The sequence below is a fragment of the Pseudoalteromonas atlantica genome (assembly GCA_007988745.1).
GTDB lineage: Bacteria > Pseudomonadota > Gammaproteobacteria > Enterobacterales > Alteromonadaceae > Pseudoalteromonas > Pseudoalteromonas atlantica.
The window spans coordinates 1-461,373 of sequence record BJUT01000001.1; the positions used below are offsets into that span (position 1 = coordinate 1).

General features: G+C 39.7%; 404 protein-coding genes, 1 tRNA gene and 3 pseudogenes (1 of these 408 only partly in view). 215 read left to right on the forward strand and 193 right to left on the reverse strand.

Features of this window, described 5'->3' with window-relative positions; all coding sequences use genetic code 11:
- Positions 1–179: 179 nt before the first annotated feature.
- Positions 180–3,410: a ribonuclease E gene (rne, locus tag PAT01_RS00005; protein ID WP_154944310.1), complete on the reverse strand. Its 3,231-nt coding sequence runs from the start codon at positions 3,408–3,410 to the stop codon at positions 180–182.
- 756 nt (positions 3,411–4,166) lie between these two features.
- On the opposite strand from rne, the gene rluC reads away from it, so the two are divergent.
- Both rluC and PAT01_RS00015 read left to right on the forward strand, forming a co-directional pair.
- Entirely contained in the window at positions 4,167–5,126 is a 960-nt protein-coding gene (gene rluC, locus PAT01_RS00010) for a 23S rRNA pseudouridine(955/2504/2580) synthase RluC (RefSeq protein ID WP_154944312.1), read from the forward strand.
- The gene (locus PAT01_RS00015; protein WP_138579960.1) at positions 5,126–5,785 is read left to right on the forward strand and encodes an HAD-IA family hydrolase; all 660 of its coding nucleotides are present in this window, start codon (positions 5,126–5,128) and stop codon (positions 5,783–5,785) included. The genes rluC and PAT01_RS00015 overlap by 1 nt, the downstream gene beginning before the upstream one ends.
- Here PAT01_RS00015 and PAT01_RS00020 read toward each other — a convergent pair.
- Complete coding sequence (locus PAT01_RS00020; protein WP_126006622.1) at positions 5,782–6,375, reverse strand: Maf family protein; 594 nt, start codon at positions 6,373–6,375, stop codon at positions 5,782–5,784. The genes PAT01_RS00015 and PAT01_RS00020 overlap by 4 nt on opposite strands.
- Positions 6,376–6,506: 131 nt before the next feature.
- Here PAT01_RS00020 and yceD point away from each other — a divergent pair, with 131 nt between their 5' ends.
- From yceD to PAT01_RS00090, 14 genes are all read left to right on the forward strand, one after another.
- The gene (yceD, locus tag PAT01_RS00025; protein ID WP_154944314.1) at positions 6,507–7,031 is read left to right on the forward strand and encodes a 23S rRNA accumulation protein YceD; all 525 of its coding nucleotides are present in this window, start codon (positions 6,507–6,509) and stop codon (positions 7,029–7,031) included.
- Positions 7,032–7,041: 10 nt separating this feature from the next.
- Positions 7,042–7,212 (forward strand): 50S ribosomal protein L32, encoded by a 171-nt coding sequence (gene rpmF / locus PAT01_RS00030; protein ID WP_004587686.1) that lies wholly within the window; start codon positions 7,042–7,044, stop codon positions 7,210–7,212.
- A gap of 11 nt (positions 7,213–7,223) precedes the next feature.
- Positions 7,224–8,261, forward strand: a complete 1,038-nt coding sequence (plsX, locus tag PAT01_RS00035; protein ID WP_154944316.1) for a phosphate acyltransferase PlsX — start codon at positions 7,224–7,226, stop codon at positions 8,259–8,261.
- 53 nt (positions 8,262–8,314) lie between these two features.
- Positions 8,315–9,241, forward strand: coding sequence for an ACP S-malonyltransferase (gene fabD / locus PAT01_RS00040; RefSeq protein WP_138579959.1), 927 nt, complete (start codon positions 8,315–8,317; stop codon positions 9,239–9,241).
- An 11-nt stretch (positions 9,242–9,252) separates the two neighbouring features.
- The gene (gene fabG, locus PAT01_RS00045) at positions 9,253–9,999 is read left to right on the forward strand and encodes a 3-oxoacyl-ACP reductase FabG (RefSeq protein ID WP_004587689.1); all 747 of its coding nucleotides are present in this window, start codon (positions 9,253–9,255) and stop codon (positions 9,997–9,999) included.
- 250 nt (positions 10,000–10,249) lie between these two features.
- Positions 10,250–10,486 (forward strand): acyl carrier protein, encoded by a 237-nt coding sequence (gene acpP, locus PAT01_RS00050; RefSeq protein ID WP_004587690.1) that lies wholly within the window; start codon positions 10,250–10,252, stop codon positions 10,484–10,486.
- Between the two features lie 272 nt (positions 10,487–10,758).
- Entirely contained in the window at positions 10,759–11,997 is a 1,239-nt protein-coding gene (gene fabF / locus PAT01_RS00055) for a beta-ketoacyl-ACP synthase II (protein ID WP_004587691.1), read from the forward strand.
- Positions 11,998–12,070: 73 nt separating this feature from the next.
- On the forward strand, positions 12,071–12,874 hold the full coding sequence (gene pabC, locus PAT01_RS00060; protein ID WP_154944318.1) for an aminodeoxychorismate lyase: 804 nt from the start codon (positions 12,071–12,073) through the stop codon (positions 12,872–12,874).
- The gene (gene mltG / locus PAT01_RS00065; protein ID WP_138579957.1) at positions 12,868–13,854 is read left to right on the forward strand and encodes an endolytic transglycosylase MltG; all 987 of its coding nucleotides are present in this window, start codon (positions 12,868–12,870) and stop codon (positions 13,852–13,854) included. The genes pabC and mltG overlap by 7 nt, the downstream gene beginning before the upstream one ends.
- A 7-nt stretch (positions 13,855–13,861) precedes the next feature.
- On the forward strand, positions 13,862–14,488 hold the full coding sequence (gene tmk, locus PAT01_RS00070) for a dTMP kinase (RefSeq protein WP_004587694.1): 627 nt from the start codon (positions 13,862–13,864) through the stop codon (positions 14,486–14,488).
- Between the two features lies 1 nt (position 14,489).
- Positions 14,490–15,404, forward strand: a complete 915-nt coding sequence (locus PAT01_RS00075) for a DNA polymerase III subunit (protein WP_054982362.1) — start codon at positions 14,490–14,492, stop codon at positions 15,402–15,404.
- Positions 15,405–15,415: 11 nt separating this feature from the next.
- A complete protein-coding gene (locus PAT01_RS00080) occupies positions 15,416–15,742 on the forward strand; it encodes a PilZ domain-containing protein (RefSeq protein ID WP_004587696.1) in 327 nt (108 codons plus the stop codon).
- 371 nt (positions 15,743–16,113) lie between these two features.
- On the forward strand, positions 16,114–16,893 hold the full coding sequence (locus tag PAT01_RS00085; protein ID WP_029773701.1) for a TatD family hydrolase: 780 nt from the start codon (positions 16,114–16,116) through the stop codon (positions 16,891–16,893).
- A gap of 3 nt (positions 16,894–16,896) precedes the next feature.
- Positions 16,897–18,756, forward strand: a complete 1,860-nt coding sequence (locus PAT01_RS00090; protein ID WP_154944320.1) for an alkaline phosphatase D family protein — start codon at positions 16,897–16,899, stop codon at positions 18,754–18,756.
- A gap of 408 nt (positions 18,757–19,164) precedes the next feature.
- On the opposite strand, the gene PAT01_RS00095 is transcribed toward PAT01_RS00090, so the two are convergent.
- The 4 genes from PAT01_RS00095 to PAT01_RS00110 form a co-directional block, all read right to left on the reverse strand.
- Positions 19,165–20,472 carry an O-antigen ligase family protein gene (locus tag PAT01_RS00095; protein ID WP_138577750.1) on the reverse strand — a complete coding sequence of 436 codons (1,308 nt, stop codon included), beginning with the start codon at positions 20,470–20,472 and terminating at the stop codon, positions 19,165–19,167.
- Between the two features lie 96 nt (positions 20,473–20,568).
- Positions 20,569–21,123, reverse strand: coding sequence for a hypothetical protein (locus tag PAT01_RS00100; protein WP_138577748.1), 555 nt, complete (start codon positions 21,121–21,123; stop codon positions 20,569–20,571).
- Positions 21,124–21,145: 22 nt separating this feature from the next.
- A complete protein-coding gene (locus PAT01_RS00105) occupies positions 21,146–23,149 on the reverse strand; it encodes a bifunctional diguanylate cyclase/phosphodiesterase (protein WP_154944322.1) in 2,004 nt (667 codons plus the stop codon).
- Positions 23,150–23,174: 25 nt separating this feature from the next.
- Complete coding sequence (locus tag PAT01_RS00110; RefSeq protein WP_282448173.1) at positions 23,175–23,774, reverse strand: transglutaminase-like cysteine peptidase; 600 nt, start codon at positions 23,772–23,774, stop codon at positions 23,175–23,177.
- Between the two features lie 341 nt (positions 23,775–24,115).
- Between PAT01_RS00110 and galU the strand changes: the two genes are divergently transcribed.
- The 18 genes from galU to PAT01_RS00200 all read left to right on the forward strand — a co-directional run bounded on the left by galU (position 24,116) and on the right by PAT01_RS00200 (position 43,584).
- On the forward strand, positions 24,116–25,003 hold the full coding sequence (gene galU / locus PAT01_RS00115; protein ID WP_154944326.1) for a UTP--glucose-1-phosphate uridylyltransferase GalU: 888 nt from the start codon (positions 24,116–24,118) through the stop codon (positions 25,001–25,003).
- Between the two features lie 49 nt (positions 25,004–25,052).
- On the forward strand, positions 25,053–26,258 hold the full coding sequence (locus tag PAT01_RS00120; protein ID WP_154944328.1) for an O-antigen ligase family protein: 1,206 nt from the start codon (positions 25,053–25,055) through the stop codon (positions 26,256–26,258).
- On the forward strand, positions 26,251–27,228 hold the full coding sequence (locus PAT01_RS00125) for an NAD-dependent epimerase/dehydratase family protein (RefSeq protein WP_138577738.1): 978 nt from the start codon (positions 26,251–26,253) through the stop codon (positions 27,226–27,228). Before PAT01_RS00120 ends, PAT01_RS00125 begins: the two co-directional genes overlap by 8 nt.
- Before the next feature lie 12 nt (positions 27,229–27,240).
- Positions 27,241–28,134 (forward strand): glycosyltransferase family 2 protein, encoded by an 894-nt coding sequence (locus PAT01_RS00130; protein ID WP_138577736.1) that lies wholly within the window; start codon positions 27,241–27,243, stop codon positions 28,132–28,134.
- 51 nt (positions 28,135–28,185) lie between these two features.
- On the forward strand, positions 28,186–29,100 hold the full coding sequence (locus PAT01_RS00135) for a glycosyltransferase family 2 protein (RefSeq protein ID WP_004587718.1): 915 nt from the start codon (positions 28,186–28,188) through the stop codon (positions 29,098–29,100).
- A gap of 18 nt (positions 29,101–29,118) precedes the next feature.
- Positions 29,119–30,030: a glycosyltransferase family 2 protein gene (locus PAT01_RS00140; RefSeq protein ID WP_154944330.1), complete on the forward strand. Its 912-nt coding sequence runs from the start codon at positions 29,119–29,121 to the stop codon at positions 30,028–30,030.
- Complete coding sequence (locus PAT01_RS00145; RefSeq protein ID WP_138577732.1) at positions 30,027–30,848, forward strand: glycoside hydrolase family 16 protein; 822 nt, start codon at positions 30,027–30,029, stop codon at positions 30,846–30,848. Before PAT01_RS00140 ends, PAT01_RS00145 begins: the two co-directional genes overlap by 4 nt.
- A gap of 69 nt (positions 30,849–30,917) precedes the next feature.
- Positions 30,918–32,087, forward strand: coding sequence for a glycosyltransferase (locus PAT01_RS00150; RefSeq protein WP_138577730.1), 1,170 nt, complete (start codon positions 30,918–30,920; stop codon positions 32,085–32,087).
- Between the two features lie 50 nt (positions 32,088–32,137).
- A complete protein-coding gene (locus PAT01_RS00155; RefSeq protein ID WP_171036172.1) occupies positions 32,138–33,094 on the forward strand; it encodes a glycosyltransferase family 2 protein in 957 nt (318 codons plus the stop codon).
- On the forward strand, positions 33,091–34,566 hold the full coding sequence (locus PAT01_RS00160; protein ID WP_138577726.1) for an oligosaccharide flippase family protein: 1,476 nt from the start codon (positions 33,091–33,093) through the stop codon (positions 34,564–34,566). Before PAT01_RS00155 ends, PAT01_RS00160 begins: the two co-directional genes overlap by 4 nt.
- Before the next feature lies 1 nt (position 34,567).
- Positions 34,568–35,449 (forward strand): polysaccharide pyruvyl transferase family protein, encoded by an 882-nt coding sequence (locus tag PAT01_RS00165; protein WP_138577724.1) that lies wholly within the window; start codon positions 34,568–34,570, stop codon positions 35,447–35,449.
- A 51-nt stretch (positions 35,450–35,500) separates the two neighbouring features.
- Entirely contained in the window at positions 35,501–36,493 is a 993-nt protein-coding gene (locus PAT01_RS00170) for a glycosyltransferase family A protein (protein ID WP_171036171.1), read from the forward strand.
- A gap of 304 nt (positions 36,494–36,797) precedes the next feature.
- Complete coding sequence (locus tag PAT01_RS00175) at positions 36,798–38,201, forward strand: undecaprenyl-phosphate glucose phosphotransferase (protein WP_138577720.1); 1,404 nt, start codon at positions 36,798–36,800, stop codon at positions 38,199–38,201.
- Positions 38,185–39,402: an outer membrane beta-barrel protein gene (locus PAT01_RS00180; RefSeq protein ID WP_138577718.1), complete on the forward strand. Its 1,218-nt coding sequence runs from the start codon at positions 38,185–38,187 to the stop codon at positions 39,400–39,402. The genes PAT01_RS00175 and PAT01_RS00180 overlap by 17 nt, the downstream gene beginning before the upstream one ends.
- Positions 39,399–39,917, forward strand: a complete 519-nt coding sequence (locus PAT01_RS00185) for a polysaccharide biosynthesis/export family protein (RefSeq protein WP_138577716.1) — start codon at positions 39,399–39,401, stop codon at positions 39,915–39,917. Before PAT01_RS00180 ends, PAT01_RS00185 begins: the two co-directional genes overlap by 4 nt.
- A 23-nt stretch (positions 39,918–39,940) precedes the next feature.
- Positions 39,941–42,154: a GumC family protein gene (locus PAT01_RS00190; protein ID WP_096739742.1), complete on the forward strand. Its 2,214-nt coding sequence runs from the start codon at positions 39,941–39,943 to the stop codon at positions 42,152–42,154.
- 13 nt (positions 42,155–42,167) lie between these two features.
- Positions 42,168–42,896, forward strand: a complete 729-nt coding sequence (locus PAT01_RS00195) for a tyrosine-protein phosphatase (protein ID WP_138577714.1) — start codon at positions 42,168–42,170, stop codon at positions 42,894–42,896.
- The gene (locus tag PAT01_RS00200) at positions 42,889–43,584 is read left to right on the forward strand and encodes a VpsP family polysaccharide biosynthesis protein (RefSeq protein ID WP_138577712.1); all 696 of its coding nucleotides are present in this window, start codon (positions 42,889–42,891) and stop codon (positions 43,582–43,584) included. The genes PAT01_RS00195 and PAT01_RS00200 overlap by 8 nt, the downstream gene beginning before the upstream one ends.
- Before the next feature lie 102 nt (positions 43,585–43,686).
- On the opposite strand, the gene PAT01_RS20185 is transcribed toward PAT01_RS00200, so the two are convergent.
- The 3 genes from PAT01_RS20185 to rsmF all read right to left on the reverse strand — a co-directional run bounded on the left by PAT01_RS20185 (position 43,687) and on the right by rsmF (position 46,691).
- Positions 43,687–44,064 (reverse strand): acyltransferase family protein, encoded by a 378-nt coding sequence (locus PAT01_RS20185; RefSeq protein ID WP_318299723.1) that lies wholly within the window; start codon positions 44,062–44,064, stop codon positions 43,687–43,689.
- On the reverse strand, positions 44,054–44,776 hold the full coding sequence (locus PAT01_RS00205; RefSeq protein WP_318299724.1) for an acyltransferase family protein: 723 nt from the start codon (positions 44,774–44,776) through the stop codon (positions 44,054–44,056). The genes PAT01_RS20185 and PAT01_RS00205 overlap by 11 nt, the downstream gene beginning before the upstream one ends.
- 463 nt (positions 44,777–45,239) lie before the next feature.
- Positions 45,240–46,691: a 16S rRNA (cytosine(1407)-C(5))-methyltransferase RsmF gene (gene rsmF / locus PAT01_RS00210; RefSeq protein WP_138577708.1), complete on the reverse strand. Its 1,452-nt coding sequence runs from the start codon at positions 46,689–46,691 to the stop codon at positions 45,240–45,242.
- 264 nt (positions 46,692–46,955) lie between these two features.
- On the opposite strand from rsmF, the gene PAT01_RS00215 reads away from it, so the two are divergent.
- The 6 genes from PAT01_RS00215 to PAT01_RS00240 all read left to right on the forward strand — a co-directional run bounded on the left by PAT01_RS00215 (position 46,956) and on the right by PAT01_RS00240 (position 54,509).
- Positions 46,956–47,663, forward strand: a complete 708-nt coding sequence (locus PAT01_RS00215) for a GntR family transcriptional regulator (RefSeq protein WP_064385586.1) — start codon at positions 46,956–46,958, stop codon at positions 47,661–47,663.
- A 156-nt stretch (positions 47,664–47,819) separates the two neighbouring features.
- The gene (gene prpB, locus PAT01_RS00220) at positions 47,820–48,698 is read left to right on the forward strand and encodes a methylisocitrate lyase (RefSeq protein WP_138578270.1); all 879 of its coding nucleotides are present in this window, start codon (positions 47,820–47,822) and stop codon (positions 48,696–48,698) included.
- Between the two features lie 47 nt (positions 48,699–48,745).
- Positions 48,746–49,873: a bifunctional 2-methylcitrate synthase/citrate synthase gene (gene prpC / locus PAT01_RS00225; RefSeq protein WP_138578268.1), complete on the forward strand. Its 1,128-nt coding sequence runs from the start codon at positions 48,746–48,748 to the stop codon at positions 49,871–49,873.
- Between the two features lie 116 nt (positions 49,874–49,989).
- The gene (acnD, locus tag PAT01_RS00230; protein ID WP_154944332.1) at positions 49,990–52,599 is read left to right on the forward strand and encodes a Fe/S-dependent 2-methylisocitrate dehydratase AcnD; all 2,610 of its coding nucleotides are present in this window, start codon (positions 49,990–49,992) and stop codon (positions 52,597–52,599) included.
- 12 nt (positions 52,600–52,611) lie between these two features.
- Entirely contained in the window at positions 52,612–53,778 is a 1,167-nt protein-coding gene (gene prpF / locus PAT01_RS00235) for a 2-methylaconitate cis-trans isomerase PrpF (protein WP_138578264.1), read from the forward strand.
- 278 nt (positions 53,779–54,056) lie between these two features.
- Complete coding sequence (locus tag PAT01_RS00240) at positions 54,057–54,509, forward strand: lysozyme inhibitor LprI family protein (RefSeq protein ID WP_138578262.1); 453 nt, start codon at positions 54,057–54,059, stop codon at positions 54,507–54,509.
- A gap of 54 nt (positions 54,510–54,563) precedes the next feature.
- Here the strand turns inward: PAT01_RS00240 and moeA are convergent, their stop codons facing one another.
- Entirely contained in the window at positions 54,564–55,778 is a 1,215-nt protein-coding gene (gene moeA / locus PAT01_RS00245; RefSeq protein WP_138578260.1) for a molybdopterin molybdotransferase MoeA, read from the reverse strand.
- 47 nt (positions 55,779–55,825) lie between these two features.
- Between moeA and modA the strand changes: the two genes are divergently transcribed.
- The 3 genes from modA to PAT01_RS00260 are packed head-to-tail and all read left to right on the forward strand — an operon-like array spanning position 55,826 to position 58,281.
- Entirely contained in the window at positions 55,826–56,578 is a 753-nt protein-coding gene (gene modA / locus PAT01_RS00250; protein ID WP_138578258.1) for a molybdate ABC transporter substrate-binding protein, read from the forward strand.
- The gene (gene modB, locus PAT01_RS00255) at positions 56,565–57,251 is read left to right on the forward strand and encodes a molybdate ABC transporter permease subunit (protein WP_004587743.1); all 687 of its coding nucleotides are present in this window, start codon (positions 56,565–56,567) and stop codon (positions 57,249–57,251) included. The genes modA and modB overlap by 14 nt, the downstream gene beginning before the upstream one ends.
- On the forward strand, positions 57,244–58,281 hold the full coding sequence (locus PAT01_RS00260; RefSeq protein WP_154944334.1) for an ATP-binding cassette domain-containing protein: 1,038 nt from the start codon (positions 57,244–57,246) through the stop codon (positions 58,279–58,281). The genes modB and PAT01_RS00260 overlap by 8 nt, the downstream gene beginning before the upstream one ends.
- Positions 58,282–58,318: 37 nt before the next feature.
- Here PAT01_RS00260 and PAT01_RS00265 read toward each other — a convergent pair whose 3' ends face one another.
- A complete protein-coding gene (locus PAT01_RS00265; RefSeq protein WP_054982671.1) occupies positions 58,319–59,077 on the reverse strand; it encodes a HesA/MoeB/ThiF family protein in 759 nt (252 codons plus the stop codon).
- A gap of 286 nt (positions 59,078–59,363) precedes the next feature.
- Here PAT01_RS00265 and PAT01_RS00270 point away from each other — a divergent pair, with 286 nt between their 5' ends.
- From PAT01_RS00270 to PAT01_RS00330, 13 genes are all read left to right on the forward strand, one after another.
- Entirely contained in the window at positions 59,364–60,833 is a 1,470-nt protein-coding gene (locus PAT01_RS00270; RefSeq protein WP_154944336.1) for a NarK family nitrate/nitrite MFS transporter, read from the forward strand.
- Between the two features lie 13 nt (positions 60,834–60,846).
- The gene (locus PAT01_RS00275) at positions 60,847–62,586 is read left to right on the forward strand and encodes a bifunctional protein-serine/threonine kinase/phosphatase (RefSeq protein WP_154944338.1); all 1,740 of its coding nucleotides are present in this window, start codon (positions 60,847–60,849) and stop codon (positions 62,584–62,586) included.
- 9 nt (positions 62,587–62,595) lie between these two features.
- On the forward strand, positions 62,596–63,789 hold the full coding sequence (locus tag PAT01_RS00280) for an alginate export family protein (protein ID WP_154944340.1): 1,194 nt from the start codon (positions 62,596–62,598) through the stop codon (positions 63,787–63,789).
- A gap of 228 nt (positions 63,790–64,017) precedes the next feature.
- Positions 64,018–65,544, forward strand: a complete 1,527-nt coding sequence (locus PAT01_RS00285; RefSeq protein ID WP_154944342.1) for an FAD-dependent oxidoreductase — start codon at positions 64,018–64,020, stop codon at positions 65,542–65,544.
- 21 nt (positions 65,545–65,565) lie between these two features.
- Positions 65,566–68,256 carry a nitrate reductase gene (locus tag PAT01_RS00290; protein ID WP_154944344.1) on the forward strand — a complete coding sequence of 897 codons (2,691 nt, stop codon included), beginning with the start codon at positions 65,566–65,568 and terminating at the stop codon, positions 68,254–68,256.
- A 16-nt stretch (positions 68,257–68,272) separates the two neighbouring features.
- The gene (moaA, locus tag PAT01_RS00295) at positions 68,273–69,244 is read left to right on the forward strand and encodes a GTP 3',8-cyclase MoaA (protein WP_154944346.1); all 972 of its coding nucleotides are present in this window, start codon (positions 68,273–68,275) and stop codon (positions 69,242–69,244) included.
- Between the two features lies 1 nt (position 69,245).
- A complete protein-coding gene (locus PAT01_RS00300; protein WP_154944348.1) occupies positions 69,246–69,872 on the forward strand; it encodes a molybdenum cofactor guanylyltransferase in 627 nt (208 codons plus the stop codon).
- On the forward strand, positions 69,869–70,408 hold the full coding sequence (gene moaB / locus PAT01_RS00305; RefSeq protein ID WP_039488093.1) for a molybdenum cofactor biosynthesis protein B: 540 nt from the start codon (positions 69,869–69,871) through the stop codon (positions 70,406–70,408). The genes PAT01_RS00300 and moaB overlap by 4 nt, the downstream gene beginning before the upstream one ends.
- 1 nt (position 70,409) lies before the next feature.
- Positions 70,410–70,880 (forward strand): cyclic pyranopterin monophosphate synthase MoaC, encoded by a 471-nt coding sequence (gene moaC, locus PAT01_RS00310; RefSeq protein WP_004587754.1) that lies wholly within the window; start codon positions 70,410–70,412, stop codon positions 70,878–70,880.
- Positions 70,858–71,151 carry a MoaD/ThiS family protein gene (locus PAT01_RS00315; protein ID WP_096739721.1) on the forward strand — a complete coding sequence of 98 codons (294 nt, stop codon included), beginning with the start codon at positions 70,858–70,860 and terminating at the stop codon, positions 71,149–71,151. Before moaC ends, PAT01_RS00315 begins: the two co-directional genes overlap by 23 nt.
- On the forward strand, positions 71,151–71,609 hold the full coding sequence (gene moaE / locus PAT01_RS00320) for a molybdopterin synthase catalytic subunit MoaE (protein WP_096739720.1): 459 nt from the start codon (positions 71,151–71,153) through the stop codon (positions 71,607–71,609). The genes PAT01_RS00315 and moaE overlap by 1 nt, the downstream gene beginning before the upstream one ends.
- 39 nt (positions 71,610–71,648) lie before the next feature.
- On the forward strand, positions 71,649–72,014 hold the full coding sequence (locus PAT01_RS00325; protein WP_154944350.1) for a hypothetical protein: 366 nt from the start codon (positions 71,649–71,651) through the stop codon (positions 72,012–72,014).
- Between the two features lie 76 nt (positions 72,015–72,090).
- Positions 72,091–72,735, forward strand: a complete 645-nt coding sequence (locus tag PAT01_RS00330; protein WP_154944353.1) for an MOSC domain-containing protein — start codon at positions 72,091–72,093, stop codon at positions 72,733–72,735.
- A gap of 57 nt (positions 72,736–72,792) precedes the next feature.
- Here PAT01_RS00330 and PAT01_RS00335 read toward each other — a convergent pair whose 3' ends face one another.
- Both PAT01_RS00335 and metG read right to left on the reverse strand, forming a co-directional pair.
- A complete protein-coding gene (locus PAT01_RS00335; protein WP_154944355.1) occupies positions 72,793–73,449 on the reverse strand; it encodes a bifunctional 4-hydroxy-2-oxoglutarate aldolase/2-dehydro-3-deoxy-phosphogluconate aldolase in 657 nt (218 codons plus the stop codon).
- Between the two features lie 257 nt (positions 73,450–73,706).
- Positions 73,707–75,728, reverse strand: a complete 2,022-nt coding sequence (gene metG / locus PAT01_RS00340; RefSeq protein ID WP_064385641.1) for a methionine--tRNA ligase — start codon at positions 75,726–75,728, stop codon at positions 73,707–73,709.
- 187 nt (positions 75,729–75,915) lie between these two features.
- Between metG and apbC the strand changes: the two genes are divergently transcribed.
- Together apbC and dcd are read left to right on the forward strand one after the other, a co-directional pair.
- Positions 75,916–76,992 carry an iron-sulfur cluster carrier protein ApbC gene (apbC, locus tag PAT01_RS00345; protein WP_138578234.1) on the forward strand — a complete coding sequence of 359 codons (1,077 nt, stop codon included), beginning with the start codon at positions 75,916–75,918 and terminating at the stop codon, positions 76,990–76,992.
- A gap of 6 nt (positions 76,993–76,998) precedes the next feature.
- Positions 76,999–77,586: a dCTP deaminase gene (gene dcd, locus PAT01_RS00350; RefSeq protein ID WP_004587761.1), complete on the forward strand. Its 588-nt coding sequence runs from the start codon at positions 76,999–77,001 to the stop codon at positions 77,584–77,586.
- Positions 77,587–77,678: 92 nt separating this feature from the next.
- Here the strand turns inward: dcd and PAT01_RS00355 are convergent, their stop codons facing one another.
- From PAT01_RS00355 to PAT01_RS00365, 3 genes are all read right to left on the reverse strand, one after another.
- Positions 77,679–78,338, reverse strand: a complete 660-nt coding sequence (locus tag PAT01_RS00355) for a type IV pili methyl-accepting chemotaxis transducer N-terminal domain-containing protein (protein WP_154944357.1) — start codon at positions 78,336–78,338, stop codon at positions 77,679–77,681.
- 98 nt (positions 78,339–78,436) lie between these two features.
- The gene (locus PAT01_RS00360; protein WP_138578230.1) at positions 78,437–79,219 is read right to left on the reverse strand and encodes a CLCA_X family protein; all 783 of its coding nucleotides are present in this window, start codon (positions 79,217–79,219) and stop codon (positions 78,437–78,439) included.
- 16 nt (positions 79,220–79,235) lie between these two features.
- Positions 79,236–79,832: a tRNA-uridine aminocarboxypropyltransferase gene (locus tag PAT01_RS00365; protein WP_138578228.1), complete on the reverse strand. Its 597-nt coding sequence runs from the start codon at positions 79,830–79,832 to the stop codon at positions 79,236–79,238.
- Positions 79,833–79,969: 137 nt separating this feature from the next.
- On the opposite strand from PAT01_RS00365, the gene PAT01_RS00370 reads away from it, so the two are divergent.
- Positions 79,970–80,314, forward strand: a complete 345-nt coding sequence (locus PAT01_RS00370; protein WP_029772072.1) for an Hpt domain-containing protein — start codon at positions 79,970–79,972, stop codon at positions 80,312–80,314.
- A 263-nt stretch (positions 80,315–80,577) separates the two neighbouring features.
- The gene (locus tag PAT01_RS00375) at positions 80,578–81,795 is read left to right on the forward strand and encodes a pyridoxal phosphate-dependent aminotransferase (RefSeq protein WP_004587766.1); all 1,218 of its coding nucleotides are present in this window, start codon (positions 80,578–80,580) and stop codon (positions 81,793–81,795) included.
- 84 nt (positions 81,796–81,879) lie between these two features.
- Here PAT01_RS00375 and PAT01_RS00380 read toward each other — a convergent pair whose 3' ends face one another.
- The 4 genes from PAT01_RS00380 to PAT01_RS00395 form a co-directional block, all read right to left on the reverse strand.
- Complete coding sequence (locus tag PAT01_RS00380; protein ID WP_004587767.1) at positions 81,880–82,347, reverse strand: outer membrane lipoprotein; 468 nt, start codon at positions 82,345–82,347, stop codon at positions 81,880–81,882.
- Positions 82,348–82,564: 217 nt separating this feature from the next.
- A complete protein-coding gene (gene lpoB / locus PAT01_RS00385) occupies positions 82,565–83,182 on the reverse strand; it encodes a penicillin-binding protein activator LpoB (RefSeq protein WP_024032666.1) in 618 nt (205 codons plus the stop codon).
- A gap of 11 nt (positions 83,183–83,193) precedes the next feature.
- The gene (locus tag PAT01_RS00390) at positions 83,194–83,619 is read right to left on the reverse strand and encodes a YcfL family putative periplasmic lipoprotein (RefSeq protein WP_024032667.1); all 426 of its coding nucleotides are present in this window, start codon (positions 83,617–83,619) and stop codon (positions 83,194–83,196) included.
- A gap of 8 nt (positions 83,620–83,627) precedes the next feature.
- The gene (locus PAT01_RS00395) at positions 83,628–84,992 is read right to left on the reverse strand and encodes a COG3014 family protein (protein ID WP_138578226.1); all 1,365 of its coding nucleotides are present in this window, start codon (positions 84,990–84,992) and stop codon (positions 83,628–83,630) included.
- Between the two features lie 383 nt (positions 84,993–85,375).
- Here PAT01_RS00395 and PAT01_RS00400 point away from each other — a divergent pair, with 383 nt between their 5' ends.
- Entirely contained in the window at positions 85,376–86,248 is an 873-nt protein-coding gene (locus tag PAT01_RS00400) for a DMT family transporter (protein WP_054982394.1), read from the forward strand.
- A 19-nt stretch (positions 86,249–86,267) separates the two neighbouring features.
- Here the strand turns inward: PAT01_RS00400 and PAT01_RS00405 are convergent, their stop codons facing one another.
- From PAT01_RS00405 to PAT01_RS00435, 7 genes are all read right to left on the reverse strand, one after another.
- Complete coding sequence (locus PAT01_RS00405; RefSeq protein ID WP_138578224.1) at positions 86,268–86,954, reverse strand: M15 family metallopeptidase; 687 nt, start codon at positions 86,952–86,954, stop codon at positions 86,268–86,270.
- Positions 86,954–88,084: a succinyl-diaminopimelate desuccinylase gene (gene dapE, locus PAT01_RS00410; protein WP_138578222.1), complete on the reverse strand. Its 1,131-nt coding sequence runs from the start codon at positions 88,082–88,084 to the stop codon at positions 86,954–86,956. The genes PAT01_RS00405 and dapE overlap by 1 nt, the downstream gene beginning before the upstream one ends.
- On the reverse strand, positions 88,084–88,428 hold the full coding sequence (locus PAT01_RS00415) for an ArsC family reductase (protein WP_054982397.1): 345 nt from the start codon (positions 88,426–88,428) through the stop codon (positions 88,084–88,086). Before PAT01_RS00415 ends, dapE begins: the two co-directional genes overlap by 1 nt.
- Before the next feature lie 4 nt (positions 88,429–88,432).
- Entirely contained in the window at positions 88,433–88,930 is a 498-nt protein-coding gene (locus tag PAT01_RS00420; protein ID WP_138578220.1) for a PTS glucose transporter subunit IIA, read from the reverse strand.
- The gene (locus PAT01_RS00425; protein WP_029772079.1) at positions 88,931–89,320 is read right to left on the reverse strand and encodes an ACT domain-containing protein; all 390 of its coding nucleotides are present in this window, start codon (positions 89,318–89,320) and stop codon (positions 88,931–88,933) included. It lies immediately after the preceding gene.
- Positions 89,321–89,546: 226 nt separating this feature from the next.
- Positions 89,547–91,706, reverse strand: a complete 2,160-nt coding sequence (gene pta / locus PAT01_RS00430) for a phosphate acetyltransferase (RefSeq protein WP_154944359.1) — start codon at positions 91,704–91,706, stop codon at positions 89,547–89,549.
- Positions 91,707–91,708: 2 nt separating this feature from the next.
- Positions 91,709–92,923, reverse strand: coding sequence for an acetate kinase (locus tag PAT01_RS00435; protein ID WP_154944574.1), 1,215 nt, complete (start codon positions 92,921–92,923; stop codon positions 91,709–91,711).
- A gap of 300 nt (positions 92,924–93,223) precedes the next feature.
- Between PAT01_RS00435 and yfbV the strand changes: the two genes are divergently transcribed.
- Positions 93,224–93,670, forward strand: coding sequence for a terminus macrodomain insulation protein YfbV (yfbV, locus tag PAT01_RS00440; RefSeq protein WP_054982400.1), 447 nt, complete (start codon positions 93,224–93,226; stop codon positions 93,668–93,670).
- Between the two features lie 132 nt (positions 93,671–93,802).
- Here yfbV and PAT01_RS00445 read toward each other — a convergent pair whose 3' ends face one another.
- The 3 genes from PAT01_RS00445 to xthA are packed head-to-tail and all read right to left on the reverse strand — an operon-like array spanning position 93,803 to position 96,059.
- Positions 93,803–94,603 carry a putative RNA methyltransferase gene (locus PAT01_RS00445; protein WP_029772082.1) on the reverse strand — a complete coding sequence of 267 codons (801 nt, stop codon included), beginning with the start codon at positions 94,601–94,603 and terminating at the stop codon, positions 93,803–93,805.
- A complete protein-coding gene (locus tag PAT01_RS00450; protein ID WP_138578216.1) occupies positions 94,600–95,247 on the reverse strand; it encodes an energy-coupling factor ABC transporter permease in 648 nt (215 codons plus the stop codon). Before PAT01_RS00450 ends, PAT01_RS00445 begins: the two co-directional genes overlap by 4 nt.
- A 5-nt stretch (positions 95,248–95,252) precedes the next feature.
- Positions 95,253–96,059, reverse strand: coding sequence for an exodeoxyribonuclease III (gene xthA, locus PAT01_RS00455; protein WP_096041844.1), 807 nt, complete (start codon positions 96,057–96,059; stop codon positions 95,253–95,255).
- A gap of 241 nt (positions 96,060–96,300) precedes the next feature.
- On the opposite strand from xthA, the gene PAT01_RS00460 reads away from it, so the two are divergent.
- The 4 genes from PAT01_RS00460 to rluB all read left to right on the forward strand — a co-directional run bounded on the left by PAT01_RS00460 (position 96,301) and on the right by rluB (position 99,083).
- Positions 96,301–96,732, forward strand: a complete 432-nt coding sequence (locus tag PAT01_RS00460) for a hypothetical protein (protein ID WP_004587783.1) — start codon at positions 96,301–96,303, stop codon at positions 96,730–96,732.
- 221 nt (positions 96,733–96,953) lie between these two features.
- The gene (locus tag PAT01_RS00465) at positions 96,954–97,475 is read left to right on the forward strand and encodes an EF-hand domain-containing protein (RefSeq protein WP_138578214.1); all 522 of its coding nucleotides are present in this window, start codon (positions 96,954–96,956) and stop codon (positions 97,473–97,475) included.
- A gap of 151 nt (positions 97,476–97,626) precedes the next feature.
- Positions 97,627–98,217 carry an SMC-Scp complex subunit ScpB gene (scpB, locus tag PAT01_RS00470; protein ID WP_024034031.1) on the forward strand — a complete coding sequence of 197 codons (591 nt, stop codon included), beginning with the start codon at positions 97,627–97,629 and terminating at the stop codon, positions 98,215–98,217.
- On the forward strand, positions 98,214–99,083 hold the full coding sequence (gene rluB / locus PAT01_RS00475; RefSeq protein ID WP_004587786.1) for a 23S rRNA pseudouridine(2605) synthase RluB: 870 nt from the start codon (positions 98,214–98,216) through the stop codon (positions 99,081–99,083). The genes scpB and rluB overlap by 4 nt, the downstream gene beginning before the upstream one ends.
- 229 nt (positions 99,084–99,312) lie before the next feature.
- Here the strand turns inward: rluB and PAT01_RS00480 are convergent, their stop codons facing one another.
- Entirely contained in the window at positions 99,313–100,059 is a 747-nt protein-coding gene (locus tag PAT01_RS00480) for a YciK family oxidoreductase (protein ID WP_004587787.1), read from the reverse strand.
- 227 nt (positions 100,060–100,286) lie between these two features.
- On the opposite strand from PAT01_RS00480, the gene PAT01_RS00485 reads away from it, so the two are divergent.
- Positions 100,287–102,716, forward strand: coding sequence for a VolA/Pla-1 family phospholipase (locus PAT01_RS00485; protein ID WP_138578212.1), 2,430 nt, complete (start codon positions 100,287–100,289; stop codon positions 102,714–102,716).
- Positions 102,717–102,816: 100 nt separating this feature from the next.
- Positions 102,817–103,833 carry a protease SohB gene (gene sohB, locus PAT01_RS00490; RefSeq protein ID WP_064385519.1) on the forward strand — a complete coding sequence of 339 codons (1,017 nt, stop codon included), beginning with the start codon at positions 102,817–102,819 and terminating at the stop codon, positions 103,831–103,833.
- Positions 103,834–103,894: 61 nt separating this feature from the next.
- Here the strand turns inward: sohB and PAT01_RS00495 are convergent, their stop codons facing one another.
- On the reverse strand, positions 103,895–105,226 hold the full coding sequence (locus tag PAT01_RS00495; RefSeq protein WP_004587790.1) for a dicarboxylate/amino acid:cation symporter: 1,332 nt from the start codon (positions 105,224–105,226) through the stop codon (positions 103,895–103,897).
- A 188-nt stretch (positions 105,227–105,414) separates the two neighbouring features.
- Here PAT01_RS00495 and PAT01_RS00500 point away from each other — a divergent pair, with 188 nt between their 5' ends.
- Both PAT01_RS00500 and topA read left to right on the forward strand, forming a co-directional pair.
- A complete protein-coding gene (locus PAT01_RS00500) occupies positions 105,415–108,720 on the forward strand; it encodes an Ig-like domain-containing protein (RefSeq protein ID WP_138578210.1) in 3,306 nt (1,101 codons plus the stop codon).
- A 249-nt stretch (positions 108,721–108,969) separates the two neighbouring features.
- A complete protein-coding gene (gene topA / locus PAT01_RS00505) occupies positions 108,970–111,666 on the forward strand; it encodes a type I DNA topoisomerase (protein WP_138578208.1) in 2,697 nt (898 codons plus the stop codon).
- A gap of 119 nt (positions 111,667–111,785) precedes the next feature.
- Here topA and PAT01_RS00510 read toward each other — a convergent pair whose 3' ends face one another.
- A complete protein-coding gene (locus PAT01_RS00510; protein WP_004587793.1) occupies positions 111,786–112,028 on the reverse strand; it encodes a hypothetical protein in 243 nt (80 codons plus the stop codon).
- Between the two features lie 235 nt (positions 112,029–112,263).
- Between PAT01_RS00510 and PAT01_RS00515 the strand changes: the two genes are divergently transcribed.
- Positions 112,264–112,815, forward strand: a complete 552-nt coding sequence (locus tag PAT01_RS00515; protein ID WP_138578206.1) for a TIGR00645 family protein — start codon at positions 112,264–112,266, stop codon at positions 112,813–112,815.
- A 126-nt stretch (positions 112,816–112,941) separates the two neighbouring features.
- Here the strand turns inward: PAT01_RS00515 and PAT01_RS00520 are convergent, their stop codons facing one another.
- Entirely contained in the window at positions 112,942–114,567 is a 1,626-nt protein-coding gene (locus PAT01_RS00520) for an alpha-glucosidase (protein WP_138578204.1), read from the reverse strand.
- A gap of 653 nt (positions 114,568–115,220) precedes the next feature.
- Here PAT01_RS00520 and PAT01_RS00525 point away from each other — a divergent pair.
- The 6 genes from PAT01_RS00525 (at position 115,221) to PAT01_RS00550 (ending at position 127,333) form a co-directional block, all read left to right on the forward strand.
- Positions 115,221–118,007 (forward strand): TonB-dependent receptor, encoded by a 2,787-nt coding sequence (locus PAT01_RS00525; RefSeq protein ID WP_154944361.1) that lies wholly within the window; start codon positions 115,221–115,223, stop codon positions 118,005–118,007.
- A gap of 115 nt (positions 118,008–118,122) precedes the next feature.
- Complete coding sequence (locus tag PAT01_RS00530; RefSeq protein ID WP_154944364.1) at positions 118,123–119,616, forward strand: tryptophan halogenase family protein; 1,494 nt, start codon at positions 118,123–118,125, stop codon at positions 119,614–119,616.
- Positions 119,616–121,472 carry a glycoside hydrolase family 13 protein gene (locus PAT01_RS00535; RefSeq protein ID WP_154944366.1) on the forward strand — a complete coding sequence of 619 codons (1,857 nt, stop codon included), beginning with the start codon at positions 119,616–119,618 and terminating at the stop codon, positions 121,470–121,472. Before PAT01_RS00530 ends, PAT01_RS00535 begins: the two co-directional genes overlap by 1 nt.
- 88 nt (positions 121,473–121,560) lie before the next feature.
- Positions 121,561–123,420 carry an alpha-amylase family protein gene (locus tag PAT01_RS00540; protein WP_138578196.1) on the forward strand — a complete coding sequence of 620 codons (1,860 nt, stop codon included), beginning with the start codon at positions 121,561–121,563 and terminating at the stop codon, positions 123,418–123,420.
- A complete protein-coding gene (locus tag PAT01_RS00545) occupies positions 123,413–124,912 on the forward strand; it encodes an MFS transporter (protein ID WP_138578194.1) in 1,500 nt (499 codons plus the stop codon). Before PAT01_RS00540 ends, PAT01_RS00545 begins: the two co-directional genes overlap by 8 nt.
- A gap of 9 nt (positions 124,913–124,921) precedes the next feature.
- Complete coding sequence (locus PAT01_RS00550) at positions 124,922–127,333, forward strand: glycoside hydrolase family 15 protein (RefSeq protein WP_154944368.1); 2,412 nt, start codon at positions 124,922–124,924, stop codon at positions 127,331–127,333.
- 108 nt (positions 127,334–127,441) lie between these two features.
- On the opposite strand, the gene PAT01_RS00555 is transcribed toward PAT01_RS00550, so the two are convergent.
- Positions 127,442–128,458 (reverse strand): LacI family DNA-binding transcriptional regulator, encoded by a 1,017-nt coding sequence (locus tag PAT01_RS00555; protein WP_154944370.1) that lies wholly within the window; start codon positions 128,456–128,458, stop codon positions 127,442–127,444.
- A 278-nt stretch (positions 128,459–128,736) separates the two neighbouring features.
- Between PAT01_RS00555 and glk the strand changes: the two genes are divergently transcribed.
- The 5 genes from glk to gap all read left to right on the forward strand — a co-directional run bounded on the left by glk (position 128,737) and on the right by gap (position 134,623).
- Positions 128,737–129,729, forward strand: a complete 993-nt coding sequence (gene glk / locus PAT01_RS00560; RefSeq protein WP_024034046.1) for a glucokinase — start codon at positions 128,737–128,739, stop codon at positions 129,727–129,729.
- A gap of 34 nt (positions 129,730–129,763) precedes the next feature.
- On the forward strand, positions 129,764–130,777 hold the full coding sequence (locus PAT01_RS00565) for a LacI family DNA-binding transcriptional regulator (protein WP_024034047.1): 1,014 nt from the start codon (positions 129,764–129,766) through the stop codon (positions 130,775–130,777).
- Positions 130,778–131,102: 325 nt separating this feature from the next.
- Positions 131,103–132,953 carry a phosphogluconate dehydratase gene (gene edd, locus PAT01_RS00570; RefSeq protein ID WP_029773525.1) on the forward strand — a complete coding sequence of 617 codons (1,851 nt, stop codon included), beginning with the start codon at positions 131,103–131,105 and terminating at the stop codon, positions 132,951–132,953.
- Positions 132,954–132,987: 34 nt separating this feature from the next.
- Positions 132,988–133,608, forward strand: coding sequence for a bifunctional 4-hydroxy-2-oxoglutarate aldolase/2-dehydro-3-deoxy-phosphogluconate aldolase (gene eda / locus PAT01_RS00575; RefSeq protein WP_004587806.1), 621 nt, complete (start codon positions 132,988–132,990; stop codon positions 133,606–133,608).
- 10 nt (positions 133,609–133,618) lie between these two features.
- A complete protein-coding gene (gap, locus tag PAT01_RS00580) occupies positions 133,619–134,623 on the forward strand; it encodes a type I glyceraldehyde-3-phosphate dehydrogenase (protein ID WP_029773117.1) in 1,005 nt (334 codons plus the stop codon).
- A 69-nt stretch (positions 134,624–134,692) separates the two neighbouring features.
- On the opposite strand, the gene PAT01_RS00585 is transcribed toward gap, so the two are convergent.
- The 3 genes from PAT01_RS00585 to PAT01_RS00595 all read right to left on the reverse strand — a co-directional run bounded on the left by PAT01_RS00585 (position 134,693) and on the right by PAT01_RS00595 (position 138,651).
- Complete coding sequence (locus PAT01_RS00585) at positions 134,693–135,988, reverse strand: leucine-rich repeat-containing protein kinase family protein (protein ID WP_154944372.1); 1,296 nt, start codon at positions 135,986–135,988, stop codon at positions 134,693–134,695.
- A 73-nt stretch (positions 135,989–136,061) separates the two neighbouring features.
- A complete protein-coding gene (locus tag PAT01_RS00590) occupies positions 136,062–136,775 on the reverse strand; it encodes a YebC/PmpR family DNA-binding transcriptional regulator (protein ID WP_004587809.1) in 714 nt (237 codons plus the stop codon).
- A 94-nt stretch (positions 136,776–136,869) separates the two neighbouring features.
- Positions 136,870–138,651 (reverse strand): ABCB family ABC transporter ATP-binding protein/permease, encoded by a 1,782-nt coding sequence (locus PAT01_RS00595; RefSeq protein WP_154944374.1) that lies wholly within the window; start codon positions 138,649–138,651, stop codon positions 136,870–136,872.
- Between the two features lie 98 nt (positions 138,652–138,749).
- Here PAT01_RS00595 and PAT01_RS00600 point away from each other — a divergent pair, with 98 nt between their 5' ends.
- The 5 genes from PAT01_RS00600 (at position 138,750) to PAT01_RS00620 (ending at position 143,366) form a co-directional block, all read left to right on the forward strand.
- The gene (locus tag PAT01_RS00600; protein ID WP_154944376.1) at positions 138,750–139,211 is read left to right on the forward strand and encodes a hypothetical protein; all 462 of its coding nucleotides are present in this window, start codon (positions 138,750–138,752) and stop codon (positions 139,209–139,211) included.
- A 105-nt stretch (positions 139,212–139,316) separates the two neighbouring features.
- A complete protein-coding gene (gene secD / locus PAT01_RS00605; RefSeq protein WP_154944377.1) occupies positions 139,317–141,155 on the forward strand; it encodes a protein translocase subunit SecD in 1,839 nt (612 codons plus the stop codon).
- Positions 141,148–142,080, forward strand: coding sequence for a protein translocase subunit SecF (gene secF, locus PAT01_RS00610; RefSeq protein WP_096740390.1), 933 nt, complete (start codon positions 141,148–141,150; stop codon positions 142,078–142,080). The genes secD and secF overlap by 8 nt, the downstream gene beginning before the upstream one ends.
- A gap of 117 nt (positions 142,081–142,197) precedes the next feature.
- Positions 142,198–142,674 carry a GreA/GreB family elongation factor gene (locus PAT01_RS00615; RefSeq protein WP_096739682.1) on the forward strand — a complete coding sequence of 159 codons (477 nt, stop codon included), beginning with the start codon at positions 142,198–142,200 and terminating at the stop codon, positions 142,672–142,674.
- A gap of 197 nt (positions 142,675–142,871) precedes the next feature.
- Positions 142,872–143,366, forward strand: coding sequence for an REP-associated tyrosine transposase (locus tag PAT01_RS00620; protein ID WP_004587815.1), 495 nt, complete (start codon positions 142,872–142,874; stop codon positions 143,364–143,366).
- 164 nt (positions 143,367–143,530) lie between these two features.
- Here the strand turns inward: PAT01_RS00620 and PAT01_RS00625 are convergent, their stop codons facing one another.
- The gene (locus PAT01_RS00625) at positions 143,531–143,869 is read right to left on the reverse strand and encodes a zinc ribbon domain-containing protein YjdM (RefSeq protein ID WP_096041827.1); all 339 of its coding nucleotides are present in this window, start codon (positions 143,867–143,869) and stop codon (positions 143,531–143,533) included.
- A 305-nt stretch (positions 143,870–144,174) separates the two neighbouring features.
- Here PAT01_RS00625 and PAT01_RS00630 point away from each other — a divergent pair, with 305 nt between their 5' ends.
- The 5 genes from PAT01_RS00630 (at position 144,175) to PAT01_RS00650 (ending at position 149,148) form a co-directional block, all read left to right on the forward strand.
- Complete coding sequence (locus PAT01_RS00630; protein ID WP_154944379.1) at positions 144,175–145,569, forward strand: RimK family protein; 1,395 nt, start codon at positions 144,175–144,177, stop codon at positions 145,567–145,569.
- 4 nt (positions 145,570–145,573) lie between these two features.
- Positions 145,574–146,683 (forward strand): GNAT family N-acetyltransferase/peptidase C39 family protein, encoded by a 1,110-nt coding sequence (locus tag PAT01_RS00635; protein ID WP_154944381.1) that lies wholly within the window; start codon positions 145,574–145,576, stop codon positions 146,681–146,683.
- Between the two features lie 16 nt (positions 146,684–146,699).
- Positions 146,700–147,212, forward strand: coding sequence for an MgtC/SapB family protein (locus tag PAT01_RS00640; RefSeq protein WP_029774420.1), 513 nt, complete (start codon positions 146,700–146,702; stop codon positions 147,210–147,212).
- 103 nt (positions 147,213–147,315) lie between these two features.
- Complete coding sequence (locus tag PAT01_RS00645) at positions 147,316–148,422, forward strand: hypothetical protein (protein WP_154944383.1); 1,107 nt, start codon at positions 147,316–147,318, stop codon at positions 148,420–148,422.
- A gap of 69 nt (positions 148,423–148,491) precedes the next feature.
- On the forward strand, positions 148,492–149,148 hold the full coding sequence (locus PAT01_RS00650; protein WP_154944385.1) for a hypothetical protein: 657 nt from the start codon (positions 148,492–148,494) through the stop codon (positions 149,146–149,148).
- A gap of 28 nt (positions 149,149–149,176) precedes the next feature.
- Here PAT01_RS00650 and PAT01_RS00655 read toward each other — a convergent pair whose 3' ends face one another.
- Positions 149,177–150,187 carry a GlxA family transcriptional regulator gene (locus tag PAT01_RS00655; RefSeq protein WP_054982430.1) on the reverse strand — a complete coding sequence of 337 codons (1,011 nt, stop codon included), beginning with the start codon at positions 150,185–150,187 and terminating at the stop codon, positions 149,177–149,179.
- A 124-nt stretch (positions 150,188–150,311) separates the two neighbouring features.
- Between PAT01_RS00655 and PAT01_RS00660 the strand changes: the two genes are divergently transcribed.
- The 3 genes from PAT01_RS00660 to PAT01_RS00670 all read left to right on the forward strand — a co-directional run bounded on the left by PAT01_RS00660 (position 150,312) and on the right by PAT01_RS00670 (position 156,034).
- Entirely contained in the window at positions 150,312–152,219 is a 1,908-nt protein-coding gene (locus PAT01_RS00660) for a beta-ketoacyl synthase (protein WP_154944387.1), read from the forward strand.
- Positions 152,220–152,807: 588 nt separating this feature from the next.
- The gene (locus PAT01_RS00665) at positions 152,808–154,616 is read left to right on the forward strand and encodes a CBM96 family carbohydrate-binding protein (RefSeq protein ID WP_154944389.1); all 1,809 of its coding nucleotides are present in this window, start codon (positions 152,808–152,810) and stop codon (positions 154,614–154,616) included.
- A 392-nt stretch (positions 154,617–155,008) separates the two neighbouring features.
- A complete protein-coding gene (locus PAT01_RS00670) occupies positions 155,009–156,034 on the forward strand; it encodes an energy transducer TonB (RefSeq protein ID WP_138578158.1) in 1,026 nt (341 codons plus the stop codon).
- Positions 156,035–156,094: 60 nt separating this feature from the next.
- Here PAT01_RS00670 and PAT01_RS00675 read toward each other — a convergent pair.
- Positions 156,095–157,278 (reverse strand): annotated as a pseudogene (locus tag PAT01_RS00675) (DUF1624 domain-containing protein).
- Positions 157,279–157,447: 169 nt separating this feature from the next.
- Entirely contained in the window at positions 157,448–157,864 is a 417-nt protein-coding gene (locus PAT01_RS00680) for an MgtC/SapB family protein (RefSeq protein WP_004587826.1), read from the reverse strand.
- Positions 157,865–158,092: 228 nt separating this feature from the next.
- Here PAT01_RS00680 and PAT01_RS00685 point away from each other — a divergent pair, with 228 nt between their 5' ends.
- Together PAT01_RS00685 and PAT01_RS00690 are read left to right on the forward strand one after the other, a co-directional pair.
- Entirely contained in the window at positions 158,093–159,586 is a 1,494-nt protein-coding gene (locus tag PAT01_RS00685; protein WP_154944391.1) for a BCCT family transporter, read from the forward strand.
- A 158-nt stretch (positions 159,587–159,744) separates the two neighbouring features.
- Positions 159,745–160,119 (forward strand): hypothetical protein, encoded by a 375-nt coding sequence (locus tag PAT01_RS00690; RefSeq protein ID WP_054982436.1) that lies wholly within the window; start codon positions 159,745–159,747, stop codon positions 160,117–160,119.
- On the opposite strand, the gene fghA is transcribed toward PAT01_RS00690, so the two are convergent.
- Both fghA and PAT01_RS00700 read right to left on the reverse strand, forming a co-directional pair.
- Positions 160,073–160,915, reverse strand: a complete 843-nt coding sequence (fghA, locus tag PAT01_RS00695) for an S-formylglutathione hydrolase (protein WP_055253436.1) — start codon at positions 160,913–160,915, stop codon at positions 160,073–160,075. The genes PAT01_RS00690 and fghA overlap by 47 nt on opposite strands.
- 68 nt (positions 160,916–160,983) lie before the next feature.
- Positions 160,984–162,105, reverse strand: coding sequence for an S-(hydroxymethyl)glutathione dehydrogenase/class III alcohol dehydrogenase (locus PAT01_RS00700; protein ID WP_004587830.1), 1,122 nt, complete (start codon positions 162,103–162,105; stop codon positions 160,984–160,986).
- A 131-nt stretch (positions 162,106–162,236) separates the two neighbouring features.
- On the opposite strand from PAT01_RS00700, the gene PAT01_RS00705 reads away from it, so the two are divergent.
- The 5 genes from PAT01_RS00705 to PAT01_RS00725 all read left to right on the forward strand — a co-directional run bounded on the left by PAT01_RS00705 (position 162,237) and on the right by PAT01_RS00725 (position 166,952).
- Positions 162,237–163,106, forward strand: a complete 870-nt coding sequence (locus tag PAT01_RS00705) for a LysR family transcriptional regulator (protein ID WP_029774426.1) — start codon at positions 162,237–162,239, stop codon at positions 163,104–163,106.
- 125 nt (positions 163,107–163,231) lie between these two features.
- Positions 163,232–164,449, forward strand: a complete 1,218-nt coding sequence (locus tag PAT01_RS00710) for a lipoprotein-releasing ABC transporter permease subunit (RefSeq protein WP_126006910.1) — start codon at positions 163,232–163,234, stop codon at positions 164,447–164,449.
- On the forward strand, positions 164,442–165,140 hold the full coding sequence (lolD, locus tag PAT01_RS00715; protein WP_029774428.1) for a lipoprotein-releasing ABC transporter ATP-binding protein LolD: 699 nt from the start codon (positions 164,442–164,444) through the stop codon (positions 165,138–165,140). The genes PAT01_RS00710 and lolD overlap by 8 nt, the downstream gene beginning before the upstream one ends.
- Positions 165,130–166,374 carry a lipoprotein-releasing ABC transporter permease subunit gene (locus PAT01_RS00720; protein WP_024034069.1) on the forward strand — a complete coding sequence of 415 codons (1,245 nt, stop codon included), beginning with the start codon at positions 165,130–165,132 and terminating at the stop codon, positions 166,372–166,374. The genes lolD and PAT01_RS00720 overlap by 11 nt, the downstream gene beginning before the upstream one ends.
- Before the next feature lie 113 nt (positions 166,375–166,487).
- Positions 166,488–166,952, forward strand: coding sequence for a YehS family protein (locus PAT01_RS00725; protein ID WP_154944393.1), 465 nt, complete (start codon positions 166,488–166,490; stop codon positions 166,950–166,952).
- A 62-nt stretch (positions 166,953–167,014) separates the two neighbouring features.
- Here PAT01_RS00725 and PAT01_RS00730 read toward each other — a convergent pair whose 3' ends face one another.
- Positions 167,015–168,748 carry an AMP-binding protein gene (locus tag PAT01_RS00730; protein WP_154944395.1) on the reverse strand — a complete coding sequence of 578 codons (1,734 nt, stop codon included), beginning with the start codon at positions 168,746–168,748 and terminating at the stop codon, positions 167,015–167,017.
- Between the two features lie 304 nt (positions 168,749–169,052).
- Positions 169,053–169,499, reverse strand: coding sequence for a DUF3010 family protein (locus PAT01_RS00735; protein WP_004587837.1), 447 nt, complete (start codon positions 169,497–169,499; stop codon positions 169,053–169,055).
- 383 nt (positions 169,500–169,882) lie between these two features.
- Between PAT01_RS00735 and thrS the strand changes: the two genes are divergently transcribed.
- From thrS to PAT01_RS00785, 10 genes are all read left to right on the forward strand, one after another.
- The gene (gene thrS / locus PAT01_RS00740) at positions 169,883–171,793 is read left to right on the forward strand and encodes a threonine--tRNA ligase (protein ID WP_154944397.1); all 1,911 of its coding nucleotides are present in this window, start codon (positions 169,883–169,885) and stop codon (positions 171,791–171,793) included.
- A 59-nt stretch (positions 171,794–171,852) separates the two neighbouring features.
- On the forward strand, positions 171,853–172,413 hold the full coding sequence (infC, locus tag PAT01_RS00745; RefSeq protein WP_024034072.1) for a translation initiation factor IF-3: 561 nt from the start codon (positions 171,853–171,855) through the stop codon (positions 172,411–172,413).
- Between the two features lie 211 nt (positions 172,414–172,624).
- Positions 172,625–172,825, forward strand: coding sequence for a 50S ribosomal protein L35 (gene rpmI, locus PAT01_RS00750; protein ID WP_004587840.1), 201 nt, complete (start codon positions 172,625–172,627; stop codon positions 172,823–172,825).
- 15 nt (positions 172,826–172,840) lie between these two features.
- Complete coding sequence (gene rplT, locus PAT01_RS00755; protein WP_004587841.1) at positions 172,841–173,203, forward strand: 50S ribosomal protein L20; 363 nt, start codon at positions 172,841–172,843, stop codon at positions 173,201–173,203.
- Between the two features lie 421 nt (positions 173,204–173,624).
- Positions 173,625–175,442: a M14 family metallopeptidase gene (locus PAT01_RS00760; RefSeq protein ID WP_154944398.1), complete on the forward strand. Its 1,818-nt coding sequence runs from the start codon at positions 173,625–173,627 to the stop codon at positions 175,440–175,442.
- Position 175,443: 1 nt separating this feature from the next.
- Positions 175,444–176,085 (forward strand): MBL fold metallo-hydrolase, encoded by a 642-nt coding sequence (locus tag PAT01_RS00765; RefSeq protein WP_154944400.1) that lies wholly within the window; start codon positions 175,444–175,446, stop codon positions 176,083–176,085.
- A gap of 90 nt (positions 176,086–176,175) precedes the next feature.
- Positions 176,176–176,634 carry an Lrp/AsnC family transcriptional regulator gene (locus PAT01_RS00770; protein ID WP_002960703.1) on the forward strand — a complete coding sequence of 153 codons (459 nt, stop codon included), beginning with the start codon at positions 176,176–176,178 and terminating at the stop codon, positions 176,632–176,634.
- A 129-nt stretch (positions 176,635–176,763) separates the two neighbouring features.
- Positions 176,764–178,320 (forward strand): SulP family inorganic anion transporter, encoded by a 1,557-nt coding sequence (locus PAT01_RS00775; protein WP_154944402.1) that lies wholly within the window; start codon positions 176,764–176,766, stop codon positions 178,318–178,320.
- 229 nt (positions 178,321–178,549) lie between these two features.
- Positions 178,550–179,623, forward strand: a complete 1,074-nt coding sequence (locus tag PAT01_RS00780; RefSeq protein ID WP_024034075.1) for a sensor histidine kinase — start codon at positions 178,550–178,552, stop codon at positions 179,621–179,623.
- Positions 179,620–180,444 (forward strand): LytR/AlgR family response regulator transcription factor, encoded by an 825-nt coding sequence (locus PAT01_RS00785; RefSeq protein WP_024034076.1) that lies wholly within the window; start codon positions 179,620–179,622, stop codon positions 180,442–180,444. The genes PAT01_RS00780 and PAT01_RS00785 overlap by 4 nt, the downstream gene beginning before the upstream one ends.
- A 62-nt stretch (positions 180,445–180,506) precedes the next feature.
- Here PAT01_RS00785 and pyk read toward each other — a convergent pair whose 3' ends face one another.
- On the reverse strand, positions 180,507–181,943 hold the full coding sequence (pyk, locus tag PAT01_RS00790) for a pyruvate kinase (protein WP_004587847.1): 1,437 nt from the start codon (positions 181,941–181,943) through the stop codon (positions 180,507–180,509).
- Positions 181,944–182,327: 384 nt separating this feature from the next.
- Here pyk and gndA point away from each other — a divergent pair, with 384 nt between their 5' ends.
- The gene (gndA, locus tag PAT01_RS00795; protein ID WP_024034078.1) at positions 182,328–183,701 is read left to right on the forward strand and encodes an NADP-dependent phosphogluconate dehydrogenase; all 1,374 of its coding nucleotides are present in this window, start codon (positions 182,328–182,330) and stop codon (positions 183,699–183,701) included.
- Positions 183,702–183,767: 66 nt separating this feature from the next.
- On the opposite strand, the gene ansA is transcribed toward gndA, so the two are convergent.
- Together ansA and sppA are read right to left on the reverse strand one after the other, a co-directional pair.
- Positions 183,768–184,778: an asparaginase gene (gene ansA, locus PAT01_RS00800; protein ID WP_024034079.1), complete on the reverse strand. Its 1,011-nt coding sequence runs from the start codon at positions 184,776–184,778 to the stop codon at positions 183,768–183,770.
- A gap of 82 nt (positions 184,779–184,860) precedes the next feature.
- On the reverse strand, positions 184,861–186,726 hold the full coding sequence (gene sppA, locus PAT01_RS00805) for a signal peptide peptidase SppA (protein WP_154944404.1): 1,866 nt from the start codon (positions 186,724–186,726) through the stop codon (positions 184,861–184,863).
- Between the two features lie 219 nt (positions 186,727–186,945).
- On the opposite strand from sppA, the gene PAT01_RS00810 reads away from it, so the two are divergent.
- The 7 genes from PAT01_RS00810 (at position 186,946) to PAT01_RS00840 (ending at position 192,404) form a co-directional block, all read left to right on the forward strand.
- Positions 186,946–188,907, forward strand: coding sequence for an oxidoreductase (locus PAT01_RS00810; protein WP_154944406.1), 1,962 nt, complete (start codon positions 186,946–186,948; stop codon positions 188,905–188,907).
- A gap of 90 nt (positions 188,908–188,997) precedes the next feature.
- Positions 188,998–189,681, forward strand: a complete 684-nt coding sequence (locus tag PAT01_RS00815; RefSeq protein WP_054982447.1) for an HvfX family Cu-binding RiPP maturation protein — start codon at positions 188,998–189,000, stop codon at positions 189,679–189,681.
- 243 nt (positions 189,682–189,924) lie between these two features.
- Entirely contained in the window at positions 189,925–190,473 is a 549-nt protein-coding gene (locus tag PAT01_RS00820) for an NAD(P)H nitroreductase (protein WP_004587853.1), read from the forward strand.
- Positions 190,474–190,677: 204 nt separating this feature from the next.
- Positions 190,678–191,055 (forward strand): hypothetical protein, encoded by a 378-nt coding sequence (locus PAT01_RS00825; RefSeq protein WP_024034084.1) that lies wholly within the window; start codon positions 190,678–190,680, stop codon positions 191,053–191,055.
- Positions 191,056–191,183: 128 nt separating this feature from the next.
- A tRNA-Ser gene (locus PAT01_RS00830) sits at positions 191,184–191,274 on the forward strand.
- A gap of 53 nt (positions 191,275–191,327) precedes the next feature.
- The gene (locus PAT01_RS00835) at positions 191,328–191,714 is read left to right on the forward strand and encodes a hypothetical protein (RefSeq protein ID WP_029772511.1); all 387 of its coding nucleotides are present in this window, start codon (positions 191,328–191,330) and stop codon (positions 191,712–191,714) included.
- A 69-nt stretch (positions 191,715–191,783) separates the two neighbouring features.
- Positions 191,784–192,404: a BamJ family beta-barrel-assembly machinery protein gene (locus PAT01_RS00840; RefSeq protein WP_004587856.1), complete on the forward strand. Its 621-nt coding sequence runs from the start codon at positions 191,784–191,786 to the stop codon at positions 192,402–192,404.
- Positions 192,405–192,672: 268 nt separating this feature from the next.
- Here PAT01_RS00840 and PAT01_RS00845 read toward each other — a convergent pair whose 3' ends face one another.
- Both PAT01_RS00845 and PAT01_RS00850 read right to left on the reverse strand, forming a co-directional pair.
- Complete coding sequence (locus PAT01_RS00845; RefSeq protein ID WP_154944408.1) at positions 192,673–195,054, reverse strand: TonB-dependent receptor; 2,382 nt, start codon at positions 195,052–195,054, stop codon at positions 192,673–192,675.
- Positions 195,055–195,178: 124 nt separating this feature from the next.
- Positions 195,179–195,568: a YkgJ family cysteine cluster protein gene (locus PAT01_RS00850; RefSeq protein WP_138578125.1), complete on the reverse strand. Its 390-nt coding sequence runs from the start codon at positions 195,566–195,568 to the stop codon at positions 195,179–195,181.
- A gap of 212 nt (positions 195,569–195,780) precedes the next feature.
- On the opposite strand from PAT01_RS00850, the gene PAT01_RS00855 reads away from it, so the two are divergent.
- The gene (locus PAT01_RS00855; protein ID WP_138578123.1) at positions 195,781–196,209 is read left to right on the forward strand and encodes a tetratricopeptide repeat protein; all 429 of its coding nucleotides are present in this window, start codon (positions 195,781–195,783) and stop codon (positions 196,207–196,209) included.
- Positions 196,210–196,705: 496 nt separating this feature from the next.
- Here PAT01_RS00855 and PAT01_RS20190 read toward each other — a convergent pair whose 3' ends face one another.
- On the reverse strand, positions 196,706–196,876 hold the full coding sequence (locus PAT01_RS20190) for a hypothetical protein (protein WP_288635997.1): 171 nt from the start codon (positions 196,874–196,876) through the stop codon (positions 196,706–196,708).
- 1,022 nt (positions 196,877–197,898) lie between these two features.
- The gene (locus tag PAT01_RS00865; protein WP_404820997.1) at positions 197,899–198,324 is read right to left on the reverse strand and encodes a hypothetical protein; all 426 of its coding nucleotides are present in this window, start codon (positions 198,322–198,324) and stop codon (positions 197,899–197,901) included.
- Positions 198,325–198,668: 344 nt separating this feature from the next.
- Here PAT01_RS00865 and PAT01_RS00870 point away from each other — a divergent pair, with 344 nt between their 5' ends.
- Positions 198,669–199,142: a hypothetical protein gene (locus PAT01_RS00870; protein ID WP_138578121.1), complete on the forward strand. Its 474-nt coding sequence runs from the start codon at positions 198,669–198,671 to the stop codon at positions 199,140–199,142.
- 27 nt (positions 199,143–199,169) lie between these two features.
- The gene (locus PAT01_RS00875) at positions 199,170–199,772 is read left to right on the forward strand and encodes a DUF1287 domain-containing protein (protein WP_138578119.1); all 603 of its coding nucleotides are present in this window, start codon (positions 199,170–199,172) and stop codon (positions 199,770–199,772) included.
- A gap of 2 nt (positions 199,773–199,774) precedes the next feature.
- Here PAT01_RS00875 and yfaE read toward each other — a convergent pair whose 3' ends face one another.
- From yfaE to ubiG, 5 genes are all read right to left on the reverse strand, one after another.
- Positions 199,775–200,047: a class I ribonucleotide reductase maintenance protein YfaE gene (gene yfaE / locus PAT01_RS00880; RefSeq protein ID WP_004587862.1), complete on the reverse strand. Its 273-nt coding sequence runs from the start codon at positions 200,045–200,047 to the stop codon at positions 199,775–199,777.
- Positions 200,047–201,177 (reverse strand): class Ia ribonucleoside-diphosphate reductase subunit beta, encoded by a 1,131-nt coding sequence (gene nrdB, locus PAT01_RS00885; RefSeq protein WP_004587863.1) that lies wholly within the window; start codon positions 201,175–201,177, stop codon positions 200,047–200,049. Before nrdB ends, yfaE begins: the two co-directional genes overlap by 1 nt.
- A gap of 73 nt (positions 201,178–201,250) precedes the next feature.
- The gene (gene nrdA, locus PAT01_RS00890) at positions 201,251–203,533 is read right to left on the reverse strand and encodes a class 1a ribonucleoside-diphosphate reductase subunit alpha (RefSeq protein ID WP_054982452.1); all 2,283 of its coding nucleotides are present in this window, start codon (positions 203,531–203,533) and stop codon (positions 201,251–201,253) included.
- A 412-nt stretch (positions 203,534–203,945) separates the two neighbouring features.
- Positions 203,946–204,626, reverse strand: a complete 681-nt coding sequence (locus tag PAT01_RS00895; protein ID WP_138578117.1) for an HAD family hydrolase — start codon at positions 204,624–204,626, stop codon at positions 203,946–203,948.
- The gene (ubiG, locus tag PAT01_RS00900; RefSeq protein WP_138578115.1) at positions 204,626–205,336 is read right to left on the reverse strand and encodes a bifunctional 2-polyprenyl-6-hydroxyphenol methylase/3-demethylubiquinol 3-O-methyltransferase UbiG; all 711 of its coding nucleotides are present in this window, start codon (positions 205,334–205,336) and stop codon (positions 204,626–204,628) included. The genes PAT01_RS00895 and ubiG overlap by 1 nt, the downstream gene beginning before the upstream one ends.
- Positions 205,337–205,514: 178 nt before the next feature.
- Here ubiG and gyrA point away from each other — a divergent pair, with 178 nt between their 5' ends.
- The 10 genes from gyrA to PAT01_RS00950 all read left to right on the forward strand — a co-directional run bounded on the left by gyrA (position 205,515) and on the right by PAT01_RS00950 (position 216,277).
- Positions 205,515–208,214: a DNA topoisomerase (ATP-hydrolyzing) subunit A gene (gene gyrA, locus PAT01_RS00905; RefSeq protein WP_054982454.1), complete on the forward strand. Its 2,700-nt coding sequence runs from the start codon at positions 205,515–205,517 to the stop codon at positions 208,212–208,214.
- Positions 208,215–208,324: 110 nt separating this feature from the next.
- Positions 208,325–209,407 (forward strand): 3-phosphoserine/phosphohydroxythreonine transaminase, encoded by a 1,083-nt coding sequence (gene serC / locus PAT01_RS00910; protein ID WP_154944410.1) that lies wholly within the window; start codon positions 208,325–208,327, stop codon positions 209,405–209,407.
- The gene (gene aroA, locus PAT01_RS00915; protein WP_004587869.1) at positions 209,407–210,684 is read left to right on the forward strand and encodes a 3-phosphoshikimate 1-carboxyvinyltransferase; all 1,278 of its coding nucleotides are present in this window, start codon (positions 209,407–209,409) and stop codon (positions 210,682–210,684) included. The genes serC and aroA overlap by 1 nt, the downstream gene beginning before the upstream one ends.
- A gap of 107 nt (positions 210,685–210,791) precedes the next feature.
- A complete protein-coding gene (gene cmk / locus PAT01_RS00920; protein WP_004587870.1) occupies positions 210,792–211,502 on the forward strand; it encodes a (d)CMP kinase in 711 nt (236 codons plus the stop codon).
- A gap of 95 nt (positions 211,503–211,597) precedes the next feature.
- Entirely contained in the window at positions 211,598–213,265 is a 1,668-nt protein-coding gene (gene rpsA / locus PAT01_RS00925) for a 30S ribosomal protein S1 (RefSeq protein ID WP_004587871.1), read from the forward strand.
- 65 nt (positions 213,266–213,330) lie between these two features.
- On the forward strand, positions 213,331–213,618 hold the full coding sequence (ihfB, locus tag PAT01_RS00930) for an integration host factor subunit beta (protein ID WP_004587872.1): 288 nt from the start codon (positions 213,331–213,333) through the stop codon (positions 213,616–213,618).
- 21 nt (positions 213,619–213,639) lie between these two features.
- On the forward strand, positions 213,640–213,921 hold the full coding sequence (locus PAT01_RS00935) for a lipopolysaccharide assembly protein LapA domain-containing protein (protein ID WP_138578111.1): 282 nt from the start codon (positions 213,640–213,642) through the stop codon (positions 213,919–213,921).
- A 2-nt stretch (positions 213,922–213,923) separates the two neighbouring features.
- Entirely contained in the window at positions 213,924–215,060 is a 1,137-nt protein-coding gene (gene lapB, locus PAT01_RS00940; RefSeq protein WP_138578109.1) for a lipopolysaccharide assembly protein LapB, read from the forward strand.
- A gap of 46 nt (positions 215,061–215,106) precedes the next feature.
- A complete protein-coding gene (gene pyrF / locus PAT01_RS00945) occupies positions 215,107–215,811 on the forward strand; it encodes an orotidine-5'-phosphate decarboxylase (RefSeq protein WP_138578107.1) in 705 nt (234 codons plus the stop codon).
- A 91-nt stretch (positions 215,812–215,902) separates the two neighbouring features.
- Complete coding sequence (locus tag PAT01_RS00950; protein WP_004587876.1) at positions 215,903–216,277, forward strand: hypothetical protein; 375 nt, start codon at positions 215,903–215,905, stop codon at positions 216,275–216,277.
- Positions 216,278–216,527: 250 nt separating this feature from the next.
- On the opposite strand, the gene PAT01_RS00955 is transcribed toward PAT01_RS00950, so the two are convergent.
- Together PAT01_RS00955 and PAT01_RS00960 are read right to left on the reverse strand one after the other, a co-directional pair.
- Complete coding sequence (locus PAT01_RS00955; RefSeq protein WP_138578105.1) at positions 216,528–217,358, reverse strand: CvfB family protein; 831 nt, start codon at positions 217,356–217,358, stop codon at positions 216,528–216,530.
- Between the two features lie 2 nt (positions 217,359–217,360).
- The gene (locus PAT01_RS00960; protein WP_029774003.1) at positions 217,361–218,686 is read right to left on the reverse strand and encodes a DEAD/DEAH box helicase; all 1,326 of its coding nucleotides are present in this window, start codon (positions 218,684–218,686) and stop codon (positions 217,361–217,363) included.
- Positions 218,687–218,884: 198 nt separating this feature from the next.
- Between PAT01_RS00960 and trhO the strand changes: the two genes are divergently transcribed.
- The 5 genes from trhO to PAT01_RS00985 all read left to right on the forward strand — a co-directional run bounded on the left by trhO (position 218,885) and on the right by PAT01_RS00985 (position 226,986).
- A complete protein-coding gene (trhO, locus tag PAT01_RS00965) occupies positions 218,885–219,892 on the forward strand; it encodes an oxygen-dependent tRNA uridine(34) hydroxylase TrhO (RefSeq protein ID WP_138578103.1) in 1,008 nt (335 codons plus the stop codon).
- Positions 219,893–220,145: 253 nt separating this feature from the next.
- A complete protein-coding gene (locus tag PAT01_RS00970) occupies positions 220,146–221,162 on the forward strand; it encodes an efflux RND transporter periplasmic adaptor subunit (protein WP_171036144.1) in 1,017 nt (338 codons plus the stop codon).
- A 2-nt stretch (positions 221,163–221,164) separates the two neighbouring features.
- The gene (locus tag PAT01_RS00975; RefSeq protein WP_154944412.1) at positions 221,165–224,245 is read left to right on the forward strand and encodes an efflux RND transporter permease subunit; all 3,081 of its coding nucleotides are present in this window, start codon (positions 221,165–221,167) and stop codon (positions 224,243–224,245) included.
- 137 nt (positions 224,246–224,382) lie between these two features.
- The gene (locus PAT01_RS00980) at positions 224,383–226,278 is read left to right on the forward strand and encodes a DUF294 nucleotidyltransferase-like domain-containing protein (RefSeq protein ID WP_154944414.1); all 1,896 of its coding nucleotides are present in this window, start codon (positions 224,383–224,385) and stop codon (positions 226,276–226,278) included.
- Positions 226,279–226,281: 3 nt separating this feature from the next.
- Positions 226,282–226,986, forward strand: coding sequence for a 3'-5' exonuclease (locus PAT01_RS00985; RefSeq protein WP_138578099.1), 705 nt, complete (start codon positions 226,282–226,284; stop codon positions 226,984–226,986).
- Positions 226,987–227,108: 122 nt separating this feature from the next.
- On the opposite strand, the gene PAT01_RS00990 is transcribed toward PAT01_RS00985, so the two are convergent.
- On the reverse strand, positions 227,109–228,689 hold the full coding sequence (locus PAT01_RS00990; protein ID WP_004587884.1) for a BCCT family transporter: 1,581 nt from the start codon (positions 228,687–228,689) through the stop codon (positions 227,109–227,111).
- A gap of 435 nt (positions 228,690–229,124) precedes the next feature.
- On the opposite strand from PAT01_RS00990, the gene egtB reads away from it, so the two are divergent.
- Positions 229,125–230,399 (forward strand): ergothioneine biosynthesis protein EgtB, encoded by a 1,275-nt coding sequence (egtB, locus tag PAT01_RS00995; RefSeq protein ID WP_138578097.1) that lies wholly within the window; start codon positions 229,125–229,127, stop codon positions 230,397–230,399.
- Positions 230,396–231,370, forward strand: a complete 975-nt coding sequence (egtD, locus tag PAT01_RS01000; RefSeq protein WP_138578095.1) for an L-histidine N(alpha)-methyltransferase — start codon at positions 230,396–230,398, stop codon at positions 231,368–231,370. Before egtB ends, egtD begins: the two co-directional genes overlap by 4 nt.
- 4 nt (positions 231,371–231,374) lie before the next feature.
- On the opposite strand, the gene PAT01_RS01005 is transcribed toward egtD, so the two are convergent.
- The 4 genes from PAT01_RS01005 to pxpB all read right to left on the reverse strand — a co-directional run bounded on the left by PAT01_RS01005 (position 231,375) and on the right by pxpB (position 235,903).
- Positions 231,375–232,214: a PhzF family phenazine biosynthesis protein gene (locus PAT01_RS01005; protein ID WP_138578093.1), complete on the reverse strand. Its 840-nt coding sequence runs from the start codon at positions 232,212–232,214 to the stop codon at positions 231,375–231,377.
- A complete protein-coding gene (gene asnB / locus PAT01_RS01010) occupies positions 232,198–233,871 on the reverse strand; it encodes an asparagine synthase B (RefSeq protein WP_064385433.1) in 1,674 nt (557 codons plus the stop codon). The genes PAT01_RS01005 and asnB overlap by 17 nt, the downstream gene beginning before the upstream one ends.
- A gap of 438 nt (positions 233,872–234,309) precedes the next feature.
- Complete coding sequence (locus PAT01_RS01015; RefSeq protein ID WP_138578091.1) at positions 234,310–235,242, reverse strand: 5-oxoprolinase subunit C family protein; 933 nt, start codon at positions 235,240–235,242, stop codon at positions 234,310–234,312.
- Between the two features lies 1 nt (position 235,243).
- Positions 235,244–235,903 carry a 5-oxoprolinase subunit PxpB gene (gene pxpB, locus PAT01_RS01020; protein WP_096041793.1) on the reverse strand — a complete coding sequence of 220 codons (660 nt, stop codon included), beginning with the start codon at positions 235,901–235,903 and terminating at the stop codon, positions 235,244–235,246.
- A 196-nt stretch (positions 235,904–236,099) separates the two neighbouring features.
- Here pxpB and msrA (PAT01_RS01025) point away from each other — a divergent pair, with 196 nt between their 5' ends.
- Positions 236,100–237,389 carry a peptide-methionine (S)-S-oxide reductase MsrA gene (gene msrA / locus PAT01_RS01025; protein WP_055253499.1) on the forward strand — a complete coding sequence of 430 codons (1,290 nt, stop codon included), beginning with the start codon at positions 236,100–236,102 and terminating at the stop codon, positions 237,387–237,389.
- Between the two features lie 116 nt (positions 237,390–237,505).
- The gene (locus PAT01_RS01030; protein ID WP_138578089.1) at positions 237,506–238,261 is read left to right on the forward strand and encodes a substrate-binding periplasmic protein; all 756 of its coding nucleotides are present in this window, start codon (positions 237,506–237,508) and stop codon (positions 238,259–238,261) included.
- Positions 238,262–239,115: 854 nt separating this feature from the next.
- Here PAT01_RS01030 and PAT01_RS01035 read toward each other — a convergent pair.
- The 9 genes from PAT01_RS01035 to PAT01_RS01075 all read right to left on the reverse strand — a co-directional run bounded on the left by PAT01_RS01035 (position 239,116) and on the right by PAT01_RS01075 (position 248,688).
- The gene (locus PAT01_RS01035) at positions 239,116–239,997 is read right to left on the reverse strand and encodes a LysR family transcriptional regulator (protein WP_154944416.1); all 882 of its coding nucleotides are present in this window, start codon (positions 239,995–239,997) and stop codon (positions 239,116–239,118) included.
- Between the two features lie 315 nt (positions 239,998–240,312).
- Complete coding sequence (locus PAT01_RS01040; RefSeq protein ID WP_004587894.1) at positions 240,313–240,969, reverse strand: 3-oxoacid CoA-transferase subunit B; 657 nt, start codon at positions 240,967–240,969, stop codon at positions 240,313–240,315.
- A gap of 15 nt (positions 240,970–240,984) precedes the next feature.
- A complete protein-coding gene (locus tag PAT01_RS01045; protein WP_138576258.1) occupies positions 240,985–241,683 on the reverse strand; it encodes a CoA transferase subunit A in 699 nt (232 codons plus the stop codon).
- A gap of 45 nt (positions 241,684–241,728) precedes the next feature.
- Complete coding sequence (locus PAT01_RS01050; protein WP_138576260.1) at positions 241,729–242,631, reverse strand: hydroxymethylglutaryl-CoA lyase; 903 nt, start codon at positions 242,629–242,631, stop codon at positions 241,729–241,731.
- Positions 242,631–244,622 carry an acetyl/propionyl/methylcrotonyl-CoA carboxylase subunit alpha gene (locus PAT01_RS01055; protein ID WP_154944418.1) on the reverse strand — a complete coding sequence of 664 codons (1,992 nt, stop codon included), beginning with the start codon at positions 244,620–244,622 and terminating at the stop codon, positions 242,631–242,633. The genes PAT01_RS01050 and PAT01_RS01055 overlap by 1 nt, the downstream gene beginning before the upstream one ends.
- 8 nt (positions 244,623–244,630) lie before the next feature.
- Positions 244,631–245,401, reverse strand: a complete 771-nt coding sequence (locus tag PAT01_RS01060) for an enoyl-CoA hydratase/isomerase family protein (protein WP_138576264.1) — start codon at positions 245,399–245,401, stop codon at positions 244,631–244,633.
- Positions 245,402–245,414: 13 nt separating this feature from the next.
- Positions 245,415–247,019 (reverse strand): carboxyl transferase domain-containing protein, encoded by a 1,605-nt coding sequence (locus PAT01_RS01065; protein ID WP_154944419.1) that lies wholly within the window; start codon positions 247,017–247,019, stop codon positions 245,415–245,417.
- A 10-nt stretch (positions 247,020–247,029) separates the two neighbouring features.
- On the reverse strand, positions 247,030–248,205 hold the full coding sequence (locus tag PAT01_RS01070; RefSeq protein ID WP_138576266.1) for an isovaleryl-CoA dehydrogenase: 1,176 nt from the start codon (positions 248,203–248,205) through the stop codon (positions 247,030–247,032).
- A gap of 48 nt (positions 248,206–248,253) precedes the next feature.
- Positions 248,254–248,688, reverse strand: a complete 435-nt coding sequence (locus PAT01_RS01075; protein WP_154944420.1) for a MerR family transcriptional regulator — start codon at positions 248,686–248,688, stop codon at positions 248,254–248,256.
- A gap of 330 nt (positions 248,689–249,018) precedes the next feature.
- Between PAT01_RS01075 and PAT01_RS01080 the strand changes: the two genes are divergently transcribed.
- The 7 genes from PAT01_RS01080 to PAT01_RS01110 all read left to right on the forward strand — a co-directional run bounded on the left by PAT01_RS01080 (position 249,019) and on the right by PAT01_RS01110 (position 256,730).
- On the forward strand, positions 249,019–250,200 hold the full coding sequence (locus PAT01_RS01080; RefSeq protein WP_138576270.1) for a thiolase family protein: 1,182 nt from the start codon (positions 249,019–249,021) through the stop codon (positions 250,198–250,200).
- 103 nt (positions 250,201–250,303) lie between these two features.
- The gene (locus PAT01_RS01085) at positions 250,304–251,794 is read left to right on the forward strand and encodes a CoA-acylating methylmalonate-semialdehyde dehydrogenase (RefSeq protein WP_154944421.1); all 1,491 of its coding nucleotides are present in this window, start codon (positions 250,304–250,306) and stop codon (positions 251,792–251,794) included.
- Positions 251,795–251,935: 141 nt separating this feature from the next.
- A complete protein-coding gene (locus PAT01_RS01090) occupies positions 251,936–253,093 on the forward strand; it encodes an acyl-CoA dehydrogenase family protein (protein WP_138576274.1) in 1,158 nt (385 codons plus the stop codon).
- 10 nt (positions 253,094–253,103) lie between these two features.
- Positions 253,104–253,889 carry an enoyl-CoA hydratase gene (locus tag PAT01_RS01095; protein WP_055253520.1) on the forward strand — a complete coding sequence of 262 codons (786 nt, stop codon included), beginning with the start codon at positions 253,104–253,106 and terminating at the stop codon, positions 253,887–253,889.
- Entirely contained in the window at positions 253,889–255,040 is a 1,152-nt protein-coding gene (locus PAT01_RS01100; RefSeq protein ID WP_138576276.1) for an enoyl-CoA hydratase/isomerase family protein, read from the forward strand. Before PAT01_RS01095 ends, PAT01_RS01100 begins: the two co-directional genes overlap by 1 nt.
- 10 nt (positions 255,041–255,050) lie before the next feature.
- Entirely contained in the window at positions 255,051–255,950 is a 900-nt protein-coding gene (gene mmsB / locus PAT01_RS01105; protein ID WP_138576278.1) for a 3-hydroxyisobutyrate dehydrogenase, read from the forward strand.
- 9 nt (positions 255,951–255,959) lie between these two features.
- Positions 255,960–256,730, forward strand: coding sequence for an SDR family oxidoreductase (locus PAT01_RS01110; RefSeq protein ID WP_138576280.1), 771 nt, complete (start codon positions 255,960–255,962; stop codon positions 256,728–256,730).
- Between the two features lie 276 nt (positions 256,731–257,006).
- Here the strand turns inward: PAT01_RS01110 and PAT01_RS01115 are convergent.
- Positions 257,007–257,931: pseudogene (locus PAT01_RS01115) on the reverse strand (integron integrase).
- Positions 257,932–258,171: 240 nt separating this feature from the next.
- Here PAT01_RS01115 and PAT01_RS01120 point away from each other — a divergent pair.
- From PAT01_RS01120 to PAT01_RS01150, 8 genes and pseudogenes are all read left to right on the forward strand, one after another.
- Positions 258,172–258,531, forward strand: coding sequence for a hypothetical protein (locus PAT01_RS01120; RefSeq protein ID WP_138576282.1), 360 nt, complete (start codon positions 258,172–258,174; stop codon positions 258,529–258,531).
- A gap of 115 nt (positions 258,532–258,646) precedes the next feature.
- Positions 258,647–259,084 carry a DUF695 domain-containing protein gene (locus PAT01_RS01125; RefSeq protein ID WP_171036119.1) on the forward strand — a complete coding sequence of 146 codons (438 nt, stop codon included), beginning with the start codon at positions 258,647–258,649 and terminating at the stop codon, positions 259,082–259,084.
- 160 nt (positions 259,085–259,244) lie between these two features.
- Positions 259,245–260,546: a S41 family peptidase gene (locus PAT01_RS01130; protein WP_138576286.1), complete on the forward strand. Its 1,302-nt coding sequence runs from the start codon at positions 259,245–259,247 to the stop codon at positions 260,544–260,546.
- A 118-nt stretch (positions 260,547–260,664) separates the two neighbouring features.
- Positions 260,665–261,030: a DUF7674 family protein gene (locus PAT01_RS01135; RefSeq protein WP_138576288.1), complete on the forward strand. Its 366-nt coding sequence runs from the start codon at positions 260,665–260,667 to the stop codon at positions 261,028–261,030.
- An 88-nt stretch (positions 261,031–261,118) separates the two neighbouring features.
- Positions 261,119–261,373, forward strand: a pseudogene (locus PAT01_RS01140) (transposase); the annotation flags it as partial.
- 502 nt (positions 261,374–261,875) lie between these two features.
- Complete coding sequence (locus tag PAT01_RS01145; protein ID WP_138576290.1) at positions 261,876–263,765, forward strand: putative bifunctional diguanylate cyclase/phosphodiesterase; 1,890 nt, start codon at positions 261,876–261,878, stop codon at positions 263,763–263,765.
- Between the two features lie 50 nt (positions 263,766–263,815).
- Positions 263,816–263,938 (forward strand): hypothetical protein, encoded by a 123-nt coding sequence (locus PAT01_RS20195; protein WP_283234866.1) that lies wholly within the window; start codon positions 263,816–263,818, stop codon positions 263,936–263,938.
- A gap of 527 nt (positions 263,939–264,465) precedes the next feature.
- Entirely contained in the window at positions 264,466–265,269 is an 804-nt protein-coding gene (locus PAT01_RS01150; RefSeq protein WP_138576292.1) for a Stf0 family sulfotransferase, read from the forward strand.
- Positions 265,270–265,382: 113 nt separating this feature from the next.
- Here PAT01_RS01150 and PAT01_RS01155 read toward each other — a convergent pair whose 3' ends face one another.
- Positions 265,383–266,414 carry a methionine synthase gene (locus PAT01_RS01155; RefSeq protein WP_138576294.1) on the reverse strand — a complete coding sequence of 344 codons (1,032 nt, stop codon included), beginning with the start codon at positions 266,412–266,414 and terminating at the stop codon, positions 265,383–265,385.
- A gap of 29 nt (positions 266,415–266,443) precedes the next feature.
- On the reverse strand, positions 266,444–267,418 hold the full coding sequence (locus PAT01_RS01160; RefSeq protein ID WP_138576296.1) for a DUF1852 domain-containing protein: 975 nt from the start codon (positions 267,416–267,418) through the stop codon (positions 266,444–266,446).
- Positions 267,419–267,974: 556 nt separating this feature from the next.
- Between PAT01_RS01160 and PAT01_RS01165 the strand changes: the two genes are divergently transcribed.
- The 4 genes from PAT01_RS01165 to PAT01_RS01180 all read left to right on the forward strand — a co-directional run bounded on the left by PAT01_RS01165 (position 267,975) and on the right by PAT01_RS01180 (position 270,751).
- Positions 267,975–268,988 carry a DUF5924 family protein gene (locus tag PAT01_RS01165; RefSeq protein WP_138576298.1) on the forward strand — a complete coding sequence of 338 codons (1,014 nt, stop codon included), beginning with the start codon at positions 267,975–267,977 and terminating at the stop codon, positions 268,986–268,988.
- Positions 268,989–269,059: 71 nt separating this feature from the next.
- Entirely contained in the window at positions 269,060–269,296 is a 237-nt protein-coding gene (locus tag PAT01_RS01170; RefSeq protein ID WP_138576300.1) for a hypothetical protein, read from the forward strand.
- A 17-nt stretch (positions 269,297–269,313) separates the two neighbouring features.
- Positions 269,314–269,769: a hypothetical protein gene (locus PAT01_RS01175; protein ID WP_055253537.1), complete on the forward strand. Its 456-nt coding sequence runs from the start codon at positions 269,314–269,316 to the stop codon at positions 269,767–269,769.
- A 76-nt stretch (positions 269,770–269,845) separates the two neighbouring features.
- Entirely contained in the window at positions 269,846–270,751 is a 906-nt protein-coding gene (locus PAT01_RS01180; protein ID WP_154944422.1) for a cation diffusion facilitator family transporter, read from the forward strand.
- 13 nt (positions 270,752–270,764) lie between these two features.
- Here PAT01_RS01180 and PAT01_RS01185 read toward each other — a convergent pair whose 3' ends face one another.
- Positions 270,765–271,964 (reverse strand): Nramp family divalent metal transporter, encoded by a 1,200-nt coding sequence (locus tag PAT01_RS01185; protein WP_024032231.1) that lies wholly within the window; start codon positions 271,962–271,964, stop codon positions 270,765–270,767.
- A 429-nt stretch (positions 271,965–272,393) separates the two neighbouring features.
- Between PAT01_RS01185 and PAT01_RS01190 the strand changes: the two genes are divergently transcribed.
- Together PAT01_RS01190 and PAT01_RS01195 are read left to right on the forward strand one after the other, a co-directional pair.
- Positions 272,394–273,194: a hypothetical protein gene (locus PAT01_RS01190; RefSeq protein WP_154944423.1), complete on the forward strand. Its 801-nt coding sequence runs from the start codon at positions 272,394–272,396 to the stop codon at positions 273,192–273,194.
- A 162-nt stretch (positions 273,195–273,356) separates the two neighbouring features.
- The gene (locus PAT01_RS01195; protein WP_121637466.1) at positions 273,357–274,016 is read left to right on the forward strand and encodes an NADPH-dependent FMN reductase; all 660 of its coding nucleotides are present in this window, start codon (positions 273,357–273,359) and stop codon (positions 274,014–274,016) included.
- 60 nt (positions 274,017–274,076) lie between these two features.
- Here the strand turns inward: PAT01_RS01195 and PAT01_RS01200 are convergent, their stop codons facing one another.
- On the reverse strand, positions 274,077–276,092 hold the full coding sequence (locus PAT01_RS01200) for a TonB-dependent receptor (protein WP_154944424.1): 2,016 nt from the start codon (positions 276,090–276,092) through the stop codon (positions 274,077–274,079).
- A 235-nt stretch (positions 276,093–276,327) separates the two neighbouring features.
- On the opposite strand from PAT01_RS01200, the gene PAT01_RS01205 reads away from it, so the two are divergent.
- On the forward strand, positions 276,328–278,136 hold the full coding sequence (locus tag PAT01_RS01205; RefSeq protein WP_154944426.1) for a protein kinase domain-containing protein: 1,809 nt from the start codon (positions 276,328–276,330) through the stop codon (positions 278,134–278,136).
- 63 nt (positions 278,137–278,199) lie between these two features.
- Here PAT01_RS01205 and PAT01_RS01210 read toward each other — a convergent pair whose 3' ends face one another.
- Together PAT01_RS01210 and PAT01_RS01215 are read right to left on the reverse strand one after the other, a co-directional pair.
- Positions 278,200–278,724: a hypothetical protein gene (locus PAT01_RS01210; protein ID WP_154944428.1), complete on the reverse strand. Its 525-nt coding sequence runs from the start codon at positions 278,722–278,724 to the stop codon at positions 278,200–278,202.
- A 23-nt stretch (positions 278,725–278,747) separates the two neighbouring features.
- The gene (locus PAT01_RS01215; protein ID WP_154944430.1) at positions 278,748–279,743 is read right to left on the reverse strand and encodes a YHYH protein; all 996 of its coding nucleotides are present in this window, start codon (positions 279,741–279,743) and stop codon (positions 278,748–278,750) included.
- 164 nt (positions 279,744–279,907) lie between these two features.
- On the opposite strand from PAT01_RS01215, the gene PAT01_RS01220 reads away from it, so the two are divergent.
- Complete coding sequence (locus tag PAT01_RS01220; protein ID WP_154944432.1) at positions 279,908–280,339, forward strand: DUF3859 domain-containing protein; 432 nt, start codon at positions 279,908–279,910, stop codon at positions 280,337–280,339.
- Between the two features lie 254 nt (positions 280,340–280,593).
- On the opposite strand, the gene PAT01_RS01225 is transcribed toward PAT01_RS01220, so the two are convergent.
- The 3 genes from PAT01_RS01225 to acuR form a co-directional block, all read right to left on the reverse strand.
- Positions 280,594–281,010: a VF530 family protein gene (locus PAT01_RS01225; protein ID WP_154944434.1), complete on the reverse strand. Its 417-nt coding sequence runs from the start codon at positions 281,008–281,010 to the stop codon at positions 280,594–280,596.
- A gap of 73 nt (positions 281,011–281,083) precedes the next feature.
- On the reverse strand, positions 281,084–282,073 hold the full coding sequence (gene acuI, locus PAT01_RS01230; RefSeq protein WP_154944436.1) for an acrylyl-CoA reductase (NADPH): 990 nt from the start codon (positions 282,071–282,073) through the stop codon (positions 281,084–281,086).
- A gap of 50 nt (positions 282,074–282,123) precedes the next feature.
- The gene (gene acuR / locus PAT01_RS01235; RefSeq protein WP_154944438.1) at positions 282,124–282,756 is read right to left on the reverse strand and encodes an acrylate utilization transcriptional regulator AcuR; all 633 of its coding nucleotides are present in this window, start codon (positions 282,754–282,756) and stop codon (positions 282,124–282,126) included.
- A gap of 608 nt (positions 282,757–283,364) precedes the next feature.
- Between acuR and rmf the strand changes: the two genes are divergently transcribed.
- Complete coding sequence (gene rmf, locus PAT01_RS01240) at positions 283,365–283,535, forward strand: ribosome modulation factor (RefSeq protein ID WP_004586522.1); 171 nt, start codon at positions 283,365–283,367, stop codon at positions 283,533–283,535.
- Positions 283,536–283,605: 70 nt separating this feature from the next.
- Here the strand turns inward: rmf and fabA are convergent, their stop codons facing one another.
- Positions 283,606–284,121: a bifunctional 3-hydroxydecanoyl-ACP dehydratase/trans-2-decenoyl-ACP isomerase gene (gene fabA / locus PAT01_RS01245; protein ID WP_004586523.1), complete on the reverse strand. Its 516-nt coding sequence runs from the start codon at positions 284,119–284,121 to the stop codon at positions 283,606–283,608.
- Between the two features lie 204 nt (positions 284,122–284,325).
- Here fabA and PAT01_RS01250 point away from each other — a divergent pair, with 204 nt between their 5' ends.
- Genes PAT01_RS01250 through PAT01_RS01260 form a run of 3 tightly spaced genes read left to right on the forward strand, consistent with a single transcriptional unit; the run spans position 284,326 to position 286,434 of the window.
- Positions 284,326–285,183: a 6-carboxytetrahydropterin synthase gene (locus PAT01_RS01250; RefSeq protein WP_154944440.1), complete on the forward strand. Its 858-nt coding sequence runs from the start codon at positions 284,326–284,328 to the stop codon at positions 285,181–285,183.
- Positions 285,176–285,994: a M23 family metallopeptidase gene (locus tag PAT01_RS01255; RefSeq protein ID WP_154944442.1), complete on the forward strand. Its 819-nt coding sequence runs from the start codon at positions 285,176–285,178 to the stop codon at positions 285,992–285,994. The genes PAT01_RS01250 and PAT01_RS01255 overlap by 8 nt, the downstream gene beginning before the upstream one ends.
- Positions 285,995–285,999: 5 nt before the next feature.
- Positions 286,000–286,434 carry an acyl-CoA thioesterase gene (locus tag PAT01_RS01260; RefSeq protein ID WP_024033640.1) on the forward strand — a complete coding sequence of 145 codons (435 nt, stop codon included), beginning with the start codon at positions 286,000–286,002 and terminating at the stop codon, positions 286,432–286,434.
- 209 nt (positions 286,435–286,643) lie between these two features.
- On the opposite strand, the gene PAT01_RS01265 is transcribed toward PAT01_RS01260, so the two are convergent.
- Genes PAT01_RS01265 through PAT01_RS01285 form a run of 5 tightly spaced genes read right to left on the reverse strand, consistent with a single transcriptional unit; the run spans position 286,644 to position 292,227 of the window.
- Positions 286,644–287,966, reverse strand: coding sequence for a Na+/H+ antiporter family protein (locus PAT01_RS01265; RefSeq protein WP_154944443.1), 1,323 nt, complete (start codon positions 287,964–287,966; stop codon positions 286,644–286,646).
- An 8-nt stretch (positions 287,967–287,974) separates the two neighbouring features.
- Positions 287,975–289,936: a transglutaminase TgpA family protein gene (locus PAT01_RS01270; protein WP_154944444.1), complete on the reverse strand. Its 1,962-nt coding sequence runs from the start codon at positions 289,934–289,936 to the stop codon at positions 287,975–287,977.
- Entirely contained in the window at positions 289,929–290,942 is a 1,014-nt protein-coding gene (locus PAT01_RS01275) for a DUF58 domain-containing protein (protein WP_154944445.1), read from the reverse strand. The genes PAT01_RS01270 and PAT01_RS01275 overlap by 8 nt, the downstream gene beginning before the upstream one ends.
- The gene (locus tag PAT01_RS01280) at positions 290,926–291,831 is read right to left on the reverse strand and encodes an AAA family ATPase (protein ID WP_154944446.1); all 906 of its coding nucleotides are present in this window, start codon (positions 291,829–291,831) and stop codon (positions 290,926–290,928) included. The genes PAT01_RS01275 and PAT01_RS01280 overlap by 17 nt, the downstream gene beginning before the upstream one ends.
- Before the next feature lie 12 nt (positions 291,832–291,843).
- The gene (locus tag PAT01_RS01285; protein WP_029772290.1) at positions 291,844–292,227 is read right to left on the reverse strand and encodes a response regulator; all 384 of its coding nucleotides are present in this window, start codon (positions 292,225–292,227) and stop codon (positions 291,844–291,846) included.
- 466 nt (positions 292,228–292,693) lie between these two features.
- On the opposite strand from PAT01_RS01285, the gene PAT01_RS01290 reads away from it, so the two are divergent.
- The 6 genes from PAT01_RS01290 (at position 292,694) to PAT01_RS01315 (ending at position 299,431) form a co-directional block, all read left to right on the forward strand.
- Positions 292,694–294,016: a hypothetical protein gene (locus tag PAT01_RS01290; RefSeq protein WP_029772291.1), complete on the forward strand. Its 1,323-nt coding sequence runs from the start codon at positions 292,694–292,696 to the stop codon at positions 294,014–294,016.
- 138 nt (positions 294,017–294,154) lie between these two features.
- Positions 294,155–295,459 (forward strand): ABC transporter substrate-binding protein, encoded by a 1,305-nt coding sequence (locus PAT01_RS01295; RefSeq protein ID WP_154944447.1) that lies wholly within the window; start codon positions 294,155–294,157, stop codon positions 295,457–295,459.
- A gap of 118 nt (positions 295,460–295,577) precedes the next feature.
- Positions 295,578–296,450 (forward strand): carbohydrate ABC transporter permease, encoded by an 873-nt coding sequence (locus PAT01_RS01300; protein WP_024033631.1) that lies wholly within the window; start codon positions 295,578–295,580, stop codon positions 296,448–296,450.
- 2 nt (positions 296,451–296,452) lie between these two features.
- Positions 296,453–297,283, forward strand: a complete 831-nt coding sequence (locus PAT01_RS01305) for a carbohydrate ABC transporter permease (RefSeq protein ID WP_004586533.1) — start codon at positions 296,453–296,455, stop codon at positions 297,281–297,283.
- 10 nt (positions 297,284–297,293) lie between these two features.
- Positions 297,294–298,307 carry an ABC transporter ATP-binding protein gene (locus tag PAT01_RS01310; protein ID WP_029772719.1) on the forward strand — a complete coding sequence of 338 codons (1,014 nt, stop codon included), beginning with the start codon at positions 297,294–297,296 and terminating at the stop codon, positions 298,305–298,307.
- A gap of 164 nt (positions 298,308–298,471) precedes the next feature.
- Positions 298,472–299,431 (forward strand): sugar-binding transcriptional regulator, encoded by a 960-nt coding sequence (locus tag PAT01_RS01315; protein WP_004586535.1) that lies wholly within the window; start codon positions 298,472–298,474, stop codon positions 299,429–299,431.
- Positions 299,432–300,319: 888 nt separating this feature from the next.
- On the opposite strand, the gene PAT01_RS01320 is transcribed toward PAT01_RS01315, so the two are convergent.
- The 14 genes from PAT01_RS01320 to PAT01_RS01385 form a co-directional block, all read right to left on the reverse strand.
- A complete protein-coding gene (locus PAT01_RS01320) occupies positions 300,320–301,096 on the reverse strand; it encodes a DNA/RNA non-specific endonuclease (RefSeq protein WP_154944448.1) in 777 nt (258 codons plus the stop codon).
- A 465-nt stretch (positions 301,097–301,561) separates the two neighbouring features.
- Positions 301,562–302,386 (reverse strand): alpha/beta fold hydrolase, encoded by an 825-nt coding sequence (locus tag PAT01_RS01325; protein WP_154944449.1) that lies wholly within the window; start codon positions 302,384–302,386, stop codon positions 301,562–301,564.
- A 338-nt stretch (positions 302,387–302,724) separates the two neighbouring features.
- Positions 302,725–305,556, reverse strand: coding sequence for a response regulator (locus PAT01_RS20055; protein WP_186807267.1), 2,832 nt, complete (start codon positions 305,554–305,556; stop codon positions 302,725–302,727).
- On the reverse strand, positions 305,553–306,716 hold the full coding sequence (locus tag PAT01_RS01335; RefSeq protein ID WP_154944450.1) for a hypothetical protein: 1,164 nt from the start codon (positions 306,714–306,716) through the stop codon (positions 305,553–305,555). The genes PAT01_RS20055 and PAT01_RS01335 overlap by 4 nt, the downstream gene beginning before the upstream one ends.
- 9 nt (positions 306,717–306,725) lie before the next feature.
- Positions 306,726–307,541 (reverse strand): type II secretion system F family protein, encoded by an 816-nt coding sequence (locus PAT01_RS01340; protein ID WP_055253567.1) that lies wholly within the window; start codon positions 307,539–307,541, stop codon positions 306,726–306,728.
- Positions 307,538–308,413 carry a type II secretion system F family protein gene (locus tag PAT01_RS01345; protein WP_154944451.1) on the reverse strand — a complete coding sequence of 292 codons (876 nt, stop codon included), beginning with the start codon at positions 308,411–308,413 and terminating at the stop codon, positions 307,538–307,540. The genes PAT01_RS01340 and PAT01_RS01345 overlap by 4 nt, the downstream gene beginning before the upstream one ends.
- Entirely contained in the window at positions 308,406–309,704 is a 1,299-nt protein-coding gene (locus tag PAT01_RS01350; protein WP_154944452.1) for a TadA family conjugal transfer-associated ATPase, read from the reverse strand. Before PAT01_RS01350 ends, PAT01_RS01345 begins: the two co-directional genes overlap by 8 nt.
- A gap of 6 nt (positions 309,705–309,710) precedes the next feature.
- Positions 309,711–310,478, reverse strand: a complete 768-nt coding sequence (locus tag PAT01_RS01355) for a hypothetical protein (RefSeq protein WP_054982510.1) — start codon at positions 310,476–310,478, stop codon at positions 309,711–309,713.
- Positions 310,479–310,542: 64 nt separating this feature from the next.
- Entirely contained in the window at positions 310,543–310,932 is a 390-nt protein-coding gene (locus tag PAT01_RS01360; protein WP_154944454.1) for a hypothetical protein, read from the reverse strand.
- A gap of 395 nt (positions 310,933–311,327) precedes the next feature.
- The gene (locus PAT01_RS01365) at positions 311,328–312,005 is read right to left on the reverse strand and encodes a tetratricopeptide repeat protein (RefSeq protein WP_154944456.1); all 678 of its coding nucleotides are present in this window, start codon (positions 312,003–312,005) and stop codon (positions 311,328–311,330) included.
- A complete protein-coding gene (locus tag PAT01_RS01370) occupies positions 312,002–313,921 on the reverse strand; it encodes a pilus assembly protein N-terminal domain-containing protein (protein ID WP_154944458.1) in 1,920 nt (639 codons plus the stop codon). The genes PAT01_RS01365 and PAT01_RS01370 overlap by 4 nt, the downstream gene beginning before the upstream one ends.
- 183 nt (positions 313,922–314,104) lie before the next feature.
- Entirely contained in the window at positions 314,105–314,677 is a 573-nt protein-coding gene (gene miaE / locus PAT01_RS01375; RefSeq protein WP_024033616.1) for a MiaE family protein, read from the reverse strand.
- A 75-nt stretch (positions 314,678–314,752) separates the two neighbouring features.
- On the reverse strand, positions 314,753–315,382 hold the full coding sequence (locus PAT01_RS01380) for a sulfotransferase (protein ID WP_154944460.1): 630 nt from the start codon (positions 315,380–315,382) through the stop codon (positions 314,753–314,755).
- Positions 315,383–315,393: 11 nt separating this feature from the next.
- Positions 315,394–315,768, reverse strand: a complete 375-nt coding sequence (locus tag PAT01_RS01385; RefSeq protein WP_154944461.1) for an MAPEG family protein — start codon at positions 315,766–315,768, stop codon at positions 315,394–315,396.
- 118 nt (positions 315,769–315,886) lie between these two features.
- Here PAT01_RS01385 and PAT01_RS01390 point away from each other — a divergent pair, with 118 nt between their 5' ends.
- Complete coding sequence (locus PAT01_RS01390; RefSeq protein ID WP_154944463.1) at positions 315,887–317,245, forward strand: DUF2254 domain-containing protein; 1,359 nt, start codon at positions 315,887–315,889, stop codon at positions 317,243–317,245.
- Here PAT01_RS01390 and PAT01_RS01395 read toward each other — a convergent pair.
- The 3 genes from PAT01_RS01395 to ggt all read right to left on the reverse strand — a co-directional run bounded on the left by PAT01_RS01395 (position 317,235) and on the right by ggt (position 321,731).
- On the reverse strand, positions 317,235–317,963 hold the full coding sequence (locus tag PAT01_RS01395; RefSeq protein WP_054982514.1) for an SIMPL domain-containing protein: 729 nt from the start codon (positions 317,961–317,963) through the stop codon (positions 317,235–317,237). The genes PAT01_RS01390 and PAT01_RS01395 overlap by 11 nt on opposite strands.
- 152 nt (positions 317,964–318,115) lie before the next feature.
- Positions 318,116–319,810: an NAD-dependent malic enzyme gene (locus PAT01_RS01400; RefSeq protein WP_004586602.1), complete on the reverse strand. Its 1,695-nt coding sequence runs from the start codon at positions 319,808–319,810 to the stop codon at positions 318,116–318,118.
- Positions 319,811–319,952: 142 nt separating this feature from the next.
- Positions 319,953–321,731: a gamma-glutamyltransferase gene (gene ggt / locus PAT01_RS01405; protein WP_054982516.1), complete on the reverse strand. Its 1,779-nt coding sequence runs from the start codon at positions 321,729–321,731 to the stop codon at positions 319,953–319,955.
- Between the two features lie 97 nt (positions 321,732–321,828).
- Here ggt and rrtA point away from each other — a divergent pair, with 97 nt between their 5' ends.
- The gene (gene rrtA, locus PAT01_RS01410; RefSeq protein ID WP_154944465.1) at positions 321,829–322,413 is read left to right on the forward strand and encodes a rhombosortase; all 585 of its coding nucleotides are present in this window, start codon (positions 321,829–321,831) and stop codon (positions 322,411–322,413) included.
- A 78-nt stretch (positions 322,414–322,491) separates the two neighbouring features.
- Here rrtA and PAT01_RS01415 read toward each other — a convergent pair whose 3' ends face one another.
- From PAT01_RS01415 to PAT01_RS01435, 5 genes are all read right to left on the reverse strand, one after another.
- Positions 322,492–324,996 (reverse strand): S9 family peptidase, encoded by a 2,505-nt coding sequence (locus PAT01_RS01415; RefSeq protein ID WP_154944467.1) that lies wholly within the window; start codon positions 324,994–324,996, stop codon positions 322,492–322,494.
- Between the two features lie 104 nt (positions 324,997–325,100).
- Positions 325,101–326,264: an endonuclease/exonuclease/phosphatase family protein gene (locus PAT01_RS01420; RefSeq protein WP_154944469.1), complete on the reverse strand. Its 1,164-nt coding sequence runs from the start codon at positions 326,262–326,264 to the stop codon at positions 325,101–325,103.
- A 114-nt stretch (positions 326,265–326,378) separates the two neighbouring features.
- On the reverse strand, positions 326,379–327,530 hold the full coding sequence (locus PAT01_RS01425; RefSeq protein WP_154944471.1) for a 5-(carboxyamino)imidazole ribonucleotide synthase: 1,152 nt from the start codon (positions 327,528–327,530) through the stop codon (positions 326,379–326,381).
- Positions 327,531–327,532: 2 nt separating this feature from the next.
- Entirely contained in the window at positions 327,533–328,015 is a 483-nt protein-coding gene (gene purE, locus PAT01_RS01430; RefSeq protein ID WP_024033606.1) for a 5-(carboxyamino)imidazole ribonucleotide mutase, read from the reverse strand.
- A 150-nt stretch (positions 328,016–328,165) separates the two neighbouring features.
- Positions 328,166–329,755 carry an ABC-F family ATPase gene (locus tag PAT01_RS01435; RefSeq protein WP_083901794.1) on the reverse strand — a complete coding sequence of 530 codons (1,590 nt, stop codon included), beginning with the start codon at positions 329,753–329,755 and terminating at the stop codon, positions 328,166–328,168.
- Between the two features lie 637 nt (positions 329,756–330,392).
- Between PAT01_RS01435 and PAT01_RS01440 the strand changes: the two genes are divergently transcribed.
- Positions 330,393–331,604, forward strand: coding sequence for a porin (locus PAT01_RS01440; protein WP_154944473.1), 1,212 nt, complete (start codon positions 330,393–330,395; stop codon positions 331,602–331,604).
- Positions 331,605–331,807: 203 nt separating this feature from the next.
- Positions 331,808–332,944 (forward strand): MFS transporter, encoded by a 1,137-nt coding sequence (locus tag PAT01_RS01445; protein ID WP_154944475.1) that lies wholly within the window; start codon positions 331,808–331,810, stop codon positions 332,942–332,944.
- A 497-nt stretch (positions 332,945–333,441) separates the two neighbouring features.
- On the opposite strand, the gene PAT01_RS01450 is transcribed toward PAT01_RS01445, so the two are convergent.
- The 3 genes from PAT01_RS01450 to PAT01_RS01460 all read right to left on the reverse strand — a co-directional run bounded on the left by PAT01_RS01450 (position 333,442) and on the right by PAT01_RS01460 (position 335,623).
- The gene (locus PAT01_RS01450) at positions 333,442–334,326 is read right to left on the reverse strand and encodes an alpha/beta hydrolase (RefSeq protein WP_154944477.1); all 885 of its coding nucleotides are present in this window, start codon (positions 334,324–334,326) and stop codon (positions 333,442–333,444) included.
- Between the two features lie 30 nt (positions 334,327–334,356).
- Positions 334,357–334,968 (reverse strand): MarC family protein, encoded by a 612-nt coding sequence (locus PAT01_RS01455; protein WP_154944479.1) that lies wholly within the window; start codon positions 334,966–334,968, stop codon positions 334,357–334,359.
- A gap of 172 nt (positions 334,969–335,140) precedes the next feature.
- A complete protein-coding gene (locus PAT01_RS01460) occupies positions 335,141–335,623 on the reverse strand; it encodes a GNAT family N-acetyltransferase (RefSeq protein WP_029774379.1) in 483 nt (160 codons plus the stop codon).
- Positions 335,624–335,722: 99 nt separating this feature from the next.
- Between PAT01_RS01460 and PAT01_RS01465 the strand changes: the two genes are divergently transcribed.
- On the forward strand, positions 335,723–335,926 hold the full coding sequence (locus PAT01_RS01465) for a hypothetical protein (RefSeq protein ID WP_004586614.1): 204 nt from the start codon (positions 335,723–335,725) through the stop codon (positions 335,924–335,926).
- 63 nt (positions 335,927–335,989) lie between these two features.
- On the opposite strand, the gene PAT01_RS01470 is transcribed toward PAT01_RS01465, so the two are convergent.
- Entirely contained in the window at positions 335,990–336,184 is a 195-nt protein-coding gene (locus PAT01_RS01470; RefSeq protein WP_004586615.1) for a CPXCG motif-containing cysteine-rich protein, read from the reverse strand.
- A 236-nt stretch (positions 336,185–336,420) separates the two neighbouring features.
- Between PAT01_RS01470 and msrA (PAT01_RS01475) the strand changes: the two genes are divergently transcribed.
- Positions 336,421–337,020 (forward strand): peptide-methionine (S)-S-oxide reductase MsrA, encoded by a 600-nt coding sequence (gene msrA, locus PAT01_RS01475; RefSeq protein ID WP_054982523.1) that lies wholly within the window; start codon positions 336,421–336,423, stop codon positions 337,018–337,020.
- A gap of 46 nt (positions 337,021–337,066) precedes the next feature.
- Here msrA (PAT01_RS01475) and PAT01_RS01480 read toward each other — a convergent pair whose 3' ends face one another.
- Positions 337,067–337,363, reverse strand: a complete 297-nt coding sequence (locus tag PAT01_RS01480; RefSeq protein WP_154944481.1) for a hypothetical protein — start codon at positions 337,361–337,363, stop codon at positions 337,067–337,069.
- Between the two features lie 257 nt (positions 337,364–337,620).
- Here PAT01_RS01480 and PAT01_RS01485 point away from each other — a divergent pair, with 257 nt between their 5' ends.
- Entirely contained in the window at positions 337,621–338,535 is a 915-nt protein-coding gene (locus tag PAT01_RS01485; RefSeq protein ID WP_096041732.1) for a 2OG-Fe(II) oxygenase family protein, read from the forward strand.
- A 137-nt stretch (positions 338,536–338,672) separates the two neighbouring features.
- Positions 338,673–339,422: a substrate-binding periplasmic protein gene (locus PAT01_RS01490; protein WP_318299726.1), complete on the forward strand. Its 750-nt coding sequence runs from the start codon at positions 338,673–338,675 to the stop codon at positions 339,420–339,422.
- Between the two features lie 54 nt (positions 339,423–339,476).
- Here PAT01_RS01490 and PAT01_RS01495 read toward each other — a convergent pair whose 3' ends face one another.
- The 4 genes from PAT01_RS01495 to PAT01_RS01510 form a co-directional block, all read right to left on the reverse strand.
- Positions 339,477–341,585, reverse strand: coding sequence for a TonB-dependent siderophore receptor (locus PAT01_RS01495; RefSeq protein ID WP_154944485.1), 2,109 nt, complete (start codon positions 341,583–341,585; stop codon positions 339,477–339,479).
- Between the two features lie 90 nt (positions 341,586–341,675).
- Positions 341,676–342,938 carry a DUF3526 domain-containing protein gene (locus PAT01_RS01500; protein ID WP_154944487.1) on the reverse strand — a complete coding sequence of 421 codons (1,263 nt, stop codon included), beginning with the start codon at positions 342,936–342,938 and terminating at the stop codon, positions 341,676–341,678.
- Positions 342,935–344,383: an ABC transporter permease gene (locus PAT01_RS01505; protein WP_154944489.1), complete on the reverse strand. Its 1,449-nt coding sequence runs from the start codon at positions 344,381–344,383 to the stop codon at positions 342,935–342,937. The genes PAT01_RS01500 and PAT01_RS01505 overlap by 4 nt, the downstream gene beginning before the upstream one ends.
- Complete coding sequence (locus tag PAT01_RS01510) at positions 344,383–345,210, reverse strand: ABC transporter ATP-binding protein (protein WP_171036120.1); 828 nt, start codon at positions 345,208–345,210, stop codon at positions 344,383–344,385. Before PAT01_RS01510 ends, PAT01_RS01505 begins: the two co-directional genes overlap by 1 nt.
- Positions 345,211–345,513: 303 nt before the next feature.
- On the opposite strand from PAT01_RS01510, the gene PAT01_RS01515 reads away from it, so the two are divergent.
- A complete protein-coding gene (locus PAT01_RS01515) occupies positions 345,514–346,218 on the forward strand; it encodes a metal-dependent hydrolase (protein ID WP_039037040.1) in 705 nt (234 codons plus the stop codon).
- 196 nt (positions 346,219–346,414) lie between these two features.
- Positions 346,415–347,017: a thiamine biosynthesis protein ThiC gene (locus tag PAT01_RS01520; protein WP_154944491.1), complete on the forward strand. Its 603-nt coding sequence runs from the start codon at positions 346,415–346,417 to the stop codon at positions 347,015–347,017.
- 159 nt (positions 347,018–347,176) lie between these two features.
- Here the strand turns inward: PAT01_RS01520 and PAT01_RS01525 are convergent, their stop codons facing one another.
- From PAT01_RS01525 to PAT01_RS01545, 5 genes are all read right to left on the reverse strand, one after another.
- The gene (locus PAT01_RS01525; RefSeq protein ID WP_154944493.1) at positions 347,177–347,689 is read right to left on the reverse strand and encodes a hypothetical protein; all 513 of its coding nucleotides are present in this window, start codon (positions 347,687–347,689) and stop codon (positions 347,177–347,179) included.
- A 197-nt stretch (positions 347,690–347,886) separates the two neighbouring features.
- Complete coding sequence (locus PAT01_RS01530; RefSeq protein ID WP_154944495.1) at positions 347,887–348,348, reverse strand: hypothetical protein; 462 nt, start codon at positions 348,346–348,348, stop codon at positions 347,887–347,889.
- A gap of 313 nt (positions 348,349–348,661) precedes the next feature.
- On the reverse strand, positions 348,662–350,464 hold the full coding sequence (locus PAT01_RS01535; RefSeq protein WP_154944497.1) for a UvrD-helicase domain-containing protein: 1,803 nt from the start codon (positions 350,462–350,464) through the stop codon (positions 348,662–348,664).
- A gap of 2 nt (positions 350,465–350,466) precedes the next feature.
- On the reverse strand, positions 350,467–352,677 hold the full coding sequence (locus PAT01_RS01540) for an ATP-dependent nuclease (RefSeq protein ID WP_154944499.1): 2,211 nt from the start codon (positions 352,675–352,677) through the stop codon (positions 350,467–350,469).
- A 356-nt stretch (positions 352,678–353,033) separates the two neighbouring features.
- Positions 353,034–353,624 carry a cold shock domain-containing protein gene (locus tag PAT01_RS01545; RefSeq protein WP_154944501.1) on the reverse strand — a complete coding sequence of 197 codons (591 nt, stop codon included), beginning with the start codon at positions 353,622–353,624 and terminating at the stop codon, positions 353,034–353,036.
- Between the two features lie 415 nt (positions 353,625–354,039).
- Here PAT01_RS01545 and PAT01_RS01550 point away from each other — a divergent pair, with 415 nt between their 5' ends.
- Positions 354,040–354,660: a trimeric intracellular cation channel family protein gene (locus tag PAT01_RS01550; RefSeq protein ID WP_154944503.1), complete on the forward strand. Its 621-nt coding sequence runs from the start codon at positions 354,040–354,042 to the stop codon at positions 354,658–354,660.
- A gap of 82 nt (positions 354,661–354,742) precedes the next feature.
- Here the strand turns inward: PAT01_RS01550 and PAT01_RS01555 are convergent, their stop codons facing one another.
- Complete coding sequence (locus PAT01_RS01555) at positions 354,743–355,252, reverse strand: DUF421 domain-containing protein (protein WP_096041721.1); 510 nt, start codon at positions 355,250–355,252, stop codon at positions 354,743–354,745.
- A gap of 308 nt (positions 355,253–355,560) precedes the next feature.
- On the opposite strand from PAT01_RS01555, the gene PAT01_RS01560 reads away from it, so the two are divergent.
- Together PAT01_RS01560 and gloA are read left to right on the forward strand one after the other, a co-directional pair.
- Positions 355,561–355,944, forward strand: coding sequence for a hypothetical protein (locus PAT01_RS01560; RefSeq protein WP_154944505.1), 384 nt, complete (start codon positions 355,561–355,563; stop codon positions 355,942–355,944).
- Between the two features lie 114 nt (positions 355,945–356,058).
- Positions 356,059–356,586, forward strand: a complete 528-nt coding sequence (gene gloA, locus PAT01_RS01565; protein ID WP_024033580.1) for a lactoylglutathione lyase — start codon at positions 356,059–356,061, stop codon at positions 356,584–356,586.
- Positions 356,587–356,668: 82 nt separating this feature from the next.
- Here the strand turns inward: gloA and htpX are convergent, their stop codons facing one another.
- The 6 genes from htpX to bioB form a co-directional block, all read right to left on the reverse strand.
- Positions 356,669–357,532, reverse strand: a complete 864-nt coding sequence (gene htpX / locus PAT01_RS01570) for a protease HtpX (protein ID WP_024033579.1) — start codon at positions 357,530–357,532, stop codon at positions 356,669–356,671.
- 229 nt (positions 357,533–357,761) lie between these two features.
- Entirely contained in the window at positions 357,762–359,333 is a 1,572-nt protein-coding gene (locus PAT01_RS01575; protein WP_154944507.1) for an FAD-dependent oxidoreductase, read from the reverse strand.
- 145 nt (positions 359,334–359,478) lie between these two features.
- Positions 359,479–360,162, reverse strand: coding sequence for a dethiobiotin synthase (bioD, locus tag PAT01_RS01580; RefSeq protein ID WP_154944509.1), 684 nt, complete (start codon positions 360,160–360,162; stop codon positions 359,479–359,481).
- A 29-nt stretch (positions 360,163–360,191) separates the two neighbouring features.
- Positions 360,192–361,088 (reverse strand): methyltransferase domain-containing protein, encoded by an 897-nt coding sequence (locus PAT01_RS01585; RefSeq protein WP_154944510.1) that lies wholly within the window; start codon positions 361,086–361,088, stop codon positions 360,192–360,194.
- On the reverse strand, positions 361,085–362,242 hold the full coding sequence (locus PAT01_RS01590; protein WP_154944512.1) for an aminotransferase class I/II-fold pyridoxal phosphate-dependent enzyme: 1,158 nt from the start codon (positions 362,240–362,242) through the stop codon (positions 361,085–361,087). The genes PAT01_RS01585 and PAT01_RS01590 overlap by 4 nt, the downstream gene beginning before the upstream one ends.
- Positions 362,243–362,253: 11 nt before the next feature.
- Positions 362,254–363,294: a biotin synthase BioB gene (bioB, locus tag PAT01_RS01595; protein WP_154944514.1), complete on the reverse strand. Its 1,041-nt coding sequence runs from the start codon at positions 363,292–363,294 to the stop codon at positions 362,254–362,256.
- A gap of 92 nt (positions 363,295–363,386) precedes the next feature.
- On the opposite strand from bioB, the gene bioA reads away from it, so the two are divergent.
- The 6 genes from bioA to PAT01_RS01625 all read left to right on the forward strand — a co-directional run bounded on the left by bioA (position 363,387) and on the right by PAT01_RS01625 (position 369,890).
- Positions 363,387–364,688 carry an adenosylmethionine--8-amino-7-oxononanoate transaminase gene (gene bioA, locus PAT01_RS01600; protein WP_154944516.1) on the forward strand — a complete coding sequence of 434 codons (1,302 nt, stop codon included), beginning with the start codon at positions 363,387–363,389 and terminating at the stop codon, positions 364,686–364,688.
- Between the two features lie 163 nt (positions 364,689–364,851).
- The gene (locus PAT01_RS01605; RefSeq protein ID WP_004586641.1) at positions 364,852–365,664 is read left to right on the forward strand and encodes a hypothetical protein; all 813 of its coding nucleotides are present in this window, start codon (positions 364,852–364,854) and stop codon (positions 365,662–365,664) included.
- Positions 365,665–366,705, forward strand: coding sequence for an extracellular solute-binding protein (locus PAT01_RS01610; RefSeq protein ID WP_154944518.1), 1,041 nt, complete (start codon positions 365,665–365,667; stop codon positions 366,703–366,705).
- Positions 366,706–368,205, forward strand: a complete 1,500-nt coding sequence (locus PAT01_RS01615; protein ID WP_154944520.1) for an ABC transporter permease — start codon at positions 366,706–366,708, stop codon at positions 368,203–368,205.
- 14 nt (positions 368,206–368,219) lie between these two features.
- Positions 368,220–369,233: an ABC transporter ATP-binding protein gene (locus PAT01_RS01620; protein WP_154944522.1), complete on the forward strand. Its 1,014-nt coding sequence runs from the start codon at positions 368,220–368,222 to the stop codon at positions 369,231–369,233.
- An 18-nt stretch (positions 369,234–369,251) separates the two neighbouring features.
- On the forward strand, positions 369,252–369,890 hold the full coding sequence (locus PAT01_RS01625; protein WP_154944524.1) for a Vat family streptogramin A O-acetyltransferase: 639 nt from the start codon (positions 369,252–369,254) through the stop codon (positions 369,888–369,890).
- An 18-nt stretch (positions 369,891–369,908) separates the two neighbouring features.
- Here the strand turns inward: PAT01_RS01625 and PAT01_RS01630 are convergent, their stop codons facing one another.
- Positions 369,909–370,343, reverse strand: coding sequence for an ATP-binding protein (locus PAT01_RS01630; protein WP_004586647.1), 435 nt, complete (start codon positions 370,341–370,343; stop codon positions 369,909–369,911).
- A gap of 447 nt (positions 370,344–370,790) precedes the next feature.
- Between PAT01_RS01630 and asnS the strand changes: the two genes are divergently transcribed.
- Both asnS and PAT01_RS01640 read left to right on the forward strand, forming a co-directional pair.
- On the forward strand, positions 370,791–372,188 hold the full coding sequence (gene asnS, locus PAT01_RS01635) for an asparagine--tRNA ligase (protein ID WP_024033570.1): 1,398 nt from the start codon (positions 370,791–370,793) through the stop codon (positions 372,186–372,188).
- A 151-nt stretch (positions 372,189–372,339) separates the two neighbouring features.
- Positions 372,340–373,272 (forward strand): PstS family phosphate ABC transporter substrate-binding protein, encoded by a 933-nt coding sequence (locus PAT01_RS01640; RefSeq protein WP_154944526.1) that lies wholly within the window; start codon positions 372,340–372,342, stop codon positions 373,270–373,272.
- A 50-nt stretch (positions 373,273–373,322) separates the two neighbouring features.
- Here PAT01_RS01640 and PAT01_RS01645 read toward each other — a convergent pair whose 3' ends face one another.
- Positions 373,323–374,249 carry an electron transfer flavoprotein subunit alpha/FixB family protein gene (locus tag PAT01_RS01645; RefSeq protein WP_121637523.1) on the reverse strand — a complete coding sequence of 309 codons (927 nt, stop codon included), beginning with the start codon at positions 374,247–374,249 and terminating at the stop codon, positions 373,323–373,325.
- Positions 374,250–374,999, reverse strand: a complete 750-nt coding sequence (locus tag PAT01_RS01650; protein ID WP_154944528.1) for an electron transfer flavoprotein subunit beta/FixA family protein — start codon at positions 374,997–374,999, stop codon at positions 374,250–374,252. It abuts the gene before it with no gap.
- A 206-nt stretch (positions 375,000–375,205) separates the two neighbouring features.
- Here PAT01_RS01650 and PAT01_RS01655 point away from each other — a divergent pair, with 206 nt between their 5' ends.
- The 6 genes from PAT01_RS01655 (at position 375,206) to PAT01_RS01680 (ending at position 382,137) form a co-directional block, all read left to right on the forward strand.
- Positions 375,206–376,852, forward strand: a complete 1,647-nt coding sequence (locus tag PAT01_RS01655; protein WP_154944530.1) for an electron transfer flavoprotein-ubiquinone oxidoreductase — start codon at positions 375,206–375,208, stop codon at positions 376,850–376,852.
- Between the two features lie 133 nt (positions 376,853–376,985).
- Positions 376,986–377,450, forward strand: a complete 465-nt coding sequence (locus PAT01_RS01660) for an acyl-CoA thioesterase (RefSeq protein ID WP_004586653.1) — start codon at positions 376,986–376,988, stop codon at positions 377,448–377,450.
- Between the two features lie 240 nt (positions 377,451–377,690).
- Positions 377,691–378,260: an outer membrane beta-barrel protein gene (locus PAT01_RS01665; RefSeq protein WP_024033565.1), complete on the forward strand. Its 570-nt coding sequence runs from the start codon at positions 377,691–377,693 to the stop codon at positions 378,258–378,260.
- Positions 378,261–378,551: 291 nt separating this feature from the next.
- Positions 378,552–379,256 carry a tRNA (N6-threonylcarbamoyladenosine(37)-N6)-methyltransferase TrmO gene (tsaA, locus tag PAT01_RS01670; RefSeq protein ID WP_029773613.1) on the forward strand — a complete coding sequence of 235 codons (705 nt, stop codon included), beginning with the start codon at positions 378,552–378,554 and terminating at the stop codon, positions 379,254–379,256.
- Positions 379,257–379,346: 90 nt separating this feature from the next.
- Complete coding sequence (locus PAT01_RS01675; protein WP_004586656.1) at positions 379,347–381,071, forward strand: proline--tRNA ligase; 1,725 nt, start codon at positions 379,347–379,349, stop codon at positions 381,069–381,071.
- Between the two features lie 226 nt (positions 381,072–381,297).
- Positions 381,298–382,137: a UDP-2,3-diacylglucosamine diphosphatase gene (locus PAT01_RS01680; RefSeq protein ID WP_029773612.1), complete on the forward strand. Its 840-nt coding sequence runs from the start codon at positions 381,298–381,300 to the stop codon at positions 382,135–382,137.
- A gap of 17 nt (positions 382,138–382,154) precedes the next feature.
- Here PAT01_RS01680 and PAT01_RS01685 read toward each other — a convergent pair whose 3' ends face one another.
- The 8 genes from PAT01_RS01685 to PAT01_RS01720 all read right to left on the reverse strand — a co-directional run bounded on the left by PAT01_RS01685 (position 382,155) and on the right by PAT01_RS01720 (position 393,371).
- Complete coding sequence (locus PAT01_RS01685) at positions 382,155–385,211, reverse strand: ATP-binding protein (protein ID WP_096041705.1); 3,057 nt, start codon at positions 385,209–385,211, stop codon at positions 382,155–382,157.
- Positions 385,212–385,593: 382 nt separating this feature from the next.
- Positions 385,594–386,388 (reverse strand): hypothetical protein, encoded by a 795-nt coding sequence (locus PAT01_RS01690; protein ID WP_096041703.1) that lies wholly within the window; start codon positions 386,386–386,388, stop codon positions 385,594–385,596.
- An 89-nt stretch (positions 386,389–386,477) separates the two neighbouring features.
- Positions 386,478–387,638: a hypothetical protein gene (locus tag PAT01_RS01695; RefSeq protein WP_138576440.1), complete on the reverse strand. Its 1,161-nt coding sequence runs from the start codon at positions 387,636–387,638 to the stop codon at positions 386,478–386,480.
- Between the two features lie 80 nt (positions 387,639–387,718).
- Positions 387,719–388,156 carry a hypothetical protein gene (locus tag PAT01_RS01700; protein ID WP_138576442.1) on the reverse strand — a complete coding sequence of 146 codons (438 nt, stop codon included), beginning with the start codon at positions 388,154–388,156 and terminating at the stop codon, positions 387,719–387,721.
- The gene (locus tag PAT01_RS01705; RefSeq protein ID WP_138576444.1) at positions 388,153–388,440 is read right to left on the reverse strand and encodes a hypothetical protein; all 288 of its coding nucleotides are present in this window, start codon (positions 388,438–388,440) and stop codon (positions 388,153–388,155) included. The genes PAT01_RS01700 and PAT01_RS01705 overlap by 4 nt, the downstream gene beginning before the upstream one ends.
- A 152-nt stretch (positions 388,441–388,592) precedes the next feature.
- Positions 388,593–390,644, reverse strand: a complete 2,052-nt coding sequence (locus PAT01_RS01710) for a hypothetical protein (RefSeq protein WP_138628012.1) — start codon at positions 390,642–390,644, stop codon at positions 388,593–388,595.
- A 173-nt stretch (positions 390,645–390,817) separates the two neighbouring features.
- Positions 390,818–391,258 carry a hypothetical protein gene (locus PAT01_RS01715; protein WP_096041698.1) on the reverse strand — a complete coding sequence of 147 codons (441 nt, stop codon included), beginning with the start codon at positions 391,256–391,258 and terminating at the stop codon, positions 390,818–390,820.
- 79 nt (positions 391,259–391,337) lie between these two features.
- On the reverse strand, positions 391,338–393,371 hold the full coding sequence (locus PAT01_RS01720) for a hypothetical protein (protein ID WP_154944532.1): 2,034 nt from the start codon (positions 393,369–393,371) through the stop codon (positions 391,338–391,340).
- A gap of 378 nt (positions 393,372–393,749) precedes the next feature.
- Here PAT01_RS01720 and PAT01_RS01725 point away from each other — a divergent pair.
- Positions 393,750–394,909 (forward strand): IS3 family transposase gene (locus PAT01_RS01725; protein WP_138576452.1). Its coding sequence is split into 2 segments (ribosomal slippage): positions 393,750–393,999 and positions 393,999–394,909, totalling 1,161 coding nucleotides; the frame shifts between segments, so codons are not numbered across the junction.
- Between the two features lie 47 nt (positions 394,910–394,956).
- Here the strand turns inward: PAT01_RS01725 and PAT01_RS01730 are convergent.
- The 21 genes from PAT01_RS01730 to PAT01_RS01830 all read right to left on the reverse strand — a co-directional run bounded on the left by PAT01_RS01730 (position 394,957) and on the right by PAT01_RS01830 (position 416,345).
- Positions 394,957–397,035, reverse strand: a complete 2,079-nt coding sequence (locus PAT01_RS01730; RefSeq protein ID WP_138576454.1) for an IPT/TIG domain-containing protein — start codon at positions 397,033–397,035, stop codon at positions 394,957–394,959.
- Between the two features lie 247 nt (positions 397,036–397,282).
- Positions 397,283–398,794, reverse strand: a complete 1,512-nt coding sequence (locus PAT01_RS01735) for an OmpA family protein (RefSeq protein WP_138576456.1) — start codon at positions 398,792–398,794, stop codon at positions 397,283–397,285.
- A 304-nt stretch (positions 398,795–399,098) separates the two neighbouring features.
- Positions 399,099–399,794, reverse strand: a complete 696-nt coding sequence (locus tag PAT01_RS01740) for a hypothetical protein (protein ID WP_096739606.1) — start codon at positions 399,792–399,794, stop codon at positions 399,099–399,101.
- Positions 399,795–399,796: 2 nt separating this feature from the next.
- Positions 399,797–400,273 (reverse strand): hypothetical protein, encoded by a 477-nt coding sequence (locus PAT01_RS01745; protein ID WP_138576458.1) that lies wholly within the window; start codon positions 400,271–400,273, stop codon positions 399,797–399,799.
- A 190-nt stretch (positions 400,274–400,463) separates the two neighbouring features.
- Complete coding sequence (locus tag PAT01_RS01750) at positions 400,464–401,054, reverse strand: hypothetical protein (RefSeq protein WP_138576460.1); 591 nt, start codon at positions 401,052–401,054, stop codon at positions 400,464–400,466.
- 5 nt (positions 401,055–401,059) lie between these two features.
- Positions 401,060–401,554 (reverse strand): hypothetical protein, encoded by a 495-nt coding sequence (locus PAT01_RS01755; protein ID WP_096739600.1) that lies wholly within the window; start codon positions 401,552–401,554, stop codon positions 401,060–401,062.
- 12 nt (positions 401,555–401,566) lie between these two features.
- Positions 401,567–403,534 (reverse strand): hypothetical protein, encoded by a 1,968-nt coding sequence (locus tag PAT01_RS01760; protein WP_154944533.1) that lies wholly within the window; start codon positions 403,532–403,534, stop codon positions 401,567–401,569.
- A 58-nt stretch (positions 403,535–403,592) separates the two neighbouring features.
- Positions 403,593–404,036, reverse strand: a complete 444-nt coding sequence (locus PAT01_RS01765; RefSeq protein WP_096041681.1) for a hypothetical protein — start codon at positions 404,034–404,036, stop codon at positions 403,593–403,595.
- 42 nt (positions 404,037–404,078) lie between these two features.
- The gene (locus PAT01_RS01770; protein WP_096739597.1) at positions 404,079–404,738 is read right to left on the reverse strand and encodes a hypothetical protein; all 660 of its coding nucleotides are present in this window, start codon (positions 404,736–404,738) and stop codon (positions 404,079–404,081) included.
- A 167-nt stretch (positions 404,739–404,905) separates the two neighbouring features.
- Entirely contained in the window at positions 404,906–405,175 is a 270-nt protein-coding gene (locus PAT01_RS01775) for a hypothetical protein (RefSeq protein ID WP_138576464.1), read from the reverse strand.
- A gap of 594 nt (positions 405,176–405,769) precedes the next feature.
- Entirely contained in the window at positions 405,770–407,233 is a 1,464-nt protein-coding gene (locus tag PAT01_RS01780) for a hypothetical protein (protein WP_154944535.1), read from the reverse strand.
- Between the two features lie 126 nt (positions 407,234–407,359).
- Positions 407,360–408,394: a hypothetical protein gene (locus tag PAT01_RS01785; protein ID WP_138576468.1), complete on the reverse strand. Its 1,035-nt coding sequence runs from the start codon at positions 408,392–408,394 to the stop codon at positions 407,360–407,362.
- A gap of 67 nt (positions 408,395–408,461) precedes the next feature.
- Complete coding sequence (locus PAT01_RS01790) at positions 408,462–408,902, reverse strand: hypothetical protein (RefSeq protein ID WP_096739593.1); 441 nt, start codon at positions 408,900–408,902, stop codon at positions 408,462–408,464.
- A 73-nt stretch (positions 408,903–408,975) separates the two neighbouring features.
- On the reverse strand, positions 408,976–409,668 hold the full coding sequence (locus PAT01_RS01795) for a hypothetical protein (RefSeq protein WP_138576470.1): 693 nt from the start codon (positions 409,666–409,668) through the stop codon (positions 408,976–408,978).
- 40 nt (positions 409,669–409,708) lie between these two features.
- Positions 409,709–410,332, reverse strand: a complete 624-nt coding sequence (locus tag PAT01_RS01800) for a hypothetical protein (protein WP_096739592.1) — start codon at positions 410,330–410,332, stop codon at positions 409,709–409,711.
- A gap of 61 nt (positions 410,333–410,393) precedes the next feature.
- The gene (locus PAT01_RS01805) at positions 410,394–410,819 is read right to left on the reverse strand and encodes a hypothetical protein (protein WP_138576472.1); all 426 of its coding nucleotides are present in this window, start codon (positions 410,817–410,819) and stop codon (positions 410,394–410,396) included.
- A gap of 91 nt (positions 410,820–410,910) precedes the next feature.
- Complete coding sequence (locus tag PAT01_RS01810) at positions 410,911–411,333, reverse strand: hypothetical protein (protein ID WP_096739590.1); 423 nt, start codon at positions 411,331–411,333, stop codon at positions 410,911–410,913.
- Between the two features lie 64 nt (positions 411,334–411,397).
- Positions 411,398–413,407 (reverse strand): IPT/TIG domain-containing protein, encoded by a 2,010-nt coding sequence (locus PAT01_RS01815; RefSeq protein ID WP_138576474.1) that lies wholly within the window; start codon positions 413,405–413,407, stop codon positions 411,398–411,400.
- 139 nt (positions 413,408–413,546) lie between these two features.
- Positions 413,547–414,755: an ABC transporter permease gene (locus tag PAT01_RS01820; protein ID WP_138576476.1), complete on the reverse strand. Its 1,209-nt coding sequence runs from the start codon at positions 414,753–414,755 to the stop codon at positions 413,547–413,549.
- Entirely contained in the window at positions 414,748–415,536 is a 789-nt protein-coding gene (locus PAT01_RS01825; RefSeq protein ID WP_024033559.1) for an ABC transporter ATP-binding protein, read from the reverse strand. Before PAT01_RS01825 ends, PAT01_RS01820 begins: the two co-directional genes overlap by 8 nt.
- Positions 415,533–416,345 carry a DUF3025 domain-containing protein gene (locus PAT01_RS01830; RefSeq protein WP_154944537.1) on the reverse strand — a complete coding sequence of 271 codons (813 nt, stop codon included), beginning with the start codon at positions 416,343–416,345 and terminating at the stop codon, positions 415,533–415,535. The genes PAT01_RS01825 and PAT01_RS01830 overlap by 4 nt, the downstream gene beginning before the upstream one ends.
- 113 nt (positions 416,346–416,458) lie before the next feature.
- Between PAT01_RS01830 and PAT01_RS01835 the strand changes: the two genes are divergently transcribed.
- On the forward strand, positions 416,459–418,084 hold the full coding sequence (locus PAT01_RS01835) for a M28 family metallopeptidase (protein WP_138576480.1): 1,626 nt from the start codon (positions 416,459–416,461) through the stop codon (positions 418,082–418,084).
- A 140-nt stretch (positions 418,085–418,224) separates the two neighbouring features.
- Positions 418,225–419,394 (forward strand): putative manganese transporter, encoded by a 1,170-nt coding sequence (locus PAT01_RS01840; protein WP_096739586.1) that lies wholly within the window; start codon positions 418,225–418,227, stop codon positions 419,392–419,394.
- Positions 419,395–419,462: 68 nt separating this feature from the next.
- Here PAT01_RS01840 and PAT01_RS01845 read toward each other — a convergent pair whose 3' ends face one another.
- The 7 genes from PAT01_RS01845 to seqA form a co-directional block, all read right to left on the reverse strand.
- Positions 419,463–419,828 (reverse strand): DUF805 domain-containing protein, encoded by a 366-nt coding sequence (locus tag PAT01_RS01845; protein ID WP_054982556.1) that lies wholly within the window; start codon positions 419,826–419,828, stop codon positions 419,463–419,465.
- A 140-nt stretch (positions 419,829–419,968) separates the two neighbouring features.
- Positions 419,969–421,567, reverse strand: coding sequence for a dihydrolipoyllysine-residue acetyltransferase (locus PAT01_RS01850; RefSeq protein ID WP_138576482.1), 1,599 nt, complete (start codon positions 421,565–421,567; stop codon positions 419,969–419,971).
- An 8-nt stretch (positions 421,568–421,575) separates the two neighbouring features.
- Positions 421,576–422,553, reverse strand: a complete 978-nt coding sequence (locus PAT01_RS01855) for an alpha-ketoacid dehydrogenase subunit beta (RefSeq protein WP_138576484.1) — start codon at positions 422,551–422,553, stop codon at positions 421,576–421,578.
- Complete coding sequence (locus tag PAT01_RS01860; RefSeq protein ID WP_138576486.1) at positions 422,553–423,767, reverse strand: thiamine pyrophosphate-dependent dehydrogenase E1 component subunit alpha; 1,215 nt, start codon at positions 423,765–423,767, stop codon at positions 422,553–422,555. The genes PAT01_RS01855 and PAT01_RS01860 overlap by 1 nt, the downstream gene beginning before the upstream one ends.
- 265 nt (positions 423,768–424,032) lie before the next feature.
- Positions 424,033–425,085 carry a succinylglutamate desuccinylase gene (gene astE, locus PAT01_RS01865; protein WP_138576488.1) on the reverse strand — a complete coding sequence of 351 codons (1,053 nt, stop codon included), beginning with the start codon at positions 425,083–425,085 and terminating at the stop codon, positions 424,033–424,035.
- A gap of 79 nt (positions 425,086–425,164) precedes the next feature.
- Positions 425,165–426,802 (reverse strand): phosphoglucomutase (alpha-D-glucose-1,6-bisphosphate-dependent), encoded by a 1,638-nt coding sequence (gene pgm / locus PAT01_RS01870; RefSeq protein ID WP_004586669.1) that lies wholly within the window; start codon positions 426,800–426,802, stop codon positions 425,165–425,167.
- Positions 426,803–426,812: 10 nt separating this feature from the next.
- A complete protein-coding gene (gene seqA, locus PAT01_RS01875) occupies positions 426,813–427,388 on the reverse strand; it encodes a replication initiation negative regulator SeqA (protein ID WP_024033550.1) in 576 nt (191 codons plus the stop codon).
- 344 nt (positions 427,389–427,732) lie between these two features.
- Between seqA and PAT01_RS01880 the strand changes: the two genes are divergently transcribed.
- From PAT01_RS01880 to fur, 5 genes are all read left to right on the forward strand, one after another.
- Positions 427,733–428,500, forward strand: coding sequence for an alpha/beta fold hydrolase (locus PAT01_RS01880; protein WP_154944539.1), 768 nt, complete (start codon positions 427,733–427,735; stop codon positions 428,498–428,500).
- Positions 428,501–428,595: 95 nt separating this feature from the next.
- Positions 428,596–428,817: a DUF2788 domain-containing protein gene (locus PAT01_RS01885; RefSeq protein ID WP_004586672.1), complete on the forward strand. Its 222-nt coding sequence runs from the start codon at positions 428,596–428,598 to the stop codon at positions 428,815–428,817.
- Positions 428,818–428,819: 2 nt separating this feature from the next.
- The gene (gene ybfE, locus PAT01_RS01890; protein WP_004586673.1) at positions 428,820–429,098 is read left to right on the forward strand and encodes a LexA regulated protein; all 279 of its coding nucleotides are present in this window, start codon (positions 428,820–428,822) and stop codon (positions 429,096–429,098) included.
- Positions 429,099–429,112: 14 nt separating this feature from the next.
- A complete protein-coding gene (gene fldA / locus PAT01_RS01895; RefSeq protein WP_004586674.1) occupies positions 429,113–429,640 on the forward strand; it encodes a flavodoxin FldA in 528 nt (175 codons plus the stop codon).
- Between the two features lie 189 nt (positions 429,641–429,829).
- Positions 429,830–430,273: a ferric iron uptake transcriptional regulator gene (fur, locus tag PAT01_RS01900; RefSeq protein WP_004586675.1), complete on the forward strand. Its 444-nt coding sequence runs from the start codon at positions 429,830–429,832 to the stop codon at positions 430,271–430,273.
- Between the two features lie 127 nt (positions 430,274–430,400).
- Here the strand turns inward: fur and glnS are convergent, their stop codons facing one another.
- Complete coding sequence (gene glnS / locus PAT01_RS01905; RefSeq protein ID WP_154944541.1) at positions 430,401–432,065, reverse strand: glutamine--tRNA ligase; 1,665 nt, start codon at positions 432,063–432,065, stop codon at positions 430,401–430,403.
- Positions 432,066–432,273: 208 nt separating this feature from the next.
- On the opposite strand from glnS, the gene PAT01_RS01910 reads away from it, so the two are divergent.
- The gene (locus PAT01_RS01910; RefSeq protein WP_154944543.1) at positions 432,274–433,344 is read left to right on the forward strand and encodes a DUF3083 family protein; all 1,071 of its coding nucleotides are present in this window, start codon (positions 432,274–432,276) and stop codon (positions 433,342–433,344) included.
- A 62-nt stretch (positions 433,345–433,406) separates the two neighbouring features.
- On the opposite strand, the gene sucD is transcribed toward PAT01_RS01910, so the two are convergent.
- From sucD to sdhC, 8 genes are all read right to left on the reverse strand, one after another.
- Positions 433,407–434,279 (reverse strand): succinate--CoA ligase subunit alpha, encoded by an 873-nt coding sequence (sucD, locus tag PAT01_RS01915; RefSeq protein WP_004586678.1) that lies wholly within the window; start codon positions 434,277–434,279, stop codon positions 433,407–433,409.
- Positions 434,279–435,445, reverse strand: a complete 1,167-nt coding sequence (gene sucC / locus PAT01_RS01920; RefSeq protein ID WP_004586679.1) for an ADP-forming succinate--CoA ligase subunit beta — start codon at positions 435,443–435,445, stop codon at positions 434,279–434,281. Before sucC ends, sucD begins: the two co-directional genes overlap by 1 nt.
- A 177-nt stretch (positions 435,446–435,622) precedes the next feature.
- Positions 435,623–437,146: a 2-oxoglutarate dehydrogenase complex dihydrolipoyllysine-residue succinyltransferase gene (gene odhB, locus PAT01_RS01925; protein ID WP_024033546.1), complete on the reverse strand. Its 1,524-nt coding sequence runs from the start codon at positions 437,144–437,146 to the stop codon at positions 435,623–435,625.
- A gap of 3 nt (positions 437,147–437,149) precedes the next feature.
- Positions 437,150–439,969, reverse strand: a complete 2,820-nt coding sequence (locus tag PAT01_RS01930) for a 2-oxoglutarate dehydrogenase E1 component (protein WP_154944545.1) — start codon at positions 439,967–439,969, stop codon at positions 437,150–437,152.
- Positions 439,970–440,058: 89 nt separating this feature from the next.
- Positions 440,059–440,775 (reverse strand): succinate dehydrogenase iron-sulfur subunit, encoded by a 717-nt coding sequence (locus tag PAT01_RS01935; RefSeq protein WP_004586682.1) that lies wholly within the window; start codon positions 440,773–440,775, stop codon positions 440,059–440,061.
- Positions 440,776–440,785: 10 nt separating this feature from the next.
- Positions 440,786–442,558: a succinate dehydrogenase flavoprotein subunit gene (sdhA, locus tag PAT01_RS01940; RefSeq protein WP_004586683.1), complete on the reverse strand. Its 1,773-nt coding sequence runs from the start codon at positions 442,556–442,558 to the stop codon at positions 440,786–440,788.
- Positions 442,559–442,906 carry a succinate dehydrogenase, hydrophobic membrane anchor protein gene (gene sdhD / locus PAT01_RS01945; protein ID WP_004586684.1) on the reverse strand — a complete coding sequence of 116 codons (348 nt, stop codon included), beginning with the start codon at positions 442,904–442,906 and terminating at the stop codon, positions 442,559–442,561.
- Positions 442,897–443,274 carry a succinate dehydrogenase, cytochrome b556 subunit gene (gene sdhC, locus PAT01_RS01950; RefSeq protein ID WP_084554498.1) on the reverse strand — a complete coding sequence of 126 codons (378 nt, stop codon included), beginning with the start codon at positions 443,272–443,274 and terminating at the stop codon, positions 442,897–442,899. The genes sdhD and sdhC overlap by 10 nt, the downstream gene beginning before the upstream one ends.
- 416 nt (positions 443,275–443,690) lie before the next feature.
- Here sdhC and PAT01_RS01955 point away from each other — a divergent pair, with 416 nt between their 5' ends.
- The 3 genes from PAT01_RS01955 to PAT01_RS01965 all read left to right on the forward strand — a co-directional run bounded on the left by PAT01_RS01955 (position 443,691) and on the right by PAT01_RS01965 (position 446,744).
- Positions 443,691–444,977: a citrate synthase gene (locus PAT01_RS01955; RefSeq protein ID WP_004586686.1), complete on the forward strand. Its 1,287-nt coding sequence runs from the start codon at positions 443,691–443,693 to the stop codon at positions 444,975–444,977.
- A gap of 110 nt (positions 444,978–445,087) precedes the next feature.
- Entirely contained in the window at positions 445,088–446,314 is a 1,227-nt protein-coding gene (locus PAT01_RS01960) for an aminotransferase class V-fold PLP-dependent enzyme (protein WP_154944548.1), read from the forward strand.
- A gap of 13 nt (positions 446,315–446,327) precedes the next feature.
- On the forward strand, positions 446,328–446,744 hold the full coding sequence (locus tag PAT01_RS01965) for a SufE family protein (protein ID WP_004586688.1): 417 nt from the start codon (positions 446,328–446,330) through the stop codon (positions 446,742–446,744).
- Between the two features lies 1 nt (position 446,745).
- On the opposite strand, the gene tcdA is transcribed toward PAT01_RS01965, so the two are convergent.
- The 7 genes from tcdA to PAT01_RS02000 are packed head-to-tail and all read right to left on the reverse strand — an operon-like array spanning position 446,746 to position 454,207.
- Complete coding sequence (gene tcdA / locus PAT01_RS01970; RefSeq protein ID WP_154944550.1) at positions 446,746–447,549, reverse strand: tRNA cyclic N6-threonylcarbamoyladenosine(37) synthase TcdA; 804 nt, start codon at positions 447,547–447,549, stop codon at positions 446,746–446,748.
- On the reverse strand, positions 447,550–448,221 hold the full coding sequence (locus tag PAT01_RS01975; protein WP_154944552.1) for a TIGR01621 family pseudouridine synthase: 672 nt from the start codon (positions 448,219–448,221) through the stop codon (positions 447,550–447,552).
- A 2-nt stretch (positions 448,222–448,223) separates the two neighbouring features.
- Positions 448,224–448,985: a 3-deoxy-manno-octulosonate cytidylyltransferase gene (gene kdsB / locus PAT01_RS01980; RefSeq protein WP_154944554.1), complete on the reverse strand. Its 762-nt coding sequence runs from the start codon at positions 448,983–448,985 to the stop codon at positions 448,224–448,226.
- Positions 448,973–449,170: a Trm112 family protein gene (locus PAT01_RS01985; protein ID WP_004586692.1), complete on the reverse strand. Its 198-nt coding sequence runs from the start codon at positions 449,168–449,170 to the stop codon at positions 448,973–448,975. The genes kdsB and PAT01_RS01985 overlap by 13 nt, the downstream gene beginning before the upstream one ends.
- Positions 449,160–450,140 carry a tetraacyldisaccharide 4'-kinase gene (gene lpxK / locus PAT01_RS01990; RefSeq protein WP_154944556.1) on the reverse strand — a complete coding sequence of 327 codons (981 nt, stop codon included), beginning with the start codon at positions 450,138–450,140 and terminating at the stop codon, positions 449,160–449,162. Before lpxK ends, PAT01_RS01985 begins: the two co-directional genes overlap by 11 nt.
- Positions 450,137–451,882, reverse strand: a complete 1,746-nt coding sequence (gene msbA / locus PAT01_RS01995) for a lipid A export permease/ATP-binding protein MsbA (RefSeq protein ID WP_004586694.1) — start codon at positions 451,880–451,882, stop codon at positions 450,137–450,139. The genes lpxK and msbA overlap by 4 nt, the downstream gene beginning before the upstream one ends.
- A gap of 60 nt (positions 451,883–451,942) precedes the next feature.
- A complete protein-coding gene (locus tag PAT01_RS02000) occupies positions 451,943–454,207 on the reverse strand; it encodes a DNA internalization-related competence protein ComEC/Rec2 (RefSeq protein WP_154944558.1) in 2,265 nt (754 codons plus the stop codon).
- On the opposite strand from PAT01_RS02000, the gene PAT01_RS02005 reads away from it, so the two are divergent.
- Entirely contained in the window at positions 454,187–454,699 is a 513-nt protein-coding gene (locus tag PAT01_RS02005) for a DUF2062 domain-containing protein (protein WP_024033538.1), read from the forward strand. The two genes, PAT01_RS02000 and PAT01_RS02005, sit on opposite strands and share 21 nt — an antisense overlap.
- A 137-nt stretch (positions 454,700–454,836) precedes the next feature.
- On the opposite strand, the gene PAT01_RS02010 is transcribed toward PAT01_RS02005, so the two are convergent.
- The 5 genes from PAT01_RS02010 to PAT01_RS02030 all read right to left on the reverse strand — a co-directional run.
- The gene (locus PAT01_RS02010) at positions 454,837–456,573 is read right to left on the reverse strand and encodes a DUF3466 family protein (RefSeq protein ID WP_004586697.1); all 1,737 of its coding nucleotides are present in this window, start codon (positions 456,571–456,573) and stop codon (positions 454,837–454,839) included.
- Between the two features lie 11 nt (positions 456,574–456,584).
- The gene (uup, locus tag PAT01_RS02015) at positions 456,585–458,495 is read right to left on the reverse strand and encodes an ATP-binding cassette ATPase Uup (RefSeq protein WP_029772627.1); all 1,911 of its coding nucleotides are present in this window, start codon (positions 458,493–458,495) and stop codon (positions 456,585–456,587) included.
- A gap of 13 nt (positions 458,496–458,508) precedes the next feature.
- Positions 458,509–458,745, reverse strand: coding sequence for a glutaredoxin family protein (locus PAT01_RS02020; RefSeq protein ID WP_154944560.1), 237 nt, complete (start codon positions 458,743–458,745; stop codon positions 458,509–458,511).
- The gene (gene rlmKL, locus PAT01_RS02025) at positions 458,738–460,855 is read right to left on the reverse strand and encodes a bifunctional 23S rRNA (guanine(2069)-N(7))-methyltransferase RlmK/23S rRNA (guanine(2445)-N(2))-methyltransferase RlmL (RefSeq protein WP_054982571.1); all 2,118 of its coding nucleotides are present in this window, start codon (positions 460,853–460,855) and stop codon (positions 458,738–458,740) included. Before rlmKL ends, PAT01_RS02020 begins: the two co-directional genes overlap by 8 nt.
- Positions 460,856–460,944: 89 nt before the next feature.
- Positions 460,945–461,373 carry the 3' portion of a cell division protein ZapC gene (locus PAT01_RS02030; protein ID WP_154944562.1) on the reverse strand. The gene runs 102 nt beyond the window's last position, so the window shows 429 of its 531 coding nt (coding positions 103–531); its start codon lies off the right edge, out of view; its stop codon occupies positions 460,945–460,947.

Here is a 461,373-nt window from a genome sequence, read left to right on the forward strand (position 1 = left end):
GGCGCAAAGCTTGCTTGCGCGAGAAGCAGCGCAGCTGTTTATTTTTGCTAATAAAGATCTATTGCACAAAGAGAAGCGAAAGAGGAGCAAATGAGAAAATACCTTTCAGGACAAGACAGGTATTAAAACAAAAAAGCCGCGCTATTTTACATAGCGCGGCTTTTTAATGAGGCTAAGGGTTACTCAGCGCTCATTGTTTTAGTCATGTCTGAACTAGCACGACCTGCAGGTTTAATTGACCCTGCGCGTAAGCCACTATCAGGAACTAACTCACGTTTATCGTGTGCCATGGCAACTGATGTATGCTTTACGTCGCTATCAGCAACTGGTGTCGGTTGAGCCATAGGTGCGCTTGCAGCCCCTTTGCTAATAACCGTTTTTGCATTGGCATCTTTTTGCTCAGCTACTTCAGGCTCTGCTTTAACAGACTCAGGTGTCGCTGGTTGCTCAGCTACTTCAGGCTCTGCTTTAACAGACTCTGGTGTTGCTGGTTGCTCAGCTACTTCAGGCTCTGCTTTTACAGGCTCAGGTTTCGCTGGTTGCTCAACTACTTCAGGCTCTGGCTTAACAGGCTCTGGTGTTGCTGGTTGTTCAGCAACTTCAGGCTCAGCTTTAACAGGCTCTGGTGTTGCTGGTTGCTCAGCTACTTCAGGCTCTGATTTCACAGGCTCAGATGTTGTTATTGGTTGCTCAGTAACAACAACTGGCTCTTCAGCTGTTTCTGGGTCAACAGTTTGTACTGCATCGTCATTGGCTGTTGGTTGCTCTGCTTTAGGAGCAGCTTCAACTTTAGCTAAGTCTTCTACAGCTAACGCTTGCTCAACATTTTCTGATGCATCGTTTGAGGTTGGCTGTTCAGCTTTTGCTTTTAGCTCTGCCTCATACTCAGCGGCAGCTTGATCTGCTACTGGCACAAATGCAGGTGCTTCATCTGCTTTTTCTTCTGTAGCTTCACCTTGTTCAGGACGACGGCGACGCTGGCCCGAAGCGCGAAGGTGACGAGGAGAACGGCGTGAACGCGTACGTGTTTGCCCTTGCTCATCTTCAGAGTTTGCTTCGTCAGTTGACGCTGCAGCTACTGGCTTTTCTTCTTGCTCAGGTTGTGCCTTAGGCGCTTGCTCTTTCACAGGTGCAGGTTTTGTTTGCTCTGACTTTTGCTCATTTGCAGTTTGCTTTGCTGCTGGCGCTTGCTCTTTAGGCTGCTCTACTTTAGCTGTTTCAGTGCTTTGCTGCGGTTGCTCAGTGGTATCAGATGCTTTTACTTGTTCAGTATTTTCATCTTGGATACGTACTTTTTTGCGAACATTACGACGTTGACGGCGAACTTTTGGCTTCTGCTCTTTAGGCTCAGTGCTTTGCTTAGCCTCAGTTTCATTCGCTTTTGCGTCTGTTTTAACTTGCTCTTTGTCTGCGGTACGATTGTCGTTATTACGGTTATCGTTACGCTTACGCGAGTTAGGATTACGACGGCGCTTATTGCGGTTCTCGTTTTTCTCTTGGCTTTCGTTCGCGGTAGATTCAGTTTTCACTTCTTCTTCAGCAGGACGTTCACCACGAGGTTTAGAGCGAGAGTTATTACGACGACGCTGATTGTTATTGCGGCGACGGTTGTCACTGTTACCACGGCGATTGTTATTACGTGTTTGATGTTGCTTTTCTTGCTCAGCTTTTTCTTTTGCTTGCTTTTCTTCTTCGCTTTCACCAGCAAATAACGACTTAAACCAATTACCAATAGCAGCCAATAGGCCACCTTCAACCTTAGGTACAGCAACAGGCGCTGTTGGTTTGTCTACTTTAGCTTGTGGCGCTGGCGTTGAAGGCATAACAACACCTTTAAGCATCGGCTCTTCACGAACAGGCGCAGCTGCTGGTTTAGCCATTTCGAACGATTCTGGCTCAGGTGCAACAACTTGCTCGTAACTTACTGTTTCTAGTGTTTCGTCTTTACGTAAACGCATCACTTCGTAGTGCGGTGTTTCCATATGTTGATTAGGAATAATAACCACATCACATTTATGATGTTTTTCAATACGATGAACGCTTCTGCGCTGCTCGTTTAATAAATAAGCGGCAACCGCTACAGGCACTTGTGCATTTACTTGTGCTGTGTTGTCTTTAATTGCTTCTTCTTCAATTAAACGCAAAATAGACAAGGCGATAGACTCGTTAGAACGAATAGTACCTTGGCCGCTACAACGCGGACATGGGCCTTGGCTTGCTTCACCTAGTGAAGGTCGCAAACGCTGGCGCGACATTTCAAGTAAACCAAAGCGCGAAATTTTACCAATTTGTACACGCGCACGATCTGGACGAGCGGCATCTTTTAAGCGGTTTTCTACTTCACGCTGATGGCGTGGCGGTGTCATATCGATAAAGTCGATAACAATTAAGCCACCTAAGTCGCGAAGACGTAATTGACGCGCAATTTCATCAGCCGCTTCTAAGTTAGTATTCAGTGCTGTTTCTTCGATATCTCCGCCTTTTGTTGCTTTAGACGAGTTGATATCAATAGAGGTAAGCGCTTCTGTTGGGTCAATTACAATTGAACCACCTGAAGGCAAACGTACTTCACGTTGGAACGCAGACTCAATTTGGCTTTCAATTTGGTAATGCGTAAATAATGGCGTGTCGCCTTGATAAAGCTTTACGCGGCTCATAAAGTCAGGGCGAAAACGCTCAATGTGCGCTTTAGCTTCTTCAAATACACGTGGTTTATCAATTAATATTTCACCAATATCACGACGTAAATAATCGCGAATAGCGCGGAAAATCACATTGCTTTCTTGGTGAATCAAAAACGGCGCTTTAGCACTGTCGGCTGCTTGTTGAATTGCATCCCAATGTACTAAAAGTGCTTTTAAATCGTAGTTTAATTCTTCAAACGATTTGCCAACACCTGCTGTACGAACAATTAAGCCCATACCTTTAGGAAGTTCTAATCGGCTAAGTGCTTCTTTAAGGTCTGTACGCTCATCGCCTTCAATACGACGAGAAATACCGCCTGCACGAGGGTTGTTTGGCATTAGCACTAAGTAGCTACCCGCTACGCTAATAAAGGTAGTAAGGGCCGCGCCTTTTTGGCCGCGCTCTTCTTTATCAACTTGTACAATTACTTCTTGGCCTTCTTTAATCACGTCGCGAATATTTGGGCGTCCATGAAAAGTGTAACCTTGTGGGAAGTAAGTACGGGCAATTTCTTTTAAAGGAAGGAAACCATGACGATCGGCGCCGTAATCTACGAAAGCCGCTTCTAAAGAGGGTTCAATGCGTGTGATTTTGCCTTTATAAATATTGGCTTTTTTCTGTTCGTGACCTGGGCTTTCTATATCTAAATCATATAGGCGCTGGCCGTCAACCAGTGCTACGCGCATTTCTTCTTGCTGCGTTGCATTGATTAGCATACGTTTCATATTGTTACTCTACTTATTTTTTGTCGCTGACATGACGAAACGTGTTCGCCTGTTCAGTTGTTCCTTTTTTTAGAATGTGCAGCCTCACGACTGGGTCTGTAACGGAACGCTCTGTAATGTGTATGCAGTATTTTTTAAATGCTGGCTAACAATAACGTACGCTTACGTTATTAAATTCTTTATGGTGCTAAAACTGTCGGCTCTTATGCTCTTTACAAGTTTTACCCAGAAGTTGGCCTGTCATATCAATCTTTTTAGTACGTTTATGTTAGGCGCGTAGGGCTCGTTAAGTAACTTAAATACGATGAGTATTTTCTAAGTACTTGCGAGCAAAGTTCGCTGCCGAATGTTAATAAACGCTTATTTGCTAGATTTTTAGTTCTAAATAAGCTGCTATACGGTACTACGTGTGAGCAAATGCTGAACAACGTTTTTACGTCGTCACTATCAAACAAATTATTTGTTCATTGCTTTTATTTTTACATTAAATGTAAATTCATGTTCAAACTTAACCAGTAATATATTACGCGCATTACTGTTAGTTGATCGCACGTGTTAACTGAGTAGGCATAAAAGCTTTGGAAAACTTAACTCGGATCTGTATGATCGGCTACCCAGAATGTGCATCACGAATGTTTTAATGTGTTAAAAAGCACCGTTGTTATTTGCAAATACTAAATATTTGCGCTGCTGATTATCCCACTATTATAACCGTGTTAGCAACTAAATTATTTTACTTAAATCAGTGATTAGGCAATGTCAGAAAAAACCGGCTTACAAGTAACTTTTGTCACAATCAACGAAGACCATTTAGGTCAGCGTATTGATAACTTTCTTATTACCCATTTAAAAGGGGTGCCTAAAAGCGCTGTTTATAAAATTTTACGTAAAGGCGAGGTACGCGTTAATAAAAAGCGTATTAAACCAGTTTACAAATTACAGCTTGATGATGTAGTGCGTATTCCGCCAATTAAAGTAGCAGAGCGCGAAGAGTTTGTGCCTAAAAAGCTTGATAAAGTGAAGCAATTAGAAGACGCAATACTCTTTGAAGACAAATACCTTATTGTAATTAATAAGCCCTCGGGCATGGCTGTACATGGCGGCAGTGGTTTAAGCTACGGTTTAATAGAAGCACTACGCGTATTACGCCCAGATGAGCGCAGTTTAGAGCTAGTACATAGGCTTGATAGAGACACATCGGGGTGTTTACTAATTTCAAAGCGTCGCTCGGTACTTACCGCATTACATGAGCAGCTGCGTGAAAAAACAATGGAAAAAAATTACTGGGCGTTGGTAACAGGGCAGTGGGATTCGTCGGTTAAAAATGTAACTGAAGGGCTGCGTAAAAACACCCTCAAGTCGGGCGAGCGCGTGGTGCGTGTAGATAATAACGAAGGTAAACCTTCACATACTCGCTTTAGAGTACTTGAGCGTTTTAACGAGTGCTCGTTAGTGCAAGCCTCACCTGTGACTGGGCGTACTCACCAAATTCGTGTACATACACAGTGTAAAGGCCACCCTATTGCAAGCGATGATAAATACGGCGACCAAGGGTTTGATCTATCAATGCGCAAAATAGGCTTAAATCGCTTATTTTTACACGCCCACGATTTAAGCTTTTATCACCCTAAAAACGAAACTACCATGCGCGTAGAGGCGCCGCTTGATAACGCACTTAAAAGTTGTATTTTAAAATTAAGAGATGCTAAAGCGTAATGACCACCGCTGTATTAAAAAAATATAAACTGGTTATTTTTGATTGGGATGGCACTGTAATGGACTCAATTAGCAAAATTGTTAATTGTATTCGTCACAGTGCGCTGGCGCTTAATATTGAGCCGCCGAGCGACACTGCAATTAAAAATATTATTGGTATGTCGCTTGAACTTGCTATTGAGGTGCTATTTCCTGACGAGGTAGCGCAGCATCCCGCATTAGTTAACGGCTATAAACAGCAATACCGTGTTGATACGACTGCCACCCCTGTATTTGATAATGTAGAAAATGTACTAAGTGCGTTAAAAGCACAAGGGGTTATTTTAGCGATTGCCACCGGTAAAGGACGCGCTGGTTTAATGCGTTTATTAGAGCAAACTCAGTTAGGGCATTACTTTAGTGCCACGCGCACAAGCGATGAAGCACGCTCTAAACCTTCCCCCGATATGCTTGAACAACTATTAGCTGAATTAGCAATAAATGCCGACGAAGCACTCATGATTGGGGATACCAAAATAGATATGGCCATGGCACAGGCAGCCAACATAGATAGAATTGGCGTTACCATGGGCGTGCACAGTGCAGCGCAGTTAAGTGAGTTTAGCCCCGTTGCAACTGTTGATAATTACCAGCAGCTGCAACGCATACTACTTGGCTAAGGTTGAGCGGCGAGTATGTCGAGATTAAACTCAGCCAATAGCTGGCTGAGTTTAATTAGAGGCAAGCCTATTAAGCTATTAGGATCGTCCCCGTTTAATTTTTCAAATAAGCAAATCCCTAATCCTTCACTTTTAAAGCTACCAGCACAGTTATAAGGCTGCTCTGCATCGCAGTAGGCTTCTATTTGCTCTTTGGTGAGTGTTCTAAATACTACTTCAAAAGGCTCTATTAACGTTTTTGCTTTATCGCTAGCAATATCGTAAACACACAGGCCTGTTAAAAACGTGACAGTTTGGCCGCTAAACAAAGAAAGCTGCTTTATGGCGTTTTCTTTATTATGAGGTTTACCAAGTATTTGCCCATCAAATACGGCCACTTGGTCGGAGCCGATTGCAAGGCCTTTAACAAAATGATCGCAAGCGGCACGCGCTTTGCGCTCGCTTAGGCGCTTAACAAGTTGCTCTGGGGTTTCGTTTGGTATGGCGGTTTCGTCAATATCAGGCGAAAAAGTACTAAATGGCAGATTAAATTTTTGCAATAAAGACTGCCTAAATGGCGAGCTTGACGCTAATATAAGCGGGTGCTTCATAAATTATTATCCTAATTAAAATTAGTTTGAGTTAGGATAAATCAGATCCGTAATGAAAACACGTGAAAAACCATGTAAAAATGCTTTTTTGCTTTGACTAACCAATTAACTATCTATATGATGCAGCCCCTATGCAAAAGGTAAAAATTCCCATCACTCTTCATCCTGGGAAAGCAGCGCAACACCGTTTAACTTACGATGGTATTGTACCGCTTGAAAAACTTGCTCGTTTACGAGGTGTTGTACAGGAAGAAGTAGGTGAAATAGCGGTAAAAATTCAGTGCAAAACCGATGAGCAAGGTTTAGTTGTGATTAGTGGCAATTTGTCTACACACGTAACTGTAACTTGTCAGCGTTGTAATGATGATTTAGGGTTGGATTTGGATCAAGACTTTATGTATTCGCCTGTTGGTTTGGATGCTGAGTCAGATGATCTTCCTGAAGTCTACGATGAAGTAGCGCTTGATGAAAACGGTGAAATTAACGTGTTTGAGTTAATCGAAGACGAGCTAATTTTAGCAGTGCCATTAGTGCCTACACACAACGAAGCTTCGTGCAATTACTCATCAAAGCCTGCTAGCTTTGGTGTACTAAAGGCGGAAGATGATAAACCAAATCCATTTGATATTTTGAAACAACTTAAGAAAGGTTCTTAGGAGAAGACTAATGGCTGTACAAAAAAGCAAAAAGTCTCGTGCAAGACGCGGCATGCGCCGTTCACACGATGCGATCAACGGTCCAACTTTAACAGTTGACCAAACTTCAGGTGAGACTCATCGTCGTCACCATGTAACTGCTGACGGTTACTACAAAGGCGTTCAAGTAATTTCTAACTAAGAGATTGCTTTATGCTGACTAATCTAACCATAGCGTTAGATATGATGGGGGGCGATTATGGCCCCCGTTCATCTATCCCCGCTGCCGTTTGCGCAGTAAATGCTCATGCCAATTTAACACTCATTTTATGTGGCAACGAGCAAGTAATTACTAATCAATTAGAATCCCTCGATTCACTTTCACACCCACGTTTAATTATTCGCCATTGCAGCGAAGTTGTCACTAATGCTTGCGAACCCGCTTTAGCTGTGCGTTCAAAAAAAGACTCCTCTATGCGTGTCGCCCTTGATTTAGTTAAATCGGGTGAAGCACAAGCCTGTGTAAGTTCGGGAAACACCGGCGCTTTATTTTTTATGGCTCATTACGTATTAAAAATGCTGCCTGGCGTTAAACGCCCTGCATTGATATCGGCCGTTCCTACAGAGCGAAAAAATCCAGTTTATCTGCTTGATTTAGGCGCTAATGTGCATTGTGATTCAGAAATACTTTATCAATTTGGCATTATGGGCTCGGTAGTAGCAGGCCAAGCTCTTGGCTGCGACAACCCTAAAGTGAGTTTACTTAATATTGGCTCTGAAGACATAAAAGGCCATGAAGGCATAAAGCAAGCAGCGCAGCTTATGCAGCAAAGCCCTTATATTAATTACACGGGTTACAGTGAAGGCTGTGATATTTTTTCGGGAAAAGCCGATGTCATTGTGTGTGAAGGGTTTGTCGGAAACGTCGCATTAAAAACCTGCGAAGGCATTGCTAAACTGATCATGAAAAAGTTTACAAGCGCCTTAGAAAAGCACTTAATTTACAAATGCATGGCGTTTATTTTAAGTCCTATCATAAAAAAACTCTATAATCGGGTGAACCCCGACCAGTATAACGGCGCTTCTCTGGTAGGATTGCGCGGTATTGTCGTTAAAAGCCATGGAAATGCATCAGCAAAAGCATTTCAAGCAGCAATCGATGAAGCGGTAAAAGAGGTTGAACGTCAACTTCCAGATAAAATAGCCGCTATTTTCGAAAAAACACATTCTAAAAACTCGGCGGCCGAATAACGTTTAGGTGCCGTAGTTACACTAAATTTTTGTTTAATTAAAAAGAGCAAAGTATGGCACAAAAAATTGCACTTCTATTTCCTGGTCAGGGCTCACAAAGCGTTGGCATGTTAAGCGAGCTACTAGAGAGCTCTGACATTGTAAAAGCAACCTTTAGCGAAGCGTCAAGCGCACTTGGCTACGATTTAGCAGCGCTTGTACTAAATGGCCCAGAAGAAGAACTTAATCAAACTCACCGCACTCAACCTGCTTTATTAACAGCAAGCGTGGCAATTTACCGCCACTGGTTAGCTGCAAACCCAGATGTGGAAGTGGTTATGGCTGGTCACAGCTTAGGTGAATACTCTGCATTGGTATGTAGTGAGGTTATTAGCCTAGGTGAAGCGGTAAAACTTGTTGAAAACCGTGGCTTATACATGCAAGAAGCTGTGCCTGCGGGCGTAGGCTCTATGGCTGCCATTATTGGTTTAGGCGATGAGCAAATAAAAACAGCATGTGAAGAGTCTGCACAAGGCGAAGTTGTTTCACCGGTAAATTATAACTCACCAGGGCAAGTGGTTATTGCAGGGCATAAAGCTGCTGTTGATAGAGCTTCACAAGCGTGTAAAGATGCCGGCGCAAAACGTGCCTTACCACTGAGTGTGAGCGTGCCTTCACATTGTGAACTAATGAAACCAGCGGCTGAAAAACTTGCCAACGATTTAGCCGCTTTAACATTTAATACACCTAAGTGTGATGTAATTAATAATGTTGATGTAAAAGCACAAAGCTCGGCTGATGCAATTAAAGATGCATTGGTACGTCAACTATACAGCCCAGTTCGTTGGACAGAAACAGTACAGGCTTTAGTAGCTCAAGGCATTACGCAAAGCTACGAATTTGGCCCAGGTAAAGTATTAACTGGACTTGCAAAACGAATTGATAAAGCAATGGTATGTGGCTCAGTAAATGACGCTGCTGCTATCGACGCTGCAAAATAAGAGAATATAAAATGACTAATTTATTTTCATTAGAGGGCAAAGTTGTCCTAATTACTGGCGCAAGCCGTGGTATTGGTAAAGCAATTGCAAACACTTTAGTAGCGCAAGGCGCAAAAGTAGCAGGTACTGCTACGAGTGAGTCAGGCGCGGCTAAAATTAGCGATTACTTAGGTGATAACGGTAAGGGTTATGCTTTAAATGTAACCGATCCTGCATCGATTGAGGCTACATTAGCAGCAATAAAAGCCGACTTAGGCGATGTTGACGTACTTGTAAATAACGCAGGTATTACCCGTGATAATTTATTAATGCGTATGAAAGACGGTGAGTGGGACGATATTATCGACACTAACTTAAGCTCTATCTTCCGTTTATCTAAAGCGGTATTACGCCCAATGATGAAGAAAAAGAACGGCCGTATTATTAATATTGGCTCAGTTGTGGGCACTATGGGTAATGCAGGGCAAGCTAACTACGCGGCAGCTAAAGCGGGTGTTATTGGCTTTTCTAAATCGCTTGCACGCGAAGTTGCATCACGCGGCATTACAGTAAATGTAGTAGCCCCTGGTTTTATTCAAACTGATATGACCGATGAGCTAACAGAAGATCAAAAAGCGGCCACCCTTGCTAATGTACCAGCAGGTCGATTAGGTCAGCCTGATGAGATAGCAGCGGCAGTGTGTTATTTAGCATCTGACGCGGCTGCGTATGTATCTGGCGAGACTTTGCATGTAAATGGCGCGATGTACATGGTTTAACGGCCATTGTTATAAGCAAATGCTAAAAATAACTTAAGTAAGTGACCTCAAAAACATTGAAATTTTTATGATCTTGCTTTAAACATACTTGAAATCGCTGTGAAAATAAGCGATAAAAGACAAAACAAACACTCAGAGGTTTGACCAGACAATTATTTATGGTCAAATCATTGAATCAGAGAATTATGCGGCGTAAACTACGCCGCAATCTGAAAATAACGCATTGGCGTTTTTAATAAAGGAAAGAAGAATGAGCGATATCCAAGAACGCGTAAAAAAAATTATCATCGAACAGCTAGGTGTTAAAGAAGAAGAAGTTAAAAACGAAGCTTCTTTCGTAGACGACCTAGGTGCAGATTCTCTTGATACTGTTGAACTAGTTATGGCTCTTGAAGAAGAGTTTGATACTGAGATCCCAGATGAAGAAGCTGAAAAGATCACTACAGTACAATCTGCAATCGATTACGTATCAGCTCACGCTGAGTAATTAATCGCATATTAAAGGCAGCATTCGCTGCCTTTAATCTATATATCCAAACCACCTCAAAGTTCATGATTCAAATTCACCCGCTTTTACTCTCTACTGCATTCATTTGTAATAGCACATCTTTAGTTGAATTTGAGACTCGCACTTTGAGGTCGCTTGGGTATGAATTCCCTTTGTAATGCCAATAGATTTAAACTTAGTGAGTTAAACAGCTTACTAAAATAATACTATTTTAATCAATTGGTTTAAATATCCCTTATTGGAGGCAAACCGTGGCTAAACGTCGAGTCGTCGTAACTGGCTTAGGAATGTTGACGCCGCTAGGTAATGATGTGCAATCTACCTGGCAAGGCTTATTAGATGGTAAAAGTGGTATACAAAATATAACCCACTTTGATACATCAAAATTTGGTACTAAATTCGCTGGACTCATAAATGACTTTGATGCAACTGCATACATGTCGGCGAAAGATACTAAAAAAATGGACTTATTTATTCAGTACGGCATTGCAGCGGGTGTTCAAGCCTTTCAAGACTCAGGCCTTGAAGTTACTGAACAAAACGCAACACGTATTGGTGTTGCTGTAGGCTCAGGCATTGGTGGATTGACCCTAATTGAAGAAAACCACATAAAGCTACTTAACAGTGGCCCACGTAAGCTTTCTCCATTTTATGTGCCATCAACCATTATTAATATGATCTCAGGCCATTTATCAATGATGCATGGTTTACGTGGTCCTAATATTTCTATTGTGACGGCGTGTACTACAGGCCTGCACAATATTGGCCATGCAGCGCGTATGATTGCTTACGGCGATGCCGATGCGATGGTTGCCGGTGGCGCAGAAAAAGCCTGTACACCGATTGGTATGGGTGGTTTTAATGCTGCACGTGCGCTTTCTACCCGTAACGACGACCCGCAAGCTGCGTCGCGTCCGTGGGACAAAGACCGCGATGGTTTTGTACTATCTGATGGTGCAGGGGTTGTTGTAGTAGAAGAGTATGAACACGCTAAAGCTCGTGGCGCTAAAATTTATGCTGAGCTTGTTGGCTTTGGTATGAGCGGTGATGCGTATCACATGACCTCGCCACCGGAAGACGGTGCAGGTGCGGCACTTGCTATGCAAAATGCATTAAACGATGCACAAGTAAATGCAGACCAAGTTGGTTACATTAACGCTCACGGTACATCTACTAATGCAGGCGACAAAGCCGAAACGCAAGCTGTTAAAACTATTTTTGGCAGTGCAGCGCAAGATGTAATGGTAGGCTCGTCTAAATCGATGATGGGACACCTACTAGGCGCAGCGGGTTCAGTAGAGTCTATTATTTCTATTTTATCGCTGGCCGATCAAAAAGTATCGCCCACCATTAACCTAGACAACCCAGATGAAGGCTGTGACTTAGATTACATAGCCCACACTGCACGTGATGCAAAACTCGACTTTGCATTGTGTAACTCATTTGGTTTTGGTGGGACTAATGGCTCGTTGCTATTTAAAAAGGTATAATCCTTTTTAACAACGAACCACATTATAAGAGCTCAGTTGTTTAACTGGGCTTTTTTTATGCAAGCAATTCAATATGCAAACAATAATAACAACCGATGATACAAGTGCGATTAATACACGCGATAGAGGCCTTAACTACGGTGATGGTTTTTTTACCACAGCCAAAGTAATCGCTGGGCAAGTAGAGCATTGGCAGCACCATAAAGCACGTTTGGTAGAATGCGCAGAGCGCTTAGCGTTTCCTGCAATTAACCTTACTGAGCTTGAGCAACATATTGCAAAGGCGATTACTGGCTGCCAATTAAATGTGCTTAAAATAGTGATCACCCGCGGAGAAGGTGGGCGAGGCTATGGGTTGCCGCAACACACCCATTTAACCATTTTAATTACCGTGTTAGGGTTTCCACAAAGCTACCCAGCATTAGCAAAAACAGGGGTGAGTTTAGCCCTAAGCCCAATAAAATTAGCAGCCCAACCTTTATTAGCCGGTTTAAAAACACTTAACCGACTAGAACAAGTGCTGATTAAAAATGCCATGGCAAAACAGCAATGTGACGATGTTTTAGTACTCGATCATCAAAACAATGTGATTGAAGCCTCGGCAGCTAATATTTTTGCTATTCGTGATAATAAGGTATATACGCCAAGCCTTGAGCAATGCGGTATTAAAGGGGTTTATCTGCAATCGTTATGTGATAAATTAGCGGTTGAATTTAAGCAAGTAAGCCTAAATGAATTAACCCAAGCTAGTGCTGTATTTATTTGTAATAGCTTAATGGGCGCTGTGCCCGTTAGTCGTATAGAACAACATACATTTAATGTTGAGCAAAGCATGTGTTTATTAAATGAATTATTAGCCAAGGAGGCTAAGTGTTAAAAGTTATTTTATCGGTATTATTGTTAGCTTTAGTTACAACGCTAGTAGGGTATCAGCAATTACAAGCAACAATAACTAGCTCGCTAAATATAACAACGCCTACCCAGTTTGAAGTTAAAAAAGGCATGGGCTTTAACCAGCTATGTAAACAATGGCAAGCTAATAATTGGTTAAAAAGCTGCTGGCGCTATCAAGTAATTGCAAAGCTTGACCCAACACTAACCGACTTAAAAGCCGGCTTGTACGAGCTAACGAATACAAGCGTTATTGATAATATAAAAAAAATAAACAACGGTGAGCAAATCAGTTTTAGCTTTACTATTATTGAAGGGCAAAACTTACGCGAAGTGATAGCAGCCATTAGTAGTGCGCCGCATTTAACTAATAACTTAAATACAGAGCAACTGGCGCAGCAAATAGTAGGTGAAAAAGGCCATTTAGAAGGGTGGCTGTTTCCAGATACGTATCATTATCACAGCGGTGATACTGCCAGTAGTTTATTAAAACGTGCGGCCGTTAAAATGCAGCAAACACTTGAGCAAGCATGGCCACAACGTGCAGAAAACCTACCGTATAAAAACGCATATGATGCACTTATCATGGCCTCTATTATCGAAAAAGAAACAGGCCTTGCCAGTGAGCGCCCGTTAATAGCCGCCGTATTTATAAATAGATTAAACGCAAATATGCGCCTACAAACCGATCCCACCGTAATATATGGCCTAGGAGAGAGTTTTGACGGTGACATTAAACGAAAAGATTTACGCGATTACACTCCCTATAATACGTATCGCATTAAAGGGCTGCCGCCAACACCCATTGCCATGCCCTCAAAAGCGGCTATTTTAGCAGCGCTTAATCCGCCTAAAACACAGTATGTTTATTTTGTGGCGAAGGGCGATGGCAGTCACCAATTTTCAACCACGTTAAAGCAACACAACGCGGCAGTTAAAACGTATATATTAAATAAAACGAATTAAACTTTATATGAAACCAAAATTTATTGTTATTGAAGGCCTTGAAGGCGCAGGTAAATCAACGGCTATTTCGTTATGCCAAGACTTTTTAAATAAAAAACAAATAGACTTTATTAACGTACGCGAGCCAGGTGGTACACCCCTTGCCGAGTCTTTACGTACTTTAGTAAAAGCCGAGCATGAAGAAGACATAGCCTTTGAAACCGAACTACTTATTATGTACGCAGCTCGCTCGCAGCTTATGCATAATGTAATTAATCCGGCGCTTGATAAAGGGCAGTGGGTATTAGCAGATCGCCACGATTTATCATCTCAAGCGTATCAAGGTGGCGGGCGCGGCATAAGCGCTAATACCTTATCGTCTTTGTCGTCTATGGTATTAAAAGGGTTAAAACCTGATTTAACCATATACCTAGACATAGACCCCGTAATAGGCCTTGAGCGTGCTAAAGGCCGTGGAGAGCTTGATAGAATTGAGCAAGAAGCCATTGAGTTTTTTCAGCGCACGCGCATGCGTTATGTTGAGCTGGCAAATGACGATAGCTCAATAAAAACCGTAGATGCCAACCAAAGTATTGATAAAGTACACCGCGATATAACCAATGTACTACGCACTTTTTTTGAAGGGTTAAAATAACATGGCATTGCCATGGCTTAATAACGTAGAACAACAGCTTGCGCAAAGTTATAAAGCGCAGCGTTTTCATCATGCACAGTTGTTATGCGGGCCAAAAGGCGTTGGTAAGTTTGAGCTAAGCGAGCAATTAGCTAATAGCTTATTATGTCAAAATATTAATACCCACATGCAAAACGAAGGTAGCAAGTTAGCCCCGTGCGGGCAGTGTAAAAGTTGCTCATTAACACTTGCGGGTAACCACCCTGATAAACGGCTAACGCAAGTTGAAGGGCAAAGCATTGGTGTTGACGATATTCGTGCGATAAGCGATTTTATGAACCACTCCGCTGCGCAAAATGGCAATAAAGTGGCCATTATTGAAAACTGCGAAAAAATGACCACGGCAGCAGCAAACGCGTTATTAAAAACCTTAGAAGAGCCCAGTAATAGCCGTTTTTTAATTTTAACCACAAGCCACACTGCGCAGTTACCTGCCACCATTTTAAGCCGCTGTGCTAAAACAGATATTAAAGTTGCAAACCCAGAAGCGGCTAAAACCTGGTTAGCCGATTTAAATATTAGTGACTATGTGTGGCTGCCTTTATTTTATACGCAACCACTTTTAATTAAACAGTGGCAAGCGCAAGAGCAGCTGCAACACATTGATACTTTATATAAATTTGCAACTGAGTTTAAACAAAGCCATAATTTTAGTCCGCTTGTAAATATTATAAACAAACAACCTGAGCTAATACGCATTTTTACATTATTTTTAAGCGAGCAATTAAAACAGCAGCTTATAATGGGTTTAAGTTTTGACGCGTACCAAAGTGCTCAGCAAGCGTTGAATGAATTTTTACAAAATAGCACAGAGGTACTCGGGCTAAATTTACCTCTAGCAGTGTCGCGTTTAGCGCATGCCCTGCGAAACATTTAATAGGAATACATATGCAAGAGCTTTTAGTTGATGTAGATAACCTTGACGAACTTTATCGCTGCTACATGCCTTATTTAAAAAAAGGCGGCCTATTTGTACGTACCAATATGCGTTACGAAATCGGCTACTCTTTAGCGCTTAGAGTGACTTTACCTGATGCGCTAGAAGATGACGTGGTAACGGGTAAAGTTGCCTGGATAACACCACAAGGCGCACAAAGCTCTAACCCACCAGGTATAGGCATTAGCTTTTTAGATGATAAAACAAATTTAAACGCTAAAATCGAAAAGCTATTAGGCACTATGTTAAACTCAGGTAATCCTACATATACCATGTAGTTTTAAACGCATTTGCTTAATAGTAATATGCATAAAGCAGCCAGTTAGCGAGCGCTTAACCCTCGTTAACTTGCAATACTAACTTGCTTATATCAATTCGTTTAATACCCATTCGCTTACTTAAGTGATTTACTTTAAGGCTGAAAAAACGTGTTGATAGCTTGGCAAAAAATTCGCTATTTAGTTGTGCTCGACAATTGCTCCTGCATTGCTCTACCTTCTGCATCCATGCAGTCGTAAATGAGAGTTTTTTAACGCAGGCAGCGACACGTTTAGCTCCGCAAAATGATTAGGTATTATTGCAAATTGGTATAACTAAGTATTTTTGCAGGTTAGTATAATTTAACACCCAAAACCATACAGGCCGTATAGTGATTGTAGATTCTCATTGCCATTTAGATCGTCTTGATTTTGACAAATTAGATTTAAACCTAGATCAAGTACTCGACAACGCCCGCGCAAAGCAAGTAGAGCACTTTTTATGTGTAAGTGTAACGCTTGATCAATTCCCAAGTATGCTTGAAAAAATTAAACATTACGACGATGTATCGGCATCGTGTGGCGTGCATCCGCTTGATCAAAAAGATGCCCTTAATAAACAGCAACTCATTGATTTAGCATCGCATGAAAAAGTAGTCGCGATTGGCGAAACAGGCCTAGATTACTATTATTCGAAAGACACGCACGCAGTACAACAAGCCAGTTTTGTTGGCCATATTGAAGTGGCAAACGAATTACAAAAGCCACTGATTATTCATACCCGTGATGCCAGAGCCGATACTATTAACTTAATGCGTGAGCACAAAGCAGAAAACTGCGGTGGCGTACTGCATTGTTTTACCGAAGATTGGGATATGGCTAAAAAAGCGATTGATATGGGATTTTATATCTCTATTTCAGGCATTGTTACCTTTAAAAATGCCGTAGAGCTTAAGGAAGTTGTAAAACAAATCCCACTCGATAGATTACTCATCGAAACAGACTCGCCTTATTTAGCACCTGTGCCGTACCGTGGAAAAACAAATCAGCCTGCGTATGTAGAAGATGTTGCCTACTATATTAGTGAGCTTAAAGGTATTAGCTTTAACGAGCTTGCAAAAGCAACGACTGATAACTTTTATTCACTTTTTAAATTAGCAGCAAAAGGCTAACACATGACTACTCAATCGGCGCAACTCCCACTTTTACTAATGGGGCCTATAGTGCGCCGAGCTGAGCAAAGTGGTATATGTATACAGTTTGCTACTTCACGCCCTGGCAACTGCCAAATCACACTTGAAAACCAACAAAGCTACAGCGAGCAGCAAAGCATTGCATTAGGTAAATACCTTTACCTACATTTTATAATTATAAAACCCGTTGATAGCCAGTTTCCGCTCGACACATTATTAGCGTATACACTGCATATTAACGAGCAAAAAATTGACTTAACTCCTTGGTGCTTTGAAGGGCAAACGGCGCCTTCGTTTGCAATTGCCAATAAGCTTACGCATATTTTACATGGCTCGTGTCGCAACGCCCATCACCCCGCAAAAGACAGCTTAGTATCAGCAAGTGAATGGCAAAACACCCAGCGCAGTAATAAACTGCAGGGCGCACAGCTTTTACTGCTTAGCGGAGACCAAGTTTACGCCGATGATGTAGCCGGCCCTATGCTACTGGCTATTCATCAGCTAATAGATGCATTAGGACTTTATAAAGAGCAACCGCTTGAGCTCAATTTACCAGCAGATATAAATGAGCAGCTTTTTAACCGCCATCATTACTTACCAAAAACGCCATGGCAAAAACGTTCAAAATTGGGCGTTGGGTACTGGCTAAAAAAAGACGAGCCTCATTTTTCTAGCGTAAAAGCGCATAATCACTTAATTCACTTTGAAGAATTTATAGCGCTGTATTTACTTAACTTTAGTGCCGCCGCGTGGCAATGCGTTGATATTAAAAATAGCCATTACTCACAAGGCAATGAAAAAAATAACACCATTTTTAACGCCGAAAAAAAGGCGTTAATTGACTACGCAAAAGGCTTAAATAGCGTAGAGCGTTTATTTGCTAATGTATCTACCTTGATGATGTTTGACGATCACGATGTTACCGATGATTGGAACCTAACAGCAGGGTGGGAGCAAGCTATAAATCAAAACCCAAGTAGTAAACGCATCATTAATAATGGGCTGATAAGTTATTGGCTATTTCAAGGGCTGGGCAACGACGCGCTACATAAAACCGGCGCGCTTATAAATGATTTTAAACAAAGCCGTAGCGCCAACAATAGTTGGCAGTTTAAAGCCTTTGATAAGCCTCTGAACGAATTTAACTATTGGCATTATGAACTTACCACCACGCCTAAAGTAGTTGTGCTTGATACCCGTACACACCGCTGGCGTAACGAAAGTAACTTCAATGAACCCTCAGGCTTACTTGATTGGGAGCGCTTAACAGAGCTTGAAGAAAGCCTACTGAGCCACAGCAAAGTAATTATTGTATCGCCAGCGCCTGTGTTTGGCGTTAAATCAATAGAAGCAATACAGGCGGCGTTTAATATGTGCGGGCAGCCGCTTATGGTTGATGTAGAAAACTGGATGGCACACGAAGGCTCGGCCAAAAAACTGCTTGATACCTTTAGGCGTACAGACACACCCAATGAAACGCTTATTTTATCGGGTGATGTGCATTATTCTTTTTGTTTTTCGGTGCAAAAGCGTTTTGGCGATCACCCAAACCGAATATGGCAGCTCACCGCCAGCGGTATTAAAAACGAATTTCCGCGTAAGCTAATTAATGTACTCGATAAGCTCGACTCAATATTGTACGGCCCCAAAAGCCCGCTTAACTTTTTCACCAAACGCTGGCACATGGAAGTAGATAAACACCAAACCAAAGGTGAAGGCCAAAAGTACCTAGTAAGCGACTCTGCCATTAGCTTAATTACACTGGAGCAAGGAGATTTAGCGCGTTATCAACTAATCCACGGCGACGGCCACACCACCGAGTTTGATTTAGAAGAGCAGTAAAGCCGCGAAAAATTTGTTGAGTGAAGTAAAAACCTTAATTGCACAAAGAGAAGCGAATGAGGAGTAAATGAGAAGACACAACCAATCCAGACATTTTACTTTGTTTATTACGACTCATAAGCGTAGTGTCTCTAAACCTCTTTGTGAAAAAGTAACTTAAGCTAATTGCACAAAGGGAAGAAAATAAGGAGTAAATGTGAAGACATAACCAATCCAGACATCTTATTTATCACTGCTCTACAGTGGAGCGTCTCAAAACCTCTTTGTGAAAAATAACTAAGTTCAATTGCACAAAGAGAAGCGAATGAGGAGTAAATGAAAAGACATAACCAATCCTGGCATTTTATTTATCACTACTCTAAAGCGGAGCGTCTCTAAACCTCTTTGTGCAAATATTTTTAAGAATAGCTATTTAAAATCACGCCCTCGCTTAACAACTATTTTATTACTTAAAATCGCCAAACATAATATAGCCATAAACAACATTGAGTTAGCGCCTGCTTGGAGCGAATAATCTACCGAAGAATGCAACAGCATATCTACAATAGCGATAGCACACCCAAAAGCCACGCCCTGAAATAATGCTGTTTTGCGTTTTCTCATTGTCTGAATACATAACCATAAGCAATATAAAATAAGCGCCCCTAAAGCTGATGTTACGGGTATGCCTAGCTCTACAGCAAATTGAATATAGTCGTTATGAGCATTATCGTAATAGCCAGAGTACGGCTCAGATTGATACGCAGGGAAGGCCGTATAAAACGTACCGCCACCTGAACCCAATAAAGGCTTGTCGAGTATTAACGGGATTGAATCACGAACTACTTCATCACGTGTTTCAGATTGAATACTGGTTTCGCTTATACGTTGCTTTACTTTTTCTACATCAAATATTGCACCAATAATGATCAAATCAATTATAAAAAAACTAATAATAAGTAACTTAAACGCTTTAGGTTTTTTATTGTAAACAAACAAAGCCAACAAGCTAACAGCCATCAGTGCTATAAAAAAGGCTGAATTACCCATTCGACTGCGCGTTAAAATTAGCGCAATAATTATAATAATTAACGATATACGCAAAATTATTTTTGAGCTTAATAGTATTTCTGTCCAGGCGCGCAAAGTTTGTTTAAATGTAAGGTCACTTGCATGATTACCTCGCTTTAATTCACTCACTAATACACCAATACCCAAACATAAACATAGCGCTAAATAGTTAGCTAAAAAGTTAGAGTAAGTAAACGTACCTATGGCGCGTTGCGTGTGCCTATATCCAAAAATAGGGCTGAGAATATCAGGTGAGAGATTCAGGTAAGTTGCATACAAAGCCTGAAAAACACCCGCTGCAATAATGGTATAAATAAGCTTTTTTATACGCTCACTATTATTGCAATAAATAAATATAAGCCAACAAAAGCAAACCATAAAGCTCGTTTTTAACAGCATTTGTTTTGTTTGAAAGGGGTCTAAACTCAGAGTAAAAAATTGCAAAGTACACATAGCGCATACTAATAATAAAGCAGAAATAATGGGTAAAGAATAGCGAGGAGGGTACAACGTTTGGTTATTTACAGCGCTATTAATCAGGTGAAAAACAAAGGTTTTACAAATTAAAATACCCATTGCCATAATGGCCCAGGGTCGGTAGCTACCTAAAGGAAGGGGCAGCAAAAAAACAATTGCACACAGCAAAAAAAATATAAAACGATTCACAGCTTTCTCAAAAAAACGAGCTAATAGTTAAGCAATAGTGTTTAAAGTAAAAACGCAGCCATTAGGCTGCGTTTGTATTATAAAACTAATTATAATTTAGTTGCCAACTTCAGAAATACCAGCGTCACCACCGGTACCACCTGCGCCTTGAGGAACGGTTGTTGTAGGCAAGGTTACAATTACAGGGCCAGCTGCTGGGGCGGTAGGCTCTGTAGGACCAGCTGCTGTTGCTTCTGACGCAATAGTTGCATCAACTCCAGCTGTTATTGCAGCAAGCGTTACTGCATCGCTATTAACGCCTGCAGTAACTAAGGCCGCTAAAAAATCAGAAATAAACGGGCTATCTGCGCCAATGGCTGCAATAACTGCATTCATAATTATATCAAGCTGCTCAGCAGAACACGTTCCATTAGCGATAGGAGAATCTAAATCAATTGGTCCGGTATTTTGGCAAAGTTGCTCAATTGCAGTTACTAAGTTTTGTTGCAACTCATCCGATGGAGTTTCTGCTGTGGCGTTGTTCAAAATACTAATTAAAGTATCTAGGTTACCAGTTTGCACAACTACATCGTTGTCTGCTTGAGCATAAACTGGAAGTGTTACAAAGCTCGAAGCGCCAACAATCAAGCTAGCAAGTATAAGTGATCTCATTTTGAGCCTCTTTTAGAGGTTACTAATTACAGAACCTTAGCGTATTGGTACAAAAAGTAAACTGTTTATTCATACCACTACATTTAGTTTCTATAACTTTTGACGGTGGTATAATTAAGTTACCTTGTATACCGTCACACCCTAGGTTTTCAAGTGTATGTAATGTTTCAGGTTTTTCAATTAAACAAGCTACCACCTTTATACCAAAACCATGACAAATATTATTAACTGTTTGAATAAAAAATTGGCTTTGGCTGTTATCTAGTAAGTCTTGTATGTAACTACCGTCTATTTTTACATACTCAATATCTAAGCCTTGTAAGTATTTAAAGGAGGTGAGGCTAGTACCAAAATGCTCAATACATACATTAATGCCTATGTCTTTTATTATGTCTATATGTTGCGAGGCAATATGAACATTATAAAGTAAGCTGATCTCGTGTAGTTCAAATAACAAGTTAGTTTTTATAACAGGCTTTGTGTGTGAATAAAGCGTTAGCCATTCAATAAAATCAGTTGAATACAAAGATGCCTTACTCAAGTTGAGTGCAAATACATCGTTTGGATATTGCTCTTTAACATTAACAAAATTACGAATTATTTTTTTATCAAGCTCTTCAGTTAAGTTGAGTTTTTCTGCCATAGCAAACAAATGCCCGTTACTCACTTTCTCGTTTTCATGAATAAAGTGAGCAAATACCTCAAAATAGCATTGCTTATTTTGTGAGTTAGCACGTTTTACAGGTTGCACTGAAAAACTCACTTCACCAGATGCTAAAATTGACTGAATAAGTGTGCGCCACTGATTAACACTAAATAAAGTGTCTTTATCTATTTTATTATTGTTTGTGTCACCAATTGTACAGCCCGTGTCTAACGCTGATAATACGCGACCTACAGGCATTCCTTTTTCTACACTTACTAACGCAAAGTTAGCAAAGCCACTAACATGCAAACTATTTTTTTGCTGGCTAAATGCATCAATAATTTCAAGCCGAGTTCTATTTAAAAAATCACTATCGTAGGGCGCAAGGGCAATAAAAGTACTGCCATTTAACCTAAACACTTTTGCATTAGTAAGCTCGCCAAACGTGGTTTTGAGTATGTTTGCCACTTCGTTTACGTGTTCATCACCGTCTTGATAACTTACCGTTTTATTAATGTTTGCAAGCGAGGGCAGGGTAATCATCATTGCAGTAATAGGTGTCTCGTCACTTATAGAGTCAACTACCGAGTTAAAATGATTATCAAACGACTTTCGGTTACCTAAACCAGTTAAAGGGTCTATATATACTTCTTCGGTAAGGGCTTGTGTTTGCCTAGTAAGCGAGTCAAACGTACTTTGCAGGTTCATAACCATATTGTTAATGGCTTTAGTTACAGTGCGCAGCTCGCGCGCAACAGGTATTTCATCGTTGAGTGTAAAGCGCTTACGTGTAACTAGGTGGGCTTGGTTCTCTACAGCTCTAAGTGGTTTAAAAACAGCACGCAGTATTAAAAATGCAACAGCCAGTGACGCTATTAATAACAAAAACGACCCATAAAAGCTGCGTTTAGTATGTTCCCAAAGGGTTAGATACGATTGCCCAACATGGCTTGTTACTTCAAGCGTACCTGCCATAATCCAGCCATTGTTTAGTTCAGACAGCCTAGTTGGTGCGTTTAGCTTAACTGCGCTTATAAACCAATTAGGTACTGATTCAACACGCTTAGGGTTTACAAGTTCAAAAACCACCTCAGTCTGGGCATTAGTAAATTTTATTTGTTTATAATAACCTGAGTCAAAAATGGCCGTTGCCATTGTTTGAGCAATCATTATGCTGTCTTCTTCAAGGTAGGGCGAAATAGAAAGCCCTAAACTTGTGGCGGTATCTTGAGCGTGGCTGCCCATTTGGGTTTGCAAATACTGGCGAGTGGTATCTACATCGGTAACTACCCGAATACAAAAAGAAATTAATGAAATGACTATAATCAATCCATAAACTTGCGTTTTTAAACTCAAGCCATTTTTAAAAAAAGACGACATAACTAATAGTTCCTTTAACGTTATTCTATATGGGAGCAAGCTCACCTTGTTCAATTCGCTCTAGCATTGTATTCCAAGCAGATACACCACGGCTGTTTTTTACTTTGTTACCTAACCCCTTTGATTTAGCTAACCATAAACCTTGGCCATTAAAGCTGTATATTGGCGTTAAGTCGGTACGTTGAGTTGCTGGTAGTAATTTTGTATTGAAGTTTCCTAGCACATAAGGAATTTGCTTTGGCTGCTCAATATAAATTAAAACCATATGGGGTTGGTTAAGCTCCTTATGACGAACGTACATTAACCGAATTTTATCTTCAGGAATACCTAAAGCGAGTAACGTAAAGTATTTCGCAATTACATAGTCTTCACAATCACCCATGCCAGTGCCAAGGCTTTCAAGTGGTGTTGCCCAATAATCAGCTTTCTGCCAAAGAGCTTGATCAGACTTGTATTTAATTTTTTCATTAAAAAAGTCATTAACAAGATGTATTTTTTTCCATTCATTTTTGTTGATAGCTTCATCTATAAAACTTAACCAGCTTTTAATACGTGCGTGTCCTTGGCTACCATACTGTTGCTGGGCAAATGAAATTATATCGTTATTACGCAAATTCGTAAGCATATCTTGGGAGTGCACAACAAAAGATAATACGAATAAAACACAAAAAATGAAGCGCACTACTATTCCCTTTTGAAGCATTCCTTTAAAAATGAGCTTTAGTATAGTTGCATTAACATTAAAAAGGTAGATAGTATAAAAGTATTGGAAGCACTAATTTAGTGCGTAAAACCTTAATTTTATGCAACATAAATTTAACAAAAAAACAGTTAAAAAGGATGTTTTTTTGGTTGAGTAGATTGTTTGGGCGTGTATACTGTAAGACACATAGGGTATGTGAGAACGTTAATGGGCTTTGCTTTGCGAGATCTTTTTTTGTTCTATATAAGATAAAAGGAATTAATGTGAAAGTTTTAAAAGCTGTTCTACCTGTTGCTGGCCTTGGTACACGTATGCTACCAGCCACTAAAGCTATTCCTAAGGAAATGCTCCCTTTGGTAGATAAACCACTCATTCAATATGTGGTAGATGAAGCAGTTGCTGCCGGTATAAAAGAAATAGTTTTAGTCACCCACGCATCTAAAAATTCAATTGAAAATCACTTTGACACGAGTTTTGAGCTTGAAGCCACTCTAGAAGCACGTGTGAAGCGCAGTCTTTTAGATGAGGTCCGTTCCATAGTGCCAAAAGATGTAACGGTGATTTCTGTTCGTCAATCGGCCCCGTTAGGTTTAGGCCATGCAGTACTTGCAGCACGCCCTATCGTTGGCAATAACCCGTTTGCGGTAATGCTCCCTGATGTCATTATTGATAAATATAAATCTGATTTAAAGACTGACAACTTAAGTCAAATGATAGACCGCTTTGATAAAACAGGCCATAACCAAGTTATGGTAGAGCCTGTACCGCAAGAGCAAGTTCACCAATATGGAGTGGTTGATTTAGCGGGTAAAAAAATAAAAGCCGGCGAGAATTCAGTTATAAAAAACATGATTGAAAAACCAAATAATGATCAAGCACCAAGTAATCTAGCGATTACTGGGCGCTATGTCGTGTCAGAAATAATTTGGGATTTACTTGAATACACACCACCCGGAGCAGGTGGAGAAATACAGCTAACAGACGCACTACTTCAACTTCGTCACTTAGAAACATTAGAGGCTTATCATCTAAAAGGGAAGTCACACGACTGTGGTTCTAAGTTAGGTTATATGTTGGTAAACGTTGAATATGCGATGAAATCAAGCCAATTGGGAGAAGCATTTACAAAGGAAGTGAAAGCACTCTTATAAAATGTAATGAGTAAAAAGCTACATAGCGAGTTCATCATTTTAAGTTTTTATGTTTATAAAAAAAGATCATTTATACGCCTCATTTTGGGGGGCCCTAGCTGTTGGTGCATTGTTATTTAATACGATGTTTGGCGCGTTTGCGGCTTTAACTTTTTTAATAGCTGGGACTGCTTATGCTGCATCAGGCATCAACTTTACCCTGAGAGTATGTAAAAAAAATTGGGAGTTGTTTTTAATACCAGCTTTATGCTTATTATCTGTTATTTGGTCAGATATTCCAGCAACGGCATTGCGGGCAAATATACAGCTTTTACTCACTACAATTTTCGCAGTTGTCATAGCTAGTCGCTTGGGGCTTAACTTATTTTTAAGGGCTGGCGCGTTTATTATGTTAATTGCTATGGTGATGAGTTTAGTTTCATCTCGCACTGCTCTAAATGGTATGACAGGTGAAATAAGTTTAATTGGTATTTTTGGAAGTAAAAACTATTTAGCTGCAAATACTTCTATGTGCATTACATTAGCACTTACCTTATCGCTCAATAAAATGATTGATAGGTCCAGTCGTATATTAGGGGTTGTGCTATTAATTACTTCGACTTTAGTTTTAATTAAAGCTAAGTCATTGGGCGCAATGGTGTTTGTATTAGGTAGTATATTAATTTGTATTGTAATTATTTATTACCAAAATTTAGCTTTAAATAAGTTCACTAGAGGAAAACTGAACTGGAGTATCTTGTTAGTTTTTTTAACCGGTATGTTCCTTTTAGTCTATTCACTTATCAATGGCAGTTTTAATGAACTTATGTATAGCATTGGTAAAGATCCAACTTTAACAGGTCGCACACACTTATGGGCAAGAGGGATATCACTTATACAGGAAAATCCATTACTTGGAGTGGGTTTCCAGAGTTTATTTTATGTTGGAAATAATATAGCCGAAGATATATGGGCACTCCACCATGTCCCCTCTGGAGCAGGGTTTAATTTCCATAATATGTATGTAGATATGGGCGTTGAACTTGGCCTAGTTGGTTTGTTTCTTTACCTATATTTAATAAAGCTATTTATAAGTAGGATATTTGATTTACATAACATCGCTTATGGGAGTTCACATTTTTTTGCAATATTAATTTTAAGCTATATGTTTTTACAAACTTTTTTAGAAGCTGTTTGGTTTGAGCAGTTCACAGTTATTCATTTTTTTATGTGTGTATCTTGGGTTTATTTAAAGGAAGATGAGCGTTATGAATAAAGAAATACCTAAAGGTGTAATTATATTTGGTGGCTCAGGTTTTATAGGCACACACCTTATTGATAAGCTTCTTATACAAGGTTGTACAACTATTATCTCTGTGGACATAAAAGAGCCAAAATCCCCACGCAAAGGGGTGAATTATATTGTAGCTGATGTGAGGGACTTATCATCATTAGAGCTATTCAATAACATCGATAAAATTTATAACTTTGCGGCTATCCACACGACACCTGGCCATGAACATCATGAATACTATGAAACAAACATCTGTGGCGCACTTGAAGTATGTAAGTATGCTGAAAGAGCGGGTATCAAAAATATAATTTTTACTAGCTCAATTTCAGTTTATGGTCCGGGCGAAGATCAAAAAACAGAAGAAACCGAATTACAGCCTACATCATCTTACGGATACTCGAAAATGATAGCAGAGAAAGTTCATAAAGAATGGCTTAATAAAAACTCTGCAATTAATAAGTTAGTGATAGTGCGGCCTGCAGTAGTCTTTGGGCCTGGAGAAGGGGGAAACTTTACGCGCCTAGCGACTTTACTTAGTAAGGGTTTTTTTATTTATCCGGGCAGGAAAAATACAATAAAAGCATGCATTTATGTAGATGATTTAATTGAAGCCATTAGCTTTGCTGAAGATCAAAGACAGACATTAATAACATTTAATGGAGCATACCATCAAGGTTATACACTTGAAGATATAATAGATATTTTTCAGGCTAACCACTTTTCAGACGTAAAAACAGTAATGCTACCAAAATTTATTGTGCTCGGGGTGGCTAAAACTTTGCGTTTATTTAATGCGTTTAACATTGGAATTCACCCCGAGCGGGTAATGAAGTTAGTTAAATCAACAGACGTTTACCCTGGGTGGTTAGTATCTAAAGGTAAAAAGTTCGATGGTGGTGTAGAGGTCGCTTTAAGCAAGTGGTCATCCTCTACAGATGGAAAGTTTAATTAATAGGATCTCTCTATGGATATTTGCGTGGCAATTTGTACTTATAAACGAGATAGCCTTAAAGAGACTCTATATTCTATCTCAAAGCAATGCTTGCCAAGAGAAATAACGCTAAAAGTGCTTATAGCCGATAATGATAAGACCGATAAAGCAAGAGCTAAAATAGAGGGGTGGGCAGAAGAGTTTGGGTTGCGCTTAATTTATATCCATGCCCCTTCTCAAAATATCTCTATTGCAAGAAATGCGTGTTTAGACAATGCAGATAGTAATTGGTTGGCATGTATAGATGATGATGAAGTGGCTTCCATTAATTGGCTCTCAAACTTATATAAAAAAGCGCAGCAGGAAAAAGTAGCGGTAGTATGTGGACCTGTTAAAGCGATATATGACGACAGTGCGCCTAGCTGGATGAAAATATGTGATTTTCATTCTCAACAACCAGTTTTTGTTAAAGGGGTAATAAAAACAACTTCGACAGCAAATGCTCTGATTAACTTAAAGCACCAAGCTTGTAAGGGGTTGAGGTTTGATCTTGCTTTAGGTAAATCAGGCGGAGAAGATAGTAGCTTTTTTTCTTATGTTTATTCTAATGGTGGATGCTTTGCATTCGCAAAAGATGCATTGGTTACTGAAGATGTACCGCCTGAACGTGCCAACCTGATGTGGTTATTAAAAAGGAAGTTCAGGTTTGGACAAACATGCGGCGCACGTCTAATAACTAAAAATATCAGTGTACTAGATAAAATAAAATACAGCACTTTAGCTAGCTGTAAATTTTCATTTTGTATACTAATGTGCCTACTTTCAATACTAGGTAAAAACAAAAAATATCATTGGCTCCTTAGAGGCACGCTTCATGTTGGGGTGCTTGCAAAACTGTTTGGTAAAAAAGAAATAATTCAGTATTAGATAGTGATAAAGGGAGTATGTATTCAATGGATAACTGCAATAGGTTACTAGATGAAAGCTGATTTAAAAGTATCAGTTGTTATTGCTGCTTGGAATTCAGAAAAATTTATTAGCAAAGCAATAGATTCGGCGCTTCAACAAAAGGTTTCTCTTGAGGTTATCGTTGTTGATGATTTTTCAAGCGATAACACCTGTGAGGTTGTTGAGAATTATCGCGATGAGCGGGTTAGGTTAATCAAATCGAATAGCAATGGGGGGCCAGGTTATGCACGTAATATTGGATTTGAAGCTGCAAAAGGTAAGTGGATCGCAATTTTAGACTCTGATGATTATTTCTTACCTAATAGATTGAGCGAAATGCTTAATTCTGAAGATGATGCTACAGATATTCTTATAGATAATTTTTATATGTGCCGTGAGGGAGAGCAGGCGCTATCTCCCTTTTACACTAATGATGAACTCAAAACAGGCAACTTATCCTTAGCAGAATTTATAAGCGGGAATGCAGATTTCATGGGTAAAAAAACCACAGGTTACGTAAAGCCTCTTTTTTTAAAATCGTTTTTAGTAAAAACAAAAGTGGAATACTGGCCTGAAGTTCGAATTGGTGAGGATTACTACTTTTTAGCATCGTGTTTAGCGGCTAATGCAGTAGCAAAAGTTTTAGACTTTTTCGGGTATGTATACACCATTAGAGGCGACTCCATTTCTGGCCAGTTAACGGAAGGGCATATTTCAAGGTTTCAGTGGGGCGATAGAAAATTTGTAGAGATGTATGAACTTAATAAAAGTGAAAATGCAGCTCTTAAAATAAGAAATAGAAACTTATCAAACACTAAAGCTTATATTTTGCTTGTAAAATCAATAAAGCGTAAAAAGATTTTAAAATCACTTTCTATTGCAGTTATAAACCCAACAGCTTGCAGGCTGCTATGGTTACCAATACGTAAACGCTTATTAAGTTAAGAAAACAGGGAGAGTAATTTGAGAGTATTAGTAGCCGTGTTAACAACAGGAAGTAGAAGCGCGACTTTCGAGCAATGTATTTTAAGTATCCTTGAACAAAGCTACATTAGCAGCATAGAGCTAAGTATATTAATTGTTGAAAATAATTCCGAATTGACTCAAGTAGTTAATAGCAGCGTGAGTAAGTTTACTAACAATAAAAAAATTAATCTAATACACGTTTTAGAAACTAAACAAGGGATACCGTTTGCAAGGAATAATGCACTAAATTATGCACAAAATAACCAGTACGACTACTTGGCATTTATTGATGACGATGCTTATGCAGATAAAAACTGGCTGAACTTACTGTGTGATAAAGCGAAGGGCTATGATGTAGTTGCAGGCCCCCAAAAAGCCATATTTCCCAAAGGCACTCATAAATATTTTAACTTAGCCCGTTTGTACCACGAGCGTAAATTAAGGGATGGTGTGATGGTGAAATGGGTTGCTACCAATAATATCTTGATTAATGTTAATACACTTAAAAAACTGAATATTAGCTTCAACGAGTCGCTTATTCACGGTGGAGAAGATAAAGAGCTCTTTTTGAGGTTAACAGCATGTGGTGGCAAAATTAAGTGGGTTAATAATGCAATAGTTCAAGAACATATCGTTATTGAACGCTTAACAACTAAATGGGCTTTACGTCGCTGCTTTAGAATGGGTGCTACAGGCTTTAAAATTGAAAGCTGTAATAAGACTTTCTTAGGAGCACTTTTTACTTGCTGCTTTAAAGGGGCTGCTTATTTGGCAAAAGGTTTACTTTCATTTTTGCCATACTTTATTAGTTCGAAGCATACATGTTTAGATAGTTTATGTGACTTATCCCACGGTGTTGGTTTTTTTTATGGGCTCTTCTCCGGTGGTAATGTTAGGAGCTACGCGTGAAAATACACTTATTTTACTTATTTTACTTCTTTTGCTTACAGGCTTTCTCTTGGCCACTCTATGCACAAGAGTACAATCAGTTAGTGTGGAGTGATGAGTTTAACAGCGATGGCCTACCTGCTAATGAAAAGTGGGGGTACGAACAAGGCTATGTACGAAATGGTGAAAAACAGTTGTATGTAGCAAACAACCTTCATAACGCAAGAGTTAAAGATGGAATTTTAATAATTGAGGCAAGGAAGTTGGAGAGTGTAGAAACTAGTCTATGGGATGAATTATTTGACTCTCCAAAACCTATGTATACATCTGCTAGTTTAACTACACGTAATTTGCATTCATGGACGAATGCAAAAATTGAAGTACGTGCTAAATTACCCCATGGCATTGGAGTTTGGCCTGCAATATGGCTACTTGGAGTCGATAAGCAAGGCAAAGGCTGGCCAGCTAAAGGCGAAATAGACATGATGGAATATGTTGGTTACCAAAAAGATAAAGTGCATATAGCTCTGCATACTAAGATAAGAAATCACCAGAATAAAAAAGCGATAAATAAGGGGTTTACATTAAAAAATCTCTTATCTGAATATCATATATATGCTGTTGAAAAATATTCTAATGTTATTAAGTTTTTTATTGATGATAAGCTAGTTTTTAGTTATGAAAAAGAAGATGATAATACCGAATCATGGCCTTTTGATGAGCCGATGTATTTAATAATTAACTTAGCAATTGGTGGTTCTTGGGGAGGAAAACATGGAATTGATGATTCTATATTTCCTCAGCAGTTTTTAATAGATTATGTCAGGGTTTATCAGTAGGAATGTAATTGATAAAGTTTTAACTTTGATGCTTTTATATAAAAGCAAAGCAATGGATGGTAATGAGTGATGGTGATATTTTTTATTTCGGTATTTATTTTATTATATATATATGTTTTTTTTCCTTTAATCATATACATTTTTGGTGCTGTTAAAAAAGAGTATGTAAATACCACATTTACAGCTAATGATAAGAGTATCGTTATTGTCGTACCAGCTCATAACGAAGAATCAGTGATCAGCAAAAAAATCGAAAACCACTTGGCTTTAGATTACGATAAAGCGAGCTATAAAGTACTAGTAATATCAGATACGTCAACAGATCAAACTGTTTCAATAACCAAAAGTTATGTAGATAAATATCCTGGAAGAGTCGAATTATTTGAAGTAAGTGATGGCTTGGGGAAAACTAACGCAATCAATAAAGCTTTAGCTGGTGTTGAATGTGATTTTTTAGTTTTTTCCGACGCTAATGTTTATTTGAAAAAAGATGCATTATTGCAAATTTCAAAGTGCTATAAAGACGACGAAGTAGGTGGGGTTGCAGGTCAATTAATTTATACAAACGATGATCTTGAAGGAGCAGCACAAAGTAATGGCTTGTATTGGAAATACGAAGAAATGATTAAAAAATCAGAGTCTTTATCTGGCTCAATGATGGGTGCAGATGGTTCTATTTTTTCTATAAGAACAAGCTTATTAAGAGAGCTTCCAGTGCATGTGCTTGATGACTTCTGCTCGTCTATGGGCGTTATCAATCAGGGTTATAAGCTAAAGTTTGATGATACTATAGTTGCTTATGAAAAAGGTGCTGAAAGTACCGCAGAAGAATTCCCGAGAAAAATCAGAATTAGTAATCGCTCTTATAATAGCTATAAGCATTTACGATCAGAATGTTTAAATACTTTGTCGCTTTTTAATTTATGGAAGCTTTACTCACATAAAGTATTACGTTGGTATAGTTTATTATTTATGGTGTTGGCATTAGTTTCTAATGTGTATTTAGCGATTTTTGAGAGTGGTTATTTATTTAAAGTAATCTTAATAGCGCAAGTCTCGTTTTATATAATGGCTGTATTATCTTGGTTTGAAAAATTTCCTAAAGTGCCTGTTGTTTCAAAAATAGCTGTCATTGCAGAATACTTTACTATGGCGAATATTGCTGCGGGTATTGGTATATTACAGTCAATTACAGGTAAAAAAACGGTTACTTGGAAAAAAGCAAATTCTACAAGGTGAATATACGTTGTAAAGGCTAACAGTGTAAAAGTTAACAATAGGGATATATTTTGTCTGAGAACGATACTATAGCAGTTATTATTGCTGCTTATAATGCAGAAAAAACAATTACTAGAGCAGTAGAATCAGTAGTCAATGATAAATTTGTTAACCAAGTGATAGTTGTTGATGATTGCTCTACAGATAACACAATGCAAGTTTTAACCTGTTTAAATGCTAAGTTCTCTAAAGTAAGTATCTTTTCTACTGAAGTGAATAGTGGTCCCGGGAAGGCACGTAATATTGCCCTTTCTAGGGCGACTTCAAAATGGGTTACTGTGTTAGATTCTGATGATTACATTGAAACTGGTCGTTATGAAAAACTATTAGCTTATAGTGAAGGCGAAGACTTAATTGCTGATGATAAGTTTCGTATAAATGAAACTGACCCGCTAGCACGTAAAACAAAGATGCTTGGAGACAGGCAGGACTTTCCGGCAATAATATCTTTATCAGATTTTATTGAATCAAACATTACTAAAAAAGGTGAGTTTAGAAAAGAGCTCGGGTTTATAAAACCAATCATAAAGCGTCAGTTTTTAGAAAAATACAATTTAAGCTACCAAGAAAATATGCGTCTTGGTGAAGATTATGAGTTCTATTGCCGCTGCTTAATTTTGGGCGCAAAACTGAAGTTAATTGAAGCATCTGGCTATGTAGCTCTTGTTAGAGAAAATTCCCTCTCTGGCAACCATAGTAAAACTGATTTAATTCATTTAAGAGATTGTGACTACGCACTTGCAAAAATAAAAAGTTTATCGAGCCAAGAAAGAAAGTTACTACTACGTCACGCTAAAAGTATTAATATGAAAATTCAATGGATTTGCTTTTATTCATCTATAAAAAATAAGCGCTATAAAACAACAATTAAATCTATTACTAATTCCTTTTCAGCTTTTATTTTTATTTTAAAAAATTTAAGGACTCAGTTTTTCATTCGCGTAGTTAAAAGAAGATTAAATAAGTGAGCATAAATAAATCTTATGGAATTCTTTGGCTATTTGTCAGTAAGTTTTTTCCGCCAATAATTAATTTTGCTGTATTTACGTATTCAGCACGTATTTTAGCTCCAGAAGATTTCGGTCTAATCGCATTCTCACTGTCAATTATTTATATATCTAGTAGTTTTATGCCTGTTGGCTGGCGTGAATCGATAATAAAATACCAAATAGATGATACCTTAACGATTAGTAGTATTTTTTGGCTCCACTTTTTTGTTTCAATAATATTGGTGCTACTAATACTCGCTTTTTGTTTAGTTTCATTCTTCGACTTCCAGACAGAAATATTCAATATCGCTTTATCAATATTTTGCCTAAAACTAATTTTTGATGGGCTTTATGCTACATTAAATATAGTGCTTTTGAAGGAACAAAAGTATGCACATTTAGCTTTAAGAACATTTTTTTCAGGAGTTTTATCAGCTACTATAATAATAACATTACTTGTTTTAGATTATGGTATATGGGCATTAATTTGGTCACAGGTGGTGCTGTCCATTTTCAACTTTTTAGTAGTGTACATTCCAACCAGAGATAAAGTGAAATTTATATTCAAGTTTAATTGTATTATTAAGCTTAATTCATTTGCTATATATACCACTTTAACAAATGGCCTTACTTTTGCTTTAAGTCATTATGAGTCACTAATTATTGGTAGTATATTAGGTAATAGACAGCTTGGTTTTTACAGTGTGGCAAAAAGGTTATCTACTATAATGAATGAGGTTTTTATTGGTACAGTCTCAGAAGTTAGCTTCCCCATATTGGCGAAAACGCAAGCACAGAATGGCAACCTTAAAAAAGGTTTTTTAAACTCTGTTTATTTTTCAGTTTTGCTTCTATATCCTGTTTTTATTTTTTTACTTGCATATTCAACTGATATTTTTGTTGTCTTATTTACAGAGAAATGGATTGAATCTGTATTAATATTTAAAGCGTTTTGTATCGTTTACATGATTGTGATATTAGGTATCCCACAGAAAAATATTATTTTATTAACCAACAATGCTAAATGGTGGTTTAAATTACAGCTAAAGTTATCTTTAATCATAGTGCCGTTAACCACAATAAGTTTATTTTGGGGGCTTAATTACTTTTTAGCCGCTTTGATACTTGGAAAGTTAACCTATTGCAGTGCATCAATGGCGCGTTCTTGTAAATTATTAAATATAACTATTAGTGAATATCTTACAAGTCTTACATCACCTGTTATCTGTGCTGTCATAAGTATATTACTAACACTAAGTTTAAGTAACATCTTTTATTTAGGGACAACAATTTTAGAAATAGTTATAGAAGGGTTATTCTTTATAGTTATCTATTTCACATTAATGTACCTCTTTGACGGAGGTAAACTGACGTCAAGCGCCTTAAGTATTTTTCCAAAAAACAAAATTATTTTAAAATTAGCACATAAACAAAATTATAAGGAAATTTGAAGTGAAATTAACCTATTTTTCAGGTCACGTACCTAACTTCGGTGATGAGCTAAATAAATATATGTGGGATTCGCTAGTTTCACCTAGCTTTTTTGATGAAGACGACTCAAAGCTATTTTTAGGTATTGGCTCTATTTTGTGGGATTACTTACCTAAGAAACCAAAAAAAATAGTGATGGGCTCAGGTTATGGTGGTTATACCCCAAAACCAGACGTCCATGATAGCAGTTGGGATATTGCGTTTGTAAGAGGGCCAAGGACTGCTGCAGCTTTAAATATAAACCCTTCTTTAGCAATTACCGATGCCGCAATATTAACGCACTTTATGCAGCTACCTAAACAGAGTAAAAAGTATAAGGTTAGTTTTATGCCGCATTATGAAAGCATAACCCGTGGAAATTGGCAGGAAGTTTGTACACATGCGGGCATAAATTTTATAGATCCTACAAACCCTGATGTTTTATTTTCCTTAAGTGAAATAGACAAAACTGAATTACTTATTACTGAAGCAATGCATGGGACTATTTTAGCTGACACATTAAGGGTACCTTGGGTTGCACTAAAGCCAATACTTCCGATACACCATAATAAATGGTTCGACTGGGCTGAATCACTGGATATAAATTTAGAGTTTAGCCAAATGCCAAGTTCATCTATCAAGGACACATGGTCTCAAATGACCGGTAAGCTAGGGGCTGGTAAACGAAGTAGACAATTCGCTAAAGTTTTGAGTTTTACAGACAAATATTACATTGATAATGCCAGCGATAAATTGTTGAAGTTAGCTAAAACGGGTGGCCAGTTAAGTGATGATAAAATATTTGAGTTAAAAGCTGATATGGCTTTGAGTAAGTTATCACAGTATTGTGATTTAATAATATAAAATTAGTATTAAAATAGAATTCATATGGGCTGTAATATAAAGGAATATATAATGGATATAGTAAATGTAGGAGTTGTTATTCCTTTTTATCAAAAAGAAAATGGACTTTTATTCAATGCGCTGAATTCAATTTTTAAGCAAAAAGTTGTCGGTGTAAAATTCATAATTACTATCGTAGATGATGGTTCACCTATTAAAGCACTAAGTGAAGTTAATGAGTTAATATTACCTCAAAACTGTACTCTAAAGGTTATCGAGCAACATAACCAAGGTCCTGCTGCGGCTAGGAACCTAGCCCTTGATTATCTAAGTGAACAGAATATATCAGTGGTTTCATTTTTAGATTCAGATGATTGTTGGTTAGACTTTCATATAGAGACTGCAATCAAAGCATTGTGTGCAGACAATGCTGATTTTTATTTTTCAGATCATAGTCGCTTTGACTCCGAGCATTCTTTATTTAAAGAAGTTGGCTGTTTTAATGATTTTGATAGAGCTTGCAAAGAATACAATATTCATAAAGAAAAAGAGCTTGCAATACTCAGTGGTGAGGATTGTTTTAGCTTGTTTCTAAAATATTATATAAGCCAAACTTCAAGTGTAGTGTATAAATTTGATAACCTCAAAGATCACCGTTTTGATGAGTCATTACTTAGTGCAGGAGAGGATTATTTTCTTTGGTTACAGCTGGTAAATAGCTCTAATAAGGTTGTATTTTCTTTTAAAAAAGGTGTTTATTGTGGTAGAGGAGTGAACATATTTTTTGATTCATTTGACTGGTCAAAGAAAGAAGCTGCAAGCAGGATCGGATACGAAGCTTTATTTTATAGAAAAATCTATACGCACTTTAATTTAAATTGTAACCAGAAAAAAATTGTTAAATCTAATGTTTCTCGACTTGAAGAACAATATTCATATTTATTAGTAAAGCATGTAATTACTGGTAAAGGTTTAAATAAAGGGTTGTTGATTAAAATATTTAGGACGAGTCCAGCTACCTTAATTTTATTACCCCTAAGGTTATTTAACTTTATATTAAAATGAAAATGTGATTTTTAATATAATATGGTGGCAGGCTCTGGGTAAGGTGAAGAAGTTTTGTTTGTAAAACGTTTATAAATATTAGTTTATTTTAAGCTAAATAGAATTTTGAATGAAAGATTTGTTTAACTTTGTTTAACTTTGTTTAGCTTAGTTTATATTTATTTTTATTTTGTATGTATGCTGATTTATTATTTTAATTCACGTATAACTGGATTGTATTATTGAATCTTTGAATATACTCATATAACATAATTTACGCTTTTGTAAGCATTCTCACTTCAAGATATCTATAAGGATTAATAGTATGACATCTTCAAGGACATTTAAACCAACTGGCTCTTCAGATGCTAATTTTTATCGATTATTCGACATTTTTGCATTATTTATTGCTTTTCAATTCTCTGTTTTATTCTACGGAATTGACCTTACTCCTATATACATGGTTACTGCATTGACAGTAGCATTGAGTTTTTTATATTTCGCTGAAATTTTATCTGCATACAGGTCATGGCGTGCAGGGAAGTTTAGAACCATGGTAATGTGTGCTTGTGGGGCTTTATTTATCTCATTCTTATTTCTACTTTTAGTTTCTTTTATATTTAAATTCTCCGACTCGCTTTCTAGAATAGGCCTCGGGTTATGGTTTCTTCTAAGTGTAACATTTATGTATGGTTGGCGGCTGGCAGCATATTTATTTAAAAGAAATAGGAGAAAGTTAGGGATCAATTTACGTAACGTTGCAATTGTTGGGGCTACTGAGTCAGCCGTTCACCTATATAATGAGATCAACAAAAATGATGAATTAGGATTCAGGTTCTTAGGCTTTTACGACGACCGAAAACCAGAACGTTTATTTGAGAACTCGATTAAATACGAAGTGTCAGGGAAAGTGCAAGATGCTGTAAGTGCTGCCCGCAATGGAGATATAGGTGTTTTATATATTGCACTACCAATGAAAGCAGATAAGCGAATTGCTGATATATTGTTACAGTTGGGCGACACTACGGTTGATGTACATATTATTCCAGATTTTTTAGTTTCTAACTTGATACACGCGCGAATTGAACATGTTGGAGAGCTTGATACACTAAGTGTGTTTGAATCTCCCTTTATAGGAGCACGAGAGTTTATCAAGCGTACTGAAGACATAGTAGTTGCGGTGTTGATTTTGATGCTTATTTCTCCTTTGCTAATTGCTCTAGCACTAGCAGTAAAACTAACATCTCAAGGACCTGTTATTTTTAAACAAGATCGCTATGGCCTCGATGGCAGAAAGATAAAGGTATGGAAGTTTCGCTCTATGAGTGTTACAGAAAACAGTGATGTGGTTACTCAAGCTAAAAAAAATGATGCTCGTATCACGCCACTGGGCAGCTTTTTACGTCGTACTAGTTTAGATGAGCTTCCCCAATTTATAAATGTATTAAAAGGCGATATGTCTATCGTGGGGCCTCGGCCTCACGCTGTTGCGCATAATGAGGAATATCGTAAAAAAGTAGAGTTTTATATGTTACGTCACAAAGCTAAGCCTGGTATTACAGGTTGGGCACAAATAAATGGCTGGCGAGGCGAAACTGATACCCTAAATAAAATGGAAAAACGTGTTGAATTTGACCTGCACTATATTAAACATTGGTCGCTTTGGTTAGATATAAAAATTATTTTTATGACAATTTTTAAAGGGTTCAAAAATGCAAATGCATATTAAAACACTTTTATTTGTAGTTACCTTTTTCAACCTGTTTTTAGCTTTGCCAGCAATTGCTAGCTTTTCACATGGTAGTATTATAACTGAAAGTGGAGTCAAAATAACACCGACCATTCAGACCGGCTTCAGCAGTAATAATAACTTTTTCAGTACGCCAGAAGATGAAAAGTCACGCCTAATTTGGACTTTTGATCCAAATTTAAAAGCTGCAATTGAAGACGGACCTGATAGCTATAAATTAGATATTGGCACGCATAGCGCATTACATAATAAAGATTCGCTCGATAATTATACTCAAGTAAATATTGGAACAGCTATCCATAAAGAGTTTACCAGTAAACAGCGTCTTGATATGAAAGGTAATATAGATTGGCTATATGAAAAGAGGGGTCGTGGTTTAACAGAAGGTCTTGGTGATGATATTGATGAGTTAGTAAAGTATCAATTGAAAAATGCTTCTGCTCGTTACGAATATGGTGCGCAAAGCGCCAAAGCGTTAATTGCATTTGAGGGGGGGTATTTCAGTAAAGAATATCAAAATTTTAGAGAGCTCTCACAATATCGCGACTACGATAAATATTTAGTTGGTATTACTGGTTATTATAATACTCAAGCAGCTACTCGAATGTTTATAGAGGCTAAACAAGAAAACTATCGTTATGACGTATTAGCCAGTAGTGGTGTAACGAGAGATAGCAACGACCTGAAAATTCTTGGAGGCATACAGTGGGACGCTTCAGCAATAACTTCAGGAACATTCAAGTTAGGTTATCAGAATAAAGACTTTGAAGCTAATGAGCGTGAGAGTTTTAGTGGTTTAAGCTGGGAGGCTTCTGTCAGTTGGAAACCGCTTAGTTATTCTACGCTGCAATTAAGAACCAGTCGTTCAGCAAAGGATCCTCTTGTGCAAGGGGATTATATTAAAGAAAGTCTATATGGTGTGGACTGGAGTCATGATTGGAGCAATAAACTAAGCTCACTTGCTAGAGTTAGTTATATGAATGAACAGTATACAGGAAACATTGGCCGAGAAGATAAAACTAAAAATCTTCGCTTGGGTATAAGTTATATGGCAAATAAATTTGGTATGGTTTCCACATACGTAGACTTTGTTGATAAAAACTCTAGTCAATATTTAATTGAATATGACAGAGTAACTGTAGGAATTAATTTTACATTTGCATTAAAGGCTAATAAATGAAGTTTGTTTTTTTTTTAGTACTATCTCTAGTTTGTAATGTTTGCTTTGCCCAAAGTGACAAAAATTATGTCTTAGGTGCTGGTGATAAAGTAGAAATTAAGGTATTCGGCGAACCTGACTTAACGGTGACAGCACTCCTTGGCAATAGCGGGGAGGTTAATTATCCGTTTTTAGGAAAAGTAACGCTTTCAGGACTTAATACCTCAGAGGTTGAACATGTAATTGCTAAAGGTTTACGCCCAAATTATCTAGTTAACCCCAATGTTTATGTACAAGTAATTCAGTACAGACCCTTCTATATTCATGGTGAAGTTAAAAATCCTGGTGCTTACCCTTATCAACCTGCTATGACTGTGAATCAAGCTATAGCACTTGCTGGCGGCTTAACTGAGCGAGCATCTGTCGATAAAATTTTTATATTTAAAGAGCAAACAAAACAGCAGCAACAAAAGGGAAATTTAAACAGCCAAATTGCAGCGGGCGATACAATTAAAATAGAACAACGCTTGTTTTAAAGCAGTTTACAAGGCAGTAATGAATGAACGAAATAAATGAAAAAAATAATAATGAAGATATTATTGATTTAGGCTCCTATTTAAAAGTAGTTATGCGTGCAAAATGGCGCATTATGAGTTTTGCTAGTGTGATTACTTTGCTCACGATCATGATAACTTTCACTTTAGTACCAAAATATATTGCAACAGCTACGCTACTTATTGAGGCTGAACAAGCTAAGGCAGTTAGCTTTGAAGAAATATATGGACTCGACTCTAATCAAAAAGAATACTACCTCACACAATTTGAAGTAATAAAGTCAGATAGTATCGCTCGCGAAGTTATCCGCAAGCTTGAGTTAAAAAGCCATCCAGACTTTATAGCTAAGCCTAGCGCTTTCAATCAATTAAAGACACTAATAAAACAAGAGTTAAAACCATATTTACCCATTAATAAAAAAGAAGCCACTATTTACTCGTCTGATGAGCAAGCCGAACGTGAAATGCTAAGCTTATTAGGGGCTTTTAAATCACGCTTGTCAGTATCTCCAATTCGAAATACACAATTGGTACGTGTCAGCTTTGAATCGAGCGACCCTAAGTTAGCAGCGCTGGTGGCCAATACTGTTGGGCAAGTGTATATAGATAGTCAAATGCGAGCTAAAATGGGAATCACACAGCAGGCTTCCAGTTGGTTGAACACCCGATTATCTCAATTACGTATTCAGTTAGATGACTCTGAAGTACGTCTGCAAGCTTACCGTGAGCAGCAAGAGCTAGTGGATATTGAAGGTATAGCTGGGCTTGCAACACAAGAGCTAGAACAAATATCACAGCAATTAATAGTTGCTCGTAATGAAAAAAATAATTTACAAAGTATCAATCGAGTAATTAGTGAATATGGCAATAATAATTTAGAGTTATTAGGAAGTATGCCCGAAATTACTTCGCACCAAGTCATACAAAATGTAAAACGAGACGTTGTTATTGTTGAGAGAAAGCTAAGTGAATTAGGTGAAGTGTATGGGCCAAAGCACCCTAAAATAATCTCCGCAAAAGCAGAACTTGCTACCGTTAAGAGTAACCTCAATAAGCAAATTAAAGGGCTTGTTACTGGTATTGAAAAGGAACTCAATCGTATAACGCGTACAGTAAGCGCACTTGAGCGTGATTTGATAAAAATACGCGCTGAATACCAAGACATCACTCGTAAAGAAACAAAATATAATCAATTAAAACGTGAGGTAGAGACTAACCGCAATATATTTAACACGTTTTTATCTCGTTCGAAAGAAACTGAAGTTACAAGCGATTTTAGCTCGGCTGCCGCTCGCTTTACAGATAAAGCATACGCTCCGAACAGTCCATCAAAACCGAATAAAAAATTAATTATTATTTTATCTTTTGTTGGTAGCTTTTGTTTTGCTGCTGTAATGAGTTTTGTATTTGATGCGTTAAACGATACTGTAAAAACAAAAAGTGATGTAGAAGATAAAATTGCTCAGCGCATGTTAGGCTTACTACCTCATGTGAAAACACCTAGGAAAAGTACTTTTCCTATTCATGCATATTTAGATGAAAAATACAGACTTTTTGCTGAATCAGTTCGTACTTTTCGTACAAGCTTACTGTTAACTCAGCTTGATCGTGAACTTAAAGTAATTGCAATCACGTCAAGCACTCCCGGTGAAGGTAAAACGACGACCTCAGCTAATTTAGCAATGTCATTAGCGCAGATGGGTAAAGTGTTATTAATTGATGCGGATTTACGTAAACCAAGTATCGCGAAGCGCTTTGATATCCCTGTATTCCACCCCGGCTTGAGTAACTTAATAGTAGGTACAGAGCATTTTAGCGAGTGCGTACATGTAGATGGGCAGTCTGGTGTGGCTATTATGCCGAGCGGACAAATTCCAGCTAATCCGCTTGAGCTTTTATCTAGCCAACGTTTTAATGAAGTGCTTGAGGTATTAAAAACAAAATATGACCACATAATAATTGATACTCCACCAACACAAGCGGTAAGTGATGCTTTAGTAATTGCTAAAAGTTCTGACTCTGTTATTTACGTTGTTAAATCTGATGTTACACGCATCAAACCAATTAAGGCTGGGGTTGAGCGTTTATTTGAAGCTAAGGCCCATGTTGCTGGAATAGTATTAAACCAAGTTGATATTAGTAAAAGAAAAGATGAGCACAGCCATGGGTATTACGATTATTACGATTATTCGCAAAAGCCAGCTCAATCAAGTTCTTAGTAGGTGATCGCGTATGTTTGATATCCATTCACATATTTTGCCTGGTCTAGATGACGGCGCTAAAGATTTACAAGAGTCTTTAGCTCTTTTGAAAGTGGCTCAAGATGACGGCATAACGCACATGGTGGCCACACCGCATATTCATATTGGGCGTTTTGATAATTCGGTTTCCCACCTTTATACTGATATTGCAAAATTAAAGGCAGGGGCTTTGGCAGCAGGTATCAAAATGCAGCTGGCAGTTGCTGCAGAGGTTAGGCTTGATATTGAGCTAATGGCATTGGTTTTATCAAATAAGCTACCGTTTATTGGCTCTCTTGGTTCTGATAATTATATATTATTGGAACTACCTCACTCACATGTACCGCAAGGTTATGATAAGTTCATTAATTGGCTTGCAAAGCAAGGTATTAAAGTCATTATTCCTCACCCAGAGCGCAATAGAGAGATTCAAGCAAACCCCTTTTATATTGAACGATTAAATCAATTAGGATGCGACTTTCAGTTAACCGCTTCAAGTTTAGAGGGGGCCTGGGGCGAAAGTGCAAAAGCGATTAGTATTAATATGCTCGAAAATAACTTAGTACGGTATATAGCATCCGATGCACACTCAATCAAAAGACGTCCACCCATATTAAGCAATGCAAAAAAAATAGTGAAACAATTATTGGGTGAGGACAAAGCGGAAGATTTATTCGTAAATAATCCAAAACACTTAACGAGCACGTTGTTTAATGGCTAAGACCAAGCAGTTAGTTAATATTTTTCTCCTTGGTATTATAATACTTGTTATTAGCATTGAGAGCGTAAATAGCATGCGTGCTAATGTGTGGTATTTTAAGGCTGTCAATACTCTAAAGCAGTCTAAAGCATTAATGACTCCTGCAGAGCTAAAGTTTGCTGATGATGCAATTAACTTAGCTTTAAAGCTTGAGCCTACTCAGGCACATTATTGGCACCTCAGCGCTTATGTAAAAATGCTTGGATTGACTTTAAAGGATATGAAAAGTGAGGATATGTCATATTCTTTCAATGATATTGAACACGCGCTTTTAACTTCACTTCAAAATAGACAAGCTTGGTCTGAAACGTGGATTGAACTTGCAAAAGTAGTCAGTAGTCAAGAAGGGCTTTCTCAGCGAGTATTAAGGTATATAGATCAAGCTAAAAAAACGGGCCCTTATAAGTTTGAAGTAAGATCAGGCATCATTCAGATAGCATTAATTAATTGGCCTCAACTTCCTCCTAATTTCAAAGCTCAATATATGAATGAGTTAAATTTAGCTGCGCAATATGATGAGAAGCTCGAACAACTTTTTGAAATTGCGAACCAAATTAATAAAGTAACATTATTGTGCATGTCACTACAGTTTGGAAGTGAATTCAAATCTGTGAAAAAAAGTTCCACATTTGGAATGTATTGTAAATGAGTACTAATAATTTCAAGATAAGCTTATCAATTTTAACAAGAGTTATTAATTTCTAAAATCATATAGAACTGTGTCTAAGCTATTGTTTTGTATTATAAAAAATTACTTTTTATTTAAAGCTAGGCCTTTTTTTTCTATGGTATTGTAAGTTATTTTCGAAATATAAATAATTACAGCCAATGTAAGTAAAATAAATACATTGTTAACTTCCGCTCCTCCTAAGTCTAAGTACCGTTGTGAGCTTATAGTTGGCGCTACATTTATCCCTGTTATTTTTTGAATAATTATACCTATCGAAGTCAAAATGAATAATATTGCCGCATGGGTCATATATATTGAGTAAGATAGCTTGCCTATAGTTTGAAAAGCATTAAGTTTTAAAAATTTTGATAGTAAGCCTGCTTCATATGCAAAAAATAATACAGTTAATAAGAATAGTATTGGAGCAATTAAGGATTTATATTTAAAGTTAACAATCACGACTTGGACTATCAGAAATAAGAGTAATAGTTCTATTACTGTAGCTAATGCAGGGGGGGAATTTAAAATGTGAAGATTTTTTGAAAAGTAAATAAATTACAGTACCACCAAAAAAGCAAGATAACCCTTTCAAAACACTCTCTACTAATATATCCGATTTAAAATATATAAGGCTGAAAGCGATAGCTGATATACAGAACCAAACAATGGACTTACTGGTTTTAAAAAAGGCTATAGTAAAAAAGAGCAAAACATAACTATAGAATTCTATACTTATACTCCATGATGGGTAGTTAAAGCTTAGAGGGTCACTAAAAGGAGTCCAAGAGTGTATCAATAGTAGGTTAGGGAGAATTTGTTCAACTGATGTGTCATTTGTAAAAGGTAAATTATTAAATGAAATTCCTCCTAGTTTATAGGCAAATAACTTCCCAAGCTCTAGAAGGATAAATATAGCTAACATAAATATATGTAGTGGATATATGCGAAAAAAACGGGCTTTAATGAATGCGTTAAAATTTAGATCTTTCTTTTCGCCGTAGCTATGTGCCAAAACAAAGCCACTTAAAATAAAAAAGAACTCTACAAATATTGCACTACCTCTAAAAAAATCCAATTCAGTTATTGAGTTAACAAAGTGCATGTGAAAAATCACGACTGAGATTGCACAAATGCCCCTAAATGAATCAAGTGCTTCAAATCTTTTTTTCAAAACTTAGTCCTTTAAAGTGATCCGCCTACGAAATAAAACCCTATTTAAAGTTACTATATAACTAATTTTAAAAAGATTATATAAAACTTATCTCTAAGCATATTGAAAATATTTCTAAATTATAAGTCAATACTTAACAATGTTTACTTAAGGTCGGGTTAACTTCTTGAGGGGAGTAGGTTAGGTTGAATCAATCAAGAGGGCCTATGATTAATATTAAACTAAGTAAACCACTCTTGAGAAAACGCCCAGAGCCATTGTCATCAGCTCTGGGCTACAAATGGCTCTTAGTTGAGCCTTGCGCTAACTAAATACACTTTCGCAATTCTTAGGGAGAAGAAGAAAGTACCTGTAATTGTAGTTAACTAATTTGCAAAACTCTAAATTTTGTTTGTTTATTAACCGCAAATGATAACAAAGACTTAATAATATTGTGCACAGGTTACCCTTTGTGTTGAGTGTTTTATGCCCAGCTTATTAACTGGGTATTTTGCACAAGATCGCGTGGCAAAGAGTTTTTGATCCTATTCTTTTGCCATTTACCTAGTCCTATCGGGCAGCCACATAAGGTTAGTACTACTTCGCCGCTGGCTTTTGTAACGTCTTCTAGGCGTATATCTTTACCATTAAAGTAGTCGTTTGCTTGCTCGTTTGTTAAAGCATACGTATTGCTTTTGCATTCATTACCAAAAACGGTAGCAAACTCGTGAGTTAGTCTTACGCCGTTTTTATGAATAATACCTAGTTGAATACCTAAACGTGCGTATTTTATTTTGTTTTGAACGGCTTCAAACCCATCAGGAAATAACCACAGTTCTTTATCGCGCTGCATTAACTTACCTGGAAGCGCATTTAAGCCAAACTGTTTTTTAAGCTCGCTCATAAAAGAACTGGTTTGTTTTTTATCAAACTCGTTAAACGGAAACGCACCTTTTTTCACGCTTTGGGTTGGGTTATTGCAGCTTGCGAGTTTTTTATACTTAGCGATAAAAAAGCCTTCACTGTCGAATGTTTGCGGCCACACATGTAAATAGCCCTCGGCGGTTGTGGCTTTTTCTGCCCCTTTAAATAAATCACTTAGCGATTGCGGCTCAATATAGTCGCCAAATTCATTCAGTAGATAGTCGCATACTTGTTGGTTTTCGAGCGGGGTAAGCGTACAGGTTGAATACACCAATGTACCGCCTGGTTTTAATGCGTAAAAAGCGCTTTTGATTAAATCTTTTTGAACTTGAGCAATTTCTATATTTGATTCTATTGACCAGTTTTTAAGTGCGTCGGCATCTTTACGTACGGTACCTTCACCAGAGCAGGGTGCATCAAGCAAAATGCTATCAAAGCATTCAAACATATAATTACCAAATATGACGCCATCAAAATGCGAAAGCGCACAGTTACCAACGCCCATACGCTTAAGCGTAGCGCTAAGTACTTTTAAGCGTGATGACGAAAGCTCGTTGGCAACAAGTACGCCTTGGTTATTCATTATTGCGGCAAGTTGCGAAGTTTTAGAGCCAGGCGCTGATGCCATATCAAGTACGTAACTATCTTGTAAATCTGAGCTTTCAATACTTTGTTTTAGTGCCATAGGCGGCAGCATTGAGCTTGCCTCTTGTACGTACATGGCGCCGCTTAAATGTAAGTCGGTATTGCCTAATGCTAAGTTTTGTTCTTCATCGCTTGGGCGTTCTAGCCAAAAACCCTCACTACACCAAGGTATTGGTGTAAGTTGCCAGTTTTTTTTCTCTGCACGGTGTTTAAATTCGGCAACGCTAATTTTTAATGTATTTACACGAATAGATTTTCTGAGAGGGCGACGGCACGCGTTTATAAAGTCGTCTAAATTGAGGTGCGCAGGTAAATAGGTTTTTACGTCGTCAATAAAATGCTCAGGAATAAAAGTGTTGGCGTTCACGCGTTGGCTCGTACATTAAAAATAAAGCGCGATATTAGCACTTTTAACGCACTATTTCAGTGTTAAATAGCGGCTTTATAATTTATTAGTGTGTCGACATATTGTGTTTTTAGTTTAATGTTAAAGCAATTTTATACGACTTTAGATTAACAGTGTCGACAATAAGTGTGTTTTTTACTCATTTTTACCTTAGGTGGGGTTGACATGTTTTTTTATTAAGCACATAGTTAACCCATCAATTGTCGACAATTTATTTATAAAGCCATGACGCAACCTTTTTTAAACGATACACCTATTACTACAGCATCTGATCAAGTGTTTGTTGATATGCGCCGTGAAATAGTAGAAGGCAGCATACAGCAGGGTAGCAAAATATCGGAGCCTGAGCTTGCAAAGCGCTACGGTGTAAGCCGTGCGACGCTTAGAGAAGCGCTTAATCGCTTAGAAAGCTGTTACTTAGTGGAGCGTAAAGCCAATGTAGGTTGCCGAGTAGTGGCGCTAACCGCAGAGCGTTTAATTGAAGTATACCAAGTACGCAGCTCGCTTGAAGGCTTAGCATGTAGGCTAGCTGCCGACAATATGGCTGCTGACGAAGTTAAAGGCTTAAAGCAATTACTTAACCAACATTTGCAAACACAGCGCGTTAAAGAGGGGGAGTCGTACTATCAAGAAGCGGGCGATTTAGACTTTCACTATCGCATTATTAAAGGCAGCAAAAACGCCCATTTAATCCATTTGTTATGTAACGAGCTTTACCAATTAATACGTATGTACCGTGTACAAATGGGCATGGTAGGGCCGCGCGTATCAAAAGCGTTTGACGAGCACTTAGCCATTATTAACGCGATAGAAAACCACGATGGTGAACTTGCTGAAATGCTGATGAAACGACACATCAGTGCATCGCAAGCAAATATTCAAACCAAATTTGATTTGTTGAATAAAAAAACAACACTTTCTGCTAAAAGCTAAAAGCTAAAAGCTAAAAGCTAAAAGCTAAAAGCTAAAAGCTAAAAGCTAAAAGCTAAAAGTTAAAAGCTAAAAGCTAATAACAGTTAAACAGTCACAATGTCAGATTAAAAATATAAGTTACTCCATGTAGCAACCGTTCAAAGTGAGGAGAAAATAATGTCAGCAGGATTAAAATTTAAACAGGCCATTGCGAATAACCGCCCATTACAAGTAGTGGGTACTATTAATGCCTACACAGCCATGATGGCTGAAAAAATGGGCCACCAAGCTATTTATCTCTCAGGTGCCGGTGTTGCGAACGCCTCTTACGGTATGCCCGATTTAGGCATGACCAGCCTTGATAATGTACTTGAAGATATTCGCCGTATTACCGGTGCCAGCGATTTGCCACTACTGGTAGATGCCGATACAGGCTGGGGCGGGGCGTTTAATATTGCGCGTACCGTTAAAGAAATGACCAAAGCAGGGGCAGCGGGTTTTCATATTGAAGACCAAGTAGCGCAAAAGCGTTGCGGCCATCGTCCTAATAAAGAAATTGTTAGCCAAGGTGAAATGGTTGACCGTATTAAAGCCGCAGTTGATGCAAAAACCGATAGTGATTTTTACATTATGGCGCGTACCGATGCGTTTCAAAAAGAAGGTTTAAGCGCCGCGATTCACCGCGCAGCTGCGTGTGTAGAAGCGGGCGCTGATGCTATTTTTGCAGAAGCCGTGCATGACCTTGCCGATTATCAAGCATTTGCAAAGGCGATCAATGTACCAATTTTAGCTAATATTACAGAGTTTGGCCAAACGCCTATTTACACCAAAGAGCAGTTAAGTGAGGTAGGTGTTGAAATGGTGCTTTATCCACTTAGTGCGTTTAGAGCTATGAATAAAGCCGCGCTTAATGTGTACTCTGCCATTTTAAATGAAGGCTCGCAGCAAAGCGAAATTGAGAACATGCAAACACGCGCCGAGCTTTACGATTTTTTAGATTACCACACATACGAAAACACACTCGATAACCTTTTTTCATCAAAATCTGACAAATAATAACTATTAAAATAGATAACACACACAAATTTAGATAGGAGAAGATCATGGTAGATAAAGCATTAGGCGGAGCAGGTTTACGCGGGCAAGTAGCAGGGCAAACAGCATTATGTACAGTGGGGCAAACAGGCTCAGGTTTAACGTATTGTGGGTACGATATTAGCGAACTTGCCGAAAAAGCACAGTTTGAGGAAGTGTCTTTTTTACTTTCACGCGGCGAACTACCAACAGCCAATGAACTAGCCGAGTATAAAGCTAAATTAAAAAGCTTACGCGGCCTGCCAGATGCACTAAAAACCGTGCTTGAAAATATTCCTAAAGACGCGCATCCAATGGATGTTATGCGTACCGGTTGCTCAATGCTGGGTAACCTAGAAATGGAACTTGATTTTAGCCAAGCAAACGATGCGATTGACCGCATGGTTGCAGTGTTCCCAAGTATTATTTGTTACTGGTACCGATTTACTCACGATGGCGTACGCATTGAAACACAAACTGATGACGACTCAGTGGGCGCGCACTTTTTAACTCTATTACACGACAAAGCACCGAGCGAGCTTTTTGCGCAAGTAATGAATGTGTCGCTAATTTTATACGCAGAGCATGAATTTAATGCCTCTACATTTACTGGGAGAGTGTGTGCATCAACGCTTTCTGATATTCATTCTTGTGTAACGGGTGCTATTGGTACGCTACGTGGGCCGCTGCATGGTGGTGCAAACGAAGCCGCTATGGATATGATTCAGGGTTTTACAAGTGCAGAGCACGCCGAGCAAGAAATTATGGGTATGCTAGAGCGCAAAGATAAAATAATGGGCTTTGGACACGCTATTTACCGTGAGTCAGACCCACGTAACGTTATTATTAAAAAGTTCTCTGAAAAACTAGCTAAAGAGGTGGGCGATGATGTGCTTTACCCAGTGTCGGTTAGGTGTGAAGAAGTAATGTGGCGCGAGAAAAAACTGTTTTGTAATGCTGATTTTTTCCATGCATCGGCGTATCACTTTATGGGTATTCCAACTAAGTTATTTACGCCAATATTTGTGATGAGCCGTGTTACAGGCTGGACGGCACATGTTAAAGAGCAGCGTGCTAATAACCGTATTATTCGCCCAAGTGCAGATTACACAGGACCAGAGGCGCGCAGCTACACGCCAATTGAATCAAGAGGCTAATTAGTTACACATAATACCAATCCGTAACAATACTTAATTAAGCGGATTGGTATAGGGTGAGCAATACGCTCACCTCTTGCCTTTTATCTCCCGTCACCTATTAGCGAATAGATATTATGACCATAATTAATAACACCCAATACCGAAAACCATTGCCCGGCTCAAATGTGGATTACTACGACACGCAAGCTGCGGTAGATGCAATAAAGCCTGGTGCTTATGCCACATTGCCTTACACATCACGCGTACTTGCCGAAAACTTAGTGCGCCGCTGTGAGCCAGATATGCTAACCGATGCGCTTAATCAGCTTATTGAGCGTAAGCAAGATTTAGACTTTCCGTGGTATCCGGCGCGCGTGGTGTGCCACGATATTTTAGGCCAAACTGCATTAGTTGATTTAGCAGGCCTGCGCGACGCAATAGCTGCAAAAGGTGGTGATCCAGCAAAAGTAAACCCGGTTGTGCCAACACAGCTAATTGTTGATCACTCATTAGCGGTAGAGCACGCAGGCTTTGACCCTGAAGCGTTTGAAAAAAACCGTGCAATAGAAGATAGACGCAACGACGACCGTTTTCATTTTATAAACTGGACTAAAACCGCCTTTAAAAATATTGATGTTATTCCGCCTGGTAACGGCATTATGCATCAAATTAACCTTGAAAAAATGTCGCCTGTTATTCAAAACCGCGATGGCATTGCATTCCCCGATACCTTAGTTGGTACCGACAGCCACACCCCACATGTGGATGCACTTGGTGTAATTGCTGTAGGTGTTGGTGGGCTTGAAGCCGAAAGCGTAATGCTTGGCCGTGCCTCGTACATGCGCCTGCCTGATATAGTAGGAGTTGAGCTTACAGGTACTCGTCAGCCTGGCATTACCGCAACCGACATAGTGCTGGCCATTACCGAATTTTTACGCGCTCAGCGTGTGGTTTCAACCTATTTAGAATTTTACGGCGAAGGCGCTGATGCACTAACCCTTGGCGACAGAGCAACTATTTCAAACATGACACCAGAATTTGGTGCCACTGCAGCCATGTTTTATATAGACGATAAAACAATCGATTATTTGCGTTTAACAGGTCGTGATGAAGAGCAAATAGCCCTTGTAGAAAACTACGCTAAAACGGCTGGCCTTTGGAGCGATAGTTTAAAAACCGCAAAATATGAGCGGGTGCTTAAATTTGATTTATCGAGTGTTGGACGTAATATTGCTGGGCCTTCAAACCCACACCGCCGTGTATCCACCAGCGATTTAGCCAAAGAAGGTATATCTGGCGTTGTTGAAAACGAAGAAGGCTTAATGCCAGATGGCGCCTGTATTATTGCTGCTATTACCAGTTGTACTAACACCAGTAATCCGCGCAACGTAATTGCTGCCGGCTTACTTGCGCGTAATGCAAATGCCAAAGGTTTAATGCGTAAACCCTGGGTTAAAACGTCATTAGCACCGGGTTCAAAAGCGGTGCAATCATACCTAGAAGAAGCAAAATTACTCCCTGAACTTGAAAAACTTGGCTTTGGTATTGTGGGTTTTGCTTGTACTACCTGTAACGGCATGAGTGGCGCGCTTGACCCTGTAATTCAACAAGAAGTGATAGATCGCGACTTATACGCAACAGCGGTACTCTCGGGCAACCGTAACTTTGATGGGCGTATACATCCGTATGCTAAGCAAGCGTTTTTAGCGTCACCGCCATTAGTGGTAGCTTACGCTATTGCCGGTACTATTCGTTTTGATATAGAAAAAGGTGTACTAGGGAAAGATCAAAATGGTAACGATATAACGCTAAAAGATTTATGGCCAAGCGATGAAGAAATAGATGAAGTAATAAAACAAAGCGTAAAGCCAGAGCAATTTAAAAAAGTGTACGAACCTATGTTTGATTTAACCGTAGATTACGGTGAAGACAACGACCCGCTATACAATTGGCGCGAGCAAAGCACCTATATTCGCCGCCCGCCATACTGGGAAGGCGCCCTTGCAGGTGAGCGAACCATGACCGGCATGCGCGCCCTTGCTGTACTTGGCGATAACATTACAACGGATCATTTATCGCCTTCAAACGCTATTATGGCAAGTAGTGCCGCGGGTGAATACTTAACTAAAATGAACGTCCCTGAAGAGGACTTTAACTCGTACGCAACGCACCGAGGGGATCACTTAACAGCGCAGCGCGCTACATTTGCAAACCCTAAATTGTTAAACGAAATGGTGCGTGATGAAAACGGCGAAGTTAAACAAGGTTCATACGCACGAATAGAGCCACAAGGTTCTAACACACGTATGTGGGAAGCAATCGAAGCTTATATGCAGCGTAAACAACCACTCATTATTGTAGCCGGCGCCGATTATGGGCAAGGCTCATCGCGTGATTGGGCTGCAAAAGGGGTAAGGCTTGCAGGCGTTGAGGTTATAGCCGCAGAGGGCTTTGAGCGTATTCACCGTACTAACTTAATTGGTATGGGTGTATTACCGCTTGAGTTTAAACCTGGCACTACCCGCAAAACGCTTAACATTGATGGCAGCGAAAGCTTTGATGTAAAAGGCGAGCCAACACCAGGTGCAACGCTTGATTTAGTGATTACACGTAAAAACGGTGAGGTACTAACAGTACCTATGAAATGCAGATTGGATACCCAAGAAGAACTTTCTATTTATGCCGCTGGTGGTGTATTACAGCGCTTTGCGCAAGACTTTTTAGAAGCAACGCAATCAGCATAAGGGGCGTGCATTATGTTTAAACCACAAATTAAAGTGCCAGCAACTTATATGCGCGGCGGAACCAGTAAAGGTGTATTTTTTAAGTTAACCGACTTACCCAAACCTGCCCAAGTGGCAGGTGAGGCGCGCGACAATTTACTGTTACGCATAATTGGTAGCCCCGACCCATATGGCAAACAAACCGATGGAATGGGCGGTGCAACATCAAGTACTAGTAAAACGGTTATTTTAAGTAAAAGCGAGCAACCTAACCACGATGTGGATTATTTATTTGGCCAAGTGGCAATAGATAAACCTTTTATAGATTGGAGCGGCAATTGCGGTAATTTAACCAGCGCAGTAGGTGCGTTTGCTATAACGAACGGCTTAGTTGATAAAAGCACAGTACCCGATAACGGTGTAGCCGTGGTGCGAGTATGGCAGGCTAATATTAAAAAAAGCATTTTAGTTCATGTGCCTATCACCAATGGCGAAGTGCAAGAAACTGGCGATTTTGAACTTGATGGCGTGACCTTTGCTGCTGCCGAGGTAAAGCTAGAGTTTTTAAACCCCGCCGATGGTGAAGGGGCGTTATTCCCAACAGGCAATGTAGTAGATGACTTAGAAGTACCAGGTGTTGGTACTTTAAAAGCCACCATGATAAACGCGGGTATTCCTACTGTATTTATTAATGCCGAGGATATTGGCTATAGTGGCACTGAGCTGCAAAGCGATATTAATAACGATACTGACGCACTTAAAAAACTTGAAACTATTCGTGCCTATGGCGCAGTCAAAATGGGGTTAATAGCTAATATTAATGAAGCGCAAACACGCCAACACACACCAAAAGTAGCCTTTGTGGCAGCGCCATTAGATTATAACGCGTCAAGTGGTAAGTTTATTGAAGCTACAACAATTGATTTATTAGTACGTGCTATGTCTATGGGCAAGCTTCATCACGCTATGATGGGCACAGCCGCAGTCGCTATTGGCGCAGCCGCGGCTATTGAAGGTACGCTTGTTAATTTGGCCGCAGGTGGCGGGACATTGAACGAAGTTAACTTTGGCCACCCCTCTGGCACGCTAAAAGTAGGCGCAGAAGCTAAAAAAATAGCTGGAGATTGGCAAGTTACCAAAGCAAGTATGAGCCGCAGTGCTCGTGTGCTTATGGAGGGCGTTGTAAGAGTACCTCAATAGTATTTAACAAAATTAACCTGAATTCTGGATAATAAACCTATCTCTATCAGCCATTTTAAGCGCTAACTGCGTTGGATTTACTTAAAATTTCTGGTTAGAGAAAATAAATTTAAATATCACCATGATTCAATATGTTAGTAAATATCTTAGCCAGAGTTCAGATTAATTAACAAAGCTAAAACATAATGTTTTTAATCTATTTATTATTTTTGTAAAATATGAATAAGCTCTTATTTTTAATTTAAGGACTTAGTTTCAAAAAAATAAAGGGATTTAAAATGAATAAAATGGTTATTGGGTTAGCTTTTACAGTTTCATCGTTTGGTGCACTTGGAGAAAGCGCAGATGGCTGGCCAGAAGGCGGTGCAATGCACACAGGCAATATTTATAATTTAGAGGGCAACAGATACAAAATTAAAATCAGTAAAATGATGAATGAAATATACCCGCAACTAAATGACGACTACCAAATAGATGCAGTTAAAGCGCAAATAAAAGCATGGGAGCACTATATAGATGCAACATGTAATGTTGTTGGCATAGCAACTGGTGCAGGTGGGAGTTGGCCTTCAACGTATAGCGTAAAATGCGAGCGAAGCCTCAGTTATGATAGATACTTTGCGACTAAAAATGCGCTAAAGTGTGTTAAAAAACTTAGCGAAGCAGATTTTGTAGGACGTAGCGAAAAGCTAAATTGTTTAATTCAAACACTCAATATTAAAATATTTTAAGAGTAACAGCAGTGCTACAGCTATATTATAAAGTTAGCTGTAGCATTTTTAGCTTTACAAAAACTCTATTTCTACGGTTTCGTCTTTTGCAATATTGCCACTTTCGGCGGGCACCACAATAAGGCAGTTAGCGTGGCTAAGCGATGAGAGTACCCCCGAACCTTGCTTATTTATAGGCGTTACCAGTAGGTTATTGTTTTCGTCGGTACTGGCAATACCACGTTGAAAGTCGGTACGGCCGGGGCGCTTTTTAATCAGCGCTGTGGTGGTTGCTTTTAAACGTAACTTAGCAGTATGTTCATTTCCTGAAAGCTTTGTAAGGGCTGGCTTTACAAGTCGCTCAAGCGTAACGGCTGCCGATACGGGGTTACCTGGTAAACCAAAAAAGTAGCTGTTAGGTAATTTACCAAAAGCAAAGGGTTTGCCCGGCTTCATGGCAATTTTCCAAAAATGGATATCGCCAATTTCATTTAATACTTCTTTAGTAAAATCGGCTTCGCCAACCGATACACCACCAGAGCTTATTACGGCATCTGCTTGCTCGTTTGCTTTTAAAAATGTGTTTTTAATGAGCGTTTTATCATCGGCAATTATGCCAAAATCAATCACTTCTATATTGTTATCATTAAGCTCGCTTAATATAACAGCGCGATTACTTTCATAAATAGCACCTGCAGGAAGGGCATTGCCAGGCTCTATAAGTTCATCCCCTGTAGAAAATACCGCGACCTTTAGTGTTTCATATACACTTACTTGGTTAATACCAATAGAGGCAAGTAAGCCTACATCTACCGCTTTTAGTTTTCTGCCCGCTTTAAAAACAACACTATTTTTTGCAATGTCTTCACCTGCAAAGCGCACATTATTATTGAGCTCAAAATGACCTGTAAATGTTATTTTATCGTTATCTACACTGGCGTTTTCTTGCATAACTACCGCATTAGCGCCAGGGGGCAGGGCAGCGCCGGTCATAATTCTAACGCATTGCCCAGGTGTTAAGGTGTTTTTAAAGGTTTGCCCAGCAAATACACTGCCTACTTGCTGATAAGTTGTTAGCCCTTCGCTTAGGCAAAGTGCATAGCCATCCATTGCCGAATTATCGTGAGCAGGCACATTTATATTGGATTTAATATCGCTTGCTAAAACACGGCCAACACTGTGCATTATTGAAATGGTTTCTGCGGCTTTATTAAAGTTAATAGCGCTTAGCATGTTACTAATTGCGGTTTCTACTGGTAATAAACCAGGTGCATTGCATACATCGTTCATATATATTGTTTTTTATAATGTGTCTGATTTTTAAAACAATACTTATAATGTTAAAGCTTTACAATACATGGTGTGGTTATTTGTTATTACTGTTAGTGGTATTTAGCAATCCTCTTAACGCAAAAGAAACGCTGCACATAGCCGTTGCGAGCAATTTTAAACCTGTGCTGCAAACGCTGGTGACTAACCCAGCCCTAAAAAATATTAATATTAAAATATCAGCTGCTTCTAGCGGCGTATTGCACTCTCAAATTATGCACGGTGCACCGTACGATATTTTTTTATCAGCCGACGCTGCACGCCCACACGCACTGATCAAAGACGGCTTTGCACTAAATAATAGCTTAACCACCTATGCGATAGGTTTATTAGCCCTGTGGCAGCCAAGCAACTCAGTTATTAATAATAAATTAGCCATTGCTAATCCGCGGTTTTCGCCATATGGGCAATCATCGGCGCATTATGCTAAAAACTATATAAAAACACCGTATGAATTTGTGTATGCAAATAATATTACCCATGCGTTTCAATTTGTAGAAACAGGCAATGCCGCTAAAGGCTTGGTCGCGCTATCCACGTTAAAGTCGGCGTATCGCAAAACTAAAAATAAAAAATATTTAAATTACACGCTTATCGAATCTGAAAAATACCCTGAAATAACGCAGCAAGGCGTTATCATAAGCGCGACTAAGCATTTAACGACAGCTAAAAAGTTTATGGCTTTTTTAAATGACCCCTCAACCGCAAAAACATTATTAGAGCTTGGTTATAAAGCAAAGGAAAGTGATGTTAGCAAGTGATGTAACAGCGCTGTGGCTTACAATTAAACTTGCCTTTATAACGGCTGCTATTTTGTTGATTATATGCATTCCGCTTGCATGGCAGCTAGCCAGTTATAAAGGTAAGTTAAAGCCTATATTAGAAGCACTTATAGCAATGCCTTTGGTGCTGCCGCCTACGCTAATGGGCTTTTATTTATTGGTATTGTTTTCACCTACTCATGCATTTGGCCAGTTTTGGTTTTGGCTCACGGGTACGCAGCTCGCGTTTAGTTTTCAAGGGGTGGTTATTGGTTCGTTATTTTACTCTCTCCCTTTTGTGATGCAGCCGTTACTGGCGGGCTTTAAACAAATAAATACTACTTACAATCAAGCTGCTATTGCCTTAGGGATCAGTCCATTTAAGCGTTTTATGTATTTAACGTTACCGCTATTAAAGCCAAGCATAGGCAGTGCCTTTGCACTGGGCTTTGCCCATACATTGGGAGAATTTGGTTTAGTACTAATGATTGGTGGCAATATACAAGGCGAAACACAAGTGGTGTCTATTGCGTTGTACGACCATGTAGAGTCGCTTAATTATGGGGCAGCGCACCAATTGTCGTTGGTATTGCTAGCAATCTCGTTTGCGTGTTTAGTGTTGTTGTTTAAATTTAATAAAACCGTGATAAACGGAGCTGCTAATCGTGCTTAAAATACAATGTCATCAACGTTTGGACGATTTTGAATTACATGTTGATTTAGCTATAAATCAATTTGATATTTTAGGGGTGTTTGGCCCTTCGGGCTCGGGCAAATCGAGCTTATTACAGGCGATAGCAGGGCTTACGACGGCGCAAAATGTGTGTATAAATAATCATAATATTACCCATTTAAAGCCCGATAAACGCCTACTTACTTTACAGCTGCAGTCGTGCCCGTTATTTCCACATTTAAATGTGATGGGTAATTTACTGTTTACTCACAAGCATTGTAAAAATAAAAGTAATAACCTAACGCCTGATCAGGTAATTGATTTATTAGCACTAAACCCATTACTAAATCGTGATGTGTCGGGGCTTTCGGGCGGGGAGAGTCAGCGCGTAATTTTTGCAAGAACACTACTAAGTGGGCAATCTGTTGTTTTACTTGATGAGCCATTTAGCGCCTTAGATTGGTCAACGCGTTTTACTATGTTGGGGGCTGTTCAACAACTTAATAAATCCCATGGTATTAAATTTATTATTGTTAGCCACTCTTTAAAAGAGCTACTTTATTGTAGTGATACATTACTTCATATAGCGAAAGGCAACGTGCTCCAGTGCGGTGCAACACAAGAAGTGGTGCAAAGTATTTATACAAATAAGAGCCAAACGCCACTTAGTATACTTAGTTATAGTAAGCCTGAATTTAATGAGGCTTTTGGTTTATACCAGCTTACTCTTAGTAATAGCCAACAGCATTTATATGCAGTGCCTTCGCTGGTAAAACAAAACCATAAGTTAATTATAGAAAGCAGCCAAATAACCTACAGCAAAGTAAAACCAATTAACGAGAGTAGTTCAAATGTGCTAATAGGTATGCTTGAAAATGCCCAGCAGCTTGATGAGCAATGGCTACTAACTGTTAACGTAGATACGCAATTACTGTATTGCACGGTGTCTAAAAGGCAATGGCAGCAAAGTGCTGTAAGCCTAGGCGAGCAGATTTATTTGACAATAAATAACCTAGAAACGCTAAATTAGGCTTTTAAAAGCTGTCATGTATTTACAGTGTACTAAATTAAGCACTGCAAACAGGGCAGTGCTTATTTTTAACAATATTAAAACGGTTAAACTCCATACTCAAACCATCTACAAGTAATAGCTGCTCGGTGAGTTTACTAGGCAGTCCTGCAATAATTTTAAGTGCTTCAGTCGCTTGAATACTACCAATAAGCCCTACAATAGGCGAGAGCACGCCTGACTCTGAACAGCTTTGAGTTTGTTCGCCAAAGAGCTGTGACACACACCCGTAGCAATGGCTATTAGGCGCCATTGTAAAGCAAGCTACTTGTCCCTCTAACCTTATGGCAGAGCCCGAAACCAAGGGCGTACGGGTGTTATAGCAGGCGCTGTTGAGCAAATTACGTGTTGCTAAGTTATCAGTGCAGTCAATAACTACATCTACTTTGCTAAGTAGTTGTTCAAGGTGCGAATTTTCATTTAAAAATTCATCAATAGTGTGGATCTCTATTTCATCATTTAACTGAGTTAACTGTTTTTTTGCACTGTGGGTTTTTAAGCACCCAACATCACTTTGTTTATAGAGCACCTGCCTTTGCAAGTTAGTTGCATCAACCACATCGTTATCTACAAGCGTTAACGTACCTACGCCCGATGCCGCTAAGTACTGCGCAACTGGACAGCCTAATCCACCTAACCCCACAATAAGAGCATGACTTTGCCATATTTTTTCTTGTCCATCTATATCTAGCTGAGGAAGCATAATATGGCGAGAATAGCGTAATTGCTGCTGATACGTTAAAGGGGGTTTTTGCATTAATGAGTTCTCATAATTTTTTTTAACAATACCAATTAGTTAAAACCTAGAGCAAGTAAAGCTTAAAAATTCTTTGCACTGTTTACGCCCAACAAAGCTGCTTAAATAGTGCAAAGCGAAATAAATATTAATTCCCAAAAATATAAGTAACTGAAAAACCTACCTATTAATTGTTGGCTTAGTAATTGCTGAAAGTGGTTAACGTTAATTTAACAATCGTCGCAGTGTTATTACTACCAAAGTCATACTCACTGCTTAAAATAATAATCGTTACAAGGAAAAAAACATGCAACCGAGTTCTGGGTTTAATCTCATATCGTTTAGCGGAAAAATGAAAATACTACATTTAAGCTGGATGGTGTTTTTTATCTCTTTTTTTGTATGGTTTAACCATGCTCCATTACTAGGGGCAATAGCGGGCTCGCTAGGTATAACTATGGCACAGGTAAAAACGCTGCTCATTTTAAATGTGGCCTTAACCATTCCGGCGCGTGTTGTTGTTGGCATGCTGACAGATAAGTTTGGCCCGCGTATTGTTTATGCCGCTTTACTTATTTTATGTAGCATACCGTGTTTTATGTTTGCTATGGCCACCACGTTTGAGCAAGCCGCTATCGCGCGTTTTGCACTAGGCTTTATTGGTGCAGGCTTTGTAGTGGGCATTCGTATGGTGAGCGAATGGTTCCCAGCTAATGAGCTTGGTACAGCAGAAGGTATTTATGGTGGCTGGGGTAATTTTGGCTCGGCTGCCGCTGCCATGTTACTACCTGTATTAGCGCTTATGTTTGGCGGTGACGATGGCTGGCGCTATGCCATTGGTTTAACGGGCGTACTTAGCGTTATTTTTGGTGTTATTTGGTACATAAACGTAACCGATACACCAAAAGGGGGGACGTACTTTAAGCCTAAAAAAGTAGGCGCAATGGAAGTAACCAGTAAAGGTGACTTTGTATTATTGCTTATTATGAAATTACCTATGTATGGCGCACTGGCTTTACTTACTTGGAAGTTGTCTCCTACAGGCGCTAATTTAATTTCTGCCAATTTTGTTTTAGCCGTTTATGCATTTTTAGTGCTGTTATACGCTTACGAGGTATATAAAACCTTTGATATAAACGGACATATATTTAAACAACCCGTGCCAGAATCACACCGCTACGAATTTAAACAAGTAGCTGTACTTAATATTTTATATTTTACCACCTTTGGCTCAGAGCTGGCCGTTGTATCTATGCTGCCATTATTTTTTATGGAAGTGTTTGGCCTAGATATGGTGTACGCAGGTTTACTGGCCTCTGCTTATGCGTTTATGAATTTAGCCTCGCGCCCAGGTGGTGGTTGGATCTCAGATAGAATGGGCCGTCGTAAAACACTTATTGTTCTTACCTCAGGGTTAGCTGTTGGCTACTTTGTTATGGGCTTAGTTGACGCTAGCTGGCCACTTTGGCTTGCTGTAGCTGCTGCCATGGCGTGTTCGTTCTTTGTGCAAGCTGGTGAGGGAGCGGTTTTTGCTGCTGTGCCACTTATTAAACGTCGCTTAACAGGGCAAATTGCAGGTATGACAGGCGCTTACGGTAACGTTGGCGCGGTGGTGTATTTAACGGCGCTCTCATTAGTGGATTACCAAACGTTCTTTATGATTATTGCTGCCAGTGCATTGTTAGGTTTAGGGGCGTTATTTTTCATGAAAGAGCCAGATGGGCACATGACAGAAGTAAACGAAGATGGCTCTGTTGAACTTATTTCAGTGACTTAAGGCAGCGTTAACCATGTTTGATGAAACCCAACACGCTCAAGTTCGTAATAATACGCTAGATGTTTCTTTTGGTGGGCACAGTGCCGCGGGCATAAAAGATGAAAATCAAGATGCGTTTGCTGCTTTAAATACTGAGCACGAACAACAAGAAACAAAAGGCGCTATTGCGTGCTTAGCAGATGGGTGTTCATCAGCTAAAAATGTCAAACAAGCATCGCAGCTCAGTGTTACTCATTTTATAAATGAGTATTTAAATACACCCGACAGCTGGGCGGTCAAAAAATCGGTTTCTAAGGTTTTAGCTAGCTTAAATCAGTGGTTATATTCGCAATCAGTCAACTATAACCACTTAGGGCAACGCCAAGCTGATTGGATGACCACCTTTACGGCGCTTATATTAAAATCAGCTACGGGGTATATATTTCATTTAGGCGATACTCGCATTACGCGTTTACGCGATAATCAAATGGAAGCGATAACGCGGGATCATAAAGTAAATGATACGCTCACTCGTGCTTTAGGCGCGCAGTCACATCAAGAAATTGATGTTTACGAAGTTGACCTAAAAGCCGGTGATATTTACATACTGACTTGCGATGGTGTGCATGATGTATTGCCCTATAGTGAAATTGCCAACGAAATAAACGCCCATAACAACTTAGAGCAGGCAGCAAGTGCCATTACCTCACGCGCTATAGCACAAGGCAGTGATGATAATGTGAGTTGTTTATTAGTGAAGGTAAATAGCATTGCGCAGCAAAATCTAGATGAGCTTTATCAATCGTTAACGCAGCGAAAAATACCACCCGCATTAGAAGTTGGCCAAATAATTGATGGTTATACGGTTATTCGTAAAATCAACGAAAGCAGCCGATCGCACATTTATTTGGTACAGCAAGCACCTGATGCACCCCCCGTTGTATTAAAGGCACCTTCGGTTAATTTTGAAGACGATATACACTACCTTCAAGGCTTTATACGCGAAGGGTGGGTAGGGCAACGTATTAATCATCCTAATGTAATGAAGGTTTTAAATACACAATCGCAAAGCCGTTTTTTATATCATATTTGCGAGTACATGGACGGACAAACCCTCAGTGACTATAAGCACGACGTCCCTTATTTAGAAATAGCGCAAGTGCGCAGTATTGTAGAGCAAATAGTGCATGCGCTAAGGGCATTTCAGCGGTTAGATATGGTACATCGTGATTTAAAGCTCGATAACGTGATGATAGATGCTCACGGTAAAGTTACGTTAATTGATTACGGTACTGTAAGTGTTGCGGCTATGGATGAGTCGGTTAAGCAAATAGCCGATGACTGCCCGCAAGGGACTATAGATTATACGGCTCCTGAAACACTTATTTCGCTGCACGCCGATTTTAAAAGCGATATGTTTTCGCTTGGGGTGATTGCTTATGAGTTATTGTGCTCGAAGCTGCCTTATAAAACATTACCGGCAAGTCATACCCCTATTGATTACAGCCACTGGCAATACACAAGTATTCGCAAGTACCGAGCCGATATACCCTTTTGGTTAGATCAGGCTTTAATGAAAGCACTTGCGCCAAAACCAGAGCTCAGATACCACGCATTTTCTGAGTTTTTAACAGATATTAGTAAACCTAATCCACATTTACAGAGCTCAGCCAACAAAATTTCAATAATGAAACGCGATCCAGTATTACTCTGGAAGAGCATTTCGCTGTGTTTATTTATCATTTTATTGTGCGTGCTCATAATTAAAAACTAAGAGACCAACATGTTAAATTATAAAAATAACTTACCTATTATTTTAATGATAGGGTGCATTGCTGCGCCTTCAATTAGTGTTGCAGCGCAAACCGACCTTAATTTTAGGCTGCGTTATGAAAGTGCAGAGCAAGATAACGCACTAAAAGATGCCAGTAGCTTAACGCTGCGTACACGCCTTACTCATAAAACCGATGAAGTGAATAGCTTTTCTGCTTTATTAGAGGTCGAAGATAGCCGAAGCCTATTAGGTGTAGACGATTACAACAATACACTGGGTAAAAATACAAATTACTCAGTAATAGCCGACCCTGAAACCACAGAGATAGATCAGGCTTTTGTTAAATACGCAAAAAATGCTTTATCAATTAAAGTAGGTAGGCAAGTAATAGCGCTTGATGGACAGCGCTTTGTAGGCCACGTTGGCTTTAGGCAAGACAGGCAAACTTTTGATGCTGCAACAGTAAATTACACCTTTAATGATATTAACTTGCACTATAGCTACATAAGTAAGCGCAACCGTATATTTGCCGATAGCAAAGATATTGATGCATCCGATCATCTTATCAATGCAAGCTTTAAAACAAGCCTAGGTAAGGTGGTTTTATACAGCTATTTATTAAGTGACGATGCAATAGATAATGACAGCTTAGATACTTATGGTGTTTCTTTTAATGGTAATAAAACGCTCAGCGAGATTAAATTTTACTATAAAGCACAGTACGCCACGCAATCAGCATCAACGAGCATGAGTGATTTTGACGCTGATTACTATGCATTTGAAGGGGGGATAGATTTAGGCGGTTTAGGTATTGAAGTCGTTACATTAAAAGCTGGTATTGAGTCACTGGGTTCTGATAACGGCGATTATGGTTTTGCCACGCCGCTTGCCACAATGCATAAATTTAATGGCTGGGCCGATACGTTTTTAGCAACCCCAGCACAAGGGCTTGATGACACTTATGTAAGTTTAAATGGTAAAGCTTACGGCGGTAAATGGCTGTTGGCGTATCACAGCTTTGATGCCAACGATAGCGCCAATGGCGTTGATGATTTAGGCACAGAGCTAAACGTACAATACGTAAAGCCTATTAATAAAACCTATGCTGTAGGCGCAAAATATGCCGATTATTCAGCAGGAGATAGCGCTGCAGGCAAAGTTGATACCCAAAAACTGTGGGTATGGGTAAGCGCTAAATTTTAAGTATTTAACCTAAACCCTCGTTATTTAATTTAAAGCGTTACAAGTTGGTGCAATAGCGCCAGCTTGTGGTGCTTTCACTTCTTTTTTACTGTATTAAATTAGTTAAGCTGTTGAAATATATTGCTTATATATCTGGCTTGCATATTGCTATAACCAACACATAATAAATTATACATTTAAAGTACCCATCTAAAGTTAAGTGTATTTTAAATCAAACAGGTGATTTTAATGCCAAGCAAGCAGCGTGTTGTAGTTGTCGGAAATGGAATGGTTGGCCATCATTTTGTACAACAGCTAGTATCACAACAAGGTGATACTCAAAATATGGAGATTACCGTACTCAGCGGTGAAGACCGACTCGCTTATGACCGCGTACAGCTTTCGTCTTTTTTTAAAGGTAAAACCGAAGACGATTTAGCACTTACCTGCAGTAAAACCTATCAAGATTGGCAAGTGTGCTTTCATACTCATTCTAAAGTGGTTGATATAAACCGCGATGCAAAAACAGTCACTACTGCAAAAGGCAAAACATTTGAATACGACAAGTTAATATTGGCTACCGGTTCATTTGCATTTGTACCACCCATTCCAGGTAAAGACCGTGAGCATTGCCTAGTTTACAGAACCATTAACGATTTACACGCCATAAAAAAATCTGCACATGCCAGCAAAGTGGGCGTAGTAATTGGCGGCGGTTTATTAGGGCTTGAAGCAGCCAACGCGTTAAAGCAGCTTGGCTTGCAAACCCATGTAATAGAATTTGCACCACAACTTATGGGCGTACAAATAGATGGTGCAGGTGGTCGATTGCTTAAAAATAAAATTACCGAGCTGGGCGTTACTGTGCATACATCAGTGGCGACAGAGCAAATTATAGAAGGTGAAAACAGCCGTTATAAAATGTGCTTTAAAGGGGGGCAAACCCTAGAAACCGACATGATTGTATTTTCGGCCGGTATTCGCCCATACGATAACCTAGCTCGTGAGTTTAATTTAGAAATAGGTGAGCGCGGCGGCATCGTAATAAACAACCATTGCCAAACGAATGATAAAAACATATACGCCATAGGCGAATGCGCCCTTTGGAATAACTTTATTTTTGGCCTTGTAGCACCGGGCTACGCGATGGCAAAAGTAGCGGCGGGGCATGTTTTACAACAGCTGTCTTCAAACAAAGCTTTACACACTACCTCAAACAATTCCTCAAATAGTGCTGATGAATTTAGCGGTGCCGATATGAGCACCAAGCTTAAATTAATGGGTGTTGAAGTAGGCTCAATTGGTGATGCCCATGCACGCAGTGAAGGCGCAATTAGCTATTACTTTGAAGATCAACTAAACGGTATTTACAAAAAAGTAGTCACTAATGAGCAAGGCAATAAGCTCATAGGTGCTGTACTGGTTGGCGATACCAGTGATTACGATAATTTATTGCAGTATCACTTAAATGGCATTGAGCTTAGTGTGCCCGCAGAGTCATTAATAATGCCGCTTGCAGGTGACGCGGGCGAGCTAAACGCTGATGATTTGCCACAAGATGCCATTATTTGTGCGTGCCATAAAGTGACAAAACACACTATCGAACAAGCGGTTATACAAGGTTGTAGCGATTTAAATAAAGTGCAGCAAGCCACTAAAGCTAGTACGGGTTGTGGAGGCTGTGAAAAACTAGTGCAAAGCGTTATTAGCAGTGCACTTAATAATAAAATAGCCACGTTAACCCCAGTAGATGAGCCAGTATCACAGAGCGCTTAACGCAAATAATAAGAGAGCAGTATGGAAACATTAAACACATGTTCAAACACACCTTTGCTTAAACAAACCACCTGCGCTTATTGTGGTGTAGGCTGTGGGGTTGATATTTCATTATTAAATAATACCCCAACAAAACTTGAAGGCACACGCGAGCACCCCGCTAATTTCGGCCGCTTGTGTGTTAAAGGCACGCACCTGCTTGACACCACCGGCACTGATAATCGCTTAACCTCGCCTCTTATTGATAACGAACCCGCCAGCTGGGATACGGCAACTGATTACGTTGCCAACAAATTTAACGCCATTATTAAAGAGCATGGACCGGAGTCGGTTGCGTTTTATGTATCGGGGCAGTTACTTACTGAAGATTACTACGTTGCCAATAAATTAATGAAAGGCTACATAGGCTCAGGCAATATAGATACAAACTCAAGGCTGTGTATGTCATCGGCGGTTGCCGGTTATAAACGTGCGTTTGGTGAGGACGTAGTACCATGTACCTACGAAGATTTAGAGCAAACTGAGCTACTTATTTTAATTGGCTCAAATGCAGCGTGGACACATCCGGTGCTTTACCAGCGTATGGAGCGCGCAAAAAAGCTTAATCCAAACATGAAAGTAGTGGTTATCGACCCGCGAAAAACCGATACAGCCGAACTTGCCGATACCTTTTTAAATATAAAACCAGGCAGCGACGGGGCTCTTTATAACGGCTTACTTAATTATTTAAGTGAACATAACTATTTAGATACGCAATTTATAAACGAGCATACAAACGGCTTTGAAACAGCGCTTGCAGAGGCGAAAAAGTGGAGTGTTAAAGCGGTCAGTGATTTTTGTGATATTGACGCGCAGCTAGTCAGTGACTTTTACGCCTTATTTGCACAAAGCCCAACCGCTATTAGCTTTTATTCAATGGGTATTAACCAATCAAGCTCAGGGGTTGATAAGTGTAATGCCATTATAAATGCGCATTTAGCGTCGGGCAAATTGTTAAAACCTGGCTGTGGCCCGTTTTCAATAACTGGGCAACCTAATGCAATGGGTGGGCGTGAAGTAGGTGGCTTGGCAAATCAATTAGCAGCACATTTAGACATTGAAAACAACGCACACCAACAGTTAGTGCAGCGTTTTTGGCAATCACCAACAATAGCTAAAAAAGCAGGGTGTAATGCGATTGATATGTTTGATGAAATCGCCAAAGGGAAAATAAAAGCTATTTGGGTAATGGCAACCAACCCGATGGTGAGCCTACCTAATAACGCAGCCATACAACATGCACTTGAGCAATGTGAGCTGGTGGTTGTGTCTGACTGTATTGCTAAAAGTGATACGCTAAAATTTGCTGATGTGGCGTTCCCATCAACCGGATGGGGCGAAAAAAACGGCACAGTGTCTAATTCAGAGCGCAGAATATCGAGGCAGCGCCCGCTAGTTGAGCCATTTTCGGGGGCTAAAAACGATTGGCAAATAATGTGTTTAGTTGCCCAAAAAATGGGTTTTGAAGGGTTTGACTTTACAGACCCCAGTGGCATTTTTGAAGAATGGGCACAACTTACAGATTTTGAAAATAATGGTGAGAGGCTATTAAATTTATCAGCCTTAGTAGGGCTTTCGCAGCAGCAATACGATAACTTAAAACCGGTTATGTGGCCGGTACTAAAAAATGAGCCATATAAAAACGGGCAGGTTTTTGTTAATAATCAATTTAGCACCGCAGATAAAAAAGCCCGCTTTATTCCTATAACGCCCAAACTTCCTGTGCAACAAACCTCAAGCGATTACCCGTTTGTAATGAATTCAGGGCGAATACGCGACCAATGGCATACAATGAGTCGCACCGGAAAAAGTACAGCCCTTTCGACTCATATAACGCGCCCATATATTGAAATAAACCCCATAGATGCCAGCAAATTAAACATAAAAGCAAACGATTTAATAACTGCCAATGCTAAAACAGGGCAAGTTACAGCTCATGCAAAAGTGACGAAGGCTGTGCGTAAAGGTGAGTGCTTTATGCCTATTCACTGGAACAAGCAATTTGCCTCATCCGCTACGGTAAGTGGGCTCTATCAATCGGTTGTTGACCCTATTTCGGGCCAAGCTGAGTGTAAGCATGGTGCTGTTGATTTAGTTAAAGCGCAGTTTGCTCAGTACATGCAAATTTTTAGCAAAACAGAGCTTAATATTAACAGTGATTTTTGGCTTAAAGTTAACGCAAGTAATTGTTTTAACTATCAGTTGGCGCTCAATGAGCCGCAAAATGATTTGCTTTATTATTGCCAAACACTGACCGGGTTACAAGGGCAGTGGTCGGCAATGGGCAGTGAAAGAGCAATGCATATTCAATGTATTCAAAACCAGCAGTTAGTGTTTGTTGCGGTTATTTCGTCGGCTCAAAAAGACATATCACTTGAGTGGATAAATCATTTATTTGCAGAGCCTTTAATAACCTTTATCCAATTACAGTCATTGCTGTATGCCACGCCTGATGAAGAGTTTACTCAAGGCGCGCAAGTATGTAGTTGCTTTAAAGTACGTGAGCAACCCATTATAAACGCCATTAAAAGTGGTGAAAATACAGTAGAACAATTGGGGTCTAAACTAAAATGCGGCACTAACTGTGGGTCGTGTAAAACCCAGTTAAGCCAATTAATAAAGCAGCATACTACGCAACACGCTAACAGTATTGATGTTGCAGTTGAAATGTAAATAAACAAGGAAGCATATGCTTAATGATCAATTTGGTCGGCAGTTTAACTATTTGCGCCTCTCAATTACCGATGTGTGTAATTTTAGTTGCACCTACTGTTTACCAAACGGGTATCAGTGCGATACCCCGCGTAACTTTTTAAATAAAAACGAAATAAACACCTTAGTAAATGCATTTGCTTCACTTGGCACAAAAAAAGTACGCATTACGGGCGGTGAGCCGTGTTTACGCAGTGATGTAACCGACATTATAAAGCAATGTAAAAACACCCCAGGCATAGAAAAAGTCGCCATAACAACCAATGGATTTAACTTATTTAATAAAATTGATGAGTTTTACAGTGCTGGCCTTGATGCGCTAAACATTAGTATAGATAGCTTAAACCCGAGTATGTTTAAATTAATTACAGGACACGACAAGCTAACCCATATTTTAAAAGGGATAGACCGGGCAGTTGAGCTGGGCATAAAAGATATAAAAATAAATGCAGTGCTGGCTAAGCAATTTAATAAAAACCAATTGAATGATTTTTTAGACTGGGTAAAACATAAAAAAGTAACGGTACGCTTTATCGAATTAATGGAAACAGGTAATGGTGCCCCCTTTTTTGAACAAAACCATTTAAGCGGGCTAAGTGTTAAAACGCAGCTTTTAGCACAAGGTTGGTTACAGGTAGTGAGAGGTAAATTAAACGGCCCTGCAGAGGAGTTTTGTCACCCCGATTTTAAGGGGTGCATTGGCTTAATTATGCCCTACAGTAAAGATTTTTGTAAAAGCTGTAACCGATTAAGAGTATCGTCACTAGGCAAACTACATTTGTGCCTGTTTGCTGAGCAGGGAATAGACTTACGCCCGCATTTAAATGCGCAAGATACACCAGCCACTGTAAATGCGATTCAAGCGGCAATGGGCAATAAAACTATTAGCCATGAGCTTGATAAGCGCTTAACGGGCGCCACAACCCATTTAGCTATGTTGGGCGGCTAAAATGAGCAATAAAGCCGTGTTTACAGGGGTTGTACTCGCTGGTGGGCAATCATCCAGAATGGGCAGCGATAAAGCTAACCTCATTTTAAAAAATAAAACCTTACTGCAAAATGCATGTGAGTTATTAACGGCAGCAGGAGCAAGTGATGTACTTATAAGCCGTAATGTACAAAGTGCTACTGCGCAATACATCGCAGATATATACCCAGGTTCTGGCCCGCTTGGCGGGATTTATTCAACCTTAATGGCTACAGAGCAGGATATACTTGTAACCGCTGTTGATATGCCATTGCTTACTTGCACCTTATTATCGCAAATTGCATCTGCAGCAAGCGATAACCCCCACTTTCAAACAAATCAGCCACAAATACATGCGTGGCACTTTGAAAATGAACCGTTACCCCTGTATATTCGTAACACCCAAAGCGTTAAACGTCATTTAAAACAATTACTCATAAACGCAAATAGTCATAAATCAGTTAAACAGTTTACCCGTAGTATTGGTGTGCAAATGCTAAAATGTAATAAAGCTCATGCACTTGTTAATACCAATACACCGGCGCAATTTAAAGCTGTTAACGAGCAATTTGACCAACACAAACCTAATTTATTGAGAAGAACCCTATGAGCCATACCACAGAGTCACAAATTGCATTAAACATTGCCGTAATGACAGTAAGCGATACACGCGATGAAATTACAGATACTTCAGGCCATTATTTAATTAAAGCCCTTACTGAAGCAGGCCATCACTTAGCGGATAAAGACATAGTTAAAGATGATGTTTACCAAATGCGAGCAGTTGCATCGCAGTGGATTGCCGATGACACCATTCACGCTATTTTAGTAACCGGTGGTACGGGCTTTACCGAGCGCGACTCAACACCAGAGGCATTTGCACCGCTGTTTGATAAAAGTGTAGATGGATTTGGCGAGCTATTTAGACATATTTCGTACGGCGAAATTGGTAACTCAACTATTCAATCGCGTGCGTTGGCGGGCCTTGCCAATAACACCGTTATTTTTTGTATGCCTGGCTCTACGGGCGCATGTAAAACAGCTTGGACAGGTATTATAAAAGATCAGTTAAACTCAATGCACAAGCCATGTAACTTTGCCCCGCATATTACTATTGGTAAAAAATGCGAATCGCGAGAGCAATAATATGCTGAGCCACGTAGACGAAAATGGCCAAGCAAACATGGTTGATGTATCGCTAAAAGAGGTCACTCTGCGCGATGCATCTGCCGAGGCCTACATTAAAATGAGCAAACAGGCTTTTGAGCAAGTGTTGCTTAATCAAAATAAAAAAGGTGACGTGCTAGGCGTAGCCCGAATTGCGGGTATTCAGGGCGCTAAAAAGTGCGCTGATTTAATTCCGCTTTGTCACCCGCTGGCACTGAGTAAAGTAGCCGTTGATTTTGAACTTGATGAAGCAAATAGCCAAATTAAAGTTACTAGCTACTGTAAATTGGCGGGCAAAACGGGCGTTGAAATGGAAGCACTCACCGCTGTATCTGTGGCGACCCTTACACTATTTGATATGTGTAAAGCTGCCGATCCGCTTATGGAAATACACGGTATGCGTGTAACGCAAAAAGCAGGAGGCAAGCATGGTAGCTGGCAGCGAGACTAATTTAAATGATACTGATGCAGGGCATGTAAACGTACTGTTTTTTGGCCAACTTAAAGAGCGCCTAAAGTGCGATAAGTTAACCGTTGAGATAGCGGCCCCTCTTAGCATTAAAGCGTTTAAACACATGCTGGTTGAGCAAAACCCACATTGGCAGGCATGGCTTGAAGAGCGTGATGTATTGTGTGCGCTTAATCAAACTATGTCATCAAGCGATGAGCTTGTAAAAGCAGGGGATGAACTTGCTTTTTTCCCACCAGTGACGGGTGGCTAATGAGTATAAGCATTAACGTACAAACACAGGATTTTTCAGTAGGCGAGCAACATGGCGCACTTTGCAGTAATAACAAAAGTGATGGTGCCGTAGTGACGTTTACGGGGCTGGTGCGAGAATTTAGCAGCGGCGATAACGTAATCGCCCTTGAGCTTGAACACTACCCAGGGATGACTGAGCAACTACTGCAATCGATAGCTGAGCAAGCCCAAACACGCTGGCAACTTGCCCGCATAAGTATTATTCATCGAGTAGGCTATTTAGCGCTTGGTGAGCAAATTGTATTTGTTGGCGTAACTAGCCGCCACCGCCAAGCCGCGTTTGAAGGCGCACAGTTTATTATGGATTACTTAAAAAACCACGCTACGTTTTGGAAAAAAGAGCATTTTAAAGACTCCTCAAACTGGGTTGAGTTTAAACAAAGCGACAAGCAAGCGTTAAACAAGTGGGAAAAGTAGGTCTGTGTAAGCCTATATAAATGCGTTTATATAATATTAATGAAAAAATTTATCTCAAAAAGAGAATCAATAGAGTCAGCTTACCTTTGGATAGCGGCTCTACTTATTTTTATAATTATGTTAGAGCTATTAACTGGCTGGTCAATTGGGTCCAAAAGCTCTCCGAGTCAATCTTTAAATATTAATCCGGAGCAGTTTTGGCTGGAAATAAAACTCCAATGCGGTTTTGTTTCATGGGCAATTTTTAGAGCTTTTATTACATTCCCACTTTTTAGAGCGACTTACAATGGTATGCTTCGCTTTAGAGAAAAACACAAAACCATAGCAAATATCCTTTTCTATTTACTTACCCCTGTATTTGTAGTGTTTCTTATTTTAACTTTGTTATATATTTTTGACTTATAATCTTACTTTGTTGATCATCAAGGATGAATGATGAAACTTACGCACTCTTACTTTTAGCTATAATCAAAGGTTTAAGATGAAAATAATCTCTACCAACATCTCTAAAATAAAAACGGTTGTGCATAACGGCAAAGAGGTCAAAACAGGTATATTTAAAACACCAACCAATGAGCCGGTTGTTATTGAAAAGCTAAATATAATAGGTGATGAACAAGCCGATTTAGTCAATCATGGCGGGATGGATAAAGCGGTTTATGCGTTTTCGCACAATCATTACGATTATTGGAAGCACACCCTTAAAAATGATGATTTAGCAGTCGGTGCCTTTGGCGAAAACTTCACAATTTCAGAACTTGATGAGCAAAATATTCACATAGGCGATCGTATTCGTTTAGGTACTGCACTGCTTGAGGTAAGCCAGCCCCGTGTACCGTGCTTTAAATTGGCTATTGCACTTAATAATAAACAAAGCCTAAAACTGTTTACTCAGTATTACCACACGGGTGTTTATTTTAGAGTGCTTGAGCAAGGTGTTGCTAAAACGGGCGATGCCGTGACTTTTGAACATAAAGCTGAGCATAACATTTCGGTTAAAACGATGTTTCAGGCCTTTTTTGATAAACACTACCCAGATTATGAAAACGTATTATTAGCAGCACTTGAACTACCCGAGCTTGCACTTGAGTGGCAAACTAAAATCAAAAAGAAATTGGGGAGTTAAAAGAGCGTTATTAAAGCTGTATTACCTTTAATAAAAGCTCACTTTTAGCTGTATTATTTAGTTTGTTAAGTGAGCGACCGCTGATATGTATTTGCACACCAATTGGCTTAATGTGTCGTATTGCTGTTTGTTATTTAACGGCTGACTAAAATCACTACTTACCGCCACTGCGCATGCCCCCGCTGCAAACCAATGTGTTAGGTTGTCTAAATTAATGCCGCCTACGGGCATTAATGGCACATCAGAAAAAGGCCCCGTTAGCGCTTTAAAGTAATTAATCCCCATACTGCCTGCCGGAAAAACTTTAATAATATCGGCGTTATGCTCTATTGCATTGGCAACATCGGTAGGAGTGAGTGCGCCCATTAACACAGGTAAACCATGGCGGTGAGCAAGCTCTACCACGGCTTGATTAGTATTTGGTGTAACTATAAATTGCGCACCGGCATCAATCGCTTGTTGCGCAAGGGCGGTGTTAATTATTGTGCCAGCGCCAATGAGTGTATTTTTATAAGCAGCGCGTGCTTTTGCTATTTCTTGCTCAAAGCCAGGTGTATTTGAGGTGATTTCTAGCGCGTTAATGCCTGCATTGACTAAGCAATTAATTAAGGGGGCTACATCGCTTTGTTGCTTTAAGCGAAGTATAGCAACTAACTTATGTTGCTTTATTTGGTTGCTTATTTTTATTCTGTTGGCATTTAAAATTTGGCTCATAATGTCACTTCACTTTATTTAATCCAGAGTCACACGTGTAACAGCAATCGGCAATAATACTTAATTATTTTGGTGCTAAACGCGTTAAAAAGCTATCACTTTGATCATTTTGAATAACTAAATAGCGAATTTTTTGTCTAGTTATCAACACGCTTTTGCACCCTCAAAATAGCACACTTAACTAAACGAATTGGTATAAACGTTTTTTTCTCATAAAAAAACCGCTGATATTTCAGCGGTTTTTTATAAGTAATAAATTACATTACACGCATGCCTGGCTCTGAGCCATCGTCTGGGTTAAGAATGTAAATTTCTTTACCGCCAGGGCCTGCAGCTAATACCATACCCTCTGACATACCAAAGCGCATTTTACGAGGTTTAAGGTTTGCAACCATTACAGTCAGTTTGCCTTCAATGTCTTCTGGTGCGTAAGCCGATTTAATACCAGCAAACACTTGGCGTGTTTCACCGCCTAAATCTAGCGTAAGTTTAAGTAGCTTATCGGCGCCTTCAACATGCTCTGCTTTAGCAATTTTAGCAACGCGTAAGTCAACTTTTGCAAAGTCATCAAATTCAATTTCATCCGCAATTGGTTCTTTTGCCAGTGGGCTATTAGGGTCAATTGTTACTTTTGATTCTAGGCTTTCTTTTGATTCTTCAACCATTTTGTTCACTTTATCCATTTCTACACGTTGCATGAGCGGCTTAAATTTATTGATAGGATGTGCAACGAGCGCGTTTTGAACGCCATCCCATGCTAAGTCGTCATTTAAAAAGGCTTCTACGTTTGCAGCCATACCTGGTAATACAGGTTTTAAATAGGTAATTAAAACACGGAACAAGTTAAGGCCAAGCGAACACACTTCGTGCGCTTCTTGCTGTTTTGCTTCATCTTTAATGAGTACCCATGGCGCTGCGGCATCAATAAATTGGTTGGCTTTGTCGGCTAGGGCCATAATTTCACGAATCGCGCGGCTGTATTCACGGTTTTCATAGTGGGCAGTAATGCTCGGTGCAGCAGCTTGAAATTCTTCAAGTAGTTCTGGCTGCATAATTGTGCTACTTAATTTACCGTCAAACTTTTTAGTAATAAAGCCTGCACAGCGGCTTGCTATGTTTACTACTTTACCTACTAGGTCTGAATTTACACGTTGTGCAAAGTCTTCTAGGTTTAAATCAAGGTCAATAATACCGCTGTTTAATTTAGCTGCGTAGTAATAACGTAAGTACTCTGGGTCTAGGTTATCAAGGTAAGTACGTGCTTTTATAAACGTACCCTTTGATTTAGACATTTTTTCGCCATTGACGGTTACAAAGCCATGTGCAAACACGTTAGTTGGCTTTCTAAAATTAGCGCCCTCTAGCATGGCTGGCCAAAATAAGCTGTGGAAGTAAATAATGTCTTTCCCAATAAAGTGATAAAGCTCAGCATCAGAACCTTCAGCCCAAAATGCATCAAAGTCGAGGCCTTTTTCGTCACATAGATTTTTAAAGCTTGCCATGTAGCCAATTGGCGCATCTAGCCATACGTAAAAGTATTTGCCCGGTGCATTTGGAATTTCAAAACCAAAGTAAGGCGCATCGCGGCTAATATCCCACTGTTGCAGGCCATCGGTAAACCACTCATCTAACTTATTCGCCATTTCTTGCTGAATAGAGCCCGAGTGTAGCCACTCTTTAAGCATGCCTTCAAATGCTGGCAGGTCAAAAAAGTAATGCTCTGAATCTTTTAAAATTGGCTCTGCACCTGACATTACCGAGCGCGGGTTTATTAATTCGGTTGGGCTGTAAGTTGCGCCACACGAGTCACAGCTATCGCCATTTTGGTTTTCAGACTTACACGTTGGGCAAGTGCCTGTTACAAAGCGATCTGGTAAAAATATGCCTTTTTCAGGGTCGAATAACTGTGAAATAGTGTGCTTTTTAATATGGCCCGCATCATTAAGGCGGTTATAAATAAGCTCACTCAGCTCTTTATTTTCTGAGCTGTGGGTGCTGTGGTATTTATCAAACTTGATGTTAAAGTCGGCAAAGTCGCGCTGGCGTTCAATGCTTACATTTTTAACCATTTCTTCAGGCGTGATCCCTTGCTTTTGCGCATTAAGCATAATTGGCGTGCCGTGAGCATCGTCGGCGCAAACATAATAAGCTTCGTGGCCTTGTAGCTTTTGAAAACGTGACCAAATATCAGTTTGAATATATTCCAATAAATGGCCTAAGTGAGTAGGGCCATTTGCATAAGGTAATGCGCTGGTAATGAGGATCTTTCGCTGCGTCATAATCATTCCGAATTGAGGATAAACCACCATTTTTACTACAAAAAAGGCGGTTATCATTAATTTATCCATAAGCTTTGGACTAACGGTACGCGCAGCTTATGGATTTTTGTTAATTGACTGGTGTTAATGCCCTGAATGTTACATAATTCTGTGGCACTTTTCATCAAAGAAACGCTATTTAATTGCTATGTTTGGACTGTCGAAACTATTCTCCTCTAAATCGGTGCAAAAACAACCGATTATTACTGCCTTAGCGGCGTATCGAAGCGCGGCATTTGCCGTAGGTATTGATGAAAGTTTTATTGATACCATTTCGCAAAATGACGATAAATCAATACACATTAAAATAACGCTGCCATTTGCGGCTCAATCAGAAATGCCGTTAGTTGAGCAGCACGTAAGTGAAAGTATAAATACACCGGTTACCATAGACTCTGTGGTGACTATAAAAGAGCCTGCAAAGTTTAAAGCCATTAAACACATTGTGCTGATTGCCTCAGGTAAAGGGGGGGTAGGAAAATCCACTACCGCTGTAAATTTAGCTGGGGCGCTTAAAAGCGAAGGCGCAAAAGTAGGGATTTTAGATGCTGATATTTATGGGCCATCTATTCCTATGTTATTGGGGCTTGTAGGCGCAGAGCCGCAAACCAAAGATAACAAACTGCTTCAGCCATTTGATGCCAACGGCATTAAAGCGCAATCAATCGGCTTTTTAGTGCCAAGTGATGACGCAACGGTATGGCGAGGGCCAATGGCATCGGGAGCGCTCAACCAATTATTAAACGAAACTGATTGGGGCGAACTTGATTATTTAATTGTTGATATGCCACCGGGTACGGGCGATATACAGCTAACAATGAGCCAAAAAGTGCCTGCCAGCGGCACTGTTATTGTGACTACGCCACAAGATTTAGCCCTTGCCGATGCGCAAAAAGGCATTGCAATGTTTAATAAAGTTAACGTACCTGTGCTTGGGCTTATAGAAAATATGAGTCACTACATTTGTAGCCACTGCGGTGAAGCCAACCATGTATTTGGCAAAGATGGCGCAGAAAAACTTGCCCATAAACACGGCGTACCGGTGTTAAGCCATATTCCACTTGCCATAAATATTCGTGAATACTCAGAGCAAGGTAAATTAATCGCCAGCGATACCAGCGCGGCTATTAGCAACACATACAGCGCAGCGGCAAGACTGATTGCCAGCACGCTTTTTTATCAGCAGCACCAACACAGTGTTGAGATAGTGATAACGCAGGACTAAGAAAAAATGAGACTCTCAGATACCCATATTAAAGAATATTTAAGCGATGGCCGCATAGTGATTGAGCCTGCGCCGACTAATGAAATGATTTCGGGTGTGACAGCCGATTTGCGTTTAGGGAACAAATTTAGAACCTTTAACGCACATAACGCAGCGTACGTAGATTTAAGTGGCCCTAAAGATCAGTTAAATAAGGCTATGGAATCAATAATGAGTGAAGAGATTGAGCTTGCCGACGGCGAAGCTTTCTTTTTACACCCAGGTGAGCTGGCATTGGCCATTACGCATGAAAAAGTAACACTTCCTGCCGACATAGTAGGCTGGTTAGATGGTCGTTCATCACTTGCCCGCTTAGGTTTGATGGTGCATGTAACAGCGCACAGAATCGACCCAGGTTGGAGCGGCAATATTGTTTTAGAATTTTATAACTCAGGTAAGTTACCACTAGCGCTGCGCCCAATGATGAAAATTGGTGCAATGAGCTTTGAAATGCTTTCAGGACCCTGCGAAAACCCTTATAACATTCGTAAAGATGCAAAATATAAAGATCAAAGTAGTGCGGTAGCAAGCCGCATTAGCGACGATAACCTATAACAATATAAAACTATTAAGCGTTTAAAGGGCTTTTTTTGCTAGCTTAAACGCTTAATAATTTATGCCAATGTGCATTATTGCTTACACTGATATTAAATGTGTTTTTTATTTCTGGCTTTATAAACGAGTAAAAACTCGACTAATATAGATAATAAAATAACTATAATTACAATGCCTTGAATAGTGTGCAGCCTTTTAACCCTGTCAACACTCTCTTTTTCGTACTGCATAACTACCGTATTAAACGCTTTTAAAAGCGGCTCTTTTGCTAAAGAAAAAAAGCTTTCTTGCACTGTATCTAAATTAAGTGTTTGTGTTTTTAACTTTAGTACTTCTTCAACTCTATCTGAAAACATACTTAATTTTTTATCGACATTAACAGGCTCTTTAAAATACATTGCTAACAACTCGTTAGATAGCGGGCTTTCATCGCCTAATACTTGCGCCCCATAATGCTCACTTAATAAGTATTTATGATTATTTTTTAAAGAGTTTAAAGCATTAATGGCCAGTAATTTAGAATCCTGCGAGCCATACATTAAGTACTCTAAAGTAAACATGATCACCCGTTGCGAAAGCATTCTTTGTTGACCACTTTCATTTACGAGTTTTCCAGTATCGGTTTGCGCTTCAATGACTTCATCAAGCATAAAGTGAATACAGATAGATAAAATTGCAATTACAGTTAAGGGAACAATATAAACAAAAGAGATAGCGCCATGCTTTTTATTTGTAAAATCAGTATTTACCATTTAATTGCTACTTAATTTAAAATTATTAATGCTTTAGGATAGGATAGATTAAATATAAGATTTTTCACGTAATTAAAGTTTACAAGGTAGTTTGTGGCTTATTGAGATTTATGAAGTGCATAACCCAGTAGTTCAAAATACTTATTAAGCGCTTCATTTGCCTTATTAACATGTTGAGCACTTGGGTATATCAAGTTACTGCTTTTTAAGCCACTAACCAAAAAGCTATTTTGAATAGTGCTGTGAGCATCTATACAGGCTTCAAAGCAGCGTGCTGCAAGCTCCTCAGGCATACTCATATAATGCATGTTTTGCGCTTTATCGAACGTAATGCAGCGTTGTACGTAATTATTGGCGTTTGCGCCGCTTTCATCTAAAAACACGCTTTGGTAAAACTTATCGAGTGCACTATTTAGCGGATGGGCTAAATTAGGCGTGTTAGCAAGCCACAGCTTTGAAGCAAAACCAAAGCGAGGTTTTGCATTAAATAAATGCTCGCTTATATGATGATCAAACGCATGAAACCATTCGTGAGCCAATGCGCCACCGCCGGCGTTTTTTGCTAAAGCAAGGGTTTGTGAAGCTGCGTTATAATGCGCTTGGACGCCTTTTTGACCGCCATGCCCAAAGGCAAAATTTAGTTTGCCGCGCAGGCCAATAGCTTTGGGCGGTAAATGTAATATTTGAGCAAGGTCGGCGAGGGCATCGTAAATTAAGTTTGCACTAATAAAATGCTCTTCTTTGGTCACCCATTTTCCTACAACCATAGATCTAAAGCCAAAGGTGTCTCTAATATCACTAAAGTCAACTTGGTCGTCAAAGCGGTAGTCTGGCCCTTTACGAATGAATCCGCGTTTTAATCTGTTTGGGTAATTACGCATTTACATTTAATGGTGGCTAATTTAAGTAACGTGCTTTTACGTGTTCGGGCATGTGTTGGGTTTGTTTTTGTATTAATTCGTCTAATAAATTGTAAAGCGGGGCAGGGTTTAGCTGCTCTATTAACAACAAACTATGTGCAACGGCCTCAAGCGTAGAAAGACTGTCGGCTCTGGGGGCTTTTCTAATAGCGTAACGGCTTTGCGGTAACTGCTTAAAGCTCACTGTTTTAAATTTAGTGAGTAGCGGGGTCAGCTGCAAAATTTTATAGGCTTTTTTCCAGGTGCCATCAATCACGATTAAATGCGTAATGTTACTTAAGGCTTGCTTTGGGTTTGTATCATCTAAGTTGGTGGCGTGCTCATTAGGGTAGAGCAGTACCGTGGACTTAACAGGTAAAGAGTTGAGCATGGCAAAGTCGGTGTTATTTTCCCCTTTGATTATTTTGCAGTCAGTTAGGCTTAAATTAAGCAATTTTGCCGTGTTTTTCGCTATTTTTTCTTCACTGGGGTGTTGTAGAATAACCACGCTAACTTTATTTGTTAAACGTTTAATGGCCCCGCATATACAGGTAGAGGGCGTAAACAAACAGCGTTCACAAACTTGGCGAGTCATTAATTAAACTTTTTATTGCGAGTGTATTTTGATAATTATACATTTATAAAGTAATAAAGTTGGATTTTTTTACGCATAGATATACAGTAATACTATTAATTATAAAATGACACGGAATGTTTAGAAGGGCTTAAAATATGACAGAAGTACAAATAGATGAGGCTGCTCTAGAAAGTATGCATTCGTTACTTGGTGAGCAGTTTAAAGATACACTTGAATTTTGCTGCAGTGAATTTGAGCGCCTTGGTAATGAAGTAATTGCAACCATTGGTAACGATAAAGAAGCGGCGATTCGTCATGCCCATAGTTTAAAGTCGAACGCGGCTCAGTTTGGTGCCACGAGTTTATCTGATGTAGCCCGTGATATTGAGCTTAATCTAAATCAAGATAACTTAGCGCAAGCTGTTACTGCATCTACAGATTTATTGGCGCAAGTAAGTGGTTCGCAGGCCCAATTAAGAGCGTGGGTAGAGTCTAATTAACTTTATTTGTTAACGTGAATTTATTTCAGTATTAAGCAACTAATTACGCTGGCATTTTACGCCTTTACTAGGGTAGTCTTAGACTTTACTAGGGCGTGTTTGGCCTCTCGATAATAAATTTGATCACGCATTGCCCAAGGGCCACCCTTGGGCTAGTAACACAATTTTACCGAGCCCATTAGGTTATAACCCTCACATTGAACAAACCCACTCCTAGTTAATTATTTTTTTCCATAAAGCCAGTTCGCCCCAAAGAGGTAAAAATGTCAGATATTAAAAAGAGTCACAAATTAGAAGGTGTATGTTATGACATTCGTGGACCGGTTTTAGCGCAAGCCAAAAAAATGGAAGACGAAGGTCAAAAGGTACTAAAGCTTAATATTGGTAACCCTGCGGCGTTTGGTTTTGATATGCCAGAGGACATGCACCGCGATATTATTCGTAATTTGTATTCGGCCCAAGGCTACTGCGACTCTAAGGGGTTATATTCAGCCCGTGTAGCGGTTTATCAGCATTACCAGCAACGAGGTTTACATAACTTAGATGTAGATAATATTTATATTGGTAATGGGGTGAGCGAGCTTATTCAAATGATCACCCAAGCGTTATTAAATAACGATGATGAAGTGCTTATTCCTGCGCCTGATTACCCTCTGTGGACCGCGTCAGTTAAATTAGCAGGCGGCAACCCTGTTCATTATTTATGTGATGAAGAGCAAGACTGGTTTCCGGATATTGCTGATATAAAAAGTAAAATTACGTCTAAAACAAAAGCGCTTGTACTAATTAACCCTAATAACCCAACCGGGGCGGTTTATAGTGACGATTTACTTTTAGAGTTAATTAATGTGGCGCGCGAGCATAAGCTGTTACTGCTTAGCGATGAAATTTACGAAAAGATTTTATACGATGGCATCACTCACACCTCAATTGGTGCGCTATGCGACGATGTGCCCATTATTACCTTTAATGGCTTAGCTAAAACTTACCGTGCAGCGGGTATTCGTATGGGCTGGATGGTACTAAGCGGGCGCACTTCTGCAATGGAAGATTTACGTAAAGGGCTAGATATTTTATCGTCTATGCGTTTGTGTGCCAATGTACCCGCGCAATATGCGATACAACAAGCGCTAGGGGGCGTGCAATCAATAGATAGCTTAATCGACCCAGGCGGGCGATTATATGTTCAGCGCGATATTGCTTGGCGTGGGCTTAATGCTATTGAAGGGATAAGCTGTAAAAAGCCAAAAGGGGCGCTTTACGCGTTTGCTAAGGTAGATACGGCTCATTTTAATGTCACTGATGATGAAAAAATGATGTTTGATTTACTAAAAGCAGAAAAAATATTATTAGTGCATGGGCGTGCATTTAATTGGCCAGAGCCTGATCACTTTAGGTTAGTGTTTTTACCTAACAAAGACGATTTATCGAGTGCGATGCTTAAAATGCAGCGCTTTTTTAAAGACTATCGCCAAGTTTAGTTAATCCCAACTAATGCGCTGTAAAATAAAAAACGAGCTTAATTAGCTCGTTTTTTATTTACGCGATAATGCTGATAGGGCTTATTAGTACGCGCGGTCAACTCTTACGGTATTATCACTTAAATAGACCAACCGTACGTTATCACCTTTACTAAAGCGCATTGACTGGTCTTGGTCTTGTACCACCATGTATTGATCGCCGTTTTCTACCTGAATCAATAACTCTACTAGGTGTGTTTGCTTATAATAGCTTTTTTGCTGATTATTATGCGCCACGCTTCCGCCAATGACTGAGCCTAAAATAGTGGCGACGGTACGACCGCTCCCACCACCAAATTGATTACCGACAACACCCCCGAGTAGGGCGCCGCCAAAGGTTTTCCAGCCATTGTTTTTGTCTTGCACAAGCTCTTGTTCGGTAATTTTACGTACAGATTTTACATCGCCAAATAAAACCTGTTGTACAGGCACGGCTTTGTTTCGCTCATAGTTAGCAAAACTTGGTGCACTGAGTGTAAGCAATGCACACATTGCTATGGTTAAGGCTTTCATAGGTCTCTCCTGTTGGTGTTACGCAAAGGCGATATTTTGCCTTTGCGTGGATATGTATACCAATGCGCAAAAATACTTAATCATTTTGCGGCTAAACGTGTCGCTACCTGCGTTAAAAAATTCTCATTTAAAACAACTAAACAGTCATTTTTTTCCTAGTTATCAACGCGTTTAACTAGCCTCAAAATAGATCAGTTAATTAAGCGAATTGGTATTATTACCAACCAAATGTCGATTTTTCTTTCGTTTTACGAATTTCAGTTTCGTCTGCCCACTCTACTAGGCCGCTTTGCATATCCATTAAGCGCATTGTAAATTTGTAATACACATCTGATTTATCAGCATTTGATTTAACAATGCTCGATAAGTTGCCGTACAACATGTATTGCGCACCAATTTGTTTACCAAAGGCAACTGCGGTGGCAGGGTTTACAAGGGCATCTTCGTTTTGAAAGTTAAGCTGCTCACGTACTGATTCAACACGGGTCATGTCAACAAAACGAAACTTACCGCTGCGCAACAGTTGCGTAGAGATTGAGTCGGTAATAGATTCAGTGTCTATGTGTTCACTGGTTTTATTTTTAATGCGCTCAACAAATACCACAGGGCGTTTGTTTTGGGTCATTGTACCAATAACCGGCGAGCTGAGTAGTGAGTCGGTCATTTGGCTGGCTACTTTTTGTAAATCGGTAGAGCCAAAGTTTATATCGGTGGTTTCTACTGCTTGCGCGTCGCCATAACTAACTACGGCTTTATTGGCACAACCGCTTAAAATGAGGGCGCTGAGGCCAATAACTGCATAACTCGATAACGTTTTAAATTGTGTAGTGATCATTTTTATAACCCTTATTCTTTAAATTCTTGTGCGTCGGTAGACACTTCTCTTACAGCGAGCGAAAATGTAACCGCATCCGGTGTTGGCGCTAAGCCGGGTAATTGTGTTTTAGAAAAACCAAACAGTGTTAAGGCTTGCCAAGGTGAGTGGTTTCCTTTAATTACAAACCCGTCTTTGTCGTACCAATTAAACTGATACTGTAAATATTGCGACTTTTTATATTGGCTGCTTAGTGTTACTACCACGTCGGTTAACTGGTTTGTTTGGCGTGTTTTAACATCGGTAATGGCAAGCTTTTCACCTAGAGCAGGATTATCAACATGTAACTGCTCGTTAAATGTATTTTTGCTTTGCTCAACCGAAATGCCTGATGTATCAGGTTGGCTTGCACATGCCCCAAGCATTAATGCAGCCACTAATGGCAAAGTATATTTCATGATGACTCCTAGAGTTGAACCACATGGTAGTTAAAATAGTTATTAATAGAGGTTAGGTAAATTAAGGTTAACCCTTGCTTACTAACGGTAAAATTAATAGGCGCATGGTTGCCTATTAAAAGTGTATGCGACCCTGCATTTAAACTGCTACGTGCCATGCTTATTTGATTAGGTAAAGTAAGCCAGCTACGTGTATCAGCCTGCTCAGACGCCAAATTATAAATATTAGCAATAATATTGCCTACATCGCCTGTGCTACGTGCCAGCTCTGCGCGCACTTTTTCTTTGGCTACTAAGCGTAGTACTTGCCTAGATACGCGAGCCGGTATTTGTTGCTCTAATGTTTTAGCCGCTAATGCTTCTATATGCACTAATGGGTTGAGCTCTAAATTTTGCGAACCTATATTTACGCCATTAATATTAGTTATAAACGCATTATCTTTATAAACCGGCATTGCTAAACTGTAAAAACGCGCATCGCCACCTGAGGTATAAATAGGCAAGCGTAATTTAAATTCATCTTGTTTAGGCACTAAGCCTTGTTCAACCAATATAACCACTTCACCGTGATTAGCATGAAGGGGCTTTAATGGGCTAAAGCAGCGCTCAAACTCTTCTAAATCTTGATTAAAACCTTGCTTTTTAGCTAATCGCATTACATCTTGCTGTAAGTAGTGATTGTCAGGTTGAATCTCTAATGCTTTTTTATAATCAATGTAGGCATCATCGTATTGTTTATCACTTTGGTACAACAGCGCAGATAAATAAAACGTAAAGGCATTTTGAAAACCATTTTTAATACCGCGTGTCACATTACTCATACTTGGGTAATGCTGTTGTGCTTGCTCTATTGTGTCGTTTATTTGTGTTTGATTATCTGCAAGTGCATCGACTTGTACTTTGTTAGCGCGACGTATTTCAACCAAGGCGCCTTCTAAATCACTGTTGTATACATAATTAAGTGCTTTGTAGCTATGTAGCATGCTCATTTCATATGCCGGTGGTACATAGGTAATAGCAGAGTCGTTAGTGAATAAGGCGTTACTTTGTTCAAGCCCTGCACTTAATTGAATTTTTGCTGCTTCTCGTTTTGTTTGTACCTGGGCGTATACGTTTTCAAATTGTTGTTGTGAAAGACTTTGCTCGTTAGCAAGGTCTTTTAAACGGGCTTGCTCTAATTGGTTAAGTAAATAGCTACTGTGTAACTTACTATTGTTGGCAATAAGTGATTGAGCCTGTTCAATATTGTTATTTTGAATTGCGTTTCTTACAGGCGTCATTTGGCTTGCATAGTCGTTAAATAAATCATTAAAGCCTATGGTGCTGCATCCACTTAATATAAAACAAACACTTAAAATTATACTTTGGCGCACTGAGCACTCCTATATAGTTAGGTTTTAAAGATTAACATACTCTGGTTTTGGATTTGTGTGAAATAGTGTAAAAAAGCGTAGCCTACTTTAGGGCATATAGACCTGTGAGGATTTAAAAATCATTCTCCCTAAGGTCAGCGCGCGTTAGTTAAATTACGTGTATTTAAGGTAGGCAAATCATCATGAATAGCTTGTGAATACCAGAGGGTAGACGCGTAATTACAGCAATTTAGCAGTATATAAAGTTATAATGCTGCGAATAAGATTAGAGTAATTACAACAATACCGCTTTACAGCTAAATGGCTCAGCTGTTTAAATACAGCGCTGGCTGAGCAAGCCAATTTAAAGCATCTCATTATAAGGTTTTAGTTAAGGAGCGATTTTGAAAGCCACTTTATACACCCTCGTTGCATTAATAGCCTTTGCGGCAAATTCTTTACTTTGCCGTATGGCGTTAGCGCAAGGTTATATTGATGCGTGGAATTTTACAATTATCAGGCTCGTAAGTGGTGCCGTGTGTTTAGGCTTAATTATGGCTGTATATACGTATAACCTTAAGCGTAAGGGGGCGCTTAATGACGCTATTTTAAGTGATACCGGAAGTTGGCGAAGCAGTATTAGTTTATTGGTATATGCACTTTGTTTTTCTATTGCTTATATAGAGCTAGATACAGGCACCGGTGCGCTTATTTTATTTTCAGCGGTGCAACTTACCATGATTGGTTGGGGCATATATAAAAAAGAGCAGCTAAGTAAATTGCAGTGGGGGGCTTTTTTTGTCGCGTTAGCTGGGTTTGTGTATTTAATGTTGCCCTCTGCCGCTGTGCCTTCTTTGTTAGGGGCCTCGCTTATGGCGTTAAGTGGCGTTGCATGGGGCGTTTACAGTATACGCGGTAAAGCGTGTGTATCGCCGCTGCGGACCACCGCCTTTAACTTTATTAGAAGCTTAGTGGCTATTCCTGTTTTATTACTTGTAGCAATAGGCTATTTAAAAACAGTAAGTATGCAAGGGGTGTTACTAGCGTGCGCCTCGGGTGCCATTGCATCAGGCATTGGTTACAGTATTTGGTATGTGGCCATGCCGCTACTAAAAAGCACGCAAGCGGCGGTCGTACAGTTATGTGTGCCTGTACTGGCTGCTATCGCTGGTATGTTGTTTTTATCTGAGCAGGTAACAGTGGAGTTTATTATTGCAAGCTCACTAATACTCGGCTCGGTATTGGTGTTTATATTAAATAAGCATACAGCGCGGTAATGCCAAGAAAAGCCCGCTATTAAGGCGGGCTTACATTTGTTATAAAACGTTTATATACCGCTGGTAAATTATCTAAAATAGCTGACTTACCCTCTAAATCGCTGTTGCTTATACATTCGTAAAGCATCGCTTCGCTCAATGTGTTTACTAACCGCTGAGATTGCTTAATATGGCTAATATGCCAAAGTTCAGGTGCTACGCCGCCTAAATCCTGTTTGTAGGGGCGATAAAAACCATATTTAGCTAGATTTTTATCAAGCCACTGGCTGAGTGGCGCAAATGGCCCACCATGTTGGTATTCATCAGGGGTAAGTTGCAGCTTATAATCATCGCTAATTGCGGCGGTATCATACACATCAAGGTCGGTTCCTAAATGATGCCGACTAGCCCCTGGCATGGCAGAGTAAAGCATAATAGCCGTGCATTTTTCCAGTTCATTTAGCTTGCTTAAATCCACTATCTGTTGCTGTTTATTAAAAACAGGGCGTATACCTAAAAACTTGTTATTCCAAATCATAGCTTGGCGATTAAAATCGCGAAAACTTGAGGCAATAGTCAGCTCAAAACCAGCGTTTTTAGCGCCATTTTGCAGGGCTAAAAAGTCATCAATAATATCAGTATGTAACCGATGCGATTGAATCTCAGTGAGATGTGTATCACTTTGTCCAGTGATACACATTGCTAATGTATTGGTATCGAGTGCCATTAGGTTAACAATTGCTCTAAAATTTGCTCGTAAATATCAGCTAAAGCGATTAAATCATCGGTGCTTACACATTCATCTACTTTATGAATAGTGGCGTTGCGCGGGCCTAGTTCAATCACTTTTGCGCCTGTTTGCGCTATAAAGCGCCCATCTGATGTACCCCCGGTGGTTTCGAGGTTAGTGGTTAAGCCCGTGACAGATTTAATCGCATTTACGGTGGCATCAACTAACGGGCCATGCTCGGTAATAAACGGCAAGCCATTTACTATCCAGCTTAATTCGTAGTTTAAGTCATACGTTTGTAAAATAGCATTAACCCGTTCTTGTAGTTGCTGATGAGTTACTTCGGTACTAAATCTAAAATTAAATTGCACCTCAAGCTCGCCCGGTATGACATTCCCGGCCCCCGTGCCACCATTTATATTTGATACCTGGAAGCTGGTTGCAGGGAAAAATTCATTGCCGTTGTCCCACACGGTTTGGCTAAGTTCAGTAATAGCGGGGGCAGCCAAATGAATTGGGTTTTGCGCTAAGTGGGGGTAGGCTACATGGCCTTGCACACCTTTTACTTTTAAAAAGCCAGTAAGGGAGCCACGACGGCCATTTTTTACTACATCACCGAGTACATCTCGCGATGAAGGCTCACCCACTAAGCACATATCAATTTTTTCACCACGTGCTTCAAGCGTGTCTATTACTTTGGTTGTGCCGTTGATAAAGGGGCCTTCTTCATCGGAGGTAATTAAAAATGAGATAGAGCCTTTATGATCAGGGTTTTTAGCCACAAAGCGCTCAGTAGCAACAAGCATTGCTGCCAGAGAGCCCTTCATATCCGCTGCGCCTCGGCCATGCAGCAAACCATCTTCAATTAAGCCTGAAAATGGCGGGTGCTGCCAGTTTTGTGCAGGTCCTGTAGGGACTACATCAGTATGGCCTGCAAAACAAAAGTGTGGCGACTGGTTTCCTTTTCGGGCCCATGTATTGAGTGTATCGGTAAAAAATAATGACTCAATATTAAAGCCTAGGGCTTTTAAACGCTCGTTCATCATTGATTGGCAACCCGCATCTTCAGGGGTTACCGACTCGCGCTGAATAAGCGCTTGTGCAAGTGCAATTACTTCATGTGTCATTATTTAAATATCTCATCGTATTGCGCTGCTTTAAAGCCTAAGTGGTAGCTGTTGTTATTAACAAGTACTGGGCGCTTGATCATAGCTGGTTGCTCTACAAGTAATGTTATAGCAGTGTCTTTGCTTAGGTTTTGCTTTTGCTCATCACAGAGTGCACGATAGGTTGTACCACGCTTATTAACTAATTGCTCCCAGTCAATATGCTCAGCAAATTCGCTTACAAGCTGCTCGTTTACACCGTCTTTTCGGTAATCGTGAAAGGTAAAATCTATGTTGTTGTCGGCGAGGTATTTTTTGGCTTTTTTAATGGTATCGCAATTACTAATGCCGTAAAGAGTGATCATAGGTTTAGTTCTTCTTAATAATAGTTAAAAGGGGGTCTACACCCGCATTTACGTGCGTGTGTGAATAATGAAAAGTGCCTAAGTTATGGCCATTTAATAGCACTAAGCTGGCCAGTAAGGGCGATTTAAGTTCGCGTAAATCAAAGTAAGCTAAGCGCTGCCCTTTGCTTATTTTGCTGCCATTTAGCTGTGCAATATGTGTGTGTGTAATAGGCTGCTGCGCCGGTAGTGACAAGTTAATGAGAACCTTTAAACCGTTATTTGCTTGGAAAATAAATTCACATCCTGCATTTTTAACCTGCATTAAAGTGCCATCAAAGGGCGCTAAAATTTTGTGGTTACTTAATGCAACCAACATAGTTGGCCCAAGGGTAGAAAATTTAAAAAAGGGCTCAGGGTGCAGGTTCAAATCAATGACTTTGCCGCTAAAGGGGCTGGTAATTTTTAATGCGCTGGCGGGGAGCTTATTTTGCGCTAAAAACTCGATAGAGGCTGCTCTCATTTATTGATCTACTACTAAATTGTAGCCATCTTTTTTAAGTGCAGTGATGGCTTGCTGCGCAGTGTGTTTTTTTACCAAAATATAATCTGTGTCGTAGGTTGAGATAGAAAAGATAGAAATATTAGCCTTTGCAAGCACGCCAGATATATTGGCCATAATCCCCGTTAAAGAAAACCCCAACGGGCCAACCACTTCAAGTGCTTGCCAATCAGGCTCTGTATCTAAACACTCAATAGCAAAATGACTAGGGCAAACAATAGAAAGCTCATCATGAGTTTTAGAAATAAAAAATAGGGGTAATTTTAATAGCGCTACAGGAATGTCTGCATCCACTTCTAAACTATGAATTGACAACAGCGTGCTGTGTAATTGTAATGTTTGTTTTGACATTAATAACCTGCAAACAGCGTATAGAGTCAGTTAATAGTATAGATTATTGGCTTTAAATTAAAGGTGTAACAGCCACTAAAATAAAGGCTGTGTGACTGTGGGTAATAAGGATTTAAAACTTACCCACAATTTCTGTGGATAAGTATGGGAATTGGTAGGTATAAATAGCCTAACTAACTAATTAATAAGTAAATATTAGCTAGGCTATAAAAAGCACTAGTTTGATTTAGGCGTTTTCGAGCGCTTCAACTTGAGCTGCTTGAATAGCCGTAAGTGCAATGGTGTACACTATGTCATCGACTAATGCGCCACGGCTTAAATCGTTAACGGGCTTTCGCATACCTTGTAGCATAGGCCCTATGCTGATTAGATCGGCACTACGTTGTACGGCTTTGTAGGTTGTGTTACCGGTATTAAGGTCTGGGAAAATAAATACCGTAGCTTTACCGGCTACTGGGCTATTTGGTGCTTTTTTAAGAGCAACATTTTCCATAATCGCAGCGTCGTATTGCAATGGCCCATCAATAATTAAATCAGGACGTTTTTGTTGAGCAATTTGCGTGGCTTCACGCACTTTTTCAACATCGGCGCCAGAGCCAGAAGTACCTGTGCTGTAGCTTATCATGGCAACACGTGGCTCTATGCCAAACGCAGCTGCAGAATCAGCTGACTGGATAGCGATATCTGCTAATTGTTCTGCATTAGGGTCGGGGTTAATTGCACAGTCGCCATATACCAGTACTTGGTCAGGCAGCAGCATAAAAAACACAGACGATACAAGTGATGACCCTGGAGCGGTTTTAATTAACTGCAGCGGTGGGCGAATTGTATTAGCTGTTGTGTTAACAGCGCCAGATACTAAGCCATCGACTTTACCTTGCTCAAGCATCATAGTGCCCAGTACAACATTATCTTGTAATTGCTCTTGTGCTACGACTTCTGTTAAGCCTTTGCTTTTACGAATTTCGACCATAGGTGCAACATAGTCGTTAATCACCGATTTTGGCTCAACAATACTTACATGTTCGTTAAGCTCAATACCTTGTTGCTCGGCAATACGCATTATTTCATCGCGATCGCCAAGTAATACTGTTTTGGCAATACCACGTTGTCCACAAATAGCCGCGGCTTTAATAGTACGCGGCTCATTTCCTTCAGGAAGTACCACTGTTTTAGCTGCTTTACGGGCTTTATCTGTAAGTAAATAACGAAACGCAGGAGGAGAGAGCTTACGTGTTCTACCAACATTTTTTGCAAGCGTATCGAGCCAATCAGAATCGATATATTCTGCGTTGTGATCTTTTACTTTTTCAATACGTTGGTCATCATCGCTTGGTACTTCCATATTAAAATTATGCAGTAGTAATGATGTACGCCAAGTATCGGCCTCTGTGGCTAAAATAGGCAAGCCTGTTTGCATTGCTTGTTCACACAGCGCCATTATACGCGGCTCTGGTTCAAAACCACCGGTAAGTAAAATAGCACCAATTTTAGTGCCGTTCATGGCCGACAAACACGCAGCGACTAAAATATCTGAACGATCGCCCGGGGTGACTAATAATGCGCCCGGTGTAAAGTGGTTCAAAATGTTTGATACGGTACGCGCACAAAATGTAATACGGCGTAAGCGACGGTGTAGCATGTCGCCTTCGTTAATTATGGTGGCTTTTAAATACGCGCTTAAATCTTTAACGCGCGGCGCAACTAAATCAAAGTCCCACGGGATGGCGCCTAACAGCATAAATGGGTTTTTTCTAAAAATAGGTAAAGAAGCTAAACGGTTTAATTCGTTATCGAGCTCTTCTGCTTTGTATGAATCGACCAAATCAGCGCGGGCGCGGCCTTCTTCATCAAGCGGGGTATTCACTTTGTTAAAAATACAGCCTAAAACCCGCGGGTGATCAATGCCACCATAATACCCAGCAGCAATTTCTAAACGGTCTTCAATTTGCGTAATGGTGTAATTACCAGGGGTTAATACAAATACAATATCGGCACCCAGAGTTTGGGCTATTTCGCGGTTTACACGCCCAGCATAAGGTTGGCGGCGAGTAGGCACCATACCTTCAATAATAGCCACTTCATCATCGTTAATTTTACTTTCAAAGCGCTCTACTATTTCTTCAAGTAAATCATCGCCCTTACCATCGCCAATCATTTGCTCTGCATAGCTTAATGCAAAGGGAGTTGGTGGGGTAATTGATGAGCCTTGCATAATAATTTGAGTTGATTTTTCAGGGCCTGTTTCACCCGTACGTGGCTGGGCAATTGGCTTGAAAAAGTTAACTTTCACGGCTTTTTGCTCAAGCGCACGCACTAACCCGACAGAAACAGATGTTAAACCAACACCCGTAGAAACCGGAATTAACATAATACGACGTGCCATAATTAAAGCTCCTTCACAATGTTAGCGGCATCAAGGGCTATTACCCATTCTTCATTAGTTGGCATTACAACCGCTTTAGTGATCGCGTTGTCAGAGCTAATAATGCCTTCATTACCAAATCGCGCATCTAAGTTGGCTTGTTTATCGCAATCTAGGCCTAAAAACGCCAGTTGTGTGATTACTTTTTCGCGGATAATATCTGAGTTTTCGCCTATACCACCGGTAAAAATAAGCGCATCTAACTGCTGTAATGGCACCATGTAGGCGGCAATTTGCTTAGCAAGGCGGTAGCAAAAAATATCAAGTGCAAGGGCGGCTTTTTCATGGCCAGCTACAGCGGCTTCTTCTATGGTTCTGCAGTCGTTAGACAGTTCACTAATACCTAACAAACCACTTTCTTTATTCAGTAAGTTGTCGATTTGTTTTGCATCATAATTAAGTTGTGTTGTTAAAAAGTTAAATAAACCAGGGTCGATATCACCGCTGCGGGTGCCCATTACTAACCCAGCAAGCGGGGTTAAGCCCATGCTAGTATCTACACTTTTACCGCCTTTAATTGCACGCACAGAACAACCATTACCTAAATGCGCACTAATAAAATTGCTTTGCTCAACAGGCTTATTAATTAATTTAGCGGTTTGGCCTGCTACATAATAGTGGCTTGTGCCGTGCATACCGTAACGGCGAACACCGTGCTCTGTGTATAGCTTGTAAGGGAGTGCATATAAGTAGGCTACTTTATCCATGGTTTGATGAAATGCAGTGTCAAAAACAGCAACCTGGGGCAAACCAGCAAACGAAGCCTGCGCTGATGAAATACCCAGTAAGTTTGCATGGCCATGTAAAGGGGCAAGGCTTGAAGCATCTGAAATACCCGCAATGACTTTTTCATCCACTAATGCAGATTGAGTAAAGTGCTCACCACCGTGTACAACACGATGGCCTACGGCAATTAAATGCTCATCTAAGTGGTGATCTTTAATTAGGCTCACAAGCGTATTAATTGCTTCACCATGCGCTTGATTAGCAGCTAAGGTGATAACGGTTTTATCACCTTGGTATTTATATTTAATAGATGGATTTTCTGAACCTAGGCGTTCAGCTAAGCCCGAAATAATTTCATGCCCGTTATCAGCATCAATAATGGCAAATTTTAAACTCGAACTACCACAGTTTAATACTAAAACGTGTTGTGATTTAGAGGGCGCAGTTGGCATAGATACAGTTTCCATAAACAATAAATTTAGTAAGTGTACGTTAAGATATGAACAATACACTTAAGGTGCAAATTAAAGGTAAACTTAGCCACCATATAGGTGATAAAAAAGCGACTAAAGTCTAATTTATAAGATGCGTATTTTAACCCAGTTAATAAATTTAGTTTAGTGTTTAGTTGCTTATATATACAAAAACAATAACTTTTACTGCTAAAGTGTGAAGCTATTTATTTGTGTTACACTTACAGGCAGTGGCAAGCAGGCGCTACGGGTTTAAAAGTTTAGATGTGAGGAGTCATGATGCAAAAAAGTGTGATGTCACAATTACAAACGGGTAGGTTATATGCAAAAAAATGGCCTATGCGTAAAGAGTTAGCACCGTTGTTTAACGAATTTAAAGTAATTAAGGCAACCGAGCTGGCAATTACTGTAATGCCAATATTAGCCATGCTTACGTTATTTTTTCAGCTTAACTATTTAGGCCCCGATTTTTTACCGCAAGCGATTGCCAGTGCATTGTTTTTTTTATCGTTGCCGTTGCAAGGCTTGTTTTGGTTAGGTAAGCGAGCCGAAACACCATTAGAACCGAGCATGCAAAAATGGTACAACGAGTTATATACCAAAATGGTGGCAAATGGCTACCAAGCCCAAATAAGCGAAAACAAGCCCCGTTATATGGAACTTGCACACTTATTAAAAGACATGTTTGATAAAATGGATAAAGCGTTTACTAAAGAGCAATTTTAGAGCGCGTTTATCTATAAGTGTATGAGCAGAGCGCACGCTTTGCTCTATTTATTTATAACACTCCCTCTGGCATATGAGCTGACTCAATATAGCCGGGCAGTAACTTCCTCACTAACACTCGTTATTAAAACATCAATCGGCTTTACTAAACTCGGTAATGTAAAACGATAGGGTGACGCTTTGGGCGCCTTTTTCTTCAAGAGTTTGCCAATGTTCAGGTCTAAATTTCCACGCAAATGGTGTCATCATTATTAAATTTTTAATATCTGAAAAATTAAGCGTAACCTGCTCTGTAATGAGCTTTTGATCTGCTTTTATAAAGCCGCTTGGCGTGTCAATTTCAGTGTGTTTTGCTACATCTGCATAAATATATTCTTTAAGCTCTTTTAAATGCCACGGCCCTGGGCTTGCAACTACTAATGTGGCATTTGGCGCTGCTAAACGCGCCAGCTCTTGTTCAAACAAAGGCGCAAAAACACTCAGCAATACGTCAGCAGTGCCTGACTTAAAAGGCGCCTGGCTAATTGATGCAACGCTAAAATGACATTGTGGGTATCGCTTTGCTGCATATTTTACGGCTGATTTAGAAATATCGACGCCGTATACCTGCGCCTCTATTTTATCGGCAATGGCATGAGTATAAAATCCTTCGCCACAGCCTAAATCTATTAGCACGTTTGGTTTGCGCTCACTAATTATATTACTTAATGCGCGCTGTAAAAATGCGTAAAAGCCTTGCTCTAAAAAAGCACGCCTTGCTTGTACCATTTCGAGCGAATCACCCGGTTGCTTTGAGTTTTTGTGTTGCACCGGTAATAAATTTACATAGCCTTCTTTGGCGAAGTCGAAGGTGTGATTGTTGTCACATCGAAGTGATGAATTATGTTTTAAAAGTGCGTGGTTACATAAAGGGCATTGGTATTGCAGACTCATGAGTCTAGGTAGTCCTTATCATAAAAAGTTTTGACCCAGTGTGGCCGATAAGTGATCAAAAGCGTAATGGCCATACCGTTGAGCATTGCCTCAGGAAACCAAATGATAGCACTTAGGTATACGTAATTATCTGCCAATTCCTGCCAATTATATTGCCCTATAAGCAAATAAAACAAAGCCCCAAAGCTTATTTTTAGACATGCAATAAAGCCTGCCAATATAAAAGAGCATACAAAAATATAAACAAAAAAGTGACGCGGTAAATACTGATAACTCATTATAAAGCCAAGGTAGCTTAATAATGTAGGAATAAATGCACCAAACAGTATTTGCATGGGCAAAAGATTAAGATCAATGTTTGCAAAAGCTGCCAATAGGGCACTGGCCAGTAGGCTACTTAAAATAGCAAGGCGCCACCCTAAAATTAGCGTTGCGGCAGTTACACCTAAAATGTGTAAATCAAGACCGCTTAAAATACCCGCTTTAATTTGCCATAACATGGCAAACACTAACGCACACGCAAGTACCCCTATTTGCCGTGCAGGCGTTTTATAAAGTGCTTTATAGGTATTTTTTTCTACGCTTATAAAGGTAATAATTAAAACAAGGGCCCAAAGTAGCCCTTGCATTTTAAGCGTTAACATAGCAATTATTTAAAGGTTGACCAAATTGGCGCATGGTCAGAGGGCTTTTCTATGCCGCGTAATTCGTAATCTATGCCGGTATCAATACATCGCTCGGCAAGGGCATGGGTAGCAAGTACAACATCAATGCGTAGGCCACGATTATCTACAAACCCTTTAGAGCGATAATCAAACCACGAGTATTTGTCGCTTGTATCAGGGTTTTGCTCTCTGAAGGTATCTTTAAAGCCCCAATTTAATAATTTAGCAAGCCATTCGCGCTCCTCTGGTTGAAACGAGCACTTACCTGTTTTAAGCCAGCGTTTAGCGTTTACTTCACCAATACCAATATCTAAATCGGTAGGCGAAATATTGATATCGCCCATAACGATAACGTCTTCATCGGGCGTGTGGTTTGTTTCTAAATGGGTCATTAAATCTTTGTAAAACTGGCGCTTATAAGGGAATTTTGTTTCGTGATTTATATTATCGCCTTGTGGGAAATAACCATTCATTACCGTTAGGTCGCGGCCATTTTCTTGCTCAACTGTCACACTTATCATGCGTTTTTGTGCTTCTTCAGTGTCGCTGGCAAAACCTTTTAAGACCGATTTAGGCTCATTTTTGCATAACATTGCCACACCGTAGTGCGCTTTTTGACCATGAAAATAAACGTGGTAACCCATTTTTTGTACGTCCTCGAGAGGGAACGCCTCATCATGAACTTTAATTTCTTGCAAACCAATAATGTCTGGCTGGTGTTTATCTATAATTGCTTGTAACTGGTGTAAGCGAGCTCGCAGACCATTGATATTGAAAGAAATAACCTTCATAAAATTTACCTTTAATTAGACTCTGTTTTTATAACTAAATTGTATCAGTAAATAAGCCTACATAACATGATCGAAATGAGAAAATAGCTGCGCAAATGTTGATCAATTGGTGCGTAAAGTTTAAACATTGTAAATGCTTTATTAATTATTTAAATAAATAAAAAATTCAATTGATCTCGTAATTATTGAATATATAATGCGCAAAAATTACTTGTTTAGTCGTTCAAATAGGATCTCTCTCATGAAAACACAATTACTTTTAGCTACTGCTTTATTAGCCTCTGCGTCTGTATCAGCAAAAAGCAACACTTACTTTAGCCAAGATAATAAACTTGAATCTAAATTATGTGTATTAAGTGCAAATGAAGGCTTTAGCGCAGCGCGTAAAGAAGCAGCACAACACGGTGTATACTTATCGCGTTTTTCTAAAAGTGTTTTATGTAATGGTCAAGATATTCGCGACATTGCTAAAAAAGTAACGTCTAACCAAGCTGCTGAATCAAAAGTTGAAGTGTTTGCAAAAGATGCACACCAAGAAACACAGTTATGTATCACAGCGTTAAAGCAAGGCCTTGCGCCTGTTCGCCAAAAAATCGGTAACTTAAACTCATTAAAGTGTAACGGACAAAACGTAACTGAATTTGTAAAGCGTTACCAAAACGCAGCAATCTAATTGCGCGGTAACATGTAGATTAAAATAATACCCAGTTTGTACTGGGTATTTTTTTGCAAAAATTACAAGGTATGCAGCAATCATTGCAAAGCTAAGTAGTTGATTAATGTATATAAAATAAGCTAAATACACGTAACCTATTGATTGTTGGCGGCTTGTGCACTTTGGCATTGGACTTGTATTAGTTAAAGTGACATTTACTAACTACAAGGATACGTCTTATGAAAAAGTTAACACTCGCAACAACTATTTTAGCTTCGTTAAGTTTAGCCGCATGTGCCTCAAACCAAGGCCTTGAAAAAATCGATAGCGATTTTGCAAGTTTAGATAACGACAGTGATGGTTATATTTCAAAAGTAGAAGCAGATGACGATAGCATCTGGGGCCACTTTTCAAATATTGATACCAATATGGATAACGAGATCAGTCGTAAAGAATTTAACACTTACATGCAGTTAAATACCGGTAAGGTAGCGACTGACAGCGAAGTAAGTGAGTCGGCGTTTAAAGCTAAAATAGCTAAATTTGATAAAATCGAAAATGATTTTGGAAGTTTAGATAACGACAAAAATGGTTACATCTCAGTAGAAGAAGCTGACGATGATGATATTTCAAACCATTTTGGTTACATGGATGGCAACAATGATAAACGCATCAGTAAAGGTGAGTTTAAAGGCTACATTAGCAAATACGGTAAAGCCGTTGCTGAAGATGATGCACTAAAGCATTATAAAAACAGCTAATATTAGCTAAATACGCTACACATAAGAGCCAGCATTAATTGCTGGCTTTTTTGTGCATTTAATTTGTTTTAAAAGCAGATATATTTTCCCCCTTTTGCGATGTTCTGTCATAATAGATGGCTACGTATTTTAAAGGGCAAAGCAAAATATTATGGCGGGTCGTCGAATTAGTGATGAACAATTAATTGAGATCATTGAAGCGGCTATATTTGTCGCAGACAAACCTGTTAGCAAACGCCACTTAAAAGATACTGTACTTGCTGATTTAGCTATTTCCATGTCACGAATTAACACTGCAATAGACGCTATACATACCCACTACCAAACACGTGGCATCAAGCTAGTTGAAGTAGGCAGTGGCTATCGCTTTCAAGCGTGTAGTAGTTTAAGCCCTTGGCTTAGTAATTTATGGCAAGAACGGGCACCTAAGTACTCTCGCGCACTACTAGAAACTTTGTCGTTAATTGCCTACAGGCAACCAATAACGCGTGGTGAAATAGAGCAAGTACGAGGCGTAACAACCGGATCAGCAATTATTAAAACCCTTCTTGAGCGAGAGTGGGTTAAAGTAGTAGGGCATAAAGAAGTACCTGGTAAACCAGCGCTTTATGCAACAACAAAATTATTTTTAGATTATTTTTCGTTAACCGGTTTAGATGAACTCCCTGCATTGCCAGCGCAACAGGAAAGTAAAATAAACCAGTTATTAAGTGATCCTTCTGTGAGAGAACCATCCGAATGAGTATTCAAGGTGAAAAGTTACAAAAAGTCCTAGCCCGCGCAGGGGTAGGCTCACGACGTGAAATGGAAAAATACATTGATGCAAACCGCGTTAGTGTTAATGGTAAAGTGGCTAAATTAGGTGACCGTGTTGAGGAAACAGACTTAATACGTGTTGATGGCCACAGCGTAAAGATTGAAGAAAAAGCCGATCGTATTTGTCGTGTAATTATGTACAACAAGCCAGAAGGGGAATTAAGTACACGTAAAGACCCAGAAGGACGTCGTACTGTTTTTGACCGTTTACCACGCATAGACGGTGAGCGTTGGATTGCTGTTGGTCGACTAGATATTAACACAGCTGGTTTAATGTTATTTACCAACGATGGTGAGTTAGCTAACCGCTTAATGCACCCAAGTTATGAAGTTGAGCGTGAATATTCAGCCCGTGTATTCGGTGAAGTGACCAATGAAACCATTAAAAACCTAACGCGTGGCGTAGAGCTTGAAGATGGTCCGGCTAAATTTTTAACGGTTAAATCACTGGGTGGCGAAGGCATTAACCGTTGGTACAATGTAACGCTAAACGAAGGGCGTAATCGCGAAGTTCGCCGCTTATGGCAATCGCAGGATGTAGAAGTATCGCGACTTATTCGTATTCGTTACGGAAAATTAGAGCTAGATAAGCGCCTTCCTCAAGGTGGCTGGGCTGAACTTGATTTAGAAACCGTTAACTATTTACGCAAAACCGTTAAATTAGGCCGCGAAACACAAACTAAACTGTCGGTTATGCCTGAAAAACGCAAAGACAAGCGTGCTAAAATTAACCAAATTCGTAAAGCGGTTAAAAAGCATAACCAACGTGTTAAGCAAACTAAGCGTAAGTAATACCAATCCGTAATAATACTTAATCATTTTGCGGGGCTAAACGTGTCGCTACCGAGGTAAAAAAATGCTCATTTAGCACAGCTAAATAGCGAATTTTTTGCCAAGCGAACAACACGTTTTTCTAGCCTTAAAAGAGCTCGCTTAATTAAGTGAATAGCTATAATTACAAAAAGATTACCGACAAAAAAGCCGCAATATATGCGGCTTTTTTTATAATTAAAAATGTAGTTTACTTTTTTTGTTGCGCATCGAGAGACTCACCGTTTACATCACTCGAGTCATCACTCATTAAATATAAATACGTTGGCATTAAATCTTCTGGGGTAGCAAGCTTATCGCGATCCTCCCCTGGGTACGCTGATGCACGCATAGAGGTACGCGTTGCGCCAGGGTTTATACAATTTACACGGATATTGGTTTTACCTACTTCGCAGGCCCATGTTTGCATCATGCCTTCAACTGCAAATTTAGATATTGCATAAGGCCCCCAAAATTCGCGCCCTTTACGGCCAACGCTTGATGAAGTGAAAACAATAGAGGCATTTTCTGATTTACGCAGCACAGGGAATAGCGCTTTGGTGATCATTGCTTGCGCAGTAACATTCACTTTCATGATGTTTTCAAACGTAGAAGAGCAAAAGTGCTCAAGTGGCCCTAGCGACCCTAAAATACCGGCATTATTTAATAAGCCGTCTAATCGGCCAAATTGACTTTCGATTGTAGCTGCTAAATCACGGTAGTTTTGTTTTGTCGCGCCTTTTAAGTCCATTGGCACAATAGCAGGCTGAGGGTAACCAGCATTGACAATCTCATCGTAAACGCATTCGAGCTTATTTGTTGTTTTACCAAGTAAAATAACTGTCGCGCCATGCTTTGCGTAGGTAATTGCTGCTACGCGGCCAATACCATCGCCGGCACCTGTAATTAAAATTACTTTATTTTGAAGTGCATTTGGAGTTGCTTGATAAGTTTGCATATAAATACCAATTTATAAAATTTTTTTGATTTTAACATAGCAAATCGTCAAGTAATCGAATTTATTGAAAATTTAGGTGGCGGAATTATAAACTTTACGTTAAGTTTAACTGGTCTAATGTCTCATTAATAAACTGATTACATTGTTTTAACTTTACTACACTGATTAAACACACTTACTTTGAACGAACACACTATAAAAATAAAGATATGTGCGGAGCCAACAATATGAAAAAAATGCTACTCTCACTCTCGGTTACAGCTGCGTTAGCAGGTTGTGGCGGCGGAGAAACATTAGAAGATGTTAAAAACGATACTGCAACCATAATACCTAATGCCACGGTGACCTTTGACCCTGCGAATGGGGTTTTATCTGTCCCTAACGATTTATTAATGAGCGGCACTCAAGACGGCACAATTAATATTCCAGGTGAATTAGACGATGATAACGTCTCTGTGCCTCGCACTGCTTATGCAGATCCGCAATTAGCGCTAGGTGCGTTAGATGGCTGGTCATCGCAAGTGCCTTACAAAATTGATTTAACTTTCCCTACAGGTGTATCGCTTGATGAAACCTCTGCAGCGTCGCCTGGTACAGTAAGAATTTTTGAAGTGGTTATGGGCGCAAGCTTAACTGATGCAGAATGTGCTGTTGTTACAGCTGGTTCAGCGTGTAAATTGGTAGGTGAATTAACCTACGGCGTAGACTTTATTTCTCAAGCCTCAGGCGACGCAGTTGCTATTATCCCATTAAAACCTTTCACACCAGGAAGTTCATACATAAATGTATTAACCACTGGATTAAAAGACTCTCAAGGGCGTTCTATTCAGCCTTCTTCTACTTACGCTTCTGTAAGTGAAGAAGCGCCATTAATTACTGATGCTCAGCTTGGTCTTCAAGCGGCAGTAAATAGCTATGAGAATGTGGTTGTAAGCTCAGGTGATATTACTAAAGATGATATTATATTTTCTGCTGCTATGACCATTCAATCAGCGGGTCCTGTGCTTGGCACAATTAAAAACTTACTGGCAGCTAGCTTACAAAATGATGCTTTGCCAACACCAATGGTAAGTGTACCTGAACAAGCAATGGTAAATGTGCAGCAAGTATTTGCAGCTGCGGGTGTTAGCGTATCGGATGCGTTCTCTGGTGTGCAATATTTAAAAGGTAGCGTTATGTTACCTATGTATTTAGGCACCCCAACAGGCACTGAAATAAGTGATTTAAATGATACATATTGGCAAGGTATGTGTGACAACGCGGTAGCTGTTTTAGGTTACAAAGCTGCAGCAGGCGAAGCTTTCCCTGCAGAGCCAATTAGCGATAATGATGGGCTTTGTGCTGCGTTAAGTGACGGACAGTTGCGTGATTTAGGTTTAGACACTACGCGTCATTTAACTAAGTATAACTCTATTCCTAAAGTGCAAAGCATGGCGAATGTGCCAGTGCAAATAACCAAACCTATTTTACCGGTTATTAATTTTATTCGTGATTCACAAGGTCTTGATCCAATTGAAATGCCAGAAACTGGTTGGCCAGTTGTTATTATGCAACACGGTATAACAACAGACAAAGAAAGCATGTTGGCACTCACTGCACAACTTTCAATTCAAGGTTTTGCCACAGCGGCGATTGACCATCCTCGCCATGGTGAGCGTGGTGTAGATGTTGATGCTGATGGGACAGATGACTTTAATGCGACGACGGGCTCAGTACTAAGTTACATGAACTTAAACTCGTTGTTAGTGGCTCGTGATAGCTTGCGTCAATCATCAGCAGATTTATTAGGCTTACGCTTAGGTTTAAACTTTATTAATGATGCGACGATTAACGCACAAGATGTAACCTATGTAGGGCATTCTTTAGGCTCTATTGTTGCACCTGCATTTATAGCTCAGGCTAATACTCCGCTTGCAGATACAGTTGACCCATTATTTAAGGTAAACACGGTAGCACTTGCCAGTGGCGGTGGCGGTATAGCAAGCTTTTTACTTGAATCGGCTGCGTTTGGGCCATTTATTCAAGGCTCTGTATTATCGCAAGCTGGTACAGCAGAATCGCAAGAGTTCAACGAGTTTTTACAAGCAGATGCTATTTCAAACTGTGGTACATTATTACCAGATATGGAAGCGTTTTTAACTTGTGGCTACCAGGCGTATGTAACCTCACTTACTACGGCAGGGGAAACTACAAAACTTGCTAACATTCAAGCGGTAATGACCGAGTTTGCTTTTGCAGCGCAAACCGCACTTGATAGCGGAGACCCAACAAATTACGCAGCAGCGATAAATGCATTAGGTACCCCTGTATACACTAATGTAGTTGTAGGCGATGGCGCAGATAACAAACCAGACCAAGTAATTCCGCCAGCGGCAGCAAATAACCCTATATCGGGCACAATTCCGTTAGCAACATTAATGGGGCTTGAAACAGTAAGCACTTCACAAGCACTAAGTGAAACCCCGGCGAGTTATTTGGTGAAATTTACAAAAGGGCACCATGGCTCAATTTTAACGCCAGCACAAGACGACGCCCAAGCGGCAACTGTTGAGGGCAGTGCAGCAGCAAACGCTGAAATGCAGCTCCAAGTAGCTACTTATTTAGCTGCACGCGGGCGTATGTTATTAGTCAGTAACCCAGAGGTTGTGACTGATTAATCAGCAAATACCTTATTAACCTTGAAAAGCCACTGTTTAGTGGCTTTTTTTTGTTATAAAGCATGATAAATTAGCTTAAATTTATAAATGGAGAGACCAGTTGGAATTTTTATACGAATACGGTTTGTTTTTTGCTAAAACGGTTACCTTTGTTATTGCTATTGCAATTATTTTAACCCTTATTGTGGGTTCAGCAGTAAAGCCTAAAGCTAAAAAAGGAGCCATAGAAATAGACGATTTGTCTGAGCAACTAGATGACTTAAAACACAGCTTTTTAGAAAATACTTTAACTAAAAAAGAGTTAAAAGCGCATCATAAAGCGCAAAAAGTCGAGTCTAAAAAAGCGGCAAATGATGAGCCGAAGCCACGCCTATATGTTATTGACTTTATAGGTAGTATGGACGCTCATGAAGTTGAAAGCCTACGCGAAGAAGTGACCGCAATTATTGCCATCGCTAATCCTGAGAAAGATAAAGTATTAGTTCGCTTAGAAAGTGGGGGCGGCGTGGTGCATGGCTATGGTTTAGCTGCATCGCAATTACAGCGTTTTAAAACTGCAGGAATTAAGCTTTCGGTTTCTATTGATAAAGTAGCAGCGAGTGGCGGTTACATGATGGCCTGTGTGGCCGATGAAATATTAGCGGCTCCTTTTGCTATAGTTGGCTCTATTGGTGTAATTGCACAAATACCTAACTTTAATAAAATTTTAAAGAAAAACGATGTAGAGTTTGAGCAAATTACAGCAGGCGAATTTAAACGTACGTTAACCTTGTTCGGCGAAAACACAGATAAAGCCCGCGAAAAGTTTCGTGATGAAATAGAGCAAACACATGGTTTGTTTAAAGAGTTTGTAAGCAGTCAAAGGCCAACACTTAATATTGATAATGTGGCAACGGGCGAGCACTGGTTTGCAACACAAGCAATTGAAAAGGGCTTAGTTGATGTAATTAAAACCAGTGATGATGCGTTATTAGAACAGCAATCTGAGCGTCAAATATACAAAGTAAAATACAAAATTAAGAAAGGATTAAGTGATAAGTTAGCAATTGGGCTTAGTAGCTCTGTAAATAAAGCAGGCGTTAATTTAATGTCGCGTTTTAAAGCAATGAACCCATAAAACGTTATTAAAAGTAATAAAAAACCCTTGCTTAGCAAGGGTTTTTTATGGGCTTAAATAATTACTCAGTAGATTTGTGGTAATCTTCTAAGTCTTTAGCTGCGTTCGGGTCGTTAAATATTGTTTCATCTAATTGACCTTCTGACTTAGCAACCACACAAGTTACCATACAGTCACCCGTTATATTAACGGCTGTGCGCGTCATATCGAGCAATCTGTCAACACCAATAATAATTGCAATCCCTTCTACTGGTAAACCTACTTGGTTAAGTACCATTGCAAGCATGATTAAACCCACACCAGGCACGCCCGCAGTGCCTACCGAGGCAAGCGTTGCGGTTAGAATAACCATTAAGTAATCAGAAATCGTTAAATCAACAGCAAACACTTGTGCAATAAATACTGTTGCCACGCCTTGCATAATAGCTGTGCCATCCATGTTAATGGTAGCGCCTAGCGGAATAGTAAAAGAGGCAACCGAGTTATTAGCGCCGAGTTTTTTGGTCGCAGTTTCAAGTGTAATAGGCATAGTCGCGCTTGAGCTTGAAGTGCTAAAACCAAATAAACACGCGTGTTTCATTTTAGCTAAAAAGGTAAGCGGGTTAAGACCTGTTAATACTTTTAAAATAATACTGTAATTAATAAATGCGTGAATTAATAAGGCCGCCACTACTACAAGGAAGTACTTAGCTAGGCTGAGTATTAATCCCATTTCGATAGTGGTAAAAAGTTTAGCCATTAAAAAGAACACACCGTAAGGTGCAATGTTCATTAGTAGCGTTACTAGTTTTAAAATAACCGTGTTTAAATCTTCAAATACTGCGGCTACACGTTTACCTGCTTTGCCACTTAGCGCCATTGATACACCAAATAAAAGCGCAAACACAATAACTTGCAGCATGTTCCCTTTAGCCATCGCTTCGAATGGGTTAGTAGGGAACATATCGATAATCACTCGCGCTAAGGTTGGGGCTTCTTTAGCATTGAAGCTTGCATCTGATGGCAGTGCAATGCCTTGACCTGGGTTAAATAATAACGCCAGTGAAATAGCTACGGTAATTGCCACGGCAGTTGTAACTAAATATAAGCCAATCGATTTACCACCTAAACGGCCTAATTTTTTAGGATCGCTCAAGCTACACGTACCACATACAAGCGATACAAATACCAGCGGCACAACCAACATTTTTAAGCTGGCAATAAAAATTTGTCCGCCAACATGGAAAAGGCCATCTACAAAAAAAGCTTTAATTGGCAAAGAGAATAACCCAAGAGGAATTAGATAATCGTCTTCACCAGCTAATATAGCCTGAAATAAAAAGCCTACAGCAATACCCAGTGCCATGCCAATCATGATACGGGTAGTTAAACTCATTGAACGTATTTTAGACATATTCCCTAATCTATTTTTTCAAATTTGCCATAGACTACCAGCAAGGAAATATTTACTACAGAAAAAAATAGCCTTTGCGGAATTATTTACATAAAAAAGTGACAAAAAACTGTGATATTAGACTAAGTTATAGGTTAATATTAGGTAAACAACTATTAGTAAATAATAACAACGCTAGGGAGAGGTCCATGCCTTTAACGCGACTACTCAGCATTACACTATTTAGCATTTTGCTTTGCGCTTGTGGTGGTGGTGGAACAATCGAAAAAGACGGCACCATCGGAGATGATGACGATTCTACTACAGAAACATCCACTTACACGGTAACTTTAAAAGGTTACTTACAATCTAGTGACACTGAGTCAAACACGGTCACAGCGGCTGCTCCTTTAGAGCTTAGAGCTACTTTAGAAGATGAAGATGGCGATGCAGTCTCAGGTGAGCGTATTACTTTTACCCTTGCTGACTCAATCGGTGAACTAAACCCTACAGCAGGTACAGCGTTAACCCAATCAGATGGTATAGCGATACTGGAACTTACCGCGGGTGAAAATGCAGGAGCTGGTGAAGTAACAGCAACATATACAGTCGATGGCGAAAGTTACACCGATACGTTTGCATTTGAGTCGGATGGCGCACAATCAACAGATCCACAATTGAGTGTAACGCTTGTTGATTCATCTGGGGCTACGACTCGAAGTGTTGATTATTTAAACCCTGTTACCGCGCAGGTTGAACTATTAATTGATAATGAACCCGCTGCTTACCAATTAATTGAGTTTGTACTTACTGGTTTAGGGAGTATAAACCCTACAAATGGTACAGCTTTAACAAACGAACAAGGCATTGCAACAATTAGCTTGCTTGCAGGGACTGAAGCTGGGGCTGGCTCTATTGTGGCCACCTACACCGATAACGAAAATACTGTTTATAGCTCTGAAGGTTATACATTTACAACTGAAGGGGATGCGCCCATTCAAGGTGAATCATTAGACTTTTCTATCGGTTTAAGTCTTACCTCTTCAACGACGTTATCAGAAATTAGCACAATCAGCGCCGCAGATAGCGCAGTTGTTAAAGCAACTATTCTTGACGGAGATGGTGTTGAAGTTGAAGGGGCAGTTGTAAACTTCTCATCAACTCTAGGCAACTTAATCCCAAGTATTGGTACTGCACTAACGAATGAGAGTGGTGTTGCATCAATTAACTTAACTTCGGGTACTGTAGAAGGTGCAGGCGTTATAACAGCCCAGTACGAAGGTGTTGAGCAAACGCTGGGTTTTTATACAAAAGGTGATGCTGTAAATCCAGACCAAAGTACTGCAGATATTAGTTTTTCAATCCTAGAAAATTGTCCAGCAGACTTTAAATCTCAAAGAGATGCAAGCCAGTGTGATCTAGTAACTAGTATCTCAGGTGATTCAACGGCGATTCTTTATATCGAAGTGACTAACGAGAATTCGACAACTCCTCTTACGCAAACTCTAGTAACAGCGAGTACAACAATTGGCTCAATCACACCTTCAACTGGCACGGCTATTACCGATGTAAATGGTATCGCACTTTTAGATATAGTTCCTGGTCAAGATGTAGGCGCCGGTGAAATTACTGTGTCAGTGCTCGATAGCGATTTAACTAAGGCATTTCAAATTGCTGCTGTAGATGTTGAAATTGCTATTAGCAGCTCGGTTGCAGACGATGAGCTATTAGCTGCAGGTGCAACAGCACTTATCTCAATTGAAATTTCAAAAGACGGTGAGCTATATACCACACCACTTACTGTTGAATTTTCATCTGGTTGTGTTGGCTCTGGCCAAGCACTTATAGATGAAACAGTAACCAGTATTGGCGGCTTTGCACGCTCTACATACCGTCCGCTTACTTGTGTGGGTGGGGATATAATTACGGCTACCGTGATCACCGGTGGCGATACGGTTTCTGCTAGTACTACTATAAATGTATCACCTGCCAATATTGGCTTTTTACAATTTGTAGAAGTGACTGAGCCAGTAATTGCATTAAAAGGTACGGGTGGTGCTGACAGAACTGAAATCTCTGAAGTAACATTTAAACTTGTGGATTCAAATGGCAATGATTTAGCTTCAAGAACGGTTAACTTTGAGCTGTCAACGGCAGTTGGTGGTATAACGTTAGGCACAGCCAGTGCAATTACTAATGCCAGCGGTGAAGTGACTACCTCAGTTCAATCGGGCTCAATTGCTACGCCTGTGCGTGTTATCGCATCTAGCGAAGAAGACGTAGATGGCGATACGGTTATTGTAACCGCCCCTTCAGATATTCTTGTAATTAGTACAGGCATTGCTGATCAAAATAGCTTTTCGCTATCGCGTTCAATATTTAACCCTCATGCGTTAAATGTTGATGGTAATACGGTATCGGTTAATGCTCGCCTAGCTGATCACTTTAACAACCCTGTGCCAGATGGAACAGCTGTTAGCTTTATCACAGAAGGGGGCGTAATAGAGCCAAGTTGTACAACAACCAATGGTACGTGTAGCGTAACGTGGACCAGCAGTAACCCACGCCCGTTTACTGACTCTATGTATGAAAATACCATTACGCAAAAGTGTGATGGTGGCTTACCATGCCCATTAGGAATTTTAAATAATGACTTAACGGTAGATTTACCGTTAGGTGGACGTGCCACTGTACATGCTTATGCAATTGGTGAAGAAACGTTTTCTGATTTGAATGGCAACGGCTACTTTGACAGTGAAGATTTTTTTGATGATTTATTTGATATTCCAGAAGCCTTTATCGATAACAATGAAGATGGCACCTATGGCGGTAAAGACTGTAATGATGGAACCGACCCCTGTTCACGTGATAACTCAACCGGTGATGAGTTTGAAGAATTTGTCGATTTTGATGGCAATGGTACATGGACCACACAAAACGGCCTATACAATGGTTTACTGTGTCGTGAAGAAGACGAAGCCGCAGGTATTTGTAGTCGTCAAATGGTTAATGTATTTCAAAACCAAGAAATCGTAATGTCGGGTGATACTGCATTCTTTAGGCTAGTTACATACGCGGATGATTGTTCTGCTATCGCGGGTGCAACCGCTTCAGAGGTACGTGTAAACAGCGACCCTGCAAGTCCACTTGTTCGCCGTGTGCAAAACGACCCCACTAGCGCAATAATGTGTCAGGTTGATGCAATAGATTTAACACAAACTGCATCAGGCACGGCTAGCCTTGGGCTTACGGTATTTATAGCGGATATATATAACAACCCAATGCCTGCTGAAACAACCATCTCTATTGACACAGACAATGGTATTTTAACAGGTAGTGATAATTACACTTACCCTAATACAACAAGTATTGTGCCTGTTGGTTTATCCTTTGGTATTACGCGTGAAGACTTAGATGGAGGAAATGAGCAGTTTAGTGGTATTTTAACCATTACTGCCGAAGCGCCTTCTGGGTTAGAAAGTACGCTTTCTGTTAGCGTAACCGACGATTTATAATCGGTAGAATGTAAAAAATGCCAACCTTAAGGTTGGCTTTTTTATTTGTGTTCTATATATTCCACAGCAATTATTTTAAAAACACCGGTTTGTATAATTTAACAACAAAAATTGTTTGTTTATTCAGTAAATACTGAAAAGTTTGTATTAAAAGCTTGTAACAATAGGTGTTTGTAGATATACCTATAAATATTCGCGCCGTTTATGTCGGCAAAACACATTTAAATATTTGGTTAGAAATAGGCAACTATGGGCAAATCGCTAGTAATTGTAGAGTCACCTGCTAAGGCTAAAACAATTAATAAATACTTAGGTAAAGACTTCATCGTAAAGTCCAGTATTGGACATGTGCGTGATTTACCTACTTCAGGTTCGAACAAAGCTAAAGTACCGGCGACTAAAACGCCAGCTGAAGTTCGTAAAATGGAGCCTGAAGAAAAGGCAGCGTATAAACAGCAACGAGATTACACTAACTTAGTTGCACGTATGGGTATTGATCCTGAAAAAGGGTGGGAGCCACATTACGAAATTTTGCCAGGTAAAGAGAAAGTAGTTCAAGAGTTAAAAAAGCTGGCCGAAAATGCAGACCAAGTTTATCTCGCAACGGATTTGGATAGAGAAGGGGAAGCAATTGCTTGGCACCTTCAAGAAATTATTGGTGGTGAGCCTGAAAAATATAAACGCGTTGTATTTAACGAAATTACAAAAAATGCGATTCAACAAGCGTTTGAAACACCTGGTGAACTAAATACCGACATGGTATATGCACAACAAACACGCCGCTTCTTAGACCGTGTAGTTGGCTTTATGGTATCGCCATTATTATGGGCTAAAGTAGCGCGCGGGCTTTCTGCTGGGCGTGTGCAATCGGTTGCGGTACGTTTATTAGTAGAGCGCGAACGTGAAATCAAAGCGTTTATTCCTGAAGAATTTTGGGATATACACGCCGATGTTAAAAATACCGAGTCACAATTACGCTTAGAAGTCACCAAACAAGCAGACAAGCCATTTAAGCCGGTAAATGAGGCTCAGGCTACAGCCGCAGTTAAAAGCCTTGAGACAGCCGAATATAAAGTAATAAGTGTTGAAGAAAAACCCAGCAAAAGCCGCCCAAGTGCGCCTTTTATTACTTCAACCATGCAACAAGCCGCCAGTACACGTTTAGGCTATGGCGTTAAAAAAACAATGATGCTTGCACAGCGCCTCTACGAAGGCGGTTACATTACTTATATGCGTACCGATTCAACTAATCTGTCAAAAGATGCAGTTGAAATGTGTCGTGATTATGTAACCCAAGAGTTTGGCGCAAAGTACTTACCTAAAGACCCAATTAGCTACAGCTCTAAAGGCAATGCACAAGAAGCGCACGAAGCGATCCGTCCTTCAAGTGTAACTGTACTTTCTGGGCATGTTGAAGGTGTTGATGCCGATGCCAAAAAACTGTACGAATTAATTTGGCGTCAGTTTGTTGCCTGTCAAATGGTGCCTGCAGAGTACGACTTAACAACACTTACTGTGGCCGCTGATGAGTTTCAACTAAAAGCAAAAGGGCGAGTACTTCGCTTTGATGGTTGGACAAAAGTGCAACCTGCGGTACGTAAAAAGAATGAAGAAGATCAATCGCTGCCAGCAGTAAAAGAAGGTGAAGTACTTAGTTTAATTGAGCTTGACCCTAAGCAGCATTTTACTAAACCGCCAGCGCGCTTTAGTGAAGCAAGTTTAGTAAAAGAGCTTGAAAAACGTGGTATTGGTCGTCCATCTACGTACGCATCAATTATTTCAACAATTCAAGACCGTGGTTATGTACGGGTAGAAAACCGTCGTTTCTTCGCTGAAAAAATGGGCGAAATTGTTACCGACCGTTTGGTTGAAAACTTCACTGATTTAATGAACTTTGACTTTACAGCAAAAATGGAAGGTCGTTTAGATGATATCGCCGAAGGCGAGCGTGTATGGACCCAAGTGCTTGATAAGTTTTATGCTGATTTTTCTACGCAATTAAACATAGCCAAAGATGAGCCAGAGCAAGGCGGAATGCGCCTTAATCAAATGGTCGAAACCGACATTGACTGCCCTACGTGTGGCAGAAAAATGGGTATTCGCACGGCATCTACAGGGGTGTTTTTAGGGTGTACAGGTTATAACTTACCGCCTAAAGAGCGTTGTACAACCACTATGAACCTAGTATCAGGGGATGAAGCGGTTGCGGCAGATGTTGAAGACATTGAAACTGAAACATTAATGCAAATGAAGCGCTGTCCAATCTGTGAAACGGCTATGGACTCTTACCTAATAGACGAAACCCGTAAATTACATGTTTGTGGTAATAACCCTGCATGTGAAGGGTATATCGTTGAGCAAGGTACCTTTAAAATTAAAGGATACGATGGGCCTATTATCGAATGTGATAAATGTGGCTCAGACATGGAGCTTAAATCGGGCCGTTTTGGTAAGTATTTTGGCTGTAACAACGAAGAGTGTAAAAATACGCGTAAGTTACTTAAAAACGGCGAAGCTGCGCCACCAAAAGAAGATCCTGTGCACATACCTGAACTTGAATGTGAAAAGTCAGAAGCTTATTTTGTTTTACGTGACGGGGCTGCAGGTATTTTCTTGGCGGCTAACACTTTCCCTAAATCACGCGAGACGCGAGCACCTAAAGTGGCTGAGCTAAAGCGTTTTAGAGAGCGTATTTCACCTAAGTTTTATTACTTAGCTGATGCGCCAGATAAAGATCCTGATGGTAATTTAGCCGTAGTACGTTATAGCCGTAAAAATAAAGCGCAATACGTGATGACTGAAGTTGACGGAAAAGCCACAGGCTGGACTGCTCACTACGAAGCGGGTACATGGGTAGAAGAAGCGAAGAAAAAAGCAGCGCCTAAAAGGAAAGCGGCTGCAAAAAAATCGCCAGCTAAACCTAAAGCAAAAAAAGAAGCTGAATAAACGTTAAAATTTATTTAGCCTAAGACAAATAAAAACCGGAATACACAGCCTGTGTCATTCCGGTTTTTTTATGATTATATGCGTCGCAATGGCTTTATTAGCCGCATATTTTTTATTGTTTAGATTTGTACAGTAGATACTTTTTTGTAGCCTTCAGACTCTAATTCATCATTAACGCATTGAAGAACATAGCCAAATAGATCGTCGTTACTTACATCATCATCTTTAGCCCAATTTACACACATATCTGTGTATTCTTTAATTGTTTGTGCAGAAGCTACTGGTGCATCGTCTGCGATTGCAACCGTTGCAGATACAGCAAAAAGTGGTGCAACTATTAATGCTAGCAATGCTTTATTCATTTGTTGATTCCTAAATAAATGGTTTAACGATTTAAATACATTTTAAAGCTGTATTTAAATAGTGCCCAATGCAGAACAACTCTGTTGGTGTAGTGATTTTTAATCGAAATTAAAATAAAAGATAACGAAAAATTTTTATCGTCAAGATGAGTAAATTACGCTTAAATAATTATATAAGTAATTGTGTTGTAATAAATTATAAGCTAAGGTCGCTTTTTTATAAAAAGATAGATTAATGTCAGAACACCAAGCAAAACCAACCAGTACGCCTCGTAAAATACACAAAGTAGAGCAGGGCTTAGAGTCGTTTATATTTAAAGGGCGCTGGTTATTAGCCCCGTTTTTTGTAGGCCTACTATTTGCTGTAATATTGCTATTAATAAAGTTTTTTAAGCAACTTTATTTAATGGGTATTGCCACTTTTAGTGCAACAAACCAAGAGTTATTAGTGGGTATACTTACCCTCGTTGATACCGCTTTACTGGCTGGTTTATTACTTATTATTATTTTTAGTGGTTATGAGAACTTTGTTTCAAAGCTTAATATAGAGGGCCACGAAGATAGGCCGTCATGGATGGGAAAAGTAGCTTTCTCTGGCTTAAAAATGAAGCTTATTAGCGCAATTGTTGCCATATCTGCGGTTGAGCTTTTAAAGGTATTTATTAATTCTAATATTCATTCAAGTGAGGAGCTATTTTGGAAAGTGATTATCCATGTCACCTTTGTAAGCTCTGGCGTGTTATTTGCGCTCACTGATTATTTAAATAGTAAAACACAATCACATTAGAAAGGTTAAGTTAGTGGTTTGGTGGCCTGTATTTCGTCTTAATACCGGCTATAGCAGTCCCACTATTTGAGCACACAAAAAAGCCCGATAAAATCGGGCTTTTGAGCATTATAAGTCAGGGCGTTCTTATTTTACAAAAGCAAAGTAACAGTCAAAACCATTCATGTTTAGCTTATTACCATCTAAAGTAGCATTACAATGAGATAGTGAGTCATGCGCCTCAGTCACTGTTTTAGTCAACTCAAATGTTTGATTGCTATCAGCTAAGTTAAACACACATAACATAGTTTGCTCGTTTAGCGTTCTGTAAAAAGCGAGGATAGGCTCAGCAGTATCAATAAAATTAATATCGCCTGCTAATAACACAGTATGCTGTTTACGCCATGCCATAAACTCACGATAGGCATTAAGTATAGAGTTTGCATCTTTATCTTGTACAGACACAGCCTGCTGCGTATGCGCGCTACCAACCGGTAACCACGGTTTAGCAGCACTAAATCCTGCGTTTTGTATGTTGTTACCTTCCCATGGCATTGGCGTTCTACAGCCGTCGCGACCTTTAAAGTTTGGCCAAAAGGTAATGCCATATGGGTCTTGTAGGTCTTCAAATGCTACAGAGGCTTCACCTAGCCCCAGCTCTTCACCTTGGTACATACATACGCTACCACGTAATGAAGCAAGTAGGGCTGTAAGCATTTTGCATTGTGCTGGGTTTATTTCACCATTTTGGCTCCAGCGGCTCGCAACACGCTCTACATCGTGGTTGCTAAACGCCCAGCACGGCCAACCTTCAGTCATGCGTTGCTCAAGGGTCTGTACGGTTTCTCTTATGTATTCACTTGAATAATCATCCGTGAGTAGTTCAAAACTGTAGCCCATATGCAGCTTATCACCGCCTTGGGTATATTCTGCCATTGTTGCCAATGAATCTTCCGATGAAATTTCGCCAAGTGATACAGTACCCGGGTATTTATTAAGTAGTGCACGTATGTCTTGCATAAACTCAATGTTTTCTGGTTGGGTGTTATTATAATAATGGTACTGAAAAGCATATGGGTTATCTTCACTAAAGCCACGGCCTTGGCGTTTATCTTTAGGCTTTGCAGGATTGTCACGTAATTGTGCATCGTGGTAGCAAAAGTTAATAGCGTCTAATCTAAAACCATCTACACCTTTTTTAAGCCAAAACTCTACATTTTCTAAAACAGCTTTTCTTACATCTGGGTTATGAAAGTTTAAATCAGGCTGTTCGGTTAAAAAGTTATGTAAATAGTATTGACCGCGACGAGGCTCCCATTGCCAAGCACCGCCACCAAAAATAGATAACCAGTTATTAGGCGCTGTGCCATCTTCTTTAGCATCTGCCCATACGTACCAGTCAGCTTTATCATTGTTTTGATTTTCGCGGCTATCTAAAAACCAGTGATGTTGGTCTGATGTATGGCTTAACACTTGGTCAATAATAATTTTAATGTCGCGTTTATGTGCTTGATCTATTAACTCATCAAAGTCGTTTAGGTCACCAAATATGGGGTCTATATCGCGATAGTCACTTATGTCGTAGCCAAAATCTTTCATTGGAGATTTGAAAAAAGGAGAAATCCAAATAGCGTCAACGCCTAAGCTTTTAATGTAATCAATGCGATTAATTATCCCTTTAAGATCACCAATACCATCGTTATTGCTGTCTTGAAAGCTTCGCGGGTAAACCTGATAAATAACCGCACCTTTATACCACTGCTGTTGGGCCATGCTTTTCTCCGTCGTTCCACACAGTATTTATATTGTTATTAGTTTGATTGAAACAATCACTAAATTTTCAAAAAGCATACGTGAAGGGTGCTGCTCTGTAAAAAGTCTGCATACGTATGCAGCTAATTTACTTACATAAAAGCGGTTTTAGCTAAGCAGAAAGTTACCCATAAAAACCGCTGCAGCACTTTTACCAATCATGTTTATTTAAGTATAACTAAAACAGCTGACTATTTTGGTGCTTATTTTTAAAGGGCTGCACAGCTTTGGTGATTCCACTCTTTGGTCAGACCAATTTAACCTGGTAATCTTTACAAAAGATATGCGTGTAAATTTATAAAAAACCTTTAATTAACGCTATTTACAAATAATGACAAAGGGATTTCAGGTAAATAATTGATGTATTTTTATAATGATAATAAATCACTAGGTTGCACCAATATAAAAGTATTTAAAACAGTGGGTTAAAGTTTTATTTGTGAACTCATTGTTAACTTTTAGCGTTTTGCATAGTACTGAATACGTATGCATAAAGTTGTTAATAAAATAATTCGAGCGTTAATATTGATGCTGACAACAAAATTAGCTCGCCTGTTTGACTATCACTCAAATAAAGAAGCGAGTATCACAATATGGGTAACGGGAAAAACATCATGTCTATGTTCAAACCAAGTATATTAACGTTGGCAATGGCTACTGCAGGATTAGCAAGCTTTGCCTCTGTAGCAGCACAAGAAGATACAGTTAAAAATGATGACGTTGAGGTTATCGAAGTAAAAGGCTTTCGTGGCAGTGTTGTAGAATCAATCAACACAAAGCGTTTTTCTACTCAAGTCGTTGAGTCAATTTCAGCTGAAGATATAGGTAAACTTCCTGATTCATCTATTGCTGAGTCTATTGCACGCTTACCAGGTTTAACGGCGCAGCGCCTAGATGGTCGCGCAAGTAGAGTATCAATTCGTGGTTTTGGTGAAAACGAAAGTGGCACTACATTTAATGGCCGCGAGCAAGTATCTATTGGCGATAACCGCGGCGTAGAGTTTGACCTTTACCCATCAGAAATTATGAGCGGTGTTACCGTTTATAAAACACCTAATGCAAGTATTGAAGCAGAAGGTATTGCCGGTGTTATTAACATGCAAACCGTACGTCCTTTAAGTAAAGGTGAGCGTGTATTTCAAGTTAATGGCCAGTACGAGCAAACTAGCTTTGATAAACTAAACCCAGACGGTAACGACGATGGTTACCGCGGTACTATTTCATACATTGATCAATTTGCAGATGACACCATAGGTGTTGCGTTTGCACTAAATACCATGAGCTCTCCAAATCAAGAAAAACGTTGGAACGCTTGGGGTTACCCTGAATTTACTGCTGATGATGGTCAAACGTACTCTATATTAGGGGGTGCAAAACCATTTGTACGTTCATCAACCCTTGAACGTGACTCAGCAATGCTCGTACTAGAGGCCGCGCCTACAGACAAATTAAACATGACGTTTGATGCGTTATATGTTGATTTTACAGACGAAAAAATCTTACGTGGTATCGAAATTCCATTCGCATGGGGTCAAGGTTCGATTGACCCTGCAAGCGTAGCTGTAGATGACGCAAGTGGTTTTATTACCAGTGCGGTAACAAATGGCCAACGTGTGGTTGTGCGTAACGACTACGAAGAGCGTGAAGCAGAATTAACCGCGTTTGGCTTTAACACTAAATACGATATTGATGACTCGTGGTCAGTAGAGTTTGACGCAAGTTACTCTCAAGTAGACCGTAAAATTTGGAGCCTTGAGAGCTACTCTGGCACAGGCCGAGGCGATGCTCGCGGTGTTGCAGATAACCTAGGTTACACATTTAACGGTGGTAATACAGGTGCTACGTTTACTCACGATTTAGATTACAGCGATTACAGCTTAATGCAATTAGGTGGTCCTTTATCATGGGGTGCAAGCTCTGCTTTAAATGATAAATATGGCTTAACGGGCACCGAGTATGAAAACCAAGCGCAAGATGGTTTCATTAATGCACCTACAATTGAAGATGAGTTATCTACGTTAAAACTAGCGGCATCTAAAGTATTAGAAAACGAATACTTCAGCTCAATTGAATTTGGTATGTCTTATAAAGAGCGCGAAAAAACCAAAGATTCGCAGGGCTTCTTTATGACGTTATCTGGGTTTTCACTTGATAACCCGGGTTTAGTTACCGTGCCAGAGCAGTATCGAATGGGCAGCGTTGATTTAGACTTTATTGGCATGGGCGATATGATTGCCTACGATGTAAATGGTCTTGTTAATGACGGCTACTACGACTTACTAGATGAAAGCTTAACAAATACGAGCCACTTAACTAAATCGTGGACCGTAAAAGAAGAAATTACCTCAGTATTTGCACAAGCTAATATTAATGCCGAAGTAAGCGGCTTAGCGTTAACTGGTAATATAGGTGTACGTTACGTTCACACTGATCAGTCATCGCAAGGTAATGCATTTAGTACTGTAGATGGCATTGTTGTGGCATCACCTACCAATATTAGCCACGATTATTCACACGTTTTACCAAGTTTGAACTTATCACTCGCGATTGATGAGCAGCAAACAGTACGTTTTGGTGCAGCTAAAACAATCTCACGCGCCCGTTTGGACGAGATGAACTCATCTATTGATGCATCATACAACACAACGCCTGATGAAAACGGTAACTTTTGGTCTGTATCGGGTGGTAACCCTAACCTAGAGCCTAAAGAAGCAACTGGTTACGATTTAACGTACGAAAACTACTTTAGCGATGAAGGTTACTTCTCTGCTGCGTTTTTCTATAAAGACTTAACCCAGTGGATTTTTGACGGCACATACGAAATTGATATGTCGGGCGTTGCTGACCCATCAACAGGTGAAATACCTGCTACTTCTGAAGGTACTGGCAGTGGTAAAGTAAATGGCGGTGGCGGCGACCTATACGGTTACGAGCTATCTCTAGCATTGCCATTTAAAATTTTCCACCCATCACTTGAAGGTTTTGGTTTAATTGCAAGCCATACAGGTATTGAGTCTGATATTGAAGATCAAAACGGCAATGAGTACGAGCTACCTGGTCTGTCTGACAAAATTCAAAGCTTAACGGTTTACTACGAAATGAATGGTATTCAACTGCGTACCAGCATGCGTAAACGTAGTGCCTTTAAAGGTGATGTATACGGGCTAGGTTTTGATACCGAGCAAGTGGATATCCTAGGCGAAACAATTTGGGACATCCAAGCTGGCTACGACTTTAGTGAGGCCGGTGTTGAAAGCCTTGAAGGGTTATCAATTCAGTTCCAAGTTCAAAACTTAACAGAAGAGCCGTTTACATCGCTTTCTGGCGATAACGCGCTACAAGTTCGTGACTACCAAGATTACGGTCGTACTTACTTGTTAGGCTTTAGCTACAAGCTATAATAAAGGTTGTGTGTAGGAGCCCTTGTAATTTGTTTTACAAGGGCTTTTTTATAGCTACTTTATCTAAATTTTATCAAACTTAACAAAGCTTTAAACTGTAAACGTGGACAATAATATGAAACCAATAAAACACGTCGTAATCGCAGGCGGGGGCACGGCAGGGTGGATAACAGCCGCCTTGCTTAATAAAGTGTTAGGTAAAGTAATTAAAATAACCCTTATTGAGTCAAGTACTATTGGCACTATAGGCGTGGGTGAAGCAACAATTCCGCCTATTATTCAACTTAACAATGCACTGGGTATAAACGAGCAAGATTTTATAAACGCTACAAATGCATCTATAAAATTAGGAATTGAGTTCGAAAATTGGAAAACCCCCTCTCATAGCTACATGCATGCTTTTGGCTCATTTGGAAAAGACTTCCCCTTTTGCGATTTTTACAATTTTTGGGTAAAAGGGCATATTAGCGGTGCAGAAGAAAGCTTATGGGATTTTTCTCTTAACTACCAAGCGGCTAAACAGCATAAATTTGCACCCTTAAATACCATACCTAATACACAATTGCCTGGCTTGAGTTATGCGTATCACTTTGACGCAACGTTATATGCTGAGTTTTTAAAAAACCTCGCAACATCACGCGGTGTTGAGCATATTGATGCCAAAATAGAGCAGGTTGAACAATGCCCTCTCTCAGGAAATATAAAATCATTAACCCTTGATAACACACAGCAGATAAACGGCGACCTTTTTATAGACGCGACAGGGCAGCGCGCCTTACTCATAGAGCAAACCCTTAACACCGGTTTTGTCGATTGGTCTCATTATTTACCCTGTGATAGCGCCGTGGCGGTGCAGTCTCAAGGTACTAGCGAGCTAAAACCTTATACGCGTTCAATTGCACACAGCGCAGGCTGGCAGTGGCAAATACCGCTGCAAAGCCGAATAGGAAATGGCTTGGTGTACTGTAGTCGTTATTTATCTGACGATGCGGCAACGCAGTTATTATTAAATAATTTACCCGCTGAGCCAATGACTGAGCCGCGGGTGATAAAATTTAAAACAGGACGGCGGTTAAAACAATGGCATAAAAATGTGGTATCGGTTGGCCTTGCCAGTGGCTTTTTAGAGCCGCTAGAGTCTACCAGTATTCATTTAATACAAAGTACCGTAACCCGTTTAATAAAGCTGTTTCCACACAATGGCATAAGCGAAGCTTTAGTTACTGAATTTAATAAGCAAAGCGTGATAGAAATTGAGCACATTCGTGATTTTATAATATTGCATTACACACTAACAGCACGAGAAGACTCCCCATTTTGGCGACAATGTAAGCAAATGGACATTCCTGACTCATTGGCCCATAAGCTCAAATTATTTAAGCAAACCGGCAAAGTAGTGCGCGAAAACGACGAATTATTTGCCGAAGTTGCCTGGCAACAGGTATTTATTGGCCAAGGACTTATCCCCGAAGATTACAACAGCATTGTTGACTCACTCAGTAGTGAACAACTAAACGATTTATTTTCAACACTAAAAACGCTTATTACCTCAACGGTAGATCAATTACCCACTCATAAAGATTTTTTAGCAAAAATTAAAAAGGCCTGATGATGCAACTTTTAAAAAAACTTTTACTTGTAAGTGCCTGTACTTTACCAACCATTAGCTACGCACTTGACGTTGAGCCAGCTAATTGGTGGGTTGGCATGAACAAAAACACGATTACCATCATGGTTCATGAGCAAAACATTGCAAACGAGCAAATTAAATTAGCTAAATACAACGGCGTTAAGTTAAATAAAGTAACTCGTACCGACAATCCAAATTATGTATTTTTAAATATTACCATTACCGACGCCGCTAAAGCCGGAACGCTTGAATTTAATAGCAGCGAAACAAGCAATAACTTTGAGTTTCCACTTCTTGAGCGAGATAAAAACAGCGCTCAGCGTCAAGGGTTTACATCAGCTGATACGCTTTATTTAATTAACCCAGATCGCTTTGCTAATGGTGATAAACAAAACGATACCGTCCAAAGCATGTTAGAAGCGGCAAACCCGAGTATAAAAGGTGGGCGCCACGGTGGTGATATTCAGGGCGTTATAAACGCGCTTCCCTATTTAAACGACTTAGGCGTAACACAGCTTTGGCTAACCCCTGTGCTTGAAAACAACATGCCTAACTATTCTTATCATGGCTATGCAATTACAGACTTTTATAAGGTTGACCCACGAATGGGCTCAAACCAGCTATACAAAACGTTATCAGTAAAAGCAAAAGAGCAGGGTATAGGGCTAGTAATGGATATGGTCCTTAACCATTTTGGCTCTGAGCATACTTGGGTTAAAGATAAACCAACTAAAGATTGGATTAACTTTAATGGTGAGTTTAATAAAGGCAAAAATGCCACCAGCCATGCGCGCCAAACCATACAAGACCCACACGCCAGTGAATACGACAAGCGCCAGTTTAACGATGGCTGGTTTGTAGAAACCATGCCTGATTTAAATCAGCGCCAACCACTGTTAAGTGAATACTTAATTCAAAATGCGATTTGGTGGATAGAATACGCCGATTTAAGCGGCATACGTGTTGATACCTACTCTTACTCAGATAAAGCATTTTTGAGTGATTGGACAAAAGCCATAATGCAAGAGTACCCAGATTTTAATATTGTTGGAGAAGAGTGGACGTCTAACCCTGCTATTGCCTCTTACTGGCAACGTGGCAAGCATAACCAAGATGGCTATACATCAAGCTTACCAAGCGTGATGGACTTTTCGTTGCAAGAGTCGGTAATTCAAGCGCTAAATGAAGATGAAAGCTGGAACACGGGTTGGATTAAAGTATATGAATCGTTAGCTAATGACTTTTTATACCCTGATACAAATAACATTATGGTATTTGCCGATAACCACGATATGAGCCGTGTTTACACTGAGCTTGGTCAAGATGTAGCCAAAACAAAAATGGCGATGACCTTGTTTTTAACTACACGTGGCATAGCGCAAATGTATTACGGTACGGAAGTACTATTAGATAACACCCCAAGTAAAGACCATGGTGATATTAGAATCGACTTCCCGGGTGGATTTGAAGGGCAAACTCGTAATGCCTTTACCAAAGAGGGCTTAACAAAACAGCAAAAAGAGATGCATAACACCATCAGTACGCTGCTTAACTTTAGAAAAAACAGCTCAGCATTAGATAAAGGAAAGCTTGTACATTTTACGCCTCAACAAGGGGTTTATAGTTATACGCGTATTAGCGATGAGCAAACAGTGTTGGTATTTATGAATAAAAACACACAAGCGCTACAAAAAAATATTGAGTATATGCAAGAGGTAATGCCTAACAGCACAACAGCATTTAATTTATTTACTCAAAAAACACAAAAGCTTGGCAAAACTATTGAATTACCAGCGATGAGCGCAACGGTACTCGTTATAAATACGCCACAATAGTGACCTGAATACGTATGCAGCAACTGTATGGTTGCTGCAGTAATCTTTAGTATAAAGTTAATAACAATACTGACAAAAAAGACACACAATGAAAAAATCAGTTTATGTACCCGCAGTACTGTGTAGTGCACTTATTGCTACAGGGTGTTCAGAAAATAACAAACCTGAACAACAGCAAGCACCTGCCCACACGCAAAATGAGCTTACCAAGCCGGTTGTATATCAAGTATTTACCCGTTTGTTTGGCAATACCGAAACAGCCAATGTGCCATGGGGCACTAAAGAGCAAAACGGCGTAGGTAAATTTGCCGACTTTAACGATGCAGCCCTCAAAGGCATTAAAGAGCTAGGTACCACGCACGTTTGGTATACCGGTGTATTACACCACGCGTTAGTGGGCGATTATACCGACTTCGGCATTTCACAAGATGACCCCGATGTAGTAAAAGGTCGCGCAGGGTCACCGTACGCAATTAAAGATTACTACGATGTTAACCCCGATTTAGCCGTTAATGTAACAAACCGCATGGGGGAGTTTAGCCAGCTTATTGAGCGTACACATAGCCACGGTATGAAAGTCATTATTGATATAGTGCCTAACCATGTTGCCCGTAATTATCAATCACTTGGAAAGCCTAAAGGCGTAGAGGATTTCGGCGCACAAGACGACACCAGTAAAACGTACGATAAAAATAACAACTTTTACTATGTGCCTGGGCAGTCATTTCAAGTGCCTACCTCTACAACTTATACCGTGTTAGGGGGAAAGGCTCACCCACTTGCGGATGGCTTTTTTGATGAAACACCTGCTAAATGGACAGGTAACGGTGCCCGTGCACCAAAACCCGACATTAACGATTGGTACGAAACAGTAAAAGTAAATTATGGCGTAAAGCCTGATGGTAGCTACGATTTTGCTCAGCTGCCAAACGACTATAAAGACAAAGATTACCGTGCTCATTATGCGTTTTGGCAAGATAAAGAGCTACCAGATAGCTGGTACAAATTTAGAGACATTGCACTTTTTTGGTTAGACAAAGGCGTTGATGGCTTTAGATACGACATGGCCGAAATGGTACCGGTTGAATTTTGGAGCTTTTTAAATTCGTCAATAAAAATGCAAAAAAGCGATGCGTTTTTATTGGCCGAAGTATATAACCCGTTAATGTACCGTGCCTATATTCAGCAAGGTAAAATGGATTACCTTTACGATAAAGTCGGCTTTTACGATACCTTAAAAGCGATAATGCAACTTAAACAACCTGCCAATAGTATTTTTGATGCGCATCAAAGTGTGCTCGATATAGAGCAACACATGCTGCACTTTTTAGAAAATCACGACGAGCAACGAATCGCAAGCCCGGATTTTGCGGGTAATGCCCAGTGGGGTAAACCTGCTTTAGTTGTTTCTAATTTAATTAGCCGCGCGCCAACACTTTTATATTTTGCTCAAGATGTGGGAGAAGATGGCTCTGAAAAGGCGGGGTTTGGAGCGCCGACACGTACCAGTATTTTTGACTACATTGGCGTCCCAGCGCACCAAGCATGGATGAATAACGGAAAATTTGATGGCGCTAATTTAACCGCAGAGCAAATAGCACTTCGTGATTACTACAAAGCGGTTATGTCACTGAATAGTTTACCTGCTGTAGTAGGCGGAGAAATGTCGGCACTTAACCTTGTAGGAAGTGAACGTGTTGTTGGTTTTACCCGCTCTTTAGGCCAGCAAAGTGTGTATGTGTTAAGTAACTTTAGTGAGAAGCCACAAACATTTACGGTTAATTTATCAAAGGCACAATTAGGTGCAGTGAGTGAAAATACGCTATTAAATGATTTACTTGAAAATCACACCACCGAGCTTAAAGCTCACCCGCAAGGCGCTACATTTAACCTCACACTTGATGCATTTAGCAGCGCAGTATTAACAAATAAGGCTAATAATGAATAATCAAAATAATAATACCGATAAGCCAAATTTAAGTTTTTGGCAAATATGGAACATGTGCTTTGGCTTTTTAGGCATACAATTTGGTTTTGCCCTGCAAAACGGCAATGTGAGCCGAATATTTCAAACATTAGGCGCACAAGTTGATGATATTCCCATTTTATGGGTTGCAGCCCCACTTACAGGCTTAATTGTTCAGCCTATTATAGGCTATTGGAGTGATAAAACCTGGGGGCGCTTTGGCCGCCGTCGTCCGTTCTTTTTTATAGGCGCAGTGTTAACAACGCTTTCACTATTTATTATGCCGCATTCACCAACGCTTTGGATTGCCGCGGGTATGTTATGGATCATGGATGCGTCAATCAACGTAACCATGGAACCGTTTAGAGCACTTGTTGGTGATAACTTGCCAGAAAAGCAACGCGCGACAGGCTACGGTTTACAAAGCTTTTTTATTGGTATTGGGGCGGTGTTAGCCTCAGCGCTACCATGGATGATGACCAACTGGTTTGATGTAAGTAATACCGCAGCCCCAGGGCAAATTCCTGAATCTGTTAAATACTCATTTTATTGGGGCGGGGTGGTGTTACTTGTCGCCGTGCTCTGGACCGTAGCACGTACTAAAGAATACAGCCCTGAGCAATTAGCGGCTTTTGAAAAGCAAAGCGCTCAACCTACTACAAGCAAAGTGGTTGATATTAACTTTATTAAAGGTGCCATTATTTTTGTGGTACTGGGTTTAGCAACTCTTGCATTAGTCATGGGCTTATCCCTTGAAAAAGAATTATACCTACTTGCTGGTGGTTTATTAGCGTTTGGTATTGTGCAGTGGATTGCAGCGGCGCTTAAAAGTGCGAATAAAACCCAAGGTGGTTTTTACCAAGTAGTACAAGATGTATTTACTATGCCGGAGGCCATGAAGCAGCTTGCCTGGGTGCAGTTTTTTAGCTGGTTTACTTTATTTGCTATGTGGATTTATACCACCGCTGCAGTAACAAGCTTTCATTATGGTAGTAGCGATGCAACTTCTAAAGCATTTAACGATGGTGCAGATTGGGTGGGTATTTTATTTGCCGCTTACAATGGATTTGCCGCAATTGCCGCTATGTGTATTCCGTTTTTAGTTAAAAAAATGGGATTAAAAGGCGCGCATTGCTTTAATTTATTGCTGGGCGCGTTAAGTCTTGCAAGCTTCATGTTCATTCAAGACCCTAAAATGCTACTTATACCTATGATAGGCGTAGGGTTTGCTTGGGCGTCTATTTTATCACTCCCGTATGCCATGTTAAGTAACGCACTACCGAGTAACAAAATGGGCGTTTATATGGGGATTTTTAACTTTTTTATAGTTATACCTCAGTTACTTGCCGCCAGTGTTTTAGGGCTTATTTTACGCCACGTATTTTCTAATCAGCCTATTTACGCATTATTAATTGGTGCAGCTTCGTTTGTTGTTGCTGCTGTTGCAGTAATGCGCGTTAAAAATTCTCATTAAGGACACACAATGAAAAAATATAACCTTATAACCGCCTCTCTTTTAACGTTAGGTTTAACGGCTTGCGGTGCTCAAAACACAAGCACAACTAACGAAAGTACCACAGCACAGGTTACATCGGCACCAGGCGCCCCAGGTGCAGAGCCTTTTTGGGCTTATGCGGGTAAAACAGGTATTGGTACATCATACGAGCAATACCAAAACGGCCAATACACTGATGCAGCTGCAACGGGGGATGTGTCTAAAGTATGGTTTTCAATTGCTAAAGGGATGATCACCGAAACCATGTTTGGGCTTATTCACCAAGCACAAATAAAAGACATGCAATTTATAGTAACAGGTAAAGATTTTACCGTTAGTGAAGTGGATGATTTAAATGTCACCATTGATTACTTACATAAAGATGCACAAGGTCGCCCGTTATCGCTGGCTTATAAAGTAACAAGCACTGATAAACAAGGCCGCTTTAGCCTAGAAAAACACATATTTACTGACCCAGATGGGCAAACCCTGTTTGTACGCAGCGTATTTAATACTGAGCTTGAAGGGCTAAAAGCGTATGTGTCTGTTAATCCGTACATTAATAATAACGGCTTAGGTGACTTTGCTAAAACAACAGAGCAAGGCCTAGTAGCATGGGAAAACGATAACTATCTATCACTTCAATCCGCATCACCATTTAAAGCAAAAACGGTAGGGTTTACAGGAAAAAGTGACGGCATTAATGCACTTAAAACTACGCAATCTATAACTACCCAATACACAAATACCGGCGAAACTGCTGGTAATGTAAGCATGCTTGCAGAGCTTGGCGAGATAAGTGCAAATACCACTTTTGATTTAGCCCTGAGCTTTGGTAAAACGCAGCAGCAAAGTATTCAGCAAGGCGAAAAAAGTTTGGCAAAAGGGTACCAAGCGGTGCTCGATCACTACAACGGCAAAGGAGAAGCGCTAGGCTGGGAAGATTACCTACAAAGCCTAAAACCGCTTAATACCATGGTTGAACAAACAGCCGATAACGGTAAGCTTTTATACACCAGCACCATGGTACTAAAAGCACAAGAAGATAAAACACACGCAGGGGCATTAATTGCTTCTTTATCTAACCCATGGGGCGAAACGGTTTCAGCCAAAGAGGGTTCTACGGGTTATAAAGCGGTATGGGTGCGCGATTTTTATCAAGTAGCCATGGCATTTATGGCGCTTGGTGATACTGCCACAGCAAAAACAGCGTTCGAATACCTTGAAAAAGTGCAAGTAAACAGCAAAACACCAGGTAATAAAGGCGATACAGGCTGGTTTTTACAAAAAACACACGTCGATGGTGAGTTAGAATGGGTAGGCGTACAGCTTGATCAAACTGCTATGCCTATCATGCTGGCATGGAAGTTACATAAAGCCAACGTACTTAGCGATGAAGAGCTAAAAAGCTGGTACGGCAAAATGTTAAAACCAGCGGCAGATTTTTTAGTAGAGGGCGGACTTGCTAAAATTTTGTGGAACGACACACAAATTACACCACCGGCAACACAACAAGAGCGCTGGGAAGAGCAAAGCGGTTATTCGCCATCTACAACTGCGGCAATAGTAGCAGGCCTTATTACCGCAAGCGATATCGCAACGCTTAGTGGCGATGATAAAAACGCGCAGCGCTACCTTGCCACGGCTAAAAAATACAGCAGCGATATTGAATCGCAAATGTTTACTACCGAAGGTAACTTAAAAGGCGAGAATAGCGATGGCGAATACTTTATTCGTATAGGCCAAGATACCGATGCAAACTCAAACACTAAAATTAACGCTAATAATGGCCGCGAAGGGTTTAATAAAAAGCAAATTTTAGATGGCGGCTTTTTAGAGTTAGTACGCTATGGCGTACGCGGTGCAAATGATGAAAGCATCGTTAAGACACTACCTGAGTATGACGATGAAACACTTGAAGATAACCTACAAGTAAAATACAGCTTTAGCTTTGACGATGGCAGCGGCACTTTTGCAGGCTACCGCCGCTATGGCAATGATGGCTACGGTGAAGATGAAGTTAAAGGCACAAACTATGCTGAGGGTGGTAGTAATACACCAGGCCAACGTGGGCGTGTATGGCCATTTTTCACCGGTGAACGCGGGCATTACGAAATCGCAGCAGCTAATGCAAACAACGCTCTGGATGATGCTAAACAGGCGCAAATTAAAAACAGCTATGTAAAAGGCTTAGAGCAATTTGCTAATAATGGCCTTATGTTACCAGAGCAAGTATGGGATGGTGTAGGGGTTAACAAAGCAGGTTATGAGCTAGGCGAGGGGACTAATTCAGCAACACCATTGGCATGGACTCATGCCGAGTATATTAAATTAGTCCGTTCATTGAGCGACAAACAAGTTTGGGATCATTATCCCGTTGTTGAGAAAGCTTTAAAATAAGGCTAGTTCAAAATGTAAAATTAAAGCCACGGTTAACAGCCGTGGCTTTTTTGTAACTAAGTGGGGGTTTAATGTTTAATAAGCACAATGGAGTGGAGTGATAAATTCTTAACTAGACCCTCTGGCAATTAATACCGGTGGTAAAAGGGTGCTTTGCACTTCTTCTTCACGTATTAATTTAAGTAAGTTCTCTACTAACATTTGCCCTGCGACGGTGGTGTCTTGCGCTATGGTTGTAAGCGGTGGGTTTATGTAGCTTGCAATGGCTATGTTATCAAAACCGACCACGGCCACTTCGTTAGGAACATTAATATTGGCTTCTTTTAAAGCGCGAATTGCACCAATGGCAATTAAATCACTAGCGGCAAATAAGGCGTTAAATTTTATGTTATTAGCAATAAGTGAGCGCGTAGCATGATAACCAGACTCTTCAGTAGAAATAGCATTGGCCATTTTTCGCTCATTAATGGTTATACCACTAGTAAGTAGCTCATCTTTAAACCCCTGAAAGCGGGCAAAAAATTCTGGGCTGTGATCAGATGCATCACCGATAAACGCGCAATCGGTGCGGCTATGGGCAATTAAATGGCCAGCGGCTAGTTTGCCCCCGCCGTAGTTGTCGCAGCATACAGTAAGATCTGGGCGGTTATCTACTGTGGCGCCCCAGCACACAAACTTAGTGTTTTGGTCAAGCAAGGTTTTAAATTTTGGCTGAAAGTCTATGTAATCACCATAGCCGAGCAAAATAATACCATCGGCTCTGTGGCTGTCTTCGTAGTCGGCTTGCCAATCGGCGCTAGCTGATTGAAACGACACTAATAAGTCGTAACCTTCTTTTGCACACGCACGGGTAATACTGCCCAGCATTGATAAAAAGAATGGATTTATTTGTGATTCATCTGATGTTGGGTCTTCAAACAACAATAGCGCAAGGGTACTACTTTGCTGAGTACGCAAGTTGCTGGCATTTTTATCAACTTTATAGTTAAGTTGTTTTGCTATGTCGTGGACGCGTTTGCGTGTTTCTTCATTAACAAGGGGGCTGTTACGTAAAGCGCGAGATACAGTTGATTGTGAAACCCCTGCATAATGGGCAATGTCAAATGAGGTGGCTTTACCTTTCATTGTTACAACTTAATTAAATGCTAAATAATTGTGTCATTTTCGACTATTAGTGAATTATTTCAAGCTTTTTGCGATTTATTATTGATCTAATCCTGACACCGGTGTCATAATGCCAATGTTTTATCATTTTGTTGTCAAAACGTATTAGCTGCTATTTTATATAGCAGCCTTTTTACTGTGATAGCTACTTTGAGGTGATAGCTCAAAGTGTATAAATAACAACGCATAGCCGTTGTAAAATAATAAGCATAAGCCGCTTACACAAAAGAGATAATACCATGAGCCAAAATTCTTCTGCCCAGTTTAACCCTATCCTAGTTGCCGATATTGGTGGCACCAATGCGCGCTTTGCATTAATTACCGACTTTAATGAGCAAACTAACCAATTTGTTATTGAGCATATTAACATATTTCCCAGTGCTAATTTTGGCTCTTTAGAAAGTGCACTTGAACAATACCTAACAACGATTCCTCATGTTACGCCAACTCAGGCATGTTTAGCTGTTGCAGGCCCTATAAAAGCAGGCCAAGTGCATTTAACCAATTTAGGTTGGCACTTTAGTGTTAGTGAATTTAAAGCACATTTTAATTTAACACAATTAGAAGTAATTAATGACTTTGCTGCATTTGCTTATGCAGCGCCTTATTTAGACTCAACGCAAAACATTACTATTAAGCCTGGTCAAGCCGATGCAAATGCAAACATTGGTGTTATGGGCCCAGGTACTGGCTTTGGTGCTGCGTGTTTAGTGCGTACAGCGCAGTCAACTGCAGTATTAAGCTCTGAGGGCGGGCATATGTCGCTTGCTCCTGTAAACGAGCTAGACGCTTTATTAATTAACGAGCTTCGTAAAGAGCACCCTCATGTATCTATAGAAACTGTTTTTTCAGGCCCAGGTATTGCCCATTTATACAAAGCAATGGCAGCCGTGAAAGGGGTTACAGCTAAAAATTTAGATGCAGCACAAATTAGTAGCCTTGCGAACAGTGGCGAGTGTGAAGTGTGCGATGCAACGCTTAATCAGTTTTGTGACTGGATTGGCAGTGTGGCAGGCGATTTAGCGGTAGTATATGGCGCATTAGGTGGCCTATTTATAGGCGGCGGTATTTTACCGCGCATGCAAACACGATTACTTGAAAGCCGTTTTGTAGAGCGTTTTTCGCAAAAAGGGGTTATGTCGCAATATGCAGGGCAAATTCCAGTTACTTTAGTAACACAAGATAACATACCGCTAATTGGGGCGGGTGCGTGTTTATATAACAGCAAGTAAATTTGCTTAATGGTTGTATTTGGATAATGAACAAATGAAAAAAGTAACCATAAATAGCGTAGCAAGCCATGCAGGCGTTTCTAAAAAAACCGTGTCGCGGGTTTTAAATAATGAGCCTAACGTGAGTGCAGCTACGCGAGAAAAAGTACTTAAAGTATTTAAAGAGCTTGATTACACGCCTAACCCAATAGCACGCGGGCTTGCGCAAAATCGCAGCTTTATTATTGGCTGCTTATACGACAACCCCAGTAAAAGTTATATAACGCGAGTGCAAACAGGTGCACTTGCTGCCTGTAAAGAAAATAACTACAACTTACTAATACACCCGTGCGAATTACGTGGCGATGATTTAATTAACGATATAGAGCAGTTATTACAAACCTCGCGTTTAGATGGCGTAGTACTGACCCCGCCATTTGGTGATTTTGAAAAGCTCGCTAATTTTTTAAAAGCTAAAAAAATACCCTATGCACGGGTTGCATCGGCGCTGCTAGAAGATGATTCAATTTCAGTGCGCAGCAACGACGAGCAGGGCGCTTATGAAATAACCGAGCACTTAATTTCGCTTGGTCATAAGTCGATTGCTTTTATTAAAGGCCACCCTGATCACAGTGCTACGCAACAGCGCTTTAAAGGTTACAGGCGAGCGTTGGCAAGCCACGGTATAGAATTTGACGAGCGCTTAGTAGAAGAGGGTAACTTTAGTTATCACTCAGGTGTAGACAGTGCGCGCAGCATTTTAGATTTATCGCCACGTCCTACTGCGGTATTTGCATCAAACGATTACATGGCGGCGGCGGTATTAAAACTTGCCACACAGCGCCAATTACGCGTACCCGATGATATTTCTATTGCAGGGTTTGATAATGCACCAATTGCTCGCCATATATGGCCGGGCTTAACGACTATTGCACAACCTGTTGAAGAAATGACTAAACAAGCTGTTACGCAGCTTATATCGCATATTTCGCAGCCACAGGAGCAGCCATATCAGGTAACGCTAGAATCACGTTTAATTACCCGCGAGTCTACTGCTGCAATAAAATAACCCCCTTTTTTGTTTTTCACAGTAACCCGAATTTGAGTGACGCTTATTCGGGTTTTTTTTGTGCGGATTTTAGCAAATAAACTAAAATTAGCATGGTCATTAATTGGTCACGTTAAAATTTTACACTATTTTTGTTACTCAGGGTTGACACCGGTGTCAATGCTATGCGTTAATACAGTGACACCGGTGTCAGGGTTGTTGTGAGAGGCTCCCTGGTAGCGTACCTTTGAACGGGTAAATCAAAGATGCTCAGTGCAGTTATTTACGTGGAGTCTGTAATTGCTACTGAGCCTTTTTCCTCTAACTAATAGAGATGAGCTAAATTATGTTGCACCCTCGCATTGAAGAAGTCACCCAACGCGTTATTGAACGCAGTAAACAAACCCGTCAAGATTATTTAGATCGTATTTCGCACGCAAAAAAACAAACAAGAGTCCGTGCCGGGCTAGGCTGCGGAAACATCGCTCACGTTATGGCTGCGTGTAGCAGCGACGACAAAGCGCGCTTAAAGGCTGATGAGCAGCCAAATCTTGCTATTATCAACTCATATAATGATATGCTTTCGGCCCATGTGCCATACAAAGATTTCCCTGATTTAATTAAAGACCTTGCTACTAAGTACGACGCCACTGCCCAAGTTGCAGGCGGTGTACCAGCAATGTGTGATGGCGTTACGCAAGGGCGAGACGGCATGGAATTATCGCTTTTTTCTCGCGACGTAATTGCTATGTCTACGGCGGTATCACTATCGCATGACGTATTTGACGGCGTTTTTTGTTTAGGCGTATGTGACAAAATTGTCCCAGGTTTATTAATTGGTGCCTTATCTTTTGGTCACTTACCGGTATTCTTTTTACCTGCTGGGCCAATGCAATCTGGTATTCCTAACAAAGAAAAAGCACGTATTCGCCAAAAATTTGCACAAGGTTTAGTAAGCCGTGAAGACTTACTTGAAGCTGAAAGCGCCTCGTACCACAGCGCAGGTACTTGTACGTTTTACGGTACTGCTAACTCAAACCAAATGTTAATGGAAATAATGGGCTTACACCTTCCAGGTAGCTCGTTTATTAACCCTTACACTGAGCTTCGCGATGGTTTAACAGGTAATGCTGTAGAAACCATGCTTAAGCAGCTTACAGATGATAAAGAAAGCCCGTGTTTAGCAGATGTAATCAGCGAAAAAACCATTATTAATGGTTTAGTTGGCTTGCTATCTACAGGTGGCTCAACTAACCACGCTATTCATATTGTTGCTATCGCAAAAGCGGCGGGTATTCAAGTAACGTGGAAAGACATGTCTGATTTATCAGAAGTTGTACCACTACTTACGCGTATTTACCCTAACGGCTCAGCCGATGTAAACCATTTCCAAGCCGCAGGCGGTATGGGCTTCTTAATGCGTGAATTAGCCGGCGCAGGTTACTTGCATACTGATGTTAAAACAATGCTTGGTGAAGGTTTAGCGCCTTACATGATGGAGCCGCGTTTAGATAAAGACGACAGCTTAATTATGAGCAACTCAACAGGCCCTTCAAAAGTTAAATGGGTAGATTGCCCAGAAAACTCACTCGATGAAGAAGTACTGCGTCCAATTAGCAATCCATTTAGCAAGCAAGGCGGCCTACAACTACTTACGGGTAACCTAGGTAAAGCAGTCATTAAAGTCTCTGCTGTAGCCACTGAGCACCAAGTAGTAACAGCCCCAGCTAAAGTATTTAGCTCACAAGGCGAACTGCAAGAGGCATACAGCCGTGGCGAGTTAAACCAAGACTTTATTGCCGTGCTTAAAGAGCAAGGCCCTAAAGCGAAAGGTATGCCAGAGCTTCATAAATTAACGCCAGTAATGGCAACACTTCAAGACGAAGGCTTTAAAGTAGCCATTGTGACTGATGGCCGTATGTCGGGCGCATCAGGTAAAGTGCCTGCTGCTATTCACTTAGCGCCAGAAGCTGTTGAAGGTGGCATTATTGCAAAAATTCTTGAAGGCGATTTAGTAACACTGGATGCGCCAAACGGAATATTAAAAGTACATGTTAGCGACGAAGAGCTTGCTAAGCGTGAACTACAACTTAGCCAACCAAGCTTAACCTTTGGTACCGGCCGAGAGTTATTTACTGGATTTAGAAATATTGTAAGCAGCGCCGATTTAGGTGCGAGTGCTTTTGGACTTGAATAATAATTGCCACACACTGGGTAATGAGGAACAAGTAATGAGTATTGAAAAAATCTTAGCGTCGGCACCTGTGGTGCCAGTGGTTGTAATCGAAAAACTAGAAGATGCAGCACCACTCGCTAGAGCGTTATACAACGGTGGCTTAAAAGCCCTTGAAATTACGCTACGCACGCCTGTTGCAGTGGAAGCTGTAAAACTAATGAAAGCAGAAGTTCCAGAAGCTTACGTTGGTACAGGTACAGTGGTTGATAAAGCAAGCTTTGACGCTTCAGTAGAAGCAGGCGCTGATTTTATGGTAAGCCCAGGTGTAAGTGATGAATTATTAGCATTAGCTAAAGATTCAGACATTCCCTTTTTACCGGGTGCAGCAACTGCAAGCGAAGTAATGCAGTTAGCAAGCCATGGCTTTAAGTACTTAAAATTCTTCCCTGCAGAGGCTGCAGGCGGAACGGCAATGCTTAAGTCGATTGGCGGGCCATTGCCGCACATTACTTTTTGCCCAACCGGTGGTATTAGCCTAGCAACAGCCCCTAATTACTTAGCGCTTAATAACGTTATTTGTGTTGGTGGTACGTGGATGCTAGATAAGCAACTAATTGAAAACAAAGACTGGCAAGCCATTGAAGCGCTTGCTCGACAAGCAAGTGAAGTTAAATAGGAGTCTAAAAATGATTAATGTAGCAATTAATGGCTATGGCCGTATCGGTCGCAACGTACTACGTGCACTTTACGAGTCAGCACAAAACAGTGAAATTAAAATTGTAGCAATTAACGATTTAGCACCGGCTAACGTAAATGCGCATTTAACACAATTTGACTCAGTTCACGGTCAATTTTCTCAAAAAGTAACGTTATCAGATAACACTATGCTGATTGGTGATGACGTAATTACTTTGACTCAAGAGCGTGACCCTGCAAACTTACCGTGGAAAGAGTTAAACGTAGATATCGTTTTAGAATGTACTGGTTTTTTCACTAAGCGTGAAGACGCAGCTAAGCACATTACAGCAGGTGCTAAAAAAGTAATTGTGTCTGCTCCTGGTAAAGATTTAGATGCAACGGTAGTACACGGTGTTAACAGCGATGTAATTAACGCTGATAGCAACATTATCTCTAACGCATCATGTACTACTAACTGTTTAGCGCCAATTGCAAAAGCAATTAACGACACAGTAGGTATTGAGCAAGGTAGCATGACTACAATTCATGCTTATACAAACGATCAAAACTTATCTGACGTTTATCACCCAGATCTATACCGTGCACGTAGTGCAACACAGTCTATGATCCCAACTAAAACAGGTGCTGCTGCAGCTGTTGGCTTAGTACTTCCTGAGCTTGCGGGTAAATTAGACGGTATGTCGGTACGTGTACCTACTATCAATGTTTCTTTAGTTGATTTTACGTTTATCACTAAGCGCGAAACAACTGCTGAAGAAATCAACGAAGTAATGAAAGCCGCAGCAACAGGTTCAATGAAAGAAATTTTAGAGTACAACGAGCTTCCGCTTGTATCTATTGATTTTAATCACAACCCTGCGTCATCAATTTTTGATGCAACGCAAACTAAAGCTGATGGCAAACTAGTTAAAGTAATGGCTTGGTACGACAACGAGTGGGGTTTCTCAAACCGCATGTTAGACCAAGTTAAAGCATTAGGTCAGTACTTATAATTGACCCTGTAAAAGTTTAGCTTTATCCAACCAAGCCTGCATTATGCAGGCTTTTTTATTTTGATTGATTTATACCCACTCGTTTAATAAAACGCTTAGCTCTTTAAAATTAGGCCGCGATGCAATATCCGTATTTATAGCACGCGCTGCTATATCGGACATTTTATTAAACAGTTCGTTTTGCTTATCTGCAGCGCTAACAGTGCTTAGCAAGTCCTCAATTAAACAACCAAAAGCGCGGACTTCTATAAGTTCTATGCGTTTTTTTTCTTCTTGAGTAAGCATGGCTAAATTTGTTGCAGCACCAAAATCACCAAATAAAACGTCATATTGTTCATTTATCATGGTGTTGTGTGCGTAAATATCGCCATGACTTACGTTGTTAGCATGTAAGTGGGCAAGGGTGCTTATCATTTGCTGGGCAACTTTATAAATTGCCTCAGGCGAATAGTGACAGTGTGTATTAAAGGTATCGCGCGTACAGGTTTCTAAACTTGGCGGCAAACCTAAATTAGCAAAGCGTGTATCTATTAGCTCCATTACTAAACCAAGCTGTGTGCTTTGCTCTATGTAGCTTAATACGTTAATTAAGTTTTTATGATAGCCTGCTTGTAAACAGCAGTTTACTTCATCAAGTGGGTAGCCATCGCTTGTTATTGCACCTTTAAATAATTTTACCGCCACATCGTGCTGTGCTGTTTTAGCTAAATGAATAAAGCCCGATGCACCTTGGCCAATTACTTTTTTAAGCTGAAAATTTTCAAGTGGCGTGTTTTGCAAACGACTGTTAGTTAAGCATTGAGCTTTATTAAATGCATTACCAGCAAAGGCAAACCAAGCAAGTTTGGGGAGTTCTAATAGCCAATTATCAAGTTTTGTTAGTTTATTAGCAGAGAGCCTAACTAGCTCTAAATTAGTACAAGAGGCCATACTCGCGGGTAGTTGTTTTAGGTTATTTCCTGCAAGGGCGAGCTTTTTAAGCTGTGTGTAATTACCAAAGTCACTTGGCAATGCGCTTAATTTGTTATCGGTTAGTATTAACCATTCAATATTTTTAGGTAAGCTGTTTAGTGCAAACTCTGTTATTTGATTGCCTTTAAATGCAACCATAATTAAAGCAGGGCACTTAGCGAGTACTTTAGGTATATGTTCAAATTGGTTAAACGATAAAAACACCCGCTTAAGCTTTGTTAAGCACGCAAACTCATCTGGCAGTGTAGTGAGATTATTGTTTGATAAATCGAGTACTTCTAGGGTATCTGCAAGGGTTAAAATTTCTAAAGGAAACTGTGTTAAGCCTTCTACGAGTTGTAAGCGAGTAACACCATTCAACCTACCAGACTTAAGCTCTGCAAGGGTATTCATAAATTTTCACAAGCCTTTTAAAATAAAAAAGCCAACATCGCTGTTGGCTTAAAGTAAATACGTTTAGTAAAGTTTAAAATTGCGCGTTATGGTAAACGTTTTGCACGTCGTCACAATCTTCAAGCATGGCTAAAAAGCGCTCCATTACTTCTACGTCTTCACCTTCAATAGGGGCTTCAACTTGTGGTACAAACGAAATTAAATCTACGTCAAAATCTGTAATACCCATTTCTTCAAGCGCTGTACGGGTGTTGTTGTATTCTGTATGTGGTGCAAAAACCGTCACTTTACCGTTTTCTACTTCTACATCTGTTACATCAACATCGGCCATCATAAGGGCTTCTAGTACAGCTTCATCGTCATCGCCATCAAAAACAAAAATAGCGAGGTGATCAAATAAATGTGATACCGAATTTTGTGCGCCTATTTTAGCGTTTGCTTTGGTAAAACAAATACGCACATCAGCAAACGTACGTTTGTTGTTGTCGGTTAAACAGTCAACAATAATCATACAGTTACCTGGCCCGTATCCCTCATAACGTGTGGCTGCGTAATCTTCACCGCCGCCGCCTTTGGCTTTGTCTATTGCACGCTCAATAACGTGTGCGGGTACCTGGTCTTTTTTAGCGCGCTCGATTAAACGGCGCAGCGCAAGGTTACCATCTGGATCTACGCCACCATTTTTAGCGCAAATGTATATTTCTTTACCGTACTTAGAATAAACTTTAGTTTTAGCACCCGCAGTTTTAGCCATTGAATCTTTTTTGTTTTGGTAAGCTCTTCCCATCTGCGTTTCGCCTTAATATATGTAAATTATTGAATAAAATTGCAAGGCCGTATTCTAAAGGTAAAGCCGCAGTATCGCCAGTAAATGGCGTTAATTAATCATCTTGCTGTTGTAATTGCCACATTTGAGCGTATTGACCATTTTGTAATAAAAGCGCTGAATGTGTGCCTTGCTCAACCAGTTCGCCCTTTTTAAATACTAATATGTTATCGGCATCAACTATAGTTGATAGCCGGTGTGCAATCACAATACTGGTGTGGTTTTGAGTTACATCGCGCATTGCCTTTAAAATGGCTTGCTCCGCGTGCGAGTCGAGCGCCGAGGTCGCCTCATCAAAAATTAAAATAGGAGATTGCTTTAAAATTGCACGTGCAATTGCAATACGTTGTTTTTCGCCGCCAGATACTTTTAAACCGCGCTCGCCCACTAACGTTTTATCGCCTTGCGCTAAAGTTGAAATAAAGTCTTTTAAATGGGCCATTTCTATTGCTTTATCTATTTCACTATCGCTTGCTGTGGGTCTGCCATAGGCGATGTTTTCGCGTATGCTGGTGTTAAATAGCACGGTGTCTTGTGGCACTATAGCAATGGCTTTACGCAGGCTATCGAGGGTGACGGCGTCTATAGCTTGGTTATCTATGGTTATACTGCCCGCGCTAATATCGTAAAAGCGGTAAAGTAACCGCGCCAAAGAGCTCTTACCTGCACCACTTGCACCTACAACGGCAACCTTACTGCCTGCTTTAACTTTAAAGCTGATATTACTAAGAATAGGGCGGTTGGCATCGTAACTAAAACTCACATTATTGAAGGCTATATTGCCTTTGCTAACACAAAGGTGTTGAGCATGGGGCCGCTGCGTTACCTGTGGTTTTTTATTAAGTAAGCCCAGCATGTTTTCTAAATCGGTTAGGGCGCGTCTTATTTCTCGATAAACAAATCCTAAAAAGTTAAGCGGTAAAAATAATTGGATCATGTAGGCGTTTATCATTACAAGTTCGCCAATTGTTAGAGCGCCCGTTACCACTTCTTTGGCACCTAACCACATTAGCGCTGTAATAGCGCTTGCAATTATTAACGCTTGGCCTGAATTAAGCGCAAGCAATGACATTCTATTTTTTAAACGGGCGGTTTCCCAATTTGCTAAAAAAGAGTCGTATGTTTTGGCTTCAAATTCTTCGTTATTAAAATATTTTACAGTCTCGTAGTTAAGCAGGCTGTCTATGGCGCGCGTGTTACTAAGGTTATCGGCGGCGTTTGCCTCGCGTATAAAACGGTTTCGCCACTGCGTTACTGTTACAGTAAAGGTAATATAAATAGCAACCGCTAATAAAGTTATTAACGCAAACCAAATAGAAAATAGCGAGCCAAAAATAATAGCAACGGTCAGTATTTCAAAAAGGGTGGGGACAATATTAAACATTAAAAAACGCATTAAAAAGCTCAGCCCACTAGTACCACGCTCTATATCACGGCTTATTCCACCTGTTTGCCTATCGAGATGAAAAGCAAGCTCTAGCGAGTGTAAATGTTTAAATACTTTTAACCCAATATCACGCATCGCGTGCTCTGTCACACGAGAGAACACCGCATCTCTTACTTCGCCTAAAAACACGCTGGCAAACCTAAGCCCACCATACATAAGCAATAGTAATGCAGGGATAACTAAAACTGGATTGATTGATTTATCAACCGAGTCGATAATTTCTTTTAATGCCCAAGGCATTAAAAGAGTTGCGCCTTTAGCTCCTATAAGCGCTAAAAGGGCTAAAAGTACGCGCCCTTTAAATTTAGTAATGTATGGCCACAGCGTTTTAATACTTTGTTTTAAGGTCATTGCATCGGCGCGTTTTATAGTACTGTGTTTAGAGCGCATTACGGATCTCAGTTAAATAAATACTTAATTAATATGCATTGTATTTTAAATACTTGCCCATATATACTATGCATCCCTTATTTTAGTTTGACGCAACCATGTTTAACATTCGTGTGTTTATATCTGCTTTTTTACTGTTTTGTGCGCTTTTTAGTGTTCAAAGTAGTGCGCAGTGCGCGACACATAAATTAAACACCGCAACCACCTCATTGAGTGTGTTTGCTGATAGCGTTGATCTAGCTAAAACGCTGCCTATATCAAAATCAGTAAAGGGAAATGAGCACAAAAAAACACATCAAACAGGGTTTGACGCTCATCAACCTAGGTTAACGGCCAGTAATTCTTCGTTATTTTTACATGTCGCGCAAAGTGAGCCTGAATACGACGTTGTATTTGAATTTTTTGCACACACCCTTTTTAGAGAAATATACCTAAGCCCCAACGCGTTTATTGCCCAACAGCCATGGTATACACTTGTAACGCATAGCAAAAAGTCGCGACTCAGCGGCTGGAAAGACGCTAATTTACTCTATACCGCCGTAAGTACCTACCACGCTTAATTTTCTTATTTAATTTTTATTAGGTTTTAACGTTTTACGTTTAGGCCTTGAGATTAATTGTGCTTTTAAAAAGTACGTTACCGGTTCTGGTAATAAGGAAACACCATGTTAAGTGTAAAAAAAGATCACAAGCCGTTTATGGCTAAATTTAAATTAAGCTATATAGCCATGCTTATTGTGCTGGTTTTATTAGCCATTAGCGCATTACCCAACTTATACCCTAATAAATCGTGGTTACATGTAAGCAATGCACCTCATAGCGAAACACAAGCTGTGCCAAGCACTAATGCATTAGTAACTTTTTTAAATAACCAAGGTTTAAAAGTTGAGCAAGGGCTAAATAATCAAACATCTATAAATATTTTGTTAAACGAGCCAACTAAAAGCGCACAAGCGCAAGCGGCTATAAAGGCGCAGTACCCACACACGCAAGTTAAAATTGTAGAGCATGCAACGAGCCCACTTTGGCTGCAAGAGATTGGCTTATCGCCAATAAAATTGGGACTAGATTTAAACGGCGGTGTGTTATTTGTACTCGACGTAGATTTAGATAAAGCAATTGATGAGCAATTAGTCAGTGCGTACCAGCAAGCAAAATCAATTATTATTAAGCAAAAAGCGCACGGCCTTAAAGTGCTGCAAACAGGGCACGGCTTTGAAATAAATGCACACCCAAATGGAGCGAAAAAGCTTACCCCGGTAATCAATGAGCTACAAAGTCGCTTTGCTAATTTAGCAGTTTCAACAACCAGTAATGGTGATATTAAAAATGCAAAATTCACCTATTCAGAGCAAGGGCGAAGCAACTTTGATAAAGAAGTAATGAGCCAAACGCTTACAACGCTTCGCTCACGTATAGAAGAATTAGGCATTACCGAAGCCGTCACTCAGCGCCAAGGTAAAAACCGTATACGCATAGAGCTCCCTGGCGTGCAAGACCCAACAGAGGCAAAGCGCATCATAGGTGCAACTGCATCACTTGGGTTTTATCAGTTAAAAGAAATTGGTGGGCAAACATTTGATATGCAATCAGGCGGGACCATCAAACTTGACCCAGTGCCAATTTTTACCGGTGAGCATATTAATAATGCCACAATAGGGCGCGATGACTGGGGTAAACCCCTTGTGCAACTTAGCCTTGATGGGCAAGGCGGCGATGCCATGTCAGCGTTTTCAAAAGCGAATATTGGTAAGCCTATGGCCACGGTTTACTCTGAGTACTCTCAAAACGCTAAAGGTGAAACCGTTAAAAAAAGCGAAGTTATAAATGTGGCTAATATTGCGCAGCATTTAAGTTCACGTTTTAGTATTACTAATATGAAAAGCCAACAAGCAGCGGCCGATTTAGCACTATTATTACGCGCAGGCTCGCTAACTGCACCGGTTACTATTGTGCACGAGCAAACAATTGGCCCAAGCCTAGGTCAAGAAAATATAACTAACGGCTTGGCCGCATTGATGCTGGGCATGGGTATTACACTTGCCTTTATGGCAATGTGGTATCGCCGCTTAGGACTTATTGCAAACGTAGCGCTATTATTAAATTTAACGTCGCTTGTGGGGCTAATATCGTTATTACCAGGGGTTGTGTTAACACTTCCGGGTATTGCCGGGCTGGTACTCACCATTGGCATGGCGGTAGATACCAACGTTATTATATTTGAGCGAATAAAAGAAGAGCGTAGAAAAGGCTGCTCTGCTTATCAAGCTATTCAAGAAGGTTATAAGCAAGCCGCTAACACCATATTTGATGCCAATATAACCACCATGATGACCGCGCTTATTTTATATGGAATAGGTTACGGCCCAGTTAAAGGCTTTGCCATAACATTGGCACTTGGCTTAATAACCTCGGTATTTACTGGCGTGTACGTATCAAAAGTACTAAGCCAAACGGTATATTTAAAAATGGCTAAAAAAGCAGGAGTAAATGCACATGCTTAACATTTTTTTAAAGGGCGAGGCGGGTACACGTCTGCGTTTTTCCGGCATGCTTTTGAGCGCCATACTTGTACTGCTATCGGTATTTACGCTTAGTCAAAAAGGGCTTAATTTTGGGCTCGACTTTACCGGTGGTTACCTAACAGAATTTACCACCAGCCAAGGTGTTGAGCTAAAACAACTTGAGCAATTTATTACTAAAAATCACAATGGCGAGTTTGAACTAACCGCACAAGGTAATAATCACTTTCAACTACGCGAAGCGCCCAGCGGTTCAACAGCAAATAGTAGTGATTGGCAAAGCGCCATTACACAAAATGCAGATATTAACGCCGAGGTTTTATCATCAGCGTATATTGGCTCGCAAGTGGGTGATGAACTGTTTGAACAAGGTTGTTTAGCGCTATTTTCAGCCATGGTTGCAGTAATGCTTTATTTAGCGGTGCGGTTTGAATGGCGTTTAGCCGTAGGCTCTGTGGTTGCGCTAGTGCATGATTTATTACTGGTACTGGGGCTATTTTCGCTATTAAGTATTGAGTTTAATTTAACGGTACTTGCCAGTTTGCTGGCCATTATAGGTTACTCACTTAACGACTCTATAATAGTAGGCGATAGAGTACGCGAGCTTTTACGTGTTAAATCTAATAATGCGCTTAGCCCCGCAAGTATTATTAACAACGCCATAAAAAGTACCTTAACGCGCACACTTATTACATCGGGCACCACGCTTGCTACAGTTGCAAGTGTTTGGCTCCTCGCGGGCGCGCCATTACAAGGCTTTGCCATCGCGCTATTTACCGGCATTGTAGTAGGCACGTTCTCATCTATTTGTATTGCCGCCACGTTACCCGAGCTTTTAGGGTTAAGTGCTAAAAATTACGAAGAAAAACAAGATGCAGAAACGCAAGCGTTGCTCGATATGCCCTAGCAATAAATGCTTTTAAAAATCTGCATTAAAACACAGGCGCTTAAAATAATGGTTTTAAGCGCCTTATAACGGTAAAATTAATCACATAGTTTACCGTATTGGTTATTAGCGCCTTTCATGAATAAATCCCACGTAATAGAACACCTTAAATTTGCACTCGAAGCACAATTAAACAGCGCAAAACAAGCTGCCAAAGCCGCGCACGACGCCGCTACTCACGAAGAAAGCGTTGCAGAAACGCAGTACGATACCCTAGGGCTCGAAGCCGCTTATTTAGCACAAGGCCAAGCCGAGCGTGTAAACGATTGCTACAAAAGCATTAAACAATTTGAAGCCATTTTTAAAGAGCCCACTCACAAAAAAGTGATTATAAGCTCTCTCGTTTGTTTAGAAGATGAAAACGCCTTACAAAAATGGTTTTATTTAGGCCCAGCCGCAGGCGGTTTAACGGTTGAAGTAAAAGGGCTGACTATTCAAGTTGTTACCCCCGAAGCCCCCCTGGGTAAACAACTTTTAGGCAAGCAGCTTGACGATGAAGTAAGCCTAACCATTGCAGGCAAAAACCATGAATATGAAGTGGTAGAAATTTTATAAAACATTGGTTTTTATGTAGGTCGGATAAGCGAAGCGCCATCCGACAAAACCATATCAATACAATAAACGCTTATACTTATAAATTAATTGTCGGATGGCATGGCTTCGCCATTTATCCGACCTACGTCAATGTTGTATATATCCTAAATTTGCGCTTTATTTGTCTAATGCGTAACAAATAATACAATGGATATGCAATGCAATATCGTCGTAATTATGTAAAAGGTGGGACGTACTTTTTTACAGTTAATTTGCTCGATAGGAATAAATCGTTGTTGGTTGAGCATATCGATTTATTAAGAGAGTCTATCCGTTTTGTTAAATCTCAAAGGCCATTTTATATAGATGCATGGGTTGTGCTGCCCGATCACCTTCATGCAGTTTTAACTTTACCAGATGATGATGTGGATTATTCGAGTCGCTGGCGAGAAATTAAAAAGCGATTTTCAAAATCACTCCCAAAGACAGAGTTTTTAACTCAAACACGGAAACGTAAAAATGAACGTGGAATTTGGCAGCGCCGTTTTTGGGAACATACTATTAGGGATGATAATGATTATTGGCATCATGTTAACTATGTTCATTTTAATCCGTTAAAACATGGCCTAGTTAGTCAAGTAGCTGATTGGCCTTATTCAAGTTTTCATAGAGCCGTGAAACAAGGTATTTATGCAAATAATTGGTGCGGATAAAAAATATAAATATTTCGTAGGTCGGATAAGCGAAGCGCCATCCGACAAAGCTATAGCTTCATAATACACTTTAGTTTTGTACAAAAGTTTTTGTTAAATGAAATAATTTCGGCCTTTATTACGCTTCGGATGGCATGCCTTCGCCATTTATCCGACCTACCCAACTAGTTAGCCTTTTTCACAAACTTCGCTGTTACCATCATTTCGCCAATACCATCTACTTTGCAATCTAGCTCGTGATCTTTTTTATCAAGCACACGCCTTACGACCGCTTTTGTGCCAATTTTAATAACTTGTGAGCTGCCTTTAATTTTTAAATCTTTGGCTACGGTTACTTTATCGCCATCAGTAAGTAAGGTGCCGTTGGCATCTTTAACTGAAATTGCGTCTTCATCGTTTGTACTATTTGGGTTCCATTCATAGGCGCATTCAGGGCATATAAGCAGTTGCTGGTCTTCGTAAACATATTCAGATTGGCACTGTGGGCAGGTAGGGTGTGACATTTATAACGCTCATAAAATATTAATTTTGCGTATTTTAATCTGCATTAATAGGAAAATATAGTTAATCAATATTTTTTATCTTCACGCTAAAAATATCTCGTTTGTGTGGTTTTTAAAAAGAGCATATAAAGCAGATGTCGCTTAAGCAATTTAAGCGCTAACACTTACAGTAGGTATTTGTTAAAGCACCCATCGTATTAAGTGATACGCGCAATGCCCACTTAGTACGATGGGTGTTTCTATTTATAGTGCTGAGTATTTTATTAGGCATGCTTTTTATATTTCTGACTTAACTAGGAAAAGTCGTGTTTAAAACCTTAATAGTGGTTGATAACAACGAGCAAACACTTGCTCAATCTTTCGAAAATGTGATTACGTTTAATAGTTACTTACGTGATTACCCAAAACATAATGAACCTAAAACCCGCATTATTAATTTATGCGACTCAAGCCAATACTTGAGTAAGGGTTACTATTGCTCATTGCTTGCTGAGGCCCGCAAACACCAGGTGTTACCCAGTGTTAAAACAATAAACGCGCTTCGAGGCGGCCAAGCACCTATGTTAAATGTGGGTCAAATTGATGGCGAAATTTACTTTGGTAATGCGCTAAACGAATTACAAAGTAAAGCGGCTAAATCGGTATTTAAACAATACCCAGCGCCTATTTTATTTGTAGATGAGCAAGGCTTATTGCAACAGGGTTCGCTAAGTTCTTTAAGCGAGGAACAATATAGCAATTTTGTAGCAAAACTAAATACGTTTACCCAAACACAATGGCGCATTGGCAATGTGCAGCGCCGTTTTAGATGGGATATGGCAATACTTGTTGATCATAACGAAAAAGTACCACCGAGCGATAAAGATGCTATTGCCCGTTTTATAAAAGCAGCGGCTAAGCATGGTATTAATGCGCAAGCACTCAGTTTTGATGAAATAGACAACATTGCCCAGTTTGATGCGTTATTTATTCGCCAAACTACAGCAATTGACCACCCAACGTATCGCCTTGCTAGTAAAGCGCAAAGCCTTGGTTTAGTGGTTATTGACGATGCTGAATCTATTCTACGTTGTTGTAATAAAGTGTATTTACACGATGCGTTTAATTATCAAAAAGTGCCGAGCTTAAAAACGGTTGTAGTGGCTGATCAATCAGCGCAAACGCTTGAGCAATTAGAAGAGTCGTTTACCTATCCGCTGGTTTTAAAAATGCCTGAAGGGTCGTTTTCTAAAGGGGTGTTTAAAGTTGCAAACCGCAGTGAGCTTGAAGCTAAGCTAACCGAGCTGTTTGAATATAGCGCATTGGTACTTGCACAAGAATACATGTACACAGAATACGATTGGCGAGTAGGTGTGTTAAATGGCCGCGCTATTTATGCGTGCCGCTACTTAATGGCGCGTAATCATTGGCAAATTTATAATCATGATGCTAAACGGTTTTTCTCTGGTGGTTTTGAAACGCTACCTACCTTTGAGTTACCAAAAGTTGTGTTAGATGCCGCTTTAAAAGCATGTAAAACTGTGGGCAAAGGCTTATATGGCGTAGATGTTAAAGAACATCAAGGCAAAGCATATGTGCTTGAAGTAAATGATAATCCAAGCATTGATCACAAAGTAGAAGATGGCTATTTGGGCGACGAGCTATACATGATCATTATGGACGAATTTAAACAACGTTTAGAAGCGCGAGGCCGTGGGTAATAACATGCGTAACCTTGTTATTCGACAGGCACTTAGCAGTGATTTAAACGCATTGATTGACGTTGAAAATACTTGCTTTAATAACGATAAATTGAGCCCGCGTAGCTTAAAGCGCTGGTTAAATGCTAAGCACGGTATTTTGCTCGTTGCCGATAATGGCGAGCAAGTATGCGGCTATGGGCTGGTGTGGTGCCATAAAGGCACGCGTTTAGCGCGTTTATATTCGCTTGCTGTAAAACCCACAATGCAAGGCAAAGGCATTGCCAAAATGCTATTAGCTGCGCTTGAAAAACAAACCAGCGAGCGTGGGCGACTTTACTTACGTTTAGAAGTGGCGGTAAATAACGAAAGTGCGATAGGGCTCTACAAAAGCTTGGGTTACAGAGTGTTTGGTCAATATAGCGATTATTATGACGATCATAGTGATGCACTGCGAATGCAAAAAAATATTCGCCAAACGAGTGAGCTAAAAGTAGCGCGATTAACGCCATGGTATCAGCAAACTACCGAGTTTACCTGTGGGCCAGCGGCGTTATTAATGGCAATGGGGGCACTTGAGCCAACAACGGAGCTTAGCCAATCACATGAGCTGGCACTTTGGCGCGAAGGCACCACTATTTTTATGACATCGGGCCACGGTGGTTGCCATCCGTTTGGTTTAGCGTTGGCGGCTAATAAACGCGGCTTTAAAAGCGAGGTAATGGTAAATACCACAGAGCCGTTGTTTTTAGATGGTGTACGCAATGAAAACAAAAAAGTGGTGCTTTCAACAGTACACCAACAATTTGTAGAGGGTATAGCGCAGGCAAATATACCGCTTAGCTATAAAGATGTAGAGCTTGAGCATATTGAACAGTGGTTAAGCCAAGGCTTTAGTGTGCTGTTACTAATTAGCACATACCGGTTTGATGGTAAAAAATCACCTCATTGGGTATGTGTTACCCACCTTGATGAGCACTGCGTGTATGTTCATGACCCATTTTGCGAGCCAGGCAGTGACAAACAGCTCGCAATAGATTGCCAGTACGTGCCTATAGCGCGCAGTGATTTTAGTAAAATGTCAGCATTTGGTAGCCAACGTTTAAGAACCGCGGTGGCCATTGCTAATAATTAATAGGTTTTCGTTAAGAGTGACTTTTTTAGATTTAATTGATGTAGCGCCTTATTCGTGGGCAGCCATTGGCACCGCCGCTTTTTGCGGTGCAATAATTGGCTTAGAACGGCAATTGCGCGGTAAACCTGTGGGTATTCGTACCTCAGCGCTCATAACGCTGGGCACGTATTTGTTTTTATCAACCGCGTTTAACTTACAAGGCGATGTGATTGATCATTCGCGTGTAGTGGGGCAGATAATTACAGGTATTGGCTTTTTAGGTGCAGGGGTCATGCTTGCAAAAGACGGCGCTGTAGTAGGGGTAACCTCTGCTGCAACCATTTGGGTGCTTGCCTCAATTGGCGTAATGATAGCCACCGACAATTTAGGTGCTGCCATTAAACTTTCGGTGCTGGTGGTTGGTATTTTATACGGTGTAGATGTACTGGAGGCAAAATTTAAAAGCCTAAGCAAAGGCGTACACACTAAAGTAAAAAATTATCAAAAACGTTACTACCGAAAAGACTTTAACGACCCAGAAAGCCACTGATTTAACGCCACTAAAGTAGCGTTTTACTTTAATGAATTTATTTATTTACATGAACACTAGATTAATGAGAAACTAGCTTTTTAATGGATTAAAGGTATTAAGAATGCAAGGAATTTGTATAGATGTTTTTCCAGTTCCCGAAGATAGAAAATATTGGGTCGTTAGGGCTGGAGTAGGGGCTCACTTTTTTTCTCATTTCGTTCAAAATAATCTTGTAGCAATTGGTCATGCTGATATGCTAAATCTATCTGCATTAGAAGACACTAGCTTCCTCTCCATTGAACAAAAATCAAAAATAATTTCATCACATCAGAAGTTTCTTCTTGAAAAAGGGGAATCAAAAAGTCAGGTAGGTAATAAAAACGCTCAGATAAAACGGTTTATCACAGATATCAAAAAGAATGATATTGTCATTAGTGTAAACGATGAGCGTATTATTGCTGGCGTTATTAAGTCTGATTGTTATTTTAGTGACCAATCAATAGAATTAACAGATCTAGTGAAAGTAAAAGATGTAAAGACTTGTGATTTTTCTTTAAGATACGACGTCCACTGGGGTAGAAGCCAAAGTAGAGATAAGATTCCTTATCCTTTAGAAAGAAGTTTAAAAAATACTGGTGCTGTATTTGGAGTAAACAAAAGTGAGCATATCCAAGCTTTAAATCATTGGCTTTTCCCAATCCATTTAGTTAATGATGAAGTTAGATGTTCAGTTAATATTGCTTCAGAAAAAGCTTTAGGAAATAATGAAGTCGCCAATTTATCAATCACTTATCGACAGTTAGAGTTACTTTCTTCTTTTTTGAAGACATGTAACGGAGAGAATGATGCGTCTTTAGATAATTTTCATAATTTCTTAAATGATAACGCAAGTACTTTCAACTATGAACTGACAGTTCAACATGCGTTTATGTCTCCTGGTGTTGAGTATCTTCAGTTAAATACAAATGATTTTATAAAAAATATTTATTTTGCAGCTGCCTTTGCTGCATTATTTAATACACAGATCTCTGTTGCAGAGGAGATTAAAGCTGATATGACAGTCCCCAGTAGTAAAATAGCTAAATTAGTAGAAGCAGTAAAAATAGAAACGAAATTTAGTAATAGTAAAAGTGAATTAAATTTAAAGATAAAAAAAGCAGATAAGGCGTTACTGGAACTAGATGATGGTTTTGGTGAGGCTACGCCTTCTAATAAGCTGATTCTATAATTAATAACCGAATAATTAACTTAAAATATAACTATAAAATGTTTCTATTATGAACATGTAGGGCTGCAAGTGAACTTTTTTGATGCATTTAAAAAACCATGGCGAGATAACTGGGCAGAGACCCTTCAATTTATTGTTATAGCTTTTGGTTTAGTTGTTTCTGGTTTCTGGGCTTATCATACGTTTGATACACTTTTACAAAAAGATAGAGCTGAGGCTGAGTTAAAGAAAACGACAGCCGAGTTATCTAAAAGTAAGGCAGAGCTCGCAGATTTACAAAATAAAATTAATGGGGTTGATTCCAGCGTAATAGATATTGACTTAAAAACAACTAGCCTTCCAAATGGGAACGTAGGCTTGATAGTTAATGTAATTATTAAAAATACAGGGACCAATGATGTTCGTATGTCTTGGGTGAAATCACCTTTAAAAATTTATCTGACTAAGTATAAAGGTGATAAATTGAAAGGGGAGTCGTCGTTAAGCCCACTTCTATACTCTAGACTTCAGGATAAAAATTCTCAGAATAAAAAATATATAGAGAAGGCACATCTGCTTGTTGGAGTAAAAAAGACTTTATCTTTTTTTACTGAAATTGAAAGGTCGGGCTTATATTATTTAGCATTCGAAGCTTCTGTTGACTTATCAATAAAAAATAAATTAAAGGACTCTAAAAAATTACCTGTTTGGTTCGCCTCTTCGTATATATTTATCGAAACTAAGTAATTCATTGTGCATATTTACAAGGTGAAAATTAACCAAATAATTTTCTTCGTACTACTTTTCTGTACTCGCTTGGCGTTTGGCTAAGCACTTTTTTAAATACGCGGGTTAAATGGCCTTGGTCGTTATAGCCGACCTCAAGTGCTACCTCTTGAATCGTTAAATTAGATGAAGCTAATAACTCTTTAGCGCCTTCTACCCGTAATTGTTGCCAATATTCTATAGGGCTTTGATTAGTCGCAAGCTTAAAGCGGCGGGTAAATGTACGGTAACTCAAACTAAATTGGGCGGCTACTTCTTGTAAGTTTAACTCGCTGGCTAAATTAGTTTTAAGCCAAAACTGAATTTGCGCTATGAGTTCATCTGGATGGCGGTCAACTGCGCCTTCAAGATAGCGCTGATCTTCGTATGGTTTACGTACCTCGTGCGAAAAGTTACGCTCTACATGTTGCGCAGCGGCTTTGCCATAGTATTGGCTAATAATATGAACGATCACATCGGCAAGGGCATTTAAACTTGCCACCGTATACATGCGCTCTGACTGGGTGATAAAAAAGTCGGGCTTTAAGCGCACTAACGGGTAGTCGTGGCTAAATTGTTTGGCGTAATGCCAGTGGGTTGTTGCAGGGTGCCCATCAAGTAAGCCCGCTTCTGCAACTAGGCAATTACCCGTGCCTACACCAATTATATGACTGCCGGTTTCAAAGCTTTCTTGTAGCCATTCAACCACTTCTTTATTAGTACGTACGACCGGACGAGGGTTTCGCCAAATCCCAGGTACAATAATTAGGTCGTTGTAGGGCGCGTTGTGTGTGGTGCAGTCGGGAACTATGGCAAGCCCAGTACGGTTTTGTATTGGCTCATTATTTTTAGCAATTAAATTTATACTAAGCGGTCTAAAGTCCGTGTGGCTTAAATGGCCTTTTGCATAAGCCTCACCCGCTCTTAGCATTTCAATAGGCAGTGTTAAACTGGTAATAAGTAAATGCGGGTACACTGCTATGGCAATATTTAACGCTGGGTTTACTGATTTTTTATGCATGTGAATGCTCCGACCAGTACTTTTTGGCCTTTAATGCTGAATATTTGGCTATTAAAGCACAAAGTGTTGTGGTTAATCCAATTAAACTGTTTGCTTCTCCTATAACACGTTTTAAAGGTTAATTATGACAGCATTACCCGTAATAGTAGGCATGGGTGGTATTAACGCCGCTGGCCGTACTTCTTTTCATCAAGGTTACCGCCGTATCGTGTTAGACGCATTAAACGCACAAGCTCGTAGTGAAACATTTTTAGGCCTCGCCACATTAATGAACTTAGTACGCGTTGTTGATGGTCAATTACAAGACACAAACGGTAATAATGTTGAGCAAAGCGACATAGAAGCACGCTTTGGTGAGCAAATTATTGCTGGCACACTTATTCGTAAAATTGAAAAAGAGCACTTTGATGCAGATGCCACGCCTTGGCAGCAAAAGATGACGTTAAAGTCTTCTGATGAAAACGCAATTGTGTTTGAAACGCGCGCACGCGATTTACCAACCCCAGTGCCTGCCAGTTGGAAAGTTCAAGAGCTTGAAGGCAAAAAAGTAAAAGTGACTATAGCGGCAGAGCTAGATGTAAAATTAGATTCTACCCGTGATAACCCAATTAAATCGGCAGGTCAGTTTCCTACCGGGTTTGATCCATCAATAATGTATAACAGCCGTTACCAGCCACGTGGTTTGCAAGCCACTATATTTGCTGCAAACGATGCTATTAAGTCAACTGGTCTTGATTGGCAACGCATAATGAATAGCGTAGAGCCAGATAAAATTGGTACTTATTCAGCCTCGGTTATTGGCCAAATGGACGACAAAGGATTAGGCGGTTTAGTTAAAGCACGCCAGCAGGGCGATCGTGTTAGTACAAAGCAATTAGCACTTGGCTTAAACACGATGTCGACTGATTTTATAAACGCCTACGTTACAGGTAATGTAGGTACTACGTTTTCTACCTCGGGTGCATGTGCCACATTTTTATATAACTTACGCGCTGCAGTAAACGATATTCAAGCAGGGCGCACCCGTGTTGCGGTGGTAGCAAGTGTTGAATGCGCTATTACGCCTGAAGTAGTAGAAGGCTTTGGTAATATGAGCGCCCTTGCTAATGTTGAAGGTCTGCGCCGTTTAGATAATTTAAGCAGTGAACAAGAGCCAAATTACCGTAAAAGCAGCCGTCCATTTGGCGAAAACTGTGGTTTTACATTAGGTGAAGGCGCACAAGTGGCCATTTTAATGGACGATGCGTTAGCACTTGAACTAGGTGCAGACATTATGGGCTCAGTACCGGATGTATTTGTAAATGCCGATGGTATAAAAAAATCAATCACCTCACCGGGCCCTGGTAACTACATTACAATGGCCAAATCTGCAGCGCTTGCAACAAGTTTATTAGGTAAAGAGGCGTTACAAAAGCGCAGCTTTATTTTAGCGCATGGTTCTAGCACGCCGCAAAATAGAGTAACAGAGTCACTTATTTACCATAAAGTGGCACAAACGTTTGCCATTGATAGCTGGAAAGTGACGGCGCCAAAAGCTTATGTAGGGCATACAATTGCCCCCGCCAGTGGCGATCAGCTCGCTATTGCGCTGGGTGTATTTAGCCATAATATTATGCCGGGTATTACTACCATAGATAAAGTTGCCGACGATGTTTATGCTGAACACTTAGATATACGTAACAGCCACTACGATTGTGGCGATATGGACATAGCCTTTATAAACTCAAAAGGTTTTGGCGGTAATAACGCCACTGCTACTGTACTAAGCGCTAAAGTAACACTACAAATGCTTGCTAAACGCCATGGTGAAAAAGCGCTGAGTGATTACGCTGATAAAAACACATCCGTTGTTGCTTCGCAAAATACCTATAAAGCGCAAGCTGACCTTGGTAAGTACGAATTAGTATATCGTTTTGGTGATGGCGCCATTGACGATAACGACATTGTAATTGGCGAGGACAGCATAGAGCTTCCCGGTTTTGATAAAGCAATTTCGTTTAATACAACCAACTCCTATCAAGATATGTTTTAAGCACACATACTTGAATCCAAAGGCGCTGTTTAAAGCGCCTTTTTTTCATCTTTTCAATCAGCTAAACCTACGGTGTGTTCTGTTTTGCAATTAAAATATACTGCTGTGAATTTTTACCTAGATGTTGACAATGTTTATTGTAAATAATAGCGAATCACGCTGGTTTAGTTTTTTCTACTTACTAACAGATGTGATCATTTATATGAGTTTAAGAGGTGCTTTATAGCTCATAACCGTTAAAGCAACGATTAGATTGATGAATAAATAGTAAGTATTTTCTTGCAGTAAAAACACACTTTAATAAAAATTTAATTATATTTTTAACTCTATGATATCAAGTTTAAAAAAGATAAAATTAATAACTTATGATTAGTATTAAACAATAAAAATAATTGAAAAACACTAGCGATGTTCCATACTATTTTTAATAGATAAGCCATATCAAAACTACTCCTACAATTAAATAATTACTAATTTGGCTATGAACTTTATTTACAACCCTTTGTAAATTTAACGTACGCCTGAACAGTTAATGATTAATTTCTGCTTAGGTAAATATTCAAATTATTAATTAGTTTAGGAATAGCAATGAAATTAACCTTAAAAATTCGTCGGATAAAAGGTAAGTTTTTACTTAGCTTTTATATTTTGTTGGTTCTACCGCACATTAGTATTGCTGAAACCGTTTTATTTGATGATTACCCCCAAAATGGCACCTCTTTGTGGTCTACTTCATCCAGTGAATCAAGCTTAACGCAGATAGATGAACCAGTAGCTGATGGCGATAAAGCAATCGTAATGTCAGCCCATCATTGGACCCAATCGGGTTTGCGCATTGCACAAGTACCGCCATACGAAGATACTATCCTCGAAGCAAAAATATACCGAAAGTCAGGTAGTAAAGGGACCCTTATGTTTCGTAGGGGGGAAAACTCTTTAAAGATAAATCTAGATGATTCTAATAGCGAGTTTTGGACCATTAATGGCGAGCCAGGACATAATGACTACTCAGATGACACTTGGCATACAATTCAAATACACCTTAAACACTTTAACTTAAACGAAGGAGAGAATGTACTCGCAGTAGGTATTCAGGGCCCTTACGGTACAGGTATATTTTATATGGATTCAGTCTACTTTAAAGAGAATAAATCGATTGTAACTACTAACCCTCCGGCGCCAGGGAATTGGGTACTTACTTTTGAAGATGACTTTAACCAAAACACCCTCAACCCTGATAAGTGGAAAGTTGGCAAGCAATACTTAGGTATGAGTGGCATTGCTGCTAATGCAGGAAGTGAAAATATTAGTGTTGAAAACGGTATGCTGATGTTCAAAGCCGAGCGAGAACTCTTTAGTCAAGGAGATAAAACGCATCATTATAAAGGGGCTGAGATCAGTACTTTTGGTCAGTTTAGGCAGCAATATGGATACTTCGAAGCCAAGATTAAGTATGACTCAATACATGGTACGTGGCCTGCTTTTTGGCTGTTAGCTGATAAAGGAATTTATGGGAGTGATACTTATAGGCGCCAAGCTTTATTAAAATTTAGTCTTGATGATATATCAGATACGGTTGACTCAGCACTTCTAAAGCTCAAGGTCTCTAAAGCAACAAATAAAAGCAGTGTTGCAGTACATAAAACACTTTCGAGTGATTGGTCTCAGAGTACATTAACGTGGGATACAAAGCCGAAGATTGACCCCATTTGGTTTACTCACCGTTATGGTGCTTCATCTGGTGATATTATTGAGGTTGATGTTACTGATTATATTCAAAAGCAGAAAAATGCGGGAAGTGATGCCAGCTTTGCCTTAGTCGATAACTATATGAGAAAACAGCTTTTAGAAATATTCAGTAATGAAGCAGAAAACTCAGCTGATAGGCCTGTACTTGTTGTTAATGACACAAATATAGGAATAACTGATGATGCAACAGTTCGTGGTGGTGAGTATGCTAAAAAAAACTATGGCGAGGAGCCTATTTTATTGGTTAAAGATGTGTGGGGCGATACATCAACCACTTTTGGTAGGGGTATGGAGTTCGATATTATGGAGTATTTAGGCGTGTGGGGCGGCGGTGTCAGTTGGGCTGCTCTACATTGGGATGGATACGGTAGTAAACATGCATCAGTAGAGTCAGATAAACTTTACCTTAATGAAACAGAAGATGACTTTCATCTATTTGGTATGCATTGGGCCCCTAATTACGTTGGAATGTATATCGATGGTGAAAAAGTATGGGAACATGAAAGCGAGCGGATTGGCAGCTTACCCTCATATGTGATCTTATCATTACAAGTCGGTGGATGGGACGGTAATACTCGTAATATTGATGATGATTTTGTGGCCACAATGCTTGTTGATTATGTCAAAGTATGGAAAAACCAAGAGTAAAATTAGTATTAAAATTTAGGGTAACCGGCTACATAAAAATGAATACTGATTTAAACTATTTACTTAGCAACGTGTAGCAAAGGCGCTGTTTAAGGCGCCTTTTTTTATGCCTGTGTTTTTTATAAAAGCCATAATAATACCAATCCGTAATACTCAATCATTTTGCGCGGCTAAACATGTCGCTACAAGCGTTAAAATTCTCAATTAGATTAATTAAATAGCGAATTTTTTACCTAGCTACAAACACGTTTTTCCAGCCTCATAATAGCTCACTTAATAAAGCAGATTGGTATAAAGTTGATTAAAAAATGACGTGTTTTTTATGGATTAACTTGCATTTATGGAGTACCTTTGTTTTTATAATAGAAACATAATCTAGGATGGATATATCGATGAAAAAACTTTTACTAGCACTTTCTCTCGCTTCAACCTTTACTCACTTATCAGTATCAGCAGATGATTTTGTAGCTGCTGAAATTATTAATAAAAACTACGACCAGCTTACTAATACCTCGCCGCGTGCATCGAGGTTAGAAGGGATTAATTTAAGTAGCTACGTGGTTGATGAAAACGGCCAGGTGAGTGATATCGAAATTGTGGCTTCGCTTGGTCAAAAAAAATATCAACGAGAAGCTCTCGATTATGTTTCTAAGCTTAATTATAAAAGTGCACAGATAAATGGCAGTGCCGTGCCAACGGCGAAAACTATTACGGTAAGCTCGCAAAATGTACATGCTAGTTTTTCTAACGATCAGGCATCCCCGGCGTTTTTTGACGATTATGAGAAAGCCAGCCAGCTTATTGATGATAAAAAGTACGATGAAGCTAAAACGTATATTACTGAGCTTGAAAACGAACACACTAAAAACACAGTCGAAATAGTTTTACTGGCTTGGCTTAAAAGCCAACATAGCTACTTTGTGCAAGATTGGAAAAGCTTTGATAAGTCAATTTATGAAGCCTTTTTGTTTAGAGATAACTTACCGGATCAAATAAAAAAACGCGTTATTAAAAATGCCTTACAATGGTTTATTTCAAAACAAGACTACGTACGTGCTTACGATGCAATTGATGCATTAGGTGATATTGAATCAATAACGTTTAGCGAGGAAAATAGAGCGCAATTACTTGCACAAGTGAATGACATTTATAAAAACTCTGGCGCTATAAATCAACAAATAACGCTTGAGTCTGAAAAAGCGGTTTTACCTTTACTTTCTAAAGGTACGGTTGAACTTAGTGCGAGTAAACCGTTATCTAAAGTACAACTTCGCTGTGAAAACAAAGTCGTTAATTATAATACCAACGAGATTGATAAAATATTAATTTCAAAAAATGATATTCGTTGTGGGCTATTAATTAAAAGTGCACAGGCGCAAACGGTTACTTTAAAACAAACTGGTGAAAGCTTTTTATAAAGTATTTTATTGGTAATAAGCATTTAAATAAAAACCCCACAATATTATGTGGGGTTTTTGTTATATATATTTAGCAATTAGAGTGTGCTTATTATTGCGCTTCCAGCCTAAATAGCGTTTTGCAAGTAAAGTGGTTAAGCCTATAACCACAGCTATAAATAACAAAGTTGCGCCATAACTCATACCGTACCCCGGTGGAAGGCCTACTAATGTGTCACCGTATGTCATATCGCTAAAACTAAGTCCTAAAACAGGGATAAGCAACCAAGCGACAGCGTGCAATAAATACAAATGTGCAAGGTATGAGAACATACTGGTTTTACCAAGCACTTGTAAAAAGTTGCGAGAAAAGTCGGCTTTAACATGGCTTAAAAGTTTAAGCGCAATTAGCCCAAGGCCCACGGTTAGCAACATAAATTGTAATGACAGTGGGTATTTTGTCGGGTTTAAAAACGACATAACAGTATTAATAGTATTGGTATGAATAGTAAATACTGAAGTGTCGCCGTATAAATTAAAACCGCGCAGCACAGTGTATAAAGCAAGGCAGCTTGCACCTAATATAGCTGCATAATTCATCACCTGAGCTTTGTACTGGTGTTTTTTATAATATACCCCCGCGCAGTAGGCTAAAGCCATTAAACCTACAATGGGCGCAACTGGGTAAGTTGTTCTCATTTTTAAGCCCAAAGGTAGTTCAAGTACATTTTTTTGATGTGCAATAGACCAAAGTGTATGTGCGAACGTATTTGGCTCAAAGCTTACGCCATCAAATAGATTATGGCCAAACACCAACAATAAAGCACTTATTAGCACTGCATAAGTGCCTAATAAACGTAATAAGCCTAATATGACAAATCCCCAGCCTATCGCCCAAATGACCTGTGCGTATAACATTGGAAAAGCGGGGTTAAAGCTCCATGACCACGAAACAATGGTAAATTCAAAAATGATTAGCACCAAACCACGGACAATTAAATTGTAAGAAAATGCCTTAGTTGAAGCGTATTTATGCTCGGTAACAGCTGCTGAAAGGCCTGCTAAAAAACAAATAAAGGGGCGCAAAAGTGCGAAATAAAGCGGGTGAAAAAAGTAACAGGGCTGGTACCCGGAACCGCCATAGGATCGGTTACTGAGTAATTAAGACAATAATACATACCATGGTCAATCACCATAAATATAATGATAATGCCACGCAATAAATCAATATGATGTAACCGAGGGGCTGTAGAGTGAGACGACATCATTAAGCTCAAATACGTTGAATAAATTTGCCGATATTATATGTTATATAGTATCGTCATGCGAGCTTGAGCGCTTTCAAGCGCCTTGATTTATTACATTAATTTAGGTTGCAGTAGTTACTCACAATTTATCTTCTTTTTAGTAATTTCATAATGGTACACCTTAGCATTACTTAAACTTTTTAATGTACCTCAGTGTTATAAAATTAATGATAGCTAATAAAATAGCAATTTCGTAACGGCTGTAGGCAACCGCTATACCAATTAAACCCATATTCCATATGCTTGCTGCTGTTGCGGTACCCGATGTAGATTTATTATTTTTTAAAATTGCACCACCGCCAATAAAGCCTATGCCGGTAATAATCCCTTGTAGCATTTTAGATTGCGCTTCTGCACCTTCTAGCACTGACATAGCAATTACCGCATAGCCGCATGAGGCAACTGCCACAAGCGGAAAAGTCCTTAACCCTGCACCATGGTGGCTTCGTTCCCTGTCGTAAGCCATAGGCAGGGCGAGTATGTAGGCAATGCCAAGGTGTACTAAATTATCGATGATTTCGTTCCACTGTAAATCAATTTCCATAATGGTCTCTATTGGTTAAAGGTGTAAACTAATAGCAACCTACAGGCCAGCTTATTTTATTGCTTAAAATCAATGTGTTAAATTTAAATGTGAGAGGCGTTAATTGATTAATTGGTAACATTTACATAGTTAATTTACGCTTTTACAGATAAACCCTGCCTATGCGTTTAATTAATTAAGCAAAGTGCGTATTATTTTATTATTAAACATTAATAAACAGTATTTCACTTGCCTTTACATACAACCAAGCTTGAAAAAATAGCGTTATTACTTTGTCTTACTCTTTGTGCTATTGCTTTTTTGGCGCCTCAATTACTTATTAATCATTTGCAACCGCTTATAAATAACGCTTTAAGTTTTTTAGGTGCGCCGTTTTTTTTGTTAGTAAATTTTTTATTACTTGCAGTTATCGTTATTGCCATAAGCCCGCTTGGGAGGCGAAAAGTAGGCGGTGACAATGCCCGTATTGAATTTGGCTTATTTGGCTGGCTTTCTATGCTTTTTGCCGCAGGGATGGGGTCGGGCTTAATTTTTTGGGGAGTTGCAGAACCTGCGTTGAATGTAGTTAACTCTCCTTTAAAACATACACTTTACCCTGACAAAGTAAGTAGTGCTTTAGCGCTGACGTTGGTTAACTGGGGGGCGCATGCGTGGGCTCTTTATGCTGTATTTGGGCTTGTGTTAGGTGGCTTAACAAAAAACAGTCATTGCAGTGGTGATATTAGCGCACCGGTAATCAGTGCGTTAAAAGGCGCTATAAATATAAAATACCAAAACAGGCTTACCTTTATTGTTAAATTAGTGGCCGTGCTTGCCATTTTTTTTGGTGTGGTTGGGACAATTGCAAACTCTACGTTATTGCTACGCAAGGGAATTGAAATAAATTTAGGGATAGAGTCAGCGCTTGTATCTGGTTTTATCATAATCAGCTTAATTGTATTGCTGTATACAATATCGGCCAAGCTTGGGCTTAAAAAAGGTATTCAAACGCTGAGTAAGTTTAATGTTTGGCTAGCTTTTTTACTTTTATTGTGGCTGCTTTTGTTAATGCCCATACAGCCTATAATGGCTATTGCCATTGAGGGCACAAGGGATTACCTACGGCTTATTTTTACAGGGGCATGGCAATTACAAAGTCAACTTAATAACCCCGAGTGGGCAAATGGCTGGACCTACAATTATTATTTTTGGTGGTTAGCGTGGGGACCTTTTGTTGGCGTGTTTTTAGCTAAAATTAGCCAAGGCCGACCAGTGTGGCAATATATATTGGGCGTAGTTTTGCTACCTACGCTTGTGACTATTGTGTGGTTTAGTGTGTTTTCGGGCTCAGCTATCGCATGGGATAAAACCTACCATGCCGGTATTTTAGATGCCATTAAAGCCGACTATACCCAAGGGCTATTTATATTTTTTCAGCAGTTAGGCTGGCAAGGCGCCGTACTTATTTGGTCAAGCTTGTTATTGTTGCTTATTTTTGTGGTTACCTCAGCCGATTCGGCCATATTAGTAATACGTGATTTAACAAATAGCAAAAAGGCAAAAGCATGGAGTATTTATGGTTGGTCACTCGCGCTTGGGCTTTGTGCCTTTATATTACTGGTACAAAATAATGAGCCACTAAACAGAACCATTGCTATTATTGGCGCTTTACCGTTTTTAGTTATTTTTATTTTACAGCTGGTGGGCTTTATAAAAGAGTGTATAAGTGAATTTAAGTATTAGGGCTTAAACCCATTTTATTAATAAAAGGATGACGCACTGTATTAAATTGTACGCTTAGGCCGTTCAAAATTAAGTATATAGAACAGGTATACATATTTTTACAATACTATTTTTAAAGATGTTTATAATTTAGGTAATATTTTTGATCAGGATGAGTCATGAGAGCGCTAACTTTATGTTTATGTGTTATTTACCTAAGTGGCTGCACAGTCGCTGGTGTTATAATTGATGGACAGGCACAGTCAAATGCACGCGCCAATAAATATAGTAATAGCCCAGCTCGCTCTGAGCCTTATAAAAATCCACTCGAACCTCTACCGAAAGACAAAAACGGGTTTAGTTTTACCGATATAGGGTTAAAAATAGATTCATTGCTGATCAATTTAGTAAAAGGTGAGGGCAATACGGTACAAGTGTGTAGGCAAGTGAGTAAAGTATTGAAAGAGTGTGTAGAAGTAGATAAATCTGATCTACACACTAATGAGATTACGCAGTTAAAAACTGACTATGAAATGATAAGTGTTGGTCAATAAAGCTGCTTATAAAAAAGTAACTATGATCGTAGCCAGCTTGCATTTCAATGCTAAGCGGGTAACCTTTATTTTTAGCAACAGCCGCTAAATTTTGTGGCTTAAGTTGCTCCTCTAAAAACCCATCGGCTTCGCCCTGCGTAACAAGCATAGGGAGAAAATCAGCCTGCTGCGCTTTTTTCATCAATTCGCACGAATCGTATTGAGCCCAGAGCTCTTTGTCAGTGCCTAAGTAACCCGTAAATGCTTTCACGCCCCATGGGCAGTCAATTGGGTTAACAATAGGGCTAAAGGCCGAAGCGCTAACAAACGCTTTAGGGTTTTTAAGTGCCACCATTAAAGCGCCGTGCCCGCCCATAGAGTGACCACTAATTGCTTTAGTACTGGTTACTGGGAAGTGTTGTTCAATAAGCATAGGCAGTTCATCAACTACATAGTCATACATATTAAAATGTGTATTGAACGGTGCTTGTGTTGCGTTTACGTAAAATCCTGCGCCTTGTCCAAAGTCGTAGTTGTCGTCATCAGGGACATTATCACCACGAGGGCTTGTATCAGGCGCTACAATTGCAATACCCAGCTCAGCCGCTTTTTTAAATGCGCCGGCTTTTTGCATAAAGTTTTCGTCTGTACAGGTTAAACCCGATAGCCAATAAAGTACTGGCACTTTATTTGTTTCGCTTGCGCCAGGTGGTAAAAATACCGCAAAACGCATTGTGCAATGGGTACTTGTTGCAGTGTGGGTATATTGTTTGTGCCATCCACCTGCTACTTTTGTACTTGAGATATTTTCTAACATAAAAATCCTTAAAAGCCGCAAACAATTAAGTATTACGACTTTTTAATACATAGGTTACCAATAGCGTATTAGTAGTGAATTACTGTACGAATACTTTTACCTTCGTGCATTAAATCAAACGCATCGTTAATTTCTTCAAGGCTCATGGTATGCGTAATAAAGTCGTTAAGAGCAAATTCGCCTGCCATGTAACGCTCAACAATTTCAGGTAACTGTGAACGGCCTTTAACGCCACCAAATGCGCTTCCACGCCATACACGGCCAGTTACTAGTTGGAAAGGACGGGTTGAAATTTCTTGGCCAGCACCAGCTACACCAATAATTACCGACTCACCCCAACCTTTATGACAACACTCAAGTGCTGAGCGCATTACATCAACGTTACCAATACACTCAAACGAGTAATCAACACCGCCATCGGTCATATCAACAATCACTTCTTGAATTGGCTTGTCGAAATCTTTAGGGTTTACTAAATCTGTTGCGCCAAGTTTTGTTGCAAGGTCAAATTTGCTGGTATTAATATCAACACCAATAATGCGACCCGCGCCTGCCATTTTTGCACCAATAATGGCCGATAAACCAATGCCACCTAAGCCAAAAATAGCCACGGTATCGCCTGGTTTTACGTTTGCAGTGTTTGTTACTGCGCCCATACCTGTGGTTACGCCACAGCCTAATAAACAAATTTCTTCAAGCGACGCTTCTTTGTTTACTTTTGCGAGTGAAATTTCTGGAAGTACTGTGTACTCAGAAAAAGTAGACGTACCCATGTAGTGATAAATTGGTTGGCCGTCTTTAAAAAAGCGTGTAGTGCCATCTGGCATTAGGCCTTTACCTTGTGTTTCGCGCACTGCTGAACACAGGTTAGTTTTGCCTGAAGTACACATTTTACATACGCCACATTCAGCGGTGTAAAGTGGAATAACGTGATCGCCTACTTCAACACTGGTTACGCCTTCGCCCACTGCATACACAACGCCTGCACCTTCGTGGCCTAAAATTGCTGGGAAAATACCTTCAGGATCTTCACCTGATAAAGTAAATGCATCAGTGTGACAAACACCAGTAGCGGTAATTTTTACCATTACTTCGCCTTTTTTAGGCATCATCACATCAACTTCTTCAACGCTTAGAGGTTGGTTTGGACCCCACGCAATAGCTGCTTTTGATTTTATAAATTCAGACATGTGTTTATCCTTTGTAGTGGTTTTAAATAACAATTGTAGACCCAATTTGTTTGGGTGATGGCTCTATTGTATTTGTTTCTCAAATAATGATAATCTCTGATTTATTAAAACACTTTTACAGTATGGTAATAATGGCGCGTTGGGATGGCATAGACGAATTTATAGCAGTGGGTGAAGAGGGTAGTTTTACAGCAGCGGCTAATGTACTGGGGTTGTCGGTTGCCCATATAAGTCGCCATGTAACGGCGCTGGAGCAGCGTTTAAATACCCAGTTACTCACCCGTACAACCCGCAAAGTGGTATTAACTAAAGAAGGTGAAGCCTTTTTACATCAAACTAAGCAACTACAACACGCTATGGACGATGCCACGCAAAGCTTAGCAACGCAGCAAACAACGCCTAAAGGTAAAATTAAATTAACAGCACCAGTTATGTATGGTGAAACTTTTATTATGCCCATTGTGCACAATTTCATGCACGCTCATCCTGAGGTCGAAGTTATTGCTACGCTTTCTAACGAGCAAGAAAATTTACTCGAAGGCGGGTTTGATTTAGCCATTCGGTTAGGGCATTTAAAAGATTCAAGCCACAGAGCACGGCGTTTAAGTGCTAGGCGCTTTATAATGTGTGCCTCCCCAGATTATTTATCCCGAGTAGGTGAGCCTCATACCCTAGGCGAGCTAAACCAACATCAATGTTTAATTGGTAATAGCAGTTACTGGCGAGTAAACGAAAATGGCCGCGATAAACACATTAAAATTGCGGGTCGCTTGCGCTGTAATAGTGGTTGGGCATTGGTTGATGGTGCAAAAAAAGGCTTAGGAATAGTGCAGCTGCCAAATTATTACATTGAAAATGAGCTACGAACGGGCGAGCTTGTGCCAGTATTAACTTCTTATCAGCCGGATCAAGAAGGCGTGTGGGGAATTTACCCACCGCGTCAGTTTGTTGCCACCAACGTAAGAGTATTACTTGATTATTTAGTGGCTGGGCTTGAATAAAGCGCGCTTAAAATATAGCCAAGTATAAGATTTATAAATTATTTCTTACATTTATGGTCATATTCAATTCATCTTAGTTCGTGCTACTATAGCCGCACACTTTTAGCATAAATGTTTTAAATAATATGTTTCAACCGGTTAGCTTATTTATAGGGCTCAGATATAGCCGCTCCTCCAAAGGAAATGCGTTTATATCGTTTATCTCGTTTTTTTCTATTGCCGGAATAGCCATAGGGCTAATGGCCTTGTTCACTGTAAGCAGTGTAATGAATGGCTTTGAAAACAGTTTAAAAACAAATATGTTAGGGCTCATTCCTCACGTAGAAGTACAAGCCAATAAACACACCAGCGCACAAATGACAGCGTTAAAAGCCGATTTAGAGCGCTCAGATTATGTAGATCACGTAAGCCTTTACCGCCACGGCGAAGCCATTTTGCAAACCAATAAAGATTTACACGGCGTATTACTGCAAGGCTTGTATGGCGATAATGGCTCGCTATATAAAATTACCGATAAAGTTGTGCAGGGCAATTGGCAAAACGTTTTAAATAATAGCTACAACATAGCTATTAGCCGTTACTTAAGCCGAAAACTTGGCGTAGGTATGGGAGAAAAACTGCGCGTAATTATGCCTAACGCCTCTACTTACACGCCACTTGGGCGCGTACCTAGTCAGCGTTTATTTAAAATAGCCGCAATATACGAAACCGGCTCAGAGATAGATATGAGCCTTGCATTTACCAGCGGCGCATCTTTACAGCGGGTATTAAAGCTTAACAAAAATACCGCGCCTAACTTAAGCGTGTCGTTACATGAACCCTTTGAATTAGCGCAATTTACAACGGATAGCCAGCACATTTTACGCGATTATCAAGTAAGTGACTGGCGCAGTAGCCAAGGTACTTTATTTGCCGCGGTTGCCATGGAAAAACGTATTATGTCTATGTTGTTAGGGCTGATTGTATTAGTGGCTGTATTTAATATTGTTTCGGCACTGACTATGATGGTGAGTGAAAAACAAGGCGAAGTGGCGATATTACAAACCTTAGGTTTAACGCCTTCACAAGTACAAAAAGTGTTTATGGTGCAAGGCTTGTATAACGGGGTTATTGGCACCGCGATAGGGGCACTTTTAGGTGTGTTGTTTAGCTTATATATTAATGAACTACTCGCTGCTGTAGGGCTAAACCTACTAGCAGGTGTAGAGCTTCCGGTAAAATTTGATGTGTTAAGCCTCGTTATTATTGCGCTTAGTAGTATTGCAATGAGCTTTTTAGCCACTTTATATCCTGCGCGCAAAGCCGCAAAAGTAAAACCAGCAGAGGTATTACGTTATGAATGATTTAGTCATTAGCTGTCAAAACTTAAGTAAAGTTTATCAAGATGGCCAAAACCAAGTAGAAGTATTAAAAGGGGTGGACTTATCACTTAACCAAGGTGATATGCTGGCTATAGTGGGCAGCTCAGGCTCAGGGAAAAGTACCTTATTACATATTTTAGGAACCCTTGATACGGCTACATCGGGTAGCGCTAAAATAAAAAATCAAGACGTTGCTAAATTATCGCGAACAGAGCAAGCGGCGTTTAGAAATAAAAACTTGGGCTTTATTTATCAGTTTCACCATTTATTAATGGAATTTAGTGCGGTTGAAAACGTGGCTATGCCGCTACTAATTAAAGGGCTCAACGCAAAAGAGGCGAAAGAGCAAGCCCTGCAAATGCTAGATAAAGTAGGCCTAGCGCATCGCAGTGAGCATAAACCTTCGGCACTGTCTGGCGGAGAGCGCCAGCGTGTTGCTATTGCTCGTGCTTTAGTGACTAAACCCGCATTAGTGTTAGCCGACGAACCTACCGGTAACCTTGATAAGCAAAACGCGATTAAAATTTACGATTTAATTAATGAGCTAAATAAAAGCTTAAATACTAGTTTTGTGGTGGTTACTCACGACTTAGAGCTTGCAGACAAACTAGGAAAAATTGCGTATTTAGATGATGGGAAACTTGCTATAAAAGAGTCGCACCATGTTGCTTAGTTTATTTTTAAGTGAACGTTTTAGAGCGTATTCTGGCCATAAAGACGAAAAAAACGCATTTGTAAGCTTTATTGCCAAAGCCTCTACTGTTGGTATTTTATTAGGGGTCGCGGTGTTAATTGTTGCGCTTTCGGTTATTAATGGCTTTGAGCAGCAATTAGTGCATCGTTTATTAAGTGTGGTACCGCAAGTTGAATACGTAGCGCCTAGCCGACCGATTGCTGATTGGCCTAACAAAGTAGAAAAACTTAAAGCAGAGCCTCATGTTACAGGTGCTGCGCCATTTATAGCAGTAAATGGTATGGCGCAATTTAAAAGCCAGCTTAAAGCGGTAGAAATACGCGGCGTTGAACCTAGCTATGAAGGGAATGTATCGGCCATAAATCAATTTACCAAAGGCACACTGGTTAGTCAGTTGCGCACGGATGACGTTATTTTAGGCAAGCAAATTGTAAAGCAATTAGGCGCTAATATAGGCGATAACATTACTTTACTCATTCCTAAAATTAGCGAGCAAGGCAAGTCTCTATTAGCCCCTAAACGCGTAACGTTAACACTTGCGGGCATTATAGAAATGGGTGGGCCAATTGACAGTAGCGCTGCATTTATTCACTTAAATAAAGCACAGTCAGTTTTAGGTTACGACGCCAGCCAAGTGACAGGTTTACGTTTAAGCGTAGATGATGTGTTTGCTGCACATCAAATTGCACTGCGAGTAGGGCAAACTATTAGTGATTATGTGTATGTCTCTAGCTGGTTTAGAACGCAAGGTAGCCTGTATCAAGATATTCAAATGGTACGCACAATTGTGTACATTGTGGTGTTTTTAATTATAGCGGTAGCTAGTTTTAACATTGTTTCGTCGCTTGTAATGGAAGTGCGCGAAAAACAAGGCAACATAGCTATTTTAAAAACCATGGGCGCTAAAGACAGTACTATTTTAGCTACCTTTGTCATGCAAGGTTTAACGCAAGCCTTTGTTGGCGTGTTACTTGGCACACTAGTTGGGGTTATATTAGCGCTTAACATTAGTGAGCTGTTTACATGGGTTAGCCAGTTATTTGCAGCTAATCCGCTTGAAGGTGTTTATTTTATTGAGTTTTTACCCAGTAAATTAGTACTCAGTGATATTGGAATAACAGTTATTGTTACCTTTGTTTTAGCTGTACTTGCTACTATTTACCCGGCGTGGCAAGCCACTCGAGTCGACCCTGCCAAGGTGCTGGGTAATTAACAACTCTTTATAGTGTAAATATCAATAGGGCAGCGTGCCTTAAGCTGCTAAACTGCGCGCTCATTTAACGTGGGCGCTCTAATTTAGCCTCGCTCTCTACTCAGGAAATTACTTTGACAAATAACGATATTTTACGCCGTGTTCGCTATACCTTTAATTTAACCGATACTGCCATGGTCGGTATTTTTGCCGCCGCAGAGGCTATAGTTACCACTGAGCAAGTCGTTGCATGGTTAACAAAAGAGGGCGAGCAAGGGTTTGTTAAAATGTCAGACACTGAGTTTGCTACGTTTTTAAATGGCTTTATTAATACAAAGCGTGGCAAGCGCGAAGGCCCACAGCCTGTGCCAGAGGCTAAGTTAAATAATAATATTATTTTTATGAAGCTACGTATTGCTTTAAACATGAAAGCAGAAGATGTAATAGCAACACTTGCACAGGTTGACTTTAAATTAAGTAAACATGAGCTCAGTGCGTTTTCTCGCAAAGTAGAAAATAAACATTACCGTGTGTGTAACGACCAGGTTTTGCGCTTGTTTTTAACAGGTGTTCAGCAGCAGTATCGCCCTGCAGAGTAAGTAAATTATTTAACGCTAAAAGCTCAGCAATTGCTGAGCTTTTTTGTAATTAATGTTTGCGGTTAAGAAAAGGCCTTATCAGTAAGTGATTGCTGCATTTGCTCTCGCATTTTAAACTTTTGCAGTTTGCCTGTTACTGTCATTGGGTAACTCTCTACAAAGCGAATATAACGGGGCATTTTAAAATAGGCGAGTTTGTCTTTTAAAAATGCACGTATTGCTTGCTCATCAAGTACTGCATCTTCTTTTGGCTGGATCCACGCACACACTTCTTCGCCGTACTTCTCATCACTAATACCAAATATAGCGGCATCTTGAATACCTGGGTAAGTGTAAAGAACCTCTTCAATTTCGCGTGGGTAAATGTTTTCGCCACCTCGAATGATCATGTCTTTAATGCGGCCAACAATACTCACAAACCCTTCGCTGTCCATTACCCCTAAATCACCAGAGTGTAACCAACCTTCGTCATCTATAGTGGCTTTTGTTTTTTCTTCGTCATTCCAATAGCAGCGCATTATACCGGCGCCCTTACTGCAGACCTCACCAGGTACACCTATTTTTTGAATGTTACCCAGTTCGTCAATAATTTTAACTTCAGTGTGAGCAAGGGCACGGCCAACGGTTGTTACTTGGCGCTCTATTGATGAGTCGGTTTCGGTTATATTGTTGATTGGGCTGCACTCAGTTTGCCCATACGCAATTAATACTTGATGCATGTTCATTTGTGTTTGGACTTTACGCATAACTTGCTCAGGGCACGTTGAGCCCGCCATTACACCAGTGCGTAAAGTGCTGAGGTTATAATTGGTAAAATTAGGCAGCTCTAGTTGGCTGATAAACATAGTAGGCACACCATGCAGCGCGGTACAGCCCTCTTGCTGGACAACATCAAGCGTGGTTTTTGCATCAAACGCATCGCTTGGGTATATAGCTGCGGCGCCTTTACTTACACATAGCAGGCTGCCAAGCACCATCGCAAAACAATGATACAGAGGCACAGGTATACACAGTTTATCTTGCGCTGTAAAATGCATAGCCTCTGCAACAAATAGCGCATTATTAAGTATGTTCTTATGGGTGAGTGTAGCGCCTTTAGGGTTGCCCGTGGTGCCAGAGGTAAACTGTATATTTATGTCTTGATCAGCGTTTAAATTTGCTGAAATCGCATTTAATTCAAGCTTGTGGGCAGGGGTGGAAAAATTCATCACATCATCAAACGTAAACATACCAGGGCTTTTTTCATTGCCAATGCGTATTACATTTTTAAGGCTAGGTAGGGCATGTGCATTTAGCTCACCGGGTTCACATTGGTTAAGTTCGGGCGCTAAGCTGTTAAGCATGTCTATATAATTGCTGCCTTTAAAATGTGACGCGGTAATTAACGTGCTGCATTCTACCGAGTTCAAAGCATAGGCTAACTCGTTTGGCCTGTAGGCAGGGTTAATGCACACCATAATGGCACCTATTTTGGCGCTCGCAAATTGGGTTAAACACCACTCAATGTTATTAGGTGACCATATTCCTACTCTATCTCCTGGTTTAACGCCTATTGCTAGTAGCCCCATAGCGAGTTGATTAACTTCATTTTGAAATGCTTTATACGTTAAGCGTACATTTTGATGGCTAACAACGACAGCGAGCGAATCAGGGTGTTTGTCGACAATAAAATCAAAGTACTCGCCAATTGTTTTATCCGTTAGCGGCGTGCTTTGCGCACCTTTAAAATAGCTTTTTGTGAGCGGTAGTGTGTTTATTTGTTCTACTTCTTTTACCGAGCGCGATGGTGTGTGCATGTGCTTCTCCGTATTAATGTGTGTCAGTTACTTATATCAATCCGTGCTGATAAGTCAGTATTCATTTGCTTAGCCACGAATAGCTGTGTAGCAAAATAAAAAATAGTTAAGCGAATTGTTATAGGCTGTAGTTAAAATAAACACAAATTGTCGACAAAGAAAGAGTGGTTAGACTAATGTACTAAGCATAAAGGAAAGTTAAATCAAATGTTTTACAGAGGGGCTATAAAAACTAACTTTTATAAAGGCATAAAAAAACGCCACTAAATGGCGTTTTTATAGTTTGTTTTAATCGCTGTGTGACTTATAGCTCGTCACTGCGGTAGGTTTTTTTCATAATGTATACATAGGCATTAACAAAAGCGTTTTCTTGGTACTTTTTAAGGCCTGTGTCTTCAAACGCAATAGGTATAGGGTTGCGTTTAAGCTGCTCTTTAATTTCGGTCGTTGAGAACACGCGAACGTCTAACTCTTCAATTAATTGAATCGCTGTTTCCATTTTAAAGCCCTTTGCACTGCCTGCAAATTTACCTTTAGGTTGGCGCTCACGAATGGCAACAGAATCAATTTGGTAATCTTGCATTAGTTTTGCAAAATCAAATTGAAATTTACGCATTATTTCAGTGTCGTTACCGTTACCTAAGGTAAAGCGTGTTTGGCGCACATCGCGAATATCAAATACGTCGTTATCTTTACTTAAAATACAAAGTAGTACATCACTACCGGTAATTTCTACACCACATGTTCTCATTGCTGTTCTCTAATATAACTTAATTACTTGGTATTATACCCAACATCTAATAAATTGCGAGAGCAAGGCGGCGCAGGTGCATTTTAATAATCAATAAACTCAAGTTGTCACATGCTTAATTTAAATTAGCGAGCGAAAAACAAAAAAATGACAATTTTAGGTAAAATTTCAAGTAATGAGCGCGCTTTAAACTTGTAATTGATACTCTATCACGCGACAATATCTTTTTTGTAGTTGAGCAGACTCAGCATCTACATTAGTCATTTATGGCGAAAAATAGTCAATGCTTATTCGTAAAAGCGTTGTCGAGTCATTCTCATTTAATTTATTTAAAAATACACGTGATACATTGTAGGTGTCACCACTGTATGTAAGGATTTATAATGCCAGTTATTACTCTTCCTGACGGCAGTCAGCGTAGTTTTGAAAACCCTGTAAGTACTCTTGATGTAGCTAACGACATTGGCCCAGGCCTTGCTAAAGCAACCATTGCTGGTCGCGTTAATGGCGAGCGTGTTGATGCGTGCGATATGATCAACGAAGATTCGCGTCTTGAGATCATCACCGCAAAAGATGACGACGGCCTAGAGATTATTCGCCACTCGTGTGCTCACTTAATCGGTCACGCAGTTAAGCAGCTTTTCCCAGACGCTAAAATGGCTATTGGTCCAACTATTGATAACGGTTTTTACTACGATATTGATATGGAACACTCTTTGTCTCAAGAAGACTTAGACGCCATTGAAAAGCGTATGTTGCAACTTGCAAAAACAAACTACGACGTAGTGAAAAAAAATGTAAGCTGGCAAGAAGCACGCGATACGTTTGAAGCGCGTGGCGAAAAATACAAAATGGAAATTTTGGACGAAAACATCGCAAAAGATGATCGCCCAGGACTATACCACCACGAAGAATACGTAGACATGTGTCGTGGTCCGCACGTACCAAACATGAAATTCTGCCAAAACTTCAAAATAATGAAAGTAGCTGGCGCTTACTGGCGTGGCGACTCTGAAAACAAAATGCTACAGCGTATTTACGGCACAGCGTGGGGCGATAAAAAGCAACTTAAAGCGTACCTTAAACGCTTAGAAGAAGCTGAAAAACGCGATCACCGTCGTATTGGTAAAGCGCTTGATTTATGGCACTGGCAAGAAGAAGCGCCAGGTATGGTATTTTGGCACAACGATGGTTGGAGCATTTACCGCGAGCTTGAAGAATTTGTTCGTGAAAAACTGCGTGAGTACAGCTACGAAGAAGTTAAAGGTCCAATGATGATGGACCGCTCTTTGTGGGAAAAATCAGGTCACTGGGAAAAATACTCAGACGCCATGTTTACCACAGAGTCAGAAAAACGCGAATACGCTATAAAACCAATGAACTGCCCAGGTCACGTGCAAATTTTTAACCAAGGTTTAAAATCGTACCGTGATTTACCACTGCGTATGGCCGAGTTTGGTTGTTGTCACCGTAACGAACCATCAGGCGCTTTACACGGCTTAATGCGTGTACGTGGCTTTACACAAGATGATGCTCACGTGTTCTGTACAGAAGAGCAAGTAATGGACGAAGTTTCAGCGTGTATTAAGATGGTTTATGATACATATGAGACATTCGGTTTTGACAAAATTGTAGTTAAGCTTTCTACGCGTCCTGAAAAACGCATCGGCGACGATGAAATTTGGGACAAAGCAGAGGTTGCATTAGCCGATGCACTTAAAGCAAACGACATTGAATTTGATTACCTACCAGGTGAAGGTGCCTTTTACGGACCTAAAATTGAATTTACTTTGTACGATTGTTTAGACAGAGCGTGGCAATGTGGTACAGTGCAACTCGACTTTGCATTACCGGGTCGTTTAGGCGCTACTTATGTAGCAGAAAACAACGAACGACGCACTCCAGTTATGATACACCGTGCTATTTTAGGCTCAATTGAGCGCTTTATCGGTATTTTAACTGAAGAATACGCTGGTTTATTCCCAACGTGGCTTGCTCCAAAGCAAGTGGTAATTATGAACATTACCGATAAACAAGCAGATTACGTGCACGAAATTGTACAAAAATTAAATAAACTTGGAATTAGAGCCGCTGCTGACTTGAGAAATGAGAAGATTGGCTTTAAAATCCGAGAACATACACTTAAGCGTATTCCTTACTTACTCGTTGTTGGCGATAAAGAAGTTGAACAACAGGAAGTAGCAGTACGTACCCGCACAGGTGAAGACCTAGGCAAATTTAATGTTGATGATTTTGTAGCTAAAATTAGCGAAGAAATTAAAAATCGACAGTAAAAATCGAGCGTGTAGGGCAATCACAAACAGCCAACTACACGCTTATATTATTGATATTCTTGGAGGAACGTACCATTAGAGGCGGCAAGAAAGGGCAACAAACAGCTCAAAAAAATCGTATTAACGAAGAAATTACAGCTCAAGAAGTTCGTTTAATCGACATCGAAGGCGAACAAGCTGGAATTCAGTCATTAAAAGACGCACAAGCTATGGCTGATGCAGCGGGTGTTGATCTTGTAGAGATTAGCCCAAACGCTGAGCCGCCTGTTTGTAAGGTTATGGACTACGGTAAGTTCATCTTTGAAAAAAGCAAAGAACTAAAAGAGCAGAAGAAGAAGCAAAAGCAAATCCAGATTAAAGAAATCAAATTCCGTCCTGGCACGGATGAAGGTGACTATCAGGTTAAGCTGCGCAACTTACGTAAGTTCTTAGAAGCTGGCGATAAAGCTAAGATTACTATCCGCTTCCGTGGCCGCGAAATGGCTCACCAAGAAATTGGTATCGAATTATTAAACCGTGTTAAGGCTGATTTAGAAGAACTTGCAGTAGTTGAGTCTTTCCCAAATCGTGTTGAAGGCCGCCAAATGGTAATGATGATGGCGCCTGTTGCTAAAAAATAATTTTTAAGCGATAATACGCACCGAATTTAGCGCAGGTACCCAAGTAATATGCAAATATTCACCTGTGCTAACCGGTTTTAAAGTAAAATTGCGGCATTTTTGCTGGGTTTTCACCGGAATATGGCAGTAAGTTAGGCCTAAAAGTGGAGCTATAGAAATATATCTCACGCCTGCTTACTAATTTTTAAGCAATACATTTGGAGTTATTGCAATGGCTTATAAGCTAAAAAGTCACAGAGGCGCTGCTAAGCGTTTCAAGAAAACTGCTTCTGGCGGTTTCAAGCGTAAACAAGCGCATCTTCGTCACATTCTGACTAAGAAAACTTCTAAGCGTAAGTTACACCTACGTCCTAAGATGATGGTTCATAAAAATGACCATGGTCTAGTTTCACGTATGTTACCATTCGCTTAATAGGGGTTTTTAGAAATGGCAAGAGTTAAACGCGGCGTTGTCGCACGTGCACGTCACAAAAAAGTTTTAAAGCAAGCTAAAGGTTACTACGGAGCACGTTCACGTGTTTACCGCGTAGCTTTCCAGGCAGTTACTAAAGCGGGTCAATACGCTTACCGTGACCGTCGTGCTAAGAAACGTACTTTCCGTCAATTATGGATTGCACGTATCAATGCAGCTTCACGTCAAAATGGTCTGTCTTACAGCCGTTTTATCAATGGTCTTAAAAAGACTTCTGTAGAAATCGATCGTAAGATCCTTGCAGATATCGCTGTTTACGACCAAGTTGCATTTGCAGCGCTTGTTGAAAAAGCAAAAGAAGGCCTAGCGGCAGCTTAAGCTTTTTTAAATAAGTAATAAAGAGGAGCCCTAGGCTCCTTTTTTTGTGCCTGTAATTTAAGACTCGCCTAATAATATTCCCCCGCAATAATACTTTATTAATTTTAGGCTAAATATGTCGCTATATGCGTTAAAAAACTCTCGTTTAGAACAACTAATTAGCGAAGTTTTTCCTAGCTATCAACACGTTTATCAATTCTCAAAATAGATCACTTAATTAAGCGGATTGGTATAAACAACGAATTGTTTGCTAAGCTGCCGATACTTTTCTCCAGCCTTAAAATTAACTACTTTAATAATCACTTTATTAAGTGCATGGGTATAAACGGGCTTTCTTTTTTGTTGAATCACCGCACTTTTATAATATCGCCATGGTTACTTGGTATAATTTATTTTATTAAAGCGTTTGTTAGAGAAAACTATGTTTGCAAGCCTGTTATTTTTATCTGCAATTGTGGCAGATAACAGTCATTTACCGCCTCTTATTCCTTGGCAAGGTGATAGCGTTTCGTTATTACAGCAGCAAGGCCCTTTAACCACTGATTTTGAGTTATCACAGGGCAAAGCCTCGCCAAACTATGCCGATACTATGGCGTTTGTAGATAGGCTTGTAGCGGCAAATCCCACGCAGTTTCAGTCTCAAATAATAGGCTACAGTAATAGTAATCGCGCTATTAAAATGTTGGTTGCCAGTGAGCAAGGTTTTTTTGAAGCTGGGCAAATGGCCAACAGCACTAAGCCAACCGTTTTTATCCAAGCCGGTATTCATGCAGGTGAGATAGATGGTAAAGACGCCATGTTTATGTTGCTGCGCGATATTGCAACCGGTAAGCGCCGTGATATTTTAAAAAAGGTAAACATACTTTTTATTCCTATTTTAAACGTAGATGGGCATGAACGCAGCAGCGCATTTAATCGCATAAATCAGCGCGGCCCTGAAAAAATGGGCTTTAGAACCAATGCAAATAATCTAAACCTTAATCGCGATTTCACTAAGTTAGATACACCAGAGGTGAGAAGTGTTTTAAAGGTTATTAATGATTACAACCCAAACTTATACATTGATGTGCATGTTACCGATGGCGCCGATTATCAGTACGATGTGACCTATGGTTATAACCCTGTATTTGCAAGCGAATCGCCTGCTATATCTGATGCATTAGATCAGTATATAAAGCCGGTTATTGACGAAACATTACAAAAGCAAGGGCATATACCTGGGCCATTGGTATTTGTTATGGATAAACGCGACTTTAAAAAAGGCCTTGCAGGTTGGGTGGCTACACCGCGTTTTTCAAACGGGTGGGGCGATTTAAAATCATTACCAACAATTTTAGTCGAAAACCATTCTTTAAAACCTTATCAACAACGCGTATTAGGCACCTATGTATTTTTAGATGGGGCAATAAACGCGCTTTCTCAGTACAGTCATGAGCTTTCGAACGCCGTTAAAAAAGAGCAAGAATTTGTACCTGAGAAACTAATTGTTAAACGAGGTTATGCTAAACAAGCAGACACGATTAGTGAGTTTAAAGGGGTAGAATACACATCAAGTGTAAGTGCGCTTTCGGGGCAAACTGAGGTTAAATATTTAGGTAAAGCCTATACCTACACTGACTTACCGATTTATTGGCAAAAAGAGGTTGAACGAGTTGTTGATGTGCCCCAAGCGTTTTTTGTTCCGCCTGTATATAGCGATATAATAGAAAAGCTTAAGTTACATGGGGTGTCAGTAAACAAACTTAAAGGCGCGAATACGCAACCTTTAAAGCTTGCCAAGGTACTTGATTACTCGTTTGATAAAGCCCCATTTGAAGGGCGCTTTAGAGTCTCTGCAAGTTTTGATTATGTACCAGCAATAAATGTAGATTTAGACGGATGGTATCAAGTAAATACGCAGCAAAAAGCAGGGGAGTTAGCGGTTCATTTATTACACCCAGAGGCTCCTGATTCATTTTTTGCGTGGGGTGAGTTTAATACAATTTTTCAACGAACTGAGTACATGGAAAACTACGCGTTAATCCCTTACGCAAGGAAAATGCTTAAAGACAACTCAAAACTTGCTCTCGAATTTGATAAAAAACTTCAAGATAAAGCATTTGCGCAAGATGCCAATGCACGTTTGCACTGGTTATATTCACACACGCCATTTTATGACGAAGCGTATTTGAAATACCCAATTTTAATGTCGTATGAGCAAGTAGCCGTTATTCCCGATCAAAAAGATAAAGAAATTTAATATGCACGTTATTACGATACCCGTGACTGCTTTTTCTCAAAATTGCAGAATTATTAGCTGTACAGAAACAAAGCAAGCTGTGGTGATAGACCCAGGTGGTGATACACAAAAAATTATAGCCACGCTTAGTGAGCACAAATTAGTACTGAGCGCTATTTGGCTTACACACGGGCATTTAGACCACGTAGGTGCGGCCGATGAATTACGCTCACACTACAATGTGCAAGTTATTGGCCCGCAAAAAGATGAGTCATTTTGGTTTGATAACCTGCCTATGCAAGCACAAATGTTTGGTTTTTCAGCTATTGATGCTTTTTACCCTGATATTTGGCTTAACCATAATGATGTATTAACGCTTGGTAAACTTAGCTTTAGTGTTAAGCATTGCCCCGGGCACACACCGGGTCATATTGTGTTTTATGAGCCTGAACAGCAATACGTTATTGTTGGTGATGTTATTTTTAAAGGTGCTGTAGGGCGTACAGATTTCCCTAAAGGCAATACAGAGCAGCTCATTGAGTCTATTAAAAGCCATATTTTAACACTTGATGACAACACGCGTATTTTAGCTGGTCATGGTGAAGATACTACTGTAGGCCACGAAAAACGCACTAATCCATTTGTAAGTGGCCAATTTGGTTAATTAAAATCCATGAAAATGCAAAATTATTGCAGACGGAATTTTAAATTGGCTGTATAATTTAACCAGTTTATTAGATAAATAAGAAATAAAATGTCTCTAAATCACGTAGATCGCCAAATTTTGGCACTATTACAACAGGACGCAAGTCTTTCAACTGCTGAAATTGCAGACAAAGTAGGCTTATCTCAATCACCTTGTTGGCGACGCATTGCAAAGCTTGAACAAGATGGCTATATCAAAAGTAAAGTTGCGCTTTTAGATGAGAAAAAGCTTGGTTTTGACATGCTTGTATACGCACATGTGCGCTTATCAAATCATGGCAAGAAAAACTTAGCTGAATTTGAAAAGCTAATTATGAGCTATGACGAAGTGACAGAATGTTACACAATGGCCGGCACCATGGACTTTATGCTGCGTATAATCTCACAAGGTATAGAAGGCTATGAGCACTTTGTACGTGACAATTTACTCAGCTTAGAATACGTTCAAGAGGTACACTCTAACGTAACCATGACATGTGTAAAACGCAGTACATCTCTTCCTCTATAAAATAAACGACACAAAGTTAAGCTATACTAAGAAAGCTAATAACGGTGTGTGCGAATTGTTAAATGAGCGCTAATTTGGTAACATTTAGCGCTTTTTCGATCCTAACCTAATAACCCCCTGAGGAACTCAATGTTTAACTTACTCAGCAAAGCGCCTAGCTCTGCTAAAAACGATATTTTATCTGGCTTAACTGTAGCACTTGCTTTAGTTCCAGAAGCTGTTGCGTTTGCTTTTGTAGCAAATGTCGAACCTTTAGTTGGTCTCTATGCCGCGTTTATCGTTGGTTTAATTACGGCTATTTTTGGTGGTCGCCCTGGTATGATTTCGGGCGCAACCGGTGCATTAGCTGTTGTAATGGTAAGTTTGGTACTTGATCACGGTGTTGAGTATTTATTTGCCACGGTGTTGCTGATGGGAATACTGCAAATACTCGCGGGGATATTTAAGCTCGGTAAGTTTATTCGCATGGTCCCTCATCCTGTTATGCTCGGCTTTGTAAATGGATTAGCGATAGTAATATTTTTAGCGCAACTTGGGCAGTTTAAAGTGCCAGATGGCGCAGGTGGCCAGCAATGGATGACAGGTAACCCGCTTTACATCATGTTAGGTTTAGTTGCATTAACCATGGCTATCATTCACTTTTTACCTAAGCTCACCACTGCAGTGCCTTCTTCTTTAGTGGCTATTGTAACGGTAACCGCGTTAGTAATAGGCCTTGATTTAGACTCGCGCACTGTACTTGATTTCCTAAAAGGGATGACAGGTAATGAAGCGGCTACTATTGCTGGCGGCTTACCTGAATTTCACATTCCTATGGTTCCATTTACCCTGGAAACTTTTTATATAATTTTTCCGTATGCATTAATTTTAGCGGCTATTGGTTTAATTGAGTCGTTATTAACGCTTAGCTTGATTGATGAAATTACCGAAACCCGTGGTCACTCAAATAAAGAGTGTATTGGCCAAGGTGCTGCTAATGTAACCTGTGGTTTTTTTGGCGCAATGGGTGGCTGTGCCATGATTGGGCAATCAATGATCAACATTAATTCGGGCGGGCGCTCGCGCTTGTCGGGTATAAGTGCTGCACTAATGCTGCTTGCATTTATTATATTTGCTTCAAGTTTAATTGAAATGATCCCACTGGCTGCGCTTGTAGGTGTTATGTTTATGGTTGTACTTGGTACGTTTGAATGGGCAAGCTTTAAAATGATGAAGCGTGTACCACTGTCTGATGCCTTTGTAATTGTATTGGTATCTGGTGTAACCGTAGTAACCGATTTAGCGATTGCCGTGTGTGTGGGTGTTATTGTTTCTGCCTTGGTATTTGCTTGGAATCATGCAAAACATATCTACACAACTAATTACATTGATGAGCAAGGTGCTAAAGTTTACGAGCTTCATGGCCCGCTATTTTTTGGCTCAGTTAAAAACTTTTCTGAGTTATTCGATGTTAAAAGCGACCCTAAAGATGTAATTATTGAATTTGAACACAGCCGTGTTGCGGATCACAGTGCCATAGAAGCCATCGACAGCTTAGCTGATAAGTACACTAAAGCAGGTAAACAGCTTCACTTACGTCATTTAAGTAAAGATTGTAAGCAGCTGTTACACAAAGCGCGTGACTTAGTTGAGGTAAACGTAATTGAAGACCCAACTTATAAAGTGGCGTCAGATAAACTTGCCTAGTTTATAAGGTGGCTTTGCCCATACGAGCTGATTGAATCGGCATTTTAAAAGCGAAAGGTTAAAGCCTTTCGCTTTTTTATTGGCGTAACTTTGCGGTAAGGCTCTTAAAAATTAAGACAGTTGGTACTGCTAACACTTTGTAATAATCGATATAATAACAAAACCAGTGGTTAAATTAGCTAACGTAATTTTAACTTATTGGCTAACTTATACGGAGTTGTATTTTATTTTGAATTGGCAATCTTTAGTTGATAACAGGCAACGCTTTTTTTGGCTATTGCAAATTGCAGGCTGGATTGGTTATGCGCTTGTAAATTATATCGGCTCTAAAGTATTTGAAATGCGTGATATTTACGTGTTCGTTATATTATTAAATGCCTATGCGGGCTGTTTAATGACAGTCCCACTTCGTTATATTTACAGAAAAACCTGGAATGCTTCGCCGTGGATATTAATGGTGGTTGTATTTGGTGCCTCGTACATTACAGGTACGTTGTGGGCAATTGTACAAAAATTTAATTTATGGGAAATATACCGCCATGGTTATCGTCCAGAAGATTGGTTTTACTATTTACAGCATGGCTTAGACTCTGTTTACATAATTTTATGTTGGAGTGGCTTATACTTTGGCATAAAGTATTATCAGCTATTACAAAGTGAGCGACAAAAAGCGCTTAAAGCAACTACAATGGCCCATGAAGCGCAATTAAAAATGCTCAGATATCAACTTAACCCGCATTTTTTATTTAATACGCTCAATGCTATTTCTACATTAGTTTTGGTAAAAGAAAACAAAGATGCTAACTTAATGGTGGCAAGGTTAAGCGACTTTTTGCGTTATACACTAAATACCGATCCCATTAAAAAAGTGCCTTTAGAGCAAGAGCTACACGCATTAATGCTGTATTTAGAAATAGAGCGGGTTAGATTTGATGAGCGCTTAAAAGTAAATGTAGATGTAAGCGAGCAAGCAAAAGAGGCACTTGTGCCAAGCTTAATTTTGCAACCGATAATTGAAAACGCAATTAAATACGCCATTGCGCATATGTCACAAGGCGGTGTGATAGACATAAAAGCACAGGTTTTTGCCAACGAGCTACTACTTGAAGTAGGTGATAATGGCCCCGGTACCGAACTAATAGACGGACAACTTGTAAATGCACAAGGGGTAGGGGTGGCAAATACCAAAGACAGATTAAAAACGCTCTATGAAAATAATTATTCGTTTGTATTATCACATAATACGCCAAGTGGATTGAAAGTTAATCTGCGAGTACCGTTTGAGAAGGCTGTGAAGAAATGACTAAAATTAAAACCATCATTGTTGATGATGAACCATTAGCAAGAAAGGGCTTAGCAGTAAGACTTGAAGAATATACTGATATAGAAGTAATTAAACTGTGTAGTTCAGGCTCTGATGCAATAGAAGCATGTAAAGAGCACCCAATAGACTTAGTTTTTTTAGATATACAAATGCCAGGAATGAATGGCTTTGAAGTTGCCCGTGCCTTAAGCGAAAGCACTAAAGCGTTACCCGCGATTGTGTTTGTTACTGCATTTGATCAATTTGCAGTAAAGGCATTTGAAATACATGCTTTGGATTACATTTTAAAACCCGTTGACGATAACAGACTAAAACAGGCGGTAGAAAAAGTGCATAGTTACTTAAAAACACAGCAAGACAACGCCCATAAGAAAAAACTAGCGAGTTTTGTTGCCGGTATTACAGGTAATAACTGTGAAGAAATACTTAAAAAATTAGCCACAGGCGATACCCTAACCGACAAACGTTACCCAGAATCACTGGCGGTAAAAGAGCAGGGTGAAATTATTCGTGTCCCGGTTGCGACAATTCAGTGGGTTGATGCCGCCGGCGATTATATGTGTTTACATTGCCAAGATGGGCAAACACATATTTTGCGCAAAACAATGAAAGAGCTTGAGCAAGAGCTCGACCCTCATTTGTTTGTGCGCGTTCACCGCAGTGCAATTGTAAATACAAAACAAATAAGCAAGCTGGTTACACAAGTAAGCGGTGAGTATTTATTAGTGCTTGAAAACGGACAAGAGCTTAAAGTAAGCCGAAGCTACCGCGATAAAGTAAAAGCAGCGCTAGCCAGCTAGTTTGATATTTTACAGGCATAAAAAATGCGAGCTTAGCTCGCATTTTTTATATAAGGCAGAAATTACGCTACAGTTACAATTTTCATTGTGTTCGTTGCGCCCACAGTTTCCATAGAGTCACCGTGAGTAATAATTACTGTATCGCCAGAGTGTAATGAACCTTGTGCTACAAGGGTATCAAGTGCGGCTTTAACCATTCCGTCTTTTTCAGTTTTTGTAGAATCAAAAAACACAGGGTAAACACCACGATAAAGCGCTGTTTGGCCTAGCGTGCTTGCATGGCGTGAAAGCGAGTAAATAGGTAAACCAGAGCTGATACGCGACATAAGTTTAGCGGTACTACCTGACTCAGTTAAGGTAACAATGGCTTTAACCGAATCTAAGTGATTAGCAGCGTACATAGCTGAAAGCGCGATAGATTCTGCATTGTTAGAAAAACGGCTGTCTAAACGGTGCTTAGATACATGGGTTTCTTTTTGCGATTCTGCACCTAAACAAACACGTGCCATTGTAGCGACCGTTTCTTCAGGGTAATCACCGGCAGCGGTTTCTGCTGAAAGCATAACTGCATCAGTACCATCAAGTACTGCATTTGCCACATCCATAACTTCTGCGCGTGTTGGCATTGGGTTATCGATCATCGATTCCATCATTTGTGTTGCAGTTACAACAGTACGGTTTAATGAACGAGCGCGACGAATAATGAGTTTTTGTTTACCCATTAGTGCAGCATCACCAATTTCAACACCTAAATCGCCACGAGCAACCATTACAGCGTCTGATGCTAAAACAATGTCATCTACGGCTTCTTGTGTTTCTACTGCTTCTGCACGTTCAATTTTTGCAAGTAGTTGTGCTTTAGAACCTGCAGCTTCTGCTAAAGAGCGTACATAACGCATATCATCGCCACTGCGTGGGAACGATACTGCAATGTAATCAACATCTATTTCAGCGGCAGTGATTAAATCTTCTTTGTCTTTTTCTGTAAACGCAGGGGCTGTTAAACCACCGCCTAAACGGTTAATGCCTTTATTATTTGATAATACACCACCTACCGTAACCGAGCAGTGCACTAAGTGACCTTCTACTTGCTCAACGGTTAGTTGAATAAGGCCATCGTTTAATAGTAATAAATCGCCAGGGCTTACATCTTGTGGTAATTCTTTGTAATCAATACCTACCGCGTTTACGTCGCCTTCACCTTTTTCCATTTTTGCATCTAGGGTGAATTTAGCGCCTACTTCAAGGTTTACTTTACCTTCTTTAAACGTTGAAACACGAATTTTAGGACCTTGAAGGTCTGCAAGGATAGCAACATGTTTACCTAATTTTGTGGCTATCTCGCGTACAGCTTGTGCACGGTCTTTATGATCTTGTGCAACACCATGTGAGAAGTTTAAACGTACTACATTAGCGCCAGCGCGAATAATTTTTTCTAGATTGTTATCTCGATCTGTTGCAGGCCCAAGTGTAGCGACTATTTTTGTGCGTCTTAGCATCAAATTCTCCTGTGTGCTTAGATGTGTAAGCAGGTTGACGGTTATTTTGTGACTTCAAAATACTTATAACTTATGTATAAACATTTTTAGTTATAGGCAAACTAGTTAGTATTGCCACTATTTTATACAAAACGAATATGTCATCATTATGACACCGGTGTCAAAATCCGTCAATGATCTTAAATTCAAAATACGCAGAGTATTTGTAACCGCACAGCCCTTATATTTGATACAATTGCAGTGCTTTTTAATAGCGTAATAAAAAAGCATGCTGTATTAGCTCAACGTTCGCATTTTATGACGGTATGAGTATAATGCACGCGGTATTATTTAATGAATTACTTAGTTTACTAACCAAATAGTTGTTACCGAGGAGGACACTAAATGCAAGTTGCATTAGTCGGGTTAGGCGTTATGGGCAAAAATATTGCCTTAAACATGATTGAAAAAGGCATAACGTTAGTCGCATATGATAAAAATCCACATGCGGGTGAAGAGTTATTAAGTTGTGCTAAATCGCAAGGCATGGCCGATAGACTTCATATTGTTTCTGATTTAGGAGACATGGTAAGGCGTTTAGAAGCACCTCGCTCTATTTTATTATTAGTGCCTGCAGGCGAACTGGTTGATGCTGTGTGTAATGAGCTTGTTGAAGCTGGCGTACAGTGTAACGATATGATTGTAGATTGTGGTAACAGTAACTACAAAGACGGTATTAATCGTAAACTTAAGTATCAAAACAAATTTGAATTTGCCACCATGGGTATTTCTGGCGGTGCCGAAGGCGCTCGTCATGGTCCTGCAATGATGGCAAGTGGCTCAGAAGGCGGTTGGGAGCGAATCGAACCGTGGTTTGAAAAAGTAGCCGCTAGCTACAATGGCGAGTCGTGTTTTGCACGCGTTGGTCAATCGGCCAGTGGCCATTTTGTAAAAATGGTTCACAACGGCATTGAATACGCAATTATGCAGCTTATTGCTGAAGTGTATCAACTACTTCGTATTGGTACAGGTCGTTCACCAAAAGAAGTGGCTGAAATTTTTGATGACTGGTCTACCGGTCACTTAAATAGCTACTTACTTGCTATTTCTAGCCATATTTTATCTCTTGAAAACACCAAGCAAGAGCCGCTTGTTGATTTAATTGATAATAAAGTAGGCGCAAAAGGCACAGGCCTGTGGACTGCGCAAAATGCACTTGAACTGGGTATTGCTGTTCCTTCACTGGTTGCCGCGGTGCAAGCTCGCCACTTAACCAATGTATGTGACACCACCGCAGCACAAGAAATGACATATGCTGCTAAAGCTACAAACAAGGTTGATATTGACCTTGAAGAGCTAAAAGATGCATTTACATTGGCGAGTTTATTAGCGTATCGCCAAGGTTTAGCGTTAATTAAAGGGGCATCTCGTACCCATCAGTGGAAAGTAGACTTGTCTAAAACGCTGCAAACATGGCGTGCAGGTTGTATTATTCGTGCTGACTACCTAGATAGCGTAGCGCAAGGCGTAGAGTACATTGATACGCTTGAAAATGAATCTAATGCGCTTCGCAAAGTAACTGGGCAAGCTGTAATGACTGGCTTAGCGTTTCCTGTACTTGCATCAACACAAACGTATTTAGCAACATTAACCACACCAAGTAATGGGCATTTAGTACAAGCTCAGCGTGATTACTTTGGTGAGCATGGTATTAAAACTCACTCAGGTGAAGTGTGCCACTTAACTGACTTAGTGGGTATAGACGCGAAAGTAAGATAATTACCGCGTTTATAAATTAATAAAGGCACGCTATTTAGCGTGCCTTTTGCGTTTTGGTCACTAAATTTAGCGACTTAATTCACCGCGTAAATTGTCTTGCATTAAATGGCGAATCGTTTCAATTTCTAGGTTTTGGCTAAACAAATAATGCAGCTTTGTTAAACACGCCTCTAGTGTCATATCGTAACCACTTATTACACCAATATTTAATAACGCGTTACCCGTAGCGTAACCGCCCATATTTACATGGCCTTTTAAACACTGCGTTAAATTAACAATAACCATGCCGCGTTTACTTGCCTCACTTAGCACGTCTAAAAAGTCAGGGTCTTGTGGGGCATTACCTACGCCAAAGCTAAGCAATACCAGTGCTTTTATATTGTCATTCACCAAACTTTTAACCACGTCTTTACTAATGCCTGGGTATAAATAAAGTACACCAATTGGTTGAGGTGTAATGGTGGTTACCTGTAGTTCGTTTTCTACATAAGGACTTAGCTGACCTTTAATTAGCTGAATATTAATTCCAGATAACGCTAAAGGCTCTAGGTTAGGAGACGCAAAGGCATTAAAACCATCGGCATGTGCTTTCGTGGCTCGGTTACCTCTAAATAATTGGTTATTAAAAAATAAGCTCACTTCAGCAATGGGGTAATTAGCCGCTAAAAACATGGCGTTTAATAAGTTAACTTGGCCGTCAGAGCGTAATTGCGATAAAGGAATTTGTGAGCCAGTAACAATAACGGGTTTAGTTAAGTTTTCGAACATGAACGACAGGGCCGAGGCCGTGTAAGCCATTGTATCGGTGCCATGAAGTACCACAAAACCATCGTAGTCGTGGTATTTGCTTTTAATGTCATCAGCTATTAGTTGCCAATGCGCTGGCGACATATCTGATGAATCGATTAAAGGGCAGTACTCGTGAATATCAAAAAGGGGCATTTCTTCACGGTTAAATTCTGCGTTATTGACCACTGTTTCTGTTAAAAAACCTTCAGCCGGAATGTAGCCACGGCTCGATTTTTTCATACCTATGGTACCGCCAGTGTATGCGATATAAATGCGTTTACGTTTCATAAAAAAAGCCCAGTAAAAAAACTGGGCTTAGTATAACGTTAAGTTGTTTTAAATACAGCTGCTTGAGTAAATACGTGCACTTTTATTGTGCAACGCTACACTCTAAACAACGTGCGTATACACCCTGCGGATCGTTATAATCTTTCAGATCAGCTACTTCACTACTTAGGCGCTTTATCACCGTATTAATATTAGCTTGAGTGGCTAAAACAGAGGCTGTATTTGTATTTAAGCCAAGCATAGATTTAACGGATGCACTGCCAAAAATATCTTGCAGCATTTTTTCTTGCGGGCTTAGGTCTTGCTTAATTGTTTTCACTTCGTAGTGATTAAGTTTTGCAAGCGCCGCTGCTGCATCAATCGCATCTTGTTTATCACCAAGCTTATCAACTAGGCCAAGCTCTTGTGCTTGTGAAGCAATCCAAACACGCCCTTGTGCAATTTTATCAACTTGCTCTGGTGTCATATTGCGCGCTTCAGCAACCACATCTATAAAGCGGCTATAAGCTTCTTCAACACTCATTTGAATAACTTGCGCCATTTTTTCATTAAGCGGGCGAGTAATAGAAAATCCAGCCATTTCTGACGTTGCAACACCATCTGAGTACACACCAATTTCAGATAAAGTATCTTCAAAAGTCATAAATGTACCAAACACACCAATAGAGCCGGTGATAGTACTTGGTGCTGCCCAAATTTCGTTAGCTGCTGAGGCAATCCAATAACCGCCAGATGCAGCAACTGAGCTCATCGATGCGATTACAGGTTTGCCTGCGGCTTTAAGTGCTAATACTTCAGCGCGAATAACCTCAGAGGCAAACATGCTGCCGCCACCTGAATCAATACGTAAAACAACCGCTTTTACTTTATCATCAAGGCGTGCTTTGCGAAGTAATGCTGCGGTAGAATCGCCGCCAATTTCACCTGCTTTGCGCTCACCATCAACAATCGTACCTTTAGCAACAACTACAGCAACTTTTTCTGTAATTGGGTTATCAAATTCGATAGGGGGCTTAACTAAGCTTAAGTATTCACGAAAAGACACTTGCTTAAATGTTTTACCGTCTTCTTGTGCGCCAACTAAATCAATGAGTTGTTGGCGAATTTGCTGAGTTGTTTTAAGCGAGTCGACCCATTGATGGTCAAGTGCATATTTACCTGCATCGCCATTTGCCGCCTTCATTTTAGCAAGGTAAGCATCCATGGTTTCGTCAAAGTTAGATTCATCAAAAGGGCGTACCGCAGCAACATCTTGCTTATATTCGCTCCATAATGCACCAAGCCAAACTCGGTTTGCTTCTTTAGCAGCATCAGACATATCGTTACGAATAAACGGCTCTACCGCCGACTTAAACGTACCAACACGGAAAATATGCTGCGTTACTTTAAGTTTTTCTAGTGCTTCTTTAAAGTAAAGTGGATACATCCCATAGCCTTCAATGGCTACCGAACCATAAGGATGCATTGCAATTTCATCGGCATGCGATGCAATATAATATTGCGATTGAGTGTAATAGTAACCCGATGCAATCACTTTTTTACCCGCTTGCTTAAAGGCATCTAACGATTTAGTAATACGCTTTAGCTTATTTAGGTGGGCTTTCGGCATTTCTTGCAAATCTAGTAAGATAACGCTGATGCGCTCGTCATTAGTGGCTTCATCAATCACTTTGACTACATCATCAAGTAAAATTTCACTAGGTGCTTCTGAATTAGACGTAGCATCGTTAATGGCTGCTTCGACAGGGTCTATATATGTTTTTTCTTCCACAATAGGCCCATTAAGATTAAGCCTAAGTACAGAGCCATCTTCTATTATTATTGTATCGTCATCGCTTGATAGCGACATAAAAAATACAACAACCAGTAATAAAAACAAAATGTTGAGTATTAAACGACGAGAAAAGTTTATTCCAGCCCAAATACCTCTAAATACCTTTGCTATCAAAATAGCTCCTTAATTTGGTACAGCTAATACATTAGTTCCATCTTAGCCTAGAATAAAAATAATTTTAACTGCTAAATCGTAACGAAGTGTTTATGAGGTTACATAAATATACGTTTTTAATCGTATTTTTAATTAAATGCAGGCACATATTGCTTATTACTTGCCATTAAAGCAGAATTAGCTAATGTATACAGGTTAGACCAGTTAACGGGGCACAGGATGTTAGAACAACAATTACAATTAAAACACACACAATTACGAAACCGCTTGGTAATGGGCTCAATGCATACAGGCCTTGAAGAGGGCTGGCACAACCGCAAAAGGTTAAGCGCTTTTTACGAGGCGCGTGCTAAAGGCGGCACGGCCATGATCATTACCGGGGGCTACAGCCCTAACTTGCGCGGTAAATTAACGCCTATTTCTTCATCATTTAACAGCTATTATGATGTATTTAAACACCGTGCATACACAGGCGCCGTTCATAAACATGGCGGAAAAATATGTTTGCAGCTTTTACATGCTGGTCGATACGCTTATCATCCGTTTAACCAAGCCCCGAGCGCTATTCAAGCGCCTATAAATCCATACAAACCTAAACAAATGTCGTTAGGCTCGATTAAAAAAACCATTAAAGACTTTGCGCACTCTGCCTATATGGCAGAAAAAGCAGGTTACGATGGTGTTGAAGTAATGGGCTCTGAAGGTTACTTAATTAATGAATTTATGGCGCCACACACCAATAAGCGCGATGACGAATTTGGTGGTAGCCTAGAAAATAGAATGCGATTAGCGCTTGAAATAGTTAAAGCCGTTAGGGCTAAAGTATCTGATACGTTTTTAATTATTTTTAGATTATCTGTTATGGACCTAATCCCGAATGGCTCAACCCCTGATGAAGTCACTATTCAGGCAAAAGCACTTGAGCAGGCCGGTGTTGATATTTTTAATACTGGCATTGGGTGGCATGAAGCACGCGTGCCAACAATCGCCAGTATGGTGCCTCCTGGAGCATTTAAAGAAGCTTCAAAACGATTAAAGTCAGTGGTGAATGTACCTGTTATAGCTGTAAACCGTATTAATACGCCGGATATAGCCAACCAAATCCTTAGCGATAATGAAGCCGATTTAATTTCAATGGCGCGCCCTTTATTGGCCGATCCTGAGTTTTTTAACAAATATCAAAATCAGCAAACTAAACAAATAAATATTTGTATTGGCTGTAACCAAGGCTGTTTAGACCACGTATTTAAAAATAAACGTGCAACCTGTTTAGTTAACCCACAAGCCGCCTTTGAACTTGATTACCCGTTAGATAAAGCTTCTAACGCTAAAAATGTATTAGTTGTTGGCGCGGGCCCTGCTGGGCTTTCGGCAAGTTGTTATTTGGCTGAAAAAGGGCACACAGTAACGCTTATCGATCAAAAAACACAAATGGGTGGCCAATTTAATCTAGCCATGCAAATTCCAGGTAAAGAAGACTTTAACCATACGCTTAGCTACTTTACTAATGAACTTGAAAGGCTCAACGTAAATGTAGAGCTTGGTAAAGCCTACGATGATGCAATGTTACAAAAATACGATGACATCGTATTTGCCACAGGTGTACGCCCGCGTGAAGCTGCAATTGAATGCGCAGACTCTAAGCGTGTATTCGCTTATGATGAAGTTATACGCGGTGAGGTCGAACTGGGCAAATCAATAGCCATTTTAGGTGCCGGCGGTATTGGCTTTGATATGGTTGCTTTTTTAAGTGAGCATAAATCGCAATCTATTCCTGAGTTTAAAAAGCAGTGGGGTATTGAGTGCGAGGCAGAGCCGCACAAAGATGAGCGACAATTATACATGCTAAAACGCAGTGCAGGGCGCTTTGGTAGCGGGCTTGGAAAAACCACAGGCTGGATACATCGTCAAGTTGCTAAGCAACATGGTGTTAAACAAATTGCTGATTGCCAGTACCACAGTTTTGATAAAAACGGCCTTACAGTTACTGTTGCCGGAGAAAAACAAGTACTGCCGGTTGATACGGTTATTGCGTGTATAGGGCAGGTTTCTAATAATGAAGTGCTTGAGCAACACCGCGAAAATGCAAAGGTACATGTTATTGGTGGTGCTAAATTAGCAGCAGCAATTGATGCAAAGCGTGCAATTTTTGAAGCACTTCAAGTGGCCAGAGCCATTTAACAGTGTTAATAAAATGAAATAATTTACAGTGCCCTCAGGTCTTGTGTGTATAGAGTCCATAACTTAATACACTGACAAAGCAGGCCACACATGAGTAAATTATTTCGTTTGTATAATAAAATCATGGGTAATCTATCGTATGCCGACGGATTACCTGCGTTACTTTTTCGCTTAATTTTAGCCCCCGTAATGATTATTGCGGGCTTTAATAAATTAGCCCTAAGTGGAGAAACCGACGGCTTTTTTAGCTATTTTCTTGCTGATGCAAGCGTTGTGCAATGGTTTGGCAATAGTGAATGGGGTTTAGGCTTACCATTTCCAGACTTACTTGCCTTTTTAGCAGGCTGGAGTGAATTTTTAGGCGGGTGGTTTTTACTCTTTGGGCTATTTACCCGCTTAGTAAGCATTCCGCTGATGTTTACAATGGTTGTGGCAGCAACAACTGTGCATTGGCATAATGGTTGGTTTGCTATAGCGCCATCAAACCCTACAACCAGTTCAGCTCAAGTACTTGATTGGTTATCAATTCCAGGGGCTAAAGAAAGCCTTGAAAACTCACTAGAAGTACAAGAACGTATAGGTAAAATTAGGGGCATAGTTGAAGAGCACGGATTTACTGATTACTTATATGAAAAAGGTAAACCTTCCATAATAAATAACGGTATTGAATTTTCTGCTATCTATTTTGCCATGTTACTTAGCTTGTTTTTTGTAGGTGGCGGTCGCTATGTTAGTGTTGATTATTGGCTCAGGCGTGCAGTAGTAAAAGAGTAGCAAACAAATTGGTTTAAAAAGGGCGTATAAATATTTTTTATACGCCCTTTTTGTTTGTAACGTGTGTTAAACGCATAGCGCCTCTATCGGATTTATACAGTGGTATATGAATATTGTTTACGCAGTAATGGCGCTTTTATACGAGAGAAGTAAGTAGGGTTTTAATAAAATTGATAATTAAGCAGAGTTTATTTTTTAAAGGCATAAATGGTACTCTAACGTTTTGAATTATGAGAGTACGCTATGGATGCTATTGAGCTTTTACTAACCCGCCAATCTGACGCTAAATTAACCGCCCCAGGGCCAAATTCAGAGCAGCTCGATATTATAAAGCAAGCCGCGTTACGGGTTCCTGATCACGGATGCATTGCGCCTTGGCAGTTTATTGTCGTTCAAGGTGATGCCCGCCATAAATTAGGTGAGATATACCATCAAAGCGCCGTTGCTGAGCAGCAAGAAGAAAAAGTGATTAAACGTGCAAAAGAGCTTGTGCTGCGCGCACCGATGATCATTATTGCTATTGCTAAATATCAAGCCCATCCAAAAGTGCCGCGTATTGAGCAAGTACAAAGTGCCGGTTGCAGTGTACTTGCCATGCAACAAGCCGCATTTGCACAAGGTTTAGGTGGTGTATGGCGTACAGGGTATTTTGCACAGAGCACAGCGGTAAAAAATGCCCTTAATTTAGATGAACAAGATGAAATTGTTGGGTATTTATATTTAGGCACCCCAGAGATTGAGTGCAAAAAGGCAGCTAAGCATAAACCAGATGATTACTTCACTTATTTATAATAAATAATGAACTATTGCAGTTCTGCGCAGTCATAAAGCATTAAGGTTGCTGCTGTTAGGCTCGTCCTTTTTTGATTTAGCTGTGAGAAGTGCACGGAAGCAATATAGGTTAACTTTTTCTTCTTCAGTTTGTTTTTTAATCGGTTGTTTTTTGTTAAAATATGGAAAGTCTTAATAAAAATAACGATAAAGAAGACGAAAACGATGGGAAATTTATTTTTACAAGAAAAAGAGAATTGGCTGGCATGGTCAATTTGGGGAATAGTGGGTGCTTTTATTACACTTTATGTGGCAATGAGCACGAATACTGCACATTTTATAGCTGGCTCTGCTATGGGAATGCTTGTTTTATTAACCTGGTGGATGCAGCAGTCTAAAAGGTTTGATTTTGGTCGGGCCTTTAAAATTTGTTTTTATGTGTTATTGCTTAGTGTATTACCTGCATTTTTATTTGTGGTAGTACCAAGTGATGATTTAAACCGTTTTGATTTAATATTTCAAAGCGTTACATTTTTAGCACTCAGTTTATTACTGTGCTTAATTTGTTCGTGGATTGCGCGCAGGCCAAAGCAATATTATTAATAGGGTAACGCGCAACCTAGGTTTTTAGCTATTTGTGGTGGTTTTTTGAACCAAATGCTGTTTTTAGCTAATTATTTACATTTAGGTCTTTACAAGTTGCTCAATACCCCCTATTATTCGCGCCGTACGGAGAGATGGCAGAGTGGTCGAATGCACCGGTCTTGAAAACCGGCATAGGTTTGTAGCCTATCTAGGGTTCAAATCCCTATCTCTCCACCATTATTTAAAAAAACCGCCTTATGGGCGGTTTTTTGCTTTGTGGAGTTTAATAAATGTCAAAAGAAGCAAACCTTACAACATCCCAGCGCTTAGTAAAGCATGTACTACTGTGGATTGTATTTGGCTACTGTTATCAAAGCGCGATTAATTTATTAATAAAAATGGCAGCAGATGCACAACCAGACGCAACGCTTATCACCGCCTTTGTGTATGGTATTGGCTTTAACGTATTAACTGCGCATCTTATTACTAAATACGATACGCATTGGCCTGTTATTGGCGCAGCTTTTATTGCTTTAGTTGGTTTAGTATTAGTTCCATTGGTGCTGTTTGGCAGTGGCGGTTTACTAGCGTGGCCATTGCTTGTTGGATTTTTATTCAGTTTACCCCTCTGTAGCTACATAGTTGGCAAAATTAAGGTAAAACACAGTAAAAACTAGCCCCAAACCGGTTTTATTTTATGTTAGCATGTACGCGTCTTTTAACTAACAAAACGTGAAAAACACATTATGTCAGATAATTTTACTACAGATGCTGAAAAAGCAAGTTACGGTATTGGCTTACAAATGGGTGAGCAACTTAAGTCTAACCCTTTTGAAGGCTTAAACCTAAATTCAGTATTTGAAGGCATGAAAGATGCGTACGCTGGTAGCGCTTTTCAAGTTGAGATCCCTGAGATCCAAGCTGCATTTGAAAAAATTAACGAAGAGATCCAAGCGCGTCGTGAAGAAGAAGCAAAAGTACTTTCTGCTGAAGGTATTGCATTCTTAGAAGAAAACGCTAAGCGTCCTGAAATCACTGTTACCGAGTCTGGTTTACAATACGAAGTACTAGCAACAGGCGAAGGCGAAAAGCCAACTGCTGAGTCTACAGTACGTGTTGATTACCACGGTACATTAATTAACGGTACAGTATTTGATAGCTCTTACGAGCGCGGTCAACCAGCTGAATTCCCAGTAGGTGGCGTGATCAAAGGTTGGACTGAAGCTTTACAAATGATGCCAGTAGGCACTAAATGGCGTATTTACGTTCCTCATGAGCTTGCTTATGGTGAACGTGGCGCAGGTGCTGCAATTGCACCTTTCTCAACGCTTGTATTTGACGTTGAGCTACACGAAATCCTTTCTTAATTTAGTTATTAAGTCAGTATTTAAAAAGCCGTGGTCTTGACCGCGGCTTTTTTGTGTCTTGTGGTTTTATACCAAGCTTTAAAAACGTTAATAATTTAGGCCTATCCGCATAATTAAGTGAGTTATTTTGGGGGAAAGATAAACTTGCTACCTGCGCTACAAACGCTATTACAACAAGTAAATAACCTAGTTAATTAAATGAGTAGGCATAAAAAAACCGCATATAAAATGCGGCTTTAAAAGTAACTAAATAAATGCCAAAGCGTTATTAAAAATAACCTCTAATACCAAAGCGGAAGTTTCTACCTGGTAGTGGGGCTTTATCTTTTATAAACGAGCTGTGAACAAAGCCAAGTTCGTCTGTAATGTTATCTACATTTAAGTATAGCTGCGTATCTATAGCGCCTAAACTTAACTGATAATTAGCTTGAGCATCAACAATTGTGTAGCCATCGGTTTTAGTTTCATAGGCGTTAATATTATCTTGCTCAAAGTAGTGCGTACCTGTGAGTGTTAGTTGTAAATCGCCTACATTGTATTGTAATTCAGATCCTAATTTATTTGCTGGTATGCGCGGCAAGTTACCTTCGTCGTCTTTTAGCTTAGCGCGTGTTGAATCACCAAATACTTTAACCATGGCATTAGGGTCAATTTGATAGTGTACATCAAATTCTACACCGTAGAGTTCAGCATCTTTGCTGGCAAATTGATATACGGCAACCGCATCATCATGAGCGCCAATTGCAGACTCTAAACCATCTTCTTCGTCGTAAACTAATCCAGTATTTTGTTGATAATAAAAGTTTTTAATATCGTTATAGAAAAAGTTAACTGTGTAACCAAAGTCACCGCTAAAACGTCTAAAGCTAAAATCTAAATTGGTCGATTTTTCTTGTTTAATGTCTTCTGGCTCAAAGTGAACCTCGTTATCTTCAATATGATAGCCAAGGCCTAGCTCGTAAGTACCTGTAGCAATGTGTAATCCGTTTGATAAAAGCTCAGCAGAAAGGGGCGCACGCTCAGAGTGAGATAAGCTAAGTGCTACGCTTTGCCCTGGTGTGTATTGCCAAATAGCACCGGCAGAGGCGCTTACATTAGTAAAGCTTTCACTGTATGCAATGCTTTCTTCTTCGCCTTCGTCATGATCTTCTTCTTCATCGTGATCATGTGCGTGCTCGCTTTCGGTAATTGTGCTTGTTATTTCGTAATCTTCGATACGCGCACCAAGCTCGAGTGTAACATCACCAAATTCACGTTCTTCAAGTAGGTATAACGCATGTGTAGTGGTCACACTTGCAGGAGTAAATGCTTCTTCGCCAATTGCGTCGTAGTCCGATTCGCTATAATGATAGCCCATCATACCGTGCCACTGCGCTAACTTGTGCTCTACATTTAAGCGTGCTTCGGTTGTTTCATTTTTAAAGGTGGTGCCAATTGCACCGTCTTCAATTTCACTGTGTTTGTAATCAGTGTAGCCAACACGAAGATTAATATTTTCAATCCAGTTATTATCAAGCGCATAGCTTATAAGGCCTTGCCAACGATCTTGCTCTAGATGTGCATAAACAGACTCTTCTTCCTCTTCATCTGCGTGGTCATCGTGTTCTTCTTCGGTTTCACCTTCATGGTCATGATCATGATGCTCATGCCCAGGAATACCGTAATCGGTTTCAATGCTACCGTAAGAAAAGCCAACCGTTAAATGATCGCCCACATAACTCGTACCTACATTAAATGTGTCGCTATCAATAAAAGTGTTTTCTACAGAGTTATGAGTTTCAACATCACCATCTTCATCTGTAATGTTAAATGTAGGCGTTTCATAGTCATCGCCGCTGCGTTTAGTCCCATCAAAATGAAAGTTAAATCCGTCATTTCCTGTTTCTAGTTTTGCAGCCACGGTATTTGAGTTAGAAACCGTGTCATGGCTGTATTCAGCAGCACCGGTTAAATCATCTAAATTGCTCGTTGGAATACGGTTATCAACCACATTTACCACACCACCTATTGCGCCTGAGCCATAAAGTAGGGTGCTTGGTCCGCGCAGTACTTCAATTTGTTCCGCTGCTAAGCTGTCGCTTGAGGTTGCATGGTCAGGACCAATGCGCGATGCATCGCTGGCATCTAAACCGTTTTGGGTAATTTTAACGCGAGGGCCATCTAAACCACGGATAATAGGGCTTGATGATACCGGACCAAAGTAACTGGCATTAACTCCTGGTAAGCCCTTTAGTGTTTCGCCAAGGGTCGCTTTTGATTTGTTTTTAAGCTCATCACCTGATAAAACGCTAACCGGCGAAATCATTTCTAAGCTATTTTTATGCAGTGCAGAGGCATATACAACAACGGTTTCTACCGAGGTAGGGGTAAGCGACACCGTTACATTGTTTGAGTTTTCATTTACCGCAATACGCGAGTCTATAAAGTTGTCTTTACTTACATGCAATTGACTTTGAGAGTCTACATCAATAGAAAATTCGCCCTGTGCGTTGGTTTTTACACCTTGGTCTTTACCATGTACGTGTACAGCTGCGTTTTCAATAGGTTGGTTTTTATCGTCTGTTATTTTACCGGTAACGGTAGCAGCAAGTGCTGAATGAGAACATAAAACAGAAAAAACTGCAGAGGAAATTAATGTTAACTTTGTCATTATCTTAAAGGTTCGCGGTTACTATGTTGTGATATAATATAACACCGCATTTTTGACTTATCAACAATGTTATACTATAGCTTAATGTTTTTCGATGAATAAACACGCAAATAAGATAAGTTGTTTAAGAGCGGCTATCAAGCATAATTATATTAAGCTTATGTTGTGCTCTAATTTGTTTTTTTACATCGATAGGTTCTATCATTTCGCATTCATCACGTATCATTTCTGAGACCAGGCTTGGATAATGGCGGCAATCTTCTGGCCTATCTAGGTAAATGCTGCAGGTATACATTGTTTTATGGGAGGGCTCTTTTTTGGGCGCTATTTCTAAAAAGGGGCAAGTGGAGAGTCGCATTTGCGTTTTTGGATCAAACCAAATTTCATCATCTTTAACATATTGATAAATCTCTGGGTTAAACAGTGCCCACATTTCAATTTCTTGTACGGTTGCACTTAAATCGCCCCCACCGTATTTAATACAGCATTTACCGCATTGGTTGCACTCTTTCATTTTTAGCCAGTATATTAGGTGTCCATTTGTTCCTCAGTGTATCACTGTAACTAACGTGGATTACTTTTTTATATATAATTTTAAAACCACACTTTTATTTCCAACCCGCTATCTATTATTAATGTATTATTACACCTAAATAATTAGCCGTTCTAATAAGATTAGGGCGCCTCTAAATAGTTAGTTTAGTGACCAGTTAAGGATAGTTCCTGATGATGAACACCAAAGTATATAAAGCAGTACATGATTTAGCAGAGCAACTGATGGAAGCTGCAAATAGAAACGACCGTAAAAGATTTGAATTATTATTTTCTAGGCTCAAAGCTATTTGTGAAGAAAACGAGAATACTTCAAAAGATCACCCTGTACAGTGGGAAACCTTAGCTGACTTTACCGAAGAACTTGAAGAGGCAATTACCGCATATGAAAAAGCGCTACAGAAGTCGGTTGCAATCAATAATAAAGATCATATGTCGTCGGTTGCTTATTCAATGGCCACTCTACAAATAGAGCTTGGACAAACAAACGAAGCGATTAAAAGCCTAAAAAATGCCAAGGTAAGCGCTAATAAAATTGAAGATAAAGCGCTTAAAGCCGAAATACACGACCTACTAGAGTCACTTATTGAAGAAGAAGGCTAAATACATAACTTATCCATATTAAATGTGATTCTTGTGGATTTGGCTTAAGCTTAATAAAGCGCTGATGGTTTATACCCTCAGTGCTTTTTTATGTTCGCTATAAATACTAAACCAAAAGAAAAGGCTTACTATTGAGCTAGCTTATTCATAAAATCAACAATGTACTTTGCAATTTCTACTGGTTTTTCTTTAACACTAAAGTGTCCTGAATCGAGTAAATGTAGTTCAGCGTTCGGTACATCTTTTAAGTATGCTTTAGCGCCTGCGGCTATAAACGCAGGGTCGTTTTTACCTCATACAATTAACGTTGGGGGTTGGTAATTGCGTAAATAAGCTTGCCATTTTGGATAGTCGAGAAGGTTGTTGTAGTAATCTTGTAGCAATTGTACTTGAATTACTCTATCGGATTTGGTTTGTAAAAAGTGAAGAACGTGAGTCCAGCTATCTGGGCTCGTCACTTCTGGGTTACTTTGTACGTATCATAAATATTGCTTATTTATAATGGCTTTATTAGACGTGAATGAATAAATTTATCCCTCTGAGCTTGTGTTTTCTGCTCATTCGCGGCTTTAAAAAACGCTTGCCTCGGTAGGGTTAGCCCTACTAAATACGCATTGCCATTTTGTACAATAAGTGCATCAAGTCTAATTGGGTTACTTAACAACATGCTAAAGCCCACAGGTGCTCCAAAGTCTTGTATATATAGGCCGTAGCGCCTTACTTTAAGCGTTGTTAGTAACTCTTCAAGTATTGAGCCAGAAAATCAAAAGTATATTTTTGAGTTTCTGGGTTTGAGCGTGCGTTATAACCAGAACCTAAATAATCAGGCGCTATTACGTGTTAGCGCCCAGACAAAGAGGAATTAGTTCACGGTAGCTATGTGACGATGATGGATAACCATGTAATAAAATAATAGTTTGTTTATGTTGTGTACCAGCTTCTCGATAGACGATTTTTTTTACCATTTACATTTGCATATTTGTAAGTGGTTTTTGAAGGCCATACAGCATCAGCGGCATACACTTAGGCGGTTAGTGTAGACATAGAAACTAGTAAAAACACAATGAATGAAATGATGTGAGCAGGTTTTATTTTAAAGTTTTTTTGTATATCTGGGTGCATAAGTAAACTCGTTATTTTTGGTAATGACGCTTTATTAATTTACCAGACCTGTTATTTACACAATTATATTCAGTTAATAGTGTTCACGTTATTATAACTAATAGGAATACAGTAATAGTATGTGTGATTTTAGAACGTACTATCAAGTATGCAGTAGGTTAGGGCGTCAGCTCTTTATTGGCAGCTTTTTTGCATTTGAAATAACTTATTAAATAAACCGCTATTGGAATAGTTGGGCTTAGTAAAACATGGGGGTTATAATAGACGTCTCGTTCGCCATAAAAACAAAAATATAATACTGCGGCGAGTATTGAGGGTAGGGGAAAGATGATTGCACCGTGCCCAAAAGCAGCAAAAATTGTCCACGAAAAAACACTAGGCCAAAGCACTGCTCTAATATAGGCTCCTTTATTTGTTGATTTCGCGGTTTTAGCGTAATTACGCGCAATAAAGTAAGATATTACTGTTGGAAATAAAATTAAAACGACGTTCAGTAGTATAAGTATAAGCACAGTGATTCAATTCCTTTTGATATTATTTTTATAGTCAGTTTTTTACAACAAGACCTTAGTCAGATTTAGTTAACTCAGTTTTTAAAGCAGTGATTTGCTCAACCTCATCTGCTGTTAATGCTTGATATAACCTAGGATAAGACCAGCCATAGCCCCACCTAAACGTGGTTGGTATAAAAGGGCTTCCACCAATACGTACCCCAGCAAGCATGAGATTAGCTATATGTATCTCGCCTACATCAGCAACACACTGCTGTAATACTTTATCTGCTTTTAAACGTTCCTCGTACGTACCACCTTGCCAATAGGCATAGTCATGCGCTGTGCAGCACGCTAACCAGAGCTTTTTATGATGTATGGTCCCATCAGGGAATGAGCTACACCCATCTGATGTAAAGGGTTTTATATTTTCAGCATTAGCTGTACCAGAAAGTAAAATTAGTAAAAGGCTTGCACATAAACGCATTGTGTTAATACTCAAATTCACGTATGTAAGGTTAAATTTATACATAAGTGTTTTAGCTACGATTTTAGTTACAAATAATAACAGTTTTTTAAGTATAAAGAAGACGTCTAACTATCTAGGAACTGTTTATTTTTCTATGTTGAAATTATTAGCATAGAGTTTGGTTTTAAGGTAAACCACGCCTATTCTATGAGCTTACTCCCTGTACATGGCAAATACGCGCTGTCTTTAAATTAAACCGAAGAGTGATTAACATTTTTAAATTTTAAAAAAGAGATTCGTTAATTTACTTTTGTTACAATTGAGTTGTTGGCTTACAACACTTATACAATGTTAAGTTAGTATTTTGGAGAAAGGACATGCTCGAACAAATAGAACAATGGATTGATGCAACAAATATTAAATATAAAACCCAAAGAATTAGTTGTGAGAAATTTGCTCGTGAGTTTGCAGGGTTTTATCCTGTCGAATTTTTAAAAAATGCCTTTTACGTTATTGTCGATGAAATACCCAAACCTAACTTTCCTTTTTTGCGTGAAATGGGATTAGACGATTTTATTGACATGGATGCCGCAGGTACTACATACAAAAACACTTATTACATGCTTCCTTACGTAGCTGATAATTTAGCTGTACATTTTCATGAACTTGTTCACGTAGCCCAATGGAGTGAACTTGGCGCCGAGGCTTTTATGTTACGTTACTTAACCGAAATTCAGCAGGTTGGTTATGCAGCTGCGCCACTTGAAGTAATGGCGTATGGTCTTGATAAGCACTTTACAAATAATGGCAATAAAATAAACGTGCCTGAACACGTGGTTCAAGCGTTGTAGTTAATTAACATTTTCAAAGGATTGCATATGACACGCTTTACTGTTTTTTTACTGAGCTTACTTAGTGTAAATGCCTATGCGGCATCGTTTGATGACGATATTGTGGCTGCATTACTTGAAAGAACAACACATAACGTTACCTACGATGGGTCTTATCGCTCTATTGGCTATCCTGGTGGTGATGTACCTGAGAATGTAGGTGTGTGCACCGATGTAATAATTAGAAGTTACAGAAAGTTAGGCATCGATTTACAGAAACTCGTGCATGAAGACATGCAAAATAACTTTACACTGTATCCATCTAAACGTATTTGGGGTTTAAATAAGCCTGATAAAAATATAGACCACCGAAGAGTGCCTAACTTACAAACCTACTTTAAAAGACAGGGTCGTGCGTTAGTGTTATCTGATAGCCCTGAAGAGTATAAAACAGGTGATATAGTGACTTGGATGTTACCGGGTAACCTGCCACATATAGGGATGGTAGTTAATGAGCGTTCAGTACAAACTGGCAATCCATTAATTGTACATAACATTGGGCGTGGGGCAGAAAAAACCGATATGCTTTTTGATTATAAAGTCACGGGGCACTACCGGTTTGAACCACAGTATTTGAATAAAACGCAGTAAATTTATTTTAAATTAATACTTATATTACCGTTTGGCTTACAACAGCACAGCAGTATTTCTCCCTCGCGTACAAACGCTAAAGGCTCTTCGTTATAGTGCACTTGGCCAGAGACTAACGTGGCTCTGCACGCGCCACAATAACCTTCGCGGCATTGATACGCTACGTCTATTTTTTGGTTTTCTAAGCAATGTAAAACAGAAGGGCAGCCAGTGCTAAACTCTATACACTGGCTGTTATCTGCAAGCGTTATACTTGCAGTGGGTTTGTCACTCATTATAAATCAAAGTCACCAAATTCTGAGGCATCTACTTGTGAGTCAATTTGACCTACAAGGTATGAGCTAATTTCAGCTTCTTGCGGTGCAACTTGCACATTGTCAGAGACAAGCCATGAGTTGATCCATGGAATTGGGTTACTGTTGTTTTCAAATTGCGCAGGCAGGCCAATGGCGGTCATACGTGCGTTGGTGATGTATTCAACATACTGACATAAAATGTGTTTGTTTAAACCAATCATAGAGCCATCTTTGAATAAGTACTCTGCCCATTCTTTTTCTTGCTCTGCGGCTTCAACAAACATTTTAATGGCTTCTTCACGGCACTGCGCGGCAACAATCGCCATTTCAGGGTCGTCTTTACCATCTTGCATAATGTTCAAAATATGCTGCGTACCCGACAGGTGAAGTGCTTCATCACGTGCTATTAGCTTGATGATTTTAGCGTTACCTTCCATTAATTCACGCTCAGCAAAGGCAAACGAACACGCAAAGCTGACATAAAAACGAATGGCTTCAAGAATATTTACCGACATCATGGCAAGGTAAAGTTTCTTTTTAAGATCAAATAAGCTAATCACAACGGTTTGACCGTTAATTTCGTGCTTGCCTTCGCCATACAGGTTATAGAGCGACACGCCATTGATTAAATCATCGTAGTAGGTGGTTACCGCATCAGCACGTTCGCTAATTTTTTCGTTACTTACTATGTCATCAAAAATAAGTTCTGGTGACTGTGTAACGTTACGAATAATGTGGGTGTAAGAGCGACTGTGAATAGTTTCACTAAATGCCCATGTTTCTATCCATGTTTCTAGCTCAGGAATAGACACAATAGGAAGTAGGGCAACGTTTGGCGAGCGGCCTTGTACACTATCAAGCAGCGTTTGATATTTTAAGTTACTTAAAAATATGTGCTTTTCGTGCTCTGGTAATGCTTGAAAGTCTAAACGGTCTTTACTTACGTCTACTTCTTCTGGACGCCAAAAAAACGAAAGTTGCTTTTCAATCAATTTTTCAAAAATAGGGTATTTTTGTTGATCGTAACGCGAAACGTTAACGGTTTGGCCAAAAAACATCGGCTCTTGCATTTGATCATTATGGTTACGACTAAAAGTAGTATAAGACATGTCTATCACTCAAAAAACTATCACTAAAACTATCAGGACAAAGCGGGCAAAGAGCCCGCTTTAAGTTTAACTATTAAATTTTACACGCGCCGCCTGCACAATCATCATCTTCCACTTCTGGAGTGTCGTCTTGTGCATCTGATGCGCCATCGCGGGTGTTATGGTAGTAAAGTGTTTTAACACCAAGCTTGTATGCACCTAGTAAGTCTTTTAATAAGACTTTCATAGGTACTTTACCGCCTTCGTATTTGTTTGGATCATAATTAGTATTGGCCGAAATAGTTTGGTCAATAAACTTTTGCATTATGCCCACTAACTGTAAGTAACCATCGTTTGATGGAATATCCCACAGTAGCTCGTAGTTATCTTTTAAGCGTTCGTACTCAGGAACTACTTGTTTTAAAATACCGTCTTTACTTGCTTTAACGCTAATGTGACCACGTGGTGGCTCAATACCGTTAGTTGCGTTAGAGATTTGCGACGATGTTTCTGAAGGCATTAATGCGCTAAGTGTTGAGTTACGCATGCCGTGCTCTTTAATGCTGGCACGTAATGAATCCCAATCTAAGTGCAGTGGCTCATCACAAATTTTATCTAAGTCACGTTTGTACGTATCAGTTGGCATAATACCTTGAGAGTACGTTGTTTCGTTAAACTTAGGACACGCGCCACGCTCTTTAGCCAGCTCGTTTGATGCCTTCATTAGGTAGTATTGAATTGCTTCAAACGTTTTGTGAGTCAGTGCATTAGCACTGCCATCTGAGTAACGCTTACCATTTTTAGCAAGGTAGTAAGCGTAGTTAATTACGCCTATTCCTAACGTACGACGGCCCATAGTGGCATTACGTGCAGCCGGTACTGGGTAGTCTTGGAAATCAAGTAGGTTATCAAGTGCACGTACTGCAAGCTCTGCAAGCTCTTCAAGTTCATCAAGTGACTCAATAGCGCCTAGGTTAAATGCAGATAGCGTACAAAGTGCAATTTCGCCTTCTTCATCGTTTACGTTATTTAACGGCTTAGTTGGCAATGCAATTTCTAAACATAAGTTAGATTGGCGAATTGGCGCAACTTTAGAAATAAACGGGCTGTGCGTATTACAGTGATCCACGTTTTGTAAATAAATACGACCTGTGCTGGCACGCTCTTGTGCGAACATTGAGAAAAGCTCAATCGCTTTAATACGCTTTTTACGAATAGACTCGTCTTGCTCGTATTTTACGTATAACGCGTCAAACTCGTCTTGGTCTTCAAAGAATGCATCGTAAAGGCCAGGCACATCTGATGGGCTAAATAATGTAATGTAGTCGTCTTTAATTAAACGAGAATACATTAGTTTATTAAACTGTACGCCGTAATCTAAATGACGAACACGGTTATCATCAACACCACGGTTATTTTTAAGTACTAGTAGGTTTTCTACTTCTAAATGCCAAAGCGGGTAGAATAACGTTGCAGCACCGCCACGTACACCACCTTGCGAGCAGCTTTTAACTGCTGTTTGAAAGTGCTTATAAAAAGGAATACAACCTGTGTGGTACGCCTCACCATTACGGATATGGCTACCTAATGCACGAATACGGCCGGCGTTAATACCAATACCTGCACGTTGTGAAACGTACTTAACAATGGCAGATGATGTGGCGTTAATTGAATCAAGGCTGTCGCCACATTCAATAAGTACACACGAGCTAAACTGACGCGTAGGTGTACGCACACCCGACATAATTGGCGTAGGTAAGGAGATTTTAAACGTTGATACTGCATCGTAAAAACGTTTGATGTAGTCAGTACGCGTTTCGCGCGGGTAGTCAGAAAATAAACTCGCAGCCACTAAGATATATAAAAACTGAGCGCTTTCGTAAATCTCACCCGTTACTCGGTTTTGTACCAGGTATTTACCTTCAAGCTGCTTTACTGCTGCGTAGCTAAAGTTAAGATCGCGCGAATGATCAAGATAAGCATCTAGCTCGTCAAGCTCTTGTTCTGTGTAATCAACAAGTAAGTGAGCGTCGTAGCGTTTGTCTTCAACCATTTTTGTAACATGGTCAAATAAACGTGGTGGCTCAAACTGGCCATACGCTTTTTTACGTAAGTGGAATACAGCTAAGCGGGCAGCTAAGTACTGGTAGTCAGGCGACTCTTTTGAAATTTGATCGGCTGCTGCTTTAATGATGGTTTCGTGAATGTCTTTTGTACGAATACCGTCGTAAAATTGAATGTGTGACTTTAATTCAACCTGTGAAACCGATACGTTGTTTAAACCTTCGGCGGCCCATTCAATAACGCGATGGATCTTATCAAGATCTAAAGGCTCTTTACGCCCGTCACGCTTGCTTACAGATAACTGTTGGTTCATAGCTTTGCCTGTATTCCTTGGGAATTGTGTATTTTGACCAATGCTTTATACCTCGCCAAAGCAAGGTACGTATTCATTTATTATAAGTTTCACCGTATTGGCGAATTTAATTGAATAACATTTGGCCACAATATCTGGTGTTGTTCAATTTAGAGATCACAAGATAGTGTGGTCTGAGCTGATTTGCAAGGGACATAATTGCCCCTATTTGTGGATAACTTTGGGATAACGTATTTGTGTTAGTAGTCACTCACCTTCGAACAATCATTTAAGTTGAAATAGCTAAAAATCAACTAATGATCTGCTAAATTTACGCATTTTGAAAATAAATTTCGACTGCTTTTTTTATCATCAAGCTTTGCATAAAAACTAACACAATCACAATATATAGTGTTTAAAAATTTACATGACACTATATATGGTTAAAAGCATCAATGGGGCTGTGCCAGTTAAAATCGGCTTCCCAGCCCTTGGCCTCATCAATACTTGGTATATAGCCCCAAAGCGCTGTTGCTGTGTGCATACCTGCGGCTTTACCTGCTTCTATATCACGTTGAGCATCACCTATGTATAAGCAACGTTTAGGATCTACGTTCATCAGTTTTGTACAGTGTAGTAAGGGTAAAGGTGATGGTTTAGCCTCGGTGAGCGTATCGCCACTGATCACAACGTGTGCATTTTTTAAAGCGGGTATAGCAGCCACTAATGGATCGGTTAAAAAACCGGGCTTATTAGTCATTATTCCCCATTTTATACCTTGGTTCTCAAGGGCTATGAGTAATGATTCTATGCCTTCAAAGCAGCGGGTGTGTGTCGCTAGGTTTTGGCTGTAGTGGCTGACTAACTGTTTTATACGTTCAGTTTGAGCTTGCGATGCCCATTGCGCTTTAAAGCCAAGTTCAAGCAATGCGCCGGTGCCATTAGACGCTACTTTTCTATACGCTTCAGGCGTAACTTGCGCAACACCTTCACTTTTAAGTACAGCATTTAAAGCAGCACCTAAATCGTCTGCCGTATCAAGCAAGGTGCCATCTAAATCAAATAAGAAAGCGTCGTACTCAAAAGGAGTTAAGGGGGTATGAGAGCTAGCCATTACGCTAACTTCTCAAAATGAAGAATATAATTAACACTCACATCTGTATTTAGTGAATACTGCTTAGAAAGCGGGTTGTAGCCCAGGCCAGCACTGGCACGTACTTTTAAACCGGCTTGTTCAGCCCATGCAATAAGTTGTGCAGGTTTGATAAATTTGTTGTGATCGTGTGTGCCCTCAGGCACCATTTTTAACAGCTTTTCAGCACCTACAATAGCAAACAAGTAAGCTTTAGGCGTTTTATTTAGGGTTGAGAAAAAAACATCAGCCCCTGGCTTGGCAAGCTCTGCGACTGCATGAATAATAGAAGCAGGGTCAGGTACGTGCTCTAGCATTTCCATACAGGTTATTACATCAAAGCGAGCAGGGTGCTGGGTTGCAAATTCTTCTGCAGGTACTTTTATATAGTCAATATTTACACCGGTTTCTAGGCTATGAAGCTTTGCTACGGTGAGTGGCTCTTGGCCCATGTCTATACCGGTTACGTGTGCGCCCATGCGTGCCATGCTTTCGCTAAGAATGCCGCCACCACAGCCTACATCGAGTGTTTCTTTATCAAATAAGCCTTGGGTTTTGTTAGCCACAAAGTCTAATCGTAATGGGTTAATTTCGTGAAGAGGTTTAAACTCTCCGTCTTGGTCCCACCATCGCTCTGCAATGGCTTCAAATTTTGCTATTTCTGCGTTATCTACATTTTGATGTTCGGTCATAAAATACTTCCTCGTCAATCTGAGGCCATTATATAGGGCTAAATTGATAAATCGCAAAGTTTTGCGCCTGTAAATTTAAATTAATTGTGATAGCATGGTCGCTTAGAAATAATAACAAATACTCTTGGCGCCTAATACTGGGTTGCTAAGAGCTGATACTGAAGGAATGTGATATCAAATGACTGATCTCGCCAATGAAATTCTGCCAGTCAATATTGAAGACGAGTTAAAAAACTCCTACCTTGATTACGCAATGAGCGTAATTGTAGGACGTGCATTACCAGACGTACGTGATGGTTTAAAACCTGTTCACCGCCGCGTTTTGTTTGCAATGAACGAGCTTAGTAATGACTGGAATAAGCCTTACAAAAAATCGGCCCGTGTGGTCGGTGACGTAATCGGTAAATACCACCCACACGGCGACAGTGCAGTTTATGACACCATCGTGCGTATGGCACAGCCATTCTCACTACGTTATATGCTTGTAGATGGCCAAGGTAACTTCGGTTCGGTTGATGGTGATTCAGCAGCAGCAATGCGTTATACAGAAGTACGTATGGCAAAAATGTCGCATGAGTTATTAGCCGATCTTGAAAAAGAAACGGTTGATTTCGTTCCTAACTACGACGGTACCGAACAAATTCCTGACGTTTTACCAACCAAAGTGCCTAACTTGCTCGTTAACGGTTCATCGGGTATTGCGGTAGGTATGGCAACAAACATTCCACCTCATAACTTAACTGAAGTGGTTAATGGTTGTTTAGCGCTTATTCAAAACCCTGATTTAACGATTCATGAATTAATGGATTACATTCCGGGTCCTGATTTCCCAACGGCTGCCATTATCAATGGTAAAAAAGGCATTGAAGATGCTTATTTAACCGGCCGTGGTAAAGTGTACATGCGTGCACGCGCCGACATCGAAACCGATGAAAAAACAGGCCGCGAAACCATTATCGTGCACGAAATTCCTTATCAGGTTAACAAAGCACGCTTAATTGAAAAAATTGCTGAGCTTGTTAAAGATAAAAAAATTGAAGGCATTAGCGCACTACGTGATGAATCAGATAAAGACGGTATGCGTATCGTTATTGAGATCAAACGTGGTGATGTAGGTGAAGTTATCCTCAACAACTTATATTCACAAACTCAGTTACAAACTGTGTTTGGTATGAATATGGTTGCATTAATTAACAACCAACCTAAGTGTTTCAACTTAAAAGAAATGCTTGAAGAGTTTGTTATTCACCGCCGTGAAGTGGTTACACGCCGTACCGTATTTGATTTACGTAAAGCGCGCGACCGTGCTCATACCCTTGAAGGTTTAGCAATTGCGCTTGCCAACATTGACCCAATTATTGAGCTTATTCGTAAATCGCCAACCCCAGCTGAGGCTAAAGTAGCCTTAACAGCTCGCCCATGGGATTTAGGTAACGTACAAGCTATGCTTGAAAAAGCAGGCGAAGACAACGTAGCACGTCCAGATTGGCTGGCAAGTGAGCTGGGTATTCGCGATGGTCAGTACTATATTTCTGAGCAGCAAGCACAAGCAATTCTTGATTTACGTTTACACAAACTAACCGGTCTTGAGCATGAAAAAATCTTAGCAGAGTACCAATCGCTGTTAGATTTAATTGCTGAGCTACTACACATTTTAGCTAGCCCTGAGCGTTTAATGGAAGTTATTCGTGATGAGTTAGTTGAAATTAAAGAGCAATATGGTGATGAGCGTCGTACAGAAATTAACGCGGCAGCGCACGATATTAGCCTTGAAGATTTAATTAACGAAGAAGATGTTGTTGTGACCCTATCTCACGAAGGTTACGTTAAGTATCAGGCATTGTCTGATTACGAAGCACAGCGCCGTGGTGGTAAAGGTAAGTCAGCAACGAAGATGAAAGATGAAGATTTCATTGAGCGTCTTTTAGTGGCTAATACCCACGATACCATTTTATGTTTCTCTACTGCGGGTCGTTTGTACTGGCTTAAAGTATACCAGTTACCACTGGCTAGTCGCGCCGCTCGCGGTAAGCCAATTGTTAACTTACTGCCACTTGAAGATGATGAGCGCATTACTGCTATCTTACCTGTACGCGAGTACGAAGAAGATAAATACATTTTCATGGCAACTGCATTTGGTACTGTGAAGAAAACACCACTAACGGCATACAGTCGTCAACGTGCAAGCGGTATTATTGCGGTAAACCTTAACGAAGGCGATAGCCTAATTGGGGTTGATATTACCGACGGTAGCAACGAAATTATGTTGTTTACTGATGCAGGTAAAGTGGTACGCTTTAAAGAAGCGGAAGAGTCTGCTGTTGTTGATGAAAACGGCAACCCGGTACTTGACGAAGAAGGCAACCCTGAAATTCGTTTCAAAGGTGTTCGCCCTATGGGTCGTACTGCTACCGGTGTTCGTGGTATTAAAATGGCCGACGACCAACGCGTAGTGTCGTTAATTGTGCCTAAGTCTGATGGTGCTATTTTAACTGTGACTGAAAATGGTTACGGTAAACGTACTCAACTTGAAGATTACCCATCTAAGAGCCGTGCAACACAAGGTGTTGTATCTATTAAGGTGAGTGAGCGTAATGGCGCAGTAGTTGGCGCTGTACAAGTTGACGACAACGACGAAATAATGATTATTTCAAACCGTGGTACGCTAGTACGTACCCGCGTTAATGAAGTATCGACGGTTGGACGTAACACCCAAGGTGTTATTTTGATCAGAACTATTGACGAAGAGCAAGTAGTTGGTTTACAACGTATCGAAGAGATTGAAGTTACAGACAGTGACTTAGTTGATATTGAAGACGTTGAAACGGTTGATACAGTAAATGAAGAAGCAACGGATGATAATCCACCTTCTGAATAACTGAAATTGAAAAAGCGGCTAAGGCCGCTTTTTTTAATCATGTTGAAAAAAATTAATAATCCTTTTTTGTTTATCAAAAGAGTTTAAATTACTGGAATGAGGCAAAGGTAATGAGTAAATATAATTTTTGTGCGGGGCCAGCTATGCTTCCACAAGCTGTTATGCAAAAAGCACAAAAAGAATTTTTAGACTGGCAAGACTTAGGCGTATCTGTGATGGAAATAAGCCATCGTAGTAAAGATTTTTTAGCGCTTACTGCAAAATGCGAAGCCAGTCTTCGTCGTTTAATGAACATTAGCGATGAATTTGAAGTGTTATTTATGCACGGTGGTGGTCGCGGTCAATTTAGCGCTGTGCCATTAAATTTACATCAAAATGGTAAAACGGCGGTTTACTGCGAGAACGGCGTTTGGTCTAAAAGTGCCACTGACGAAGCTAATAAATTTACTCAAACCCACTCAATTAACGTTAGAAATGACGCAAACGGGCTGTTTTCTATAAAAGAAGTTGCGCAGTGGGACTTACCTGCAGATGCATCTTACATTCACTACTGCCCAAATGAAACGGTAGACGGATTAGAGATTTTTGATGTGCCGAGTCACCCAACGGCACCTATTATTGCTGATATGTCATCGACTATTTTGTCGCGCGAAATTGACGTAAATAAATTTGATTTAATTTATGCCGGTGCACAAAAAAATATAGGTCCTTCAGGTATAGCTATTGTTATTGTTCGCAAAACATTACTTGAGCGTGAAGGTTTAGCTAAACCAGGTATTTTAGATTATGCACTTGAAGCAAAACAAGGCAGCATGTTTAATACACCGCCTACTTTTGCATGGTATTTAGCAGCTGAAGTATTTGAATGGCTAGAGCAAAACGGTGGCGTTAAGGCAATGGAAGCACAAAATATTGCTAAAGCTAAGCTGCTTTATGACTTTATTGATGAATCGCCTTTTTATACTAATAAAGTAGCGACGCATTGTCGTTCGCGTATGAATGTACCGTTTTGGCTAAACGATGAAAGCTTAAACGAAAAGTTTGTAACGCAATCTAAAGAAGCCAGCTTACTTGCCCTAGAAGGGCACCGAATTGTAGGCGGTATGCGCGCAAGTATTTATAACGCAATGCCACTTGCAGGTGTTCAAGCCTTGGTTGACTTTATGGCGGCATTTGCAAAGGAGCACAGCTAATGGAACAACTTCGTTTAGAGCCTATTTCTCGTGTAAATGGCAGTGTTACCTTACCAGGGTCTAAAAGCCTATCAAACCGTATTTTATTATTAGCAGCGCTGGCTCAAGGGACTACCGTTGTTGAAAACCTGCTAGATAGCGATGATATTCGCCATATGTTGGGTGCATTAAAACTACTAGGTGTTAACGTAACGCTTAATGATGATCGCACTGTGGCAACCGTAGAAGGGGTTGGCGGTGTATTTAAAACCCCAAGTGAACCTTTATTTTTAGGCAATGCAGGTACAGCGTATCGTCCTTTAACCGCGGTACTCGCTGCTGTAGCTGGGGAGTATGAGCTTATAGGTGAGCCGCGCATGGAAGAGCGCCCAATAGGGCACTTGGTCGATGCGCTACAAGCACTTGGCGGCGATATTACCTACACAAAACATAAAGACTACCCACCACTAAAAATAATTGGTGGGCAAATTAAAGGCGGTACTGTTGAAATTGATGGCAGTATTTCTAGCCAATTTTTAACAGCATTGCTAATGGCTGCTCCTTTATTTAGTGGTGATACGCAAATTACCATTAAGGGTACTTTGGTATCTAAGCCTTACATTGATATTACGTTAGATGTAATGGCGCGTTTTGGGGTGACAGTTGAGCACAGCGACTATACAACATTTAAAGTTAAAGGCGGCCAACAATACCAATCACTAGAGCGTATTATGGTGGAGGGTGATGCATCATCAGCGTCTTACTTTGTTGCGGCAGCGGCCATTGCCGGTGGCGAAATTGAAATTAAAGGCGTGGGCGCTAAATCAGTTCAAGGTGATATTGGTTTTGCTAAAGTGATGGAACAAGTTGGCGCTGAAATAAAATGGTATGACGAGCGTTTAGTTGTTCGTAAAGGTGAATTAAAAGGTGTAGATATTGACGCTAACGCTATCCCTGATGCGGCAATGACACTTGCTACGGTTGCTTTATTTGCTAAAGGGCCTACGGCTATTCGCAATATTTATAACTGGCGTGTAAAAGAAACCGACCGTTTATATGCTATGGCAACTGAACTTCGTAAAGTGGGTGCCGAGGTTGTAGAGGGTGAAGATTTTATCGAAATTACACCACCGAGTGCATTCAATGATGTGGCTATAGATACGTATGACGATCACCGTATAGCGATGTGTTTTGCAATGGTTGCCGTAGGCGGAAAGCCTATTACAATCAACGATCCTAAGTGTACATATAAAACTTTTCCAACCTTTTTCAAGGTTTTAGCATCAGTGAGTGAGTAGGCTTTTTATAAATAATTATAAAAAGTTACACACTAAAGCGGATCTATTTGCAGAAGTGACGTATAATATCGCGGTTTTATTTAGGTGTGCATTGCAGGAGGTTTTAAATGCAGGCGTTATTAATGCCCGTAATCACCGTTGATGGCCCAAGTGGTTCAGGTAAAGGAACTGTTTGTCGCTTGTTAGCCGACAAATTGGGGTGGGATGTATTGGATAGCGGCGCAATTTACCGTGTATTATCCCTTGCCGCACTTCATCACCAAATAGCATTAGACAACGAAGAAGCGCTTGTCCCGCTTGCTGCAAACTTAGATGTGCAGTTTTTGGTTGATAGTCAAACTAATGCTGGAAAAGTTATTTTAGAAGGCGAAGATGTAACCTCGACAATTCGTAATGAAGAGGTTGGGGCAGCTGCTTCAAAAGTGGCTGCATTACCGCGTGTACGTGAAGCGTTACTTCGACGCCAGCGTGCGTTTAAAACCGAACGGGGCTTAATTGCTGATGGCCGAGATATGGGCACCGTGGTTTTTCAAGACGCACCATTAAAAATATATTTAACCGCTAGTGCACAAGAACGCGCGCGCAGACGTTATGTTGAGTTGAATGAGCGCGGCCTTGATGTTACACTAAGTGGTCTATTACAGGACATTCAAGCTCGTGATGAGCGCGATATGAATCGCACCGTTGCACCGCTTGTTCCTGCTGATGATGCAATTGAAATAGACACAAGCGAGCTTAATGCTCAGCAAGTGTTTGATAAAGTTATAACTTTAGTAGATATTGCTATCTCACAAGGCAAGCTTCCTAAACGAAGCTAAACACATTTTATGCACCAGCAGGACGCCAGTGCTATTTTAACAACCCCATGCAGCATGGTTGCTTATTGGTATTAATATATGAGACGTATATTCGTATGTCAGAAAATTTTGCGCAGTTATTTGAAGAAAGCTTAAAGGGTTTTGAAGCAGAGCAAGGCTCTATAGTTAAAGGTACAGTAATCTCAATCGAGAATAACATTGTACTTGTAGATGCTGGTCTTAAATCAGAAAGTGCTATCCCTGCAGAGCAGTTCAAAAATGCTGCTGGTGAACTAGAAGTTGCTGTAGGCGACGAAGTAGATGTTGCACTAGATGCAATCGAAGACGGTTTCGGTGAAACTATCCTTTCTCGTGAGAAAGCGAAGCGTCACGAAGCGTGGATCCGTCTTGAGAAAGCATGTGAAGAGCAAGAGACTGTTACTGGTGTTATCAACGGTAAAGTTAAAGGCGGTTTCACAGTTGAAGTTGATTCAATCCGTGCTTTCCTACCTGGTTCACTTGTTGATGTTCGTCCAGTACGTGACACAACTCACCTTGAAGGTAAAGAGCTTGAATTTAAAGTAATCAAGCTTGACCAAAAACGTAACAACGTTGTTGTTTCACGTCGTGCAGTTATCGAATCTGAAAACTCACAAGAACGTGAAGAGCTTCTTGCTAACCTTGTTGAAGGTCAAGAAGTTAAAGGTATCGTTAAGAACCTTACTGACTACGGTGCATTCGTTGACCTTGGTGGTGTTGATGGTCTACTACACATCACTGATATGGCGTGGAAGCGTGTTAAGCACCCTTCAGAAATCGTTAATGTTGGCGACGAAATCGCAGTTAAAGTTCTTAAATTCGACAAAGATAAAACTCGTGTATCTCTAGGCCTTAAACAGCTTGGCGAAGATCCATGGGCAGCTATCGCTGGTCGTTACCCAGAAGGTTCTAAGCTTTCTGGTCGTGTAACTAACCTTACTGATTACGGTTGCTTCGTAGAAATCGAAGAAGGCGTTGAAGGTCTAGTTCACGTTTCTGAAATGGATTGGACTAACAAGAACATCCACCCTTCAAAAGTTGTTTCACTAGGTGACACTGTTGAAGTTATGGTTCTTGAAATAGACGAAGAACGTCGTCGTATTTCTCTTGGTCTTAAGCAATGTATTGCTAATCCTTGGCAGGAATTTGCTCGTCTACAAAACAAAGGCGACCAAGTTACTGGTAAGATCAAATCAATCACTGACTTCGGTATCTTTATCGGTCTTGACGGTGGTATTGATGGTCTTGTACACCTTTCAGACATTTCTTGGAACACGCCTGGCGAAGAAGCTGTACGTGAATTCAAGAAAGGCGACGAAATCACTGCTATCGTATTGCAAGTTGACCCAGAGCGTGAACGTATCTCTCTAGGTGTTAAGCAAATCGAAGCTGACCCGTTCAATAACTACCTTGATGCAAACAAAAAAGGTGCTATTGTTAAAGGTAAAGTGACTGAAGTTGATGCGAAAGGCGCAACTGTAGAGCTTATCGAAGGCGTTGAAGGTTACATCCGTGTAGCTGATATCGCTCAAGAGCGCGTTGAAGATGCAACAACTGTTGCTTCTGTAGGCGACGAAATCGAAGCTAAATACGTTGGCGTTGATCGTAAGAACCGCACTTTAAGCTTATCTGTTAAAGCTCTTTTCGAAGCAGAAGAGAAAGAAGTACTAGAGAAGCTTAAGAAAGAAGAGCCAGTGTTTGAAAACGCAATGGCAGCTGCTTTCGCAAATGCACAAAAAGACTAATTACTAATTAGTTTTTAATTGGAAGGGCAGTTTTGCCCTTCCACTATTCTCTTTAAGGAAACGCTATGACTAAGTCAGAACTGATAGAAACACTTGCCGAACAGCACGCACACGTTCCAGTGAAAGATGTTGAAAATGCAGTAAAAGAAATTCTTGAACAAATGGCCGGCTCATTATCTACTTCAGATCGTATTGAGATCAGAGGTTTTGGTAGTTTCTCTTTGCATTACCGCGCTCCTCGCACAGGTCGTAATCCTAAGACTGGCGATACAGTAGAGCTTGATGGTAAGCATGTACCTCATTTTAAACCAGGCAAAGAATTACGCGACCGCGTAAACGAGAGTATTGCCTAGTTAACCAGTTGGAGTAGTTACTTGTTTAAGGTATTAAAAATTATTCTGGTTGTACTATGCCTATTTTGCGCATTTTTATTGGGTTCTCAAAATCCACAATTAGTACAAATCAATTATATTATTGCCAGTAATACCTTGCCACTCGCTGTAATAATAAGTATCTGCTTTATACTGGGTGTAATAATAGGGTGTTTTATTAGCTTTAAATTGTTTTCTAAATTAAAGTGGCAAAATTACCGCTTAAAAAAACAATTAGGGCCAGAAAAAAATAATAGTAAGCTTATTGCTGATAAAGACACCTAATCATGATTGAGCTTTTGTTTTTACTACTGCCTGTTGCTGCCGGTTATGGCTGGATTATGGGCAAAAATAGTGCAAAAAACCAAGCTCATCAACTCAATCGCCAAATCACTTCTGAATACAGTAAAGGCTTAAAATTTTTACTAGACAGAGAAGAAGATCAGGGCTTAGAGTATCTAATAAACCTATTAGAAGTGGCTGCTGACTCTGTTGACCACTATTCAACCCTTGCTACTATGTTTCGCCGAAGAGGTGAGCTTGACCGCGCAATAAAAATCCATGAACTCCTTTTAAAACACCCAAGCTTAAATGAACAACAAGCTGCCGCTAGCCGTTTAGAATTAGCTGAAGATTATATTATGGCCGGCTTATTAGACGGTGCAGAAGAGCATTTAGTGTGGCTTGTTAAAGCTGGGTATGAACAAGCACTTGACCCAATTATTACTTTATACTCGCAAACCCGAGAGTGGGAAAAGGGCATTAATATGTTCGAAGCCCATAGTGAGTTATTCGTTAAAGAGCAGCATTTTAAAGCAATTGCTAATTTTTACAGCGAAGCTGCCTTAAGCGAAAATAAACCACAATTAATGAACAAAGCCATTAGCTTAAATTACAAAGCGGTTCGCCCTTTATACGAATTAGGGTTATCGGCTTACACAAGTGAAGACTACGTAAAAGCAATTTACTATTGGCGTGAACTCGTTTGCCAATTTACGTTATTTGCGCCTTTGTTTATTGACCAGCTTGCACATAGTTATAAGCAGTTAAATTTAACACATCAGTTTCATGATTTATTATGTGACTTGCTCGATAAAGGCGGGGTGCTAATAAAAATAAAACATTGCCAAGCACTGTTAGAGCAGGGAAATACTAAACAGGCATTTGATTTTTTAACCGACAGCTTAAAACGTCAGCCTACGATTCGAGGTTTTAGCTTTTTACTACAGCTAATGGGTGATAAAAATCCAAATACCAAAGAAGTACTTGATGAAATTGATAAGCTAGTTACGTCTTATATAGCTACAAAACCAGACTTTCAATGCCAACATTGTGGTTTTACAAGCCACACTATTTATTGGAACTGCCCATCTTGTAAACATTGGGAAACCATTGTGCCAAGTAGAGGCCTAGACGGATTTTAATAACCCCCAACTATTTATAACTTTACTGCCATTCATTAGGATAGTTATGTCTTTAGAAGATACAAAAAAAGTTCTTATTGCCTTAGATTACGATTCACAAGACGCGGCTCTTAATTTTGTAAAAAAACTCTCACCAGATACGTGTCGCTTAAAAGTAGGCAAAGAAATGTTTACTTATTTTGGCCCTGCATTCGTTAAACAGTTAATCGATTTAGGTTTTGATGTATTTTTAGATTTAAAATTCCATGATATCCCTAATACAGTGGCAAAAGCGGTCACCGCAGCGGCTAATATGGGCGTTTGGATGGTAAACGTTCATGCATCAGGTGGTTTTGAAATGATGAATAAGGCAAAGCTTGCACTTGAAAAGTTTGGTAATAAAGCACCTTTATTAATTGCAGTGACAGTGCTAACCAGCATGGACGAAGCTGAACTAAAGCGTTTGGGTGTTGAAAAATCAGCGCAAGAACAAGTTATTCATTTAGCTAAATTAACAAAAGATGCAGGGCTTGATGGCGTAGTATGTTCTGCCCAAGAAGCGAAAGCGCTAAAAGCACAATTAGGTAGCGAGTTTAAGCTAGTTACTCCTGGCATTCGTCCGGCTGGTAGTGATGTGGGCGACCAAAAACGCATTATGACACCTAAGCAAGCTATTGAAGCGGGTAGCGATTACTTAGTGATTGGTAGACCGATCACACAATCGTCAGATCCGGTACAAACTTTATCCGATGTTAATAAATCACTAGTTTAAGTTAACAAAAAGCAATTATTTAGTGCTAAACCCCTTTTATGAATACATTTTTATGCTACATTAGTACTAAGAATGCAGTAAGGGGTTTATTTTGAAGTTAATTTTTGGATCTATTTTAATTGTTGTTGCAGGTTTTTCAGTAAATAAATATGTTTTTTCTAGTAAAGCTTATGATGGAGTAGCGACGATTACTGACTTAGTCGCAAATTACCCTGTCGATTTATTTGAATTTAAGCAAACCATGCATGGCTACGCACACCACTTATGCTATAAAAATGAAGAGCGCTTAACGCGCCAAAACGTAACTACGTCAGATTGCATTTCAAATCACGACGACAAACAAAGTGAATGTGAAAATAAAGTATTTAGGTTGGCGCCACTAAGTTTAGAAACCAAAGCTGAGATACTTGATTATTCAAAGCAATATACAGAATGTACGTTGCCGTATAAGCGTATTATGGGCTAATGCCTATTAGCAATTCCCTAATTATTTTTCAGGGGTAAACCTAGTGTTAGCTTTGTTTAATAATTTCATTTGCGCGAAGGTGAGGGCAGAAAATAGGGCAATATAAGTGCCGTTAGTGATAATAGCTAAATAACGTTTTTTATTCATCAAAACGTTTTATCATCTTTGAACAATCATTTAATTAGACTATTTAGAAAAAATTTAACTATAAGCGCCAACATAATATTAGCGCTTATAAATAGGTTTACGACTATTTTAAGCGGATAGATTTGGCTTCTATGTCTATCAAGCCTTGCTTAAATAAACCACCAATGGCTTTTTTGTAGTTAGCTTTACTAGTTGAAAATACTTTTTTGATAAGCTCAGGATCAGATTTATCACCAATGGCTAGTATGCCGCCTTCGTTTTTAAGCTTTTCCATTATTTTATCGCCAAGTTCACTTACTTTACCCATGCCTGGCTTTTCAAGTATAACGTCGATCTTTCCGTCTTCTCGTACTTTTTGAACAAACCCTTTAAGCTTTTGCCCTACAAATAAGTTTTTAAATACCATGTTGTAAAACACAACCCCAAAGTGAGACTCTTCAATAAGCACTTTGTAGCCAATATCTGTTTTACCAGCAACAATTAAATCAACTTCTTGAAGATGTGTGTACTCAGGCTCATCTTTTGATAAAAAGCGATTAAAGTTGCTTGATGCACAAATACGTTGGCTCGCATTATCTAAATATAAGCGAACTAAATAAGAATGACCTTCTTGCATACGTGGTTTTTGCTCGTTAAATGGAGCTAAAACATCTTTCTCTAGTCCCCAATCTAAAAAAGCGCCAATGCTATTTATTTCTTTAACACGAAGCAGTGCGTATTCACCTACTTGGGCATGGGGTTTTTTTACTGTTGCTGTAGGTAAACTGGCGTTATCTAAAAAGATAAAAACGCTTATGCTATCGCCAGCTTCAAGTTCATCTTTAATTTCGTGTTTTGGTAAAAACACTTCCCCTAAATCGTGGCCATCAAGGTAAGCACCTTCATTGCTCACTTCTTTTACAAATAAGGTTTGTGTTGTTCCTAGGTAACTCATAATTATTCCTGCTCAGGCTTTTTTTTACGGCGCATTGGTGAATTGCCATCAATGTTCATCGGGGCTTTTATAGGTGCAGCTGGTTTTTTAGGTTTTGCCTTGCGTTTAACTTGCGGCTTTTTCACCTGTGCAACTTTTTTAGTTTTTACAGCGGCTGTTGCAGGCTTTTTCTCTTTTATACCTTTAAATTTAGCTTTAAGGCCATCAACGCTTGCAAAAACCAGCTCGTCGTTCAAAAACGACTTAATTGCTAAGTAGCTTGCCCAGTCTTTAGGGCCTACTAGCGATAATGCATTACCTTTAAATCCGGCGCGACCTGTACGACCTATACGGTGTACATACTCTTCAGCGTGTTTTGGTAAATCAAAATTGATTACGTGCGTTACACTTAATAAGTCCAATCCTCGCGAAGCGACATCAGTGGTGATCAAAATTTTAAAGTTTTCGCGGCTAAACGAGTCCATGATCTCTAGGCGTTTGCTCTGTGTTAAATCGCCAGCTAAAGCCACCGATTTAAAACCTTTTGCATTTAATGCTTCACTTAAACGGCTGGTATCGGCACGGGTTGCTGTAAATATAATACATTGGCCAACATCATCTTGTTTTAAAAAATGCTCAAGTAACGCTTCTTTATGATCAAGGTGATCGGCTAAATAGAGTGTTTGTTTAATATCACTGTGTTGCTCGTTAGCGGCGCTCAGTGTAATTTGTTTTGGCTTTTTTAATAAATTACGCGATAGGGCATCTACTTGAGCGTGATCTAGTGTCGCTGAAAACAACAATGTTTGGCGCAAGCGGTGATTAGCTTGCTCGTTAATCATTTTCAGCTGTTCAGTAAAACCTAAGTCTAAAATACGGTCGGCTTCATCAAAAATTAATAGCTCTAACCCGCTTAATTGTAATGAGCGTTTTGTGATGTGATCGGCCAAACGCCCAGGGGTTGCCACAACAAAGTGCGGGTCGTTACGAAGGGCTTTAATTTGATCGTTAAAGTTCTCACCACCGAGTATTTTTACAGCTTTAATGTTTGTGCCCGCAATTAATAAACGCAATTGCGTAAATACTTGCGTTGCAAGCTCACGGGTTGGTGCAACGATGAGGACACGTGGATCGCGTTTACTGAGCGCTTTTTGTTTCATAACTCGCTGAACAGCAGGTAATAAAAACGCTAATGTTTTGCCCGACCCAGTTTTAGACTGAGCAAAAATGTCATGCCCTGCAAGTGCGGTAGGCACTGCATGTGCTTGAATATCTGTGGGCTGGGTGATCCCTTGATGTGCTAATTGTGTTTCAAGGCGAGTATCAATCCCAAGATCAGTAAAGTGCAAAGTCGTGTTCTCCAATGTGCAACTTAAATTAATGGCCGCATTATAGCTTACACAAGGGTTATGCCGACAGTAAAAACCATTCTAACGCGCTATTTTTTGCAATTAATCATAAAAAGCGTAAAATACGCGCCCCATATGCGCCGGATTTACGATTCGGTAAACGCCACTTAAGGCTATCAAAGCAAAATAGGAAGTAAAATGTCTGCTGTTCATAAAGATGATGTAACAAACGAGCACTTTGTAGTGTGTGCAATGTACAAATTTGTAGGTTTGCCAAATTTTGAAGCGCTACGTAAACCCCTTTTAGAGGTGATGGAAGCAAACGAAGTACGCGGTACTTTATTGCTTGCTGCTGAAGGTATTAACGGTACTGTATCGGCTAAGCGCGAAGGAATAGATAACTTACTTGCGTGGTTAGACACACAAGAAAACCTAAAAGACATAGTGACTAAAGAATCATACGATGATGAATGCCCGTTTTACCGCACTAAAGTAAAGCTAAAAAACGAAATTGTTACTATGGGCGTTGAAGGGGTTGACCCACTAAAAGTAGTGGGAAGCTATGTTAAGCCTAAAGAGTGGAATGCATTAATATCAGACCCTGAAGTTATTTTGATTGATACACGTAACGATTACGAAATTGAAATTGGCACTTTTCAAAATGCAGTCGATCCTAATACCAAAACTTTCCGAGAGTTCCCTCAGTGGGCTAAAGAAAATTTAGACCCAGAAAAACACAAAAAAGTAGCCATGTTTTGTACCGGTGGTATTCGCTGCGAAAAATCAACGGCTTACATGAAAGAGCAAGGGTTTGATGAAGTTTACCACCTTGAAGGCGGTATTTTAAAATACCTAGAAGAAGTGCCAAAAGAAGAAACAATGTGGGAAGGCGAGTGTTTTGTTTTTGATAATCGTGTAGCAGTAAATCATGATTTACAAAAAGGCTCTTACGATCAATGTCATGCGTGTCGTATGCCGATTACAGAAGAAGAAAAGCAAAAGCCAGAATACATGGAAGGTGTTTCGTGTCATCACTGTATTGATAATGTAACCGATGAGCAACGTGCTCGTTTTGCTGAGCGTCAAAAGCAAATAGAATTAGCACAAGCACGTGGTGAAGGGCACATTGGTAATGAAGCGCAAGCGGTTTTACAACAACGTAAAGAAGCTAAAAAAGCACAAAAAGAAGCCCAGCGCGGTAAATAATCTTTAACTACCTATTATCTACATAGCCCAGTTTATACTGGGCTTTTTTATTTATATAGCCACTTTTTAGTTTAATCCTGCCAGTATTTGTATAAATGCTTAGTCATTAGGCGCCTTTTTCAAAAATTAATTGGTATTACCAATTTAATTTCATCTTATAGTTTTGCTAATTTATCGTTCTATCCTACCTATTGATCAATCAACTGTTAGACTTCGTAAGGTAATGGAAATAATAATTAATTAAGGTGTTACTTTGAAATCGCAAAACTTTTTAATCGGTGTGCTTAGTTCGCTGCTGTTTTTCAGCCTTCCTGCAATGAGCGCGAACGTTGTTGTACAAAAAATTGCCCTAGAAAGTGCAAAACAACAAGTGCGAGCGGTAGGAAATACAGAGGCAATACATTCGGTTGTAATGTACCCTGCAGTAGGCGATAGAGTAACAGGCGTTTTTTTTAAGCCAGGTGATAAAGTAAAAAAAGGCGATACTTTACTCGAACTTGATTCTCGTAGGCAAAAAGCAGCGCTTGATGAGGCTAAAATTAAACTTGCCGACACCCAGCGAATACTAAAACGATTAGAACAAAGTCAGGCCAAAGGCGCAGTGCCTAAAAGCGATGTTGATGATGCTAAAACCGTTGTAGAGCTTGCCAAAGTCACCCTCATACAGGCTCAAACTGAGCTTGAAGACAGAAAAGTAATTGCGCCGATAAATGGCATTATGGGTTTAACAGATGTTGAGGTAGGCGATAGAATAACCGAGCAAACGCCCATTGCCACAATAGATGACACAACAAGCCTGTACATAAATTTTAACGCACCAGAGTCGGCTATCAGTATGCTGCGTAATAAAAGCAGCTTAACGGTGTTTCCTTGGCAATCAGACACTGCCATTAACGCTGATATTGCCTATTTAGACTCACGCGTAGACCCACAAACTCGTACTTTACGTGTTAAAGCCAAGCTAAATAATGAAAAACAACAATTTTTACCTGGTATGAGCTTTAGAGTACATATTGAAGTGTTAGGCGAGCGTTTTGCTGCAGTTCCTGAGGCTGCATTACTGTGGGGGGCAACAGGTCCGTATGTATGGACCAGCGTTGATAAAAAAGCCACACGTGTTGATGTAAAAATAGAGCAGCGCTTGGCGGGGCGATTATTGGTTTCAGGGCCGTTAAATAAAGGCGATACTTTAGTAATTGAAGGGGTACAACGCTTACGTGCAGGCCAAGAGCTAAGCTTTAATTTACCCTTACAAGATTCGCAGGAGTAGGTATGAAACAGCAACCTATGATGCAAGACTTACCCTCAATGGCGATTCGCCGCCCAGTACTTATTGTGGTGCTTAACTTGTTAATTATTATTGCAGGTATCGCTGCTATTGCGGGTGTTGAAGTAAGAGAGCTTCCTGATGTAGATAGACCACGTATTACGGTTTCGGCGCCATTTCCTGGTGGCTCGCCTGAGACCGTTGATACCGAAGTAACCAGCAAATTAGAAGGCGCAGTAGCGCGTGTAAGTGGCGTTAAATCAATACGCGCACAAAGTGAAGAGGGAAATGCTCGTATTGTGGTCGAATTTAGACCAGGCATAAATTTAGATGATGCCGCGAATGAAACGCGTGAGTCTGTTGCACGTGTAGAGCGAGACCTTCCAGAGGAAGTAGAGCGTGTTTCTATTATTAAAGCCGACAACGACGCCGAAGCAGTTGTATCTCTGACTGTTTCAAGTGAAAATTTATCGCTTGAAGCACTTACCGAGCGCGTAAATGTTGACTTAGCGCCGCAATTTTTAACTATTCCGGGTGTCGCAGATGTACGCTTAAACGGTGATAGAGAACGAGTATTAAGAGTACGAATTGACCCGCTAAAACTAAGTAGCTTTAATTTAACAGTGCCCGATGTAGCACAAGTGCTTAGCCAAGCGCCGTTTGATGTGCCAGCAGGGAGTTTAAAGTCAAACGATCAGCAAATTATTGTACGTGCCGATGCAACCTCTATTACTCCAGAACAAGTTGGCGATATTATAATACAAGGCGATACCCGAATTAGTGATATTGCAGCTGTGTATTTTGGCCCTGCCGATCCGCGCTCTATGGTAAGGCTAAACGGTAAGCCCGTTATTGGTATGGAAATTATTCGACAAGCACAATCAAATACAATTGAAATATCAGATGAAGTGCTAAAGCTTATTACAAGTATGCAAACACGCTTTCCAGAAATGGAATTTACACTTACCTCCGATGACGCACAATTTATAAGAAGCTCAGTAGATGAAGTAATTTACTCTTTATTACTTACAGTATTGTTAGTGGTTGTCACTTTGTGGGTATTTATTGGCTCTTGGCGCGCCACTTTAGTGCCTGCTTTTGCTATTCCTGTTGCTTTAATAGGTTCTTTAGCACTTATATGGGCACTGGGTTTTTCAATAAATATTTTAACCTTGTTGGCGCTTGTATTAGCCACTGGCTTAATTGTTGATGATGCCATAGTAGTAAGTGAAAATATTCAGCGCCAGCGGGGGCTAGGTTTAGGGCGTCGGGCAGCTGCTGTAATAGGCACGCGCGAAGTGTTTTTTGCTGTTGTAGCAACCACGGCTGTACTTGCCGCTGTATTTATACCTATTGCGTTTTTACCCTCTACTGCGGGTCGCTTATTTAGAGAGTTTGGTGGAGTACTTGCCGGTGCGGTAATTATATCAAGCTTTGTGGCACTTTCATTAGTGCCTGCTCTTACATCCAAATTAAAGTTAAAGCAGGGCGGTTTTCACCCATTTGCTAAACTAGGCCATTGGTTGGGTGGTATTTATACAAAAACAATTCATAAAGTGCTTAACCATGCATGGCTTACGTTTGCGCTCTGTTTATTGGTTGCAGCAGGCTCAGGGGCGTTGTACGCCAGTTTAGACAGCGAGCTTTTGCCAACAGAAGACCGAGGAAAAATTCGTATATTTGCACGCGGCCCAGATGGTGTAGGGCTAAACTTTATGGATAGGCAAGCGATAAAAATGGAAGATATTTTACTTCCGTTTGTCGATAGCGGCGAAATTGAGTCAATTTATACTGTGGTAGGCCAATGGGACCCTAATATTGTGTTTATTACTGTGCCATTAAAGCATTGGGATGAGCGCCATTTTAGCCAACAAGAAATTATTAATAAGATACGCCAGCCACTTGGCGATATTCCAGGAGCACCGGCTTACCCAGGTGGGGCAAATAGTTTAAATTTACGTGGTCAAGGGGGAGGTGTTGAAATAGCGTTGCTTGGGCAAGATTATTTGCAAATATTTAAAGCGGCTCAGCAGTTTTCTGCGGCATTAGAAAAAGCCGTTCCTGAGGTGGCACCTGTGCGTATTTCTTATCAGCCATCGCAACCACAGCTTAGAGTAAATATAGACAGACGCCGTGCACAAGAGCTCGGTGTATCGCTAAACGACATTGCCATTACCTTGCGCGCAGCAATAAATGGCGACGATGTAGAAGATTTAAACATTGGCGATCAGTCTGTGCCAATTATGCTCCAAGCGCAAAACCAAACCATAAACAGTCCAAGTGATTTGGCTAATTTATACATCAGAGCGGGTAATAGCAGTTTAGTACCGTTAAGTAGTGTGGCCTATATTTCTGAAGAAGGCGTGGCTGCAGAGCTTGAGCGTCATGCCCAGCGCCGCTCAATAGAGCTCAGCATGGAGTTGCCAGAATCGTTAACCATTGCTGCTTTAGTAGAGCAAATAAAAACGGTGTCTGAGCAATCGTTAGAGCCAGGTATTGCACTTGCGTTTAAAGGCGAAGCGCTAACGTATGAAGAAACATCCAGCGAAGTACTTGTAACTTATGTACTTGCTTTTTTAATTGTATTTTTAGTATTGGCTGCTCAATTTGAAAATGTAAATAGTGCCATTGTGGTTATGATAACCGTTCCCTTTGGTATTACCTCGGCCATATTAGCGCTTTATTTAACCGGCACGTCGTTAAATATTTACTCTCAAATTGGTTTAGTGATGCTGATAGGCTTAATCGCTAAAAACGCAATTTTGCTTGTTGAATTTGCAGACCAATTACGCGATCAAGGTTTAACGGTCAGAAAAGCCGTCGAGCGAGCTGCGCTGGTACGTTTACGCCCAATTACGATGACCCTTATATCTACATTACTTGGAGCATTGCCGTTAATTCTATCTTCGGGCGCAGGGGCTGAGGCCCGAAATGCAATTGGCTGGGTGGTGTTTGGCGGCTTAGCACTTGCGGTGTTGTTTACGCTTTATCTTACTCCGGTAATTTACTTAGGCTTAGCACGCTTTACCACGCCAAGGGGGGATGAATCTAAGCAGCTCGCACAAGAGCTTGAAAAAATAGACTAACCTTAAAGCCATGCCCAGCAACGTTTTTAAATTAAAAGTCTGCTGGGTGTGGTTATGGCTTGATTGGCACTACTTGTTTGTTAAGATAGCCACTTAAGCATATACATGCCTTTTTGTGTGGCCACAAGGAATCCCCAATGCAAGCCGAACAAGTTGAAATTGCGCAGTTTTTAGCGCAGCACCCGCCATTTGATGACTTACCGACAAACGCTTTAAACGAGCTTGCGCAACAAGTTGAGGTAGCTTACTACCGCTCGCAAACTGATATTTTAACGTTAGGCCAAGACATCGCTGATTTATTTATAATTCGCAGTGGCTCTGTGGAAATTTATCGTCGTAATAATGAGCTTTATAACCGCTTAGATGTGGGCGGTATTTTTGGCCAAATGGGCTTGTTGATGAATCGTAAAGTGCGCTTTCCTGCAAAGGCGCTCGAAGACACCCTAGTGTACTGTATTAACTTTACGCTGTTTAACCGTTTTTGTGACGAGTTTGACGGCTTTGCTGATTATTTTGAAGCCGATGGCAATGTACGCCTTCGCCAAGCGTTAGTTGAGCAAGCCGACAGCAACGATTTAACAACCGCCAAAGTTAAATCACTCATTCACCGCGATGTGGTAACGCTAAGTACGCAAACCACCATACAAGATGTGGCTAAAGTAATGACAGAAGAAGCGGTATCTTCTGTGTTAGTTACCGATTTAGACAGACCAATAAGCGACGACCCAGAAGAAGACGATGGGCAAATTGTAGGCATTATTACCGACCGCGATATACGCACAAAAGTGGTAGCCGAAGGCCTTGGGCTTGATGTTACCGCAGATAAAATTATGTCGACTAATCTTGTATTGCTTGATTCAAATGCCTATGTATTTGAAGCCGTCCTTGCCATGCTGCGCGACAACTTGCACCACTTACCTGTGGTACAAAAGCGCCGACCCATTGGTGTTATTTCGCTATCCGATATTTTAAGGTACGAGTCGCAAAGTAGTTTACTCTTGGTACGCGGTATTTTAGCGCAGCAAACCATTGAAGATTTAGCACATTACGCGCGCCAGCTGCCCAATGTATTTGTACGTATGGTAAACGAAGATGCTAATTCACATATGATTGGTACGGCAATGGCGGTAATAGGGCGTACTTTTAAACAGCGCTTATTAGTACTGGCTGAAGAAAAATATGGCCCGCCGCCAGTACCTTACTGTTTTATAGCGTTAGGCTCTATGGCGCGAGACGAACAACTTATTGTAACAGATCAAGATAACGCGCTTATTTTGGATGACAATTACGATGATGAAAAACACAACGAGTACTTTCAAAATATTTCTGATTTTGTGTGTGATGGCTTAGCGCAATGTGGTTATACCTATTGCAGCGGCGAAATTATGGCCTCGTTTAAAAAATGGCGTAAAACACGCTCGCAATGGTTTGATCAATTCTCACAGTGGACAGCCTTACCTAAACCACAAGCACTGCTTAACAGCTCAATATTCTTTGATTTAGATGGGGTGTGGGGTAAAACAAAATGGGCCGACGAGCTTAAAATTTTTATTGCTAAGCAAAGTAAACAAAACCGGGTGTTTTTAGCAAATATGGCTGCCAATGCCCGAAACCGTACACCGCCACTTGGGTTTTTTAAAGGCTTTGTGCTTGAACATAACGGCCAGCATAAGCGCTCAATGAACTTAAAACGCAGAGGCACCGCGCCGCTTTCTGATGTGATAAGAGTGCATGCACTGGCGATAGGCTCTCGTAAGCAAAATTCGTTTGAACGCCTTGAAGATATTATTGAATCGCGCCTGTTACCTGAGGGTAAAGCACAGGATTTACGTGACGCGTTAGAATACATTGCCATGATGCGAATTCGCCATCAAGCATGGCAAATAGAGCAAGAAGAAGAGCCCGATAACGACATCGACCCGCATTTACTTTCGCCGTTTGAGCAACGCAATTTAAAAGAAGCGTTTGCCATACTCGAAAAAGCACAAAGCTACTTAAAGTTTAGCTACTCAGCCAATGCGGGTGTTAAGTAGCGAATGGCTAAGCAATCGTATTTTGACTGGCAGGCTCACTATAAATCACTGGCTAAAAACGCTAAAAATGAGCATTTAAAAGCGTTTTATCAGCACGCTTATGGTGATACGCACACGCCCATAAAAGACATTTCGTTTGTGGCTCTTGATTTTGAGACAACCGGTCTAAATAGTGAGGTGGACGATATAGTCAGTATTGGCTTAGTCCCCTTTACAATGCAAAGAGTGTATTGCACGCATGCCAAGCATTGGGTAGTACAGCCTCGTAAAAGCTTAAGTGAGGAGTCGATTGTTATTCATGGTATTACGCATTCAGAAGTGGATGATGCTCCCGATTTAACCTCCCGACTAGGGCCGCTACTTAATGCACTTAGTGGTAAAGTCGTGGTGGTGCATTATGCAGCGATAGAGCGGCACTTTCTAAACAATGCATTACTTGCGAGAATTAACGAAGGGATCCAGTTTGCATTAGTCGATACCATGGAAATTGAGCAACGAGCGTTGCGCGCCCGCCAAGGCTTAATAGGGCGTTTGTTTAATCAAAAGGTAGGCTCACTTAGACTCACAGATTGCCGCAGCCGATACTCTTTGCCTGCTTATCATAATCACAATGCGCTAACTGATGCATTAGCCACAGCAGAGCTGTTGATTGCACAGCTGCAATACCATTACCGCGATGATACGCCACTGGCTGAATTACTAAGTTAAATCTATTTTTAAATTTTAGCGAATGCAATACAGGTTTAAATTATTAACCAGCGTTTAGCTTAGCCAATAAAAAACGCCGCATATTATGCGGCGTTTTTTATTGTTTACTGGCAAGCGACTAATTATTTAACAGCGCGAGGCTCAGTACGTAATCCTAATAATAGGCTTACACACATTAGTAGTAACACTAAAGTAAACGGAAGACCTGTTGAAACAGCACCCGCTTGTAATGCTTGAATCGCCTCTGTACCGCCAATCCATAATAGAGCAGCAGCAATAGAGCCCTCAACCGTAGCCCAAAAGATGCGTTGTGGTACTGGCGCATCCACTTTACCGCCTGCTGTAATTGAGTCGATAACTAATGAACCCGAGTCAGAAGAGGTAATGAAAAACACTAATACTAAAACCACAGCTAGGAACGAAAGCACGCTCGACATAGGCAGTTCGTCTAGCATTTGGAACATCGCCATAGGCACATCGGTTAAACCGTTTACGCCTAAGCTACCAACACCTTGAACAACTTGGTCTATTGCAATGCCGCCGTAAATAGACATCCATAAAATAGTAACCGCAGTAGGAATTAATAATACAGCGATTAAAAACTCTCTAATTGTACGACCACGAGAAACGCGCGCGATAAACATACCTACAAACGGTGACCACGAAATCCACCATGCCCAGTAAAATACAGTCCAACCGTGCATCCATGTTTCGTCTTCACGGCCATGTGGGTTGCTCAGTGGAATAATATTTTCAACATAACCCATAACCGTATTTGGTACGTTACCGATTGCCACAGCAAAGCCAACTAAACCAACAAACAGGAGTAAGGCAAATGCAATAAGCATGTTTATATTACTAAGAACCTTTACGCCGCCATCAATGCCGCGTACTACTGAGATAATAGCTAGTAAGGTAACGCCAATAATAACCAATAATTGTGCACCTACGCCGCCATCAGTTCCAAATACATGATTAATACCTGCAGAAGCCTGCTGCGCGCCTAAACCTAACGAGGTTGCAAGGCCAAACAAAGTGGCAAGCACGGCAAGAATATCAATAATATGACCAGGCCAGCCCCAAGCTCTGTCGCCTAATAGTGGATAAAAAATTGAACGGATTGATAAAGGAAGACCTTTATTATAAGTAAAAAACGCAAGTGAGAGCGCTACAACGGCATAAATAGCCCACGGGTGAAGACCCCAGTGAAACATGGTTGCACCCATTGCTACTTTTGCAGCCTCTGGCGTATTTGCGGTTACATTAAGTGGGGTTTCGTACCAGCCAGTAAAGTAAGCTACAGGCTCTGCAACACCCCAAAACATTAACCCAATACCCATACCTGCGGCAAATAACATGGCAAGCCATGACATACGCGAGTGTGTTGGTTTAGCACCTTCTCCGCCTAAACGAATGTTCCCATAGGGCGATACAATTAATGCCAAACAAAATATAACAAAGAAGTTTGCTGCCCACATAAAAAACGCATCAAAGTTATTTATTATATCGAGCTTAATACCATCAAGCGTTGCTTTGGCTGTTTGCGCATCCGAAACGAGAATGGCGACTAAAAAGATGACAATCAAACCGGCACTAATACCAAAAACAGGATTATGTATATCAAATCCCCATTTTTGCACGTTATCTTGACCTACGGTGTAGTCCGTATTATCAATACTATACTTGTCATGATTTTCGCTCATGAATACCTCTTATGTTGTCCTAACAAGCCAGAGAGTTCCGGCATAACACTAAGTTAATTAGCCACAAAGTAAGTTGCATTATTTACAATAAAACTTATTTGAGGACTAACTAAATTAATCGCTGATCATACCCTTAATAGTGTATGAGTTAAATCGTAAATGTAAAACTATTTGGTTATATATGCCTGATTACTTAGCGCTAAAAGCTATTTATCACTAAAAAGATAAGCTATTGTTAATTCAGTGAGTGTTAAAAATTAGTTTGTTATTAAACTAAAATTAAAGCAGCGCCACCAAACTCGTTTAGTCGTTAATACATTAGTCTACGTTTTAAATGGGTAGAGGGTTCGATTTAATCATTATGTAACATGCATAAAGGTAAAATCTGGGGTAGGCTTTATTTAATCGCAAAGAGTGAAAAGGACTAACTTTAATATGCTAAACACGAAAACGAATGAAGCGCACAGTACTGAAAAAATACATGCTCAATTTCAGTCAATTCGCCAACATAGTCTTACACTTATAAAAAACCTCAGCGCAGAAGATTGCCAACTACAAGCAATGGATGATGCAAGCCCAATGAAATGGCACTTAGCTCACACCACGTGGTTTTTTGAAACATTTTTACTTGCTAAGTATTTGCCTAACTACACGCTCTTTGATGAACAATTTAAGGTGCTTTTTAACTCCTACTATAACGGCATAGGTGAGCAGTTTAAGCGTGCTAATAGAGGATGTTTATCTCGCCCCAGTTTAGAGGTGGTGTTGCGCTACAGAGCCTATGTTGATAATGCGCTAAACGAGCTGCTTCAATTAGGCACTAACCAAACACTGTGCAATATTATAGAACTTGGGCTGAATCATGAGCAGCAACATCAAGAGCTCATGCTAATGGATATTAAATATAATTTTTCGGTTAATCCAAGCTTTCCTGCCTACAGCCAAACCCCAAATAACTTAATAAAGGTGAGTGATTCGTTAGGCACTTTAAAATATACCGAATTTAGCCAAAGCATAACCAATATAGGGGCTGATGCTAAAAACGGCTTTTCGTACGATAACGAACAACCTAAACATCAGGCCCTTATCCATGCGTTTAGTTTTGCTAATCGATTAGTGACTAACAGAGAGTACTTACAATTTATAGAGGCGGGCGGGTATAAAAACCCTTCATTTTGGTTAAGTGATGGCTGGACTAATATAAACACCGAGCAACTTAGTCACCCTTTATATTGGCAGTATATTGACGGGCAGTGGTTTGAATTTACCCTCTACGGACTGCAGCCTTTAAGTTTAGATGCGCCAGTGAGCCATGTAAGTTATTTTGAAGCGGCAGCCTATGCTAATTTTGTAAATGCGCGTCTACCTACTGAGTTTGAATGGGAGTATGTAGCGCAGCAGCAAGCACTTAAGCAACAGCAAAATGATTTGCTTACGCCAAGTGTATGTAAAAACCCAGATGATATCTCGCAGTTAAGCGATACATGTTGGCAGTGGACTAATAGCGCCTATTTACCTTACCCAGGCTTTAAACCCTTTAGCGGAGCCGCAGGGGAATACAATGGTAAATTTATGAATAACCAAATGGTTTTGCGTGGCGGATGCGTGTTTACCCCAAAAGATCATTTAAGACAGACCTACCGTAACTTTTTTTATCCGCACCAAGCGTGGATGTGCAGCGGCATTAGACTAGCAAAGGACATACTATGAGCCAAGTAACAGCAATTAATCAGCAATCAATAACCGATCTAGACTTTTTAAATGATGTATTACATGGACTTGCTCAACAGCAAAAGTCGCTGCCGTGTAAGTATTTTTACGATGATAAAGGGGCGGCTTTATTCGAGCAAATAACCTCATTGCAAGAGTACTATGTTACCCGTACTGAACTTGCCATATTAGAAGATTACTCAAAAGCTATCGCTAATAAACTGCCCGAGAACCTATCAATTATTGAGCCTGGCTGTGGCTCGGGTAAAAAGGTCGCGTATTTACTCGCCCATATGAGCAATGTAAAAACCTTTGTTCCTTTTGAAATATCATCAGAGATGCTTAATTACTCGTTAGCGCATTTATCACCGTTATTTCCGGAGCTGGCCATTACGCCATTGCTAGGTGATTTTACCCATAGCCAAATGGTTAAGCAGTTAACAAAAGACACCGCCTTAGACAGCCAAACAAATTTAGTTTATTTTCCAGGCTCTACACTGGGTAACTTTGCGCCAGTAAAAGCCATTGAAATAATGAATAATTTCCACCGTTTATGTGGTGTTGATGGCTATGTATTAATAGGTATTGATTTAGTAAAAGAGCGACAAGTGTTACTTGATGCTTACGATGACAAAGCCGGCATTACCGCCGCCTTTAATAAAAACTTGCTCCAGCGTATAAATAACGAATTAAATGGCACGTTTATTTTAGATAATTTTAAACACGAATCGCGATTTAACGAAGTGCACAGCCGCATTGAAATGCATTTAGTGAGCAAGTGTAATCAAAGCGTGGTTATTAACGATAAGCAAATAGACTTTGTAGCGGGAGAGAGTATTCACACTGAAAACTCGCACAAATATACGCTTGAGTCGTTTAAAAATCTTGCTGCTCAAGCTAATTTATCGCTTGAACAAACATGGCAAGACGAGAAAAGCTACTTTGCACTTTGCCTACTAAGGCCAATGTAATAGCTTAACTTACAACTACCTGATTGCTGCTAAACGTATAGTTTAGCAGCGCTCCTTTTGGTGACTGCTGCATAAGTGTTACTTTATTTAAACCATGTAGTCTAAAAATAAGTGGCGCAATAACCGACACGGCAGAGCCTGTAGCAGTATCTTCATTTACCCCAAATTGCGGCGCAAAATACCTAAAATACGCACTTGCGTTGTTTTTATTAATACTATGTATTTGCAATGCAATTACCGCATTGTTATGCACATTTACTAAATGTGTAAAATTAACCTGTAAATGCTTTAAATCAGCCATGTTTTTAAACAGTACAACGGTATAGCCATTTTTATAAGCTGTTGAGTAAGTTGCTTTTATAGAGTGCGAAAACACATCACTAAGGCTGTTAACCTCATCACTCTTTTTAGAATTAATAGCCGCTAGCTGAAGTTGTACCCGGCCTGTAGCTCGCTTGATTTTAAACCGTTCTTTATCGTTTGAAATAAAGTGTGAAGGGCAAAAACCAAAGTGTGCTAATAAACATTTTGCAGCAGCAAGGGTACCATGGCCGCAGCGCTTAATTTCTGATGTTTGGTTAAACCAGCGAATGTTACATACACGGTGAGAAATTTCATTTTCATTTAAAAAAACGCTAGCAGGGTGCTGCGAGTTTGATGCAATTTTTTGCATTACACGCGTACTTAACCCTTGCGTATAAATAACAATTAACGCACTTGAACCGGCTAAGTTATGCTGTGAACTAGAAAATACAGGAACTGAATAAAGGTGCTTTATATATCGCAACCTAGGCTGTTTTAGCCTACGTTGCGATAAAAGGGTGCGTTTAGCCTTTGCTTGCATACGCGTCGTTGTGAACGCCAGCTGCACGGCCTGAAGGATCAGCATTATTTTGAAATGATGCATCCCATGCAAGTGCTTCAGGGGTTGAACACGCAACCGACTTACCATGTGGTACACATTTAGCGGATGCATCACCTGGGAAGTGTGATTCAAAAATAGAGCGATAGTAATACGCTTCTTTAGAATCAGGCGTGTTAATAGGGTACTTAAACTTAGCGTTAGCAAGCTCTTGGTCGCTTACTTGCTCGTTTACAAACTCTTTTAACGTGTCTATCCAGCTGTAGCCAACACCGTCTGAGAATTGCTCTTTTTGACGCCACAGTACTTCTTCAGGCAGGTAGCCATCGAAGCCTTCGCGTAAAATGTGCTTTTCAATTTTGTCATCTTTACACATTTTTGCTTCAGGGTTGATACGCATAGCCACATCAACAAACTCTTTATCAAGAAACGGTACGCGCGCTTCTACGCCCCATGCAGCCATTGACTTATTGGCACGTAAACAGTCAAACATATGCAGCTTTGACACTTTACGGTTTAGCTCTTCATGAAACTCTTGTGCGTTTGGCGCTTTATGGAAGTATAAATAGCCACCAAATAGTTCATCAGCGCCTTCGCCCGATAATACCATTTTAATACCCATAGCTTTAATTTGGCGCGCCATTAAATACATTGGCGTTGAAGCACGGATGGTGGTTACATCGTACGTTTCAATGTGGTAAATAACCTCACGAAGCGCATCAATACCTTCTTGAATGGTAAAGTGAATAGGGTGATGTACTGTGCCAATCATATCCGCTACTTTTTGCGCAGCGGCTAAATCAGGTGAACCCTCAAGCCCAACAGAAAATGAATGCAGCTTAGGCCACCATGCGTCGCTTTCATCGTTATCTTCAATACGTTTAGCAGCAAAACGTTGCGTAATAGCCGAAATAACCGACGAGTCTAAACCGCCCGATAGCAATACGCCATACGGTACATCACACATTAGCTGGCGTTTTACAGCGCTTTCTAGCGCTTCTTTTACGTCTTGCGCTTGTGCACTGTTATCTTTTACTGCATCAAAGGTTTCCCAATCGCGCTTATAATAAGGCGTTAGTTCACCATTTTTGCTGTATAGGTAGTGCCCTGGTGGAAACTCTTCAATGTGCTTACAAATTGGCGAAAGCGCTTTAAGCTCTGAGGCAACATAAAAATTACCATGCTCATCGTGGCCAGTATAAAGCGGAATAATACCGATGTGATCGCGGCCAATTAAGTACGCATCGTTTTCTTCATCGTATAAACAAAATGCAAAAATACCATTTAAGTCATCTAAAAATTCAGGCCCTTTTTGTTTGTATAACGCTAAAATAACTTCACAGTCTGATTGAGTCTGAAATTCAAAATCTACCTCTAGCTCTGCTGCCAGCTCTTTGTGGTTATAAATTTCGCCGTTAACCGCTAAAATATTTGTTTTTTCAGGGTTATATAATGGTTGTGCGCCGCTTGAAACACCAACAATGGCTAAGCGTTCATGCACTAAAATCGCTTTTTCAGATGAATACACACCAGACCAATCTGGGCCACGGTGCCTTAGTAGTTTTGACATTTCAATTGCTTGGGTACGCAACTGAGTGGCGTTAGATTTAATATCTAATACACCAAAAATTGAACACATAGTAACTCCTCATTCCTATTATGTGTGCAGCAGGGCAACTTTGCTGTGCTGCGAAACCTTGTTTTATCAGAAATAATTACTCAAGTCACACTGCTTTTACAATTAATTAAGAATAATTTATGCACCAACTGAAAAGTGCGCGCACCAAAGTGGTGCGCTGCGCGCAGGTGTGGCTATATTTACAACACTTTTGGTGTGTAAAGTGGCGTTAGTAAGGCATTCAGTGCAGTGTTTGCAAAAAAGCACACTGCACAAATGCACCAAGTGTGTGCGAAAATTAAAGCAGAGCTTAAATTGCCTTATTATAATTTTTTGCGTTAGCGTGTTTTAATTTTATGCGCTTAATTAACCAATCTAAGCCTACCTATTGCAAGTTAAGTAGAGCGCCGCTTGTACTTTTATTAGCTCCTTGTAATAGGTTTATATCTCACCTTAGAGTTAACTGTATTTAAGCGCCAAGCTGAGCTGATGTAAGTGACCTTTAAGCTTTTGTTTTGCTAAGCTAGCCTGCTCATGGGTTACTTGCTTAAATTCAATTGAGTCACCGGATCTAAATTGCGCAAATTGATGTAAATCAGCCTCTATTACCGTGCCAAGTAATGGGTAGCCACCGGTTGTTTGTGCATCGTTAAGTAATACAATAGGCTCACCACTGGGCGGTAATTGAATAGAGCCTGGGCCTGTACCAAGAGAGGCAAGTGAGTGACTATGAGTTAGGGGACTTTCGTTTGTTAGCCTAAGGCCCATTCTGTTGCTGTTATGGCTTACTTTAAACGCCGTTGAAAAAAACTGTTTAAGTAGCGTATCACCTAATAGATGCGCATGTGGGCTTGCATATACCCTAATCACCTTTAGTTTAGGCGGAGTAATAGCGCCACGCTGTATAAAGCGCGTTATTGGCACGGGCGATGTTTTAATAGGAATCATGTCGCCCTCGCTAAGTGCTTTACCTGCTAAACCGCCAAAGAGCGCGTTTAAATCGGTTGATTTTGAGCCCATGATATCTTTAACATCAATGCCACCTTGTACGGCTACATAGGCACGCAAACCAGCGCGGCCAGTATCAAAGCTTAAAGTTTGTTTGGCTCTTACTTGGTAACTCCAGCCAGGGTACAAGGGTGTTTCATCAAGCGCAGCGTTTAAATCAGCACCTTGTAGGGCAATAACAGTATCGGTTTCAAACTGTAACTCGCAAAGGCCTAACGTAACTTCGAGCACAGCTTCATTATCTTTGTTACCCACTAATTTATTGGCAATTATTTGTGCGTAAGGGTCTAAACAACCCGCTTGGCTTACACCTAAATGACGATAACCGCAGCGCCCGCCATCTTGAATTGTAAGTTGTACACCAGGTTTAAGAACTTTTATCACTTTATGCTCCTTGCATTGTGTTTATTGAAACGAACGATAGCGTGTCGCCAGGTTTAAATAAGCAAGGATCTGAGTGTGTGCTATCAAAAAGGGGCGTGTTTGTGTGGCCAATTATATGCCAACCGCCAGGTGTTTCTGCTGGGTAAATGGCAGTTTGCTCTGCGCCTAAAGCAATGGCACCTTTAGGTACTTTAGTACGCGGCGTGTCTCTGCGTGGGATATGCAAGCGTGAATCTAACCCATGTAGGTAAGCAAACCCGGGCTGAAACCCTAAAAATAAAACGTGGTAAGTGGCTTGGCTATGTATTTGAATAATTTGCTGGGGTGTTAAATTAGTTTGTTTGGCAACAAAATCTAAATCTTCTCCATCATAAGTAGTGTGTATTTTATGGTGAGTGCCTTTAAATGTTGTTGCTTGTACTTTGTCCCATAAATCAGGCAACGCGTTTTGCCATTTTTTTAAATTACTTGCCGATTTTAAATAAAGCGTTAAAGAGTTCATGCCTGGGACTAAATCAATAAATTCGTTACTTTGCTTTAGCCGCTTAGTGAGTGCCCAAATTTTTTTTTGAGTGTCTAACACATTGTTTTGTTTATGCTGTGTGGCATCTAATAGCAAACTGTTATTTGTTAAAGTAAATACCTGTAAAAATGCAGTCATAATTTAATCTTTTTATACAACGTGCAACAAAGCTAACATAGTTTTGTCAATTTATTCAGTACCTAGCCATAAGAAAAATAAACGAAAAAGAAATGCAGACTCAAACTGTATTCAAATTTAGCACGTATTTATTTACTGAAATTAAAACAAGGGATGTTGGGTCTTAATTAAAACACGTAGGTATTAAGAGGTATTTATGACATTTTCTCGCTCAGTTTATTTATTAGGCGCCGCTATTACATTTAGCGCCGGCTGCTTTGCTTTATCAACCGAAAAAATAGAGCACAGCAACGTAGAGGCCACAATGCATATAAAAACCATTGTGTTAGGCTCTGGCTGTTTTTGGGGAGCCGAAAAGCGCTACGAAGCACTAGAAGGGGTTATTGATGCAGAGTCAGGCTATGCAGACGGGCACGGCTTTAAAGCAACCTATAAAAATATCACCGACCAATCTCGTCGGTTTGACGAAAACAACTACGCTGAAGTAGTGCAAGTGATGTACAACAGCAATATCATTTCTTCTAAAGCGCTATTACAAAATTACTTTGAAAGCCATGATCCTACACAATCGAATCGCCAAGGTAATGATATTGGCACGCAGTATCGATCAATTATTCTTACTACCACTAAAGAGCAAGCGCAGCTTGCAGAGCAAGTTAAAGCCGAGTATCAGCCGTTATTAAGTGAAGCCGGTTATGGGGCAATTAAAACAGTAATAAAACCGCTTGAGGGGTTTGTATCTGCTGAGGAGTACCATCAAAATTATTTACAAAAGAACCCAAATGGCTATTGCCCAGATCACGCCACGGGTGTGGTATTTAATAAAACTAAAAAAGCAGATGTAGACAATAGTGTTTTACTCACGGGCAAGCAGATTGTGGTACTTGATTCGCGCGAATACTGCCCTTACTGTGAAAAATTTAAAAAAACAGTCGCTAACAATTACAAAGGTTCAATCCCACTGACATTTCGTCACGCCGATGAGCTTAATGGCCTAACTATAAAATCGGCAACTTGGGCAACCCCCACCATTTTGTTTTTAGAAAATGGAAAAGAGGTGTACGCGCGTCAAGGCTATGCAAGCCCCGCTGAATTTTACAAAGCGCTTGGCGCCTTTAAGCTAGGCGATAGTGATGCCTACGAAGTCGCATTTAATGAGCGCACCGACAGACCTTACTGTAAAGAGTATAAAGAATTTAAAAACACTCCCGACGGCGTATTTGTTGATAAATTAAGTGGTGAGCCATTATTTGATACCCGCGATAGATTTAATTCGGGCACGGGGTGGCTGTCGTTTAAACATCCGGTTAAAAATAGTGTTACTAAGCATAAAGATACCAGCTGGGGGATGACTCGAATTGAGCTTAAATCAAAAAGCACAGGTATACATTTAGGGCATTTATTTAAAGGTGAGGGACCAAGAGGCACAGATAGATACTGTATTAATGCTACTGTGTTAGAGTTTATACCTCGTGACAAAAGCTAATTTATAAGAGCGATTAATTCGCTCTTTTATATTTAATAAATCTAAACTTTAATTAACTGTGATTATGTTATATAAATTAATAATCCAAACGATATAAACGGCATTTTACTATCAAATTGATTAACACGTTAGCACTTGTATCAGGGCTTATAACTATAAGCCCTGTATTAGCACAGCCAGCCGAAAAATATGTAATAGGGGTAGAGAATATAGAATACCTGCCTTATTACGATGGCAGTGGCACTAATAAGCGTGATTATTTTGGTTTTAGTAAAGAGTTACTGGAACTATTTGCAAAACAACAAAATATTAAATTTGAATTTTACACTTTGCCTATTCCGCGCCTTTATAAAGAGTTTATAGAGCATCACCATGTTGACTTTAAATACCCCGACAACCCTAATTGGCAAGTAAGTTATAAAAATCAGCATCAACAAGATATTAATTATTCTGTGCCTTCATTAGTTACACATACAGGGATAGCGAGCTTAAAAGACAATATTAAACTTGAAGATTGTAAATCACTTGCAAAAGTGCGTGGCTTTACATTGCAAGGGCTTGAAAAGTTAACCTCAATGCCAGGCTTGCAAGTACTCGAAAATGATAACGTTATTGAGATGATTTATTTGCTGCATAAAGAGCGAGTTGATTGTATATATATTTCACACGATGTACTTAAATACAATATAGAAGAATTTTTTGATACTCCCGTCCCTGTGTTTTTTCAGCATCAGTTGCCTGTTGATCACCAAGCGTTTATGTTATCGAGCATTAAACACCCACAGCTCGTTAAAAAGTTTAATGTATTTTTAAAAGACAATGAAAATACCATTGAAGAGCTTAAACAAAAACATAACTTTATAGTTGAATAATACTAAATTTAAGCGAATTGGCATAAAACGGTGGGGCAGGTAATCGTGTTTATAAAACAAAAACGGCCCATATAAGGTCACCACCTCACATGAACCGCTTTTCACACTGACAACATCTTACACACACAATATAAGATTTGGTTTGCTACATAGTAGCTAATTACGTTATTGCTGCGTACTGCTGGTGGAATAAAAAACAGTCCAAACCAAGTCACCACCTAACTTGAACTGCTTTTTCACACTGACAACATCTTACACACACAATATAAGATTTGGTTTGCTACAAAGTAGCTAATTTAGTTATTGCTGCGTGCTGCTGGTGGAATAAAAAACAGTTCAAACCAAGTCACCACCTGACTTGAACTGCCTTTTCACACTGACAACATCTTACACACACAATATAAGATTCTTTTCTTACCTTGTTAGAGCTATCACATCTAAAAAGGTTGCATTTATTTGGTGCAAAACAGTAAATAAAGTCTAATTAATAAAAACGTTTAGCTGTTTGCTTGCGATGGGTTAACTTTAGAATAATCGTAAAAGTCAGACAAACGATAAAAATAAAACCAATAAGTGAAAAAAATTAAGCTATAGACTTTAGTCTAACGTGTTGTGTTATTTTATTGATTTAAAAAGATAAATTTTTATAGGTTAGCTTGCGGGGCAAAAACGAATGATTAAATAAAAATATTTAATTAATAATAAATCACTAAACGGTGTTGTTAAGCTGCAAGAAAGTAAAAAAGAAGGAGCTTTACAGTTTACTGCGTGCAGCTTTAGCACTTGCTACGTGCTGCACACATTAAAATTGGCGTTATTAAACCAAAATGTAAATTGTATTTACTAAGGTAACACTAACCTTGAATGTTGCTAAATGTAGATACAACCCATTTAGCAAATAAATCTAGCGCGGGATTTGGCGAATTAGCTTCATGCTGTACTAAATAGTATTTATCTTTGGTGGTAAGGGGCTGTTGAAATAATTTATAAAGCCATTTTTCATCAAACCAGCTTTGGCTAATAGGCAGCGGTATAAGTGAAATGCCAATGCCCTGTTGCGCTGCACGAGCGACCCCAAACATACTATCAATTTGTATAATTTGCGTAGGCGAAAAGTCATCTATACCTGCTTTTTCAGCCCATTGGTGCCATGCCCACAGCCTTGCTTTGTGAAGGATTAATGGTACTTGGTTTAATGCTTGGCAGTGATCGTCTTTCCACTGTTTTAACAGTTTTTCGTTACACGCCGGTATATATTCAAGATTAAATAGCTCTGTAGTAAGGCCCTCAGTGGGTTTACTTGAGGATAAAACAATCGATAAATCACTGTGACGGGTTAGCTCTTTACGGGTTTTGAGCGTATCCATTTGTAAATTTATATTAGGGTGCTCAGATGTCCACTCACTTAATTTAGGCATAAGTAGTTCACTGGCAAAAAATTCAGGCAGCGTAATGGTTATATTAGTGTTTTGCTGCAATTGACTGAATTCGTTGATGGTGTTTTCAAGCGTATAGATAATAGGCGAAATGGCATCAAAAAAGTTTTTACCCGCAGCCGTTAAACTAATGGATCGGGTTTGGCGTTGAAAGAGTTCAATGCCCAGTTGTTCTTCAAGTTGTTTTATCTGATGGCTTACCGCAGAGGGCGTTAAGTACAGCTCTTTAGCTGCATGTTTAAAACTTAGGCTTTTTGCTGCAAAGCAAAAAGAGCGGAGGCCTCGAATAGGAGTTTGCATGTTTTCCAGAATTGTTTAATTAATTTAAGACGCCTTTAATAGGCAATAATCGAACCAATAATTTAATATAATAATATCAATAGTTTAATTTTAAATATAGCACTAGTTCACAAAAAAGGTGCAGACAATCCACAAATTAGTGCAAATAATCTAAGCGCTTACATTAAAAGCTATTTGTATTATAGATAATATTTACTACAACTGTATTAAAACTGAAAAAAAGTTTATGGCAGGCAAAAAAAATCCCTCTTGCGAGGGATTTTGGGTAACTCAGCGCCATTGGCACTGGGAATGAGGTCGGTACATGGTAAAGCGTTAAAAAACCATTTCTGGTACTTCACCGTCAACAAGTAATTTACCTGCTGTTTTACTAATTATTTCATCAACCGATACGCCCGGAGCGCGCTCGAGTAAATGAAATGCGCCGTCTTTAACTTCAAGTACGGCCAAATCTGTTACTATTTTTTTAACGCAATTAACGCCCGTTAGCGGTAATGTGCACGACTCTAATAATTTAGAATCACCATGCTTACTGGCATGGGTCATAGTAACAATAATATTCTTTGCCCCAGCGACTAAATCCATTGCGCCCCCCATGCCTTTTATCAGCTTTTTGGGGATCATCCACGAGGCAATGTTGCCGCTTTGGTCTACTTCAAATGCACCCAGAACGGTTAAGTCTACATGACCACCCCGTATCATGGCAAAACTATCTGCACTATTAAATATGGCTGCACCTGTGGCAGCTGTCACGGTTTCTTTACCCGCGTTTATCATATCTGCGTCTAGCTCGGCTTTTGTTGGGTAGGGACCCATACCTAAAAGCCCATTTTCTGACTGTAACATAACTTCAATACCATCAGGTACATAGTTTGCGACGAGTGTCGGAATTCCTATGCCCAAATTAACGTAAAAGCCGTCTTGTAGTTCCTGTGCAACGCGCATTGCAACTTGTTCACGTGATAATGCCATAACCTATGCTCCTGCTTAATCTCGTGTTGTTACACGTTCAATGCGTTTTTCAAAGTCGCCTTTAATAACGCGATTTACAAAAATGCCTGGGGTATGAATTTGGCTTGGCTCAAGTTCACCGGGCTCTACTATTTCTTCTACTTCGGCAACGGTAATCTTACCTGCTGTTGCGGCCATTGGGTTAAAGTTCATGGCAGTGTACCTAAATACTAAATTACCGTATCGGTCGGCTTTCCACGCTTTTACAATGGCAAACTCACCGGTGATCGACTCTTCTAAAATATAAGGGCGACCGTCAAATTCTTTTACATCTTTACCCTCTGCAACGGGCGTACCGTAACCTGTAGCGGTATAAAATGCAGGAATACCTGCACCGCCCGCACGCATTTTTTCAGCCAAGGTGCCTTGCGGGGTAAGCTCTACATCTATTTCACCGCTTAGTAATTGCTGCTCAAATAGGGCGTTTTCACCCACGTATGAGGCAATTACTTTTTTAATTTGTTTATCTTTAAGTAAAATTCCTAATCCAAAGTCATCTACACCACAGTTGTTAGAAACCACGGTTAGCTCTTTGGTGTTCATTGCCTTAATTTGTTTAATTAAGCCCTCAGGAATACCGCATAAGCCAAAGCCGCCAGCAATAACGGTATCGCCGTCTTTTAACCCTGCCATTGCAGCTTCGTAACTAGAAACCACTTTATCAAAACCGGCCATGAGACTCTCCTCATTGTGTTAACTGCCATTTGGCAAGTTAAGCTATTATTTTTGTGTGTTGCCTAATGCAATTGAAACTTTGCTTACAGGCGTTTTGCCAAGTGCTTGTGTAATTTTCCAACCAGCGCTACTTAACCTTTGTAAATCAATTCCATGCTCTATGCCAAGCCCATTGAGTAAGTAAACCACATCTTCGGTGGCAACATTTCCTGACGCCCCTTTGGCATAAGGGCAGCCGCCAAGGCCTGCAACAGCGGCATCAACCGTTGCTATACCTAAGCTTAACGCTGCGTAAATATTTGTGAGCGCTTGCCCGTAGGTATCATGAAAATGCACCGCCAGTTTTGATTTATCAATATGCTCAAGCAAAAGTGTTAAAAGCTGGGTAACTTTATTTGCAGTGCCAACACCTATGGTATCGCCAAGGCTTATTTCGTAGCAGCCTAAATCTAAAAGCTTCTGCGAAACGCTAAGTACTTTATGGGGGTCTATTTCTCCCTCATAAGGGCAACCGAGTACACAACTGACATAACCGCGTACACGTATGTTATTGGCTTTTGCAAATGCCATAACGTCGCTAAAACGCTCAATACTCTCATCAATACTGCAATTTATATTTTTTTGACAGAACGATTCGCTTGCCGCGGTAAATATGGCAAATTCTTTTATGCCAACGGCATGGGCCGCTTGGGCGCCTTTTAAGTTGGGTGTAAGCGCACTTAAATTTACATGGGGTAAATTAAGCGCTGTTATCACCTCGGCTGAATCGGCCATTTGTGGCACCCATTTAGGCGATACAAAAGCACCAGCTTCAATATTTTTTAAGCCCGCGTCACTAAGTGCATTTATTAATGAAATTTTATCAGATGCAGTGACTGATTTTTCGTTTTGTAGGCCATCACGCGCGCCTACTTCAACAATTTTAACTTCAGTTGGAAAAGCTGCCATCACGATGCCTCCTGCGCCGTGGTGTCTTCTACAATTGCTAATAAATCGCCGTGCGAAACTAATTCGCCTTCATCAAAGCAGTAGCTTTGTAAAATACCATCGTGAGGTGCATTAAGCGTGTATTCCATTTTCATGGCTTCAATAATCACTACGGCATCGCCTTTGGTAATGGTGCTGCCTACATCAACTAAATGCTTAACCACAGTGCCATTAAGTGGTGCCGCAAGGGGCAGGGCGTCGCTCTCATGGCTACTAATATAATGTTTAGTGTTTAAAGCAAGCTTAATTTGCAGCGCAGCAAACATCACGCTAATACTATTATCAAAGTGGCTAACATGGGCGGTAAATTTTTCCCCATTAATAAACACATTACATACGTTTTGGTTTACAGAGCCTGCTATATCGAACGACTTATCATTATGCGTTACAACATAACCCGTTTTAGTTTTAACGGCGCTTATAGCTAAGTCTGTAAATGGTACATCCACTTTCTGTGGTGCGTTAAGTGTAAAACCACTGAGTTGCTGCCACGGGCTTGCGCTTTGCTGAGTTGCTTTTTTAGCACCAAGCGATTCAAGGTAAGCAAAGGCTGCAATTAGTTGTGCTTTTTCAAGCGCGGCGCTATCAACACTTACCAATGCATCGCCTTGCTCGGCAATAAAGTGGGTGCTTGGCGCACCTTGAGCAAATGTAGGGTGGCTTGCTAAGTTGTGTAAAAAGCCAATATTAGTGCTAAAACCCGCTAAGTGAAATTGCTCAAGTGCTTGGCGTAAACGCGATAATGCTTGCTCTCGGTTATCATCATGTACTATAAGCTTTGCAATCATAGGGTCGTAATACGGGCTTATTTCATCGCCTTGTGCAATACCTGTATCTATTCGTACAAACTCACTGTTAAGCGGAGTATTTAACGATTCAATAGTGCCCGAGCAGGGAATGAAATCGTTACTTGGATCTTCTGCGTAAATACGCGCTTCAAAGCTGTGGCCTTGGAGTTGTATGTCTGATTGCGTTAACGGCAGTGTTTGCCCAGCGGCAATATTAATTTGCCAATTGACTAAATCTACGCCGGTTACCATTTCGGTTACAGGGTGCTCTACTTGTAGTCGCGTGTTCATTTCCATAAAGAAAAACTCATCGCCACACAGTAAAAACTCAACCGTACCTGCACCTCTGTAGTTTATTGCAAGGGCACAGCGTACTGCGGCTTCACCCATTTCTTTACGCAGTTCATCAGACAAACCCGGCGCTGGGGCTTCTTCAATTACTTTTTGATGACGACGCTGTAATGAGCAATCACGATCCCCTAAATAAACACAATTACCGTGGTTATCGGCAAAAACTTGTACTTCAACATGGCGAGGCTGGTTAACATAGCGCTCAAGCAGCACTAAGTCGTTACCAAAGCCCGCAATTGCTTCACGCTGTGCGCCCTCAAGTGCAGTTATAAAGTCTTTGGCTTGCTCAACAACGCGCATGCCTTTACCGCCGCCGCCAAAGGCCGCTTTAATGAGCACGGGGTAGCCAATTTTTTCAGCCTCAGATTGTAAAAAAGCAGGATCTTGGTTTTCACCGTAATAGCCTGGCACTAATGGTACATTTGCCGCGGCCATAATTTCTTTGGCGCGGGTTTTAGAGCCCATGGCTTCTATGCTGCTTGCAAGTGGGCCAATAAACGCAATGTTGTTAGCTTCACAGGCTTTAGCAAACTCACTGTTTTCAGATAAAAAACCGTACCCAGGGTGTATACAATCGGCGCCGCTTGTTTTTGCAACCTGTAAAATTTTATCTGTTACAAGGTATGAGTCTTTACTTGGTGCAGGGCCAATGTGGTAGGCCTCATCAGCCATTTTTACATGTTGTGCGTGTTTGTCGGCGTCAGAGTAAACAGCCACCGTTGTTAGGCCCATTTGTTTTGCACTTCGCATTATACGGCATGCAATTTCACCACGGTTGGCAATGAGTATCTTTTTTAATGTGTGTGTGTTCATAATTAGTCCTACAGTTGCCAAGCGGGAGGGCGTTTATTAAAAAAGGCGCTTAGTCCTTCTTGGCCTTCGTCCGATACCCGAATATTTGCAATACGTTCGGCCGTGAGTTCAATAAGATCATCATTAATAGGCTTATTTGCTACATCGTTAATTAATGATTTAGCGGCTTTTACAGCGACTGGGCCGTTATCGATTAATGTTTGCAGCATGTTATCAAGGGCACAGTCTAAATTACCGGTCACCTGATGAACCAAACCAAGTTGTTTTGCTGTGTGGGCATCAAACACCTCGGCAGTTAAAAAGTAGCGGCGCGCAGCACGCTCACCAATGGCTTTAATTACATACGGGCTAATTACCGCAGGAATAAGCCCTAGCTTTACTTCGCTTAAACAAAACTGCGCATCGTCTTTACTTAGGGCAATATCGCAACATGCAATTAAGCCCAGAGCGCCACCAAATGCAGCGCCTTGTACAGCACATATAGTAGGATGAGGAGAGGCGGCTAGTACCTGCATTAATTTAGCGAGCTGCATAGAGTCGGCAAGGTTATCGGCGTAGTTGTTATCAGCCATTGATTTCATCCAGGCTAAATCGGCACCGGCAGAAAAGTGCTTGCCTTCAGTTTTTAAAACCAAAGCGCGAATATCGAGTGTATTTGCATGCTCTATGCACTGAATTAGCTCGTGTATCACTTCACTATTAAATGCGTTACGTTTTTCAACTCGGCTTAAAACAAGTACAGCCACATTAGATTTTGTTATTTGTAGTGTTACTGACATTTTTGCGCTCCGGTTACATTCTAAATACGCCAAACTTAGAGTCTTGCTGTGGTGCATTTTTAGCTGCACTTAAGGCAAGGCCTAATACGTTACGGGTATCGGCAGGGTCAATAATGCCGTCGTCCCACAAGCGGGCGCTTGCGTAATACGGATGACCTTGCTCTTCGTACTGATCAATTATTGGCTTTTTAAAATCGCTAACTTCTTGCTCGCTCATGCTATGGCCTTTACGTGCTAAGCCATCTTGCTTAACTTGAGCCATTACACCGGCGGCTTGCTCGCCGCCCATTACCGAAATACGGGCATTGGGCCACATCCACATCATGGTAGGTTCAAATGCGCGGCCACACATACCATAGTTACCCGCGCCGTAAGAGCCACCAATTAGCACCGTAAATTTAGGTACATCGGCACACGAAACTGCCATCACCATTTTAGCGCCGTGCTTTGCTATGCCCTCCGCTTCGTATTTTTTACCTACCATAAAGCCGGTTATATTTTGCAAAAACACTAAAGGAATATTGCGCTGTGCACATAGTTGAATAAAGTGCGCGCCTTTTTGCGCCGACTCACTAAATAAAATGCCGTTATTAGCTACTATGCCTACAGGGTTACCGTAAATGCTGGCAAAACCTGTGACCAGCGTTTCACCAAAGTAGCGTTTAAATTCATCAAACGATGAATCATCAACCGTACGGGCAATAACTTCACGCACATCAAACGGCTTTTTAAGGTCGGTGCCTACAATGCCGTAAAGCTCGTTTATATCGTAACGTGGCGGTTTTACATCCTCTAAAAGAGGGGCTGTAGGGCGCGTGTAATTAATACGCTCAATACATTGGCGGGCAATAGACAGCGCATGCTCGTCATTTTCTGCAAAGTGGTCAGCCACACCCGATGTTTTACAATGTACATCGGCGCCGCCTAATTCTTCGGCGCTGACTACTTCACCGGTCGCTGCTTTTACAAGTGGCGGGCCTGCTAAAAATATAGTGCCTTGCTCTTTTACTATTATGCTTTCATCGGCCATAGCGGGTACGTATGCGCCGCCTGCGGTACATAACCCCATTACCACAGCAATTTGAGGAATACCTTTACCCGACATACGGGCTTGGTTATAAAAAATACGCCCAAAATGTAATTTATCAGGGAATACATCGTCTTGCTCGGGCAGGTTGGCACCGCCCGAATCAACCAAATAAATACACGGTAAGTGACAGCGCTCGGCTATATCTTGCGCGCGTAAATGCTTTTTAACGGTAAGCGGAAAGTACGTACCGCCTTTTACCGTGGCATCGTTTGCAATGATCATGCATTCAATGCCTTTAACACGGCCAATACCAGCAACTACACCCGCACAGGCAATTTCTTGTTCGTACACACCAAAGGCTGCAAATTGCGAAATTTCTAAAAACGGTGAGCCTTCATCTAATAAAGTGCTAATACGGTCGCGTACAAATAACTTACCTCGGCCTTCGTGGCGCTCTTTTAACGCAGCGCCGCCTAAGCTTATGGTGGCTACTTTACTATGTAAATCATCAACCAAAGCTGCCATGTTTTTGTGATTTTGCACAAAAGTAGGATCGTGAGGATTAACGCTCGATTTTAATATCGTCATAATTTAATCCTTAACGGCTTTCGGTAAAGAGTTCGCGGCCAATAAGCATGCGGCGTATTTCTGATGTACCAGCACCAATTTCGTATAGTTTGGCATCACGCAGTAAGCGCCCTGTGGCGTATTCGTTTATGTAGCCGTTACCCCCTAAAATTTGAATGGCATCGAGCGCCATTTTAGTGGCAAGCTCAGCTGCATATAAAATGGCGCCGGCGGCATCTTTACGGGTGGTTTCGCCGCGGTCACACGCTTTTGCAACGGTATAAACGTATGAGCGCGCTGCGTTCATTTGTGTATACATGTCGGCTACTTTGCCTTGAATTAACTGAAATTGGCCAATAGGGGTGTCGAACTGTTTACGTTCATGAATGTACGGTACAACAATATCCATACAGGCTTGCATTATGCCAAGGGGGCCTGCAGCAAGTACTACACGTTCGTAATCTAGGCCGCTCATTAGTACCTTAACGCCTTCGTTTAGGTTACCTAAAATGTTCTCTTCGGGTACTTCGCAGTTTTCAAACACCAGTTCACACGTGTTTGAGCCACGCATACCAAGCTTGTCTAGCTTTTGCGCGGTAGAAAAACCAGGGAAGTCTTTTTCAACAATAAATGCGCTAATGCCTTTAGCGCCGGCTTCTAAATCTGTTTTTGCATAAATAACAAATGTGTGTGCATCGGGGCCGTTGGTGATCCACATTTTATTGCCATTTAAAATGTACTTATCGCCTTTTTTTTCAGCTTTAAGTTTCATTGATACCACGTCAGAGCCTGCATTTGGTTCGCTCATGGCAAGGGCACCAATGTGTTCGCCGCTAATAAGCTTTGGTAAGTATTTTTCTTTTTGTGCTTGATTACCGTTACGGTTAATTTGATTTACACACAAGTTTGAATGCGCACCATAGCTTAATCCAATTGATGCACTCGCACGGCTAATTTCTTCCATGGCTATTACATGCTCTAAGTAACCTAAGCCTGCACCGCCAAAGTCTTCAGAAACGGTCATGCCTAGTACACCCATTTCGCCCATTTGCGGCCAAAGCTGATTAGGAAACGCGTTGTCCATATCGGTTTGTTCAGCCAGTGGTGCAATCTCTTGGCTTGCAAAGCTATTTACGTGGTCGCGGATCATATCGGCGGTTTCGCCAAGGCCAAAGTTCATCTCTTTATAAAGTGAAATAGTGCTCATGATTCATTCCTGTGTGTGTTGTCAGTGTGTTTTTATTATTAAAATAGGCTACTCGTCTATTTTATTGAGTGTGTCTCTGCAGCGGCGCTCCGCTGTCACTAGTTCCATAAGCACAACTTTTATGTCGTCCATTTGCTGAGAAAGGTCGGCTTTTTTCTCTGCTATTAAATCGAGCATAGTCACCAGCTGTTTAGCGCTAGATTTATCAGCGTCGTACAGTTCAAACAAACGGCCTGTTTCAGCCAATGTAAAGCCTAAGCGTTTGCCACGCAGTATTAGTTTTAAGCGAACTTTGTCGCGTTTTGAATAAATACGGGTTTGGCCATTGCGCTCTGGGCTTACTAAACCTTGGTCTTCGTAAAAACGAATAGAGCGGGTGGTAATATCAAACTCTTTAGCTAAATCGCTAATACTAAAGGTTTGATCGTTACTGCTTGGCGCTTTTGCAGAACTTGCAAAGTTTGTTTGGTTATTTGGTTTCATAGTTGTGTTTACCTCATTCGAATAACTCCAATATAAGTGAAGTTTACGTAAAGGTAAAGCTTGGTGTGGTATGAAACTATTTATAAAGGAGTGTTGATGTGAAATGTTAAATTATATTATTAATATTCAATAGTTTATTTTTATTAATTGTTCACTTCGCCGTTACTGGAAAATAATGCTTACACTTTTAAAACTAAAAATTAAACGCTTTTTAGTTGACGTTAGCGTAAACGTTAGTATTGTGTAAGGGTGTTAAACAATAAATGAATACTAAATTAATAGAGCAAATATTCTAACAACTATTTGCATATAAATACAACGGAGTTAATTATGACTTTAGAATCAGTGGTAATTGTAGCAGCAAAGCGTACGCCAATGGGCGGGTTTATGGGCGCATTGACCGATGCACAATCTACCGAGCTTGGCGCAACCGCCATTGCAAGTGCGCTTGCACAAACTGGTTTAGCAAATGATGCAATAGATGAAGTAATTATGGGCTGTGTATTGCCGGCGGGCCTTGGCCAAGCGCCAGCACGCCAAGCAATGTTAAAAGCAGGCCTTGCTCTGGGCACGGGTGCTACCACCATTAATAAAGTATGTGGCTCTGGTTTAAAAGCCGCCATGCTCGCTAACGACTTAATTAAAGCGGGCTCAATTAGCAGTGCAATTGCTGGTGGCATGGAAAGCATGAGTAACGCACCGTATTTTATACCTAAAGCACGTGGCGGTATGCGTATGGGCCACGGCGAAATTAAAGATCATATGATGAGCGATGGCCTAGAAGATGCTTACGATAACAAAGCAATGGGCTGTTTTGCACAAGATACTGCCGATGAGTACGGCATTGGCCGTGAGCAAATGGATGAGTTTGCACTTAGCTCTTTAAGTAAAGCTAATGCGGCAATTGAAAACGGCAGCTTTGAAAACGAAATTGCGCCGCACACCATAAAAACTCGCAAAGGCGATGTAACCGTATCGGTTGATGAGCAACCCGGTAATGCCCGCCCAGAAAAAATACCAAGCCTGCGTGCTGCCTTTAAAAAAGACGGCACCATCACTGCGGCTAATTCATCGTCAATTTCTGATGGTGGCGCAGCGCTTATATTAATGAGCGAATCAAAAGCTAAAGAGCAAGGCTTAACACCGCTTTGTAAAATTGTAGCGCACAGCACGCACTCTCAAAAACCAAGCGAATTTACTGTAGCACCTGTGGGCGCTATGAACAGTGTGCTTGAAAAAGCAGGCTGGACAACTGCTGATGTTGACCTGTGGGAAATTAACGAAGCCTTTGCCATGGTTACCATGCTTGCTATTAACGAATTAACACTTGATGAGAGCAAAGTAAACGTAAACGGTGGGGCGTGTGCACTTGGCCACCCAATTGGTGCCAGCGGCGCGAGAATTTTAGTCACGCTTATTCACGCACTTAAAAACCGTGGCCTTAAAAAAGGAATTGCGTCTTTATGTATTGGTGGCGGCGAAGCTGTAGCAATGGCTGTAGAGGCTTACTAACAAAAAAGTTAATTAACTAACAGCAACTAAAATGCACCGTACTCATACTAATAACAAAACGGTGCCATTTTTTAAAAGAACACACTAACAACAGGATTTACCTATGCACCAAGTTCCACTACTTATAAATGGCGAATTTGTTCAGTCGGCTTCAAACGAGCTTATTGATGTAATTAACCCAGCAAACCAAGAAGTACTTGCGCAAGTTCCATGTACTACCGACTCAGAAATGGATGCAGCTATTGCCTCGGCCTCAGAAACATTTAAAACATGGAAAGATGTGCCCATTACCGAGCGTGCCCGCATTATGATGAAATACGCGGCGCTGTTAAAAGAGCACCACGATGAGCTTGCGACCATTATTTGCCACGAACTAGGTAAAACGTTTGAAGATGCAAAAGGCGATGTATGGCGCGGTATTGAAGTAGTAGAACAAGCAGCTAACGCACCATCACTAATGATGGGCGAAACAATGGAAAATGTTGCCCGTAAAATCGATACCTATTCTTACATGCAGCCCCTTGGCGTATGTGCAGGCATTACGCCGTTTAACTTTCCGGCGATGATCCCACTTTGGATGTTTCCGCTAGCTATTGTATGTGGTAACACCTTTATTTTAAAACCCTCTGAGCAAGACCCACTCACACCAATGCGTTTAGCTGAGCTATTTATTGAAGCCGGCGCACCAAAAGGCGTATTACAAGTGGTTCATGGTACAAAACCGCAAGTAGACCGCTTATTAGAAGACAAAGCCGTACGTGCAATTTCGTTTGTGGGCTCGTGTGGTGTAGGTGCATACATTTATTCTAAAGGCACACAAAACCTTAAGCGCGTACAAGCGTGTGTGGGTGCTAAAAATCACATGGTTATTATGCCAGATGCGAGTAAATCACACGTGGTAAATAACCTAGTTGGCGCATCGGTTGGTGCAGCAGGCCAGCGTTGTATGGGTATTTCGGTGGCTGTGTTTGTAGGGCAAGCAAGTGAGTGGGTAGATGAAATAAAAGCTGGCTTTGAAAACGTACGCCCAGGCGTGTGGGATGACAAAAACGCAGCCTACGGCCCACAAACATCAAAACCAGCAAAAGAGCGTATTTTATCGCTTATAGCAAGCGGTAAGGAGCAAGGCGCCACCTGTTTAATTGATGGTTCAAACTACACAGTAGAGGGCTTTGAACAAGGTAACTGGGTTGGCCCAACATTATTTACCGACGTTACAAAAGAAATGGACTTATACAAAGAAGAAATCTTTGGCCCTGTGCTTGCCTGTATGTTTGTAGATACGCTTGATGAGGCAATTGCCCTTATTAACGAAAGCCCGTACGGCAACGGTACCTCGTTATTTACCTCAAGTGGCGCTGCGGCTCGTAAATTTCAAAATGAAATTGAAGTAGGCCAAGTGGGTATTAATGTGCCTATTCCGGTGCCGCTGCCGTTTTTCTCGTTTACGGGCTGGAAAGGCTCGTTTTACGGCGATACACACACTTATGGTAAGCAAGGTATACGTTTTTACACAGAAACTAAAACCATTACCTCACGTTGGTTTGAAGACGACATCGCTTCAGGTCCAAACATGAGCATTAATTTAAAATAAACACACTCAAAAATAATAATAAAGAAGGGCGCAAAGGCTAAACCCGCTGACAAGCAACTAGAACACACACATCAGCCTTTGCCGCTCTTCACTCATTTACCCTAATGGGACACACTAACAACACAATTAAAGAGGTCTACCATGGACTTTAACTTATCAGAAGATCAACAAGCCTTTGCAGAAACTGCACGCCAATTTGCAGAATCAGAACTTGCTCCACATGCAGCAAAGTGGGATCGCGAGCATATTTTTCCTAAAGATACGATTAAAGCGGCGGGCGAGCTTGGCTTTTGCGGTTTATACACGCCAGAGGAAGCCGGCGGCCTTGGTTTATCACGTTTAGATTCAAGCATTATATTTGAGCAGCTTGCGATGGGCTGTACAGCTACAACGGCCATGCTAACTATTCATAATATGGCTACGTGGATGGTAGCTAGTTTTGGTACAGATGCAGTTAAAGACACATACGTAGAACAATTAGTAATGGGCGAGCTACTTGCCTCTTATTGTTTAACTGAGCCTGGCTCAGGCTCAGATGCGGCATCACTAAAAACAAAAGCCGTACTTGAGGGTGATGAGTACGTTATTAACGGCTCAAAAATGTTTATATCGGGTGCGGGCGAAACCGAAGTATTAGTAGTAATGGCACGTACCGGTGGCGAAGGCGCTGCGGGTATTTCGGCATTTGTAGTCCCTGCCGACGCACAAGGCGTTGAGTACGGTAAAGCAGAAGAAAAAATGGGTTGGAACGCACAACCAACACGCTTAATTAGTTTTGAAGATGTGCGTATTCCGGCGCATAACTTATTAGGTAAAGAGGGCGAAGGCTTTAAATTTGCCATGCAAGGCCTAGATGGCGGGCGTATTAATATTGCCACGTGCTCAATTGGTACAGCACAAGCTGCGCTAAACACGGCAAAAGAGTACTTAAAAGAGCGTACTCAATTTGGTAAGCCTTTGGCTGCTTTTCAGGCGTTGCAATTTAAAATTGCAGATATGAACACTGAGCTTGTAGCTGCACGCCAAATGGTAAGGCTTGCGGCATTTAAACTTGATACCGGCGATAGTGAAAAAACCACCTATTGCGCCATGGCTAAACGCTTTGCCACCGACGTTGGCTTTACTGTGTGTAACGAGGCACTGCAAGTACATGGTGGTTACGGTTACATAAAAGAATACCCGCTTGAGCGCCATGTACGTGATGTACGCGTTCATCAAATTTTAGAAGGTACTAACGAAATTATGCGTGTAATTATAGCGCGCCGTATTTTAGCCGAGTCTGCAAGCGACGTTTTATAAGGAGCAAGTTATGTCACAATCTAACCCGAGTATTGAACTGACTACCGAAGGCCATGTTGCTATTTTAACTATGTCTAACCCACCAGCTAATACCTGGACAAAAGACACCTTAATAGATTTAAAAAACAAAGTTAACGAGCTTAATAACAATAAAAATATTTATGCCTTAGTGCTTACTGGCGAAGGCGAGAAGTTTTTTAGCGCCGGGGCCGATTTAAACGTATTTGCTAGTGGCGATAAAGGCGTTGCCGCTGATATGTCGCGTGTATTTGGTGAAGCCTTTGAAGCACTGACTAATTTTACAGGGGTGTCGGTTGCGGCCATCAACGGTTATGCCATGGGCGGCGGGCTAGAAGTAGCGCTTGCGTGTGATATACGCATAGCAGAAGAGCAAGCACAAATGGCGCTACCTGAAGCAAAAGTGGGTTTGTTACCGTGCGCGGGTGGCACGCAAAATTTAGCATGGCTTGTAGGTGAAGGCTGGGCAAAACGCATGATTTTATGTGGCGAGCGCTTAAAAGCCGATAAAGCCCTGCAAATTGGCTTAGTAGAGGAAGTAGTCCCACAAGGGGAAAGCTTTGCAGCGGCGTTAAAACTTGCCAACCAAGTAAGCGAACAAAGCCCAAGCTCGGTAGCTGCATGTAAAACACTAATTCAAAAAGGGCGACATCAACCTATGGCAAGTGTATTACCACTTGAGCGTGAATTGTTTGTAGGGCTGTTTGATACACAAGATCAACAAGAGGGCGTTAATGCCTTTTTAGAAAAACGCCGCGCTAATTGGGTAAATGGCTAATGAGTAATTTAACGTTATTAAATAATGCCGATGACCCCGTGCTATTTGAAACGGCAAGTGCAGCAAACGGCAGCTTAATTGGGGTTATTACACTCAACGTACCTAAAGCATTAAACGCCCTTAATTTTGACATGATCAAATTACTTGAGCCGCAGCTGCGCGCTTGGCAAAGCGATGATGCAATTGCAATGGTATTGTTAAAAGGCGCAGGGGATAAAGCATTTTGCGCCGGTGGCGATGTAGTGAGTCTTCATCATGCAATGGCGCAAGGTAAACCAACAAGCTTAGTGGAAGACTTTTTTACCCTAGAGTACCGGCTTGACTACCTTATTCATTGCTACGAAAAACCACTTTTAGTATGGGGTAATGGCATTGTTATGGGCGGTGGTTTAGGCCTAATGGCCGGTGCTAGCCACCGCGTAGTAACCGAAACATCGCGCATTGCTATGCCAGAGCAAACCATAGGCTTATACCCAGATGTAGGCGGTAGTTACTTTTTGCATAAAATGCCACAAGGTGTGGGGCTATTTTTAGGGTTAACATCGGCCTCTATTAATTGTGAAGATGCACGCTTTGTATCGCTTGCCGATCACTTTATCGACAGCACTATATATGATGCCATGCTAGCGCAAATTTTAGCGGCTAAGTGGGGCAAAACCGCAAGTTTAAATCATGAGCGTTTGACTAAATTATTAACCGATTTAGATAACCAATCTGAACGTATGCCCAAAGGCAATATTAAAGCTAACTTAGCAACCATTCAAAAATTAGCTGAATTTAATACGCTACAAGAACAAGTTGATTATATTTTAGGCCTAGCTACTGACGATAAATGGCTGCAACGCGCCCAAAAATCACTTAAGCATGGTTGCCCACTAAGTTGCGCGCTAGTAAGTGAGCAGCTAAAAGCCAGTAAAGGCAAAAGCTTACTAGCGTGTTTTAAAATGGAGCTGGGTATGTCGGTACGCGCTGGCGAAGTAGGTGAATTTCAAGAAGGCGTAAGAGCACTATTAATAGATAAAGACGGCGCGCCTAATTGGAAATACAAAACACTGAATGATGTACCACAAGCCATAATAGAGAGCTTTTTTGCTAACCGTTTTGGCGAAAATCACCCACTCAATGGCTTAGACACCCCAACACACACATAAAGGAAAGACGATGACTAAACTCAATATTGGTTTTATCGGCTTAGGTAATATGGGCGGCCCAATGGCGGCTAACTTAATTAAAGCCGGCCATAATGTTACAGCATTTGATTTAAACCAGTCGGTCTTAAATGAACTTGCAAGTAAAGGCGCACACGCAGCTGATAATGCAAATGCATGTGCAACCAATGCCGATATACTTATTAGTATGTTACCTGCGGGCAAACATGTTAAATCACTTTATTTAGGCAATAACGACGATAGCGGCTTAATTAATGTGCTTAGCAACAACACCTTAGTGATAGATTGCTCAACAATAGATGCAGAGTCGGCCCGTGTGGTTGGCAGCGCACTTGGCGAGCAGGGTATTAGCTTTGTAGATGCACCGGTATCGGGCGGTGTTGCTGGAGCAACCGCAGGCACGCTTACGTTTATTGTTGGTGGTAGTAAAGCCGCGTTTAATACCGCACAACCTGTGCTTAATGATATGGGTAAAAACATATTCCATGCAGGCGATATTGGCGCAGGACAAGTTGCAAAAATATGTAACAACATGCTGTTAAGTATTTTAATGGCAGGTACGAGCGAAGCCCTGCAAATGGGTATTAATAATGGGCTAGATGCAAAAGTACTTAGCGACATTATGACTGCAAGCTCTGGCCGTAACTGGACCCTTGAACTTTACAACCCATGCCCAGGCGTAATGGATACAGCCCCTGCAAGTAACGATTACAAACCGGGCTTTATGGTCGATTTAATGGCTAAAGATTTAGGGCTTGCTATGGAAGCCGCGCAGCAAAGTAATTCTGCAACCCCAATGGGTTCAATGGCTAAAAATTTATACACTATGCTACAGCACCAAGGTGCTGGCAGTGATGATTTTAGCGCCATTTTTAAACTGTTTTCTAAGTAGGAGCAAGGCGTGGAAATTAAAAATAACACGGTAGTAATAACCGGTGGCGCACAAGGCTTAGGCTTTGCAATGGCGCAAAAATTTGCCCTTATGGGCGCTAACATCGCACTTATAGATATGGCGCAAGAGTTATTAAACACAGCGTGCGAGAAACTAACACAGCTGGAAGGTGTATCTGGCACTATTAAAGGCTACGCCGCAAACGTAACTGTTGAGAGCGAAGTAGAAAACGTATTTAATACCATTAAAAGCGATTTTGGCCACATTGGCGTGCTTATAAACAACGCCGGTATTTTACGCGACGGCATGTTTATAAAAGCTAAAGACGGCAAAGTGGTTAAAAAAATGTCACTTGAGCAATTTCAATCAGTGATTGATGTAAACCTGACAGGCGTATTTTTAGCAGGGCGCGAAGCTGCAAGCCACATGATTGAATCAGGCATAGGCGGCGTAATAGTGAATATGTCGAGCGTAGCGCGCGCGGGTAATATTGGGCAAACAAACTACGCAGCTTCAAAAGCAGGCGTAGTGGCACTTACCACCACATGGGCTAAAGAGCTTGGCCGCTTTGGTATACGCGTAGGCGCTATTGCACCAGGTGTAATAAGTACCGCCATGACCGACGCCATGAAACCTGAAGCCAAACAGCGCATGCTTGCAGTAACACCCGTAGGGCGTTTAGGCGAAAGCAACGAAATTGCCCATACCGCACAGTACATAATCGAAAACGACTTTTTCACCGGTCGCGTGGTTGAAATAGACGGCGGCATTCGTTTGTAAATTAAGTTTTTTACGCTTGAATTTAAAAAGCATGGCGCTTGTGGGCTGTGCTTTTTTGTTTTAAATCGGGGAGATTGATAATCTTGAAAAAGGGCTCATAACCCCGTTGGCACTTTGTTGTACTACATGAGTAGGATACCCGCTGTATTAAAACGTTGATCATTTTAGCGCTCTAAATAACTCATTAACTGCGTTAAAAACTTCTCATGTAGATAAACTATATAACTAAGTTTTTGCCTTGTTACTGAGCAATTTATCTGCCGCTATAATTGCTCACTAATTCAATACAGCGGGTATTATTTGTGTTGTACGCACATCGTTGTGACCTAGTTGTGTTTGTACTGAGCGTATATCGGCGCCATTTTGCAGTAGATGAGTAGCAAAAGAGTGCCTCAATGTATGAGGTGTTATTATTTTGTTAACCCTGATTTTTGACGGCTTTTTTAACCACTTTTCGAATACAAGAGTGATGAAAATGATGTCGCCTTATTTCACCACTTTGAGAGTCTGAACTTAATATATGAGAAGGAAATAAATACTGCCATGCTAGTGTTTTTGCGGCTGAAGGATATTTTTTTGTTAAGGCATATGGCATCCACGCGCCGGCATATTTAGTGTTATTTAAATCAAGCTTTAGGAAGTCATCAACGTTCAAAGTTTGAGTTTTCAGCATAGGGAACAGCTCTGCAGCGAGCGTTACAATACGATGTTTATTTCCTTTGCCATTCCATACTTGAATACATTTATAATCAAAATCAATATCTTGCACCCTTAATTGCACCGCTTCAATTACTCAAACCACTTCCATACATAAGGGCTGCGATTAAATAATAGCGCTTATTTAATCGCAGCCATCAACATTTTAACTTCCTCTGGGGTTATCACGACAGGGAGCTTTGCTTGTTTTTTACTACGGGCAAAGTTTGAATTTAATGAAAGTTCTTTTTTTATTATATGTTTGTATAAAAATGACAATGAATTGAGTCAGTGGCTTGCGTACGTGGTGCAACGTTTTGCTTTAACATAAATGCTCTAAGTAGCGCTCGACTTCATTGTCTTCCATTGAGGCGGGGTGGTGTTTATTATGAAAATGGATATAAGATGCAATCCATCTTAGGTACGTATCTACGGTGCGAAATGAATACTGACGTACCAGCATATAATCGGCTATATAATTTAAAAATGGAGAACGTGTTTTCATATTATCACCAATAATAGTACTGTATTTACATACAGTGTAGTTGTGCTACTCCAATATTCAAGAAAATGAGCGACGAGCGCATTTTGTCTTTTATTGAGAGTTTGAGTGCTAGTAAAAAATTATATATAGCAATGTGTTAAGTTATTTGGTAAAAATGATTTATAAAATACATGAGCGTATCGTTGGCATAAATATGCGCGATGAGCGCACTATTAAATTGTTATGTGCAAGGAGAAAATTTTGGATTCTATGGATGGAATTGATCTTCAAGATTCTTTCGTATTGGGATGGGAAGTTTCAGAAAATCAGTTTTCCATACAACTTGAAGCAAGTATTTGGCCTTCATCAGTTCATTATGTTGAACCCAAACCAAATGAATACACTTGTTACAAGAAAGCCGTTTTAACCTTTTCTAACTTTTCATCAATATCTTGTGTTAATGGGCAATCGGCAATCGAACCGACAACCGACATTGACGGTTCGATTGACTATGGCTACATAGATAGCTTCATTAAAACAGAGTCAGGTTTTTTCATCTCGGCATGCTTTGGTAATGTCAGTATTAGTAATGGCAAGGTTGTTTTGAATGTTTACACATAACAAAAAAATTATGTCACTCACTTCGTTTGCTGGGACGCTACACGTGGGCTGCTTCGCATTATAGCCCACATGTCTGCGCCCCTTATTTAAAAGCTAGTTGCTAAAAGGAATGAATATGGACATTGAATCTGCCGACATTGCGTCTTGGAATATTGCAGATAAAAAAGTTAATGGAACGGTTGGGTTAATTCGATACCGTCCTGACCTTCACTTTTTATTAGGTCATACTAATTACCCTAAAAAGCTCACAATTTTTTGGGATTTTGAACAGTCTAATTCGAGTGGTTTACCATCCGACGCTCAGATTGAAGAAATGCGGCAATTTGAAGACGCAATAGTACCAGTTCTTGATGACGATAGACTCGCCATATTTGTTTTTACTTACACTTTTAATGGTACTAGAGAGTGGCATTTTTATACTAATGATATCAGCTCAGTAGGTGAAAGAATTAACTCGGCTTTGTCCAAGTTTGCGAAACTTCCTATAGAAATGCAGGTAGAAACTGATGAAAGATGGTCAAAATTAAGAGAAGTTTATGAGCTATGTAGTTGATATCGCAACTAACACTTTACATAAACCGGATTTTGGCAAGAGCGGCCAAAACCGCTTATGTAAAGTGTTAGCAATTTAATTTAGCATGTGCAAATTTTTTTAACCCCTTTTGGTGTGTTCGGACGTTATTAAAAAATAATAATAAAATTTCAGGAAGAATATGAATAATAAAATACTAAAATCCCTCGCCATTGGCTCATTAGTTTTATGTAATTCAGTTGCTGCGGCAGATTGTCGTGATGTGTCAGAAATTATTGCTAAGCAGCTTGAAGATAACTACGTAATTCAAAATACGGCAACAAAGCTATCTAAGTTAATGCGCTCCAAGCTATTTCTCTCTGATTGCAGTCGCCTAGAATCAGCTGAAGATATAGCTGATTTTATGACTTTAGAATTAAACAAAATTGCTAATGATAAACACCTCTCTGTCGTTTATGACCCACAATGGGTAAATGAACTGAAAACATACCGTTCATCAGCACAAACTAAAGCGTTTTCGGATAGTCGAGCCATGGAGACTCCGACAGATAACTATGGTTTTAAAAAAGTTGAAATGCTTGATGGAAACATTGGTTACCTCGATATAAGAATGTTCTCTGACAGTCATTTAGGTGGTGAGACGCTTGAAAATGGGATGAAATTTTTACAGTATGCCGATGGTATCATTATTGATTTAAGGAACAATTTTGGTGGTAGCCCATTTATGGTAACTTCCTTAGCGAGTTACTTTTTTGACTTAGATACCGTCCACTTATCAACCTTTGAACAACGTGAAAACGGTGTGTTAACTCAAACGCAAGATTGGACGTCTCCATATGTTCCGGGTCCTAGGTTTAAAGATACTCCACTTTATATTCTCACCAGCAGAAATTCTGCATCCGCTGCAGAAGCCTTTAGCTATGCTATGCAAAGTTTGACTAGAGCAACCATTGTTGGAGAGGTAACTGCTGGTGCCGCTCATGGTAGAAGTGTAGAAATAGTCAATAACGATTATATTCTCACTTTACCATCTACACGACCTGTTGACCCTCGAACAAAAGATAATTGGGAAAGAAAAGGTGTAAAACCAAATATAGAAACGAACAGCGACAATGCACTTAATGTAGCTTATGCTGAGGTGCTTAATTCCTTAATCAAAAGTAATAGTAGCAACCTTAGTTTGCATCAATGGGTCTATCCATTGGTTAAAGCAAAATCCAGCCCGTACCAGCCAAGTCAGAGTGATTTCAATCAAATTATAGGTACGTATGGTAAGCGCAAAGTTTTTCAAGAAAATGGCAAACTTTTTTATCAATATTTAGATGATCCAGCTTTTGAAATAGAGCTACTTGATAAAGAAACTATTATTTTTAAAGCGTTTACTGAAGCACGGTTGCAAGCTATATATAAAGATAAAGAAGCCGTAGCATTGAAAATGCTCTCTTTTGGCGAGGATGCAAAAGAGTTTCAGAGAACGATGTAAAAATTGCTAAAAAGTTGCTTAAATGGACAAAAACAGCTGGCTTTTGCTCGTTCCTCGCTAATTTTAGCCAGCTATTTTATTGCCGCTTAGCAAAGCGTTAGGTGCTTCTGGAAAATCAATGGCTAAATCAGAAATAACACAGTTCTTAAAAGAGATCCGCACTAAATTTCCAAATGTTGGTCCTCTTATGGAAAAACATGAGAGTTGGGCACTCACATTTCTAATGGAAGAGTTCGCAAATTTGACAACTATTTTGTTAAACCAAGGCGATTTAGAAGAAGCACTAGAACAGTTGCAGTACATGAGCGAGAAACTAGATACTGCAACCAAGGCGGAATTCGAGTACATAGATGTATATTATACAGAGCACTTATTCTGGAAAGGAACCAAAGAAGGTATTGAACGTGGCTGGCCTCTCGTGCCAGATAATCTCAAAAAATTGTACTTGGACTTTCATGGTAAACCACCTAGGGTTGTGGTTTAAAAATGCACGCACCTAGGAATTATTAACGAGACACCCATATTAAATTTTGCACTTCACGCAATTAGATAGTAGCTTTTATTTAGTATAAAAAACAAGTCTAGAGCTCGTTGAGCTAACAGGGCTAATAATGCGAGAGGATAAACGCGGGCACATTGATAATATAACCCTTCCTTTGCTAGTAAGCCTTAATATATCACCAGAAAACTGGTTCAAGCTTGCAACCCAATTTACACGCGTATTTCATGGTGCATTAGGCAGACCCGCTTCTCAAGCACGTTACTGTGAAAATTTGAAGCGCAAACGGCGTTCAAATATTAGCAACTGCGAAAAGCTACTCGCATAAATCAGAAACCACTAAGTAAAAGTTAAAACTGCAATCCTGCAGTTATTTTCATGTATGAAATTTAGATCTAAGAATGCTAATGACTTATTTATTAGATGAAATGAAAAGTGACCCAGAAATAAAAGATAAATTCTTAATCTGATTGGTAAATTTGTTGGTACATTTTATTTGTAAATAAAAGTGGGTGTCAAGTTTGGTTTCTATTAAGCGTTATTACTTAGTTGGTCAGCTTTAAAGGTTATATACTTGAAATATAAATTCGAGAGAAAGGCAGAGTCTTTATTATTTAGCCAAAGTGAGCTTTATTTATAACCATTATCAGCAAAATTAAGTCACTAATGTAAATTATTCCATAATTAACAACGTTAAAAAACAATAACTTATTTGACAGAGTAGCTATCTCGTTTATTCTTTTAACATTTAGTAATAAGTTTTTTTATTATCACAGCTACAGATGTCGTGAAGTGATTTTAGTAAGTGCTTTAAGGAATAATTTATTCACATGTCTTCTACACCAGAAAATATAATTGGCCAGCAAGAAATGCTGGCGGTGCGCCAACGCAGGCGCTATACACTTTGCCATGTTTTGACCTTTTTAGGTGTGCTTTTTCTTGCTGCATTTGGAGGTTTGAGCTTAGTTAGTGGTTCGCATGTATTAGGTACCATATTATTAATTAATGCACTTGTGGGGTTAATCAATCTTTATCTTTTAAAGCGAAGTGGTAATGTTGAGCGAGCGGCAAAAATTCTTAGCGGTATTTTGTTTGTTTTATCGATGAGCTTATTAATCACTGGCGGTGAGAACAATACCGGAATGCTGTGGATTTATCCTATTGTTGCTATAAATCTTTTTATAAACCGCTTTTGGCCTGCTGTTTTTGTATTTAGTATTTTTAGTATTGCAAGTGCTTTGCTTTTATTTACGCCATTAAGTGCTTTATTAATGACTAGTTACTCACTCACCGAATCCGTTCGCTTCATGCTTACAATGCTGGCTTTAAATTCTATTTGTTTAGCTGCTTTACGTTCAGAAGAGCAAGCCTACGAAACTATTATGCAACTGCATGCAGATGATATTCGCCAAATGGCTTATTACGATAAGCTTACGGGGTTACCTAATCGATGGAGCTTTAAAACTAACCTTGAGCGTATGCTAAACCGTGCTGAGCGAGATAAACAGCGCATTGGTTTGCTTTATATAGATTTGGATAACTTTAAGCAGGTTAATGATCAGCATGGCCATGAAGCTGGGGACAGAGTTTTACTTAAATTTAGTGAGCGGCTTTTAGATGTTATACGCCCAAATGATCAACTATATAAGCCACAAACAGAAAGTTTAGCAAGGCTTGCTGGCGATGAGTTTGTTGTACTGTTACCTAATATTAAAGACCCCCTTGATGCAAGTACTGTGGCCGCAAGAATTTTAAATATTTTTAAAGGGGGATTTAGTGTTGATGATGTAGATCACATGATATACGCAAGTATTGGTATTGCTGTTTACCCCGATGATTCTGCTGACTCCAAAAATTTACTCCATCATGCTGATGCAGCAATGTATGACGCTAAAAATAATGGACGTAATTGCTTTAAATTTTTTACCCAAGACATTGCTGACAAGCTTCGTGAACGCCAACTCATTGACAAAGGGCTTAGACTTGCCTTAAATGAAGCGCATTTTAGTTTAGTTTATATGCCTATTTTTGCTTGTAAAGATAGCTCTATTGTAGCCGTTGAAGTGCTGCTTAGGTGTCACAGCCCCGCATTGAAAGGTTATGTGCCTGATCAATTCATCCCTGCGGCTGAGGCAACAGGCCTTATAAAAGATATTGATTTATGGGTTATAGACAACGCTTTAGAAGCACAAGGCGTTTTACAAAAAGAACACAGTTTTAGTGGCAAAATTTGTATTAATATTTCGGGTGTTGAGCTACACAACGAGCTATTTTCTGAACAGGTAAAAAATTTATTAGAACATCACCAAATTAAACCTAACTGTGTTGAGCTAGAAGTTACAGAGACGGCATTTGTTGCTGGTGATGTTACCTGCCTTAAAACGCTCAATGCGCTAAATGAACTTGGCGTATCCTTAGCATTAGATGATTTTGGTACAGGTTACACGGCATTTAATCAATTAATACATTACCCAGCTCATTGCTTAAAAATAGATCGCTCATTTGTAAATGATCTTTTTTCAGAGCGCGAGGCACGTAACAAAATGGTGATGATCATCCAAAGTTTGGCCAAGCTTTACGATCTTAGAGTGATTGCTGAAGGTGTTGAAACCGAAGCACAAATGACTTACCTCAAAGAACTTGGTTGTGATTGGGCACAAGGCTACTATTTATCGCGGCCATTACCGTGGGATGACTTTTGCGCGTTACTTAAATCCTAAAATAATTAACTTAACCAGCGCACTTATTTTTAAAATAAGTGCGCTGGTTTATGCGTGAATTATCCGAAACCAAAAATGAAGACATTGGTCGCAGAGCTTGTAAAGAAGATAACTGCACAGGTCGATTCTTTCATGCTGCATTAGGCAATCTCACTTCACAAGTAAGTGACTGAGAAAATTTAAAGCGCAAACGGCTTTCAAATATTAGCAACTGCGAAAACTACTCGCATAAATTAAAAACCATTCAGTAAATGTTAAAACTGCAATCTTGCAGTTTTTTTTATGCGTGTAATTCAGGTTTGGGAATGCTAAACAAGTGACTCATGGTTTATTAGCTCGCCTTTTTTTAGTCAGTACAAAACAGTTATCGATTTTGCTATTTGTACCCTTAACTTATAAGGCTCTAGAGGTTTTTAGAAAATTGGATTGTTATTTAAAATTCTCTGTTTATTTAAAATACGGATCTAATATATTTTCAATACGATAGGATTTATCGTTTTTTTAACAAAATTATAAAATGTAGATTATTCTGAAGAATAATGCGTGTGTACAATATTTGAACTTTTTAATCCCTTTATTATCAATCTATTGCACTATATATGTTGCTTAATGAAAATATACAATATTTACAAGCCTATTCTATAGGTGTAGTATTTTTAATGATTTATTATTATTTTCACTAAACAACAAGGATCTGTTTATGCACTTATATGAGGAACAGTTTTTAGAAGAGCATGATTACCCACGAGTTTCTAAACCTACAAAAGTGCTTATTATCGCATCAACTGAACGTTGTGGTAGTCATATGCTTGGTCATGCTTTACATAATACGCATGCGTTCGGTTTTCCCCTAGAATATGCCAATCCTGCTAATTTAAAAAAATGGAAAGAAAAATTTAAAACCGATGATTTTTATGAGGTTTTAGATGAGATACAAAAACGCAGAACATCACCCAATGGGGTATTTGGAATAAAGTTACATTATCAGCACATTGAAGAATTTGGTGGATTTGAACAATTAGTTAATTATTTTCCTGATGCTTATTATGTTTTGTTATCAAGAGAAAATGTGCTTAATCAAGCTGTGTCTTTATCAATAGCAAGCCAAACTGGGGTATGGATTGCGGGGCAAGAGCCTGTAAACGAAAACCCTGAATATGATTACTCGAGTATTGATAAAAGTCTTAAAAGTATTATTAAAAATAACTCGTCTTGGCGATATTCTCTCGCGGCGAGTGACTGTAATTATATGGAAATGAATTTTGATAATGTCAAAAATAATTTGGATAAGACTATTTCTGATATAGCTAAATTTATGGGTGTTTCAGTAAATGTTGAAGATATACCTACTGAACAAGTTACGAGTAAACAAAGTAATAAGCTAAACAAAGAATGGGAAGAACGTTTTTGCTCAGAGTTTAACTTATCAAGTAAATTAATTCCTGAACAAAAACCTGAACTTATAAAAAAGATTAAGAAAAAGGTTAAGAAAGTGTTGTCTTAATTTGTATATTTATAGGTTAAGCGATTTTTTCCTCGTGCTTTTTATATTTAATGGCCCATTAGTAAAAATATACTAGTGGGCCAATTTAATGATAGTCACTTTTAGATAAACCTTTACTTCTCTAATAGCTCTTTTCTTACTATTTCCGCGCCTTTACTCAATGCGTTAAGCTTAGCGTTCGCAACTTCGCGCGAAAGCGGGGCCATGCCGCAGTTTGTGCAGGGGTAGAGTTTGTCGGCATCTACAAACTGTAGGGCTTTGCGTAAAGTAGCGGCTACTTCTTCAGGTGTTTCTATTTCATTGGTGGCAACATCAATAGCGCCTACCATGACTTTTTTACCTCTGATCAGTTCAAGTAAGTCCATAGGTACGTGTGAGTTGTGACACTCAAGTGAGATAATACCAATATTTGATTGCTGTAATTTAGGAAAAGCTTCTTCGTACTGGCGCCATTCATTGCCGAGTGTTTTTTTCCAATCGGTGTTGGCTTTAATGCCGTAGCCATAACAAATATGCACAGCAGTTTCGCATTTTAACCCTTCAATTGCGCGTTCTAAACAGGCAATGCCCCAATCGTTTACTTCATCAAAAAATACATTAAACGCGGGCTCATCAAATTGGATAATATCTACGCCTGCGGCTTCTAGCTCTTTGGCCTCTTGGTTGAGTATTTTGGCAAATTCCCAGGCTAATTTTTCGCGGCTTTTGTAGTGGTCGTCATAAAGAGTATCTATCATGGTCATTGGGCCGGGTAGTGCCCACTTTATAGGTTGGTTAGTTTGCGAGCGCAAAAACTTAGCGTCTTCTACAAATACAGGTTTTTGACGGCTAACAGGGCCCACTACGCTTGGAACACTTGCATCGTAACGGTCGCGTATTTTTACGGTTTTTCGTTTTTCAAAATCAACACCGTTTAGGTGCTCTATAAATGTAGTTACAAAATGCTGACGTGTTTGCTCGCCATCGCTCACTATGTCAATACCAGCGAGTTGTTGTGAGTGAAGTGCAATGCGCAGGGCGTCTTTTTTGCCTTCAATAAGTTCGTTGTTTTGAAGCTTCCACGGCGACCAAAGGGTTTCTGGCTCTGCAAGCCATAAGGGCTTTGGTAGACTGCCAGCTGTAGATGTAGGTAATAATGTTTTCATAATAAGAGTGACCCTTTATTAAAATAAGGTTAGACGTTTGCTGATGTAAATTGCTCAAGCACTGATTTATACGGTTTTATAAAATGCTCTTCAGCAAACTTGCCTTGTTCTGCGGCTAATTTACTGCGCTCATCTCTGTCGTAAATAATTTGCGTGAGTGAGTGGTCGGCATTTTTTAAATTAGGCTTAAAGGCGTTACCCGCTTTGGCATTGGCGTTATAAATTTCTGGGCGATAAATTTTTTGAAAGGTTTCCATTGTGCTAATGGTGCTTATTAGCTCAAGGTTGGTGTAATCGTTTAGTAAGTCACCAAAGAAAAACAAGGCAAAGGGTGCGGCACTATTTGCAGGCATAAAGTAACGCACCTGTAGGCCCATTTTTTTAAAGTATTGCTCTGTTAACGAAGATTCGTTTGGTTGGTATTCAATACCTAAAATAGGGTGCTGGTTGGCAGTGCGATGATAGGTTTTGTTATCTGACACACTGAGGCATATTACCGGTGGTTTTTTAAAGTGTTGCTTATAGGTTTTTGAGCTTACAAACGATTGAAATAATTTACCATGCAGCTCACCAAAATTATCGGGAATACTAAATTGTGGTTTATTTTTATTATGTTGCTGCAGTAACACGCTAAAGTCGTAGTCGCGAACGTACGATGAAAAGTTATTACCAACAATACCTTCTATGCGCTTGTTTGTTTTGGTATCAATAATATTCGTTTTTAATATTTCTATAGAAGGAAAGCTTTGGCTGTTTTCATCTAAACCAATATCTACAGAAATAATCTCAAGCTCTACACTGTAGCGCTCAGCGGTTGGGTTATCCCAATTAGCAAGAGTGTTAAAGCGGTTGTTGATCATATTTAGCGCTTTTCTTAAGTTTTGTTGGCGGTGTTCGCCTCGTGCTAAGTTTGCAAAATTAGTGGTTATACGGGTGTTTTCAGCGGGTTGGTAGTTTTCATCAAGGCGCTGACTTTTAATATTGAATGTAATGTTTTTACTCATGGTGACTCTATCCATATTGTATATTTAAAACCTGAGCCTTTAGCGTGCTCAAAGGGTGGTTTTGTAATAAACAGGCTTAATGCTTATAAGCGCTGGCCGATGGATAATTTATACGTTGATTGGTGCTTTAATAAAAACGGTTTAATTTCACATAAAACATGAGTTTGATTCATTTATATAAATTAAATGTGTTACTGAGAGAACATATACCTGTGTTTGGGCATGTAAAAAAATAGTGCAGCGTATAATTTATAGGTGCTTAGACGTCTAGAAGTGTTTATTGTGACAAATTCACGTTGCGCATTAATAAAATTCAGGCACGGCTGTAACCCTTATTTTAATTAACGCTTAAAATTACAGTTTTAAAAATTACTGTAATTTTACGGCGAGTTATAGGCACTTATTTATTAAAATAGCGGTTAAAAGGGAGTGGTTTTTAATGCAACAACTAACAATAATACCCGCAGGCATCTATGTGTTGTTCATCTACGCTTAGTTACACTGACTTAACTAACTTGATAATAATAAAGTACATTATGTACGGACACTAAAATAAATGAACAAACTAAAAAATCTCATTACTCAATTTATAGTGGCAATGCAAAAGCGACCAGGGCTATTGGCTGTATTGGCGTTTTGCTCAGGTGTTGCAAGCTATGTAATGGTTGATAGAAAAGAGTCGTTCTCGCAAGTTATTGCCATTGTTTTACTGGTGAGCTGGTTTTGGTTGATTATCGACAATTGGCTACGCGATAAAGTACAAGAGCGCTTTGGGGTAGCCGTATCTCCTAATGTAATGCGCTTTGCACTGCAAATGGTGCAGCAAGAAAGCCTATTTTTTGCGTTACCGTTTTTTTTAGCGGTTACCCAGTGGGATCACCCACAAGCACTCTTTACATCGCTAATTATTATATGTGCCTTCATATCGGTAATAGATCCATTTTACTATAAAAAGTTAGCTAAAAACCGCACACTGTTTACAGTATTTCATAACTTTGCATTATTTGTGGTTTTGCTTGTTACGTTACCTATTTTATTAAACCTAACTACGAGCCAAAGCTTAGCAATTGCGCTTGTAACCTCAGTGCTTATTACTTTACCTAGCTTAACAAACTTAATGCCTGATGCGCGCTGGTGGCGTTTTCCTATTTTAGTTTTAATTTTATGCGTAATAAGCGCTGGGGTTTGGCAGCTTCGCAGTTTTGTTCCGCCTGCAGCCCTGCGTTTAACCGATATTACCTTGGCACATAAAGTAGATGTTGAGCATAAAAAACCACTAGGTAGCATTAATACTCTTGATTTATATACACTTCATCATGAAGGGTTATACACATGGACCGCAGTAAAAGCGCCAAGAGGTCTAAACGAAAAAATATTTCATGTATGGATACACAATAAAAAAGAGGTCGACAGAATTACGCTCAATATTAATGGCGGGCGAAAACAAGGCTACAGAGCATGGACTCATAAAGTAAATTTTCCGCATAATGCTAAAGGTAAGTGGCAAGTAAAAGTGGTAACTGAGTCGGGGCAATTAATAGGGATTACGAAATTTATTGTTACACCTTAACGCTATAAATACGCTGATAATCAACTAGAGATTTGATACGCTGTTTTTACATTACTTAATGGATGAGTGTTATGAGCATTGCTTTAGATATTGTTATGTGGCTAATGATAGAAACCATTTTAGGGTTTATTTTGTACTCTACCGGCTGTGCAATTTTAAACGTATTCACCTTTGGTCAGTTTAAAGCTGACATTAAAGATTATATGAGCTTTAAGGCAAATAAAGCTAAAAACGTTTACCTAATATGTTTACTTGGTTTTAGCTTTTACGCAGCGTTAATTGGTTTTGTTGCTTACATAAGCCAATAACTTAGGTTTATAAGTATATGAAGTTTAATAAGCTATTGGTTATAGCTGGGGTTTTAAGTTTTATAGCGTCACTTTTACATATTGCCTGTATTTTTGGCGGCCCTGATTGGTATCGCTTTTTTGGTGCTGGTGAGCACATGGCGCAGTTGGCTGAGCAGGGAAGTACGTATCCTACCTTTGTTACTTTAATTATATCAGCCATACTTGCTATTTGGGGCATGTATGCGCTCTCTGGCGCAGGTGTTATTTTAAAGCTGCCTTTTTTAAAAACGGCTTTGGTATTAATAACAGGTGTTTATTTACTAAGGGGGATAGCAGGATTAATAGCTCCTTTTGTAACAACCAGTCAGTTAATTCATCACAACTCAATTGTATTTTGGATTGTAAGCTCAATTGTATGCAGTATTTATGGGCTGTTTTATTTATTAGGTACACTTAAACTTTTCCGAACACATACCTCATTAACCTTATAAATTAAACACAGCGAGCGCTAAAAATAGATTTTTCACAGCTCAGGTTAATCAAGTTATTTACTATGTAAGGAGCAACATGAGTCACGATCACAGCCATCATATTAGTCACTATAATCGCGCGTTTGCTATAGGCGTTTTACTCAATCTTATATTTGTCGTGATAGAAGCAGGGTACGGTTTTTTTGCCAACTCCCTCGCGCTTTTAGCCGACGCAGGGCATAACCTAAGCGACGTGGTTAGTTTGTTACTTGCGTGGGGGGCAAATGTTTTGGCAAGTAAAGCCGCTACCGACAAGCGCACCTTTGGCTATAAAAAATCAACGGTGTTAGCGTCTTTAATGAGCTCTGTTTTACTTATGGCTGCCCTTGCTAGCATAGCTTGGCATGCCATAGAGCGTTTTGAAAACCCTCAGCCGGTTACAGGCATGACGGTTATAGTGGTTTCGCTTATTGGTGTGGTAATTAACACCTTAACTGCGTTGTTGTTTGTGCAAGGGCAAAAGCACGATTTAAATATTAGAGGTGCCTTTTTATATATGGCGGCCGATGCAGCGGTGTCTTTAGGTGTGGTAATTGCCGGCATTGTTATTTTATTTAAAAACTGGCAATGGGTAGACCCTGTTGTAAGTTTGAGTATTGTAGTGATTGTGTTTATTGGCACGTGGGGATTATTTAAAGACTCGCTCAATTACGCCACAGACGCCGTACCCAAAAATATTAGTATAGAAAAACTAAAGCAGTATTTTTTAAGTATTGAGCATGTAACAGGTGTGCATGGGCTACGTGTGTGGCCACTAAGTACCACAGAGTCTGCGCTTATTGTTCACTTAGTAACTGACAACAACGCATTAAATAACGACTTTTTAATTGAAGTACAGCACCATTTACATGACCACTTTGACATTGAACACGCCACCATTCAAGTTGAAAGCAGCCAAGGCAGCACAGGTTGTATGTTTAACCATGGGCATGCCCATGGTTAAACGTTAATTGGTTTTAAAAAATTAAACCTGATAGCTTGTAACAACTTAACGAAAAAATGAGTAGTAGCACGGGTAATATAACCACATTTAAAAGTGTTGAGTTGGTGTATTTTCCCATGACTGATTTTTGATTCACTAACCACACCAAGTACGCGGTAATGATGGGCAGTAGTAATCCATTTGCAGCTTGTGCAAATATTATTACCGCAACAGGGTCAAGCCCCAGTGAGGCCACAAATGCACCAAAAGCTAAAATAGTAATGGCGACTGTTTTAAAACGGGTGTTACTCATTTCGCTTGACCAACCAAGCATGCCACATACCGCATACGCACCTGCTAATGGGGCTGTTATTGCGCTGGTTAATCCTGCGGCAAATAAACCAATAGCAAAAAAGTAATGCGCTGCTTCGCCAAGTAATGGCTCAAGTTGCACAGCCATATTTGCTGCACTAATTTTACCGGCATCGGTGCCATAAAACGCAACAGACGCGGTTGATAAAATGGCAAGGGTGATCACCCCACCTAGCGTAATTGATAAACCTGTATCTAAGTTAGTTTGTTTAATAACAGTGTCTTTATCACTTTTAGAATGATCTTGCGCTGCTAAAACACCAGAGTGCAAAAATAAGTTATACGGTACAATGGTTGTGCCAATGAGGGCCAATACCGTTGTAATTGAGCCACTTGGCATTGTAGGTATAAACCCAGCGAGGACTTTAGCCATTGGTGGCGCAGCCATAATTAGGGTAGATATAAATACCAGGCTCATAAGGATCACCAGCAGTATTAATGCATTTTCTACCACTTTGTGCTTACCACTGTATAAAAGAATAGCGCTACACACAGCAATTAACGGCGTCCATATTTGTGCACTTACCCCTGGGAAAATACCAACCAACCCCATACTTGCACCACTGAGGTTTCCGGCTTCATATGCAGCGCTACCCACACCAATTGCACTTATTACTAAAAAACTAGCAAGCGCTTTAAGATAAGGGGTTTTAATGTGTGCACGTAACGCTTGTGCTAAATCTTGCCCTGTTGCTACTCCTAATCGAGCAGCCATAGACTGCAACAAAATAGTGGCAATAACCGAAAAGAGTAATGTCCAGATTAATGCAAACCCAAAGTTTGCACCGGCAACACTTGCCGTTGTGATTGTTCCGGGGCCAATAAATGCGGCAGTTACAAGTAATCCTGGGCCAAATCGCATACTGTTACCTTAATATTTGCTTTTAAATTTAGAACAACGTTTTATTACGTTGAACCTAGATTGCTGCCACTTTACGTGCCATGCAGCGAGAGCCCCACCTTGGCTAATTAACCTTAAACTCTGGGTAATTATTTTAATATGACTATCAAAAAGCCGCGTAGGATACCAACTTATATATAGATTTAAAGAGCCAAACGATTACCTGCTTGTTAATTGCACAATACGCGCGAGTTATATTTATAAATCAGCCATGTGCGTTGTTGGTTTCATATTTTTATCCTACCTTATAGATTGTAAAATGAGCAAGTTACTTAGTTTTTTAATGATGTGAGCCATTTTTTAAATAAATTGTTTAAAAAGGCATCTTTTTATTGCTGAGCTTCGTTAAATAGCACTATTATGCGCAACTTTTTGGTTTTGGACCTTTTAATGAAAACTAATTTAAAAATCTGTCACTTTATCTGCATTATCTCGCTGGCTTTAGGTACGAGTAAAAGCGCTGCGAATGAATCGCTACACGAGCTTGAGGTAGGTGTAGGCGGGAATATAAAAAGCGTTGCACACACTGACCACGAAAATGAAAAATTAAATTTTCATATTCATCCTTTATGGGAAAGCCATTATGTGACAGAAGGGCGCGATAACTTGCCCGGTAGTGCTTTAGCCTCTATTGCGGGCGAAATAAATTACAATGACTTTACGTTTATCCCTTGGTTAGCAACAGGCACTGATAATGACTACGATGAGCTAAATTTAAATGCTATTTATTCAACTGAGCTTGCAGAGCACCTAACTTTGTATGCAGGTTACAACCATATAAAAGCACGCGAGGAAGGAGTAAATTCCCATGATAATGAGCTTAGCCTCGATATAAGCTATTCATATGATTGGGATATACATGCAATGGCGAGTATCTACCACTCGTTATCGCTCAGCGGCTCTTTTATAGAGCTGGCAATTACAAAAGAGTATGCATTTAGTGATTTAATGCGATTGGAGCTGCAAACTGCGGCGGGTTTTAATAGTGGTTATGTAAGTGATGGCCACAATGGCCTTAATAACGTAAAACTTGCTGCTAATTTATCTTATCAACTATTAAATAATGTCATGCTATCTGGCTATGCCAGTTACAGCGTTGCAATAAACAAAGATACTGCACACTATAGCGGTGATGAGCATTTACGCTCCTTATTTTGGGCAGGACTTGGTGTTAGTTATCAATTTAATTAAGTGGAGATTAGGCGCTAGCATTAAAGCGTAAGTGATGGGTGCCACCCTTATTAATTTTTGTTTAGAGTGCTAAAAATTGTGCAAACAAATAAAAGTCTCGCATTTTTAATATGTTTTAGGTTTAAGGTATAGTGGGTACAACACTCAATTAAAGAGGCTTTTATGAAATTTTTAGTTTTTTTAGGCACCGTTAGAGATAGCACACCCCCTAAGCCAGCACGATTAGGAGAGCGAGTAGCTGAGTCATGCCTCAAATGTTTAAACGAGCGCTACAGCGAGCACGAGTTTGAACTTATAGACGCGCTCGACTTTCCTTCAGAGGATGTATTTAAACCCCATTTTGCCTATGCAAAAAGCCAAGCTCCAGCACATTTAACAGCCTTAGCAGATAAAATTACCCAAGCCGATGGCTATATAATGGTAAGCCCAGAGTACAATCATAGTATGAGCCCGGCATTAGCTGATTTGCTAAACCATTTTGGCAGCTCGTTGTTCTCGTATAAGCCAAGCGCTATTGTCACCTATTCGGCAGGGCAATGGGGAGGACTACGTGCGGCAATTAGTTTACGCACCTTTTTATCTGAACTTGGGTGTTTACCAGTATCTGCAATGGTTCATGTACCAAAGGCGCAAGAGGTGCTAAATAGCGATGGTTCAATGCAAGAGGGCGAAGAAGAAAAATCGTGGTTTAATTATTATTCGCGTACTTTTAGTCAACTGATGTGGTGGGCACAGGCGAGCAGCCAACATAGTAAAAACGTAGATCCCCACGCTATGTTAAAAAGTTTTAAAACAGCGCCATCTCAGCGGAATGCACCTTAAAAAATGTATTAAGGTGCGCTTTTATATATATACTGTTTTTATATACAGCACCTTGCTCGGTTAAAATAATAAGCTAATTGATAAGCGGGCTGTGCGAGGCTCAATAGGATGAAAGTGGTTATCTTCTACACCTTGTGCAGGCTCGCCCGGTAAGCGCGAAGCGTAGTAGTAATCTATATCGTGATCGGTACTATCAAATAAGTTCAGTAGTTCAAAATCGACTTTCCAGTGAGTTTGTTTATAACTAATAGCACTATTAACTACCGTTAATGGTTCAGAGCGAATATCACCAGAGTCAGAAAGCGTACGTTTACCTATGTGGCGTACTCTAAATGATGATTGCCACATTTGACTTATATGCCAATTTAAGCCTGCACTTGCAACAACAGGTACTGCGCCTTCTATATAGTTCTTGTCAGAGTTTATATTTAATCTTGAACGAGTAAACGAGGCTTCCATGTCTAGGCTAAAGCGTTCATTAATCCAGTAATACGCGCTTAGCTCTAGACCATAACGTTTTGATGCATCAGTGGGCTCTGTATTACCCGCATCACCTACAAATAAAAGCTCTGAGTCGAGTGTAAGCCACCATAAAGCGGCGGATAAATTAACGTTTTGATCATCGGCAAAACGCAGGCCTAGTTCAGCACCTTCACTTTTTACCAGTAAATCTACTTTTTCGGCATTTTGTCGGCTAACAGGGTCAATATTAATGGTAGTGCCGCGGGCATCGTTTGAATGAAAAGACTGCCCCCAGTTTGCATAAGCGACTAACAAATCAGTAAGTTTATAATTTAAACTGCCTTTAAAGCTTACTAAGTCATCGTTTGCTTTGCCCGAGTTTACCTGTGTGATACTGCTTACATCGGTATCAAAATAGTCGTACCGCACGCCTGCTGTTGCCTCTAATTTAGGTGTGAAAAGTATTTTTGTTTGCCAATAACTCGAATAGCTTGTTTGTTTTATGGCATCTTGTCTTATTGTATTGAGTCTTTCTCGCGCTTTAGTGTTATAAAGTCCTACCTTGTCTATATCGTCATGGCGAACCTCAAGCCCTGCTGTGTGCTGCATATTTAAACCAGCAGTAAGGGAGTCAAATTGATAACTTAGCTCACCACCATAAATAGTGCGGCTATCTTGTTGGTTAAACTGATCGCCATTTATAGGGTCGTTTAAAAAATAGCTAAAGTTAGAAAACAGCGTTAAATCATAATTTATGGCATAAATACTGGTTTTTATATGCTTGCCTTGCCAAACACTTGATAGGCTATAGCGACTCGAACTCCCCCCAAGGGTGGTATCAAGCGACCCTAAGGGTGACGTTATATTTTGTGACACTGCGCGCTGTGGAATTTGATCGGCTGATTGCCATGTGTTGTCGTAGGCCATTGCTGTAATAGATAAATCTCCATTTAAAGCTTTACCAACATAACGAAGTAGGGCATTTTTTTTATTTACGTTTTCGTTTATATCATCCCATGGGCCATCGTAGCCTTGCCACTCAGCTGCTGCTATTAACTTGGCATTAGATACATCAACCGCACTAAGTACTACTGCACGTGTATAGTTATCTTCACCAATGCTTAGCTCTATTTGCTTGTGCTTTAAGTTATTAGCTAAATTAAATTGCGCACTCCCCGCACTTGAAAAGTCCCCTTGTGTAGCGCTGTATGATCCTTTTTGGTAATTTATAGTTGAAATAGCTTCTGGAATAATAAAATTAAGATCGGTATAACCTTGCCCGTGTCCATGGCTTCGCATATTTATTGGCATGCCTTCAATGCTGGTGGCAAAGTCGGTGCCATGATCTAAATTAAAGCCTCTAATAAAGTATTGATTAGCCTTACCCGAGCCACTGTGTTGTGTAACTGCCATGCCTGGAATAAGCTCTAACATTTCGGCGCTTCTGAGCATTGGGCGCTGCTGTATTTCTCCTTGACCAATAATACCGCTTGAGGCACTGATAGACTCGCCAATTAAACCATCTCTATGTCCATAAACAGTAAGGGTCTCTATATTCGCGTAGCTGCTAGTGCTATATAACGTGCTCAGTGTAAGTAAAGCTAATCTCTTCATCGCTAAAATCCCTATGTATTTACTATCTAAAATAAGCAGATAGTTTAAATACGGCTTAGCTGATCGATTGGATGCAACATTTGTTATCAAGGTGTAATGGTGCATGTTTAGCACTTAGCTAGTTAGCTTTTTAGGTAAGAGTAAAAACTACAAGGTGAGTATTGTAATCTAGCTATATAACACTAATAATCATCTGGCTAACTCACTATTTAACCTATAAAACAAAGAGCCTGTATTGAAAGCCAAAGAAATTCGCAATTTTTATATTAACGAAGAGCAATCTGTTTATTTGCTGTCACATAGAGATGCCAAAAAACACCGTCAATGGCTTAATATTTGTATTAAACAACTGAGTGCGCTTGGGTATAAAAATGTAGAGATGATTGGGTCAGGCGCGTTTGGGTTTGTGTTTGCTGGCAATGACGAAAATGCCTTACCTTGGGTGTTTAAGTTCTCGCGTATTACGCTTGCCCAAAGTGTGCGCGACCGCCTAGAAGACGAAGCGTATATGCTCTCGCAAATTAATAACCCGCTAGTGCCTACCTTTTATGCTTTTGAGCGTATAAAAAAGCAAGGTATTCTAATGATGGCCCGTGCCATTGGAGAGGACCTTGAAAAAGTATCGCTAAAAAAAGGGCGTTTTAGTGCCGCCCATATAATGCAATTAGCGGTGCGGCTACGTAATGTATTAATTGATTTGCGTAATCATAAAAATGGTTTAACCCCTCAACCTATAGTGCATGGCGATATTAAACCTTCTAACTTAGTATGGGATGAGCAAAGCGATGCGCTGTCTTTAGTTGATTGGGGAAGTTCTGTTTACGCACAGGTTGATAGTAAGGGTGAGCCTATAGCCAGTAATTTTATGGATTTAATGTCGGGAGATTTAAGTACTACTAATGCCAGAATGGGCGATGTGTATTTTATAGGTGATGCGCAAATGTCCGGTGAGCAGTCATCCCCACGCTTTGATGAACAAGGTGTGGCTTCTACTTTATATGCACTTGCCTCCGCTCAGTCGTGTCGTTTTGGTGCGCAAGCCATTCCTGCAAGCTCGCTTGGCTTACCCAAAGAGCTTGCCAATGTAATTGATGGCATGCTGTCTAAAAATAAAACCATACGCGATGGCGCAGGCGATTACTTTATGCGTAACATTACCAAAATGGCTCAGGCGTATTTACCTGAGCTTAAAAAAGCGGAGCCTCGTCCTGCTATCCCGTATTGGTTTGGCAAAGGTGATAAGCCCGACACCGTAGTATATAGCTCGCGCAAACAGTTTTTACGACAAGCCGATCATAATCAGCAGCTGCTAGATGTTAACGATGCTCAATTAGACCGCTACTATAAAGAGTTTTTGTTTGATACCGGCGATACCGAAAAAGCCTTTTTGGCTTCTATTAGCCGCCTAGCTAAATACCCGGTAGTGGGTGGATTGAGCTTTCATTGGAAAGATGAGTCGTTGTTTGTTGAGTCATCGCTTATTATGCATGATGAAAGTTTAAAAACAGCCTTTACCGATGCCATTAATAATACCGTGATGCTTGCACAAGCGATTAGTCAAAAAGGTTTATTTAAGTGTTGTTTATTTGATGCGCGTAAAACTATTCAGTTAGAGCGAGATGGCACCGGGGCGTTTAAGTTTGATAACCTCCCTGAGCTGGATTATGAAGTTGTTAGCATGAAGGCAAACGAAATTGCACGCCCACATTCTTACTTTGAAGACGGTAAAGACCCTGATGAGCAGCTGCAACTTCCTAAAAAAGTGATTAGATGCGTGTTTGAGCTAAATCAAATTCATCATACGGGCTGTATTATATTTGAAGCCCTGCCAGATAGAATGAAAATACACCATTACTATCGCTTACTTGATGAAAGCAAAGAAGTAGAGTTTAAACGGTTACTTAATAAATTAATGCAGTATGCAGTTAACATTACTGATGTAGGAGTAGCAGGATTTATGAAGCTTCCTTATAAAAACACTCGCGAATTTTCGCTTTGTGAAAAACAACCAGAGAATTTCTTTCCTAAAAATCCAAAATTATGAGCGCAATAAATTAAAAAAGGGCAGCTTAATTTTAAGTCTGCCCTTGGCTACTTAATTGTTAGTTTAAAACACTGTGCTAAAAGGCGTACGCGGTGTTAAGGCAAACTGATGAGTCATTTTTTGCTGTTTGTTAGTGGCAGTAATGTGGTACTTATTTAAATCAGAATTTTGACTAAATAACCTAACGTTTAATTTTAGCTGTGCGCTAATATCGGGCACTGTATATCGGCCCGTAATCGTTATGTACTCAATGTTATTAGTATCAGTATGCGACACTTCAGGGTTTAGTAATAAGCCTTCTAGGGAAAACTTATAATGATGATCGTTTAAATAAACCCCTCGCAATATGGTTTTGCTGATTTGCTTTTTATGGGCGTTAAATTCCTCCATAGATACTTTTTTATTTAAATCATCATCAAGGTTATTAAATGCAGAAATAGGCAGCGAGAGCACAATAAAGGCATGGTTATCAATCACGTTTAATGTTCCGTGTTGAGCCACCATTAAATGTGCATAAACAACCGGTGCTATAACAATATTGGCCACTAAAATAAGTGCAACTAGTGCTTTTTTATGTAATTTCATCATGCTCACTTTGCCTATAAGTAAATTTATAGCTCGCCTTTAACACAGCGTTGAAAAAACGGATAAGTGTCAGTTGCATAGTAATGGTATATGCCTTGTGGAAATTCAGGGGTAACACCAAAGCGCCCGTTACACTCATCTAAATCGCCAGAGCCAGCTACATACTCCCAATCTTGTGCAAAAGTTCCCAGTGGATAAATATCGGTAGAAGGGCGGTTATCGCTTACAGTACTAATATGTTGGTAGCTACCTGCCATCACTTTAAGTGACGAACTTGCATCATCTGCGGTGCTATAGCCATAACGCGCATAAATAGGAAACCCATCAGCCGCCCATGCAATTAGAGTCATTGTTGAGCTGTTGCCGCCTCTAAGGGAGATAAACCCCTCAGGCATGCCATGATAATGATATGTGCCATCGGGCTGTACGTGTGCGTTGTTATCGTCAGTACCAAAACTAAAGGTATCTTGGCTTAGTGCTTCAATACTCCAGTTGCCACTGTTATCGCCAAGCGAGCAATTATCGCCAGAGTCATCACAACTGCCGCCGGTACCAGCATCAATTTTAACGCCATTTAGTACTATGCCTAACACGCCTCGAGGGCCGCCCATTAAGGTTGCTGTATCGCTTTGTTCAGGCGTTAACGTAAAGCTCTCACTCACTGTTTGCTCAGAAATAGTGTTTGGATTATCGGGGTTAGGAAACGTGCCCACATCATGATCGGGAATGCCATTAGCAACTACATCGCGTGTTGTACCTGTGCATGCCCAATCAGCAGAGCTGGTGGTTTGCACTGATGTTGAGTCGTTGTATTCATTGTAACTGTATTCACATAGCACTTGCTCGGTTGAGCTGGTGCCACTTGTTGCTGTTGTGCTGTCACTGCTTGAACTTGTACTTTCATCAGTGGCGGTTGTTAGGTTTTGCTCATCACTGCCACATGCAACAAGAGAAGAAATTGCTGCGCTTAATAACGAAATTTTTAATAGTTTAACTTTATTACATAGAGAGTGATTCATCATACACAGCCAATTAAGTACTAATTGACGCTATTTTTGATCTTAAATGTGCAAGCAATGTGCAAAAATAAGTCAACATTAAGTATGTTTGTTAATCAGGTGATTTTACTTAAGCTGCATGTATTATAAAATCAGTGGATTAACAGCCTAAAGTAAAGAATGGTGTAATGGCAAAATCAAAACCTGAGGTGTCGATTCAAAGTTGTGGGATTTATTCTACTTGGGATAGCAAAAGTAAAGCGTTGCCACAAATTGAGCAGTTTACAACCAATGTAATTGCCAAGCTTGATGTTGAATTTGGTTTAATAATTAATATCAAAAAAGCAAAAGGCGAAAAACTTCACTTTTGTATTTATCACCCCGATATACCAGACAGTAATGGCGTAATAATGCCGCCCTTTGAAGGCGTTGAATACATTAAAGAGAACGACTGGCAGTTTTATTTAGGTGATACGCTGTGGGAGCCTATTGAAAATAAATTAGGTGATTGGCGAATGACACTCACCCTAAATAATAAAATTATTGCCGATAAAACATTTAACGTAGCACTTGAAGAGCAAGGCTCTGTTAATAATTTTTGGCGTAAACGAGGTTACTAAGCCCTAAAATTGCAGAGCTAAAAAAGCCAATATACATTGGCTTTAAAAATATAACTTAACCTGAACTCTGGTTAAGAGATATACCAACATAATTTATCATGATGATCTTTAAGCTTAATTATCTAGCCAGCGGTTTTCGGTGAAAACAAGGCGAATTTACGCGTCAATAGCTAGCCTATTGCAAGTAAATTCAACGCTGTTAGCGCTGAAAATAGCTGCTAGAGATAGATTTATTATCCAGAGTTGAGATTAACTTAGTTACCCCACGGGTTAGTTGCATTTGAGCGTTGTTGTCGTGCCCTGGCGCGTTGTTTAGTGGCCTTTTTTTCCATAATTCGCTTTGCATCACTAAAGCTTAATTCGCACGGCTCCCCCGGTTTATGATCAGCAGGAATGACTCTATCTCGTGGCGGTAATTCGTATTGCACATCGTCGGGTTTAGGTAAGTTTTTAAGGCGGTATAAGTAAAAGTTATCTACCTTTTCTTGTGCCCATTGTGTTTTACGTAAAAACTTAACCGCCGATTTTACATCTGGGTTGTTTTTAAAACAGTTTAATTGCAAATAAGCGTGTAGTAGCTCCCACCCATATTGCTCAACCAGTTCTTCAACCACTTGCTCTAATTTTACGCCTTGCAGTGGGTTATTACTGTAAAGATCTTGGTTGCTCATAGGTGTTGCCTCATTAATAAAAATACAAATGCCATTATAAATTTAATAACGAGGCTTTAATAGATAAAATTGCTTAACTTTGGCAATTAACAACTACGCGGCCGCGAATTTTACCTTCCATAAGTTGCTCGGCATTTTCGATTACTTGTTCAAGTGTAATTTCGGTTGAAATTTTATCAAGGTAATCGGCTTTAACTAAGCTTGCTAGTCTGTCCCATGCTTCTACTCTGTCTTTTTTAGGGCGCATAACGCTGTCTATACCAATTAAAGATACACCACGTAAAATAAAGGGCGCTACAGAGGCGGGTAAATCCATGCCTTGGGCTAAACCACACGCAGTAACCACACCACCGTATTTAAGCGATGCACAAATATTAGCAAGTGTGTGGCTGCCTACCGAATCTATAGCACCCGCAAAGCGCTCTTTTTGAAGTGGCTTACCTGGGTTTGAAAGCTCATCGCGGCTAATGATTTGTGACGCACCTAGCTCTTTTAAGTAATCGCTTTGCTCCATTCTTCCTGTTGCAGCGGTTACGTTATAGCCCAGCTGATTTAATAAATAAATGGAAAAGCTGCCAACACCGCCGTTTGCACCGGTCACTAATATTTCGCCATCACTTGGAGTGATGCCTTGTTTTTCAAGGGCGATAACACTCAGCATTGCTGTGTAGCCCGCGGTGCCAATTTGCATTGCTTGTTTTGGCGAAAGCGCTGCAGGGAGGGGGATTAACCAATCACTATTAAGCGATGCCTTTTGTGCCAAGCCGCCCCAGTGTTTTTCGCCCACACCAAAGCCATTTAAAATTACATTATCGCCAACAGTAAATTCATCCGTACTTGTTTCACTTACTGTGCCCACTAAATCGATGCCTGGCACCATAGGAAAACTGCGCACAACAGGGCCTTTACCTGTAATGGCTAGCCCATCTTTGTAATTGAGTGTGCTGTAAAGTACATCAAGTTGCACGTTTTGATCTGGTAGGTCACTTTGCTGCACTTCACTAAGCGCCGCAGCGTAGTTTTCGTCTTTCGTAATTACAATAGCTTTAACTGAGTTACTCATAACATATCCTTTTAGACCGATCGGTTTTTAATGGCTAAATAAAATGCGCATTAGGTAAGTAATGCACGTAAAAACATTTCTGTATATAACGTAAGGGGTTTACTTGATTGGGTAAGTTTAGCGCGCATAACGGCGCCTTCCCAGCCAATCCAAAAATATTCACTCATAAGCTGCGTATCAACAGTTTTAGCAATCGTGCCTTGTTGCTGTGCTTCATTTAAACACTGCTCCACTTGCTGCTGCCATGCTACGTAGCTTTGTAGTAGGCGGATTTTAAATTCATCACTTAAATGATTGAGCTCTTGATTTAAATTGCCGACCAAACAACCGCGTTTGTACTGGTATTTTTGCATGCCCATAATGGCACTTTGCGTAAAGTGAATTAAGCGCTCGAGGGGCGGTGTATTGCTATCGGTTAAATATTTTTTGAGCTTAGTAATAAAGTAGTCATCGTAGGCATTTACTAAGGCAATACCAAACGCTTCTTTACTTTTAAAGTAATGATAAAACGAGCCTTTAGGCACGCCGGCTTTTTTTAAAATGGTATCAAGGCCAGTTGCGCTAAAACCAAATTCAGTTAAGGTTTCTAGTCCAACCCTAATAAGGTGCGCTTTGGTATCGGCGTTTTCGCGAGGTATTTTAGGGGGTCTTCCGCGCCGTGCAGGTGCCCTAGCAGTGTTCATTATAAGTAACCCCTAATAGCCTTTTTAAAGTTAACCCATATTAGACCGATCGACTTTAATTAATCAAGCATAAATACCAATTGTTTAAAAATAAATCGTTAAAGCTGTTTTTTAAACAAAAGGGCAAATTGCAATAAAATCGTCATGATTACATTTTTGTTTGGAACTTAGCCAAAAAAGGTGTGTCGGATAAATAGGTCGTGTTGATTTTTGCTGGTTAAATTTGCAGTGGTGTTTGGCATTTAGACAAGGCGGTAATGCACCATAAATACCAACTATATGCTGCCCATTAGCTGCTTTCATTAAGCAGTTATTTAATCGCTTTAATGGGAATATTTAAATCAGCAAAGTAGAACACGCCTTAGCACATAAGTGCATTTAAGCGGTTAGATAGCCGTATTGTAAATTAAAGAAGCAGTAAGAAATGAAGTGGTGCGACCACTGTGTTTTTATTAATGTTAAATTATTTTTGCATCAGCATGTTAGTTAATGTCAAACAAATTAATTAATTTTGCTATTTGAATTTAACATTTTTATTAACTATTCATTAAATGTAGATTTCACTAATGCTACAAAATTTATAATTAAAAAAGGTGAGGATATTACCGATGAAGAGACAAAAAAGAGATCGTTTAGAAAGAGCTCATTCTCAAGGTTTTAAAGCAGGTTTAGCCGGGCGCTCAAAAGAGCTATGCCCTTATCAGCAAATCGATCCTAAGTCAGAATGGTTAGGCGGTTGGCGTGAAGCAATTGAAAACCGAAACATGTATAAAACCTAATTCATCAGATAAGAATTAACGTAAAAAGGCCTCCAACTGGAGGCCTTTTTGCATACATTCATTACTAATTTTAGAATGCGCTTGTGTCTTGAAATAAGCCCACTTTTAAATCTTTTGCTTCGTAAATTACGCGGCCATCTACTTCAACTGTGCCATCAGCCATACCCATAAATAGTTTACGCTTAATTACACGTTTCATATCAAGGCGGTACGTTACTTTTTTAGCGGTAGGTAAAATTTGACCGGTAAATTTAACTTCACCCACACCTAAAGCACGGCCTAAACCAGGGCCACCAGACCAGCCTAAGAAAAAGCCAACGAGTTGCCACATAGCATCTAGCCCTAAACAACCTGGCATAACTGGGTCGCCTTTAAAATGGCAATCGAAAAACCATAGGCTTGGGTCAATATCAAGCTCAGCTACGATTTGGCCTTTACCGTGCTCGCCGCCATCAGCAGTGATTGAAGTAATACGGTCCATCATTAACATGTTGTCGCTTGGTAAACGGCAGTTACCTTCACCAAACATTTCACCTTGACCACATAGGATCAAATCTTCTTTTGTATAGCTATTTTTAGGTTCCATAACACTTATCTTCGCTTAGAAATTGCCAAGTACTTTAGCGTACACTTGTACGCTAAACAACTCGGAGCAGTTGAAAAAAACACTTTTTTGCGTGATTTATCGCCAATCAGTAGTGGCGATTGCTTTTTGCACTATAAAACCGCGCAATTACAATCAGAAATCATTATAATTACCCCTGACTTATAACCAGTTTAAAGGAAGTTTATGATCCTTTTTGTTAACTCACTAACAGTGATTGATTTTTCTTACTTATGTAACAAACGCGGCGCCGTTGGCGAGAGCTGGATTGTTGACTTAACGTTGCATGGCAAGCTAAATGAAGAGTCTATGGTGTTAGACTTTGGCTTAGTTAAAAAGCAAATTAAAGGCATAATTGACGACTGTTTAGACCACAAACTAGCAATTGCTAAAGGTTTAAATGGCACAGTACAAGAATTTGATTCGCACAAAACGCTCGATTGCACATTTGGCGATAACCATCATTTAGCAATGAGTGCTCCGCATCAAGCTTATTGCATGATAGATGCACCAGAAATTAGCGTTGAATCAGTGACTGAATTTTTAATCGACACTATTTTACCAAAACTGCCAGGAAACATTGAAAAAATTGAGTTGTCGCTTAAACCAGAGCACAGCCAAAGTTTTTATTATCATTACAGCCATGGCCTTAAAAAGCACGATGGTAACTGTCAGCGTATTATTCATGGCCATCGCTCGCAAATTGGTATTAGTTTAGATGGTATGTCTATGCCACGCTTACAAAAGCAATGGGCAGAAAAATGGCAAGATATTTACTTAGCCACGCGTGAAGACCAAATCGCTGCAAGCGAATTAAAACACATAAGCGCTAAAAACGATGATGTGTGTTTTGCTTACACCGCTGCACAAGGATACTTTGAAATGGCGATAAGCGAGTCACGCTGTGACATTTTACCTGTTGATACAACGGTAGAATGTATTGCTCAGCACCTTGCTGAGCAAGTTAAGGCAGAATACCCAAACAAAGACGTAAAAATTACCGCTTATGAAGGCGTAGGAAAGGGATCGATTAGTTATGCTTAAAACTCTTTTAGCCACAGCGCTTGTAACCACAACTAGCTTTAGTGCATTAGCGCTTGAGCTAAAAGGGCACCTAATGCAGGGCGGCTTAGTGACTGGCAAGCTTGAGAATGTAAAGTCGGTATCGCTAGATGGTAAAACATTAAAGTTATCAGACTCTGGCGATTTTGTGTTTGGCTTTGGTCGCGACGCGAAAGCAAAACACGCCCTTACGTGGGTAGATAATAACGGTAAAACACACACGCAAGATTTAATGATCACTAAACGTGATTATAAAATTGATAAAATTACCGGTGTGGCAAAAAAGTATGTGTCGCCCCCTAAAGAAGTAAGCGCACGTATTAGCCGTGAGGCACAAGCAATACGTAAAGCGCGCGCAGTTAACTCTGATTTACAGTACTTTTTAGACCCGGTATTAAAGCCTGCACAAGGGCGTATATCGGGGGTTTATGGTAGCCAACGATATTTTAACGGTGAACCGCGACGCCCACATTTTGGTTTAGATATTGCCAATAAAACCGGCTCGCCTGTTTATGCTCCGATTAGTGGCACCGTGGTGTTTGCTGACCCCGATTTATACTACTCTGGCGGTACGCTTATTATTGACCATGGCCATGGCGTTACCTCTACATATATTCATTTAAGCAAATTAGATGTAAAAGTAGGCGATACAATAAGCCAAGGCGACAAAGTTGCCGAAATAGGTGCAACAGGGCGTGTAACAGGCCCACACCTTGATTGGCGTTTTAACTGGGAAGGCGAGCGCCTAGACCCAGCATTATTGATGCAAGATAAGCTTGCTAATAAAAAGTAGATACTATGACAGACATTAACCGCGATGCAATTATTGCAAAGCGTATTGAAGACTCAACGACCTCGGTTACTAAAACGGTGTTTCCTGGGCGCACTAATCATCACAACACATTATTTGGTGGCGATGCGTTAGCATGGATGGACGAGGTTGCTTTTATTGCCGCCACTCGTTTTTGCCGAAAGCCGTTAGTGACGATTTCATCTGATAGAGTTGATTTTAAAGAGGCTATTCCAGCGGGGACTTTTGCTGAGCTAATTGCTAAAGTTGTGCATGTGGGCAATACATCACTTAAAGTGGATGTGGATATTTGTTTAGAGACCATGCATAAAGATGATAAGCACTCGGCTATTTCAGGCAGCTTTACCTTTGTAGCCGTAGATGATGATCACAGACCGACACCGGTTGTGTGCGATAAAATGATTTACGGTTTTGATAAGTAAATATTAAGGCAAGCGGCCTTTAAATAAGCACCTTTATTAGGTGCTTATTTAATTACAGCAAAAGAACACATCATACTAACTAATTGTAAAAGCAATCTTAGCAGCTATAAAAATATATAGATTAGATCAGCAAAGAGGGAGGTATAAAAAAGGCATGAAATACATGCCTTAAAAAATAACGAATTATACACACTATAAGTGCAGAGGTGTTAAAGCACCATAGCCGCAATCCATCCAAATATAAGTAATGGAATATTAAAATGTATAAAGGTGGGGATCACCGAATCTCGTATATGGTCATGTTGACCATCGGCATTTAAACCCGAGGTTGGCCCAAGTGTAGAGTCAGAGGCAGGAGAGCCCGCGTCACCTAATGCACCCGCTGTGCCCACTAAAGCCGCGGTCGCCATAACCGAGAAACCTAAATCTAAACATAAAGGAACAAATAAGGTAGCTATAATTGGCACTGTAGAAAACGAACTACCAATACCCATTGTTATCAATAATCCCACCAATAAAATAGAGGCCGCAGCGAGGGGCTTATTGCCATCAAATAATGCAGCGCCACTGTGAACTAAACTTGCTACATCACCGGTTGCTTTCATTACTGAGGCAAATCCTTGAGCCGAAATCATAATAAAGCCAATCATTGCCATCATGGCGACGCCTTTACTAAATACGTCGCCGTTTTCTTCCCACTTAACAACACCAAATACACTAAATATCATTACGCCAACAAGGCCGCCTAATATCATAGAGCCACTTAGGTTTTGTGCAACCAATGATGAAAGCACAGCAAACAAACCCACGATCATCACTTTTTTTGGCTTCTCAATGTCGCTAGCTTTGCTTTGTGTTGTTAACGGTTGCGCTTGGTAGTCACGGCGCTTTACGTAACTTATAAACACCGCAATAATTAACCCAACCAACATACCGCAGGCAGGAATAATCATTGCCATAGGCACTTGGGTGTTAACTATGTCTAGGCCGTTATCAACTAAGTTTTTATGCAAAATAGAGTATAAGTAAATGCCACCAAATCCATAAGGCAATACCATGTAAGAGGTAGCTAAACCAAACGTTAATATACAGGCAATGGCGCGACGGTCTAAACGTAGTTGATTAAACACAACCAGCAAAGGGGGGATTAAAATAGGTATAAAGGCTATGTGCACAGGCACTAAATTTTGAGAAGAAACAGCGCAGCCTAATATAATTAATAAAATAAAATAGCTTAAAAAGGTTTCGCTGCCAGCACCTTGTGCATTCACTTTGTTTAATAGCTTTTCGGCGAGGATACGGGTTAATCCCGATTTTGAAATAGCCACTGCAAAGGCACCTAACATTGCGTAACTTAGTGCAATTTCAGCGCCGGCCGACAAACCAGAATTAAATGCATCAACACTTTCTTTTATCCCTAAACCCGCTGTTAAACCAGCTACAAGTGCACTAATTATCATAGCTACAATGACATTTACACGTGCTAAGGAGAGCCCAAGCATTAAAATAACGCCTATAACAACCGCATTCATAGTTTTCTCTATTTTGAAGATTTAATTAATTTTATCAGATCTTTAGCCTGATTTTTACGTTCTTTAGTAAAAGGTTTTTTAGCGTAGCGCACTTGATTAAATAAATAGCTAAATTCGCTTAAAGGTTCCGCAGTATCAGGGCTTTGCTCAGCAAAGTATATTAACTGCTGATTAGGTGAATAGTGACTAGGCGCCGCTATGTCGTTTTTACCTGCCCAGTGCTTAATTGCCTCAAATTCTGAAACTAACGGCGGGCGTTTACTTTTATTGCGTGGCCAATTTAAATAAATAAAGTAAGCAGCAAAGCTAAAAGCAAGTCCTAAAATAACCGCTAAAGGTACCAGCCAAAGATGTTTACTACCAAAAAGTGATTTTAAAAAGTTGCTTTGCTTTTCTTCGTCAAAGCCAAGTACCCAGCTAGTCCATTGGTAATCAAGGGTTTCTAGTTTGAGCCTTAACCAATTAACGGCTGCAAAGTTACTTAAACTCACTAAGCCAAAATCGAGATTACTTTTAAATTCATCATTGAGTTCTTCGTTTTGCGAAAGTGAACCATTTAACCGCTCGGGGGCGACCACCGCAGTGGCATCAAAAATTTGCCACTGATTATTAATATACACTTCAACCCAAGCGTGGGCATCGTATTGACGAACCGATAAATAATTATTTGTTTGGTTTTTTTCACCACCTAAATAACCGCTGGCCAAGCGTGCGGGAATACCGGCGCTTCTAAAAATATACGCTGCTGCACTGGCGTAATGGCCGCAAAAGCCGCGCTTTTTATCAAATAAAAATTGATCAATAGTGCTGTCACCGGTCATTGGCTCAGGGGTTAACGTGTAACTAAATTCTTGTTTAGCAAAGTAGCTAAGCAATGCATTATAAAAGTCACTTTGCGAGGTTGTTGATTGTTTAAGTTTGGCAGCAAGCTTGGATGCTTGTTGGTTTGTTTGGTTATTTAAGCGTGTGTAATAAGCGGTTTGCCAATTTGAAAGTTGCTCTGTACTCAGTGCTGCACTTGATACCTGATACTGCAAGCTTTTAGCTTGATATTGTTTTTTTCGAAGTAACCCTAGCGCATTACTTTCAACATTTTTATTGTTACTGGTTGCGTAATCAAGCCCATATAACCATTTTTGATTAGCAGGCTCGGCAATAATAGTGTAGGTGTGTTGTATCGTAATTTGTTTATTGGGATCAGCGCTTTGATTATTATATTTTAATAAATCAGATGTTTTCCACGCTTTACCATCAAAGGTATCGTGCACAAGTGCTCGCCAATAATAAGGCGAGACGGGCGTGTCGTTATCAAAACGTGCTCTAAAAACCAGTTCATCAGAATTAGACAGCTTTGCAATATCAAACGGGTCTACCTGTTCAGAGAGCCCTGTTTTAGCAAGCTTTGGCCCAGGTAACTGCCAAAAAGCGGGCATTTTAGGTAAAAACAACAGCAAAAATATTGCTAAAGGCAAAGCAATAAATAACAGCTTAGCACTTTGTTTAGAGGCTAATTTTAAACTATGCGAAGATTCAATTAAGCTCAATACAGCAAAGTTGAGTAAAAATAGGGCGCTCATGGTTAAGGTGGTTATTATGCTTTGGTTAAACAAATACGCCGCTGAAATAGAAAAAAACGTGAGTGTGACAATAATATGGTAATGTTTTTTTGTTTTAGCCTGCAGTAATTTAAAAATACTAGAGAGCAATAACATAGCAACAAATAATATTACTGTATCGCCTATACCTATGGTGTAAATCATTAATATTAAAGCTAGTCCAGCCAAAATATTTGCAAGCCACGCGTTAGGTTTAGGGTTGTTAGTCAGTGTTAAGTACACGTTCCAAAGACATAAAAGCGATAAAACCCCAATAAACAGTATGGGCATATGCGATAAATAAAACGCGAATAAGCAGGCGTATATAAAGCTCATTGCTAAATTAATTGCCCGGTAATTTAATAGCTCAGCCATTATTTGCTCCGCCGTATTCGCTCAGAAGTGCTAAACACTGTGATTTATCGTGCGTGTCGTTAGTTGCTTTGTAACTTGCTGAGGGCAAAATTAGTGTAAACGGTGTGTTGTTTTCGCATGCATTACACACTAAAAAGCAAAGCTGACTCAAGCGTTGCTCGGTGTTACCCGTTAGCAGGTTAAAATCAAAAACAATATCGGACTTTTTATAATCTATAAATTCTTTTACTAGCAACTGCTGCGATTTAGCGTAATGTTTCCATGAAATTCGCTGCAGCCCCATTTCTGGTAAATGCGTAATTAGCTCATCAAACTCTTCGCTGCCGGGCTCTTTAATACTTCCTGTTTGCGTTGTGTGTTCAAACGTACTGTTGTAAGTGTCGTTTAATACATGCTCTGGCGCAGGGTAAACGTAAACAGAGTCATTGGGTTGTATATAACTCCACACGCTTACTAGCCCAAATGGGTAATTACTGTGTATTTTAAAACGTTCAAGGGTATATTTACCGCGGGCATTATAAGGTAGGTTAATAATTAAAGCGCTGTCTTTGGGCGTAACTTGCGCTAAGTGCTTTGCGTATTCTGAGTCACTCGAGTAGCTAAGCGATACTGATTGCGTAAGTGTAGGGGCTTTTAAAATAAATTTAACCGAGCCTTTATTTGGTGAGAAGCTGGCAAAACTTTTTATATATTCAACTTTTAGCCCTTTGGCATTTGTATAACCAAGCAGCACAGCAATAATCATCACCACAAACATTAAATAAGCCATCACCAAAATTAAGTTATTTTGATAATTAATGCCCATAACAAAATTTAAAATAGCCACAATAATAAAGTAAAAGCCGAGCTGCGAGGGCACTACATAAATATTGTTATGAGCCAGTTTAATGGATTGCTTTGAATGCTTGTTTTTAAGTAGTTTATTAAGTAAACGCTTTTTTAAAGCGCCTAATATACTGACCTTTTTGGCTTTTTTTTTAAATAACACGTTAAACTGGCACAGCAACGGTTTTTAAAATTTCATTTACTTGCGCTTCGCCCGACTCGTTATGCAAACCTAATCGGTGCTGGCACACACTTGCAAATACAGCTTGTACATCGTCAGGGGTTACAAACTCTCGCCCTTCAATAAATGCCCACGACTTAGCCGCTTTGGCCAGCGCCATACTTGCCCGAGGGGAGAGAGAGCCTGCAAATGCTGCGCTTTGACGAGTATGCGTTACTAATTCAATAATATAATCGATTACAGGGCTACTTATTACAATTTGGTTAATTAAGGTTTGAATTTGCTGTAGCTGCTTAGCGTCTATTCTTTGTGGTAATTGGCTGTAGTCTCGCGGTCTTATGTTTAAAATAAGTTGTTTTTCTGCCTCCTTAGGAGGAAAGCCTAAACTTATACGCATTAAAAATCGATCTAACTGCGATTCTGGAAGTGGGTAAGTACCCGACTGATAAAGCGGGTTTTGCGTGGCAATTACAAAAAAAGGATTTAGTAATGTGTACTTAGTACCATCTACTGTAACTTGCTGCTCTTCCATTGCCTCAAGCAATGCACTTTGCGTTTTAGGGCCCGCGCGGTTTATTTCATCTGCTAATACAACTTGGCTAAAAATCGGCCCTTTATGAAATGTAAACGTGTGCTCATTAGCGTTAAATACATTGGTTCCTAAAATATCGGCAGGTAAAAGATCGCTTGTAAATTGTATACGCTGATACGACAGCCCAAGCACAGCAGCAAGTGCATGTGAGAGCGTAGTTTTGCCCATACCGGGTAAATCTTCTATCAGTAAATGTCCTTCACTGAATAAGCAGGTGAGTGCTAGTTTTATTTGTTGTTTTTTTCCAAAAATAACACTCGATAAATCGTCGATAATTGCCGTAACAGTGCTTTGCATACTGACCTTATTTTATTCGCTTAGTTCGAGGCGCTTCATAACAGAATTAACTTTTTTAGCGTTAAAAGGTTTTTCTATAAAGCCTTTAGCGCCTAATTCCCAGGTGTTTTGCACGTTTTCAAGGGTGTTATGACCCGAGCACATAACAACGTGAGCGTGAGGGTAGCTATCATTAATATGTTCTAGAATATCAGAGCTTTCAGAATCAGGTAAGTCCACATCCAAAAATATGACATTGGGTGATTTTTTATCAAGAAGGGGTTTTGCAGAAAGGTAATCGTTGCTTTCTAAAATATCTTCAAAGCCTAGCTCTGTTAATATTTGGTTTAGGTAGTCACGTATTTCCTTAACGTCATCAATAATAAGTATAGGCTCAAGCGGGCGCACAAATTCCATATGTTAATTACTTCTATTTTTTATACATCTAAAGTAATTTAATTTTATGCTAAGCACTGTATAAGCTCAAGAAAGTAAATCAAAAAACAACCAATTAGCGCTTTTACGCGCCTAAACCTGCTGTATTAATTAAACGCCCACACCATTTAATTGGTTAATAAATGTTAAATATCGCTCTTCAATAGCCCTTTACAGGACATTTTAAATAAGACTTTAGTCATAACTGGCAATTTTATTTTGGAATTCAAAACTATTAAACCCTTGTTTATAAATGTAAATTTTTATAAACACGATTTCATGTAAATGTTTTGTAATAAAAGATGTTGACGTTACATTATTCATTTGTGATTATGCTCATTAGCTGAGCCAATGCCCATTACGAAGCTTAAAAACACATTTAAATAAAATGCCCATTTGCTTTAGCTGCACACTGAAAATACACAACACACTAAATAGAGAGTTCATTATGTTAAATAATAAGAAAGCTAAATTTGCGCTAACTTTAGTAGCAGCAGCGTTGGCGGCGCCTGCACAAGCAGAAATGTCAGATTACTTTGACCGCCTTGACGTTAACTTTCTAGCAATGCAAAACTTTCAGTCTATACAAGCTAAAGACGGTGCATTTCGTCCTGGAGATGAAGAGCAGTCATCAGGTTTTGGGCGTATTAGAGCTAACTTAATGCTTAAGTTTCATATAAATGAATACATTACTGCCGACATTGATATAGCCGAAGAGCCAAATGATTTTGGCGGCGGCGACCGTGATTTTTCGTTCCATAACGACTTTGCAGGTATTGAATTTGATTTACTTGGCTTATACGGCACACCAAACGAAAACGAAAATTTAACGCTTCGTTTAGGTAATATTGGCGCGTCTCCATTTCAGTTTAAAGGTTTTCAAGACGGCGCTGATAACCAAGGTAATGCCTTAATTGGTAACGGCATTAACGACTACGCAACCGCAGAAAACGGTGCACAATTAAGCTACACAGAAACTTTTGACAGTGGTGTACTTCGTTCTTATAACGTAGCGGGTCACATTACTACATCAAGCTTTGGCGAAGCATTTCAAGAAGATAGAGGCTTTAACTACCGCTTACAAGGTACATTAGAGTTTGAAGGTGGCTTTAAAGTTGGCTTAAATTACTTACAAGCTAACCAAGGCGACCAACTTCGTTTTGAAAATGGCGTAGCGAGCTTAGATGGACTCACAACAACAAATTACCGTTTTGGTGATGGCGAAAACTATAACTTTTCGGCTTCTCCTTCAAGCGAACGTGATACTCACGTAGGTGTTATGCCAGGGCTTGATCAGTCTATCATTCAATTAAATTTAGCGTATCAGCCATCAGATCAAACCAGCATCATTTTAATGTTGGGTAAATCGTCTGACGATTACACCTTTGCAGACTCTGCAGGTAACGCAGTGGCAGGTATTACCTACTTTGGTACAGATGGCGTGGCAGACGAAAACGGTACTACGTTTGATTCTAACAGTGTAATTAAAGGCGAAAGCTCAGTAGAATATTACGCCGTTGAAGCACAGCAATATATCATTCCTGAAAAACTTTACGTAGCCGCGCGCTATGCAGAGTCAGAAAACACTTCCGATTTAATCAGCCAAAACGATAACACCGTTGAGCGCTTACAAGTAGCCGCAGGTTACTGGTTTACAGATTCTACACTTTTAAAAGTTGAGTATGTAAACCAAGAAGAAGGCGCAAACTCAGGCGGCCAAATTGGTCGTGGTTTTGACGGTTTCACCTCAGAAATCTCAGTTAAATTTTAAATAGCTTACTAACTTACTGTTTGGTTTAAAGGTAATTTCAGCGCTCTAAATACGTTGAAATTACTCACCGCTTTATTTACTAAGGCGCTTTACAGTTATTTTTAAGCGTCATTTAACATATTTATGAGGGTTAACCCGATGAAAACTAAATTATTAATGCTCGCGTGTTCAATTATGGCTATTAACGTAGCCGCTAAAGAAACCATAACCATTGCCACTGTTAATAATGGTGACATGATCACCATGAAAGAGCTTAGCAATCATTTTGAAGAACAAAACCCAGATATTTCATTAAAATGGGTAACACTAGAAGAAAATATTTTACGTCAACGTGTAACAACCGATGTTGCCACAAAAGGCGGCCAATACGATGTAATGACAATTGGCACATATGAAGTGCCAATTTGGGGTAAACAAAACTGGCTAACTGAGCTTGATAACCTAGGTGAAAATTACGACGTTGATGACTTACTACCGGCTATTCGCAGTGGTTTAACGATAGATAACAAATTATACGCGGCCCCATTTTATGGCGAAAGCTCTATGGTTATGTACCGTACAGACCTAATGGAAAAAGCCGGCCTAGAAATGCCAAACGCGCCTACGTGGAGCTTTATTCAAAAAGCTGCAAAAGCGATGACCAATAAAGATGAAGGTGTTTATGGCCTTTGCTTACGCGGTAAAGCTGGTTGGGGCGAAAATGTTGCTTTAATTACTTCAATGGCAAATTCGTTTGGCGCTCGCTGGTTTGATGAAAATTGGAAACCACAATTTAACACCCCTGAGTGGAAAGCCACACTCCAGTACTATGTAGATGTTATGAAAGAGTCTGGACCTGCGGGTTCGTCAGCGAATGGGTTTAACGAAAACCTGGCGTTATTTCAAACGGGTAAATGTGGTATTTGGATTGATGCAACGGTTGCTGGCGCATTTGTAACCAATAAAAAAGATTCTGAAGTCGCTGATAAAGTAGGCTTTGCACTTGCACCAGATAATGGCCTAGGTAAACGTGGTAACTGGCTATGGTCATGGACACTTGCAATTCCTTCTAGCAGTAAAAAATCTGATGCTGCAATGAAATTTATTAGCTGGGCTACATCAAAAGAGTACAGCCAATTAGTTGCCGATAACAAAGGCTGGGCAAAAGTACCGCCGGGTACTCGCGCATCACTTTATGAAAACGAGCAATACATGAATGCAGCACCGTTTGCACAAATAACGCTTGATTCTATTAATTCGGCCGACCCGAAAAACCCTACTGTTAACCCCGTGCCTTATGTTGGCATTCAGTTTGTTGCTATCCCTGAATTTCAAGGTATTGGCACTGCTGTTGGGCAGCAGTTTTCCGCTGCACTTACTGGGCAAATGACTGTTGAGCAAGCGCTTAACACATCACAACGCCTAGTTGAGCGCACAATGCGTAAAGCGCGTTACCCAAAATAAATAAGTAGGCGGGTAAGTTTAACACTTACCTCGTATTTTTCGTCAGCATTAGCATGTTATCTAGTAGCCGTTTGTCGTTGTTGCTAAGGTTAATGCTGACTTTTTGAAGGTCACTGATATGGCAACTACACAGTCTCGTACGCTTGCACGCATAATGCTATTTCCTAGTGTAATTTTATTACTAGGATGGATGATAGTGCCGCTGTGCATGACACTCTATTTCTCGTTTGTAGATTACAACTTACTTATTCCTGGTGAACGCGAATTTGTAGGCTTTTTAAACTACGAGTTTTTTTTAACAGATCCCGCATTTGTTGAATCCTTTTTTAATACCCTTTATTTAGTAACGGGTGTATTAGCTATCACCATTTGTGGTGGTATCGGTTTAGCTGTTCTCCTCGACCAAGCAATATGGGGGCGAAACTATGTTCGTATTATGGTTCTCGCCCCATTTTTTGTTATGCCAACCGTATCGGCTTTGGTGTGGAAAAACATGTTTATGAACCCTGTAAACGGATTATTTGCACACTTTGCAATTTGGCTCGGGTTTGAACCTATCGACTTTTTTGCGCAAATGCCTTTGTTTTCAATCATTATTATTGTTTCTTGGCAGTGGTTACCGTTTGCAGCGTTGATATTACTCACGGCAATTCAATCCCTTGACCGCGAACAACTCGAAGCTGCCGATTTAGATGGTGCAGGGCCTTTTAGTAAGTTTTTTTACATCGTGCTGCCGCATTTATCACGCGCTGTTACCGCTGTTATTTTAATTGAAACTATATTTTTACTTTCTATTTTTGCAGAAATTTTAGTGACAACCAGTGGCGGGCCTGGGTATGCATCAACCAATATTACTTACTTAATTTATACCCAATCGTTATTACAATTTGATGTAGGCGGGGGCTCAGCAGGGGGCATAGTTGCAGTAATTATTGCCAATATTGTAGCCATATTTTTAATGCGCCTTATTGGTAAAAACTTAGAGGGTTAATCATGGCTAGTGCAGCAAATAAAAAATCAAAACTAATTTATACCCTGGCAGCATGGACCATCAGTGGGATGATATTTTTCCCAATTTTATGGACATTAATCACCAGTTTTAAAACCGAAGCAGAAGCAATATCAGCCACACCAGCGTTATTTGCTTTTGATTGGACACTGGAAAACTATCAAGATGTGTTAGCCCGCTCGCCGTATTTTGATCACTTTTGGAACTCGGTGGTTATATCACTAGGCTCAAGTTTATTGGGCTTATTAATAGCCGTACCAGCCGCGTGGTCAATGGCGTTTGTGCAAACGAAAAAAACTAAAAACCTACTTATGTGGATGCTTTCTACAAAAATGCTCCCGCCGGTAGGGGTGTTAATTCCTATTTATTTACTCTTTAGAGACTTTGCTTTATTAGATACAAAACTGGGCTTAGTTATTGTTATGACCTTAATAAACTTACCGATTATGGTATGGATGTTATACACCTACTTTAGAGAAATTCCGGGTGAAATTTTAGAGGCGTCACGAATGGATGGTGCAACTATTGGTGAAGAAATATTTCATGTATTACTGCCAATCGCATTACCTGGCATAGCCTCAACATTACTGTTAAACGTAATTTTGGCATGGAACGAAGCATTTTGGACACTCATTTTAACCGCTGCGAATGCCGCACCACTAACGGCATTTATTGCCAGTTACTCAAGCCCAGAAGGGTTATTTTACGCCAAGTTGTCGGCAGCATCTGCCATGGCCATTGTGCCAATATTAATTCTTGGTTGGTTTAGTCAAAAACAATTAGTGCGCGGCTTAAGCTTTGGCGCAGTAAAGTAGGAGAACACACATGGGCAGCATCACACTAAAAAAAGTAACTAAAAGTTTTGATGAAGTTAACGTAATTAAACCGCTTGATTTAGAGATAAAAGACGGTGAATTTATTGTATTTGTAGGGCCATCGGGCTGTGGTAAATCAACATTACTACGTATGATTGCCGGATTGGAAGACACAACCAGCGGGACAATTGAGATTGATGGCCAAGATGCAACACAGACGCCACCGGCAAAACGTGGTTTAGCTATGGTATTTCAGTCGTACGCTTTGTACCCGCACATGAGTGTACGCAATAACATTGCGTTTCCACTAAAACGTGCAAAAGTAAGCCCTGCGGAAATTGAAAGTAAAATAGCAAATGCCGCTAAAATACTTAATTTAACTGATTACTTAGACCGTAAACCAGGGCAATTATCGGGCGGGCAACGCCAACGTGTAGCAATAGGGCGTGCAATTGTTAGGCAACCGTCGGCTTTTTTGTTTGACGAACCGCTTTCAAATTTAGATGCATCACTGCGTGTAAATATGCGCTTAGAAATTTCTGAGCTACACAAAAGCTTAGCTACAACAATGATTTATGTAACACATGACCAAGTTGAAGCGATGACAATGGCAGACAGAATTGCAGTATTTAATGGTGGGATTATTGAGCAAGTCGGAACGCCGCTTGAGCTGTATCAGCACCCAGTAAATAAATTTGTTGCAGGCTTTATTGGTTCACCAAAAATGAACTTTATTGAAGTAGATAACGATAGCCATGCACAAACGCACAGTTTGGGTGTACGTCCTGAGCACTTTGAAATTTCAACTGAGTCAGGAACTTGGCAAGGTACTGTAGGCGTTATCGAGCATTTAGGTTCTGAAAGCTTTTTACATGTAACTATTAACGATGGCAGTACGGTTACGGTAAAAGCAGATGGCGATTGCCCACTACAATATGGCGATACAATTTATTTAAGTGCGCCTGAGCACAAGGTACATAGATTTGATAAAAATGGGTTAACGATTAAAAACCCAACAGTTTAATCCGCCGTTTTCACCCAATACTTTAGGAATAGCAAATTTACCTAAAGTATTGGTTATTAAATTAATGTGACACTTCGGCATTTTATAAATGAATGATATATTTGCAAATATTATAAAATGATTTATCGCTAAAACTAAGCGGCTTATCAAAATAAGAGGTTTATGTGGCAAAGCTATCAAATACAGAAATACGTAAGCTCGATGATGCAGCTAGAGCAGGGTGGCTCTATTATGTTGCGGGTAAAACACAAGACGAAATTGCCAAAAAGCTCAATGTATCTCGTCAATCTGCTCAACGTATGGTGGCATTATCTGTAAGCCAAGGGCTTATTAAAGTAAGGCTCGATCATCCTATTGCTAAATGTATGGATTTAGCAGAAAAAATTAAAAGCCGTTTTGGCTTAGACTCTTGTGAAGTAGTGCCTAGCGATGGCTCAGATCCAAACTCTACAGTGGGTTTAGCGCAAGCCGGGGCTGCTGAAATACAACGCCATTTAAAATCAGAAACACCAAAAATTTTAGCTATGGGTACTGGGCGTGTATTACGTGCATGCGTTGATGAACTGCCAACGTTAGATTGTAGCCAACACAAAGTAGTGGCGATGCTAGGTAACATGGCACTTGATGGGTCCGCTTCACCTTATGATGTAGTCGTTAGAATGGCCGAGCATATAAATGCAAAGCATTACCCAATGCCGCTTCCTGTATTACCAAGAAGTGTTGAAGAAAAACAGCAATTGCATTCACAACATAATATTACCAGTAACTTAAAATTGGCCACTCAAGCCGACGTAACGTTTGTGGGTGTAGGTAGCCTAGGCGAAAAATCGCCATTGCATATTGATGGCTTTGTTGATGAGCAAGAGCTAAAAGAGCTACAAAATTTAGGGGCTGTGGGTGAAATGATCAGCTGGGTTTACGACAAACGCGGCCAATTAATTGACTGCACTGTAAACCAACGTGTTGCCAGTACGCCATTAAAAATTGAAGGTAATAAACAAATTTACGCTATAGCCGCCGGTGAAGATAAAGTACTTGCGATACTTGGTGCAGTTAGATCAAATATGATCAGCGGTTTAATTACTAACGAATACACAGCAGAACGTATTTTAAGTATGGATTAGCTAAGGTTGTTTAGCTAGCTTTTTAAAATCTACGGATATTAACTGACTGAATGAGCCTTTATTTTTCAAAAAGGAAAACTAACAGGCTCATTTAAAATACCAATAAAGTTTTAATAAATTTAGGCTTTTTATAAAACGTTTTAAATAGCGCTTTAATAAAAGAGCGCCGAACTGAAAGAACGTTGATGAAAATAGCAAATCAAAAACTGCTGTGGTTAAAATTTTAAAGTAGCCAATGCTTAAAGTTATTTGTAAGTAATATTGTTAGTAAAGTTTTGAGTGTAAATAAAAGCGTAATGACCAGAAATAAACTAAAAGCACTTAGCAAAGTAAGGCATGGTATAGTTTGGCAAAAACAACTTTAATGTCCGATACCGTCTAGTATTGGACATAGTAGGAGTGTAATACGCGCTCCTTATTATAATATACATAACTACCTATAATTTATATTATGTTAAATACGGTAAATTAATACATAATCAAAGTAACTATGCTTCTATTAATTACGTATAAACCCCTATTTTTGGTGTTTTGAGTAATAGTCGTTTTAAAGTTGGTCTTTCAGTTAACCGTTTAAATTGTTATGCACAGTAACTTTTAACAACAACTTACGCACTACTTTTTACACCGAAATTTTTGCTAATATTTATGTAGTCTTTTAATCTTATAAAGCCTAGCAATTACAAATTCCATATTGCAGCCTCTATACTCCCTTTATGAAAATTAATTACCTTTTTTAAACAGGCTCAAATTTTGTAATTTTCGTTTCTATCATTTTATTTAAAGCTAACTTACTGCTACAAGAATTTATTACGCCTCATATCAGGTTTAATTTAAAGCCTTAGATTTTTCTTCAAAACCTAAGGCTTAACGCAAAAATAATATGAATTAGTTACAACCTAGTTCAGACCTTAAACCATACACTGATGATTCAATTGTTTGTGCACTGTTGTACGATAAGTTTGGCATTACATTTATACCCGAGCGCGATTCAACTTCATCAATACTTACTTCGGTATTACAAAAGTTATCACTGCGACTTGCTGTTTGCTCCATAATAAATGCCGATGCTTTAATTGTGCTACCAGTTTGCTGCATAACAATTTTAAAATAGCCACTTGGAATGGTATGCGCTTCGTTAGCTTGTGGTAACTCTGCAAAATAATATTCGTATAATGGACCTGTTACTACATATAAATCATTTCCATTTCCTACGTGATTTCGCACTGCAGATTCAAGCCTAACCCATGGGCCTTGATTTAATGCGGATGATTGCGGCGTAATATTAGAAAGTAAGTTTGTTAGTTTCCAATCATCCGTATTGCTAAAAGATGCTAATGGAACTTGATGGCCTCTATCGGTATTTATTGTTGCATATGCATCGGTGTAATCACTAGGCTCTAACGTATAGTGTGAGTATAGATCAGGATCAGCTTTCCAACTTCTGCTTCTCGATGGTCCACTCATAGTGCTAGTCGTAACATGGTAAGCCACCCAATCTGCAAACTTTGTATAACGATTATTTTTTAAAGTATAAATACTTCGCTCAATTGTATTACCATTATCTAAACCTGTTGGGCAACCTTGTAAACAATTGTCTGCACTTGCACTGTGCGCAAAACATAAACCTGTAAGTACTATTGATGCCTTTATTATTGTCTTCATTGTTTTATCCTCAATTAAATGAGGGTAAAAATTAGCAGTACATTATTACAGCAATATGTATCTAACTAATTGTTTATAAATACAATAATATCGTCTTAGGCTTTTGGTATTACTAATAAAAGTCGCGAGTATACAGCTACCCTCGCCTTATATTCAACGTAGTAACGTTGTTTGTAGACCTAGCGAATAAAGGGGTTTTTATATACCTATATGTATTATGTTAAATTGAGTTCTTTGTGATTTTCTATGCGTAATCACCCTGATATAAAGCGTTTACGCATACTTTTAATGTATTAATATTGAGCAATTAATAGCTACTTTACTTAAATGGTTTAATACTAAAAAATAGATGAAAACAAAAAGCCGTTTGAGTAACTAATTATATAAAAATTAATACAGCTCAAACGGCATGGTTTTATATACATGTTAGCCAAAGTGGCTAACATGTATATAAATTAAGGTATTTTAAAACTTTTTATCAGCCAAAAATTCACCCATTAACGAAGTTACTCGTTCTGGTTTTTCATCTATAACCCAGTGCCCTGCTTTTTCTATCCAAGTTAGTGTTGCATTTGGTAAGGTTTGAGCTAACTGAGGTGCATATTTAGGTTTTTGAAAGTTATCTTCATCACCCCATAAAATGAGGGTTTCATGCTTTAAGCTTTTAAGCTCACCGGCAATTGCTTGTGTGTACTCTTTATTAAGTCGGCGCATATTATTGAATAACGCTGCTTTACCTTGCTCATTACTCCATTGCTTTAAATACTGTTTTTTCAGCTCATCGGTCATTATGCTTTTATCGTATACACCTTTTGGCATAAAATCATTTAGCGTATCAACAAACTCATCAACCGATGTTTCTTGCTCTACACCAGGCTCAAGCAAAGGTTCAAACTCGGGTATTGGCCAAGAATCAAAGCAAACACTATCAATTAATATTAAGCTGTTTACTTTTTCTGGGTAATTTACCGCCATGAGTTGTGCTATTCCGCCACCTATATCATGAGAGGCGATGTTTGCTTTAGCAATACCTAGCTCATCCATAAATTGACTGATTATTTTGCATTGGGCATTAATTGATACATCGGTATTTTTTGGCATATCCGATTCGCCGTAATTGAGTAAATCAGGTGCAATAACACGATGTTGCTCACTCAGTGTTGGCATAACATTTCGCCATAGCGATTTGTTAGTCGGAATACCATGTAATAATAGTAGAGGTGTGCCCTCGCCCATTTCTTGATACGCTATTTTGTGGCCTTCAACGGTAATGGTTTGTGTTTTACTCATACTTAATATCCTCATCAATATTTAAAATTTAGCCTAAACCTGTGTATGTATAGAGATGAGCAATTATCATCCCAGCTTGTTTTTAAAATATTTTTTTTGATGTTTTAATAATTACAAAAACCTGAGAGCGTTTTAAAATGCGGTCTGCGGCTATTAATAGTAAGTAGGATTTATTTTGAGTTAAGCGAAAAGAGTAAAAAATAAAGAGTTATAAAATAACCTTCATTTTTAAAATTATGAAATAAAGTAGCAGCTACATGAAATAATTACTGCCAGTTTGGGCCTATTAAAAATAATAGGCCCTGTGTATTTTACAGTTTTATATTGTTTAATTTGGACTAGCTTAGCAAATGCTTAATTTTATTAATTAATACTTGCTGCTTTACTGGTTTTTCAAGCATGTCGTCAAACCCAAGTTCAACATACTTAGAATTACTATTTGTGTCAGAATCTGAAGTGTGGGCAATAATTTTGGTTTGCTTGTCTGCGTTATGTTTTTTTATTTTAAGCATCGCGTCTGTGCCCGAGAGTTCTGGCATAACAATATCCATTAAAATAATATCGTAATTATTTTGCGACACCATCAACATAGCTTCTATTGCATTGCTTGCATAATCTATTGCTACGTTTTCATCTTTCAGCATGGCTTTAATAACCATTTCTACGAGCGGTTCATCATCAACTAATAACAACGATTTGGTGTTGTTAAATTCTGTATGCGTTGTAGTTACAGTAATGGGTTCTTGCTTGTTTGCACTTACGGGTAACAATTCTACCGTGTTAACTAATAACGATAAATTAATAGATGTTGTTTTACCGCGCTCGTGCACAGTAATATTTTTACCGCCGAGCATTTTAAAAATTGAGATAAAAAACCGCAGCTCTAATGTAGCATCAAAATTAATATCACTTTCAAAAGACTGTTGTTTGCATACCATTTGTAACTGACTATAAAAACTCCCCTGATTTGCTAAGTTATTTATAGAAAAACCCAGCGACAAATAATGTTTACCTTGCTCGTTAATCAGCTCAGAATTTAACGACAATTTGCCTTGATGTGTGCTTTCTATAAGCTCACTAGCCAGCTGAATAATTAATTGCATAATCAGTTTTTCATCACTGCTTATGCCTTTATCTATGGGCACATTGTTATTAATAATTATATTTTTATCATCAGAGTCTTTATTAAGAATACCGGCCGTATTTTTAAGTAAGTCAGATAAATTAATAGCGCTCATTTTAAGCTTTAATTTACCGGTATCGGTTTTATTTATATTAACCAACTGCTGCACAACACAACTTAACTGTGTGCATGCATTTTCTAACTCATTGCTAAAATTGGCTTTACTGTTTTTATAATTAAGCTCTACTATAGATTGCAGTGAACTAAGTGGCGCTTTTAATTGCATTGCTAAGCGTGCTACAAATTTATCTTTGAGCTGGTTAGCTTGCTTAGATTTTTCTACTACTTTGGCAAGTAATAACTCTTTTTGATGCGCTTGTGTTTCATCTCTAAAGTAACAAACAAAGCCACCAAAGTCGGTATGCCTTTGCACAACGGTGATCCAGCGGCCATCGCTAAATCCTATATCTATTAATTGGCTATGTTCATTAGCTAGTTTATTATGTTCTTGATAATGGGTAATAATATTATTTTGTTGAGAAATACTCATTATTTGGCTGTAACTTAATTGCTTATTGTTTTGAATAACATGAGAAAACAATTCGTTAAATGCCTGATTAGTTATTACCGGAAATTCGTTACTATTAAAAATGGCAAAGCCATGCGGCAGCGCATCAAGCGAGCTTGAAAACAGCGATTCTCTATTAAGTATAAGGGTATTTTTTTGTTTAATTTCGTCATGTAAGCGCCTTGGTAAACGTAAAAAATAATAAACAAATGCAAATATAGCTAAGCTAATTAATGCCAGTTTAAATAAGTCGAACCTAGATACATTAGCAGGCGTTATCGGTTTAATGGGTTGCACATGCAAGCGCCACGTAGCAGGAAAACGGCTACTTGCTGCGCTTATGCTGTTAGGAATAGTTTTAACATTTAGCTCCCCCCTACTACCTAATATAAACTGAGGGGTTGATATAAATAAATTATAATTTTGCGTATTTAGCTTACCAATTATGGCATTTAAAAACTTACTTAAATCAAAGGCTGTGAGTGTATAAATAGCGCTATTACCCATGTTTATCTCTGAAATTAAAAACGCTGTATCGGCTACAGAAAATACCTCTACTGATTGTTTATTTGCTCGCATTGAAAATGCGTTTAGCCAATTAGTAAAGCCATAAGCTGCTAAATCAAAGTTGTTTTTAGACCATATGGCAAGTTGTTTATAGTCATTATCAAATACAACAAAACCTTTATACGTTAGACTGCTTGATACCTGCGTTTTTACTAAATCACTTAATTGTTGCTGTGTATAACTTTGTTGGCTTCTTAAAAAGCCTGCAACAATTTTATCTTTTTGAGTAATATAAAGTGCTTGGTTGTCAAAGCGCTCTAATGCATCAAACAGCGTTTGCCTTAACTGCTGAGTTTGTATGGCATAGGCACTTTTTTTATCTTTTTTATCTAACGTATATAAAAGCAAAGCCGAGAACGAGCAAATAACCAGCGCAATTAAAAAGGCCACCGGCGCTAAGCTAAATAAGTGAACAAATCGATTCAGTGATTTTGTCTCACTCGGTTTAATTGTCTTAGTTGGGGTAAAATGCTTATTAAGCTGGGTTTGCAGTAATTGCGCAAAAGATACAAATTGCTCTTTTTGAGAGCCAATAAGTGTTTTAGGTGAAATATCGGCAATGATCAGTACGCCAATTAAGCTGTTATCTAAATTATAAATGGGATATTGAGAGTAAAAGCGTACCTGTTGGCAGCGCCCTTTTGTTAGTGGGTCAAATAAGGTGTCTTCAATTATGTAGAGTTTTTCTTGTGTGCACGTTTGTGCCAAGCTATTTAATTCACTGTCGGCTTTGTATGGGTCATCGCAGCTAATAATTTGTTGCGTATACAAGGCATTATAATCAACGAATTTCACAATAGAAACATCGTAAAACTGCTTCATTAGGGCCAGTGTTTCGGTTATTTCTTGTTTTATTTCATCTATTTGTGTGTTGTTAAATTCATTTATAGTATTTGCATATGAACTGTTCATGGGCGCACTCCTTCACCTTTCGGCGGTGTAGAAATCCAACGCGTGCTGTTAGCACTTGTATGTGATGGAAGTTTTACTCTAAATGGCGGAAGTAAGTTATTTAAAGCAGGTTCGCCTTGTGCATTTAACACCGGCTCTGCCGAGGTTAAATTGAGCGAAGCCTCGCAGTAAGTTACGCCAGGCTCTATGCCAATAAGGGCCAGCGTTTGAATAATTATGTCGTTATTTATTAAATCGATACCTAGCAGCTCAAAAGTTGTTTCTAAAATAGTAAATACCAGTGTTTCTACTATATTTTCATCTTCTTCTAGTTGCGTACCTTGTGGGCAGCAAATACCGCCTAGCTCTACATCTACACTGCTTGCTACACCTATGAGCGACAGTGCATCAAGCGCGGTTCCTAATAACACTTCAACTTGTGGCAAATATAAATCTAGAATATCGCCTTGCGGCTCATACCCTGTTTGGCAACTATTGCACGACTGCGATAATTGCTGACTGTCTATGCCTAGTAACGGATTACCAAGCGCAGTTACACCAACCAAGCAACTACTATCGGCTTGTTGTTTAGCAATTGAAAAGCTTTCGCACGGGTTACCAGTAACCACCTTTTGAGACATATAGCGCGATACAATCTCGTCACCTGTTGCGGGGCACGCTAATGCTGTACTTTTTAGTAATTGCCCCATTACGGAGTTACTTAATTGGCCAATGGCATAATTAGAGCCTTGCTGTAGCGCATTGATATAACTTACATTGCCACTATTAGCGGTGTTACTAACTCCTAAACTATCTGAAAACTCATCACTTAAACTTTTTATGCACGGGTTGCCTTGGCAATTAGGCGCATCGTAATAAATGGCTTCTCGTGAGGTGAACCTGTCATCGCGTATCCCAATTAAAGCGCGATATGTTGCATTGACTTGGCGGTCTGTGTAAAAAATTAAAGGGGCTTGGTGCTCATCAAACCCAATGGCGATACCTAAAGGGGTGTTATTAGCATCAACCACTGTTATTTGGTTATCTACTTTTGTGTGATAGCGCTTAATAAGTGCATCGCGCACTAAAATAACACCACCAATTGAGCCAATAATTAAAATGGTAATAATTAAAATCAGCTCAATAGTGAGTATGTAGCCCTGTTGGTATTGTTTATTCATAGAGCGCTCCTATAGCACTTCAACCAGCATTTTTAGTACATTCATTACCTGCAGCGCCGCAGGAAAAAACACCAGCACTAAAAACATAGGAAAACAAATTAAGATAATGGGAAAGGTGGTATGCAATGCTTTTTTATTTACTTTTTTAGCTAATAAAATATTTTTTTTAAGCGCAAAGCTTTCTAATTGTGACTCAACCGCCTGTATTAACGGGGTGCCAAGCTTAGAGCCAATAAGCATTAAATTAGCTAATTTTTTTAAACCCGAGACCCCTGTTCTGTCATATAACGAATTAAAGGCTGTTTCGCGGTCTTTACCGGCACTGAGCTCAAACAAAAATAGTTTAAGCTCTTTATATAAAGGGTGTTTTTTACTTAACCCGTGATCAACCGCTAAAGCAAATGCGCGCTCTAGCGAAAAGCCAGCGCGCATATACACTAACAGCACACTTAAAAAAAACTCTAAGCTATTGTTTATTTGTACTTTACGCTGGCCTTTTTTAAATAAAAACCACATATCAGGCGCAAAAAAACTAATAAAACAGATAATGGCAACAAGCGGTGTACTTAATACATAACCAGTGATCTCTATGGCAGTATAAGCACAAAATGTGGCGGCCATTTTAAAGCAGTACATGCTCAATAAAATTTTATTTAACTGATACCCTGCTTGTCTAAATTGGCTTTTTGAAATAACAATTAATGGATACCAATTTATATTGGTTTTGATAGGTTGCTGAACCTCAGCCTTTAATGACTGCTTTTGAATATGGATAAATGCACCCATACTTACCAATAAGCCAACAAATAAAAATAGGTCTATCATAGCGTTACCCTCAAGCTTAGGCGAAGCCATAAAAAGCCAAATAACTGGCAAAGCACAGCAACGGTAATAAAGGCCATGCCATTGGGGTTATTTAACAGCGGATCGAACCAGGTTGGATCGGTGTAATTAAATAAAGGCACTAAAGCGTAGGGTAAAACGCCACTAAACAGCGCAGCGTATTTAGTACCAGAAAGCTTAGCTTTGAGTTGCTGGCGATCTAGCGTTCTTAACGACATCATTTTGCATACACTTTTAAGCATGTCAGTTAAATCGCACTGGCTTTGTGTATGAGTAATTATGCTATGTGCAAATAACCGCACGGTTTCGCAGTTGTAGCGTTTAATTAAAGGGGCAAACGAGTTTTGTATATCACTGCCCATATTTAAGCGCTGCAGTAATAAATGACTTTGCGGTTTAATGTATTTATCGGCGTGTTCGTCGGCAAATTGCATAGCCTGAACAAGTGAAAGCCCAGTACTTAAACACGATTGTACGGTTTCTATGTACTCTAAAAATAAGTGCTCAAACCTGGCTAATTTATAGTGCGCTAAATCAATAATCACTATAAAGCAGGTTATAAATACAACCAAAGAAACGATTAATGCACTCGTAGTTGCTTGAGGGTAAAAATACTGTGCAACATACCAAGTACTGGTGGCAAGCGAGCAAGCAACGCTTATAAATAAAGCATTACTGATGTTAATCCCAAGTACCCGCAGTGACACTGTGATAATGTCTTTTTCTTCAAGTACATCAACCTCGTGCTTAGTATTTGCAGCGTGTGTTTTTACTTTAAGTGTTATAAAAACACTCAGTGCTAAGGTAAATGACATAACACTTGCTATGGCCAGTAAGTAATCAAGCTTATTCATAATTACGCTCCCTGGCCGGTTGCAGTAATGCACTTATTTCGTTTGCGTTGGCACCTTGGCTTTGCATAAAGCTCACCACGCTTGAGGTACTAATTGCCTTATCATTTACTTGCTCGGTATCACTTACGCTATACAGCGCAGAGTATTGCGCACGTGCGTCTACTCGCTTTATTTCGCCAATACTTTTTAGGGTTCTTACACCGTTTGTATTTCTAGAAACTTGTACAATTAACTGAATGCTTGATGCAATTAATGCGCTGGTGTGAGTGTCGCTTAGCTGCGCGTTATGTAATTGCACTAGCGTTGATAATCGGGTTACCGCATCGCTTGCACTATTAGCATGTACGGTGGTCATTGAGCCTTGGTGGCCGCAGTTCATGGCTTGCAGCATGTCTATTACTTCACCTGCGCGTACTTCGCCTACAAGTATTCTATCGGCGCGCATTCTTAGTGCCGCTTTTACTAAATCACGCAGGGTAACGGCACCTTTACCATCGCTGTTGGTGTCGTGCGCCTCTAATTGCACCACATGATTATGGTGCAAATTTAGCTCTGCACTTTCTTCTATAGTTACTACCCGCTCGTTAGTATTTATTGAATTAGCCAGTACATTTAACAAAGTAGTTTTACCTGCGCCGGCATTACCACACACTAAAATATTCACCCCTAAGGCCACCGCGGTTTTTAAAAAAGTGAGGCAGTTTTTGCTTAAAAACTTATTGTCGATTAAAAAATCATCGTTAATTTTTTTGTGGTTAAATTTTCTAATCGAAACAATAGCAGCACTGGTGCATGCCGGTGGCACCACAATATGTACCCTGCTGCCATCTTTTAGTTTGCCATCTACAATGGGAGTCAGTGCGTTAACTTGTCGAGCGCAACTATCAAGTAATCTATCAACAAAACGACGTAAGTGACGTTCATCGTCAAACTTACTGGCTGTACATAGCAATTTACCTTGCTTATCTATCCAAATATTTTGCGTATCGTTAATTAAAATATCGCTTACTTGGTCATCCAGCATAAATTGCGCTATTGGCCCTAAACCTTGTATTTCGTCGTAAACGGCTTGTACTACTTGAGCTTGTTGATGGCTGTTAAATGATGATTGTGCAAATTCGTCAATATCACTGCAAAGGGCAGATATTTTTTCAAGCAGCGCATCATTAAGCAAAGCACTTGGGTCTTGCTCGTACTCTTCAATTACCGCATCGTGTAGAATTTTTTTAAGTGATTCAAAGGTATTTAAATTGGTTTCTACAGACTCTGGTTTACTTGATAAATTAAACATAGCGCCTCACTTAGCCACATAAACAGCTTGGTTTTTAACGCCTTTAACCACTTGAATTGTTCGGCTAGTTTGTAATTGGGAGAAATTTTGTAAGCGCCCTTGTTCAATGTCATAAGCGCTGTGCACAATTATCGATACCTTATCTTGGGTATCAATTGCGGCTAACGAATATACATCTTTAGGAAGTACAGCCAACACTAATGACACACCCGCGCTGGTTGCCGGCTCCTTTTTTGCTAGGCTGTCCATCACGCCATTTTTTTGCGCTTTACTGCCAGGACCTTTTGAAATGCCAATAAGCTGCACATCGCGCGCAACGGTTCTTACAAGCCGGTTTGTTTTAGCAACAATATCTAAGCGGTCGCCTTTGTGCACCCGCGATAATGGAATATCTAAAGTGGTTAATTTTAATGTATACAGCACTCTGCCTGCGGGGATCGCCTCTGATAAATTTTGGCTTTTAACCTGCATAAAATCTGTTTCAAATAGTGGTTGTTCACCCATTTTATTAGTGGCTAATTGCTTACCAATAAAGGCGCGGGGATTTTGTATACTTAGCGCCATATTTGCATAGTTACTGGGGTTTACATCTTTTTGGGCAATATCGTGCACACTCACTACTTGCCCCGCCGACATATTTTTATTTACCACCCAGGCAGTAACTAAGTCTTGTTCGTTTACTTGTCTGATGCCAAGCGCTGAGGCCAACATGCCAGAGGTGATAAGTAAGGTGAGTGCAGCGGTCGTCGCCCCTTTATTATTTTTACTTTTCATAATTTCCTCCTGACAAATTTCACTGCCACACGGTTGTGGCAGTGTGATTTAGGTAGTTATAATTTTAATTACCTTGTGAACCACCTGCTGCTGTACGTGTTGCAGCATCGCCACTTGGCGTTGCATTAATAAGTGCAGCACTTTCACTAAAGTCAGAGGCAACAAAAGTAAACGAGCTACCATCGCCTGCGTAAACATCTACTGCATCAACATAGCCAGAGCCTGAAATTTCTGCAGTGCCTTCGGCGTTGATCATGCCATCAAATACATAGCTTTGATCTAACGAGCCAATTGCTTCTGCTACATCTTCAAGCTCGCTGGTTACAGAGTCTGGTAAGGTTGATAAACCAATTACAAGTGCTGCCACCATAGATGTTGAAAGAATAATTAGCTCAGAAGTAAGTACAAAGCCTTGTTGTTTTTTACCGTTTAAGTTGCTTTTCATAGTTTTCATAATGATCACCTTAAATGTGTTAGAGCTTATGCCCACTTTATATATAGCGAGGACCGTGCCATTAATTAAATCATTAAAAATCAATGATTTAATTTTATTATTTAAAATAAGCTTTGCTTATCCTTGTTATGATTCGCATTTTGCAAATCATTATTAAAGTGCGTTAAAACGCAAGCAGAGATTAATTAAAAGGCAAGCTGTTAACTCATTTATACAAAGCTTTTAAAAGTAAGAGAGACGAGCAATTAGTTGGGATTATTCACAAAGCGAGATAGGTTTAAACAACGCCGAGTAAGGCTATTTTAATTGTTTAGGTAGGTACGTTATTTTTACTTTTTATGAGCGGGTTTAACTAAGGAGTGCGTAGTTTAATAAAATAAAAAGGCCTTGCGGCCTTAACTTTTACAATTACCAAGTACCGAAAGTTTCGCGTAGCGCGCTGTGGCTTGGTTGTGCTGCGCATCAAAACCTATTGCCTCATTATAATAATGACACGCCAATGCGTTATCAGGTGTCGCCTCAGCTATTAGCCCTTTGTGATAGTAATAATGACTTTTCTGCGTGCCAAATTTATAGGCAAGCTCTAAATAATTAGCTGCGATAACATAATGCCCTTGCGCATAATAAATAGACGCCATTTGTAAATACGGTGAAGCCTCAGTACCAAATTCATCAATAGCGTACAGGGCAATTTGTTTTGCTTTGGCTAAATTTCCTTGCTCAATAGCTAAGTTAATACCTAAAGATAGCGCGTTTAAAGGCGGGTTAGGTAAATTAAGAAGCTTGTTTATTACCGATTGCGCCTGATTAGCTCTTCCGCTTTTATACAGTGCATAAGCTGATACAGATAAAATAACCTTATTGTTTGGGTGCTCAAGCATTAACTGATTAAGCTCATGCACTAAGGCTAAACAATTAACCGCGCTTACCCCTTCACAAGTTAAAGCACTGCTGTTTAGTGCATACTTAGTAACAATATCACTTAGTGCCGTATGTGGGTTTACACTGGGCGCATACTCTATATGTGCGCAGCCTGATATACTCAGTAAAATAATGATATATATTACTTTCATAACCCTTGCTCCTGTATAAAACTGGCCATTTGGCTATCTAAATCAACTGTTTGCCACACACGTAAATTATTAACCGGCTCGCGGACTAAATTAGGGGTAACCACAATAATCAACTCGCGGTTGTTTTCGCTTTTACTGGTTGTTTCGCTTAATTTACCAAACAGGCTCTCGCCGTTTGCATCGGGTACAAAGTCGTGACTGGCGTTGTTATCTGTACTAATTAAGCCACCAATAATTAAAGGTTGCCCGTCTTGTAAACGGGTAGAAGTTTGCATGCTGCGCGTATTAAATGCACTGCTGTTTAAACTGCTGCCGGTGCTTTGTGCTATTTCTGCTGTGAGTGTGGTGTCTGGCAATGAAATAACCGGATTTAAATCAAGGGTTATGCGGTCTTTGTCATCCACTAAAGCACGAACATTGAGCTCAACGCCGAACGATTTAAACTCAGTACCACTAAATACTGAACCGCTGTTACCTTGTTGCCCGCTGGTAACGCCAGATGGGCTGTAGCTTGTAGGTACTGGCACTTCGCCGCCTACTTTAAATACCGCGCTTTCGCCTGCAAGTACGGTAAGTGTAGGTCGCGAAAGCGTTCTTGAAATTCCCTCTTGCTCTAGCAAAGAAAACAACATATCAATGGCAAATTGCGAGGTTGATAACTGCAAGTTATTTGTTAATTGTCCGCCAATTAATTGCAGTGCGTTTTCTATTGATGCTGAGCCAGACTCACGGGCATTCATGCCTTCTAGGCCAAATAAACCTTGCTCGTTGTTATACCCATTCGAAAGCACACTAATATCTGGACGCCATTGCTTTAAGCGGCGCTGATTAACCTCATAAAGCTGCACCGACACCCTCACTTGAGGTAAGTCTTCTACTTCAATGCTTGATAGCACTTTACCTTTAGCCACCGAAAGCAAAGTTGCCCGCGCTACGTTTGAATTTACATTGCTTAAAGTCAGGCCAGAATCGCCATTTAATAACCCGCCAGACTCATTTGCGAGTACTTCAATAGCGCTTGTTTCGTTTTGCGTTGTGTTACTGATAAGCCCGTTTGGATCTAGTGCCGATGTGGGTGCTTGGCTTGCTTGCTCTGGTTCAAATAATTTATTGATGGTATTTAACAACCGCACCAGTTCAATTTGATTTTTAACTGTTCCGCTGAGCATAAACACATCGTTATCATCGTTTGATAACTCATCAACCGAAATACGTTTTACAGTTACTTTGTCAGCCCCCATCGATTTTAACACCTGCGCTATGCGCGCCTCCTTAGGCTTTGGCGCTTGCGTAACTTTAATAAGGTTAATAATCGCTACTTTACTTGAGCTTTGTGCTAAGCCATTGTTTAAATTACCCATGCCCTGTAAACGCTGCGCTAAAGAATTAAACATTCCTTGGTTAGGCGCAGAGGTAATAACAGGTTGAGCCGATTGTGAGCTACTTGCATATAAATAGTTTTTTGCCGCTTCGTGGGCTGCATGGCGATAATTAAGCGTAGGTACTTCGCCGCGTAGAACTACCGCGTGTCTATCAGGTGCGATGGTGAGCGCTAAGTTAGGATGAATATCGTTAAGGGCATTTTCAAGTACACTGTAGTCTTCGGTCACGCCCAGTAAAAATGTTTCTGATGTGTTGTCGTCATACCACACCATCATAGAGGTGCGGCCCAACTTTTTAGCCAAAATTAATAGCTCGCGTCCGTTTACTACGTTTACATCGAGTGTGGTTTCGTGGCCTAGCGCAACACGTGCTATATCTCGGTTAAATACAAAGCGAGTATGGGTCCACTTAACTAAGTGGGATACTTTTTTTACTCTATCGCCATTGGCGTTTTCTATGTAATTTAAATTGCTTTGCTTGGCGTATACACAGCACGGTAAAAAAAGTATTACAAAAATAATGGCTTTAAACATATGCGCGTCCTCAAGTATGCGTTGAATTAACAGAGCAAGTTTAAGACCAGCAAATATTTAGCTTTAAATTCAATAAATTAAAATGATTGGAGATATAAGCACAGGCGGCTTTAGTATTTTGATTTGCAAAATGCAAATGAAGTTAGGACAGAAGGCACAAAGCAGTGCTTTGTGCCAAAAGTATTAATGCAGCGCGGCGGTAAAAGGAATGTTTTTACAAATTTCAGCTTCAGCGACTAGTAGCTCTTCTAAACGAACATCAACTTCTTCTTTATCAAAGTATTCGTACGCTAGCTCTACAAATAAGTTTTTATGTTTTTCTTCTGATTTAGCAATCGCCACATAAAAGTCTTTTTCTTTACCCTCTGGTAATGCTTGGGCAACCAATGAAAAACGCTCGTGGCCGCGGGCTTCAATAACGCCGCCAACCAGTAATCTATCCATTAAAAATCCATCACGGCCATGTCTAAATAAAGCGCGTATTTGTTTTATGTATGGATCTTTTTTGTCATCACCTAAATTAGTATCGCGTTCAATCAGCAGTTTAAGCACTTGTTTAAAGTGGATTAACTCCTCAAGCGCTAAATCGGTCATGGCTTTTACCAGTTTACGTTTGTCTGGGTAATGAGACAGCATAGAAATAGCCATGCCCGATGCCTTTTTCTCAGCGGCAGCGTGGTCTTGTAAAAACGTATTAAAGTCGGCTAAAACCGCTTCGGTCCATTCAAAGGGGGTGTTGTATTTTAATTCAAACATTTTTTGTACTACTTAAAAAATAATGCGGGGATTTTAGCGTATTTAATAGTAAAAATCTTGCAGCGCAGAGCAAAATTAACGCATATAAGGTAAATGCTTATCTATGCGCCCTTTTGCTGTTGAGTCAATTTTTAACGGGTGTTTAATATCGTTCCATGCGGTCACTTTGCCGCCTATGTTCATTTTTTCAAAGTCGGTGCGCTCGCTTTTAATGCCTAAAAACGCAGTAAGCTGAGCAAAACTTTGTGGCTTTGCTATATCAATTTCTAAGTAGTCGTTACTGCGGTGCTTAAAATACTCACGCGCGTTAGCTAAATGTGTGTTGTAGCACTTTGCTAAATAATCATCTTGGTTAATATTATCAATCGATAAGTCAGTAAAGGTCTTTAAGTAACAACGCTTTATATGAATATTAAAACCACCGTCTGGGCGCGTTAAATTAGTATGCATTCGCAGCAGCAATTGCCTAATTGAGGCAATCCAGGGTGTTTTTTCGCGCGCTAAATATATAAATTTAGCGCCGGGGTAATGGCTATCTAATGCTGGGTAGTCATTAAATACAGGGGTATCGGCTATGGCTGTGGCGTTTTCAAAACAATACGAGGTGTACGCAGTGTGCGCCGTGGCAATGCCAAACTCTAAAAAAGCGTGGCATACACTAGTGGTGCCTGTACGCGGAAGCCCTATTATAAATATTTTACTCATAACTGCTATTACTAACTATTACGTGTTACAAGCAATAAAAAGGCACTAATAACCATCACTAAAAAGGTGGCAATGGTACCAATTTGGCGATACTTAAGATTGTTTTCAACAATGCCTAAATTGTGAAAAACGCGCCCTATTAATAATGCGCCACCTAAAATATTACAATAATGGCTGGCAAGGCCTTGGTATTCGGCTAAAAAAAGCAAAATAATCGTAAAGGGTACGTATTCCATAAAATTAGCATGGGCACGCACTGCACGTTGTAATTTAGGGTTGCCGTTATCGCCAAGCGACACTTGTTCGCTGCGGCGCACTTTGATCACATTAAAACTTAAGTAAATATAATAAAACGCTAAAAGCGCAGCATACGTAGAAACTATCACGGTGTTGTCCTGTTTTATTTTTGGCAATAATAACATAGTTTTGCACAATCATAAGTTTACTTAGTAACTATGCTACAGTGTGTATTAGTTGAATTTTATAACGCAATGAAAGGAATTTATGTTTGTCCCTCGCAAAGTAGCCGACCGCTATCGTGAAATGATCAACAGCATTGGCTTTTACCCTTCTGTACTTTCGGTTGGTTTTTTACTTTTTGCTGTAATTACCATGTCGCTTGAATACATAGCGCCTGTAGAGCAGCTCAAGGCGTTTATATCTGTTGTGCTTGTAGATAGCGCCGAAAATGCCCGCACCATTTTAAGCACGCTAGCAGGCAGTATTATATCGCTTACGGTGTTTAGTTTTTCTATGGTGATGGTGGTTTTAAATTCGGCCAGTGCCAGTTTATCTCCGCGGGTTGTACCTGGGCTTATTACTCGTAAGTCGCATCAAATGGTATTGGGCTTTTATTTAGGCAGCATAATTTACTCAATTATTATGCTCATTAATATTAATAAGCTTGAAGGTGGCGATACCGCTATTCCATCGCTTGGGGTGCTGCTGTCATTGGTGTTTGGCTTAGTATCGCTTGGCTTGTTTGTATTTTTTATTCATTCAATATCTAAAGCTATTCAAGTAGATAATGTACTTAACGGTTTATTTAGCCAAACTAAACGCGAAATTAAAGCCATTGTTGATAGGCAATCAGAAAAGCCGTTCGCTGACTTTCCTGATTTTACACAGTGGCACTCAGTTAATAGCACTACCGAGGGTTATTACAAAGGGGTGCATACAGATAAGTTATGCGCCATATTAGCCGAGGAAAATATTCGGGTGTATATCTCGGTAAACCAAGGTTACTTTACCGTTAAAGGCTATCCGTTTTTAAAATGCGATAAAGACATTTCAAATAACGAAGAACTTATTGCTAAAATTTTAGACTGCTTTATTTTTTATATAGAAGAGTACATTAGCGATCATTACCGTTATGGATTAACGCAAATTTCAGAAATTGCCGTTAAAGCAATGAGCCCAGGTATTAATGACCCTGGTACAGCGGTTAAATCGATAGATATGCTGAGTATTTTATTAATTGAGCGCCTGTCGCTTAACGATACAAATTATTCGTTTAAACACAGCGACAACGCCCCGTTACTCTTTATACACGAAACCAGTTTTGATGAGTTACTGCACGATAACTTTACGCCACTGCGTAATTACGCAAAAGGCGATGCGTATGTAATGACGAACGTTTTAGAGGCATTTAAAAATATATTGTTTGTAGCGCATGGCAATGATGCAGCCCGAAACAGCCTATTTAATTACTTAAGTGCCATTGTAGATGACATAAATGAGCATGTAAGTAACGAATACGACAGACAAGAAATTACCAACATGCTTAACGCGATTGCCCGCATTAGCAAGCCACAAGGGGATAAACTAGTGGCTCGTTTTACCTGCCAACATATTAGTCAATAAAGTAAACCGCATAGCTAGACGCTGTTACTTTAATTTCTCCAGCATGATACGCATCAGGAACAAAATTACCGGGTGCGCTATCTGCTACCATCATGGTTTTTTCTGAGCGTGCATAAGGCTGAGCAGGTACGTTCATTGGGCTTAGCGACGCCGTATATAGTCCTTTTAGCTCAACGCCGTAATCGGCACTTAATTCTTTTGCGGCTTTGCGGGCATCTTGAATGGCCAATTTTTGCGCCTGTTTGTGTAGCTCTTCATAGTTGCTCGCTAAAAATTGAGTTTGATTTATTTGGTTAATGCCGTTATTTACTAGGTTTTGTAACAGCTGAGGGTATTTTTCGATTTGCGAGAGTTTAACGCTTAACGTGCGCGACACTCTAAAGCCTTTAAATTCTTGCTCGCCAGAGCTTCTGTTGTATTGGCTTTCGCGATTTATAGAAATATGCCCTGCATTAATATTACCGTCTTTAATGCCAAGCTCTTTTACTAATTTGATCGCTTTAGCCATGGTTTTATCGGCCTTGTTTTTAGCATCAATTAGGTCTTTATCTATTTCTACAATACCTACGCTTAATTGTACGTAATCAGGCATAGTGGTTACGGTTGCTTCACCTTTAACATAAATATGAGGAGCGTTAGGTGTTGAGTTTGCATGCGCATCAAGGCTCAAGGTACTTAAGGCAATTGCGCTACTTAATAAAAGAATGTGTGTTTTCATTGCATTATCCATTGTATTTTTGTTGTCACCATTAAAGAGCCTACGTGGTTAACAATAAATGAACAAGCACAAAAAAACAGGCAATTGCCTGTTTTTTGTAACTGGCTGTTACGCAATGTACAGCCTTATTTACTTTACGTTACTCAGCGTAATTAAATGCTGCAACGTTTGTAGTTACGGTATTTAGGTAACCAGTAATTTCTATCAATAGCAGCCCACAGTGCATCGTCGCTAATCTCAAGAGCTACGCCCTCTTCAATTGCTTTTTTAGCCACTGCAAATGCAATACGCTTACTTAACGTTTCAATTTCAGTCAGTGCAGGTAATAAGCTGCCTTTACCGGTGTTTGCACGGGGTGATGACTCAGCAAGCATTTCGCTCGACATACTCAGCATTGCATCGGTAATGCGTGTTGCTTTTGCTGCAATCACACCTAGGCCAATACCTGGGAAAATATAACTGTTGTTACACTGTGGAATTGGGAACACTTCACCATTAAATTCTACTGGCTCAAATGGGCTACCCGTTGCTACAAGTGCTTTACCTTCAGTCCATTTAATAACATCAGCTGGGTGTGCTTCAACCTGCTTAGATGGATTACTTAATGGGAAAATAATCGGTTGTTCACAGCCTGAGTGCATAGCGCGGATAACTTGCTCGGTAAATAAGCCCGGTTGACCCGATACACCAATTAAAATATCAGGTGCTGCACAGTGCATTACATCTAATAATGAAGCGTATTCGCCGCTGTAAGTCCACTCGCTTAATGCAGCTTGTGGTTGCGCTAGAGCTTGTTGGAAATCGCGTAAGCCTTCCATGCCTTCAGTGAGTAGGCCAAAACGGTCAACCATAAATACTTGGCTGCGCGCTTGTGCTTCGCTAATGCCTTCAAACACCATTTGGCTAATAATTTGCTCGGCAATACCACAACCGGCTGAGCCTGCGCCAACAAATACCACTTTTTGCTCGCTAAGGGTTGAGCCTTTAACACGACACGCAGCTAATAAAGAGCCTACAGTTACTGCTGCAGTACCTTGAATGTCATCGTTAAAGCTACAAATTTCGTTACGGTAGCGTTTAAGTAATGGCATAGCGTTTGGCTGTGCAAAATCTTCAAACTGCAGTAATACATTTGGCCAGCGACGTTTAACCGCTTTAATGAACAAGTCTAAAAACTCATCGTACTCATCTTGCGCAATACGCTTATGACGCGCGCCCATGTACATAGGATCATTAAGAAGTTTTTCGTTGTTAGTACCTACATCAAGCATTACAGGTAATGTGTACGCTGGGCTAATACCACCACACGCTGTGTAAAGTGATAACTTACCAATAGGAATACCCATGCCACCAATACCCTGATCGCCTAGGCCTAAAATACGTTCGCCATCGGTAACCACAATTACTTTTACTTTGCCTTTAGTGGCGTTACGTAGAATGTCGTCAATTTGATAGCGATCTTCGTAAGAAATAAATAAGCCACGTGCACTGCGGTAAATATCTGAGAATTTTTCACAGGCATCACCAACCGTTGGCGTGTAAATAATTGGCATCATTTCTTCAAGATGATCACGCACTAAACGGTAGTAAAGTGTTTCGTTGTTATCTTGAATGGCACGCAAGTAAATATGCTTGTTTAAGTTATCGTTAAAGCTTGAATACTGCTGATAACAACGCTCAACCTGCTCTTCAATTGTTTCAAAACGTGGAGGAAGCAAACCCGCAAGGTTAAAGTTTTCGCGTTCTTTTTTACTAAACGCGCTGCCTTTGTTTAAAAGCGGAGTTTCAATTAGGCCAGGGCCAGAGTAAGGAATATAAAGGTAGTTAGGATCAGTATTAGTTGTCATATTTCCAGGCTTTAACGGAGTCTTAAGTTATGATCTGCCATTATCATTGTAAAAGGTTAAATTGCAATGACAATTAAGCTTGTCAGACCATTGAGAGAAAACACATGCAGGCTTCACTGCCTGCATGGCTATTATACATAAATTAAAATTTGATAGTGGCGTTTTTGTCAGTTAAATCCGACAAAGCAACCCCTTCACGGCGCGGATCGGCACCGCCATACAATTTATTGTTTTTAACCTCTACGGCATGTAAGCCAGAGTTTAAATCAAGTACACGTACAGCATGGCCGCGTTTAGTTAATTGCGGGGCTATGGCTTCAAGCGCAGTGCCTTTTTCAAGGCTCGTGTAATCGTTACGATTGGTGGTTCTTGGCAGGTTAATCGCCTCTTGTGCCGATAAATTCCAATCCAGCACACCAATAACCACTTGCGCTACATAATCAATGATACGGCTGCCACCTGGCGAGCCAACCACTAAGCGTAAGCTGCCGTCGTTGTTAAACACCATTACTGGCGACATAGAGCTACGTGGGCGTTTGCCCGCCTCAACGCGGTTAGCTACTAATTTGCCGTCAATGCGTGGCGAAAGCGCAAAATCGGTTAATTGGTTATTTAAAATAAAGCCATTAACCATCACAGTTGAGCCAAACGCCATTTCAATTGAACTGGTCATTGATACGGCATTACCAAAGCTATCTACAATGGATACGTGCGATGTTGATGGCAACTCAAAAGAATCATCTTTTGCGTAGCTTAAATAGCCTACCGGATTACCTGCAACTGCTTTTGTGTCTTGCTCAGTAATAAGCTTGGCGCGCGATGCAATGTACTTTTTATTTAACAGCTCTTTGGTAGGCACTTGTGTAAAATCAGGGTCGCCCATGTACATATTACGATCAGCAAATGCTATGCGTGAGGCTTGGCTAAAGTAATGAATTGCCTCTTCGCTATTAGGTTTAAGCGCGCTCATGTCTTTGTGTTCAAGCAAGCCCAAAATTTGTAATACCGCTACACCACCACTGCTCGGTGGGGCCATAGAGCACACATTATAAGCACGGTATTTAATACATACTGCATCGCGTTGCTTACTTTTGTAATTAGCCAGGTCTGATTCGCTTAATGTACCCGGTGCAATTTTTGAATTTTGCACTGCGTTTACTATTTGCTTAGCGTTATCGCCTTTATAAAATGCATCAATGCCTTGTTTAGCAATGTCTTTGTATAAATTAGCTAAGGGCTGATTTTTTTTAATCGTACCGGCTTTAATTAATTCGCCATTAGGGTAAAAGTACTCGTTAATCACCGGCATACTCATTACACCTGGGTTTAATTGGCGTGCCAATAAACCGTGTAAACGAGGCGACACTTCAAAGCCCTGCTCGGCAAGTTTAATAGCGGGTTTAAATAACTCGCTCCACGCAAGTTTACCGTATTGTTGATGTGCACTTGCAAAGGCATGCAAAATACCTGGCACACCCACAGAGCGACCGCCAACAACTGCTTCAATCCACTTAACGGCTTTACCGTGTTTATCTAAAAACAGATTTTCGTCAGCATTTTGTGGCGCGGTTTCTCGGCCATCAAAGCTTGTAAGTAGGTTATCGGCTTTGTTGTAATACATCATAAATGTACCACCACCAATGCCCGATGATTGTGGTTCAACTAAGGTAAGCACTAATTGCGTTGCAATTGCCGCATCTACCGCGCTTCCGCCTTTAGCTAAAATCTGTTGTCCAGCTTGTGAGGCATACGGGTTGGCCGCGGCCACCATGTATTGATCACCAGTTACTAATTGTTTTTGTACAATTGAGGTGGTGGCTTCTGGCTCACGAATTTCTAATTTTGCAGGTTCTTTTGCTATTGTTGGCAGCGTTACTGCAAACAAACCAATAGTAAATAATGACTTAAGTTTAAAATGCATAAAAATACTAAAAACACTTAATTACGTAGTTGTATTTGGCATCTTAAAGTTAAACGGGCACAATATGCAAAAATTTTGACTAAAAAAACATAATAAAATGCTTAATTTACCGCTACAACCTCGTTATTTACTTCCGCCATTATTTTTGATGCTTTTTAGTATTGTTTTTGCTGCATTTGATTTAAATAATTTACTTGAATTTAACCGAGCGCTCATTGAAAACGGCGAAGTTTGGCGAGTGTTTACCAGTCAATTCGTACATGCTAACTGGGCGCATTTAGGATTAAACGCAGTAGGCATATTTTTAATTTGGTTACTGCATGGCGAATACACGTCGCCTGCACATTATGCCTTTAATGTGTGTTTTTTAGCACTGTGGTGTGGGCTCGGCGTATTATGGTTTTGCCCTGCTATATTTATATACACGGGGTTAAGCGCCCTATTACATGGTGTTATTATTTGGGGAGCGGTAAAAGACATTACCTTGTCGCTTAAATCGGGTTATTTATTATTTATAGGCGTGTGGATAAAAATAATAATAGAGCAAGTAAACGGCCCCGATGCCAGTATTGGCCAATTAATTGATTCAACCGTTGCCATTGATGCGCACTTAATTGGCGCGGTGGGCGGCACATTACTTAGCATACCTTTAGCAATTAAATACTTAAAAAATAGCGATTAGGCTTTTCAATATTAATAAAAACGCCGCGTTAGTTAACGCGGCGTTTTTGTTTTTATACTTTAATTTTTAAATTTAAGATTAAAGTGTTTCTTTAAATAATTTATGAATACGGCGGTATTCATCTAACCAGCTTGATGGTTGTACAAAGCCATGCGGCTCTACAGGGAAGATAGCTGTTTCAAAGTTTTGTTTTTCAAGTTCAATTAATCGCTGCACTAAACGTACTGAGTCTTGAAAAAACACGTTATCGTCAACCATAGGCGCGTTAATTAATAAGCGCTTGTTTAAGCCCTCTGCGTAATAAATTGGCGAGCTGCGCTCATACGCAATGGGATCTACATCTGGGTGATTTAAAATATTAGCCGTGTAAGCGGTGTTGTAATGCGCCCAATCGGTTACTGGACGAAGTGCTGCCCCAGATTGAAATAGCTCAGGGGCAGTAAATAACGCCATAAAGGTCATAAACCCGCCGTATGAGCCACCGTATGTGCCTACTGCGTTGGTATCAACATTTGCGTTTTGCGCCATCCATTTAACGCCATCTGCTAAATCTTGCGTTTCAGGTGTACCCATTTGGCGATAAATCGCAGTACGCCAATCGCGGCCATAACCTTTAGAAGCGCGGTAATCCATATCCATCACTATGTAACCTTCATCGGCAAGTAATGAATGAAACATAAACTCACGAAAATACACAGACCAACCCATGTGTGAGTTTTGTAAGTACCCTGCTCCGTGGTTAAAAATAACCGCTTTACGGGTTTTGCCTGTTTCACCTTCTACATAGTCACTTGGGTAATACACCTTGGCATAAATAGGTTGCTCTGTGTGGCTAGATGGCACGGCAACAATTTTAGGTGCGGTGAGCTTTTTAGCTAAAAATTCATCCGACACTGTATGGGTGAGCTGTGTCGCTGTGGTGTTTGCTTTAGCATCGGCAACAAAAAGCTCTGTTGGCATTGTTATTTTAGAGTGCTTAAGCAGTAATTTACTTTCGTCTGGGCTTAACGTGTAGTCGGTCATACCGTTAAGGTCAGTCACTTGCTCGTTTTTACCTGTTTGTGGATTAACACGGTAAATTTCGTAAAGGCCTGGGTGCTCTACGTTTGCCTTGTAATAAATAGCGCTATTATCATGAGTTAACGTAATGTCCGATACTTCAAACTGGCCACTAGTTAAAGCGGTTGCTTTGCCGTTAAGCGGTTTTTTGTAAAGCTGACTATAGCCCGACTCTTCTGATAAGTAATACAGGGTGTTTGAATTATGTAACCAGCCAAAATTGTTAAACGCGTAAGCTATCCAAGCATCATCATGCAGGCGGTGCTGCGACACAAGCTCGTTTTTATCAAAGTCGATTGTGGCTATCCAGCGGTCTTTGTTATCCCACGCCTCTAGCATAATGGCAACTTGCGTGCCGTCATCGTTCCACACTATGGGGGCTTGGTTTAAACCCCAATTAGTAATTAAGTTAATACCGCGTGGCGCTTTTTTAGATTTATACGTTTTACCATCACGCGCGTAGTTTTCTTTTTTAACCTCGGCTAAAACATCTTCATCAAAGCCCGGTAGCGTATCAAAGCTCAGTGGTGTTTGTGTTTTATCTACAAGGTTGATGTGTATCACAGATGATGTTTGCTCTTTTGCATCAGCCACACGACGGCGCACTTTTTTAGGCTCTATAGTGGCATCATCGGTGATGTAATTAGGCATAATATCGCCTTTATCACGCCACGATTGCTGCTTTTGCAGCACAACAATTAAAGCATCACCGTTTGGCGATAGTTGCGCTTCTTTAATTACATTGCCATCACCTAAATAAAAAGCGGTGTTAGCAATAGAGCTATTTTGCGCGTTTATTTGTTCATTGCGTGTTTGTGTATCCTGTTTGTTTTTATGTTGCAGCGCCACAAACTCAATCAGTTTATGCTGCTCTTTTGCTATGTAACTAATAGGCTCTTGTATCCCTTTTGGCTCATCGGCCAATTTTAAGTTAGCAAGCTCTGTACTTAGCCCTGTTTTTAAATCAACTTTAAAAAACACATTACCTTGGCGGTAAACTAAATCGCCATTGTTTAAAAACTGTGGTTTAGACTCATTAGCTGAGGTAGCAGTTATTTGTTTAAGTTCACCCGTTGTTAGGTTTTTAACAAATACATTGCCTTTAAACGTATAAGCTTGAAGTGTTCTATCTGATGAATAAACCGCTTTAGAAGCACCTACAGTATGCAGTTTATCAAGTGAAACTTGCATCGCTTTTTTGCTGTTAATTGGCTGGCTATAAATATCGTTTAGGTTACTGCCTTGCTGCTTTTGAGCATAAATAATGGTGGCTGAATCACTTGCCCAGTACGCATTTTTAGGCTGGTTGCCTATCCAATCAGGATTTGCCATGGCTTGTTCTAGCGTAATATTTTGCGAGCCAGCATCAGCAGGTGTGTTTACAACCGCAGCAACAGGAGTTGCTGGTAAAGCGCTTTGCTGTGATGAAGAGGTATTAGCGGTAGCACTACAACCTGCAAGCATAATGCTAGAGGTTACAGCAAGCGCTACTAATGTTTTTGATGACGATAGGTTAAAAATCATAGTGCTTCTATACGGTTATTATAATTGAGCCGTATTTAAGCAGAAGCACTTGAGTTATTGCAATTTTTTAAGATAAATAACGCATTTTCACGGTAAAGCTGAGTTTACTCTATTAGCAAATCGAGCCACACCAATCGGTGATCGCTCGATGCGTTTCTATCTTTTATTAATCTATATTGCTCGCTGTTTTTAGTGGGCCAAAACACCCCGCCATCGTGTATTTTGAACCCATAGGTAGAGGGTAAAACATAATCTACACGCGCTTGCCAGTTAGCGGTAAAGTGCTTTGCGTATGGCTGCGGATATTGCTCTTTAGCACCGGCGCTTTGCGGTATAAATTGCGAATTTATAAGTGGGTTATTTAAAATTTGATTGGTGGTTTCAACCCGTGCTTTATCCCCTTCAGGCGCGGCGTTTAAGTCACCTAAAATAACAAACCGAGAGTTTGCTTTTAATCCGCCTTTTTGGCCGTTATCGTCGTAAATATAGGCTTTATTAGCAACATAATCGGCAATTAACCTAACTTCGTCATGATTACGTTTGCCGTTTCTGTCTTCGTCGCCATCAAACACCGGCGGGGTTGGGTGCGAGGCAAGCACATGCACCGTTTTATTGTTTACTACAACAGGTACATCCCAAAACGATTTAGAGCTAAGCCTAAGCGCTTGCCATTCTTGCGTGTTATACCAACTCTCTTTTGTTTTTGGGTCTATTGGCATTTGCGCATTAGGCATATCTTTATATTTAAACGTTTGAAGTGTGCGCAGTTTCTCAAGGTTAATGGGGTATTTAGATAAAATAGCCATTGCGTAATGGCCTTCAAAAAAACCAAAACCTTGCGCATCGCCCATTACAGCGGTTTTTTTACCGTTGTTATCAAGGTCAAACTCAGTAGCAAGGCCTGTATTTACAGGGGCAATAAAACTGTATGGGTAATCAATGGGGGCTTGTTTATTTTGGCTTACATTTAAAAACTGGCGTTTAAAATAATCTATACCTTGCGCTTTTGGTACGTAGTCAAACTCGTTTAATAAAATAATGTCAGGGCGAACACGCTGAATTATTTCGGCTATATTTTTTATTTGCTGGTGGTTTGATTTTAGAGCATTAACTAGCGCATCGGGGTTAACTTGCTCGCCTTTTGGCGTGTGATTAGTTGCATCCATACTCACATTAAAAGTGGCAATACGAAGGCTTTGGCTGGCTGTAGCATTTAAACTAAATGAAGCGGCAATGGCTAATGCGCCATAAAGTATGTTTAGTTTCATTTTTTTACTTCAAAAAATTAAAAAATAGACTTTACCAGTATTACACAATTAATACCTATTTTTATGACAAAAAATACCGGCTTAAGCCGGTATTTAATTAGTTAATTGCAGCCTTTACTCACTTAGCATAAGTGCAGTAGCAGCTTTTAAAATGCCGGGGTACTCTTGCTCAGGTAGGTAATCGGTAAGTTGCCCAAGCTTAACGGCAAGGTTATTAATGTTATCTGCAGATACATTAATATGCCCCATTTTACGCCCAGGTTTTGCCGTTTTTCCGTACCAGTGGCTGGTTGCATCACTGACTGTTAAAACCTCGGTAGGAATACATCCTTGGCCCAGCACATTAATCATGGCGGTAAAATGCTTTAGCTCTGTATTACCTAGCGGTAAACCCGCTACAGCTCGCATGTGGTTTTCGAACTGCGAACAATGGCAGCCTTGCTGTGTCCAGTGCCCTGAGTTATGAACTCGCGGCGCAATTTCGTTCACCAGTAAAGTACCGTTTACATCAAAAAACTCAATGGCAAGTACGCCAACATAATTAAGCTCGTTGGCAATTTTTGTAAATGCACTATGGGCCTGCTGCTCAACCAGCGTGTTATTTTTACCTGCAATTGACAAAGTAAGCACGCCGTTGGTGTGCTCGTTTTCAGTAATTGGGTAAATAGCCACATTACCTTGCTTATCGCGTGCACCAATAATAGAGACTTCACGATCAAACGGGATCATTTTTTCAGCAATAATGCTGTGTGGTGCATCCTGTGTGCCAGAGGCAATAAAATCAGCCATTTCTGACCAAATTTGCTCTATTTGGTGATCTGATTTTAAACGCCACTGCCCTTTACCATCGTACCCTGCTTGGCACGTTTTAATAACCAGCGGTTTACCTAGGGTTTTAACCGCTAATTCTAAATGCGCTTTTTCTGTGATCAGTTGATACGGCGCACATGCTACGTTTGTTTTATCTAATAGCGCTTTTTCTAATGCGCGGTCGCCACCGGTTTTAATGGCAGCTTTACCTGGGTAAAATTTATTACTGTTGCAGCACAGTGTAAGTACATCATCGGGGATATGCTCAAACTCTGCGGTAATCGCATCAGCGTCACTAATTGCCTGCTCAAGTGTGGTTGTGTAAATTTCACCGGTTAGCGGATGCATTATTTTTTGGCTGCCTACATCGTACGCAACCACATTTAAATTAAGGGGGGCGCCTGCTAGGCTCATCATTCGCGCAAGTTGGCCGGCACCTAAAATTAAAATTTTCATTTTTACTCTGCAGGATTAGGGTTAGCTAAAATAGTCTCGGTTTGCTCTTTACGAAATGCTTCAATTTTTGCAAAAATTTCTGGGTTTTGGCACCCTAAAATTTGTGCAGCAAGTAAACCAGCGTTAGCAGCGCCTGGCTCACCAATTGCTAGTGTACCCACGGCTACGCCTTTTGGCATTTGGCAAATAGATAACAATGAATCTACACCGTTTAAAGCTTTAGATTTAACCGGAACACCAAGCACAGGAAGCGATGTAAATGCCGCTGCCATACCCGGTAAATGCGCAGCACCACCGGCGCCAGCAATAATCACTTTTATGCCACGATCTGCGGCTGAATTTGCATAATCTGCAAGAAGTTGAGGAGTGCGGTGCGCAGAGACCACTTTTGTTTCGTACTCAATACCAAATTTTTCGAGCATGAGCGCTGCGTGTTCCATGGTTGGCCAATCTGATTTAGAACCCATAATAATGCCAACAGTCATAAATACTCCTCAGTAATGTATTTTAAAAATAGCGGACTTATGTCCGGTTTTAGGCGGGTATTATACCCAAACCAAGTTTAATTGCGACTCACAAAAAAAAAAAAAGCCACGTTTAAACATGGCTTTTAAAGGGTTGCAGTTACAAAGTGCTTATACTTCTTTGCTTGCTAGGTATTCGCTGTAGTTGCCTCTAAAGTCAATCACCTGGCCGTCTTTTATCTCCCAAATGCGGGTAGCAACCGATGATACAAACTGGCGATCGTGCGATACAAACAATAATGTGCCTTCGTACGCTTCTAATGCAAGGTTTAACGCCTCGATAGACTCCATATCCATGTGGTTTGTTGGCTCATCCATTAACAATATATTTGGTTTATGCATCATAATTTTACCAAATAACATACGGCCTTGTTCACCACCTGAAATAACCTTTACAGACTTTTTAATATCGTTTTGCGAAAACAACATGCGTCCTAAAAAGCCACGAACCACTTGCTCGTCGTCGCCTTCTTGTTGCCATTGCTCCATCCACTCAAACAAGTTCATGTCTTTTTCAAACTCGTCAGCATGATCTTGCGCGTAGTAACCAATATTGGCATTTTCAGACCACTTAAACTCGCCAGACTTAGGTGCTAAACGCCCAGCAAGCGTATTAAGTAATGTTGTTTTACCTACACCGTTTTCACCAATAATAGCAATGCGCTCGCCTACTTCTACTAAACCTTCTAAATTTGAAAACAACGTATTGTCTTCAAAACCTTGGCTTAGGTTGGTCATTTCTAATGCATTACGAAATAGCTGTTTTTCTTGCTCAAAGCGAATAAACGGCGATTGGCGAGAAGAGGCTTTAACTTCTTCTAGCTGAATTTTATCAATACGTTTTGCGCGTGACGTTGCTTGTTTAGCCTTTGATGCGTTTGCAGAAAAGCGCGATACAAACTGTTGTAGTTCAGCAATTTGACTTTTCTTTTTCGCGTTTTCACTTAATAGGCGCTCACGTGCTTGTGTTGCTGCAAACATGTATTCATCGTAGTTACCTGGGTAAATACGAAGTTCGCCGTAATCAATATCAGCCATGTGCGTACATACTGAGTTTAAAAAGTGACGGTCATGCGAGATGATGATCATGGTGCAGTCGCGTTGATTAAGCACATCTTCCAACCATTTAATGGTGTAAATGTCCAAGTTATTGGTTGGCTCATCTAGTAGCATAATATCAGGGTCAGAAAACAGTACTTGCGCAAGTAACACACGTAGTTTGAAACCTGGTGCTATTTCAGACATAGGGCCGTAATGCTGCTCTGTCGAAATACCTACCCCTAATAAAAGCTCACCCGCTTTAGACTCAGCTGAATAGCCGTCCATTTCGGCAAACTCAGTTTCTAAATCGGCTACTTTCATGCCGTCTTCTTCACTCATCTCTGGTAATGAGTAAATGCGATCGCGCTCTTGTTTAATATCCCATAATTCTTTATGGCCCATGATCACAGTATCAATTACAGAGTATTCTTCGTAAGCAAACTGGTCTTGGTTTAGTTTAGCCACACGTTCATTTGGATCTGTACTTACGTTACCTGCAGAGGGCTCTAGTTCGCCACTTAGGATTTTCATAAATGTAGATTTACCACAGCCGTTTGCACCAATTAAACCGTAACGGTTTCCTTCGCCAAACTTTGCAGATATGTTTTCAAATAACGGTTTAGCACCAAATTGCATGGTGATGTTAGCTGTACTAATAATAGCGCTACCCTCCAAGGGGACATGATGTATTTAAATTGCGCGCAGTTTAAACTAAATACAGCTTTTTTTCTATGAAAGTTTAAGGTTGAAAGTGCGTGAACTATGCCCTATTCCACTCATTAAAGGCGTAAATTAATGCCTAACAAATAGTGCCTAAAAACGTAATTAAGCCAGTGAATGCTTATTCAACTAAAAAAATGCGCTTAGCTAAAAATAATAGCGCGATTTGTGAGCCATATCAGGGTTTAAATTTTAATTAATAAACCCGTTTAACTTAATAAGTCGATTGTTTATCGCAAAGCATTTTAAAAAACAGATAACTGGGTATATATTTATGATATAAAATGCTTTTTAGAGTTTTTGCACTAGCGTTTTATTTTTATCCAACATGAAAAAAACTCAATTTAAAACCCACTTACTTGCGCTATTTTCAGCACTATTTACGTAGTTTTTAATCAAAAAAAACCTATCCCTTAACAGATAAAAAACACCATTAACCTCCAGTGAATATTTATTCATTTTTGGCGCTAATTTCATTGATTATTTTTCACTTTTGAGCCCATTAGGGCTTTGCTAGTCTTCATGCCTTCTAAATTTAATGTCACTTTTTAAAGTTAATACACACAAGGCATCACAAATGATTAAAAACTTTGTAACCCTACTATTAGGAACAAGCATAGTAGTCGCGCCAGCTGCTTCAGCAGTAGAGCTCTATAAGGATGAAAAGAACACTATTAAAGTAGGTGGTTACCTTGATGTGCGCGTTATTAATACGCAAAACCAAACCGAAGTGGTAAATGGTACATCGCGTATAAACTTTGGCTTTACTCGCCAACTTAAAAAAGACTGGTCGGCACTAGCGCTTGTTGAATGGGGTGTAAACCCTGTTGGTAGTAGCGACATTATTTACAATAACCGCTTTGAATCTATTCAAGATGAGTTTTTATATAACCGTTTAGGTTATGCTGGCCTTTCGCACGAAAAGTACGGGCAAATTACCATTGGTAAACAATGGGGTGCGTGGTACGACGTAGTTTATGGCACCAATAACAGCTTTGTATGGGATGGTAATGCTGCGGGTGTTTACACATACAATAAAGACGACGGTGCAGTAAATGGTACTGGCCGTGGTGATAAACTAATTCAATACCGTAATAGCTACAACGACTTTAGCTTTGCAGTTCAAGCGCAACTTAAAAACAGCGAATTTTATACCTGTGATGTTAATGACATTTCTGAAGAAGCGTGTGAAGCCCTGTGGAATACTGGCGACAGCGCAGCTCAAGAAGTAGAATTTAACTACACCTTTGGTGGGTCTGTAACTTATAACGCAACCGACATGCTAACGTTAACAGCAGGCGTAAACCGTGGTGAATTTGATGTAACGTATGGCGATGGCACAACACAAACAGTTGAAGACTTAATTTTTGGTGCGGGTGTAATGTGGGGCAGCATTGAAAAACCAGGTTTATACATTGCCGCTAACATAAATAAAAGTGAAAACCACGATACCGATAACCTAGGGCGCTTAATTAAGGACTCTATTGGTGTAGAAACCTTTATGTCGTACCGTTTTGATAACGATGTGCGCCCTTTTGTGGCTTATAACATTTTAGATGCCGGTGACGATTACGTTATTCAACCTAACTTTAATACCGATCCTAATGATGTATTCAAACGTCAATTTGCTGTGATTGGTGTTCATTACTTAATTGACGAAAACACCATTGCCTACGCTGAAGCCCGGAAAGACTTTAGCGATTTTGAAAGTGATGACAAAGACCAGCAATCACAAATGGAAGCGTCAGAAGACGACGGGATTGCATTTGGTTTTAGATACAAGTTTTAATTTCCCACCATAACAACACACAAAGCCCAGCTATATGCTGGGCTTTTTTATTTTAAACGTTAAATGATGAAAAAATTTAAATGTTTGAATGCGTTAACAATCGCTATTATTTGTTATAACACTTTATAAAAGCTGTGTGCGCTGCGTATTAATAATGCCTGTAAACATGCTTACAAATTCACCCGAAAATTAATGGAGAGAAAATGAGTTCACTCAAAACCGCCGGTAATTTTACTCTACTATGCATTGCCAGCTTAACCATAATGGTTGGCACCCTATTAGCGCCGGGTTTAGTTACCATTGCTGATGGCCTAGGCATACAAAGCAACAGCGTATTATTAATTACTTTACCTTCTTTAGGTGCGGTGGTGTTTGCCCCACTAGCCGGAAGATTAATAGACAAGTACGGCGCATACCCTTTACTTATAATAGGTTTATTTTTATACGGATTAGTGGGTGCATGTGCTTACTTTTTACATGGCCCAACCTTAGTATTTATTAATCGTTTTGCATTAGGTGGTATTACAGCAATAGTGATGGCAAGTTGCACCGTATTAATTTCAACGTGGTACAGCGGCGAAGCCCGACTGAATATGATTGCCAAACAAGGCATGGCGATAGAGCTAGGTGGCGTTATATTTTTATTTTTAGGCGGTGTTTTAGCGTCAATGTATTGGGGATTACCCCTTGCTTTGTATTTAATTGCTTGGGTATTTTTAGCTATGTTGCTCATGTTTGTACCCCGGAAGCAGCAATTAAACGCCCAAAACACAGAGCAAACTCAACAAATAAAAAAGAGCCATTCAAATGCATTAACGCTTAAAGGGGTGTATATAGTATCAACCCTAGCTATGACCATATTTTTTACCTCTACCGTGCTTTTACCTATTACCTTGCACGCACTAAATTTTAATGAGTCTGAAATAGGCCAACTATTGGCTTTTATATCGTTAATTGCGGTATTTACAGCAGGATTTATGCCTAAAGCAACTAAACGCCTTAGTGAGAAAAATGTATTAGCAATCGCATTTTTTGCTTTTGGTTTATCATACCTTTGCTTTATACAATCAAGTACATTGATATTAGTATTAGGCGCGCTATTAATTGGTATTGGCTTTGGTTTTAGCATTCCACTTTTAAACCACATGACCGTAGAGCTAAGCCCAGAAAATGTTCGCGGACGTAACTTATCGTATTTCACAATGGCGGTGTTCTCCGGTCAGTTTTTTACCTCGTTTATGGAGTACATACCTGGGGGTGAACATAACGTATTTATAATATGCAGTATTTTAAGCGCCGTTGTAGCTATCGCCCTTCTTGTAAAACCTAAAGCGCACTAAGCAGCAATCAATAACCGGTAAAATTATTAAATTAAGTAGCCAATTGTCCCCTATTTATTGGGTACTTTTATTCCTCCTCACTCTTTAGCTAAGTTAGGCACTTAATAACAACTTAGTATGATGTGTTCTTTTACTGTAAAGCCACCAGCGAATTTGTATTAATTGCGTTAAGAGTATATAAAGACGGTGAAAATATATTTAAATTACAAAGTAATTAAACAGATTATCGCTGATCACAAATGCGTAAGGCTGGTTAAAAGCAATAACAGTGAGTTTGGTATATGTCCATATGTACTGATGGCATTCTAACTCAAGAGTACAATGCTGTATATAAATACAGTTCAATTTATTTTTTGTGCAAAAATAAATTGAAACAACTTCCCTCTGTAACTCGTTAATAACATTAAACTAAGTGAAGTGCTATCCAGCTAATTCGTTATCATAAATAGATAAAACACCGATAGCTGTATATGCATACAGCTATCGTTTGAGCCTATCTACCGATTTTTAATAAACGTATTATAACCAGCTAATCCCTTTGATACACTCAGTGTTGGATTATCTGAATGTTCAGCACCTTCGTTTATAGCGCTTTGCCACACAAGGTTGTTATTAGGGTTTGCTATTAAAGCAGACTCTAAATTATCAAACGCTTTTAACATTAACGGATGTTCTGCTCCACCCACAGAAAGGTATAAATAAGTAGGCGACTTAATTTTATTTGCTTGAGTAGTTAAAAATGCTTCTACATTATTAACCACTGTCATATCGTCATACCAAGCCGCTGGGCTAAAAGCAAAGTAGCCATTAAACAGTTCAGGTTTTGTATGCAATGTATAAAGCACAAAGCTGCCACCTGCCGAAAAACCACTTAATACACGGTTATTACTAAGCTTATATTTTACCGATAAATACGGAAGTAACTCAGTTTCAATAAACGCTAAAAACTTGTCAGCTTCACCATTTGGCTCTATAAGTGTTTCATTTTCTGGGCGCGCTTGTGTATTTACATCTTGGCGAGCATAAGGAGGCACTAAATCGCGATTACGTGTATCTGTAAAAAACAAATTAGGAATAGACACCAATATAGCCTTATCCCCTTTTTCGCTCTTAGCTTGTTTTGTAAGTGCTTTTTCCCATGTATCTAAATTAAAGTTACCATCGGTTTTAATAATTAACGAATACGCTCTTTTAGGATCGTAATTAACGGGTAATCTTATAAACACTTTGCGCGACTCATTAAGCACGCTTGAGTTAATTGTTACGTCGGTATAGTGCGATACATAATGGTTGTAATAGCGTATGGCTAAAATACCGATAGCAAAAATGACTACGGCGAAACTTAAATTAATAAAATAGTGTTTTGTTATTTTTATTGCCATGCGTCATTCCTTTAGATGTTTAGGAGTTATTTAATCGAGCTTAACCCACTGCTTAACTTCAAGTGCAGTCATAATCAGCTCTACAGAAAAAGCGGCCAGTATCATCCCCATCACACGCGTTAAAATAGACGCCCCGCCAATACCAATTAGCTTTATAATTTTGCCCGACAGCAACAACAAAATTAAGGTTACACCTAACACTGCCAGTGTAATTAACGCTGTGCCTATTTGGGTTGAAATTGGATGAATGTGATTATCGGTAAGTAATATAACGGCTAAAATAGCCCCTGGTGTGGCAGTAGCCGGTATAGCAAGCGGAAACACTGCAATATCGTGCCCTGGGTCTTGTTTTGCTTTATTAGAATCATTGCCAAATATCATTTGTAAGCCAAACAAAAATAAAATTATCCCGCCCCCTAACTGAAACGATACCAGCCGTATACCCATCGCATTTAAAATAAGCTGCCCTATTAAAATAGAGCCAAGTAACACAGCGCCTGCATATAGCACAGTTTTAAACGCAGTTTTACGACGTTGTTGATCAGTTAAATGAGAAGTGAGCGCAGCAAAAAGCGCCATAGTCCCTATTGGGTCAATAGTGGCCCAAATAACGAGGGCATCTTGAGATAGTTTTTCTAGCATATAAAATCCTTGTTAAGCGAACACGTTTTAAAAACTCGGGTAACAAATTCATTTGCTTACGCTTAACTATAAGCCAAATTGGCTATTTTTTATATTGCATTTGTTCCTCTTATGATGAAATTTACTAACGTGTATAATGCAAATGCAGCACTAATACATGACTAATGCAGTACTAAACATGTTTATACCAAATAGAATGCTCACCCAAGCTAAAGCCTAATTTAACTAGTAAGTTATGCGAACGCGCATTATGTGCACTTACCTGCGCCGCTAAGTAGTTTAGCGGTATAGCCTGTTTAAGTGTTTTAACAAAGCCGGTTATTACCTCAAACATAATGCCCTTATCCCAATACATAGGATCAAGCTCAAATCCAATAAACGCCCTACTTTTACAAGGCGATAAATTATAAAGCCCGCAGGTGCCCATAAGTTTGCCATTTATATTATGTTCAATAGCCACTCTTATCACTTCGCCTTCGTAATAGGCGGTAATATCGTCTTGTATTAATTGCTTAATTTGGCATTTACTTAAGGGGGTTTGATAGTCGTTAAATTCGCTCACTTGCGGGTGATTCAAAATAGAAAATAACTGCGGGGCATGCTTATGAGTAATTAAACGCAATGTAACGCGTTCAAGCTGAGTTGTTTTAAACATTTTATACAGGAGTTAAAATAGCGCTTTATGGTTAAGCATTATTAACTTACCATAGCGTATTCACAAGCATTATCTTTATAGCCAATATTGAGAGCAATAATGAGCGACGATTTTAAAGTAATTCAACCTACCACAACCGTATACTGCCCTAAACGTGGTGAGGGCTGGACCCTAACAGGCATTACTAATATAAACGAGTTTACCTCGGTAATGTTTGACGGCACACGTTATACACTCCCCGCACGCGAAATAGTAGAAGAGCTGTTACCAAACCAACTAGCCCGAGAGCAAAATAATAGCTAGCGCCCGTGTATAAACCGTAGTGGCTGCCACTGTGCAGCCAACTATATATAGAGTAACGAAGGATTAAAATGTATCGTCTTCACTGTATACATTTACTTTTAACTCGTCTTCATCTTCAAAAACAACAAACGAAATAGGCTTACAACATACTTGGCAGTCTTCTATGTATTGCTCGCCAATATCTGCCGCGTCTAATAATACTTCTATGCTTTCGCCGCAATACGGGCAACTTATCGATTTTTCGGTTAACTGGTTCATTTAACACCTGCTACTTTTATCTCAATGCTTTCACTTTAATAAACACACTCTGATAATACAACATTGTGCTACAGAGGTTGCCCAATGTACGTATGGCCTTAATTAAAAACCATTACGTATATTACTTTTTCAGCTATTCACGTTAGCCTACTAAAAACAATGAAATAGTAATAACACTTAGCAGGTCTAGTTATAAAGAATATGTATTTAAACTCATACTAGAGGTAGATTATTATATGAAAAAATCACTTACGCTTGCATTAACATCTGCCGCAATTTTGTTTAGCACCTTTTCACATGCAGCTAAAACCGAAAAAGCAGTTTTAGCCGGTGGATGTTTTTGGTGTATGGAAAGCGACTTTGAAAAGCTCAAAGGCGTAAAAGATGTTATATCGGGTTTTACCGGCGGTAAAATTAAAAACCCGACCTACAATGGTAACCATCAAGGCCATTATGAAGCAGTACAAATTACTTACGACCCTGATGTAGTAAGCTACAAAGGCATACTTGATCATTTTTGGGTAAATATTGATCCCTTTGATGCCAAAGGCCAATTTTGCGATAAAGGCCCAAGTTATTTAAGCGCCATATTTGTCGCTAACGAGCAAGAACGCAAAATAGCAGAGCAAACCAAACAAGCCGTAATAGCAGAATTCCCAAATCAAACAGTGGTCACGCCAATACTTAATGCCAGCACTTTTTACCCAATTAAAGGTAAAGAAAGCTACCATCAGGATTATTATAAAAATAACCCCATACGCTACAATACCTACCGCTGGCGCTGCGGACGCGATAACCGCCTAGAAGAAATTTGGGGCGATAGAGTCACACATTAAAAATCTATAGTTAAACGCTTGATGGGTTTACACAAACCCATCTAACCTATTCTTTCAAATTATCATGATCTGAAAGTTTATATTGTTTAGGTATAAAAACCATTACAGTAACTGCTAGTGCTAAAAGAAATACAAATCTTAATACTGAAGATGGAATAATAGTTTCTAAAATATTCACTAAAATTATCAGAGGAATTACAGCAATAATACCAATCAGCTTATGCCTTTGGGTAAACTCATGGAGCGCCCCGCATTCAGTACACCTATATTTTGTAGACATACGAGCAACAACAAACCAAGCTAATGATATATTCTTTTGGCAATTCAGACATTTTGGTAACATACAAAATCCTTTTAAAAGTTTTAGCGTTTAAGTAACAGCTAACAGCTAACAGCTAACAGCTAACAGCTAACAGCTAACAGCTAACAGCTAACAGCTAACAGCTAACAGCTAACAGCTAATTCTATTCATTTCGCCGCTAATTATAAACATTATTTTGATACTGTTTCCTAAAACAGCTTATTTATCTAACTTTATAAATATAATAAATTGCACTCCTAGATTGATAAAACCTAATTCAACAACTGGAGTTACACATTATGTCTGCCACCCAATTACAACTTGCTCGTGCTCTAGCGTTACCTTCAAGAGAGGCCATGTTAAATCGTGAGCACTCAGTACAGCATTTTTGGTACAACAACGACCAACTACTTACACAAGCCTGGAAAGAGTGGGAAGAAACCGAAGTAGATACAACCACCTTTACCCTTGACGATTCATTACTAGATAAAAACTTACGTGAAGCCGTTAATGCTGCATGGCAAGATCCATCAAAAGAGCATTTAGTAAAATCACTACTAGAAGAAGTAGCGACTGATGTGTATCAGTTTCAATTTTTTGATCCTGAGCGCCTAGCTGTTTTACGTGGTTACCTTGAAAAAGTATGGAATGCTAACATTCCTATGCGTCCACCGTACGGTATTGTATTAAACCGCCGCGGCGCCATGCTCGACAAACGCTCAGAGGGCTATTTAGCTGCTCCTAGTTTTCAGGCATTTTATAACCAAGTATTAAATACATACATGCGCCCTATTTCACGTTTATTGTTTCCTGAGATCATAGGTTACGATACGCAAACGTTTGGTTTTTCTATTTATTACGACCCAAGTACAGATGCGTCTATTCGTCCGCATACCGATGCATCATCAGTAACATTAAATATTAATTTAAACTTACCTGGGGAAGAATTTAGCGGATCAGAGCTTGATTTTTACGACCAAGTAAACGCAAAAGTTGTACAACTTAGCTTTAAACCAGGCACCGCCATGATCCACAAAGGCAATGTGCCACACGCGGCAAAACCTATAACCAGTGGCGACAGAACAAACCTAGTGTTATGGCTTTTTGGCGATAATGGCCGTATACCAGCACCGGGTTCAAAACGTACAGATATTGATGCAAAAGAGCGTTGGACTACGCCAAAAACAACGCCAGACGGCTACGCACCTTTTTAAACGGTGCCAAGTTTAACCTTTTGTGCCTAATACTTGCCCATTAAATGTATTTAATAATACTTTAATGGGCTATTTACTTGTTACATAACCACTTAGTTACTATCTTTTTAGTATGCCAAGTTAATTTAAACAGCCTAATGAAGTTAAACTTTTTTATAATAACTACACTGCTTGTATCCTCTTTTGCCTGTGCATCGCCTACTAAACAAAAATTAGTTGTAGGTTTTGGCGAAACCCTACCGCCTTTTGTAATGTCACATACCAACAGCGGGCTAACCCTCGATATTATTAAAGCCGCATTAACGCCTTTAGGCTATGAAATAGAGCCACGCTATTACCCCTATACGCGCCGCGCTAAAGGGTATGCAAAAGGCAGAATAGATATTTTAGCCGACATAAACTTAAACACCGCTAACGGAAACCAACTCAAAGGGTATATTTCTGATGAGGCCTATGTATACGAAAACGTAGCGATAACCCTAAAAAGCAAACAGTTTAACTTTACTAAAATTGCAGATTTAACATATTACAGCTTAATTTCGTGGCCCAGCGCCGCCATACACTTAGGCGAAGAATATGCAAAAATGGCAAAAGCCAATACGCAATATTACGAAGTGCACGACCAATCTCTTCAAGTTAAAATGCTTTTTTCAAATAAGGTAGATGTAATTCAAATGGATAAACAAAGTTTTGATTACTATCGCTCAACCCTTAAAGATATTGATACAACACAATCTGTAGATCGCTTTGCGCTGTTTGGCAAAAGCCCAAATGGCTATTTATTTAAATCAAAAAGACTACGTGATGACTTTAATATTCAACTACAAAAACTTAAAAATTCAGGTCAGTACCACAAAATTTTTGAAAAATACAAGCACGCCAAATAAAAAAAGGTCGCTTTAACTAAGCGACCTTTTTACGTTTACAGCGCAAAATACCAATTAAAACTTATAAGAGGCAGAAAATTTAACGTTACGCGGTGTACCAGGTTGTACCCAAGCATCGGCAAACGAGTTTGTGTAATACGTTTCATCAAACAGGTTATTTACCTCAGCCGTAACACCAATTGCGTCTGTAACATCGTAATTTACAAATACACGCGCGGTTGTATAACTGGGTAGTTTAAAGTCGGTACCAAAATAGCCATTGCGTTCGTCTACAAATAATAGCCCGCCACCAAATTTAATTGCATTGCCATATAACTCGCCCGATTTAACAAGCTGCAAGCTAAGTTGATGCTCTGGTACATTTAAAAGTGACTCGCCCGCCTCTACTGTGTAGCCAAAGTTAGCATCAAAAAATGAGTTTTCTATTTGGGCATCTACATACGCATACGACGCCCAAATTTCTAAACTATCGCTAAGCTCACCCGTTAGGTCTATTTCTATTCCCTTACTTTGCGCTTCACCAATGGCGGCATAAGTAAACGCTGTTGGGTCATCTACTACTAGCATGTTGTCTTGATCTACTTTAAATACGGCAACGGTACCAAATAACGCGCCATCGTTAAGGGTAAATTTTACACCTAGCTCAGCAGAGGTAGATTGGTTTGGCTCAAAACCATCGCCATTGGTATCAGTGCCTGTAAGCGGGCGAAAGTTTTCGCCGTAGGCTGCATAAACAGATACATAATCACCGGCTTCATACACCACACCAAACTGCGGGCTCACGCGTGACTGCGTTTGTTTTGTATTAGTGCCTGCTAAACGGTTATTTAAGCGCTGCTCGTAATCATCAAAACGAGCACCAATACGAATATCTAACTTATCGGTTACGCTTATTTGGTCTTGAATAAATACCCCTACAGACTCTTGAATCTCTACGCGGTCGGTATTAGATGTAGGCGTTGGTAATTCATACGCGCCGTATACAGGGTTAAATACATTAATGTATTGATCGCCCCGTACACGTAAAATAAATTGATCGTTTTCAAATTTATCAGCGTCAACACCCATAATTAAACGGTGCTCAAAACCGCCAAGCTCAAGGCTGCCGCTTAGCTCTGCACGCAATACATGGTATTGAGCATCAAAATCGCGGTAGCGCCTAAAGCGGTTTACTTCGCCATTAACTACGCCGCCAAAACCGGTTTCGGTTGCAAAGCCTTCCATAGAGGTATCACGGTAGTTTGCACCAAATAAAATGCTCCAGTTATCATCAAAGTCATGAATGTACTCTAACTGATGCCCTAGTACATCGGCTTCGATTGGGCCATCGCCCGGCTCACCTAAAAAACGGCTTTGTGGTATAAGCCCAAGCTCGCCATCTATGGCTAATACGCCTCTATCAAACGGCACTTCTTGGTCGCTGTATTCAAGCTCGTAAACAAATTGGCTGCTGTCGTTAATATTCCACACTATTGACGGGCTAAAGCCGTGTTTAGTGGTTTCTATGGTGTCTCTAAAGCTCTCGGCGTCTTCGTAAAAACCAACCAGTCTAATTGCAACGTCGTCGTTAAGCGCTGTGGTGTAATCAACATCGGCGCGGTAAGTATCAAAACTCGCTACCGAGAGCTTAATTTCACCTTGCGTATCAAACGTTGGGCGTTTAGTAACTAGGTTTACTGTACCACCTGGCTCACCACGGCCAAATAAAGCCGCACGCGGGCCTTTTAAAACCTCAACCGACTCAATACCCGACAAATCACGCGAGCCACCAAAACCGCGCCCAGCATTAAAGCCATTTACTAAATAGTTACTCGGTAGGTTTTCATCGCCTACAAAGCCACGTAACGAAAAACTATTCCACAGCCCACCAAAGTTGTTTTGGCGTGCAACAGAGGCCGATAAATCAAGCGCTTGGTCTAGGCTTACTGCACCTGCATTTTCAAGGGCTTCTAAATCAATTTTAAGCTCTGATTGTGGAGTTTCTAGTTGGCTAAAGTTACCTTGGTAAGCTTGGCGCGTAGCAACCACAGAAAGCCTCTCAATATTTGTGTTAGCACTGTGTGTTTGCTGGTTTTGCCCAGCAGCCAAAGCATGGCTGCTAAATAAGCTTACTAGGCACGCACTTAAATAGGTGAGCTTAAGCCCTGTTGTGTTGGTTTTCATTGTGAACCTTGTTAGTAATATAAGTATTTTATAATTATGGTGTTGTTACTAGGTGCGCTAAACAACGGCGGTTAGCGCGCCTAGTAAGGATTACTTTGCTATAGCCTCAAAGCGTGGCATGTTATTGAGAACTGATTTAGGCGGGTTACCCTTATAAAATAACCAAGGGTAATAAAACTCACGTAATTGCTGATGATAATCACGAATTTGCTGCTCGTATGCATACGCCGCTACTGAGTCGGTTTGGGCGGCTCGCGTTAAGCTGCGCTGCAATAACAGCGGTGGCGAAAACCACGACACAACGCCTGCTAAGTCATATTTTTTAGCGGCTGCGTCTCGGTATGCTTTAGAGAGCGACGCTGCTTTTAAATCGCCCATTTGCTGAAATGCGTAATACCATTTCCACTCAAACTCACTGCTCATAGCAATGTATGGCGCAAGTGCTGGGTACTCTTTAATAAAAGGCTGCATAGTGGCAGATTTTGGTAAATCCCAGGCATCATTTACCGCCTCACGCTGAGTAAGCATAATGTCGCCACCCTTAGGCGAATGCACCGACTTGTTTATAGCAAGGTCGCCTAAAATAGGAATAATAAAAGCAAATAATACCCATAAGCCAATTAGGCCAGAGGCAACGCGCGGGGCACTAGTCGCGTTTTTGCCCCACCACACACTCAGCGCAGTCCAAAATGCAAGGTATGCAATACAAAGTAGCGATACATACGCAATTTCAAACGCGCTTGCACCAGCTATAAATGCACCTATAAAAAATGGCAGCATTAAACACACTATTACAGCTAAAAACCTTACCGTTATACGTGCGCCCCACAAAGCAAAGTACGATTTAGCCGTAGTAACCAGTAAGTCGTGCCTGCCGCTAGTGCGCTCATTTGCAAATAAGTCATGAAACAGCAAAATAATAACCAGTGGCGCTAAGGCGCTAATTACAAATACAAAATCAATTTTACCGGCTTGTGCCAGCTCGGCATTTTGCGCATCGCTTTCGTAAATTTGCCCCTCTATGGCCAATAAATTAATACGGTGTTTCCACGGGAATATATCGCGTTCCCCTAATGCTGCAAAAGCAAGGTTAGATGGCTGAGAATACGTTAAATGAAAACTATAATAAGCCAACATGCCCGGATCGTCTTGCTTTTGCTGCACTTTAGCGCGATCGCTTTGATCTGCAGCTTTTAAACGCTCTATTGTTTGCTGCTGCGCGCTTACTTCGCTAAGCCCGCTATATATTGCAAAGCCCGATAAAACAAAGCTACATAACAGCAATACCACAAGGTACTTTTGACGCAGTAAAAAGCCCCATTCTCGTGTAAGTTGTGTAATTAAATAACTCATATAAAACGTTTTCCTACCAATTTAATACCGCCTACAAGTACTACAATCCACAGTATTAACTGTAAAAAAGCAGGTACACTTCTTTGCGCGCGAACATCAGCGCTATCTACATCAAAGGTAAAGTTTTGCAGTATTTGCCAGTTCTCTGATCCTACGCGCGCTTTTTTAGTAGCCTCGGTATTGGCGTTACGGTTCATATCAACTTGGTAATCAAGCTTTTCAATGTGTACTTTGTTAAGCCCTTGCACAAAATCAAAGCGCAGCTGTTCGGTTTCGCGTAAAAAGCGATGATGGGTTTCTATGCTTGTGCCCACTACAATCATCGACAGCGAGCGAATAGCCACCATAGGCGATACCCAACCAAAGTAACGCGATACCTGCGTTTGTTTAAGTTCACTTTGCATGCGCTGCTCGGCAAACTGGTTTAACACCTTAGTTTGTTTGGACTCTGATTCACTGGCCACTAACCCTCTAAAGTTTACTGGCAGCTCATCAATGCTGTTTACGTTGTATTTTTTAAGTAGAGATTGTTTAAATTGCTTAAAGGCGGGATCGTTGGTGTTATGGCCATCACCTAGTTTTCTAAGCTCAGCTTTTACTGCAAAGTCGGTTTCTATTTTACCGGCCGATGGCACAGCCGTAGAGGCACTGGTACTTGCTACTCGCGGCATAACAATGCACAGTAAAATCCACACAAACGCAAGCGCTGTAAAGCTACCACTATTTTTACTAAACACGCTCGATGCTAATAAAACAACTAACACCCACACGCTTAAATACAATGCATAGCCCACAATAAAACTAACAACTGCTAAAAGGCTCTCACCCGCGCTAAGCGTAAATAACGCCGACACCGCTAATGGCGCAATAATTAATCCAACAACACACAAAAGCGCCAGCCCTTTACCCGCAATAAGCGTGCTGCCCTTGGTGCCTTGCGCCAATAAATACGACAGCGTTTGCGATTCGCGCTCACGGCTAATAGAGCTGTAACCAATTAAAATAAGCAGTAACGGCGCTAATGTTTGCACTATAAAAGCTGGCGTTAAGCTGCCAAGTTTTGTTAAAGCTGTGCCTTGGCGCTGCTCGGCAAACATTGCACTATTTTGCCTATGCCCTTCTAAAAATATTGAGTTACCTGTGTAGGCATCAATCCCCGGATCTAGGGTGCTCAGAGGGGTTGGTGTTCTAAAAGCGTAATGCCCGTAATGCACCATTCTGTGTGGGTGGCGATCGGGTTGCTCAGCAAAGCTTTGATCGGCATTACTTTGTAATTCATTACGAGTGTGGCTAAGTTCGTGCATTGTAATGGCAGTCACCACCACAGATGAAAGCGTAAGTAATAAACCTATGGCTAAAACGGTCATCGCCAGTTTAGAGCGAAGCCAATAGCGCCACTCATCTTTGGCAACTATCACCATCTTTGAAAAATTATTTTTGCTCATTACGCGCCTCTTTGTGCAAACGCAGCATGAACTTGCTCGGTATCAATTCGGCCGTTTTCTGGCGCGTCAAATTCGCCCACCAGCTCGCCCGCTCTTAATAAACCAATTCGGTTTGCAACTTGGCATGCGCCGTATACATCGTGCGTTACCATTAAAATAGTGGCGCCGGTTAATGCAAGCTCACGCACTAACTGGTTAAATTCATCAATAGCAACAGGGTCAAGGCCCGATGTAGGCTCATCGAGTAAAAATATCGGGGCTTGGCGTAAAATAGCCAGTGCAATCGCAGTTTTTTGCCTCATGCCTTTAGAATACGTTTGCATAGGACGCTCCCATGCAGCTTGTTGTAGCGCTACACGGTTAAACGCAGCATTAATTTGCTCATCGGTTTTTTTAATATCAGCAAGCGATAAAAAATACGCCACGTTTTCGCGGGCAGTTAAATGCGGATATAACGTTGCTGACTCTGGCAAATATGCTGTTTTGCCGCGTACAAAATCAAGTGCGTGTGTTACCTCTTTGCCAGCTACTTTTACAGAGCCTTGAGTGGGTTTATTAAACCCAAGCAAAGTTTTTAACGTGGTTGATTTACCCGCGCCGTTACCGCCAAGTAACGCGTAAATTTCGCCTGAGCCTACGCTAAAGTTTAAGTTTTTTAAAATAGCGTTGTTTTTAATGCTAAAACTTAACGAGTCAACTTCAATAATGGCTTCGCTTTTAACTGTTTGAGTAGCGGCTTGAGTTGTATTTAGGGCTTCATTACGTGTTTGTTCCACACGTGGAGATTCTTTCGGTGATGTTTGATTAACAGCTGTAGGTGTACTCACATTCAAACTCTATTAGGGGAAATTAGAATGTGATGAATGTTATACTATATCAAATGCATATTGCAACACTATAACATATTAATAATTAACAAATGATGCAGAGGTTTTAATAGTGTTACCCACGTTGATTTATTCAACGGGTTTTGCCTATTACAAAATACAAAGCCATTTAGGTTAAAATCATTCATAACGCAGCGTTTAATATTAAGTACTTAAGTTATTTACGCCTTACCTTTAAAGTAAATTGAACAATGAACTTTTCAATTGCTAAAATGCAAACCTATTTTCCTATCAAGATATACAATGGCAAACTTCAATACTCATCTAAATACTGCTGTTATCATCACCGGCTTAAGCTCAGCCACATTATTATCTGCAGATCACATTGATTTAAACGGCGCACTTTGGTTGTGGTTTTTAGGCTCCATTGGCGGCTTATTGCCAGACATAGACTCTGATAACTCCACATCACTCGATACTATTTTTAACTTATTTGCGCTAAGTACTGTATTAATAGTAATGCATTACATTACCACAGAGCTAACTATTCAAATTAGTTTTGTCGAGCTAATTGTAGTGCCTTTGTTAGTGTATGGATTTATGAAATATATTGTCAGGCCCATTTTTGAATGGATCACAGTACATAGAGGCAGTTGCCACTCTTTATTATTTATACTGTTTTGCGCGTTGTTAACAACACAAGTAACATGGCAATTGAATGACCAATCAACCCTTTATTCGGCAACTTTTGCCTGGTTAACAGGTGGGTTTATTTTACTCGGCGGCTTCATCCATTTATTACTCGATGAAATTTACAGCGTAGATTTAAGTAATGTGGAAATAAAACGGTCATTTGGATCGGCTCTAAAAGTGGCTGAATTTGATAATAAATTAATTACATTGGCTTCGATTATAGCTATTACATGTTTAATCTATGTGGCCCCACCTACAGCGCAAACTATATCGGCCTTGAGTGACTGGTCTCATTTTAGGCTTTTATCTAGTTAGTTTAGTATTAAGGCAGTTTGCAATGTTACTAACTTTAACTAGTTATAACATTGCTAAATTAGTTGCCACTATTTGATACAAAATATTTTTATAATTTTAAACGAAATAATTAAATAGTTTCACCTGTCTTATACCTGCAAGTTCGAAAGCTTTTGCATCATTTAAAGCGTCAAATATAAATTATAAGAGGTCCTTAATGGAATTTACGAATAAACGCACCACCCTAATTGCAGCATCTTTATTGTTGGCGTTAGCGATAACACAGGCTATTTTTACAGCGCTTTACAGTGGCGGAATTAGCTTTTCAAGGCAGTACGCATGGGGTCTAGAAGCGGTGCTGTTCACAGTACTTGTTGCATTTGCAGGTGCAGCTATGCTGCAAGCAAAAAATTCTCAACTAGGCTGGTCGGCAATCACATTTAGCGCTGTTCTTAACATAATACAAGTAAGTATTGGCCTAACTTTATTTTCAACATTTGGAAAAGTAGCGGGCGCAGTAGAAGGCGCACAACCATTAATTGGTGGTGTAGTGTCTTTATCATTCATGATTTACTATGCAGCTAAATTATTATTAGGCTTAGCAGCCCTTGTATTTGGCCTATCTTTTATTGCTAAAGGTGGCAAAGCCATTGGTAGCCTTACAGCCCTTGCAGGCGGTGTTGCAATACTTGCCAATGCTTTATTAATTATTTTTGGCCGTGATGGATTTCTACCATCAGGCGTTGCTGGCGCTTCTGGTATGGTTGCAACATTACTTTTATCAATATGCTTAATAAGCCTTTACCGCAAAGCAGACTAAGGCCTAATACCTTATAAGTAAGGTAGCTTCTTAAATAAGTTATAAACATCGGCGTGTATTAGAATGCTAATTCGCCGATGTTTTACGTTTAAAGTGACTGCCATCTTATTTTTAAGACTAATTCACAAAGAGGATTAGAAGCGCTTCGCTTTTAGAGGGCTAATAGATTGAATCAAAATTTATATGATTGGACGCTCTCTTTGACTGAAAAGCCCAATCATTTTCTATAAATAACTTGGTGATATAATTTTTGCCGTTATCTTGAATATAATGTATTTCAACATAACCTCCATTAAAAATAACCTTATCGTTATATTTCCGGTTTGCAAAAAAATATGGCGCAGTTTGATAGTCATTATATTTAAAAAACACTCCTGACACTGAAAAACTCTGTGTTCGACTTGCCCCTTCTTTTTCTACTAATCTTTCAATTTCGCCTTTTACAACGCTCTCCTCATGCGATTTTATTTTAGCTATATATTGCATTTTTGAATATAAAGAAGCTGTAGAAGCAAGATTGTAAATAATAAATATAAAAAATAAGACGAAGAAATTAAACTTAAAAAAACGTTTAATATATAAATCGTATAATTTTTTAATCTTCCCAATAAAGATTAAACTGATAACTATAAAAAGCACATATGGCAAAAATTCAATGCAATTAAAGCTCATAGTTGTTTCGTAGTAAATTTTCATCATAAGTACTTAAAATGTCTCAACTTTGACACGGCTAAATTCGCCATCACGTTCGGAAAAAGAGAAAGCTTTAAAGACCAATCCACAAAGAGGATTAGAGGCGCTGCGCTTTTAGAGGACGAAAATAGCTAATATCAAAAGCTTTTAACCAATTGAGGTATGAAGTCAGGACTTTACCCAATTAATTTAAAGCCCTTGCTATGCGTTTCTAGACAGTGTTCAACATACTCTAAAGTTGCAAACTTATCGTAACGACCACCAGGGTTCCAATTTTCAAAAATATCAGCACCAGCTAATATTTCTATCTCATTAAATTTACTGATAAGAGGAGTGCTACTTTCTCCGAAAATTGGTGTTGTAAGATCATCAAATTGATCACAAGTTAAATCATAAGTTAACTTGTCAACTTGAACCCAAAAATGTCGATCGTCATTTGGATGATCGTAGCCCTCAACAACAACTACTTTAGACTCGGGATACCGCTGGCTTACAATATGAGCAAAAATCCTAGAAGAACCTTCACAGCTTGCTGTTGGAAACTGAAATGAGCCCATAAATAAAGGGAATTTCTTTTCAATACTTTGCTCAAATATCAAACGAAGTTTCCTTGCTAAATCATCAATTTCTCTTTTCATTGAAACTCCATATTATCCAGAAATCACAAAACCATAAGGCGAGCAATTTTCCCACAGGACCAAACTACGATTAAACTAGACAGCAACTTTAATTGAAAAGAAATATGTCCTAAATCTCAAAAGTGATTAGAGTGGGTGTCATCATAATTTTTTATTGTTTCATAATAAATTTTCGTTATATGCACTTAAAATGTCTCAACTTTGACACGGCTAAATCAAACACCACGTTCGATCAAAGAGAAAGCTTTATACCAACTCATATTTTGATTTATAAAGTCAAGATTTGACCCCAATTACCTTAGCTTTTCATGTGTCATATTAAATTTGGATCATATGCAAAATTCAACTGGTGTAGTATTTCTGTAGGCTGGCGCTCTCTTCTATATTGACCATAACCAGACATCCTTCCTTTTTCTGAAATAAGGTGTAGGTTCTTTCTGGCTCTAGAACCAATTACATAGAGCAACTTTTTAGCACTTTCAATAGAAGGCTCATTGAAATTCGGAACCAAACCTTGAAGAAGACCAAAGGAGATCACAACATCATATTCACCTCCCTTTACTCCATGTATTGTTGACACTTTGATACCAGTTCTGGGTTTAAATGCTTTGCGAAAAGCCTCAATGTCTGTTGCAAATAATGCATTTTCACTCCTAAGCCTATCAATCCTATTCTGTGTACTATTGAAGAATGATTTGTGATGTTCCTTTAGCATTGGATATAACATGAAATCTATTCCCAATTCGCCAAATAGTGCTTCAAAGAATGTACGAAGATAAGCGAGGCCGTCGTCTTCGTCTATCGAAATAGAGTTTACTGTCTTTAGTAACTGTTTTGGGGGGTACGAATTAACATCGACCAGCGCAAGTTCCATGTCATACAAGACATCAGATGCCCAGCGAAGACGCTTAACATACATATTAGGCGATGGCTCTGTTAGGATAATTTGAGTCAACTTGAACCAAAAGTTATCTATATCTCTTGAAAAAGGTACAAGACCAGGTCCATCAAAACTATATTGAGGCAACCTGTTTACCAAGTTACGAGTTAGTGCAGCCAAGTGCATCCACCAAGGTGCAATGACGCAAATTTCCTTCTCTAAAATACCCAAATTTTGAACGCTATTCTCGATATGCCGGCTGACTTGCTCAACCAGGTTATCCTTTTGAGTAATCTGATCATAACTAATAATGCTAGGGTGATCGCGATGTTCACCTTCAGCAACAGTTGCACTAGGAGTAACATTAAAATTACGATAATAGTCTATTATCTTTTTTGAGCTTCTGTAGTTCTTATCTAATGCCATTCGAGTAAACGACACTCCGGCTAACTGCTCAAGTTCTAACTGTGTTATTGCGTAGCCACCGAGCGAACCGTAGATAGCTTGGTTTGGATCACCAACAATGAAGGTTCTCACCCGACCTTTGCTAGCTTTTATAATACTCGCAACAATTGAATACTGTACTTCTTTAGTATCTTGATATTCATCAACAAGAACATAAGAAAGCAAATTTGCCAGTATCTTAGCAATAGAAGAATTACTTGATAGGATTTCATGAGCAAAATATAGAATTTGCTCAAAGTCTATTTGATCATTGTCTGCAAGATGGCTGTGATATTTATCTAATACCTGTCTTGCTAGTGAAATTTTACTTCCAGCGCAAGTGAATGTTAATCCTCGAGGAGTGTAGAAATGACTACACTCTCCAAACCTAATACGTTCGGTACGAATGCTAGAGCATATTTGAGTTATTATTTCTTCAGAATCATAAGAGTTAACTATTTTAAATCCGTTTTTCAGCTTGTCATGATATAGACCATATGGCTTCAATATCCATTCCAAACAAAAAGCATGAATAGTACCGATCCACAACTGAGATGTGTCTACACCAAGAATTTCAATTCGCTCGCGAATCTCATCAGCTGCTTTATGCGTGTAAGTAATAGCCACGACCCATTTTTTAGGATCCTCTAAACCTGAAAGCTCAGAAGCAATTTTGTAAGTAAGAGTCCTAGTTTTACCACTGCCTGGACATGCGACTAAGAACACATTATTAGGCTCATTAATCGCTGCAATCTGTTCATCGTTTAGATCACCTTTATCCCACATAAACATGATTAGATCCTTGCTAATATATCGTTTAGTTCAGAAGGTAAATCATTCATTAGGTCGATCTTGAGTGTAGATATGTCGCCATCGACTGGATTAAATGCTTCCCACTTAGGAGTGAATATTGCTAAGCCAGTTTCATATGAAGCCAAGTATGTTTCCCATTGCTGCTTTTTATCTGTATCGCCTCGTACATTACAGATTTCAATTTGTCTTCTGCCAAAGATAACAAGCTCAATAATAGAGTCGTAGCGGTACTTAAGTATTTTGAAAGTAAGTTCTCTATTGAAGTCACCGTGAGCAAACTTAACAGCATCAAAAATATACTCTGGAATAGTTGTTTTAAAGTCGATAACTTTGCCTAGAGTAAGAGCAAACCAACCTTTTCCTTGATGGTTTGCCATAGTTAATGCTCTTGAACCTGAAACTGCGATATCAGCTGAAGACAGTTCAGTTCTAGCTGTATCTATCGTAATTTGCTTGGTGTAGACATCCTTGACGATACTCTTAAGATAATGGCTGTTGGATGACTGTATGAAATCAACCTCAAACGTATGATTCGCATAAAAAGTAGAAATCCAAGGATTATTTTGACTGAAACAATCAAGCCTAACTTTCCTAGCAAAACCAGCTTCTTGAGAGCCGAGGGCTTTCTCTTTCTTCTTTTTATCTAAGTCACTATCTGTAGGATAAATCGTGGTATCAAAGAAGGCATCATCTAAGTCTGTGATAATGCTGCAACGTTTTTTGATTCTTTCATTATCAAATAACATTGCAATATTCTCGAAACCAGTACTTCTGATGTTGACTAGAGTGATACCTATTTCATCTAAGCTCAATCCTAAAACTTTTTTCAGTAGAATAGGAATAAGGATCTCTTCAGCATCTCCTTCGACTAAAACAACACTTCGGGCAAACAGTAAGTTACTACGGATGGCATCAAGGTAACGTTGAACGAAGCCCACTTTCTCGTCACTAAGCCCTACTGAAGGTTGAAATACTTCACAGGTACTATCAACAAAGCCTACAATGTTCATGTTCTTAATATTACTCACTTCTGATATATGTGATGAGTGAGTTGAATATATTATCTGAGTGTTTTCATAGTTGATGTTGTCAAAAAGTGACTTTTGAATATGTGTGTGGATGTGAGCTTCTGGTTCTTCAATTAATAAGAAGTTTGCAATTGATTGATTAGCTTGTTGATATTTGAATTCTAATAACTTTAAAGTGAGGAATAGTAGATTTGCACCGCCCAAGCTCATTTCATTTATCGTTCCCTCGTGACCATCATTTGATTCACTAACAAAAAGCCTTAATGATTGAAACAGTTGGTCAGCATCGTCCGTTAAACTAGAACGAATAGAAATGGAACTAGGTGAATATGTATCACCCACGGCATCTCCGATAGTAGTTACAATATCATCACGAACATCACAGACCTCGGATAAGCCTTCAATATCGTCGTTTAATGTCTTAATTAAATCTGCAATAGGTTGAAAATCTGCCTTGCTAATTCCTCCTGATTTACGCTTCAATAGTGTGAGCAAAGGATTGGTTCTGTTGCTATGAAAGTCCGATACTACATCTCTCAGTGCTTTAATAAAGGTAAACGAAACTTCATTAGGCATATTGAGGATGTTGGGCAACCGTATACCAACATCAGGGTTATTTAACACCCTAGGAAAATCGACTCTCTCGAAATCACCAACTATGCTTTTGTATACAACTGGGTCATTGAAATCAGCGACACTTTTGCCAGTAAGAACGGTTTCATAATCATCAATAGTTATACCATCCAAATAACTTTCTAGAGCAGCGGCATCCCCTATTGTAAGTTGTGCCAATGCTTGACGGATGTTTGCTTTAGGTCTGAAAATAAGATTGTAAGTTGCTCTAGAAACAACTTCATCCTCCGCATTCCCTGCACCATGAAGAAACAGTGACTGACTAGCTTCATCACCAGAAATATCATTAAACTCAATACTAATAACGATCCAGTGACCATGCCAGTCACCTAATGCCCTACAAAAATCTCCTTCGGCAAGTTTAGTTGCCGAGCGAGGCATTGAATTATCAAGCAGCAACCTCATAGCTCGGAATAAGTTAGTCTTACCAGAACCATTCTCGCCAATAATTGTATTTATTCCCTTATTAAACAGAAATTTCACGTTTTTAAAGTTTCTGTAATTTACTAGGGAGAGTTTTGTAATGTGCATATGTCCTCTGGAATCTGATTACATTAAATTTCTAGAAAAATATTGAACTAATATATGCCTGTTAACTTATTGACACTAAAGCAGTACTCATTATTTTAGACTAACACAGACACATGACAGCTTATTGAACCCACTTTGCTGGTTTATAACCCCCAAAACGGCGCATATTACATTGCTCTATATTTACTAAATAACTCTACTAGTAACAACTAACTACAATTGCTAATCAGTAGCCTTATTTAACACCAAAACGACTTTTAATAATGTTATGAGGCAAATTACGCACCGCTGTATTTATATACAGTGCACAGTGAAATCTATCTTAAATTTAACTTTTAACTAATCGGTTTCTAAAATTACCACTCATCTTGGAACCTTGTATCCCTCTCACATGGGTCACCATCACCGTCGCCATCCATTTTTGTATTGGGGCAGTTATTTATAAAAAACACCGCTTCTGCACGTGAAGTCATTTGGCTGCAGTGCTGCCTGCCATCGCAGGTAAAGTTTTGTGTGCTTTTTGGAATAACGGTTTTTGGGTATTGTTCATCAAATGTGGCTAAATCGGCGTTGGTAATAACGGGAGTTTGGCTGCTTAAGTGAGCGTTGTATTTAGTAAACGCATATAAACAAAGCACAGTAAAACCAATTGAGGCGATTTTGCCTAAAAAGCTATTTGTGAAATTAAATTTAGCAACACGATGATGGTTTGATTTTTTAGGCGTGACTTTAAGCGCAGCTACGCCCTCTATCCGGCAATTTACGGCTTTGGTTTTACCGTCGGGCTGTGTAGCGACTTCAAAATAAAGGGTGTCGCCCACTTTAGGCTTGCGGCTCATATGTTTGAGCGCTGAAATGTGTATAAAGGTGTCTTGAGCTAGGGTGTCTGATTTAATAAAACCAAAGCCCTTTTCGTCATTCCACGCTTTTAACAATCCTTTGTTCATGTATTTACCTGTGCTGATTAAGCTGCGATTACGCAAATTCCATTTGAGTTAAGAATGGTTAGTATACGTTCCTAAATTGCTACCACGCAACCAAATATTCATATTAGGTTAATTTAAATACTCAAATTGGTGGGCAAAACACTTAACCGTATAAGGAAAATACCGAGCTTTGAGCTTTTAAAATCAGCAAAAAATAGCCTGTTTTATTTTATAAATTACGGCCATTTGTCCTTTATTCTAGGACTGCTAACTTTTGCGAAGCGATTAGCTTAACAGCTTGTTTACACTCGGTTTTGTTATTAGTTATTTCTATCTGAATTAAGCGTTTTTAGTGTGATTTTTCATTCGTTATTTACTTAATTTATCTATACAATCCACACCTTATTTTTACGTGCAATTTTCAAGTGATTATCTCATGCTATTAACCGTTGTTTATATTATTGGTATTACTGCAGAAGCCATGACCGGCGCACTTAGCGCTGGGCGAATGAAAATGGATTGGTTTGGCGTTGTACTGGTTGCCAGTGCAACAGCAATTGGTGGTGGCAGTGTGCGAGATATTTTACTTGGCAATTACCCACTTACCTGGGTTCAGCACCCTGAATACCTTTTAATTACTTGTATAGCAGGCATTGTGACTACGTGGCTTGCTAAGTGGGTGGTTAAATTTAAAGGCATTTTTATGCGCTTAGATGCGCTAGGGCTTGCGGCGTTTAGCATTATTGGCTGCCAAGTTGGGCTAAATATGGGCCTGCATTATGGTATTTGTGTAGTGGCTGCCGTTGTAACCGGTGTATTTGGTGGCTTACTGCGCGATTTAATATGTCGCCAAGCGCCGCTTGTATTACATAACGAGCTATACGCGAGTGTATCGTTACTTGTTGCCTGTTTATACTTAGCACTGCACCATTACAATATTGATGACAACATCAGCATTATTGCAAGCCTTGTTGCAGGCTACTTAATACGTATGGCCTCAATTCGCTTTAAGTGGCGTTTACCTACCTTTAGTTTGTTAGAGCAGCACGCTAAATAAATTAGGCTTTAATACAAATTAAGGCAGGTATTAAACCTGCCTTAATTAATATAAATATAAGTATAAGTACTAGCGCCTTACTTTATTGCTCGCTTACATCACTTAACGCGGTTTTTAACCCACTGTTATTTTGTTTAAGTACGCTAAAACTGCCGTCGGTTTCTAACACTACAGCGGCTACATCTTCTATGGCTAATATACCCGCACCACGAATGGCAGCGCGAATTTCTGATTTAGTTACCCGCTGCGATTTAAGCGCCGCCGTACAATATTCACCATTACTCAGCAATAGCGTAGGCTCTGCTTTTATAAGCGAAGCAAATTTAGATGAGCGCACACTTAGCCACGTAATAAAATATTGCAGCCCTATTAACACAACAAACGCGAGCATGCCCTCTAGCAGCGCAACGCTTTTTGTAATGATCACCGAGGCTAAAATAGAGCCCAGCGCAATAGTGACAATAAAATCAAACACGTTCCATTTAGAAAGCGTACGCTTACCCGATATACGCAGCCAAAACACCAGCGCTACATAACCCAGCACGCCAATAATAAGTACGCGTATTAAGCCCTGCATATCATCAAAAAACATAGTTACTCCTTTATATGCGTTATTTACTTACTGTAAGTAGTTCCTGCAATAGTTAATTAAACCCTACATTGCACATAGTTAAATAACGATGAATAAAGCGCCCTATTTTATTTTGCTAATTGTTTTACAAACTTAATTTTACTTAGCATCGTACTTTGTTTATCGGCATAGGTACCTACGTATTACACAAGTATTCAAAGTAACCGATATGGAGTTATAAGTTTACTTTTTCAAAGGATAATGTGATTATCATTTTAGGTACAAATTAACAGTTTTCTTTGCTCAATAACGTTATAAAGGGATTTATCTTGAAATTAATTAAAAAAGCGATAGTTATCGGAGTATTAATACTGGTACAAGGGTGTGTTTCTTACGATTTAGTGCACGTTGAAACATATAGTTCAGGCCAAAAGCCAGTTAAAGGCACCGCCGTTAAACAAGTTAAGTATGGAGATGGCTTTAAATGGGTGGGTGTTATAATTTCGCCAATCATTCCTATTCCTCTTATATTACCTTATGGCCGTGAACGCACCACTACTTGGTTATCTGATGATGGTGCTAGTGTTTACACAGAAATTCAAAAAACAGAAGCCAATGGGTATGGGTGTATGTTTATAAGCTCAGAAATAAATGGCTGTAGCGATGAAACTACATGGGGCGCATTAATGATAAATGATATTAAGCTTCACTGACTATTTGCATCACTCTTTTATGCTCAGGGCAGTTTAAATTTAGACGATGGTTGATTATGATAACTTAAGCATTATATCTAAGTTTTCGCTTCTTAATTTATACAAAGGATTACCATGTCTAGCTATAACGAATCGCCAGAGCAAATTGAACAGGCCACTAAAGGCTATGTGATGCAGCAAACTATGTTGCGTATTAAAGATCCCAAACCGTCGCTCGAGTTTTATCAAAATGTATTAGGTATGAAGCTGTTAGGTAAGTATGACTTTCCTGAAATGAAGTTTACGCTGTACTTTTTAGGGTACGAGCCAGAGCAGCCGCAAGGTGATGATAAAACCAAAGCTAAATGGGTATTTGGTCGCCCTGCACTAATTGAGCTTACCCATAACTGGGGTACAGAAGACGACGATAGCTTTGAGGGCTACCACAGCGGTAACCAAGAGCCTAAAGGCTTTGGCCATATTGGCATTAGCGTTCCAGATGTATACGCTGCCAGTGAGCGCTTTGCAAAGTACGATGTAGAATTTGTTAAAAAGCCAGATGATGGCTCAATGAAGGGTCTAGCATTTATAAAAGACCCTGACGGCTACTGGATAGAAATACTTTCACCTGAAGGCATTACCGATATTATTTTTGGTAAATAACTTTAACCCTTGATAAACCGGTTAACACACACTAAAAAGCCAGCTAATTAGCTGGCTTTTGTGTTTTTAAATAAGGGTTAGCTTATTTACGCAGGGCGTCTATTCGCGCATCTAGCGGTGGGTGAGATGAAAACAGTTCAGCCATCCCTTTACCACTTGCAATACCAAAGGCCATCATTGAGCCTTGTAGTTGCGACGGGTGGTTTTGCTTTAATCGCTCAAGCGCTGAGCGCATTTTGTCTGCACCTACCAATTTAGCTGCGCCGCTGTCGGCTGCAAATTCACGCTTACGGCTGTAACTTGCTACCACTATGCTTGCAAGCACACCAAATACAACTTGGAATAACATGTCGAATAAAAAGTAAGACCAGCTACTACCGCCCTCTTCTTCATCGCCATTTAAAAAGTTATCAACTATGCCTGCCAGTACTTTTGCGGCAAATATTACAAAGGTATTTACCACGCCTTGTATTAGCGTAAGCGTTACCATGTCGCCATTAGCAACGTGCGATACCTCGTGGGCAAGTACGGCCTCGGCTTGGTCTTGATTCATGTTATGTAATAAACCTGTGCTTACCGCCACCAGCGAGTTGTTTTTACTTGGGCCGGTAGCAAAGGCGTTCATTTCTGGGCTGTCGTAAATTGCTACTTCAGGCATTTTTATACCTGCTTTTTGCGCTTGTGCTGATACCGTTTGTACAAGCCAGTGCTCGGTTTCGTTGCGCGGTTGAGTAATTACCTGTGCGCCCGTTGATTTTTTAGCAATCCACTTAGACATAAATAACGAAATAAACGAGCCACCAAAGCCAAATACAGAGGCTATAAGTAATATTCCGCCAAGGCTACGATGGCTTAAACCCAGCGCGCTCATTATTATTGAAAGCACTACACCTAATACCAACATAACCGCTAGGTTAGTTAATAAAAACAAAAATATACGTTTCATATTGTCCTCACAAAAATAGGTTTGATCACCGAACATAAAATTAAATTAGGTTAAAGCAATCAGTACGCTATGACACACTATGTCATGGCGTTGAGGCTATTCTGTGACAAACTATGTCATAACGCAAGGGTTATTTGCAGGTTTATTAATAAATTTTTTGAGGAGTTTAAATAGAAAGTAAAGTGTGGCGTAACGCAGTTATTAAACCTCGTTACGCCAATAAAAACAATTAGTTGCTGGTTATGCCGCTACTTGTAATGCAATTATTAATTGTTGCCATATCTGTAGGAAAACCGCGCTCTTTTGCGAGTAATTGTGCAACCTTGGTTATATCTGCATGGTTGTGTTGTTGAAGATACGTCCACTGGTGATGAGTACGATGCTCATTTATGTGCGCATCGTCGCTTATTAAGCCAAGTTTTGTAAATTCAGCCACTATTTCATCGGCAGCGATTAAGGTAGATGACGCTTTTACGTTTTCTGCACGTGCGTAGCTAATATGCGAATATAAGCTAACATCTGCGACGCGCAAGGTGTCGTCTTCTCCTGGGATTTGCTGGCCACCAAACAAGGCATTGTTTTGCGTGTTGGCGTTTTTAAATGCCGGAACAAACTCGGCTACATAATCAATGGCTTTTTGACTACGTGCTTTTAGTACCTGCTGATCCCACCCATTGTTTATGTAATTTAAGTATTTAGCTGGCAATTGCGGCTGTGCACTGTGCTCGTTGGTATCGGCTAGACCATCGTTAAACAAGGTAATTGAGTTGGTCATACCATGAATTTGATAATAGCCATTAGGATAAGGCGTTAGCTGTGCCATGCCCTCTGGCGTGCCACGGTTACCATAAATAATAATTTCTGGAATTTGCCCGCCTGCGCCTTGCCAATGCGTAATGTAAGAGGCTTTAAATTCGACCATACGCTTGGCCTCTACGCCTACCATGTCATCTACAATACCGGTTTGAAAGCCGCAAGCATTAATAAGGTAGTCTACCTCTACTGTTTGCGTAGAGTCGCTTTGGTTGTTTTGGTATTCAATTTTCCAGGTTGGCGATTGGTTATTGGCGCTGGTTTGCTCAGCTTGGCTAACTTGCTTTACCTCTGTGCTGGTAAGTACATTAGCGTGTTCGTACTGGGCAAGCGCAAGTTGGGCGCTGGCCGATAACCTAAATATATTCCACCCGTATTCTTGAGCAACAATTAGCGGGTATTTTACTTTGTTTAAGTTTAGGTGCTTAGCAACGGGGATCATCCACTCATCTAGCGTTTTAGGCTCACTAACCTGCTCTTTTTTACTCAGCGCTATCATTTGTTCATGACTATACAGCTGGTAGTAATTGTCGGGCTCACCAAGTACTTTGTTGTTAGGGTCTTGCTCAACTAACTCTTTATACGCGTTGGTGATTTTATTTAATCGTGGTAGTAAATCATCGGGTGAGTCGTCATCGCGCGTTGGCACTGCAAACACGGTTGGGCGTACGTCTATGGTGTAGGGGTATAGGCGTAAAATATCAATACATTGTTTGAGTAAATCTATGCAGTCTTCGTCTGGTATTTCACGGTATAAATTACCACCGGCGTGTAAATGGCACATAGGTGGGCCATCTATAAGTGACTTTTTTTTCTCAAAAATAGTGGTATGAATCCCTAGCGCTGCCAATCGAATAGCTATTGTTGCCCCTGCTGTGCCGCCACCTAAAATGCCCACACGGGTTTTAGGCTGAGCACTTGGCTTTACCTCGGGTTCACCCATTACCTGTGTGTTTTGAGCGAAGCGTTTAATGTATGGGTGCGTCATGTAGCGGTTTATTTCCTTAGTAACAATAGCTTTAACTTGTAATATGTGTACTAAAGGGGGTATTTTCAAGGCGCAAATACAATTAATAAGCTCATGTATTTAATATAAAAACTGCTTTGCATTTAAAAACGCAAAGCAGCCACAATTAGCTCTGTATATTGAGGGTATTAAGCAAGGTTTTGTATATTTGCAGTTTAGGGGTTTGCTCGCTGTATGGGCTTATAGCCAAAATAGGAAATGGCAAGCGTGCCTTTAACGAATCAAGGTTAGCTTGGTATTCGTCCATATTTGGGTCTACTTGGTTGGCAATCCAGCCTACACAGTTAATGCCTAAACTTTGCATATGGGCAGCGGTGAGTAAAGAATGGTTTAAGCAGCCTAGTTTCATGCCTACTACTAAAATTACGGGTAGTTGCTCGGCCTTAACCCAGTCGTATAAATAATCGGTATTATTAATTGGCAGTGCCCAGCCACCAGCGCCTTCGGTTAGGTGGTAATCGGCACCTTGTTGTTTAAGTGTTGAGTACGCTGTGCTTAGTTTATCGAGCGTAATATTAACCCCTACTTGCTCTGCGGCTATGTGCGGCGCAATAGGCGGCGCAAAGGCAAAGGGATTTATTACATCGTATTTGGCACTGACCGTGGCGCTTTCCATTAGCATTAGTGCATCAGCATTAACTAGCTGATCAAACGCCATTTCGCAGCCTGCGGCAAGTGGCTTAAAGCCAATTGCGTTTTTTTTATGTTGGGCAAGTAGCTTTAATAGCAAACTAGTCACGTGGGTTTTTCCGGCGTCGGTGTCGGTACCGGTAATAAAAAATTCTTTCATTTTACTGCCTTGATTAATTTTAGTATTAGCTACTCATGGCTTTTTTGTAATGATAACAATACCACATGGTAAGATACACACGCTTGATTGTTTAACAGCGGATACGCATTGCATACCCGTTGTAGCGCCGACTTCGTTAATAACCCTTGGCGTGAATTAGCATGATTTTGCGTTGTAGCACCAATGGCTTTAATAGATTTAATGGCTTTTAACGGGCTTGAATAACAATCGGTATAAATTACTTTTTGCGAGCTATTAATACTAAACCCTGCCTTTTTGACCGACTGGTTTATATAAGTGTGTGTATTAAAGGTATTTATATGGCTACGGTTATCAAGCGCTGCAAACGCTGTTTTAATTTCGTTAAGCGAACCCGCAACCACTGTGCTTATATAAGCCTGCCCGCCAGGCTTTAAGCTTTTATAAAGCGTATGCATTAATTTTTCAAAATTAGCCGACCACTGCACTGCAAAGTTACTAAATATAGCGTCAATACTGTTGGCTTGTAGCGGCAGGTTATCCATATCGGCGCAAATTTTTGGGTTAGTTAATGCAGCGCTTTTAAGCATGTTTAAGCTTAAATCTATTGCGATTACTTGGCCGTATTGTTTGCTTAGCTGCGAGGTATTAACCAGTGGGCCAGCTCCTAAATCTACACAGCATTTACTTTGGTTGTAAGGCTGGGAGTTTATTAATTTAAATAAATCGCTTGCTGCCTGTTTTTGTACATTGGCATGGCTGTTGTATTGCTCAGCTGCTTTAGAAAACTTATCACTCGCCCCCTTTTTAAGCGCTGTATGAGGGCGTACTTGCTCAGCACTTTGTATAAGCGCACTATTTTGTGGAGCCCCATTTATAGGTAAAAGCGCGGGCTTTTTATTTAAAGCTTGCTTACTGTGGGTATGAGCTAAAGCCTGCGCAATCATGCTATTGCGCCTTTTAAGTGCTCAACAAGGGCTGTTATATCTGCATGGGTATGCGCCGCTGTTAAGGTTACACGTAACCGCGCGGTATTGTGCGCAACCGTAGGTGGGCGAATAGCGGTTAGCCAAATACCCTGCTGTTTAAGCCTTTGTGCTGCGTGTAACGTTTGTTCGGCGCAGCCAAGTACAATGGGCTGAATAGCGGTGTTTGACTCCATTACTGCAATGGCGTGTTGTTTACAAAGCTGCTTAAAAAAAGCAATGTTACTACTAAGCTGCTCGCGTTTAACATCTGCACATTTAATGGCTTGCAAGCGCGTAAGCGTAAGTGCTGCCATAAGCGGCGACATAGCGGTTGAATACGTGTAGTCGCGGTTAAACTGCAGCATGTAATTAATAAATTCGTTATTTGCTAATACACAGGCTCCGCTGCTTGCTACTGCTTTTCCAAAAGTAATAACCAGTATATCGGGAAGTGCTAAGCCTTCATCTAATAATGCCTCACAGCTACCTAAACCGGTTTTACCTAGGGCGCCAAAACCATGTGCATCGTCAATCATAAGCCAGGCATTGTGCTCTTTAGCTAAAGCAAGCAGCTCTTTTATGGGTGCGGTGTCGCCATCCATCGAAAACACCCCTTCGCTAATAATTAGCTTATTGTGTGCTTTTGATTTTTCGAGCCGCGAATGTAAATGCTTTAAATCGTTATGGTTAAAGCAGATCAATGCGGCATTTGAGTGCATTGCGCCGTCAATCAAGCTAGCGTGGTTTAGCTTATCTTGAAAAATTGCACTGTTTTGCGCAGCGTTTTTATCGTTAAACAGCGCTTTAATTACACTGCTATTTGCACTAAACCCCGAGTTAAACAACATGCCAGCTTCGTAGCCAAGCGCGCTACATAAATATTGCTCTAGCTGTTGTTGCTGCGCCTGATACCCAGTAACTAAAGGTGAGCTGTGGCTACCGAGTACGTTGTTTTGCTCAAGGTTAATACTGCAATCACCAAAGCCTAGGTAATCATTACTGGCAAAATTAAGGTACGTTGCGTTATTTACCGTAATGGTACGTGCTGTAGCGCGCTGCACCACATGGCGTATACGTAATAACGCATGTTGCTGTTGTTGCTGCAAATGCGTATTTAAATATTCAAATGGCATAAAAGGTAAGCTTAGGCTTCGTAAAATAAGGCTGATGTTGCTTTATCGGCCACTTGCGATGACAGCGATGCGGCAACGGCTTCGTCTGAGTAGTCTTGGTGTTTTTCTGGGTTCATGCCTAATTTTTTAATTAGCTTCATGTCGGCATCAGCCTCTGGGTTTTCGGTAGTGAGTAGCTTATCACCATAAAATATTGAGTTAGCGCCTGCAAAAAAGCACATTGATTGCATTTGCTCGTTCATGGCGCTGCGCCCTGCCGATAAACGCACATAGCTGTGTGGCATCATAATACGGGCGGTAGCTATGGTACGTATAAATTCAAAATGCTCTAAATCGTCTACGTTTTCAAGCGGTGTGCCTTTTACTTTTACCAGCATATTAATAGGTACGCTTTCTGGTTGTTGTGGTAAATTTGCCAGCTGCATTAATAAACCGTAACGGTCGCTTGCTTGCTCGCCCATACCGACTATTCCGCCTGAGCATACTTTCATGCCGGCATCGCGTACGTGATCTATGGTATTTAACCTGTCTTCAAAGGTACGCGTTGATATAATTTGCTCGTAATATTCAGGCGAAGTGTCAAGGTTATGATTGTAGTAATCAAGCCCTGCGCTACTTAGCTCATGTGCTTTTTCGTTGGTAAGTTTACCAAGTGTCATACAGGTTTCTAGGCCAAGTTCTTTTACTTCTTTTACCATTTTAGAAATATACGGCATGTCTCTGTCTTTTGGATCTGACCATGCTGCGCCCATACAAAAACGGGTTGCGCCTTTTTGTTTAGCTAGGCGTGCTTGCTCTACCACTTTTTCTACTTCTAGTAGGCGCTCGCGCTCTAAGTCGGTTTTATAATGCCCCGATTGCGGACAGTATTTACAATCCTCTGGGCAAGCCCCTGTTTTAATGGATAATAAAGTAGATATTTGTACTTCGTTAGGATTAAAGTTAGCGCGATGAACCGATGCCGCTTTAAATAATAAATCGTTAAATGGCATTTCAAATAATGCCTTTACTTGGGCGTGGGTCCAATCGTGGCGAACAGGTGCAAGTTCCATAGTAGTCTCTTATTTTTCTCAGTGGTGATGTTGGATTAGTCTACGTCTTGAAGTACCATTGTCAACGAAACCCACCACGTTAAAGTTTACATATGAATAAAAAACAAGCGATTGACCTTGATTTTGATCGTGACCATATTTGGCACCCTTATACATCAATGACACAGCCTATCCCGGTTTACCCTGTTACTCATGCAAATCATAATTTAATTTACCTAGAAACCGGCGAGCAACTCATTGATGGCATGGCCTCGTGGTGGAGCGCAATTCATGGCTATAATCATCCGGTATTAAATAACGCCATGATTGAACAAATTAACAGTATGAGCCATGTAATGTTTGGCGGCATTACCCATAATAGCGCGGTAGAGCTGTGTAAAAGGCTTATTACAATTACCCCAAAAAGTTTAACTAAGGTGTTTTTAGCCGATAGCGGCTCGGTAAGTGTAGAAGTAGCGATTAAAATGGCGCTGCAATATTGGTTAAGCCAAGGGTTTACACACAAGCAAAAATTAATGACGCCGTATAAGGGTTATCATGGTGATACATTTGCCGCTATGAGCGTGTGCGATCCGGTTAATTCTATGCACAGTTTGTATAAAGGTTTTTTACCAGAGCATGTGTTTGTACCCGCTCCTGTGAGTAAATTTGATGGCGAGTTTAACCAAGCAGAAGCCCAAACGCTTGAACAATACTTTAAAACACACCACCACGAGGTAGCCGCCTTTATTATTGAGCCCATAGTGCAAAACGCCGGCGGTATGAACTTTTACAACCCCGCGTATTTAGCCTGCGTTCGTAAATTATGCACACAATATAATGTTTTACTAATTTGCGATGAAATAGCCACAGGGTTTGGCCGCACGGGTAAATTATTTGCTGTAGAGCACGCTAATATAGAGCCTGATATTTTATGTATTGGTAAAGCCCTTACCGGTGGCTCAATGACCCTTTCGGCTACACTAACCAGTGATAAAATAGCAACGGGTATTAGCGAAGGTGAAGCCGGCGTTTTGATGCACGGACCTACATTTATGGGCAACCCGCTTGCCTGTGCAGTTGCGTGCGCCAGTATAGATTTACTTTTAGCGCAGGATTGGCAACAACGCATTAGGGATATAAACACTCAACTACAACAGCTTAAAAAGTGCAATGAATTAGATGCGGTAGCCAATGTGCGTACCTTAGGCGCAATAGGTGTTGTAGAGCTAACTGATGCTGCTGGCAATGTAGATGTTGCTAAAATTCAAGCCTTTTTTGTAGAGCAAGGCGTATGGATTAGACCCTTTGGTAAACTTATTTACCTAATGCCCCCGTATATAAGTGACTCAGCCAGTATAAACACCTTATGTGATGCCATTTACACTGCAATTGCAGGTAAGCATTACTGCTAAGCGTTAAATTATACCTAAGAGGCATAGTCATTATTTGCCTGTTAGGTATTAATTTTGCTCAGGTTTTGAGCTTTGCATTGACGTATTTGTTATATTGATTTTAGTAAATATTACGGATATGATAATGTCTATCATTTACAATTACCTTTTCGGACTCTTTACTATGAAACACCTTTCTAAATCTGTAAAAACATTAGGTGCAAGCTTATTGTTAGCTTCTGCTTTTGTAACGCAACCGGCGCTAGCTAACGGCCCAATTGGTGAGCACGTAAACCATTTACAAGAAAACATTAAAGACTATTCAGAAGAAGTTGAATGGATGGTTGGTAAAGTAGACACCATGGTAACTGACTACAGCAAAAGCGGTGCAAAGGCTGTAAACAGCGACGATTTAATTGAATATTGGGAGTCGGTTAAGTTTCACAGCGCCATTGAAACTAACTTTGTGCCTGTATATGCCTCAATTTGGCAAGGCATTTATGGTGTAAAAATGGCTATTGATAACAACAAGCCTGCCCAAGAAGTGCGCAATCAACAAAAAGCCATGAACATAGCCTTGTGGCAAGGTCTTGGTGCTGTTAAGCTTGCGGCAAAATTCCAGCAAAAAGGCTTACTTGATACAGTTAAAGCCACTGCTACAGAAGGCATGACCCAAAGTGCCACCATTGACGAAATCAAGCACAAGCTTGACCGTGTTGTTGCTAAATTTGCAGAGCGCTTAAACGAAGAAGCCACTGAAATTGTTCACGATACGTATTTACACCTTTTTGAAGGCGTAGAAGGTACGCTTATCGAACAAGATGCAAAACTAGTAGAAGTGCTGGAAAAAGATTTTAACGTAACACTACCGCAAACAATTAAAAGCGCTAAAAGCGTTGATGAAGTACGTGACGTGGTAAGTGATATGCACACTAAATTAGACCGCGCTAAAACGCTAATAGAAAAAGCGGAGAAGTCGCGTAAGGATGTTTTTTAAGTGAAGCGTAGGACCTTTATACAAGGCCTAGCTGCGTTAGGGGTTGTTGGCGCTTTGCCACTGCCCCTTTCTCGCGCACTAGCTGCCGATATAGCAAACCCAGTTTCTGTTGATAATTTACCAAAGCTTAAAGGTGATTTAACCTTATACCTAGGCCGTGGTGAAGGTGGTTTGTATGAAAATGTATTACAAGCGATTCAGAAAAAAAATCCTGACTTTAACTTAGCTATTCGCCGCGGCCCGACTGCTGCACTGGCCAATACTATTGTGGCAGAGGCAAAGGCAGGTGTACGCCGCGCCGATTTATTTTGGGCGGTTGACTCAGGCGCTATTGGCCTAGTTACCGATGCAGGCCTTGCAAAGCCCCTACCGAGTGATTTATCTGCACAGTTACAACCGCAATTTAGATACGATCGATGGGCGCCGGTTACCGGTCGGATCAGAACCTTGCCGTATAACACATCGCGTCTAACTAAAGATCAAATTCCAACAAGCATAATGGAGATTGCAGATAGCGATTTATCAATTGGTTGGGCGCCTGCTTATGCATCGTTTCAATCGTTTGTTACCGCTATGCGTATTTTAGAAGGCGATGATAAAACCGCTAAATGGCTTAAAAAAGTTAAAAAGCGTGCTAAAACATACGCCGGTGAACTCGGTGTTGTAATGGCGGTAGAACGTGGTGAAGTAGATATTGGTTTTGCTAATCACTACTACACGCTGCGTCTTAAATCGGGTAAACCAGATGCTAAATTAGACTTAGCCTTTACCGAGCAAGATGCAGGTTGTTTAGTCAATGCCTCGGGTATTTTAACGTTAAACGATGACCCACTTGCTACTAATTTTATGCGTTACTTATTAAGCGAAGAAGTACAAGGTTATTTAGCCCGAGAAGCGTATGAAATACCGCTTGTTAATGGCATTACTCAACCCGCAGGCTTACCGTCGCTGAGTGACATATCTCCACCAAAGGTTGATTTAACTCAACTTGCGGATTTACGCCCCACCATCAACTTGATGCGCAACAACGGCGTTTTATAAATGCGAATACCTGCTTCTTACCCAATGGCGCTGCTTGCAGCGCTCATTACGATTACCCCTGTTTATATTTTAATTACCCTTGCTAGCGACTCCAGTACCCTTTTTGACAGTCATAATTTAAAAATACTGGGCAATACGTTATCGCTAATGGGCTTAACCGTATTAGGCTCAATTCTGATTGGGGTACCACTGGCTTTTATAAGTGCTTATGTGCATTTGCCTTTTAAAAAAATATGGCTGGTGATTTTTGCCGCGCCCTTGGCTATTCCAAGTTATATTGGCGCATTTACTTTGTACGCTGCGTTTGGCCCAGGGGGTGAAATAAATAACCTACTAGGCTTTGAAACCCCACCCATGTACGGGTTAAGCGGTGCAGCTATTGTAATGACCTTGTATACCTTCCCTTTTGTAATGATGACCACACGCTCGTCCCTGCTCAGTTTAGATGCCAGCATGGTAAATGCAGCGCGTACCTTGGGTATGTCGATGACACAAAGTGTGTTTAAAGTAATTTTACCCCGTGTAGTTAACGGTATTGCAGCGGGCTCATTATTAGTGGCGCTGTATACACTTTCGGACTTTGGTACACCCGCAATGATGCGCCTAGATACCTTTACCCGGGTAATTTACGTAGAATACAATGCGTTTGCATTAGGGCGCGCGGCAATGTTGTCGCTGCAATTAATGGTTATTGTTGGCTTTTTACTTTTAATAGAATCACAAATAAAAACCGCCTCTGAACGACACGGTCGCCCGCTGGTTTTATTTCCAACTAAATGGCAAATAACCGCAATGGTTGCTGCGTTTGGCCCTATTTTATTGTTAGCTATTGGTTTACCGCTGGCGATATTTTTTGTTTGGTTAGCACGCGATGGTTACAGCAATTTTGACTTTAGCATAGCGTGGAACTCAGCGTACGCCTCAGCCATTGCAGCCATAGTGGCGGTTATTGTGGCTATTCCTGTTGCTCATGCCGCATTAAGCGGAAAAGCCGGCAGAATAATGGAGCGTGTTACCTATTTTGGTTTTGGTATTCCTGGCATTGTGATGGGTACCGCGCTGGTATATGGCGGCTTGCAACTCCCGTTTTTATATCAAACATTAGCGCTTCTGATTATTGCTTACATGCTACGATTTTTACCGCTTGCCGTTGGCTCTATTCGCACCAGTACAGAGCATTTAGATCAAAGCTTAATAAAGTCGGCGCGCGTATTAGGTGCAAGCCCGCGTGAAGCCTTTACTCGCATTACCCTGCCGCTAACAATGCGTGGTATTATTGCCGGTGCTGCATTGGTATTTTTAGAATCAATGCGCGAGCTTGAAGCAACGCTATTGCTAGGCCCAACCGGGTTTGAAACCCTTTCAACCTATTTATGGCGTGTGTACGAAGCCGGTTACTTTGGCCGTGCTGCCATTCCCGGTTTATTGTTAGTGGTGATTTCTGCCTGTGGCTTAGCTATTATGATGTCTGGCGAAAAACGTAACCAACTCGAACATTGAGGATTTAAAAACAAATGCTATCTGTAAGCCAGTTGTCTATAGATTACGGCAGTAACCGTGTAGTAAGCGATTTAAATATATCGTTAGGTGAAAATGAAATTCTCATGCTAGTAGGCCCTACGGGCTGCGGTAAAAGTACAATATTGCAAGCACTTGCAGGGCTTATCCCCATTAGTGAGGGTGAAATAAACGTAGGCAAATGGCGCGCAACGCCAAAACATAATGTGCCCCCTGAAAAACGCAGTGTTGGTATGGTGTTTCAAGATTTTGCATTGTTTCCTCATTTAACGGTTGAGCAAAACATTTGTTTTAGATTAAAAGACACCGCCATTGCCGATCATTGGATTAAACTGCTTGGTCTAAATGATTTTAGAGCAAAAAAGCCAGCCACCCTCTCTGGTGGTCAAAAACAGCGTGTAGCACTTGCTCGTACACTTGCTCACCAGCCAGATTTTGTGTTACTTGATGAGCCACTTTCTAACCTTGATGCCGCATTAAAAGATATGCTGCGCTGGGATATAAGAAACGCCCTAAAAGAAGCGGGAGTGCCTGCCGTGTGGGTTACTCACGACCAAGAAGAAGCGCTTTCGGTAGGTGACCGTGTAGGTGTATTACAAAACGGTAAAATACAACAACTCGACAGCCCTGAACAATGCTTTAGCATGCCAAACAACCGCTTTGTAGCACGCTTTTTAGGTGAGGCAAGCTTTATTGCTGGGCAGTTTGAAAATGGCCAAGCAACCACCAGTATTGGCGTAGCACCAGGGCAAGGTATAGATTGCGACAGTGGCGATGTAGATGTGTTGCTTCGCCCTGACGATGTACAACTTATTCAAAACTTAAATCAACCTAACGGTGAAGTTGTTTGGGTACGCTTTGAAGGTGGCAGCCGTTTATGTGCGGTTAAATTAAGCTGTAATACGCTCGTTACTAGCCGTGTAAGCCACGAGGTTGTGGTTAATCCGGGCGACAGCGTTCATGTATCTATTGTTACTACTCACCCGCTGGCTGTGTATAAAAAACAATAATTAAACTATGAGGTAGCTATGCCTAAACAGGGCCCTAATCCAAATAACCCTGCCCCTGTTGAGGGCTTTCCTCAGGTTGGCTTTTTAAAAAATTTTATTACCTCGCCTAATATAGTGGTGGGTGATTATACCTATTACGACGATCCTGACGGCCCTGAAAACTTCGAAAAAAATGTCCTTTACCATTTCGATTTTATTAAAGATCGTCTCATTATTGGGAAGTTTTGCGCTATAGCTAAAAACGTGACCTTTATAATGAACGGCGCTAATCATCAAACCACGGGGTTTTCTACCTATCCATTTTTTATATTTGGCAACGGCTGGGAAAAATCGGCCCCGCAGGCTGGCGAGTTACCCTTTAAAGGCAATACGGTTATCGGTCACGATGTATGGATTGGTTATGACGCAACCATAATGCCAGGGGTAAATATTGGCAGTGGCTCTATCATTGCAAGTAAATCGGTGGTTACCTGCGATGTAGCCCCTTATAGCGTGGTAGGTGGTAATCCGGCAAAAGTAATTAAGCCCAGGTTTGATAGCAACACAATAAGTACGTTATTAGATATAGCTTGGTGGGATTGGAGCAATGAAAAAATCACTGCTCATCTAGATGCCATTACTCAATGTGATTTAAGCGCTTTAATGAAGCTTAAATAACCCATAAGTAACACTCACCTACCACTCAAACATGTACGCCATTTTACTAATGGTTTTTAAAGGCACGTTATGCGTGTTGCGCTTAGCGTATAAATGCTGCATAGACTTGTCTTTTACTTCACCAACAATAACTTCTTTAACTTGATAACCAAGTGCATGTGCTGCTTGAGAGTACGCAATAAACTCCCACTTTTTTATATTGGTGTTATCAACAATTACAAGCGGAATATTTTGCGCTAAAGCATTTATAAAGCGCGCTAAATTTAAATTATGATATTGCGGTAGTTTAAATTTATCAAAGTGATACTCGCCTTGTTCATTGACAAAGTAGTCATCGGTTGAACATATTAAATACTGGCTTGTATCTACTCCACCAAGCTCATCGGCTAGGGTTTGTGCATAGTAAGACTTACCACTTCCTGGTAGCCCTCTTAAAATAAAAACTTGTTTCATAGCATCCATTTTTGGGTAATGGTAAATATTAAATAGTTAAAATTATGATGTGCTGATTTACCGGCTTAATTGTTACTTATTATTTCATCATTGTAAGCCATTAGAATAACGCTGAAGCAGTTAGCGCGCCCACTAGCTTACAAATTTTGCTCGGTGATTGAATAGCCTTAAGGTTGGCTAATTTCAATCCGTAGAGTCAACACGCAGTAATAATGCCACAAAATCACTAAATTTCAGAGCACCAAATAACAATAGTGGTAATTTAAAGCAAAAAACGCTTTAAAAGTAACCCACTTGCATAAAAACTTTTAAAGAGTTGCTCACAATAGTTTTTTTATTTTATTTAACTAGGTAAGATACACGGTTCAAGTTCAACGCACTAAATTTAACCGCTGCGTTGAGTAGTTAATATTATACAGTTAGGCAACTTATATCATTGGAGTGAAGATGAGCCATTTAGCGATTTCAGAGCTATTAAAAGGCAATGTTGCGGTAGACAGCCAAGTAACAGTAAAAGGCTGGATCCGTACACGCCGCGATTCAAAAGCAGGAATATCATTTTTAGCCGTCCATGACGGTTCGTGTTTTGATCCTATTCAAGCGGTAGTTCCTAATTCACTAAATAATTATGATGAAGTTACTAGCTTAACAGCCGGTTGTTCTGTGTCGGTTACTGGTGTGTTAGTGCAATCTGCAGGTAAAGGTCAGTCATTTGAAATTCAAGCTAATTCTGTCACAGTTTTAGGTTGGGTAGAAAACCCAGATTCATACCCTATGGCCGCTAAGCGCCACAGCATTGAGTATTTACGTGAGCACGCTCACCTTCGCCCACGTACAAACATGATAGGTGCAGTAACACGTGTGCGTAACTGTTTAGCACAAGCTATTCACCGTTTTTACCACGAGCAAGGCTTTTACTGGATCAGCACCCCAATCATCACAGCCAGTGACTGTGAAGGCGCAGGTGAAATGTTCCGCGTATCAACACTTGATATGCAAAACTTGCCACGCACTGATAAAGGCGACGTTGATTACAGCGAAGACTTTTTTGGTAAAGAAGCCTTTTTAACGGTATCTGGCCAGTTAAATGGTGAAACATACGCATCGGCTATGTCAAAAATTTACACCTTTGGCCCAACATTCCGTGCAGAAAACTCAAACACATCTCGTCACTTGGCTGAGTTTTGGATGGTTGAACCTGAAGTAGCATTTGCTGATTTAGAAGATATTGCAAAACTTGCTGAAAACATGCTTAAGTACGTATTTAAAGCGGTACTTGAAGAACGCCGTGACGATATGGAATTTTTTGCACAACGTATCGAAAAAACAGCGATTAGCCGTTTAGAAGAGTTTGTAGAAAAAGACTTCGCCCAAGTTGATTACACTGACGCCGTAGAAATACTTAAATCATGTGGTAAAAAGTTTGAGTACGCCGTTGAATGGGGTGTAGATTTACAATCTGAGCACGAGCGCTACTTAGCTGAAGAACACTTTAAAGCACCGGTTGTTATTAAAAACTACCCACGCGATATTAAAGCGTTTTACATGCGCCAAAACGAAGACGGTAAAACCGTTGCCGCTATGGACGTTGTAGCACCAGGCATTGGTGAAATTATTGGTGGTTCACAACGTGAAGAGCGCCTTGATGTGCTTGATGCGCGTTTAGATGAAATGGGCTTAAACAAAGAAGATTACAGCTGGTACCGCGATTTACGTAAATACGGTAGCGTGCCACACTCTGGCTTTGGTTTAGGTTTTGAACGCCTAGTTGCTTATGTTACAGGTATGGGCAACGTACGTGATGTGATTGCCTTCCCTCGTACTAAAGGCAGCGCAACGTACTAATCAAATTAATTGATTTTAAAAGCCAGCTTTTTTGCTGGCTTTTTAATGTCTGTTGTTTTTAATTATGGCATTGTAAAATACTGTTTATAAATTAGAGATTTATAAATTTTGAACTATAGTTTTATAACGTATTCGTTATTTGGCTAATAGCATGATAAAAAACCTTATTTTGGCAGCAACCGTACTGCTTTCATCCTCTAACATTGCAACTTCAGTTTCTAATATTGCCCCAGATCACAAGCCTTTACTTATTGGCGGTTCTTCTTCGGTCTCGCACCTATTGCATTTATTAAAGCCCAACTATGAAGAGCAAACTAATACGGCCATGCAAGTCCGCTCTATGGGCAGTACTAAAGGCATTAAAGCCATAGCACAAAACATTATTGATATTGGTACAGCATCACGCTATTTAACCAATGCAGAGCAAGAGCAATACCCTCATGTACGTCAGATTGTTATTGCGCAAGATGCGCTGGTATTTTTTACTAACAAAAAAAATAACATTGATTCGCTAAGCGTAGAGCAACTCAGCGACATTTACGCGGGAAAATATAAAACGTGGCAAGAAGTTAACCCAAATTATAAACCAGAGACACAAAGAGATAATAAAATTCTTCTGTTTAGTAAGGCCTATAACCATGGCACATTTGATATTTTATTGGAGTTTTTAAACCTATCTTTTATGCGGGTTCCAAATGGTAATACAATTAAACTAAAGCAGGCAGGTAACCACGGGTTATTTCCTAAAATGGAAGTGCAAATGTATGGCGAATTTAACCAAGCCCTTGGCATAGTACAACGCATGCCCAATGCCATTGCTTTTGACTCTTACGGTGCAATCTCGCAGCTGCTTGGCTCTAAAAAAATAAATAAAATAAATTTACTCGGTATCAATGGCGTTAACGTTTCAGATGAAACTATTAAAAATGGTGAGTATACGTTTGTCCGCCCCCTAATTTTATTGGTAAATAGCCAATCGAGCCGCTCTGTAGAACAAGCAGAGCTGCTGCTCAATTTATTAAAAGATAAGCGTGTTTTAGATACTTTGTCAGCGCATCATTATTCTATGCTTGAGGTGGAATAAAAAAAGCCGCAGGAACCTAAGTTCACCGCGGCTTTACAACCAGAATATGTTTATAGCGCGTTTTCAAGCTGCGGTAATACCTCAAATAAATCAGCAACCAGGCCGTAATCTGCCACCTGAAATATAGGTGCGTCTGGGTCTTTATTAATCGCTACAATAACTTTTGAGTCTTTCATACCTGCTAAATGTTGAATAGCACCGCTTATGCCCACGGCAATATACAGATTAGGCGCTACGATTTTACCTGTTTGCCCTACTTGCATATCGTTAGGTACAAAGCCTGCATCAACGGCAGCACGAGACGCACCAATTGCAGCGCCTAACTTGTCAGCAATACCGTTTAATAAGGCAAAGTTTTCACCATTTTGCATGCCACGACCACCTGATATAACTACCTCAGCTGCAGTTAGCTCAGGACGCTCTGACTCGGTTTGTTCAACACTTACAAAGTCACTTAATTGAGTATCACTTAGTGTATCTAATGCATTTATGCTGGCAGGTGATTGTTGGCTTTGTAAGTCAAAACTACTCGCTCGTACGGTGATCACTTTTTTACTATCAAGCGATTTAACCGTGGCAATTGCATTACCGGCGTAAATGGGGCGTTTAAATGTATCGCTATCTATTACTTCGATTATTTCTGACACTTGTGCTACATCTAAAAGCGCTGCAACGCGAGGCATGAAGTTTTTACCTGTGGTGGTTGCACTGGCAACAATATGTGTATAATTATCGGCAATAGTTAAAACAAGCTCAGCCATATTTTCAGCTAACTGATGCTGATAAAGTGCATTATCGGCGGTGAGTACAGTTGTAACACCTTCAATACTGGCAACCTGTTCGCTCATTGCGCCTACATTTAAACCCGCAATAAGTACATCTATATCAAAGCCTAATTTACTTGCCGCATTGATTGTTTTTGAGGTTTCTGGTTTTAGTGCACCGTTATCGTGCTCTGCAATTACAAGTGTTTTCATTTAAATCACCTTTGCCTCTGTTTTAAGTTTCTCTACCAGCTGGGCTACATCTTCAACAATAATACCGCCACTGCGCTTAGCCGGCTCTTCTACTTTCATTAACTGTACGCGGGGTGTTAAATCAACACCTAACGAATCTGCTGCCATTACATCAAGTGGTTTACGCTTTGCTTTCATTATATTTGGCAGCGATGCATAGCGAGGCTCGTTTAAGCGTAAATCGGTAGTTACAATAGCGGGCAGTTTTAGTGCAACAGTTTGTAAGCCACCATCTACCTCACGGGTTACATTCACTGTGTTACCGTTTATATCCACCTTAGAGGCAAACGTACCTTGGCCGCGCTTAGTTAAAGCCGCAAGCATTTGGCCTGTTTGGTTGTTGTCTGAGTCAATAGATTGCTTGCCTAAAATAACCAGTTCTGGGGCTTCTTGCTCAACTAATTTTGCTAATAATTTAGCAATGTGCAGCGATTCTAGTTTTTCATCGGTTTCGATGTGAATGGCTTTATCTGCACCTAATGCAAGTGCGGTGCGTAGCTGCTCTTGGGCTGCTTTTGCACCAATTGTTACCGCTATAACCTCTGTTGCTGTGCCCGCTTCTTTTAATCGAATGGCTTCTTCTATCGCAATTTCACAAAATGGGTTCATTGCCATTTTTACATTTGCTAAGTCAACGTCGCTATTATCAGCCTTTACGCGTGCTTTAACGTTGTAATCGATCACTCTTTTTATTGGAACGAGAACTTTCATAGGAACTCCATCTATATTTAAACCTACAAGCTAACGTGTACGTCAACCTATTTATTTTATGAATTCAGACTACTTCCTGTTGACGTAAACGTCAACCTAAAATAACCTTAAAGTATTCACAGCCTGTAACATTTAATGTGCAAGTATTAAAAAGGCTGCATTGCTTATCTAATTTAGCTAAGCCCGTCATTGATTAAGAGGTTATTATGGTCGAACGTGAAACCATGGAATTTGATGTAGTTATTGTAGGTGCCGGCCCAGCGGGCCTTGCCAGTGCAATTAAACTCGCACAGCTAGCGCAAGAAAAACAACAAGAACAAACTATCTGTGTGGTAGAAAAAGGCTCCGAGGTAGGCGCGCATATTCTTTCAGGCGCGGTATTTGAAACCAAAGCCTTAGATGAGCTTTTGCCTAACTGGCAAGAGCTTGGCGCCCCCGTCACTACACAAGTGACACAGGATGAAATTTATTGGTTTAATAACAGCGAAAAAGCCACTACTCTCCCTCGCTTTGCGACCCCCAAAACATTTCATAATGAAGGTAATTACATTGTTTCTATGGGCAATGTGTGCCGATGGCTTGCCGAGCAAGCTGAAAATTTAGGCGTTGAAATATTCCCAGGCTTTAGCGCTCACTCTTTAATTATTGAGCAAGACACCGTTAAAGGCATTATTACAGGCGATATGGGCGTTGATAAAGACGGCAATGAAAAAGATGGTTATATGCCAGGTATGGAACTTCGCGCTAAATACACTGTATTTGCTGAGGGGTGTCGCGGGCATTTAGGTAAACAGCTTATCAACGAGTTTGCGCTTGATAAAGATGTGTCACCACAGCACTATGGCTTAGGCTTTAAAGAGATTTGGCAAATAGATGCCAGTAAGCACCAGCAAGGTAAAGTAGTGCATGGTACGGGCTGGCCGCTAAGTGGCGATACCAATGGCGGCTCTTTTATGTATCACTGCGATAACAATCAAGTGGTTGTAGGGTTAATTGTTGATTTAAATTATTCTAACCCGCATTTAAGTCCGTTTGATGAGTTTCAGCGAATGAAACACCACCCTGTTTTTAAGCAAACTCTTGAAGGGGGTGAACGCATTGCCTATGGTGCCCGTGCAATTGCAAAAGGCGGCCTTCACTCATTGCCTAAAATGCATTTTGCTGGCGGCTTATTAATAGGTTGCGATGCCGGTACGCTCAATTTTGCCAAAATTAAAGGTAACCATACCGCAATGAAATCGGGCATGGTGGCGGCAGACGTTATTTTTAAAGCACTCCAAAATGGCCAAGCTAATACTGATTTAGCTGATTATAAAAACGCGTTTGAAAATTCTTGGGCTTATAAAGAGCTTTACCAATCGCGTAATTTTGGCCCCGCGATGCATACATTAGGTAAGTTTGCTGGGGGTGCGTATAATACCCTTGATCAAAACATCTTCAATGGTGCACTGCCTTTTACCTTTAAAGACAACACGCCCGATTACGACACGCTAAAAGATGCAGCTAACAGCCCTCACATTGACTACCCTAAGCCTGATGGCCTACTTAGCTTTGATAAACTCTCTAGCGTGTTTTTATCTAATACTAATCATGAAGAGTCGCAGCCTTGCCATTTAAAGCTTAAAGATCCCGCCACTCCTATTGCGGTTAATTTAGTAAAGTTTGACGAACCCGCACAGCGCTATTGCCCTGCAGGGGTATACGAAGTGCAACAAATTGAAGGTGAAGATCAGTTTGTGATCAATGCTCAAAACTGTGTGCATTGTAAAACTTGCGACATAAAAGACCCAAGCCAAAACATTACTTGGGTAACACCCGAAGGTGCTGGCGGGCCAAACTACCCTAATATGTAACTATTTTATGCACAAAGGTGCATTAAAAACCTATCTTTTACATATAAATTATAAACCTATCCTAAATTGCAGGGGCTTCGGCCCCTTTTTTGCGGTATGCTCATAGGTAAGTTTCATAAAGTGAGTATTTAATATGCCGTCGTCAAATGTTGTATTTCGTTTTTTAGCAGAGCCTACCGATGTAAATTTTGGTGGGAAGGTTCATGGTGGTGTGGTCATGAAATGGATTGACCAAGCGGGTTATGCCTGCGCAGCAGGTTGGAGCGGCCATTATTGTGTTACTGTTTCTGTTGCTGGGGTTAAATTTAGACGCCCTATTTTGGTTGGCCAAATTGTCGAAGTTGAAGCAAAAATTGCGCATACAGGCTCAACAAGTATGCAAATATTTATTCAGGTACGGTGTGGCGATCCTAAAACTCAAAACATGGTAGAAACAAACCACTGTGTTATTAGCTTTGTAGCAATGGACGAAACAGGTTACCCGGTAGAGGTTCCTGCTTTTAAAGCACAAACAGAAGAAGATATTAAATTGGAAAACTACGCTATTAAAATGAAACAAATTGCAATTGAGACAGAAAATTTGCTTCATAAAGTATAAAAGTACAATGTAAAATTCACATAGACCGTGTAAAAGGTACAACCTTTACTTAGAAAACAAAAAACTAAAAAAGTTCACCCTGCTTATAAAAAATACAAAATAGCCGTAAAAATGCCGTATAAGTCGTTTTTACGGCTATTTTGTAACCACAGCCTATTGTTGGCATGCTCACTGCAAATAACTAATTGTCGTTTGATAAGTTAAATCAAACATTTATTATTTTTTTAAAGGAGCTATACAATGATTAAAACACTTTCTCTTTCTGCAATTGCTTTAGCAACACTGGGTTTTAACTCTGCAGCACACGCTGACATTACGGATTTTGATTCTCCTCGCATTTATACAGGTGTTGGTTATGGCCAATACTCATTTGAATTTGAAGACAGCGAAAACGACACTGAATTTGATGACGATGCACAAATGCTAAAAGGTTACATTGGTACACAATTTAACGAACACTTTAGCGTTGAGTTAGCTTATCAAAACTTTGATGAAGTGAGCGACATCGACAGCAAAGCAGAAGTTGATGGTGTGTCATTAGCAGCTATTTTAGCGGCTCCGCTTTCTGAAAGCTTTTCAGTATATGCTAAAGGTGGTTGGTTTGAATGGGATGCAGATGTAGAGCAAGAGCTTCCTGTTGGTAGCATTTCAGCATCACAAGACGGCGGCGATGTATTTTACGGCGCGGGTATTCAATACGCATTTTCTAGCAATGTTCAAATGCGCTTAGAGTACGAACGCTACGAACTAGATGATGAAATTGACCCAGAAATGGATGTTGCATCAGTATCAATTCAATACATGTTTTAATTAGCATTAAAACACTTAAGGGTGAGCTATATGCTCACCTTTTTGTTGCTTATACATAATACCCATCCGTAATAATAGCTAATCATTTTGCGGGGCTAAACGTGTCGCTCCAGCCTCAAAATAGATAAACTTAATTAAGCAAATTGGTATAAACACTAATCGCTATATTTTAAACCGCTTAGTCTAATACCCAATTAAACCAGCTAGTCTAAAATATAACGCATTAACTGTACTGCTATAAATACTAAATAGAGGTAGAATAGCGCCCTATTTTTTAGTTAACTGAGCATTATGAGCGATTATAGCATTTCGGCTGTTGGCCACATTCAATCCCCTTATAAACAAAAGTTTGCAATACCTAGGCAGCCACGTTTAGTGCCTCAAGCTAAAGCCAAACTTATTTTTACTGCTGAGTTTAATCGTGAAGAATTTGTGCGAGGCATTGAAGAATTTAGCCATATTTGGCTGTTATTTAGGTTTCATGAAACCGCTGATAAAGGCTATTCAGCTATGGTGCGCCCACCACGTTTAGGCGGCAATGAGCGCAAAGGTGTTTTTGCAACGCGCGCCACATTTAGACCCAACGCCATTGGGATGAGCGCTGTAAAACTTGAAGGTGTTGAGTATAAAAACGGCCAACTTAGTTTACTGCTTGCTGGTATTGATTTACTCGATGGCACGCCTATTGTGGATATAAAGCCTTACTTACCGTATTCAGATGCAATGCACGACGCCAGTGCCGGTTTTGCCGATACCCGACCAGAAACACAAATGAGTGTCGCGTTTTCACCCGAGGCAATTGATTTTATTGCCAAGCAAACACACTACCCTGAGCTTGAAGATTTTATTGCTAATGTACTAAAACAAGACCCACGCCCCGCCTATAAAAAACAAAAACAAGGCGAGCAAAGTTATGGTATGACACTGTATAATTATAATATACGCTGGCAGGTTAACGGCGAGCATAACTTAGTAACAAGTATAGAAAATAACTAAAAAGTGCAGTTAGCGCTTTAGTGTAAAAGCAAGCGCTGGTAAACTTAGCGCCCTATTAAAAAGAACATATTACTTAATTTCGGAAAAATCATGCGTACCAGTCAATATATACTCGCAACACTTAAAGAAACGCCATCAGATGCTGAAATTGTTTCGCATCAATTAATGCTTAGAGCCGGTATGATCCGTCGCGTCGCTTCGGGTTTATATACATGGTTACCCTCTGGTTTACGCGTGCTTCGTAAAGTAGAAAATATTGTTCGTGAAGAAATGGATAAAGCAGGCGCAATAGAAATGTTGATGCCGGTTATTCAACCTGCTGATTTATGGCAAGAGTCTGGCCGTTGGGAGCAATTTGGTCCTGAACTTGTGCGCTTTAATGACCGCCATAACCGTGAGTTTGCGCTAGGTCCTACGCATGAAGAAGTAATTACAGATTTTGTTCGTAAAGAGATTAGCAGCTATAAACAACTGCCTGTTACTTTGTACCAAGTACAAACTAAAGTGCGCGATGAAAGACGTCCACGCTTTGGTGTAATGCGTGCACGTGAATTTACGATGAAAGATGCGTATTCATTTCATTTAAGTGAAGCGTGTTTAGATGCAACATATAAAGTAATGCACAAAGCGTACTGTAATATATTTGAACGCTTAAACTTAGAATACCGCCCTGTGCTTGCTGATACAGGCTCTATTGGTGGTAGCTTATCGCATGAGTTTCATGTACTTGCTGAATCAGGTGAAGACGCGATTGCCTTTAGTGATGCAAGCGATTATGCAGCTAACATCGAAAAAGCAGAAGCGTTAGCTCCAACTCAAAGTCGTCCTGAGCCATCTAAAGAGCTTAAAGCGTTTCCTACACCAGATGCTAAAACAATTAGCGAGCTTAAAAAGCACTACGGCGTTAAACCACACCGCGGTGTTAAAACATTAATTGTGTACGGTACGCCAGATGAAAACGAACAACGTGGTTTAGTTGCGCTTGTACTACGTGGCGATCACGAGTTAAACGAATTAAAAGCTGAAAAGCACCCACTTGTAGACTCTCCACTTGAAATGGCCACTGAGGCTGACATTGTTGCGGCTATTGGTGCAAAGCCAGGTTCACTTGGCCCAGTGGGTTTATCAATGCCAATTATTGTAGACAGAACTGCTAATGTAATGGCAGATTTTGTTGCCGGTGCTAATAAAGATGACGAGCACTTTAGCGGAATTAACTGGGATCGCGATGTTAAAGAATATCAAGTTGCTGATATTCGTAACATTGTTGAAGGCGATCCGAGCCCGTGTGGACAAGGCACTTTACAAATTAAACGCGGTATTGAAGTTGGTCATATTTTCCAACTTGGTACTAAGTACTCAGAAGCCATGAAAGCAGGCGTATTGAGCGAGTCGGGTAAAAACCAAGTAATGACTATGGGTTGTTACGGTATCGGTGTTTCGCGCATTGTGGCAGCGGCTATTGAGCAAAATAATGATGATTACGGCATTATTTGGCCACAATCTATTGCCCCATTTGATTTAGCTATTGTGCCAATGAACATGCATAAGTCGCATCGTATTCCTGATATTGCTAATAATCTATATCAAGGTTTAAAAGATGCAGGCCTAGATGTTTTATTTGATGACCGTAAAGAGCGCCCTGGCGTTATGTTTAACGACATGGAATTAATGGGTGTACCTTATACTTTAGTGATTGGTGAGCGTAACCTTGATGAAAATAAGGTTGAGCTTAAAAATCGCCGCACAGGTGAAAAGTTAATGGTTGATTTAGACACCGCAATAGAGACTATAAAAGCGGCTGTTAAAGGTTAATAACACCTACGCTTAAAACAAACTTATAAGGCCGCATTTAAACATGCGGCCTTTTTTATGCGCGTTTAATGATAATGTATAAAACCGCTCACCTAATCTCCTTCCCAGCCAATAAACTTTAATTAGCTGGTTTGATATAAATTGTCATGGAGGCTTCGCTAAAGTGTCTCATAAGTGTCATTAGATTTATCTACAGTGTTTAATTATTACACTATGGATGACGGGCATGACAAACAATCAACAGCGTAAAAAACAACATTATCCAGCCGTTTGGATATCGGATGTGCATTTAGGGTATAAAGACTGTAGAGCCGACTATTTATTAGATTTTTTAAATTCAATTGAATGCGATACGCTTTATTTAGTGGGTGATATTGTTGATTTGTGGTCGATGAAACGCAGTTTTTATTGGCACCCATCTCATTACCAAGTGCTTAGTTGTATACAACAAAAAGCCCTTGATGGCACCCGTGTAATATACATACCTGGTAACCACGACGAGACCTTTCGCCACTACATAAATCAAACTTTATTTGGTGTAGAAGTCCACCAGCAGTTTATTCATACCACTAAAGCCAATAAGCGCTTTTTACTGATCCACGGTGATGACTTTGACTCGGCAACCCGCTACAACAAGCTCATAAGTATTGCAGGCGATGCAGGTTACGACTTACTGCTGTTTTTAAATCGTTGGACTAACCGAGTTCGTAAAGTGTTTGGCGGTAACTACTATTCACTTGCTGCATGGATAAAAGCACGCGTACATAAAGCCCGTGAAGCCATTGCCGCTTTTGAAGATGCCGCTATACATGAGGCAAAAAAACAAAAGGTCGATGGCATTATTTGTGGACACATCCATCACCCTAAAATTAAAGTAGTAGATGGCATAGTGTATTGTAATGATGGTGATTGGATTGAAAGCTGTACCGCATTAGTTGAGCAACCAAACGGTAAAATAGAGCTGTTGCATTGGTCTGATACGCAAAAAGTACTTGATACAGCCGATGTAACCAGCTTAGTTAAACCTATTCAAACTGATACCAAACCAAGTAAGTCAGCAGCGTAACTGCTGACTTAGCTCATTTAGTTTAACCAGGTTAGCAGCCTATTTTTAAGCGTTTTAGGCTTTATTGGCTTGGTAATATAATCATTCATGCCGGCGGTAATGCAACGCTCTCTATCGCCTTCCATTGCACTTGCGGTCATGGCAATAATTGGAATGCTAATATACTCAACCCCAGCTTTAGCATTTCTTATCTCGCTGGTGGTATCGTAGCCATCTAGGTTAGGCATTTGGCAATCCATTAAAATTAAGTCAAACGGTTGCTCTTGATTAAATTTAAGGGCAGAGAGTGCTTCTATACCATCACTTGCACAGGTAATTTTTATCCCTGTGCGTTTTAAAATAGCCTTCGCTACCTCAATGTTAATCATGTTGTCGTCAACCAATAATACATGATACTTAGACAACTCAGGCTCTGGCTCTATGTCGTTTGCTTGTTTAGGCGCGGTTAAAACAAACTCATTATTAGCGCCAAAAATACTGCCTAGCTTATAGGTAAATTGATCTTGCGTGAGTGGTTTGTGCAAAATGTGGCTATGCTCAGGAAACACTTTTTTAGATTGCTTATTAACCACCATGTCTCGCAATATAAGCACGTATTTTTTATCTGCCTTTTCGCAGTAACTTATTAGCGCATTAACTTGCGGGTGTTCGTCATCAATAATCAGTAAATCGGCATCAAATTCGCTGTGTTCACTAAAGTAGTCGAGCCTTGTAATATGGCTTGGCTGAATTTTACAGGTTTGAGTTAATAATCCGCATACATTTTTAAATACGTTATCGCGCGCAATAAGCGCCGCTACACTGACTTCTTTAGAAAGCTCAATGCCAGTATTAAGTTTTTGCTGTTGCGCCACATGTAACTCTACCGTGGCAATAAAGGTGCTGCCTACGCCCTTTTCACTGCTAACGGTGATATTACCGCCCATTAATTGCGCCAATTTTTTACATATAGATAACCCTAAACCGGTGCCACCAAAATGGCGCGTTGTGCTTGAATCTTCTTGGGTAAACACATCGAACAGTTTATCGATGTTTTCAGGGGCAATACCAATACCGGTGTCTTTAATTATAAAGCTCATTAAAATTTTACTGTCGGTAATGTATTTAGAGTTTAAGGTTAAACTTACTTCGCCTTTATGCGTGAACTTAAACGCATTATTTATTAGATTAATTAAAATTTGCTTAAGGCGATGGCTATCACCAATAACCATTCTATCAACCACGTTTTGGGTATTTAAAAAGACCTCTAGCCCTTTACGTTGGCCCTGCAGCGCAATTGAATTAATCATATCGCTACAGACAGAGATAACATCAAACGAGTGATTATCAATATCTAGCTTGCCCGCTTCAATTTTAGAAAAATCTAAAATATCGTTAATTAAATTCATTAACGAGTGCGCACTGCTATTAGCTAATTTTAAATAGTGTTGCTGTTGCTCAGTGAGGCTGTCTTCTTTAAGCATTTCAAGCATGCCTAAAACACCGTTCATGGGTGTGCGTATTTCGTGGGAAATATTGGCTACAAAGTCACTTTTTGCTTGGCTTGCGGCAAGGGCTTGGTCAATCGCTCGCTCAAGTTCAACAGTACGCTGAGATACCTTTAACTCTAAGGTGCTATTTAAACCCTGTAACTGTGATTGAGTTTGCTTTAACGAGCTGATATTACGCAAAATAGCAGCAACCTGATAACGGTTGCTAAATACATCAAATACGCTGGTCAGCGTGATTGAATAGTATTCTTTATTGCCATCATCACCAGTATAAACTGCTTCAAATGGCATTTTAGAGCCATGCTCTATGGTTTCACTAATGCAGTTTTTATCTTCATCTGCAAGGGTAAATAAGTTACTAAAGCGGGTGTTGTCATTACCTAGCCTACTTGCAAAAACTTTTTTAGCCGTTTGATTACTGTGAATAATGGTTTCATCACTGTCTATGGTAAAAATAGCGTCGAGTGAATTTTCAATCACTTTATTATTTTGCTCTGTTAAAGAGTGTATAAGCAGCTTGCGATTAATATAACGCTGATATAAGAGCGTAATAATTATAAATATGGTAAAAAATGTGGCGGTGATGGCAATAAAACTTTCGCGCCTTTTTGCAACGCGTTCCAACAAGGTTTCAGAATCAATAGAAACGGCCATCTCTAACGGCAGCATGGCAATATCGCCTTCAAAACTTACCCGTTTATTTAAAAAGTACTGTTTTGGCGCATCACCTATTAACAAGGTTTCGTGAGAGTTCATGTTTTGGGTGGGGCTAAATTCATCGCTCCAGGTTTTGGCTTGGTTAAATTCAAAGCCAAACCGTAAATCTGGGTTTGGGTGGTATAAAAATTCGCTTTCATTATTGAGCAAATAAATATTAATCCCAGGTGGAAGTTCAAACGTTAAACTTTCAAATAACTTATCTGCGGAGTAGTTTGTCACTAAAATTGCAAACACTTGCTTTAAATGATCAAAAACAGGCTTAGCTACGCGGTATGTACTCACAAAGGGTTTTTGTATTTCACCGTTTTCGCGGTTGTAGTTAATAGGCGATATATACACGCTTTTTTCATCAAGCATGCTGGCTTTAAGTACGTAGTCTCGCCCGCCTTTTTTTTGCAGTTGTCCGCCCTCTAGCCTAATTATGTCACCTAAAAAGCGGTCTACACGTACTATCTCTTGGCCATTTTCAGCAAGCATAATGTAACGTGCTTGCAAAATAGAATCGTCGGTTTGCATAAACCCGCTAAAAATATCAGCAAGGCGGTCTTGCCATACAGCAATTGGGGTTTGTAATAGAGGGTCAATTAATTGGTTGTCGGTCGCTCTAGATATACCTTGAATAGGTGGAGTGGCGTTTAAAAAGCGAATCGCGGTAATACTGTCGTTTAAATGATTTTTTAAAGACGCGGCTTTTGTTTCAAGCTCACGATTGAGTTCACTACGAGCATCGTTATATATCTCTGCGCGTACCTTTTTTTCAAACACATACACCGAAGGCAATGCAATAACTAAAAAAACAATAATGGCAACCAGTAATAATTTATTACCTTTTGCTGCTGTTATAAATACATTCCTTTCTAACATTAACCTTCACCAACAGATTTTACTCGCTACAGTATAGAGTATTAAAAGCTAAAAAGGAGCCCAAAACTAACTACTTATCGTTATTAACTTTAATATTTTTAATAATTAAAGTACTAATGTATTAGACAAAACAAATAACCACCTCAAAGAGTTAACCCAAGATGAACAAGCGCTCAATCGAGGAGCTACTTAGGAGTCTTCTGGTTATGCAAACCTTCTTTTACAACAAATATGGCTATAACCACACAAAAGGTAAACCCTCCTCCAATACAGATATAGTTGATTATTGGGCTGGATTCAGTATCTAAAGTCATCGAAAAAAGGCCATAGCTCAATATAAATAAAGCTATTAAAGATGAAATAATTATTACAGTGAAGTTTTTCATTCTATTACCCCTGTTTCTTTAGCGATATTCTTTAAATTATTCAAAAATTGAATCGATTCATGTGTTATTTCTTTAATTATAAACTTAGACTCTATTTCAAGATCGTCTTGATCTATGCCATCGTTACTAACTGTCTTTAAAAAAACAGCTTTTCCTTCATCATGCAATGTGATTTCCGTCGGTAATTGATCTGTGTCGTATTTAAATTTGCGCATAAAGTCTATTAAAGGCACGTCTAAAAAACCAACCAACGCTTTTCCAAAATAAGTATCTTCTTTTGCTCGTTTTAACAGCCAAGTATATTCAGTAGATGATATAAATTGATTTGGGAATGCACTTATTTTAACTGTTTTTACTTTATCACCATCTAAATATCCTACAAATAAGTTATCTCCTTCCTTTTCATAAGCAATGTAATTATTAGGGTCATTTTTAGGATCTAAGCTCATTTCATAAATTTGCTCTTTGGTAAATCCTGGAGCGTATTGCAGCATTCCTTTTAAAGCATCCTCTGCGCGCTTATACGTAACTGAGTAATCAGTTCTGTAAGCAATGCTTTTTTGATGATCTAGAATATATTGGCCATCATCTTTAATAGTCATTTCTGTAAAGGTTTTATTTGGCAAAATATAATCTGTACGAAGGTATTTATCGGTGACCTTTATTTTAATATGTGCGAAATGATTTAACTCTTTAGTGACTTGATAATTAAGTGTTAGGCTATTTTGCGCATGTGCATAACCACAAAAAACCACAGTGATAAAAACTATTAACTTAACAATATTTTTCAAAATTTCATCCTTAAAACTTAGGAGCTAAAAAGCGATATAACACGCTATATTAAGCTGTTATTAGCGCCTATATTAAAGTATCTATTACATTAAATATACATAACTTTTTCTAGGTTCATAACAAGTATAATGAGTATGAATAATAAAACGAATAATCCTACATGAAGCTCAAATGGGTAAACCATTTGACTTGTTCTGTCTAACGATACTGGGTATTTGTGTTTTAATAATGAAAACACAAGTGCTTCACTATCAACACTCCAGTGCGTCAGCGAAATGCTCTGCCCCTTTGTTGTATTAAATACCAATGAAATTAAATATGACCTTTTAGTTTTCCTGGCAGAGCCTTCAACTGAGTCATAATTGTAATTCCACTTAGCCTCAATGCTAATAATATCCTGCTTAGTTAGTGTACGTGGTGTTTTATCAGTAAATAATAGGGCGGGTAAATAAAGCTCGTTATCATTTACTATAATGGAGCTTAGAGGCGCTGTTTTTATAAAATAGTATTTATTACAAACAATAACCCTAGCAAAGTAATAACTTACATAAGTTATTACTAAAAATGCAAAAGATGATTTCCAATTTTGTGATGAATAAGCAATAAATAGCGTAAGCAAAGCAAAACACACGACGATAAAATGAACTAAGTTTTTCTTACTATCAGGGAGCGGTAGCGCGCACCTAAGTATGGGAATATTATTTTTAGCCTCCGCGTTACCCAAAATAGTATGTTGCGGAAATATTTTTGTAAATTTGTTTAGTGTTGCTGAGTTTGTTTTTTCAGCCTCGGCCTCTTCACGTTTAGCTGCATAAACGCGCTCAACGGTTGAGAGTTTACTCACTACTAGCTGTGCTTGTTTGTCTTGCTTGAAACACCTAAACGTATAAGTGCTCAATTTGCCTTGTGCTGAGGTGCAATTAATATCTATGATATTTACAGCTTTATCTGCTCTAAACGATATTGTGTTTATACTGTTTGTATCAATGCTGTGGTTACTATACGCGAAGATTTTTTTCTTAAAAAAATAAGCCCCCAACTTTATATCTATTTGATTATTGTGTTCATCAAATTTTAATCGGTGTTGAAACATCAAAAGCACAATAATTAATAAAACGTCAAGCCCATCGCTTGTATCAAAAATAAAGCCTTGGCTTAAAACACCTAGCACAAGCCCTGCTACAGTTAGCCAAATGAATAGCCATTTAATCGTTTCTAATAGTGATTTTAATGTAATTGAATTAGCCAAAATTCCCTCTTTGAATAAAAAAGTATGCTTAGTTACATACTCTCATAATATATAAATACTTAAGATGTTCGAAAAGCCAATTAGCTAGACGCAATAATGATTATCCAACCGTCTTTTTTGGTAAGTTCTAATACACAGCCGTCAGACACGAATTTTTTTTCACCATACTGGGCTCTTATGTCAACCTGTGCATAATTAGATTTCGATTCAGTTGATAATTTTTGAGATAAGACCTTGAATTCAGGGCTTGTTACATACTTTTGAAACTTTTCTGCCTTTTTATTCAAGTATGCGATAGCGCGCTTTTTTTCGTCTTCAGTATCTTTAAAATGCTTTGGTACAAAAGACATCAAAGTATCAATGTCTTTATCAGCTTTTGCTTTTCTAAACTCTTCGCATTTTTTTATAAATAATGGATCTTGATTATCCTTTGCTGGCAAATTTACGTTAGATTCATCAGCAAAAGCTGCTGTGCTTAAAAATATGATGCTAGAAAGCGCTATTAATTGTGATTTCATTTCAAATCCTTTGTTAACGGAACAAATATGGAGGACGTTGTGTAAATATTAAGCTTTTCCTCATCTACACTGATTGCTGTGGCATCCATAGTAAAATTAAATCCACCATCAGCCTCTGTCCAAGTAAAACTACTAACGTCAGGTGCTTGAGCAAATAATTTTCGCTTATTATTAAAACAAGAAACTCCCTGTAACATTTTTTGTTGATCTTCTACATGCCAAAAGTCGTTACCTGGTTTAGAGAGGTATATATAACAACCACGCTCTAGACCTTCAACACTCACTTTATAATTCAACAGTCCAATATCGGGCTTTAGTTAGACAGAACCTTCAATAACATCATTAACTGAATATGAGTCTACACACCCTTGCAAAACTAATGAACAGAGCAATACACACATGGTTTTTTTTTAACATAACGTTCCCTTATTCACTCTTAATTATTATTTTTACGTTCACTTTTTAGTTTTTTATAAAGATCATCGGCTACTGCTGTGGCTTTACCAATAATGCTATAAGAGTCATCTTTTAAAAATGCGTCAATCGACTCTTGCCTTAAATTTTCTTCATACCAGTATTTAAACTCTTTGTATGATACTAAATCACTTATTTTATTTTTTAACTGTTGCACATTCTCAACTTTGTTTTGATATGCAAAAGCACGTAAAACAAAAGATTTAAGCGTACTATCAACACTTAGCTCTATTTGGCTATCATCGGCTATGTAGCTTTGGAATAATCGAATGCCGTCTTTGTAATAAAGAGAAATATAATCAGTGGTTGAGCTTATTTGTACCTGTTTGTTATTAAAAGCATTAATGCCATAAAACTCGCCGTCTAAATTATCTACATAAAAAGGCCCCTTAATATGTAAGTAATCAGGCATGACAACCTTTAGGGATATAACGTGTTCTTTTTTGATACTTGAATAGTTACTTTCACCATATACATTTTGTAAGCTAAACCAGCCTGTACCAACATCACTAGGCACAATAAAACTAGCATTAGTATCATCTATATAATCCAACTGAATTGTTGGGCCATCTGCAAAAACTAATGCAGTACCACTTTCTAAATTTGCACCAGTTATTAATACTTTATCGCCTTCGACTACATTTTTAGTCGGAATGCCTGTAATAACTGGTGTTTTTGGATGCAGTAATGTGGCATCAATACTGTTGGTTTTATAGCCATCTATAGCTAGAAAAAATGTAATGGGTTCTCCGCCCAACGCTACCTTTGGATAATTAGGTATAACAAATTCAATTTTATTCTCTGATGTAATCGTCACTGGTAAATTAACGACCGGCTGTTTATCATCCCCTTTTAATATTACCAAATGTGCCGCATCACCTTTTAGGTTTTCTGCATTTAAATTAGCAGGGAAAAACGGCCTAACTTTGTTAATAAATACTGCTTCGTCACTATGAGAATATGTTGCAGAGCTAATGACTGGGGTATTTGATGGGTATAAGTTATTTATACCAATTAGTTTTTCTAGTGGCTGAGTGTCATTTTCATCAAACAAAAAGTCGCCATCGTCGTCAGTATCTAAAAAATTAGGGATGCCATCACCATCAAGATCATAACGGATAAATTCAACTAAGTTTAATTCATCTGAATCTAAAACTGCATTATTGTCACTGTCTAAGTCTATAAAGGCTGGTTTTTTATCACCATCTAAATCGTAGGTTTGTTCTATAGCATCAGTAATGCCATCATCATCACTGTCTAAATCAAGCCAGTTTGGAGTAGCATCATTGTCGACATCATGACTAAAGATAAAGTTAGCTGTATAAATATGGTACTCATTTCCATCGGGTATTTTATCAGCATCTGTATGTTGCCCAAGGTGGTTCATTCCCAAAGCAAGCTCTTTGTTTGTGGGAACTGCGTCTTTATCTATATCAATAAATGCATGTACCGTATATGTAAAGCTATCTGCACCTAAGTTGTTTCTATCAGTAATACTTAAATTATATTCACCTGCTTGCTTAGGTGAAAAAGTAATAACCTGACCGACTTTACCAACGTGTTCAATGTTTGTTGGTATAGAAGAAATAACATCGCCATTATTATTAATAATCGTTAAAGACGGTGTAAAACGTGAATCATCTTTAAAAAGTATAAACGTCACTGATAAGTCTTCAAATAGCATTGAGTTGGGGATATTAAATTTAAAATCATCTATATCTACATTTTTAGCAATAACCCCCGCCGCTTTAAAAGGTATATTCCCAACAGGGTTTGCTTGGCCAACGTTATTATTAAACTCTTGTTCTTGAACAACCAAGATTGTGGTTTTAGCAGCATCAAACGGATAGTCATCTTGCTCATCTGGCACACCATCACCGTCTTCATCTTTGTTTTGCCAAGTTCCTATATTGGTTGGCTGAATGGTTTTTGCGCTTAATGGTGTTATAAACATTAGCGAGCTAGAAACGCTGCTAAAGCTCAATAATGAAAGGTAAAATAGAGGTATTTTCAAGAGTCCATCCTGTTTAGTAATCCATAATTTAGCTTTAAAGTTATACTATTTAATGCTACTAAAATTTAGTTAGTATTTAAGCGCGGGCCTTCACTAAATTTTCAAAAATATACTAACGATACATATCACTGGTTTATTATGACAAAGTCAACTTTTAATTAATGCCTAGTTAGCTATATATCTAACACCCATTTTGTCGTGCCAGGCAACAGCTCAAACACACAGCTATCTAATACCCCTATATTCTGTCCACCTTTACCATCGTTATCCCAATCTATAAAAACTTGAGCTACGTCTTTTGGTACTTCAGTCGATAAATATTCATCACGTTTAATATAAGCCCCAGCTTGGCTTAATCGAGCACGATGTCTAGAAGCCACTTTTTCCATTTTCTTAGCCATTTTAGGTTTAAGCGTACCTTTATATTTTTCCTCTACAAAGCTCCACATAACCTCTTTATTATCGTCGCGCATTGCATTTCGCCATAGCTGGCATTTTTCTATAAAAATATCAGCTTGGTTATTTTTAGCATTAAACTTAACATTGGGCTCAGCTGCTAACGCATGTGCGCAGCTGAATAAAAAGGGTAAAGATATGATCACTTTTTTAAACATTATTTAATCCATTATGTTTATATTAGGTTGATTAAATTTTGCTCACGCAATTAAATTATATCTATTATCGTAAGCTTTTTTATTCATAAGACATCGCTTTTACTTTGTTTCTAAGCTTGAGCATTTTCATGGATAGCTTGTAGTTTTTTGGAGAAAAAAACACTCTAAAATCCTCTTCTACACCTTTTGTAAAATACGCTATATACTCACCATACTCTTTAAGTGCACGTAAGTTTCTTAATGCTTCCAATCGTTTAGATTGACTTGCAGAAACAAAAAAAGGTTTCAAAACATACTCCTCAGCTGTGCTTTGCAAACTTAACGACAGCGCGCTTTCATTGCCCACAACACCAGCTGATAAAATAGCAATGCCGTCATACCAAATTGAGACTGTAGAGTCTTCTTTATTAAAGCTAAACGCTTGCCCATCAACCAATGATAATTGTGAGTACTTAGCCCCTTGTGGTATTACAGTTACTTCCCCTTGCAAATCGTGGTATGCGGCTGGGAGGTTCAAGTCGAGTGTTACTTCCCTTTGATTATCAATATTGATGTACATGGAATTACTTTTGCCATAAACGTTTTGTAAATAAAATAAACCACTTGCTGCTTCATCAGGGAGCACAAATACTGCAAGGCTGTTTGATACCCAGTCGGCTTCATACTTACCTTCTCCCATTACAACTTTAGCCAAATCGTTAATGCTTTCACCTTCAATTTGGATTTGTTCGCCAGGTACTGCTTGAGATGTCGATATCGACTTTATTAGAGGCGTTTTGGGATGTAAAAGCTGGAATGTTAAGTCATTGCTACGGATATTATCTTTGGTAATAAATAATGTAAGCTCTTCACCTTCCAATGCAATTTTTTCATAATTAGGTATTACGATGCTTATTGAAGTGTTTGTAGCTTGCGTAATGGGCATATTAACAACGGGAAGGCGCTCATCCCCTTTTGTTATTACAACAAAACCACCTTTTTCAGGGAAATTTTCGCCTTTAATAATTAGAGGTCTAAAAACTCTTCCTTTATTGGGAAGCGATATTGAATCTGAAAGTTCATAGTAGACAGACGCTAACGTTATTGCTGAATCACTTTCTACGCTAGTGTATGCAAGTACTGTTTTTGGTTCTGTGTCATTCACATCAAGAACTGCATCACCATCATCGTCTATATCAATGTAATCTGGGATTCCATTTCTATTTGTATCAATTAAAGTGCCATTACTCTGAGCTTGTTCGTCCCTATCACTAATAATGTTATTATCGCTGTCTAAATCAACGAATGCAGGTAACTGATCAGTATCAAGATCAGCAGTGCCCTCTAAAGTATCAGGTATGCCATCGCCATCGGAGTCGTCATCTAGCCAATTAGGTACTGAGTCTCCATCTACGTCATGCGCAAATACATTTTTACTACTAAATACCCAATATTCATTACCATCTGCAATGCCATCTCGATCTGAATCCTGAATTTTATTATTTAGTTTAAGTGCTTGCTCTTTGTTATCGGGTATTGCATCTTTATCTGTATCAATAAAACCGAATGCTTGATATTTAAAATCATCAGCATGATTACCATTTCGATCAAGTACTGACAGGTTATATTCCCCACTTTGTTTAGGATTGAAAGCAATAGCTGCGCCAAGTGGCGCAACTCTATCAATAGCTAATTCGATATGTTCAACTACTTGACCATTATTTTTGAAAATACCAAGCTGAGGATGAAACCGCGAAGACTCCTCTAATACAATAAAACTCATTGACTTACCGCTTTGCACATCAGCCTCAGTAACAGTAAATTTAAAGTCATCTATATCAGATGAAAGTGAAATAACACCCTCAACAGCAAAAGGTATATTCCCAACTGGGTTTGCTTCGGCAACGTTATTATTAAACTCTTCTTCTTGGACGATAGTAATTGTGGTTTTATCAGCATCAAACGGATAATCATCTTGTTCATCTGGCACACCGTCAGCGTCTTCATCTTTATTTTGCCAAGTTCCTATATTGGTTGGCTTAATGGTTTTTGCGTTTAATGGTGTTATAAACATTAGCGAGCTAATAGCACAGCTAACACTTAACAATGAAAGGTAAAATAGGGGTATTTTCAAGAGTCCATCCTTGTTGGTTTATCCATAAAGCATTTACAGTTATAAACTGTACCTAATTTATATAAAGTATGCAATTTAATCAAAAATGATAATTAGAGCAATCAACTGTATATACTTTAAGTGAATTAAAGCCTACAGCTTATACACCCTAAAGATTTAATATGCCTTTTTAGTAAGCCCTTCATAAAACATAGCGAGCAAACCGTACATACTTAAAAGTCCGCCAATACACATTAACCCAAAGGTAGTGGTTTGCGAGAACTCTGGCTGAATTGCAAAGCGGTAGAATCCTATACTTAATAACGTAATTCCCTGATCTGGTTTAATGGCATAGGACACTTTGATAAAGGATAATATCCTAATTACTTGAGGTGTTCCATGAATCAAAAACGACAATACAAAACTTACACTAAAGCTTTCAAAGAAGAAGCTGTCGCTTTAGTTATCGATCAAGGTTATACCGTACCAGAGGCAGCAGAGTCTTTAGGGAGCAGAGCTAATTTACTTTATGGTTGGAAACAGCAATTTGAAGATAAGCAATCAGGTGCGGTTTTAGCTGATGATGAGCGTAGTGAGTTAATGAAACTTCGTAAAGAAAACAAACAACTGCGTATGGAAAAGGAAATATTAAAAAAGGCCAGTGCCTTCTTCACAAGAGAAATGAAGTAAAGTTTATCTTTATTAAGCAGAACGAAGGCATTTTTCCTGTTAAAAAGCGGTGCGAAGTAATGAAAGTCAGTCGAAGTGGTTATTATGCTTGGCGAAATCGTCCTACGAAAGTTATCAGTGAATCAGAGCTAATGTTATATCGACGCACGAAAGCTTTATTTAAAGAAAGTCGTCAAAGTTTAGGCTCTCGGCAGCTGATGAAAAAACTGCGTAAAGAAGGCTTTGAAGTTGGTCGTGATAAAGTAACTCGATTGATGGATAAGCTCAATTTGAAGGTCAAACAACGTATTGCTTATAAAGTAACAACGATCCGTAAACAAAGCCATAGTGTTGCCGATAATATTGTTGACCAGCAGTTTAATCCCAACCAAGCTAATCAAATTTGGGCTGGTGACGTAACTTACCTTCGCACGGGTCGAGGCTGGATGTACTTAGCGGTTGTGATGGATTTATATTCCCGTCGCATAATTGGTTGGTCAATTCATAAGCGTATGACCGTTGATTTAGTTGAGCGCGTTATGCAAATGGCACTGAACCTAAGGCAGCCAACTAACGCACTAATATTTCACAGTGATAGAGGCTCACAGTATACGAGTCATCGCTTTCAACAGCAGCTAAGAAATAACAATATTATTGCTTCGATGAATGGCCGCGGTGCGTGTTGGGATAATGCGGTTGTTGAACGGTTTTTCGGTAGTTTGAAAAATGAATGGCTGTTAAATATTTATCATTTAACACGCAGTGGTATGAAAGAAGATGTTGAAGCTTATATCAGATATTACAATCAGATCAGGCTGCTTACATCAAATGGTGACTGCTCTCCAATTGAGTTCGAGCAGTCCACAATAAATGTGTCTTATGCGGCTTGACCAGAACACTTGTTCATAGTCTGCCTATCCTAAACCCTATATGGGTATTAATGATAGGCAGTTACACAGATTTTGTTACAGGGTCTATTTTTCCCATTAACTATTTGTTTAGGTTTTATAATTTGCTCTTTAAAGTAACTTGCATACCTTTCTAGCAATTCCTGACTTGCACTCCTTGAGTTTAGATATGAAAAAAAGCCACTATCTTGTTCTAGTGCAGTAGTAACCTCTTGTAAAAAAGCTGGAAAACGTTCGCTTTTTTCAATTATAGAAGCGACCTCTTCAAGTGAAATTTGTTCAGCTTCATAAAAAAAAGTTAAATGAGATGCCATTGCAGACACCGCGGTTGATGCGTAGCTGAATTCTATTTCAGTAGTATTTTTAGGAAGAACAGCGCTTAAGTAAGATTCAAGCTCCCCTTTATCATTAAGTGTGAAAGAGTATATAACTTCAGCACTAGAGCTTACTTTTGTGAATGCAACTTTATTAGCGTTAGCCGGTTCAGCAAAACTCGGAAAAATACCTCCGACAGCAGCGATTGGTTTAGCTGCTGACTCTGCAACCGCAAAAGTTAGATTAGTTTGCAAGGTGTAGTTAATCGAGTTACTTTTTCCTGCTTCATTGACAACCCAATACCTTCCAGAACTAACTTGATTAGGGATTTCAACTACTATTTCAGAATCATTGCTTATAGTTGGTTTGACAGCCGTTCCTGAAAAGAAAACTGTTGTATCTGAATCAAAGTTTTCACCATTTATTGTAATTGTTTGTCCTGGAGAAAAACTTTGTAGGTCACTAGTTATTATAGGGTTTGAAGAGTCAAATATTTCAATAGGTAACTCCTCAGATATAATCTCATCATAAGCAACTTGAAGATATCCAGTCCCCTTTAGGCTTGGTAAATCAAGACTCAAATAGGTAGAGTTACCGTCTTTTCGGTTAATTCGTGGGATCGAATTAAAGGCTAACCCATTAACATAATAAACTATAACTAAATTATCAGCAGAATCAGGAAGACCTACGACTTCTAATTCAGAGGTATCCCCAACTCTCACAAATGATCTAATTTGATTACTGTCAGTACTAATTAAATTATAGATCCATGAAGGAGAAAAACTACCAGACTCTGATGATACGAATCGTTCAGCCTTTTCTAATCGATTAAGATCATTAATATCAAAAATACCATCGTTATCATCATCTAAATCCAAGTGATCAATTTTGCCATCATCATCAAAATCATTTGGGTTATTGAAATCACCACTTTCTAATTTATCATCTATGGTATTGCCATCAGCATCTCGGTCTATATAATTTGGGAAGCCATCTTTATCTAAATCTTCAATGCCTTCTATTTTATCAGTGAAAGAGTCATCGTCAGAGTCGACATCTTGCCAATTCGGTATTCCATCACCATCAAAGTCTATGTCAGTACTACTATTTAATAAAACGTGCTCTAAACCATCTAAAATACCATCTTGATCTTGGTCATTCTTAATAAGGTTACTGCCAAATGCACGTTCCTTCTCATCATCAAAAGCATCTACATCTTCGTCATAAAATAAAACCATACTGTAGGTTAAATCAGGGCCACCACCGTAATTATTATCCATTACACTTAGTTGATAACGACCTGCCTCAAACATATGAAAGTTAACAATATGCTTTCCAAATTTCTTATATTCGCTAATAACATACTTACTAATTACTCTGCCTTCTGAGTTTGATACATAAACTTGCGGGTCAAATCGTTTAGCTGCACTTTCAAATACAGCAGTGACCATAGTTCCATCATCAACGTTAAAACCATATAAATCACCTTTGTCTGTTCTTGATGAAATAACGCCCTTAACTTTAAAACCTTTACCAAGCTCTACTGGAGTTGCAACAGATGGGTTATCGTTAGGTTCTTTTTCAAAATAAACAGGGTATTGAGTTTTACTCGCATCAAACGGATAGTCATCTTGCTCATCAGGCACACCATCACCGTCTTCATCTTTATTTTGCCATGTACCTATATGGGTGGTTGGCTGAATATTTTTTGCATGTGAATTTGGTGTATAGGTTAGCGTGCAAAAAGCACAGCTAACACTTAAAATCGAAAGATATATTAGTGGTGTTTTCAAGAGTCCATCCTTGTTTAATTATCCAATTTTTATAATTTAGTGCTGATAACGCTAAAAGCTAAAAAAGATGTGTATTAAGTACTTATATAATAAATACTTACTTTACACATCCTTAAGATTAGCATAGTGCGCGTGGCTGTTTTCCAACTAGCGAAAATGTTATCTATCTTTATTTATAGCATTGAAAAATTACCAACTTAGCTTTTTAGCAATAACTAAGTTGGTTATATTATATTTTTAAAATACATTAATTTGCATCAGAAAGCCTTTCAACTAACTCAACACGACGGTTAAGCTCGCGCCCTAGCTCATTTTTATTAGTCGCTGCCGGAGAATAAGGCCCAACACCTTGAGGGATTAACCTTGTTTTGGCAATGCCATAATCAGCGATTAACGTTTTAACTACCGCATTAGCTCTGCGTTTAGATAGATCGAGATTATATTCTGCAGATCCTTTGTCGTCTGTATGCCCAACAACATATAAACTCAATTTTTTATTTTTTTCAAGAACCTGGGCAATCACATCTAAAGATTGCTTAGATTCAGGTTTTATAACTGCTTTATCATAGTCAAACAGTACACCATAAATAGACGCTTTGCCCTTTTGCTTTAGTTGTTCTAGTACTTTATCGCTATTTGTTTCTATTAACCCCGTTATTAGTGGCTCGGTTCTCATAACAAAAAGCTGAATACGAGAGTCACCTTCAAAGTTGCCTATGAAAAACGCTACGTAAGTAGTCTGCCCCTCAAATGTGCTTTTCATAACTTGGTAACGAGGTTGACGCCAATAATTGTTAACACCTTTTAATGCAAGGATATCGCCCAATTTGATTAAGTCCTCACGAATTAATCTACTTCGTGTATTATTACTACAGGCACTTTTCTGGCAAGTGAAAACAGTTTCAAATCCTTCCTTTATTAGCGCGCTTAAATAATTGTGATAAATTTTAATAGTTGACACATTTTTCACAACATAAGTAATTTGTGTTAAATCGCCTACTACATCAAGCATTGGAAGCTTTCTGGTCTTTTTATCAGCAATACCAATAGGAATGCTAAATTCTTCATAATCTACTTGTTTGTAATCTTTAATGTAACTGCTGGGGTAACGACTGATTAATGGGTGATCAGACGACCTACCTTTATCTTTGCGAGGGGGTTTTGTTGTTTTTGTGTCATTTTGTTTTTTGAATGCATTAAAATCAGCTGAGATAAGGCCTGTTTCAATGTCTTTTATATCCACAGAGGTTAATAGCACTCTTGTTTTATTTTCATGTTGTCCTACGAATAATGAAATTGCGGCTTTAAGTTCGTCACCTCCTTTTGTAGCAAAAATATAATGAGGTTTGTGGAAATGGTTACCTGGGTTGAAATAGCCAGCTCGGTTACCTAATCGCTGTCTATCTCTTCGACTGTCGCCTGAATTACACTCGTTTAAAGAGCATCTGTAAATTACCTCAAAGCCCGCATCTTTTAAGGCGTTTTCATAGTTTTTTGTAACCTTTAACGAAGCTACATTTTTTATCTCATATGCGTAATGAGCTGTATCACCAATCAATTTTGTAAACTCAAACTGCTTAGATTTTTCTGCATTAGGATCAAACTTTGTCATTAACTGAGTTTCTTCACCCGCTAGAGTAACTGAATTATCTAGCTTTGCTTTTGGATACGGTGACAATAATGGCTTTGCTTGTACACTTGATACACCAATTAGATAAATTATAAATATTTGGAGTATTTTTATAACTTTATTGTTCATTAAAATTCCTTTTTTATAGGTTCGGCTCTAAAAATTAGTTTATTTAGAAAACGTTAAATATTCTAATACTTTAACTCGTAAATTAAAACTTAACATATTAGTATGCATGGGTATTTTTTTATATTACAAAGCCAATGCAATTGGCTTTGAAAAGCCACTCATATCCGCTAGCCATTTTTTAATTAAGTTCTCATATTAACTTAATTAGAGCTAGGTTTTAACACGACATGAAACCTGTTAAGTTACCTAGCCTATTTAACTAGTTTCCACAGCGATTTTGAAGCGCTCTAATATTAGCTACTTACTAAAACTCGGCAAGGTACATCGCTATGATAGGAAAGTTAGCTACAATGCCAGAAACGCGTAAGAATATATAGCCGATACTAGAGCCCCCTCCTTCAAATGATTTTTTATAAATTAATGGGTAATCAAAGTAATACAACAAATACAAAACATTAAACAACCCCACTCGGTTAACGTTCAACTCAATGTTTTCGCCTGTTTTAAGGTTTATAAAAGCCCTATTTAGCGCAGCATTTACTTGAATTTGTGTATCAGATACATGAGTAATAAAACTGTAATTAAATAATACCGACTCGATTTCATCCCTTTTGAATAGTCTGCTTTGTTTTAATGAATCATTTATAAATGGGTTAACTTTAATTTTATCTTTACTTATGGTCATCACGTGTTTTGAACTAAACCCAAACTTGCGCCATATAAGAATACGTTTTAAAAATAGGGTACCAATAAGAAGCGGTAAATAAACAACTAAGCTAGCTAAGCTATAGCTGTCAACTAACCAAAGTCCGGCTAACAATGAAAGCGTAATTAAAGTTGCGCTAAATAATAACTCTATTGGAAAAGACAAATGACATAATAAACGCAATAAAGGAAGTTTAATTTCACTCGTTGGGCATAAGGTATCTTGCTCTTTAAAGTGAACATTTTTAAACCATTTTTTATCGTCTAGACTGGTTGGTTGTTCTTTATTAGTCATATTTAGCTTCTTAATAAGTTGACCATGAGCCACTTACCATCGACTTGCCCAAACTTACATTTCCCTTTTATTGTTACGTTGTCTTCCTTTTTACCAAAAACCTTTGATGTCTTAAATGTATAATTAACCCACAGCTCGTCAGTATAACCATACTTCAATGCATTCCTTTGTGTTCTTTTAATTATACTATTTTTAGCATCCTCAAGCACCTCAGTACCAACGATTGTAAAGTTATGGATACCCAAATACTGTTTTTTTGTGTAATTAGCATGCTTACGAGCTAACATACCTTTTACAATACTTTGGTCCATATCTTTAGATAGCGGTGCATAAACCTGCTTGAAAAGCTCATAATCTTGATTTAAAACGATATCTACTGATTTTTTACAATTTTCGATTGGGATGCTGTAGTCAACGGCACTTGCCGTAAATGATAAAAGTAATGATTGAGCCAGTGTAATAAAAGCGATTTTTTTCATAGTTTTCTCCTTTAACTTTCGATTTGTATGCATTTTACTCATTTGCTGAGTTTATAAGTACACCATAGGCACTCTGCACTTTTCTGTTTAATAGGTTATCTGTTTATAAATTTTTTAGTGTCTCAATCTGATCTGCAATGATTAAACAGGACATTTCAATTTCAAACCTTTCCTTAGTTTTTTAAGTAAATTAAACAATAAAGCCCAATAAAAACCCGATTGGGAAAAGAGATAAGTAGGTTAATGTCCACCATGAAAAACGGTGTTTAATTTTTACGTTATGCACTTGCGATAAGTAATTAACAATTGCTCTATAGTCACTTAAATTAAACGTATGTACCCCATAACGCTCTCCACTGACTGATTTAATCGCTAAATGCGTGCTTATGTAAGGGCCAAACCACAACAGCGGCGTCAACGGGAAGTAATTAATATACATTGCCTCTATATCTTTAAAGGCGATAAATACTTCACGCTCACCGTTAAAGTCAGGCATTGTTATAGCACTCGGCGTAATATAGACATCGGCATTGTAAAATGTTTTTTGTAACGAAGATTGCAATAACACCAAACCAAAAAACAAAAACGGGGTAACCACAAACATAGTATTCAATGTTTGGTCAGCGTTTGAGTAACTTGGTTGGCCATCAATAAAAAAGGAGGCGACAAAAGCGCCTAGTAACATACCTAAAAACGATTTTATTCGCGTATAAGGCACCCAGCGCTTGTGCGCAAAACAGACTTCAAATGTATGTTTAAGCTTTTCAGATATTAAATTCATAGTAATCAAATAAGTCTATGATACATATACCATTCGTTATCAAACTCTAAAAATGAGCATGATTTTCTCTCATTACGTTCTTTATTTATAAAAGTGTACATTAAAGTATATTCACGAGTAGCTTCTGGGTAAAAGCGGGCCATTCGTTTATCTACTGAGCCCTGTAAGCCTGATGGTAACATATCACCATTTTTATCTACGCCTCCTGAATCTAACATTGTTATTTTCAAATTATTTAAGTTTAGTTGCTCCCAATCCTCTTTGTAGTTTTTTATTGCTTTATCAACCTGATTCCACGCTGTTTTACCTTCATTCCAATTTTGTAATTTTGGTGGTAACTCTGTAAATAAAGCTTCACGGTCTCCGGCTTTAATACTTTGCCATGCATCCATACAGCGTTTATTAAAATACTCTTTAGTTGGCACTTCGCTAGCCATTGATAAAAAAGACGAGCTAATTAAAGGCCCCGCAATTAATAGTGTGATTAATTTATTTTTCATTAAAATGTCCTTTTATTTTTTAAGATGAGCTGTAATTGCATCCGCAGCCGCCCATTTTAAAGTCATAAATTTTTTGCTTTTATATTTAGGCAATTGGTTATTATTTTCTTTAATATAATCCGCAAATTCAATTACTTCATTTAGCTTAAGTACTTGTGTGAATAAAGCTCTTAATTTTGCGGGTTGCTGTGTTCGGTTCACGCCACTTAAACCCCATGCAGTAGATGCAGCAAGAAATCGTGGTGTAATTTGTAAATCTGCTTGCCCTAAATAAAGTACATTTAAGTAATACTTTTGCTCATCACCAAAGTATAAGGTAATCGTTGTGGCGTTATTGCTAGAAACAGGCACGACGGCAACGCTGTTGTTAAAATCGACCGTTTTTTCTATGCCAGATATAAATGTACTTGCAACCACTTTAGAATTAGCAAACGACAAGGAGTCATCTATTGTTAGTGTTGTTTCACTAAATACAGCAATTTTAGATGCGTTACTTTTTCCATAACTGTTTTTTAAATATAATTTGCCTGATTCAGCATTTGTAGGAACTGTGAAACTTAAGCTAGTAGGAGAAGTTGCTAAAGGGGTAAGCTCTACCTCGTTTAAATACACTAAAGTATCGTCTGAAAAGTTTATTCCAGATAAAGTAACTTCCTGATTCGCTGAAGATTCTATAACCCCTTGGTTCACTATCAAGGGCGAGAATTGTTGATTAAACGAAAGTTCAATAGGTGCTGTACGTATATTTGCTGCACTAAAACTAATACTTGTAGCATTGCGCGGCATAACAAAGTCAATATAATCCTTGCCATTGGCATTAACAGGAAGGTTAACGGGAGAAAGACTGCCCTTTATGTTGAAGTTTAAAAATCCATTTGATAAGTTTTCACCGTAAATTCGGTGTTTTTTATTTGCTAAAATAACACTTTCAACTTCTTGGCTGCCATTCAATAAATAGTAAATGTTACTAATCTCTAAATAATTATCGGTCCCATACGCGCCATTTGATGCTGAGTTTAGTGGTTCAGGATCATTTACATCTAAAATTAAATCGTTATCGTCATCTAAATCAATAAAGTTAGCTAATTCGTCTTTATCATGATTTAAAGGTCTTTGAGGATTTCCCGAATCTTTACCATCTATAATTGTGTTTGCATCGGAATCTAAGTCTACAAAATTACCCAAGCCATCTTCGTCTAAATCAAATGCACCTTCTAGTGCATCTTTAATGCCGTCATTATCCGAGTCTTCATCAAGCCAGTTTGGTGTACCGTCATTATCAACATCAAGGGCATACGCTGAACCTAAATTAAACACGTAAAACTCAGTACCATCATAAATGCCATCGCCATCCGTATCCTGCGTATAACCTTTAAAGCCAAAAGCAGGCTCTAAAGAGTCATCAATTGCATCTACATCCTCATCTACAAATACATGTAATTGGTAATCGTAAGATTGCTTACCTCTAAACTCTTTATCATTAATAACAATATAATAAGTGCCAGACTCGCTCGGCTTTACTTGAATAGCCCGCTTATACTTACCAACAGCAGTAAAATTTGGTGCCCATGATTGAATAGCCACTACAGAGCTATCCATTACTGCCATACCAGGGTCAAATTCATTACTTGAAGACGATAAAAGTACGGTCACTGCAACATCCTTTTCTAACTGGATTTTGTAGTAATCTAAGTCGTTCGCTTGCTGAATTCGGCCAGAAAGTTTAAATGGTAACTCTTCAGGTGCGACAGTCGCCACATCATTATTGTTATTAAACTCTTCTTCTTGGACGATAGTAATTGTGGTTTTATCCGCATCAAACGGATAATCATCCTGCTCATCAGGTACACCATCGCCGTCTTCATCTTTATTTTGCCACGTGCCTATATCGGTAGTTGGCTGAATAGTTTTAGCGTGTAATGGTGTTATAAAAGCACAGCTTACGCTTAGTAATGAGGTATAAAATAGAGGTATTTTCAAGAATCCATCCTTGTTGATTAGTCCGTTAATATTGTAATTTAATCGTTAAAAAATTGTTTTAATAGGCGTATTCGAACTCAAGTGGCTCCACTGTTTGTGTTTCGTAATACCTATCTTCAGACGAAACCATAAGCTTAGCTTTTACACTTATAACCGCTTTATTCCCCTCTAAAAAATTGAGTTTTACATGTTCGTACTCAGAGTCGACTCTATCACCTACCCCACTAATGCCATCATAGTCACACGTTACACTCAAAGTAGGTACAATTCCACTTTCATCTATGGCTTGTTTGTTTTTAAGTACATCGATAGGAAAGTCCACTTCGCAGATTTCATCTTCTTCGCCACCTTCTATTTCTAAAAATAATCGCGGTGGTGTTGTATAACCTTCATATAATTCTTTTGGGGCTTCGAATTTTTGTACACCAACAATATTTATAGTGCCATTGCCACACCCTGCTAATAATAAAAGTGATGCGCCAAGTAGACTTATATTCTTCATTTATATTCCCACTAATTTATATTATCTAAATTGAAAATTTAATTAAGTTAAAAACAACTGGTATAAGCGTATTGCCATCACAGTCGCTACAATAAGTAACAGTGTGTTAGCAAACCAAACAGGCACTTTTTTTATTAATGATGTTTTAAAAGTAACCTCTACACCTTTAGTTGACTCAAGCCAAGCTACTAACTCTGGTAACTGAAGTACTGATAACCGGTTAAACTGTTGTTTGGTATTATCATCATATTCAACTTGTAAACCTGTAAAAATATGAAACCTCCCCTGTTCAACATGACTTTTGGGAAACGCTTTTACAGTTGCTTTAATTGGTTTTATACCACTGACAGGAGCGATACAGCCACTGGCTTTATTTACTTCAATGGGCTGGGCTTTTCGTTTGCTATCATGAACCCAAAGCGCTAGCCTAAAGCCACTTATCAGCACCATATTAATCGGCGCTGACACCAACACCTGCGTTTGTAAGTGAAATGCTTGATGTGTAGGTTGCGGGAAAAAATCAATACCCAGCAACCCAAGTAACACAGACACAATTAAGTTTACCAAATAAAAAATAGTCCACTGGCCGATGGTTTTTTGTGGCCAATAGCCTGTATTTTTTAAGCTGTAGTTGCCGCCCTGTGCAAAAGGCTGCATATTTTCTACATTATTTGTAATTAATTTTGATAACGAGTCTTTCATTAGTTAACCAAATACCACTTGCCATCTTCCTTTATATAATCGAAAACAATTAATGAACTATGTTTATATCTTTTTAGATCATAATAAACTATGAAGTGTGTATTGAGGTTAGGAAAAAAACGTTTTTGCATTCGAGAATCAAACTTTTTGTAACCAGACCTTTTTGTTTAGAGCTCAATACTGTCCCATTTATGTTCATGTATATCGCCTCTTTTATGTTCAAACAAACGTTCAACTTTACCTTTAGAGTATTCTTCCATTGCTTTGCCCAATCTTGGGTGGTATTGGGCTAAAAATTCACTACTGTCGTTTACTAGGTAGCTATCAACAATTGCTTTACTCATTGTTTTAAGCTCGTCCGGTACTTCATCAGCAAGTGCTGAGAATGAACATGCTAAAAATATAAAACTACTTAATATTTTGGTTATTCTTGCCATAATAATTTCCTTATTGCTGTTAGGCTGTAAAACTATAGATCTAATGCCAGCTAATTTAATTGCCATTATTAATTTTTCGCCTATTCAACATCTCTCCACCAGCGATACTCGCTGTATTTAAAAGTTCATGGTATTTCTTATCAAGTATTTTATAAGTGTTGGCTTGAGTACTAATATAACTTGCTAAATTTAACACCTCTTTTAACTGCTTTAGTGCGTCATAGAACTTTAGGCTATCTGCCTTAGAAAGCACTCGATCTGGCCTAAGATCAAACCACACACTAGATATTGCAAGGTGTAAAGGTGAAAAGTCATTTTCTAACCCTTCTAGATAAATATAATACGGATAATTTTCACCTGATTTATTCTTAACAAAAAAGCCAGAGTAAAAATGGCCACTTGTATTTATATTTGTTGTTCCGTTAGTGAAATTATAATCAACACCAGTAAACGAGCTTATTATAATATCACTCGATATCGCATCAAATTCATTCGCTAAAATGATTTCCTTAGTTGATACAAGTTCAAACTCAATACTATTTGAATAACCATAACTTGTTTTAACTTTTAGCTCTCCAGAACTAATTGTTTTAGTTACTTCAAAATTAACTTGTTTAAAGATATGGAATCTGGTGTGTACTCTTTATCACCAATCACTATTAAAGAGTCAGGGTAAAAGTAATCACCTTGAATTGTAAGTGTATTTCCTAAACTTGAATTGATTGCTAAATTACCTGCCAAAGTGGCTTGTTCGGCGATAATAATTGGCGTACCTTTTGGTGACAAACTAATATCAAGAGTGTTACTTTTATAATGTCCATTTGTATAAAAAACAGACTTAGCACCAAATGGTACATTAAATTTTAATTGATTATTTTCAACTGTTTTAGGTAAATTTATAAAGTGGTCATCGAACTGAATAACTAACCAGCCAGAGGATTGTTTACCATTGTATTTTATAATTGCAGATTCATTCTCAATAACTAAATCAGGTATTAAATACTGATTTAGATAATTATAATTTAAATTTACTAAATCCATATTTTCTGGGCTGAGTAAATCTGCAGTGCCGATTTTTTCTACTGGGTTTTGATCGTGTGAATCTATGACTAAATCACCGTCATCATCAATATCTCTGTAATCTGGCTCACCGTCAAAATCACTGTCTTTTAATCTGCCATTTGTAGCAAAAGTTTCATCAAGTACGCCATCGTTATCTGAATCTGTATCAAAACGAGACAGTAATCCATCTGAGTCATTATCTTTTATTCCTTCGCGCTCATCTAATATCCCATCTCCATCTGAGTCAGTATCCTCCCAATTTGGAATACCGTCATTATCTATATCTTGGGCAAAAACACGGTTATGCTTATAAATATAATATTCAGCCGCATCCTTAGCGCCATCGTTATCTTTGTCGCTTTTATTTAGGTTACTCATACCAAGCGCGGCTTCAGTAAAATCAGCAATGCCATTAACATTCAAATCTTCGAAAACGCTAACATCATAACTATAAGACTGCTGCCCGCGGTAATGCTCATCAGACAAAGACAAATGATAATTGCCAGGTTCACGAATTTGATACGAAGCAACAAATCTCAACTGCCCAAACGACGGTGAAATATCCTTATAAGCTTGTAATGAAGCATTATCTTTACCTAAAATAAATGCTCGTGGGGTGAAGTTAGGATCGGTTGCATGAATAACTACGCTTATAACCGTTGGTTCTTCAATATTAAAACGAAATGTGTCTTTATCTTCTTTTTGACTGATAATACCCTGAGCCAATAAAGGTAATAAATTATTTTCATTATTAGCACTAATATGAGAATTATTTGGCTCAAGATCCTCGTAGGTAGTCCATTGACTTAGCTCGCTATTGAAAGGGCTAACATCCTTTTCATCAGACACGCCATCGCCGTCTTCATCTTTGTTTTTCCACGTGCCTACATGCGATGACGATTGGACTGTTTTTGCGTGGACGTGTGTTGTATATGTTAGAGAGCTAACAGCACAGCTTACGCTTAGTAATGAGATATAAAATAGAGGTATTTTCAAGAATCCATCCTTGTTGATTAGTCCGCTAAAGTAACAATTATTTGCCTAAAATTTATTCTTTTTTAGTTTATGATGTCATCGTACCTAATTTAATACAACCATTCAAACTTACATATCTATAGGCACCTAGTTATTGATAGATTTTGCAAACCAATCATGTATGGCGATACTGTATTTTCTTGGTAAGTTATAACCTAAACAAATCGTGCCAGATTTAGTTAGCAGGTAAGTCCTTCGCGCGACTTTGGCAGCGCCCCACACATCGTCTAGCTTTATAACTTTGTTTTTGACCCCAGTAGCTTTAACTATTAAATCGCCATTGCTTACGTTAAACCGCTTACGGCCCATAACTAACATACTTAAATAACCCCCTAACACAATGAGTACTACCGATAAAACTGACTGTAGAGCGGCTGGTAAATATTGAGCTCCTACAAGGTCTGCATGGTTAAATAAAAACCAAATAGTAAATAATGTAAACAACCAAATTAGCATTAAGAGCGAGCAAAATTGCGGTGATGTAACGGGTCTGGCAGTTATTATTAACTCACCACCGTTACTTTGTTTAAAGTAACGGTCATTAGGAATATCAGCTGACTCTGTGCTTTTAGTTTTTAATCCATCAATACTTAATTTATGCCTACGATTACCAGCAACCAACGCCAAATCAGTATCAAAATGCGCCTCTAAAAAAGCAACTGATTTTAAAATATCTGAAAGTGTCGCAACGTTCATTGTGAGCTCTGGATAACTAAAAAACTTCATTGAAAAATGTTCTAGTACTGGCTTTTCTGGATCAAAGAATTTTTCAAACTCACCGGTTGTAAAGCCACTTACTTCAACAAGGGATAACTGTGAATTAATAATATGCTTTTTTTTAGTAACAAAGCCAAGCCAAGAGCGTGTACTGACAATATCTTTATTTTTAGCGCTTAGTATTACTTTATTGACTTTTAATACCGGCGTGCACAGCACCAAACCCAATAAAATTATTATACTGGACCAAACTAGCTCGCCTGTTTCATATATACCTATAACACTAATATAAATTAGCCATGCGCCTAAGCACATTAACAAAAAGTGAAATATAACCCCTGAGACTCCGCCATTATCTGTAAATATTAGCTGCTCATTACTTTGTTTTTGTAATTTATAACTCATTGATACACCAACACGACAAATGAATTTTTAATGATGAAAAAGGAAGGCTAAGCCTTCCTTATTGAGTTTAAGGTTTTTGACCTAAATACCAACGGCCATTTTCTGATTGCTTAAAATAACAGAGGCTTCTTTTAGTTTTATCCATTTTCCCAGCTTTAAATTCAAGCCTAATAGTTTTTGTGGCTTTTCCTTTGTAAGCTCCTTTTTCTATATTATTACTGATCTCTAAAAATTCATACTCAGTGATTGGCTCGTCACCAAACTTTTTGGTATGGTCATCAAACCAGCTTTTCTCAATTTTATCTTCCATATTTTTTACTGATTCAGGTAATAAATAAAAAAACAGTGCGGGATCATTTTTTAAATAACTGTTTACCATATAATCTTTACATACTGATTTTAAATTTTCATCTGAACCATCTTCAACTCCATGAAAACGCTCCATTGCAACAGTTGATGCACTAAATAAGCACCCTACTATGGCCGTTATTAATGTTTTATTTTTCACATTTATTCCTTGTGTTTCATTATTTTTAACCGCTACGCCAATTTAACAAAGTTAAAATATCAATTAACAGCTATCAAATTAAGTATGTTTGAACAATAACAATACTTGTAAGTACAGTTACAAAAAGTGCTGCAAACATAATTGCTATAGCCTTAATGACTGGTGGAAATAAATAAGATACTTCAACAGCTGTTCTTTTGACCATTACTTCTATTATTTCAGGCAGCATAAAAAGGTTTATTCGATTAATTGTCAGCGTGTCTTTATTAGTAAATAAAAATGTAGCATGAGTAAAAAATGGGAGTTTAATATTTTCATGGCGACTAACCGTTCCACGAATACGCTTTACTATGGTGTAATCAAATTTACCCACGGTTATTTCTTCAATATCCCGATAGTAAAACTTTTTATTTACACTACCAGTGCCTTTAAATTCAAAATAGTCTTGATACAGAGTAATTGATTGTTTGTTGCCACGTTTAAAAAACAGAAACGCGATTAAAACAGCAAAGTAAAAGCCGGTAAAATAAAGTACAACATATTCAGGCCTATTATTAGTATCGTACACCCTACCTTCACTTATAAAAAAACAGGTTAATAAAAACCCAACAATGTAAGCTACTACACTGTGTAGGTAGAGTTGTTTTTTAGTAAAGTTATTTAATAAAGGGTACGTTGTTAAATCGGCCTTACTATCTTTCTCAAGGCGTTCATCCGCGTTATATGAGTTAGTTAATCGCCTAAATTTATTACACAAAAAGTCCATAAAGCCTCTTTTATAAAATCAGAAATCCCTTGTGATAGGGTTAGATAAAAAATAACAAAATCATCAAGCAAAAAATGATTAACAATAAAAAATACAGTGGGAATTTTGTAATTAATGAAGTTTTGAAATCAATACTTACACCATGCTTCTCTTTTAACCAATCTACAAACTCAGGAAGCTGTAATATCGATAAGCGATTAAAAGCCTGTTTTTTATTGTTCTGGTATTCAATTACCGCTCCGGTAATAATTTTAAACTCAGTACTTTTAGTCGGAAATGCTTTTACCGTTACTTTAACCGGCTTAGTTAATTCAATGGGTTCTACACAGCCTGTGTGTTTATCTACGGTTAAATCTTTGGCACATTTAATACTATGGTTAACCCATATAACAAAGCGGATTGTATTTATGAGTAATAAATTTAAAACTATTGATTGGATTAGTTGTGGATCTGAATAGGTAGGATATTTATTGGGGGTAAGGTCTATGCCGATTAATCCAAAAATAACGGCAACAAGTGTATTTATTACAAAAAACATCAACCACTGTTTTGTTGTTTTTTGTGGCCAGCGCCCCGTATTTTTTAGTTTATAATTATCATTATGTGCAAAAACAGGCATGTTTTTTACATTGTTATATATATAGTGCGAGAGTGAATCTTTCACGTTTTAAAGGTTCCTTCTTCTAGCGTATTGCGATGCAGTAAAAACTATTTAGCTAACCAATTTACAATGAATATTCAAACTCTACAGGGCCAACAGTTCTTGCTTCATAACTTACACCATGATCCGCCACTAATTCACCATGAAAATTAAGCGTGGCTTTATTTCCACCAATAAATTTAAGTGTTGTATTAAAGTACTCTGATGTTATTGGCATGCCTACATTTTTATAGCCATCAAACGAACACCCAATCATTAAGTTGTTAATACCTGGGCCATCGATCTCCGCTTTGTTTTCAAGGATTTTACCGGGGAAACTTATTTCACAGTATTCTTGTTTATTATTTCCTTCGATATTAAAAAACACACTATGGAAAGGGTGACCTTTATCATCAGCTGGTTTAAACTTTTTAAACGAGGTCATTTTAATTTCGCCATTGGTGCAACCCGTTAATAAAACTAAACTGACGGTAATCACTATATTGCGCATACTGCTCCTTTTAAAATTAAAACTTGTACCAATTAAAAAGCACCTTATTTATTAAGCTTTCAGTAAATAAGGTGCTTAATGACTACTTTTATTAAATGCTCGTTTTATACCATTTTTTTGTATCTTTATCCAAACCAAACTCACAAAGAAAATAAGAACGGCCAGTTTTTATATTTAAAAAGCCAATTCCCACTTGAACTTTTTTTTCTATATCAAACAAAAAGTTATTTTCATTTTCATTTATAATTATGAATTCTTCAGGTTCATAACCTGCTGTTTTAATAGACTCATTATACTTATCTGCTTTTTTTAAAAACATTTTATTTAAGTACTTTTTAGCTTTTTCTTTAGCTTCAGCATTGGGGTGAAAGTCCTTTATATATGAATCAAAATCCTTGTTCACAATTTTTATAGCATTGTCGTAGCACTTTTGAACAAAAAAATCTTTATCGGGTACCGCACTCGCGGAGTAAGAAAAAAATAAAAACAATGGTAATAATTTATAGAGTTTCATAATTATCCTTAACTAAGTTTTGGTTTTTACTGTTTGAAAATAAATAACTTATTGATGCTGCTTATCAGTTTGATATTGAGTCTTTTGAACTCGCTATTGCTTTATTTAAAAGTGAGCGGTACTTGGCTGAATTATCATCAATATAACGAGGGTTACTTAAATTTGCTTCAATAAAGTTGGCAAATACTTTAACGTCTTCGTTAGAACTAAGCGCGTTAAACTCTTCTTTCCAATTAATTTGTTCTATATTGTTACCTAAAGCACCGCTATACCATACAGAAGATGCTGCTATATGAATTGGCGTAATCAAAATATTTTTATCTGATTGAAAAACCATAGTATTAATAAATTCATAGGGCTCTTTGTTCTCGTCAATATAAAGCGCCATAACAACATCACTATCACCGCCAAAAATATAATTAACGTTTAAATCATCACCAAGCTGCTCTTCTTGATTTATCGGTGATTTTAAAGAAGTAACTAATAATGGTGCTAATATCTTATTGGGTATGTTCAATTGGCTGTAATCTAAAAGTACTTCATCACCAATTTTAACTGTGACTGTATTACTTGTACCATAAGTTGTTTTGGCTGTTAATTTAGCTTGAGATCTGACGCCGTCAGGAACAACAAAGGTCAACTTTTCGGTATTTATAATTGAAGGTTTAGTTTTTATATTATCAATAAAAACAAGCGTATCATCAGAAAAATGTTGTCCCGATAGACTTAAGGTGTCACCCACCGAATAGTAATCAAGTTCTGGTTTTAATATTAATGGAAGGTTACGGTTTGATTTAATCACATTAATTGAATTGGAACGTTTACCCTTAGCAAAAAAATACATAGATTGGGTATGCTCAGGCAGCACAAAGGGAACATCTAGCAATGATGATACTTTTTTATTGATAGGTGGTAAATTATTAGTTCGTTTGAATACGAGTATGCCCTCGGTTTCAAGTCCTCTACCCTTTATTTTGTGCGTCCCATTCTCTACAAAAAGCCCATTATACGAATCGCCCTTAAAAATATAATCTACAGTACTTATATCTTTATAATCAGCTTCGCCAGGGAAAGTTGAATCAACTATTTTTAATGGTTCAGCGTCATTTCCATCAAGTAACCCGTCGTTATCGTCATCAACATCGGCGTAATTTGGTACTCTGTCACCATCAGTATCGGCTGGAAAAGAAGTAAGAATATCCTTAAGTTCATTTTTATCGAGATTGCCATTGCCATCTGAGTCAACGTCTACAAAGTTACCCAAACCATCTTGATCTTGATCTGAAATGCCTTCAATTTTATCTGGTATACCGTCTGCATCACTATCGTCATCCAACCAATTAGGAATACCATCCAAGTCAACATCGTGTGAATATGTATTACCATCTAAATAAACATAAAATTCTGTACCGTCAAAAATTCTATCTCTATCTGAATCTATATCGTTAACAATTAATCCAAAAGCTGACTCTAGACCATCATCTATGTAATCTATATCTACATCAAAAAAGAGTTTTGCTTTATATGTAAAATCAGTATTCCCTCGCGCATCAACATCAGTAATAGCTAAGTAATAAGTATCTGCAGCAGGAAGCGTAAAATTAGCAGCGGCACCAATATTTCCAATAGCAGTAAAGTTTGATTTTATTTTTTCTACCGACGAACCATCTGAATTGAGTATAAAAATGTTTGGTCTGAAAATTGTGTTTGTCGTGTTTAGTACAACAGATACACGTTCTGCTTTATTTGTTGTAAATTTAAATAAATCTAAATCAGCTGTATGCTGCACTACACCTGAAACAAAGTATGGGATCTCTGAAGTCAAGTTTTCTGCTTTGGCTAAATTGTCGTTTAATTCCGTTTCTTGATAGTACTTTGCTTTAACTAAGTTTACATCAAACGGATAATCGTCCTGCTCATCAGGCACACCGTCAGCGTCTTCATCATTATTTTGCCACGTGCCTACAGGTGGTGGCGATTGAATTGTTTTTGCTTGAGCGGGAATTGTATAACTTAGCAAACTAAAAGCACTGCTTACGCTCAATAGTGAAAAGTAAATGAGGGGTATTTTCAAGAATCCATCCTTGTTTTGTGTTCCATAATTCAGCCCATAACCTTAAACTATTTAACGACTTAATACAAACTGCTTTGAAAGAAGTAGCTTAAGAAACAAAAAAGCACCAATACAGTGGTGCTTTTTATAATTAACAATTTTATCTGAAAAGAACGTCTTCGCGGTTAAACCACTTAACACAAAAGGTAAGTAACGCGCCGGCTATAATAGCTGTTGCTAAAAATATTAAGCCTACAAGGGTGTAATCTACCGTGCCTTTAACAATTTCTTTAATTGCGAGAGCTACATTAGTAACAGGAATAAAAGCAGTTTTAGCTGTTAGCTCTACATTAGGCATAATGGATACAATGATGGGAAAAAACACCCCCATACTTAATGGTGCCATGTAGTTTTGTGCTTCTTTAAATGTACGAGCATAAATAGATATTGCTAACGCCAATGCTGAGAATATCGCGGCAATAGGTAATAACAATACAAAAATCATTAATAAATCACTTACCGCTAATGTGCTAAATGCTGTTTTAATTACTTCTAGGTCTGCAAATGCAAGGGCTACGGCTATCCACCCGCCCATACTGAGTACAGTTATAGTTGTTGATGCAATTGAGGTTGTCAGTAAGGTTATAAATTTGCCTAGTACCAGCTCGGTACGCGTAATAGGTGTAAGCAATAAGGTTTCTAATGTACCGCGCTCTTTTTCACCTGCACCTAAATCTATTGCTGGGTACGTAGCGCCCATAAGAACTATAGGAATCAGTAGGTAGGGCAAAAAGCCACCTAGTTTTTCACCTAAGTTTTCACGTTTATCGGCGGTATCAACCTTAACTACTTCAATAGGGGTTAAAAGTGCTAAATGGGCTTCTTTTTCAATACCAAAACTGATTAATTTTTCTGTTTGTAATGCATCGCTATATTCTTTGGCGAGCTCTTTTACACGCTGAAATAAAAAGTTGATAGATTTAGCATCATTAAATACCACTTCCCACTTACTTTGCTGGGCATCATTTAAGGCTTGTTTAGCGTTAGTGGGTAAATATATACCCATGTCTATATCACCTGCGATTACCCCTTCTTTTAGCTCTTCAATGCTATTAAAGGTTTTAGCACCTTTATAAAGTTCAAAGCTTTTATGATAAAACACTTTTTCGGTAAACTCTGGCGCGTAGTCGCCATTAATAATGGCGTAGGTATGTACCTTTTGTTCAGCATCGAGTGCCGCTTGAGAGCTAATAAACGCCATAACGGCAAATAATAAGGGAAATACCGCAACGGGTAGAGCGACTACAAACAACAAGGTTTTTTTATCGCGTAAGAGTTCTGTTAATTCCTTTTTAAAAACTTCAAACATCGTGTTTCTCCGTTAATATGTTCATAAACGCTTGGTTTAGCTCTTCACTATTACCTGCCTGTTTGAATTCAGCAAGCGTGCCATCAAAGCAGCTTACGCCTTCATTAATTACCGCAACACGGTCACATAAAAGGGCTACTTCATCTAAATGGTGCGTTGAAAAAATAACAGGCGTGCCTTGCGCCTTTAAGCCTTTAATAAAGTTTATAACCGTTTGTGTGGTCATGATATCAAGGCCTGTGGTTGGCTCATCGAGTACCACCACTTCTGGGTGATGTACCACAGCACGGGCAATATTGGCTTTTTGCTTCATGCCGGTAGATAGGTTTTCTGCACGTTTATCAATAAATTTATGCATGTCGAGCAAAGTAAAAAGTTCTTCACAACGAGCCGCTATTTGCTCTTTGTTCATTCCATGAAGCTTTGCAAAGTATTCAATATTTTCTTTAACGGTCAGGCGACCATACAAACCAGTTGAACCGGATAAAAAACCAATAGACTTGCGCCCTACTAACGGCTTTTTAATTATGTCGTTGCCGGCAATAGTTATTGTGCCTTCATCGGGCTTAAGTGCAGTTGAGAGCATACGCAATGTAGTAGTTTTACCCGCGCCATTAGGGCCAAGTAACCCTAACACTTCACCTTTTGCACATTGAAAGCTGACATCTCTTACTGAATGAAAAAAATCTTTATCTTCACGCGGGTCTATATCATCAACTTTATTTTTTTTATGATCCTTGGTTAACTTAAACTTTTTTTTAAGCCCTGCGACTTCTATCATTTTCGTATCCTTCGTTTAGCTCTAAAGTAATCGGTATTATCATAGAACGATTCATTCTCATTTGCGTCATGCCATCCTGGTACACCTAATAATGGCAATGGAGAAAGCTGTTTGTTATCGGCTAAGCAATGCTCTATTTTTATCTTCTCATAAAGTACTTGGTCTAGGTACTGATATTGAGTAACTAAATCTTTACAAAATATTTCATCCGGTACACTTACAAATAACGCTTTACCCGTTAAACCAATATAGGGTTTTGTGAGCATTTCATAATTAGCGTGGCCAAACATAAAAGGTTGTATTGTTTTGCCCCACTCTTCTCGATGAGTTATAAATGCCGTTTTCCATTGGTGCTCTGTTAAAAGTGTTTGCCACTTAGTATCACTAATGGCAAGCACCACGCCGCACTCGTCAAATAATGTGAGTGCATTACGATGTTTAGTACGTTGCTTTAAGCCATGCTGCGCTATTTCTTGTACGTGACGCTGATTAATAAGCGCCTTGGTTTTTGGAAACAAACACCAAATAAAGCCACCAAATAAGTCGTGCCAATTTTTACTGCGTGTTGGCACTACGCCAGTTTCAAAAATGACTTGCTCGTAATAGCGCTCACCAAAATCAACGTTTGCATCGTCTTCAAACGTTATTGGGAGGTTATTAGCATTAATGGCATTCAAATACACAGTGAACCAGTCAGGGGTTGGCCAATCAGTTTGTTTATCAATATTAAACAGTGTTCGTAAGTGCTCAAACGCACCGCTTTTCAAACTACTAACTTGCCATTGCTCGGGCGGAGTAAAGCGCTTCATTTATACCTTTAACAATTTATGCTGTTAATTTGCGGGCAGTTTACCGCAAAAACTGGTTCTAATTAATAGAAGTTAATATACTAATCAGATCTTAGAACAAGAATAGAGCTACTATGAAACGATATTTCTCTCTCACACTGATTGCTGGCGCTGTGTTAGCTGGCTGTGCAACAACAAGTATTACACCTACCGATGTAACAAATGGTTACAACAGTATTAAAGCAGATGAACTTGCAGCGCACATTAAAGTGCTTGCCTCTGATGAATTTGGCGGTAGAGCGCCTTCATCTGAAGGTGAAAAGTTAACGCTTGATTATCTGACCACTCAATTTAAAGCATTAGGGTTTGAACCCGGTAATGGTGATAGCTTTTTACAAGAAGTGCCGCTTGTTTCATTAGAAGCTGATTCAAATATGGTATTAAGTATTGGTGGTAAAGATTATCAATACAAAAAAGATATGGTTATGGGCAGTAGCCGCATTAGCGCACAAGAAGGGATTGAAAATTCAGAGCTTGTCTTCGTAGGTTACGGTGTAAATGCCCCTGAATATAACTGGAACGATTACGAAGGCCTAGACGTAAAAGGCAAAACTGTTGTAATGCTTGTTAACGATCCGGGTTTTGCTACAAAAGATCCTGCGTTATTTACCGGCGATGCAATGACCTACTACGGCCGTTGGACTTATAAATATGAAGAAGCGAGTCGTCAAGGTGCAGCCGGTGCTATCATCATTCACGAAACAGCCCCTGCATCATACCCGTGGTCAGTGGTTGAAAATTCATGGAGCGGTGAGCAGTTTGGTTTTCAAAAAGAGAACAACAATATGGACCGCGTTGCGGTTGAAGGCTGGGTGACCACTGAAGTAGCAAAAGAGTTATTTGCTAAAGCGGGTCTGGATTTTGAGACTGCAAAAGCCAATGCAGCTAAAGGTGCGTATAACGTTGACATGGGCGATTTAACTGCATCGGTTAATGTTAAAAATACAATTAAAAAATCGGTGTCGTATAACTTTATTGCCACGTTGCCGGGTAGCGAAAAAGCGGATGAACATGTTATTTATTCAGCGCATTGGGATCACCTAGGTACAGATACAACCCGTAAGGGCGACCAAATTTATAATGGGGCACACGATAACGCCACAGGCACTGCGGGGCTAATTGAGGTTGCAGAGGCATTTACTAAGCTGCCAAAGCACCCTACTCGCTCAATGACATTTTTAGCTGTTACGGCTGAAGAGCAAGGCTTACTTGGATCTAAATACTACGCTGCTAACCCAGTTATTGCTGCCGATAAAACAGTCGCCAATATAAACATGGATAGCCTAAACTTATTAGGTAAAGTAAAAGACATGAACGTAGTAGGTTTAGGTAAGTCGCAAATGGACGACCTACTAGCCAAAGCAGCAAAAGAGCAAGGTAGAACAATAGCGGGCGACCCTAAACCATCTTCAGGTGGTTATTACCGCTCTGATCATTTTGCATTTGCAAACATGGGGATTCCGGCTATGTATGCAGGCGGCGGTACTGTTGCTGCTGATGAGGATACAGCAAATTATCGTAAACGTATGAGCTTAGTGCTACGTGGTTGCTACCATCAACCCTGTGATAGATACCGCGATGAGTGGGATTTATCGGGTGCGGTGCAAGACTTACAGTTGTTTTATAAAGTAGGCTTTGATATTTCTGAGCAAGCACAATGGCCAGCATGGTACGAAAACTCAGAGTTTCAACGCAAATAATGTAATTCGCCTGAGCGTAGGTTATTTACCATCGAAAAACTCAAACTGAGCTATCGATTTAAATAGATGCAAATGATATTGATTATCATTTGCAAAATGTATACAGTGTGTCCTAGTTAAAATAAAACTGGGGCACACTTATGATTTTACTCTCTCAAATAGGATTTATTACGCCAGCTTCCAAACGGTTTGTTAGCCAAAATAAACGCTTACTCCTACCACTTTTTTTATTGGTATGTTTAGCTGTTCCTAGTCTTCGCGAAATAACCATTACTGCTCTCAGTGATGCGTTTTTTCAGGTTAGTGTATTTGTAGCGGCTACGTTACTTATTTACTACTACGCAATAGAACATATCCCTCAATTAGAAATGAGCTACTTAAGCGCTAAATCTAAATCGCTTGAAGTGCTGTTTGCATCCGTTCTTGGCGCTTTACCCGGCTGTGGTGGTGCAATTATTGTGGTTACTCAATACACTAAAGGCCAAGCAAGCTTTGGGGCTATTGTTGCTGTACTTACCGCCACGATGGGAGATGCTGCTTTTTTACTGCTTGCTACGCGCCCTACTGAAGGTTTAACAATAATGGCTATAGGTTTAGTGGTAGGCACACTGTGTGGATTAATAGTTAATGCAATTCACAAACCTGATTTTTTACGTCCCAGCGCACAAGAGCAAAAACACCAAGTAAAAGTTTTGCCCACTAAAATAATAAAAATTAGCAAACCTGTGTGGATGTTTGCCATTATTCCAAGTTTAATCATTGCGTTTTTAATTGCATTTAATGTGGACTTTAATCAATTTGGTCAATATACCAGCACCGGTATTAGCTTATTTGGTGCAGCAATGGCACTGTTTACGGTTGTTATTTGGGCCTACTCTTCTAAAGGCGAAAGCTATAAAGAAGTAACCTCTGAAGACGATGAATGTAATCCGCCTTCAAAGCTTATAAAAGTATTACAAGATACCCATTTTGTAACTGCTTGGGTGGTGGCTTCGTTCATGCTGTTTGAAATATTAGTCAGTGTGGTAGGCCTTGATTTAAAAACCTGGTTTATGCACTACGCCTATTTAGCACCGTTAATTGCAGTCGTCATTGGTTTTTTACCTGGCTGTGGGCCACAAATAATTGTAACCACGCTTTATATACAGGGCATTATTCCTTTTAGTGCATTAGCTGCTAATGCGATTTCAAATGATGGCGATGCGTTGTTTCCTGCTATTGCAATGGCGCCAAAAGCGGCTGTAATTGCTACCTTGTATACCTCTATACCTGCTTTAGTTGTTGGTTACGGGCTTTACTTTTTAAGTTAACAGTTTAAAAAATCATAAGTACAAAAAAGCTCAGCAATTGCTGAGCTTTTTTAATATTAGCGTATTATTTATACAGAAACAGGTTCAGCCGCTAACTCTTTTGGATTTGGGCCATAATCGTTCTCACCTTCATGTGAGTCTTGCGCAAGGAATACAATTATAACAATCCAGCCAATGATTGGCACTAACCAAAGTAGCTGCCACCAGCCAGAGCGGCCTGTATCGTGTAAACGGCGTGCACCTGCGCTTAATTGAGGAATTAACAGTGCCAAGCTATAGATAGTACCAATTACAGCTACGCCCATTAGCTCATCAACAACACCTAGTACTATGCTGATTAATAAATTTATTAAGTAAAACATCCAAAATGCTTTACGGCGATTACGTCCTGAAAAATCTGCGTAGCTACGCAGCGCGTTCATATAATGTTCCATTACAATTCCTTAGTGTTAGTTTTTATATTCCCTAGCGGGTTTGTTTTATTACCTTTTAGTAACATTTGTATCTTAATTAAAAACACCGCGCTTTAAAACAAAAAACCAGCAAATTGCTGGTTTTTTTATAAGTTTAATTATTAACTCATAGCCATCATCATTGCCGATGGGTTTTCTAAATATGATTTCCACAAGTTATTAAAGCGCGCAATTGTACCGCCATCAATAACACGGTGATCGCCAGACCAACTCACTTGCATAATAGCTTTACTCACAACTTGCCCGCTTTCATCAAAGCGCGGTAAGTGTTGTAACTTCCCTAATGCTACAATAGCAACTTCTGGCTTATTAATAATCGGGGTCGCAATAGTGCCGCCAATTGCCCCAATATTTGAAATGCTAATGGTGCCCCCTTTTAAGTCATCTGGCGCTACTCGTCCCTCGCGTGCTGCATCAGTTAGGCTTGTTAAACTGTTTGCAACTTCAACAATACTCTTAGATTGGCACGATTTAATATTAGGCACTAGCAAACCCACTTTTGAATCCACTGCTACCCCAATATTATGATCGTCAAAGTAGGTAAGCTCAGTGCAATCATCATTTACTTTAGAATTAAGCACTGGGTACTCTTTCATCGCAAGTGATAACGCTTTGATAAAAAATGGCATCATAGTGAGCTTTACACCTTGCGCTTTATACTGCTCTTTTAAACTCGCTCGCAGGGCAATTAATTGCGTTAAGTCTATCTCGTCACTAAAGGTAAAGTGAGGGATTGTAGAGACCGAGGCCATCATTTGCTTTGCCATAGCCGCTTTAATGCCTTTAATTGGCTCTGCTCGCATACCACCGTTTTGTGTTTGTGGCGATTGTGGCTCTTTATTTTGAGTAACGCTGTTTTTAGTAGTAGCACTGCTAAGTGGTGATGTATCTATTGTGTTAGGTACCTCACCTTTAATAAATTCTTCTATGTCTTGTTTATAAATGCGGCCATTTTTACCGCTGCCCGGTACGCACGTTAAATCAACATCAAGCTCTCGCGCTTTGCGCCTTACAGCTGGAGAGGCAACCGCTTTTTTATTAACAACTTTATTTGCTGTTGTTTGCTGCGTTGCTATAGATTTATCTGCCGCTTTACTTTGTGCTTTTACAACGGCGTCGTTTACATCTACATTGGGTTTAGCTGTACTTCCGGCTATGCTCATTTGAAATAACGGGCTATGTACCTGAGCAATTTCACCTTTTTGATAGTAAAGTTTTTGCACTGTACCTGTGTATTTAGCCGGAATTTGTACAAGAGCTTTGTCGGTCATTACATCACACACAGCCTGATCTTCTTGTATTTCATCACCTTCGGCCACTAGCCAATCAACAATTTCACACTCAACAATCCCCTCACCAATATCTGGAAGAATAAAATCCTCTAAATGCTCTGACGATGCGTTGTCGCTTTGTGTATTTTGCACTTGTTCTGTGTGTGTTTCATCGCTTTGGCTTTGCTCATCGGCTACATTCATAGCAAACAAGGGGGCATGAACCTGCGCTATCTCCCCTTTTTGATAATACAATTTAGTGATTACGCCATCGTGCACAGCCGGAATTTGCACCAGGGCTTTATCGGTCATCACGTCACAAATGGGTTGATCTTCTTTTACTGTGTCACCCTCTTGTATTAGCCATTCAACCACTTCGCACTCAACAATGCCTTCACCAATATCGGGTAATATAAAATCTTTAGCCATGGTATCCCCTAAAAATCCATTGATCGTTTAATTGCGGCCATTACTTTTAGCTCATCAGGCACATATTCTTTTTCAAGTGCTAATGGGTAAGGTGTATCTAACCCACATACTCGCATAATAGGTGACTCAAGGTGTAAAAAGCACTCTTGCTGAATAGTCGCCGCAATTTCGGCACCAAAGCCATTGGTAATAGGCGCTTCGTGGCTTATCACTAAACGTCCTGTTTTAGTGACCGACTTAGCAATTGTCTCAACATCCCAAGGTAATATGCTTCTAAGGTCAATCACCTCACAACTAATGCCTTGTTCATTGGCTTGTTTTGCTGCGTTTTCAACAATTTCCATTTGCGCGCCCCACGCAAGTACAGTGATATCTGTACCTTCTTGTACTACTTCGGCTTTACCCAGCTCAATGGTGTAATCATCCTCTGGTACTTCGCCGGTAGAAGCGCGGTATAAACGTTTAGGCTCGAAAAAAATAACGGGGTTATCGTCTTTAATACTTGCTCTTAGTAACCCTTTTGCTTGGTAAGGGTTTCGCGGTACCACTATTTTTAGCCCTGGCGTATGGGCAAAGTATGCCTCTGGCGATTGTGAGTGATATAAGCCCCCCGCAATACCGCCACCATACGGGGTGCGAATCGTTAAATTGCCCACGTTAAATTCATTACCACTGCGGTATCTAAACTTGGCAGACTCATTAACTATTTGGTCAAATGCCGGAAAAATATAATCAGCAAATTGTATTTCAGCAAGTGCAGGTGCGCCAAACGCGGCTAAGCCATTGGCAAAACCTAAAATACCTTGCTCTGTAAGCGGTGTGTTAAATACGCGGTGTTTACCGTACTTTTCTTGCAAACCTGAGGTCGCTCTAAAAACACCACCAAAATAGCCAACATCTTCACCAAAAATACACGCCTGAGGGTGCTCATTCATGGTGATATCGAGTGCAGAATTAATTGCGTGTAGCATGTTCATTTTAGCCATTACTTAATTCTCCCTGCTGTGATTGGGTACGCATCTGGGTGCTGCTTTATATGTGCTTTTAAATCGTTATATTGGCGCTCAAGTGAGGGAATTGGCGTATCGTAAACATCTGATATTAGCTCTTCAAGCGCTGGCTTTTGCACTTTTTCAGCACGTTTAAGGGCGGCTAAAATATCTTCACGAATAGTGTCTTTCGCTTTAGCATCGTCCTCTTCGTTTAACCACTCTTGTTTGATCAACCATTTTTTAAATTTATCAATTGGGCAAACTTTATGCGTGGCCTCTTCATCTTTTGAGCGGTAACCACTTGGATCATCTGAGGTTGAGTGAGCACCTAATCTGTACGCTATTGACTCAATTAATACCGGCTCGCCCTGCGTTGCTGCAATTTCGCGGGCCTGTTGTGTTGCTGCAAACACGGCTAATGCATCTGAGCCATCAACACGTATGGTTTTAATGCCATACCCTACGCCTCGCGATGCTATACCATCGCCTTTAAATTGCTCATCTGCAGGTGTTGATATTGCATACCCGTTATTACGTGCAAAAAATATAACAGGGGCTTTGTGTACCGCAGCCATATTTAAACCCGCATGAAAATCACCTTCAGATGCTGCACCCTCACCAAAGTAACAAATCGTCACATTATCAATGGTGCTTGCAAGCTCGCCGGTTTTTGCGTCAATGTGTTTTACTTTTTGCCCGTAGGCATACCCTGTAGCTTGAGGAATTTGCGTACCGAGGGGCGATGATATGGTCATATAATTTAGTTCTTTTGAACCATAATGAATCGGCATTTGGCGCCCTTTTCCTAAATCTAACTCATTAGAAAACATTTGATTCATAAATTGGTCAAGCGTAAATCCACGGTAATGCAAAGCGGCTTGCTCGCGGTATTGCGCCATAATCATGTCATCTTGATCAAGTGCGGCAGCAGAAGCAGTAACAGCGGCTTCTTCACCTAAACATTGCATATAAAAGCTTACGCGGCCTTGGCGCTGCGCGCCTTGCATCCGCTCATCGAGTAGGCGAATAAAACGCATTGTTTCGTATAATTTAATCGCTGTGTGTTTAGAAATAGTCGGTGCGGTAGCACTAGGATGAATGTCGCCGTCCTCAGTTAAAATACTAAGGGTTGGAATAGTTAGCGCATGACCGTCTATAAACTCGAGGTCGTGGTTAATATTCAGCGATACGTTATTTGGATTACTCATAACCTACCTTCTCTTGTTGTCTGTGATACAGCGCCCCTTTTAAGTTTTTATTATGGGTGAGGCTTGCGAATAAACTTTGCAGCATCTGCGCTGTATTTAATTAAAGCTGCCACCACCTTACGTTAACGTAAGATGTTATTCAACAAGTGTAAGACGAAACAAAAGTAAAATACGATTAAAAATATGGAAAGTTAACTGTACGCATTTATTAAACTAATAAAAACATACAGTTAAATATTCAAGGCGAGTGGTCTGATGAGTTTTATTAGACGAAATTACTATCTACTTGCATAGGAATAACGGTAAGCAGTGCCCTTTGCCCAAGCGCAACGTGCGCATTTGGAAAAATAATAGCTTCCCCTTCCACATCGGCATAATAAGGGGTATCGCCGTCTGTTGCTAGCAACTCACCTTTAGCAAACCCTGTGAAATTTTCTGCATCATCAGAAAACGGAAAGCTAAAGTCCTGCTGCGTTCTATTAATTGTGCGATGCACGGCAAACAGCTCAAAGTCACTTGCATTAAATTGAGGGTATTGCACTTCTTTTTGGCTAATTAATGCAGTTAGCGTTTGCTTGGTTTTTGCAAAGCGAACCATGTCGTTTTCACCAAACGGTTTAACTTGACCCAGTTCAACGGTGAATGAATCAGCGCCATGAACAAACGAAGAATAGTAACTGAATGTAGTTGCCGGTGATTTCATCATCAATACGGTATTTACACCGCAGCTAAGTAAAAATTGTAACTGCGATTTTTTCCATGGTTTACCATGAAGATAAGGATACACAGCAAATTTTTCATTTTTTGAGCCACGTATAGCAGTATGTAAATCATAATGATAACGTGCACTGCCTTGCTCGCCCCGTGCAAAAAAGTCAGTTACATACTCTTCTAGGTTTGCAGCGCGTTTGCGCTCATCATTCATTGGCACACCCTCAACAGTGTGGTGGCCGTTAAACAAACGGTTTAGGTTTTCTTCTACAAAACGCAGGCCAATATTTATTGATTTTGGATTACCAAATATAAAGAGCACACGCTGATTTAATGCAAGCTCACCTTTTATTATGGTTTTTATTAGCTCGTCACATATTTCTATAGGTGCGGTTTCGTTACCGTGTACAGCGCTTGAAAGCACAACATCTTTTGTTGTTGTGCCCTGTGGTTGAAATTCAATAACGCCTGTATCGTGAACGGTTACGCGCGTTCCATTTACTAGCGTGAATTCACTTGCCTCTAAATGCCATTCATTGTCGCGACTGAGTGTTAAAAAGTCGCCGCTATTTATTAGTTCATTTAAATAATCTGGTTTGGCTAACATGATAAGCCCTTTTATAGTGTGAGAGATACAAACAAAAACGGCTGAATAAATCAGCCGTTTTTAAATAGTGTAAGCCGTGTTAGCTGATCACAGAATCAACTAATTGCTTCGCTTCTTTTTCTAGTAGTGCTAAATGCTCTTCACCTTTGAAAGACTCAAGATAAATTTTATAAATATCTTCAGTACCAGAAGGACGTGCTGCAAACCAGCCGTTTTCAGTCACTACTTTTAAGCCGCCAATGGCCGCATCATTGCCAGGTGCATGAGTCAGTTTTTGTAAAATTGGTTCGCCAGCTAATGTATCGGCTTTAACATCGCTTGCACTAAGTGCTTTTAAACGTGATTTTTGCGCACTGCTAGCAGGGGCATCTAAACGCTTATATAGTGGAGAGCCAAATTCTTGCTCTAGCTCTTTATAAAGCGCTGATGGTGTTTTACCTGTTACTGCGAGTATTTCAGCTGCAAGTAACCCCATAATAAAGCCGTCTTTGTCGGTACACCATACGCTGCCATCAAATCGTAAAAACGCAGCGCCAGCACTTTCTTCGCCACCAAAGGCAAGCTTACCTTTGTTTAAGCCATCTACAAACCACTTAAAGCCAACCGGCACTTCTTTAACTTTACGCTCATTACGAGCTACTACGCGGTCAATCATTGAGCTAGAAACCAGCGTTTTGCCAATTTCTACACTGCTGTCCCAGTCGCGGTGTTTTAATAAATAATCAATCGCTACCGCTAAAAAGTGATTAGGATTCATTAACCCATCTGGGGTAACAATACCGTGGCGGTCGTAATCTGGGTCGTTGCCAATAGCAATATCAAAGTCGTCTTTTAATTTAATTAAATTAGCCATTGAGTAAGGTGATGAACAATCCATACGAATTTTGCCATCTTTATCAAGTGGCATAAATGCAAAACGCGGATCAACACTGTCGTTTACTACGGTTAAATCTAAATTATATTTTTGCGCTATTAATGGCCAAAAGTTAATACCAGAGCCACCTAGCGGGTCAATACCTACTTTAATACCCGCATCGCTAACGGCTTTTAAATTAACGATATTTTCTAAGTCGTTAATGTATGGCGTCATTAGGTCTTCGTATTTAATAAACCCTGAACGCGATGCTTTAGCAAATGGAAACAGCTCAACTTCTACTAAATCTTCTAATAGTAATTGATTTGCTCTGTCTTCAATCCATTTAGTTACGTCGGTATCTGCTGGGCCACCGTTAGGTGGATTGTACTTAAAGCCACCGTCTTCTGGCGGGTTATGTGAAGGCGTTACCACAATACCGTCGGCTAATTCGTTAGGATTTAATTTGTTATGGCAAACAATAGCATGGCTAATAACAGGGGTTGGCGTGTAATCGTGATTTTGCTGGGTAATTACTTGCACCTCATTAGCCACTAATACTTCTATGGCAGAGTTAAAAGCAGCTTCACTTAATGCATGCGTATCTTTACCTAAAAAAAGCGGACCAAAAATGTCGTTTTGCTTTCTGTAGTCACAAATAGCTTGTGTAATGGCTAAAATATGAGATTCGTTAAACTTAACATCGTAAGAGCAACCACGGTGACCCGACGTACCAAAAGCAACACAATGCTCTGGGTTTTGCTCTAAGTCTGGCTCATTTAAGTAATAAGCCGATACCAGTTTTGGTACGTTAACTAAAGTTGAATGTGGCGCAGTTTTCCCAGCACCTGAATGAATAGCCATGTTTATTTCCTTACAAGTAATCGCGAATTTCTTCTGCTTGCTCTGCTGAATAACCTAAGCACAGCGCAACCTCGTGTAGCATCATTTTTTTACGTGTTGTGTTCGAATTTGTCATTACCCAGTACTCACTGTCGGTAATGTTTTTAGGGTTCATACTACTGCCGCTATTAACTAAGTCTTCTTTGCTGGTTGCAAAGTAAACGCGGTCGCGCCCTTTTATATCAAGCACAGCACTAAATTCTTTTTTATGCGTTCTATAAAAAGCACTTAAAATAAATAAAAACCTGCCTACCACCCCTTTTTGCATTGCTAGTTCTTCTTTATTTAGAATATTAAATACATTAGCGTTTGTTTGCTTCACGGGTGTGACAACCTCTTGCTCTTGGCTGTCGTTAGTAGCTGGCGTGTCGTCAAGTGGGGCTTGAGTAGCTGTTTGATTGTTTTGATTGTTCTTAGCAACGGGAGTGTTGTCATCACCGTTTAGATTTAATAAACGACGTAAAATAGTGGATGCGCTTTCGCCAATACTTTGTGTATTGCTAGCAATATACTGATATAACTCGTCGTCTATGTCGATTTGTTTCATGTTGTTCCTGTCATTACGGGCCACATTTTTTCTTTCCCCGTGATTATACCCAAACCAAATATAAATGCGAGTTACAACAAGCACTCGCACAAACATAACCTATAAACGCGCTAATAAAGGTGTGTTGATTATTTGCTTATAAACCCAATGTAGTAATTAACAGCTTTTAAAAGTACTACCCATATTATTATCTCCATTAGGCTGGTAACACCAAATAGCCCACAACTGGCGTAAAAATAAACGGTGTTACCCCATAAAAGGCGCGTGCAGAGCAGTTAACCGTTATATCTTTTGCTTTTTAGGGCAATGCTCGGCAAACTAAGCCAAAATTTTAGGAGGCGGTCATGCTATTAAACTATAAACAATACGGTGAAGGTCCGGATGTAGTGATCATTCATGGTTTATTTGGCTCTTTAGAAAACCTAAATGTTATTGCAAAACCATTGAGCGAGTACTTTAGGGTAACGAATGTAGATTTGCGTAACCATGGCGCTTCACCGCACAGTAATGAAATGAACTACCCTGCAATGGCCGCAGATATTGTTGAGCTAATGAACGCGTTAAATATTAACAATGCGCACCTGATTGGCCACTCAATGGGCGGTAAAGTGGCAATGGAAGTGGCGCTAATGCATAGCCAAAAAGTAAATAAGCTGGTGGTACTTGATATTGCCCCTGTGAGTTACCCTGCCCGCCACACACAAATTATTAATGCACAAAAAAAAGTGGCAACTAGCCAGGTTACTGATAGAAAACAAGCTGATGCTATTATGAGCGAGTACATTAATGAGCTAGGTGTTAGGCAGTTTTTACTAAAAAGCTTAGCTAAAAATGACGATGGACAGTACAAATGGCGATTTAATTTAGATGTACTTGATGAAAAATATTCGACAATCACCGCCAATGTTAATGAAAACAATTCTTGTTTGTGCGATACTTTATTTATCAAAGGCAACGATTCTGATTACATACTGCCAGAATACCGCGATGAAATAACAAAGCGCTTTAAAAATACACGAGCAAAAATTATACACGGTGCAGGACATTGGCTTCATGCACAAAAACCCGCTGCAGTTAATAAAGCAATAAATGACTTTTTAACAGGGCTTTAATGCAATTTTAATCATGTGTTTTTGGTTATCCGTACTAAATTAATGCATATTTATATGCTATAGTACGCGCCGTTTAATTTAAAGGTTATACGTTGATGGTCAGTCAGTTTATTAACGAATTTGATACCCTAGGGTTGTACTTTGGCTTAGCCGGTATTTTTGTATTCATCGGCCTGGCAATTAAAGACGTACTTAATAGTGGTAACGTACCTAAGTTTGGTCGCTACATTGTGTGGGGCGTCCTCTTTTTAGGGTGTTCTGGCTTTATTGCGAAAGGACTTATACAAGTTTTTTGGCAAGGTGCAGGTGTAGGTTAGGCATGGCGAAGTCAGAAACAGATAGAACAACTCCCGATTTATTTGAATACGAAAAGCGCCCAGGCAGGCCTAAAACGAACCCTTTACCAAGGGATATGCAGTTAAAGGTTAATAAACGTAATCAAATAAAACGAGATAAAGCACGCGGTTTAAAGCGTGTAGAATTTAAAGTTTCATCACAGTTATATCAGGCACTGAGTGATATGGCAGATGCACAAAATATTAGCCGTAGTGCGCTGATTGAAACAATTTTACAAGAAAGATTGGCTATTGATAGATAAAAGGTTTGAAGTCCATGGCAAGTGTAGGCATTTTTTTCGGAAGTGACACAGGTAATACAGAACACGTAGCAAAAATGATCCAAAAAGAATTGGGTAAAAAGCTTGTGGCTGTACACGACATTGCAAAAAGCTCTAAAGAAGAGATTGCAGAGTTCGATTTAATCTTATTCGGTATTCCTACTTGGTACTACGGTGAAGCACAATGTGATTGGGATGACTTTTTCCCTGAGCTTGAAGAAGTAGACTTTGAAGGTAAGCTAGTGGCTATTTTTGGTTGTGGCGACCAAGAAGACTACGCAGAATACTTTTTAGACGCTATGGGTATGATCAACGATATCGTTACCGAGCGCGGTGCTATTGTGGTTGGCCATTGGTCTAGTGAAGGCTACGACTTTGAAGCATCTAAAGGTATGGCTGATGACACGCACTTTGTAGGCTTAGGTATTGATGAAGACCGCCAACCTGAATTAACAGAACAACGTGTTAAAGCATGGTGCGCACAAGTATATGATGAAATGTGCTTAAGCGAACTAGCAGACTAACCTCCTCCCCCTTTTATCGCTAACTGTTTAAATAATTATCAAACAGTTAGCGACTTTAGAATTAATAGCAAAATTGATCAATTGTTCTTTGCACTCAGTGCTTAGGCGCGTTATCCTTGTTATTGCTAATGTGTCGTGTGCATCTGTAAGAGATGTCTAGTATAACCAAACAAATTTGAGACAGATTTAATGACTGATCATAACTTGGAACTTAAAAAAGCCGGTTTAAAAGTAACTTTACCGCGTATTAAAATCTTAGAAATTCTACAATCTCCAGATAACCAACACATCAGCGCTGAAGATGTATACAAAATTCTTTTAGATTTAGGTGAAGAAATTGGTCTTGCGACTGTTTACCGTGTATTAAACCAATTTGATGACGCAGGTATTGTAAGCCGTCACCATTTTGAAGGCGGAAAGTCAGTATTTGAACTTTCTGGCAGCACTCACCACGACCACCTAGTGTGTTTAAAATGTGGTAAAGTTGTTGAATTTGAAGATGACTTAATTGAACGTCGCCAGTTAGAAATAGCCGAAGAAAACGGTATTACACTAACAAATCACTCTTTATACCTATACGGTGAGTGTCAAGACAAAGCAGCGTGTAAAGCATTTAGCGATTCAAATAGCTAATAACGCGCTATAGTAATAAAAAAACCTGCTATTGCAGGTTTTTTTGTGTTTAAAATTAAGCATTTAAACTGTGTTTAATACCAATTTGCAATAATGAGATATTATGCAAATTGGTATTATAAAAGCGTTACTGCTTCTCGATTTTAGCCCATGAATCTCTAAGACCAACCGTTTGGTTGAATACTAAATTTTCTGACTTTGTATCACGTGAGAAATAGCCAGTACGCTCAAACTGAAAGCCTTGAGCCGGCTCGGCTTTAGCAAGCGATGCTTCTAGTTTTGCATTTTCTAATACAACTAACGAATCAGGATTAAGTGTCGATTCGAACTCTTCAGCTGCACCTGGGTTTGGTACATTAAATAAACGGTCATACAATCTAACTTCTGCATTAACCGACTCAGGCGCAGAAACCCAATGAATAACCCCTTTTACTTTACGACCGTCACTTGGGTTTTTACCTAGTGTTTCGTTGTCGTAAGTACAGTAAATAGTGGTAATTTCACCATTTGCATCTTTTTCTACACGCTGGGCTTTAATTACATAAGCACCACGTAAGCGTACTTCTTTATCAAGTACTAAGCGTTTAAATTTATTATTCGCTTCTTCGCGGAAATCTTCACGCTCAATGAAAAGCTCACGAGTAAACGGTACTTCACGACGCCCCATTTCTTCTTTATTAGGGTGGTTAGCTACCGACAATGTTTCTACTTTTTCTGCATCAAAGTTTTCTATTACAACTTTAACTGGATCGAGTACTGCCATTGCGCGTGGTGCGTTTTCATTTAAGTCTTCACGGATACACGCTTCAAGCATGCCCATTTCAACCATGTTTTCTTGCTTAGTCACACCGATACGTAAACAGAACTCACGTATTGAAGCCGGTGTATAACCACGACGACGTAAACCAGCAATAGTTGGCATACGTGGGTCATCCCACCCTTCTACATAGTTATTTACAACTAAGTCGTTTAGCTTACGCTTAGACATAATTGTGTATTCAAGATTTAAGCGCGAAAACTCAATTTGCTGTGGGTGGCATTCAAGGCTGATGTTATCAAGCACCCAGTCGTATAAACGACGGTTATCTTGAAACTCAAGTGTGCACAATGAATGGGTTATGCCCTCAAGCGCATCAGAAATACAATGTGTGAAGTCATACATTGGGTAAATGCACCACTTGTCACCTGTTTGATGGTGATGAGCAAAACGAACGCGATAAATAATTGGATCGCGAAGCACCATAAATGAGCTTGCCATATCAATTTTAGCGCGTAGAACACACTCACCTTCTTTGAATTCACCCGCGCGCATTTTTTCAAACAATGCGAGGTTTTCTTCTACTGAGGTGTCTCTGTATGGGCTGTTTTTACCCGGCTCTTTTAACGTACCGCGATACTCACGCGCTTGATCGGCCGTTAAAAAACAAACGTACGCTAAGCCTTTTTCAATAAGCTCTACTGCATAGCCGTATAGGGTATCAAAATAGTTTGACGAATATTTTATCTCACCACTCCAGTTGAAGCCTAACCACTGCACGTCTTCTTTGATTGAATTAACGTAGTTAATATCTTCTTTTTCTGGGTTTGTATCATCAAAACGTAGGTTACATAAACCATCGTAATCTTTTGCAATGCCAAAATTCAAACAAATTGATTTTGCATGGCCAATATGTAAAAAGCCATTTGGTTCAGGTGGAAAACGTGTATGCGTAGTTGCATGTTTGCCACTTGCTAAATCTTCATCAATTCGAGTTCTTATAAAGTTACTTGGGCGATTCTCAATTTCCGCCATAGGAGTGCGATCCTCTGAATATTCGTGATAACAAAACTAATGCATTATTACAAAAACAAACACTAACATACAGCACTAGATGCGGGTTTATTCTAGTTATTATGGCAATGGTGCATTAGTTTATTACTTAAATTTGTTTTAGCGCAATATTTGAGTCATGAAAGGCATTTATAGTACCTAAACTTAAGCTCCTTAAAAGGATTCAAAGATGGCCAGTTCTACACAACACAGAGTTTATATACCAACAAATGCGCGAGCTAATCACTATTTACTCGCTGAAATTACACCCACTGATGACTTTTACACTAGTTTTAGCGATATCGATAGTTGCTATACCCGCATTGCCAAGCAACTATTTGCAAGCTGTGATGAATACGAGCTACATAATGTACACCTACTCGCTAACGACAAATTACCTGTGGTCAGATTTCATGATGAGTCGTATCAATTAGAAACAGCAAAGCAAATGTTGTTTTTTTACAACCCGCGTTACCACGAGGCGCACAAACTACACTACACCCCTACTTTTAAAAGTAAAAAAATTCGCTTGTTATTTTTAGCCACCGGTGATGATTTACGCGCAAGCTCGGCACAATTTCACAGCAGGGTGCAAAAAGTGTTAGATAATTTACAAACACAATTATTTATTGAACAACCCCAGTTTAAGCTTCGCGATCATCAGCATTTAACCTATGACTTATTTGCCAAGAGTAAAGGCTGTAACCAAAGTTACGGCTACAAACTTAGAAGCCTATACCCTCGTTATTTAGCTCGCCAATGTAAAATACCCGCCGAGCATGCAGAAATGACCTATGCAACGTTTTCTATACCGGTTTCGCGCGGCATTAAAACGCAATTTCAAAGCTTAATAAATAAAAATAATTACACTGAGTTTTATAACTACTTCGCCCAATCATTTAAAGGGTGCTGCGAGCGATACGAATTATATCACGGCGCTATGGTTGCTAATGGTGCAAGGCCCATAGTGCGTAATAGCCAAATAGATAAAAATGATGGGAATTCAGAATTACAAAAAATAAGTTTTGATGTGAATGGCACAGCCACGCAAATACATATTTTTTTCAATGCTGAAAAATTAGTTGAGTCACTACATTTTGTGATTGTTGCCACCCATAAAGATAAACATGAAATGGGCTACGGCCGCTTTATGAATCAAGTAGAGAAAACAATACACGCTATGTGCTCAGAGCTGGCAATAAATAAAGAACGACAAGATTTATCAGTACGGTTTTTTCAACACATTAGTTACCCATACTAATTTTTAAGCCAATAACAAAAAGGCTCGCAAATGCGAGCCTTTTTAAAGATTAAGCAAACTGATTACCAGCCTGTTTTCTCTTTAAGTGCTTTACCGATATCAGCAAGTGAACGTACAGTTTGTACGCCAGCAGCTTCTAGTGCAGCAAATTTCTCATCAGCAGTACCTTTACCACCAGCGATGATTGCGCCAGCGTGACCCATACGCTTACCTTCTGGTGCAGTTACACCAGCAATGTAAGAAACAACAGGCTTAGTTACGTTAGCTTTGATGTACTCTGCAGCTTCTTCTTCTGCAGTACCGCCAATTTCACCAATCATTACGATTGCTTCAGTTTGTGGATCTTTTTCGAACATTTCTAGCACGTCGATAAAGTTAGTACCTGGGATTGGGTCGCCACCAATACCAACACACGTAGACTGACCAAAACCAGCATCTGTAGTTTGTTTAACTGCTTCGTACGTTAAAGTACCAGAGCGAGAAACAATACCTACTTTACCAGGCTTGTGGATGTGACCAGGCATGATACCAATCTTAGTCTCACCAGGAGTGATAACACCTGGACAGTTAGGACCGATCATACGAACACCAGAGTTATCAAGCTTAACTTTAACGTCAACCATGTCTAGCGTTGGGATACCTTCAGTGATACAAACGATTAGCTCGATGCCCGCATCGATAGCTTCTAAGATTGCATCTTTACAGAACGGTGCAGGTACGTAGATAACTGACGCTGTTGCGCCTGTTTCTTTAACTGCATCGCGTACTGTGTTGAATACTGGAAGACCAAGGTGCGTTTGACCGCCTTTACCTGGGCTTACACCACCAACCATTTGTGTACCGTACTCAAGCGCTTGCTCAGAGTGGAAAGTACCTTGGCCACCAGTGAAACCTTGACAGATAACTTTTGTATCTTTATTGATTAATACAGACATTATTTGCCCTCCGCAGCAGCTACAACTTTCTCAGCAGCGTCTGTTAGTGATTCAGCAGCGATGATATCTAGGCCAGAGTTCTTAAGAACGTCACGACCTAATTCAGCGTTAGTACCTTCTAAACGTACAACTACAGGCACGTTTACACCTACTTCTTTAACTGCGCCAATGATACCTTCAGCAATCATGTCACAACGTACGATACCACCAAAGATGTTAACTAAAACAGCTTTTACGTTATCGTCAGAAAGGATGATTTTGAATGCTTCAGAAACACGCTCTTTAGTCGCGCCGCCACCAACATCTAGGAAGTTAGCTGGCTTGCCGCCGTGTAGGTTTACGATGTCCATAGTACCCATCGCTAGGCCTGCACCGTTAACCATACAACCTACGTTACCATCTAGTGCTACGTAGTTAAGCTCGAAGCTTGCTGCGTGAGCTTCACGTGCATCTTCTTGAGATGGATCGTGCATTTCACGGATTTTTGGTTGACGGTAAAGTGCATTACCATCGATACCGATTTTGCCGTCAAGACAGTGAAGGTTACCTTCGTCTGTGATTACTAACGGGTTGATTTCAAGAAGAGCGAAATCAAAATCGTTGAACATGTTGCCAAGACCCATAAAGATCTTAACGAACTGCTTCATTTGTGTAGGGTTAAGACCCAGTTTAAAACCTAACTCACGTGCTTGGTAAGCTTGAGGACCCACTAATGGATCGATCTCTGCTTTGTGGATAAGCTCTGGAGTTTCTTCAGCAACAGTTTCAATTTCAACACCGCCTTCAGTAGACGCCATGAAAACAACTTTGCGAGAAGCACGGTCAACAACTGCACCTAAGTACAATTCGTTAGCGATATCTGTACAGCTTTCTACTAAAATTTTAGCAACAGGCTGACCATTTTCGTCTGTTTGGTAAGTAACTAAGTTTTTACCTAACCAGTTAGCAGCGAATTCTTTTACTTCTTCGATTGTTTTAACTAGCTTAACACCGCCAGCTTTACCACGGCCACCTGCGTGAACCTGAGTTTTAACAACCCACATATCACCGCCAATTTTTTCGGCAGCTGCTGCAGCTTCTTCAGGTGTATCGCAAGCGAAACCTTGAGAAACTGGTAAACCATATTCGGCAAAAAGTTGTTTTGCCTGATACTCATGCAAATTCATGATGCTTTATCCAATTTTTTATACTAAAAGAGCTGAATATTTATGCAAATAAACAGCTATCCCAAATTGCGCACCTAGTATAGATCCCAAGGCTTAACATGAAAACCCCAGTAACACCAAAGGCGCAAAAAAAAAGCTGTGAATTGTCATTCACAGCTTATATTTCATACTACTCGATTAAACATCCAGTAATAAGCGAGTTGGATCTTCAAGTAACTCTTTAATAGTTACTAAGAAACCAACAGATTCTTTACCATCGATTTGGCGGTGATCGTAAGATAGTGCCAAATACATCATAGGAAGAATTTCAACTTTACCATTTACAGCCATAGGACGCTCTTGGATTTTGTGCATACCCAAGATTGATGACTGTGGTAAGTTAATAATAGGTGTAGAAAGTAACGAACCAAATACACCACCGTTAGTAATGGTAAAGTTACCACCTGTCATATCGTCAAGTGTTAGTTTACCGTCACGGCCTTTAAGGGCTAATTCACGAATACCTTTCTCGATTTCAGCAACAGATAGCTTGTCGCAATCTTTAAGTACTGGTGTAACTAAACCACGTGGTGTAGATACAGCGATGCTGATATCAAAGTAATTGTGGTAAACAATGTCGTCACCATCAATTGATGCATTTACGTCAGGGAAACGCTTAAGTGCTTCAGTTACTGCTTTCACGTAGAAAGACATAAAGCCTAAACGAATACCGTGACGCTTCTCGAATACTTCTTGGTACTGCTTACGAAGGTCCATGATAGGTTTCATGTTTACTTCGTTAAATGTAGTTAACATTGCTGTTGAGTTTTTCGCTTCTAATAAACGATTAGCAATAGTTTTACGTAGGCGCGTCATTGGTACACGTTTTTGTGTACGGTCACCCATCGGTGCAGCAGGTGCTGAAGCAGCTTCTTTTTTAGCAGCTGGAGCAGGTGCTTTTAAGAAAGTATCAACGTCTTCTTTAGTTACACGGCCGTTTTTACCTGTGCCTTTAATTTTAGACGCATCAAGCCCTTTTTCAGCGATTAAACGACGTACAGACGGCGTTAACACATCTGAGCTATCGTTAGACTCACTTGCAGCAGGCGCTTCCTCTGCTTTAGCTGCAGGTGCCGCTGGAGCGCCGCCCGCTTTAACGTTACCAATAACTTGTTCGCCAAGTACAGTATCGCCTTCTGCGTTTAGTTGCTCGCCCATGATACCGTCTTCTTGAGCTACTACTTCAAGAACAACTTTATCAGTTTCAATATCTACCAAGTTTTGGTCGCGAGTTACCGCTTCACCTGGTTGTACATGCCATGTAGCAATTGTTGCGTCTGCAACTGATTCTGGAAGTACAGGTACTTTAATGTCCACTTCTTTACCTTCTGATGCTGGAGCTGATTGCGCCGCAGGCGCGTCTTCTGATTTTTCAGGTGCGGCTTCTTCTTTAGCCGGAGCACTGTCACTTGCTGGTGCTGCATCAGCATCACCAAGTAAACCGATAACTTGGTCGCCAAGTACCGTTGCACCTTCTTCTTGTGATATTTCAGTAATTACACCGTCATTTTGTGCAACCACTTCTAAAACCACTTTATCTGTTTCAATGTCTACTAAGTTTTGGTCACGGCTTACTTTGTCGCCTACACTTACATGCCATGTAGCAACGGTAGCATCCGCAACCGACTCAGGAAGAACAGGAACTTTAATTTCTGTGCTCATTGCTTATCCTTTCTTTTGTATAGTAAGCGCGTCTGCAACGAGCGCTTGTTGTTCTTTAGTATGTACTGACATGTAACCACACGCTGGAGATGCCGACGCCTTACGCCCTGCGTAAGTCAATTTAGCACCCTGTGGGATTGCATCAATAAAGTGATGTTGCGAACAGTACCAAGCACCTTGGTTTTGTGGCTCTTCTTGACACCAAACAAAATCAGTAACGTGTTGGTAACGTTCCATAATCGTGTCCATTTCTGCATGTGGGAACGGGTATAACTGCTCCACACGTACAATCGCAATGTTGTCTTGCTCAAGCTTACGACGCTCTTGTAATAGTTCGTAGTAAACTTTACCACTACAAAATACTACGCGTTCTACTTTCTCAGGGTTAATATCATCGATTTCGTCGATCATATTGTGGAATACACCTTGTGAAAGTTCTTCAAGTGAAGATACCGCAAGTGGGTGACGAAGTAGTGATTTTGGTGTCATTACAATCAATGGACGACGAAGTGGTCTAACTGATTGACGACGAAGCATAGCGTAAACTTGTGCAGGTGTTGAAGGAACACACACTTGCATGTTGTGATCGGCACAAAGCTGTAAAAAACGCTCTAAACGTGCAGAACTATGCTCTGGGCCTTGACCTTCATATCCATGCGGAAGCAAACATGTTAAGCCACATAAACGGCCCCATTTTTGCTCACCAGAGCTTAAGAACTGGTCAAATACGACTTGTGCACCATTTGCGAAGTCACCAAACTGGGCTTCCCAAAGGACTAATGATGTAGGTTCAGCTGTTGCATAACCATATTCAAAAGCAAGTACCGCTTCTTCTGATAAAACAGAATCAAATACTTCAAAAGTACCTTGGTCTTCACTTAAATTTTGAAGAGGTAAGTAAGTTGAACCATCCGACTGGCTATGTACTACAGCATGGCGGTGGAAGAAAGTACCACGCCCTGAGTCTTGGCCAGTTAAACGTATATCTGTGCCTTCAGAGGCAATTGTTGCATAAGCAAGTGTTTCTGCCATACCCCAATCTAGTGGTTTTTCGCCACTTGCCATAAACTTACGGTCATCGTAAATCTTTTTAACACGAGACTGTGCTTTATATTGCTCAGGGAACTGCGCAACTTGTTCGCCAAGTGCTTTTAGCTTATCTACTGGTACGCTTGCGTCATACTCAACATTCCACTCATGGCCAACATATTTAGCCCAATCAGATGAGTGCGAAGTTTCTGGCTGAATTTCTTCAACAACACAGTTGCCTTCATCTAAGCCGTTACGGTATTCATCAGCTAATGCTTTAATTTCACTCTCAGTGAATGAGCCTTCAGACATAAGTTGATCAGCGTAAATTAAACGCGGAACCGCATGCTTTTTAATTTTTTGGTACATAAGAGGCTGTGTTGCATTAGGCTCATCAGCTTCGTTATGACCATGGCGGCGATAACATACTAAATCGATTACTACGTCACGTTTAAACTGGTTTCTAAAATCAAGTGCAAGTTGTGTTACAAATGCAACGGCTTCAGGGTCATCAGAGTTAACGTGGAAGATTGGTGACTGAACCATTTTAGCAATGTCAGTACAGTAATCTGTAGAACGTACGTCGTCTTGTTTTGAAGTTGTAAAACCAACTTGGTTATTTACAACAATACGGATACTACCACCACATGAGAAGGCGTTTGTTTGCGACAAGTTAAATGTTTCTTGTACAACACCTTGGCCTGTAATCGCAGAATCACCGTGGATAGTAATAGGTAATGCTTTGCTACCTGAACTGTCACCTAAACGGTCTAAACGCGCTCTTACCGAGCCCATAACAACAGGGTTAACAATTTCTAGGTGAGAAGGGTTAAACGCAAGTGCCATATGAACGTTGCCACCTTTGGTCGCAAAGTCAGATGAATAACCCATATGGTATTTAACGTCACCAGAGCTTAACGTGTCTTTGTGTTTACCAGCAAACTCATCGAATAACTCAGATGGGTTTTTACCTAACACATTAACTAATACGTTTAAGCGACCACGGTGGGCCATACCAATAACTGCTTCTTTTTGCCCGCTTTCGCCGGCACGGTGAATAAGTTCTTTAAGCATAGGAACTAACGCATCACCACCTTCAAGTGAGAAACGCTTAGCACCAGGGAACTTTGCACCTAAATATTTTTCAAGACCATCTGCTGCGGTTAATCCTTTAAGGATACGCAGTTTTTCTTCTTTAGAAAAAGTAGGTCGTGATTGAACAGATTCTAAACGCTGTTGTAACCAACGCTTTTCTTCTGTTGATGTGATGTGCATATACTCAGCACCAATAGAACCACAATAGGTGGTTTTAAGTGCCTGGTATAGTTCACCTAAAGGCATAGTATCGCGGCCTACGGCAAACGATCCTACGTTAAATTCGCGGTCAAAATCAGCTTTAGATAAGTCGTGGTATTCTAGCTCTAAATCTCGAACACGCTCTCGTTGCCAAATGCCTAATGGATCTAGGTTAGCATTTTGGTGTCCTCGAAAGCGGAAAGCATTAATAAGTTGTAGTACTTTAACCTGTTTGAGGTCACCGCCACTACCCTCTGCTACCACTACCTCTCTATGCTTGTTTTTAGCAAGCGCCGCAAACTGTGAACGAACTTCTGAATGCTTTACTTCAACATCCACACCATCTACTTTTGGTAATTGTTCGAACACTTCTCGCCATTCTTCTGGCACAGAAGTCGCATCATCTAAATACGCTTCATAAAGCTCTTCTACATAAGCAACGTTGCCGCCGTTTAAATGTGAAGATTCTAGCCATGCCTTCATCACACCTTCGTGCATTTATAAGCCCTTTTCTTTAGCGCAGAAATTAATAGTTGTCATAACAAGATGGCTAATAAAAATATTAGCCATCTTACGTTACTAAGTGATTAAACCGCGCGGTTTAATAACATAGATTTAATTTGTCCAATTGCTTTGGTCGGGTTAAGACCTTTAGGACAAACGCTAACACAGTTCATGATACTGTGGCAACGGAACACACTGAACGCATCGTCTAAGTCTGCTAAACGTTCTTCAGTTGCCGTATCGCGGCTATCAGCCAAGAAACGGTAAGCATGAAGAAGGCCTGCTGGACCAATGAACTTGTCTGGATTCCACCAGAACGAAGGACACGATGTAGAACAACATGCACATAAAATACACTCGTAAAGTCCATCTAATTTATCACGTTCTTCAATAGATTGAAGACGCTCACCAGCCGCTGGCTGATCGTTAATTAGGTATGGTTTAACTTTTTCGTACTGAGTGTAGAACTGACTCATGTCAATAACAAGGTCACGTACCACAGGTAAGCCAGGTAAAGGACGAATTACAATAGTACCTTTGCCGCCTTTTTGCAGCGTAGATAATGGTGTAATACATGCTAAACCATTTTTACCATTCATGTTAACGCCATCAGAGCCACACACGCCTTCACGACATGAGCGACGGAATGATAATGTTGGATCTTGCTCTTTTAATAATAAAAGTGCATCCAATACCATCATGTCCTGACCTTCCTCTGTTTGCAAAGTATATTCTTGCATACGAGGTGCGTTATCAACATCCGGATTGTAACGATAAACTGAAAATTGTACTTGTGCCATCGTCTCGCTCCTAGTAGGTACGTGCTTTAGGTGGGAACGCTTCACGCGTCTTAGGCGCGTAGTTTACGTCACGCTTGCTCATTTCATCCGTTACCGGATTGAATACTGAGTGACATAACCAGTTTTCGTCATCACGATCTGGGTAGTCAAAGCGAGAGTGTGCACCACGGCTTTCAGTACGGAAGTTTGCAGCTACTGCAGTTGAGTAAGCTGTTTCCATTAAGTTGTCTAGTTCAAGACATTCGATACGCTGCGTGTTGAAGTCTGATGATTTATCATCAAGACGTGCATGCTGCAGACGTTCACGAATTTCTTTAAGCTCTTTAAGACCTGTCGCCATAGACTCACCTTCACGGAATACCGAGAAGTTAAGCTGCATACATTGTTGTAGGTCTTTTTTGATTTGAACTGGGTCTTCACCTTGGCCAGCCGTTGAATTTTCCCAACGGTTAAAGCGTGCAAGAGACGCGTCAATATCAGATGCTGTCGGTGCTTTAGTAATTTCAACTTCGTTTAGGTATTTACCTAGGAAGTTACCCGCAGCACGGCCAAATACAACTAAATCAAGTAATGAGTTACCACCTAGGCGGTTTGCACCATGTACAGATACACAGGCAATTTCACCTACTGCAAATAAGCCTTCTACTACTTTTTCGTTGCCGTTAGCATCGATTTGTAGCGCTTGACCATTTACGTTAGTTGGAACACCACCCATCATGTAGTGACAAGTTGGTATTACTGGAATTGGCTCTTTAGCAGGGTCAACGTGTGCGAAAGTTTTAGCAAGGTCACATACGCCTGGTAGACGTAAGTTAAGCGTTTCTTCACCTAAGTGGTCAAGTTTCAGCTTAAGGTGTGGACCCCAAGGACCATCACAGCCACGGCCTTCACGGATTTCAGTCATCATTGAACGTGCTACAACGTCACGAGACGCTAAGTCTTTAGCGTTTGGTGCATAACGTTCCATGAAGCGTTCGCCATCTTTATTTAAAAGATAACCACCTTCACCACGACAACCTTCCGTTACAAGTGTACCAGCGCCTGCAATACCCGTTGGGTGGAATTGCCACATTTCCATATCTTGCATAGCAACGCCTGCACGGGCTGCCATACCAACACCATCACCCGTATTAATGTGAGCATTGGTTGTTGATGCGAAAATACGACCAGCACCGCCGGTTGCAAGTACAACAGCTTTTGATTTGAAGAAAGTGATTTCACCTGTTTCAATCTCAATTGCTGTACAGCCTACTACATCGCCATTGTCGTTTTTAACTAAATCTAGTGCATACCACTCAGAGAATACATTAGTTTGGTTTTTAACGTTTTGTTGGTATAGAAGGTGTAATAAAGCGTGACCAGTACGGTCAGCTGCTGCTGCAGTACGTGCAGCTTGTTCACCACCAAAGTTTTTCGATTGACCACCGAAAGGACGTTGGTAAACACGGCCATTTTCAAAACGAGAAAATGGTAAACCCATGTTTTCTAATTCAGTAATAGCTTCTGGGCCTGTTTGACACATGTATTCGATAGCGTCTTGGTCACCGATAAAATCGGAACCTTTAACGGTATCGTACATATGCCATTCCCAGTTGTCTTCGTGTGAATTACCTAGCGCTACTGTAATACCACCCTGTGCAGATACAGTGTGTGAGCGTGTTGGGAATACTTTAGATATTAATGCACACGTTTTGCCAGATTCGGTAATGGCAAGAGCGGCGCGCATACCAGCACCACCTGCACCAATTACTACGGCGTCAAATTCACGAACAGAATATTTCACTTAAACACCCCATAAAACGATTAGACCAATAGCTACGTAAGCAACGGCCATCAGGTTTAATACAAAGCCTAAAACAGCGCGTAGTTTAGCGTTTTTAACGTAATCCGTTAAAACTTGCCAAAGGCCAATGCGGGTATGAACCATCATGCATACAAGAGTAATAAGTGTAAAACCCTTCATTGCTAGATTAGAGAATAGGCCTGTCCAGGCTTCGAAAGTGACTTCTGGCGTTGCTAAAAAATAGCCGATAATAAAAATCGCGTATGCGGTGATTACTAGTGCCGTGGTACGTAAAGATACGAAATCTTGTACACCATCACGTTTAAGAGTTGCTTGATTTAAGACCATATCCACACCCCTGCCAGTACGGCAAATACAACGCCAAGTGCCATTGCAATTTTAGCGCTAAGGTTACCTGATTCAAGTTCTTCCCAGTGGCCCATATCCATAATGATGTGACGGATACCACCAATAAGGTGATAACCCAATACAGAAAGTGTGCCCCAAGCTATGAATTTGGCAATGAATCCGCTAAACAGACCCTTGACGAATTCAAAACCTTCAGCTGAAGAAAGAGACTCAGACCAAGCCCAAATGACAAACGTTAAAGCAAAAAATAATGCAACACCGGTGACGCGGTGAAAGATTGATGCTTTAGCCGTTGCCGGCATAGATATAGTTGTTAGATCTAGATTTACAGGTCTTTGCTTTTTCACAGTTACTTGCCCATCTTGCTCACATTGGAGCTCATCTACTTGTTTTTCTAAAACCCACCAAAATTTCTGGTGGAACTATCAAAGTAAACGTGTCAATACAGCAAAAGTTCACAAATCTGCAAAAATTACGCTGTAAAAATATGTTTACCTAAATACAAAGCGGTTTAAAACCTCAGATAGTATATATACCCAAAGGTTGTTTTACAATTCTTGTTTAGTTAGAGACGTTTGCGAATTAGCCGATAGTATAATATTTAATTAATACCGAATATTTATTATACATATATGCATAATGTTTATAAAAATTGACTTTAACCCCCTCTTTCACGTTAAAATGCGAAGATGTGCTTAAAACAAGATTTCAGAACTTTAAAAATCTAAAAATCAGAATAGATATCTTAATAGGAGATACATAGATGGCAGATAAAAAAGCCACAGTCCATATTGATGGACTAGATCCAATCGAACTTCCAATTTATCAAGGCACTGCTGGCCAAGATGTGATCGACGTACGTACGTTAGGTTCACACGGTCACTTTACTTATGACCCAGGTTTCATGTCGACTGGCTCTTGTGAATCTGCAATCACCTACATTGATGGTGGTAAAGGTGTATTACTTCACCGTGGTTACCCAATTGAGCAATTAGCTGAAGACTCTAACTACATCGAGCTTTGTTACTTACTATTAAACGGTGAGTTACCAACTAAAGAGCAATACGATGCATTTGCAAAAGAAATCACGCATAACACCATGCTTGATGAGAAAATTGCTAACTTTTTCCAAGGTTTCCGCTTCGATGCTCACCCAATGGCAATGCTATGTGGTGTAGTAGGCGCATTATCTTCTTTTTACCACGAAGATCTTGATATTACTGATGCAAGCCAACGTAAAACAAGCGCGATTAAACTTGTCGCTAAATTACCGACTATTGCAGCTATGGCGTACAAAACAAACATTGGTCAACCGTTTGTTTACCCACGTAATGATTTAAGCTACGCAGAAAACTTCTTACACATGATGTTCTCTGTACCGGCTGAAGAATACAAAGTTAACCCTGTGACAGCTAAAGCAATGGATAAAATCTTCATGCTTCATGCTGATCATGAGCAAAACGCTTCAACGTCAACAGTACGTTTAGCAGGTTCTTCAGGCGCTAACCCATATGCATGTATTGCAGCGGGTATCGCATCTCTTTGGGGCCCTGCTCACGGCGGTGCTAACGAAGCATGTTTAAACATGTTAGAAGAGATAGGTTCTGTTGATCGTATTGATGAGTACGTAGCAAAAGCAAAAGATAAGTCTGATCCGTTCCGTCTTATGGGCTTTGGTCACCGTGTTTACAAAAACTTCGACCCACGCGCTACAGTAATGCGTCAAACGTGTCACGAAGTATTAGAAGAGCTTAACATTCAAGATCCGCTTCTTGATATTGCAATGAAGCTTGAACAAATTGCCCTTGAAGACCCATACTTTGTAGAGAAGAAACTTTACCCTAACGTTGATTTCTACTCAGGTATTATCTTAAAAGCGATTGGTATTCCAACAAGCATGTTCACTGTAATTTTTGCAATGGCACGTACTGTTGGTTGGATCACTCACTGGGATGAGATGCTATCTCAACCTGGTCACAAGATCAGCCGCCCTCGTCAAATGTATACTGGTTACACTCAACGTGACTTCGTATCAACTGACAAGCGCTAAGCTTAGTTAGTTAAAAAAGGCCGCTTTTGCGGCCTTTTTTGTGCGCTTTGCTTGTCAATTTTATGAAACCGATTACAATTCCTGCCTAAATTTATAGATGTTGAATAGCCATGCCTTCTCAAGAGTTTGATATAACAAAAATCCGCAACGACTTCCCTACTCTAAACCAAACCCTTAATGGCAACCCTTTAGTTTATTTAGACTCTGGCGCAACGTCGCAAAAGCCACAAAGCGTTATTGATGCAACGACTCGTTTTTATAATTTAGGCAACGCAAACGTTCACAGAGGCCGCCACACTTTAAGCGAGCGCGCTACAGAACAATATGAAGCAGCAAGATTAAAAACAGCGGATTACTTTAACGTAAATGCTAAAGAAATCGTCTGGACAAAAGGCGCAACAGAGGCGCTAAATTTACTTGCTCATGGCCTACAAAGGCAAATTACTGGTGAAGATACGGTATTAATTACCCCCCTTGAGCACCACGCTAATATTGTTCCTTGGCAGGTATTAACGCAAAATACAGGGGCTACGCTATCTGCACTCCCCCTTGAGCAAAACGCGACGTTTAATATAGCGCGCTGTATAGACATGATCACGCACACTAAAGCAAAGGTAATGTGTATCAGCCAAGCGTCTAACGCATTAGGTAATATTACCAATTTAGCGCCATTAATAGCTGCAGCGAAAGCAGTCGGCACGTTAGTTGTAGTTGATGGCGCACAAGGAGCCATGCATTTACGCCCTAATTTAAAGCAGCTTGGATGTGATTTTTATGTATTCTCAGCGCATAAAATGCTTGGTCCTACGGGTGTAGGGGGCTTATATGGTCGCTATGAATTACTTAATGCGCTTACCCCATATCAAACGGGTGGTGAGATGATAGATACTGTAACGCTTGAAAAAAGCAGCTACAGAGACGCTCCTGCTAAATTTGAGACCGGCACCCCAAATATAGCCGGTGTCATTGGCTTCAGTGCAGCAATTGATTATTTATCAGCCCTAAACATAGAACAGTTACAGCGCCATGAGCAGGCTATTTTTAATTATGCAGCCACACAGTTGAGTAAAATTGACGGTATTACTATTTATAGCGACCTGAACAATAATATTGGCACCCTTAGTTTTAATTATAAAAGTGAACACCATTACGATTTGGCAACTTTGCTTGACGGATTTGGTATTGCAGTGCGCAGTGGACACCATTGTACGCAACCATTAATGCACCATTTAGGGGTAAAAGGCACTGTTCGAGCAAGCTTTGCATTTTATAATACCCATCAAGATGTTGATAATTTCATCAACGCCTTGAAAGAAACGATTGAATTATTAGACTAATTTAGGATAACTCATGACAAATACGTTTAAAAACGTAGTAAAACCTATACAACAGGCGCAATCTTGGCAGCAAAAATATCGCGAAATAATGCTTCTGGGCAAAACACTTCCCGCTTTAGCGGATGTACTTAAAACCGATGACGCACTGGTGCCAGGGTGTGAGAGCAAAGTGTGGATGTTTATGGAGTTTGACGATAGCGAGAATCGTTTAGTGGTTATTGGCGATTCAGACACTCGCATTGTAAAAGGCTTATTAGCGATAATTTTAGCGCTTTATAATGGCTTAACACCTGAAGAAGTCGTGAATATTAATGCGTATGACGAATTTGAAAAGTTAGGCTTAATTAAACACCTTAGTGCATCTCGAGGGAACGGAATAAAAGCCATGGTCGAGGCAATTCAAAGCATGGCAACTAACAAGCTCAATTAAACTATTGAGCTTGTTGTAAACGTTGTTTTTTATCTAAGTATTTACGTACCGCTTTAGCCGCTACAAAAAAGCCAAAACTTCCGGTGATCATAGTTACCGAGCCAAACCCGTTATTACAATCCATATTCATTGTACCATCAGCATTTTGTTTAGCATGGCATACACTTCCATCACTGCCTGGGTAAACAAGTTGCTCAGTTGAGTACACACAATCAATATTAAATTTGCGTTTAGGGTTGTTACTAAAATTATATTGTTTGCGTAAAATATAACGCACTTTAGCAAGTAGCGGATCTTGCGTGGTTTTAGCCACATCACCAAATGTTATTTGGCTAGGATCAGTTTGCCCACCCGCGCCACCAGTAGTAATAATAGGCATTTTATTGCGCTTACAATGAGCAATAAGCGCTGCTTTTTCTTTAACTGCATCAATACAGTCAATAACGTAATCAAAACCTTGAATATGCTCACGAATATTTTCAAGAGTAATAAAGTCATCTATCACAGTTACTTTACACTCTGGGTTTATCAGTTCGCAGCGGCTTTTCATTGCATCTACTTTGGCTTGGCCAATACTGCCGCTAAGTGCATGAATTTGCCTATTTACGTTAGTGGCGCAAATATCATCTAAATCAATTAAAGTGATTTTACCCACGCCTGTACGTGCTAAAGCTTCGGCGGTCCAACTTCCAACACCGCCTATCCCCACTACACAAAAATGGGCTTGTTGTAGCCAGTCAAATTGTTGGTTACCGTATAGGCGTTTGATCCCGCCAAAACGAATATCTGTTACTTTTTCGCTCATTTACCAATCCAGTTGCCATGGCGATTGCCATGCTTGAAATTCTTGATGATTAATTAATTGCTGGTACTCATCACCCGTAGTAGGTAGCAAAGAGCAATTAATTTGCTCCCCATACCATAAAAAACTTAACGCATAGGCATGAAGATACGCCCGCTCAGCTGCGGTGCCACTATAAAGTGTATCGCCTAAAATTGGCGCCCCTAAACTTTTTAATGCCACTCTAAGTTGGTGGGTTTTACCCGAATACGGCTTTAAAATATACGCTCTAAACCCCGGCTTATAACTAAAAGAATAAAAGCGGGTAATGGCCGGGTTTTGCAGGGTCGGTAAAAGCTTAAACATGCCCCTGCGAGACTTAGCCATATCACCTTTTATCCACCCTTGCTTTTTTTTAGGTTTAGCATTGCTTATAGCTAAATAAAACTTGTTTATTGCGTGCTCAGTAAAAAGAGACGTAAATTTAGCAGCGGCTTCTTTATTGCGACTAAGAATAATAAGGCCAGATGTCACTTTATCAAGGCGGTGAACAGCAAATAATTTTTCGCCAGTTTGCTGCTCAGCTAATACCACAAACCCTTTTTCACCTTCTGAGTGAAAATTAAGCCCCGCGGGTTTTTCAAATATATAAAAATCAGCGTGGCTAAACACTATGGGTAATTCACTTTTAACCATTATTAGGCTTGCTTAGCTTTTAGGTAGGCAATCACTTTTTCTAAATCCTCGGGCGTATCAACCCCAGCATGTGGCGTTACTTTGGCCTGCTCAATTTTGATAGCGTAACCATGGTACAACACCCTAAGTTGCTCTAGCGACTCAAGTACTTCAAGCGGCGATACACTTAACTCAATATACTGCTTAATGAAGCCCGCACGATAAGCATATATACCCACATGGCGCTGAAAAGGCGTTATATCTAACACACTGTCGTTATTTAACATTGCGCTTCTGTCAAACGGAATACTGGCACGTGAAAAATACAACGCATTTTTATTAATATCACTAACAACCTTCACGGCATTAGGATTAAAAACTTCGTCTTGCTCTTCAATGGCTACACTTAATGTTGCCATTGGCGCGCTTGAATTATTTAGTAAAGTGGCAACTTGCGATACGTTTTCGCTGGCAAGTAATGGCTCATCGCCTTGTACATTTACCACCAGGGTTTCTGCGTCTAGCTTAAGTAAGTCAACAACTTCTGCTAAACGTTCAGTACCCGATTGATGATCTTCTCGCGTCATCAGCACATCGTTTGTGAACAATTTAACAGCATCAAAAACTTTTTGATGATCGGTTGCAATAACCACTTTACTTGCACCTGACAAACACGCTTTTTCATACACGTGTTGAATCATAGGTTTACCGCATATGTCAGCTAATGGTTTGCCAGGCAAACGGGTAGACGCGTAACGTGCAGGTATAACAACTACGAATTCCACTTATCAACCTCATCTTGAGATAGCTCACGCGCTTCATTTTCTAAAAGTACCGGTATATCGTCGCGTACTGGGTATGCAAGTTTAGCTGCAGTACTAATAAGTTCTGCATTTTCTTTATCAAAACGAAGCTTTCCTTTACACACAGGACAAGCAATTATTTCAAGTAATTTTGTATCAAAGGCCATTGAGGATCCCTTTTTGTTTTAATAATAAATCTAATTTATGTATTACAGCGTCAGTAGGTTTTGCATTTACGGGTAGGTAGTACCAAGTACCTTTTGCAAAGTCTCTACATTTTACTGCATCTTTTTCTGTCATTAATACGTTATCATCATTAAATTGAGTAAAATCAGCCATGCTATAAGCATAGTGATCTCGGTAATGATGAGTTGAAAGCAGCTGAATATTTTGACCCTTTAATGAATCTTCAAAACGTTGTGGGTTACCAATGGCACTTACCGCATGGCCTTTTTCAATGGTTTTATTCACAGGGGTATTGTTAGCAACGTGTTTAAGTGCACCAGTTTGCAAAACGTAGCTGTGGGATGCATCTCCCCCGTTTTCAATCACTAAATCAACGCTATTTAATCTGTTTGTGGTTTCACGTAATGGCCCTGCAGGCATAACAAAGCCATTACCAAATCGCCTTTGGCTATCAACAATGCAGCACTCTATATCGCGCGCCATTTTATAATGCTGCATACCATCATCTGAGATTATGACATCCACACAAAATTGCTGCTCTAATAATGTAATGTTGGCTTTTCTATCGGGTCCGACAACAAGTGGACATTTTAAGCGATTAAATAAAAGTATTGGCTCATCACCAGCTTGTGCACTTGTTACGCCGCGCTCTACCACCAGCGGGTAGCTGTTGGCTTTACCGCCGTAACCTCGGCTGATAATGCCCACTTTTAGGCCTTGCTCTGACAAGTATTCGTAAAGCCATAACACAAATGGCGTTTTGCCATTTCCACCTACACTTATATTGCCCACCACAATCACTTTAGATTTAGCTTTAAAAGGCGTGGCAAAGCCAACCCTAAAAAGCCATTTCCTAATGCTTGAAATAAACCAAAAAAGCGCAGCTAATGGCAGTAAAAGTAGCGTTATAAAACTAAATGGTTTATACCAGCTTTGCTCTATTTTACTCACCCGTGCTCACCAAACTGCATTTTACATAGAGCTGAATAAGTACCATCTTTAGCTAATAAACTCTGATGATCGCCACTTTCAATCACCCGACCACCATCAATAACGTATATTTTGTCGCTGTTCTCAATGGTTGAAAGACGATGGGCAATGACTATAGACGTTTTGTCTTGCATAAGGGTATCAAGAGCTTGCTGAATTAGCTTTTCTGACTCTGTGTCTAAGGCTGAAGTTGCTTCATCTAAAATTAAAATAGGTGCATCTTTTAATATAGCGCGAGCAATTGCTATACGTTGACGTTGACCACCAGAGAGCATTACCCCGTTTTCACCGACCATGGTATTGAGTTGCTCAGGTAAGTCTTTAACAAATTCCCACACGTGGGCTTGTTTAACCACCTCTTCTAGTTGCTGCGGTGTTATTTCTCGGCTTATGCCATAACAAATATTATTGGCAATTGTGTCGTTAAATAACACAACTTGCTGAGATACTAAGGCAAACTGACGGCGTAAATCGGCCAGTTTATATTTCTCAAGCGCAACGCCATCTAATAAAATTTCACTTGGTGCTTCTAAATCATAATAACGCGGTAATAAATTAGAAATAGTCGATTTACCCGAGCCTGAACGCCCTACAAGCGCGATGCTTTCACCGGCTTTTATACTTATTGATAGGTTATTTAAAACAGCTTCATCTTTAGTTGGGTATTTAAAGGTAACGTTTTTAACCTCAATTTCGCCCTTCACCTTATCTACGGTGTAAGTACCTTTGTCTTTTTCAATTTCTTCATCTAAAACTAAAAAAATACTTTGCGCTGCAGAAATACCGCGCTGCATATCACTGTTCACGTTTGCTAATTGTTTAAGCGGGCGTAAAAGCATCATCATAGAAGAAATGAGTACCATAAAATCGCCAGAGCTGATCGTATCTATCATTGAAGGCATAGATACAACCCACAAAATAACAGCCATTGCACTTGCTGCAAGCACTTGAATTACCGACACGCTTAACGCTTTAGTGGCATCCATTTTAATACGTTGCTGGCGATTATGATTATTGATTTTTGAAAACTGGTCGATTTCTTGTTTTTGCCCACCAAAGCCATGAATAACTTTGTGTCCACTTAGCATTTGCTCAGAGCTACGGGTGACCTGCCCCATAGCAGACTGTATATTTTTTGAAATATGGCGAAAGCGTTTAGACACAAACGTTACAATAATTGCCACTAATGGAATGATCACTAAAAAAATCAGCGAAAGCTGCCAGCTGGTATAAAACATAAGGGCAAGTAGAAAAACGACAAAAGCGCCTTCTCTTACAACAATTAACAGTGCTTTGGTGATTGCTTGCTGAACTTGTTCTGTATCAAAAGTAATTTTTGAAATTAAATCACCTGTTGAGTTTTTATCATGAAACGAAACAGGCAAATGTAATATGTGTTCAAATAACTGCTGGCGTAACGAACGAACTACTTGCGAGCCTACATAGCTTAGGCAATACGAAGACATAAAATTAAACAGGCCACGCCCTATTACCAGCGCAATTACAACAAATGGGGCATAAGCTAACACTTCGCTATTACGTTGGTTTAGGCCTTCATCAATAAAGGGTTTCATTAATTGAATAAATAAAGCATCCATACCCGAATAGCCGATCATTCCAATAATAGCGACGAAGGCAACGCTTTTATAATCACCAACGTAAGAAATCAACCGTTTATAAATTTGTGTAGTACTTTGACTCATATTACTCTCGTTATACAATTACAGCCCTTATTGTATCCTTCAAACCGTTAAAACTAAACGTCAATCTTCTATAAACCAATAACTTTCGTGTTTGCGCGCCGTTGTCACTTTAAAGCTATCTTGATAAATACTTACCGTAATTTGCCCATCAAGTGCCGTAACATATTGTTTAGCATTTATAGCTTTGTAGCGCGAAACCACTTTTTCACTGGGAAATTGCCATTGGCCTTGAAAAGCTGTTGAATGAATAACCGTATGCGGATTTACATGGTTGATAAATTCCATGCTTGAAGACGTATCGCTGCCATGATGAGGGCTTAAAATCACATCGGCCTGTAATGAGTGAGTTTTGATAAGGCTCAGCTCACGTGCTTTAGAAATATCACCCGTTAATAACATAGTAAGTTGGGGTGATTTGATTAAAAGCACACACGAATTATCATTTTCGTTATTAAATGAGCTATCAGCAAAGCTGCTAATGTGCAATCCATTAAAGTTATAATCTAAAGAGATACACTGTGTGGTTGTGCCGTGTGGGTGAAAACGCTTAAAGCTTTCACCAAATCCTGCATTAATAAAATGTGCTGCGCCCCCTGCATGATCGTTGTCTTGATGGCTTATTATTGCATCACTGACGGTTAAGTTATGTGTTTTCAAATAAGGAATTAACACACTGTATGTACGGCTAAAACGGTTAAAATAACTAGGGCCAAAATCGTAAACCAGCGCTTGATTGTCTTTTTCGAGTAACGTCATTAATCCGTGCCCAACATCAAACACATGCAATTGCCAAAGAGGTTTTGGTAAATACAGATAATCTATTAATGTAACGCATAGAGGAATGAGTGCTAAACGTTTAAAGGGGCTAAACCAAGTGATTAGTATGCATAGATAAGCTGCGACTAAGTACAATGTAGGCGGTTTAGCTATATCTAACCATCTGTAATGCCAAGGGATTGCATCCATATACTTAAACAATGTTATAAGTACACTATCGAATAATAAAATGACGGGCGTTATATCTACCACAGCACTTATTATCGTAAATAGCAGCAAAAGTGGCATGATCGCCACGCTTAATAATGGAATTGCCAATAAATTAATAACCAACCCAGCAATACTTACCCCATTAAAATAAATAAGGGTAATAGGCAAAAGCCCAATAAATAAAGTAAGCTGAATAATACACAGCGCTATAAACACGCTAAGCCAATTATATTTAGTTTTAGGAAGGTGCTTTATAACAAGGAAAATAATTGCAACCGCAATAAAAGAAAAATATAAACCTGGGTTTAAAACATTAAAAGGATTGATGAGTAATACAGCGACTAAAGCATATAGAATGCTTCGCCAGCGCAGTGGCTGTTTGGCAATAAAGTAAAGACCTAATACACAACTCAACATAATAAATGCGCGAGTCGCTGAGAGTAAAAATTCACTTAAATACACATAGATAAATGCCGCTAACCAGCCGATAAAACTATAAATAATAGTTAAATTAATTGACTGCGATACATTAATTTTCAAAATGTATGCTGTGTACTTACTCAGTAAATAAAAACAGCTGAATATAAGCCCTATGTGCAACCCTGAAATGGCTAATAAATGGCTGAGCCCTAAACTTTGCATTGTTTGTTTATTTTCAAACGACATCAGTGATTTATCACCACTAAGCAATGCATAATAAAGCCAGTTAAGCGCTGTTTTTTGATAAGTGTGTTTTAAAAACGACCTGTATTTATAAATTATTGAAGGTGAAGCCGCGTTAGTAATGCGCAATTGCTTATTAAGTACTTTGCCTTTAAATAATATGCGTTGTTTAAAGGCATGCACATTATTATCAAACACACCGATATTTTTAATTGTTCTGAATTTTTTTAGCGCTATTATTGCCTCAAAAGTATCGCCCTGCTTAATAAGCTGTGCAGAATCGACACTTAACATGGCTTTAGGTGCTTTAAATTTGTGTATTTCATCCCCATTTAACTTTAATAACGTTGCTTTTATATACTGTGGTTGCTTTGCAGAGATAACCTCATCAACGAGAATTGTGGCAGGGTAAGCATAGTTATTTTCATCATTTGGCAATGTATAGCTATAAAACAGGTAAAAGTGCACAACAATGCAGCAAATAGCTAAAATAAACCCTAACAAAACATTCAAAAACGGCTTAAAATAGGCGCTCGCAATAAGGACAGATATTGTGATGACTGTAAATTCATGGGTTTGATAATAAAATACGGTTGAAATACAACCTATTACAAATCCAAGACTAATCCACACTGAAGTAAATGGTTGCTTGAAATGCCTAAGAAAACGATCCAACGATTTTTACCTGATCCTAATAAAATTAGGCATCATAAAACACTTAGAATATTCGGCCGCCTATTACAAGACGCCAACCTATGGCATTTAAACAGACGCTCTGCAAGGGGCGCATTTGCGGTTGGTTTATTTTTTGCGTTCATCCCTGTTCCCTTTCAAATGGTTTTAGCCGCTGCGGCAGCTATTGTATTTAGAGTTAACTTACCTATTTCTGTGGCATTAGTGTGGCTTACCAATCCACTGACTATGCCGCCAATATTTTACGGCTCATACCTTGTAGGTACGCTTGTTTTAAATCAACCAGAGCAGCATTTTGCATTTGAAGCCAGTTGGGCATGGTTCTTAGAAAGCCTTTCTACCATCGGTCCTGCATTTTTAATTGGCTCACTGGTGTGCGCTTCTGTTGCCGCTATTATTGCTTATTTAGGTATTGATATTATTTGGCGACGCTCTGTGCGCAAAGCCTGGTTAGCACGAAATACTAATACGTAATAAAGCCAACTATTAAAGTGCTCAAAGAGAATGACTTAATGAAGCAAATTGAGATAACTAATTAACGCCAAGTACTTTATTATAGACGAAAAAAAACCAACTTTTATAAGTTGGTTTTTTTATGAAAAGCAAAAAGCTTAAAATCTAAATACTCTGCGTAAGCCCACTAGCGGCAATAATAACAGTGTGTACCAAGGGAAGCTTGCTGAGCTTCTTTCATAAAGCTCTTCTTCTATTGGTGTACAGTCTTCTACTTCACCATCAATAGGTGTTAGTTTTACTGCAACAGCAACACTCTCGTACTCAATATTACCTTCAATATCGGTTTCTACATTACCAAAGGTATCGCGCTTTTCAACGGTTTTGGTAGCTACACCAAAAATTTCATTGTCTTCATTAATGACTTTCGCTTCAGCCATTGTGTAGGCGTAGTCCGTTTCACCATCTGTTTCGTAACAAGGTAGTAAATCGTTTAAGTTGGTAATTTTATCGTCACCAATTTTATATATAAACGCTTCTTTACGACGGCTGTTTTCAGATGTACCCACCTCGCCTTCACCAACAACATAACCTTGGTTATTAATATCATTACCATAAGCGCTTGAGCTATTAAAGTAACCGGTAGGGAAAACGGTATTGCCAGTACTTATATCATGATAGAAAAACTGATCACGGATCGTGGTTTCAATACGCTTTGATGCATAACCAACAATTACATCGTTGTCATTTACAGCAAGCGCTTTACCAGAAAGCCAATCATCTTCTTGGTCTATAAAATTAAACACGTCACCATTTTTAAAATAAACAGGCATTGTTAAAATAGTGTCGTCATTTTTATAGTAACGAGCATTTGAAGAGCCCACCACTGTGCCATTATTATTTAGTGCAAGAGCGGTACTTGTAAAAGCAAAGTCATCATCTTCTTCTGGCGTTAAGGCAAGGCCTAGTATTTCAGTAGAAGTGATATTAAATGCTTCATCAAGCTCCCATTTTACCGCGCGCTCATCAAATACGCCGGTGGTTACACTTGAATTTAATAATTCCACACAGGTATTGGTAGGCTCGTCTTCGTTATCACAGTTATCTTCAATATTATCAAGTCTGTCTTCAGGAATACCTGTTGAAACATAACCAACGACAGTGTATCCGTCATTTGTTTTAACAATATCGTTAGCTCGGCTAGTACCGCCGTAATCGTCAAAGTCAGGAACTAACTCAACCTTTTGCGTTCCATCTTCAGAAATAACTATTCCGCGCTCTATAAAGTCATGGGTAAACCATGTTTCTTCTTCATCTTCATCATCCGGCGTAAATAAAACTTTATCATATGGAGCTGCACTCCAACCAACGCTCACGCCATCTTCGCTTACCGCGTTGTAAAAGTTACTAACCGAACGCGTTAAACCATCGTAATCTACCGACTCTTCATCAAACAGTATTTGCTCAGTCACTATGCCATCGTCAAACTTGATACCAACTACCGAGCTTAACTTTTGGTATTCGTAATCCGTTGGTCTGCCAGCTAAAAAGCTAACCATAAATGAATGCGCATCGGCGTTATTAAAAACCGCATCGTTATTTTCTATATCATCAAGTGTAAAAGTAATTTCTTTATCACTTAGCTCAAAGTTGTACTCTTCACTATCGTACGCATTTTCAATAACGCTTTCGGTAAAGTCGATATAGCTAATATCGATTGGTAAATTATACAATCCGTTGGCAGTACCAATAATGTGCCCGCTTTCGCTTACGTCAGTCACGTAAGAATGTTTAGCGCCGTCAAGAGTACCTAGTTCTGTTAATTCATAGGTTGCACTTAATGCAGATGTACTCAATGTCGCTAAAATACTGGCAGCGAGTAATTTATATTTCATTTTAATCCTTACTACTGATTCTGTAATTCTTCAAGTTCTTCCCAGCGCTCAAACGCGGCTTCAAGGTCAGACTCAAGTTTTGCTAAATGGTTCAATGCATTAGTGGTTACGTCGCTATCTTGTTTGAAAAAGTCAGGATCGCTCACTACAGCTTGCTGCGCTTCTACAGCGGCTTCAAGTTGTTCCATTTTATTGGGTAGTTGCTCTAATTCAAGTTTTAATTTGTAAGAAAGCTTAGTGCTTTTGTTTTCAGGCTTTGTCGCGGCTACAGGCGCAGGTTTAACGTCTTTTTTTGGTGCTTGTTGCTGTTTTTCCTGCTCGGCTAAATAGCTTAAATAAGCTTGGTAATCGGTGTAACCCCCTACCATATCGGTTATTTTTCCATCACCTTCAAACGCCCATACACTACTACACGTATTATCAATAAATTCACGGTCATGGCTTACTATAAGCACAGTACCCTGATACTGATTAATAATTTCTTCGAGTAACTCTAATGTTTCAATATCCAAGTCATTGGTTGGCTCATCGAGTACTAAAATATTTGAGGGTTTTAGAAATAGTTTTGCAAGTAAAAGCCTGTTTTTCTCACCACCAGAGAGTGCTTTTACAGGTGTACGCGCACGTGCCGGTGGAAACAAAAAGTCTTGCAGGTAACCAAGTACATGACGAGAACGCCCGCCCATCATTACCTCTTGTTTACCCTCGGCAACGTTATCTTGAACAGTGGCCTCTTCATCAAGCTTTTGCCTGTATTGGTCAAAGTAAGCAAATTCTAAATTAACGCCTTGTTTAACATGACCGCTATCGGCTTCTAAATCACCAAACAGCAGTTTAAGTAAGGTAGTTTTACCAATACCATTTGGGCCTACTAAGCCAATTCGGTCACCGCGCATAACAAGGGTAGAAAAATCATTAGCAATTACTTTATCTTTAAATGCATGACTAAGGTGTTTTGCCTCAAACACTAGCTTGCCGGATCTATCAGCCGTTTCAATATTAAAATCGGTTTTACCTACTTGCTCTACACGAGCTTTGCGCTCAACACGTAACTGTTTAAGTTCACGTACACGGCCTTCGTTGCGGGTACGACGGGCTTTAACACCTTGGCGTATCCAGGCTTCTTCCTCTGCTAAACGCTTATCAAAGAGTGCATTTTGTGATTCTTCTACTTTTAAGTCATGCGCTTTTTGTTCAAGGTAGGTCGCGTAATCGCCAGGGTAAGAGATAAGTTTACCGCGGTCTAAATCTAAAATACGCGTTGCAACAGCACGGATAAACGCACGGTCATGCGATATAAATACAATACCGCCTTTAAATTCTTTTAAAAACTGCTCTAGCCATTTAACACTGTCTACGTCTAAATGGTTTGTTGGCTCATCAAGTAACAATAAGTCAGGCTCACTCACAAGAGCACGTGCTAAAGCAACTTTACGCAACCAACCACCTGAGAGCGATTCTAATTTAGCATCAGGGCTAAGCTCTAAACGCGTGAGTACTAATTGAATACGCGAATCAAAACGCCAACCGTCACACGCTTCTAAATCGTTAGATAAACGCTCAAGCTTATTTAGCAGTTTGTCGGTACAGTCGGTTTGTAGCTGTGTGCTTACATGATGATAATCAATTAGCAAATTAGCAATATCAGGCATGCCCTGTGCTACATAATCGAATACTGAGCCATTTGCTCCTTTAGGAGGATCTTGCTCTAAGCGAGATATTTTGATCCCGCCAAGCTGGTTAATTTCACCATCATCTAAAATAACTTGGCCATCTAGTACTTTTAAAAGTGTAGATTTACCCGCCCCATTTCGCCCTACAATACAGACGCGCTCACCGCTTTCTATCACTGCATCAGCATCATCAAGTAATGGGTGCGTACCATAAGCTAACTGCGCTTTTTGTATTCTAATTAAATCCATAAATACTGCTCTTTTATTCTTGCGCTAAAAATTCATGCACTGTTTGTGCATCAAACGGCCAATACAAATAGTGGCCGCTTTTGCTCTCAAATACGGGAATACTTAACTGAAAACGCGCTATTAGCTGCTCATCAGTGAGTATATCAATTAATTTAAGCTCACTATTTTTATCCAAAACCGATAATAAAACCTGCTCGGCTTGCTCACATAAACGACAGCCATCGGTGTGGTATAAAATATAATTAGCCATGGGTAATTAACCAACTGTTGTGTATTTTTTTATTACGTTTGAAATCAGGTGATAACGTTTTTTCTGAAATATTTTCAGCTTTTAACCCTAAGCCCATTAAACCTACTTCATCCATAACAAAACCGCGTTTGTTATTAGAAAAAATTAATGTACCCGACGGACTCAAGATTTTTTTAACCCAAGTAAGTAATTTTATATGATCGGTTTGCACATCAAACGCGTCTTTCATTCGTTTAGAGTTAGAAAACGTAGGCGGGTCTAAAAAGATTAAATCGTATTGGCCTTGTGCGTATTCTAGCCATTTTAAACAATCAGCTTGCTCAAAACGGTAGCGGGTATTGCTAATATCATTTAACGCAAAGTTATCTTGGCCCCACTTAAGGTAGGTTTTTGATAAATCAACGGTGGTAATTGCTTTTGCACCCCCTAATGCCGCGTGCACAGAGGCTGTACCTGTGTAGGCAAATAAGTTTAAAAAGCGTTTGTCTTTTGCATTTTGCTGAATATAACGACGTGCTAAACGATGATCTAAAAACAGCCCTGTATCGAGGTAATCAAACAGGTTTACTTTAAACTTAGCGCCAAATTCTTCCACCACCATAGTGCGGTTTTGTTTAGCCATTGGGGTGTACTGCTCTTCCCCTTTTTGTTTTTTACGCACTTTAACGGCTATGTTTTCAGGTGCTATGTTTAGCTGCTGTGCAGTTAAGCTAATCACATCTTGAAGACGCTTTTCTGATGTTTTTTCGTCAATTTCTTTAGGTGCTGCGTATTCAAAAATAACAGCAGAATCGCCGTAAATATCAACCGCTACATTGTACTCAGGAATATCAGCATCGTATACGCGATAAGCTTGTACTTCGTTTTGTTTAAGCCAATTTTTTAGGCCTTGTTTGTTCTTTTTCAAACGATTAGCAAACGACATTGAGCCTTCAAAATTAAGAGCCGGTTTGTCATCGCTTGTCAGGCTTACCTGTTTATCATCTAACTGGTATAAATTTAGCTCTACATCTAATGGGCCGTTTTTAAATTTATAACGCTTTTGTTTAACCAGTTTTAACAGCTTAAATAGGCTTTCATCCATGCCTAGTAACGCAAGCTTCCAATGATTAAAGTGCTTTTTAAAACCCACGCCCATGCTGCGGTGTAAATTTACCAGCTCAGCCATAGAGCCAATACGTTCGCCGTACGGTAAGTTAGAAATAACCACCCCGGGTAATTTAGCAACAGAGGTAAGCTTTGTTGCATCACTTTGCTTAAACTTAATAACATTACCCAGCTCTGCACGCTCGGCATTGGCAATGGCTTTATCTAGAACTTGCGCATCGTAATCGTGACCAATTAACCACAATTTAGGATCGGTAATTTGCTCAATTAATTCTTCACGCAGTTGTTTAAATTTGGCCGCTCTAAAACTAGGTAAACGCTCAAAAGCAAACCCTTCTCTAAATAAACCAGGTGCTTCGTTACGCGCCATGCCCGCAGCTTCTATTAAAATAGTGCCGGCACCACAACATGGGTCAAATAAAGGTTGATTTACATTTTCAAGCCAACCACTGCGTTTAATAATCGCGGCCGCTAAGTGCTCTTTAATAGGCGCTTTACCTTGGCCTTGGCGATAACCGCGCTCAGACAAACGAGGTCCCGAGTAATCAATATACAAAGCCACACCATGGCGATTTAAACGCGCCACAACACGCACATTGGCATCTTGCTTATCTACATTTGGGCGCTGTTCGTATAAATCGTTAAAGTAGTCAACAATCGCATCTTTAATTACCAAGCCTGAAAACTGGGTATTTTTTAAAGAGTCGTTGGTACCATTAAAATCAACGGCAAATGTTTGGGTAGGGCCAAACCATTCTTGCCATGGCTGAAAACGAGCAAATTTATACAGGCTATCTTTATCATTCACGCCTTCTTTTTCTTCAATAAGCATCAGCACACGTGTTGCGTAACGAGTTGATAGACAAACCTTTTGCGCCAATGTTGAATCTGCCTCAAAGCGAACAGAACCCACAGTTTGTTTAGACACGACGGCGCCTAATTCTGTTAGTTCATCAACAAGTAAATTTTCGATTCCGATAGAAGTAAGTGCGATAAATTGCAAAGTAATAACCCTTAATAGCTAATTGCGCAGGATTATAACATAGGTTGGCTGACAAACACTTGATAAACGCAGCTCGATTTGTAAATTTGCTAAGCTGATTTAGTGTGATATTGCTCAAGTAATAGCGGGTGAACACGATTGTTTAAAACGCGGATAACTTCAAACTGTTCAAGAGACAAATTATCATCAAGTTTGAATGTTTCGTTAAGGTTTAGGCAAATTGAAGCATCAGGGCAATGTTCAACAATTAAAAACTCACCGGTTTGCGCTTTTGAGGTAAGTTTAACGATGGCTTCTGTACTTGGCTGGGTGCCTGTGTACTCTTCAAAAAACCAACTTTTAGCCAGTACCGGTTTTAAATGAAATTTTACAGCGGTGGCATTGAGCGCAATTTGGCAAATTTGTGCAGGCTTATACAGCTCAAAACCATCTAAGTAGTTATACACCTGTTCATAAAAAGCAGCATCTTCTAAGCTAAAACGCGGGTTTTCAAATACACAGTCGGTGAGTTGTCTTAA

Excerpts from the sequence above, each read along its gene's own strand:
- rne (WP_154944310.1), bottom strand. The coding sequence starts at position 3,410 with ATGAAACGTATGCTAATCAATGCAACGCAGCAAGAAGAAATGCGCGTA.
- rluC (WP_154944312.1), top strand. The coding sequence starts at position 4,167 with ATGTCAGAAAAAACCGGCTTACAAGTAACTTTTGTCACAATCAACGAA.
- PAT01_RS00015 (WP_138579960.1), top strand. The coding sequence starts at position 5,126 with ATGACCACCGCTGTATTAAAAAAATATAAACTGGTTATTTTTGATTGG.
- PAT01_RS00020 (WP_126006622.1), bottom strand. The coding sequence starts at position 6,375 with ATGAAGCACCCGCTTATATTAGCGTCAAGCTCGCCATTTAGGCAGTCT.
- yceD (WP_154944314.1), top strand. The coding sequence starts at position 6,507 with ATGCAAAAGGTAAAAATTCCCATCACTCTTCATCCTGGGAAAGCAGCG.
- rpmF (WP_004587686.1), top strand. The coding sequence starts at position 7,042 with ATGGCTGTACAAAAAAGCAAAAAGTCTCGTGCAAGACGCGGCATGCGC.
- plsX (WP_154944316.1), top strand. The coding sequence starts at position 7,224 with ATGCTGACTAATCTAACCATAGCGTTAGATATGATGGGGGGCGATTAT.
- fabD (WP_138579959.1), top strand. The coding sequence starts at position 8,315 with ATGGCACAAAAAATTGCACTTCTATTTCCTGGTCAGGGCTCACAAAGC.
- fabG (WP_004587689.1), top strand. The coding sequence starts at position 9,253 with ATGACTAATTTATTTTCATTAGAGGGCAAAGTTGTCCTAATTACTGGC.
- acpP (WP_004587690.1), top strand. The coding sequence starts at position 10,250 with ATGAGCGATATCCAAGAACGCGTAAAAAAAATTATCATCGAACAGCTA.
- pabC (WP_154944318.1), top strand. The coding sequence starts at position 12,071 with ATGCAAACAATAATAACAACCGATGATACAAGTGCGATTAATACACGC.
- tmk (WP_004587694.1), top strand. The coding sequence starts at position 13,862 with ATGAAACCAAAATTTATTGTTATTGAAGGCCTTGAAGGCGCAGGTAAA.
- PAT01_RS00075 (WP_054982362.1), top strand. The coding sequence starts at position 14,490 with ATGGCATTGCCATGGCTTAATAACGTAGAACAACAGCTTGCGCAAAGT.
- PAT01_RS00080 (WP_004587696.1), top strand. The coding sequence starts at position 15,416 with ATGCAAGAGCTTTTAGTTGATGTAGATAACCTTGACGAACTTTATCGC.
- PAT01_RS00090 (WP_154944320.1), top strand. The coding sequence starts at position 16,897 with ATGACTACTCAATCGGCGCAACTCCCACTTTTACTAATGGGGCCTATA.
- PAT01_RS00100 (WP_138577748.1), bottom strand. The coding sequence starts at position 21,123 with ATGAGATCACTTATACTTGCTAGCTTGATTGTTGGCGCTTCGAGCTTT.
- PAT01_RS00105 (WP_154944322.1), bottom strand. The coding sequence starts at position 23,149 with ATGTCGTCTTTTTTTAAAAATGGCTTGAGTTTAAAAACGCAAGTTTAT.
- PAT01_RS00110 (WP_282448173.1), bottom strand. The coding sequence starts at position 23,774 with ATGCTTACGAATTTGCGTAATAACGATATAATTTCATTTGCCCAGCAA.
- PAT01_RS00120 (WP_154944328.1), top strand. The coding sequence starts at position 25,053 with ATGTTTATAAAAAAAGATCATTTATACGCCTCATTTTGGGGGGCCCTA.
- PAT01_RS00125 (WP_138577738.1), top strand. The coding sequence starts at position 26,251 with ATGAATAAAGAAATACCTAAAGGTGTAATTATATTTGGTGGCTCAGGT.
- PAT01_RS00130 (WP_138577736.1), top strand. The coding sequence starts at position 27,241 with ATGGATATTTGCGTGGCAATTTGTACTTATAAACGAGATAGCCTTAAA.
- PAT01_RS00135 (WP_004587718.1), top strand. The coding sequence starts at position 28,186 with ATGAAAGCTGATTTAAAAGTATCAGTTGTTATTGCTGCTTGGAATTCA.
- PAT01_RS00150 (WP_138577730.1), top strand. The coding sequence starts at position 30,918 with ATGGTGATATTTTTTATTTCGGTATTTATTTTATTATATATATATGTT.
- PAT01_RS00170 (WP_171036171.1), top strand. The coding sequence starts at position 35,501 with ATGGATATAGTAAATGTAGGAGTTGTTATTCCTTTTTATCAAAAAGAA.
- PAT01_RS00175 (WP_138577720.1), top strand. The coding sequence starts at position 36,798 with ATGACATCTTCAAGGACATTTAAACCAACTGGCTCTTCAGATGCTAAT.
- PAT01_RS00180 (WP_138577718.1), top strand. The coding sequence starts at position 38,185 with ATGCAAATGCATATTAAAACACTTTTATTTGTAGTTACCTTTTTCAAC.
- PAT01_RS00185 (WP_138577716.1), top strand. The coding sequence starts at position 39,399 with ATGAAGTTTGTTTTTTTTTTAGTACTATCTCTAGTTTGTAATGTTTGC.
- PAT01_RS00190 (WP_096739742.1), top strand. The coding sequence starts at position 39,941 with ATGAACGAAATAAATGAAAAAAATAATAATGAAGATATTATTGATTTA.
- PAT01_RS00195 (WP_138577714.1), top strand. The coding sequence starts at position 42,168 with ATGTTTGATATCCATTCACATATTTTGCCTGGTCTAGATGACGGCGCT.
- PAT01_RS00200 (WP_138577712.1), top strand. The coding sequence starts at position 42,889 with ATGGCTAAGACCAAGCAGTTAGTTAATATTTTTCTCCTTGGTATTATA.
- PAT01_RS00215 (WP_064385586.1), top strand. The coding sequence starts at position 46,956 with ATGACGCAACCTTTTTTAAACGATACACCTATTACTACAGCATCTGAT.
- prpB (WP_138578270.1), top strand. The coding sequence starts at position 47,820 with ATGTCAGCAGGATTAAAATTTAAACAGGCCATTGCGAATAACCGCCCA.
- prpC (WP_138578268.1), top strand. The coding sequence starts at position 48,746 with ATGGTAGATAAAGCATTAGGCGGAGCAGGTTTACGCGGGCAAGTAGCA.
- acnD (WP_154944332.1), top strand. The coding sequence starts at position 49,990 with ATGACCATAATTAATAACACCCAATACCGAAAACCATTGCCCGGCTCA.
- prpF (WP_138578264.1), top strand. The coding sequence starts at position 52,612 with ATGTTTAAACCACAAATTAAAGTGCCAGCAACTTATATGCGCGGCGGA.
- PAT01_RS00240 (WP_138578262.1), top strand. The coding sequence starts at position 54,057 with ATGAATAAAATGGTTATTGGGTTAGCTTTTACAGTTTCATCGTTTGGT.
- moeA (WP_138578260.1), bottom strand. The coding sequence starts at position 55,778 with ATGAACGATGTATGCAATGCACCTGGTTTATTACCAGTAGAAACCGCA.
- modA (WP_138578258.1), top strand. The coding sequence starts at position 55,826 with ATGTTAAAGCTTTACAATACATGGTGTGGTTATTTGTTATTACTGTTA.
- modB (WP_004587743.1), top strand. The coding sequence starts at position 56,565 with ATGTTAGCAAGTGATGTAACAGCGCTGTGGCTTACAATTAAACTTGCC.
- PAT01_RS00265 (WP_054982671.1), bottom strand. The coding sequence starts at position 59,077 with ATGCAAAAACCCCCTTTAACGTATCAGCAGCAATTACGCTATTCTCGC.
- PAT01_RS00270 (WP_154944336.1), top strand. The coding sequence starts at position 59,364 with ATGCAACCGAGTTCTGGGTTTAATCTCATATCGTTTAGCGGAAAAATG.
- PAT01_RS00275 (WP_154944338.1), top strand. The coding sequence starts at position 60,847 with ATGTTTGATGAAACCCAACACGCTCAAGTTCGTAATAATACGCTAGAT.
- PAT01_RS00280 (WP_154944340.1), top strand. The coding sequence starts at position 62,596 with ATGTTAAATTATAAAAATAACTTACCTATTATTTTAATGATAGGGTGC.
- PAT01_RS00285 (WP_154944342.1), top strand. The coding sequence starts at position 64,018 with ATGCCAAGCAAGCAGCGTGTTGTAGTTGTCGGAAATGGAATGGTTGGC.
- PAT01_RS00290 (WP_154944344.1), top strand. The coding sequence starts at position 65,566 with ATGGAAACATTAAACACATGTTCAAACACACCTTTGCTTAAACAAACC.
- moaA (WP_154944346.1), top strand. The coding sequence starts at position 68,273 with ATGCTTAATGATCAATTTGGTCGGCAGTTTAACTATTTGCGCCTCTCA.
- PAT01_RS00300 (WP_154944348.1), top strand. The coding sequence starts at position 69,246 with ATGAGCAATAAAGCCGTGTTTACAGGGGTTGTACTCGCTGGTGGGCAA.
- moaB (WP_039488093.1), top strand. The coding sequence starts at position 69,869 with ATGAGCCATACCACAGAGTCACAAATTGCATTAAACATTGCCGTAATG.
- moaC (WP_004587754.1), top strand. The coding sequence starts at position 70,410 with ATGCTGAGCCACGTAGACGAAAATGGCCAAGCAAACATGGTTGATGTA.
- PAT01_RS00315 (WP_096739721.1), top strand. The coding sequence starts at position 70,858 with ATGGTAGCTGGCAGCGAGACTAATTTAAATGATACTGATGCAGGGCAT.
- moaE (WP_096739720.1), top strand. The coding sequence starts at position 71,151 with ATGAGTATAAGCATTAACGTACAAACACAGGATTTTTCAGTAGGCGAG.
- PAT01_RS00325 (WP_154944350.1), top strand. The coding sequence starts at position 71,649 with ATGAAAAAATTTATCTCAAAAAGAGAATCAATAGAGTCAGCTTACCTT.
- PAT01_RS00330 (WP_154944353.1), top strand. The coding sequence starts at position 72,091 with ATGAAAATAATCTCTACCAACATCTCTAAAATAAAAACGGTTGTGCAT.
- PAT01_RS00335 (WP_154944355.1), bottom strand. The coding sequence starts at position 73,449 with ATGAGCCAAATTTTAAATGCCAACAGAATAAAAATAAGCAACCAAATA.
- metG (WP_064385641.1), bottom strand. The coding sequence starts at position 75,728 with ATGACGCAGCGAAAGATCCTCATTACCAGCGCATTACCTTATGCAAAT.
- apbC (WP_138578234.1), top strand. The coding sequence starts at position 75,916 with ATGTTTGGACTGTCGAAACTATTCTCCTCTAAATCGGTGCAAAAACAA.
- dcd (WP_004587761.1), top strand. The coding sequence starts at position 76,999 with ATGAGACTCTCAGATACCCATATTAAAGAATATTTAAGCGATGGCCGC.
- PAT01_RS00355 (WP_154944357.1), bottom strand. The coding sequence starts at position 78,338 with ATGGTAAATACTGATTTTACAAATAAAAAGCATGGCGCTATCTCTTTT.
- PAT01_RS00360 (WP_138578230.1), bottom strand. The coding sequence starts at position 79,219 with ATGCGTAATTACCCAAACAGATTAAAACGCGGATTCATTCGTAAAGGG.
- PAT01_RS00365 (WP_138578228.1), bottom strand. The coding sequence starts at position 79,832 with ATGACTCGCCAAGTTTGTGAACGCTGTTTGTTTACGCCCTCTACCTGT.
- PAT01_RS00370 (WP_029772072.1), top strand. The coding sequence starts at position 79,970 with ATGACAGAAGTACAAATAGATGAGGCTGCTCTAGAAAGTATGCATTCG.
- PAT01_RS00375 (WP_004587766.1), top strand. The coding sequence starts at position 80,578 with ATGTCAGATATTAAAAAGAGTCACAAATTAGAAGGTGTATGTTATGAC.
- PAT01_RS00380 (WP_004587767.1), bottom strand. The coding sequence starts at position 82,347 with ATGAAAGCCTTAACCATAGCAATGTGTGCATTGCTTACACTCAGTGCA.
- lpoB (WP_024032666.1), bottom strand. The coding sequence starts at position 83,182 with ATGATCACTACACAATTTAAAACGTTATCGAGTTATGCAGTTATTGGC.
- PAT01_RS00390 (WP_024032667.1), bottom strand. The coding sequence starts at position 83,619 with ATGAAATATACTTTGCCATTAGTGGCTGCATTAATGCTTGGGGCATGT.
- PAT01_RS00405 (WP_138578224.1), bottom strand. The coding sequence starts at position 86,954 with ATGGCACTCGATACCAATACATTAGCAATGTGTATCACTGGACAAAGT.
- dapE (WP_138578222.1), bottom strand. The coding sequence starts at position 88,084 with ATGACACATGAAGTAATTGCACTTGCACAAGCGCTTATTCAGCGCGAG.
- PAT01_RS00415 (WP_054982397.1), bottom strand. The coding sequence starts at position 88,428 with ATGATCACTCTTTACGGCATTAGTAATTGCGATACCATTAAAAAAGCC.
- PAT01_RS00420 (WP_138578220.1), bottom strand. The coding sequence starts at position 88,930 with ATGAGAGCAGCCTCTATCGAGTTTTTAGCGCAAAATAAGCTCCCCGCC.
- PAT01_RS00425 (WP_029772079.1), bottom strand. The coding sequence starts at position 89,320 with ATGTCAAAACAAACATTACAATTACACAGCACGCTGTTGTCAATTCAT.
- pta (WP_154944359.1), bottom strand. The coding sequence starts at position 91,706 with ATGGCACGTCGTATTATGTTAATTCCGGTTTCTACGGGTGTTGGTTTA.
- PAT01_RS00435 (WP_154944574.1), bottom strand. The coding sequence starts at position 92,923 with ATGCCAACTGCGCCCTCTAAATCACAACACGTTTTAGTATTAAACTGT.
- yfbV (WP_054982400.1), top strand. The coding sequence starts at position 93,224 with ATGCAAAAAAGTGTGATGTCACAATTACAAACGGGTAGGTTATATGCA.
- PAT01_RS00445 (WP_029772082.1), bottom strand. The coding sequence starts at position 94,603 with ATGAGTCTGCAATACCAATGCCCTTTATGTAACCACGCACTTTTAAAA.
- PAT01_RS00450 (WP_138578216.1), bottom strand. The coding sequence starts at position 95,247 with ATGTTAACGCTTAAAATGCAAGGGCTACTTTGGGCCCTTGTTTTAATT.
- xthA (WP_096041844.1), bottom strand. The coding sequence starts at position 96,059 with ATGAAGGTTATTTCTTTCAATATCAATGGTCTGCGAGCTCGCTTACAC.
- PAT01_RS00460 (WP_004587783.1), top strand. The coding sequence starts at position 96,301 with ATGAAAACACAATTACTTTTAGCTACTGCTTTATTAGCCTCTGCGTCT.
- PAT01_RS00465 (WP_138578214.1), top strand. The coding sequence starts at position 96,954 with ATGAAAAAGTTAACACTCGCAACAACTATTTTAGCTTCGTTAAGTTTA.
- scpB (WP_024034031.1), top strand. The coding sequence starts at position 97,627 with ATGGCGGGTCGTCGAATTAGTGATGAACAATTAATTGAGATCATTGAA.
- rluB (WP_004587786.1), top strand. The coding sequence starts at position 98,214 with ATGAGTATTCAAGGTGAAAAGTTACAAAAAGTCCTAGCCCGCGCAGGG.
- PAT01_RS00480 (WP_004587787.1), bottom strand. The coding sequence starts at position 100,059 with ATGCAAACTTATCAAGCAACTCCAAATGCACTTCAAAATAAAGTAATT.
- PAT01_RS00485 (WP_138578212.1), top strand. The coding sequence starts at position 100,287 with ATGAAAAAAATGCTACTCTCACTCTCGGTTACAGCTGCGTTAGCAGGT.
- PAT01_RS00495 (WP_004587790.1), bottom strand. The coding sequence starts at position 105,226 with ATGTCTAAAATACGTTCAATGAGTTTAACTACCCGTATCATGATTGGC.
- PAT01_RS00500 (WP_138578210.1), top strand. The coding sequence starts at position 105,415 with ATGCCTTTAACGCGACTACTCAGCATTACACTATTTAGCATTTTGCTT.
- topA (WP_138578208.1), top strand. The coding sequence starts at position 108,970 with ATGGGCAAATCGCTAGTAATTGTAGAGTCACCTGCTAAGGCTAAAACA.
- PAT01_RS00510 (WP_004587793.1), bottom strand. The coding sequence starts at position 112,028 with ATGAATAAAGCATTGCTAGCATTAATAGTTGCACCACTTTTTGCTGTA.
- PAT01_RS00515 (WP_138578206.1), top strand. The coding sequence starts at position 112,264 with ATGTCAGAACACCAAGCAAAACCAACCAGTACGCCTCGTAAAATACAC.
- PAT01_RS00520 (WP_138578204.1), bottom strand. The coding sequence starts at position 114,567 with ATGGCCCAACAGCAGTGGTATAAAGGTGCGGTTATTTATCAGGTTTAC.
- PAT01_RS00525 (WP_154944361.1), top strand. The coding sequence starts at position 115,221 with ATGTCTATGTTCAAACCAAGTATATTAACGTTGGCAATGGCTACTGCA.
- PAT01_RS00530 (WP_154944364.1), top strand. The coding sequence starts at position 118,123 with ATGAAACCAATAAAACACGTCGTAATCGCAGGCGGGGGCACGGCAGGG.
- PAT01_RS00535 (WP_154944366.1), top strand. The coding sequence starts at position 119,616 with ATGATGCAACTTTTAAAAAAACTTTTACTTGTAAGTGCCTGTACTTTA.
- PAT01_RS00540 (WP_138578196.1), top strand. The coding sequence starts at position 121,561 with ATGAAAAAATCAGTTTATGTACCCGCAGTACTGTGTAGTGCACTTATT.
- PAT01_RS00545 (WP_138578194.1), top strand. The coding sequence starts at position 123,413 with ATGAATAATCAAAATAATAATACCGATAAGCCAAATTTAAGTTTTTGG.
- PAT01_RS00550 (WP_154944368.1), top strand. The coding sequence starts at position 124,922 with ATGAAAAAATATAACCTTATAACCGCCTCTCTTTTAACGTTAGGTTTA.
- PAT01_RS00555 (WP_154944370.1), bottom strand. The coding sequence starts at position 128,458 with ATGAAAGGTAAAGCCACCTCATTTGACATTGCCCATTATGCAGGGGTT.
- glk (WP_024034046.1), top strand. The coding sequence starts at position 128,737 with ATGAGCCAAAATTCTTCTGCCCAGTTTAACCCTATCCTAGTTGCCGAT.
- PAT01_RS00565 (WP_024034047.1), top strand. The coding sequence starts at position 129,764 with ATGAAAAAAGTAACCATAAATAGCGTAGCAAGCCATGCAGGCGTTTCT.
- edd (WP_029773525.1), top strand. The coding sequence starts at position 131,103 with ATGTTGCACCCTCGCATTGAAGAAGTCACCCAACGCGTTATTGAACGC.
- eda (WP_004587806.1), top strand. The coding sequence starts at position 132,988 with ATGAGTATTGAAAAAATCTTAGCGTCGGCACCTGTGGTGCCAGTGGTT.
- gap (WP_029773117.1), top strand. The coding sequence starts at position 133,619 with ATGATTAATGTAGCAATTAATGGCTATGGCCGTATCGGTCGCAACGTA.
- PAT01_RS00585 (WP_154944372.1), bottom strand. The coding sequence starts at position 135,988 with ATGAATACCCTTGCAGAGCTTAAGTCTGGTAGGTTGAATGGTGTTACT.
- PAT01_RS00590 (WP_004587809.1), bottom strand. The coding sequence starts at position 136,775 with ATGGGAAGAGCTTACCAAAACAAAAAAGATTCAATGGCTAAAACTGCG.
- PAT01_RS00595 (WP_154944374.1), bottom strand. The coding sequence starts at position 138,651 with ATGCGCTCTAAACACAGTACTATAAAACGCGCCGATGCAATGACCTTA.
- PAT01_RS00600 (WP_154944376.1), top strand. The coding sequence starts at position 138,750 with ATGTTTAACATTCGTGTGTTTATATCTGCTTTTTTACTGTTTTGTGCG.
- secD (WP_154944377.1), top strand. The coding sequence starts at position 139,317 with ATGTTAAGTGTAAAAAAAGATCACAAGCCGTTTATGGCTAAATTTAAA.
- secF (WP_096740390.1), top strand. The coding sequence starts at position 141,148 with ATGCTTAACATTTTTTTAAAGGGCGAGGCGGGTACACGTCTGCGTTTT.
- PAT01_RS00615 (WP_096739682.1), top strand. The coding sequence starts at position 142,198 with ATGAATAAATCCCACGTAATAGAACACCTTAAATTTGCACTCGAAGCA.
- PAT01_RS00620 (WP_004587815.1), top strand. The coding sequence starts at position 142,872 with ATGCAATATCGTCGTAATTATGTAAAAGGTGGGACGTACTTTTTTACA.
- PAT01_RS00625 (WP_096041827.1), bottom strand. The coding sequence starts at position 143,869 with ATGTCACACCCTACCTGCCCACAGTGCCAATCTGAATATGTTTACGAA.
- PAT01_RS00635 (WP_154944381.1), top strand. The coding sequence starts at position 145,574 with ATGCGTAACCTTGTTATTCGACAGGCACTTAGCAGTGATTTAAACGCA.
- PAT01_RS00645 (WP_154944383.1), top strand. The coding sequence starts at position 147,316 with ATGCAAGGAATTTGTATAGATGTTTTTCCAGTTCCCGAAGATAGAAAA.
- PAT01_RS00655 (WP_054982430.1), bottom strand. The coding sequence starts at position 150,187 with ATGCATAAAAAATCAGTAAACCCAGCGTTAAATATTGCCATAGCAGTG.
- PAT01_RS00660 (WP_154944387.1), top strand. The coding sequence starts at position 150,312 with ATGACAGCATTACCCGTAATAGTAGGCATGGGTGGTATTAACGCCGCT.
- PAT01_RS00665 (WP_154944389.1), top strand. The coding sequence starts at position 152,808 with ATGAAATTAACCTTAAAAATTCGTCGGATAAAAGGTAAGTTTTTACTT.
- PAT01_RS00670 (WP_138578158.1), top strand. The coding sequence starts at position 155,009 with ATGAAAAAACTTTTACTAGCACTTTCTCTCGCTTCAACCTTTACTCAC.
- PAT01_RS00680 (WP_004587826.1), bottom strand. The coding sequence starts at position 157,864 with ATGGAAATTGATTTACAGTGGAACGAAATCATCGATAATTTAGTACAC.
- PAT01_RS00690 (WP_054982436.1), top strand. The coding sequence starts at position 159,745 with ATGAGAGCGCTAACTTTATGTTTATGTGTTATTTACCTAAGTGGCTGC.
- fghA (WP_055253436.1), bottom strand. The coding sequence starts at position 160,915 with ATGTTAGAAAATATCTCAAGTACAAAAGTAGCAGGTGGATGGCACAAA.
- PAT01_RS00700 (WP_004587830.1), bottom strand. The coding sequence starts at position 162,105 with ATGTCTGAATTTATAAAATCAAAAGCAGCTATTGCGTGGGGTCCAAAC.
- PAT01_RS00705 (WP_029774426.1), top strand. The coding sequence starts at position 162,237 with ATGGCGCGTTGGGATGGCATAGACGAATTTATAGCAGTGGGTGAAGAG.
- PAT01_RS00710 (WP_126006910.1), top strand. The coding sequence starts at position 163,232 with ATGTTTCAACCGGTTAGCTTATTTATAGGGCTCAGATATAGCCGCTCC.
- lolD (WP_029774428.1), top strand. The coding sequence starts at position 164,442 with ATGAATGATTTAGTCATTAGCTGTCAAAACTTAAGTAAAGTTTATCAA.
- PAT01_RS00720 (WP_024034069.1), top strand. The coding sequence starts at position 165,130 with ATGTTGCTTAGTTTATTTTTAAGTGAACGTTTTAGAGCGTATTCTGGC.
- PAT01_RS00730 (WP_154944395.1), bottom strand. The coding sequence starts at position 168,748 with ATGCACACACCATCGCGCTCGGTAAAAGAAGTAGAACAAATAAACACA.
- PAT01_RS00735 (WP_004587837.1), bottom strand. The coding sequence starts at position 169,499 with ATGAGAACATGTGGTGTAGAAATTACCGGTAGTGATGTACTACTTTGT.
- thrS (WP_154944397.1), top strand. The coding sequence starts at position 169,883 with ATGCCAGTTATTACTCTTCCTGACGGCAGTCAGCGTAGTTTTGAAAAC.
- rpmI (WP_004587840.1), top strand. The coding sequence starts at position 172,625 with ATGGCTTATAAGCTAAAAAGTCACAGAGGCGCTGCTAAGCGTTTCAAG.
- rplT (WP_004587841.1), top strand. The coding sequence starts at position 172,841 with ATGGCAAGAGTTAAACGCGGCGTTGTCGCACGTGCACGTCACAAAAAA.
- PAT01_RS00760 (WP_154944398.1), top strand. The coding sequence starts at position 173,625 with ATGTTTGCAAGCCTGTTATTTTTATCTGCAATTGTGGCAGATAACAGT.
- PAT01_RS00765 (WP_154944400.1), top strand. The coding sequence starts at position 175,444 with ATGCACGTTATTACGATACCCGTGACTGCTTTTTCTCAAAATTGCAGA.
- PAT01_RS00770 (WP_002960703.1), top strand. The coding sequence starts at position 176,176 with ATGTCTCTAAATCACGTAGATCGCCAAATTTTGGCACTATTACAACAG.
- PAT01_RS00775 (WP_154944402.1), top strand. The coding sequence starts at position 176,764 with ATGTTTAACTTACTCAGCAAAGCGCCTAGCTCTGCTAAAAACGATATT.
- PAT01_RS00785 (WP_024034076.1), top strand. The coding sequence starts at position 179,620 with ATGACTAAAATTAAAACCATCATTGTTGATGATGAACCATTAGCAAGA.
- pyk (WP_004587847.1), bottom strand. The coding sequence starts at position 181,943 with ATGCTAAGACGCACAAAAATAGTCGCTACACTTGGGCCTGCAACAGAT.
- gndA (WP_024034078.1), top strand. The coding sequence starts at position 182,328 with ATGCAAGTTGCATTAGTCGGGTTAGGCGTTATGGGCAAAAATATTGCC.
- ansA (WP_024034079.1), bottom strand. The coding sequence starts at position 184,778 with ATGAAACGTAAACGCATTTATATCGCATACACTGGCGGTACCATAGGT.
- PAT01_RS00810 (WP_154944406.1), top strand. The coding sequence starts at position 186,946 with ATGTTAGAACAACAATTACAATTAAAACACACACAATTACGAAACCGC.
- PAT01_RS00815 (WP_054982447.1), top strand. The coding sequence starts at position 188,998 with ATGAGTAAATTATTTCGTTTGTATAATAAAATCATGGGTAATCTATCG.
- PAT01_RS00820 (WP_004587853.1), top strand. The coding sequence starts at position 189,925 with ATGGATGCTATTGAGCTTTTACTAACCCGCCAATCTGACGCTAAATTA.
- PAT01_RS00825 (WP_024034084.1), top strand. The coding sequence starts at position 190,678 with ATGGGAAATTTATTTTTACAAGAAAAAGAGAATTGGCTGGCATGGTCA.
- PAT01_RS00835 (WP_029772511.1), top strand. The coding sequence starts at position 191,328 with ATGTCAAAAGAAGCAAACCTTACAACATCCCAGCGCTTAGTAAAGCAT.
- PAT01_RS00840 (WP_004587856.1), top strand. The coding sequence starts at position 191,784 with ATGTCAGATAATTTTACTACAGATGCTGAAAAAGCAAGTTACGGTATT.
- PAT01_RS00845 (WP_154944408.1), bottom strand. The coding sequence starts at position 195,054 with ATGACAAAGTTAACATTAATTTCCTCTGCAGTTTTTTCTGTTTTATGT.
- PAT01_RS00850 (WP_138578125.1), bottom strand. The coding sequence starts at position 195,568 with ATGAAAGAGTGCAACCAATGCGGTAAATGCTGTATTAAATACGGTGGG.
- PAT01_RS00855 (WP_138578123.1), top strand. The coding sequence starts at position 195,781 with ATGATGAACACCAAAGTATATAAAGCAGTACATGATTTAGCAGAGCAA.
- PAT01_RS20190 (WP_288635997.1), bottom strand. The coding sequence starts at position 196,876 with ATGTTGTTAAGTAACCCAATTAGACTTGATGCACTTATTGTACAAAAT.
- PAT01_RS00870 (WP_138578121.1), top strand. The coding sequence starts at position 198,669 with ATGCTCGAACAAATAGAACAATGGATTGATGCAACAAATATTAAATAT.
- PAT01_RS00875 (WP_138578119.1), top strand. The coding sequence starts at position 199,170 with ATGACACGCTTTACTGTTTTTTTACTGAGCTTACTTAGTGTAAATGCC.
- yfaE (WP_004587862.1), bottom strand. The coding sequence starts at position 200,047 with ATGAGTGACAAACCCACTGCAAGTATAACGCTTGCAGATAACAGCCAG.
- nrdB (WP_004587863.1), bottom strand. The coding sequence starts at position 201,177 with ATGTCTTATACTACTTTTAGTCGTAACCATAATGATCAAATGCAAGAG.
- nrdA (WP_054982452.1), bottom strand. The coding sequence starts at position 203,533 with ATGAACCAACAGTTATCTGTAAGCAAGCGTGACGGGCGTAAAGAGCCT.
- PAT01_RS00895 (WP_138578117.1), bottom strand. The coding sequence starts at position 204,626 with ATGGCTAGCTCTCATACCCCCTTAACTCCTTTTGAGTACGACGCTTTC.
- ubiG (WP_138578115.1), bottom strand. The coding sequence starts at position 205,336 with ATGACCGAACATCAAAATGTAGATAACGCAGAAATAGCAAAATTTGAA.
- gyrA (WP_054982454.1), top strand. The coding sequence starts at position 205,515 with ATGACTGATCTCGCCAATGAAATTCTGCCAGTCAATATTGAAGACGAG.
- serC (WP_154944410.1), top strand. The coding sequence starts at position 208,325 with ATGAGTAAATATAATTTTTGTGCGGGGCCAGCTATGCTTCCACAAGCT.
- aroA (WP_004587869.1), top strand. The coding sequence starts at position 209,407 with ATGGAACAACTTCGTTTAGAGCCTATTTCTCGTGTAAATGGCAGTGTT.
- cmk (WP_004587870.1), top strand. The coding sequence starts at position 210,792 with ATGCAGGCGTTATTAATGCCCGTAATCACCGTTGATGGCCCAAGTGGT.
- rpsA (WP_004587871.1), top strand. The coding sequence starts at position 211,598 with ATGTCAGAAAATTTTGCGCAGTTATTTGAAGAAAGCTTAAAGGGTTTT.
- ihfB (WP_004587872.1), top strand. The coding sequence starts at position 213,331 with ATGACTAAGTCAGAACTGATAGAAACACTTGCCGAACAGCACGCACAC.
- lapB (WP_138578109.1), top strand. The coding sequence starts at position 213,924 with ATGATTGAGCTTTTGTTTTTACTACTGCCTGTTGCTGCCGGTTATGGC.
- pyrF (WP_138578107.1), top strand. The coding sequence starts at position 215,107 with ATGTCTTTAGAAGATACAAAAAAAGTTCTTATTGCCTTAGATTACGAT.
- PAT01_RS00955 (WP_138578105.1), bottom strand. The coding sequence starts at position 217,358 with ATGAGTTACCTAGGAACAACACAAACCTTATTTGTAAAAGAAGTGAGC.
- trhO (WP_138578103.1), top strand. The coding sequence starts at position 218,885 with ATGTCTGCTGTTCATAAAGATGATGTAACAAACGAGCACTTTGTAGTG.
- PAT01_RS00975 (WP_154944412.1), top strand. The coding sequence starts at position 221,165 with ATGAAACAGCAACCTATGATGCAAGACTTACCCTCAATGGCGATTCGC.
- PAT01_RS00980 (WP_154944414.1), top strand. The coding sequence starts at position 224,383 with ATGCAAGCCGAACAAGTTGAAATTGCGCAGTTTTTAGCGCAGCACCCG.
- PAT01_RS00985 (WP_138578099.1), top strand. The coding sequence starts at position 226,282 with ATGGCTAAGCAATCGTATTTTGACTGGCAGGCTCACTATAAATCACTG.
- PAT01_RS00990 (WP_004587884.1), bottom strand. The coding sequence starts at position 228,689 with ATGAGCGAAAATCATGACAAGTATAGTATTGATAATACGGACTACACC.
- egtB (WP_138578097.1), top strand. The coding sequence starts at position 229,125 with ATGCTAAACACGAAAACGAATGAAGCGCACAGTACTGAAAAAATACAT.
- egtD (WP_138578095.1), top strand. The coding sequence starts at position 230,396 with ATGAGCCAAGTAACAGCAATTAATCAGCAATCAATAACCGATCTAGAC.
- PAT01_RS01005 (WP_138578093.1), bottom strand. The coding sequence starts at position 232,214 with ATGCAAGCAAAGGCTAAACGCACCCTTTTATCGCAACGTAGGCTAAAA.
- asnB (WP_064385433.1), bottom strand. The coding sequence starts at position 233,871 with ATGTGTTCAATTTTTGGTGTATTAGATATTAAATCTAACGCCACTCAG.
- pxpB (WP_096041793.1), bottom strand. The coding sequence starts at position 235,903 with ATGACTGCATTTTTACAGGTATTTACTTTAACAAATAACAGTTTGCTA.
- msrA (WP_055253499.1), top strand. The coding sequence starts at position 236,100 with ATGACATTTTCTCGCTCAGTTTATTTATTAGGCGCCGCTATTACATTT.
- PAT01_RS01035 (WP_154944416.1), bottom strand. The coding sequence starts at position 239,997 with ATGCAAACTCCTATTCGAGGCCTCCGCTCTTTTTGCTTTGCAGCAAAA.
- PAT01_RS01040 (WP_004587894.1), bottom strand. The coding sequence starts at position 240,969 with ATGGCATTATCACGTGAACAAGTTGCAATGCGCGTTGCACAGGAACTA.
- PAT01_RS01045 (WP_138576258.1), bottom strand. The coding sequence starts at position 241,683 with ATGGCCGGTTTTGATAAAGTGGTTTCTAGTTACGAAGCTGCAATGGCA.
- PAT01_RS01050 (WP_138576260.1), bottom strand. The coding sequence starts at position 242,631 with ATGGCAGCTTTTCCAACTGAAGTTAAAATTGTTGAAGTAGGCGCGCGT.
- PAT01_RS01055 (WP_154944418.1), bottom strand. The coding sequence starts at position 244,622 with ATGAACACACACACATTAAAAAAGATACTCATTGCCAACCGTGGTGAA.
- PAT01_RS01060 (WP_138576264.1), bottom strand. The coding sequence starts at position 245,401 with ATGTCAGTAACACTACAAATAACAAAATCTAATGTGGCTGTACTTGTT.
- PAT01_RS01065 (WP_154944419.1), bottom strand. The coding sequence starts at position 247,019 with ATGACGATATTAAAATCGAGCGTTAATCCTCACGATCCTACTTTTGTG.
- PAT01_RS01070 (WP_138576266.1), bottom strand. The coding sequence starts at position 248,205 with ATGAGCACTATTTCACTTTATAAAGAGATGAACTTTGGCCTTGGCGAA.
- PAT01_RS01075 (WP_154944420.1), bottom strand. The coding sequence starts at position 248,688 with ATGAAACCAAATAACCAAACAAACTTTGCAAGTTCTGCAAAAGCGCCA.
- PAT01_RS01080 (WP_138576270.1), top strand. The coding sequence starts at position 249,019 with ATGACTTTAGAATCAGTGGTAATTGTAGCAGCAAAGCGTACGCCAATG.
- PAT01_RS01085 (WP_154944421.1), top strand. The coding sequence starts at position 250,304 with ATGCACCAAGTTCCACTACTTATAAATGGCGAATTTGTTCAGTCGGCT.
- PAT01_RS01090 (WP_138576274.1), top strand. The coding sequence starts at position 251,936 with ATGGACTTTAACTTATCAGAAGATCAACAAGCCTTTGCAGAAACTGCA.
- PAT01_RS01095 (WP_055253520.1), top strand. The coding sequence starts at position 253,104 with ATGTCACAATCTAACCCGAGTATTGAACTGACTACCGAAGGCCATGTT.
- PAT01_RS01100 (WP_138576276.1), top strand. The coding sequence starts at position 253,889 with ATGAGTAATTTAACGTTATTAAATAATGCCGATGACCCCGTGCTATTT.
- mmsB (WP_138576278.1), top strand. The coding sequence starts at position 255,051 with ATGACTAAACTCAATATTGGTTTTATCGGCTTAGGTAATATGGGCGGC.
- PAT01_RS01125 (WP_171036119.1), top strand. The coding sequence starts at position 258,647 with ATGGACATTGAATCTGCCGACATTGCGTCTTGGAATATTGCAGATAAA.
- PAT01_RS01130 (WP_138576286.1), top strand. The coding sequence starts at position 259,245 with ATGAATAATAAAATACTAAAATCCCTCGCCATTGGCTCATTAGTTTTA.
- PAT01_RS01135 (WP_138576288.1), top strand. The coding sequence starts at position 260,665 with ATGGCTAAATCAGAAATAACACAGTTCTTAAAAGAGATCCGCACTAAA.
- PAT01_RS01145 (WP_138576290.1), top strand. The coding sequence starts at position 261,876 with ATGTCTTCTACACCAGAAAATATAATTGGCCAGCAAGAAATGCTGGCG.
- PAT01_RS20195 (WP_283234866.1), top strand. The coding sequence starts at position 263,816 with ATGCGTGAATTATCCGAAACCAAAAATGAAGACATTGGTCGCAGAGCT.
- PAT01_RS01150 (WP_138576292.1), top strand. The coding sequence starts at position 264,466 with ATGCACTTATATGAGGAACAGTTTTTAGAAGAGCATGATTACCCACGA.
- PAT01_RS01155 (WP_138576294.1), bottom strand. The coding sequence starts at position 266,414 with ATGAAAACATTATTACCTACATCTACAGCTGGCAGTCTACCAAAGCCC.
- PAT01_RS01160 (WP_138576296.1), bottom strand. The coding sequence starts at position 267,418 with ATGAGTAAAAACATTACATTCAATATTAAAAGTCAGCGCCTTGATGAA.
- PAT01_RS01165 (WP_138576298.1), top strand. The coding sequence starts at position 267,975 with ATGAACAAACTAAAAAATCTCATTACTCAATTTATAGTGGCAATGCAA.
- PAT01_RS01170 (WP_138576300.1), top strand. The coding sequence starts at position 269,060 with ATGAGCATTGCTTTAGATATTGTTATGTGGCTAATGATAGAAACCATT.
- PAT01_RS01175 (WP_055253537.1), top strand. The coding sequence starts at position 269,314 with ATGAAGTTTAATAAGCTATTGGTTATAGCTGGGGTTTTAAGTTTTATA.
- PAT01_RS01180 (WP_154944422.1), top strand. The coding sequence starts at position 269,846 with ATGAGTCACGATCACAGCCATCATATTAGTCACTATAATCGCGCGTTT.
- PAT01_RS01185 (WP_024032231.1), bottom strand. The coding sequence starts at position 271,964 with ATGCGATTTGGCCCAGGATTACTTGTAACTGCCGCATTTATTGGCCCC.
- PAT01_RS01190 (WP_154944423.1), top strand. The coding sequence starts at position 272,394 with ATGAAAACTAATTTAAAAATCTGTCACTTTATCTGCATTATCTCGCTG.
- PAT01_RS01195 (WP_121637466.1), top strand. The coding sequence starts at position 273,357 with ATGAAATTTTTAGTTTTTTTAGGCACCGTTAGAGATAGCACACCCCCT.
- PAT01_RS01200 (WP_154944424.1), bottom strand. The coding sequence starts at position 276,092 with ATGAAGAGATTAGCTTTACTTACACTGAGCACGTTATATAGCACTAGC.
- PAT01_RS01210 (WP_154944428.1), bottom strand. The coding sequence starts at position 278,724 with ATGATGAAATTACATAAAAAAGCACTAGTTGCACTTATTTTAGTGGCC.
- PAT01_RS01215 (WP_154944430.1), bottom strand. The coding sequence starts at position 279,743 with ATGATGAATCACTCTCTATGTAATAAAGTTAAACTATTAAAAATTTCG.
- PAT01_RS01220 (WP_154944432.1), top strand. The coding sequence starts at position 279,908 with ATGGCAAAATCAAAACCTGAGGTGTCGATTCAAAGTTGTGGGATTTAT.
- PAT01_RS01225 (WP_154944434.1), bottom strand. The coding sequence starts at position 281,010 with ATGAGCAACCAAGATCTTTACAGTAATAACCCACTGCAAGGCGTAAAA.
- acuI (WP_154944436.1), bottom strand. The coding sequence starts at position 282,073 with ATGAGTAACTCAGTTAAAGCTATTGTAATTACGAAAGACGAAAACTAC.
- acuR (WP_154944438.1), bottom strand. The coding sequence starts at position 282,756 with ATGAACACTGCTAGGGCACCTGCACGGCGCGGAAGACCCCCTAAAATA.
- rmf (WP_004586522.1), top strand. The coding sequence starts at position 283,365 with ATGAAGAGACAAAAAAGAGATCGTTTAGAAAGAGCTCATTCTCAAGGT.
- fabA (WP_004586523.1), bottom strand. The coding sequence starts at position 284,121 with ATGGAACCTAAAAATAGCTATACAAAAGAAGATTTGATCCTATGTGGT.
- PAT01_RS01250 (WP_154944440.1), top strand. The coding sequence starts at position 284,326 with ATGATCCTTTTTGTTAACTCACTAACAGTGATTGATTTTTCTTACTTA.
- PAT01_RS01255 (WP_154944442.1), top strand. The coding sequence starts at position 285,176 with ATGCTTAAAACTCTTTTAGCCACAGCGCTTGTAACCACAACTAGCTTT.
- PAT01_RS01260 (WP_024033640.1), top strand. The coding sequence starts at position 286,000 with ATGACAGACATTAACCGCGATGCAATTATTGCAAAGCGTATTGAAGAC.
- PAT01_RS01265 (WP_154944443.1), bottom strand. The coding sequence starts at position 287,966 with ATGAATGCGGTTGTTATAGGCGTTATTTTAATGCTTGGGCTCTCCTTA.
- PAT01_RS01270 (WP_154944444.1), bottom strand. The coding sequence starts at position 289,936 with ATGGCTGAGCTATTAAATTACCGGGCAATTAATTTAGCAATGAGCTTT.
- PAT01_RS01280 (WP_154944446.1), bottom strand. The coding sequence starts at position 291,831 with ATGCAAAGCACTGTTACGGCAATTATCGACGATTTATCGAGTGTTATT.
- PAT01_RS01285 (WP_029772290.1), bottom strand. The coding sequence starts at position 292,227 with ATGGAATTTGTGCGCCCGCTTGAGCCTATACTTATTATTGATGACGTT.
- PAT01_RS01290 (WP_029772291.1), top strand. The coding sequence starts at position 292,694 with ATGTTAAATAATAAGAAAGCTAAATTTGCGCTAACTTTAGTAGCAGCA.
- PAT01_RS01295 (WP_154944447.1), top strand. The coding sequence starts at position 294,155 with ATGAAAACTAAATTATTAATGCTCGCGTGTTCAATTATGGCTATTAAC.
- PAT01_RS01300 (WP_024033631.1), top strand. The coding sequence starts at position 295,578 with ATGGCAACTACACAGTCTCGTACGCTTGCACGCATAATGCTATTTCCT.
- PAT01_RS01305 (WP_004586533.1), top strand. The coding sequence starts at position 296,453 with ATGGCTAGTGCAGCAAATAAAAAATCAAAACTAATTTATACCCTGGCA.
- PAT01_RS01310 (WP_029772719.1), top strand. The coding sequence starts at position 297,294 with ATGGGCAGCATCACACTAAAAAAAGTAACTAAAAGTTTTGATGAAGTT.
- PAT01_RS01320 (WP_154944448.1), bottom strand. The coding sequence starts at position 301,096 with ATGAAGACAATAATAAAGGCATCAATAGTACTTACAGGTTTATGTTTT.
- PAT01_RS01325 (WP_154944449.1), bottom strand. The coding sequence starts at position 302,386 with ATGAGTAAAACACAAACCATTACCGTTGAAGGCCACAAAATAGCGTAT.
- PAT01_RS20055 (WP_186807267.1), bottom strand. The coding sequence starts at position 305,556 with ATGAACAGTTCATATGCAAATACTATAAATGAATTTAACAACACACAA.
- PAT01_RS01335 (WP_154944450.1), bottom strand. The coding sequence starts at position 306,716 with ATGAATAAACAATACCAACAGGGCTACATACTCACTATTGAGCTGATT.
- PAT01_RS01340 (WP_055253567.1), bottom strand. The coding sequence starts at position 307,541 with ATGATAGACCTATTTTTATTTGTTGGCTTATTGGTAAGTATGGGTGCA.
- PAT01_RS01345 (WP_154944451.1), bottom strand. The coding sequence starts at position 308,413 with ATGAATAAGCTTGATTACTTACTGGCCATAGCAAGTGTTATGTCATTT.
- PAT01_RS01350 (WP_154944452.1), bottom strand. The coding sequence starts at position 309,704 with ATGTTTAATTTATCAAGTAAACCAGAGTCTGTAGAAACCAATTTAAAT.
- PAT01_RS01355 (WP_054982510.1), bottom strand. The coding sequence starts at position 310,478 with ATGAAAAGTAAAAATAATAAAGGGGCGACGACCGCTGCACTCACCTTA.
- PAT01_RS01360 (WP_154944454.1), bottom strand. The coding sequence starts at position 310,932 with ATGAAAACTATGAAAAGCAACTTAAACGGTAAAAAACAACAAGGCTTT.
- PAT01_RS01365 (WP_154944456.1), bottom strand. The coding sequence starts at position 312,005 with ATGAAAGTAATATATATCATTATTTTACTGAGTATATCAGGCTGCGCA.
- PAT01_RS01370 (WP_154944458.1), bottom strand. The coding sequence starts at position 313,921 with ATGTTTAAAGCCATTATTTTTGTAATACTTTTTTTACCGTGCTGTGTA.
- miaE (WP_024033616.1), bottom strand. The coding sequence starts at position 314,677 with ATGTTTGAATTAAAATACAACACCCCCTTTGAATGGACCGAAGCGGTT.
- PAT01_RS01380 (WP_154944460.1), bottom strand. The coding sequence starts at position 315,382 with ATGAGTAAAATATTTATAATAGGGCTTCCGCGTACAGGCACCACTAGT.
- PAT01_RS01390 (WP_154944463.1), top strand. The coding sequence starts at position 315,887 with ATGTTTGTCCCTCGCAAAGTAGCCGACCGCTATCGTGAAATGATCAAC.
- PAT01_RS01395 (WP_054982514.1), bottom strand. The coding sequence starts at position 317,963 with ATGAAAACACACATTCTTTTATTAAGTAGCGCAATTGCCTTAAGTACC.
- PAT01_RS01400 (WP_004586602.1), bottom strand. The coding sequence starts at position 319,810 with ATGACAACTAATACTGATCCTAACTACCTTTATATTCCTTACTCTGGC.
- ggt (WP_054982516.1), bottom strand. The coding sequence starts at position 321,731 with ATGCATTTTAAACTTAAGTCATTATTTACTATTGGTTTGTTTGCAGTA.
- rrtA (WP_154944465.1), top strand. The coding sequence starts at position 321,829 with ATGCTTAATTTACCGCTACAACCTCGTTATTTACTTCCGCCATTATTT.
- PAT01_RS01415 (WP_154944467.1), bottom strand. The coding sequence starts at position 324,996 with ATGATTTTTAACCTATCGTCATCAAAAACATTAGTAGCGCTTGCTGTA.
- PAT01_RS01420 (WP_154944469.1), bottom strand. The coding sequence starts at position 326,264 with ATGAAACTAAACATACTTTATGGCGCATTAGCCATTGCCGCTTCATTT.
- PAT01_RS01425 (WP_154944471.1), bottom strand. The coding sequence starts at position 327,530 with ATGAAAATTTTAATTTTAGGTGCCGGCCAACTTGCGCGAATGATGAGC.
- purE (WP_024033606.1), bottom strand. The coding sequence starts at position 328,015 with ATGACTGTTGGCATTATTATGGGTTCTAAATCAGATTGGCCAACCATG.
- PAT01_RS01440 (WP_154944473.1), top strand. The coding sequence starts at position 330,393 with ATGATTAAAAACTTTGTAACCCTACTATTAGGAACAAGCATAGTAGTC.
- PAT01_RS01445 (WP_154944475.1), top strand. The coding sequence starts at position 331,808 with ATGAGTTCACTCAAAACCGCCGGTAATTTTACTCTACTATGCATTGCC.
- PAT01_RS01450 (WP_154944477.1), bottom strand. The coding sequence starts at position 334,326 with ATGGCAATAAAAATAACAAAACACTATTTTATTAATTTAAGTTTCGCC.
- PAT01_RS01455 (WP_154944479.1), bottom strand. The coding sequence starts at position 334,968 with ATGCTAGAAAAACTATCTCAAGATGCCCTCGTTATTTGGGCCACTATT.
- PAT01_RS01460 (WP_029774379.1), bottom strand. The coding sequence starts at position 335,623 with ATGTTTAAAACAACTCAGCTTGAACGCGTTACATTGCGTTTAATTACT.
- PAT01_RS01465 (WP_004586614.1), top strand. The coding sequence starts at position 335,723 with ATGAGCGACGATTTTAAAGTAATTCAACCTACCACAACCGTATACTGC.
- PAT01_RS01470 (WP_004586615.1), bottom strand. The coding sequence starts at position 336,184 with ATGAACCAGTTAACCGAAAAATCGATAAGTTGCCCGTATTGCGGCGAA.
- msrA (WP_054982523.1), top strand. The coding sequence starts at position 336,421 with ATGAAAAAATCACTTACGCTTGCATTAACATCTGCCGCAATTTTGTTT.
- PAT01_RS01480 (WP_154944481.1), bottom strand. The coding sequence starts at position 337,363 with ATGTTACCAAAATGTCTGAATTGCCAAAAGAATATATCATTAGCTTGG.
- PAT01_RS01485 (WP_096041732.1), top strand. The coding sequence starts at position 337,621 with ATGTCTGCCACCCAATTACAACTTGCTCGTGCTCTAGCGTTACCTTCA.
- PAT01_RS01490 (WP_318299726.1), top strand. The coding sequence starts at position 338,673 with ATGAAGTTAAACTTTTTTATAATAACTACACTGCTTGTATCCTCTTTT.
- PAT01_RS01495 (WP_154944485.1), bottom strand. The coding sequence starts at position 341,585 with ATGAAAACCAACACAACAGGGCTTAAGCTCACCTATTTAAGTGCGTGC.
- PAT01_RS01500 (WP_154944487.1), bottom strand. The coding sequence starts at position 342,938 with ATGAGTTATTTAATTACACAACTTACACGAGAATGGGGCTTTTTACTG.
- PAT01_RS01505 (WP_154944489.1), bottom strand. The coding sequence starts at position 344,383 with ATGAGCAAAAATAATTTTTCAAAGATGGTGATAGTTGCCAAAGATGAG.
- PAT01_RS01515 (WP_039037040.1), top strand. The coding sequence starts at position 345,514 with ATGGCAAACTTCAATACTCATCTAAATACTGCTGTTATCATCACCGGC.
- PAT01_RS01520 (WP_154944491.1), top strand. The coding sequence starts at position 346,415 with ATGGAATTTACGAATAAACGCACCACCCTAATTGCAGCATCTTTATTG.
- PAT01_RS01525 (WP_154944493.1), bottom strand. The coding sequence starts at position 347,689 with ATGAGCTTTAATTGCATTGAATTTTTGCCATATGTGCTTTTTATAGTT.
- PAT01_RS01530 (WP_154944495.1), bottom strand. The coding sequence starts at position 348,348 with ATGAAAAGAGAAATTGATGATTTAGCAAGGAAACTTCGTTTGATATTT.
- PAT01_RS01535 (WP_154944497.1), bottom strand. The coding sequence starts at position 350,464 with ATGTTTATGTGGGATAAAGGTGATCTAAACGATGAACAGATTGCAGCG.
- PAT01_RS01540 (WP_154944499.1), bottom strand. The coding sequence starts at position 352,677 with ATGCACATTACAAAACTCTCCCTAGTAAATTACAGAAACTTTAAAAAC.
- PAT01_RS01545 (WP_154944501.1), bottom strand. The coding sequence starts at position 353,624 with ATGAACAAAGGATTGTTAAAAGCGTGGAATGACGAAAAGGGCTTTGGT.
- PAT01_RS01550 (WP_154944503.1), top strand. The coding sequence starts at position 354,040 with ATGCTATTAACCGTTGTTTATATTATTGGTATTACTGCAGAAGCCATG.
- PAT01_RS01555 (WP_096041721.1), bottom strand. The coding sequence starts at position 355,252 with ATGTTTTTTGATGATATGCAGGGCTTAATACGCGTACTTATTATTGGC.
- gloA (WP_024033580.1), top strand. The coding sequence starts at position 356,059 with ATGTCTAGCTATAACGAATCGCCAGAGCAAATTGAACAGGCCACTAAA.
- htpX (WP_024033579.1), bottom strand. The coding sequence starts at position 357,532 with ATGAAACGTATATTTTTGTTTTTATTAACTAACCTAGCGGTTATGTTG.
- PAT01_RS01575 (WP_154944507.1), bottom strand. The coding sequence starts at position 359,333 with ATGACGCACCCATACATTAAACGCTTCGCTCAAAACACACAGGTAATG.
- bioD (WP_154944509.1), bottom strand. The coding sequence starts at position 360,162 with ATGAAAGAATTTTTTATTACCGGTACCGACACCGACGCCGGAAAAACC.
- PAT01_RS01585 (WP_154944510.1), bottom strand. The coding sequence starts at position 361,088 with ATGATTGCGCAGGCTTTAGCTCATACCCACAGTAAGCAAGCTTTAAAT.
- PAT01_RS01590 (WP_154944512.1), bottom strand. The coding sequence starts at position 362,242 with ATGCCATTTGAATATTTAAATACGCATTTGCAGCAACAACAGCAACAT.
- bioB (WP_154944514.1), bottom strand. The coding sequence starts at position 363,294 with ATGGAACTTGCACCTGTTCGCCACGATTGGACCCACGCCCAAGTAAAG.
- bioA (WP_154944516.1), top strand. The coding sequence starts at position 363,387 with ATGAATAAAAAACAAGCGATTGACCTTGATTTTGATCGTGACCATATT.
- PAT01_RS01605 (WP_004586641.1), top strand. The coding sequence starts at position 364,852 with ATGAAACACCTTTCTAAATCTGTAAAAACATTAGGTGCAAGCTTATTG.
- PAT01_RS01615 (WP_154944520.1), top strand. The coding sequence starts at position 366,706 with ATGCGAATACCTGCTTCTTACCCAATGGCGCTGCTTGCAGCGCTCATT.
- PAT01_RS01620 (WP_154944522.1), top strand. The coding sequence starts at position 368,220 with ATGCTATCTGTAAGCCAGTTGTCTATAGATTACGGCAGTAACCGTGTA.
- PAT01_RS01625 (WP_154944524.1), top strand. The coding sequence starts at position 369,252 with ATGCCTAAACAGGGCCCTAATCCAAATAACCCTGCCCCTGTTGAGGGC.
- PAT01_RS01630 (WP_004586647.1), bottom strand. The coding sequence starts at position 370,343 with ATGAAACAAGTTTTTATTTTAAGAGGGCTACCAGGAAGTGGTAAGTCT.
- asnS (WP_024033570.1), top strand. The coding sequence starts at position 370,791 with ATGAGCCATTTAGCGATTTCAGAGCTATTAAAAGGCAATGTTGCGGTA.
- PAT01_RS01640 (WP_154944526.1), top strand. The coding sequence starts at position 372,340 with ATGATAAAAAACCTTATTTTGGCAGCAACCGTACTGCTTTCATCCTCT.
- PAT01_RS01645 (WP_121637523.1), bottom strand. The coding sequence starts at position 374,249 with ATGAAAACACTTGTAATTGCAGAGCACGATAACGGTGCACTAAAACCA.
- PAT01_RS01650 (WP_154944528.1), bottom strand. The coding sequence starts at position 374,999 with ATGAAAGTTCTCGTTCCAATAAAAAGAGTGATCGATTACAACGTTAAA.
- PAT01_RS01655 (WP_154944530.1), top strand. The coding sequence starts at position 375,206 with ATGGTCGAACGTGAAACCATGGAATTTGATGTAGTTATTGTAGGTGCC.
- PAT01_RS01660 (WP_004586653.1), top strand. The coding sequence starts at position 376,986 with ATGCCGTCGTCAAATGTTGTATTTCGTTTTTTAGCAGAGCCTACCGAT.
- PAT01_RS01665 (WP_024033565.1), top strand. The coding sequence starts at position 377,691 with ATGATTAAAACACTTTCTCTTTCTGCAATTGCTTTAGCAACACTGGGT.
- tsaA (WP_029773613.1), top strand. The coding sequence starts at position 378,552 with ATGAGCGATTATAGCATTTCGGCTGTTGGCCACATTCAATCCCCTTAT.
- PAT01_RS01675 (WP_004586656.1), top strand. The coding sequence starts at position 379,347 with ATGCGTACCAGTCAATATATACTCGCAACACTTAAAGAAACGCCATCA.
- PAT01_RS01680 (WP_029773612.1), top strand. The coding sequence starts at position 381,298 with ATGACAAACAATCAACAGCGTAAAAAACAACATTATCCAGCCGTTTGG.
- PAT01_RS01685 (WP_096041705.1), bottom strand. The coding sequence starts at position 385,211 with ATGTTAGAAAGGAATGTATTTATAACAGCAGCAAAAGGTAATAAATTA.
- PAT01_RS01700 (WP_138576442.1), bottom strand. The coding sequence starts at position 388,156 with ATGAAATCACAATTAATAGCGCTTTCTAGCATCATATTTTTAAGCACA.
- PAT01_RS01715 (WP_096041698.1), bottom strand. The coding sequence starts at position 391,258 with ATGTTTAAAAAAGTGATCATATCTTTACCCTTTTTATTCAGCTGCGCA.
- PAT01_RS01735 (WP_138576456.1), bottom strand. The coding sequence starts at position 398,794 with ATGAACAATAAAGTTATAAAAATACTCCAAATATTTATAATTTATCTA.
- PAT01_RS01740 (WP_096739606.1), bottom strand. The coding sequence starts at position 399,794 with ATGACTAATAAAGAACAACCAACCAGTCTAGACGATAAAAAATGGTTT.
- PAT01_RS01745 (WP_138576458.1), bottom strand. The coding sequence starts at position 400,273 with ATGAAAAAAATCGCTTTTATTACACTGGCTCAATCATTACTTTTATCA.
- PAT01_RS01750 (WP_138576460.1), bottom strand. The coding sequence starts at position 401,054 with ATGAATTTAATATCTGAAAAGCTTAAACATACATTTGAAGTCTGTTTT.
- PAT01_RS01755 (WP_096739600.1), bottom strand. The coding sequence starts at position 401,554 with ATGAAAAATAAATTAATCACACTATTAATTGCGGGGCCTTTAATTAGC.
- PAT01_RS01765 (WP_096041681.1), bottom strand. The coding sequence starts at position 404,036 with ATGAAGAATATAAGTCTACTTGGCGCATCACTTTTATTATTAGCAGGG.
- PAT01_RS01770 (WP_096739597.1), bottom strand. The coding sequence starts at position 404,738 with ATGAAAGACTCGTTATCAAAATTAATTACAAATAATGTAGAAAATATG.
- PAT01_RS01775 (WP_138576464.1), bottom strand. The coding sequence starts at position 405,175 with ATGGCAAGAATAACCAAAATATTAAGTAGTTTTATATTTTTAGCATGT.
- PAT01_RS01785 (WP_138576468.1), bottom strand. The coding sequence starts at position 408,394 with ATGAGTTATAAATTACAAAAACAAAGTAATGAGCAGCTAATATTTACA.
- PAT01_RS01795 (WP_138576470.1), bottom strand. The coding sequence starts at position 409,668 with ATGGACTTTTTGTGTAATAAATTTAGGCGATTAACTAACTCATATAAC.
- PAT01_RS01805 (WP_138576472.1), bottom strand. The coding sequence starts at position 410,819 with ATGCGCAATATAGTGATTACCGTCAGTTTAGTTTTATTAACGGGTTGC.
- PAT01_RS01810 (WP_096739590.1), bottom strand. The coding sequence starts at position 411,333 with ATGAAACTCTATAAATTATTACCATTGTTTTTATTTTTTTCTTACTCC.
- PAT01_RS01820 (WP_138576476.1), bottom strand. The coding sequence starts at position 414,755 with ATGTTTGAAGTTTTTAAAAAGGAATTAACAGAACTCTTACGCGATAAA.
- PAT01_RS01825 (WP_024033559.1), bottom strand. The coding sequence starts at position 415,536 with ATGATAGAAGTCGCAGGGCTTAAAAAAAAGTTTAAGTTAACCAAGGAT.
- PAT01_RS01830 (WP_154944537.1), bottom strand. The coding sequence starts at position 416,345 with ATGAAGCGCTTTACTCCGCCCGAGCAATGGCAAGTTAGTAGTTTGAAA.
- PAT01_RS01835 (WP_138576480.1), top strand. The coding sequence starts at position 416,459 with ATGAAACGATATTTCTCTCTCACACTGATTGCTGGCGCTGTGTTAGCT.
- PAT01_RS01840 (WP_096739586.1), top strand. The coding sequence starts at position 418,225 with ATGATTTTACTCTCTCAAATAGGATTTATTACGCCAGCTTCCAAACGG.
- PAT01_RS01845 (WP_054982556.1), bottom strand. The coding sequence starts at position 419,828 with ATGGAACATTATATGAACGCGCTGCGTAGCTACGCAGATTTTTCAGGA.
- PAT01_RS01850 (WP_138576482.1), bottom strand. The coding sequence starts at position 421,567 with ATGGCTAAAGATTTTATATTACCCGATATTGGTGAAGGCATTGTTGAG.
- PAT01_RS01855 (WP_138576484.1), bottom strand. The coding sequence starts at position 422,553 with ATGGCTAAAATGAACATGCTACACGCAATTAATTCTGCACTCGATATC.
- PAT01_RS01860 (WP_138576486.1), bottom strand. The coding sequence starts at position 423,767 with ATGAGTAATCCAAATAACGTATCGCTGAATATTAACCACGACCTCGAG.
- astE (WP_138576488.1), bottom strand. The coding sequence starts at position 425,085 with ATGTTAGCCAAACCAGATTATTTAAATGAACTAATAAATAGCGGCGAC.
- pgm (WP_004586669.1), bottom strand. The coding sequence starts at position 426,802 with ATGGCTATTCATTCAGGTGCTGGGAAAACTGCGCCACATTCAACTTTA.
- seqA (WP_024033550.1), bottom strand. The coding sequence starts at position 427,388 with ATGAAACAAATCGACATAGACGACGAGTTATATCAGTATATTGCTAGC.
- PAT01_RS01880 (WP_154944539.1), top strand. The coding sequence starts at position 427,733 with ATGCTATTAAACTATAAACAATACGGTGAAGGTCCGGATGTAGTGATC.
- PAT01_RS01885 (WP_004586672.1), top strand. The coding sequence starts at position 428,596 with ATGGTCAGTCAGTTTATTAACGAATTTGATACCCTAGGGTTGTACTTT.
- ybfE (WP_004586673.1), top strand. The coding sequence starts at position 428,820 with ATGGCGAAGTCAGAAACAGATAGAACAACTCCCGATTTATTTGAATAC.
- fldA (WP_004586674.1), top strand. The coding sequence starts at position 429,113 with ATGGCAAGTGTAGGCATTTTTTTCGGAAGTGACACAGGTAATACAGAA.
- fur (WP_004586675.1), top strand. The coding sequence starts at position 429,830 with ATGACTGATCATAACTTGGAACTTAAAAAAGCCGGTTTAAAAGTAACT.
- glnS (WP_154944541.1), bottom strand. The coding sequence starts at position 432,065 with ATGGCGGAAATTGAGAATCGCCCAAGTAACTTTATAAGAACTCGAATT.
- PAT01_RS01910 (WP_154944543.1), top strand. The coding sequence starts at position 432,274 with ATGGCCAGTTCTACACAACACAGAGTTTATATACCAACAAATGCGCGA.
- sucD (WP_004586678.1), bottom strand. The coding sequence starts at position 434,279 with ATGTCTGTATTAATCAATAAAGATACAAAAGTTATCTGTCAAGGTTTC.
- sucC (WP_004586679.1), bottom strand. The coding sequence starts at position 435,445 with ATGAATTTGCATGAGTATCAGGCAAAACAACTTTTTGCCGAATATGGT.
- odhB (WP_024033546.1), bottom strand. The coding sequence starts at position 437,146 with ATGAGCACAGAAATTAAAGTTCCTGTTCTTCCTGAGTCGGTTGCGGAT.
- PAT01_RS01930 (WP_154944545.1), bottom strand. The coding sequence starts at position 439,969 with ATGCACGAAGGTGTGATGAAGGCATGGCTAGAATCTTCACATTTAAAC.
- PAT01_RS01935 (WP_004586682.1), bottom strand. The coding sequence starts at position 440,775 with ATGGCACAAGTACAATTTTCAGTTTATCGTTACAATCCGGATGTTGAT.
- sdhD (WP_004586684.1), bottom strand. The coding sequence starts at position 442,906 with ATGGTCTTAAATCAAGCAACTCTTAAACGTGATGGTGTACAAGATTTC.
- PAT01_RS01955 (WP_004586686.1), top strand. The coding sequence starts at position 443,691 with ATGGCAGATAAAAAAGCCACAGTCCATATTGATGGACTAGATCCAATC.
- PAT01_RS01960 (WP_154944548.1), top strand. The coding sequence starts at position 445,088 with ATGCCTTCTCAAGAGTTTGATATAACAAAAATCCGCAACGACTTCCCT.
- PAT01_RS01965 (WP_004586688.1), top strand. The coding sequence starts at position 446,328 with ATGACAAATACGTTTAAAAACGTAGTAAAACCTATACAACAGGCGCAA.
- tcdA (WP_154944550.1), bottom strand. The coding sequence starts at position 447,549 with ATGAGCGAAAAAGTAACAGATATTCGTTTTGGCGGGATCAAACGCCTA.
- PAT01_RS01975 (WP_154944552.1), bottom strand. The coding sequence starts at position 448,221 with ATGGTTAAAAGTGAATTACCCATAGTGTTTAGCCACGCTGATTTTTAT.
- PAT01_RS01985 (WP_004586692.1), bottom strand. The coding sequence starts at position 449,170 with ATGGCCTTTGATACAAAATTACTTGAAATAATTGCTTGTCCTGTGTGT.
- msbA (WP_004586694.1), bottom strand. The coding sequence starts at position 451,882 with ATGAGTCAAAGTACTACACAAATTTATAAACGGTTGATTTCTTACGTT.
- PAT01_RS02005 (WP_024033538.1), top strand. The coding sequence starts at position 454,187 with ATGCCTAAGAAAACGATCCAACGATTTTTACCTGATCCTAATAAAATT.
- PAT01_RS02010 (WP_004586697.1), bottom strand. The coding sequence starts at position 456,573 with ATGAAATATAAATTACTCGCTGCCAGTATTTTAGCGACATTGAGTACA.
- uup (WP_029772627.1), bottom strand. The coding sequence starts at position 458,495 with ATGGATTTAATTAGAATACAAAAAGCGCAGTTAGCTTATGGTACGCAC.
- PAT01_RS02020 (WP_154944560.1), bottom strand. The coding sequence starts at position 458,745 with ATGGCTAATTATATTTTATACCACACCGATGGCTGTCGTTTATGTGAG.